We start from the raw sequence: 461,373 nt of genomic DNA, 5'->3' as shown, positions 1-461,373 counted from the left end.
CGGGTCGGCGTACCCGCAGGCCGAAGCGGTCCTCGTAGGCGGCGAAGTATTCCGCGATCACCTCCGAGGACGGCCGCGATGGATCGGCGCCGGTGAGTTCCATCCCGGGCAGCGCGTGCATGCCATGGACCTTGCCGTAGGTGAGCGAGGGCCAGCGGAACTGCCAGGCACCGCCCGGGCGCGGCGCGTGGTCCAGGACCACGTGGCCGATGCCCGCCCGCGCCAGGTGGTAGGCGCCGGACAGTCCCGCCTGTCCCGCGCCCACGACGACGACGTCCACGTCCTGCACCGCGAATTCGTTCACGGTTCCACTAACCGGGAGCGGCGCCGAGATCTTCCCGGCGCCCGCCGGTCCCGGCCTCAGCGCGAGAGCAGGCCGCGTGCCGCGAGTTCCGGAGTCACGCCCTCGCCGAACCAGTAGGCCTCCTCCAGGTGGGGATAACCCGACAGGACGGAGTTCTCGATCCCGAGCGTGGTACTCATCGATCCGGTCCGCCACGTCCCCGTGGCTGCCCACCAGGGCCGTACCGGCACCCCCGCGCACCAGGCCGACCCCGGCCCACAGGTTCGGGGAGATCTCCAGCTTGTCGCGCGAGCCGCCGTGCAGGGCCAGCATCCGCTGCTGTCCGACCGACTCGCTCGCGCCCAGCGCCGCCTGCGCGGTGGCGATGGACGCGTCGTCCAGCGTCGGGACGCGATCCGTCAGGCTCGGCGCGCGCGGAGGGTGGCCAGGACCGGGTCCCGGGGCTGGAGGGTGAGCCCCGGAAGGACCCTCGCGCGGGTCGGGCCGCTGTCCAGGTGGAAGCGCTGGGCCACGACGGCCAGTACGAGGGCGGCCTCGACCAGGGCGAAGCGGGCGCCCAGGCACGCGCGCGGGCCGCCGCCGAAGGGGAACCAGGCGTGTTCCGGGATCTGGTGGGCGGCGGTCGCCTCGGCGGACCACCGCTCGGGGCGGAAGGCCTCCGGCTCCGGGAACCAGCGCTCGTCCCGGTGCATCGACCACGGGCTGGTCCACACCGACAGGCCGGCCGGGACCGGACGCCCGCCGAGCGTGGCACCCTCCCGCGCCACCGCGGAGATCAGCCAGATCGGCGGGTAGATCCGCAGGGCTTCCTTGACCACCTGCTGGGTCCAGGGCAGCCGCGCGTAGTCCTCGTACGCCGGCAGCCGGCCGCCGAGCACCCTGTCCAGCTCCTCCGCCAGCCGTTCGCGGGCCTCCGGCGCACCCGAGAGCAGCTGCCAGGCCCAGGTCAGGGTGGTCGACGTGGTCTCGTGCCCGCCGATGTACAGGGTGATCGACTCGTCCCGCAGCTCCGTGCGCGACAGCGGCCCGCCGTCCTCGTCGCGGGCGGAGAGGAGCCTGCTGAGCAGGTCGTCCCGCTCCTCACCGGCCGCCGAGGCCGCTTCGTGCTCCTGGATGACATGCTCGATCTCACGGTCCAGGACGTCCACGGCCGCCCGCATCCGGCGCCGGCCGGGAGTGCGCACCCACGGCGGGAGGAACATGGTCACGCCCCGGAACTCGGCGCCGAGTTCGCGCTGCGCGGTGGCCATGGCGGCGCTGATGGGCGCCTCGCGGCCGGCCGCGTCGCTCCCGAACAGGGTGCGCACCGCGATCCGTTGGGTCAGCCCGGCCATCTCCCGGTGCACGTCGATCCGTGTGCCGTCGCTCCAGCCGGAGACCAGCGCGTCGGCGCACTCCACCATCGTGCCCGCGTACGAGCGCACTTGGCGCGGGCGCACCGAGGGCTGGACCAGCGCCCGCTTGCGCCGCCAGTCCTCGCCGGTGGCCACGACCACCCCGTTGCCCAGCAACTGCCGGAAGGCCCAGCCCAGTTCGGTCGGGCTGAAGGTGGACTCCACGGCGCCGAGCAGCTCAGCGGCGTGTTCGGGTCGCGAGACCAGGACGTTGCGCTGCGGGCCGAGCGACCAGGGCACCCAGTCCCCGTACTCGTCGCGCAGCGACTCGAAGAAGGCCAGCGGATCGCGGGCGAAGGCGGGGAGGTTCCCCAGCAGGGGCCAGCGGCGCGGTCCGCGCTCGGAGCCCGTGGGCAGCAGGGTGGCGGTCACCCCGGCATGGTGGCAGCGCGCCCCCCAGGACGCCAGACCATCCGGGCAACCCCGGGCCGACCCGGTGGCCCGGGGAGGACACGGAAGCCCGGGGTGTCCGGACGGCTCAGGCCGGCTGCGCCGCGGTGAGCCAGGTGTAGGCGCTCTCCGCGCTGAACTCCCTCTGCCCGGAGGGAAAGAGGAGCCCGGCGGCCGCGAAGGCCGGGTCGTCGGCGGTGGCCGCCACGTACGGGACCGCCACGCACCGCATGCCCGCCGCCCGCGCGGCCAGGGCGCCCGGCGCCGCGTCCTCGACGACCACGCAGTCGGCGGGGTCCGCGCCCAGCCGGCGAGCCGCCTCCAGGAACACGTCCGGGGCGGGCTTGCCCTGCGCCACCTCCTCGGCGGAGACGACCGTGGTCAGCAGCGCGTCCAGCCCGGTGCCCGCCAGGACCGCGTCGATCGCCTCGCGCGAGGAGCCCGAGGCCACCGCCATCGGGACGCCCTCGGAATGCAGCCGCCGCACGAACGCGCGCATCTCGGGGTAGGCCTCGGTGTGGGTCCGGGCGAGCTCCAGGTAGGCGGCGTTCTGCTCGGCGAGCAGTTGCTCCACCGGGGCGGGGATCCCGTACTCGTCCCGGAGGATCTCCAGGGTTTCCAGGGTGCCGATGCCGATGTACCGGGAGTGCTGCTCCCAGGTGAAATCGGGGACCCCGTGACGTTCGAGGGTGCGCCGCCCGGACTCGTAGTAGTTCGGCTCGCTGTCCACGAGGGTGCCGTCGAGATCGAATATGACGGAGATCATCCGTAGTGCCCGTCCTGCCGGTGTGCCTGTCCCATTCCTGTCCCGACCATTTTGTCAGGGTTTGCGTGCTGCCCGTCCCACGGACTCGACCAGGGGGAGGAGGCGGTGCGGCACCCGCTCGCGCAGCGCGACCTCGGTCCGGGTGCGCACCACGCCGGGCAGCCGGATCAGCCGCTGGATGACGTCCTCCAGGTGTGCGTTGTCCCGCGCGGCCACCCGGGTCAGCAGGTCCCCGCCGCCGGTGATGGAGAAGGCCTCGATGATCTCCGGTACGGACGCCAGCGCGTCGCCGACCTCGTCCAGGTGTCCCTGGGTCACCTCGATGTGCACGAAGGCCAGGACGGGATGCCCGAGCGCGGCGGGGGAGAGCACGGGCCCGGTCCCGGTGATCACCCCGGTGTGCTCCAGCCGGTCGAGCCGGGCCTGGAGGGTGCCGCGCGCGACGCCGCGGATCCGGGCGTACTCCCGGACGCTGGTGCGCGGCTGCTCGATCAGCAGGCGCAGGATCCGTGTGTCGAGCTCGTCCACCGCCATGCCGCGACTGTACCAACGCGACCTCCATATCATTACGTACCCGATCAAACCCCCAGTGACCTGCGGCGGCGCGGGCCGGGGCGCCGGCGCGGCCGGGGCAGGAAGCCGATGGTCGGGGCCCGGTACGACGCGTAGCCGGGGCGGTCCGCCATGTGGCGCTCCAGCAGCCGCTTCCCACTGCCGCCGATCAGCAGGTACGACATCACCGAAGCCGCCTCGCCCGGGGCAGCCGTCGCCCCGAGGGCGCCCCCGTCACCTCCTTCTTCGGAGCCGAGGGGGTTCTCGGATGTGCCGTACGGGGGAATCCCGCATCCGATCCGGCGCGCCGCGGAGAATCGCGGGCAGGGGGCCGGGGTACCGAGGAACAGGGCACGAAGAGCGGAGACAGCCATGACGGGCAAGAACTGCCTGGTCACCGGGGCCACCGGATACATCGGCGGACGCCTCGTACCCGAACTCCTGGCCGCCGGGCACCGCGTCCGCTGCCTGGCCCGCGCGCCGGAGAAACTGCGCGACCATCCCTGGGCCGGGGACGCCGAGATCGTCCGGGGAGACGTCACCGACCCCTCGTCCCTCGCCGGGGCGATGACCGGCATCGACGTCGCCTACTACCTCGTGCACTCCCTCGGCACCGGATCCCGCTTCGAGGAACGCGACCGGGACGCCGCCCGGGCGTTCGCGGACGAGGCCCGCGCCGCCGGGGTCCGCCGCATCGTCTACCTCGGCGGCCTCACCCCCGGGGACATCCCCGTGCGGTCCCTCTCGCCCCACCTGCGCTCCCGCGCCGAAGTCGGGGAGATCTTCCTCGCCGGGGCCGTTCCGGCGACCGTGCTGCGCGCCGCCGTCGTCATCGGGTCCGGGTCCGCCTCCTTCGAGATGCTGCGCTACCTGACCGAACGGCTGCCCGTCATGGTCACCCCGAGCTGGGTCGGCACCCGCTGCCAGCCCATCGCCGTCCGCGACGTGCTGCGCTACCTCGTCGGCAGTGCCGGCATGCCGCCCGAGGTGAACCGGGCCTTCGACATCGGCGGGCCCGACGTGCTCACGTACGAGGAGATGATGCGCCGCTACGCCGCCGTCGCGCGGCTGCCCGCCCGCCTCATCCTGCGGGTTCCGATGCTCACCCCGAGGCTGTCCAGCCACTGGATCGGCCTGGTCACCCCCGTGCCGAGGGCGCTGGCCCGGCCGCTCGCCGAATCCCTGCGGCACGAGGTGGTGTGCGCGGAGCACGACATCGCGGTGCACGTCCCGGACCCGCCGGGCTCGCCCGTCGGCTTCGACGAGGCCCTCGCGCTGGCCCTCCGGCGGATCCGCGAGGCCGAGGTGACCACTCGCTGGTCCTCCGCCGCCGTCCCGGGCGCGCCGAGCGACCCGCTGCCCACCGACCCCGACTGGGCGGGCGGCAGCCTCTACACCGACCGCCGGGAGCTGACCGTCGAGGCCCCGGCCGAGGCGCTGTGGCGGGTGGTGGAGGGCATCGGCGGCGAGAACGGCTGGTACTCCTTTCCGCTGGCCTGGGCCGTACGGGGCTGGCTGGACCGGCTCGTCGGCGGAGTCGGCATCCGGCGCGGCCGCCGGGACGCGGCCCGGCTGCGGGTGGGGGACTCCCTGGACTTCTGGCGGGTGGAGGAGATCGAACCGGGCCGGCTGCTGAGGCTGCGCGCGGAAATGCGGTTGCCCGGGCTGGCCTGGCTGGAGCTGTACGCCGATCCGCCGTCCCCGGGGGAGTCCGGATCCCGCTACCGCCAGCGGGCCCTGTTCCATCCGCACGGCCTGCTCGGCCATCTGTACTGGTGGAGCGTGTCACCGTTCCACGCCGTCGTCTTCGGCGGCATGGCACGCAACATCGCCCGCGCGGCGGAGCGCGCGGACGATGCCGACGAGGGTGCGGCGTAGCCCCGTGGGCGGGGGATCAGCGGCCGGCCTCTGCCGCCCGGCGGCGCTTGACGGCGAAGCCCAGACCCGCGGCGGCCACCGCGGCCACCGCACCGCCCGCCGCGATCAGTGCCGGGTCGGTGCCCTGCCCGTATTCGGCTCCGGCGGCGACGCCGCCCTTGGGCACGTCCTTGGTCTGGCCCTTGCCCTTGCCGGCGCCCGTGGCGTGGTCGAAGGTGCAGCCCTTGGGGAGCTTGGGGAAGTCCTTGACGCTCGCCTTGTGGCCGCCGCCCTCCATGTTGGTGCGGAGCTTCGGGGCGGGGCCGTTCGGGTCGAGGATCTCGGCGAGGAATCCGGCGTTCGCGGGGAGCTTCGGGTGCGTGCGGTCGAGCCGCCAGGCGAGCGCCTTGCCGCTTCCCCCGTCCTTGAAGGAGACGGACGGCCCCGAGGGGGCGATGGTCATCACCGCGGCGGTACCGGCGCCGATCGAGGCTTCCTTGACCACCACGCACTTCGAAGGGGGCGACGTGCTGTCGGCGGAGGCCACGGCAGCCGGGGCGAGTGCGGCTGCGGTGAGGGCGCTGGTGACGGCAGCGGTGCGCAGGAGGGTGCGGCGGGATGTGCGGAAGGACATGAGCGACTCCGTGGAATGGGGACGGCCTCGCGGGCCTGGCGGGAAGGAAAGGGCCGCATGCCGCGTGCTCGGTGCGGGACCACGAGTCCGGGCGGGCTGCTGTGACGAATCTAGGAAGCGGATGGCATGGACGCGTCCGTTCCATGTCACGGCTTTGTGACGGAATGTCATATTCCATTCCCTTCCGGCCGGTTACCGGCTACTCGTCCGTCCGACCCGGCTGCGGCCGCCGTCCCGGCCGTGCCGTCGGCCAGGCCGTAGGGGGGTTTCGGACGGGCTTCATTCCGCCCGCGGCAGTGCCCCGCATCCGGGAGCGGGTCCGGCGGCGAAGTACCTCACGACACCGTCCCCACGTCCCCCCTCACGCGGAGCGAACCCCATGAACGTCGCGGTGGTCCTCTACACCTCCGACCTCCGGCTGCACGACCATCCGCCGCTGCGGGCCGCCCTGTCCTCCTCCGAGCAGGTGGTGCCGCTCTTCGTGCGCGACCCGGCCGTCGCCGCCCCGCCCAACCGGTCCGCCTTCCTCGCCGACTGCCTCGCCGGCCTCGACGCCGGGCTGCGCTCCCGCGGCGGCCGCCTCGTCGTACGGTCCGGCGATCCGGTCGCCGCGACCATGGCCCTCGTACGGGAGGCCGACGCCGACGAGGTGCACATGGCGGCCGGCGTCAGCGCCTACGCCCACGCCCGGGAGGAGCGGCTGCGCGAGGCCCTCGAAGCCGAGGGCCGGCGGTTCCACGTCCACGACACCGTGATCACCGTGGTCGCCCCCGGGGCCGTCACTCCCTCCGGGTCCACCGGGTCCGACCACTTCGCCGTCTTCACCCCGTACCACCGCCGCTGGTCGGAGCACCCCCTGCGAACCGCCGCCGCCGCGCCCCGCGCCGTCCCGGTGCCCGACGCGATCCGCTCCGAGCCCCTGCCCGAGCGCGCCGCCGTCGCCGGCACCTCCCCGGGCCTCGCCCCGGGCGGGGAGCCCGAGGCGCGCCGACTGCTGGCAGGGTGGCTGCGCTCCGGCATCGACCGCTACCCCGAGATCCACGACGACCTGGCCGGCGACGCCACCTCCCGGCTCTCCCCGCACCTGCACTTCGGCACGCTCTCGCCCACCGAGGCCGTACACCGCGCCCGCGCCGCCGGTGGCCCCGGCGCGGAGGCCTTCGTACGGCAGTTGTGCTGGCGCGACTTCCACCACCAGGTGCTCGCGGCCAGGCCCGGGGCCGCCGCCGCGGACTACCGGGACCGGGGCGACCGCTGGCGCACCGGCCCCGCCGCCGAGGAGGAGACCCGGGCCTGGAAGGAGGGCCGCACCGGCTATCCGGTCGTCGACGCGGCCATGCGCCAACTGGCCCACGAGGGCTGGATGCACAACCGCGGCCGGCTGCTGGCCGCGAGCTTCCTCAGCAAAACCCTGTACGTCGACTGGCGCGTCGGAGCACGCCACTTCATGGAACTCCTCGTCGACGGAGACCTCGCCAACAACCAGCTCAACTGGCAGTGGGTGGCGGGCACCGGCACCGACACCCGACCCAATCGGGTCCTCAATCCGGTGCGCCAGGGCCTGCGTTACGACCCCGACGGCGGCTACGTCCACCGCTGGGTCCCCGAACTGGCCGGACTCCCCGCACCCCGCGTCCACGAGCCCTGGCGGCTCCCCGGCCTCGAACGGGCGGGCTACGACTACCCCGACCCGGTGGTCGGCCTCGCCGACGGCCTCGACCGCTTCCGCAGGGGCCGCGGGGTGGGCCCGGGATCCGGGTGACCGCCCGCCGCCCCGCCGCGCCGTACGGTGGAGAGGTGGAGCCCGAACACCCGCAGCCCCAGCCCCAGTCCCAGCCCCCGCCCGTCGCGCTCGGCACCGGCGCCGTCGCCCGGCGCCTAGGAGTCTCGCCGACCACGCTGCGCTCCTGGGAGCGCCGCTACGCCATCGGCCCGGCCCGCCGCGAAGAGGGCCGGCACCGGCGCTGGACCCCCGGGGACATCGCCCGGCTGGAGCTGATGTGCCGGCTCACCGCCCAGGGCGCACCCCCGTCCGAGGCCGCCCGGGTGGCCCGGGGCGCCGCACGGGACACCCCGTCCGCGGCGGCTCCCGCCGCAGCCGCGACCCCCGGCGGGCCGCGCGCGCTGCGCCTCGGGGACGTCCGCCCGGAGTGCAGGGGGCTCGCGCGGGCCGCCGTACGGCTGGACGCGCCGGCCGTGGAGGACCTGTTGGCGGCCGTGCTCGCGGAGCTGGGCCCGGTCACCGCCTGGGAAGAGGTCATCGCGCCGACCCTGCACGCGGTGGGCCGCAAGTGGGCCTCGGCCGGTGAGCGTTACGTCGAGGTCGAACACCTCCTGTCCTGGTACGTCTCCGCGGCCCTGCACCGGATCCGGCCCGCCCCGGAGCCGGTCCCGGCTCCGCCCGTGCTGCTGGCGTGCGCACCCGGGGAGCAGCACAGCCTGCCGATGGAGGCGCTGGCCGCCGCCCTCGGCGAACGGTGCGTGCCGGTGCGGATGTTCGGAGCGGCCCTGCCCGCCGACGCCCTGTGCGAGGCCGTCCGGCGGACGGGGCCGCGGGCCGTCGTCCTGTGGGCGCAGTCCCGTACGACCGCGGACGCGGCGCTCGCCAGGTCGGTGGCGGGCATCGAGTGGGGCCCGCGCGGCGCCCGCGGGCACTCGGTGCTGCTGCTCGCCGGGCCCGGCTGGGGCTCCGGAGCCGCGGTCCCGGCCGCCCGGGCCGAGCGGCTGTTCGGGCTCCGCTCGGGGCTGGCCGTCATCGAATCGGTTGTCGCACTCCGGGCTCCAAGGTCTGCTCCAAGGACCGCTCCAAGGGCTGCTCCAGGGACTGCCGCAGGAGGTGCAGCGCCCGCCGCATGTGGCTCTTGACGGTACCGAGCGGGAGCCCGGTGCGGTCCGCGATCTGCGACTGGGTCAGGTCCGCGTAGAACGCGAGCCGCAGCACCCGCTGCTGCGCCGACGGCAGGCGCGCCAACTCGCCGAGCAGCAGCACGCGTTCCACGGCACGCTCCGGCCCCGGCTCCGGTTCCGGACGGCCCCGGGCGCAGACGCGCGCGGCCGCCTCGACCACCCGGGCCCGCCGGGTGCGGGCCTCCAGGGCGTCGGCCACCTTGTGCCGGGTGATGCCGGTCAGCCAGGCCCCGAGGCCGCCCGGTCCGGGCCGGTACCCGGCACGGCCCCGCCACGCGGCGAGGAAGACCTGCTGGGTCACGTCCTCGGCCTCCCGCTCGTCACCGAGGGCGCGCCTCGCGAGCGCGTGCACCAGCGGCCGCCAGCGCCGGTAGACCACCGCCACGCAGTCCTCGTCGCCCGCCGTGAAACCCGCCGCCAGCCGGGTGTCGTCCTGGTCGTCCATGCCCCGAGCCTCGCGAGGGCGGCCCCGTCGGCCAACTTGCACCGCTTGCGCATCGATTTCCCTCCGGCGGTCCCTCCGCACCGAGGCGCCGCACGGACCGCCGGCCTGCGGTCGGGTGCCGCAGCGACTAGGGTCCGGAGAGTGAGCGATCTGCTGCTGGTCAGGCACGGCGAGACCGCCTGGAGCGCTACCGGACGGCACACCGGGCGCACCGACCTGCCGCTGACCCCGCGCGGCGTGGAGGAGGCCATCTCGCTGTTCCCGTACTTCCGTGACCGCAGCCCCGCCCTGGTCCTGACCAGCCCGCTGCGCCGGGCCGCCGCCACCGCCGAACTCGCCGGCCTGACCGGCGCGGTCACCGACCCCGACCTGTACGAGTGGGACTACGGCGGCTACGAGGGCGTCACCACCGCCGAAATCCTGCGCGAGCGACCCGGCTGGTCCCTGTGGACCGACGGGGTACCGCCCGGCGACGAGGAGCACCCCGGCGAGAACGCCGCGCAGGTCGGCGCCCGCGCGGACCGGGTGCTCGCCCGGACGGCCGAGGTGCTGCGCGCCGACCGGGGCAATGTCGTCCTGGTGGCCCACGCGCACCTGCTGCGGGTGCTGACCGCCCGCTACCTCGGTCTGCCGCCCGAGGTAGGACGCCTCTTCCTGCTCCGTACGGGCACCTTCAGCATGCTGTCCACGGAACACGGCCTTCCCGTCGTCGCGGGCTGGAACACCCGCCCCTGAGGCTCCCGTGACGCTCCCCGCGTCGCGCGCCGGCCCCGTCTGCGTGACGATGCGTACATGGCCCACCATGGCTCGGACGGAGTGCCCCCTGAGCCCCCGGAACCCGTTCCGGGGCCGCAACCGGGAGCGAGGGCCGTCACGGACCCGGCCGGCACCGGCGCCGCTGAACCCGGGCTCAAGGCCAACGCGATCGGCTTCCTCGACGCGCTCGTCATCGGCCTGAACTCGACCTCGCCCGCCTACTCCCTGGCCGCGGTCATCGGGCCGATCGTGGCACTCGCCGGCATCTACGCACCCGGCGTCATGCTGGCCTCCTTCGTCCCGATGCTGCTGATCGCCGCCGCCTTCTACTACCTCAACAAGGTCGACCAGGACTGCGGGACCACCTTCTCGTGGGTGACGCGCGCCATGGGCCCCTGGGCGGGCTGGCTCGGCGGCTGGGCCATCGCGATGACCGGCGTCCTCGTCATCGGCTCGCTGGCCGACGTGGCCGTCCACTTCGGGCTGCTCGCCGCCGGTCTCGACAACTGGGCGGCGAACGAGGCACTGCGCCAGAGCCTGACCGTCGCCGTGATCCTGGCCATGACGGCCGTCTGCGTCATCGGCACCGAGATGTCGGCCCGGCTCCAGGACGTCCTGATCCTCGCCCAGGTCTTCTTCCTGCTGGTGTTCGCCGTCGTCGCCCTCTACCGCGTCTACGCGGGCACCAGCAGCCTCGACGGCACCAGACCGGCGCTCGAGTGGCTCAACCCCTTCGGCGCGGGCGGCGCCGCCCTCACGGGCGGACTGCTGCTCGGCGTGTTCATCTACTGGGGCTGGGAGTCGGCGGTCAACCTGACCGAGGAGGTCGAGAACTCGGCCACCGCACCCGGCAAGGCCGGCATCTGGTCCACCGTCGTCCTGCTCGTGACGTACCTGTCCGTGGGCTTCGCGGTCGTCGGCTACGCCGGGACGAAGTTCCTCTCCGAGAACGCCGCGGAGGAGGAGGCGGTCTTCGCGGTCCTCGCGCACGAGGTCATGGGCGGCTGGGACTGGGTCGTCCTGCTCGCCGTCTGCACCTCCGCGCTCGCCTCCACCCAGACCACGATCATCCCCGCCTCCCGAACCGCCCTCTCCATGGCCCGCCGGCACGCGCTGCCGCCGAACCTCTCGCACATCCACCCCCGGTTCCGCACCCCGGACGTGAGCACCTGGTGGGTGGCCGGCATCGCCATCGCCTGGTACCTCGCCGTCAACCAGATCAGTGAGAACGCCCTCCTGGACTCCCTGACCGCCCTCTCCCTGCTGATCTCCTTCTACTACGCGCTCACCGGCCTGGCCTGCGCCGTCTACTACCGCCGCCACCTGCTGGAGAGCGTCCACAACTTCCTGCTGATCGGCCTCGGCCCGGTCCTCGGAGCCGGCCTGCTGGCGTGGCTGCTCGTGCAGTCGGTCGACGACATGTCCGACCCGGAGAACTCGGCGAGCGGCGTCTCCTGGTTCGGCCTCGGCCCGCCGCTGGTCATCGGGATCGGCATCGCCGTCGTCGGCGTGCTCGTCATGTGCTTCTGGCGGATCAGGGACGGCCGCTTCTGGCAGGAGCGGCGCGGGGTCGCCGACCCGGCGCTCGTCCACGCGGCCAAGAAGCCCCGAACGCCTGAAGCGCCGAAGCCCCCGAAGCCCTGAATCCCGTAGACCCGCAGTCCCGTAGTCCCGCACTGCTGACCGGAAGCCGGAGAGGAGCCCCGATGTCCGTCGTCCTCGGGTACGACGAGTCGCCCGGCGCCGAGCGCGCCCTGCGCGTGGCCCTGGAGGTGGCCGCCGCCTTCGGCGAGCCGCTCGTCCTCGTCTACGGGGCCGCCGCCCCGGGCCCCACCGGCGAGGAGTACCGCGCGCACCGGGAGGCCGTACGGGAGGCCGGCCGCAGCGCGCTCTCCCGCGCGGTGGAGGCCGCCGACGAGGCGGGAGTGCCGTCCACGGTCGAGGTGGCCGACGCGAAACCGGCCCAGGCGCTGCTCGACGCCGCCGAGCGGCACGGTGCCCGGGTGATCATCGTGGGGAGCTGGGGCGACAGCCCGATCCGCGGCGCCCTGCTCGGATCCACCCCGCACAAACTCCTGCACCTCTCCCCGGTCCCGGTCCTGTGCGTCCCGACCGAGCACACCTGACCGGCCGCCATCTCGATCCGGGGCCCTGGGTGTGGGCGGTCCCTGCCGTCGGACAGCCCCTGGGACGCCGGCCGTCAGGAGGCTCTGGCCCGCTGCGTGACGATGATGCAGGCGAGCACGACGACGGCCGTCAGCGGGGCTGCCCGGCCGAGCTCCTCGCCGAGCAGCAGCACGGCCCAGCCGAGGGTCAGCAGGGGCTGCGCGAGCTGGAGCTGACTGGCGCGGGGGACTCCGATGCGGCCCATGCCCTGGTACCAGAGGACGAACGCCCCGAACTGCGAGACCGCGGCGATGTACGCCATCCCGAGCACGGCCTTCACCGTCAGGTGGACGGGCTCCTGGGGCAACGCCCACACCGATACGGCGAGATTGACCGGAGCGGCGAGCACGACGCCCCAGGCGATGACCTGCCACCCCGGCAGATGTGCGGCGAGACGTCCGCCCTCGGCGTAGCCGGCCGCGCAGACGAGGATGGCGGCGAACAGGTAGAGGTCCCCGGCCGTGGGCTGCCCGTGGTTCTGGGCCAGGGTGAAGGCGATGACGGCCAGCGCGCCGGTGCCCGCGGCGGCCCAGAACACCTTCGAGGGGCTGCGCCGGGTCAGGAGGGCGGAGACCGTCGCCGTGGCCATCGGCAGTACCCCGATGACGACCGCCGAGTGGGCGGTGGACGAGGTCTGCAGGGCGAGGGTCGTGAGCCGGGAATCCGATGCCGCACCCGAGGGCGACCACCGCGAGCGGGAACCGGTCGGAGCGGGCCGGCCGGGGGGCCCTCGCCCAGAGCAGTGCCACCAGGGCCATGACGGCGGCTATGACTCCGCGTACTCCGGCGGCGCTCCAGGGGCCGAAGCCGTCGAGGGCCCAGACCGTCCCCGGAAAGCTCAGGGAGAAGGCGGCGACACCGAGCGCGGCGAGGAGCGTGCCGTTGGCCCGGGGCGGGACCTGCTGCTGCCGTGCGATCACGCTGCCGTCTGCCTTCATGATCCGCCGAAACGGTTCGAGGTAGCGATCAACTCCAAGCAGGATCAAGCGGTTCGGGGTGCTGCGTGTGCCGGTCGCGATCGGGCGGCCGGGGGGTGTCGGGCAGACGGCTGACGCCCCCGGCCGCCGTGCATCAGCTCGCCGCGAGCTCCACGAGGCGCTCGATCAGGTCCGGGTAGGTCCACCCCGCACCGCCTGCCGCCAGGGGCAGCAGACTCGTCGTCGTCAGGCCCGGAAGTGCGTTGACCTCCAGGCACATCGGTTCGCCGGAGGCGTCACTGCGGAAGTCGGTACGCGAGTAGGTGCCGCTGCCGAAGCCGAGTGCCTCGTGCGCGCGCAGCGCCAGATCCTGCAGCCGGGACGCGAACTCGGCCGGAACCCGCGCCGGACACACCTCCATCACACCGTCGGGCTGGTACTTGGCCGTGTAGTCGAACAGCGGTGTGGTCAGCTCGATCTCGACCACGGGGAGGACCTGGTCACCCACCACGGCGACCGTGAACTCCCGCCCCGGCAGGAACGGCTCCACCAGGAGCTCGACCTCGTCCGGTCCCGCCTCGGCGGCCATGCGGGCCAGCTGGGCGGGGGAGTCGACCCGGGTCACGGACACGCTCGACCCGTCCGCCACCGGCTTCGTCACCACCGGTCCCGCGGCCACCAGCCGCCGCACCTCCTCCGGGACCTCGCCGGCGCCCGGCCGCCACAGAGCCCGCTCGGCGACCGGCAGACCCGCCGCGGCCGGCGCCGCCTGCGCCCGGTCCTTGTGCCAGGCCGCCGCGCAGGCCGAGCTGCCCGCGCCGGTGAAGCGGACGCCCGCCGCACCCAGGAGGTCCTGCACCGTCCCGTCCTCACCCCAGCCGCCGTGCAGCGCGAGGAACGCGAGGTCCGCCCCCTGGAGGAGCTCCAGGACCGGGCCGGCGGTCAGAGCGGCGCGCATGCGCTCGCGCAGCCGCTGCCGGCCCGCCGCGGAGGGCGGCTCCTTGCCCACCTCGAACAGGTCCACCACATCACCGCCCCGCAGCGGTCCTGCCAGGACCGGCACCTTGGCGGCGGGGTCCACCAGGACCACCTCGTGGCCGCGCTCCAGCAGGGCCCGGGCGACCGAACCGCCCGAGGCCAGAGAGACTTCCCGCTCGGCGCTTTCTCCACCGCACAGGATCACCATTCGCATGGACAAGGTGTTCGTACTCCTCTTGCTTCTGGAACCACCATCACCGGTGACAACTCATCGTCATGACGCCGTAGTTCGACGTCTCTGACGGTATCCGTCCAGGAAGTGGCCGATGCGGGTGATCGCATCCTCGAGGACATCGGCGCGGGGGAGCGTCAGGATGCGGAAGTGGTCGGTTCGGCCCAGGTTGAACCCGCTGCCCTGCACGACCTGGATCTTCTCCTGGAGCAGCAGGTCGAGGACGAACTTCTCGTCATCGTGGATCTTGTGCACCTTGGGATCGAGGCGCGGGAAAGCGTAGAGGGCCCCCTTGGGCTTGACGCAGGAGACGCCGGGAATCTCGTTGAGCTTTTCCCACGCACGATTGCGTTGTTCGTGGAGACGGCCGCCGGGCAGAACGAGATCCTGGATGCTTTGGCGCCCCCCGAGCGAGGCTTGGATGGCGTGCTGGCCCGGTACGTTGGGGCACAGTCGCATCGAGGCGAGAGTGAACAGGCCCTCGAGGTAGCCCTTCGCGTGCTCGCGGGGGCCGGAAACGACGAGCCATCCGGAGCGGAATCCTGCGACTCGGTACGCCTTGGACAGACCGCTGAACGTCAGACACACCAGGTCTGGTGCCAGCGTCGCCGCGCCCGTGTGTTCCAGACCGTCATAAAGGATCTTGTCGTAAATCTCGTCGACGAACACCATCAGGTGGTGGCGACGGGCAAGTTCGAGGATTCCCTCGAGAATCTCCGGCGGATAGACGGCGCCGGTGGGATTGTTCGGGTTGATGATCACCACCGCCTTGGTGCGATCCGTGATCTTCGATTCCATGTCCGCCAGGTCCGGCAGCCAGTCGGCATGCTCGTCGCAGACGTAGTGGACCGGCGTGCCGCCGGCGAGCGTGGTGACCGCCGTCCACAGCGGGAAGTCCGGAGCTGGGATCAGTACCTCGTCACCGTCGTTCAGGAGGGCCTGAACCGCCATCGACACCAGCTCGGAGACGCCGTTGCCGAGGAAGACGTCGTCCACGTCGACATCCGGGAAGCCCCGCTGCTGATAGTGCTGGGCCACCGCGCGGCGGGCGGACAGGATTCCTCGCGAGTCGCTGTAGCCGTGCGAGAGCGGCAGCATCCGGATCACGTCCTGCACGACCTCTTCAGGTGCCTCGAAGCCGAACAGCGCAGGGTTGCCCGTGTTCAGCCGGAGCACCCTGTGGCCCGCCTCCTCCAGCGCGTTGGCGCGCTCGACGACCGGCCCTCGGATTTCGTAGCACACGTCATCGAGTTTGTTCGACTGGCGAAAGTCATGCGATTCTCCTCTGTGTCGCCGCCGTGACGGGTCAACTGGCTGCGAGGGGCGGATTCTTTGGAAGATGCAACGATCACTGCTTTCCGCCCGTGGGCCTGCGCCGCGCCCGCCAGGAGGCGGGAACCGCGGAGCACGAACTGCGGCCGGCCGGGCAATGGGCCGGCCGCAGCTCGCGCGCCTTCTCTTTCACGTGCTCGTCAAGCCGGGCCCGCGAAAGGCTTCAGGCCATGGCCGCCACGGACTGGGTGAACCGCCGCATCACGTTGGGGAACGGCTTTCGCGCCGTGAACACCTGGTAGTGGTCGCGCAGGGTGTTGCCTTCAAGCGGCATGACCTCCGTGAAGCCCGCCTGCCCCAGGGCCAGCCGGAGGCGCTCCTCGTCGAAGACGTGGGAGTGGCGGGTGAACTCGAAGACGTCGTCATCGATCTCCATCCGCACGTCCCAGCGCCGCAGGCCGGCGCCGGGAATCGCGCGGATGGACTCGGAGACGGACACCTGGCGGCTACGTATTTCGCACGGCACGTGGTGGATGCGCTCGTCCGGACGGGACTGGTCGCTCTCGGCGGGAATGTCGACGTACAGGAAGCCCCCCGGCTTCAAGGAGCCGTACATGCTCTTCATGTGCCCGACGATGGAGGACGCGTCGGCGACGGGGTGGTCGTCATCCCAGACGTTGGCGTACACGAGAGAGTTCCCGCGGCAGATCATTAGATCGAACACGTCGGGGAAGGTGCCGGCCAGGTCCGCCCAGTCCAGGAGGACCGGCTTCGTGTCGAGGCCGAGAGCGTCCGCATTGATCTCGAACCGCTCCAGCATCGAGGCACTTCCGTCGGTACATATGATGCTGTGACCCTCACGGATCAGGTCGAGCGTGATGAACCCCGTGCACACCGAGCAGTCGATGATGGACTTTTCGGGGAAACTCGAGAGCAGTTCTCCGAGGTGCTCGGTCACCTGCTTCCTGTCGGAGCAGGCCTCGAGGTAGAACTCCATCAGTTCCGCAAACATGTTGCTTAACCCTTCAGAGGTTGCCCTGAACCGACGCCCAGTCCGAGAGTGCTTCGCGGTCGATCTTGCTGTTGTGCCGCCTGTCGGACGGCAACGCGCCCGGGTAGAAGAGCAGTTCGGGCACCGGCAGGGAAACGCGCTCGGCCACCGCGTCGACGTCTTCCTGCGTCACGTGGCCCAGGGAGGATTCAGGCAGGACCAGAAGAACGCGCGGAGCTTCCGGAGCCGCGATCACCGCGCACGAGTACACGCCGAGGTGATGGTTGTAGACCTGCTCCTGCTGATCGGGGTACACCCGCCCGAACGCCGTGTCGACGACGTGCTTCTTGCGGCACAGGAACCAGACCATGGAGTTCTCGTCCACGAAGCCCACGTCGCCCATGCGGTGCCAGAGCGAGCCATCGCCCGTGTGGCGCAGCTTGGCGTAATCGGTGAGTTCGGGCCGCCGGAAGTACTCGGTGGTGACCCGGGGCCCGCTGACGACCAACTCGCCTATGTCGCCAGGCTGGAGGAAGTCCGCGTCCGTGATCTGGCGCAGCTCGGAGGCGCCGGAATCGATGACCTCGACGCGCGTGCCGACCGCGCGGCCGAGCGGTACCCCGCGGCCCTGCTTCGTGCCCCGCTCGGTCAGGTCGGCCAGGGTGGCGGCATCGATCAACGTGATGGGCATGAGGGCTTCGGTGCTCGCGTAGGGCACGTAGAGGCGCGCCTCCGGCATCACGTTCGCGAGGTTCGCCAGCATCTCCTGGTTCACCGCCGCGCCCGCCGTGGCCGCGACCTTCACCGGGGGCGCGGCGATGTCACCGGCGACGCAGTGCTCGGCGAGCCGCTGCCAGAAGACCGGGGAGGCGAAGACGTAGTCGCAGCCGTGCGCCGTCATCTGCAGGACGGCGTCCTCCATGGAGAGCAGGGCCGGCTGGGTTTCCCGCAGGGCGGGAATGACGGCCAGGCGCCCCATGGCGATGGCCTTGATGCCCAGGTGGGAGAAGAAGGCGAACTCGGATCGCACTCCGAACTGCGCATAGGAATCACGCTGTATGCGGAGGTACGAAGCCAGCTGGGAGCAGGTCCAGGGAACGCCCTTCGGCAACCCTGTGGTCCCGCTCGTGTAGAGCAGGAGAACGGTGTCGTCCGGATGCGCGTCTTGCGGGCTCACCGTTTCGCCGGCGACCGGGACGGTGTACCGCACGTCGAACTTCTCCGACGGGTACGTCTCGTGACCGGAGACGGGAGCGGCACTCACCCACAGGGCGGGTTCCAGCTCCTCCACACACTTCGCCAGGACCTCTTTGCTCGTGCCGGCGTCGACGAAGGCGGGCACCGCTCCGACGACGAAGCATCCGTAGATGATGTGCGCGAACACCTCGCCCGCCGGCATGGTGATGGCAACCCGGTCCCCCCGAGTGACACCCAGCTGTTGCAGTTTGTACGCGACTCGCTTCGAGTCGTCCCAGAACTGCTGCGCCGAGACGGTCCTGCCGGTGGCACAGTCCGTGAGAACTCCAGGATCCTCTGGATTCTGGCAACGGTCGACGAGACCCTGCACCAACGGATTGAACATGTTCCCCCCAGTGTTTCGCACGTCAAACCCAAACGAGCACACGGCGGTGCACGCTGGTCGAGATCAAAGAAATGGTTGATGGCGTTCCGCTCTGCCACGCCTCGGCGATGGCGAGTGCGGGTGAGGGCGCGCATGGCGGAACGGCTGGGTCCAATTGTTGGGGCACCAGTCCGGGAAACCCAGGAATCTCGGGGGAGGTGGTGTATCCGCCGGTTCCTGTACTTGCCGCTTCGTCGTCATGACGAATGATCAACGATTGAAACGCTAACACGACGGTCTGTCGCATACGAGGTCATGAAATCGACTACTTGTCGACCAATGACGAGCATTTCTGGCACTCCGGCAGGTGCACCGAAGGGAGTGCCCCCTCATGTGCCTTGCTTCTAAAGGTCGACCCGAGCTGGCGCCTTCGATGCGGGTGTAAGGTTCTGGTTTGCGACTTCCGGCCATTGAATCGATGGCTGACCGGCGAAGCGGCCTTCAGTTGCATGGACATGCCGCGACAACTCCTTGTGTGGGGTGGCTCTTCGGTGAATCGACGCGCGTGCCGGGCCTTGGAGAGGCTGGTGATCATGGCTGAAATTCATCATTTGATTGCACCGAGTTCAGGTGGTGAGACGCTCCAACCTTTTGTTTGACATGCCTGAATGTCATTGGCATAGTCCTCGAATTGCGAATGGGTGAACGGGTGTCCATCGGGCAGTGGTCGTGCGTCGGATTTCAGTGGCGGATCTGCCATGCACCCGCAAAAAGTGGAGTTGACACTCCGGCTGAGCGTGCCGTGCCGTTTACTCATTTCGGAACTCGTGGCAACCACGAGGAATCCCTCTGCTCGTCCTGCCGACCCCTCCCGTGCATTTCCGTGAGCTACGGATGTGGCGAGAGCGCGCGGTTGAGGCGGCATGAATCCCCTCTCCGTGAGGGCCTTTGCGCGCCATTTGGAGCATGATGTAGATCCGCGGCTTCCGCGTGATTCGAATCCGCTCCCGGGCTTCGCGCAGCGTTCGCCACACCCGGCACGCCGCAGCTTCCCGCCCGAGGGGCTCAGTTCTTCGTAGTTCTTCGCACCAAGGCGGTGCGGATGCCCGCGCACCAGGCGGGGAATCTCCGCGAAGGAAGAGACACGGTGTTGAACAGACTGAACGCGGCCACCCGATTAGTTTCCCGGGGCCATGTTCTCGAGGATGCGAAGGCGTGGCACCAAGCCGCCTTCGAAGACGTGCGGAACCGCCTTACGGACGCCGGCTTCCCGTGCGTCTTCTCGAGGAACGCATTTCGGAAGGACCTCCTCAAGTTCATCTTCGTGGAAGACGCGGAGGAAGACGGCGTCCGGCACCTGGGGGAGGGCCTCAAAAGTACGTCGAGCTGTCCCGGGGATGGGACGGCGCACTGGACACGGCCTATCCGCTCGTCGTGGTCTTCTCACCGGACGCGGTGGGAACGCACTCCGTCGAGGCCTACCAGTCCTTCGGCTGGCGGGTGCTCCAGAGGCTGCACGAGATCGACCCGGAACCCTGGCCGGAAGACGTGGCCACGAATCCCGAATCCGAGTCCTGGTCCATGTGCTTCAACGGAATGCCGCTGTTCGTGAACATGAGCAGCCCCGCCCACGAGGTCCGCAGGAGCCGGAACCTCGGGCGGCACTTCGTGCTCGTGGTCGACCCGCGAACGGTTCGACGTGTTCGCCGGCGATACGCCCAGCGGTCGCAAGGTGCGGGCCAACATCCGCAGCCGGATCGACCGCTACGACGGGACCCCGCACGCCGCGCAGCTCGGAATCGAAGGCGCGGCGCGCACCGCGCGGGCGCTGGAGGAGCGCTACGGGCTCACGGGCCGGTACGTCGGCAAGCCCGCTCCGCCCGTCGACGACGACTGGAGCGTCAGCCTGCCCGAAGCGCGGGAGACCCTGAACGGGTTGGGCGAGGCCGTCGCCGAGAGCCTGCGGGGCGACAACCTCACGGTGCTGGTGTCCAACACGTGCTCGGCGAGCCTGGCCGCGCTGCCCCTGGTCGCCCGGCAGCACCCCGACGCCGTGGTGCTCTACATCGACGGGCACGGCGACTTCAACACCCCGGACACCACCGGCAGCGGCCATCTCGGCGGCATGGTGCTGTCCGCCGCGTGCGGACTCTGGGACAGCGGGCACGGCGCCGGACTCCAGCCGGAACAGGCCGTCCTCGTGGGCTCGCGCGACATCGACGAGGCCGAGCGCGACCTCATCCGGACGGCGGGCGTCCGCGTCATCCCTCCCGAGGAAGCGACGGCGGAGGCGGTCCCGGCCGCGGTGGGGGACGCCCCCGTCTGGGTCCACATCGACTGGGACGTCCTCGAACCCGGCTGCGTGCCCGCTGACTACACCGTCCCGGGCGGGATGCTGCCGACGCAGATCCGGGCGATCTTCGAGGCGATTCCGCCGGCCCGGCTCCTCGGCGTCGAACTCGCGGAGTTCAACGCCCCCAGCGACCCCGAAGTCCGGGAAAGGGCCGTGTCCGTCATTCTGGACATGGTGGCCCCGGCGTTCGAGGGCGCCCGGGACCACCGGTCGCCGGAGCGGGCGTGAGAGGCGCCACGGCCGCGGCTCCGGCGGCGCTGCCCTTCACCAAGATGCACGGCGCCGGGAACGATTTCGTCGTACTCGACCTGTGCGGGGCCCCGGACCCCACGCCCGATCTGTGCCGCGCCCTCGCCGACCGGCACACGGGCGTCGGCAGCGACATGATCCTGGGAATCAAGGAACCGCGCAGTCAGCGGGCCGTGGTGTCCTTCGACATCTGGACCGCCGACGGCTCCCCTTCCCGGCAGTGCGGCAACGGCGCCCGGTGCGTCGCGGCCTGGGCCGTCCGGGCCGGCCTGGCCCCGGGATACCGGTTCGACGTGGACAGTCCGAGCGGCCCGCTTCCGGTGGAGATGCTGGACCCGTCGTCGTTCAGCATCGCCCTGGCGGTACCGGACTTCGCGCCCGCCAGCCTTCCCCTCACCGGCTTCGACCGTGAGAGCGAGCTGTACGAGGCCGACGTGGAGGGTGAGGGGCGGGTACGGTTCGCGGCCGTCTCGATGGGAAACCCGCACGCGGTCCTCGAGGTCGACGACGTATCCGCCGCCCCGGTGGGCCGATTGGGCCGGGCCGTACAGGACGCGCCCTTCCTTCCCTCCACCGTCAACGTCGGTTTCGCCGAGGTGGTCTCGCGTGAGCGGGTGCGCCTGAGGGTCCACGAGTTCGGGGGCGGTGCGCGGCTTCCTCGCGGCGCACCCGCAGGCCGCCGCCTTCGTCGTGAAGCCGACCGACGGCTGCTACTCGAAGGACGTCCGCCGCTACGCCCGGTCGCTGGCCGCCGACGCTCCCGCGCACATCGCCCGTCTGTTCGCGGGGGGCAGCCACGTCATCCTGCAGCCCTACGTGGAGTCCGTAGACCGGCACGGTGAGACCGACCTGACCTTCTTCGACGGCGAGTACAGCCACGCCATTCACAAGGGCGCGATGCTCATGCCCGACGGGACCGTGCACGTGCCGACGCTCGACTTCCGCACGGGGCGCGTCGCGGACGAGGACGAGCGAGCCGTCGCCGCGGCCGCGCTGGCCGCCGCGCAGGCGCGCCTCGGACTGGAGCGGCCCCTGGTCTGCGGCCGGGCGGACCTGGTCCGCGGGGTGGACGGCACCCCGATGGTGCTGGAGATGGAGCTCTGCGAGCCCTCACTGAACCTGTCCTTCGACGAGGACAGCGCACTGCGGTTCGCGCAGGCCCTGGCCGAGCGGCTGAAGTAGGGGACCGGGACCGGCCGAGGTGGGCCCAGGAGCCGGCCGCGGGATGCTCTCGGGGGGTCGGCCGGAGGCGGCGGCCGGCCCGGTTCCGAGGTGCTGGGACTGCGGCACGGCCACTGGCCCCGCCCGGCCGACCGAACCGCCTCATGACTGGGCCAATGGCACAGGCGCTCGGTGATGTGTTGAGCCACTGCCCCTTTACATGCTTATCCTTGGCCTATCCATGCATAATCGGCGCCGCGCAGCGCCGGACGGCAACGAGGCCGGATCCGGAGCGCGGTGCCTTCGTCGTGTCTGCGCGCGCCCACCACCCCCGGGCGGCCCGCGGTGCGGCGAGAGGCAAGACAGGGGGGCGGCCGACCGCCGTGAAGAGAATGTTTGTGGCTCCGGATCCGGGGCGCGTGAGGCTGAGGAACTCGTCCCGTGCGGTGATCGGCGTCGGCCTGGCCGTCGCCGTGGCCGAACTCGCCGGGCTTTCCCTGACCGCCTCCATCACCGGCGGACTGGCGGCCCTGCTGGCCCTCTTCACCGTCACCGACGCGACCGTACGCCGGCAAGCGGTGACGACCGCGCTGCTGCCGACGGCCGGGCTTCCGGTACTGGCCCTCGCCACCCTCCTGCACGGGGTACCCCTCGCCCGTGACGCGGCCTTCCTCCTCGTCGTCTTCTGCGGTGTCTACGCCCGCCGATGGGGCCCGCGCGGACACGCGCTCGGGATCTTCGCGTTCATGAACTTCTTCATCACGCAATTCCTCCATGCCGTCCCCGCCCAGCTCCCGGAGCTGTACGCGGCGGTCGGCCTGGCCCTGGCCGCCGCGAGTGCGGTGCGGTTCCTGCTCTGGCCCATCGAGCGGCGCACACCGCCGCCCGCCGCACCGGCGCCGCCGCCCGGCCGGGGGCTGGCCCGGCCCACCACCCGCCAGGCCTTCCAGGCGACCGCCGCCTGTGCCGTCGCCCTCTCGATCGGGCAGGTGCTCTCCGAAGACCGCTGGTACTGGGCCGTCGGGACCGCCTGGTGGATCTTCGTCAACACGGCCTCGCGCGGGGAGACCCTGGTCCGCGGCTTCCGCAGGGTCCTCGGCACGGTGTTCGGGATCGGCGCGGGCGTGCTGATAGCCATCCCGCTGAACGGGGCGCCGGCTCCCACGGCCGTCCTGGTGGCCCTCTGCGTCTTCGGGATCTTCTACACCGCCGCCGTGTCCTACAGCTGGATGATGCTGGCCGTGACGGTGATGGCCGGCCTGCTCTACGGACTGCTGGGCGTACTCGATCCCGGTCTGCTCGTCCTGCGCCTGGAGCAGACGGCCGTCGGCGCGGTGTGCGCCGGGCTGGCCGTGATCCTGGTGCTCCCGGTGACCACGCACGCGACCAACGACCTGTGGATCCAGCGCGCGCTGCGCTGTGTGCGCACCTGCACGGCCGAGGCCGCGGCCCGGCTCGCCGGCTCCCCGGTCGCCGACCCGGCGCCGCACGCCGCGGAGCTGGAACTGTTCCTGGGCCGGGTACGGCTCTCCCTGGCCCCGCTCGTCCACCCGCTGAGCCCCTACCGCGGCCGCAAGGCCAGGGCCCGCCGGGTGCTGGCGCTGCTCGACGAGTGCGCCGTGGAGGTCCGCGGGCTGGTCGCGGTGGCGGCGGACCCGGACGCGAGCCACGACGCCCGGCTCGCGGCGGCGTGCTGGCGCGTGGAGGCCGCCGTAGAGGCCTTGCTGGCGCCGGAAGCGGAACGCGCCGCGGAGGCGGAGCACCGGTCCGCCGTCGAGGCCGTGCACCCCGCGCGCGGCGCCTCGGAGCCCGCGCTGGCGCATCTGCACGGTCTGGAGCGGCTCCTCGCCCAGCTCGACGGACCCCTGCGCAGTGCGTCACGCTCCCCGCTGGTGGGCGCCTGACCCGGGTGGCCCGGGCGCGTTCCGGCCGGCGTCGAGGACTCCGGCCTTCGCGAGGCTGAAACCGAGTTCGGCCCTGCTGCGGCTGCCGAAGCGGGTCGAGGCGCGTTTGATGTGCGCGCCGATGGTGCGGGTGCTCAGGCCGAGCCGCTTGGAAATGGCCTCGTCCGTATGCCCCCGCACCATGAGTTCGAGAATCGCCTGCTGGATTTCGTCGGTGAGTTGTGGCGGGCGTTGTCCCGTCGTGTCGAACTCGACGGGGACCGCCCGTTCCCACACGGCTTCGAAGGTCTTCGTGAGGTACTGGATCAGGCCGGCTTCGCGGATTTCCAAGGCGTACGCGTCATGTCCGCCCTCGGTGAGCACCGCGATGAACGCCGCCGACCGGTCGCACACGATCAGCCGCTCGAACCTCTCGCCCACCGTCCGCACCTCGGCGCCCTCCCGGGTGATCCGTTCCATGTGGGCGAGCGTCGGCCCGTGCGCGCGGACCGTGTGGCCGTAGATCGTGCGCTGGCGGACTCCCCGGCCGGCCAGGGAGAGATCGCGGGGCAGCGCGTCGGCGAGCGCGCCGGAGGGCCGGCCGCCCTCGGGGTGCGCGCTGAGCAGCTCCTCCGAGCAGGTCTCCAGGGCTTCCTGGACGGCGGTGTCGATGACCTCGCGGCCGATCAGCGGCTGTACGTGGGTCTGGTGGTGCCGGCGTTCGTGCCGGTAGACGGCGTCCATCGGGGCGAGGGAGGCGATCAGCGTGTCGAGCGCGGCCCGCTGGTCCAGGATGGCCCGCTTGATCGGCCGGGCGAGGGTGATCGCGGCGACCGAGGGAGGTACCGGGAGGTGGTCGGGGGAGCCCTCCGGCTTCCGCAGCAGGCCGAAAGTGATCAGGCACCTCGGAACGGTCCCCGATAAACCGCCCTCGCGCAATGCCCTGCGGTAACCGGCCGCGCAGTCGCCGCAGATCGACGTGCAGCCGTCAATGTCGGGATGTGCGGTGTTGGTGTTCATCTGGACCCCCTTCTTGTTCCGGCAATGCAAGATCAGGATGCCTCGGCCCGTTGGCCGCGGGGGAGGGGAACGGCAGGATCCTTCCTGCCTGGTGATCGCGAAATGGCCCACATGACCGGTGGCGGGAGTGGCGACGGTGAAGCGAGACATTCATTCCGAGCGCAGGATTCCGCCGGCGGGACTGAGCGAGGCGCTGGACATGCTGGCCCGGGCGCGCAAGGCCGTGGACGATGCGTACGGATCCGACGAGCAACTCGCCCGGGTGGCTCTGCACTTGATCGACTGCGCCGCCGACGCCGCGGCCCTGCTCTCCCGCGAGGACGGCCTGGAGGCGGCCCGCGAGGCGCTGGGCTCCGCCCGCTCCGCGGTGGTCGCCGCCACCGCCGCCGTGCGCGTGATCCACGACGAAGCGCGCGTCTGAGCGATCGGGTCGGCAGCCGGTCGGTCGGCCCGGTGATGCCGCGGATGGTACGTCCCCCCATGTCCCGTCCGCAGGCGGATGGATGAAGATCACACGGAGGAGTGTTCCGGGCGCGCCTTCCGCACGGCCGCTGACCTGCGACGTGTACAACGGGTGATTGTTCATTGCACATTCATCCGGCGTGGCGCCTCTTCACGGCGCGCGGGGTGGACCTGGTCGGACAGGGGGTAACCGCCCGGAATGGAAATACTTCAACAGCGCGCCGGCACCGCTCAGGTGTGGGAAGCGGCCGAGGAGTTCATCCGACTGTTTCACAGGGAGAACCCGCACGCGGGTGATCCGCGCGAGCGGCTCGCCGCCGTACGGGCCGAGCTCGCCGAGACGGACACGTACCGGCACACTCCCGAGGAACTGGAGCACGGCGCCCGCGTCGCGTGGCGCAACAGCAACCGCTGCATAGGCAGGCTGTACTGGAACTCGCTGCGCGTCCGCGACCGCCGCGGGCTCACCGACGCCGACGGGATCGCCGAAGAGTGCTTCGAGCACCTGCGCGAGGCCACCAACGGCGGCCGGGTGCGGCCCACCATCACGGTCTTCGCCCCCGACACCCCGGACCGCCCGGGACCGGTCATCTGGAGCGAGCAGCTGGTCCGGTACGCCGGCTACGGCGACCACCCCTCGATAACCGTCGGCGACGCCCGCAACGCCGAACTCACGAACGCGCTGCTCGCCCTCGGCTGGTCCCGAGGCCCCGGCACCCCCTTCGACCTCCTTCCGCTGGTCGTGCAGGGGGTCGACGACAAACCCCGCTGGTTCGACGTCCCCCCGGACGCCGTCCTGGAGGTGCCCATCGAGCACCCCGACGGAGCGGCCGGCGGTGACGGCTGGTCGGACTGGGGCCTGCGCTGGCACGCCGTACCCGCGATCTCCAACATGTGCCTGGAGATCGGTGGCATCCACTACCCGGCGGCGCCCTTCAACGGCTGGTACATGGGCACCGAGATCGGCGCCCGCAACCTCGCCGACACCGACCGCTACAACCTGCTGCCCGCCGTCGCCCGCCGCATGGGCCTCGACACCGCCAGCGACCGCTCCCTCTGGAAGGACCGGGCGCTCGTCGAGCTCAACCGGGCGGTGCTGCACTCCTTCGACCGGGCCAAGGTCACCATCGCCGACCACCACACGGAGTCCAGGCGCTTCCTGACCCACCTGGAGAAGGAGGAGCGCAAGGGCCGTGACGTGGGCGCGGACTGGTCCTGGATCGTGCCGCCCATCTCCGGGTCCGCCACCCCGGTGTTCCACCGCACTTACGAGGACCGGCCGAGCTCGACGGCCTACGTCCACCACCCCGGCGCCCAGGAACGGGCCCAAGGACGGGATTTGGTCTAGACCTTCTGTTACCGTCGCTCACGAACGGATCCGGAACGGCGGAGAGGGGCTCCCGTGGGCGGCGCGGACAGTGGTGTGGGCGGTACGGACCGTACGGCCGACAGCGGCGGACACCGGGCCTGGATCGGCTCGTTCACCTCGGGGGGCGGCCGCGGTGTCACCACCGCGGCCGTGGATCCGGCCACCGGAGCGCTGAGCGTGCTCTCGGCCACGGACGCGGTCGCGGACCCCTCGTACCTGGCCCACGACCCCGCCGTCGGCGTGCTGTACGCCGTGAGCGAGGCCGAACAGGGCGCCGTGGGCGCCTTCCGGACCGCCGCCGAGGGGCTGACCCCCCTCGGCGCCGTCGTCCGCGTCGGCGGCTCCGGCCCCACCCACCTCGGCTTGGCCGGGCGCCGGCTGCTGACCGCCAACTACACCTCCGGCAGCGTCAGCAGCCTCCCGCTCGCCGCCGACGGCTCGATCGGGGAACCCGCCGCCGTACTCGCCCACCAGGGCTCCGGGCCCCACGCGGGCCGGCAAGAGGGCCCGCACGCCCACCAGGTGCTGCCCGCCCCCGGCGGCCGCTGGGTGCTCAGCGTCGACCTCGGCACCGACTCGGTACGGGTCTGCGCGCTCGACCCGCACACCGGGGCCCCGGTCCTCCACGCCGAAACAGCGCTGCGCGCCGGGACCGGCCCCCGGCACCTCGCCTTCCATCCCTCCGGCGAGGTGGTCTACGTACTGCACGAGCTGGAGCCGCAGCTGACCGTCTGCCGTTGGAACGGGGAGTCGGGCGTGCTGGAACCGGTCGCCGAGGTTCCGGTCGCGTCCACGGGCGCTCCAGGGGCCGCGGCGGCCTACCCCTCCGCGGTCGTGGCCTCCGCCGACGGCCGTTTCGTCTGGGCGGCCGTCCGCGGAGCCGACACCATCGCCACCCTGTCCCTCGCCGGCGGCGCGGAGAAGCCGCTGCTCACGGGCACCGTGCCGTGCGGGGGCAGTTGGCCGCGCGACCTCGCCGCCGACCCGTCGGGGCGCCGCCTGTACGCGGCCAACGAGCGCTCCGGCAACGTCACCTGGTTCGACGTGGACCCGCTGACCGGCGAGCCGCGCCGGGCCGGTTCGGTGGCCGTGCCCGCCGCCACCTGCGTGGTCTTCGGCTGAGGCCCGGTCCGGCCGTCGAGCGCCGGACGTACGAGGGCCCGCGCCCCGGCTCGTTCGATTCGGAACGGTCCGGGGCGCGGGCCCTCGTACGTACGACATGAGCGGGCGGGGTCAGTGGGCGGCGGCGCCCAGGGTGATCCCGAGGGCGGCGGAGTACTGCGCGACGGCCAGCTTGCCGAGCGCGGGGTACGCGCCGAGCACGTCGGCGGCGCTGCAGCCGGCCTCCTTGCAGGCGGTGTCGAGGAGCCCCTCGGCGGCCTCCGGGCCGATCAGGTACGGGGCCAGTGCGAGCTGCGTCGAACCCTCGCGGCGGAGCTGGTCGGCGATGGCGGCCACCGAACCCTCCTCGTCCAGCGCGGCGGCCATCACCGGCACGGCGAGACGGGCGGCCAGCAGCATGCCGGTGATGCCGGCGGCCTGCACGGCCTCCTCGCCGCCGGTGGTGGCCAGGACGATGCCGTCGGCGGCCGTGGTCACGCTGAAGAGCCTGGCGCGGTCGGCGCGGGCGAGTCCGGCCTCGGACAGCCGCACGTGCAGCGCCTCGGCGAGCAGCGGGTGCGGACCGAGCGGGTCCGCCAGCTCGGCGGCGGCCGAGGAGTCCATCAGGGCCTGGCGCATGCGGCGCAGCAGGCCCCCGTCGGGGCCGGCCAGCAGGGGCACGACCACGGCGTCCGGGCCGGTCGGCGCGGGCACCTCCTGCCCGGCGGCGCGGGCGGACTCCGCGCGCGCGGAGCGGTCGCGGGCGACGGAGGTCAGCACGCCCGACAGGGACGGGAACTCGGAGGCGTCGTCACCGTCGAGGAAACCGACCCGGGCGTCCAGGCCCGGCAGCTCGGAGCGGCCGATGCTGATGATCTCTTCCGCGAGCCCCCGCGAGGAGGCCGAGGGGGCACCGGGCACGGCGAGCACCAGCGCGGGCGCGCCCTCGGGCGCCACCGCGGGCTCGGGCCGGCGGTGCCGTCCGGTCTGGCGGGGTCGCGGCATTCGTACGGGCAGGCCATTTGCGGGCCCAGTGGGGGAGCTCATGGCGCCGCATGCTACTGGTTTATCGAAACTGGGTGTTCGGGCAGGGTCTTCTTCGGCGGCATCTGTCCGTATTTATCCGAGGAATGTCAGATACCGTTCAGGCCTTCGGTCACCCTGCGGCGGGAAGCCGCCAGTCCACGGGCTGCGCGCCCTGGCGGACCAGGAGGTCGTTGGTCCTGCTGAACGGCCTGGAGCCGAAGAACCCGTTGTCCGCGGACATGGGGGAGGGATGCACCGATTCCACGGCCGGCAGCTCGCCCAGCAGCGGCCGGAGGTTGCGCGCCTCGCGCCCCCACAGCACCGACACCAGGGGCTTGCCGCGGGCCGCGAGAGCGCGGATGGCCTGTTCGGTCACCGCCTCCCAGCCCTTGCCGCGGTGGGCGTTGGGCTTGCGCGGGGCGGTGGTGAGCGAGCGGTTCAGCAGCAGCACGCCCTGCCGGGTCCACGGAGTCAGATCCCCGTTCCTGGGCCGGCCCGTGCCGAGATCGGCGTGCAGTTCACGGAAGATGTTGTCGAGGCTCGGAGGCCACGGGCTGACCTCGGGGGCCACGGAGAAGGAGAGGCCGATCGCGTGCCCCGGCGTCGGGTACGGATCCTGCCCGACGATCAGCACCTTCACCTCGTCGAAGGGCTGCTGGAACGCGCGCAGCACGTTCGCGCCCGCGGGGACGTAGGTCCTGCCCGCCGCGATCTCCGCGCGCAGGAAGTCGCCCATCGCGGCGATCTGCGCCGCCACCGGCTCCAGAGCTCGGGCCCAGCCCGGCTCGACGATCTCGTTCAACGGTCGTGCTGCCACGGTCGATCACTCTACTGGCCCAGTCCGCCGCCCGTGTACCGCGTACGGCCGCCCGCTCGCGCGGGGCCTCCGGCGCCCCCGCGGCGGCCCGTTGTCGGTTCGATACCTGTTCGCAACAGGTTCGATTGCTCCAACTCCTCTTCCCCGACGTCACATTCAACACGGATGACGTTCGAGGGAGACGGTATGGAGCCCCACGAGGACCGCACGCCCAGCACGCCCAGCACCCCCGGCACCTCCCGCAGAGGGCGTCCGGCCCGGCGGAGAACCCACGGCAGACTGACCGCCGCGCTCCTCGCCGGCGGCCTGCTGCTGACCGGCTGCGGGAGCGGCGGCCCGAACCGCGTCGCCGACGGGGAGTGGAAGGGCGGCGACTCCGCGCCGCGGCCGTCCGCCACCCGATCCGGCGGAGGAGCCGCCGAAGGGGAGAGCGACGGGCGGCGCCCCACCGGACCGCCCGCCGACTACCTCTCCACCTTCGCGCTCGACGTGGACACCGCCAGCTACGGGTACGCCCGCCGCACCCTCGCCGACGGCAAACTGCCCGACCCCGCCACCGTGCGCCCCGAGGAGTTCGTCAACAGCTTCCGGCAGGACTACCAGGAGCCCGACGGCGACGGCTTCACCGTCACCGTGGACGGGGCCCGCACCACCGAGGCGAACTGGTCGCTGGTCCGCGTCGGCCTCGCCACCCGGGTCGGGAACGGCGGGGCGGACGGCGCCGAGGCCCGGCCGCCCGCGGCGCTCACCTTCGTCGTGGACGTGTCCGGCTCCATGGCCGAGCCCGGCCGCCTCGACCTCGTCCGCACCTCCATGAACCTCATGACCGACGAGCTCCGCGAAGACGACTCGGTCGCCATCGTCACCTTCAGCGGCGAGGCGCAGACGCGGCTCCCGATGACCCGCGTCGAAGGCCACCGCGAACGGATCCACGAGGTGGTCGACGCGCTGCGCACCGCCGACTCCACCAACGTGGAGGCCGGGGTCGTCCGCGGCTACGAGGTGGCGGTCGAGTCGCTGCGGGGCGGGGCCACGAACCGCGTCGTCCTGCTCTCCGACGCCCTGGCCAACACCGGCGCCACCTCCGCCGACACCATCCTGAAGCGGGTCGGGGAGGCCCGGACCCGGCACGGGATCACCCTGTTCGGCGTGGGCGTGGGCAGTCAGTACAACGACGCCTTCATGGAGCGGCTCGCCGACCGGGGTGACGGACACACCACGTACGTCTCCGACAAGGAGGGTGCCCGCAAGGTGTTCTGCGAGGAACTCCCGGCGCACGTGCAGCTGCGGGCCCGCGACGCGAAGGCGCAGGTCGCCTTCGATCCGCAGACCGTCGAACGGTTCCGGCTGATCGGCTACGACGACCGCCGCGTCGCCGACGGCGACTTCAGGAACGACTCCGTGGACGGGGGAGAGGTCGGCTCCGGCCACACCGTGACCGCGCTGTACGCGGTACGGCTGCGCCCGGGCGCCACCGGACACCTGGCGACGGCGACGGTGCGCTGGCTGGACCCGCGCACCCGGGCGCCCCACGAGGAGTCCGGCCGGATCGAAGCGGCGGCCCTGTCCGGCGACGTGTGGACCGGAGCGTCCACCCGCTTCCAGGTCACCGCGGTGGCCGCCTACTTCGCCTCCGCCCTGCGCGAGCGCGACGGCGGCTGGGAGCGGGTGCCGGGCGCCCTCTCGCTGGGGAGCCTGGCCGGGCAGGCGGCCCGGCTGGCCGGGCACACCGAGGATCCGGCCGTACGCCAGCTGGCGCAGGCCGTGCGCGAGGCCGGTCGGCTCACCGGCTGAGCGCCCGGACGGGGTACGGGCCGCCGTCGCCAGGTCCGGGCCGGCTCTTCCGGATCCTGACCGGCAAGATCCGAGAGAGACGGCCTAGCCGTCCAGCACGGCGGCCCGTACGCACAGGACGTCGGGGAGGTGTTCCGCCAGCAACTGCCAGCTGTCCCCGTCGTCCTGGCTGGCGTACAGCTCGCCGTTGCGGTTGCCGAAGTAGATCCCGGCCGGGTCCGCGTCGTCCGTGCAGAGCGCGTCCCGCAGCACCGTTCCGTAGTGGTCCCCGGTCGGCAGGCCCTTCGTCAGGGGCTCCCAGCTCGCGCCCGCGTCCCGGGTCCGGAAGACCCGGCAGCGGTGCTCCGCCGGGACGCGGTCGGAGTCGGCGTTGAGCGGGAAGACGTAGGCGGTTCCGGGCCGGTGCGGGTGGGCGGCCACCGCGAAGCCGAAGTCGGAGGGCAGGCCGCCGCCGATGTCCGTCCAGCGGGTCCCGGCGTCGTCGCTGCGGTAGACGCCCCAGTGGTTCTGCAGGTACAGCCGGCCGGTGTCCCCGGCGTCCTGGGCGATCTTGTGCACGCACTGGCCGAACTCGGGATCCGGATCGGGCAGGAACACCGCCGAGACCCCGTGGTTGGACGGGGCCCAGCTCGCCCCGCCGTCCTTGGTCCGGAACACCCCGGCCGTGGAGACCGCCACCGTGACCAGGTCCGGGTCGCCCGGGTCGGTGATCACCGTGTGCAGGCCCTCGCCGCCGCCGCCCGGGACCCACTTGTCCCGGGTCGGGTGCTCCCACAGGGGGCGGACCAGCTCGAAGGACTCGCCGCGGTCGGCCGAGCGGAACAGGGCGGCCGGCTCGGTCCCCGCGTAGACCACGCCGGGGGCTTCGGGGCCGGCCGGATGGAGCTGCCAGACCCGCTCCAAGGAGGCTCCGGTGTCCTCGGGGAACTTCACGGCGGCCGCGGCGGGCTCCCGCCAGGTCGCGCCCAGGTCGTCGGAGCTGAAGACGGACGGCCCCCAGTGCGTGCTGTCCCCGGCGACCAGGAGCCGGGGCGCGCCGCCGCGCCGGTCGACGGCGACGGCGGAGACCGCCTGGGCGTTGAACTGCGGCTCACCGAACTCCCACGTGCCGCCGGATCCCCGGCGGCCGATGAACAGTCCCTTGCGGGTCCCCACGAGCAGTACCACGTCGGTCATGGCCGACACCTCCGGACGTCTTTGTCCTGCACGGCAGCTGTTCCGCCAGTCTGCACCCGACCACTGACAGAGGGAGGGCGCCGCGCGCGAGTCCGCCCGGTCATACGAAGGGTCTCGTACTACGAGAAGTTTCGTAGTACGGTGACTCTCGTACTTAGCGGCCGGTTCCCCGGTGCGCTTCCAGCCGGCTCTGGAGACCCCTCATGAGTGCTGCCCCCGCATCCTTCGCCGCCCTGTTCCAGCCGTGGACCATCCGCTCGGTCACCCTTCCGAACCGGGTGTGGATGGCCGCGATGTGCCAGTACAGTGCCGAACCCTCCGGTCCGGACGCCGGGCTGGCGAACGACTGGCACTTCGCGCACTACGCGGCCCGCGCCACGGGCGGCACCGGCCTGATCATCCAGGAGGCCACGGCCGTCGCCCCCGAGGGGCGGATCTCGCCGTACGACCTCGGCATCTGGAACGACACCCAGGTCGAGGCGCTGCGCCGGATCACCTCGTTCGTCAAGAGCCAGGGCGCGGTCCCCGGGATCCAGCTCGGCCATGCCGGCCGCAAGGCCTCCACCGACCGCACCTGGAAGGGCGGGCTGCCCGTCGGCCCCGAGGCGCACGGCTGGCAGCCCAGCGCCCCGAGCCCCGTGCCGTTCTCCGCGGACCACGAGGTGCCGCACGAGCTGACGGTCCGGGAGATCCGGTACGTCGTGGAGCAGTTCGCGGCGGCGGCCCGGCGCTCCCTCGACGCCGGCTACCAGGTGGTCGAGATCCACGGCGCCCACGGGTACCTGATCGGCGAGTTCCTCTCCCCGCACAGCAACAAGCGCACCGACGAGTACGGCGGCTCCTTCGAGAACCGCACCCGCCTCGCCATCGAAGTCGTCGACGCCGTACGGGCGGTGTGGCCCGAGGAGCTGCCGCTGTTCTTCCGGATCTCCGCCACCGACTGGCTCGAGGAGGACGGCTGGACCGCGGACGAGACCGTCCGGCTGGCCGGCCTGCTGGAGGAGCACGGCGTGGACCTCCTCGACGTCTCCACCGGAGGTCTCGCCCCCGGCGTGACGATCCCGGTCGGCCCCGGCTACCAGGTGCCCTTCGCGGCCCGGGTCAAGGCCGAGACCAGCCTCCCGGTCGCCGCCGTGGGGCTGATCACCGAGCCGGAGCAGGCCGAGAAGATCCTGGCCAACGGCGAGGCCGACGCCGTCCTGCTGGGCCGCGAGCTGCTGCGCGACCCGTTCTGGGCCCGCCGCGCGGCCGTGGAACTCGGCGCCGAGATCCGTACGCCCGAGCAGTACCACCGCTCCTGGTGAACCTTCGCGGCGCGGGGGGCCGGCCCCCGCGCCCCACCAGGCCGTCCGGCTCCGCTCCTACGATGGTTCTCGTACGATGGAGACACACCGGGAATCGCAGTATCACCCAGCGAGTGGAGTACGGACATGACGGAACGTGACGCGGCCCGTGTCCTCGCCCACCCGGAGGCCGACGAGATCCGCCTCGAAGGGGTCCTGCACGCGCTCTCCGACCCGGTCCGGCTGTCGATCGTCCGTGACCTCGCGGCCACGGACGCCGAGCTGGCCTGCTCGCACTTCGAACTCCCGGTCACCAAGTCCACGACCACGCACCACTTCCGGGTCCTGCGCGAGAGCGGTGTCGTCCGCCAGTGCTACCGCGGCACGGCCAAGCTGAACGGACTGCGCCGTGCCGAGCTGGCGGAGCTGTTCCCCGGGCTGCTCGACGGCGTCCTCGCGGCGGCCGCCGCCGAAGAGGTGCGCGACCGGGGCTGAGGCGACCCCGAGCCCAGCCGCCCGGGGATCAGTCCGTGTCACCCGCCGCGGCCAGCAGACCCGCCCAGTCCGGGATCTTGACGGAGCGTCGGCCCAGGGACCGCCCGAGGGTCGCCTCGGCCGTCTCGATGGCCAGCCACCCCGGCCACCGGACCGGTCGCAGCCCCGCCTCCCGCAGGGCCTCCAGCGGGTCCCGCTCCCGTTCGCGGCGGGCCAGTGCCCCCGCGTCCTGGAGCAGTGAGGAGGCCGTCTCCTTCGCGCAGGGCCGGTTGGTGCCGATGACCCCGGTCGGGCCGCGCTTGATCCAGCCCGCCACGTACTCGCCGACGGAGGCCCGGCCCTCCCGGAGCACCCGGCCCGCCGCGTGCGGGACCGTACCGCGCCGCTCGTCGAAGGGCAGCCCGGCCAGCGGAACGCCCTGGTACCCCACCGAGCGCAGGACCAGCTGCGCCGGGACGTCCTCGTAGACCCCCGTGCCGGTGACCCCGCCCAGGCCGTCGGGGGCAGTCCGCTCGAACCGCATCCCGGTGACCCGGCCGTCCGGTCCGCCGAGCACCTCCACCGGGCGCAGGAAGAACCGCAGCGAGATCCGCCGGTCCCCGCCGCTCGCCGGAGCCGCCGCCCAGCCGCGCAGCACCTCCACGTTGCGCCGGTTCACCGCCGGCAGGGCCGCGCCCGGGTCCGCGTACGCCGGGTCGAGGGTCAGCTCCGCCGGGTCCGCCAGCGCGTCCACGCCCGGGAGCGTGCCCAGCTCGCGCAGCTCCTTGGTGGTGAACTTGCCCTGCGAGGGCCCGCGCCGGGCCACCATGTGGACCGCGCGCACCGCGCTGGCGCCGAGCGCGCCCAGGGCCGGCTGCGGCATGTCCGTGGGGGTCAGCTCCGGCACGCCCCGGGCGAGGATCCGCGTCACGTCGACCGCCACGTTCCCGGCGCCGACCACGATCGCCGAATCCACCCCGGGCAGCCCGAAAGCCTCGGCCGCGGCGTCCGGATGGCCGCTGTACCAGGCGACGAAGGCCGTGGCGGAGTGCACCCCGACGAGGTCCTCGCCGGGGATGCCGAGCATCCGGTCCCGGGCCGCGCCGACGCAGTAGACCACCGCGTGGTACAGCTCCAGGAGCCGCGCGGTGGGCAGGGCGTCCCCGCCGACCTCGACGTTCCCGAGGAAGCGGATCCGCTCGTCCTCCAGCACGGTGCGCAGGCTGCCCTGGAGGGACTTGATCTTCTCGTGGTCGGGGGCCACCCCGTAGCGCACGAGCCCGTACGGAGCCGGCAGCCGGTCGAACACGTCGACGAGGATCCCCGGCACCTCACGCTGCTGTACGAGTGTCTGTGCGGCGTAGACCCCGCTGGGGCCCGATCCGACGACGGCGATACGAAGCACGGCGGAGCTCCTCCCGCAGGTGTTCCCAGCATGACACCGGGTGCCCGGGCCGTCAGCCCATCGCGCGCATCCGGTGGATCTCGGCGCTCTGGGTGGCGGCCACCTCGTTGGCCATCTCCTCCACGACGGCGTTGTTGCCGGAGGCCAGGACCTCGCCGGTCATCTTCAGGGCGCCCTCGTGGTGGGCGGTCATCAGGGCGAGGAAGAGCCGGTCGAAGTCCGCCCCCCGGGCCGCGGCCAGCTCCTTGAGCTGCTGCTCGGTGGCCATGCCGGACATCGCCGCGTGGTCGTGTGCCCCCGGGTCGGCGGTGGGCGCCGGGTGGCGGGCCGTCCAGCCCTCCATCGCGCCGATCTCGGGCTTCTGCGCGGCCGCGATCCGCTCGGCGAGCCGCTTGACCCCGTCGGCCGAGGCCCGGTCCGGCGCGAGCGCGCTCATGGTCAGCGCCTGACCGTGGTGTTCGATCATGTTCCGCACGTACGCTCGGTCCGCCGCGTTGGGGGTGTCGTCGGGCAGCTCCTTCGCGGCCTGTTCGGGGGAGATGGTGCGCGCCTTCTCGCCGGGTTTGCCGGGGGCGATCACCATCGGTTTGCCGTCGGCCGCGCCGTCCGTCCCGCCGCCGTCCCGGCAGCCGGTGAGGGGGAGCAGGAGCCCAACCGCCAGGGCCGCTCCGACGATTCGCCGTGAGACTTTCGCCATGTCCATGCAAAGGACCATACTGCCGGGGTCCGCGTTCCGTTCCCACGACGGGCGGAACCGATCGGACCCATGGGAGGGCACAGTGACCTCGATGCACACCAGCAGACGGCGCAGATCCCTGGGAGTGGCCGCAGCGGCGGCCGGGCTCCTCACCACGTTACTGGCGGCCGGACCCGCGGCCGCCACCCCCGATCCGGGAGATCTGCTCCCGGGCGCGGGTGCGTCGCAGGGCGCCGCCACCGCGGCCGGCGCGGGACGGGAACTGGCGCCGGGCGAGATCCCGGGCCAGGACGAGATAGTCCACAGCCCGAACATCAAACCGCTGGCCAACATCCCCAGCAGCGACCCGAACGGGATCAACTCCGACCTGGCGTTCCAGGGCAAGTACGCCTACGGCGGCAGCTACAACGGCTTCACGATCTACGACATCGGCAACCCCAAGGCGCCGAAGAAGGTCACCGACGTGCTCTGCCCCGGCGGGCAGAACGACATCTCGGTCGACGGGGACCTGCTGTTCCTGTCCACCGACTCCTCGCGCAGCGACGACTCGTGCAACAGCGTCTCGCAGCCCGCCACGGAGAAGTCCTCGTGGGAGGGCATCAAGATCTTCGACATCAAGGACAAGAAGAACCCCAAGTACATCAAGTCCGTCGAGACCCCCTGCGGCTCCCACACCCACACCCTGGTGCCGGGCGGCCGGGACGCCTACCTCTACGTCTCCTCGTACAACCCGAACGACGCGTTCCCCGACTGCAAGCCTCCGCACGACGGCATCTCCGTCGTCAAGGTGCCCAAGAAGAACCCGACGCAGGCCGCGGTCGTGGCCTTCCCGATCCTCTTCCCGGACGGCGGCAACCCGGGCGGTCCCACCAACCCCGGCGTCTCCAAGACCACGGGCTGCCACGACATCACCGTGCTGCCCTCCCAGAACCTCGCCGCGGGCGCCTGCATGGGTGACGGCATCCTCTTCGACATCAGCAAGCCCGCGGAGCCGCGCGTCATCGACCGGGTCCAGGACAACGTGAACTTCGCGTTCTGGCACTCGGCCACCTTCAACGAGCGCGCGAACAAGGTGGTGTTCACCGACGAGCTGGGCGGCGGTGGCGGCGCCACCTGCAACGAGGCCACCGGCCCCACCCGGGGAGCCGACGGCATCTACGAGATCACCGGCCGCGGCGACCAGCGCAAGCTCGTCTTCAAGAGCTACTTCAAGATCCCGCGCATGCAGGCCGACACCGAGAACTGCGTGGCCCACAACGGCTCGCTGATCCCGGTCGGCGGCGGCCGCGACATCATGGTCCAGGCCTGGTACCAGGGCGGCATCTCCGTCTGGGAGTTCACCGATTCCACCAGCCCGAAGGAGATCGCCTACTTCGAGCGCGGCCCGCTGACCACCGACAAGCTCGGCCTCGGCGGCTCGTGGTCCGCGTACTACTACAACGGGCACATCTACTCGAACGACATCGCCAAGGGCCTCGACGTGCTGCGGCTCGACGACTGGCGCACCGACAGCGCCAAGCGGGTGTGGCTGGACCGGCTCAACGTGCAGACACAGCCCGACTACCGCTAACGGGGCGAGGGAAACGTTCCGCCGGGCGGTCCACCGTCCGGCGGAACACCCAGGTCCCAGTCCAGCCCGTACCGCTGGAACAGCTCGGCCCGCAGCCGGGCCGCCGGCATCGGCGCGCCCGGCAGCAGCACCGCCACCACCGCGCCCATCAACAGCGCCCGCAGCAGCGGGTAGTCGGTGTCCACCTCCGTGGACCCGTACCGCACGACGGTGTCCCGCAGCAGCTCCGCGAGCCGCTGCTGCTCGACGCACTGGACGAAACCCTCCGCCTGGAGGATTCCCGCCATGTGGGTCCGCATCAGCCGGGGCTGATCACCGGCCAGCCCGAGGATCGCGTCGATGGCCCGCGCCAGGCGCTCCCGGCCGTCCTGCGTACGGGGCTCCCGCTCCAGCGCCGCTTCCAGGGTCAGGTGCATCAGCCGGTGCACGGCGGACTGCAGGAGCTGGCGCTTGCCCGGGAAGTAGTACGACACCAGGCCGCGGGCGGCTCCGGCCCGGTCGGCGATGTCGCCGAGGGTGGTGGCCTCGTAGCCGCGCTCCGCGACGAGGTCGACCGTGGCCCGCAGCAGCCGCTCCCGGGAACGCCTGCGCAATTCTTCATTGACCGATGCGCTGCGCGGGGACATGCTTGCTCCTGCGTTGACTGGCTCGAAGCCAGTATACTCAGCGCACCGGACCGCCTGCTCTGGGCGACACGGGGGATCGCCCAGAGCAGGCACCGTCCGAGACCGTGAACGCCACGAGCAACGCGCCCAGCAGCCAGCCCGCCAGGACGTCCGAGAACCAGTGGACGCCGAGGTGGATCCGGGTGAAGCCGACCCCGAGCACCGAGACCGCGGCCAGGGCCAGCGCCAGGGCCGGGACGGTCCGCGCGAACGGGCGTGCGGACGGCCCATCGGACCCGCGCGCGGCCAGCCACACCAGCAGACCGCAGACCGCCATCGCGGTCAGCGCGTGCCCCGACGGATAGGCGGCGTAGTCCGCGGAGTCGACCGGATCGGGCCATACCGGCCGCTCCCGCCCGACCAGCAACTTCACCCCCTGGCTGACCACCGAGGCCGCGAGGGTGGCCAGGGCGATCCGCAACGCGCACCGGCCCTCGCCCCGCCACCACAGCCACACGCAGGCCGCGCCGGCCAGGGCCCGCATGGTCCACGGGTCCCAGACCCAGTCGGTGAGCACCCGCATCAGCCGGGTGACCCCGGGGTGGGAGACGGCGTGGGAGTGCAGCCCCCGCGCGATCCGGCCGTCGAAGGACAGGAGCGGCCCCCAGCCGACGGCCACCAGGACCGTCAGCACGGCCGCCGCGGCGAGCAGCGCACACACCAGGGGGGTTCGCAACCGTACGTGATCGTTCCGCATCCGCCGATCCTCGCACCCGGCGGCGCCGAATGACGCGCACGGGCGGCCCCGCGATCACCGGCGGGCGGCCCTCAGGCCAGGGTGCTGAGGCCCGGCCCGAAGGCCACCAGCAGCGGGATCGCCGGCGCCAGCGTCGCCAGGGCCGTCAACCGCAGCCGGCGCAGGGCCGACAGACGGGGTGCGGCCGCCAGCAGCCGCCGGACCCGTTCGGGGACGTGCGCGTGCGGAGCGGGGGACGGGCCGAACACCCCTCGGTCCTCGTTCAGGCCGATCAGGGCCAGGGCGGTGGTCAGGCGTCCGTACCGCCGCGAGGCCACGTCGTCGGCCGCCAGCTCCACCAGCCGGTGCATCTGCGCCTCGAACGCGGCGAAGACCGGAACCCGCGGGAACCCCCCGGACAGCGCCCGCGAACAGTGCAGCAGCCAGTCGTGCCGGGCCGCCGCGTGCCCCTGCTCGTGGGCCAGTACGGCGTCCAGCTGGCTCCCCTTGAGCCGGCCCAGCGCCGCCGTCGTGACCACCAGTCGCGGGGCCGGACCCGGCAGCCACCAGCTGTCGGGCCGCTGCCCCTCCAACACGACGAGCCGCGGCCCGATGGTCTTCTCCCCGGGCAACAGGGGAGCCCGCAGCCGCAGTTCGGCGCCCTGCGCACGCCGCCGGGCGCGGGCCCGCAGGATCTCCCGGACCAGCATCGCGCCGGTCCACAGCCCGCCGCCCGCCAGTACGGCGGCGGTTCCGCCGGCCCAGAGCCCGCCCGCGGCGTCCAGCGCGTAGGCGTCGACCACGCCGTGCGGGGCCGTGGCGAACAGTCGGCCCCGGACGGCCTGCCAGGCGGCGGCCGCGCTCAGCAGCATCGACAGCGCGAAGCACAGGAGCACGGCGCCCACCACGCACTGCCAGACCCACAGGGCCACGACGGGTTCGCGCTCGGGCCATTGGGCCCGGGCCAGCAAACGGGGTGCGAGCACCGCGGTCAGGGCGCCGAGCACCAGGAGAACGGCGGGGACCATCATGGGCCTCAGCCTAGGAGCGTGCGACTACCTGCGGGTATGGTCCGGGCCAAGGGTGACGCAGGACACGTTTGCCGGACGCGCCTGCGGCCGCGCCCTCACATCGTGAGCAGCATCGCCAACATCCCCATTCCCATGGCCAGTCGGCAGGCGCGGATCACTTCCGCCGGTCCGGCGGGGGCTCCGGTGCCGCCCGTGGCGCCGACGGTGACCAGCCGGGCGCCGCCCAGCACCACGTACCCGGCGTAGTAGACGAGCAGCAGGCCGGTGAGGAGCGGCAGCCCGGCACCCTGCCCGTGGGCGTGGCCGGAGGACACGCCCACGGTGCCCGACCCGGCGGCCAGGGCCATGTAGACCATGGTCAGCGAGCCCACGAGGTGGTGCGCGTGGTGCGGGCCGCCGCGCAGCAGCCACAGGGCGTGCAGCGCCGCCCCGCAGAAGACCGCGACGAGCACGGGTGCCTGCCATCCGCCGCCCAGCCGCAGCGGCACCGCCATCAGGGCCATGCCGAACCCCATCGCCGCCTCCCCGGCCGCCGGTCCGCCGCCGGCTCTCCCCGCGCGCCGCAGACAGTACGCACCGCTCGCCGCGCAGAGCAGGACGAGGAGCCAGGCGGAGACGGAGGTGGAGAGGGACGTGGCGGGACCGTGCACGGCGGAACCTCCCGGTTCGTCGGCTTCACCGGAAGAGATGCCCCCTTCACACGGCCATCACGCCGGGCGAGGTTAGGCTCTGTGCGACCACCGAAGCAGCACGTCGCAGACCTCGCGCAGAACGGAGCCCTCGATGCCGAGCGCCGCCCCCCGGGCCTTGACCTACCGCAGTGCCGTGGAGGCGGACATCCCGGCGCTCGTGGAGCTCGTGGAATCGGCCTACCGGGGGGTCGCGAGCCGCGGCGGCTGGACCACCGAGGCGGACTTCCTGGACGGGCAGCGGACCGACGCCGAGGACGTGGCCCGGATCGTCGGGCACCCCGAGGGCATGCTCCTCGTCGTGGAGCGCGCCGGCGAGATCGTCTCCTGCTGCCACCTCGAACACCGGGGTGACCACGTCTACTTCGGCATGTTCGCGGTCCGCCCCGGACAGCAGGGCGGGGGCCTGGGCAAGACGGTCATGGCGGAGGCGGAGCGCCGTGCCCGCGAGCAGTGGGCGGCCAAGGAGATGCGGATGACCGTGATCAACGTACGGGAGGAGCTCATCGCCTTCTACGTGCGCCGTGGCTACGAGCGCACCGGCGAGCTGAGCCCCTTCCCCTACGGGGACGAGCGGTTCGGCGTTCCGCTCCGCGACGACCTGGCCTTCGAGCTGCTGGTCAAGCCGCTGTAGTCGCGGGGGCGGGGCGGCCCGCCGCCCCGCCGTCCGGGATCCTCAGGCGGTGAAGCGGCCCGTGGAGCGGATCTCGGGGAAGTCGGTGAGCACGCCGTCGAGTTCGAGGGCCCGTGCCAGCCGCAGCCGCTCCAGCGTGTTGACCGTCCACCCCGTCACGCGCAGTCCGGCCTCGTGCGCCGACTCCACGGTGTGCAGGGTGAGGTGGGCGATGCCGAGGGCCACCGTCTCCGCGCCCGCCAGGGCGGCCCGGGCGACGACCTCCCCGGCGTCCGCCGGCGTCTGGTTCGCGTAGAGCACGGTCCGTACGCCCGGCACCAGGCGGGCTGCCTCCACGAGCACCTCGTCGCGGAAGGAGGCCACTTCCACCCGGCCGGTGAGATCGCGGCGCAGGAGCAGCTCCGCCAGGGTCCCGAGGGCGGCGAGGTCGTGGACCTGGATCCGGAGCGGGGCGCGGACCGCGCCGACGACCTCGTCGAGGACCGGCACGCGCTCGCCGTCTCCGGCGTCCAGTTCGCGCAGTTCGGCCAGGGTCAGATCGGCTACGGATCCCGACCCGTCGGTGGTCCGGTCCACATCGGCGTCGTGCAGGACGACGAGGGCGCCGTCCTTGCTGAGCCGCACGTCCAGCGCGACGACGTCCATGCCGGAACGTTCCGCGCGGACGAATGACCGCAAGGTGTTCTCCGGTTCGACACCCATGACCCCGCGGTGCCCGATGGTGAGGAAAGTCAAGGTTCTCTCGCTTCCGTCGACGGCGGCTCCCCGCGCGGTCGCGGTGTCCCGACCGGCCGCGCGCGATGTGAGGACGCATGCTAGTGCGCCCCGTGTGCGATGAAACCGGCTTTGCGGGGGCTCCGCAACGCCGCCCCGCCGCTTCCCGACGGGCTCGCCGGCGGCTCGGAAGCCCCCGGCCCGGCCCGCGTGGTCACCCGGGGGTGGGCGCGTCTCCGCCGGCTTGACGTTCCTGCCCGCCCAGGCACTCCAGGTCCGCGAGCAGCGCGCGCGTCAGCTCCAGTTCGGCCAGGTGCTGGCGTTCGCTCCAGCGCAGGGCGAGTACCGGGAACGCCCAGTCGGGCTCGGCGGCGGCGTGTTCCATGGCCTCCCGCACGGCGGCCAACTCCTCGGTGGTGCGCTCCAGATGCTCGGTCACCATCCCGTGCAGCCGCTCCGGCTCGGCCAGGTGCCCGAGCCAGACCCGCAGCAGCAGCCCGTGCTTGAGCACCGGGGGCCCCGCCTCGGCGACGTCCGAGGCCCAGCCGGCCAGCGCCTCGCGGCCGGCGGGGGTGATGCCGTAGCGGCGTTTGGCCCGCACCTCTTCGGGCCCCGAGCGGACGGAAGCCGCGTAGCCGAGTTCCTCCAAGCGGCGCAGTTCGGCGTAGATCTGACTGATGGCCGGGGACCAGTAGAAGAAGCGCAGGGAGGAGTCCGCCCACTTCTTCAGCTCGTAGCCGGTGCGCTCCCCCGGGAAGGAGAGCAGACCGAGAACCGCCCACGCGGTCGGTGGAAGCTCTTGCTTCTTTGGCGTCTGACTACTAGTCATATTTCGAATTGAAGTGAGACCCGGCACGGGACGCGACCCTGGAGGCATGAGTGAAGTTCTCCGTCATCTTCGAGGCACAGCTGGCCGACCCGACCGTGGAGCGCGAACACCAGGTGATCCGTGACTGCGTGGAGCAGGCGGTGCTCGCCGAACAGATGGGATTCGACCGCATCTGGGCCGTGGAACACCACTCCTTGAAGTGGTACGCCCACATGTCCGCCCCGGAGATTTTTCTGAGTTTCGTCGCGGCCCGGACCAACACCATACGCATCGGGCACGGAGTCGTGTGCATGCCCTTCGCCTTCAATCACCCCGTCCGGGTCGCCGAGCGGGCCGCGATGCTCGACCTGCTGTCCGGCGGGCGGGTCGACCTCGGGGCGGGGCGGGGCGGCACCGTCCAGGAGACCTCGCTCTGCGGGGTGGACAAGGACCGCACCACGGCCGAGGTCGAGGAGGCGCTGCGGATCATCGGGAAGGCCTGGCAGGAGGAGGAGCTGGAGTACCACGGGGAGTTCATCGACATCGATCCGCACCCGATCCTGCCGCGGCCGAGCCAGCGGCCCCATCCGCCGCTGTTCCTCGCGTGCAGCCGGGCCGAGACCCTGGTGCAGGCCGCGGAGCTGGGCGTCGGGGCGCTGGTGATGGGATTCGCCGGGCCGGAGTCGATCGCGGCGATGCGCTCCGTCTACGACGCCGCGATCGCGGGCCGGGACGGCGGCCGCTTCGTCTCCACGGCCGTCAACGACCACTTCTCCGTGCTCTGCCCGACGATCGTGCTCGACGACCCCGAGGAGGCCCGCCGGATCGGGATCCGGGGGCAGCGGTTCTTCGCCCAGTCCATCGGTCATTGGTACGGCGGGGCGGGGGTGCCGGACGAGGCGGTGGTCGCGGGCGCCGACGAGGGGGCGGAGATGCGCAGGGCGGCCGAACAGGTGGTGGCCCGGCTGCACGAGCAGGACATCCCGGTGCGGCCCACCGCCACGGCCACCTTCAACGCGGACCACGCCTACGGGAGCGCGGACGAGGCGATCGCGTACGTGGAGCGGCTGCGGGAGGCGGGGGCCGACGAGATCATGTGCCTGATCCAGATGGGGACCGTGCCGCAGGAGGCCTGTCTGGAGACGCTGCGGCAGTGGGGCGAAAAGGTCATCCCGCACTTCGCGAACCAGCGGGCTTAGCGGCCGCCGCCGTGACGGAAACGTTTGCAGGCGCGGAGGGGTCCGCCGGGCCCGGCCACCCTGACCGCGCCGACGGGCCCGGCCGTGCCGTCGGGTGCGGCCGTGCCGTCGGGTCTGGCCGTGCCGATCGCCTGGCCGTGCCGACCGGCTCGATCCTGCCGCCCGCCCCTACGTCGACGCGCTGGCCTCCCTCTTCCCCGACCTCGGGGGAACGTCACCGATGCCGACGAGGCCCGCCGGATCCTGGCCGCCGTGCCCGCGACGGCCCGGCCGGCCGTCGCGGGTGCCGTGGAGGACCGGGAGGTCCCCGGGCCCGCCGGGGCGCCGCCGGTCCCCGTACGCGTCCACTACGCCGACCCGGAGCGGTGGCCCGGGCACCGGCCGACCGTCGTGTTCTGTCACGGCGGCGGCTGGGTCCTGGGCGACCTCGACGGCTACGACGCCACCGCCCGGGCGCTCTGCCCGGCCCCCGGCGCCGTCCTGGTCTCCGTGGACTACCGGAGGGCGCCCGAGGCCCGCTTCCCCGCCGCCGTCCACGACGCGTACGCCGCCCTGTGCTGGGCCGGTGCGCACCTCGACGGGCTCGGCGGGGACCCGGCCGCCCGACGGCGACGGCGGGCATCCGCCCGCCTCCCCGCTCGGCGGGGACCCGAGGGGGCTGCCGCCCACGTACGTGGTGGTCGCCGGGTGCGATCGGCTACGGGACGAGGGGGAGGCGTACCACCACCGGCTGCTCGCCTCCGGGGTCCGTTCGGTCCTCGATTCCCACCCCGGGATGTTCCACGGGTTCCTCGCGCCGGCCGGGGTGCTCCCCGAGGCGGGCCGGGCCTTGGCGCGGCTGGGCGAAGTCATCGACTCCACGCATAAGAACGGGAAGACTTCCGGTGAAACTGGGGGTGACGCAGGATAATTTCCCGCATCTCCTCTTGAGAAGGAGAGCCTCACATGCTTACCCTGTGCCGACGTGAGGTTCTCCTGTGGAGGAAGTGACATGACGGAAACTCTTGTGCCGGGTATCGGCGGTGCCGTGAAAACCGCTGGTGATCGGGTGGTCGACCACCCGGCGTGGCCCGAGCTCAAGGCCGCCGTGGAGGAGATCCGACCCTGGCAGTCGGCCGACGGCTCCATCGACTTCGACGTCGAGGGGCATCACGCCCGCACGGCCGCCCCGGCCGCCGTCGAGCGCGTGATCGCCGGCATCGAGGCGCTTTCTCCGCTGCTGCCGCACGGTGCTGCGTACCACCGCGCCCTCATCGCCGACCTGCGCAAGTGGGCCGACGGCGGCTTCGGCGTGCCGGACTTCCTCGACTCCCTGCTGGCGTTCGCGCCGGCGGCCGAGCGTGCCGACGGACTCCAGCACCTCGTGGTCTTCCCGATGTACACGCAGAACGGCAACCCGGACCGCAACCTCGAAGCCGTCGTGCTGAAGATGGTGTGGCCCGAGTGGCTCTCCGAGCTGGAGCGCACCCGGTACGACAACCCGCTCTTCCTCGGCATCACCTTCGAGGACTTCACCCCGGGCTACGACACGCACTCCGCCGTGCTCTTCCCCGAGACCATCGCGGTGCGCGAGGCCCCCGAGCGCTTCACCTGGGGCGGCATCTTCTGCGACCGCGAGGCCGCCCGCTACCGCAAGGTCACCGAGGCCGCCGTGGACATCCTGGGCATCGAGCTGCCCGAGGACATCGCCCGGATGGTCGAGGACCAGGGGCGCTGCGAGAAGGCCTTCGTCCTGTGGGACATGGTCCACGACCGGACCCACAGCCACGGCGACCTGCCGTTCGACCCCTTCATGATCAAGCAGCGCCAGCCGTTCTGGATGTACGGCCTGGAAGAGCTGCGCTGCGACCTCACCGCCTTCAAGGAGGCCGTGAAGCTGGAGTCCGAGGGCAACGAGCACGGCCGTGACGTGCAGTACGCCGTCCTCTTCGACCGGATGTTCCGCTTCCCGGTGTCCGGCGACCGCAACCGGAACTACGACGGCCTCGGCGGTCAGCTCCTCTTCGCGTACCTCCACAAGCACGACGTCGTGCGCTGGACGGACAACAAGCTGAAGATCGACTGGATGCGCGCCCCGCAGGTCACCAACCAGCTGTGCGCCGAGATCGAGGACCTCTACCGGGCCGGCATCGACCGCCCGAAGCTCGTCCACTGGTTCAAGGCGTACGACCTGGTCGCCGAGTACCTCGCCCCCCACCCGGGATCCAAGTGGGCCAAGGGCCCCGACGCCCTGGACCTGACGCAGCCGCCGCGCAAGCTCGTGGACGACGTGCTTCCGGACGAGTTTCCGCTGAGCATGTTCTATGAGGCCCTGGCCAAGAAGCTCAAGGGCGTGATCGCCTCGACCAAGGGCATCACGGCAGGGAACGCCGCGGAACGCGAGACCGCCGCGCGGGTCGCCGCGTGAGCACTCGCCCACAGGAGGCTGCACAGATGAACGGTTCCGCTAACGGGAACGGGAAGCTCCACGGGGCGGTAGTGGCAGTGGCGGGAGCCGGCGGGCCCGCCGGCCGCGCCACCCTGCTCCGCCTCGCCGAGGCGGGGGCCGTGGTCGTCGCCTCCGACGCCGACGCGGCCCGCCTCGCCGAGGCCGTGGACGCGGCGCGCTACGCCCACGGCGGCGCCACCATCACCGGTGACACCGTCGACCTGCTCGACCTGGACGCCAGCAAGGCCTGGGCCGAGCAGACCGAGAAGGAGTTCGGCCGCATCGACGGCCTGGTCCACCTCGTCGGCGGCTGGCGCGGCAGCAAGACCTTCACCGACGTCGACCTCGCGGACTGGGCCTTCCTGGAGAAGCTCCTCATCCGCACCGTCCAGCACACCTCGCTCGCCTTCCACGACGGGTTGCTGCGCAGCGACCGCGGCCGCTACGTGCTGGTCAGCCAGTCCGGTGCGCACAAGCCGGTCGCCAACAACGCCGCGTACAACGCGGGCAAGGCGGCCGCCGAAGCCTGGACGCTCGCGATGGCGGATTCCTTCCGCAAGGTGGGTGGCGAGGACGGTCCGGCCGCCGCGGCTGCGATCCTGGTGATCAAGGCATTGGTGCACGACGCGATGCGCGCCGAGCGTCCCACTGCGAAGTTCGCGGGCTTCACCGACGTCAAGGAGCTGGCCGAGGCCATCGCCGACGTCTGGGAGCGGCCCGCCGCCGATGTGAACGGACAGCGCCTGTGGCTCACCCCTCAACCGTGAAGACCGGTGCCGTGAGGACCGCGATACGGAAGTCCGCCGCGAAGACCGACGCCCGCCGGCACCACGACCCGGCGGTGCGCGGTTTCGCGAGCGACAACTACGCCGGGGTGCACCCGGAGATCCTGGCGGCCATCGCGCTCGCCAACGGCGGCCACCAGGTCTCCTACGGCGACGACGAGTACACCGAACACCTGCAGCAGGTCTTCCGCGGCCACTTCGGCCAGCACGCCGAGGCCTACCCGGTCTTCAACGGCACCGGCGCCAACGTGACGGCCCTGCAGGCACTCACGGACCGCTGGGGCGCGGTGGTCTGTGCCGAGTCGGCGCACATCAACGTCGACGAGGGCGGTGCGCCCGAGCGGATGGCGGGCCTCAAGCTGCTCACCGTCCCCACGCCGGACGGCAAGCTCACTCCCGAGCTCATCGACCGGCAGGCCTGGGGCTGGGAGGACGAGCACCGTGCGATGCCGCAGGTCGTCTCGATCACCCAGAACACCGAGCTCGGCACGGTCTACACCGTGGACGAGGTCCGTGCCATCTGCGAGCACGCGCACGCCAAGGGGATGAAGGTCCACCTCGACGGTGCCCGGATCGCCAACGCGGCGGCCTCGCTCGACGTGCCGATGCGCAGCTTCACGAACGCGGTCGGCGTGGACGTGCTGTCCTACGGCGGCACCAAGAACGGGATGATGGCCGGCGAGGCCGTCGTCGTGCTGAACCCGGACTCCGTCCGGCAGATGAAGCACATCCGCAAGATGTCGATGCAGCTCGCCTCCAAGATGCGCTTCGTGTCGGTGCAGCTCGAGGCGCTCCTCGCGAAGGACCTGTGGCTGCGCAACGCCCGCCACGCCAACGCGATGGCGCAGCGGCTGGCGGCCGGGGTGCGCGAGACCGACGGGGTGGAGATCCTCTACCCGGTGCAGGCGAACGCCGTGTTCGCCCGCCTTCCGCACGAGGTCACGCGGCGGCTCCAGGAGCGCTACCGCTTCTACTTCTGGGACGAGATCGCGGGCGACGTCCGGTGGATGTGCAGCTACGACACCCAGGAGGAGGACGTGGACGGCTTCCTCCAGGCCCTCAAGGAAGAGCTGGCCCGCTAGCCCTTCCTCGAATCGGGAATCGGGTGGCATAAATCTATAGGCATGCAGAATGATGCATGAGTATGCTCCTGGATCATGGAATTGATCCAGGAGCATACTGACCTTGCCGCCTACCTGGCCGCCGATGTCGTGGTGGATCACGGTCATCCGCTGGTCCAGGAGATCGCCGACGCCCTGTGGACCGCGACAGGCGATGCATATTCATACGCCAAAGCGGCCTTCGAGTTCGTCCGCGACACCATCCCGCACTCCGCCGACTCCGGGGACGACCGCGTCTCCTGGCGCGCCTCCGACGTCCTGGAGACGCGCAACGGGATCTGCTACGCCAAGGCCCACGCGCTGACCGCCCTGCTGCGGGCGCGGGACATCCCGGCCGGCCTCTGCTACCAGCTCCTGGGCGACGACGACGGATCGAACCTCGTCCTTCACGGCCTCGTCGCACTGCGCCTGCCCGGCGGCGAGGGCTGGTCCCGGGTGGACCCGCGGGGCAACAAGCCCGGCGTGGACGCACAGTTCACCCTCGCCCGTGAACAACTCGCCTTCCCCGTGCGCCCGGAGCTCGGCGAAATCGATTACCCCGAGCTGTACGCGACCGCGCATCCGGCCACGCTCAAGGCGCTCCAGGAGTCCGCGGACCGGGCGCAGTTGTGGCGGAACCTGCCGACGGCCCTGTAGGTGACGGGCTTGTGCGTGACGGCCCTGGAAGCGCCGGGCCGGCGGCCGCGGCCGTAGGGGTGGGCGTGGGCGTTGGCATGGCCGCGTCCCGTGCGGTGCCGCGTGCCGCCACCGCGGTGTGCAGCAGGGCCGCGGCCAGTTGCAGGGCGGCGATCGCGAGCACCAGGATCCACGGCGGCGCGTCGGCCGCGAGCCCCACGAGCGCGGCGCCGGCCGACGCGGCCGTCACCTTCAGCCCGGCGCCGAGGGTGAACACCTGGGTCCGCGCCTCTTCCGGCGCGAACGCCGAGCGGATGCGCAACGTGGCCGTCAGCAAGGGGCCGTCGCACACCCCGGCAGCCGCGAACGCCACCGCCGTGAGGGTGACGGACGGGGTGAACGCGGCCGCCGTCAGCGCCACCCCGGTCGCCGCCATGGCCCACCGGGCCAGCCGCTCGGGCGGCACGGACGTGATCCGGCCCAGTGTCAGGGAGCCCGTCAGGGCGCCCAGGGCGAAGGCGGTCATGAGCACCCCGCCACCGCCCGGACTGCCGAGCGTGGTGGCCAGCAGTACCGCCGTGGTGGTGAGCGCCCCGATGCCCACGAAGGCCAGGGTCGTGGCCGAGGTGACGGCCCGCAGTTCCCGGATCCGCCACAGGGCGGCCAGTCCGGAACCCAGCCCGGCCCGGGGTGTGCCGCGGGCGGGTCCCGGGACGGGGTCCGCGTACGGAAGGGTCGCCGCCAGAGCGGCCGCCAGCGCGCCGGAAGCCGCGAGCAGGGCCATCGCCGGCCCGGCCGAGCCGAAGGCCGCGACCAGGCTGACGGCCGCCGGAGCGGTGACCGCGGCGCCGTTGTAGGTCGACGCGTCCCAGCCGTACGCCTTGTCGCGCGCGGGACCGGCCGGGACCAGACCCGCCACCAGGCTCGACAGCCCGCCCGTCACCATCGGCCCGCACGAGCCGCCGAGCACCGCCACCGCGAGCACCACCGGCGTCGGAGCCCGCCCGAGCAGGAGCGCCAGCGCCGCCACGGCCGCGGTGAATCCCGCCAGGGCGCCCACCTGGAAGAGCCGGGGCCGGCGCGACCTCGCCGCGGCGACTCCCGCGAGGGGGGCCGCGAGCACGTGCGGGGCCAGCCAGGCGGTCAGTACGAACGCGCCGTGCGCGGCGCTCCCGGTGCGCTGGAGGGCGAGCAGGACGACGGCCATGCCCATCCCCTCGGAGGCGAAGCGCGCCGCCAGCGCGGCGGCCAAGTACCGTCCGAGCCCCGGCATTCCGGCCCCTTTCGCCCCGTGACGTGGCAGAGGGGTCGCAGATTACGCCATACGGGTGTAGGGCGAAAGCATTGCGGTTTTCGGTCCCCCGCCGCCGCCCCCACGGCGTTCGCCCACCCCGGAGTACTGAACAGCCGCGCCCAGTTGGACTTCGTACCGCGTTCCGGCATCGACACCCGGAGCGAGCTGATCGACTACTGGCACGGCCAGAGCACCTTCGTGGACGGTCTGGCGCAGGAGACCTGCCGGGACTTCGGCCACACCGGCATGGGAATCGCGGCGGCGATGCGCGTGGCCGAAACCTCGCGCATCCAAGGGCGCGACCTGTACCCGGAGTTCAAGGGCCGGGGCCTGGGCCCGGCCACCGAGGTCGGTTACAACGCCCTGCACACCCGGTTGGGCGTCACCATGGAGAACACCCGCCGGCTCACCGAGGGCCGCCGCCCGGCGGGGACCGAGGACCACTTCGAGGCGTGGGAGACGCTGGCCCACGCCGAGAACCCGAACTGAAGCCCCTCTACGGCAGACCGCGGCCCCGCCATCGAGCGGGGCCGCGGCCGTCCGGAAGGGTCAGCGGGTCTCAGCCGCCCTCAGCCGGCTTCCTTGACCTGTGCCGGGGTCGGCGCGGTGCCGCCGAGGTGGGCCGGCAGCCACCAGGAGTCCAGGGCGCCCTGCGGCTTGGCCGGGTAGGCGCTCTGCGCCGCGTCGAGCAGCTCCTGCACCCGCTCGCGCAGCCGGCGGGTGATGGCCCCGGCGTACTGGTCGGCGGGCGCCTCCAGCGGCTCGCCCACCCGCATCGTCACCGGGATGTGGCTGCGCTTGAGGTCCTTCGGGCGGCCCTTGGTCCACATCCGCTGCGTCCCCCACAGCGCCACCGGGATCAGCGGGACACCGGCTTCCTGGGCCATGCGCGCCGCACCGGACTTGAAGCTCTTGAGCGTGAAGGACTGGGAGATCGTCGCTTCCGGGAACACGCCGATGATCTCGCCGGCGCGCAGCGAGTCGAGCGCGTGCTGGTACGCCGTCTCGCCTTGGGAGCGGTCGACCGGGATGTGCTTCATCGCGCGCATCAGCGGACCGGACACCTTGTGCCGGAACACCGACTCCTTCGCCATGAAGCGGACGAGACGCTTCTGCGGGCGCGCGGTCAGCCCGGCGAAGATGAAGTCGAGGTAGCCGATGTGGTTCGACACCAGAACCGCCCCGCCCTGGCGCGGGATGTTCTCGGTGCCCTTCATGTCGATGCGGACGTCGAGCGCACGGAAGAGGGCGTGCGCGGCACCGATTACCGGGGGGTAGACGAGCTCAGCCATGGTGGGGAGACCCCGCTTTCTGCCTGGAGGTGCTCCCGGCCGGAAGTTACGGCAGCGTAGGTACGCGGCCATGGGGATCGTGCCCCATACGCGAGCCGCAGGCCAGCCCAGAAGCCCCTACCCGGAGAGATTCTCGTCACGCCGGGAATGCGGCGCGCCTGTGGGGCGCTCCGATCAGCGTACGAACGTACCGGGATGATGGGCGAGTACCCGTACGGGTCGGCCGACGGCGGAGACGGGAGCACGGGTGCGAGCGGGCGAGCGGGACGAGAGCGCGGGCGAAGACCGGCTGGGAATCGCCGAACTGGGCGCCGAGCCGGGGGAGCGGGCCACGCTCGTGCAGTTCTCCAGTGCCTTCTGCCAGCCCTGCCGGGCCACCCGGCGGATCCTGGACGAGGTCGCGGCCATGGTCGGGGGCGTCCGGCACATCGAGATCGACGCCGAGAAGAACCTGGACCTCGTGCGGGCCCTCGGCATCGAGAAGACCCCGACGGTCCTGGTCCTGGACGCGGCCGGGCGAATCGTGCGGCGGGCCGTCGGAATGCCGCGCAAGGCGGACGTGATCGCAGCCCTGGGGGCCGCCGTATGACGCGGGCGCGGACCTCGGCGGGCGCGACCCCGTCCGGCGCACCTCGCCCGGCGCGGACACCGGGCGGCGTCCGGTGAGCCGGTACGCGCGTCCGCACGCAGCGTGACGCGCCCTACATCTGCCCGATGAGGCTTGACTGCGTACACGAGAGATCGCCAGGCTTGCGATATGCGGTATGAACTCCTGCTTTACGGACGGGGCACCTCCTGATGACGGCTCCGACGGCTCCGACGGCTCCGTCCCCACGGGCCGGCGCCGGCCTGCCCGGCTCGCCCGCGCTGTTGCGCTCGGTGTTCCGCCGGCACGCCGCGGGCGTCGCCGTGATCACCGCCGAGAGCGGCGGCCGGCCGGTGGGCTTCACCGCGACCTCCCTGAACTCCGTCTCGGCGGATCCCCCGCTCCTGTCGTTCACCATCGGCACCGGCTCCTCGAGCTGGCCGGCGATACGGGACTCCGAGCACCTGGGGGTCCACATACTCGGCGAGCGGCAGGGGGAGTTGGCGGGCCTGTTCGCCCGCAACGGGGCGGACCGCTTCGGACCGGCCACCGACTGGGCGGCCGGCCCGCACGGGGTTCCGGTCCTGGGCGGCGTACTGGCCTGGCTGGTGTGCCGGGTCGTGGCGCGGGTTCCGGCCGGCGAGCACCGTGTGATCATCGCGGAGGCGGTCGCCGGGGACCCGGCGGGCGACCCGGTGGGAGACCCGTCCGGCGAGGGCCGGCCGCTGCTGTACCACCAAGGGCGCTTCAACGCGTTGCGGGACTGAATCGTCCCTGCTGGGGCCGGTGCCACCGGCGTTGGCCAGATCACAGTTCACCGGCCTTGCAACCTGGCGGAACCCGCTGTGTACTGACGAGTAACATTCCTGAACGGGGCGCGGGCCGCCCCGGCGGGAACGGCCCGAGATGGCGCCTATGCTGCCTGAACAAGGCGGTACCAGAAATGTCGATGCGGTAGGAGAGCCGGCGTGAGCCTGAGGATCGTTGTCTGTGTGAAGTACGTGCCCGACGCCACTGGCGACCGGCAGTTCACCGAAGACCTGACCGTCAACCGTGACGACGTCGACGGCCTGCTGTCGGAACTCGACGAGTACGCCGTCGAGCAGGCGCTGCAGATCGCCGACGAGGCCGACGACGCGGAGATCACCGTCCTGACGGTGGGCCCCGAGGACGCGAAGGACGCGCTGCGCAAGGCGCTGTCCATGGGTGCCGACAAGGCCATCCACGTCGAGGACGACGACCTGCACGGCAGCGACGTCATGGCCACCTCGCTGGTGCTCGCCAAGGCGATCGAGAAGGCCGGCTACGACCTGGTCATCACGGGCATGGCCTCGACCGACGGCACCATGGGCGTCCTCCCGGCGATCCTGGCCGAGCGCCTGGGCGTCCCGCAGGTCACCCTGCTCTCCGAGGTCAAGGTCGAGGACGGTGTCGTGACCGGCCGTCGCGACGGCGACTCCGCGAGCGAGCAGCTGGAAGCCTCCCTCCCGGCGCTCGTCTCGGTGACGGACCAGTCGGGCGAGGCCCGCTACCCGTCCTTCAAGGGCATCATGGCCGCCAAGAAGAAGCCGGTGCAGTCCTGGGACCTGGAGGAGCTGGAGATCGAGTCCGACGAGGTCGGTCTCGAAGGCTCCTGGACCGCGGTCGACTCCGCGACCCAGCGTCCGGCCCGCACCGCCGGCACGATCGTCAAGGACGAGGGCGAGGGCGGCAAGTCGCTGGCCGAGTTCCTGGCCGGCCAGAAGTTCATCTAAGAGCTTCGGTCATCCCTCGACAGTCCCCCTGACTACTTCGCATTCGCAGGAGCATCCCCATGGCTGAAGTCCTCGTCTACGTCGACCACGTCGACGGCGCCGTCCGCAAGCCCACCCTCGAACTGCTGACGCTGGCCCGCCGCATCGGCGAGCCCGTCGCCGTCGCCCTCGGCGCCGGTGCCGAGGCCACCGCCGCCGTGCTCGCCGAGCACGGTGCCGTCAAGGTCCTCACCGCCGACGCCCCGGAGTTCTCCGACTACCTCGTCGTACCGAAGGTGGACGCGCTCCAGGCCGCGTACGACACTGTGTCCACCGCAGGTTCCCTGGCCGCCGTGCTCGTCCCCTCCTCCGCGGAGGGCAAGGAGATCGCCGCCCGCCTGGCGGTCCGCATCGGCTCCGGCATCATCACCGACGCCACCGACCTGGAGGCGGGTGACGAGGGTCCGGTCGCGACGCAGGCCGCGTTCGCCGCGTCCTTCAGCGTCAAGTCCCGCGTCTCCAAGGGCACGCCGGTCATCACCGTGAAGCCGAACTCGGCCCCGGTCGAGACCGCCCCGGCCGCCGGCACCGTCGAGGCGCTCGCCGTCACCTTCGGCGCCCTGGCCACCGGCACCAAGGTCACCTCCCGCACCCCGCGCGAGTCGACCGGCCGCCCCGAGCTGACCGAGGCCGCGATCGTCGTCTCCGGCGGCCGCGGCGTCAACGGCGCCGAGAACTTCCACATCATCGAGTCGCTCGCGGACTCCCTCGGTGCGGCCGTCGGCGCCTCGCGCGCCGCCGTCGACGCCGGCTGGTACCCGCACTCCAACCAGGTCGGCCAGACCGGCAAGTCGGTCTCCCCGCAGCTGTACATCGCCTCCGGCATCTCGGGCGCGATCCAGCACCGGGCCGGCATGCAGACGTCCAAGACGATCGTCGCGATCAACAAGGACGCCGAGGCCCCGATCTTCGACCTCGTCGACTACGGCGTGGTCGGCGACCTCTTCGCGGTCGTCCCCCAGCTGACCGACGAGATCAGGGCGCGCAAGGGCTAAAACCCTGCCGCAGGCGCTGACCTGCGGGGCAAGTGGTCTCCGGGGCCGTGTGGTGTTTCTCACCGCACGGCCCCGAGTCGTTTGTCCAGGACGGCGGAGGGACCATTGACTGAGCGGAACCCCGTGACTAAATTCTGTAATGCGGATCTAAGATTCCGTGAAGCGGAAAAGAGGAGAGTGCACGATGGGTCAGCAGGAGAAGGTGGCGACGAGCCTCGCAGGCGCGGTCAGCGAGGGCATCAGCGCTTCCCTCAAGCCGGTGGACGCGGAACTCGCGCGCCACTACCCGGGCGACCCCGGCACCCGTCAGCCGATCCACACGGTCTACGTGCCCGGTGACGTCTTCGCCGCGGACACCATCCGCAGCTGGGGCGACCAGGCCCTCGCGGCCCTGGACGAGCACGCCCCGGACGCCGCCACCTTCGCCAAGGTGCTCGGCATCTCCGACGAGCTGGCCGTACCGGTCTACGACCGCGTCCGGGCCAAGCTCGCCTCCGAGCCCATCGAGGACCTCCGCGTCGACTTCGAGGACGGCTTCGGCGTCCGCTCCGACGAGGAGGAGGACCAGGCCGCGGCCCGCGCCGCCCGCCTCGTCGCCGAAGCCTTCTCCAACGGCACGAACGCCCCGTACATGGGCATCCGGATGAAGTGCATGGAGTCCAACGTCCGCGACCGCGGCATCCGGACCACCGACATCTTCCTCTCCGGCCTGCTCGCCCACGGCGGCCTGCCCGAGGGCCTGGTCCTGACGCTGCCCAAGGTCACGTACCCCGAGCAGGTCACGGCCTTCGTGCAGTTGCTGGAGGCCTTCGAGACCGCCCGCGGCCTGCGCCCGGGCCGGATCGGCTTCGAGATCCAGATCGAGACCAGCCAGTCCATCCTCGCCTCCGACGGCACCGCCGCCGTCGCCCGGATGATCGAGGCCTCGAAGGGCCGCGCCACGGGCCTGCACTACGGCACCTTCGACTACAGCGCCTGCGTCGGCGTCTCCGCCGCGTACCAGTCGAGCGACCACCCCGCCGCCGACCACGCCAAGGCGATCATGCAGGTCGCGGCCGCCGGCACCGGCGTACGCGTCTCCGACGGCTCGACCAACGTCCTGCCGATCGGCACCACCGAGCACGTCCACGAGGCCTGGAAGCTGCACTACGGCCTCACCCGCCGCGCCCTGGCCCGGGCCTACTACCAGGGCTGGGACATGCACCCGGCACACCTGCCGACCCGCTACGCGGCCGTCTTCGTCTTCTACCGCGAGGGCCTCGAAACGGCCGCCGCGCGCCTGAAGGCGTACGTGGCCAAGATCGAGGGCGACGTCATGGACGAGCCCGCCACCGCGAAGGCGCTGGCCGGCTACCTGGTCCGCGGCCTGGACTGCGGCGCCGTCGGCGCCGAGGAGGTCACCGCCCTCACCGGCCTGACCCGCGCGGAACTCGACGCCTTCGCCATCCCGCGCCGCTCGGCGACGATGACGGCGACCGCCTGAGGCGAGCAGCCCCCGTACGAGGCCCGGCCGGTCTGCCCCCGGCCGGGCCTTCGGCGTCCTGCGGCACGGCAGGGGCGCCGGCCTAGCCGGCCGGTGGGATCTCGCCCGAGCCCCGGGCGATCAGGCGGGTGGGGAGCTCGATGCGGGCCGGAGGGAGGTCGGCGCCCGCCAGACGTTGGAAGAGGCGGTCCGTCGCCACGCGGCCCAGGGCCGCGGCGTCCTGGGCGATCACCGTGATCCCCGGGTTCAGCAGGTCGGCGAGTTCGAAGTCGTCGAAGCCGACCAGGGCCACCGGGCGGGGCAGGGACGCGAGGACGCGCACGGCCGTGACCGTCACGCGGTTGTTCCCGGCGAAGAGGGCCGTGACCGGCTCCGGGCCGGACAGCATCGAACGGGCCGCGGCCGTGACGCGCTCCGGGGCCGTCGTGCCGAGGGAGATCCAGGAGCCGTCGACCGGCAGGCCGGCGTCCGCCATGGCCGCGCGGTAGCCCCGTAGCCGCTCGGTCGCCGTGTGGATGTGCGGGTGGTCGCCGATGAAGCCGATCCGGCGGTGACCGCCCGCGATCAGGTGGGCCACCCCGTCCCGGGCACCGCCGAAGCTGTCGGACAGGACCACGTCCGCCTCGATCCGGCCCGCCGGGCGGTCCACGAACACCGTGGCCACCCCGGCCCGGATCTCCGGCTCCAGATAGCGGTGGTCGTTCCCGGCCGGGATCACCACGAGCCCGTCCACCCGGCGCGCGCACAGCGCGAGCGCCAACTCCCGCTCGCGCTCGGGGTCCTCGTCGCTGGAGCCGTTGATGAGCAGGGCGCCGTGGGCGCGGGCCACCTCTTCCACGGCCCGGTTGAGCGGTCCGTAGAAGGGGTCGGAGAGGTCCTCCAGGACCAGGCCGACGGTGGCGGTGCGGCCCTTGCGCAGGACGCGCGCGCTGTCGTTGCGGCGGAAACCGAGGGCGTCGATGGCCTCCTGGACCCGCTTCTCGGTGTCCGGGGTGACCCCCGGCTCCCCGTTGACCACGCGTGACACCGTCTTGAGGCCCACGCCGGCCCGGGCCGCCACGTCCTTCATGGTCGGCCGGTTGCCGTAGCGGGGCTCGGGCGGGCGGCGGGTGTGCGGCACGGTGTCGGACCTCCGGAGGGGCGGGCGCTGTGGCGGTGCGGGCCCGACGCTGCGGACAGGCCCCTGACCTTGAGGATAAGCACTCGGCGGAGCACCGGGGTTTCCGTGGCAGGGTGGTGCGGGCAAGCCACTGGGGGCATCGGGAGAGGGGTAGACGTGATTGTCTGGATCAACGGTACCTTCGGCGCCGGGAAGAGCAGCACAGCGCGCGAGCTGACCGGCCTCCTGCCGGAGAGCACCTTGTTCGACCCGGAGTTCATCGGTGACGCGCTGCGCGTACTGCTGCCGCGCAAGCGCCTTGCCGAGGTGTCCGACTACCAGGACCTGCCGAGCTGGCGGCGGCTCGTCGTGGATACGGCGGCGGCGATGCTGGCGGAGCTGGGCGGGGTGCTGGTGGTACCGATGACGCTGCTGCGCCAGGAGTACCGCGACGAGATCTTCGGCGGGCTCGCGGCGCGCAGGATCGCGGTGCGGCACGTGCTGCTCGCACCGGAGGAAACGATCCTTCGGGAGCGGATCGCGACCCGTGAGGAGCCCGGGGCGGCGCAAGACGTGGACCTGAGGGTGCGGCGGTGGGCCTACGACCACATCCCCGTCTACCAGCTCGCGCTGGGCTGGCTCGCGGCCGACGCCCACGTCATCGACAACGGGACGCTCACCGTACGGGAGACGGCCCAGCGGATCGCCGAGGCCGTACGGACCGACACGGCCCGGGTCTGCGACATCGTGCAGACCCCGCAGCCGACGCGCGAGACGGTCGCGGCGGGAGTGCTGCTCTTCGACGACGCGGACCGGGTGCTGCTGGTGGATCCGACGTACAAGCCGGGGTGGGAGTTCCCGGGCGGGGTCGTCGAGGCCGGGGAGGCCCCGGCGTGCGCGGGGGTACGGGAGGTCGAGGAGGAACTCGGCCTCGTACTGGAGCGCCTCCCCGAGCTCCTGGTCGTGGACTGGGAGCCGCCGGGGCCTCCGGCGGGCTACGGCGGCCTGCGGCTGCTGTTCGACGGCGGCCGGCTGTCGGCGGCGCAGACCGGACGGCTGCGGCTGCCCGGCCCGGAGCTGCGGGCCTGGCGGTTCGTGACGGAGGAGGAAGCGGCGGACCTGCTGCCGCCGGTGCGGTACGAGAGGCTCCGGTGGGCCCTGCGGGCACGCGAGCGGGGCCGGGCGGCGTACCTGGAAGCGGGGCGCGCGGTCCCGTAGCGGAGGGAGCGGGCCCGGGGGCGGTCTCGGGCCGGCCCCGGGTCGGCATCGGGATCAGCCCGCCGGGGCGGGCGAAGGCTGAGCCGCGGGTGCGGCTGCGGGTGTGTTGGTGGGAGTGGGCGTGGGAGTGGCTTCCGCTTCCGCCTGGGCCTTCGCCGCCGTTTCCGCTGCCGCGAGCAGGGTGGCCGCGGTGTCGGAGGTCAGCGGGTCGCCGTGGCCGAAGCAAGCCGTGGAGGGGGAGAGGGCGGCCAGCCGGAGCATCGACTCGACGGCCCCGGCGCGGTCCACGTTGAAGACGCCGAGGATCACCTGTCCAACGCCGGCGACGCAGTCGCCCGTGAACAGCACGCCGTGCGCGGGGAGATGGATGCCGATGCTGCCCGGGGTGTGACCCGGGGCATGGACGACGACCGCGCCGCCGCCGAAGGAGAGTACCTCGCCGTCCGCCAACTCCTGGTCCACTGCGGTCGCAGGAGCCTGTGGGACCGTCATGGCGTGCTCCCACAGCGGCAGTTCCCAGTCCAGCAGCACCGGCTCCGGAACCGGCCGGTCGCCGCGGATCACCGGGGCGTCCAGTGCGTGCGCCAGCACCGGGGCGTCCAGTGCGTGCGCCAGCACCGGGGCGCCCCAGCGGGCGGAGAGTTCGCCCGCCGAGCCGAAGTGGTCACCGTGGCAATGGGTCACGACGATCCGCTCCAGCCGCTCCGGCAGCAGCCCGAGGGAACGTATCGCCGCCTCGATCGCGTCCGCCGAACCGGCGTGGCCCGCGTCGATCAGGGTCAGGTCCGCTCCGTCACACCAGAGGTAGGCCTGGCCTATGGGGAACCGGAGCATGTGGAGGCGGTCGGGGATGACTTCTACGAGATCCATCACCCGAACGTATGTGTGCGGACCACGCTGACGACGCAGGTTGCGCCGTCAGCGTGGTCCGCTCCTAGCGGACAGTCGGGGAACCGCCCGTGGCACCGTCAGGCGCGCTTGGACTCCGCGTAGTTGAGGAGGAACAGCGCCTCCGTGACCGACAGGCGCTCCAGCTCCTCCGGGGAGACACTCTCGTTCACCGCGTGGATCTGTGCCTCCGGCTCGCTCAGGCCGATGAGCAGCATCTCCGCGCCCGGGTACAGCTCGGTCAGCGTGTTGCACAGGGGGATGGAGCCGCCCATGCCGCTGATCTGCATCTCCTGGCCCGGGTAGGCCACCTTCATGGCCTGCGCCATCGAGGCGTACGCGGGACTGTCCGTGTCCGCCTGGAACGGCTGTCCCTGGCCGACGACTTCGAGCTCCAGGCGCGCCTTCCACGGGGTGTGCGCCACCAGGTGCGCCTCCAGCAGCTTGATCGCCTCGGCCGTGTCCGCGCCCGGCGGCACCCGCAGGCTCACCAGCGCGCCCGCGCTCGCGTGCACCGAGGGGGTGGCGCCGATCAGCGGCGGGGAGTCGATGGCCAGCACGGTGACGGCCGGCCGGGACCACAGCCGGTCCGCGATCGTGCCCTCGCCGATCAGCTCGACCCCTTCGAGCACCTTCGCGTCGGAGCGGAAGTCGGCCTCCGGGTACTGGAGCCCCTCCCACACCGCGTCCGAGTCCAGCCCTTCCACGGTGGTCGAACCGTCCGGCGCGCGCAGCGAGGCGAGGAGCTGGATCAGCGCGGCCATCGCGTCGGGGGCGGCTCCGCCGAACATGCCGGAGTGCAGATTTCCGCCCAGGGTGTCGATCTTGACCTTCAGCAGGCACATGCCGCGCAGGGTCGCGGTGACCGTGGGCAGGCCCGTACGGAAGTTGCCCGCGTCGCCGATCACGACGGCGTCGGCGGCCAGCAGTTCGGGGTGGGCGGTCGCGTACTGCTGGAGGCCGCCGGTGCCCTGCTCCTCCGAACCCTCGACGATCACCTTCACGTTCACCGGCACACCGCCGTTGGCCTTCAGGGCGCGCAGCGCGAGCAGGTGCAGGATGAACCCGCCCTTGCAGTCGGCGGTACCGCGGCCGTACCAGCGGCCGTTCCGCTCGGTCAGCTCGAAGGCGGGGGAGACCCAGGCCGCGTCGTCCAGCGGGGGCTGCACGTCGTAGTGCGCGTACAGGAGGACGGTCGGGGCGTCCGCCGGGCCGGGCAGGAACCCGTACACCGACTGGGTGCCGTCGGGGGTGTCGAGCAGCGCCACATCCTGGAAGTCCTCGGCGCGCAGCGCGTCGGCCACCCAGTTCGCGGCGCCCTGGCTCTCGCTCTGGGGGAACTGGGCCCAGTCCGCCACCGACTGGAAAGCCACCAGCTCGGACAGCTCCTGCTTGGCGCGGGGCATCAGCGAGGCGACGGTCTCGGCGATCGGATGAGACGGCATGGGCACGCTCCTCTTGGGTGCGACGTTGGTGTACGTGTACGGGCACGCATACGCGTCCCGCATGCGCGGGGTGTGCGTATGCGGGCTACGGCGAAAGACTCTTCCGATCCTCGCACAACGGGGCAGTCGATCTCGCGCCGTAGGATTTCCCCGGCATCGGAGCAACGGCATGAACCGCATGATCAGGAGCAGCAGCACATCGTGAGCAGCGACGAGAGCGACAGCGGCGACGTACGCGACGCGGCGACAGGACAGGCCGCTCAGGGGGCGGACGCGGAGACGGCCGGGGGGACCGGCGAGGTGTGGGACGTGGTCGTGGTCGGGGCCGGGCCGGCCGGGTCATCGGCCGCGCACGCGGCGGCAAGCGCGGGACGGCGCGTTCTGCTGTTGGAGAAGGCTGAACTGCCCCGCTACAAGACCTGCGGCGGAGGCATCATCGGCCCCTCGCGCGATGCGCTCCCGCCGGGTTTCGTGCTGCCCTTCAAGGACCGCGTCCACGCGGTCACCTTCTCGCTGGACGGGAAGTACCCCAGGACCCGGCGTTCGAAGCAGATGTTGTTCGGGCTGATCAACCGGCCCGAGTTCGACGCGGCGCTGGTCGCCGCGGCGGAGAAGGCGGGCGCCACGGTCCGTACGGGCACGGCCGTCGTGCGGGTGGAACAGCACGGGGCCTCCGTGCCCGACCGGCGGACCGTCGCCGTGATCCTCGCTGACGGCGAGACCGTGCTGGCCCGGTCCGTGGTCGGCGCGGACGGCAGCGCGAGCCGGATCGGCGCGCACGTCGGCGTCGAGATGGAGCAGGTCGACCTCGGCCTGGAGGCGGAGATCCCCGTCCCGGAGACGGTCGCCGCGGACTGGAAGGGCCGGGTCCTCATCGACTGGGGGCCGCTGCCCGGCAGCTACGGCTGGGTCTTCCCCAAGGGCGACACCCTCACCGTCGGGGTCATCTCGGCGAAGGGCGAGGGCGCCGCGACCAAGCGGTACCTGGACGACTTCATCGCCCGGCTGGGCCTGTCGGGCTTCGAACCGGCGCTCTCCTCAGGGCACTTGACCCGCTGCCGGAAGCCCGGATCGCCGCTTTCGCGCGGGCGGGTCCTGGTCGCGGGCGACGCGGCAGGACTGCTGGAGCCGTGGACCCGGGAGGGCATCTCCTTCGCGCTGCGCTCGGGGCGGCTCGCCGGGGAGTGGGCCGTGAAGATCTCCGAGGCCCAGGACGCGGTGGACGCGCGCCGCCAGGCCCTCAACTACGCCTTCGCCATCAAGGCCGGCCTGGGTGTGGAGATGGGCGTCGGCCGGCGGATGCTGGAACTCTTCGAGGCCAAGCCGGGCCTGCTGCACGCGGCGATCACCGGCTTGCGGCCGGCCTGGCTGGCCTTCGCCCGGATCGCGCGGGGCTCGCTGACACTGGCCGAGATGGTGCGCACGTACCCGCTGGCGCGCAAGGCGCTGCACGTGCTCGACGCGCGCCAGGCGCGGAGCCGGGGCGAGGCCGGGGGCGGTGGCGGTGGCGGGGTTGCCGGCGACGCCGGGTCCGCGTCCGCGCCGGCCTCCGGATCGGGGGAGCGGGACGGAGCCGAGGGCGAGGCCAAGGGCTGAAGCCGGGGGCTGAGGCCGGGGGACGCCCGGGGCTGCCCGGGTCCGCGTCGTCGGCCCCCGTGGGGCAGCGGCGGCGTCGAAGTGCGGAGCGTGGCGGTCTTGCCGGGTGTACCGGCGAGGCCGCCGCCGCGTTTTCCGGGGCCGCGGAGGAGCGACGGGTGGAGGTGGGTCCCCGGCGCCGCCGCGGTCGGGGGCGTGGCGTGTGGTGACGAGCGGGCGGCAGGTCCCCGTGGCCGCCCGGGCGGGACGGGGCGGGCAGCCGGCTTGGGGCCCGTCCGGCCTGGCCTGGGGGCGGCGAGGAGGGCGGAGACGGCGGACGGCGGGGAACGCTAGGCCGGCGGGTGCCGGCGGGTGCTGGGGACGGCGGACGGCGGACGGCCGGGAACGTCGGGTCGGCGGGTGCCGGCGGGCGGGGACGGCGGGGCGGGCGGGTGGCGGCGGGCGCCGGGGAACGCGGGTGACGGGGAACGCGCGGCGGGCAGGTGACGGCGGGCGGGTGACGGCGGACGGGGGAAACGCGGGGCGGGCGGATGACGGGTGGCCGGAGGCCGGAGTGGGCGGGTCAGGGGGCGACCGTGATGCGGAAGACCGGGTGGTCGGGGGCGGCGGCGCGGAGCTCGGACTCGGAGGACTTCGCGGTGACCCCGTTGAAGAACCGGTTGACCTCCCAGCCCCACTTCTTCAGGTAGCCGCGCAGGACGACGGCCTGCTCGGCGGGGTCGGTGATCTCGGTGACCGTGAAGGCGTGCACGGTGCGGCCCAACCGGAGCTCGCCGCCGCCCGCGGCGCGCATGTTGCGGACCCACTGGGAGTGGCCGCGGGCGGAGACCAGGTACCGGGTGCCGTCCTGGTGGTACGGGTTCACCGGGATCCGCTGCATCTTGCCGGAGGTGCGGCCGCGCACCGACAGCTCGGCCGTCCCGGCCAGGCTCATGCCGAGGCGGGCGAGCCTGCCGACGAGGGCGTTGAAGCGGATGTCGAGCGGGCCGGCCTTCACGTAGTACGGCTTGGGCGCGTTCATGGTCGCCTCCGAGGAGTTTGGGAGAGCACTGCTCTCGCTTGAGAACAGTGTGCACGGATTGCTGCTCCAAAACAAGAGCGGTGCTCTCGCAATGGATCGTCGCTCTCGTTGTTGGGCACTGCTCTACCTGCGTGGCACACTGACCCTCATGAGCACCGTGCGAGGGGCCAGGGAACGGGCCCGCATCGAAGTCACCGCCGCCATCAAGGACGAGGCGCGCCGCGCGCTCGCGGCCGAGGGCGCCGCCAAGCTCTCGCTGCGCGCCGTCGCCCGCGAGCTGGGCATGGTCTCCTCCGCCCTCTACCGCTACTTCCCCAGCCGCGACGAGCTCCTCACGGCCCTCATCGTCGACGCCTACGACAGCGTCGGCGCCGCCGCCGAGCGTGCCGACGCCCGCTCGCTCGCGGCCGGCGGGACCCCCCGCGCCCGCTGGGTCGAGGTCTGCGGTTCCGTGCGCGACTGGGCGCTGGAGCACCCGCACGAGTACGCCCTCATCTACGGCTCGCCCGTCCCCGGCTACACCGCCCCCCTCGACACCGTGGGCCCCGCCTCCCGCGTCGGCATCATCCTCATCGGCATCGTCCGTGCCGCCTACGAGGGCCGCGGGATCTCCCTCCCGCCGCTCCCCGCCGAGCTGCGCACCGAAGCGGCCCGGATGGCCGCGGACTTCACCGACGGCCTGCCCCCCGAGGCCGCCGCTGCCCTGGTCGCCGCCTGGGCGCAGCTCTTCGGGCTGATCTCCTTCGAACTGTTCGGCCAGTTCGACCGGGTCGTCGAGGACCGCGCCGCGTTCTTCGCGCACGCCGCCGCGCAGCTGGCGCACGGGGTCGGGCTGTCCGCCGTATAGGGCGGTACGGGGCCCGCGCGGGAGCCGCGCGGGCGAGCCCCGCGCGGCCGGACCGGCGGGGGGTGGGGAAAGTTCGCTTGTCAGTTCCTCGTACTGAAGCGGGGGAATCCGCCTTGGCGCCCCCGGCCGCCCGTCTAGTGTTCCTCGGGCCGGTGTCCCGTCCCGGGTGCCGTCCCCGGCGCCCGGCCATCGCCCCGGCGCCGCCCCCGCCGCCGCCCCGAGGAGCAGTCATGACCCGCGCCGCGAAGGCCGTTTACGCCGTACTGGCCACCCTCTTACTCGCCGCGCCGGCGCCGGCCGTCACCGCGTCGGCGAGCTCGGAGCCGGCCCGAGCCCAGGCCCGCGACCGTGGCCCGGCCCCCGCCCCGGCCCCGGTCCCCGAGGTGAGACCGACCCCCCGGGCGGCCGGCGTACGGGGCCTGGAGATAGCCGTCCCGGCCTACGTCTGGGCCGACGACCCGATGCTCGTCGATCTCACCGCCACCAGCCCGGCCGCCTCGGTGGTGGTCCTCAACCCGGGCAACGGCGACTCCCCGTTCGACGACCCCTGGCAGGCCCGCGCCGACGTCCTGCGCACCGGCACCACCGCCACCGGCGAGAAGACCAAGGTGCTCGGCTACGTCCACACCGACCACGGCAACCGCGACATCGCCGCCGTCAAGGCCTCCGTGGACAACTACCTGAAGACTCCCGACGGCCGCCTCCACGTGGACGGCATCTTCTTCGACGTCGTCAGCCGCGACTGCGGCCCGGCCAACGCCACCCGCGACCACTACGCGGAGCTCCGCCGCTACGTCCAGGACACCATGGACACGGTGGACCCGGGCGCCGAGGACCTGGTCGTGAACAACCCCGGTACGGCCATCGCCGACTGCTTCCTGGAGCCCGGCCGCCGCACGGCCGACGTCTTCGTCACCTTCGAGGACACTTACGCGGCCCACACGGGCGGCGGCTGGCTCGGCGGCAACGTCTTCAACGCGCTCACCGGCTACCGCTCCGGCGCCGAACTCGACCCGAGCGGCACCGCGTTCTGGCACCTCGTGCACGACGTCCCGGACGCCACCGCGATGCGCGCGACGCTCCGTACCGTCTTCGAACGCGGCGCGGGCTACGCCTACGCCACCAGCGCCAAGATGCCCAACCCCTGGGACGCCCAGCCCAGTTGGACGTACCGCGCCCAGACGTCCTACGCGTCGAACGTGGGCTGAGCCGCGCCGGTTCCCCGCGCGGCCGGGAGCGTCACCAGTCGAAGGCGAGGGTGACACCGCGTGCGGCGAGGCCCTCGACGACCCGGGCGTTGTCGAACGCGGAGCGGACCGGGTGCTCGTCCCCGCGGATGCGGGCGAAGCGGCGGTAGCGCAGCGTGCGCAGGGACGTGATGCGCTCCAATGGCGCGAGGTCGATCACGTCGCGGCCTTCGGCGTCGTGGCAGCCGTCGAGGGAGAGGTGCTCCAGCGGGAGGCCGCTCAGGGGGCGCAGGTCGTCCACTCGCTTGGAGCCCAGCGCGAGCGAGGTCAGCGAGCGGGCACCGGCGAGGGGCGCGAGGTCCGTCTCGTCGTCGTAGTCGCCGGTCAGGGAGAGCGCACGGAGCCGGTCGCAGGAGGTCAGGGGCGTCAGGTCCGTGACCTCGGTAAGCTCCAGATGAAGGGCTTCAAGGCCGGGAAGGGCCGCGCCCAAGCCGTCGAGCGCGCGAATGTGGAACTCCTCGCAGTCACCGCCCCACTCGCTCCAGACCAGGGCGATGGCCTTCGACGAGGTGTGCCACCTCAGCTCCCGAACGGTGGCGCACTGGGCCTCGGTGACGGGCAGTCCGAGCAGGGCATCGGCCACGTCCTGCCGGTAGTCGAAGTTTTCGAGGCCGTCGAGCCACTCGTCGCAGACGTCGTCGCACGCGTCCCCGCAGACGTGCACCCCTTCGGGCACCGGGGGCTGGAAGAGCGGCAGCGTGCCCGCTTCCATCAGCTGACTGACCACGGCCAGCCGCAGATTGGTGTCGGTGAGCTCGTTGAGAGGGCCGGGGATGCGCATGCCGGGACTCTAGTGCCCGGGCCCGTGTCCTTCGCACGGCGGGACCTCGTCCTGCGGGCGCCGGGCGAAGCGCCACAGGACGTGCGTGACCCGGAGCAGGAACACCGCCGCGGCCAGGGCGGCGCCGACCGTCGCCAGGCTTCGGTCGACGGCGGGGGAGAGGTCGAAGGCGAGGACCGGGCCGTACAGCGCCGCGAAGGCGAGTCCGGCCGCGAAGCCGCCGCTGACGAAGGCGTACACGATCTCGATGGTGACCGCGTCCCGGCCGGCCTGACTGCGTCGTCGCTCCATGCGCGCAGTCTCCCCGCGCGAGCCGCACCACGACAAGGGGTGCCCCCGGTGCCCGAGGCCAGAGAGCAGAGGCCAGAGGCCGGAGCCGGAGGTCAGATGCCGGCCGTGTCCACCCAGAGCCGGGCCAGTTCCGCATCGCCCGTCACGCCCGGTCCGGTGAGCGGCTGCCGGTTCCACAGCGCCGCATAGAGCCAGGAGGCCTCGCCCGTCAGCGTGCAGTCGGCCTCCTCGCCGTCCGTGCCGTCCGCGTATCCGCGCACCGTGCGCGCCGACTCCTGGGACAGGTGCACGGTCCACACCGCGCCCGTGTCCGAGGCCCGTACCCGCATCACCCGCGGCTCCGCCGTCCGCACCCGGCTCTGCGGCCGCGCATGGAACCCGGTCAGCAGCTCGTCCACCCCGTCCTCCGCGAAGTCCGGGTCCACCGCCCCGTAGGGCACGCCCAGCGCGGCTTCCGCGTCCATCCGGTGCACGGTGGTCTCGTGCGCCTGGCGCCGCGCCCAGAAGGCCAGCGGCGAAGGCGGCGCGGTCGGCAGGAAGGTCCAGCACCGCGCATCGGCCGAAGTCCCGGTCAGCGTCCGCACCAGCGTGGCGTGGCCCTCGCGGAACCAGGCCAGCAGTTCCGCGCCCACCAGCTCCGGCGCGTCCGGGAACGGCACCCGCTCGGTCAGGCCCTGCGCCACGTACCCGGTGGCCCAGCGGTGCACGGAGCCGGTGTGGCGCAGCAGATCGGCGACCCGCCACTGCGGACAGGTGGGTACCAGGGCGTCCGTACCGACCCGTTCGGCGGTGGCGGCGAGCTGTTCGCCTTCGCGGGCCACGGTCTTCACATAGCTGATGATCTCCATGCCGGGAGTCTCGCAGCAGCCGCGTGGACGCACAACGAAGGAAGATGGAGGTCACGGAGGCGGTGGGGGGAGGTGGGTAGGAGGTGGCGGAAGCAATGGAGCACAGGGACGGCGAGCTCTTCCCGCGCGAGCTCTTCCCGCGCGAGCGGACCGAGATCGTGCCCGGCGCCGTGCACGTGCCCGACTGGCTCGGGCCCGGGCGGCAGCGGGAGTTGGTGGAGGCCTGCCGGGGATGGGCCAGGCCGCCCGCCGGGCTGCGGACGGTGCGCACGCCGGGCGGGGGGACGATGAGCGCCCGGCAGGTGTGCCTGGGGCTGCACTGGTACCCGTACGGATACGCCTCCACCGCCGTCGACGGGGACGGTGCGCCGGTCAAGGCGATGCCCGACTGGCTCGCGCGGCTGGGGCGCGACGCGGTGGCCGCAGCGTACGGGCAGGCTCCGGATCCGGAGGTCGCGTACGACATCGCCCTGGTCAACTTCTACGAGGGCGACTCCCGCATGGGCATGCACCGGGACGCGCAGGAGCGCTCCGAAGCCCCCGTGGTCTCGCTGAGCCTGGGTGATTCCTGCCTCTTCCGCTTCGGCAACACGGCCTCGCGCGGACGTCCGTATCGGGACCTTGAGCTGCGCAGCGGGAATCTGTTCGTCTTCGGCGGGCCGGTCCGACGGGCCTTTCACGGAGTGCCGAAAGTCCTGCCCGGCACCGCCCCGCAGGGCCTCGGGCTGACCGGGCGGCTGAACATCACACTGCGGGTCGGCGGGCTCGGCTAGCAGGCGGCGTTCTCGACCCTCCGATCATGCGAGGATCGCTGTCATGAACGGCAACGGGGCCCCGCGGCGGGTGGGGGATGTGACCACGGTGTCCGCTGAGACGGACGGGACCGACGGGACCGACGGGACCGACGGGACCGACGGGACCGACGGGACCGAAGGGACCGGCACGGCCGAGGGCTCCGACGGGGCCGGAGCCGCAGGAGCGTCCGCCGCGCCGACGGCGTCCCCCGGAGCGGCGTCCGCGTCCGCGGCGGCGGCGGCCTCCGCAGCGGCAGCCGGCTCCGCGCGGACCAAGCTGGAGCGGGGCCGCGGCGCGCTCGGGCCGGCGCTGGAGCTCGTCCACACCGGCCGGGCTCCGACCCGCGCCGTCCTGACGGCCGAGCTCGGCGTCACCCGCGCCACCGCCGGCGCCGTCGCCGCCGAGCTGGAGGCGCTCGGCCTGATCCGCGTCGACTCGCGGCCCGGCGGGGCGGGCGGAACCCAGGGCCGCCCGTCGCACCGGCTCTCCGTGGACGAGAACGGCCCGGTGGCCCTGGCCGCCCAGGTGCACTCGGACGGCTTCCGGGCCGCGCTGGTCGGCCTCGGCGGCCGGATCGTCGCCACGGCTCCCGGGCGGGTGCCCGTGTCGGCCGACCCCGCACAGGTGCTCGGCGCGGTGGTCGAAGCCGGGGCCGAGCTCCTCGCGCGCACCGGCCGGCGCTGCATCGGCGCCGGCCTCGCGGTGCCCTCGGCGGTCGCGGAGCCGGAGGGTACGGCGCTGAACCCGCTGCACCTGGCGTGGCCCGCCGGTTCCCCGGTCCGGGCCATCTTCGCCGACTGCGTGAAGGAGGCCGGCATCGACGGCCCCGCGCTGACCGGCAACGACGTGAACCTCGCCGCGCTCGCCGAGCACCGCCACGGCGCCGGCCGCAGCGCGCAGCACCTGCTGTGCGTGGCCACCGGGCACCGCGGGGTCGGCGGGGCGCTCGTCCTGGACGGCCGCCTGCACAGTGGGAGTGCGGGCCTGGCCCTGGAGGTCGGCCACCTCACCGTGAACCCGGAAGGGCGCGCCTGCCACTGCGGCAGCCGCGGCTGCCTCGACGTGGAGGCCGATCCGCTGGCCTTCCTCACCGCCGCCGGGCGCACCCCGGGCCCCGAGGTCTCGCTGCTCCAGCAGGCCCGCGACCTGCTCCGCGACGAAGCCGCGGACCCGGGGGTGCGGGCGGCGACCGAGGAGCTCATCGACCGGCTCGGCCTGGGCCTCGCGGGCCTGGTCAACATCCTGAATCCGGACCGGATCATCCTGGGCGGACTGCACCGAGAGCTGCTCTACGCCGACCCCGAGCGGCTGCGCGCGGTGGTCGCGGACCGCAGCCTGTGGGGGCGCAGCGGCGGCGTGCCGATCCTGCCGTGCACGCTCGACCACAACAGCCTGGTCGGCGCCGCCGAGCTGGCGTGGCAGCCGGTGCTGGACGACCCGCTCGGGACCCTGGGCGCGGCGGCCTGACGGGTGGGGCCGCCCCTCCGGCCGTCCGCGGCGGCCGGAGGCTACCCGGGCCGGACGCCGACCGAGGCGCTCACCGACAGGCCGGCGGAGACCGGCTCGGGGTGTGCGGCCGCGGGCGGGGCCGGCGCGTGGTCCCGTACGGGCTTCTTCTCGGCCAGGAGCACCGGCTTCTCGGCCAGGAGCACCGGAGGGCGCTCCGGTGCGGCCGGGCCGGGGGCGGCGCGCAGGGAGAACCACACCACCTTGCCCGGGCAGTCGTCCTGCCGCCGCGCACCCCAGGCCTCGCTGAGCGCCTCGACGAGCGCGAGCCCGCGTCCGGACGTCTCCAGGGCGTCGACCGGGCACGAGCCCGCGGGCCGGCCCGCCTCGGCGGCCTCGGCGGCGGCGCAGTCCCCGGAGTCCCGGAGCATCGGGAGGCGGGGGTCGCTGTCGTAGACGGAGACGGTCAGCCGGCCGAGGCGAAGCTCGATCTCGACCGTGCAGGTCTTGTCCGGCTGCGCATGGCGGTGGACGTTGCTGAGCAGCTCCGTCACGCCGAGCGCGGCCCGGTCTATGAGCGGATCGAGCTGCCAGTGGCGCAGTTGCGCTGAAACGATTCTGCGGATCTGTCCGATCCGCAAGGGCAGGGCCTGCAGTTCGACGACGCAGTGCCTGCGGGAATGACTGATCACGGCTGCGACTCCCCGACATCAGTGTTACGGGTGCTGCACCCTCGGTGACGCCTCCCCAGGGTCACCCACTGTGGGCCGGTGTGCAACCGAATGCGACCGAAAGTGATTCGCATAGATACCCAAAGTGACCATTTGTGCAGGTGGGCGGGGTACATTTCCAAAGCGGGCGGTGCGGAGACACGCCCGGCGCGCACTCGGAACCTCGGGAAGTACGAAGGAGCACGGCGCATGAGCACCACCACCGGTACGACCGCCACGACCGTCGACGTCGACCGCAGCGACGCGGACTACCGCGCGTGGCTGAAAGAGGCGGTCCGCAAGGTGCAGGCGGACGCGAACCGCTCCGCCGACACCCACCTCCTGCGCTTCCCGCTCCCGGAAGCCTGGGGCATCGACCTGTACCTCAAGGACGAGTCCACCCACCCGACGGGGTCCCTGAAGCACCGCCTGGCCCGCTCCCTGTTCCTCTACGCCCTCTGCAACGGCTGGATCCGCCCCGGCCGTCCCGTCATCGAGGCCTCGTCCGGTTCCACCGCCGTCTCGGAGGCGTACTTCGCCAAGCTGATCGGCGTCCCGTTCATCGCCGTCATGCCGCGGACGACGAGCCCCGAGAAGTGCCGGCTCATCGAGTTCCACGGCGGCGAATGCCACTTCGTCGACGACTCGATGAAGATGTACGAGGAGTCCGCGGAGCTCGCGGCCCGCACCGGGGGCCACTACATGGACCAGTTCACGTACGCGGAGCGGGCGACGGACTGGCGCGGCAACAACAACATCGCCGAATCGATGTACCAGCAGCTCCGGTTGGAGCGCTACCCGGAGCCCGCATGGATCGTGGCCACGGCCGGTACCGGCGGCACCTCCGCGACGATCGCGCGCTACGTGCACTACATGCAGCACGACACCCGCATCTGCGTCCCGGACCCGGAGAACTCCTGCTTCTTCGACGGCTGGACCCAGGGCGACCCGCACGCGACCAGCCACTGCGGCTCGCGCATCGAGGGCATCGGCCGGCCCCGGATGGAGCCGAGCTTCGTCCCCGGGGCCATCGACCGGATGATGCGGGTCCCGGACGCCGCGAGCGTCGCGGCGTGCCGTGCGCTGGAGCGCGTGATCGGCCGCAAGGCGGGCGGTTCCACCGGCACCGGGGTGTGGAGCGCGCTGAAGATCATTTCGGAGATGGTGGCGGAGGGCCGCACGGGCAGCGTCGTGACGCTGCTCTGCGACGGCGGCGAGCGCTACCTGGACAAGTACTACTCCGACGCGTGGCTGGCGGAGCAGGGGCTCGACATCACCCCGTACGCGCGGACGCTCGACACCATGCTGGCGACCGGCGTGTGGAGCGAGCCCGTCAGCTGAAACGTTTTCCCTGGCCGGGACCGGGCCGGCTGGCTACGCTGTGCGGACTTCGGGGTGCGGCGCGGGGGCGGGGAGTCATGGCCGAGTTCACGGATGGCGGTACGGGTGGCGGTACGGGTGTGCGAGGCCGAGCCGAGGGCCGCGACGGCGCGTTGGCCTGTCCGCGGTGCGGCCGGGAGGATCAGGTGCTCGGCGTGTCCGCCGCGTACCTGCGGGCCAAGGCCAAGCTGAGCGTGGAGAGCAAGGGCGGCGACGGCGACAACGTCACGACCCGCGAGGAGAACTCGGCGCTCGCCAAGGCCCTCGCGATCGCCCCGGACGAGCCGGACGACAGCACCATGGGCTGCCTGGGGGCGCTCCTCGTCCTGGTGTCGATCGGCGCGTTCATCTGGGGCGGGATCGCGGGGAAGTGGTTCGAGGGCGGCCCGGCGCCGCGGTTCTACGGGGGCGAAGGCGACCTTCCCTTCGGAGTCGAGGACCCCACGACCTACCTGGGCTGGATCTCGGCGGCCTCGCTGCTCCTGGGACCCCTCCTGCTGGCGCTGTCGGGCCGGGCGGTACGGGTCTGGCGCCGCCGGACCGAACCGGGCCGGGTGGCAGCCGACCGCGTCTGGGCGGACGGCTGGTACTGCGGCCGCTGCGGAACGGTCCACTTCACCGGCGAACCGGCCATGAGCTTGCAGGAGTTCCGCACCCGGGTCTGGTCGGCGGGCGGCTACGGGGACCTGGCGGTGCGGCACCCCGCGGTCTGAACCCCGACAGGCCCTGGCCCGCAACCCCGTAGGCACGGCGGCGCCGACTGCTTGCGCTGCGCGGACTTCGCTCACGGCGCGGCCTCGGGGGGCCGTGGCGGGCATCGGGCACGACAGGCCGGAGCGGGAACCCCGCGGACGCGGGACGGGCGGACCCGTCGCCCGGACGGCTCCTACTGATCTGCCTGACCCGGCCGATCCGTCCCATGCCGCCGCTCCGCCAGCCGCAGGTCCAGGGCGCGGACCGCCGAGCGGAAGGAGTGGCCGAGTCCCGGCCGGGCCGCGGCCACGGCGAAGCGGACGGCGGTCGGGCCGTCCACCGCAAAGGTCCACTGGACGTGGGTGCCGGAGCCGGAGGGGGAGAGGCGCCATTCCTCCAGGAGGGCCCGTATGCCGGGGGCGTTGGTCTCGTCGACCCGGTACGCGTAGCGCCGCTCCGGATCCGCGGCCATGATCGTTTCCTGGAAGCGCACCCCGCCCGCCAGTTTGACCTCGCGCCCGGCTCCGCCGTGGGTGGGCCGGGCCAGGGTGACGGCCCGGAACCAGCTCGGCCAGCCCTCCACCTCCTCGGCCAGCGCCCGGTACACGTGCTCGGGAGCCGCCGTGGTCCGGCCGGCGAAGACCAGGCGGGTGGGGGCGACTTCGATGAAGTCCAGTCCTACGGGGCGGAGTCGACGGGCCATGGCGGCACTCCCTCGGTTCGGCGGACGGCCGGCTGGGTCCGGTGGCATCCGGCGGGCTGTCACCTTAACTGTCGATCCGTCAGTTGTCCGCCTCGGGGTGGACGGGCGCGGGGATGGCCGGTGCGGGGACGGCCGGTGCGGGGACGGCCGGCGCGGGGGTCGAACCCGTTTCGCGGACCCGGCCCGGCCGGGACAATGCGCACATGCTTATCAGAGCAGCGCACATCGACGAGCTGTCCCTCCTGCGGGACATCGAGCGGGCCTCCGGGGAATGCTTCAGGACCATCGGGATGCCGGAGATCGCCGACGACGAACCGCTTCCGCTGGAGGAACTCCTCGGCTACCGGCGGGCCGGACTGGCCTGGGTCGCGGCCGAGGGCGCCGGGACGGGGAGCCCGGTCGGGTACCTCCTCGCCGACCGGGTCGACGGGAACCTCCACGTCGAGCAGGTGTCGGTGCATCCGGACAGCGCCCGCCGCCGCATCGGACGCTCCCTGCTGGAGCACCTCGCGGAACGGGGCCGGGCGGAGGGCGCCACCGCGCTGACCCTCACGACCTTCACCGACGTACCGTGGAACGCCCCCTACTACGCCCGCTGCGGCTTCCACACCCTGGACGACAGCGGGCTCGGCCCCGGCCTGCGGGACATCCGCGACCGCGAGGCCGTGCACGGGCTCGCCCGCTGGCCCCGGGTCTGCATGCGCCGGGACCTGTGAGGGGTCCCGGTACGCGTGCGGGCGAGTCCGGTCAGAGCTCCGGAAGGTCCGCCGGGTAGAGCAGGGTGAGATCGTCCTTGGTCGGCTCCGACAGCTGCGCGACCCGCCCCGCGTGCCGCTCGACCATCGACTCGAAGGTCTGGCGCGCGGTGCGGCCGTTGCCGAAGGCGGGCCCCTTGGGCAGATCGGTGAAGTAGGTCAACAGGGCCTCGGAGGTCTTCTCGCCGAGCAGGTACTCGTGCTCCTCGGCCTGCTGTTCCACGATCCGCAGCAGCTCCTCCGGCCCGTAGTCCCCGAAGGTGATCGTCCGGGAGAAGCGGGAGGCCACCCCCGGGTTCACGGTGAGGAAGCGGTCCATCTCCGCCGTGTACCCGGCGACGATCACCACGACCGCGTCCCGGTGGTCCTCCATCAGCTTCACCAGCGTGTCGATCGCCTCGCGCCCGAAGTCGCGGCCCGAGTCCTCGGGCGCCAGCGCGTACGCCTCGTCGATGAACAGCACCCCGCCGCGCGCCCGGTCGAAGGCCTCCTGGGTGCGGATCGCGGTGGACCCGATGTGCTCGCCGACGAGGTCGACCCGGGACACCTCCACGAGGTGGCCGCGCTCCAGCACCCCGAGGGAGGCCAGGATCTCCCCGTACAGCCGGGCCACGGTGGTCTTGCCGGTACCGGGGGAGCCGGTGAAGACCAGGTGGCGGCGGACCGAGGCGGCCTTGAGGCCCGCCTGCTGCCGGCGCCGGCCCACCTCGATCATGTCGGTGAGCGCGCGGACCTCGCGTTTGACGCTGTCCAGTCCCACGAGCGCGTCCAAGTGTCCCAGCACCTCGACGGAACCGCGGGCCGCGGGCTGCCCCGCGGGGGCGGACTCCGTCTCGTCGGCCGGCCGCTGGGCCGGCACCCGCTCGGCCGTGCCCGCCGCCACGGGGCTCGGCGCGGCCGATACCGTACGGATCCCCGTACGCTCCCCGGCCGCCGCCACCCCGGCAGCCGAGCCGGCGCCCACGCCGGAGGCGGACCGGGCGGCGAGGCGCGGTCCGGACTCGTCGCTCGTGCAGTCCTCGGCGACCGGGCCGTCCTCCGCGAACTCGTAGCCCCCGCGCGCGCAGCGCTCGGTGTGGCAGCGGTGCAGTGAGGTGCGGCAGCCGTCGATGACGTGGAAACCGAAGCCCGCGCTGCCCGTGACCCGGCACGCCGTGAAGGTTCCGCGCCCGCCCGCCGACACGTAGAAGCCGGCTTCGGCGGGGGAGCTGACCGTGCACCGCTCCAGTGCGGGGTCCGCGCCCTTGGTGACGATCACCCCGGTCTGGACGGAGTCGATGGAGCAGTTGGCGAGGGTTCCGCCGCTGCCGTGGTCGCGGAACCAGGCGCCCGTGGCCGCCTCCCGGATCCGGCAGTCGTCCAGTTGGGCCGTCGCCCCGTCGCTCACCGAGACGGCGGTGTTGCGCACTTGGGAGATGTCGCTGTCCACCACGTCCACCCGCGAGCCCCGGTCCAGCACGAACAGCGCGTCCGGTACGTCGTGCACCCGGCAGGAGTCCAGCGAGACCCCGGCCCCGTCGCTGATCCAGACGGCGGGGTAGTCGCCGGTGCTGTCGTGGATCTCGCAGGAGTCGGCGACGACGCGGGTGCCCGGATCCCACACCGACAGGCCGTTGCGGCCGAAGCGGCGGACCGTGGTGCGGCTGAGCGTGAGCACGGAGCGGGAGCGCAGGTCCACCGCGTTCTCCGGGATGTCGTGGATGTCGCAGCCGGCGAGCGTGAGCACGGCGTCCGTGTCGAGGGTGACCCCGTCGGCCGAGGTGCGGTGGACCGCGCAGTCGGTGAGCACGGCCGTCGCCCGCGCGGCGATCTGCACCCCGGCGCCCTTGATCTCGTAGACCTCGCAGCCCAGTGCCTCCAGACCCGAACCGTCGCCGGTCACCGCGATGCCGGCGCCCGTGGCGTGGTGGATCCGGCAGCGCTCCAGCCGGGGGCGGCCGCCGCCGCGCACGGAGACCCCGGTCTGACCGGCGGCCACCACCTCGCAGTCGGCGAACACCCCGCCGCCGCCGTCCAGTACGGCGATGCCGATCCCGGCGGAATTCTCCACCGTGCAGCGCCGGACCAGGGGCCGTGCGCCGCTCCCGCGCACCTCGATGCCGGCCGCCGAGCGGGTGCTCACCCGCAGGTCGGTGAGCTCGGGGGAGCCGTCCTCGACGAGCAGCGCGGGCGCCGTCGGGTCCTGGCCCTCCAGATGGAGGTCCTGGATGACGGCCGAGGCGCGGACGGTCAGCGCGACCCCGTCGAGCGGTGCGATCCGTACCGAACCCAGCGAGCCCTCCGGACCGCGCAGCGTCACGGCGTGGTGCAGCACCAGATTCTCCCGGTAGGTGCCCGGTGCGATGGACAGGACGTCGCCGTCGCCCGCCACGGCCAGCGCGGCGGTCAGCGTCGGATAATCACCGGAGCGGCGACGCCACCGCGAGGAACCGCCGTGCGTCACCTGGACCGTGCCCTGAGCCATGGTGCTGTCGTGCCCCCACCCTCGTGTTCCGTATGTCCGACTGCTGATCGTCCGCGTGCCCGAACCGTCCGCGTGTCCGACCGTGCGCGCCCTGCCGTTCGGGGCTCGCGCCGCCGGACCGTCCGCCTCGATCGACCGGCCGTTTCGACGGCCCCGATCGCAGCAGCCGCTCCGGCGCTCCACCGTAGCGCGCCCGGGGCCGGTGAGTTGCCAGGTCAGCTGCCCGCGTCCGCCCGGCCCCAGTCCGGTCCCGCGGCGGCCCAGGCGCGGTCCAGCCGGATGTACCGCCGATGCATGAGCCTTCGTACGACCAGGCGGCGAAGCGTCTCCACCAGTGCGGCGATGCCCAGGGCGGCCGCGAGCCCCGCCATGCCCGCGTGGAAACTGGCCGAGGAGGGGTCGAGGGGCTGCCCGACCAGCCGGCCGCGCGTATCGGTCCATATCCGGAACCGGTCGCCGGGACGCGGCGGTTCCTCCGCGGCCGGCACCGTGCCCTGGTGGTTGCTGCCGTCGGGCGCCGTCCACGCCGCGACGATCTGCGTACGCTGCGGGGCCTGGCGCTGCGCCGCCGGATCGGCGGCCGCACCGAGGAGCGGATCCGGCGTCGGCCGGACCACCACCGCCGGTACGAGATGGCGCTCTTCCCGCTGTTCGCGCGCGGCCCGCTGCAGCGTGCCGTCCACCCGCAGGCCGGCGGCCCAGCCGACGGCCGGAGCCACCAACAGGACGCACAGCAGCGCTGCGAAGGCCACCCAGGCCTCGAATAGATCTGTCTGGCGGCGCAGCGGATTGCGCCGCCAGCGCCACACTCCCAATGCTGTCCGCACGGTCCGGCTCCCCCTACTTGTGCCAGTCTGCGCCTGTCTGCCGTCCCAGCCTCCCGCACGCCCCGGCCACCCGCATTCCGGGACGCGCGAGACGTGTGTCACCCGATCCGGTGCTCACGTCCCGAATGTTCCAACGGGCTGGCGGTGGCGGTTGGTTCCAGGGTGACGCGAGAGCCCCTCGAAGGTGTCATTCCGGGGGAGTCTCACCGGCCCTGGCGTGGCTGCTCGGACGCGCTCACACGAAGCGCGCTCACGCTCGGACGCGCTCACCCGAGGACGCGCACCTCGTCGCCGACCCGCAGCGTCCCCAGCCGCACCGGCACCAGCAGCCGCCCGAAGGCCAGCGACTTCCCGATCCGCCGGTGCCTGGCCAGCGTCTGGAGCGGCTCCTTGCCCCGCAGCGCCGTCGTCTGGTCGGTGGTCGTCACGACGCAGCGGCCGCACTCGCGCGCCCCGCGGAAGACGGCGTCGCCGATCGCGACGCGCTCCCAGCCGTCCTCGGCCCATGCCTCGGCTCCGGACACCACCACGTTCGGGCGGAACCGGTTCATCGGGAGGGGGCCCTCGCCGGGATGGTCGCCCTTGGCGATCAGCGCGTTGAGCGCGTCCAGCGAGGCGAGGGTGGTGATCAGCAGCGGATAGCCGTCGGCGAGGCTCACGGTCTCGCCGGGCAGCGCGTACGCCGGATCCACCGGCCGCCGTACGGCGGGTTCGTCCAGGTGCACCAGGCGCGCCGGTACGCCCAGGTACGCGGTGAACCAGTCGGCGGCGGCTTGCGCCGCCTCCACGGTCTCGATCTTCTTGCCGAAGAGCATCACCGGTTCCAGCGGCCCCCGCCCCGGGACCTCCACCGTCAGATCCGCCATGCCCGGTGCGGAGACCTCGAACCCGCCGCCCCCCAGCGGACGGGCCCGTGCCAAGGCCAGCCTCGGCTGCTGGCGTTGGGTGATGACCGTGCCCTCCCCGTCCACCACCGCCCACCGGCGGTCACCGGACAGACCCCAGGGCTCCACGGCCACCTCGTCGGGTGCCGTCCCCGCCACCGATTTGACGGGATGGACGTGGAGCGACCGGACACGCAGTTTCACCATGGGGAAATACTGCCAGCCGCCCTCACGGACTCCGCTGCGACCTCGTCGGAGGGGGCCGGCCTGGCGCGGCGATCAGTAACCGCGTCCCTGCGGCTGGTACGGACGCCCGTACGGGTCCTCGAACGAGGCGGCCGGGACCGGCGCGGGCTGCGCCTGCATCGGACGCGGCGCGGCCGGACGCATGGCCTCGTACCCGGTGCTCGTGGCGACCGGGCGGGGCTGCTGCGGCTGGGGCTGCGGAACGTAACCCGTGCGGGCCGCGAACGGCTGCGGCTGCTGCGGAACGTACGGCACCGGAGCCTGCTGGAGCGGCATCGGCATCGACATGGGCTGCTGCATCGGCGGCATCTGCTGCATGGGCTGCATGTGCGGCATCTGCTGGGGCGCGGCCTGCTGCTGGTACGGGTACCCGTACGCCGGGGCGTTCTGCTGCTGTTGCGGGCGGGCGGGCGGCAGCGCTGCCGGCAGGGCGGGGAGCGCGGACGCGAGGGCCGGGAGGTACCCACCGCTCGAGTAGCCGGCGCTCGGGGAGTCGTAGGCGGCGGGGACGCGGATCGGGGCGATCTGCGGAGTGCCGCGTTCAGCGACGAGGGAGTCGTAGATAGGGGTGTCCGGGAAGGAGGGCGCGGAGTAGTAACCGCCGCCATAAGTGGAGCGGGGGGAGGTCATGGACCTAAGTTAAGCCCACGACTTCACCGGGTCCATAGCGAGGTGCCGTCAACACCGCCCTGACCTGCATATTCGCAGGTCAGGGCCGCAGGTTTCACTTGACGTTCACGTGCACGATTTGGTCACTTCCGCCCCACCTTGCTCCTACTCGTACTCACCCGTTGGGTGTTGCACGGATGAGGCGCCGGTCGCGTGCTGATGAAGCGTCACAACCCCGTGACCTCGGATGACGTGAAGGAGGAGGACGGAGTCCGGTTTCAGGCGTCGCCGGGGCGGGCATAGGTACGTCCTTTCCATGCCGCTCCGCGTCCGCGGTAGTGCTGCACGGCCGAGTCGACGGTCATCAGGAGGTAGAGCAGCGCGGTCAGCGGAAGGAGCGGGGCGAGGGCCGCGGGCTGGCGGTAGTAGCGCAGCATCGGCAGGTAGGTGACGGCCATCAGCAGCCAGGCCAGGCCGCCGGCCCAGGCGACGGCGGGCCGGCCGGCGGCCAGACCGGCGAGGAGCGCGGCCGGCGGCACGAGGTAGACGAGGACCAGCCCGGCCACCGTCCCGGCCAGGAGCGCGGGCCGGTGGCGCAGTTGCGCGTAGGCGCTGCGCGAGACCATGCGCCACAGGTCCGCGAGGGAGTCGTACGGGCGCACGCTGTCCACCCGCTCCGCGAGGCCGAGCCAGATCCGCCCGCCGGTGCGCTGGACCGCCCGGGCGAGAGAGACGTCGTCGATGACGGCCTGCCGGATCGACTCCGGGATCCCGGCCCGCACGGCCGCCTCGGTGCGCAGCAGGACGCACCCGCCGGCGGCGGCCGCCGTGCGGGCGGCGGGGCGGTTGATCCAGCGGAAGGGGTAGAGCTGGGCGAAGAAGTACACGAAGGCCGGGACGATCAGCCGTTCCCAGCCGCTGACGGCACGCAGCCGGGCCATCTGGGAGACCAGGTCGAGATCGGCCGCCGTCGCGGCGGAGACCAGTTCGCGCAGGCTGTCGGGCTCGTGGGCGATGTCGGCGTCGGTGAGGAGGAGGTAGTCGGGGGCGGGGCCCGGGCTGGATCCCGGGCTGGAACCGGGGTGGTGTGGGCCGGCGTCGGGGGTGGGGCCCGAGGTGAAACCGGGGTGGTGCGGGCCGGCACCAGGGGTGGGGCCCGGGGTGAAACCGGGGTGGTGCGGGCCGGCACCAGGGGTGGGGGGACGGCTCGGACCCGGGCCTGAAGCCGGCCCTGCGTCCAGTTTTGAAGCCAGGCCTGGGGCAGGTCCTGAATCAGGCCCGGAAGCCCGGCTGGAGTGCAGGACGGAGCCGGAGCGGGCGTGGGCGATGCCGTGACGGAGTGCCCAGAGCTTGCCCGTCCACCCGGCCTCGGGTTCTCCGGGGGAGAGGACCGTCAGGGGCAGTCCGCCGGGCTGGGCGTCGGAGAGCCGCCGGGCGAGGGCGGCCGTGCCGTCCGTACTGCCGTCGTCGACCAGGATGACCTCGGCCTCGCCGGGATAGTCCTGCGCGAGCAGTGAGGGCAGGCTGCGCGGCAGCACCTCGGCCTCGTCCCGGGCCGGGACCACGATCGCGACGGACGGCCAGCGGGCCGGGGCGTGCCGGGGAGGGAGACGCGTATCGGTCCGCCAGAACATGCCTTGGCCGAGGGTGAGCCAGAGCCAGACGGCGAGCGAGGCGCACGCGGCGACGAGGAGGTAACCCATCCCGGCAGTGTGCCGGGAGCGGCACCCCGGGGGCGTCGGGACACCGGTTCGGCGGTGTCGGTTGGGGTGGGAAGCCGCGCTGGGCGGGCAGGCTGTTGCTGCTGCCGGCTGCGTGGAGAGTCTGCCGCAGCAAGGGGTGCAGGGGGCGGGGCCGGTCCGGGGGCGTCGGGACACCGGGGTTCGGTGGTGTCGGCTCTGGGCGGGGTGGGCTGTTGCTGCTGCCGGCTGCGTGGGGGGTCTGCCGCACCACGGGGTGCAAGGGCAGGGGCAGGGGGCGTCGGGACACCGGGGTTCGGTGGTGTCGGTTGGGGTGGGAAGCCGCGCTTGGCGGGGTGGGGTGTTGCTGCTGCCGGCTGCGTGGGGGTTCTGCCGCACCACGGGGGCCGGGGGCGACGGCGGGGCCGGGGCCGCTCTGTCGTCGGGTGTGGGGTGGCAACGGGGCCGTGTCCGCTTCGCGGTCGGGCGGGGTGTGGCGGGGCGCGGCGGTCCTGTCGCCCCGGGCGGGGCGGGGGGATCGATTAAGGTGACCAAGTGAAGATCGCCCTGATGGACTCCGGTATTGGCCTCCTCGCGGCGGCCGCCGCGATGCGCCGGCTTCGGCCGGACGCCGAGCTGGTGCTGTCCTGCGACCCCGACGGGATGCCCTGGGGGCCGAGGACCCCGCAGGACCTCACCGGCCGGGCCCTCGCCGTCGCGCGGGCCGCCGCCGCGCACCGGCCGGACGCGTTGATCGTCGCCTGCAACACCGCTTCCGTCCACGCACTGCCCGCGCTGCGTGCCGCGCTGGAGCCCGCGATCCCGGTCATCGGGACCGTGCCGGCGATCAAGCCCGCCGCGGCCGCCGGAGGACGGGTGGCCATCTGGGCCACCCCCGCCACCACCGGCAGCCCCTACCAGCGCGGCTTGATCCGTGACTTCGCCGACGGGGCGCGCGTCACCGAGGTGCCCTGCCCGGGGCTCGCCGACGCCGTCGAGGCCGGCGACGAGGCCGCCGTCGTACGGGCCGTCGCGGCGGCCGCCGCACTGACCCCGGCCGACGTCACGGACGTGGTGCTCGGCTGCACGCACTACGAGCTGGTCGAAGCCCCCATCCGGGCCGCGCTCGACCGGCGCACCGGCGGCGGCGCGTTCGTCTTCCACGGCTCCGCCGAGCCGGTCGCCGTCCAGGCCCTGCGCCGGATCGGCGCCCGCCCGGAGCCAGGCCTGCCGCCCACCGGAGGCCTGACCGTCCTGCTCAGCGGCCGCCCCGGATCGCTGCCCGAGCCCGCCCTCGGATACGCCGAAGGGCGTCTGCTGAGCGGGCGGAGCGCGGTGGTCGGGGAAGCCGTCGGGGGATCCGTCCCGGGATGACCCCGAGGGCGCGGGCCGCGTCACCGCCGTGCTGAAGCCGGCCCGCACTTGGTGCCGCGGTGTTGACCGCACCGTGGCGGCGCCGTCCCGGGCCCGGGACGGGCGGACGGTACCCGGCGGGGAGGTCCACCGCTCCGCGGGAGGCCCGTCCGCCGAGCCGTCGTCCGCCGTGCCGCGAACGCCGCCGGAGAGCGGGAGGCGACGGCCGCCTCCCGACGGCCGCCTCCCGACGGCCGCCTCCCGACGGCCGCCTCACGACGGCGCCGGAGATCGCGCACGCCACGCCCCTCGCGGAACTCCCCCCGAGAGCCGCGGACGGGCCGGTCAGTCGCCGGGCCCCCGACGACCCGGACCCGCCGCCGCGTCCGCTCCGGCCTTCGCGAGGCGACGGGCCAGTTCCCGTAGGCCAGTCGGATCCAGGACGCGGTCCCCGAAGCCCGGCAGCGGGACGTGGAGGCGGGCCGTCCAGGACTCCGGGACCGCCGCCGCGCCGTACCGCGCACCGGCCAGGGTGCCGGTGACCGCCGCCACCGTATCGGTGTCGCCGCCCAGGTCCACGGCCGCCCGTACGGCGTCCGCGAAGCCCGACGTGGTGCGCAGCGCCCACACCGCCGAGCCCAGGCAGGGCCACACCGCCCCGTTGAACTCGGTGGCCAGATCCGGGTGCCAGTCCGGGGCGAGGACCCGCCCGTACCGCTCGCGGTGGTCCGGGTGCACCTGCGCCAGCGTCGCGGGGAGCGCGGACAGGGGGTCGCCGCCGTCCAGGGCCACACGTACGAGTTCGTGCAGAACGGCCGTGCCTTCTGGGGCCTGTCGTCAAAATCCCGTCTGCCACGCGGCGTCTGGCACATGCTCTCGCCGCACCGGGCGAAAGCCCGAGTACGTCCAGTACGCGGGCTTCCGCCCGGCGCGCCGAGAGCACGCACCAGACGCCGCGTGGCCGCCCTTCGGGCGACGACGGGATTTTGACGACAGGCCCCAAGCCGCCCGGTCCCCGTGGGTGAGCGCGGCGATCCGCCGGGCGGCGGCCATGGTCGCCGTCCGTCCCGCCGGAGCGAAGTACACCGCCGAGGTCGAGGCGCGCATCAGGGAACCGTTGCCCGCCGCCCGCGCGTTGGTCTGGAAGTGCAGCGCGGCTGCCAGGTCCCACGGGTCGCCGCCGGTCAGCACGATCTCCGTCTGCAGCCCGATGTCCTTGGGGTCCCCGGCGGCCCAGCGGCGGAACCGCTCGAAGACGTCGGGGAGTTCGAGTCCGCCGCACTCCAGCAGGGATTCCCCGACCAGCACCGCCATCTGCGTGTCGTCGGTGGCCTCGCCCGGATCCCAGCCGCCGCCCCCGCACATCTCCTTGCCGAGGGCGCTCAACTGCCCGGCGGGGCCGAACTCGTAGGGCGCGCCGAGCGCGTCCCCGGCCGCCGAGCCGAGCACGGCGCCGACGGCGCGGTCGAGCCGGGTGGTCACGGGGTCTCCTCCTGCGGTTCGGGGCACACGCGGTCCAGCATCCCGCGGGTGAAGGCGTCCAGGTCGGCGAGCCCGGCCGCGGCCAGGGTGTCCGGGGCACCCGTCAGGAGGTGGGGGACGGCTCCGTGCAGCGAGAGGGTGAGGGCGCGGGCGTGCTCCGGACCGGCCGGCAGCCCGGCAGTGGCCAGCAGGTGTCCGAACGCCGCGAAGTCCGCCGCCGCGATCGGGTCCAGCAGCTCCGCCAGCCACGGCCGTCGGGTGGCCTCGGCCTGGAGCTCCAAGTAGGCCACCACGCGCGGCCGCCCGGGGCCGGCCGTATCGCGGAGCAGTCCGGCGAGCAGCGCGGCGAGTCCGGCCCGGTCGGCGGGTCCGGGTCCGGCCCCCGCGAGCCGGTCGGCGAGTGCCCGGTACTGCTCCAGGCAGCGCCCGGCGACCGCGCGCAGCAGCGCGTCGCGGGTCGGGAAGTAGTTCTTGGCGGTGCCGAGCGGCACGTCGGCCGCGGCGTCGACGGCCCGGTGCGTCAGACCCCGTCCGCCCGCCTCGGCGAGCACCGCGATGGCCGCGTCCCGCAGCCGGTCCCTTCGGTCCTGGTTCACGTTGCCAGCATAACCACATCCGTGGTACCACAGATGTGGTTACCACGGATGTGGTGGTTGTCGCGTGGGAGTGACTCGAACGGGGGTGCGTCGTGGGCGCGAATATCGAGGACATGGGCGGGGAGGGCGGGGAGGGGCGCTCGGTGGTCGTCGGCGCCGGGGTCGGTGGTCTCGCCACCGCCATCGGCCTGCGCCGGGCCGGCTGGGCGGTGACCGTTCTGGAGCGCCGGGCCGATCCGGAGCGGTACGGAACCGCCTTCGGCATCCACCCTGCGGCCCAGGCGGCCCTCGACCGGCTCGGCCTCGGCGGGGCGCTCCGGGCGCGCGCGGTCCCGTACCGCGACGCGCGGATCCGGCGCCCCGACGGCCGGGTACTGGCCGCGCTCCCGCTGGAGCGGATCGAACGCTAGGCGGGCCGACCCGAACTGCTCATCTCGCGGCCCTACTTGATCGACGCGCTCCTCGCCGAGCTGGTGCGGCTCGGCGGCACGGAGATCGCGTACGGCCAGGCGTACGACGCTCAGGCCCACGACGCTCAGGCCCACGACGCTTCGGCCGCGCGGGGCGCCGACCTCCTCGTGGGCGCCGACGGGATCAACAGCGCCGTCCGATCCGCCCGCTTCGGGGGTCGGAGCCGGCCGCGCGAGCTCGGCTCGACGGCCTGGATCGGCACCGCCGGATTCGAGACCGGCGTCTACGGCGAGACCTGGGGCAGGGGCCGCTTCTTCGGGATGACCCCCGTCGAACCGGGCCGCACCAACTGGTACGCCACCGTTCCCGAGGCCACCACGGCCCAGGAACTGCGGGCCGCCTTCGCCGACTGGCACGACCCCATCCCGCGCGTGCTCGCCGACACCGACCCGCAGACCTGGATCCGCTACCGGATGCGCCACCTGCACCCGGCGCTGCCCTCCTTCACCCGCACGGCCGGGTCCGGACCGGTCGCCCTGGTCGGCGACGCGGCGCACGCCATGACCCCGAACCTCGGCCAGGGCGCCTGTACCGCGCTCCTCGACGCGGAGGCCCTCACCCGTGCCGTCGCCGCCCACGGCCCCGGCGGCCTGCCCGCCGCACTGCGCGCGTACGAAGGCGAGCGCCGCCGCAGCGCCCAGCGGGTGGCGTTCGGCTCCCGGACCCTGCACCGCTTCATGACCGTCCGCCGCCCGGGCCTGCGGGACGCGCTCGTCGGCCTGCTGCCCGGTTAGCTCGTCCAAGCCGGGCTGGGCCTGGCCAGGCCCAGCCCGGCCCGGACGTCCCGGTCAAGCGGTCCCGGCCAGCCGGCGTGCCACTTCCTCCCCCGACATGTCCTCCAGGTGGGTCAAGAAGATCCACGTGTGTCCGTACGGGTCTCGCAGGTGGGCCGTCCGGTCGCCGTGGAACTGGTCCGCGGGCTCCTGCAGCACTTCCGCGCCCGCCGCCGCGGCCCTCCGGACGAGTCCGTCCACGTCCGCGACGAACACGTGCAGCGCCACCGACGTCCCGCCCAGCGCCGTCGGCGCGGTGAACCCGCCGTCGGCGGTGTCGCCGAGCATCAGCACCGCCCCGCCGACGCGGATCTCCGCGTGCAGGACGCCGCCGCCCGGTGCGTCCAGCCGGTATTCCTCCACGGCCCCGAAGGCCCGTACGTAGAAATCCAGGGCGCCGACCGCGTCGGCCACCATGATGTGCGGCACCACCGCCGTGCGATAGCGCTCCGGGATCGTGTGCCCTGACATCTCTGCCGCCTCGCTGTTCGTCATGTCCGCGACCGTAGGACCTCAAGCGCGATTCAGGTCAAGAGGCCGGTGGCGTCCGTGGGGAACGTGAGTACGCTGCTACACATGACGGGTCACCCCCCGGGGCCGCTCTGGACGGGCCGGGCCTCAAACCGCGTGCAGTGGATCCTCGCCGGAGCCGGTGCGGCCTGTCTGGCGCTCGGCATCCAGCTCGCCGTCGGCCACGCCTGGGGCGCCGGCATCGTCGCGCTGCTCATGGCGGTGATCGGCTGCCTCGCCGCCGGCCTGCTCATCCTCTTCGGCACCCTCGCCTTCGTGCACGCCGCCGTCATCGTGGACGCCGAGGCCATCGAGGTGCGCTGCGGGCACATCGGGCTGCCGCGCCGCAGGATCCGGCTCGCGGAGGTGGAGGCGGCCGAGTACGTGCCCTCGATCACCCCGCAGCAATGGGGCGGCTGGGGCTACCGCTGGCGCCCCGAGCGCGGTACCGCCATCATCGTCCGGCGCGGCGAGGGCCTGGAACTGCGCCTCGGCGACGGCAAGCTCTTCACCGTCACGGTCGACGACGCGGAGAACGCGGTCCGTGTGATCCGCACCCATCTGCGTGCCCTGGCCCACTGACTCCGCCGCCGGCACAGGGAGGGGACGTACACTCCGCCAGATGAGCAGCAGTGCGACCCGCGCGGCCGGGAACGAAGCCGGGAACGAAGCCGGGAACGAACCCCAAGGGGCCGGCGTGCCGACTCGAGCGCCCGAGGCCGGGGTCGTGGAGGGCTCACCCGCGCGGCGGTGGGCCGACCGGTTGGCGCGTCCCGCGCTCGCCGTCCTCTCCGGAGTGCTCCTCTACCTCAGCTTCCCGCCCCGCCCCCTGTGGTGGCTGGCACCCATGGCCCTCGCCCTGCTCGGCTGGTGCCTGTACGGGCGCCGCGCCCGGGCCGGGTTCGGCCTCGGCGTGCTGCACGGGCTCGGCTTCCTGCTGCCGCTGCTCGTCTGGACCGGCGAGGGCGTCGGTCCCGTGCCGTGGCTGGCCCTGGTCACCCTCGAATCCCTCCTGATCGGCCTCACCACCCTCGGCATCGCCCTCGTCAGCCGGCTCCCCGGCTGGCCGCTGTGGGGCGCCGCCGTCTGGATCGCCGGCGAGGCGCTGCGCGCCCGGGCCCCCTTCGGCGGCTTCTCCTGGGGCAAGCTGGCCTTCGGCCAGCCCGACGGGGTCTTCCTGCCGCTCGCCGCGCTCGGCGGCACCCCGCTGCTCTCCTTCGCCGTGGTCCTGTGCGGCTTCGGGCTGTACGAGGTCGTGCGCGTCGGCGCCGACACCCGCCGGGCCACCGCCGCGCTGCTCGCCGCCACCGCCGTGGCCGCCCCGCTCGCCGGGGCGCTGGCAGCCGGGCCGCTGGTCTCCGACGCGGCCGAGGACGGCACCGTGGTGGCCGCCGTCATCCAGGGCAACGTCCCGCGCGCCGGGTTCGACTTCAACGCGCAGCGCCGCCAGGTGCTGGACAACCACGCCAACCGCACGATCCAGCTCGCCGAGGACATCAAGCTCGGCAAGGTGCCGAAACCGGACTTCGTCGTCTGGCCGGAGAACTCCTCCGACATCGACCCGTACGCCGAGCCCGACGCCTACGCCGTCATCGACAAGGCGGTCAAGACCATCGGGGTGCCCGTCGCCATCGGCTCCGTACTGGCCCCGGAGACCGGCCCGCTGCGCAACACGATGATCCTGTGGGACCCGGTCAAGGGCCCCGTCGACACCTACGACAAGCGCAAGATCCAGCCCTTCGGCGAGCGCATCCCGATGCGCTCCTTCGTCCGGCTCTTCAGCTCCGACGTGGACCGGGTGCGGCGGGACTTCGGCCCCGGCAAGGAGCCCGGGGTCTTCGACATGGCGGGCAGCGGGGTCGGCATGGTCACCTGCTACGAAGCCGCCTTCGACGACGCCGTCCGCTCCACCGTCCGGGCCGGCGCCCAGGTCATCGCGGTGCCCAGCAACAACGCCACCTTCGGCCGCACCGAGATGACCTACCAGCAGCTCGCCATGGACCGGGTCCGGGCCGTGGAGCACAGCCGGACCGTCCTGGTGCCCGTCACCAGCGGGGTCAGCGCCGTGATCCGTCCCGACGGCGAGATCGTGCAGCAGACGAAGATGTTCACGGCCGACGCCCTGGTCGCGGAGATCCCGCTGCGCTCCGCGCAGACCCCTGCCACCCGCTTCGGCCCGCTCGCCGAGTACCTCCTGCTGGCCGTGGCCGCGGCCGGACTCGGCTGGTCGTTCGCCCGCCGGTCCGTCCGGTCCGTCCGGTCAGCCCGGTCGGCACGGGTCTTCGCAGGGGCGGGCGAATGACCACACCTGACTTCATCCGCACCCTGCGCGCCACCGCCGGGCACCAGTTGCTGCTGCTGCCCGGGGTGACCGCCGTCGTGGTCGACGACCGGGGGCGGTTCCTGCTGGGCCGGCGCGCCGACACCGGACGGTGGTCGGTCGTCGGCGGGATCGCGGAGCCGGGGGAGCAGCCGGCCGACACGGCGGTGCGCGAGGTGTACGAGGAGACCGCCGTGCGGTGCGTACCGGAGCGGGTGGTGCTGGTGCAGATGCTCCCGCCGATCACCTACCCGAACGGGGACGTCTGCCAGTTCCAGGACATCACCTTCCTCTGCCGGGCCACGGGCGGGGAGGCGCGCGTCAACGACAACGAGTCGCTGGAGGTGGCCTGGTTCGCACCGGACGCGCTGCCGGAGCCGCTCGAGTCCTTCGCGGTGGACCGGATCCGCCAGGCCCTGCGGGACGAGCCGACCTGGTTCGAGGCCCCCGCCCCGGTCGGCCCCGCCGCCGGCCGCTGACCGCCCGGCGGCGGGTGCGGACGGCCCGGCTCAGCCGATGCCGGACGCCTCGCGGTAGAGCTCGACGGCCCGGTCGCCCATGACCGCGCTGTAGGAGACCTCCGGCACGGTCCCGCCGCCCTCGTAGCCCCCGAGGACGCCCGCCAGGGCGCCGCCGACGAGCCAGGGGCTGCCACTGGTGCCGCCCGTGAGGTCCGGGCACTCGATGCGGCGCTGGGTCCCGGAGAGCAGGGTCGTGGCGTTGGCGCAGTACAGCGGGGACTCGCCGCGCCTCGGGTAGCCCACGACGGACACCGTGGCCTCGGCCGGCTGCTCCGCCACGACCGGAAAGCCGCCGACCACGTCCTCGATCCGACGTCCGTCCTGCCCGCTGCCCTGCCCGCTGTCCTGCGGGCCGTCCACCGGGGCCACCGTCGCGAAGGCGATGTCGTCGTCCGGGTCCTCGCCGTCCGTCCAGCCCGGGGCCGCGTACATGCCGGTCAGCTTCCACAGGCCGTAGGGGGCCTTGCCGTCGCGGTAGCCCGGGGCGAAGTAGGTGGTGTCCAGGCCGTCCAGGCAGTGCGCGGCGGTGGCGATCACGTCCCGGTCCCGGCTGCGCACCACGGAGGCGGTGCAGAAGTGGCCGCCGTCCAGGCCGCCCGCGAAGAGCGCGCCGACCCGCCCGGCCGTCGTGTCGGCCGCGGCGGTGATCGTGACGCCGAGCGGCGGTTCGGCCGGCGCGTCGGGGACGTCCACGCTGAGCAGGGCCGTCATGGTGGCCAGGGCGAGCAGGATCCGCCCAGCGCGCCGGCCACGGCCACGGCCACGGGCGCGGGAGCGGCGGTCCGGTCGGGAGCGGAGGCGCTGGATCATGCTCCGACCCTCGCCGGGGAACCTGTGACCGGAGTCGGGGATTCCATGTGAATCCTCTGTGAATCACCGGCGGGTCCCCGGCGACCGGATGGCCGCCGCCCCGTGGACACCCTGCCCGGCCTGTTCCGCCCCACCCCGGACCGATCCGCCGCCCTTCACCGAGCTGGGAGCGGAACGGGCCGATCAGCCGCGCCGCTCGTACACCGTCACCCGGCGGCCGCGGACCTCCCGGTCCTCCACCACGGTGAACTCCGACCGCAGGACGGCCGCCTTCGCCCGGTCGGCCGGGGAGCCCGAGGGCTTCGCCACCTTCCGCGCGTCCGTCACCAGGAGGACGCGCCGCTGCTCCCGCAGGGCCGCCGAGATCCGTGCCGGGGCGGCCTCCTCGCCCTTGAGGGTGCCCGACTCCGCGGGGCCGAGGGCCAGCGCGATGTCCTTCAGGCCGGCGAACGACCCGGGCGAGACCAGTGCGGTGTCCCGCCGGGCCGCCGGGACGAAGAGCACCGCGTCGCCGTCCCGCTTCAGCACGGACACCTCCCCGGCCACCGCGAGTACGTCGTCCACGCGGCTGGCCGGGGACCTGTCGGCCAGGGCCACGGGCAGCAGCGCCACCGCCGAGACGGCGACCACGGCCGGCACGAGCACGCCCGACGCCCTCGGATACCGGGGCGCGAGGGCCCGTACGGCCGCGCCCAGCGCCGCACCGATCAGCAGGGCCAGCCCCAGCATGGAGAAGAGCACGTACCGGTCCAGGAACAGCGGCTGGACCAGGGAGGCGGCGGCCAGCCCCAGCAGGGGCACCGCCAGCAGCGGCAGCCCGACCGAGGCGGCCGTCAGGCGGGCCGGGAGGCCGGTGCGCGGCCCGTTCCGGCGGTCCGCCCCCGCACACAGCACGCCGACCGCCAGCAGGACGCCCGGGCCGATCATCATGTGCCAGGTCAGCGGCGGTATCCAGGAGACCTGGCCGGACTGGGTCCGGCTGAACAGGATCAGCGGCAGCGCCCCCGTCACGGCCGCCGCCGAGGCGAGCAGCCAGGGAGCCACGACACCGCGCCGGGCCCGCGCCCACCACAGGGTCACGGCGTGGGCGGGCAGGATCAGCAGGGAGAACCAGTTCAGCAGGGCGCAGACCAGCACGAGGGCCCCGTACGCCGTCCAGCGCGGCCAGGTCCGGCGCTCGGGGCCGGCTCCGGTCTCCGCCCCACCCCCGGCTCCGGCGGCGGCGATCAGCGAGACGAGCAGCAGCGTCGACAGGCCGGCCCCGCCCGCGATCAGCGCGTACGACCGGCCCTCCTGGAGCTGGAACTGCACGGCCGGCAGCAGCCCGAGGGCCAGCCCGCCGCCCAGCCCCGCCCACGGGCCCGCCAGCCGGCGCCCGATCAGCGCCACACAGCCGGCGGCGACCGCCACCGCCAGTACCGAGGGAAGGCGCAGGGTGGTCGTGCTCGCTCCGAACACCTCGAAGAGCCCGTGGATCAGCAGGTAGTACAGGCCGTGGACCGCGTCCACGTTTCCGAGGAGGTGCCAGATCTCACCGGGGGAGCGTTCCGCCACCTGCCAGGTCGCCGCCTCGTCCCGCCACACGCTGTTCTGCCGGGAGAGCCCCCACAGCCCGAGCGCCAGGGTCCAGAGGACGGGGGCCTGCCACACGAGATGCGGCCGTCGGATGCCGGTGGATATGTGGGAAGTCATGAACGCGTACGGATCCTCGGGCAGCTGTTCGGCGGAAACCACCAGTCTATGGACGATACGGAGGGTTCCCGGACCGGGTGTTGTGCATGACGGAGCGTGATCGAGGGGCCCGCCCGCCCCTAGCCTCGCGGCAGCAAGGTGCGCAACAGGCACGCGGCAGGCACGCAGGAGCACGAACGAGGGGCGGTACCCGGTGAACTGGCTGATCCACGACTACCGCGAGAGCGATCTCGCGGCCGTTGTCCATCTGATCGACACCACGGCCGAACTCGGCCAGGAGTCGGTCTTCTCACTCGCCGAATGCATCAGCGCCCTCACCGACCGGCAGCCGTGTGTGGTCGCCGTCCACCAGGGCGTCCCCATCGGTGCCGCCCTCGCCTGCGTCACCGGCGAACGCGCCTGGGTCATGCGCATCGCCATCGCGGCCGGCTGGCGCGGCCGCGGCCTGGCCAGCGCGCTGCTCGTGGAGCTGGAGCGGCGGCTCATCGCCGCCCGCGTCGGGCGCATCGCGTACGTGCTGCCCGAGGAGGACCTGCTCGGCGAGGGCCTGCTCAACGCCGGGTACACCCGCCAGCCCGCCGTCGCCTACTTCGAGAAGACCGAGCCGCTGCACGGTCCGGCCGCCGGTCTCCTGGACGACCTCGGCGGCCGGTTCCTGCCGAACGACCTGTGGGCCAAGGTCGCCGGCATGGAGACGGAGAAGGACCTCATCGAGCGGCGCGTGGTGCTGCCGCTCGCCGAGCCCGAGCGGGCCGCCGCGCACGGGGTGCGGCCGCCGCGCGCCATCACCCTCTTCGGCCCGCCCGGCACCGGGAAGACCACCTTCGCCCGGGCAATCGCCTCCCGGCTCGGCTGGCCCTTCGTGGAACTGCTGCCCTCCCGCCTCGCCGACGAGGGCAACCTCGCGGCCGCGCTGCGCGACGCGTTCGCCCGCATCGCGGAGCTGGAACGGGTGCTCGTCTTCATCGACGAGGTCGAGGAGATCGCGCCCGTGCGCACCGAGCCCGCCCAGCCCGGCGGGATCCACGGGGTGACCAACGAGCTGCTCAAGCTGATACCCGGCTTCCGCGAGGGCGACGAACGGCTGCTGGTCTGCGCGACCAACTCCATCCGCTCCCTCGATCCGGCCTTCCTGCGCCCCGGCCGCTTCGACTACCTGATCCCGATCGGCACCCCGGACGCGGGCGCCCGCGCCGCGATCTGGTCCCGGTACACGGCGGGCCGTCCCGATGTGGACGTGGCGGCGCTGGTCGAGGCGAGCGAGCTGTTCACGCCGGCGGACATCGAGCACGCGGCGCGGATCGCGGCGCAGGTGTCCTTCGAGCGGGACCTGGAGGCGGTGGGCGCGCGCGGCGCGGCGGCGGCCCAACTGGGCGCGAGCACGGCGGACTACCTGGCGGCGGTGGCGCAGTGCCGGCCGACGGTGACCCCGGCGATGACGGGGGAGTTCGCGGCGGACATCACCGCCCACGCCCGCTTCTGAAGAAGGAGCGGCCCGGGCCGAGGGAGCCGCCCGCCGCGGACGGGCATGCAAGACGGCCCGCAGCCACTCCCCAAAGCGGCTGCGGGCCTCCCGCGCGGACTTGGCATCCGTGCGGGACGGCCACGTTCCGTTGGGGTGTATCGCCGGCTGGAACGTGGCAGCAAGGGTGCCGTGAGGGCCGTCCCTGATGCCCTCGCCAACACAATCGAGTCAACCAGGGACAGGGGCACCGGCGCCTCGGCCGCACGGCCACGACCGTCCCGGCCGAAAGGACGGGTCTGCGGGTTCGGCCCGTTGGCCGAAAGGAGGACGGGGCCTAAGGTCGGGTCATGGCCTTCGTCGTCTTCATGCCCCTCCCGGGGCTGGCGCTGCTGCTCACCGCCATGGCCTTCCTCGATCTCACGCTGGAGCGCGCGGGCCGCGCCGGTCTGCTGCCCTGGCGCTGGAACGGCCGCAAGGGGCAGATGTCTTCTACCGGCTTCGAGCAACTGCACGCGAGCTTCTCTCCGGGCAAGCAGAACGAGCTCAAGGAGCGGCAGAGCGCGCTGATCATGCGCGACGACGAGGAGGACGGCGCCCCGCCCCGGTCCCGCGTCGACCTCGACGGCGGGCTCGCGGTGATCCGCGTGCCCGCCGGGGCGCGTCTCGGCGGTCGTTCGTGAACCGTTGTCTCCCCGCGGCACCGGCCCTCTACGGCCGGCAGCGGTACGTGAACTCCGCCGCGGCCGTCCGCCGTGCGGGCGAGACGAGTTCGAGCTCGGCCTTCGCCGGGTAGGTGCCCGCGCCCTGGAAGGTCCACAGCAGGTGGACCCGGGCCTCGGTCCGCCCGCTCGGTACGCGCTCGGTGAGCTGCTCCGACCGCGTGCCGTCACTGCGGAGCCAGCGGTACGTGAGGACCCCCGGCCGGCCGTTGGTCCGTACGACGGCCACCACGTCGGCGGTGCCGTCGCAGCCGGGGCCCTCGGCCTCGGTGGTCACCACCACGTCCCGGACCTCCAGGGCCGGGCCGTAGCGCTGCCAGCCCAGGTAGCAGAGGACCCCGATCAGGATCACGGCGGCCAGGGTGTAGCGCCGCCATTCGCTCCGGCGGCGGCGGGGGGCCGCGCCGGGGAACAGCGGGAACGGCGCGGGCAGCGCGGCCGTCACGCCCGGCCCGAAGCGCAGGACCGACCCCTCGATCCGGTCCGGCACGGCCCCGACCGGTACGTCGAACCGCGCGGTCGGGCCGGTCCGTCCGGCCGCGCCCGTGGGGTCGAGCCGCTCGGTCCGCTCCGGGTCCCGGGCCGGACCGGTGATCCAGTGGCTGCCGAGGACGGTGGCGCTGTAGTCGTCGTCGCCCTGCGGGGCGTGCGGATCGCTCATGCCGGCTTGCACCCCCGGATGTAGATGCTCTGGACGGAACTCTGGTTGGCGGCGGCCGGTTTGGTGGTGGCGCGGACGCTCCAGGAGCAGCCGGCGCCCTGCGTGAAGGTGTGTGTGAGGGTCCGCGTGCCGGGGCTTCCGGCTCCGAACTCGATGCTCTGGCTCCCGTCGGGGACGGTCAGGGCGCCCTTGTCGTCACCGGTGAACCACTCGACGACCAGGGTGTACGGGCCGGCGCCGTCGCTGTCGACGGTGAAGGAGGCCTCGGCGGTACCCGGGGCCGTCTGCCGGAAGGAGGTGACGTTCACCGCGGAGATCTTGACCTTCGGGGTCGCGGTCGGTGTGGGGGTCGGGGACGGCGTCGGCGGCTTGGTCACCGTCCAGGTCGGCTTCGGTGTCGGCGTAGGTGTCGGGGGCGGCGTCGTGTAGCCCGGACTCGGGCCGGCCGACGGTGACGCGGATGCCGACGCGGACGGTGTCGGCACCGGCGTCGGTGAGGCCGACGGGGTCGGTGCGGGCGCCGGGGAGGCCGGGCCCGGCGCCGACGCGCTCGACGTCGCGAACGCGTTCAGTGCCTTCGCGCCGCCCGGCTCCGAGCCCATCGCCTGGTAGCCGAGAACGGTCACCAGGCCGAGCACGAGCGCCGCCCCGGCCGCGAGCAGGCCGCGCCGGCCCGGGGTCCAGGGCGCGGGCGGCGCCGGCAGGACGGTCGTGGCCAGCGCGGTGACGCCCTGCGCCGGGGCGCCCGCGGAGGGGAACAGCAGCGGCAGCAGGGCCGCCAGCGCGGCCAGCTTGCGCTGTCCGCGCTCCTCCCACTGGGGCCCGTACGCCGCCAGGGCCACGGCCTCCAGTTCCGTGACGAACGCGTCGGCGTCCTCGGGCCGTTGTTCGGGAGCCTTCGCCAGTCCCCGCCGGATCAGCGGGCGGACCGGCTCGGGCGCCTCGGTCTCCGGGACCGGGGCCTCGATGTGCTGGACGGCGAGTTCCGCGAAGTTCTGCCCGTCGTAGGGCTTGCGGCCCGTCAGGCATTCGAAGAAGGTCGCCGTCGCCGCGTACACGTCGGCCTCGGGCGAGGCGGGCCGGCCCTGCCACTGCTCCGGGGCCATGTACGCGGGCGTACCGGCCGCCCCGGGCGTGGTGCCCAGGGGGGTGGCGATGCCGAAGTCCACCAGTTTGGAGGTGCCGTCGGCCGCGACCAGGACGTTCGCCGGCTTGTAGTCCCGGTGGACCACACCGGCCCGGTGGGCGTCGGCCAGCCCCAGCAGGGAGCCCTTCAGCAGCACCAGCGCCGCTTCCGGTCCCGTCCGTCCGCACTGCTTGAGCAGGGCGTTCAGCGGGATGCCGTCCACGAGCTCCATGACGATGGCGGCCCCGCCGGGCGCCTCGACGTACTCGTACAGCCCGACCACGTACGGGGACCGCAGGGCGCCGAGCAGCTGGGCCTCCGCCCGGAACTCCCGGACGAAGACCGGGTTTTCGAGCATCCGGTCGTTCAGGTACTTCACCGCGACGGCCGTGCCGGTGCCCTCGTGGACCGCGAGGACCACGCGGCCGCTGGCGCCCGAACCGAGCTCGCGGACCTCCGCGTAACCGGGAACCGACCACACGCCGTTCATGCCTTCCCCCTTGCCGTGGCGTGACCGCGCCCCGGAGCCGCTCCTTCCAGGGGACCGGCCACCACCTGGGACACATTTCCGCCACGGCCGGTTCCCTGTCGGGGACACCGCACCCTCCCCGGCGGGTCAGACCGCCGCGGCCCGCGCCCCGATCATGGAGTGCAGCCGGTCGGCCGCCGCCCGCCCGAAGTCCGGATCGTTGATGTGGGTGTCGTGGTCGTGGATCCGGGCGGCACTGCCCCGCAGGCCGTCGCGCAGCGCCGAGAACAGCGCACGGTCGGCGTCGGGGTCATGGTAGGGCCCGCCGGGGGCGCCGAGCGTGGACAGTCCGCGCAGGGGTATGCAGACGGCGGTGGGGCCGGTGGCCGCACGGAGTTTGGCGGCGACCCGGCGGCCCAGTTCCGCGCACTCGGCCCCGGTCGTACGGACGACCGTGATCGAGGGGTTGTGGACGTGGATCCGCCGGTGCCGGACCCGTTCGGGCAGGTTCTCCAGCGGACCGAACTTCACCATGTCCAGTGCCCCCAGGCTCACCACCTGCGGGATCCCGGCCCGCCCGGCGGCGATGAGCCGGTCGGGCCCGGCGGTCAGGATGCCGCCGCACAGGTCGTCGGCGAGCTCGCTGAGGGTGAGGTCGAGGACGCCGGCGAAGACCCCCTGGCCGGCCAGGGTCTCCAGGGTCCGGCCGCCGGTGCCGCTGACGTGGAAGACCAGTACTTCGTAGCCGAGTCCGGTCAGCCGTTCCCGGGCCGCGTCCACGCCCGTCGTGGTCACGCCCGCCATGCTCGCCGCGATCAGCGGCCGGGACCCCGAGCCCAGCGGGGACGGCCGGTGCGGCTCCGTCGCGGAGCGTGCGAAGGCCTCGGCCATCCCGACGACGGCCGCGACGGCATTGGCCAGGACCGGGGCGGAGACGCTGTTGATACCCGCGATGTCCACGACGCTGTACATCATGGTGATGTCCGCCGATCCGACGTACGGGGCCACGTCCCCGGACGCCATCGAGGAGACCATCACCTTCGGAACGCCGAGCGGCAGGGCGCGCATCGCCCGGGTGGCGATGGAGGTCCCGCCGCTGCCGCCGATCGCGAGGACTCCGTGCAGCCGGCCTTCGGCGTGCAGGCGTAACAGGGTCGCTTCGGCGCCCCGGGCCATCGTGGTGACGGCCGCGCCCCGGTCGGCGGCCGCGCGCAGCTCGGACAGTTCCGTTCCCGCGGCCCGCGCCACCGCTTCGCGCGGTACGTCGGCGGGCACCCGGGGCTCGTTCATGATTCCTGTGTCGACCGTGATCACTTCGACGCCGGCGCGCAGCAGCTTCTCGCGCAACCAGCCGTACTCCACACCCTTGGTGTCCAGGGTTCCCACCAGCACGACGTTCGTCATACGTGCAATGTCCATGCAGGTGGCGTTTGTTGGCAAGTAAAGGTCAGGTCAACACTCGTTCTCCAGAAGCGTCAACAGCCGTTCCAGGAAGGGGATCTGAGACACCACCAGCTTGGTCCTGGCCACCGGGGGTGCGAACCACGCCACCCGGTCCAGCTCGGGGAACTCCTCCGTCCGCCCCGACTTCGGCGGCCACTCCATCGTGAAGGTGCCGGGCACCGCGAGGTCCGGATCCAGGTCCGCCCGTACCGCCCAGACGGTCACCAGCTTCCCGCCGATCATCCGCACCTCGCCCAGCGGCAGGTACGGACCCTCCGGCGGCGGCAGCCCGACCTCCTCCTCGAACTCCCGGCGGGCCGCGTCGCGCGGGATCTCCTCGGGCCCGTACTCGCCCTTCGGAATCGACCAGGCGCCGGCGTCGCGGCGCTCCCAGAACGGGCCGCCCATATGGCCGAGCAGTACCTCGACGGATCGCGCGGCGGGGCCGTCGTCCGTCGTACCGGCCGGCCTGTAGAGGAGGAGCCCGGCGCTGCGCTTCGTGGTCACGGCCCCATCCCTACCCCGTCCGGGTGCCCCTCAGTGGTCGTGCCGACCCTGCCGGTGGACCGGGCCGTGGGCGTCGGTGCAGTGCGTGTCGGCGACCCGGTCCTCGCCGGGGCGGCCGACCGTCAGGAGGGAGTCCTGGGCGTGGTCCACCTGGAGGGTGGTGTGCGTGATCCCGTACTCCTTCGCCAGCAGGGCCTCCAGGTCCCGGCGCACTGCGTGGCAGTCGCCCTCCGGGGCCACCAGGACGTGTGCGGACAGGGCGGCCTGTCCGGAGGTGATGGTCCAGATGTGCAGGTCGTGGACCTCGGTGACCGGGGGCTGCCCGACCAGGCGGTCGCCTACCGTGTCCGGGTCCACGTGGGCCGGGGCGGCCTCCAGCAGGATCCGGCCGGACTCGCGGACCAGCCCGTAGCCCGCCTTGACCATCAGGACGACCACGACGAGCGAGGCGATCGAGTCGGCCTGCCGGAAGCCGGTGGTGAGCACGATCAGACCGGCGACGGCGGTGCCGATGAAGGCGAACAGGTCGTTGAGGATGTGCTGGTAGGCGCCCTCCACGGCCAGGGAGGTGCGGTTCGCCTTCGAGATGCACCAGGCCGCCACGATGTTGACGACGATGCCCGCGAGCGCCGTCACCAGCACCAGCCCGCCCTCCACGGGAGGCGGATCGAGCAGCCGCCGTACGGCTTCGTACGCCAGCCAGACCGCCAGCAGCAGCAGCGTGAGGCCGTTGGCCTGCGCGGAGAGTATCTCCGCGCGCTTGAGGCCGTACGTGAAACCTCCGCGGGCCGGCCGGGCGGCCAGCCGCATCGCGATCAGCGCGAGGACGATCGAGACGGCGTCCGTCAGCATGTGCGCGGCGTCGGAGATCAGGGCCAGTGAGTGCGCCAGGACGCCGATGACCACCTCGATGGCCATGAAGCCCGCGATCAGGCCGAGCGCGATGCCGAGCCAGCGCCGGTCGGCGTCGGCGGCGACCCCGTGGCTGTGGCCCGCGTGACCGTGACCGGGGCCCTCGTGACTGCTGTGACCGCCGTTGCCTTCGTGGACGGTGTCGTGGTCGTGCGGCGCGTGGTCGTGCGCGCTCATGGCGTCCCCCGTGAGTCGTGGTGTGTCGCTTCCGCCTGCATTCCGCTTCCGGCTGCTTCTCCTCGCCGACATGCGTGTCGCCTGAAGTGAAGCGCACCTCGGGGCGATGGGCAAAGGCTGCAACGGGGACCGTTGTCATTACCCATAAGGCCGATCTGACCTGCGGTTATGCCGGGCGCGCCGGATCGTGGGAAAATCGCCCCATGGCCCAGCGCCCCAGTGTGCCGACCGCGCCAGAGCTCCTCCTGGAAACGGACAGGGGCTCCACCGAGATGAGCCCGCGCCGGACGTACCACGTCGGCCGGGACCCCCTCTGCGAGATCTGCCTCGACGACGCCCGCGTCTCCTGGCACCACGCGGTGCTGCGTCCGGACGGCGACCACTGGACGCTGGAGGACGAGGACAGCACCAACGGCACGTGGGTCGACGGCCACCGCGTCCGCGAGTGGGCGGTCGGCGTCGGCAGCGAACTGCGCTTCGGCAGCGCCGCCGACGGCCCGCGCGTGCGCTTCGCCGAACCCGCCGCCGTCCCCGGCCCCGCCTCGGTCTCCCGCCCGGACATGACCAGCACCTTCCGGCGGCCGACCTCGGTCCGCCCGCTGGCCGCCCGGGCCGCCGTCCGCATCGGCCGCGCCCCCGACAACGACCTCGTCATCGACGACCTCGTGGTCTCCCGCCACCACGCCGAACTGCGCACCCGCTCCGACGGCAGGTACGAGATCGCCGACCTCGGCAGCCACAACGGCACCTACCTCAACGGTGCCCGCCTCGCCGGTGCCGCCGCCATCGGCGAGGGCGACATCGTCGGCATCGGCCACTCCGCCTTCTGCCTGGTCGGCGACCAACTGCAGGAGTACGTGGACACCGGCGAGGTCTCCCTCGACGTCCAGAACCTCGGCGTGGCCGTCGACCACGGCCGCAAGACCCTCCTCGAACACGTCTCCTTCCCCGTCGGCGCCACCTCCCTGCTCGCCGTGGTGGGCCCCAGCGGCGCCGGCAAGTCCACCCTGCTCGGCGCACTCACCGGCCTGCGCCCCGCCGACCAGGGCACCGTCCTCTACGACGGCCGCGACCTCTACCGGGACTACGCGGAACTGCGCAGCCGCATCGGCCTCGTCCCGCAGGACGACATCCTGCACGCGCAGCTCACCGTCCGGCGCGCCCTCGCCTACGCCGCCGAGCTGCGCTTCCCCCAGGACACCGCCAAGGCCGAACGCGAGGCCCGCGTCGACGAGGTGATCGGTGAACTCGGCCTCCAGCAGCGCGCCGACCAGCCCATCCACAGCCTCTCCGGCGGCCAGCGCAAACGGGTCTCCGTCGCTCTGGAACTGCTGACCAAGCCCTCCCTGCTCTTCCTGGACGAGCCCACCTCCGGGCTCGACCCGGGCATGGACCGCTCGGTGATGAACATGCTGCGCGGCCTCGCCGACGACGGCCGCACGGTCATCGTCGTCACCCACAGCGTGCTCAACCTGAGCGTCTGCGACCGCCTCCTGGTCCTCGCGCCCGGCGGCCGCGTCGCGTACTACGGGCCGCCCGACGAGGCACTCGGCTTCTTCGGCTTCGACCAGTGGCCCGAGGCCTTCGAAGCCTTCGAGAACGAGCGCGAGCGCGACTGGGCCGGGGAGCACCGGGCCTCGCCGCTGTACCGCCGCTACGTCGAAGTCGCGGACCGGGTCCCGCTCGCGGGGGCCGGCGAACGCGCCGCGGGCGTCCCGCCGAAGCCGCCGCCCAAGGCGCAGAGCTGGGGCTCGCAGCTCTCCACCCTGATCCGCCGGTACGCCGCCGTGCTCAGCGCCGACCGCACCTTCCTGATCATCATGGTCGCGCTGCCGTTCGTCATGGGCGCCATGGCCCGCGCCCTGGCCGGCAGTGAACTCACCGCCGAGACGGCGCTCAACGCCCTCTTCATCCTGTGCGTGGGCGGAGTCCTGACCGGAGCCGCCAACGCCGTCCGCGAACTGGTCAAGGAACGCGTCATCTACCAGCGCGAACGCGCCGTGGGGCTCTCCCGGTCCGCCTACCTGATGTCCAAGGTGGTCGTCCTCGGCGCCGTCACCGTCGCCCAGGCGGTGGTCCTCACCCTGGTCGGCCTCGCCGGCGTCAAGACCAACGCTCCGGGCGGCAAGGGCCTCTTCATGCCACCACTGATCGAGATCACCCTCGTCGTCGCCCTGCTGTCCGTCACCGCCATGGTGCTCGGACTGCTGATCTCCGCCCTGGTGTCCAAGGAAGAGGTCACCATGCCGCTGCTGGTCCTGCTCACCATCGTGCAGGTCGTCTTCTGCGGCTCCCTGTTGAAGCTCACCGGGGTCGCCGTCATCGAACAGTTCGCCTGGTTCGTGCCGGCCCGCTGGGCCATGGGCGCGATGTCGGCCACCATCGACCTCGGCGCCATCGTGCCCGGCAAGATCACCCAGGATCCGCTGTTCGATCACAAGCCCCGCCTGTGGCTCCTGGAGGTGGGGATGCTGGCCGCCCTGTCCGTGCTGTTCGGCGTGCTGACGGGCCGGGTGCTGCGGCGCCACGAGCCGGCCATCATGCGGAAGTAGCCGCGATGACCAGCCCCGGCCAAGCCGCGGACTTCCGGCCCACCCACATCGTCCCGCAGGACGGCCTGCCCGCGTGGGAGACCCCGGACCTGTCCCGCCCGACGGTGCCGCTCGACGCCTTCCTCCCGGTACGGCTGCTGTCCCGCCGCGGGGAATGGGGGGAGATCCTGTGTGCCAACGGGTGGTCCGCCTGGGTGGACGGACGCCTGCTGCTCGCCGTGCCGCAGCCCCCGCCGACCGGCGGGCGCCCGCTGAGCCGTGTCGAGGACCCGCAGCCGCTGCTGACCCGCTGCGCCGAGGAGCTGGAGCGCTACCGGCGGGCCGTCACCGATCTCGCGGCCGGGCGGATCGATCCCGAATCGTTCCGGCGGTCCCTGCGGGGACTGCGCGTCGGAGTCGTCGTCGACGGGGAGTCGGTGTGGCTCTACGACGAGACGGCGGGACGGTGGATGTACGGGGACGGGAGCCGGCTGGCCACCTACGCGGTCGTCGCGGGACCCGGTGCCCCGCCCGCGCGGCAGACGCCGCCGGAGGAAGCCGACACCGAGGGCGGTGGCGACGTACGAGCTGTTCCGCACGAGCCCACGAAGATCGTGGAGCTGCCCGGGCCGGAGGCGGGCTGATGGGCTCCGATCCGGGTGCGGAGCCGTTCCGCGGACGGGCATCCGACCTGCGGGGGCGGCGGATCGCCGGGTACGTGGTGGAGGCCGAGATCGGGCGCGGCGGGATGGCGGTGGTCTACCGCGCGCACGACGTGCGGCTGGACCGGACGGTCGCGTTGAAACTGCTCGCGCCCGAACTCGCGCGCAACGACGTCTTCCGGCAGCGGTTCGCACACGAGTCGAAGGTGGCGGCGGCCATCGACCACCCGCACATCGTGCCCGTCTTCGAGGCGGGGGAGACCGAGGGGCTGCTGTACATCGCCATGCGGTACGTGGCCGGCCAGGACCTGCGGGCCATGCTGGACCGCACGGGCCCGCTGCCCGTGGACGCGGCGGCCCGGATCGCCGGCCAGGTCGCCTCGGCGCTGGACGCGGCGCACGCCCACGACCTGGTGCACCGGGACGTGAAACCCGGCAACATCCTGGTCGCCGGGGGCACGGACAGCGAACACCCGGAGCACGTCTACCTGACGGACTTCGGGCTGACGAAGAAATCGCTGTCCCTGACCGGGTTCACGAGCGTCGGGCAGTTCGTCGGAACCCTGGACTACGTGGCGCCCGAGCAGATCGCCGGGAAACCGGTCGACGGACGGTGCGACGTCTACAGCCTGGGCTGCGTGGTCTACGAAACCCTGGCCGGCGGCCCGCCCTTCCAGCGCGACGACGACATGGCGCTGCTCTGGGCCCACCAGTACGATCCGCCGCCCGCGGTGTCCTCGCGACGGGAGGGCCTGCCCCCCGGGGTGGACGCGGTACTGGCGCGAGCCCTCGCGAAGGCGCCGGAGGACCGCTGGGGGAGCTGCCTGGAGTTCACCGGGGCGCTGCGGCGCGCGGGTGCGGGGGAGGGCGTGAGCCCCGGCGTGGCGGCGTTCGTCCGGCCGCCCGCCCGAGCGGCCTCCGACGGGCCGCCGCCACCACCGCCCAGGTGGGCGCTGCCGGTGTTCTAAGGGGATGCGAGGCGGTCGTCTCGGCAGTGCAGCGTGAACGAGGCTTCCCCGTGGGGTCGGCCGTTGACCTGGAGCCGCACCAGATGGACACCCGGGTGGTAGCGCCGCGTGCTGATCGGCTTGAAGGAGTGTCTGCGCGTCGCGCGCCACGTCTCGCCGGGAGCCAGGGACCGCGTGGCGAGTTTGAAGACCTTGGGGGTTCGGGTTCCGTTCGCCTTCATGTGGAGGACGACGTAGTCGATGACGAGGTGGGCGGTCCGGTCGTGCGTGTTGGTCACCGAGTAGTCGAACAGCAGATAGTCGCCGACCCGGATTTCCGCGGCGTGGACGTGCGGGCCCTCGACGGCGACGGGACTGTCCGGGGAGTGGCCGAGCAGCGTAAGGGCATCGGCGTGGCCGGACTTGATCAGGGTGCGCAGGCCGTGCCGCACCAACCGGGTCGTCGTCGGTGCCGGGTCGCTCAGCCAGCGCGCCGCGACACCAACGGCGATGTCGGGGTGGTCACGGCTGATGTCGTTGAGGTGGTTGGCCACTGATCTGCGGACGTACTCGGAGTCATCCCGGTACAGCGCGTCGAGCAGGGGCAGCGCGGGTGCCGGATCCGCGATCAGCTCCGGCAGTTGCGGCGCCCAGGGCAGTCTGGGCCGCGTGCCCTCACTGGCGAGTCGGCGGACGTGGAGGTCGGGATGCGCGGTCCACGGCGTCATGACGTGGAGCGCGCGTTCCAGGTCGGCCCGGAGGAAGGGCCGGACGGCGGTCTCCGCGGTCAGGCGCGGGGTGAGCTCTGCCAGCAGGGCGAGCGCCGGTTCGAAGGCCTCCGAACCCCGTACGGCGACGGCCTCGGTGACAGGGAAGATCATCCATCCGGTGAAATCACTGTCCGTCAGTGCGGCGCGCAACACGTTCGCGAAGGCCGGGTAGTCCGCCGGAAGATCGGCCAGGACGGCATTTCTGATCAGGGCGACACGCTCGGTGAAGCTCAGCCCGTCCAGGACGGCGCCGCACCCCCGGGTCTCATGCGCCGTGATCCCGTCACCGGCTCGCTTAAGACATCGGGCGAGGTCGGCGACGGTGTCCGCGCCGAGTAGTTCGTCTGCCGAGGGCACGGCGTCATTCTCCTTGTTCTCGGGGGCTACGCGGTGTGCAGTACCTGAGCGTGCCGCATCTCGTGCACCGTGCCGATTCGGCTGAAGAAGCCCTGTGCGCGGGGGTGGGCCGGCATTTCCTTGGCCGCGCGCTCGGCGACGGCGGCGGACGACCAGATGATGAAGTCCAGAACGGTGCCGTCGTCGAACTGGGCGAGGTGGGCGCCCTGAAAGCCGTCGCCGTAGAGCTCCTTGAGCAGTTCCACGAGCTGCTTTCGGTGGGCGGTGAGGGAGGCGGGGTCGTCGGTGTCGAACCTGACGTACTCGATGGTTGCACTCATGGCATCACCCTTCGTCGACCACGTGACTCACGGATTTTGCTGATCGAATCCGTGAGCTGAAGCTATCACGGGTTTGCTGACCTGAATCCAGTAGATTGAGGGCATGACCATCCGGGACCTGCAGGAAATGCCGTGGATCGGCGAGGACCCGGTCCTCGATCTGGCCAACACCGTCGTCGTCGGCGCAGGCCAGGGGCGCGGCGACGTCGACTTCCTCGCCGACCGGGAACTCACCAGTCGATGGCGCGCCCGCGCCGCCGACCGCGGATTGGCCGCCCTGTCCGTGAAGGAGCTGGAGCAGCTGCGCGGGTTGGTCCGCGACGCGCTGGACGCGACAGCCGCACAGCGGCCGCTCACCGACAGCCTGCGGACCCGCCTGAACGACCTCGCCTCGTCCGCCCCCGTCGTCTTCCGGATGACCGGCGACGGCACGCTCGCACAGCAGGAGCAGGGTGGCGGCGCAGACGCCGTCGTCGCCCGCGAGACGCTCGTCCTGGCCGCGGGTCCAGACCGTCAGCGGGTGCGGCGCTGCCCCGCCCCCAGCTGCGGCATGTTCTTCCTGGCACGGCGCCGTGACCAGGCATGGTGTTCCCTCGGCTGCGGCAACCGGGCGAGGTCCACCCGGCGCCAGCCGGGAGAAACGGCAACCCGCGGCTGAGGGGATGAGGGAACCCAGCGACAGGTTGTGACGGTGCGGACGGCTGCCGCGCCTCGACACCGCTTGCCGCAATACCCGGCCCGTCCGGTTCTGGTTACTGGTTCTCGTTGTCGGCAGCGGGCGTGCACACCACGTGGGCCGTGACCTCGGCGTGTGCGGCCGAGGCGTACCAGCCCTTGCGGCCCTCCGCGTCGACGACGGGGTGGGAGGCCAGGACGGTGTGCCGGAGCGTGCCGTCGCGCCCGTGGTCCCAGCGGGTGGTCGAGTACCCGCCGGACTGCACGGCCGTGCCGCGCGGGCAGAACACCCTGCTGACGGACACCGCTTGGGCCGAGCCGTCCTTGCGTCCCGTGTCGCCGGAGAGGTGGCGGCCTCCGGGGCCGGTCGCCTGGGTCGGGAGGGCCGTGGAGAGGGTCAGGGCGAGCGCGGAGAGGGCCAGCAGGCCAGCGGCGTGGAGCGGCCGGAACAGGCCTTTGGTCATGTTCACGGAGACGAGCGTGTCATGCGGAAACGATCCCCCGATGAGACGATGTGCGACTGTTCACTCGAACGGCGCAACAGGCGGCCGGGTCGGGCGGCGGGGCCGGGCGGCGGGGTCAGCGGCGGCGGGGTCAGTGCGCGGAGGGACCGGCGGAGTCCACGGGGGCCGGGCGGCCGGGTTCGTTGCGGCGGCGGGGGAGCAGGGCGCCGAGGAAGCCCGCCGCCGCGCCCGCGAGGAAGGCGAGGCCGACCGTGCGCCAGAGCAGCGGGCGCAGCTCCACCTCGCCGCCGAGGTCGTCCACGTCTCCGATGCCCAGCAGGGAGAGGCCGAACTGGGCCTGGATCCGGGCCAGCAGGCAGACCACCAGGGTGGCCAGCGCCAGGGCGACGGCCAGGTGGAGGGCGTGCTGCCAGGGGCGGACGTGCGCGGGCGAGCGGGCGGCGGCCAGCGCGCCGGCGCCGAGCAGCAGGACGACGGCCAGTACGACCAGCCACCAGGCCCGGGAGTCCCGCTCCGCGAGCGAGGCCACGTCGATGGTGGACAGGTCCGGCGCGCTTCCGGAGCGCCGGCCCGTGGCGCGCAGCACCTCGTCCAGGACCTGCGGTACGGGCAGCCCGAACGGCCCCTCGGCCTTGCCCTCCCAGGCCCCGCCGAAGCCGAGCGTGAGGGCGGGCCAGACCAGGTTGGGCAGGCCCAGCAGGATCACCGCCAGGGTGCGGTCGGCATGCCCCTGGGTGCCCGCCACCACCAGGCCGACGCCGATCCCGACGACGACGTACGCGAGGAGCAGTGCGACCACGGCGAACGCCGCCGGCCGCACCGCCGCGTGGAAGCGGACCAGCCCGGCCGGGAGCGGCGCGCGCCGGGACACCAGCAGGGCGATCACCAACAGGCCCAGGATCCAGAGCAGTCCGAAGCCGAGGGTGGCGGGGATCGCGGCCTCGAAGCCCACCGTCGGGTCGGCGTCGAGTACGTCGCTGATGTCGCCGAGGATCGAATCGCCGGTGGAGATCGCGAAGTTGTGGCGGGCCAGCAGGGCGATGCCGGTCAGCGCAACCAGCCAGAGGAGCACCAAGGGGGCGGCGCGGGCGAGCAGTTCGCGCGTGCCCGCCACGGCCCGGTTGTGCAGCGGGCGCAGGAAGAGCCAGCCGGTGGTCAGCGCTCCGGCCAGGCTGACGGAGAGGGGGAGCACGGACAGGCTCGCGTCGGCCCCCGCCAGGAGGCCGGCCCCGCCCGTCACCTCGACCGCGCCGCCCGTGGCCATCAGTACGACGGCGGCCACCACGTGCGGGAACGCGCCGTCGGGCAGATCGCCGGCGCCGGCGAGGGCGAGCCCCGCGGAGGCGACGACCGCCATGACCGCGAAGCCTGCCAGGACCGCGACGAGGGCGTCGCGCCAGGCTCCCGCTGCCGGTGCCGTTGTAGGGCTCACCCTGCCACCGTAGGCAGCTCCGCTTGCGGCCACCACCCGGACGGCGCACACAATGGTCGCCAGGAGTGCATGAAATCCGGAGATTTCCGCTGATGATCCGCGGAAGTTCCATAACGGAACGTCCACGGAGCACCGTCCGAAGGGTCCGCAGCGGAACGTCCACAGGGGACCGGAACCCCTCCGCCTGGGAAGAAGAGCCCGTGACCACTCAACCCTCCGGCCAGCAGCCGCCGTGGCCGTCACAGCCGTCGCAGCCGCCCTCGCAGCCGCCGTCGTCCTCGTCCGGGCGCCCCACGGGTCCGCCCTCCGGGCCCCTGTCAGGGGGCCGGGAAGGCCCCCCGCCACCCCCGCCGCCGGCCCCTCCCGGAGGCTCCGGGAGCGGGGTGCCCCCCGGGCCGCCCGAGCCCCCGCGCAAAGCCTGGTGGCGCTCCGTTCCCCGGCTCGCCACCACGATCGTCGCCCTCGCCGCCGCCGTGACCCTGGCCGTCGTACTGACCAGGCCGACCGGCGGCGGGGGCACCACCACCTCCGCCGGCAACGAGGTCTTCCTGCAGCCCGCGGCGGCGTCCGGGCCCGACCCGTTCACCGAGTCCACCGCCGCCAAGGAGGCAACGGCCCCGCCGGAGAGCCCGCCGCCCCCGACGACGGGGACGAAGCCCGAGTCGAAGGCTCCGTCGCCCACGGGAACCACGGCCACCCGCAGCGTCAGCGGCGCCTCGCCCGAGCTGTACGGGGGCACGAAGAACGTGGCCAGCTGCGACGTCGAGAAGCAGATCCGGGTGCTCTCGGCGCAGCCCGCCAAGAACGCCGCCTTCGCCTCCTCGCTCGGCATCCAGCCGACGGCCGTGCCGACGTACCTGCGCTCCCTCACCCCGGTGCAGCTCCGGGTGGACACCCGGGTCACCAACCACGGATACCGGGACGGCGGCCCCACCAGCTACCAGGCCGTGCTCCAGACCGGCACCGCGGTGCTCGTGGACGACCGCGGGGTGCCGCGGGTCCGCTGCGCCTGCGGGAACCCGCTCGGGCCGCCGGTGGCACTGAAGGCCAACCCGAAGCGGTTCGGGCAGCCCTGGACCTCGTACCAGCCCTCGCGGGTGGTGGTCATCGCGCCGTCCGTGACCATCGTGAACAAGTTCGTGATCTACGACTACCGCGACAGCCGCTGGTACGAGCGCGACCGGGGCGACCACCGCGACCGGCACGACAGGCCGATCCCGCCGCCGGTGATCCCGACCCCGATCTTCACCACCCCGCCGCCGTCGCCGACGTTCACCGCGCCGACCCCGACGGGCACGTCGCCGTCCCCCACGGGCACTTCCCCGTCGCCGACCTCGCCGTCCCCGTCGGTGTCGCCTTCTGAGTCGCCGTCCGAGTCCCCGTCGAAGTCGCCGTCCGAGTCGCCTTCGGAGTCTCCGTCGGAGTCGCCTTCGGAGTCGCCTTCGGAGTCCGTGTCGGCGTCGGTGACGGAGTCAGAGTCCCCGTCTGAGTCAGAGTCCCCCTCGAAGTCGGCGTCAGAGTCGGCGTCGCCGTCCGCGTCGCCCTCGAAGAGCGCGGTGGTGCCGTCGCCCGTGCGACCCTCGGTGGAACCGCAGTCTCCGGCCCCGGCTGAGCCGCCGAAGCCTTCGCCGCCGCCGCTGACCTCGGTGCGGCCCGACCTCCCGCCGCCGCCCCCGCCGCCTCCGCCGCCCCCTTCGACCAGGACGCCGGTCCCGGCCACCTCGCTGATCGCGCCCCCGCCGCCGCCCTCCCCGATCGGGCCCGGAGCGGGTACCGACCAGGGTTCGGATGGTGGTCCGGCCGGTGACGGCGGTAGCCAATAGGGTCCAGCCCGGAACAGCAGACTTCCCCGAGGGCCGCCGGCCCTCGGGGAAGTCTGGTACCGCCGTCGCGTGGGGGCGGCTGCTAGAGGACGCGCCCGTACATGTTCGGGTTGTACGAGCTGAAGCTGGAGACGCGTACCTGCTTGCCCGGGCGGGGGGCCTCGATGTACTTGCCGTCGCCGAGGTGGACGGCGACGTGGTGGATGCCCGAGGCGCTGCCGTTCGAGGTCCAGAACACCAGGTCTCCGCGGCGCAGTTCGGAGCGGGAGATCGGGGTGGTGGCCCGGTACTGGTCGGAGGCCACGCGGGGGAGGGTGATGCCCGCCGAGCGATAGGCGGCCTGGACCAGGCCCGAGCAGTCCCAGCCGCGGGGGCCGTTGCCGCCCCAGACGTACGGGTCGCCGAGGTGGCTGTTGGCGAAGGAGATGGCGGCCTCCGTGCCCTGGCGGATGGGGCTGCCGGAGGAGCCCCCGGAGCCCGAGGAACCGGACGAACCGGAGGAGCCGGACGGGCCGGACGGGCCGGAGGAGGATCCGGCGCCGGAGCCGCCGGCGAAGCGCTCGTACTTGGCCTTGTGCTGGGTCCAGCGCCACCAGCCGGTGCCGTCCTTGTACCAGTACACGCGGTCCGTCGCGTCCCAGCCCGCGCGGCCGCGGAAGGTCGGCTCGGAGGTGCGTACGGAGGAGGAAGGAGAAGCGGAGGAAGCGGAGGAGGAGGCAGTTGAGGAGGCGCCGGCAGAGGAACCACCGCTGTTTGCCACGTACTTGCTGTAGTGCTGGGTCCAGCGCCACCAGCCGGTCGCGTCCTTGTACCAGTACTTCGAGCCGTCCCAGCCGGCGTGCGCCGGCGCCGGCTCGGCGGACGCCGTGCCCACTCCGGCGCCCATCAGCAGCGTGGCGCCGACGGCCGCGACCACGGCGCCGCGCAGGGTGCAGCGACGGCGGCGGGCCGCGGCGGCCGTCACGGCCGTCGTGCCGCGCGCGCAGCCGGTGCAGTCACAGCTGTCGGGTATTTCTTCGGTGAACTCGGGCGTGCGCATGCATGGTTCCTTATCCATCGGGGGTGTTTTCAACGGGCGTCGGCGGCAGGGCCGCGCGCCGTGTAGAAGGCCACGGTCAAGTCCTTGACCAGGGCCTTGCGTTCGTAGTCGTCCAGGCTCACGAGCCCGCGGTCCGACATCCGGTGAACGGTGTCGTCGACGGCGTCGAGCACGGAGGTGAGGACGGAGTCCCGGTGCCGGGCGTCGATCGAGGCGACCCGGCGGCGCTGCATCGCTGCGGCGACCTCGGGGGCGTACTCGACGTGCAGCGGGCGGGCGGAGAAGACTTCGACGCCGACGGCCTTGCACTCGGCGGCGAGGAGCCGGGTCAGTTCGTCGCCGACGGCCTCGGTGTCGCGCAGGGTCTCCGGTTCGGCCGGCTCCGGGCCGAAGGAGTCGGCGGGCACCCGGGAGAGCACCCGGGCGGTCGCGGACTCCACCTGCCCGCGCAGGTACGCGGTGTGGTCGTCGACCGCCAGCAGCGCGCGGGCGGTGTCCCTGACCCGCCATACGACGAGGACGACGGACCGCAGGGCGGTGCCCTCGGAGTCGACGACGCGGAGCGGCTCGCTGCGCCAGTGCCGCAGTCGTACGTCGACGCGGGTGTGCCGGGGCAGCGGATTCGACCAGATGAGGCCGGTACGCCTGATCGTGCCCCGGTAGCGGCCGAAGAGGGTCAGCGACCAGGCCTGGCCGGCGCGGCCGCGCCTCAGTCCGCACAGCGCGAGGAGCGTGAGGAGCGCGCAGCACACGACGACGGCCAGGGGCCAGGCCCCGGCGGGGGAGGCGGAGGGGCGGAGCTCCCCGAACCGCGTCAAGACGGCGGCGCCGGCCGTGGCCAGCGTGGCGGTGAGCAGGGCCCACCAGCCGGAACAGGCCCGCGCGGGGTGTTCGGTGAGCTCGGGGTCGAGAACGGCGGGAAGGGTCCGCGGGGTGGCCGACGCCGCCGTCGCCGGTCGGGCGGGCCGGGGTATCGCCGCATGCACGGCGGCCTGCCGGAGGGTCTCGGGCTCGGCGGGTCCGCGGCGTCCGCGGAGGCGGTCCGGGCCGCTGGCGGTCGCGGCGGGGGCGCCCGCCGGTTCCTCGTCACGGAAGAGCGGACCGAGGACGAGCGGATCCCGGTACGGCCGCACGATCAGACGCCCGCGCCCCGTACGGGCCCCGAGGGCACCATCGCCACCGGAGCCGGAGGTCGAGCCGTGGTCCGAGCCGTGGTCCGGGCCGACATCGGAGCCGATTCGCGTGCCGGAGGCCGAGGCCGATATCGAGGCCGACGCCGAGATGTCGGCAGAGCTCGCGGAGTGGGCCGGGGTGTCGTCCAGAGGGGTGGGGTCGGTGAGGGGCGCGGATATTCGGACCGGGGTGCGTGCCCCGTCCTCCGCCCTTTCCACTCCTCCGTCCTGCCCTCCGTCCTGCCCCCCTTCCACCCCTCCGTCCGCTGCTCCGGCCGGTTCTCCGGTCGTCTTCGGCGCTTGCGACAAGCCACACCCCACACAGCCGTGGGCGTCAAAGACCCCGTGCCGGGGGGTTCCTGACGCCAGCAAAGATGATCATGCATGGATCGATCTTCGCGAAATCGTACAAGTCGCCTATTCAGCGAAAGTCACGACAGGCCGGGACTTTGGTCCCTTTTCGTCCCGGAATTCGGCACTCTGGAGGCCCGCTAGCGCATGCGGAGCGCAGGGTCCGGCCGACACGCCGCATCCGGCCTGCGCGTACCGCGAACCGGCGCCCCTCCCGCCCGGCGCCGGCAAGCTTCCGCAGACCGGCGCGGACCGTCGAAGAGTGAGACCCTGAAGGCGTGGCCGAAAGGGGAGTGACCCCCCAGGTCGAGTGGCCTGCCCGGACGGACACGAGCCTCGCGCTCAACCGCATGGGCACCTTCGACTGGGACCTCGACAGCGGGCAGATGTTTCTCGACACCACCGCCCTCGAGGTCCTCGACCTGCGCCCCGAGGAGTTCACGGGTACGCCCGCCGGACTGCGCGTCCGCCTCGCTCCCGGCGAGGAGGCCCGGCTCGACGCGCGGGTCGCACAGGCGCTGAAGGCCGGCCGGAGCCACTACGGCGCCTACGTGCGCAGCCGCGGCCGGGACGGCGCCCCGGGCTGGACCCATCTCCAGGGCCACATCCTGCGGGACCCGCACGGGCGTCCGTACCGGATCATCGGGATCGTCCGCGACGCCGCCCACGACCCGGGCGAGCCCGGCGCGGCCGGGGAGCGCGACGAGGGCCGGCGCCGCATGACCGGGGTCGTCGAGCGGACCACGGCGATCCTGGCGCACGCCCGCACGGTCAACGACGTCACCGACGTCCTCAAGGACCCCGAGGCGCTCGGCCACCTCGGCGCGGTCAGCGTCATGCTCGGCGTGGTCGACGGCGGCCGGATCCACCTCGTCGCGGAGGGGCGGCTGGGCGCGTACGTACCGGAGACCGAGTACACGCGGATCGACGCGCCCCTGCCGTTGAGCGAGGCGGTACGGACGCTGCGGCCGGTGTACCTGGGCTCCCGCGAGGAGTTCCAGCAGCGTTACCCGGACCTCTGGCCGTACGTCGAGCCGCTGGCCGTCCGCAGCGGGGTCTACCTGCCGCTGATCGCCCAGGGCCGGCCCGTCGGCGCGCTCGGACTGCTCTACGCGCGGGACGGCGACTTCAACGCCGAGGAGCGCAACGTGCTGATGGCCCTCGGCAGCGGCATCGCGCAGAGCCTCCAACGGGCCATGCTCTTCGAGCAGGAGCACGACCTCGCCGAGGGCCTCCAGAAGGCCATGCTGCCGCGCCGGATCCCGGAGGTGGCGGGTGCGCTGATCGCCGTGCGGTACCGCGCCGCCCGGATGGGGCGGGACATCGGCGGCGACTGGTACGACGTGGTCCCGCTCGGCGAGGGACGGGTCGGCGTGATGATCGGCGACGTGGAGGGCCACGACACGGACGCCGCCGCCGTCATGGGCCAGCTGCGCATCGCGCTGCGCGCGTACATCGCCGAGGGTCACACTCCCGGCTCGGCCATGGCGCGGGCCTCCGCCTTCCTCCGGGACCTGGAAACGGAACGCTTCGCCACCTGCGCGTACGCCGAGATCGACCTCACCACCGGCATGGCCCAGCTGGTCCGCGCCGGGCACATCGACCCCATCGTGCGGCGCGGCGACGGCAGTTGCCACCGCGTGCAGGTGGCGGGCGGGCTGCCGCTGGGCCTGCCGGCGCGCGAGCCGGGTGCGCCCGGTGCGGATGCCTCCGGTGGCCCGGGTGCTCACGGCACCGATGCTTTCGGCCCCGGTACTCCCCGCCCCGGTACTCCCCGCCCCGGTACTTCCGGCTCCGGTACGTCCGGGTCCGGTACGTCCGGGTCCGGTACGTCCGGCTCCGCCGGTACGGGATACCCCGTCACCAGCCTCGAACTGCACCCCGGGGACACCCTGCTGCTGTGCACGGACGGTCTGACGGAACGGCCCGGCGCGGATCCCGACACGGGTGTGCGCGAGCTCATGGACGCGGTCCGGGACGGGCCGGCGGACGTGGAGGAACTCGCCGACGTCCTGTGCGACCTGGTCGGGGACTCGGGCGGCGGGGACGACATGGCCCTGCTCCTGCTGCGCCGGCGCGGCACCCCGCTCGCGCGCGGCGGCGGCCCGCTGCGCCACCGGCTCACCCCCGGGGACCCGGACGCCCCGGCGATGGCCCGGCACCTGATCCGTGCGGCCGCCGCGGCGTGGGGTGCGTGGGACCAGGCCGACGAGATCGAGCTGGCGGCGGACGAGCTGATGACCAACGCGCTGGTCCACACGGACGGCGTCGGCGGCGTCAGCATGCGGCTGACCCCGGAGGGCCGTATCCGGATCGAGGTGGAGGACACCAGCAGCGCCCTGCCGCGGCGCCGGGAGGCCGACGACTGGGCGGTGTCGGGGCGCGGCCTGATGCTGGTGGACCGGCTCGCGGATGCCTGGGGCGTGGAGCCGCGGGGCGGCGGCAAGTGCGTGTGGTGCGAGTTCGCCGTTCCGGCGCCCTCCCCCTCGGCGCCGGCCCTCGCGGCCCCCGCCTTCCCGTCCGGGGAGCCCGGCGAGGCGTAGGCGCGGGCCCGCCCGGGGCGGGTGGCGGGGCGGGAGCCGGAAGGGGTTTCGCGGGCTACTCGGCGGTGTGCGGACCTCGCGCACGCTTGGCCGTCTGCAACGCCGTCAGCCCGCGCACGAAGCCCTGCGGCCGCGCCTGCCGGCGGAGTTCGCCGGGCCACCGGCAAAGTCGTCACCGTCGGCGCCCCCCGCTCACCGTCACCGTGATCGGCGCCGACGCCTTCGCGGCGGGCGACCGGCTGTCCGTACCGCCGGCCGGCAGTCGGCAGCCGGTGAAGCCGGTCAGGAACGGAGAAGCACCGGGCGCCCGCCCGCCCGTAGCGTGAAACCCATGGACATCAACCTTTCCCAGTGCTTCATCGCCGTCGACGACCACGACACGGCGATCCCCTTCTACCGGGACGTACTCGGCCTGGAGGTCCGCAATGACGTCGGGTTCGAGGGGATGCGCTGGGTGACCCTCGGGTCGCCCGCGCAGCCGGACGTGGACATCGTCCTCGAACCGCCCGTCGCGAACCCGAACGCATCGTCCGCCGACCGGGAGGCCATGGCGGAACTGCTGGCCAAGGGCCTGCTGCGCGGTGTCATCTTCAGCACCGACGACTGCGACGCCACCTTCGAGCGCATCCGGGCCGCCGGCGGTGAGGTGCTCCAGGAGCCGATCGACCAGCCGTACGGAGTCCGGGACTGCGCCTTCCGCGACCCGGCCGGCAACATGCTCCGGTTCCACCAGCCCCGAACGCGCTGAGATCCACCGCCGCTCTTACCTGGCGCCGCTCCCGGATGACACCGCCGATCGGGTAGACAGGGGAGCGTTGCCGCGACCGCGAAGGCGGCGCCGGCCCACGGAGCGGCGTCGGCCCAACAGTATGGAGACACGATGAGCAAGGTCACGAGGACGGGCGCGCAGGCCCCCGAGCCGCACGCAGCAGACGTCCACGACCTGATCCGCGTACACGGCGCGCGGGTGAACAACCTCAAGGACGTCAGCGTCGAGATCCCCAAGCGCCGGCTCACGGTCTTCACCGGCGTGTCCGGCTCGGGCAAGAGCTCCCTGGTGTTCGACACGATCGCCGCCGAGTCGCAGCGGCTGATCAACGAGACCTACAGCGCCTTCGTCCAGGGCTTCATGCCGACCCTGGCGCGGCCCGAGGTGGACGTCCTCGACGGGCTGACCACCGTGATCACCGTCGACCAGCAGCGGATGGGCTCCGACCCCCGCTCGACGGTGGGCACCGCCACCGACGCGAACGCGATGCTGCGCATCCTCTTCAGCCGGCTCGGAAAGCCGCACATCGGCTCGCCCAAGGCCTTCTCCTTCAACGTGGCCTCCATCAGCGGGGCCGGCGCGGTCACCGTGGAGCGCGGCGGGCAGACCGTGAAGGAGCGGCGCAGCTTCAGCATCACCGGCGGCATGTGCCCGCGCTGCGAGGGCCGGGGCTCGGTCAACGACATCGACCTCACGGCGCTGTACGACGACACCAAGTCGCTCGGCGAAGGCGCCCTCACCATCCCCGGCTACACGATGGACGGCTGGTACGGCCGCATCTTCAGCGGCTCCGGCTTCTTCGACATGGACAAGCCGATCCGCAAGTACACCAAGCGCGAGCTGAGCGACCTGCTCCACAAGGAGCCGACCAAGATCAAGGTCGAGGGGATCAACCTCACCTACGAGGGCCTCATCCCGAAGCTCCAGAAGTCGATGCTGTCCAAGGACGTCGAGGCGCTGCAGCCGCACATCCGGGCGTTCGTGAAGCGCGCGGTGACCTTCAGCATCTGTCCCGACTGCGAGGGCACCCGGCTCAGCGCGGGGGCCCGGTCCTCGAAGATCAAGAAGATCAGCATCGCGGACGCCTGCGCCATGCAGATCAGCGACCTGGCGAAGTGGGTCCGCGACCTCGACGAGCCCTCGGTGGCCCCGCTCCTCGCGACGCTGCGCCAGACCCTCGACTCGTTCGTGGAGATCGGCCTGGGCTACCTCTCCCTGGACCGGCCCTCGGGCACGCTGTCGGGCGGCGAGGCCCAGCGCGTCAAGATGATCCGCCACCTCGGCTCCTCGCTCACCGACGTCACCTACGTCTTCGACGAGCCGACGGTCGGCCTGCACCCGCACGACATCCAGCAGATGAACCGGCTGCTGCTCCGGCTGCGCGACAAGGGCAACACGGTGCTCGTCGTGGAGCACAAGCCGGAGACGATCGCGATCGCCGACCACGTCGTCGACCTCGGCCCCGGCGCCGGCCAAGGGGGCGGCACCATCTGCTTCGAGGGCACCGTGGAGGGGCTGCGGGCGGGCGACACCATCACGGGCAGGCACTTCGGCGACCGCGCGAGCCTCAAGGAGACGGTGCGCGAGCCCGACGGGAAGCTCGAGATCCGCGGCGCGAAGACGCACAACCTGCGGGGCATCGACGTAGACGTGCCGCTCGGGGTGCTCGTCGTGGTCACGGGCGTCGCCGGCTCCGGCAAGAGCTCGCTCGTCCACGGCTCGATCCCGTCGAGCGAGGGCGTGATCTCGGTCGACCAGGGCGCGATCCGCGGCTCCCGGCGGAGCAACCCGGCTACGTACACCGGGCTCCTCGACCCGATCCGCAAGGCCTTCGCCAAGGCCAACGGCGTGAAGCCGGCCCTGTTCAGCGCCAACTCCGAGGGCGCCTGCCCCGGCTGCAACGGCGCGGGGGTCGTCTACACCGACCTGGCGATGATGGCCGGCGTCTCCACCACCTGCGAGGAGTGCGAGGGCAAGCGCTTCCACGCCTCGGTCCTGGAACACCACCTCGGCGGCCGCGACATCAGCGAGGTCCTCGCGATGCCGGTCACCGAGGCCGCGGCGTTCTTCGGCGAGGGCGAGGCCCGCACCCCGGCCGCGCACAAGATCCTGGAGCGGATGGCGGACGTCGGCCTGGGCTACCTCAGCCTCGGCCAGCCGCTGACCACCCTCTCCGGCGGCGAGCGGCAGCGGCTCAAGCTGGCCACCCACATGGCGGACAAGGGCGGGGTCTACGTACTGGACGAACCGACCGCAGGCCTGCACCTCGCCGACGTCGAGCAGCTCCTCGGCCTGCTCGACCGCCTGGTCGACTCCGGCAAGTCGGTGATCGTGGTCGAGCACCACCAGGCGGTCATGGCGCACGCCGACTGGATCATCGACCTCGGCCCCGGCGCCGGCCACGACGGCGGCCGCATCGTCTTCGAAGGCACCCCCGCCGACCTCGTCGCCGCCCGTACCACCCTCACCGGAGAGCACCTGGCGACGTACGTGGGCGCCTAGTTCTGCTGTGGAGCCCGCCTCAGAGCCGTACGAGGGTGACCTCGGTCGCCTTCACGCTGGTCCACACCGCGGCGCCGTCGACGATTCCCAGCTCGGCGGCGGCCTCGGGCGTGATCTCCGCGACGAGGTCGGGGGCCTGGTCCGAAGCGACCAGCACGCGCAGGCGGCTGCCGACCGAGGTGATCTCCCGTACGGTGCCGGGCCATACGTTACGAGGACTGCCGCCCGGGCGGTCCCGGTGCACGGACACCGCCTCGGGGGCGATGATCGCGAGGGCCTCGGCCCCCTCGGGCAGCGCCTCGGCCACCACCAGGCGCCCCCCGGCGGCCAGTTCCAGCCCGTGGGCCGAGGCCGTGCCGGGCCAGGCGTTGCGCCCCAGCATCCGGGCCACCCACGGGGAGCGCGGATGCCGGGTCACCTCGGCGGGCGGAGCGTCCTGGAGGGTCCGCCCGTCGGAGAGTACGAGGACCCGGTCGGCCAGGGACACCGCCTCGACGGGGTCGTGCGTGACGATGAGGCACACCCCGCCGAACCCGGCCAGATGCGTGCGCAGGGTGTGCCGGACCCGTGCGCGGGTGGTCTGGTCCAGGGCGGCGAGCGGCTCGTCGAGCAGCAGCAGCCGGGGGCGGGCGGCCAGCGCGCGGGCCAGCGCCACCCGCTGGGCCTGCCCGCCGGAGAGCTGCGCGGGCTTGCGGTGGGCGAGGTGCCCGACGCCGAGCCGGTCCAGCCAGGCCTGCGCCTCGGCCCGGGCCGCGGCCCGGGGCACCCGGCGGGCGCGCAGCCCGTAGGAGGTGTTGGCGAGCGCGCTCAGGTGCGGGAACAGTGCCCCGTCCTGGGGGACCCAGGCGACCTGGCGCCGGTGCGGGGGCAGGCCGGTCACGTCGGCGTCGCCGAGCCGGAGTTCGGCGTGGGCGCGGGGTGTCAGGCCGAGCAGGGCGCGCAGCAGGGTGGTCTTCCCGGCGCCGTTCTCGCCGACGACGGCGATGGTGGTGCCGGGTTCGGCGTCGAGGGTGAGCTCGTTGAAACCGGTGACGGTGGCGTGCAGCGGCCAGTGCCCGCCGTCGGCCGGGGCACCGGCCGACGGCTGCGCCGCCTCCCCGGGCGGCGGTGCCGGGGATCCGGGGGAGACCGGAGCCCCGGGCGGTACGGGGTCCAGGGGGTCCGGGCCGGCGGCCTCCTCGGCGACCGGTGACGCACCGGGGTCCTTGCGGGCGGCCGGGGCTCCCGTCCACCTCCCGCGCAGGGCGACGAGCACGGCCATGGCGATCGCGAGCAGCAGCAGGGACACGGAGGTGGCGGCCTCGGGCTGGTCCTGGAGCAGCAGGTAGACCTGGAGCGGCAGGGTCTGGGTGGTGCCCGGGAGGTTGCCCGCGAAGGTGATGGTGGCGCCGAACTCGCCGAGCGCCCGTGCCCAGGTCAGCGCGGCTCCGGCGACCAGCCCCGGGGCCACCATCGGCAGCGTCACGGTGAAGAACACGCGCAGCGGCGTGGAACCGAGGGAGGCGGCGGTCTCCTCGTAGCTCGGCTTGAGCCCGCCGAGCGCACCCTCCAGACTGATCACGAGGAAGGGCATCGCGACGAAGGTGGCCGCGACGACCGCGCCGGAGGTGTGGAAGGGCAGCGTGATGCCGAAGGTGCCCTCCAGCCAGGGTCCGAGCAGCCCGCGCCGGCCGAAACCGAGCAGCAGGGCCACACCGCCGACCGTGGGCGGCAGCACCATGGGGAGCAGGACGAGCGAGCGCACCAGCGCCTTGCCCTTGAACTCGACCCGGGCCAGCAGCCAGGCGAGCGGCACCCCCAGGAGGAGGGAGAAGCCGAGCGCCCACAGGGACACGACCAGCGAGAGCCGGAGCGCCTCGACCACACCGGGGCTGGTGAGGTGCGAGCCGAGATCGCTCCAGTGGGTGCGGGTGAGGATGCCGACGAGGGGCATCAGCAGGAACGCCACGGCGAGCAGCGCGGGGAGCGCCAGGGCCACGGGGGGCCGGGCGCGGCGGGTACGGAGTCTGCTCATGTGGGTTCCTGGCCGGGGGTGTCGGGGGCGCCGCCGCGGATCTCGGGAGGCCCGGGCGGCGTGTGAAGCGTAATGGGGCGGGAGGGAAGCGGAGAGGGACTGCCCGTCCCCCCGGACCGGGCAGTCCCTCTCCGTCACCGGGCTCGGCAGGCGGTCACGCCTTCTGGAAGCCCGCGTCCTGGAGGATCTTCTGGGCCTCCGGGGTGTTCAGCCAGGCCACGAACGCGGCGGCGGCCCCGGCGTTCTTGGAGCCCTTGAGGGTGGCGGCCGGGTACGAGGCCACGGCGTTCTCGGCGTCCGGGATGTCCACGACCTCGACCTTGTCACCGGACTTGAGGGTGTCGGTCTTGTAGACGAGACCGGCGTCGGCCTCGCCCAGCTCGACCTTGCTCAGCACGGCGCGGACGTTGGGCTCCTGGGAGACCGGCTTCACCGCGATCTTCTGGGCGTCGAGGATCTGCTTGCTGTAGCGGCCCACCGGAACCTCGGGCGCGGCCAGCACGACCTTGATCTTGGTGTCGGCGAGGTCCTTGAGCGCGGCGACCTTGAACGGGTTGCCCTTGCCGGCCGCGATCACCAGGCGGTTCTTGGCGATGACGACCGGGTCGTTGGTCTCGGCCCTGAGACCGTCCATCGTCTTGGTGTCGGCGGTGACCAGGGCGTCGGCCGGGGCACCCTGCTTGACCTGTGCGGCGAGCTCCTGCGAACCGGCGAAGGAGAAGGTGACCTTGGTGCCCGGGTGCGCCTTCTCGTACGCGGCGCCCGCCGCCCTGAAGACGTCGGTGAGGGAGGAGGCGGCGAGCACCGTCAGGTCGGCGGCCTTGGGCGCGGCGGAACCGGACGCGGCGCTCGGGGAGGCGGCGGCCCCGTCCTTCGTGTCGTCGCCGCTGCCACAGGCGGCGAGCGCCGGCCCGAGCAGGGCGGTGGAGAGGGCGAGCGCGGCGGTACGGCGGTTCAGCGGCAGGAACGGGGACATGGGCTGGTGCTCCTCGGTCGGGTCGGCGGCCGGCCTGGTGCCGGGTCCGCGCGGTGGTGACCCGCGCCGGGGACGGGCGGAGCGGGTGGGGAGGCGTGGTGGTGAGCGGTGCTGCGCGGGGTCGAACCGGGCGGTGGTGGGGCGGCGGTAATGGGGCGGCGGTCCTGAGCGGTGCCGAAGACCGGGCGGTGCCCGGTTCGTCGGTTCCGGCCGGGGTCAGGCGCGGTCGATGTGCACGCTCGTCGACTTCACGCGGGCGGTGGCCCGCATGCCGACCTGGAGCCCGAGCTCGTCGACGGCCTCCCGGGTGAGCAGGGAGACCAGGCGGTGGGGACCGGCCTGGATCTCGACCTGGGCCGCCACGTCGCCGAGCTTGACGGCGGTGACGATGCCCGGGAAGGCATTGCGCGTCGAGGTGCAGGCCTCGCCGTCCTCGGTGTGTGCCCCCTGCGCCACCTCGACGGAGAAGGCGGCCAGTGAGGGGCCGTCGATCAGCCGGCGACCGCTCTCGTCGCGATGGGTCGTGACGCGGCCGGCGTCGGCCCAGCGGCGTGCGGTGTCCGGGCTGACGCCCAGCAGGCGTGCCGCCTGACCGATGGTGTAGGACTGCATGTGCGACAAGGTAGGGCCACATGAGCTGCATTTGCAATTCCATTGGGATGATATCCATGGCAGATACCACTGGTTTGTCGTAACCGCCAAAACCATTCCGTTTCGACGGGGCTCGGCCCGCCCGGCCCGCCTCGCTAGAGTCGGGGGTATGGCTGAAGAGGGAACCGCGGGTACGGGATCGGGGTCGGCGCGGGTCGACGTGTGGATCTGGTCGGTCCGGCTGACGAAGACGCGGGCGATCGCCGCCACGGCGTGCCGGGCGGGACACGTGCGGGTCAACGGGGAGCGCGCGAAGCCGGCGCAGGCGGTGCGGGCGGGTGACGAAGTGCGCCTCTTCCATGCGGGGCGGGAGCGCATCGTGGTGGTCCGGCGCCCGGTGTCCAAGCGGGTCGGCGCCCCGGCCGCGGCGGAATGCCTGACCGACAACAGCCCCCCGCCGCCGACCCCGGTGGAGGCGGCGGTGGTCGGCATCCGCGACCGCGGCACGGGTCGCCCGACGAAGCGCGAACGCCGCGAGATCGAAACCCTGCGCGGCGGCCGGTAGGGGTAGGCGGGGGCGAAGCGTCAGGGGTCGGTCCGTCCCGGAGGCTTCGCCCGACCCGGCGGCTTCGACGGTCGCCGGCCTCGGGGTTCGTACGTCACCATTGTCGACTTATCGATCTCCGCCCGACGCCGGCCGCCTGCTGGCCGGCCCCCGGTCCCCTTGGTGCCCCGGCACCTCCCTGTCCTCCCGGTCCTCCCGGTCTCTGTGGCGACCCTCGCCCTCGCCTGCGCCTCCGTAGGGAAATTTTCTGCAAGCCATTGCGGTAGTTCTCCCCATAAAGGGCACCGGGAGTCCGTCAAGGCGTGCCGAGTCGCGAGATTTTCGGTTCACAAGGGGTTCACGCACTGGTGACAGGTGGATAACCTCCCCGCAAAACCTTGCGGCAAGTTTTCAATGCCGCGGAGCCGCAGGGCTGTTGGGCCCCGCTTCGAGGAGCAGACCTTGAGATCACGCACGCGCTCACATCCCAGAGGGCGGTCCACGGCCCTTGCCCTGGCCGTCGCGGGGTGCCTGGCGGCCGCGCTGCCGGCCGCCGGGGCCTCCCTCACCGAGGCCGCGCCCGCCGCCCCCGCCGCCACTCCCGCCGCCGCGACGGCGGCAGGCGACGGTACGGCGACGGTCTTCTACTACACCAAGACGCGCAACTGGACTGCGTACAACCTGCATTGGGCGACCGACGGCGGGAGCTGGACGTCCGTCCCCGGCGCCGGGATGGAAGCCGCCTGTACCGACTGGGTGAAGAAGACCGTCAACCTCGGCGCGGTCGCCGGGCTCCAGGCGACGTTCAACAACGGCCAGGGCACCTGGGACAACAACGGGGGCAAGAACTACGCCCTGGGCACCGGGGTCATCACCGTCAAGGACGGAGTCGTGGCGCACAGCGACCCCTGCGTCGCGGACCCCGGCACCGGTACCGGAACCGGCGCGAGCGCCACCGTCTTCTACTCGACGACGACGGTCGGCTGGCCGACCGTCAACCTGCACTGGGCTCCGACCGGCGGTGCCTGGACCACCGCGCCCGGCGCCGGGATGGACCCGGCCTGCACGGGCTGGGTGAAGAAGACGGTCCCGCTCGGCTCCGCCGCCGGACTCGCCGCCACCTTCAACAACGGCAACGGAACCTGGGACAACAACAACGGCAGGAACTACGCCCTCGGCACGGGTCTGTCCACGGTGAAGGACACCACGGTCACCGCGAACGCCGCCGACCCGTGCGCCGCCGCCGTCCCCGACACCACCGCACCCTCCGCGCCCGCGGGCCTGCGGGCCGCCGCCACCGACGTGTCCACCGTCGTGACCTGGGACGCGGCCACGGACGACCGGGGGGTGACCGGCTACCAGGTCACCAGGTCGGGCGGCACCAAGGGATCCGTCGTCACCTCCGTCACCTCCACGGTCCTCACCGAATCCGGTCTGGAGGAGCGCACCGCCTACACCTACACGGTCAAGGCCGTGGACGCCGCCGGAAACCTCTCGGCCTCCTCCGCCGGGGCCGTGGCCACCACGGGTACCCGGCCCCCGGCTCCGGCCGGATCGGCGCCGCTGGGCGGTGACCCGCGCAAGGACCCGATCTACTTCGTGCTCACCGCCCGCTTCAACGACGGCGACAGCGCCAACAACCGGGGCGGCAGCCAGCACGTGAAGTCCGGGAACGCCGCCCACAACGACCCGATGTTCCGAGGGGACTTCAAGGGCCTCGTCGAGAAGCTGGACTACGTCAAAGCCCTCGGCTTCTCCGCGATCTGGATCACCCCGGTCGTGCTGAACCGCTCCGACTACGACTTCCACGGCTATCACGGCTACGACTTCTACAAGGTCGACCCCCGCCTGGAATCGGCGGGCGCCTCGTACCAGGACCTCATCAACGCCGCCCACGCCAAGGGCGTCAAGATCTACCAGGACGTGGTCTACAACCACAGCGCCCGCTGGGGAGCCAAGGGCCTGTTCACTCCCACCGTCTTCGGCGTGCGCGACGCGCAGTGGTCCTGGTACTACGACGAGAAGCAGGCCGGCTTTGAGTACGACGGCCTCACCGTCGACCCCAAGAGCGGAAAGTCCTACTACAACGGCGACTTGTGGTCGACCGCCGAGCCGGCCGGGAACACCTGCGTCAACTGGGGCGCGGCCACGCCGTACAAGAGCGCCGAGGGCTACACCGTCTACAACTGCCAGTGGCCCAACCCGACCTCGGGCATGTTCCCCAAGGCCCTGTTCCACCAGTGCTGGATCGGCAACTGGGAGGGTGAGGACGCCCGTTCCTGCTGGATCCACGAGGACCTCGCGGACTTCAACACCGAGAACCCGGCCGTCCAGAACTACCTCATCGGCGCCTACAACAAGTACATCGACATGGGCGTCGACGGCTTCCGGGTCGACACGGCCGTGCACATCCCCCGGGTCACCTGGAACCGGCGCTTCCTGCCCGCCATCCAGCAGCGCGTGGCCCAGCAGTTCGGCGCCCATAAGGCCGAAGACTTCTACGTCTTCGGCGAAGTCGGCTCCTTCGTCAACGACAAGTGGAACCGCGGCTCGGCCAACCAGTCCGCGCAGTACTACACCTGGAAGGAGTCCGCGACGTACAGCGCGGACGACGCCACCGCCGCCGTCCAGCAGTACACGACCGACAACGACCCCGCCAAGCAGCCGACCAGCACCAACGCCTTCCTCAACGGCAACCTCTACCACGCCCCCGACCACAGCAGGTTCTCCGGCATGAACGTCATCGACATGCGCATGCACATGAACTTCGGGGACGCGAACAACGCCTTCCAGAACGGGAAGGACTCCGACGACAGCTACAACGACGCCACCTACAACGTCGTCTACGTGGACAGCCACGACTTCGGTCCCGGCAAATCCTCCACCCGCTACGCGGGGGGAACCGACGCCTGGGCCGAGAACACGGCCCTGATGTGGACCTTCCGCGGCATCCCGACCCTGTACTACGGCTCCGAGATCGAGTTCCAGGCCGGCAAGCAGATCGACTGCGGCCCGACCTGCCCGCTCACCGGCACCGGCCGCGCGTACTTCGGGGACAAGATCGCGGGATCCGTCACCGCCTCCGGCTTCTCGAAGGTCGCCACCGCCACCGGAGCCGTCGCCGCCACCCTCGAATCCCCGCTGGTCAAACACCTCCAGCGGCTGAACGAGATCCGCCGCGCCGTGCCCGCGCTCCAGATGGGCCAGTACTCCACCGAGGGCGTCTCGGGCGGCATGGCCTTCAAGCGGCGCTATACCGACACCGCCACCGGAGTGGACAGCTTCGCCCTGGTGACCGTCACCGGGTCCGCCACCTACACCGGCGTACCGAACGGCACGTACAAGGACGCGATCACCGGCGAGGTGAAGACCGTCACCGGCGGCACCCTGTCCGTCCCGGCCCCCGGCAAGGGCAACCTGCGGGTCTACGTGCTCGACCTGGGCGGCAGCAACGCCGCCCCCGGCAAGGTGGGTGCCACGGGCCCCTATCTGAAGTAGTGCAGCGCGGGCGGGGGGCGTGCGTCCCCCGCCCAGCTTTGTTCGTGCACACGTTCGAATTCCGCGTTATCCTGGAGCCATGCACGCACTCCAGGGCTCGCTCTTCGATCAGGGCGACGAGATCCGGCTCGGCCCACTGGTGGGCGTCCAGCGCAAGGAACTGGGCGCCGGCGCCTGGGTGGACCACCTGCCGGGCTGGCTGACGGGCGCCGACGCGCTGTTCGAACGGCTCGCGTCGGACGTCCCGTGGCACGCCGAGCGGCGCCAGATGTACGAGCGGGAGGTGGTGGTCCCTCGCCTCCTGGCCCACTACGGCGAGGGGGACCCGCTGCCGCACCCCGCCCTCACCGAGGCCCGGGCCGTGCTCACCCGCCACTACGCCCCCGAGCTGGGGGAACCGTTCGCCACGGCGGGACTGTGCCTCTACCGCGACGGCCGCGACAGCGTCGCCTGGCACGGCGACCGCACCGGCCGCTCCGCCACCGAGGACACGGTGGTCGCGATCCTCTCGGTGGGCGACCCCCGCGACCTGGTCCTGCGCCCCCGCGACGGCGGTCCCACCCTGCTCCGCCTCCCCCTGGGCCACGGCGACCTGGTGGTGATGGGCGGCTCCTGCCAGCGAACGATGGAGCACGCCATCCCCAAAACGGCCCGCGGGGTGGGCCCCCGCATCAGCGTCCAGTTCCGCCCGCGCGGGGTGCGCTGAGCCGGCCGGCGCGGATGCCTCTACGCCGTGTCGAGTTCCTTGGGCGGGCGGGCCGCCGACGCTGCCGCGTGGAGGGAGCGGAGGGCCAGGAGGAGGATGCCGATGTCGTCCAGGTAGACCGGGTCCGGGATCAGGTCCACCGGGGAGACCGTGTACGCGACCGCGGCCCAGAACAGGGCCTTGTCGCGCAGCGGGATGCCCGCGTCGCGCAGGAGCCGGCGGGCCGCGAAGACCCGTACGAGCAGCACGGCCGCCGTGACCGCCAGGCCGGCCGCCACCACCGCCGCCACGACGAGCCAGAAGGTCGCCGTGTCCATCAGGAGCCCTGCGCCCGGAGCCGGCGGCTGACCTCGCCGAGCCCGTCCGCGAGCACGTCGAGCTGTTCGGGCGTGAGGACGTCCACCAGGACCTCGCGGACCGTGGTCACGTGCCCCGGTGCGGCTTCCGTCAGCCGGGCGCGGCCGGTCTCGGTGAGGACGGCGTATATCCCGCGGACGTCGGACGGGCAGGTGCGGCGGCGGACGAGGCCCGCCTTCTCCAGCTGGGTCACCTGGTAGGTGAGGCCGCTCTTGGAGTTGACCAGCCCGTTGGCGAGTTCCGTCATGCGCAGCTCGCCCTCGGGCGCGCCGGCGAGCCGTACGAGGATCTCGTACTGCGGGTGCGACAGCCCGGAGTCGTCCTTGAGCTGCTGATCGAGGCGGCGGTTGACGAGCGCGGAAGCGGCGAGGAACCCCTGCCAGGCGCGCATTTCGCGGTCGTCCAGCCATTTCGTCTTCTCAGCCAAAGCCATGGATCCAGGCTACACGTGACGTTCGAATTTGAATCAGCTGCGGAGGCGGGGCTATGGTCGGGGGGAGTGGTTCGAATTTGAACAACATGCTCTCGGACCCCCGACCGGAAGGACATCCCCATGACCAGCCCCTCCGTCACCACGCCGAAGCCGCGAGCCGGCGCACCGGCCGCGTCCGCCGCGCGCACCTCCGCTCCGTCCCCGTCCACCCCCGCGCACGATGTCGGGCTGCTCCTCCTGCGCGTGGTGCTCGGCCTGACCATGGCCGCCCACGGAGCCCAGAAGCTCTTCGGCTGGTTCGGCGGCGGCGGCATCAGCGGCACCGGCCAGTTCTTCACCGCCAGCGGATACCCGGCGGGCGACGCCATGGCCGTCCTCGCCGGCCTGACCGAGACCCTCGGCGGGCTCGGCCTCGTCCTCGGGCTGCTCACCCCGCTCGCCGGAGCCGCCCTCCTCGGCACCATGATCAATGCGGTCGCCGTCCACGGCATCGGCTCCTTCTTCGCCCCCCAGGGCATCGAGTACCCGCTCGTGCTCGCCGCCGGCGCCGCCGCCCTCGCCCTCACCGGCCCCGGCCGGTACGCCGTCGACCGCTTCCTGCCCGTCCTGCGCGGACACCGCCTCGCCCACGGCGCCCTCGCGGTCGGCTTCGGCGTCGTGACCGCGGGCGTGCTGCTCCTCGTGCGGAACTGAGGGGGCCTCGGGGGCGGCTCCGCGGGCGGGGCGGGGACCCGTACGGGCTGATTGAGTGCGGGCATTCGGGGGAAAGTGCCCTAAATGACACAACCCATCGAAGACTACGCACTCATCGGCGACCTGATGACCAGTGGGCTGGTCGGCCGCGACGGGTCCATCGACTGGCTGTGCCTGCCGCGTTTCGACTCGGCCGCTTGTTTCGCCTCCCTCCTCGGCGACGAGGAGAACGGCCACTGGCGCATCGCCCCGGCCGCCGCCCCCGATTCCGCGCGCTGCGCCCGCCGCGCCTACGTCGACGGCACGCTCGTCCTGGAATCCTTCTGGGAGACCGGCGACGGTGCCTCGTTCAAGGTCATCGACTTCATGCCGCAGCGCGACACCGCGCCCGACCTGATGCGTATCGTCGAAGGGCTCACCGGCGAATCGACCGTGCGCAGCACCCTGCGCCTGCGCTTCGACTACGGGCACGTCGTGCCCTGGGTCCGCCGCTGCGACGGCGCCCGCGAAGGCGACCGCGTCGCCGTCGCCGGCCCCGACGCGGCATGGCTGCGCAGCGAGCCCCCGGTGCGCACCTGGGGCGAGGACCTGAGCACCCGCTCCGAGTTCACCGTGGCCCCCGGTGAGCGCGTCGCCTTCGTGCTCACCTGGCACCCCTCGCACGAGCCGCGCCCCGAGCCGCTGGACCCGTACGCCGCCCTGGACCAGAGCCTCGCCGACTGGCGGGAGTGGACCGGCCGGTGCACCTACGACGGCCCCTACCGGGATGCGGTGATCCGCTCCCTGATCACCCTCAAGGCCCTCACCTACGCCCCGACCGGCGGCATCGCCGCAGCCGCGACCACCTCCCTGCCCGAGGAGCTCGGCGGCGTCCGCAACTGGGACTACCGCTACTGCTGGCTCCGCGACTCCACCCTCACCCTCGGCTCCCTGCTGGCCACCGGCTACCTCGACGAGGCCCGCGCCTGGCGGGCCTGGCTGCTGCGGGCCGTCGCGGGCGACCCGGCCGACCTGCAGATCATGTACGGGATCGGGGGCGAGCGGCGCATCCCGGAGAGCGAGCTGCCCTGGCTGAAGGGGTACGCCTCCTCCGCGCCGGTCCGCGTCGGCAACGCGGCCGTCGACCAGCTCCAGCTCGACGTGTACGGCGAAGTCCTCGACTCCCTGCACCTGGCCCGCTCCAACGGCCTCCCCGCCGAGTGGCACGCCTGGAAGATCCAGCTCGCACTCCTCGACTTCCTGGAACAGAACTGGCGCCGCCCCGACGAGGGCCTGTGGGAGGTGCGAGGCCCGCGCCGGCACTTCACGCACTCCAAGGTGATGGCGTGGGTCGCCGCCGACCGGGCCGTGCGCACCTTGGAGCTCAACCCCACACTGCCCGGCGACGTGCACCGCTGGCGCGCCATGCGGGAGGCCGTGCACCAGGACGTGTGCGAGAACGCCTACGACCCGGAGCGGCGCACCTTCACCCAGTACTACGGCTCCCGCGAGCTGGACGCGGCCACCCTCCTCATCCCGCGGGTCGGCTTCCTTTCGCCCGAGGACCCCCGCGTCATCGGCACGGTCGACGCGGTGCGCGAGGAACTGGGCCGCAGCGGTCTGGTCCGCCGCTACAGCACCGAGGGGCTCTCGGTGGACGGCCTGCCCGGCGACGAAGGGGCCTTCCTCGCCTGCTCGTTCTGGCTGACCGACGCCCTGCACCTGACCGGCCGCGAGAAGGAGGCGCGGGAGCTCTTCGAGCGGCTGCTGGCCGTGTGCAACGACGTGGGACTCCTCGCCGAGGAGTACGACCCTGTCTCCGGACGCCAACTCGGCAATTTCCCCCAGGCGTTCAGCCACGTGGGCCTGGTGAACACCGCGCTCACCCTGGGCGGGGGCAGCCTGGCGGCCGGCCAGGTGTGAGGGCGGGGCGCCAGGCTACCGGCGGCGGTTGAAGGGAAGCCGGCCGAGGACCACGGCCATGCCGCAGGTGTCGGTGAGGGCGGAGAAGACCAGCCCGGCCGCGATCCCGGCACTGAGCAGCTCGAACGCCGGGTGCACCAGCAGGCCGAGGAGCAGGCCGAGGAGGACGAGCGAGCCCGCGGCGAACCGGACCTGGCGCTCCATGGCCCAGACCCGGCGGGGCCCCTCGGCGGGGTAGTCGAGCGGGTGCCCGTGCGCCGACCAGGAGGTGGTGCCGCCGGTCAGGCTGATGGCCGCGATGCCGTGCCCGGCCAGGGTCCGGGCCGCGTTCCCCGAGCGGGTCCCCGAGGCGCACACGAGCAGCAGCTCCTGCTCCTCGGCCGCCTCGCGCAGCTCGGTCAGAGAGTGGCCGATCCGGTCGAGGGGGATGTTCAGTGCGCCGGGGAGGTGGCCGGAGGCGTACTCGCCGGGGGTGCGGACATCGACGATCCGGAACTCGGCATGGCGGGCGTGGGCCTGGCCGACGTCGAGGAGGGCGGGGCTGCTGCTCATGGTGGACGGGCTCCTTCGGGAGGCGGGGGCCGCCGGGGCGTATGCGGAAGCGGAATCGCATGCACGGCGGTACGGGGGATGCGGCGGGACCGTGCGACCGCGGGGGCGAGCCGGGCCGACGGGGGACGTCGGCGGCGGGGCGGGCGGTCGGAGCGGGTGCGTCGGGGCAGGCGGGCGTCAGCGGGGACAACAGGAGCGCGACAGGAGGCGCTGGGTGACGGCCATGGCGCGGAGCATAGACGAAGGGGGGCGGGGCGGGCGAGACACCCGTTCCACCATTCGGGACGGCGGTACGGGACCTCCGCGGGCCGACCACGGGAGGGGGCCGGAGCCGACGCCGGGACCGACACCGGGACCATAGTGCCGACGCCGGAGCCGACGCCGGGATCCGCTCCAGGACGCCGCCCGTGAAGACGTCGTAGAGCGGGAGCGTCTCCGGGGGAGGTGCAGTCGTCGTCGCAGGGGGACAAGCCCCACCAGGCCCGCCCGGCCGGCCACCGCAGCTCAGAGCCGCCCGGCCCGCCTCAACCAGCTCATCCGGGAGACCCGGACCTGCCAGCCGTCGCACGGCCCCGGGCAGCCGCAGGCGCCCTCGGCGAAGAGCTCGGCGCGCAACGCTCCCGAGGCGCCCGGGTGATGGACGGCGTGACTGCGCACCGAGAAGTCGGGCCGCCACCCGGGGCGGACGGGGGGGCCGTGCCCGCTCCGCCTCGACCATGGCGCGCAGCACCGCTTCGTCCGCCGCCGGGTTGGACAGGACGGCCCCCCGCACGCAGTCCGCCTCGTCGCGGGCCAGCCGGAGCAGGACGTCGGACGGAGCCGCGAGGCTCTGCGCGGTGTACAGCCGCACGGGCATGATCTCGTCCCCGGCGAACTCCCGCAGCCGCTCGGCCGTGACCTCGGGGTCCCGGGCCTCCTTGACGCGGGCGTAGCCGAGCATCCGCTCGGCCGGAGCACGGATCTTCCTGGGCGCCATGTGCCCGATGCTGCCACAGCGTGAAAGCCGGTGGGCGGCCCTCCGGGGGAGGGCCGCCCACCGGCTTTCGGTGTCCGGTCAGCGCTTGCGGTAGCCGCGTGCGTCCTCGGCGGCGGCCAGTACGGCGTCGATGTCGCCGCCGATGGCCGAGGTCAGCGTGATGGCCACGGCGCCCTCCAGGAACGGCGCGTCCACGATCCGCGCGCCGTCGGGCAGTTGCGAGGGCTCCTCGCCGAGCAGGGACTTCACCGTCAGCACCGCGCTGCCCATGTCACACAGCACCGCCACGCCCCGGCCCTCGTCCACCGACCGGGCGGCGGCCGTGATCAGCTCCGCGCTGGTGCCGATCCCGCCGTCGGGGGTGCCGCCCGCCACCGCCAGCGGAGCGGGCTCGACCGAGCCGAGCAGCGCGCCCGCCAGCGCGGCCACGGAATCCGCGACCGCCTTGCTGTGCGAGACGAGCACCACGCCGACGCGGCCGGTACGCGTCTTCGGAGCCTCCCGCTCCACCGCGGCCCCGGCGACGGCCGGAGCCCCGGCGGCGGGCTCCTCAGGGGCGAAGTCCGCCTCGGGCGCGTCCACCGCGGTACGCAGCGCCTCCATGAGCAGGGCCACGGAGTTGGCCCCGGCGTCCTGGTGGCCGATGCTGCGCTCGCCGAGGTAACTGGCCCGGCCCTTGCGGGCTTCGAACGGTTCGGTGGCGTCGGCGCCCGCGCGGGCCGCCCGTACGGCTTCGTCCAGGGCCTCGCGCAGCGGCAGGCCGGCCTCGGCGGCTTCGGCCAGCGCCGTCACCGCGGGAGCCAGGGCGTCCACGAGGGTGGCGTCGCCGACCTCGGCGCCGCCCAGCTTCCGCACCGACGCGAGTCCGGCGCCGAGCGCGGCACCGAGCTCCGCCACGGTCGGCGCCCCGGTGTCGCCGAGCACCTTGCCCGTGCGGCGCAGCGCGGTGCCGAACAGCGGGCCGGAGGCGCCGCCCACGGTGTTCGTGAGGGTGGAGCCGGCCAGCGTCAGCAGCGCCCCCGGGGTGGTGGGCCGCTGCTCGGCCACGGCCGCGCCGACGGCACCGAAGCCCCGTACGAGATTGGCCCCGTGGTCCCCGTCGCCGATGACCGCGTCCAGCTCGGTGAGGCGCGCGCTGTCCCGTCGTACGAGCCGGTTGGTCTCGGTGATCCAGCGGCGGAAGTAGGCCGTGTCCAGTGCGGGGGCCTGGGCGGGGGCCTGCGCGGGGGCCTGCGCGGGCGGGGTGGTGGAGGTCGTCGGGGTGGCGGGCACGGCAGTCATGGGGAGGGCTCCTGGAGAGTGTCAGGCGAGAGGGGTGGAGCGAGGGGGGTGGAGCGAGGGGGGTGAGCGAGCGGGGTCAGCAGCCCCAGCGCAGGGACGGGGTGTCCACCGGTGCGTCCCACAGGCGCAGCAGCTCCTCGTCGGCGCGGCACAGGGTGAGGGTGCAGCCGGCCATGTCCAGGCTGGTGACGTAGTTGCCGACCAGGGACCGGGCCACGGTGATCCCGCGCTCGGCGAGCACCCGACCGACCTCCGCGCGCATGATGTACAGCTCCACCGGCGGGGTGCCGCCCAGGCCGTTGACGAGGAGGATGACGGGGGCGCCGGCCGCCTCCGGGAGGTCGTCGAGGACGGCGTCGAGCATCGCCTCGGCGGTCTCGGCGGCCGTCATGACCTTCCGGCGCTCGCGGCCGGGCTCGCCGTGGATGCCGATGCCCAGCTCGATCTCGTCCTCGCCGAGCGTGAAGTTGGGGCTGCCCTTGGCCGGGGTGGTGCAGGAGGTCAGGGCGACGCCGTAGCTGCGCGCGTTCGCGTTGACCTTGCGGGCGACCGCGGCCACCTCGGCGAGCGGAGCGCCCTCCTCGGCGAGCGCGCCCGCGATCTTCTCCACGAACAGCGTGGCGCCGGTGCCGCGGCGGCCCGGTCCGTGCTCCGTCCGGGCCACCGCCACGTCGTCGTCCACGACGACCTGCTCGACCATGACGCCCTCGTCCTCGCAATCCTCCGCCGCCATCCTGAAGTTGAGGATGTCGCCCGTGTAGTTCTTCACGATGTGCAGTACCCCCGCACCCGCGTCGACCGCGCAGGTGGCAGCCGCGATGTTGTCCGGCACCGGGGAGGTGAACACCGGGCCGGCCACGGCGGCCGCCAGCATGCCGCGCCCGACGAACCCCGCGTGCAGCGGCTCGTGCCCGCTGCCGCCGCCCGACAGCAGGGCGACCTTCCCGGCCGGCTCCCCGGCCGCTCCGGCGGCCCGCGTGACGATGCCCTTCTCCGCCTCGACGGAGAGCCCCGGGTGAGCGGCGGCCATTCCGCGCAGTGCGTCGGAGACGACACTTTCGGGGGAATTGATGAGCTTCTTCACGGGGGCCTCTTTCCTTGAAAGGGGAACGCGGAACGGGGAACTCGTCACGCCGATCGGGAGCGGAAATAGGAATTGCGGGACGGTGTTAAGTCGGCACCGTCGCCGATCCGCCACCGCTTCCGGGGCGCTTGGCTGGAACTTTACCCTGACGAAACTGCGGAACAGCTCGGGTCCTTGGTCCCGGATCCGGGCGCGAAAGGACCCGTTCGCAAGGGGACCGCGCATATCTCGGACGTGGCCGAAATTCGTGATAGGGATGAATAAGCAAGCGGAAATGAATTCGCAATGAGGAGGATTCACGTGAAGACCGTCGGTACGCGCATGATGATCAGCCCGCCGAAGTACGTGCAGGGCGCCGGGGCGATGAACGACCTGGGCGAGCACACCGCCCGCCTCGGGACGAACGCCGTGGTCCTCGCGGACAAGGGCGTCTGGGGCTTCGTGGACGCGGCCGTCACCGCTTCCCTCTCCGGAGCCGGGGTCAAGCTGACCAAGGAGGTCTTCGGGGGTCTCTGCACCCAGAAGGAGATCGACCGGGTCGCCGCGGCCGCCGAGGCCGCCGGAGCGGACGTCGTCATCGGCATCGGCGGCGGCACCGCCATCGACACGGCGAAGGCCGTGGGCCACGCGCTCGGCGACATCGCCGTCGTGTCCGCGCCCACGGTCGCCTCCACCGACGCGCCGACCAGCGCGCTCGCCGTGATCTACACGGAGGGCGGCGCCTTCGAGCGCTACTCCTTCTTCCAGCGCAACCCCAACCTCGTCCTCGTCGACACGGCGCTCGTCGCGGGTGCGCCGAGCCGCTTCATCGTCTCCGGCATGGGCGACGCGCTCGCCACCTGGTACGAGGCCCGGGTCTGCGTGGCCGCCAACCGGGTCGCCATGGCCGGCGGTCTCGCCACCGAGGCCTCCCTCGCGCTCGCCCGGCTGTGCTGGGAGACCCTGATGGAGTACGGCCCCCAGGCCCGGCTGGCCGCCGAGGCGCACGTGGTCACCCCGGCCCTGGAGAAGGTCACGGAGGCCAACACGCTGCTCTCCGGCCTCGGTTTCGAGTCCTGCGGCCTCGCCGCCGCGCACGGCATCCACAACGGGCTGACCGTCTCGCACAAGGTGCACGGCATGATGCACGGCGAGAAGGTCAACATCGGCACCCTCGCCCAGCTGGTCCTGGAAGGCGCCCCGACCGACGAGCTGGACACCTATCTGCGCTTCAGCCGCGCCGTCGGCCTGCCCACCACCCTCGCCGAGATCGGCCTCGGCGACCCGGACCGCGACGAGCTCCTCGCCATCGGGCGCGCGGCCACCGCGGAGGGCGAGACCACGCACAACATGCCCTTCCCGGTGTCCCCGGAGATGGTCGCCGACGCCCTGATCGCGGGCGACTCGTACGCCCGCGCCTACGCCAAGAGGTAGCGGCAGCGGGGAGGGCGCGGGCGGCGCACGGGATGCCCGCGCCCCGCGGGGACGTCCTACGGTGCTGCGCGGCGCGGGCCGTCCCCCGCGCCGCGGGGCCCGTGGGGGCCCCCGGCGTGCGTGGCCGCCTCGTCCCGGTCCGCCCGGTCCGCCCGGTCCGCCCGGTCCTCCCGGTCCGCCGCCTGGTCCGGGGTGGACACTTCCGGGGCGGACGTGCGGGATGCCAGCAGCAGGGCGATGTCGTCCGGGCGGTCGGTGGAGTGCCCCGCCTCGGCGACCAGCCGGTCCGCCGTCTCGGTCAGTGGCGCGGGGCCGGCGGCCGCCAGCGATGCCCGCAGTCGCTCCACCCCCACGTCGATGTCCGTGCCCGGGATCTCCACCAGCCCGTCGGTGTACAGGGCGAGCACCGCACCCGGCTCGATCCGCAGCCGCGTCACCGGATACACGGCCTCGGCGTCGATGCCGAGCACCATCCCGCCCGGCAGGTCCAGCACCTCCGTCCGGCCGCCCGGATGCCGCAGCAGAGGCTGGGGGTGCCCGGCCCGGACGGCGAGGGCGAGACCGGACCCCGGGTCGAGGAGGACGTAGCAGCAGCTCGCGAACTGACCCGGATCGAGGTCGATGAGCAGCTCGTTCGTGCCGCGCATCACCTGCTCCGGTTCGTTGCCGCTGAGCGCGAAGGCCCGTACGGCGCTGCGTAGTTGGCCCATGGTGGCCGCGGCCGCCACCCCGTGGCCCTGGACGTCGCCGATGACCAGCGCGAGCCGCCCGCCGCCCGCCTCGATGACGTCGTACCAGTCGCCGCCGACGTCCATCCCGGCGGTGCCCGGCAGGTACCGCCCCACCGTGACCACGTGCTCGTGCACCGGCAGCCGGTGCGGGAGCAGCGCCGCCTGGAGCCCGCGGGCCAGCGCGGCCTCGCTGTCGTAGCGCCGGGCCCGCTCCAGCGCCTGCGCGATGAGCCCGGCCAGCGCCGTGAGCACCGTGCGCTCCTCCGGACTGAACCCGCGCGGGGCGTCGAAGCCGAGGATGCACGAGCCGACCGGCCGCCCGGAGGCGATCAGGGGGAGGAAGGCCCGGGCGCCGACATGGGCGTCCATCTCGATCCCCGGGTAGGCGGCGGCCAGATGCTGCATCGACTCGAAGAACAGCGGTCGGCCCGAGGTGAGGGTCTCCACCCCGGGCAGCCGGGCGTCCAGCGCGACCCCGTCGAACCGGTCGAGGAACCCCTGGGGGAAACCGGTCTCCCACGCCAGGTGAAGATGCCCCTCACCGAGCAGGTAGATCGCCAACTGCCGTCCGCCGAAGGCCGGGAGCAGCTCGTCGGTGACCACCATCGACACCTGGCGGGCCGTCACCGCCTCGGTCAGCGCGATCGCCAGTGCCACCGGCCGGTACAGCGCCGAAGCCCGGTCGGCGGGCGAGCCGAGACCCGGGGACCCGAGCCCCGCGCCGGGCCGCATCACCGACTCGGGTGAGTACGCGGGCGGTTCGGCCTCGGTGATGGTGACGGTGACCCCGTCGAACCCGGGATGAAGGCCCACCGACAGCCACTGCGGGGAGGGTTCGGGTCCGCGCGGGGCGGCTTGGAAGTGCACCGGAGCGGGGGCGATGAACACGGCCCGGAAGTGGTCCTCGTAGGCGGGGTGCCCGAGCCAGGGCAGCGCCTCCCACAGCATCCGGCCGGAGAGTTCCGCCCCGTCGGAGCCGAGCAGGGTCGTGGCGGCGGAGCGGGCGCGGGAGTTGACGAAGCCGATCACGCCCCGCCGGTCCACGGACAGCACGGCCAGGTCCAGCCGGTCCACGGCGGCGCGGGCGCCGGCGGCGGTGCTGTCGGGGGAGGCGGCGCTGTCGAGGGAGGCGGCCGGGGGGCTGCGCGGGGGTTCGCCCGTCGCGCCGCCCGTCGTGCCGCCCGCCGGGCTGTGTGCCGCGCCGCTCGTCGTGCCGCCCGCCGCTCGACGTGCCGCGCCGCCCGCCGGGCCCGGACCGGGCAGGCACACCGGGTCTCCTTCCCAGGTGACCGTGGCCCCGCCCGCGGCCAGCGCGGCCAGCTCCCCGGCCAGCCGGGCCGCCACCGCACGCAGCCGCTTCCGGTCGCCCGGCCCGACCGGGACCCCGGGGGTCGCGGGGCGCAGCACCACGAGGACGCCGTAGCGCTCCCGGCCGCGGGTCACGGGCTCGTAGAGCGAGCCGAAGGGGAACGGGAGCCCGGCCATCAGCTGGGGGAAGCGCCGCATCGCCGATTCCGCGTCGGGCAGGTGCACGGACTGGCCGGACCGGTAGGCCTCGGCCACGGGGTACGGGCGGTTCACGTGCATCCGCCACCAGGGGCGGAACAGCGGTCCCGGGATCCCGGTCAGGGCCGCCATCAGCAGCAGCCCCTCGGTGTCGGAGCGCAGGTAGACGCCGCCCGCGTACCCGCCGGCGGCCCCCACGGCATCGAGAGCGGCCCGCGCGAGTACCTGGGCCGTGGCGTCGGTGACGGGGCCGCCGGTTTCCGGTCTGGCCGTCACCCCTCCAGAATGCGCTCGGGGCGGGGCTTCCGCACACCCCGCGGACCGTTCCCATTCAGATCATCGGAATCCCATCCGATGACCGGACGCCCGACGGCGGAATTAGGAATTCTGTGCCCTGAATGGCGGAAGGAATCGTGCCGGATCAGCGTCGGCTGATGATCGCTCTCGTGACACATGACCAGAGGAAGAACGACCTGCTGAATGGGGTGCGGCGCAATCACCGTGCCGTGACCCGGCACTGACTGGTGGGAACCAGGTCCACCGCACGACCTCAGATCGGAACTCGGCGTGCGGATCAGGGCGGTTGAGTCCGGTCCGCACGGCGGGGACCAGCAGATCGGCTCGATGGTCCTTTCCGGAGATGTCACCTCGATCGTCTTCTCCTGGGACCCTCTGTGGGCCGCCCCGCACGTTCACGACGTACTCGCCCTCGTAAGAATTGCCGTGCTCCGCAATATCCCCGTCGCGCTGAATCCGGAGAGTGCGGAGGCCATGTCCGAGGACGGATTCTCCTTCGACGGCCGCCGCCCCCACCCGGTCCCGGCCGGAACCCGCTCCCGCGAGGCCGTCCCTTTCGGATCCTGCCCGGCCCGCCGCCGATCCGGCCGAGCCCGGGCCCGCCCCCCAGGGTCGGCCGATCGGTCGATGCCCGGGCGGGACCCGTGGGCTGAACGTCCCGTCTGATCAGGGACTTTGCCCGGTTCTCGATGCTCCTCGGACTGCTTAGGTTTGCCTAAGTGGAGTCGAACGAGGAGGTCCGGTGCCGTCGCTCAACGACAGTCGTCCAGGGACGACCGTACGCATCACGGGGATCGACCCCGGTCAAGGCGGCGGGAGCCGGCGCCGGCTCCTGGAGTTCGGCTTCGTGCCGGGCGCGGACGTCACCGTGATCGCCCGGGGCGCCACAGGAGGCCTGCTCGTCGGGGTCGGGGACACCAGGGTCGCGCTGGACACCCGTACCGCCGGCCGGCTGAGGTGCGCCGGATGAGCTGCCACGCCACCGGTGCCGGTGCGACCGCCCCGGCGGAGCGGCGGACCGGTACGCCGTTCGTCGCCCTCGTCGGCAACCCCAATGTCGGAAAGTCGACCCTCTTCAACGCCCTCACCGGCGCCCATCAGCGCGTCGGCAACTGGCCGGGCAAGACCGTGTCCGTGGCCCAGGGCGACTGGCGCACCGCGGGCGGCCGCCCGCTGCGCATCGCCGATCTGCCCGGCTCCTACAGCCTGCTGCCCGACTCCCCGGACGAGGCGCTGGTGCGCGACGTGCTGACCGCGCCGGCGGGGGAGCGGCCCGACGCCGTTGTCTTCGCCCTCGACGCCGCCAACCCGGCCCGCAACCTCTACCTGCTCTCGCAGATCCTCGACACCGACATCCCCGTCCTGGTCGCGCTCACCATGACCGACGTGGCCGCCCGGCGCGGTGCGCCCCCCGGCCCCGACGAGCTGGCCCGCGAACTCGCGCTGCCCGTCGTACGGGTCGAAGGGCGCTCCGGGACCGGGCTGGACCTGCTCGCCGACGCGGTGTGCGAGGCCCTGGACTCCGTACCGCCACCTCACGGGCGGACCTCCGCCTGGGCGACCGGCTCGCCCGTGGCGGCGGAACTGGCGGCGCTGGCCGAGGAGGCCTCCGGGCTGACCCCGCACCCGGCGCGGTGGCTGGCCGTCAGCCTGCTCTGCGGGGAGGAGCCGCGCGAGGTCCCGGCGGCGCTGGCCGAACGGGCCGGGTCGGCGGCGGACCGCCTCGCCGCGGCGGCGCACGACGCAGCGAGGGCGCACGACGCAGCGGCGGCCCACGATCCAGCGGGGGAGGACGATTCCGCGGCGGAAGGCGACGGCGACGCCGAACTCCTCGTCGCCGAGGCCCGCTACGCCTGGGCGCAGGCCCTCATGGAACGCGCGGCGCCCCGCCCGGTCGGGGCCCGGCCCACCCTCACCGACCGGGTGGACCGGCTGCTGCTGTCCCGAGGCTTCGGCATCCCGTTCTTCCTCGCCGTCATGTGGGGGGTGTTCCAGGCCACCACCGCGCTGGCCGAACCCCTCCAGGACGGCCTCGGCGACTTCGTCTCGGGACCCGTCAGCGGCGGCGCCGACGGGCTCCTGGAAGCCGTCCACGCACCCGGTTGGCTGACCGGTCTGCTGGTCGACGGCCTGATCAACGGAGTGGGCCAACTGCTCACCTTCGTTCCGCTGATGATCATCATGTTCCTGCTGCTGGCCCTGCTCGAGGACTCCGGCTACTTCGCCCGCGCCGCGTTCGTCGCCGACCGCCTGATGCGCACCCTGAGGCTGCCCGGCCGCGCCTTCCTGCCGCTCGTCGTCGGCTTCCCCGGCGGCGGCCGGCCACGGAGGCTTCGGCAAGGTGGACGTCGAGCAGAGCGTGTTCGGTACGGTCACCCGCGCCACGGCCCCCCTCGTGGCACCGGCCGGCTTCGGCGACTGGCACTCCACGGCCGCGCTCGGCACCGGGCTGATCGCCAAGGAGGGCGTGATCTCCACCCTCGCCCAGACCTACTCCGCCGAGGAGGACGGCGACCCCAAGCTCACCGCGAGCCTGCACGCCACCTTCGAGGAGTCCTCCGGCGGGCACCAGCGGGCGGCCGCGCTCGCCTTCCTCGTCTTCATCCTGGCCTACACCCCCTGCTTCGCCACGCTGGCCGCGCAGCGGGCCGAGATCGGCGCCCGGCTGACCGTGATCGGCTTCGGCATCCAACTGGCGGCGGCCTGGCTGCTGGCCGTCGGCGTCTTCCAGATCGCGAGGCAGGTGTGGTGAGCGGGGCCGACGGGGCGAACGGGCCCGGCATGCTGCGCCGGCTGCTGCGCGCCTTCGAGGAGGCGGCCCCCGGCGAGGGGCTCGCGCAGATCGCCGACCGGCTGGGCGTCGGCCGGGCCGAGGCGGCCGACCTCGCCGCGTACTGGGTCCGCAAGGGCCGGCTGCGCCGCGAGGAGATCGGCGGCCGCGACTGCGGAGGCTGCCTCGCCGCCACCCGCTCCTGTACGGCGTGCCCCGGCGGCTCCGCGCCGCCCGCGTCCCCGCGCCCGGTACTGGTCGCGCTGACCCCCGTACGCCCCCCACGGCCGGGGGACCCGCACGCGTAGTGCGCTGCCGGCGCTTGCCGGTCACCGTGCCCGGTGCCGCTTCGCGTACGACCAGGTCACCGCGGTCATCAGGACCGGTATGGCCAACGGCGGGGCGAAGACGAAGCCCCAGACGGTCTGTGCCGTACCGCTCGCCAGGTACGTCTGGCTCTCGACGGTGAAGGCGACCACCAGTTGCCACAGCGTCACCAGGACCAGGATCCCCGAGCCCGTCCAGGCCAGCGGGGCGAGGACCCCGGGCCGCAGCGGCCGCCACCGGTCGCCGACGAGCAGCAGCGGGAACAGCGCGGCCAGTTCGGCCAGGACGGAGCCCGACGACGTAGGCGATGCCCCGGCCCGGGATGTCGAAGACCTCGAGCAGCACCTGGTCGCTGTAGCCCACGTAGACCCCGGATGCCATGGCGATGCGCCACAGGCCGGACGGGACGGCGCACAGGGCGATGGCGTGGGCGGCCCGGCGAGCCCATGAGGGAGCGGGCGCGGGAGCGGAGGCGGGGACCGGAGCGGTCGCTGTCGTCATGCGGCCCATGCCGGCCCCGGACGGGGCGGCCGCGCTTCATCCGTGACGGCAGACCGTATCCGCCCCGCGGATGAGGGCGCATCCGCGGAGGCAAGACCTGAGGCGGGCTCGACCGACGCGCGTCCCGGCGCCGCCGACCGCCCTCCGGACGGCGGCGCGCAGCCCCGTCCGCCCCGGACGCCGTACGGACTGATCCGAACGCCTCCCCCGTCCGGGGGAGGTCCGGGTCCGACACCGTCGCGCGGAGCCGCGTACGGGCAGGCTTGCCGACATGCGACAGCAGTACGACACGTCAACGCCCCCGCCGGCCTTCTCGGTCGCCGATGCCTTCACCCTGAGCACCGCCCTGGACGCCCTCGGCGGCGTCCGCGGCCTCGATGCCCTCGACCTGGGCTGCGGACACGGCAGCACCGCCCGGCTGCTGGCGAGCGGCGGGGCCCGGCGGACGGTGGGTGTCGACAGTTGCCCCGACCGGATCCGCCGGGCGCGGGAGACCGGCGCCGACCTCGCGCACGCCGTCGAGTACGTCGTCGCGGACGCTGCGGCCGGCATGCCGGCCCTGGGGCCGTTCGACCTGGCCACCGCCGTGTACCTGTTCAACCAGGCCCACGACCGGACGGCCCTGCACGCCATGTTCCGCACCGTACGGGCCAACCTGCGCCCCGGCGGGCGGCTCCTCGCCATCGTGCCGAACCCGGGGGCCTTCCCCTACGCGGACTGGGAGCCGTACGGGATCAGCGTCGTCGAGCGGTCTCCGGGCGGTGACGCCCCGCTGCTGCGGGCCCGGTTGGAGACCGACCCGCCGGTCCCGTTCGAATGCCGCGAGTGGGCCCACGCCGACTTCGCCGAAGCCGCCGCCGACGCCGGCTTCGCCACCGTGACCTGGCAGCCCACCCGGACCCCGCCCGCGTGCGCGACCCGGGACGAGACGTACTGGGCCCGCTACCGCACGGCTCCGGTCGGCTCCCTGATGAACTGCGTGGCCTGAGAGGGCGGAGGGGCCTGAGAAGGCCGAGACGGCCGCGGGTCAGTACTCCGCGGCCGCGCGGACCAGCTCCACGATCCGGTCGCGGGCCGCCCTGCCTTCCGGGAGCGGCAGCAGCGGATAGTCGTGCGGCAGCCCCTGCTCCTCGATGAACTCCACCTCGGCGCCGGCCGCCAGCGCCCGGTTCAGCAGTTCGCGGCTGTCGGTCGTCAGGACGTCCCGGGTGCCCGTGAACACCGTCAGCGGGGCCAGCCCCGCGAACGACCCGTGCAGCGGACTCACCCGCGGATCGTCGGCCGCCAGGTTGCCCGCGTACAGCCGCCCCGCCTCCCGCAGGCCGGGGCGGGCCAGAAGCGGGTCGCCCGCCTCGATGGCCGCCTGGTCGGGGTGGCTCATGGACAGGTCCAGCCAGGGCGAGATCAGCACGATCCGGGACGGCTGTGCCCCGGTCCGGTCGCGCAGCCGCTGGGCCGCGGCCAGTGCCAGCCCGGCGCCCGCCGAATCCCCGAGGAGCACCGTGCCGCCCGCGCCCCCGCTCGCGATCAGGCCGCTGAGCAGGTCGGCGGCGACCGGGACGGTCCGGTCGGCGGTTCCGCGCGGGGCCAGGATGTACGCCGGTACGACGACCCGGGCCTGTGCCTGGGTGACCAGGGTCCGGATCAGCGACCAGTGCGCCCGGACCAGTTCGTTGATGTACCCGCCGCCGTGCACGTAAAGCACCTGCGCGGCCGGTTCCGCTCCGAGCGGCGACACGTCGTACACCGGCCAGGCCCCGACGAAGGTCCGCGACACCTCCGCGACCCGGCCCAGCGAACGCGGGGGCAGATGCGACGCCGGGCGCCGTGCCGATTCCGCCACCCGGGTACGGACCGCCTCCGCGCTCCCGAACCGTCTTCGCCGTCCCGCCGCGATCAGCGCGACCGAAAGTGCCCTGCTGCGCAGACTCGGCACGCCCCCACCTCCCCATTCCCGGCCCGGACCACTCCCCGGCCCCTGCCCGTCACCTGAGGAGCATAGGCGTGAAGCTGGCCTGTGGACCCGCTTAAGAAATCCTCGATGGACTGATCACCCGCAGGTCGGCAGATTGGTCTCGTCCGAACGCTGCCCGGCCCGCACGCCCCGTAGCGCTTCCTTCCGCATGCCTGGAGCCACCCTCATGAAGGCACTCGTCAAGCACAAGGCCGAGCCCGGGCTCTGGCTCATGGACGTACCCGAGCCCGAGTACGGCCCCGGCGAGGTGCTGATCAAGGTGCTGCGCACCGGCATCTGCGGGACGGACCTGCACATCCGCTCCTGGGACGGCTGGGCGCAGGGCGCCGTCAAGACCCCCCTCGTGCTCGGCCACGAGTTCGTCGGCGAGGTGGCCGCGCTCGGCTCCGACGTGTCCGACATCGAGATCGGCGCGCTGGTCAGCGGCGAGGGCCACCTGGTGTGCGGGAGGTGCCGCAACTGCCTGGCCGGGCGCCGTCACCTGTGCCGCAGCACGATCGGGCTCGGGGTCGGACGCGACGGTGCCTTCGCCGAGTACGTGGTGCTGCCCGCGCAGAACGTGTGGGTGCACCGGACCAAGGTGGACCTCGACGTCGCGGCGATCTTCGACCCGTTCGGCAACGCCGTGCACACGGCGCTCTCCTTCCCGCTGGTCGGCGAGGACGTGCTGATCACCGGCGCGGGCCCGATCGGCATCATGGCGGCGGCCGTGGCCCGGCACGCCGGAGCGCGCAACGTCGTCATCACCGACGTCAGCCCGGAGCGCCTGGAGATCGCCCGCAAGGCCGGTGCCACCCTCGCGCTCGACGTCTCGAAGGCGACCATCGCCGACGCGCAGGCCCAGCTCGGCCTGCGCGAGGGCTTCGACATCGGCCTGGAGATGTCCGGCCGCGGCGAGGCCATGCGCGACATGATCGACAACATGACGCACGGCGGCCGGATCGCCATGCTGGGCCTGCCGGCTCAGGAGTTCGCCGTCGACTGGGCCAAGGTCGTCACCTCGATGATCACGATCAAGGGCATCTACGGCCGCGAGATGTTCGAGACCTGGTACGCGATGACCGTGCTGCTGGAGGGCGGGCTCGACCTCAGCCCCGTCATCACCGGCCGGTACGCCTACGGGGACTTCGAGGCCGCGTTCGACGAGGCCGCGACCGCCCGCAGCGGCAAGATCATCCTGGACTGGACCCAGGCGTAGCGGCTCGGGCCCAGCTGCCCGGGCATCCGCCCCGGGCATCCGCCCCGGGCATCCGCCCCGGGCATCCGCCGCGGGCGAGCGGCCCAGCCGAGCCGGCCGGGCGTCCAGCCCCACAGACCATTTCCCTCCCGGCCGGGCCCCGCACCACCCTCCCCCTCCGCGGGGCCCGGCCCCCCTCCTTCCGCCGCACCAGGAGAAAGAGAGCACCGCACATGTTCGAGACCGTCCGCGCGGACCTCCGTACGACCCTCGACGAGATCCGCGCCGCGGGTCTGCACAAGCCCGAGCGCGTCATCGGCACCCCGCAGAACGCGGCCGTCGCCGTGACCTCGGGCGGCGCCGGCAGCGCTGCCGGCGAGGTGCTCAACTTCTGCGCCAACAACTACCTCGGCCTCGCCGACCACCCCGAGGTGGTCACCGCGGCGAAGGAGGCCCTGGACCGCTGGGGCTACGGAATGGCCTCCGTGCGCTTCATCTGCGGTACGCAGGAGGTGCACAAGGAGCTGGAGGCGCGGCTCTCCGCCTTCCTCGGCCAGGAGGACACGATCCTCTACTCCTCCTGCTTCGACGCCAACGGCGGAGTCTTCGAGACCATCCTCGGCGCCGAGGACGCGGTGATCTCCGACGCCCTCAACCACGCTTCGATCATCGACGGCATCCGCCTCTCCAAGGCCCGTCGCTTCCGCTACGCGAACCGCGACATGGCGGAGCTGGAGACCAGGCTCAAGGAGGCCACCGAGGGCGGTGCCCGCCGCAAGCTGATCGTCACCGACGGCGTCTTCTCCATGGACGGCTACGTCGCCCCGCTCGCCGAGATCTGCGACCTCGCGGAGCGCTACGACGCCATGGTCATGGTGGACGACTCGCACGCCGTCGGCTTCGTCGGCCCCGGCGGCCGCGGCACCCCGGAACTGCACGGGGTCATGGACCGCGTGGACATCATCACCGGCACCCTCGGCAAGGCGCTGGGCGGAGCCTCCGGCGGCTACGTCGCGGCGCGCGCCGAGATCGTCGAGCTGCTGCGCCAGCGCTCGCGCCCGTACCTCTTCTCCAACTCCCTCGCCCCGGTCATCGCGGCGGCCTCCCTCAAGGTCCTCGACCTGCTGGAGTCGGCCGACGACCTGCGCGAGCGGCTCGCCGCGAACACCGCGCTCTTCCGTACGAAGATGACCGAGGCCGGCTTCGAGATCCTGCCCGGCGACCACGCCATCGCCCCCGTGATGATCGGCGACGCGGCGGAGGCGGCCAAGATGGCGGAACTCCTGCTGGAGCGCGGGGTCTACGTGATCGGCTTCTCCTACCCGGTGGTCCCGATGGGTGCGGCGCGGATCCGCGTCCAGCTCTCGGCGGCCCACTCGACGGCCGACGTGGAACGCGCGATCGCGGCCTTCATCGACGCGCGGGCGGCGCTGGCGGGGGTCCAGGCCTGAGCCCCGGCCGACCCCCGTTCGCCACGCGAGGTGCCGTTGCCGGGGGCCGGCCCCCGGGCCCCTGCGGTCCGGGAAACCCGTTACAGCCGGCGCGTGATCGTCGGCGGTCCGGCACATTCGGCCCCGCCGGAGTTGAGGCGCGGGGTCCGGGGCGGAGCCCCGGGGAACGGCGGAAGGGCGGGGTAGGGGACAGTGCCCCCGCCTCCGATACCAGCCGGGACCGGCTGGACCTTCGCCCGGTCCGGGCGGCCCGGATGCCCGGGTGGGTCCGGGCACCCCGACGAGGGTGTCCGGGCCGGCCCGGCCCCGCCCGATCGGTCGGCCCGACAGGCCCCCGCGGCCTGCGAGAATGGCAAGGTGATCGACCCCCGGAGGCTGCGCATCCTACGGGCCGTGGCGGACCACCGTACGGTGACCGCCGCGGCCGCGGCGCTGTACCTCACCCCCTCCGCAGTCTCCCAGCAGCTCGCCGCGCTGGAGCAGGAGACGGGGCACGCCCTGCTGACGCGCAGCGGCCGGGGCGTACGCCTCACCGCGGCCGGTGAGATCCTGCTCGGGCACGCCCACGAAGTCCTGGCGCAGCTCGAGCGGGCCGAGGCCGAACTCGCCGCCTACGCGGGCGGTTCGGCGGGCGCCGTCACCGTGGCGGCCTTCGCCACCGGCATCGCCGAGGTGCTGGCCCCGGCCATCGCCCGGCTCGCCGTCGACCACCCCGGGATCCGGCTGCGCGTACGCGACGCGGAGGGTGACCAGAGCCTGCCGCTGCTGCTCGACGGCGAAGCGGACCTCGCCCTGGCCGTGGAGTACCGGGGCGCCCCCGGCGCCGACGACGGCCGGCTGTCGGTGCTCCCGCTGTACGCGGAACCCTTCGACGCGGTGCTGCCCGCCGGCCACCCCCTCGGCGATCTGCCCGAGGTACCGCTGGCCGGCCTCTCGGAGGCGGACTGGGTGGGCCAGTACCCCGGCAACCCCTGCCACGACGTCATGCAGCTCGCCTGCGAACTCGCGGGCTTCCAGCCCCGGCTGGTGCACTCCTCCGACGACTTCCGGGCCGTCGTCGCGCTGGTCGGCGCGGGCGCCGGAGTCGCCCTGGTGCCCCGTTCGGCGCTGCGCGGCATGGAACTCAAGGAGGTCCAGGTCCGCCCGGTGACCGGCCCGGCGGCGACCCGGCGGGTCTTCGCGGCCACCCGGCGCGGCGCCGAGACGCATCCGCTGATCGCTCCGGTGCTGGCCGCCCTGGCCCGTGAGGCGGGCCGCCTCCCGGCGCACTGAGGGCGTCCCCGATACCCGGCGCACCGAGGATTCACCCGACCCGGAACACCGCGCCCGGCGCGGCGTAGTCGACCGGTCCGGGGTAGCGGGCGGAGGCGCGGGACACGGCCTCGGCCGGATCCAGGTCCCGGCCGACGTGCGTGACGACGAGCCGCCGGGCGCGGGCCGCGCGGGCGGTGTCGCCGGCCTCCTCGGGGGTGTGGTGCACCGGATCGCCGTCGGCCGGGTGCGCCGAGCTGTCGGCCTCGCACAGCAGGAGCGTGCAGTCCTCGGCGAAGCGGGTCAGGGCCGAACAGGGCGCCGTGTCCCCGGAGTACACCAGGGACCGGCCCTGCGAGTCGGCGCGCAGCGCGAAGGCCGGCATGCCGTGGGACACCTCCCGGCTGGTGAGGCGGAGGCCCCCGGCCCGTGCGCGGTGGCCGTCGTACAGCTCGTGGACCGCGAAGGCCTCCTCGACCGGGCTGCGGGCCGGGCCGTTGGTGAGGAACCCCGCCAGCCGGTCGGCGATGCCGGGCGGCCCGTAGAGCGGGAGCGGCGCGGGCCGTCGTACGTCGGCGTAGAGCAGGCCGTAGAACGCGGTGAGCAGGTCGGCGGTGTGGTCGGCGTGCAGGTGCGAGATCCATATCGCGTCGAGTTCGCCGAGTCCGACGTGGCGTTGCAGCGGTCCCAGGGTTCCGCTGCCCGCGTCGACCCAGACCCGGGCGCCGCCGCCTTCGAGCAGGTATCCGGAGCAGGGGTTGTCGGCGGCGGGGTAGGGCGTCGCGCTGCCCAGGACGGTGAGCCGGAGGGGATCGTCTGCCATCCGGGGAGTCTAGGACGCCGGCGCGAGCCGGTCCCGGGCCGGGCTGCCGCCCCTCGGCCGCCGCGGGGCCGCCGTCGGCCGCCCCGGGCAGCCCCGGGGCCGGCGCGCAAGGGCGGTCAGGCGCGAATGACCTCCACGCCCGCCGCCTCGAAGGCCTCGGCCACCGACGGGGACAGGCCGGTGTCCGTCACCAGCACGTCCACGGCGTCGGTCGAGACGATGCGGGCGAAGGCGCGGACGCCCAGCTTGCTGGAGTCGGCCGCGATCACCACGCGGCGGGCGCGCCTGCAGAGCAGCCGGTTCATGGCCGCCTCGTCCTCGTGCCGGGTGGCGGCCCCGTCGGCCGGGTCGAAGGCGTCCACGCCGACGACGGCGGTGTCCACGGAGAGCTGCCCGAGCACCTCCATGGCGAGCGGGCCGGTGAGCTCGTAGGACTGGGGCCGGGCCACGCCGCCCGTCAGCACGATCTTGAACTGCGGTCTGATGACCAGCTCACCCGCGATGTTCAGCGCGTTGGTGACCACGGTGAGGGCGGGGGAGCCGGTGGCGAGGTCGGGGCGGGCGGCCAGCGCCCGCGCCACCTCGGTGGTCGTGGTGCCGCCGGTCAGGCCGATCACCTCGCCCGGGACGATCAGCGCCGCGACCGTCTCGCTGATGCGGCTCTTCTCGGCGGCCCGGCGCGAGGTGCGGTAGCGCAGCGGGAGTTCGTACGAGACCCCGTGCAGGACCGCTCCGCCCCGCGTGCGGACCAGGAGCTGCTGCTCGGCGAGCTGGTCGAGGTCGCGCCGGATGGTGGCGGCGGACACGCCGAGGGTCTCGGCGGCGGGCTCCACTTCCAGCTCGCCCCGCTCCACCAGCAGGTCCAGCAGTGTCTGCCAGCGTTCCTTGCGGGTCATCGGCCGCCCTTTCGGTGAGGTCTTCGGTCGCGACTTCGATGCTCGCTTCGCTGTTCGCTTCGGCGCTCTCTCTTGGTCTATGCGTCGACATTAACGCAGGGGATCATCCCGGAGATGCTTGAAGTTGCGTGAAAGAGCCCACTATCTTGCAAGAACACGCACTCAGAGGTGCACGCACCGCGCTAGGGAGCCGCCATGAGCCACGTCTCGTACGAGTTGGGCACGCAGCCCGCATGCTGGGAGCGGGCCGCCGAACTGGCCCCGGAACACCGGGCGGTGCTGCCGCGGCCGGGGGAGCGTACCGCGATCGTCGGATGCGGGACCTCGTACTACATGGCCCAGGCCGCCGCCGTGTTGCGGGAGGAGTCGGGGCAGGGCGAGACCGACGCCTTCCCCGCCTCGGAGTTCCCACGCCACCGGCGCTACGACCGCGTCGTAGCGCTGACCCGGTCCGGTACCACGACCGAGGTCCTCGACCTGCTGGCCGGGCTGCGGGACGCGGGCGTGCCCACCACCGCCGTCATCGGGGACCCCGCCACCCCCGTCATCACCCTCGCCGACGCGCTCGTCGTACTGGACTTCGCCGACGAGCGGTCCGTCGTCCAGACCCGCTTCGCCACCACAGCCCTCACCCTGCTGCGCGCCCACGTCGGCCTGCACAGCCCGTCCGTCGTCGCCGACGCCCGCGTCGCACTCGCCGAACCCCTCCCCGCGGAGCTGGAGACCCGGGGCCAGTTCACCTTCCTCGGGCGGGGCTGGAACGTCGGACTCGCCAACGAGGCCGCGCTGAAGATGCGCGAAGCCGCCCTGGCCTGGGCCGAGTCCTACCCGGCCATGGAGTACCGGCACGGCCCCATCAGCGTCTCGGCGCCCGGCACCGCCACCTGGTCGCTCGGCGACGCGCCCGAAGGGCTCGCCGAGCAGGTCCGGGGGACCGGAGCCCAGTGGGTGGCCGGGCACCTCGACCCGCTCGCCGAGCTGGTCCGCGTCCACCGCCTGGCCGTCGCGGTCGCCGCCCACCGGGGGCTGGACCCGGACGCGCCGCGCAACCTCACCCGGTCCGTCATCCTCACCACGGGCGAGGAGGCCGTCCGATGAGCCTCGTCCCCGCCGGCCGGCTCGTCCTGGAGGCCGCCGCCCAGGGCCGCGCCGTCGCCGCCTTCAACATCATCACGCTGGAGCACGCCGAAGCGGTCGTCGCGGGCGCCGAGTCGGCCGGACTGCCCGTGGTCCTCCAGCTCAGCGAGAACGCCGTCAAGTTCCGCGGCGGAGCACTGCTGCCGATCAGCCGCGCGGCCGTGGCCGTCGCCGAGGCCGCCGGGGTCCCGGTCGGGCTGCACCTGGACCACGTCAAGAGCTCCGAACTGCTGCGGCAGGCCGTGGACGCCGGATTCAGCTCGGTCATGTACGACGCCGCGCACCTCCCCTACGCCGAGAACCTGGAGGCCACCCGCTCCGCCGCCGACTGGGCCCACGTCAACGGGCTCTGGATCGAAGCCGAGCTGGGCGAGGTCGGCGGGAAGGACGGGGCCGCGCCGCTGGACCCGCACGCACCCGGAGCGCGTACCGACCCGGACGAGGCACGGCGGTTCGTCGCCGACTCCGGGGTGGACGCGCTGGCCGTGGCCATCGGCAGCAGCCACGCCATGACCAGCCGGACCGCCGCCCTGGACCACGTGCTGCTGGGCCGCCTCGCCAAGACGGTCGACGTGCCGCTGGTGCTGCACGGTTCCTCCGGTCTGCCGGACGCGGAACTCGCCGCGGCCGTCGCCGGGGGCATCCGCAAGGTCAACATCGGCACCGCGCTCAACGTGGCGATGACCGAAGCCATCCGCACCCACCTGACCCCCGCGGATCCCCGTCCGTATTTGACCGCCGCACGGGAGGCGATGACGGCGACGGCCGCCGCTATGATCAGCGCCCTGAACTGACGGGACCGGGTACCGGGGGGACTTTGATGAGCGCACAGCGGGGCCTCAGCAGCAGACGGCGGCTTCTTCTGGGACTGGGGGCCCCGCTGCTGCTCGGCGCGGCGGGGCTCGGCTACGCGATGTGGCCCGAGGAAGAAGCCGCGGAGAAGGTCCGCACCGATCTGGCGCCGCTCAACCGGCGCTTCTGGACCGCGCTGGGCGACGTGTCCGACGCGCACTGGCTCGGCTACGACATCGACGAGTCCACCAACGACCGGTCGATCCCGAGCCCGGATTCCCGGGTGCGCCTCGTCGGGGTCGCCCACCTCAAGCAGGGCACGGCGAACCGCATCATGCGCGATCCCGCCCACCGCTTCGAGGTCGGGCCGCTGTCCGGGCCGCCGGGCCCGCTGAAACCGTTCATCCCCTCCAGTGCGGCCTGGAAGCAGAGCACGACGTACGACAAGGTCGCCCTGGAGGAAGGCCTGGACGTGATCCCGTCGGGCACCTTCCGCTTCGACGGCATCCGCGACCTCGTGTACTTCGACTACCTCTTCCTCTACACCTGAGCGGCGGACCGCGGCGGTCCTCCCAGCCGGTGGGAGGACCGCCGCGGCGGCATGGAAGCTGGTGGCCCGGGCGGCGGTGTTTCGTCGGATGCCGGAGCGGAGCAGGCGCCGCCGGGGGACGGGATCGGGGTGGTGGCCCCCCGACCGCCCCGACGGCCCGCCGACTTCCCGCCGACCCTTCCGGATTGCTGGAACAGGTTCTAGTCTGCCCCCTCGGCGGCGGCGGACGGCCGCGCGACCTTGAGCCACGAGAGACCCGGAGGGGCCGTGCACCTCGAATACACGCCTGAGCAGCAGCGGTTGCGCGCCGAGCTGCGCGCCTACTTCGCCGAGCTGATCCCGGACGACGTCTACGCCCGGTACGAGGACCCGGCCGAGCAGAAGCGCTTCTACCGGGAGACCATCCGCCGGCTCGGGGCCGACGGCTGGCTCGGGGTCGGCTGGCCCAAGGAGTACGGGGGCCGCGGGATGTCGCCCATGGACCAGTTCATCTTCTTCGACGAGGCGGCGCAGGCCGTCGTACCGCTGCCGCTGATGGCCCTCAACACCGTCGGGCCGACCATCATGCAGTTCGGCACCGACGAGCAGAAGGCGTACTTCCTGCCCAAGATCCTCGCGGGCGAGATCGACTTCGCCATCGGCTACAGCGAGCCCGACGCCGGCACCGACCTCGCCGCCCTCAAGTGCAAGGCCGTCCGCGAGGGCGACGAGGAGACCGGCACCTACGTGGTCGACGGGCAGAAGATCTGGACCACCAACGGAGACACGGCCGACTGGGTCTGGCTCGCCGTGCGCACCGACCCGGACGCATCGGCCCACAAGGGCATCACCATGCTCCTCGTGCCGACCTCCGACCCCGGATACTCCTGCACCCTCATCAACACCCTCGCCTCGCACGACACCACCGCGAGCTACTACGAGAACATCCGGGTGCCCGCGAGCCGCCGCGTCGGCCAGGAGAACAAGGGCTGGCGGCTGATCACCAACCAGCTCAACCACGAGCGCGTCACCCTCGCCGCCCACGGCACCATGGCCATCCGCGCCCTGCACGACGTCCAGCGCTGGGCCGCCGAGACCAAGCTCGCCGACGGCCGCCGGGTCATCGACCTCTCCTGGGTCCGCGGCCGCCTCGCCCGCACCCACGCCCGCCTCGACGCGATGAAGCTGCTGAACTGGCAGATGGTCAACGCCGTCCAGGACGGCAACCTCACCCCGCAGGACGCCTCCGCCGTCAAGGTCTACGGCTCGGAGGCGCGCAGGGACGCGTACGCCTGGCTGATGGAGGTGGTCGGCGCGGCCGGCTCCCTCAAGGACGGCTCCGCGGGAGCGGTCCTGCACGGCGAACTGGAGCGCGGCTACCGCAGCGCGGTCATCTTCACCTTCGGCGGCGGCAACAACGAGATCCAGCGCGAGATCATCTCCTGGATCGGCCTCGGCATGCCCCGCGTACGCCGCTGACGCCGTGCCGCGTGCCAGGCGCAGCCCCCAGGAGCAGTGGGGCGATGTGCCCGGCGTGCATCCGGACGGCCAGGCGGAACGCGGCCCTTGTCCGCGACGACCGTCGATCAGACCTGGCCGGCTCCGCCGTCGACGAAGAGTTCGATGCCGGTGATGAAGCTGCTCTCCCGCGAGGCGAGGAACAGGGCCGCCGCGGCCACCTCCTCGGGGCGTCCGGCCCGGCCGAGCGGGACTCCGGCGGTGGCCCGTTCGCGTACGGGTGCCGTGGCGCCGGCCAGGGCCGGGGTGTCGATCGGGCCGGGGCTGAGGGTGTTGACCCGGATGGCGCGCCCGGCGAGTTCCAGCGCCAGGCTGCGCGCGAGGGACCGTACGGCCGCTTTCGTGGCGGCGTACACCCCGTACCGCGTGGAGGCCGAGGAACCGGCGGCCGAGCCCAGCAGGATCACCGAGGCGCCGTCGCGCAGCAGCGGCAGGGCCCGTTGGACGGTGAAGAAGGCGCCCCGGAAGTTGAGGTCCGCGGTGGCGTCGAACTGCTCCTCGGTGAAATCGGCGAAGCCGCCGGGCGGTCCGCCGCCCGCGTTCACCACCAGCACGTCGATCGCCTCGCAGCCCGCGTCCGCGACCGCCGCGTAGAGCCGGTCCAGGTCCGCGACGCGGGACGCGTCACCGGGTACGGCCACGGCGGCCGGGCCCAGGTCGCGGACCGCCGCGGCGAGTTCCTCCGGCCGTCTGCCGGTGACGAAGACCCGGGCGCCCTCCGCCACGAACCGCCGGGCCGTCGCCAGGCCGATGCCGGCCGAACCGCCGGTGACGACGGCGACCTGCCCTTCGAGCTGTCCCGTACGCATGACCGTGCCTCCGCGTCCCGAGGGGAGGCGGGTGCGGTCCGCCGGTGGGAAGCCTAGGCCCTCTCCGGGTGCCCCGGCAGTGCGGCGAGGTGCGGTGCCGGGCGGCGCGGGCCAGGCAAGATCCGAAAGAGACGGCCTAGTGGCGGGCGAGGGCGTGCGTGCGGCCGTTCGGTGGAATGCTGGAAGGGCCGGCGGGATCCGCCGGATCCGCCGCGAGGTCCATATGGCCCGAACGGTGCGTAGCAGGGCGAGCGACGGGGGAGGAGCCGGACATGGACGAGAGCGGAGGCCCCGATCCGGGGCTCTACGGCCCCGGCTCCGTGACCTGGCAGTGCCACGGTGACCCGGTCATGTGGATCGCCGGCGTCCGCGCGCTCTACCTCCAGGCCCTGCACCCGCGCGCGGTGCGCGGCGTCATGGAGAACAGCGCCGCCTTCAGCGGGGAGGACGGCGGGGGCGACGCCTGGGGCCGGCTGCTGCGCACCGCCGACTTCGTCGGCACCGTCACCTACGGCACCGCCGAGGACGCCGAACGGGCCGGCGCCCGCGTCCGCAAGATCCACACCATGCTGTCGGCGACCGATCCGGCCACCGGCGCACGGTTCCGCGTGGACGAGCCGGAGCTGCTGCTCTGGATCCACTGCGCCCAGATCGACAGCTTCCTGCACGTCCTGCGCCGCTCCGGGGTCCCGCTCACCCCCGCACAGGCCGACCGCTACGTCGCGGAGAACCGCGTCAACGCCCGCCTCGTCGGCCTCGACCCGTCCGGGGTACCCGGGGACACGGCCTCCCTCGCCGCCTACTTCGAGCGGATCCGCCCCGAGCTCGCCGCCGGGCCCGACGCCCGCGCCGTCGACGCCTTCCTGTGCGCCCCGCCCATCCACCCGCTCCTCGTCCCTGGCCGAAACCTGGTGTGGCGCCCGCTCGCCGCCCTCGCCTACGGATCCCTCCCCGGCTGGGCGCACCAGCTGTACGGCCGCCCCGCACCGGCCCCGCGCAGCGTCACCCGCCGCCTGCGTCTCACCGGTAGCCTGCTGCGCAGCATTCCCGCAGGTCTGCGCTGGAAGCTGCCTCCAGGTCACATCTTGAAGGCGATGCGCCGCCTGGGCCCCGGGAGCCGCCCCGCGCCGTACACACTGCGTACATCGGCGGCCATACTGGACCGGCCGGGGAGGGCGTAGCACGACACACGGGGGCGGCTTCAAGACATGGCGGAGTCCAGACTGATCCACGGCCGGTACCGGTCGCTCGATCTGATCGGCCGCGGCGGCATGGGCGAGGTGTGGCGGGCCCGCGACGAGTCGCTGGGCCGGCAGGTCGCCGTCAAGTGCCTCAAGCCCATCGGGCCCGAGCAGGACACCCACTTCACCCAGGTGCTGCGCGAGCGCTTCCGGCGCGAGGCGCGCGTCGCCGCCTCCCTCCAGCACCGGGGCGTCACCGTCGTCCACGACTTCGGCGACGACAGCGCGGCCGGCGGTCCCCTCTACCTGGTCATGGAGCTCCTCGAAGGCCGCAACCTCAGCCAGCTCCTGGAGGACAACGACGCGCGCCCGCTCCCCGTGGACGTGGTCGTCGACATCGCCGAGCAGATGGCGGCCGCCCTCGGCTACACCCACGAGCAGGGCGTCGTGCACCGCGACCTGAAGCCCGCCAACATCATGCGGCTCACCGACGGCACGGTGAAGATCTGCGACTTCGGCATCGCCCGGCTGGCCGCCGACATCGGCTTCACCGCGAAGCTGACCGGCGGCGGCATGGCCATGGGCACCCCGCACTACATGTCGCCCGAGCAGATCGCCGGCGGCGAGGTGGACCACCGCAGCGACCTCTACTCCCTCGGCTGCGTCCTGTACGAGATCGCCACCGGCGCCCCGCCCTTCGACCTCGGCGACTCCTGGTCCGTCCTGGTCGGCCACCGCGACACCCCGCCCGTGCCGCCGCGCGAGCACCGCCCCGAACTGCCGGCCTCCTTCGAGCGGCTGGTGCTCGACCTGCTCGCCAAATGTCCCGAGGACCGGCCGGGCGACGCCCGCCACCTGCACCGGCAGCTGGTCGAGGCCCGGCTCGGCCCCGGCGCGGCGACCGGAGCGCACCCTCCGCTGCCCGGGTGGGCCGACGGGATGACCGCCGGACGCAAGGCCGGCATCGAGGCCCGCCCCGCCAGCGGGGAGTGGGCCGTCCTCACCGGCTCCTGGACCGCCGTGCGCCCGGGCGGTGAGCACCCGATGGCGGCCGGAGCCACCCCTGCCGCTGCTGTCACCGGCACGTCCGGCGGCACCTCCACCGGCACCGCCACCTCCCCCGGCACCGGCCCCCGGGCCGTGCCGGCCTCCGGCGTCGCGGCCCCGGCCGCGCCCACCGTCGTACGCCCGCGTCCGTCGGAGGACCCCCGGCTCACCGCCGCCTACGGGTTGCCGCACGGCCCCGGCACCGCCGCGGATCCTCGGCGGGGCGTGGCCGCGCTCGACGCCGGCCATACGAGGGCCTTCGCCCTCAGCCGGGCCGGCCGCACCGAGGAGGCCCTCGCCGGGTACGCGGCCGTCGCCGAAGGGCGCGCCCGGGTGCTCGGAGCCGACCACCCGGACACCCTCGCCGCGCGGCAGGAGGCGGCGTACGAGACCGGCCTGCTCGGCCGCCACCAGGAGGCGTACGAGGGCTACCGCGCGGTGCTCACCGCCCGGGAACGGACCGTGGGCCGGATCCACCCCGACACCCTGCGCTGCCGGCACAACCTGGCCTGCGCGCTGGGCGCACTCGGCCGCTTCGCCGAGGCCCACGCCGCCGCCGCCGAGGTGGCCGCCGACCGGGCGGCCGTCCTGGGGGCGGAGCACGCGGACACGCTGCTGACCCGGTACGAGGTGGCCTACGCGCTGGGCCGCCTGGAACGCTGGGAGGAGGCCCTGGAGGCCTTCCGGCACATCGCGGCCGTACGGGAGCGGGTGCTCGGCCGCGACCACCCCGACACGCTCGCCGCGCGCTACGAGGCCGGGATCGCGCTCGGCCGGACCGGGCGCTCGGCCCAGGCCCTGGAGCTGTTCCGGGAGCTGGTCCGCGACCGCACCCGGGCCTACGGGGCCGCCGACCCGGAGACACTGCGGGCCCGGCACGTCCTGGGGGTGAACCTCGGGCGCCTGGAGCGCTGGGAGGAGGCGGTGGCCGAAGCCCGCCAGGTGGCCGAGGCGCGGGCCCGCACGCTCGGCGCCGAACACCCCGACACCCTGGTCAGCCGCCGCGAACTCGCGGTGGGGCTCGGCCGGCTGGGACGCTGGGACCAGGCGCTGCCGGTCTACCGGGAACTCTCCGGCATCCGCGAGCGGTCGCTGGGCGACGGCCATCCGGACACGGTCGCCGCCCACGCCGACGAGGCGCACTGTCTGGAGCGGCTTGGCCAGGTGTGTTACCAAGAGCCATGACGACCTCGCGGGGCTTCGGGCACGACGTGTACGACGCGGTGATCGTGGGCGGGGGCCACAACGGCCTCGTCGCCGCCGCCTACCTGGCCCGGGCCGGCCGCTCGGTCCTGATCCTGGAGCGGCTCGGCCGCACCGGCGGGGCCGCCGTGTCCACCCGGCCGTTCCCGGGCGTCGACGCCCGCCTCTCCCGCTACTCCTACCTCGTCTCGCTGCTCCCGGCGAAGATCGTGCGCGAGCTCGGGCTGGACTTCGAGGTGCGCGGCCGCACGGTCTCGTCGTACACCCCCGTCGAGCGCGCCGGGCGCCCCGGCGGACTGCTGGTCGGCGGCGGCGAGGCGCGCACCCGGGAGTCCTTCGCGCGGCTGACCGGCTCGGACCGGGAGTACGAGAACTGGCGCGCCTTCTACGGGACCACCGGGCGGGCCGCCGAGCGGCTCTTCCCGACGCTGACGCAGCCGCTGCCCACCCGCGCGGAGCTGCGGGCGCGGCTCGACGACGAGGCGGCCTGGCGGATGCTCTTCGAGGAGCCGATCGGACGGGCCGTCGAGCGGGAGTTCACCGACGACCTGGTGCGCGGTGTCGTCCTCACCGACGCGCTGATCGGCACCTTCGCCGGTGCCCACGACCCGGGCCTGGCCCAGAACCGCTGCTTCCTCTACCACGTCATCGGCGGCGGCACCGGCGACTGGGACGTACCGGTCGGCGGCATGGGCGCGCTCACGGACGCACTGGCGGCGGCCGCGCTGGCGGCCGGGGCGGAGATCGCCACCGGGCACGAGGCGCTGCGCATCGACACGGACGGCACGACGGCCCCGGCCGAGGTGACCTTCCGCACGGCTACGGGCGAGGGGCGGGTCGCCGGCCGGGTGGTGCTCGTCAACGCCTCGCCGCAAGCGCTCGCCGAACTCCTGGGAGAGGAACCGGTGCGGCCCGCCCCCGAAGGGGCCCAGCTCAAGGTCAACATGCTGCTGCGCCGCCTGCCCCGGCTGCGGGACACCTCCGTGGACCCGCGGGAGGCCTTCGGCGGCACCTTCCACATCGCGGAGGGGTACGAACAGCTCGCCCGGGCGCACGCCGAGGCCGCGTCCGGCGAACTGCCCTCCGTACCGCCCTCGGAGATCTACTGCCACTCGCTGACGGATCCGACGATCCTGGGGCCCGAGCTGGCGGAGCAGGGCTACCAGACCCTGACCCTCTTCGGACTGCACGCCCCGGCGCGGCTGTTCGAAAAGGACAACCAGGGGGCGCGGGAAGTGCTGCTCGCCGCCACCCTCGCCCAGCTCGACGCGCACCTGGCCGAACCGATCACCGACTGCCTGGCCTTCGACGCCGACGGCCGCCCGTGCATCGAGGCCAAGACCCCGCTCGACCTGGAGCGCGACCTGCGCCTGCCCGGCGGGCACATCTTCCACCGGGACCTGTCCTGGCCCTACTCCGAGGAGGGCGGCGGCCGTTGGGGCGTGGAGACCGCCCACCGCAACGTACTGCTGTGCGGCGCGGGGGCGGTCCGCGGCGGCGGCGTCAGCGGGGTCCCCGGCCACAACGCGGCGATGGCGGTACTGGGGCACTGACGCCGCGGCGCTCGCCGGCCGGCCGGGACCGGGCGGGTCAGGTGACGGGGTCGATCACGACGATCGGGATCTCCCGGCTGGTCTTGGTCTGGTACTCGTCGTACGAGGGCCAGTGCTTCACCATCAGCGGCCAGAACTCGGCACGTTCCTCGGAGGTCGCGGTCCGCGCGATGCCCTGCCGGATCTCGGGGCCGACCTGCACGCGGACCTCGGGGTGCTCGGTGAGGTTCCGGTACCAGAGCGGGTCCGCGGGGTCGCCGCCCTTGGAGGCGACGATGAGGTAGCGGCCGTCGTCCTCGCCGTAGATGAGCGGGGTCCGCACCGGCTTCCCGGACTTGCGGCCGATGGTGGTGAGCAGCAGGGTCTGGGTGTTGTTCCAGTACTGCCCCTCGGTCCCGCCCGAGCCCACGTACAGCTTGACGTGATCCAGGGTCCAGCCCGGCTTGGGGTCGATCGGGTTGTCCCAGTCGATGTCGGTCATATGGCTTCGCCTGCCTTCGTGTTGAACGGTCAACGAACCACAACAACGAGTGCCGCCGCCACAGGGCACGGCCCTTTCCGGCCACGCCCTAGTTCGGAAGCGCGGGCAGGTCGAAGGCGAAGAGGTCGTCCAGGGCGCGCCGCGCGGCGCGGGCCGGGGTGGCGAGAACGGCCAGGTCGCGGGCGGCCACCGCGAGGGGGTGCGTCAGAGCGGCGACCCGGCCCGCGCGGCGGGAGCGGATGCGCAGGGCGTCGGTGCGGGCGCAGCGGGCCGCACTGTAGGCGGCCAGGGCGGCCGGCACGTCGTCCCCGTCCAGCAGGTGCGCGAGGACGGCGGCGTCCTCGACGGCCTGGCACCCGCCCTGGCCGAGGTTGGGGGTCATGGCGTGCGCGGCGTCGCCGAGCCACGCGAGCCGGCCCCGGTGGAAGCGGGGGAGCGGGGCGGCGAGGTCGTACAGGTCGTGCTGGAGCACGGCCGCCGGGTCGATCCGCTCCAGCAGGGCGGGGATCGGGTCGTGCCAGCTGCCGTAGCGGCGCAGGAGCTCGGTGCGGACGTCGGCGGGCCGGTAGCCCTCGGGGACGACCGCGCCGGCGTAGAGGTACACGCGGCCGTCGGCGAGCGGGACGACGCCGAAGCGCTCCCCGCGGCCCCAGGTTTCGGCGGCGGCGAGCACGGGCGGGCCGTCGGCGGCGAGGACGGTCCGCCAGGCGGTCTCGCCGCTGTAGTGCAGGCCGGGATGGGCCGGGAAGTGCTGGCGGCGGATCGGGCTGTGGATGCCGTCGGCGGCGATGACCACGTCGGCGCCGAGGCCGCCGGCCGAGGTGTGCACGACCGGACTGCCGTCCGCGTCGTCCACGGAGGTCACTGCCGTGCCGTACCGGAGGGCGCCCTCGGGGAGCGCGGCGGCCAGGGCGGCGGCGAGGGCCGTGCGGTGCACGGCGAGCGGGGGCCGGCCGTAGCGGGCGGTCAGCGCGGCCCCGTCGGCGCGGCTCAGCCGGCGGCCGCCGGGGCGGCGCAGGTCCATCGCGGCCGGGACGGCGTGACCCGTCAGGCCGGAGGCGTCGAAGCCGATGGCGTCGAAGGCGCGCAGGGCGTTGGGGGCGAGGACGATTCCCGCGCCGACCGCGGACGGCCCCGGCGCGCGTTCGCAGACGGTGACGTCCCAACCGCGACGGTGCAGGGCCACCGCCACGGAGAGTCCGCCGATGCCCGCACCCGCCACCACCGCATGACGTCGAGTCATGGCAGCCCCTTCCAGTCCTCGTCCCTCTACAGGTGTAGAGGCATGGTCGTCACTCTACACCTGTAGAGTGACGACCATGCACTCCCCCGAACCCGGAAGCGACCGCCGGACCCTGATCGCGGACACCGCGATCGACCTGGTGGCCGCGGCCGGGCTGAGGGGTCTGACCCACCGGGCGGTCGACCGCGCGGCCGGGCTTCCGGCCGGCTCCACCTCGTACTACTTCCGTACGAGGACGGCGTTGATCGGCGCCTGCTACGCGCGGCTGGCCGAGCTGGACCTCGGCGACTTCGACGGCGGCGCCACGCCTTCGCCTCCACCGGCGAACCGGGACGCCGCCGCCGCGGCGCTCGCCGCGCTGCTGTACCGGTGGCTGACCGTCGGGCGGGCCCGGCAGCTGGCGCGCTTCGAACTGAGCCTGGAGGCCGCGCGGAACCCGGAGCTGGCGACGGAACTCCACCGGGCCGGCCAGGGCTCGCGGGACCGGGCCGCCGGGATCCTCGCGGCATTCGGCGCCGCACGGCCGGGCGAGTCCGCCGAACTCCTGGTGGCGTGGGCCGACGGACTCCTCTACGACCGGCTCGCGGGCGCGCTCGCCCGCTCCCGCCCGGCACCGGACCTGGCCGAACTGACCTCCGTGACCCGCAGGATGATCGACGCGGCCCTCGCCTAGGCCGTCTCTTTCGGATCGTGCCGGGCCGCTGACGCGCGGGCGGTCTTCAGTCCGCCGAGCGGTACCAGCCCCTCGTCTCGATGCGCGCGGCGTCCGCCGGGCGGTCCTCGGCGAAGAGGAGGTGGGAGGGTTCCGAGACGCGCAGGACGTCGACGTAGGCGCCCCGGCCCACGTAGCGGCCCTGGGCGGTGTGGCGGAAGCGGAGGCGGACCTCGCGGCCGGCCCAGGCGGTGAGCGGGGCTTCGAGGCGGTGCCAGATGCGGCCCGACCAGCCGGAGACGGTGCCCTGGGGCCAGTGTTCGGCGGCTCCGCCGGTGGTGCGGACGGTGGTGAAGGGGAGCGGCTCCCAGGCCTGCCCGTCGGCGGACGCCTCCACGTGCAGGGATCCCGCGCCCGGCACGGTGTCCCACCACAGCGCGCAGCGCAGCCGGGCGGAGCCGGTGGCGGGGGTGAGGGGCGGGAGCGTCAGGGTGCCCGAGCCGCCGGTCTCCATGCCGGAGTACCAGGCCGGGCCGCCGTGCCTCGTACGGACGGGGACGGCGCGGGCGAAGCGGTTGCCGACGGCGACGCGGGGGGCGCTGCCGGCGCGCCAGGTGCGCACGGGGTGGACGGAGTTGCCCAGGAGGATCAGGAAGGAGTCCGTGGAGGGGTCCAGGACCAGGGAGGTGCCCGTGAAACCGGTGTGGCCGGCGGAGTGCGGGGTGGCCATGGCGCCCATGTACCAGTGCTGGTAGAGCTCGAAGCCCAGGCCGTGGTCGTCGCCGGGGAAGGCGGTGTTGTAGTCGGTGAAGAGGAGCTCGACGGAGGCGGGGCGCATGATGCGCTTGCCGGCGTAGACCCCGCCGTCGAGGAGGGTGCGGGCGAGGATCGCCAGGTCCCAGGCGGTGCCGAAGACCCCGGCGTGGCCGGCGACGCCGCCCAGCGCGTGCGCGTTCTCGTCGTGGACTTCGCCCCAGACGAGCCCGCGGTCCAGGCCGGACCAGGGCGGGCGCTGCACCTCGGTGGCGGCCGTGACCCGGCGCCAGGAGAGCGGTGGGTTGTAACGAGTGCGGTGCATCCCGAGTGGAGCGGTGATCTCGTCGTGGAGCAGGAGGTCCAGAGTGTGACCGGTGATCCGTTCCAAGAGCAGTTGGAGGGCGATGAGGTTGAGGTCGGAGTACCGGTAGACCGTCCCCGGGGTCTCCTGCGGCCTCACCGACCACAGCAGTCGCAACTGACCCGCCCGGGTCGGCTCCTGGTAGAAGGGGGCCCAGGACCGCAGCCCCGACGTGTGCGTGAGGAGCTGGCGTACGGTGACCGACTCCTTGCCGCCGCCCGTGAATTCGGGCAGGTACCGGTTCACCGGTGCCTCCAGCTCCAGCCGTCCGCGCTCCATCTGCTGGACGGCCAGCAGCGAAGTGAACAGCTTGGAGAGGGACGCCAGGTCGAAGACCGTGTCCTCGGCCATCGCGATCCGCTGGGCGGCCGGGAACTCCCGGACCCGGTCCGTGCGGCCGTCGTAATCGGAGTACCGGACGGCGTCGCCCATCGCCCGGTGCAGCGCCACGGTGCGGCCCCGGCCGGCGAGGACCACGGCCCCGGCGTAGTAGGGGTGTTCGGGGGAGGGGTCGAGGAAGCGCCGCGCCTCGTCCGCCACTCCTTCGAGGTGCTTCTCCAACAGCCCCGCCTGGCGGGCGGACCCGTACCGCAGCCGCAGGCCCTGGAGCGCACGCCGCTCGGCCGGCCCGCCGGCGGCCCCCGCGGACCCGGGCAGTGCCGCCTGGAGCACGAGCACGCCCCCCAGCGCCAGCAGCCGCGCGCCCAGCCGCCGCCGGGAGAGCCCGCGCCCGCTTCCGGCACCGCCGTCCGCCCCGCTGCCGGCGCCGTCGGCCCCGGGCCCGCTGCCGCTGCCGCCGGCGTCCGGGGCCGGCGGGCAGGCCGTGCCGCAGCCCTTCGAGTCACCGTCGTTCCCGGCTGCCCGTCGTGTCTTCATGACCGGTCCTCCCGTCCGCCGCCGTGCCCTCCCGAGTATCTGCCCGCTCACGACGCGGGCCCCGCGGCGACCGGCCGGCAAAGAATCTGACGCATCATCAGAAAACCTCTTCCCTCGGCGGCCGGGCTACGGCATCCTGCCGCCCATGGAGACGGAGCTGAGCAGAAAACTTGGAATAGAGCACGCCATCTTCGGCTTCACGCCCTTCCCGGCGGTGGCCGCGGCGATCACCCGCGCGGGCGGGTTCGGGGTGCTCGGGGCGGTCCGCTACACCGCCCCCGACGACCTGAAGCGCGACCTCGACTGGATGCAGGAGCACACCGACGGCAAGCCCTACGGGCTCGACGTGGTCATGCCCGCGAAGAAGGCCGTCGACGGCGTCAGCGAGGCCGACATCGAGGCGATGATCCCGGCCGCGCACCGGGAGTACGTCCGCGACACCCTCGCCAAACACCACGTACCCGAACTCGCCGAGGGCGAGGCCTCCGGCTGGCGCATCACCGGCTGGATGGAACAGGTCGCCCGCAACCAGCTCGACGTGGCCTTCGACTACCCCATCAAACTTTTGGCGAACGCCCTCGGTTCCCCGCCCGCCGACGTCATCGCGCGCGCCCACGACCACGGCGTCCTCGTCGCAGCCCTCGCCGGCAGCGCCAAGCACGCCCGCCGGCACGCCGAGGCCGGCATCGACATCGTCGTCGCCCAGGGCTACGAGGCGGGCGGACACACCGGCGACATCGCCACCATGGTCCTGGTGCCCGAGGTGGTCGAGGCCGTCGCCCCGCTCCCGGTCCTCGCCGCCGGCGGCATCGGCAGCGGCGAACAGATCGCCGCCGGACTGGCCCTCGGCGCCCAGGGCGCCTGGCTCGGCTCCCTCTGGCTGACCACCACCGAGGCGGACATGCACTCCCGCGCCCTCACCGAGAAGCTGCTCGCCGCCGGTTCCGGGGAGACCGTCCGCTCCCGCGCCCTCACCGGCAAGCCCGCCCGGCAACTGCGCACCGAGTGGACCGACGCGTGGGACGACCCGGAGGGCCCCGGCGCACTGCCGATGCCCCTGCAGGGACTCCTCGTCGCGGAGGCAGTGTCCCGCATCCAGAAGTACGAGATCCAACCGCTGCTCGGCACCCCCGTCGGGCAGATCGTCGGCCGGATGAACAGCGAGCGCAGCGTGCAGGCCGTCGTCGACGACCTCACCAGCGGCTTCGAGCGCGCCATCGACCGCATCACCCGCATCGCCGGCCGGGCCTGAGGATCAGAGGAGTGGACAAGATGACCGACACGCCCCCCAACGGCTTCTGGGCCCAGGCCGCCGCCGACCCCGACCGGACCGTCCTGGTCACCCCGGAGGGCGAGGCCTGGTCCGCCGCCCGGCTGCACGCCGACGTCAACCGCCTCGTCCACGGCCTGCGCGCCGCCGGCCTGGAGCGGGGCGACGTCTTCGCCGTCGTCCTCCCCAACAGCGTCGAGTTCCTCACCGCCCACCTGGCCGCCTCGCAGGCCGGGTTCTACCTCGTCCCGGTCAACCACCACCTCGTCGGCCCCGAGATCGCCTGGATCGTCTCCGACTCCGGAGCCAAGGTCCTCGTCGCCCACGAACGCTTCGCCGACGCCGCCACCGCCGCGGCCGACGAGGCGGGCCTGCCCGCGAGCCGGCGGTACGCGGTCGGAGCGGTCGCGGGCTTCCGCCCGTACCGCGAACTGCTCGACGGCCAGCCGGAGACCGCCCCCGCCGACCGCACGCTCGGCTGGGTCATGAACTACACCTCCGGCACCACCGGCCGGCCGCGCGGCATCCGCCGCCCGCTGCCCGGCAAGCTCCCGGAGGAGACGTACCTCGGCGGCTTCCTCGGCATCTTCGGCGTCCGGGCCTTCGACGACAACGTCCACCTCGTGTGCTCACCGCTCTACCACACGGCCGTCCTGCAGTTCGCGGCCGCGGCCCTGCACATCGGGCACCCGCTGGTCCTGATGGACAAGTGGACCGCCGAGGACATGCTGCGCCTGATCGACGAGCACGCCTGCACGCACACCCACATGGTGCCGACCCAGTTCCACCGGCTCCTGGCGCTCCCGCAGGAGACGAAGGACGCGTACGACGTCTCCTCCATGCGGCACGCCATCCACGGCGCCGCGCCCTGCCCCGACCACGTCAAGCGGGCGATGATCGACTGGTGGGGCGGGTGCGTGGAGGAGTACTACGCGGCGAGCGAGGGCGGCGGCGCCTTCGCGACGGCCGAGGACTGGCTGAAGAAGCCGGGAACCGTCGGCAGGGCCTGGCCGATCAGCGAGCTCGCCATCTTCGACGACGACGGCGAGCGGCTGCCCGCCGGCGAACTCGGCACCGTCTACATCAAGATGAACACCGGCGGCTTCAGCTACCACAAGGACGAGGGCAAGACGAGGAAGAACCGCATCGGCGACTTCTTCACCGTCGGCGACCTCGGCCTGATGGACGAGGAGGGCTACCTCTTCCTCCGCGACCGGAAGATCGACATGATCATCTCGGGCGGGGTGAACATCTACCCGGCCGAGATCGAATCGGCGCTGCTCACCCATCCGGCGGTCGCGGACGCCGCCGCCTTCGGCATCCCGCACCCCTCCTGGGGCGAGGAGGTCAAGGCGGTCATCGAGCCCGCCGAGGGCTTCGCGCCGAGCGACGCGCTGGCGGCGGAGATCCTGAACCACTGCGAGCGGCAACTGGCCGGGTACAAGCGGCCCAAGACCGTGGACTTCATCGAGACGATGCCCCGCGACCCCAACGGCAAGCTGTACAAGCGCCGACTGCGCGAGCCGTACTGGGAGGGCCACGAGCGCGCCATGTGACGGCCGGGCGGGCGGCGGGCGGGCCGCGGGCGGGCCTCGAGGGGCCGGCCCGCCACGCCCGGAGTTACGTGAGAAGTGCCACGTCAGAGGCGTGAGGGCGGCTGTTCGACCGCACAGGGCGGACAGTTCTGGCAAGTTGGCTGATATGAGTACGGCAACGCACAGATCCCCCCTGACCGACTGGACCGTTCTGGTCCCCGTGGTGGCGCTCGTCGCGCTCGTCTTCAGCTGGGGACGCGACCTGCCCTCGCTCGCCGTGGCGCTGGTGGCCCTCTGCCTGGCCGGCGCGGTGCTGGCGGCGGTCCACCACGCCGAGGTCGTCGCGCTCCGGGTCGGCGAGCCCTTCGGCTCGCTGGTCCTCGCCGTCGCCGTCACCGTCATCGAAGTGGCCCTCATCGTCACCCTGCTGGCCGACGGCGGGGACAAGACCTCCTCCCTCGCCCGGGACACCGTCTTCGCCGCCGTGATGATCACGTGCAACGGCATCGTCGGCCTGTCCCTGCTCGTCGGGGCCCTGCGCAACCGCGTCGCCGTCTTCAACGCCGAAGGCTCGGGCGCGGCCCTGGCCACCGTCGCGACGCTCGCCGTACTCAGCCTCGTCCTGCCCACGTTCACCACGACGAAGCCCGGCCCCGAGTTCTCCACGCCCCAGCTCGCCTTCGCAGCCACCGCCTCGCTCGCCCTCTACGGCCTGTTCGTCGCCGTCCAGACGGTCCGCCACCGGGACTACTTCCTGCCCGTCGACACCAAGCGCATCCGCAAGGAGGCCGCGCGGGCCGCTGCCGCCGCGGCCGCCGGTGAAGAGGACGAGCACGCCGAGCCGCCCACCGCCCGGGCCGCCCTGATCAGCCTCGGGCTGCTGCTCGTCGCGCTCGTCGCCGTCGTCGGAAACGCCAAGGCGGTCTCCCCGACCATCGAACGCGGAGTCGCGGACCTCGGCCTGCCCTACGCCGTCGTCGGTGTGATCATCGCCCTGCTCGTGCTGGCGCCCGAGACCCTCGCCGCCGTCCGCGCGGCCCGCCGCGACCGGGTGCAGACCAGCCTCAACCTCGCCTACGGCTCCGCCATCGCGAGCATCGGCCTGACCATCCCGGCGATCGCCCTCGCCACGATCTGGCTCTCCGGGCCGCTGGTGCTCGGGCTCGAACCCGTCCACATGGTGCTCCTCGCGCTGACGGTCGTCGTCAGCGCCCTCACCATCGTCCCGGGCCGCGCCACGCTGCTCCAGGGCGGCGTGCACCTCGTACTGCTGGCCGCCTACCTCTTCCTCGCCGTCAGCCCCTGAGCGCGCCGCGACCCCGTACGACAGCCCTGGAAGGCTGCCGTACGGGGTCGCGGCGCAGGTCAGTGCCGCTCGCGCGGCCAGACCACCTTCAGGCCGGGCGAGGTGAGGATGTCCCGCTCGCAGAACCGTGCCTTCACCCAGCGCTCCTGGGAGAAGAGCCGGGTCTGGTCGGCCGCGTGCGGGGAATTCGGGTTCGAGGACTGGCCGTACGTCAGCAGCGTGCGCGCCACCGGGCAGCGGCCGCCGCCCCAGCCGACCGCCTGGATGTGGCTGGAGCCGTGCAGGACTTCGGGGTAGCCGCCGCCCGCCGCGTTCCACGGAGCCTCGATCTTGTTCCAGACGCCCAGGGCCTCGGTTCCGCCGCCCACCGGCAGCTTCTGCCCGCCGCGCACCACGAACTGGTGCTCCCCGAGCGGGGCGTCCGGGGCTATGCCCGCCCTCCTCAGCTCCGCCACCGTGTCGGCGAGGGCCCGCCCGATCCCGGGCGCCGCCTGGTTGAGCGTACGGGGCGTCCGTACCGGGTCGGCCGCGTCGAAGGGGACCAGCCACAGGTCCTTGGCCGCCGTGTTCGCGGTCAGCTTGCGCCAGAACCGGTCGAAGAGCAGCGCGCCGCGGCTCCCGCTGTCGGCCGTGCGGTCCCAGGCGGCCAGCACCCCGCAGGCGGCCGACACGTCCACGACGGAGCCGTCGGTTCCGGTGGCCGTCCCGCCCGGCAGGGCCGCGCAGGCCTTCGCCGCGTCGGCCGCCGCCAGATCACCGGCCGGCACTCGGTTCGCGAACTGCTGCTCCTGCAGGTCCGCGACCGTCAGCCCGCCCCGGGCGGCCATCGCGGAGACGTCCTCCAGGGCGCCCCGGGTGCGCAGCGAGCGCGGGGTTCCGACATTGCCCCAGACCCGCTCGTAGCCGGTGAGCGGCCGCTCCGCGTTGGCCAGCCAGGCGCTGTCGTTGGAGTTCTCGGCGTACGGGGCGCCCCGCAGCGTCGGCGCCCTGCCCGGTCCGAAGACCCCGGGCTGGACCGCGTCCGGGTCGGAGCCGGTCGCGCAGTCACCGCGCGAGCCGTCCAGCACGGCCAGCCCCGAGGAGGGGTACGTGGCCCTGCCCAGCGGGGTCGAGCAGCGCGCGGCGAGCTCGTCCGTGATCCGGGGAAGCACCTGGGACTGGGTGAAGAGGGTGCCGCCCGCCGAGTCGGCGGCCACCGTGTTGACCCAGGGCAGGCCCTGGGTGCGCCGCAGGGCCTCCTGGACGCCGGCGACCGAGCGGGCCCTGCCCATGGCCAGTGCCGTGTCGGAGCCGCGCATGTTCACGGAGTTGGGGTCGGCCAGCGCGTAGGCGGTGGTCGTGGTCCAGGGCAGCGGGAGGCCGCCACCGAGGCCGGACAGGACCGGGCCGTATCGGGTCCACCACTGGGTCCGGGTGACCGGGGCGCCGCCCCGGACCGGGACGCTGACGGTGCGTGCGGTCATCTTCTCCGGCGTGCCGTCCACCAGGTAGGAGGTCGGGTCGGCCGGGTCGAGGGCCAGTTGGTGGAGGTTGACGGGGGTGCCGGTGGCCACGGTGTGGCTCCACGCCACCTTCTCGTTGAAGCCGATGTTCACCACGGTGGTGCCGAGCAGCGAGCCGCCGGAGACGTTCAGCTCCCCGGGGATGGTCTGCTGCGACTGCCAGAACCGGCGGCCGCCCTGCCACGGATAGTGCGGGTTGCCGAGGAGCAGGCCGGAGCCGTTCGCGGTGGTGGAGCCGGCGAAGGCCACGGCGTTGGATCCCATGTCGTAGCGGGTGGTGTCGAAGAACGTCCGGGCCGCCTCGGCCGCGGCCGCCGGATCGACGCCGGCCGCATCAGGTGTGTCCGGGGCGGGGACGGCGTCCGTTGCGTCCGCGGCACCGGGGGCGGCTGCCGGGCCCGGGGGCCGCGCCGAGGTGATGCCGTCGACGGCGCGGCCCTGGCCGCCGAGGACCGAGACGGCGAAGCCGCGGGCGGCGACATCGGTGGCGGTGACCGGACGCACCCACCCGGCGCCCTTGCAGGCCGGGTCGGTGATCTCGTTCTGGGCCAGCCAGGCGTTGTAGCCGGCGGCCCAGCCCCGCATCAGCTCCTTGACCTCCTTGCCCGGCCCGGCCGGCGCGGGCACGGCCAGCAGTTTCTCCACGGTGCCGGCATCGCGCACGCCCTTGAAGAAGAGGTCGCTGGAGAGGTTCCCGGCGGCGGAGGAGAGCGAACCGTCGGGCGCGGCGTCCGGGCCGAACCACCGCGACCGCTCGCCGGAGATGGTCAGGAACCCGTCGGCGAGCACGCACACCTGGTCGGCGGCCTGCGCCCAGCCGGTCCCGAAACCGAGGTGGGCGTAGTCCCGGGCCAGGATGTGCGGTACCCCGTTCTCGGTGTACCGGATGACGGCGGACAGGCCGCCGCCGGACGGGCCGGAGCCCTGGTCCCGGGCGGCGGCCTCGGGTATCGATGAGGCGCCGGCCAGCAGTGCGGCCGCGGTGACGGCGACGCGGCGCAGGAGCGGGCGGGCCCGACGACGTCCGTGGAGTAGGCGCAACGTACCTCCCAAGTAGCGTGCGGACGGGCGCGATCGCCCGTGCGGATGGGTGGTGCTGGTGTGCCCCCACACTCATGCAGGCCACCTGACGTCATGTCAACATGCCGTTTGGTATCCCTGGATGTTCCGGCCCGCCATCCGCACGGCCCGGGTCATTGACCCCGGCCGTGCGATCAGACGAAGATCCCGCCATGACCCCGGTGCGGAAGAACACGGTCGACGGCCTGCTCCACGACAGCGCGCGGCGCGTCCCGGAGCGGGTGGCGGTCCGCTACCGCGAGCGGACCTGGACCTACGCGGAACTCGACGCGGCCGTCTCCACGGGCGCGGCCGTGCTGCGCGGGCGCTACGGACTGGCCGAGGGCGACCGGGTCGCGACCTTCGGGCACAACTCCGACGCCTACCTGCTCGCCTTCCTCGCCTGCGCGCGGGCCGGGCTCACGCACGTCCCCGTCAACCAGAACCTCACCGGGGAGGACCTCGCCCACATCCTGGAGAACTCCGGGAGCTCGCTCGTCCTCGCGGACCCGGAACTGGCCGGTCGGGTCCCCGAGGGGTTCGCCGTACGCCCGCTCCGCGACGCGCCCGGCGCCTTCTTGGCCGAACTGGCCGAACCGGCCGGGGCGGCCGGGGCGGCCGAGCCCGCTGAGTCCGCCGGCCCCGCGGACTTCACCCGCTCCGGCGACCCGTCCCGGCTGGTGCAGCTCCTGTACACCTCCGGGACGACCGCCCTGCCCAAGGGGGCGATGATGACGCACGAGGCGCTCTGCCACGAGTACGAGAGCGCGATCGCGGCCCTGGACCTGGCGGAGGGCGATCTGCCGGTGCACTCCCTGCCGCTGTACCACTCGGCGCAGATGCACGTGTTCCTGTTGCCGTACCTGGCGGTGGGCGCGCGGAACACGATCGTGGACGCGCCGGTCGCGGAGGAGATCTTCGGCTTGGTGGAGGCGGGGGAGGCGGACAGCCTGTTCGCACCGCCGACGGTGTGGATCGGGCTGGCCGATCACCCCGACTTCGCCGTCCGCGACCTGTCCGCCCTGCGCAAGGCGTACTACGGGGCCTCGATCATGCCGGTGCCGGTCCTGGAACGGCTGCGCGCGCGGCTGCCCGGACTCGGCTTCTACAACTGCTTCGGCCAGAGCGAGATCGGCCCGCTGGCCACGGTGCTGCGGCCGGAGGAGCACGAGGGGCGGATGGACTCGTGCGGGCGGCCGGTCCGCCACGTGGAGGCGCGGGTGGTCGACGAGGACGGGGCGCCGGTGCCGGACGGCACGGCGGGCGAGGTGGTCTACCGCTCCCCGCAGCTCTGCCTGGGCTACTGGAACGACGCGGAGGCGACCAAGAAGGCCTTCCGGGACGGCTGGTTCCGCTCCGGCGACCTGGCGGTCCGGGACCCGGAGGGGTACTTCACGGTCGTGGACCGGGTGAAGGACGTCATCAACTCGGGCGGGGTCCTGGTCGCCTCACGGCAGGTCGAGGACGTGCTGTACACCCACCCGGGCGTGGCCGAGGCGGCGGTGGTCGGCCTGCCGGACGAACGGTGGATCGAGGCCGTCACGGCGGTGGTGGTCCCGCGCGACGGGGTGACGGAGGCCGAACTCCTGGCCTACGCCCGCGAGAAGCTGGCCCACTTCAAGGCCCCGAAGCGGATCCTCTTCGTGGACGCGCTGCCCCGCAACGCGAGCGGCAAGGTCCTCAAGCGCACCCTGCGCGACCGCTTCTCGTCCCGGGCCTGAACGGGAAGCGGCACCGGCCCCGGCACGGTCAGCGGAGCTCGTGCGACAGCAGCCCCATGGTGAACATGTCGAACCAGCGGCCGTCGCGGCGGAAGACCTGCCGGAGGCGGCCCTCCTCGACGAAGCCGACCTTCTCGTAGGCCGTGCGCGCGGCCTGGTTCTCGGTGACCACGGTCAGCGTCACCTTGTGCAGGCGCATGTCCTCGAACCCGTAGCGACAGATCGTGCGCACCGCGTCCGTGGCGTAGCCGCGGCCCCAGTACTCCTTCTCGCCCAGGTAGATGTCGAGTGTCGCGATGCCCTTCTCCGGTTCCGCGTCGTGCAGGGTGACCAGCCCGATGAGCACGCCGTCGGCGAGCGCCTCGACGCCGAAGAGCAGGTCGCCGTAGGAGTTGCGGGGGCGGTCGGTCAGCCACGTGCGGACGCGCTCCACCGACTGGGCGTACGTGTCGTCCATCCACCGCATGACCTCGGGGTCGTGGTTCCATCGCCACAGGGCCTCGGCGTCCTCGGGGCCCATGGCCCGCAGCTTCACCAGTTCTCCGAGCGCCATGCCCACCACACCTCTGGTCCATCTCGTGATCGTTTCGCGAACCGAGAAGTGGTACCACGGCCCGGGTCGCACGCTCAATCGATTTCCGCGAGCTCCGTGTCCTGGAGGCGGCGCAGGACGAAGTGCTCGTGGAAGAGCCGGCCGACCAGAGCGCCGCCGTAGACCACGAAACCGACGCCGACCAGCCAGGACTGGACGACCAGGAGGGTGCCGAACGGGCCGTAGGTCACGGCGTTGGAGGCGATCAGCGGGGAGAACACCAACTGCGAGAACACCCGCAGGCCCAGGAGGCCCAGGCTGGTGCACGCGGCGCCCGGGAGCAGGGCCCGCCAGCGGACCCGCGCGCCGAGGAGGATCCACTGGGAGGTCCAGAAGAACAGGCAGGTCCCGAGGAGGTCGCCCGTGGTGCCCAGGACCGTGCCGGTGGGGTTGTTCGAAGGGGCGGGGATGAGGACCAGGAGCGCGAGGTAGCAGACCAGCAGGGCGAGCCAGACGACGTGCCGCCACATGGTGTGCCAGCGGGCCGTCGGAAGGTCCCAGACCTTCTCGTACCCGGTCTGCACAGCGGAGCCGAAGGTCAGGCCGAAGACCGCGAGGGCGGCGAGACCGAAGGCGGTCGTCCGCTCCAGCGCGAGGTCCGCGGCGCCGAACAGCATCTCCACCCGCTCCCGGGAGAACTCCGTCACCCCGAGCGCCTGACCGAGCCAGCGGCCGAAGCCCGAGCCGCTGCCCGGCGCGGCGGCCGCGACGACGACGAGCAGCGGCACCAGGGTGAGGAAGCCGAGGGCGGCGAACCCCATGGCCCGGTGCATCAGCTCCATCTCCCGCCCACGGCTCCATGCCAGCCCGGCCGGGGAGGCCTGGAGCTGGTCGTGGAGCCGCCGGAAGATCGAGGTCACGCCTCTCTCCCTACCCGGATGGGCCCGCTGCTTCCCGGGAGGCTCCCCGAGTGGGCCCGAAGGGGTGGATCCGGCGGCGGTCCGGCCTTCCGGAGCGGGCGCTCGTCCGTCCCGTGTGCGGGTCGGGATCAGGGTCAGGCTCGGTCCTCCCGCAGGTCCACCAGCCGCTTGATCTTGCCGACGGACCGCTCCAGGGTCTCCGGGTCCACCACCTCCACCGCGACCGAGACTCCGATGCCCTCCTTGACGGCCCGCACCACCGAAGCCGCCGCGGCCTCCCGCCGGCCGGCGTCGCTCTCACGGCGCGCCTCCACCCGGACCGTCAGGGCGTCGAGCCGCCCCTGCCGGGTCAGCCGGAGCTGGAAGTGCGGCGCCAGGGCCGGGGTCCGCAGGAGCACCTCCTCGATCTGGGTGGGGTAGAGGTTCACCCCGCGCAGGATGATCATGTCGTCGCTGCGCCCGGTGATCTTCTCCATCCGGCGGAAGGCCGGCCGGACGGTGCCGGGAAGCAGCCGTGTCAGGTCCCGGGTGCGGTAGCGGACGACGGGCATCGCCTCCTTGGTGAGCGAGGTGAAGACCAGCTCCCCGGGCTCACCCTCTGGCAGCACGGCGCCCGTCAGCGGGTCGACCACCTCGGGATAGAAATGGTCCTCCCATATGTGAAGGCCGTCCTTCGTCTCGGCGAACTCCTGTGCGACGCCCGGGCCCATCACCTCCGAGAGCCCGTATATGTCCACCGCGTCGATGTTCAGACGTTCCTCTATCTCGCGGCGCATCTCCTCGGTCCACGGCTCCGCGCCGAAGATCCCCGTACGGAGGGAGGTGGCGCGGGGATCGATGCCCTGGCGCTCCATCTCGTCCAGCAGGGTCAGCATGTAGGAGGGGGTCACCATGATGACCTCCGGCCGGAAGTCCTGGATCAGCCGGACCTGGCGGTCCGTCATCCCGCCCGAGGCGGGGACGACCGTGCAGCCCAGGCGCTCCGCGCCGTAGTGCGCGCCCAGGCCGCCGGTGAACAGGCCGTACCCGTAGGCGATGTGGACGATCTGGCCGGGCCTGCCGCCCGCCGCGCGGATCGAGCGGGCGACGACGTCCGCCCAGGTGGACAGGTCCCCGTCGGTGTAACCGACGACGGTCGGCCGGCCCGTGGTGCCGCTGGACGCGTGGATGCGGCGGACCTCGGAGCGCGGTACGGCGAACATTCCGAAGGGGTACTGGTCGCGCAGATCGGACTTGGTGGTGAAGGGAAACAGGTACAGATCGGAGAGGGAGCGGCAGTCGTCGGGACGCAGACCGGCCTTGTCGAAGGCCTGCCGGTAGAAGGGCACCCTGTCGTACGCCCGGTGCAAGGTCGCCCGCAGCCGGGTCAGCTGGAGCGCCGCCAGCTCGTCCCGGCCCATCCGCTCGCCCTCGTCCGCACCGCCGCTGTATCCCTCTGTGTACGTACCCATGCCGCCCACCCCTTGCCCGAGTCAACCGACCGATCATTCGGTAGATTGCCGGACCCGGGCGCCCAAATCAATTACTCGAACGGGTGATCGTCTGCTGAGATTGCGCCCATGCCGACCTCAACGCCATCCACCTGCACCTTTGCCTTCACCGCCCAGGACGGAACCGAACTCGCGTACCACGTGCAGGGCGAAGGAGAGCCGCTCGTCTGCCTCCCCGGCGGCGCCATGCGGGCCTCCGCCTACCTGGGCGACCTCGGCGGACTGGCCGCCGGGCGCCGGCTGATCCTGCTCGACCTCCGCGGCACCGGGGCCTCCGCGGTCCCGGCCGATACCTCGACGTACCGGGTCGATCACCAGGTGGCCGACGTCGAGGCGCTGCGCGTCCACCTCGGCCTGGAGAGCGTCGACCTGCTCGCCCACTCCGCCTCCGGCAACCTCGCCCTGCTCTACGCGGCTGCGCACCCGCGACGCGTGCGCCGCCTCGCCCTCGTCACCCCGACCGCCTGGGCCGTCGACCTCGCGGAGTCCCCGGAGGTACGCCTGGCGGACGTTCGCCGCCGGTCCGGCCGCGAGCCCTTCGACACGGCCATCGCCGCCTACGAACGGGCGCTCGCCGCCGTCGCCGCCGGAGGCGCGCCCGAGGAGGCCGACTGGGCGGCCGCGATGCCGCTCGCCTACGGACTCTGGGACGAGAAGGCGCGCGCCCACGCGGAACTGAGCCCGGCCCAGAAGAACGCGGAGGCGGCCGCCGCGTTCGCCGGCTCCGGCGCCTTCGACCCGCCCGCCACCCGCGAGGCCCTCCGCCGGGTCGACGGCGAGGTGCTGGTGCTGGCCGGGGAGCTCGACTCCAACCCCTCTCCGGCCCTCGCCGCCCGGATCGCGGAGCTCTTCCCGCGCGGCGCCGCCGACGTGCAGCCGGGCGGCGGCCACTTCCCGTGGCTGGACGACGATGCCGGCTTCGCGGCCCGCATCGAACGCTTCCTGGCCACCGGGGTCTGAGCACCGGGGTCTGAGCACCGGGATCCGAGCACCGGGATCCGAGCACCGGGGTCTGAGCACCGGGATCCGAGCACCGGGGTCTGAGGTACGGGCCGGACCCCCCCAGGGGGTTCCGGCCCGCGAACGCATGCGTACGAGAGTCAGCCCGCGGCGCCCGGTGCCGCGTCCGCCGCCGTGGCCACCGACTTGGCCCACCGGTAGTCCGCCTTGCCGCTCGGGGAGCGCTGGATGGCGGGGGCGACGACGAGCTGGCGCGGGATCTTGTACCCCGCCAGCTTGGTGCGGCAGTGTGCCTGGATCTCGTCCAGCGTCGGCTGGGGGGCGCCCTCCCGGACCTGGACCACCGCCGCCACGTGACTGCCCCACGTCGGGTCCGCGACCCCGGCGACCAGGGCGTCGTAGACGTCCGGGTGGGACTTCAGCGCCTGCTCGACCTCCTCCGGGTACACCTTCTCGCCGCCCGTGTTGATGCACTGGGAGCCGCGGCCGAGGACGGTGACGATGCCCTGCTCGTCCACGGTCGCCATGTCACCGAGCAGCACCCACCGCTCGGATCCCTTCTGGAAGAAGGTTTCGGCGGTCTTGACGGGGTCGTTGTAGTAGCCCAGCGGGACGTACCCGCGCTGCGCGAGCCGTCCCGGTTCGCCGACCGGCACCGGCTCGTGGGTCACCGGGTCGACCACCTGGGTACGCTCGTTGACCTCCAGCCGGAAACCCTTCTCCGGGCTGGAGTCGTTCGTCGCGCGGCCGTTGGAGCCGGACTCGGACGAGCCGAAGTTGTTCAGGAGCATCACGTTCGGCACGAGCGCCTGGAACTCGGCGCGCACCGTCTCCGACATGATCGCGCCGGACGAGGAGACGCTGAAGAGGGAGGACAGGTCGGTGCCCTTCAGGGGCCCGTTGAGAGCGTCGATGAGCGGTCGCAACATGGCGTCGCCCACCAGCGAGACGCTGGAGACCTTCTCCTTCTCGATCGTCCGCAGCACCTCTTCGGGCGCGTACTTGCGGTGGATGACCACCCGCTGCCCGTAGTTGAAGGCGATGAAGGACGTCAGGGTGGAGGTGCCGTGCATCAGCGGCGGCGCGGGGAAGAAGGTGAGCCCGGCGCCCTTCGACGCGACCCGCTCGGCCAGTTCCTCGGGCCGCTTCACCGGCTCGCCGGTCGGTTCGCCGCCGAACAGGCCGGCGAAGAAGAGGTCCTCCGCACGCCACATGACGCCCTTGGGCATCCCGGTCGTGCCGCCGGTGTAGATGATGAACAGGTCGTCGGGGGAGCGGGACGGGAAGCCGCGCTCCGGCGAGCCGGCCGCCTCGGCGTCGGCGTACGCGACCGGCGCGATCGAGGGCTCCGGGGCGCCCTCGGGGGTCGGCCCGACGCGGATCAGGTGGCGCAGCTTCGTCGTCTGGGGGAGCGCCGCCGCGACCCGTTCGGAGAACTCGCCCTCGAAGACGAGGGCGGCGAGGTCGGCGTCGTTGTAGAGGTAGACGAGCTCCTCCTCCACGTACCGGTAGTTCACGTTGACCGGTACCAGGCGGGCCTTCAGGCAGGCCAGGACGGTCTGGAGGTACTCGATGCCGTTGTAGAGGTGCAGGCCCAGGTGCTCACCGGCCTTCAGGCCGCTGTCCAGCAAGTGGTGCGCGATGCGGTTCGCCGCCGCGTCGAGCTCCGCGTACGTGAGGCGGCGCTCGGCGCCGGTCCCGGGGTGGTCCACGTACACGAGGGCCTCGCGGTCCGGGACCACGTCCACGACCGACTCGAACAGGTCGGCAATGTTGTACTCCACCGGTCCTCCTGACCCAGAAAATCCCATGGCTGGTCTGCTCGGCGGTCATTAGAGCGTCGCCAACCCCAACAGGGAAGGGCACCGTCCAAGAAATCTGACTGAGTGTCAGAAAACTATTGAACTGCACCCGCCCCTCCTGCAACCTGTTCTAGGTCTTGAGACGGGAGGACGGCAATGGGTGGGACAGAACACCTGACCGTGGAACGCCACGGAGCCACGCTGGTGCTCACCATGAACAGGCCCGAGGCGAAGAACGCGCTCTCGCTGCCGCTGCTGGTGGGGCTGTACGACGGCTGGCTGGAGGCCGACGCGGACGACACGATCCGCTCGGTGGTGCTGACGGGGGCCGGCGGGGACTTCTGCGCCGGCATGGACCTGAAGGCGCTGGCCGGCAAAGGCATGGCGGGCGACCAGTACCGGGACCGGCTGAAGGTCGACCCGGACCTGCACTGGAAGGCGATGCTGCGCCACCACCGGCCGCGCAAGCCGGTCATCGCGGCGGTCGAGGGCTACTGCGTGGCCGGTGGGACGGAGATCCTCCAGGGGACCGACATCCGGGTCGCGGGAGAGGGGGCCACCTTCGGGCTGTTCGAGGTCAAGCGGGGGCTCTTCCCGATCGGCGGCTCGACGGTCCGGCTGCCGCGGCAGATCCCGCGCACGCACGCGCTGGAAATGCTGCTGACGGGCCGGCCGTACGCGGCCGAGGAGGCGGCGCGGATCGGGCTCGTCGGGCGGGTGGTACCGGACGGGACGGCGCTGGAAGCGGCGCTGGAGATCGCGGAGCGGATCAACGCGTGCGGGCCGCTGGCGGTGGAGGCGGTGAAGGCCTCCGTCTACGAGACGGCCGAGATGACCGAGTCGGAGGGGCTGGCCTCCGAACTCCTCCGGGGATGGCCGGTCTTCGACACGGCCGACGCCAAGGAGGGGGCGCGGGCCTTCGCCGAGAAGCGGCCCGCGGTGTACCGGCGCGAGTAGCCGGTCGGGCCGTGCCCGGCCCGTGCCCCGCCCGCGCCCGCGGTGCCGGACCGTGGCACGGGTGCGGCGCCGTTGCCGGGGACCAGTCCCCGGACCCCTGCGCCTCAAACGCCGGCGGGGCTGATTTTGCCCGGCGGTGCCTGGTTCGCCGGGCGGGGCCGGGTTCACGGGTGCGCCGCCCCCCCCGCTCCTCACACGCCGGCGAGGCTCGATCTGGCCGGCAGCGCCGAACCGTTCCCGTTCCGAACATCGGAGACCCACCCATGACAGCCGCGTCGCCACCCGAGATCCTCCGCGCACCCCTTGTCGTCGAGTTCCCCTTCACCCGCTCCCTCGGCCCCGTGCAGAGCGCCTTCCTCACCGGCCTGCGCGAAGGGGTCGTCCTCGGGGTCACGACCGCCGACGGCAAGGTGATGGTGCCGCCCGTCGAGTACGACCCCGTCACCGCCGAGGAGATCCGCGACCTGGTCGAGGTGGGCACCACCGGGACCGTCACCACCTGGGCCTGGAACGGATCGCCGCGCCCCAACCAGCCCCTCGGCACGCCCTTCGCCTGGGTCCTCGTCCGCCTCGACGGCGCCGACACCGCCCTCCTGCACGCCCTCGACGCCCCCGGGCCCGAGGCGGTCGCCACCGGCATGCGGGTCCGCGTGCGGTGGGCCGCGGAGCGGACCGGCGCGATCACCGACATCGCCTGCTTCGAGCCCGCCGCGGAGGGGGAGCCGGGCGCCCACGCGACCCCGCACAGCGGGGAGTTCGCCGACGCCGTCACCGGGATCGTCGCCGAGGCCCGCCTGGACTACTCGTACAGCCCCGGCCGCGCGCAGACCGCGTACATCGCCGGGCTCTCCGAGCAGAAGACCATCGGCGAGCGCTGCCCCTCCTGCCACAAGGTCTACGTGCCCCCGCGCGGCGCCTGCCCCACCTGCGGGGTCGCCACCACCGACCGGGTCGAGGTCGGCCCGGCCGGCACGGTCACCACGTACTGCATCGTCAACATCAAGGCCAAGAACCTCGACATCGAAGTGCCCTACGTCTACGCCCACATCGCCCTGGACGGCGCCGGCCTCGCCCTCCACGGCCGGATCGGCGGAATCCCGTACGACCAGGTCCGCATGGGCCTGCGCGTGGAACCCGTCTGGACCGAAGGCGGCCGCTACCCCGACCACTACCGCCCCACCGGAGAGCCGGACGCGGACTACGACGTGTACAAGGAGCTCATCTGATGGCCCGATACGCCCGAGAGGTCGCGGTGGTCGCCTTCGCGCAGAGCGACCACCTGCGCCGTACCGACGAGCTCAGCGAAGTCGAGATGGTCATGCCCGTCCTGCACAAGGTGCTGGCCGTCACCGGACTGAAGGCGGGCGAGATCGGCTTCACCTGTTCCGGTTCCAGCGACTACCTCGCAGGCCGGGCCTTCTCCTTCACCATGACCCTCGACGGCGTCGGCGCCTGGCCCCCCATCTCCGAATCGCACGTGGAGATGGACGGCGCCTGGGCCCTGTACGAGGCCTGGGTCAAGATCCAGACCGGCGAGGCGGACACCGCGCTCGTCTACTCCTACGGGAAGTCCTCCCCGGGATCCGTACGGGACGTCCTGACCCGCCAGCTCGACCCGTACTACGTGGCTCCGCTCTGGCCCGACTCGGTGGCCCTGGCCGCCCTCCAGGCCCAGGCGCTCATCGACGCGGGCGAGACCGACGAAGCCGGGCTCGCCGCGATCGGCGCCCGCAGCCGGGCCTCCGCGGGAGCCAACCCGCACGCCCAGCTCAGCGGAGCCGTCGCGCAGGGCGAGTACCAGGTCGCCCCGCTGCGCACCGGCGACTGCCCGCCCATCGGCGACGGCGCGGCCGCCGTCATCCTGGCCGCCGGGGACGTGGCCCGCCGGCTCTGCGAGCGGCCCGCCTGGATCACCGGCATCGACCACCGAATCGAAGCCCACAGCCTCGGGCTGCGCGACCTCACCGACTCCCCGTCGACACGGATCGCCGCCGAGCGCGCGGGCGTGTTCGAGGCCCCGGTGGACACCGCGGAACTGCACGCGCCGTTCTCCTCCCAGGAGGTCGTGCTGCGCAAGGCGCTCGGACTCGGCGGGGACGTCGCCGTCAACCCCTCCGGCGGAGCGCTCGCCGCCAATCCGATGATGGCCGCCGGCCTGATCCGGATCGGCGAGGCGGCCGCCCGCATCCACCGCGGCGAGTCCGACCGGGCCGTCGCGCACGCCACCTCCGGCCCCTGCCTCCAGCAGAACCTGGTCGCCGTCCTGGAAGGGGACCGAGCATGAGCACGACGGGCAAGGAGCCGGTGGCCATCGTCGGCATCGGCCAGACCAAGCACGTGGCCGCCCGCCACGACGTCTCCATCGCCGGCCTGGTGCGCGAGGCGGCCGCCCGCGCGCTCGCCGACGCCGAACTCACCTGGGCGGACATCGACGCGGTCGTCATCGGCAAGGCCCCCGACTTCTTCGAGGGCGTGATGATGCCGGAGCTGTACCTCGCGGACGCCCTCGGCGCCGTCGGCAAGCCCATGCTCCGCGTGCACACGGCCGGTTCGGTGGGCGGCTCGACCGCGCTGGTCGCCTCCAACCTCGTCGCCGCCCGGGTGCACCGCACGGTGCTGACCCTCGCCTTCGAGAAGCAGTCCGAGTCCAACGCCATGTGGGGGCTCTCGCTGCCCGTCCCCTTCCAGCAGGCGCTGCTGGCGGGGGCCGGCGGGTTCTTCGCGCCGCACGTGCGCGCGTACATGCGGCGCACCGGCGCCCCCGACACGGTGGGCTCGCTCGTCGCGTACAAGGACCGCCGCAACGCGCTGAAGAACCCGTACGCGCACCTGCACGAGCACGACATCACCCTGGAGAAGGTCCAGGCCTCGCCGATGCTGTGGGACCCGATCCGGTACTCCGAGACCTGCCCGTCCTCCGACGGGGCGTGCGCGATGATCCTCACCGACCGGGCGGGTGCGGCCCGTTCGCCTAAGCCGCCCGCCTGGGTGCACGGCGGGGCGATGCGCAGCGAGCCGACCCTCTTCGCGGGGAAGGACTTCGTGTCCCCGCAGGCGGGCAAGGACTGCGCGGCCGATGTCTACCGGCAGGCGGGGATCACGGATCCGCGCCGGGAGATCGACGCCGTGGAGATGTACGTGCCCTTCTCCTGGTACGAGCCGATGTGGCTGGAGAACCTCGGCTTCGCCGACGAGGGCGAGGGCTGGAAGCTCACCGAGGCCGGAGTCACGGAACTCGACGGGGACCTGCCCGTCAACCCGTCGGGCGGCGTGCTGTCCACCAACCCCATCGGCGCCTCCGGGATGATCCGCTTCGCGGAGGCGGCCCTCCAGGTGCGCGGTCAGGCCGGCGAACACCAAGTCCCGGACGCCCGGCGGGCGATGGGCCACGCCTACGGAGGCGGGGCGCAGTTCTTCGCGATGTGGCTGGTGGGAGCGGAGCAGCCGGCCTCCTGAGCGGAAACCTGATTCCGGACGGGGTGCCGCACCGGCCACGAGTGACGCACCGTGGCCTGTGCGGCACGGCGTGCGATGGCTAATCTGGCCCGGGGACGACGTACCGGGAGTACCGGGAGGAGCACGCACGTGACAGAGAGCATGACTTCGAAGGCGCCGGCCGGCTGGGGAAAGCCGGACCTCGACCTGACCGAGGCGGACTGGCAGTCGAGCAGCCGGGGGGCGGGTGACGTCCAGATCGCCTTCGTGGAGGGGTTCATCGCGATGCGCAACAGCGACCGCCCCGAAAGCCCCTCGCTGATCTTCGCGCCGGACGAGTGGCGCAAGTTCGTCCTGAACGCGCGGGGCGGGGAGTTCGACCTGACCTAGTGCCGTGGCCGGGAAGGTTTGCCGGGTCGCGGCGTCCGGTGCATGGGGTCTCCCCAGGCCCGAAGGGCCGAGGGGACGCATCGCAAGGCGGAGGGCCGTGCCTCGTACTGGACGTACCGGCTCGGTCCGACAACGCGGCGAGGTGCCGTGCCGGGCGCCGCGACACGGTGAACCTTTCCGGTCACGGCACTAGGGGGCGGATGTGCGGCGCACCACCGGGTGCGGAGCCGCCGCCCCGGTGGGGGCCGGGATCCGGGCCCCCGTAAACCCGTTGCCGGACCCGGTGGGCCCTCGGCATCATGACCGCCATGACGATCACCCGCCGAAAGGGCGATGCCGCGTAGACGGCCCGGCGCGCTGCGCGCCGAACGAGGAACGTACGAGGAACGCCGACCGCCCGCCTGGGCGTGGGAACTCCCGCCCGTGGACCGGCTGTCGCCCCGAGCGGCGGCCGCCGCGCACTGGGCCCGGCCCGGACAGGCCTACGAGATCGTGGACCTGCTAAGCCGGTACCGGACCTTCCTGAGCCGGCCCGGCGGCGCCCTGCTCCTGGTCCCCTCCGAGTGCCGGGCCTGCCCAGTCTGCGCGCGCGTCGACGTCGCCGTCGTCCGGGACGACCTGGGCGACCTGTACCGGTCCCTGCCGCCGGTCGCCCGCACCGCGCTCGGCCGCGTGCTGCGGGGCCTGGACGAGCAGTTCCGCCGTCGCACGCTCCCGCACCCGGTCCCGTCCGCCGGGGGCTGGGTGGACTGGAGCGGCCGGCCGCGCGCCTGGTGGCACCGGCGGCTCTACGAGGACGACTGACCCAGCGGTGTCGTACCGGTCATAACGGGATGACCGGTACGGTGAGGGCATGAGTGGAGAAAACGACCTGCGGAAGCTGCTGAGCGGAATGCGGCCCGAACTGAACGAGGGGCTGTACGTGTTCTGCACCATCCCCGGCGACACCGACCCGGAGGCCCTGGCCGGGCTCACCCCCGTCGCCTCCGTCCTGGAACCGGAGGGGCTCACCCTCGTACTGAGCCAGGAGGACGCCGACGGCGCCGGGCTCCCGTACACGTACACCGCGGGCTGGATCACCCTGCGCGTCCACTCCGCCCTCGACGCCGTCGGCCTCACCGCGGCCTTCGCCACCGAACTCGGGGCACACGGCCTGAGCTGCAACGTCATCGCCGGCTACCACCACGACCACCTCTTCGTGGACGCCGCCCGGGCCGACGAGGCCGTGGCCGTCCTGGAAGCGCTCGCCGCCCGCTCCGCGCAGGACTGAGACGGCGGGCGCGACCCCTGCCGGCGTCCCGCGCGAGAAGATCAGCTCGGTTTGCCGCACCGGGCTTCCCGTGCGCGTGCGCGGGCGTACGCTGATCCCCCGAACAGGCATGGGGGGGTACCAGCCATGACGGAACGCCGGACCCGCAAACGGCGCACGATGTTCGAACGCGACACGGAACTCACCGCCGTCGACGAAGCCCTGGAGCAGCTCACCGACCCGGGCCCCGATGCCGGTGGAGCCCTGCTCGCCTTCTCCGGGTCCGCCGGCCTCGGCAAGACCACGCTCCTCGTCGAAGTCCGCCGCCGCGCCCACGCCAAGGCCTGCACCGTCCTCGCCGCCCGCGGCGGCGAACAGGAGCAGAGCCAGCCCTTCCACGTCGCCCGCCAGCTCATCCAGCCCCAACTGGCCGGCACCTCCGACGCGGAACTGCGCGAGGCCCTCGGCAGCTGGTACTCCATCGTCGGCCCCGCCCTCGGGCTCTGCGCCGCCGAACAGGGCGCCCCGCCCGACCCCCAGGGCCTGCGCGACGGACTGGACTGGGTCCTCACCCACCTCGTCGTCCAGCGCGCCCCCGTCGCCCTCGTCCTGGACGACGCCCACCGGGCCGACCCCGAATCCCTCGCCTGGCTCGCCGCCTTCGCCCCGCGCGCCGAACACCTCCCGCTCCTCCTCGTCGTCGCCTACGGGCCGACGAACTGCCCGCCCACGCCGAGGCCTTCCGTACGCTGCCGGGCCGCGCGGGCCACCGCCCGCTGAGCCTCGCACCCCTCACCACCGAGGCCGTCTCCGGCCTGGTCCGCGAAACCGTCGGCGAACACGCCGACGAGGCCTTCTGCCGCGAGGCCTGGGCCGTCACCGCCGGCAACCCCTTCGAAGCCGTCGAGCTCACCGCGAAGGTCCGGGACAAGGGCCTCGCGCCCGTCGAAGCCAGCGCCCCGCTGCTGCGCGACCTCGCCGCCGCCCAGCGCGGCAGCGGCCTCGTCCGCCCGCCTGCACAGCCTCGGCCCCTCCACCGTCCGCTTCGCCTGGGCCTGCGCCGTCCTCGGCACCGACATCCCCCGGGAACTCGCCGCCCGCGTCGCCGGACTCGGCACCGAGGAGGCCCTCGACGCCACCGGACGGCTGCGCTACGCCCGCATCCTGTCGGCCGCCGCCGAGGAAGCGGCCGCCGAGGACCAAGCCGGGCTGGAGTTCGTCCACCCCCTCATCGCCACCGCCCTGTACCGCGCCATCCCCGACGCCCTGCGCGTCGCCCTGCACGGAAAGGCCGCCGCCGCCGTGGTCGACGCGGGACTCGGGCCCTCCGCCGCGGCCCGCCACCTGCTGGAGACCCATCCCGAGAACGACCCCTGGGTGGTGCGCACCCTGCGCGAGGCCGCCGGCGAGAACCTCCGGGCCGGCGCCCCCGAAGCCGCCCGGCGCCAGCTCGCACGGGCCCTGCGGCGAGCCCCCGGACTTCGACGAGCGGGCGGCCGTCCTGTACGAACTGGGCTGCGCCTCCCTGCTCACCGAGCCCGCCAACACCGTCAACCACCTGCGCGCCGCCCTCGCGGAGCCCTTCGAGGACCCGGCGCTGCGCCAGGGCATCGTCATCCGGCTGGCCCAGGTGCTCTCGCGCAGCGACCGCCTCGCAGAGGCCTCGGAATGCCTCGCGCGGGAGATCCCGCAGACCCAGGACGTACGCGGCCGGCTGCGCCTGCAGTCCGAGCAGTTCATGTGGGACGCCTTCAACGCCGCCGAGCCGGACTCCCCGGCGCGCTCCCGGCGGCTCGCGAAGCTGGCGGACCGGCTGACCGGCCGGGACCTCACCGAGCGCTACGTCATCGGGCTGCGCGCCTGGGACGCCTGCCTGCGCGGGGAGCCGGTCGACGTGGTCCTCCACCATGCCGGGCGGGTCCTGGACACCGAGTTCAGCTGGGCGTACGCGGACCGGGGCTTCGAAGTCCCGGTGCTCGTCGCGATGGTGCACATGTACGCCGACCGGCCGGAGCGGGCCGAGGAGCTGTTCGAGGCGGGCACCGCCGAGTTCGAGCGGCAGGGCTGGCGCGGGGCGCACCTGTCCTTCGCCTACAGTCTGCGGGCCTACATCCGCTACCGCCGAGGGCGGCTGACCGAGGCGGAGGAGCTGGCTCGGGCCGGGCTGCGCCTCGCCGAGCGCGTGGGCCGGCGTACGCCCGTGCACTGGTACGCCATCGCGATCCTCGTCACCACGCTGCTGGCGCGGGGCCGGGTGGACGAGGCTGGGGAACTGGTCCGCGAGCACGAGTACGGGGAGCCCTTCCCGGCCGCGGTCGTCTTCCCCGACTCCCAGACGGTCTACGCGGAACTGCTGCTGGCCCGCGGCCGGGCGAAGGCCGCGGCGGCGGAGCTGGAGGCGGTGGACCGGCGGCTGACCCCCAGGGGGATCCAGAACCCGTCCTGGTGCCCGTGGCAGCTCCACCTGGCCCGGGCGGTGGCCGGGGAGGTCCCGGCGCGGGCACGGGAGCTGGCCGCGGAGGCGGTGCGCCGGGCCCGCGCCTTCGGGGCCGCGTCCGGCATCGGCCAGGCCCTGCGGGTGGCCGCGGAGGTGGCTTCGCCGCAGGACCGCCCGGCCCTGCTGGAGGAGGCGGTGGAGGTGCTGTCTGCTTCGCCGGCGGCGTACGATCTGGCGCTCGCGCTGGCCGCGCTGGGGGAGGAGCGGGGGGACAGCGAGGTCCTGCTGCGTGCGGCGGTGGCGGCCCGCGCCTGCGGGGCGGACGGCCTGGCGGCCACCACCACGGACGCGCTGCTCGCGCGCGGCGGCACCTTTCCGTGCCTCCCCGTGCCCGACTCCGGCCCGGCCCCGGTGCGCTGACCGGGGTGCCGGTGCACTGACCGGGGTGGCGGTGCGCCGAGGGGCCCGCCGGGGCAGGGGGCCCTGCGGGGTGAGGTCCCCTGCCCACCCTTCGCCCGTTCCCCGGGGCCCCGCCCCGGGCCCCGCTCCTCAAGCGCCGGAGGGGCCGGGGCGTGCCCGGCGCGGCCCGCACGTGCAGGCTGACGCCGGCCGTCTCCGGCCTCGTCGGCGTTCGAGGCGCGGGGTCCGGGGGCGGAGCCCGGCGGCACAGCCGGGGCCGGGGGGCGGGGTCGGGGGTGGAGGGCCGGGAAGGGCGGCAGGGCACGTACCATGGCGGCATGTCCTTCCTCCGCCGCCACCGCGCCGCCACACCCGCCGGCCCGGACTTCGACGTCCTGGCCATGGACCCGGGGGACTGGCCGGGCAATCTCGGGGCCGGGCTGCTGCCCGCGCCCGACGGCAGCTGCCAGGGCGTCTTCCTCCGCTACGACCTGTTCGGCGGACGCGGCCCCGCGATGATCATCGGAAACCTCCCCGAGGGTTCCCCCGCGCGCGACCTCTCCGAGGGCCAGGTCCCCTTCGAGGTGGCCCAGCTCCTCGACGCCCTCGAGAACGACGAGGACGTCGAGGTCACCGGCGCCGAGGACTGCCCCGTCATGCAGGGCGACAACCTCCTCATCGTCCGGAAGATCAAGCTCTCCGAGAGCCGGATCAGCTGCGTGCAGTTCGACCGCAGTGACAACGTGCTGGTCACCATCGCGAGCTGGGACCGGCCGATCACGGACGATCTCTACGCGCTGCTGAAGCCGCTCCCGGCCGAGCTCTTCCAGCAGGGCTAGCCGGCAGGGTCCTGCGGGGTCACGCGTCCGCGATGTCGTTCGCGGCCACGTAGCCGAACGTCATCGCGGGGCCGATCGTCGATCCGGCCCCCGCGTAGCTGTGCCCCATCACGGCCGCACTCGCGTTGCCGGCCGCCCACAGGCCCCGGATCACGGATCCGTCCGCGCGCAGGGCGCGGGCCCGCGCGTCCGTGACGATGCCGCCCTTCGTGCCCAGGTCACCCGGCACGATCTTGAAGGCGTAGAACGGCGGTGCCCAGATCGGGGCCAGGCAGGAGTTCGGCGTCACGCCCGGGTCCGTGTAGTAGTGGTCGTACGCGGTGTCGCCCCGGTGGAAGTCGGGGTCGGTGCCGTTCCACGCCTGCCCGTTGAACCGGTTGAGGGTGGAGCGCAGGGCGGCCGCCGGCACCCCGATCTGGTTGGCCAGCGCGTCCCAGGTCCACGCCTTCTTCGCCGCGCCCACCTGGCACCAGGAGTCGGGGAAGACGAGCGTCGGCAGGATGTCCTTGAACAGGTACTTGTTGCGGTAGTTCTGATCCACGATCAGCCAGGCCGGAATGTGCGAGCCGCTCGCGTCCCGGTCCTTCTCGTACATCACGTGCACCACATCGCTGTACGGGGCGGCCTCGTTGACGAAGCGGACGCCCTTCGCGTTGACCATCAGGCCACCGGGCAGGGTCCGTTCGGCCAGGCAGAAGTACGGCTCGTCCGGCAGCGGTATCGACGGACCCCACCAGGCGTCGTCCATCAACGCCAGGGCCGCACCCGCCCGTTGGCCCGCCCGGATGCCGTCGCCCGTGTTCTCCTTCGCGCCGACCGACCACTGGGTGCCGACCGGCTGCTGCTGGTACTGCGCCCGCATCTCCGCGTTGTGCTCGAAGCCGCCCGAGCCGACGACCACGCCCTTGCGGGCCCGCACCACGCCCCGTACGCCCGCCTTCTCCACCACGATGCCGGTGACCGCGCCGCCCTCCTGGACCAGGTCGACGAGCGGGCTGTTCAGCCACACAGGGACCCCCGCCTGCAGCAGACCGGCCCGCAGACCGGTGGCCAGGGCCTGGCCCATGGTCAGCGGCTTCTGTCCGCACAGCGCGGCCGCCGTGCCGCGCGCCAGGCATTCGGTGGACACCGCGAGCCCCTTGGCGCTCACGGCGGCGAGGTTGAGCCACTTGTAATCCTGGCTGAACACCACCATTCCGGCCGGCACGGGCATGTACGCCGGGTTCAGGTGGGCCAGTTCGGAGCCGAGGATGTTCCCGTCGATCTGGTCCGGCTCGATGGAGCGGCCGTTCGGGAGCCCGCCGGGGAGGTTCGGGTAGTAGTCGCTGTAGCCGTCCATGAAGCGGAAGCGCAGCGGGCTGTTGGCCATCACGAAGTCCAGCATGCGGGGCCCGTTGGCGAGGAAGGCCGCCTGCCGCTCCGCGGAGGAGCCGTTGCCGACGACGGCCGCCAGGTACTGTGCCGCCTTCGCCGGGGTGTCCGGGACGCCCGCGCCCAGGATCACCGAGTTGTTGGGCAGCCAGATCCCGGCGCCGGAGCGGGCAGCCGAGCCGCCGAAGGTCGGGGCCTTCTCGACCACGAGCACGCTCAGGCCCCGCTTGGCGGCGGTGAGCGCGGCGGTCATTCCGGCCGCCCCGGAGCCGACCACGACGACGTCGTACTCGCCGAGCACGGGCCCGTCCGCGGCATGCGCGACGGCGGCCGGCAGCACGGTGGCGGCGAGCGCCCCGGCGCCGGCGCCGGCGAGCACCGTCCGGCGGGAGGGGAGGGCGGAACTCGCTTCGGAACTCGCTGCGGAGGCGGTTCTCGCGGTCATGGGCAGGCTCCAGCGGAGAGGGGAGTGGGGGACGGGTCCAGCATTCTGATGCTGAGTCAGGAAAGGTCTTCGGGGGATCATGTGAAGTCAAGGCATGCGCGCCGGTCGCACGTCCGGAGCGGACATGGGAAATCCCGTGGTGTACGCACCGGATGTGCGCACCACGGGATTTCGGGGACCCGGCCGTCGGGCCCGGGTCAGGTCGCCCGGTGGGGCGTGAAGTCCGCCGTGCGCGCGGCTCCGTCCCCGTCGCCGGCCGGGACGGAGTTGGCGTACGGGGTGGGACCCGCGATCACCTGCCCCGATTCGTCCGCCGCCATCGCCGTCCCGGTACCCGTCGCCAGGAGCCCTGCCGTCAGGGCGACGGCAGCCGCCAGATTGCGTATGCGCATGTTTCCCTCCCCTGTTCGCTCCGGCGCACGCCGGAGCGAACACCAGTGTGCAACACGCCGTAGTCCCGCGGCCGGACGAGCCGCGGGACTACGGGATGGGCGCACTGCGGGAACTGCGGGCTGCGTGGCTGGCGGACTAGGTGACCGGGGGCCCGGCGGAACAGGGCCGATGGGACCGTCGGGCGGAGCGGGTCAGCGGGTGCCCACCGCCGCACGGACGGCCCTGCGGGCCATGCCCGCGTCGTCGTGCAGGCGGCGCAGCAGCAGGCGCTGCTCCTCGCCCGAGGACACGGCGCCCGCCGGCAGGGACTGCGCCGGGGCGGTCGCCAGCATCGAACGCTGTACGGCCGTCTCCGACATCCGGATCTCCCGCGTGAGCACCAGCATCAGGTTGACCAGGAACGCGTCCCGTGCGGCCGGTCCGTCCGCCTGTGCCAGTCGGCTGATCTGGGCACGCGCGGCCGGGGCGTCGCCCAGTACCGTCCACAGGGTGGCCAGGTCGTAGCCCGGCCGGTACCAGCCCGCGTGCTCCCAGTCGAGGAGCACCGGACCCGCCGGGGACAGCAGCAGGTTCGACAGCAGCGCGTCGCCGTGGTTGAACTGCCAGGGGTTGCCCGACATCTTCACCCCGTGCAGCAGCTTCTGCAGATCGCCGAAGTCGCGGTCGGTCAGCAGGCCCAGCTGGTAGTCCCGGGCGATCCGCCGGTCGTAGTCCAGCGGCCGTCCGAACAGCTCGTCGGCGGGGCGCCAGCCGTTGACCTGGCGCAGCGCTCCCAGCGCCGCCCGCAGGTCGGCCCGCGGCGGGGCCTCCACCGGATGCCGCTGGAGCGCGGCGACCCGGCCGGCCATCCGCTCGACGACCAGTACGCAGTTCTCCGGATCGGCGGCGATCAGCCGCGGCACCCGGACCTGCGGGCGGTGCCGGACGAACGTCCGGTACGTCGCTATTTCGTGCCGGTACCGCTCGCGCCACTCGGGCGAGTGATCCAGTAAAACCTTCGCGACGGCCGTCATCCGTCCGGTGGTGCCCACCAGCAGGACCGACCGGCCGCTGCGGCGCAGTACCTGGACCGGCGCGAACTCCGGACAGATGCGCTGCACGGAGGCGAGTGCGGTGCGCAACTGTGCCCCTTGGGGCCCCGACAGGTCGATTCTCCCGCTGAGCGGCTGCGATCCGGTACCCGGCATCCGCCGTGCCCGTACGGCGCCCTGCGCCGGTGCCGCGGGGCGGCCGGGTTCGAGGTAGGGGCCGCCGCCCGCGGGGAAAGTGCGGTGCGGCCGGACCGGGGCGGACACGGAGGTCGTTGCTGCGTACATGGCGTTACGGATCCCTTCGTGCGCCGACGAGTTGCGTACGCCGCCCCGCCGGATCCCGTGCATCACCCTGGGGAGTTCCGCCGGTGACCGGGTCGGGGAGGCGCATTCCTACCTGACACCCCGGCGTGGGTGGCGGACCACATTGCGTGCCCTGGCGAACCCTGGCGAATAGTCGCTCGGCATCTGACGGGGGGTTACTGTCAACTCAGCCGAGAACCTGGGGGCTTGACGTGAGCAAAGGTCCAAACACCCGTCTGAACGACTTGTTCGGCCTGGCCGGCTGGTCCAAGGGCGAACTGGCGAGGATGGTCAACCGGCAGGCGGCCTCGATGGGCCACCACCAGCTGGCCACCGACACCTCGCGGGTGCGGCGCTGGATCGACATGGGGGAGACCCCGCGCGAACCGGTGCCCACGGTACTGGCAGCACTGTTCACCGAGCGGCTCGGTCGTGTCGTGACCATCGAGGACCTCGGGTTCGTACGGCAACGGCGCACCGCCAAAGGGCAGCCGGACGGGGAGCAGGAGAACCCCGACGGGATGCCCTGGGCGCCCGAACGCACAGCCGCGGTCCTCACCGAATTCACGGGAATGGACCTCATGCTCAACCGTCGCGGTCTGATGAGCGCGGGTGCCGTGCTCACCGCCGGCTCCGCCATCGGCAATGCCATGCACGACTGGCTCCACACCGACCCCGCCCGCGCGAAGGACGCGCAGCGCCACGCGGACGCCTTCCAGGCCGACTCCGCGGGCTACGACCGCTACGAGGCCGCGCCCATCGGCTCCCAGGAGATCGAGGCCCTGGAGCGTTCGGTGGACGTCTTCCGCGCCTGGGACGCCTCCAGAGGCGGCGGCCTCCAGCGCAAGGCCGTGGTCGGACAGCTCAACGAGGTGGGCGGCATGCTCGCGTACCACCACCCGGACCACCTCCAGCGCCGGTTGTGGGGGGTGGCGGCGAACCTGGCGGTCCTGGCGGGCTGGATGTCCCACGACGTGGGCCTGGAGCCCACCGCGCAGAAGTACTTCGTCATCGCCGCGCACGCGGCCCGCGAGGGCGGCGACCGGCCGCGCGCGGGGGAGGCGCTCTCCCGCGCGGCCCGTCAGATGGTCCACCTGGGCAAGCCGAACGAGGCGCTCGACCTGATGAAGCTGGCGCAGTCCGGCTCCGGCGAGCAGACCCTGCCCCGGACCCGGGCCATGCTCCACACCATCGAGGCCTGGGCGCAGGCCGCGCTCGGCAAGGGGCAGGCGATGCGCCGCACCCTGGGCGAGGCCGAGGACCTGTTCGTGTCCACCTCGGGGGACGTGCCGCCGCCGTCCTGGATGCAGCACTTCGACGAGGCCGACCTGCACGGCATGCAGGCGCTGGCCTTCCGCACCCTCGCCGACCACGATCCCTCGGCGGCGACCGTCGCGCAGCAGCACGCCAAGGAGGCCCTGCGGCTGCGGGCCGACGGCCACCAGCGCTCGAAGATCTTCGACTACATCTCGATGGCCTCCGCCTGCTTCATCGCCGACGACCCGGAGCAGGCCGACCGCTACGCCCGCCTGGCGCTGGTCTCGATGAACGAGACCTCCTCGCACCGGACCTGGGACCGGCTGCGCGAGATGTACCGGCTGACCGGCCACTACTCCGGATTCGCCGGCATCGAGGAGCTCCGCGAGGAGATCAAGCTGGCCCTCCCGAACAGCCCCGTGGCGCATTCGGTGTGAGCGGCACAGCCGGTGTGAGCGGCAGGGCGCTCTGAGACCGGTGGCGCCGCTCCGGGCCTGCGGACGAGCAAGGCCGCGCCTTCCGGCGCGGCCCTGACCCCTCGAACCCCCCTCGCGCGCTACGAGCCGATCCGGGCGACCAGCACGCAGGCGTCGTCCTCGCGCTCGCCCTCGCCGAACTCCCCGATCACCAGGCGCACACAGTCCTGCGCGGACCGCGCGGCGGAGAAGTGCGGTGCCAGTGCCAGGAGCCGTTCGGTCCCGTCGGCCTTGCTGAACTCGATGCTGCGCGGGGTCAATCCGTCGGTGTGCAGGACGAGCACGTCGCCCACCTCCAGCCGCTCCTCGGCTTGGCCGTACGAGGCTCCGGAGGTCGCTCCCAGCAGGACGCCCTCGGGCGGCAGCAGCGAACGGCCCTGGCCGCGCCGGAAGAGCAGCGGGGCGGGGTGCCCGGCCTGGGCCCAGGACAGCACCCGGCGCGCGGGATCGTAGCGGCAGCACACCGCGGATCCCAGCGCGGGCTGGACGGAGGTCTCCAGGAGCTGGTTCAGCCAGCCCATCAGCGGGCCCGGCTCGATGCCGGCCATGGCCATCCCGCGCAGGGCGCCGAGCATCATCGCCATGCCGGAGGTCGCGGTCACCCCGTGCCCGGTGAGGTCACCCACCGTCAGCATCGAGTCGCCGCCGGGGAGTTCGAGCGCGTCGTACCAGTCGCCGCCGATGAGCGCGCTGGTCGCTGAGGGCAGGTAGTGCGCCGCGACGTCCAGCGCCCTGGTGTGGTCGTGCGGGAACCGCAGGGAGCCGCGCCACGGGGGGAGCACGGCTTCCTGCAGCTCGACCGCCAGCCGGCGCTCGGTCTGCGCGATCTCCTGCCGGCGTTGCAGCGAGTCCCGGGACTCGCGCACCGCCCGCTGGCTCCGTCGCAGGTCACTCACGTCCCGCAGCACGGCCCACATGGAGGCCGTGCAGCCGTCGGAGTCGAGTACCGGCTCGCCCCTCATGTGCAGCGTCCGGACCCGGCCGTCGGCCCGGACGATGCGGAACTCGCCGTCGATCGGTTTGCCGTCCACCAGACAGGCCGTCACCATCGCGGTCAGTAGCGGCTGGTCCTCGGCGAACAGGGTGGATCCCAGTTCGTCGAGGGGCAGCGCGCCCGCCTCGGGAGAGCGGCCGAAGATCTGGAAGAGTTCGTCGGACCAACTGACCTCATCGGTCAGCAGGTTCCACTCGGCACTGCCGACCCTGGTCTGCTGGGCCTCGGCCCCCGTCTCGGGGGCGGCCTGCGGCAGCGCGGCGGACTCGGCCGCGGTGGGCGGCAGTCCCTCTTTGAGCTGGCCGAGGTGCGCGCGGAGGTCGTCGAGGTGGTGGACGGCGAGATCGCACAGTGCGCGCTGCCAGCGGCCCTGCGCGTCGTCGTCGTCGACGACGGTGTCGCGGCGGACCGCGTCTACCTCTCCCCGGAGCTGTCGGGTCTGCGAGATCAGCGCGTCCACCGACCCGGGCTCGGGGGGTTGCGCGGGGCGGTCCGCGTACAGGTGGGACGGCATCTGAACTCCGATACAGGCGCGGCACGGCCAAGTCTGAGGAGGGACCGGTTCTGAAGGAAGGGCCGTTACGACTGTTGCACAGCCGGCGACGGCCTGTAAGGCGTTTGGCAACATCTGAGTCGGACTTGCACGAGGCATATGCCCGAGGCCTTCCGGCCCTCCCGGAGTGTGCGAACGAATCCGGTCAGCGCGCGCCGAAGGGCCGGCGCGGAAACCACGCCGGCCCTTGCCGTTCCCGGGTCGTCACACGGTGAGCGGTACCGGGTGGATCTCACTGGCGGGGTGCCCCGCGCGCTCGTGGATGCGCTGGACCGCCTCCGCCGACGGCGCCTCGGAGAGGCAGTAGACCGTGCCGGACGCGGGGTCGGCCCAGGCCCGCTCGAAATGCACGCGCTCCTCCTTCTCGATGGCCAGGTCTGCGTTGTGGGCGGCCTTCAGCTGTTCCGCCGTGATGCCGTTCATGCCGTAGTGGACGTCCATGTACTTCGTCACTGCCGCGCACCTCCTCCATCTGCTCGGTGTGGCAATGCCGTGCTCTACCCATCGTCCGCCCGCGGCCGGAAACCGGCCTTCCGGACGGGGGTGATCGATCGTACGGCCGAGGTGTACGAGGCGTTCCCCCCGCTGTACTGACGAAAGACAACGCAGGACCGGATCAACACGAACGGGCAGGCACCCCCCTAACGAAGGACCCCGCGCTCCGGCCGCCGCCGTCCGTCCCGCTCTCCGCCCCCGCCGACGGTATGTCCGATATTCCGCCCGGCGGTTGGTCCGGACTTCCCCCCGCACCCCCTGGTCGCTACTCTACGTGCCGGTAATGAGCCGGGGAGGCTCGCTGAGGCGGGCCGCGCGCAGGGTGGGGACACAACGACATGACCGGGCAGAGCCATGCGCCGACCGACGGGCAGAGCCGGCGGTCGTTCCTCACGTATCTCGTCGCCGCTCCGACCCTGGCCCTCGTCACGCGGGCGGGCGCCGACCTCCTCGCCCCGCAGCCCGCGCACGCGGTGATCCCGACCCTGCCCGCCATCGCCGACCTGGTGGACCTGGGCGACCTGTTCATCCTGGCCGGCGCCCCCACCTCGGCCCTGCTCGCGCTCGTCGTCGAGGCGGACGGAACCATCCGGTTCCGGCTGCCGCGCGAGGAGGTCGGCCAGGGCCTCACCACCGCCGTGGCGATGCTCGTCGCAGAGGAACTGGACGCCCCGCTGGCCGCCGTACGCGTCGAACTGGACGACGCGCGCCCCGAGCTGCTCTTCAACCAGCTGACCGGCTCCTCCAACTCCGTCCGCTCCCTCTACGGCCCCGTCCGCCAGTGCGCCGCCACCGCCCGCGCCCGCCTGGTCGCGGCCGCCGCCGTGCGCTGGAGCCTCCCGGCGTCCACGCTGACCACGGCGGGCGGCGCCGTCCGCGCCCCCGACGGCCGCACCGCGCCCTACGGCTCCCTCGCCGCGGCCGCCGCCGACCCCGCCCTGATCGTCCTGGGCGCCAGCCCCAAGCCGGCGGCGAAGCACGCCCTGGTCGGCAAGCCCACCAGCCGGATCGACGCCCGCGCCATGGTCACCGGCGCCCTGCGCTACACCCTCGACCTGGACGTGCCCGGGGCCAAGCCCTGCGTGGTGCGCCGCCCGCCCACCCTCGGCGGCAGCGTCCGCTCCGTGGCCAACCTCGACGCGGTCCGGGCCATGCCCGGCGTCCTGCACGTGGTCACCGTCGCCACCGGGGTCGCCGTCGTCGCCGAAACCTTCGGCCAGGCCCTCGACGCCAAAGCCGCCCTCCAGGTCACCTGGGGCCCGGGCCCGGCCGACCAGCTCTCGGACGCGGCGGTCCGTACGAAGCTGCGCGCCGCCACCCCGCCGCTGCTCGTGCCGCCGCTGCTCACCCCGCACGTGGACGCCGAGTTCGACTTCGCCTTCGTCAGCCACGCGCCGATGGAGACCAACTCGGCCGTCGCCGACGTGCGCGAGGACCGCGCCGAGATCTGGTCCGGGCTCAAATCGCCGATCGTCGCCCGCGAAACGATCGCCGCCGACCTCGGCCTGCCCCTCGACAAGGTCATCGTCCACGTGGTGCAGGCCGGCGGGCCGTTCGGCCGGCGGCTGTTCTTCGACGCCGCCCTGGAGGCGGCCCGGATCTCCAAGGCCTGCCGCCGCCCCGTCCGGCTGATGTGGACCCGGGTCGACGACACCCGGCACGGCCGGATGCGCCCGGCCACCCACCACAAGATCCGGGCCACGCACCTGCTGGGCGAGGTGCTCAGCTTCGAACACCGGGTCGCCGCCGCGGAGACCGACTTCCGGCACGGACTCGGCGAGATCATCACCGCCACCGCCGCCAGCCTCCCGCTCGGCATCGGCAACGCCACCCTCGCCCAGACCCTGTTCCTCACCACGATCAAGTCCCCGTACCATTTCGGGCTCACCACGCAGGCGCTCACCGAGGTTCCGACCGGGGTGCCCACCGGGTCCTGGCGTTCGGTGTACTCGGCGAACACCCGGGGGGCCGAGGAGATCGTGGTCGACGAGCTGGCCGCCGCGACGGGCCGGGACCCGTACCAGTTCCGCCGGACCTTCCTGAAGACGGCCGCCCAGCGCGCCGTGCTCGACAAGGCGGCCGCCGAAGGGGGCTGGGGCCGGGCCATGCCGGCCGGGTGCGCGCAGGGCATCGCCTTCCACGAGGAGTACAAGTCCCGGACGGCCTGCCTGGTCGAGATCGACACCAGGAACCCGGAACACGTCCGCGTCACGAAGGCGGTCATCGCCGTCGACGTCGGCCTGCCCGTCAACCCGCGCGGTCTGGAGGCCCAGATGATCGGCGGCCTGACCGACGCGATCTCCACCACGCTCAAGGCCGGCCTGCACCTGGACAAGGGGCTTCCGCTGGAAGGCAGTTACAGCCAGTTCCACTGGGCGCAGCAGCGCGACACCCCCAAGGACGTACGCGTCTTCGTGCTCCCGGCGACCGGAACCGAGCCAGGCGGGGCCGGCGAGCTGGGCCTGCCCGCCGCCGTGGGCGCGATCGCCAACGCCTACGCCCGGGCCACCGGCACCAAGCCGCGCAGCTTCCCCCTCGACTTCGACGTCGACTTCACCCCGTACCCGCGCTAGTCCGTCTCCAGGAGCCGAGCCGTGCCCTCGCACACCTTCACCGTCAACGGGCAGAGCGTCACCGTGGACGCGCCCGACGATCTGCCCCTGCTGTGGGTGCTCCGCGACATGCTGGGCGTGCGCGGCCCGAAATACGGCTGCGGGGTGGACGTCTGCAAGGCCTGTACCAGCCACCTCGACGGGGTGGACGTGCGCCCGTGCGTGGTGCCGGTCTCCGCGTGCGCGGGTAAGTCGGTGACCACGATCGAAGGGCTGGCCGACGGCGAGGACCTGCACCCGGTCCAGGAGGCCTGGCTCGAACAGGACGTCGCCCAGTGCGGCTTCTGCCAGCCCGGCCAGATCATGGCCGCCGTCGCCCTGCTCAAGCGGACGAGCACGCCCACGGACGAGGACATCGACGCGATCGCCAACATCTGCCGCTGCGGCACGTACTTCCGCATCCGGGAGGCGATCCGCAGCGCGGCGGCGAAGATGTAGGCGCTTCACCCCATGACACAAGGGTTATATGGGACGAATCACCACCGTTTTGGCTGATCATGCCTGAATGAGGCGTATCAATGCGAAACGTGTGCTGGTCGGCGAACCGCTCGACACCGCGCGCCTGGGCGAAACCCTGCTCCCCAAACGGCTCGCCCTTCCGATCTTCTGCAGCGACCCGCTCTCCTCCGTGGCCTACGCCACCGAGGAGATCCTGCTGATCCTCGCCCTCGGCGGGGTCGCGCTGCTCCACCTCGCCTGGTACGCGGCCGCCGCCATCGTGTTCCTGCTCGTGGTCGTAGTCGCCTCCTACCGCCAGACCTGCTACGCCTACCCGGGCGGCGGCGGCGCCTACATCGTCAGCTCCAAGAACCTCGGCCCGACCGCCGCCCTCACCGCCGCGAGCGCCCTGCTCGTCGACTACGTCATGACGGTCGCCGTCTCCGTGGTCTCCGGCGTCTCCGCCATCACCTCCGCGATCCCCTCGCTCTCCGACCACGAAGTCCCGCTGTCGGTGGCCTTCGTGGTGCTGCTGACCCTCATGAACCTGCGCGGGGTACGGGAATCGGGCCGGGTCTTCGCCGTCCCCACCTACGGCTTCGTCCTCGTCATCTACCTGATGTTCGCGGTGGCCGCCTACCGGCTCGCGACCGGCGACACGATCCGCGCCGAATCCGCCGAACTGCCGATCACCGCCGAGGGCAACTACGCCGGCCTCGCGGTGCTCCTCCTCGCGCTGCGGGCCTTCGCCTCCGGCTGTACGGCGCTCACGGGCGTCGAGGCCATCAGCAACGGCGTCCCCGCCTTCCAGAAGCCGAAGAGCAAGAACGCCGCGACCACCCTCGCCGCCATGGGCGCGCTCGCCGTCACCATGTTCGCCGGGATCACCTTCCTCGCCATGAGCTACGAGGTGCACGTCGCGGCGGACCCGACCGAGCTGGGCCTGGCCCCCGGAACTCCGATGTCCACCGCGCTCGCGCAGATCGGCCGAGCCACCTTCGGCGACTGGCACGTCCTCTTCTACCTGCTCCAGGCCGTCACGGCCGGCGTCCTGATCCTCGCGGCGAACACCGCCTTCAACGGCTTCCCGATGCTCGCCTCGATCCTGGCCAAGGACCGGTACGTGCCGCGCCAGCTCTTCAACCGCGGCGACCGGCTCGTCTACTCCAACGGCGTCGTCCTGCTGGCGCTCGCCGCCATCGCGCTGATCATCGCCTTCGACGCCGAGCTGACCCGCCTCATCCAGCTCTACATCATCGGCGTCTTCGTCTCCTTCACCCTCTCCCAGGCCGGCATGGTCAAGCACTGGCAGCAGGAGCTCGCCTCCCCGGGGACCCGCAAGGAGGAGCGGATCCACATCCACCGCCGGCTCGCCATCAACGCGGTCGGCGCGGTCATGACCTCCGTGGTCCTCGTCATCGTCCTGATCACCAAGTTCACCCACGGCGCCTGGCTCGTCGTCATCGCCATGCCGCTGCTCTTCCTCGGAATGAAGGGCGTGCGCCGCCACTACGACACCGTGGCCCGGGAAGTCGCCGTCGCCCCCGGGGTCAAACCCCGCAAGCCCTCCCGCCACCACGTCGTCGTCCTCGTCGCCGCCGTCCACGCGCCGACCCTCAAGGCCCTCGGTTTCGCGATGGGGCTGCGCCCCGACACCCTGACGGCCCTCTCGGTGGCCGCCGACGAGGAGGACGCGAACCGGCTGCGCGAGGCCTGGGCGGAGCACGACCCCGGCATCCCGCTCAAGGTGCTGCACTCCCCGTACCGCGAGGTGATCGGGCCCGTGCTGGCCTACGTACAGGAGCAGGCGGCCGCCGAGGGCACGGACATGCTCTCCGTGGTCATCCCCGAGTACGTGGTCGGGCACTGGTGGGAACAGCCCCTGCACAACCAGAACGCACTGCGCCTCAAGGCCCGCCTGCTGTTCACGCCCGGGGTCGCGGTGATCGACGTGCCGTTCCTGCTGGAATCCGCGAAGCCGGTGGACGAGGGGGATCCGGGGCGGGGGGACCGCCAGGAGCAGGCGGGGACCCGGCCGGGCGCTGAGTGACCGCCGTGTGGGCCAGCGCCAGCTCCACGACGTGCGCGGGATCGGACAGCGAGCGGCCGGTGAGCTGCTCGAGGCGGCGCAGCCGGTTCGAGACCGTGTTGCGGTGGCAGTACAGCCGCTGCGCGGCGTACGTGGTCGATCCCCGGCAGACCAGCCACGTGCCCAGGGTGGTCAGCAGCACCCTGCGGTCCTCCGGGGCCAGCGCCAGGACCGGACCCAGCACCACCTGACGCAGCCGGGCCGCGAGTTCGGGCTCGGCCGCGACCAGCGCCGCCGGAAGCCGCTCGTCCAGCAGGGCGGTGTGCGGACCGTCGGCCCCGGGAGCGGCGCGCAGCGCGAGGAGCGCCAGCCGGCGGGCCCCGGCCAGCTCGCCCGGTGTCTCCACCACCGGGCTCACCCCGGCGCGTAAGCCGAGGGGCGCGAGCAGGTCGGTCACGGAGGCGAGCGGCAGCCGGCCCAGCTCCACGAGGCCGGTCTGCCCGTCGGCCCGGATCCGCCACAGCACGCGCGGGGCGCCGCCGTCCGGGGTCGCCCGCGCGCCGTCCCCGGCGTCGAGGACCACCACGGCGAACCGGCCCCGCTCCGGCAGGCCGAGGCGCCGCGCGGACTCGGCGTACCGGCCCGCCGGACCGCCGCCCTCGAACAGGGCGTCGAGCAGGGCCCCGCGCAACTCCCGCTCGCGGTCGCCGCTCAGGGCCTCGGTCCGGCGGTGGGCCTCGGCCGCCGCGTCCGCCATCCGGTCGACCGCGTCCCACACTGCGGGCGCCCCGGGCAGCAGCCGGGGCAGCGCCGCCCGGTCGTGTGCGGCGACGGCCTCGGTCAGCACCTGCCACAGCAGCCGGCCGGCGAGCCGGTAGACCCGCAGCAGGGAGTCGAGCGGAAGGCCCTGCCGGGCGCGGAGCTCGCCGTCGGCGCGGGCCTCGCCCAGCTCGGGCGGCAGGCCGCGGGCCTCGCGGACCAGCCCCTCGACGGCCTGGCGGAGCAGCTGGTGGACCCGCTCGCGCAGGGCGGCCCGGCCGAGCAGGGCGACGTAGACGGCACAGGCCGGTTCCTCGCCCGGCGACCGGTCGGCGAACCGCTCGGCGGCCACGGCGATCCGGCGGTCCAGGTCCTCGCGTATCTCCCCGATGATCCGCTCCATGACGGGCAGGGTGGCACGAGGGAGGGGGCGCTGGGGAGGGCCGCGACGAGGCGGTGTCCGCTAGCGTGTCCGAAGCACTGCACGCGCAGTGCATATGCGGCGGTCATACCGGCGGCCGCGTCCACACGGTCAGGGACCCACCCATGCGCCAGAACCCGGAGCGCCGCGCCGCGCTGCTCGACGCCGCCATCGAAGTCCTCGCCCGTGAGGGCTCACGGGGGCTGACCCTGCGCGCGGTGGACACGGAGGCCGGGGTTCCGACCGGCACCTCCTCCAACTACTTCGCCAACCGCGCCCAGCTCCTCGTGCAGATCCTGCACCGCACCCGCGAGCGGCTGACCCCCGACCCGGCGGACCTGACGGGCCCGTTCGACACGAAGGTGCTGCTGCGCCGGCTCCTCGAGCGCATGCGCCGCGAGCGCAGCGTCCACACCGCGATGCTGGAACTGCGCCTGGAGGCCACCCGGCGCCCCGAACTCCAGGAGGCGCTGGCCGGGTTCCAGGGTGCCGAACTGGAGGCGAACATCGCCTGGCACCTGGAGGCAGGGCTGCCGGGGGACCGGCAGGGCGTGGTCCTGATCTACCTGGCCATGCTCGGGCTGATCGTGGACGACCTGACCGTGCCCGGACTGCTGGACCCCCACCCGGTGGAGGGGCTCATCGACACGATGGTCGAGCGCCTCCTCCCGAAGCGCCCCGCCGACTGACTATCGTGCCGGTAGGGCCGGTTCCGGCAGGACCGGTGGCACCGGAAGGACCGGCTCGCATCGCGGGGATCGCGGGGATCGCGGGAGGGACCGTGGCAATGGCGGACATCACCGGGCAGGGCGCGGCGGACGGCGGCCGCGACGGCGACATCGGTCGCGACGGCGGCATCCAGTGGCTCGCGGACTGGAGCGCCTGGTACGTCGGCCTCACCTTCGCCCGGGGCATCGGCCCCGAGGAGCTGGCCGCCCGGCTCGGCGCCCTGCCGGACCTGCACCCCGGGCGGCTCGGGGCCATCGACGCCTGGAGCATGGTCACCGAGACCGTGGACGGCGACGGGGTGGCCCGCGTCGGGAGCTGGGGCGGCTGGTCCTTCGCCGTGGAACACGGGGTGCCCGCCGGGGCGCACCGCCTCACCGAGGTCTCCCGCTCCGGGGCCGAGGCCGTGTACCTCGACCCGCAGCCCGATCACCCGCCCAAGCAGTTCGCGTACGCCCGGGACGGCGAGCTGGTCTGCTGCTTCGGCATCGGCGAGGAGCACTGGCGCGGCGGCCACCGGCCAGACTTCCTCCTGCCGGAGCTGGTCGAGGCCAAGATCCTCACCCCGGACGGCTGCTCCGCCCGCCCCGAGGACGAACCGTACGAGGAGCGCGACCGCCTCACCCTCGCCGTACTGGAGCACCGCTTCGGGCTGTCCCTGCCCCGCCGCCTCGTGGAGGAGGCCCCGCTCCCGGCCTTCGTGACCTGCACGCAGTAGGGGTCTTCGGCGGAGCGGTCCAGGATCAGGCGTAGTCCCGGATCACCCGGCGGGCCAGCGCGGCGCGGGCCGGAGCCAGTTCGGCGGCGACCGCCTGCGCCCGGGGGCCGTCGCAGACGACCAGGGCGGACTGCGGGTCGGCCGAGGCCAGGCGTCGCCGGCGCAGGTGGGTCGGCGGGTGCGTGTCGTCGACGCTGTGCCCGCGCCGGGCCGAGACCCGGCGCAGCCGCTCGTACTCGCTCTCGGGGACGGAGCCGATCCGCACGGCCAGCCGTTCCCACAGCTCCCGCTCGGCGGCCTCGCGCACCTCGCGGCCCCCGGACCCACCGCCGGCCCGGGCCGCCGTCATCGACTCGCGGCGCAGGTGTGCCTCGACGCCGTCGCAGACCAGCAGCCGGTCCAGCAGCGTGACGGCCGCCGCATCGGAACCGGCACGGGCCGCGCCCGTGTCGGCCAGGTACTCCGCACGCTGCGAAGCCCGCAGGGTCAGTCCGTCGAGCAGGTGGATCAGCCCGTAGACCGCCCAGCGAGGCAGGAACGTCAGGGAATTGACGAACCAGTCCATGAGGTTGCCGTGGTCCACCGGGCTCAGGACTGAGTGCCATTCGACCAGGGACCGCAGGGCCCCGTGCATCAGGAACGAGGAGCGGACGTCTCCGTTCGCGAAGTGCCCGAGCTCGTGTCCCAGCAGTGCCACGCGCTCCTGCGGCGTCAGGATCTCCCACAGTCCGAGGCCCAGGACCATCACGCGGCGGCCGCGATATCCGTAGGTGCGGACCCCGGCATTGGCGGAGGCGCCCACCACCACCACGTGCACCCCCGTCGTCCCGACCGCCGCCCCCACCTCGTCGATCAGCCCGAAGAGCGCGGGGGCATCCGCCCGGTACAGCACCGGCGGCCCCTTCGGGAGCCGGCCCGGCCGGGGCAGCAGCACCGCCACGGCTACGAGGAGAACGACGCCGAGCACCGGCTGGATGCCGGTGTGCCACCCGCCGATGATCAGCACGGCCGCGGCCAGGAACAGGCCCGCGGTGACCCCGTGCACCAGCAGGGCGAGCCCGAAGGCCAGGACGGTCGAGCCGTCCGGCCCGGCCCCTGCGGCCCCGATGCCGTTCCGTCCGATCTCCTCCGCCAACTGCTCCCCATGACGCCGGGCCAGGCGCCGCCGGACCTGCGCCAGGCGCCCCCGGTCCGGATCCGGGGCCCCCGGGTCCACGTTCCAGTCACAGGCCGCGCACCAGTTCACGTACCGCGCGTGCCCGGTGACCTCAGCCCCGCACTGCGGGCACAGCCGCGTCTGCGGTGCACCCGCTGTCGCGATGCCCTCCCCGAAAGATTCCATGTCCGCTGATCCCCTCCCAGCCGCCGACCTGCTGTGATCCGCGGTCCGCGCAGGATAGAGGGGCCCGGGTCGGCCTCCGCGGCCGCCCGAGGATGGACGGTTTTGGTCGGGGAGGCTGCGTCTTGTGACACTACGGGGGTGAACGCGACCGACTTGTTCCACCAGACGCTGCGCGAGCGGATCGCCCCGGCCCTGCGCGACGCGGGTTTCACCGGAACGGGGCTGGAGTACCGGCTCCGCGCCGCCGAACCCGACCACGCGCTGCTCGGCTTCCAGCGGAGCGCTTCGTCCGGGGCCGCCGAGTGCCGGTTCACCGTGAACCTGCGCGCGGTCCCGTACGAGGAACACGAGGCCCTGCGGCGGCTGCGGCCGGCCCTCGGGACCCGGCTCAGCGCCAACCGCGTCGGCCCCGTCGGCTGGCACGCCAGGATCGGACGCCTCCTGGGCCATCCGCACGACCACTGGTGGAGCATCACCGACGAGCACACCGCCGCCCGCGCAGCGGACGAGGTCACGGACGTGGTGCTGCGCCACGCCGTCCCCGCGCTGTGGGGCGAGGTGACCGACCGGCCCCCGCTGGCGGGGCCCGTGGTGGATCCGGTGCCCGACTGCCTGGACCCGGTGTGCCTGCGGGTGGACAGCGGTCCGTTCCCCGCCGGCGGGGAGGCCCCGCTGCCCGTCGACATCGAGGGCGCCCTCGTCCTGGAGACGGGCGAGCGCCGCCGGGCCTCGCCCTTCCTCACCGTCCACGACGAGCTGACGGACGCGGAGGCCCGCATCGTCATCGACGCCCCCTGGCGGCTGGAGCAGCCGCTCTTCGGCTCGGTCCGGGTCGGCATCGCAGCCGACGGCGACGTCCGGGTCTCCGCCAGCCCGGGCAGCATGCTCCCCGGCCACCCGCTGGCGCTCCTCGGCGAACTGGCCCTGTGCCGGATCAACACGGCCGAGGTCACCGGCAACGGCTCCCTGCGGCTCACCTTCGAACGGGGCACACCGCGCGAGGCCTGCCTCACCGTCTCGGGCACCCCGCACGCGCTGACCGTCGGTGCGCCCTGGCACATCGAAGGCTGGACACCGGCCCGCATCTGACGCCGGGTTCCGCGGCCGAGGCGAAGGCGGCGACCCGCAACCGGCCGTCGCCCTCGATCTCCGCGAGCACGCGCGTGGCGTGGGAGACGAGGGTGTGTCCTGCGGTCAGGCGTACGCTCCGACCGGAACGTCGGCGCGGACGGCGGCCCCCGCGATGGTGCCCGTGCGCGCGACAGCGACGAGGACCTTCAGTTTCCAGGGGTCCAGCATTAGTTGATCTTATGCTCAGGTTTACGCGAGTCCGCTGGTTTTGCGGCCGGTGAGCGACTTTGATGGGTTTGCCAGGCCTCGTACCGGAGCAGGGGGAGCACTCATGGGCACCGAACACAGTCCGAAGCGCAGTGCGGAGAGCGCGGACAGCGCCAGCGCCACCACCACCGCACCCACCCTCATCGGTTCCGTGCAGCGGGCTTTGCGGCTCGTGGAAGCGATGTACGCGGAGGGCGGGGCGACGGCCAAGCGCCTTTCCCGGCTCACCGGAATCCCGTTGCCCACCGTGTACCACCTGCTGCGCACCCTCAGCCACGAGGGCTACGTACAGCGCGAGGGCGGGTCGTTCCGGCTCTCGGACGATCTGCCGCTCGCTTCGTGACGGCGGGGGCGCGGGGGGCGTTTGGAGCGCGTCATCCAAAGCAATGATCAAAATGGGTTGGGTTCCGGCCAAGCTGTCACGTGCCATCGCGCATGTTCCAGCGGAAAATGCCAGAACGCCCTTCCGCTCTGTGGAAGTTGAGTAAGTTCCCTTCTGTCGCGCCGTACGACCGTGCACCACGCCCGGTCCGGCCGGGAGGGGAGCCCGCGTGCCCGGGATCGACGAATGCCTGCTCGAAGCCATGGCCCTGCCTGGTGCCAGGGGGGCCGCGCTGGTCGACTGGAGCAGCGGACTGGCCCTCGGCACCGCCGGGGAATCACCGGTGGGAGACCACGAGACCACCGCGGCCGAGACCGCTGAGCTGGCCCGGGCGGCCGCCGAGTACGAGTCCTTCGCCCCGGTCGGGGCCGATGCGCAGGACGACGCCGGGCCGCCCGTGGAGGACCTGATCGTCACCACCCGCACCGGGTACCACGTGCTCCGCTTCGTCGAGACCAGCTTCGACAGCAGCGTGTTCCTGCACCTGTGGCTCGACCGGACCGACGGCAACCTCGCCCTCGCCCGGCACAGACTCCGGGCCCTGGCCGAGGAGCTGGTGCTGAAATGACAGCCGCCGCCGTAGTCGCCGTCTCCCCGCTGCTCACCCGGCTCGCCGCCGAGCGGGCGACCGGCGCCCTGTTCCGCGAGCGCGGCACCCTCTTCCTGGAGGACGGCCGCGTGGTGCACGCGGAGAGCCCGGCCACCCCCGGACTCGACGTCCTGCTCACCACCGGCGGGGGCCTCAGCCCCGAGCGCTGGACCGACGCCGTGAACCAGGCCGGCGCCCGCCGCCAGGTCGCCCGCTTCCTCGTCGACAGCGGCGGGCTCGCGGGCGGCGAGCTGGAGATATGCCATCTCGCCGCGATCTTCGACGCCGCCTTCTTCGCGCTCTCCCCGGGCAGCGGCCCCTCCCGCTTCCGGCGCGGGGCCACCCACTGGATCGGCTCCGTCCGCTCCGTTCCGGCCGCCGCCGTCGAGCGGGAGACCTGCCGCCGCCGCGAGCTGCTCGACGCGGTCTGGCCCTACCCGCTGCTGGACACCTCCCCGGTGGTGCCGAGGGCCGCCGCCCCCGGGCAGACCGTCACCGCCCGCCAGCGGATCCTGCTCGACCGGGCCGACGGGGTACGGACACCGGCGGACCTCGCCTGGGTGCTGGGCCGGCCGGCCTTCCACACCCTGCTCGACGTACGACGCCTCGCGGCGGCCGGGCTGGTCGAGACCCCGCACGCGCCGGCGCCCGCCGCCGCCGCGGAGACGCCGCTGCCCGACTGGATGACGCAGGCGCAGTCCCCGGACGTGGCGTTGCTGCGCCGGTTACGCGACGCACTGGAGGCAAGCCTGTGAGGCTCCCGCTGCGAGCCGCCCAGCGCGGCGACCGTTCCGAGCGGCGGCAGTCCGAAAGGAGAAGGTCCGACATGAGTACGGTGCCCGCCGAAGCCGAGGCCGAGATACTCGCCGAGCTCCGACGGCTGCGCGCCCGCGTCCCGCAGCTGGGCGGTGCCCTCGCCGCGAGCGTCGACGGCCTGGTCCTGGCCCACGACAGCTCCGCCGCCGAGGCGGAATCCGTGGCGGCCCTGACCGCCGCGGCCCTCGGAGTGGCCCAGCGGCTCAGCGACTGCACCGGTCAGGGCGGTTTCCGCGAGCTGCTCGTGCGCGGGGAGGACGGTTACGTCGCCACGTACGCGGCGGGCGACGCGGCCGTACTGACCCTGATCGCGGAGCCGCGCGTCAACGTCGGCCGGCTCCACCTGGAGGCGCGCCGCTCCAGCCTGCGCATAGCGGAGCTCATCGACCACAGCCTCGGCCGCCGCGGCCCGGGGCCGGCTCCGGGCACGGGCCCGGGCGCGGCCCAGGGCTCCTGATCCCCTCGACCACGTACGTCCGTACCGACCGGAACGCACCGACCGGAACGCACCGACCGAAACGCCCTGACCGAAACGCCCAGGACACCGAAGAGAAAGAAGAACAGCCATGGCCAACGTGGAGACATCGCTCAAGGAAGCCACCACCAGCATCGACGGCGTGCTCGGCGTCGCCCTGGTCGACTGCAGCAGCGGTATGGCCCTCGGCACCATCGGCGGCGGGAAGGACCTCGACCTCACGGTCGCCGCCGCGGGCAACACCGACGTGGTGCGGGCCAAGCTCCGCACGATGGAGATGCTCGGGCTGAAGGACGAGATCGAGGACATCCTCATCACCCTCGGAAGCCAGTACCACCTGATCCGGCTCCTGAAGAGCCGGGGCTCCGCGGGGCTCTTCCTCTACCTCGCGCTCGACAAGACGCGGGCCAACCTCGCGATGGCCCGGCACCAGCTGAAGAAGATCGAGGCGGAGCTGGAAGTCTGACCCGATGACGGCGAGGTGGCGGGCGGCTGAACTCATGCCGCCCGCCCCGGCGGCTTCTCACATATGTCCCGAGACGACTGATTTTTATCATCTCGTTACAGAGTAAGATGCTGTAATCGGCTGATCATCAATAATGTTATTAAGCTGGAGAACTCGCCGCCCATGCCCCCGCGCTTGAGTATCGTCGTCCCCGTCTACAACGTCGAGCTTTATCTCGACGAGTGCCTGGAGTCCATCGCGGCACAGACATTCGACGACTTCGAGGTCGTGCTCGTCGACGATGGATCCACCGACGGCAGTGCGGCACTCGCCCAGGCGTTCGCCGACCGGGACGACCGCTTCCGGCTGGTGCTCCAGAAGAACGCGGGACTCGGCGCGGCCCGCAACGTGGGCGCCCGCCACATCAGCCCGGACAGCGAGTACCTGGCCTTCGTCGACAGCGACGACACCATGCCGGCGTACGCCTACCAGCGCATGATCGACGCCCTCGACGCGACCGGCTCCGACTTCGCGGCCGGCAACGTCAAGCGCTTCCGCTCCGTCGGCATGCAGCAGTCCTGGGGACACCGCACCGCCTTCGCCGAGACCCGGCTGAAGACGCACATCTCCAAGCTCCCGGCGCTGGTCACCGACCGCACCGCGTGGAACAAGGTCTACCGGCGCAGCTTCTGGGACGAGCACTCCTTCCAGTACCCGGAAGGCATCCTCTACGAGGACGCCCCCGTCTCGATTCCCGCGCACTACTTCGCCAAGAGCGTCGACGTCATCGGCGAGTGCGTCTACCACTGGCGGGTCCGCGAAACGGGCGAGCGCTCCATCACCCAGCGCTCCACCGACCCGGTCTCGGTCATCGACCGGGTGGCCTCCGTCCGACTGGTCCGCGAAGCCCTCCAGGCCAAGCAGGGCGCCGCCCACAGCCGCTACCTGCGCGACTACGACCGCAACGTGCTGAGCGAGGAACTCCCGCTCATCTACAAGTACGTCCCCGAGGCGGGCGCCGAGTTCCGGGCCGCCTTCGCCAAGGAGGCCGGCGGCCTCATCCGGGAGATCGGCACCGGACCGTGGCCCGACCTGACGGTCGCCGACCGGCTCAAGGCCTACCTCGCCGGGGAGGGCCGGATCGAGGAGTTCGTCGCCCTCGTCCAGCACCAGCGGGACTTCACCTACAGCGTGCCGGTCAAGGGACTGGCCCGCCCGCAGGCCGACTACCCCTTCCTCAAGGCGCCCGTCCCCGCCAAGGTCCTCACCCTCGGCCCGCGCGAACGCCGCGTCGTCAGCCGCGTGGAGCAGGCCCACTGGGCCGACGGCAAACTGCTGCTCCGCGGCTACGCCCTGCCCGGTCACCTGGGCGCCGAGAGCCGCCTCGGCTCCCGCAAGATGCTGGTCTTCCGCGAGAACGGCAAGCGCCGCCGCAGCGTCGTCACCACCCGTACGGTCGCCTCCCCGATGGCCACCGTGAACTCCCCGCACCTCGCCCTGCGCCACGCCGACTGGGCCGGTTTCACCGCCGTCGTCGACCCCGCCGCCTTCCAGACGGGCGGCAAGTGGAACGAAGGCGTGTGGAGCACCTCCGTCGCCGTCACCGGCGCCGGAGGCCTGCACCGCGCCCGGCTCAAGGGCGGCGAGCACGACAGCGGACAGAACCCGCCCGCGCACTGGGTCGCCCCGGACGTGCGGATCGTCCTGAGCGCCGTCGGTTCCCTGAGCGTCCAGGTGGAAATCGTCCGGGCCCGGGCCCTGGACGTCCGCCCGGTCGGCGACGACGCCCTTGAGGTGTCGGGCGAACTCGCGGCCGAGGTCGGCGCCGGAGCGTCCCTGCGCGCGGTGCACGTCTCCACCGGAACCGTGCTCGACTTCCCGCTGGCGACCGCCCCCGCCGTCACGGGCGGCCGGATCCCCTTCACCGCGCGCGTGCCGCTGGATGCTCTGGCCGCGGTCCCGGACGCCCCGGGCGTGCCCGGCGAGTGGACCCCGGAGCCGTGGAGCCTGTCCGTGACCGGGGCCGACGGCGCCGAGCACCGGCTGGCGCACGACGAGCGCGCCGGCTTCGCCGGACTCGTCGTCGCCCTGCCCGGCGAGGAGCCCGGCCGCACCCTCTTCGCCAAGCGGGGTACCACCGGACACCTCATCCTCTCCGTCCAGTTCTCCCCGCCGCTGGTCGACACCGTCGAGGCCGAGGAAGGCTCCCTGACGCTGCGGGGCCGCTTCCTCGCACCCCTGGACGAGCCGTACGAGCTGGTCCTGCACGACCCGGCCGGCCTGGAGTTCAGCTACCCCGTCACCCGGGACGGCGACACCTTCGAAGCCTCCTTCGAGCCGGTGCTCCCCGAGAGCCGGGCCGGCCGCACCCCGCTGCCGCACGGCCGCTGGTGGCCCACGCTGCGCCCGGTCTCCCAGGGCGGGTCCACCGCCGGCCTCCTCGGCGTCGACCGGGGCGCTCCACTGCAGTTCTCCCCGGCCGCCCTGCACACGGGACCCCACGCCGTCACCGCCCGGGGCCGCCGCATACGCGTCGAATCCCGCCTCTACGACCGGGTCGCGCTGACCGCCGACCCGATGATCAGCCCGCACGACCGCTCGCGCTACGCGCAGCGGATCGCGCGCGATGTCACGTACCCGGCGCAGCGCGCCCTCCCGGTCAAGGACATCGTGGTCTACGACGCCTTCCAGGGGTACGGCGGCGGCGACTCGCCGCTCGCCATCCACGAGGAACTGCTGCGGCGCGGCGAGAAGCTGGAACACGTCTGGCTGGTGCGCGACGGCCGCGCCGAGGTCCCGGAGACCGCCCGCGCGGTCCAGTACGACAGCCTCGAATCCTGGGACGTGCTCGCGCGGGCCCGGTACTACGTGGTCAACGACAGCGTGCCGCGCGCCTTCACCCGGCGCCCCGGGCAGACCGTCGTGCAGACGTGGCACGGTACGCCGCTGAAGCAGATCGGCCACGACTTCATGCACGACTACTACACCAGCCCCGAGGCGCTGGACGCGCTGGAGCACGACAGCGCCCAGTGGTCGCTGTTCGCCTCCCCGGGCTCGTACGCCACCCCGGTCCTGAAGCGGGCGCTCGGCTACGACGGCGAGGTCATCGAGTCCGGCAGTCCGCGCACCGACGCGCTGGTGCGGCCCGACGCGCAGCGGATCGCGGAGGTCCGCAGGCGGCTGGGTCTGCCGGAGGACAAGAAGGTCGTCCTGTACATGCCCACGTGGCGGGAGAACCGCCTGGGCTGGACGCTCACCTCCGGCTACAAGCTCGACCTGCAGATCGACCTGGACGCGGCCCGTCGTGAGCTCGGCGAGGACCACGTCCTGCTGATCCGCGGCCACCACAAGGTCACCGAGCAGGTGCGCGAGGGCGTCCGCGACGGGTTCGTCGTCGACGTGTCGCGCTGGTCCGACCCCACCGACCTGCTGCTCGTCGCCGACGTGCTGATCTCGGACTACTCCTCCGCGATCTTCGACTTCACGCACACCGACCGGCCGATCCTGCTCTTCGCGTACGACCTGGAGCACTACCGGGACACGCTCCGCGGCTTCACCTTCGACCTGGAGAAGAAGGCCCCCGGCCCGCTGCTCAGGGATTCGCAGAGTCTGATCGAGGCCGTGCGGAACGCGGACGCGGTGGGGGCGCAGTACGCGCAGGCGCGGGCGGCGTTCCGCGAGGAGTTCTGCGACCTGGACGACGGTCAGGCGGCGCGCCGGATCGTCGATCGCATGCTCGACATGTGACCCGTGAGAGTGCACTCAGGACTGGATACGGACCGGTCCCGGCCCCACCGATGAGTTTCGGGGCCGGGACCGGTCCGTATGTGCGGGACGGACTCCCCGCCCCCACGCACTCCGGAGGCAGCCATGGCGAGCAACCCCTTTACCACCTGTCTGTGGTTCGACGGCGAGGCGGAGGCCGCCGCCGACTACTACCTGTCGGTCTTCAAGGACGGCAAGCGCGGCCGGACCGGCCGCTACCCCGAGGGGAGCCCCGGCGTCGCGGGCGAGGTCATGGTCGTCGAGTTCGAGATCAACGGCCAGCGGTTCGTCGGCCTCAACGGCGGCCCGCAGTTCCCCTTCACCGAGGCCGTCTCCTTCCAGATCCACTGCGCCGACGACGCGGAGGCGGACTACTACTACGAGGCGCTGACCGGCGACGGCGGCGAGGAATCCGCCTGCGGCTGGGTCAAGGACAAGTTCGGACTGTCCTGGCAGGTCATCCCGGCCGGGGCCATCGAGCTGATCTCCGACCCCGACCCGGGACGGGCCGCGCGGGCGATGGCCGCGATGATGAAGATGAAGAAGCTCGACGTGGCGGAGATGCAGCGGGCGGCCGACGCGGGCTGAGACGGCCTAGAGCACGTCCCCGCCGTCCGCGGCGATCCGCGCCAGCAGGGCGGGCAGCGCCGTCCCGATGGGCTCGCGGATCACCTCGTCGGCGAGGGAGTCGTACGGGGTCTCCTGCGCGTTCACGATGATCAGGCGGGCCCCGGCCTCCGCGGCCATCCCGGCCAGCGAGGCCGCGGGCTGCACCTGGAGCGTCGACCCCACGGCCACGAAGACCTGGCAGCCCTTGGCGACCGAGACGGCCCGCGCGAGCACCTCGGGGTCCAGCCGCTCCCCGAACATCACGGTCGCCGCCTTCAGGATCCCGCCGCACCCGAGGCAGGCCGGATCCGGCTCCCCGGCGGACACCCGGGCCAGCGCCTCGTCCATCCCGGTACGGGCACGGCAGACCGTGCACACCACGGCCCGCGCCGTGCCGTGCAGTTCGAACACCTTGCGCGCGGAGGTCCCGGCGAGCTGGTGCAGCCCGTCCACGTTCTGGGTGATCACCCGCAGCGGGACCCCGGCACGCTCCAGCTCGGCGACGGCGAGGTGCGCGGCGTTCGGCCGCGGCTCCAGGGCTCCGATCTCGGCGCGCATCAGCCAGGACCGGCGCCGGATCTCCGGGTCGGCCATGTAATACGCGTACGTCACCAGCTTCTCGGCGTCGGCCTCGCGGCGCCACAACCCCTGCGGCCCCCGGTAGTCGGGGATCCGCGAATCGGTGGACATCCCGGCCCCACTGAACACTGCGACGAGCGGCTTTCCCATGCGCCGACTCTAGGGAGCCCCGACGGCCTTCTCCACAGGGTTTCGGCGACACCGGCACTCCGGTCATCCGGTGCTCCGGTTCCCGTGGTGATCACATCGTTGCGGTGGGCGGCCGGTGAATCCGGGGACCGGCCGCGCGCGGAGGTCCGTAGGGTGTCGGCATGCCGACCACCGTCCTGTACTGCTCCGATCCGCTGAACGAGCGCCGGCCCGACGCCCACTTCGCCGAGGAGGCCCGTGCGGTGCGCGCCGCGGGAAGCGCCATCGGGCTCATCGACCACGACGCGCTGCTCGCCGGGGACGCGCGCCGGGCCGTGGCCCGGGTGCCCGCCGGGGCGGGGGCCCTCTGGTACCGGGGGTGGATGATCCCGGCAGGACGGTACGCCGATCTCGACGCGGCCCTGCGCGAGCGCGGCGGCGAACTGCGGGTCACCCCGGACGCGTACCGGCGCGCCCATGAACTCCCCGGCTGGTACGAGGCGTTCGCCGGACTGACCCCGACCAGCCGGTGGCTGGCGACACCTCCCGGGAAGACACCGGAGCCGGACCGGCTCGCGGACGCCGCCGCGGCCCTCCCGTCCCGCGCCGGCATCGTCAAGGACTACGTCAAGTCCCGCAAGCACCAGTGGGCGGAGGCCTGCCACCTGCCCGATCTCGCGGACCGGGCCGCCGTCCACCGCGTGGTGAACCGCTTCGTGGAACTGCAGGGCGAAGACCTGGCCGGCGGGGTGGTGCTGCGCGCCTTCGAACCGTTCACGGCCGCCGAGGGCGCGGCCACCGAGGTGCGGGTCTGGTGGCGCGACGGAGAACCCGGGCTGGTCACCGCCCACCCCGACAGTCCCTGCGCCGCGGTCGTGGCGCCCGACCTCGGACGGGTCCGGGCCGCCGTCTCGGAGCTCGGCTGCGCCTTCGTCACCACCGACCTCGCGCTGCGCGCGGACGGGGTCTGGCGGGTCGTGGAGGTGGGCGACGGGCAGGTGAGCGATCTGCACCGGGAGGCCGATCGCGCGGCGTTCACCAGCCTCCTGACGGGCGGTTGAGCCCGGACGGGGCGCCGGCCAGGGGCGGCCGTGCACCCCTGGCCGGCCTCGCGCCTCGACGCACGGCCCGCAGCGGCGCATCTGGTACAACATCGGACATGACGGGATTCGCTGGATTCGAGATCAACGCCGCGAGCGCCGCCGACATGGGGCTGCTCCGTGACTGGGCCGACGAGGAGGGCTGGAACCCGGGGGACTCCGACCGGTTCGCGTTCTCCGTCGCCGATCCGGGCGGATTCCTCGTCGGACGGCTCCGGGGGGAGCCCGTCGCCTGCATCTCGGCCGTCCGGCACGGCGCCGGCTTCGGCTTCATCGGCTTCTACATCGCCCGCCCCGAGGTACGCGGCCAGGGCTTCGGGATCCGGCTGTGGAAGGCCGGAATGGAACGGCTCGACGGGCGGCTCGTCGGGCTGGACGGGGTGGTCGAGCAGCAGCACAACTACCGCAAGTCCGGCTTCCGCTCGGCCTGGAACAACGTCCGCCACGAGGGGGTGCCGCGGGCCGGGGACCCCGCGGAGGCGACGGCGCCCGGGGTACGGATCGTGGACGCGGCCACCCTGCCCTTCGGCCAACTCGCCGCGTACGACCGGAGGTTCTTTCCCGCCCCGCGCGACGCCTTCCTCGCTGCCTGGGTCGGCCTGCCCGGCCGCGCCGCCCTCGCCGCGGTGCGGGACGGCCGGGTCGTGGGGCTCGGTGTCGTCCGGCCGAGCAGCGGTGCCTCGCGGATCGGCCCGCTCTACGCCGCCGACCCGGCCGTCGCCACCGCCCTGCTGCACCGGCTCGCGGAGCGGACCGCCGACGGAAAGGTCGCCGTGGACGTACCGGACGCCCATCCGCGAGCCGCCGCCCTGCTGGGCGGACTGGCCCTGACCCCGACGTTCGAGACCGCCCGGATGTACACCGGCCAGGAGCCGGATCTGGACCTGACCGGCATGTACGGGGTCACGAGTCTGGAGCTGGGCTGATCCCCGGCCTGGTGTCGCCAGCCGCGTGTCCCCTACCTCTTGTCCCCGGCTCAGATGGTGAAGACCGTGCCGTTGCTGTTCCACAGGGCGCACGGGTTCGCGTAGGTGTAGGAGTAGTTCATCCGGCGGCCCTGCCACACGCCTTCGGCGGTGACGGTGAGCGGGCTCCACTCCCGGGTACACGTCGCGTCGTGGCGCGGCTCGGCGAGCGCGTCCAGCTCGGGGGCGTAGGCCTCTAACTCGGCGCACGCCGCGTCCGGGGCGGGGTGGGTTCCGCCGGGCCGGGGCGCGCAGACCAGGGTGACCGCGCGCAGCACCGTACCGCTCGCCGCGTCCTCGCCGTCGGTGACGCTCAGGACGAGTGCGGACGGGGCGTACAGGCTCTCGCCGCCGGCGGGCACGGCTCCGGCGGCTCCCGAGCCGGCCAGGGCGGTGAGGGCCGTGAGCCCCATGGCGGCGGACGAAAGTGCCAGGGTCCTGGTGACGGATCGCATGTCGAACACTCCTCGCGTCGTTGCGTCGGATAACGGACGCGAGTCTTGCCCATGTGGAACCGGAACGCCCGTTCGCACCTCTACTTCTCGTCACGCAGTGCGCACGCATGACCGCAGACCGCAGCGGGGTGCGCAGGGCTGACCTGTGGGGGAGCGGTCGGCGGAATCGGCCCGAACCCGCCCGGGGTCAGCTCGCGGCGAGGCGGGGGGCGTACGTGTCGATGAGGCGGGTACGGGTCTGGTGCAGCCGCAGCGCGAGGACCCGACCGACCCAGTGGCCGAGGGCGGACCCGAAGGCCGGATCGGCGTCCATGAGCATCCGCACGGTCGTGGCGTCGAACTCGTACGCGCGGACCGGTGTCATGGCCTCGGCGCCCAACTGCCACACGTACGGCGGGAACAGCCACGACCAGCCGACCAGTTCTCCGGGGCCCAGGCTCTCGATGGGGGTGGGCCGGCGGCCCGGCACCGGGATCTCCAGGGTCACCGTGCCGGAGCGCACGATCCAGAAGGACTCCGCCCGGCTGCCCTCGTCGAAGATCCGCGCGCCCTCGCGGAAATTGACCTCGCGGGCGTGCGACATCAGCCGTCCGCGGTGTTCGGTCGACAGGACGGCAGCGATCCGGATGGGGGAAGGTGTGCTCACGACGGCCTCCGATCGGGACCCCCCGCTCCCCCCAGTGTCGCCGACGCCGGACCGAATCCGGGGTGTCCGCCTCCGGAGAATTGTCCGATTTTCGGCGACGTAAACCCCGCGACCCGGAAGCGCGGCCCGGAGGCACGGCCAAGCCGCCCCAGCCGATCCCCGGCTTCTCCCGGGTTACTCCTCTGCGCCGGCCTCCAGGCAGGCCAGCTCCATGGCGTCGAGGACGGCCTCGTGGCTGCGCCCGCTCAGTTCGGAGACGTTCTCGATCTGTGCCGTCGCCCAGGACGCCAGGGTCACCACCAGCACGCGGAGCCCGTCGGTGCCGTACTCCGCGAGGACCTCGTCGGCGGTGATCATCGCCTCCTCGGGCACCTGCTCCGGCGGCTCGAGCCCGGCCAGACCGCGGAGGAGGGTCAGGGTGCGGCGGGAGATCTCGGGGGTCATCCCCGCCAGCCGCGTGTCTTCGTCGTCGCTCATACCGCTCCGCCCCTCCGGTCCCGCGCCCGCGTACGTCCCCGGGCGTGCGCTCCTGCCCGTGCCTGTCTGCCCGTGCCTGTGTCGTCCCCCAGGGCACGGTAGAGGGACGCGGGCCCGGGTGGGGCGGCAATCGCGAGAACGGGCCGTCCGTCCCAAGTTCCGGACGGGCGGGTCCGGTGTCCCCGCAGCGGCCCGTGTCAGGCCGTCGGACCGGGCGGCCCGGGCCGGGCGGCCGGGCCCGGGGCGCGCCGAGTGGTGCGATGCGGGATCCGATGCGTCAAGTGCGCTGAGCGGAACCGGCATTCCCCTGAGGGTGCCCGTGGTCGCGGCCATGGACATCCGTACGATAGCTTCCGGCCATTCCACATGTCGCAGCCGGGATTCCGCATTCTGGATTCCGCGCTCGACTCCGTACTCCGAAATGACGCGCACCGCGTCGCGCAGCACAGCGCGGCGCCGCGCCGCGCACACCGAACTGGGGGGTTCATGCGTAGATCCAGAGGGCTGGCCACCGCCCTCACCCTCGCCTTGGCCGGCACCTGCACGGCCGTGGGCACGGGTTTCGTCGAGGAAGCCGCGGCCATCACCCCGCCGGTGGCCTTCACCGCCGACGAGCTGCCCACCTGGCAGGCCAACGGGGTCGTCTGGGCCCTGGCAGAGGCGGGCGACCAGGTCTTCGTCGGCGGCACCTTCTCCGCGGTCCGCCCGCCGGACGGCGCCGCCGGCACCGAGCAGGAGGCGGTGAACTTCGCGGCGCTCGACGCCGCGACGGGAGCCCCGACCGCCTGCAAGCTGTCCTTCACCGTGGGCACCGGCACCGCCACCGTCCGCGCCCTGGTCCTCTCGCCGGACAAGGCGACCCTGTACGCGGGCGGCTACTTCGGCGCCGTCAACGGCACCGCGGTCTCCAGCATCGCCGCGATCGACGTGGCGACCTGCACCGTGAAGACCGACTTCCGGCCCGCCTTCGCGGCCACCGTCCGGGCCCTCGCCGTCACCGGCGACACCGTGTACGCGGGCGGCGACTTCCTCACCGTCGCGGGCCAGCCCCGCGAGCGGTTCGCCGCCGTCGCCGCGGCCGACGGCACGCTGAAGCCGTTCACCGCGAACGCCGACGAGCCGGGCAGGGCCGTCGAGCTCACCCCGGACGGCGAGCACCTGGTCCTGGGCGGCGACTTCTTCACCGTGGGCGGTACGAACAGCCACGCCCTGGCCGTCGTCGACGCGACGAGCGGCGCCGTCACCAAGGCCTACCCGGGCTTCGTCGAGACCAACTCGGTGGTCAAGGACATCGCCACCGACGCGACCGGCTTCTACACCGCCAACGAGGGGACGGGCGGAGGCGTCTTCGACGGCCGCATCGCGCTGAACCTGAGCGACTTCGGCCAGCGCTGGCGCGACACCTGCCTCGGCGCGACCCAGGCCGTGCTCCCGTACCAGGACGTGCTCTACAGCGCCTCGCACGCGCACGACTGCTCCGGCATCGGCGAGTTCCCGGACGGCCAGCGCCACCACCTGCTCGCCCAGCCGACCACGGCCACCGGCAAGCTGGGCTGGGCTCCCGACACCAACGACGGCATCGGCGAGGGCATCGGCCCGCGCGTGATGGCGGTCGGCTCCAAGGGCGGCGTCCAGTACCTCTGGGTCGGCGGCGAGTTCACCACCGTCAACGGTGCGGCGCAGCAGAGCCTGACGCGCTTCGCCTCCACCGGGGACACGGGTGCGCCCACCGTCCCGGTGGCGAGCGCCGTGAGCTTCGAGCCCGGTGAGGTGCAGGTGCGCTGGCGCACCAGCCTCGACCTGGACGACGGCACGCTCACGTACAAGGTCTACCGCAACGGCGCGGCCACGCCGATCGCCACGGTGGAGGCGGACTCGCTCTTCTTCCGCCGCCCGCAGGCTTCCTGGACCGACACCACCGTCACCGCGGGGCAGTCCTACACCTACCGGGTGACCGCCACCGACGCGGCCGGCAACACCAGCGCCCTGTCGGCGACGGCGAGCGTGACCGTGCCGAACTCGGCCGACGCGTACCCCAGCGCGGTCCGCGCCGACGGCGCCCAGCTGTTCTGGCGCTACGACGAGTCGGCCCTGCCCTTCGTCGCGGACTCCTCGGACGGCGGCAACCAGAGCGGCGTGCACCTGAACGCCCCCGCCCTGCGCCAGACGCCCGGTGCGCTCACGGGCGCGAGCACGGCCATCGGCTTCGACGGCACGGACACCCAGGTGTACGGGGACCGCCGCCAGAACGTCGGCTCCACCTACAGCATCGAGACCTGGTTCAAGACGGACACCACGAGGGGCGGCAAGCTCATCGGATTCGGCAACAACCAGTCCCGCGGCAGCAGTCAGTACGACAAGCACATCTACATGACCAACGACGGCCGGCTCGTCTACGGCGTCTACACCGGCGGGACCCGCACCGTCACGACCGCCGCCGCGTACAACGACAACCAGTGGCACCACGTCGTCGCGACCCAGGGCCCGGGCGGCATGACCCTGTACGTGGACGGAGTCCAGAAGGGCACGCTGGGCGTCACCGCGCACGAGAACTTCGCGGGCTACTGGCACGTCGGCGGCGACAGCCTCGGTGGCTGGCCGGACCGTCCGATCAGCGAGTACTGGGCGGGCCTGCTCGACGAGACCGCCGTGTACCCGACGGTCCTGAGCGCGGCCCAGGTGCAGAACCACCACACCCTGGCCTCCGCTCCGGCGGACTCGGTCGTCGAGGTCCAGGCCGCGGAGGACACGTACGCCAACGCGGGCGCCCCGAGCACCAACTACGGGACGTCCGGCTCGCTCGCGGTCCGCGGAACCTCGTTCTACGCGAGCTACCTGAGGTTCAACCTGCCCGCCGCGCCGGCCGGCACGGTGCTCAAGGCGGCCACGCTGAGCGTCAAGACCAGCACCATGACCGGCGCCGGCACGACGGACACGGTGTCCGTGGTCCCGGTCACCGGCTCCTGGACGGAGGCCGGGACCACGTACGCCAACCGCCCGGCACTCGGCGGCCCGGCGCTCGGCAGCTTCGCGGGCGTCCCGGAGGGGTCGGCCGTCCACACGACCGGCCTGGACAAGACCGCTGTCGCGGGGGCGCTCGGCAGCGCCTACGGCCTGGCGCTGAGCAGCGCCGGGACGGACGCGCTGTGGCTGTGGTCCTCGGAGGCCCCGGCCAACGAGGGCTCCCCGCGCCTGACGCTCACCTTCGGCGCGCCGTAGCCGGAGCGGTTCCCGAACGCGGCGGCCGGTGCGGTTCCTACGCCCGGCCGCCGTGGTGCTTCCTACGCCCGGCCGCCGTGGTGGACGTGCGCCAGGATCTGCTGGAGCAGGGCCACCACGTGCGCGTCGTGAAGCCCGTAGATCACGCTGCGTCCGTCGCGGCGGCCGGTCACCAGGTCGAGGTGGCGCAGGAGCCGCCGGCGGCGTCAGGGAGCCGGCGGCGGCTCGACCTCCAGGAAACGGCGGCGACGGGGGCCGCGGTACAGCAGGCAGACCCAGCCGAGCCGTTCGAGCGCGGCCGCGCAGGCCGTCAGGCGGTCCTGCTCCTCCTCGGCCGCGCCGCCGCCCGGCGGGCCGAGCCAGGTCACCTCGACCCGGCCCTCCCCGGACGCGGCGGGGCCCACCCGGTACCCGGTCCGGGTGCGCGGCCCGCCGGGGTCCTGCGGATCCCGCGCCGACGGTGGCAGGCCCGCCGCCTCCAGAACGAGGGCCACCGCGCGCGGCATCAGCCGGAGTTCCCACGGGGCGGGAACTCCCGCGCCCGACGGGCCGTTGACGAGCCGCCGGATCTGCAACAGGCCTTCGTAGGCGGTACGGAGCTCCGCCGCCCGCCCCACCCCGGAGGGCGCGGGGCCGTCGCCGCTCGCCGGTTCGAAGCCCTGCCCGGGTGTGTTCACGTACGGCTGTCCCCTCGTCCGGTCCGTGCGGTCCCGTCCGGTCCCGCTTCTGAGTACCTCACACCCAACGGCCTGAGTATCCGGCCCGATTCCCGGGACCGCTTCCGCTGATCGAATGGGGGCATGACCTCCGAGACCGGCACCGCCACTGCCACTGCCACGGCCACTGCCACCGCGCCCACCGCGAGCCGCCCGCGCATGCAGCAGCACGTGACCACCGCCGGTTCGGCGCTCGCCGTGGCCCTGGTCCCGCTCGTGGTCGGGGTCTTGGTGGCCAGGGGGCTCGCCGCCGACCCGCACGCACCGGTCAACGCCCTGATCACCGGCGGCGGCCAGCGCGCCGGTCTGCCGCGGGCGGAGTGGCGCCGTCGCGGCCACGCCACCATGCGCCGGCTGCGCACGGCCCGGCGCGGAACGGTTCGGGGCGCCGTACGGGGCGCCGCACGCGGTCGCGCCTACGTGACGGGCGGCCGCCCGGCCGGTCGCTGAGACCGCAGCCAGGCTTCGGCGGCCTTCGAGGAGCGCAGCCGCACCACCCGCAGCGGAGCGAACCGCGCGTCGCCCGCCAGCCCGCCGATCTCCGCACGCCGGGCCCCGTACTGGGACCAGGCCCACCACGCGGGATGGTCGGCGAGCAGCCACTCCCGCCACCGCTCCCGGTTGCCGCCGAACAGCCGCTCCCGCAGCAGGCTCCGGCGCAGCGAGCGCACCAGCACCCGGCGCATGACCGTACGGCGCGGCTGGTCCAGCCACACCACGGTGTCGGCCCGCCGCCACAGCAGCTCGCGCGCGGCCGCGGGCCCGTGGGAGTCGAGGATCCACCGGTCGCCCTCCGCGATCCGCGCCAGGTCCGCGACGTAGGACGGGCTGACGGCCCACCCCGGCCCGGAGAAGTGCAGCTCGTCCATCTCGTGGTACGGCAGCGCGAGCAGCCGTCCCAACTCCCGGGCCAGGGTCGACTTGCCGGCTCCGCTGATGCCGACCACGAGTACGCGTTGCACCAGCGGAGCCTAACCGGGGGCGTGGAACCTCAGGCGCCGAGCGGCTCCTGGAGCTCGGTGACCCACTGGTTCCGGTCGTCCGGGACGGCCAGGGACACCTCGCGCGCATAGCCGGCGGAGCGCTCCCCGTTCGCGTCGATCCACTGGGCCAGGGCCTGCGAGGCCGGCAGGACGGAGTCCATCGAACCCCGGTGCACGACCGTTGCCGCCCGCTCGACCGCGGGCAGTACGACGATCCGTACGTCGCCCCCGAGGTCCTCGGCGCGCACGGAGGAGGCCACCGGCAGCCCGGCATGGACCAGGACGGCGCCCGGCCGCTCCAGCTCGACGGCGTCCTCGTAGTACGCGGTTCCCGGGGCGGTCGGCGTGACGCCGGCCGCCTCGAAGCGGCGGCACAGCTCCTCGAAGAGCGGGCCGATGACCGGGCCGATGTCCTGCCCCTCGTAGCTGCCCGCCACCCCGCTCAACTCGGCGAGACGGACGGGCGGAAGGCTCTTCACGACGACGTCGATGGAAGACATGGTTCCCTCGTTCTCGATGATCCGGAGCCTCGTCTCGACCTGGGTCAGCCGGGCCGCCGCGGCGGCCATGGCCGATTCCAGTTCCGCCTGCCGCAGCCGCAGCATGCCCCGCAGCTCCTCCGCGCTCACCAGCTCGTCGAGTATCGACCCCACCTGTTCCAGGCTGAAGCCGAGCTCCTTGAGCGCGATGACACGGTTGAGGCGGGCGAGCTGCCCGGCCTCGTAGGAGCGGTAGCCGCTGGCGGGGTCGACACGGGCCGGGTGCAGCAGTCCGAGGGCGTCGTAGTGACGCAGCATGCGGACCGATACCCGGCCGTGCTTGGCGAAGTCTCCGATGGTGAACATGACGCCTTCCAGTGCAGGCCCTGACACGGTGTGAGAGTCAAGCGAGCCCAGAATATGCGCCCGTCGGAGCAGGTCAGCGGCCTGACTGGCGGACGCAGAGATCCACGATGGAAGGCGGCAGGGTGTCCTCCGCGGCCGTGCACCACTCCTCCGTGCGGGGCAGCGGCACGGGGTTCCGCGCGGGGCGGTCAGGTCGGGCGGCGGCCGCCTTGGGCGGGTGCGCGCGGTGCGGCGCGGCCGGCTTCGCGCGCCGTTCGGCCGCCGGGCGGGGGGCCTCGGCGGCGGGCCGGGGGGCCGGTCCGTGTCCGCCGTCCCGGTCGGCGTCCGCGCGGTCGGCGCCGGCCTGCGCCGGGAGTTCGCCGAGGGGCAGCGACTCGGCGGGAAGCCCGGCCGCACCGGCTGCGGGGGAGGAGCTCCCGGCCGAGGACGGGTCGGCCGGGGGGCCGAGTTCCGGAGCGTCGGCGGGCGGTACGGAGCCACGCGCGGGGACATCGGAAACCTGCGGGCCGCCGACCGACACGCAGCCGGCGCTCGCGAGGAGGGCGACGAGGGAGAGGGGCAGGGCCCGGCGCAACTGCATCGAACCACCATGCCGCACGGGTGGGCGGGCGGGTTTCCGCCCGGCCGCGTGTGGGTGGGGCGGGGGAGGCCATGGGGTCCGGGGAGGGCGCCGTGGGCGTTGCCGAAACGGTTCGGTGAGCCCACCGCGATCGTTTCTGCCGTGCCGGGAGGTTCACCGGTCCGGGAGAACGCGCACGTGGACGGGGGTGGACCCGGCGGGGAAATCCGGACAAGGTTCGGGGGGAACGACAGTGCGGATGCCGGGGGAGGCGCGACCCCCGGTGCTGCGCGTTGCCGTGCCGGCTCCCCGGACCCCGCCCCACCCGACCGGCGGGGACGCTCCGGTGGGCCGCCCGCCTGCCCGCCTGCCCGCCTGCCCGCCCGCCTGCCTGCCTCGTACGGAGTCCCGCCCTCATGACCGCAGCCCCCGCGCCCGGCAACGAACCCCACTCCCCGGCGCCGAAGCCCCCGCCGATCCCTGCCGCCGGCCCGGCCCCCGGCTCCGTACCCGGGTCCGGACCGCCCGCTGGGCCCGCCTCCGCGGCGGCCGAGGCGGTCGCGCCCGAGAAGGCGGTCGCGCCGGACAAGGCCGTCGCCGGGTGGCGGGGATGGGGGGCCGTAGGGGCGGTGTCGCTCGGGATCTTCTGTCTCATCACCTCCGAGTTGCTGCCCGTCGGCCTGCTCACTCCCGTAGGCGCCGATCTCGGCGTGTCCGACGGCACCGCCGGGTTGATGGTCACCGTGCCGGGGCTGGTCGCGGGCTTCTGCGCGCCCCTCGTCACCGTCGGCGCCGGCCGGCTCGACCGGCGGTGGGTGCTGGTCGTTCTGATCGCCCTGATGGGCGTCGCCAACCTGGTCGCCGCCGTCGCCCCCGGCTTCGGGGTGCTCCTGGCCGCCCGGGTACTCGTCGGGGTCAGCGTCGGCGGCTTCTGGGCCATAGCAGGCGGCCTCGCCGTCCGCCTCGTCCCCGCACACCACGTCGGCCGGGCCACCGCGCTCGTCTTCGGCGGAGTCCCCACCGCCTCGGTACTCGGCGTCCCCGCCGGGACCCTGCTCGGCGAGGTCGGCGGCTGGCGCTTCGCCTTCGCGGCCGTGGGCGGGCTCGGAGTCCTCACCCTGGCCGCACTGCTCCTGCTGCTGCCGCCGCTGCCGCCGACCCGGACCATCACCTTCGCCCAACTCCCCGCCCTGCTCCGGGGCAACCGCGCGGTCCGGGCCGGAGTGACCGTCACCTTCCTGGTGGTGACCGGGCAGTTCGCCGCGTACACGTTCGTACGGCCGATCCTGCAGGACGTGTCCGGGGTGAACGCCGGCTACGTGAGCACCCTCCTCCTCGGCTACGGAATCGCGGGCGTGGCCGGCAACTTCCTGGCGGGAGCACGCGACCCGTACCGCACGCTGTTCACGGTCGGGTCGGCCCTCACCGTGATCCTGGCGCTGATCGCGATGGTGCCGGGAGCGGTCGCCGGAACGGTGCTGCTGCTGGCCTGGGGGCTCGTGTACGGCGGGGTCTCGGTCAGTCTCCAGAGCTGGATGATCAAGGCGGCGCCGGACGACGCGGAGGCCGCGTCCTCGCTCATGGTGGCCATGTTCAACCTGGCCATCGCCGCGGGCGCGCTGTCCGGCGGTCTCGCGGTCGACGGGATCTCGGTTCCGGCGGCCCCGTTGGCCGGAGCCGTCCTGATGGCCCTGGCGGCCGTCACCGTCCGGGTCACCTCGACTTCCCGCACGGCCACGTCCCGCACGGCCACGCGGGCAGTCGTGGCCGCGGGCGCGGCGGCCGCCGTCAGCGATACCGGTGCCGCCACCGCTGCCGAGGGTCGCGCCGACTCCCGCGACGCCTCACCGGCCGACCAGCGGTAGGCGGCCGGGAGCCCACCGGTAGATCCTGGGGCGGGAGTTGACCGCCGGTCCGCTGGGCCGCATGCCCTCCGGACGGTCAGCCGTCCAGACTGCGGAGGGGCCGCTCCCGACGGGAGGGATCCGCTGAAGAGGACATGCCCAGACGGGGCGGATGGGGTGGATCGGACATCCGGCTTGACCTGGGGCATGTCCTGGGGAAAGAGTGCGCCGATCGAACATCACCGCCCGGACCGACCCCTGTCGGCGACGTCCGGGCGTCGAGCGCCACCGCACGAGCCGCACCTCGGAGATACCTCACATGCCCAGATCCGCCCGCTCTCCGCTCGCATCGGCAGCGGTCGGCGGCTTCGTCGAGGGCGTCGCCGGTGGGCCGGCCTCCGTCCGGTGGCGCCTGGACGGCTCCAGGACCCTCCCCCACGCCACGAGGGCGGTCACGAACCGCGCCGCCGCCCGGCCGGGCGGCATCCTCGCGCAGGGCGTCGCCCCCGCGGCCCCGAAGCCCCGCACACCCGGCGCCTCCGGGACCCCGACCCCGGTCCCGGCTCCGTCCGGGAGGCGCCTCGCGCTCGATTCCGGCGGCTCCATCCGCGGCCCGGTCCCCGGCTCCGGCTCCGGCCCCGGGCCCGGCCCGGTCCCCGGCGCGAGCGGTCCGGCCGGCGGGGACCGGGCCGGCGCGTGCACGGCCGCGCCCCCGGCGATCGGCGGTGCCCGTGTTCCGGCCGCCGACGTCGGCACGGTCCTGGTCGCCCGGCGGCGCAGGACCTGACCGGCCGGGTACGGGGGCCGACACCGCACCGCCGCGCCGGCCCCCGTACCCGCCGGGAGACAACCATGTCCCCTGACCCCGATGAGAGTGGGATCGTGCCCGACGACGATCGCTTGCTCGTACGCCCCTACGTAGCCGCCTCGGGCCCGCTTCCCGGCTCCTCCGTGCCCGCCTCCTCCGCGCCCAGCTCCTCCGCGCCGGCCTGGCCCGAGGAGTCCGGGCGGATCTCCGTACCGACGCGCTTCGGGCCGCCCCCCGAGGCGCCCGGTCCTTCGCGCGACGCGCCCGAGTGGCAACCCGTACCGGGGACCGCGCCCTCGGCGACACCTGCGGCCGGCCGACGGGGCAGCCGGCTCCCGTTCGTCGGGCTCGCCCTGCTCGCGCTCGGGGCGGCGGGGGCCGTCGCGTTCCTCCTGCGCGGCCCCGACAAGGAGCCTCCGCGCGCCGTGGCACCGCCGGGCCTGTCCGTGCCGGTCCTCCCCGAGCGCAGCCCGGGTGCGGGCGAGGAACCCGCGACGGCCGGGGAGTCCGCACGCCCGACCGCGCCCGGAGCCACGTCCGCGACGGCTCCGGCCGCCGGCCGGCCCCCTTCCGGCCCGTCGGCGAGTACGAGCAGGGACCCGAAGCCCGCGGGCCCGACGGGCACGCGCCCGGCACCGGACGCGGACGGGACCCTGAGCCCGGGGGACCGCGGGGCCGAGGTGCGCGCCCTGCAGGAACGGCTCCACGCGCAAGGGTTCACGTACGTCTCCCTCACCGGGGTCTACGACGAGCAGACCCGGCGCGGCGTCAGGCAGCTCCAGCAGAACAGGAGCATCAAGGGCGACCCGCCGGGCGTCTACGGCCCGGCCACCCGCGCGGCCTTCGCGAGCGAAGGCTGACACCTCCCCGTCCCTCCGGCGGACGGGGCCGAGAGGTGCCGGGGGAGGCTCAGCGCCCGCCGGCGACGCGCAGGACCGTACCGGTCGTGTACGCGGCGTCCGCCGACAGCAGCCAGGCGATGGCCGCGGCGACCTCCACCGGCTGCCCGGCCCGCCCGAGCGGGATCTCGGCCGCCGCCAGCGCCGGGCGGTCGGGCTCGCCCATGGCGGCGTGCATGTCGGTATCGATGATGCCGGGGGCCACGGCGTTGACCCGGATCCCGTCCGGGCCCAGCTCCTTGGCGAGGCCCAGGGTCAGGGTGTCGGTGGCGGCCTTGGTCGCGGCGTAGTGGACGTAGCGGCCGGGACTGCCGAGGGTGGCGGCCGCGGAGGAGACGTTGACGATCGCCCCACCGCCCGACGCGGCCATGTCCCGGGCGGCCCGGCGGCAGCAGAGCAGGTACCCGAGCAGGTTCACGTCGAGGACGCGGCGCAGGTCCTCGACCCGGACGTCGGCCAGCCGGCCCGGGGTGCCGGTCACCCCGGCGTTGTTGACCAGTCCGGTCACCGCACCGAACTCGGCTCCGGCGATGTCGAAGAGCCGCTCCACGTCGCACTCCTCGGACGTGTCACCGCGCACGGTCACACACCGCGCGCCGGCTTCCCGCACCCGCGCGGCGGTGGCCTTGGCCGCCGCGTCGTCGTGGAGGTAGCCGAGGACGAGGTCGTGCCCGTCGGCGGCGAGCCGGACGCACGTGGCGGCGCCGATACCGCGACTGCCTCCGGTGACGATGGTGACCTGGCGATGTGACATATGAGCCTCCTGTGTGACGCATTACCCCGTGTCGTGCCCACACCTGGGATCGCCGCAGGCTAACACCGCGATATCCGGCTGACCAGCGGAAACGACGTCAAATGCCCGGCGCCGCTAGCGTCGTTGGACGCCATCCGTGGCGCGAAGGACGAGACAGAGATCGTCGTCCACCGCGACCACCAGACCTGATGGGTGCCGGGCGATCGCCAGGTGCCATGAGCCCGGCCGCAACTGGTCCCGAGGGGGCGGGGCGGCCGCTCCCTCCAGCGTGTACAGGGGGCAGGGTGCCGGGACCGCGAACCAGAACGGTTCGAAGGGGGACTGTGAAGGTGCGGGCGCGGAAAGATGCCGGGGAGTCTCGTACGGCGACGGCGACGGCGACGGCGACGGCAGCGGCAGCGGCACGGCGTACGCGGACCCCGCCGGCTGGGTGAGGTAGTCGGGGAGATCGTGACGTGCGGACGAAGCGGTGGGAGCAGGCGTGCGACCCGTGAGGAGGTCCGTCTGCCGGACGAAGGTCTCGTTCATGTCGGCGGCGCCGTCCCGCACGAGCGCGAGCAGTGTGGCGGCCTCTACGGCCTCGATGCTCCGGCCGGACTCCTTCTGGAGCAGAGACTCCCGGACGGTCCGTGTCGCGTGGGTCAGCGGTGAGTTCATGCCCGCCGGTGCCTCGGCGAAAGGGATGCCGGGGATCGCGGCAAGGCGGAAGAGGGCGTTGGTCACGTCCCCGAGGAGGGACTTCAACTCGCTGTCAAAGGTGGCCAGATCCACCGGCCGGGGGGTCGCGAGGTCCTGTACGGCGAGTTCCATGAACAGCGCCCAGGCTCGGGTGGCGATGCGGGCGGTGGAGGTGGTCTCCAGGGCCAGTTCGAGCGTCCGGGCGTCCTTCTCGGCGGCCGCGGTGGCCGAGATGCTCCTCTGCGCCCCCCGCTGCTGGCGCCCGGTGCTCCAGGCACCGATCGTCGCGCCTCCCAGTACGCCCAGGACTCCGTATATCGCTTCGAGAGCAGCCATCGAGGGATTCTCGCCAAGGACGCTTCCGCGCAACAGCCTTGATCACACGTCGGCCACGTCATTGGCCGGTAATCGTGCGCACATGGCTCACCGGACCGGGCTCCGCCTGGTCGGCCGGCGTGCGGACCTCGCCGGCCGGCGCACCACGCCTTGCTACCACCTGCGGCGGTTCGGGGCGGGTGGACTGGCCCTGGACGCGGACCGGGACCTCCTGGCCCCCGTCAGCGCCGGCGACCTCTCGGACGTGCTCTTCCTCGGACTCGGATGCGGTGTGATCTGCCTGCTCGCCGCAGTGCGCGCCGCCTCTCCGCCCCCGTGATCCGGCGAGCCGAACTCCGCGCCCCGGTCCGCGTGGTCAAGTCCGCGTACGCCGAGGCCGTTGACAGTTGATCCGGTGCGCCGGGATCATGCGGGAGAGCGCTCTCCCGACGTTCGGGGGTCGGCGTGTAAGGGGTGGACGTGCGCGACGGTGACGTGGAACGACTGCTGGACAAGCTCGATCCCGAGCAGCGGGTGCGGCTGCTGACCGGGGCCGACACCTGGCGGACCCGGCCCGAACCGGACGTGGGACTACGGGAGATCGTCTTCTCGGACGGTCCGGCCGGAGTGCGCGGACCCGGCTGGGACGAGCGGTTCACCTCGGCCCTGCTGCCCTCGCCCACCGCCCTCGGGGCGCTGTGGGACGAGGGCAGGGTCCGCCGGCTCGGGGAACTGCTCGGCGACGAGGCCCGGCGCAAGGGCGTCCACGTCGTTCTCGCCCCCACCCTCAACCTGCACCGCAGCCCCCTCGCCGGACGCCACTTCGAGTGCTTCTCCGAGGACCCGTTGCTCGCGGGCCGTACGGGGGCGGCCCTCATCCGCGGGGTCCAGTCGCGCGGAGTGGCCGCGACGGCGAAGCACTACGTGGCCAACGACTCCGAGGCGGAGCGGTTGACCGTGGACGTACGGCTCGACGAGCGCGTGCTGCGCGAGCTCTACCTCGCGCCCTTCGAGGCCGCCGTCCGGGCCGGGGTGTGGCTGGTGATGTCGGCGTACAACAAGGTCAACGGGGTGACGATGAGCGAGAGTTCCCTTCTCGCGGAGCCGTTGAAGGGGGAGTGGGGCTTCGACGGGGCGGTCGTCTCCGACTGGGGCGGTGTCCGTTCCACCGTGGCTTCTGCCGTCGCCGCGCAGGACCTGGCGATGCCGGGCCCGCGCGGTCCGTGGGGGGATTCGCTACGGGAGGCCCTGGCGGGCGGTCGGGTCCCGGAGGAGGCGGTCGCGGACAAGGCCCGCAGGCTCCTGCGCCTGGCATCCCGGGTGGGGGCCCTCATCCCTGGTGGTGCACCTCTGGGGCCGGGGCCGGGGCCGGGGCCGGGGCTGAGGCCGGGGGCGGCTCTGGACCCTGCCCTGGCCGAGGTCGCCTCCCCGGCCCCGAGTCCGGCCCCGAGTCCGGCCCCGAGTCCGGCCCCGAGTCCGGCCCCGAGTCCGGCCCCGAATCCCGCCCCGAATCCGGCCTCGAATCCGTCCCTGGCGCCGGTCACCGAGGCCTCGGCTCTGCTCCCGCCCCCGGCTCCGGTCCCGGGAGCCTCCTCCGCCTCGGTCTCGGGTCCGGCTCCGCACCTCCCGGCCGTTGGCCTGCCCCAGCCGGTGGCCCCGGCTTCGAGCCCGGCGGCGGAGCCCCCGGGTCGGCCCGGCGCCCAGGTGTCGGCCCTGACCTCGGCCCCGCCCCCCGTCCCGTTCCCGGCCCCCGCATCCGACGCGCTGCGCCGGGAGCTGCGGTCCGCTGCCGCCGCGAGCTTCGTGCTGTTGGAGAACCGGGGGGTACTGCCCCTGGAGCGAGCAGTGTTGGGCGGCCGGGGAGTCGCCGTCATCGGGGTGCACGCCGACGACCCCCGAGTCCAGGGCGGCGGTAGTTCCGAGGTGTTCCCGCAGCGCGTGGCCAGTCCGCTCGACGGGCTGCGGAGCGCGCTGGGACCGCACGTCCGGGTCGCCTACGAACCCGGCCCCGCCCCCGGGGACGGCGGCGGGCAGGCCCCGCTGAGCGCGCGGTACGCCCGCGACCCGGAAGGCGGAGCCCCCGGGGTGCGGTTGCGCGTGCTCGATGCCGACGGGGTGGTGCTGGCCTCCGCCCACCAGCCTTCCGGCCGGGTGCTGGAGCCGGAACTGCCGCCCGGCGCCCGCACCGTCGAGCTCGCCGCCGTCCTCCACCCGGACACGAGCGGAACCTGGACGCTCGGACTCGGCGGTTTCGGCGCACTCCACCTCGCCGTCGACGGAACGGCCGTGCTCGACGGCGCGTTCCCGCCCGAGACCGCCGATCCGGCCGTCATCCACGTCCGACCGCCCCAGCACACCGCCCGGATCCAGCTCACCGCCGGCCACCCGGTGCACGTCGTGGCCCGGCGCGAACTCGTCCCGGGCACGGGCCGGGCGACCGTGCTCACCGCCGCGCCGCCCCTCCCCGACCCCGAGCGGGCGCTCGCCGCCGCCGTGGCCGCCGCCCGGGAGGCCGACGCGGCCGTCGTGGTCGTCGGCACCACCGAGGGCGGCGAGTCCGAGGGACTCGACCGGTCATCGCTCCGACTGCCGTCGCCCCAAGACGAGTTGGTGGCCGCGATCGCCCGCGCGAATCCGCGTACCGTCGTCGTCGTCAACTCCGGCGGCCCCGTCGAACTGCCCTGGCGCGAAGCCGCCGGAGCCGTCCTCCTCACCTGGTTCCCCGGCCAGGAGGGCGGGCACGCACTCGCCGACGTCCTCCTCGGCCTCGCCGAGCCGGGCGGGCGTCTCCCCACCACCTGGCCGGCCGCGCTCGCCGACGCACCCGTACGCACGACGCAGCCCACCGGCGGCCGACTCCCCTACGAAGAAGGCCTGCACATCGGCCACCGCGGCTGGCTGCGGAGGGGCTCGGCCGGACCGGCCCCCGCGTACTGGTTCGGGCACGGACTCAGCTACACCACTTGGGAGTTCGAGGGTCTCGGCGCCCCCGAGCCGACGCCCGGCGGGGGCTACGAGGTTCCGGTGACCCTCCGCAATACCGGCACCCGGCACGGTCGCGAGGTCGTCCAGCTCCACCTGTCCCGCCCGGACTCGGCGGTCGAACGCCCGGTGCGCTGGCTCGCGGGCTGGGCGGCCGCGGAGGCGGAGCCCGGGGAACCGGTGACGGCGTACGTACGGATCCCCGCACGGGCCCTCCAGCACTGGTCCACGCAGGCCGGGGGCTGGACGGCGGAGCCCGGGCGGTTCACCGTCCTGGCCGGTCGCACCGCCGGTGATCTGCCGCTCCGTGGGGCGATCGAGGTCTGAGAGAGGTCTGAGGGAAATCCGAGAGGGGTCTGTGAAAGGGCCGAGGGAAGGCCGGGGGAGGGCCGGGGAAGGCCGAGGGAGGGCCGGGGGAGGGCTCAGGGAGGCCTGAGCGGAGGGCGGATACAGTGCCGCCATGGACGCAGCGCGCACGGCCACCGGCTCCGGCACGGGTACCGGCATTGGCATCGGCTCCGGCACCGCCACCGGCACCGGAACAGCCACCGGCACGGCCCCGACCCTGGAGGACGTGGCCCGCGCCGCCGGGGTGTCCCGGGCCACGGTGTCCCGCGTGGTCAACGGGGTCCGCAATGTTGACCCCGCCATCCAGCAGGCGGTCCAGCAAGCCGTCGCCGCCACCGGGTACGTGCCGAACCGCGCGGCCCGCTCGCTCGTGACCCGGCGCTCGGGTGCGGTGGCGCTGGTGGTCTCGGGCGCGGGAGCGGACACCGGCCGGGTGTTCCAGGACCCCTTCTTCGGACGGGTGGTGAGCGGGGTCGTACGGGCCCTGCGCCCGCGCGGGGTGCATCCGGTGCTGCTGTTCGCCGACGAGGAGGCGGACCGCGCGCAGGTGCTCGCGTACCTCTCCCAGGGCGGCGGGGACGGAGCCCTGCTCGTCACCACCGACGGCCGCGACCCGCTGCCCGGCATGCTCGCGCGCGCCGGCCTGCCCGCGGTGCTCTTCGCCCGCCCGGCGCCCGGGGTCCCGCTGGACTGGGTCGACCTGCGCCACCGCGAGGGCGGGGCGCTGGCCGCCCGGCACCTCCTCGCCCGGGGCTGCCGGCGTCTCGTCGCGATCGGCGGCCCGGCGGACGTGCCGGCGAGCCGGGACCGGCTGGCGGGCTTCCGGGAGGCGCTGGCCGGAACGGCGGTACGGGTGGCCGAGGCCGACTTCACGCTGGACGGCGGCGAGCACGTGATGCGCGCGCTCCTGGCCGAACACCCGGACCTGGACGGCGTGTTCGCGGCGAACGACCTGATGGCGCAGGGCGCCTGCCTGGTGCTGCGCGAACACGGCCGCCGGATCCCGGAGGACGTGGCGGTGGTCGGCTTCGACGACTCCGGCGCGGCGGTGGCGTCCAGGCCCCGCCTGACGACGGTCCGCCAGCCCGTGGAGGAAATGGCGGCGGAGATGGTGCGCCTCCTCCTCGACCGGGTGTCCGGCACGGCGGCACCCGACCCGGTGGAAGTGCTCTTCGACCCGGAGCTGGTGGTCCGCGACTCGGGCTGAGCGCCAAGCGGCGGCGCGGCCCCCGGTCGTACGAACCGTCGACGGAGGCGTGGTTCAGCCGGACACCGTGAACGGCACGCACGTTCAGCAGTCGAAGGCCGACCAGCAGATGTCGTTGCGCAACCGCTGGTCGTCGAGCACGAGTTCGCGGATCGCCTCCGGGAGCTGATCTCGCTGCCACTGGCACTCCCGGCGCCCCGCGGCCTCGCCCTCGGCTTGCGGCGCGGCAGCCCGTGCCGCCTTGATCGCGTAGGCGGCCGCCCCGAGTTCGTGCGCGGCGACGTGGGCGACGGCCCCGGCCTGGCCGGCGGCGTACGCGGCGTGCCGGGCCGCCCCGCGCAGGTCCCTGGCCGCGCCCATCGCATGGCCGCCCGCCGCGCGTGAGCGGGTCATCGTGACCTCGCCGCGCACCCACGCCCGGGCGTGCTCGATCGCCTGGCGCGGCCGCGGGTCCTCGGGCCGGACGGCCTCGAACAGGCCGAGGACGTGTTCCGCGCACGTGGCCGCCCAGAGCGCGAGCAGGTGATGGTCCGCGTCGGTGAGCGTCCCGCCCCGGCGGATCGTCACGAAGCGAGGGTCCCGGATCTTGGGGAGGATCACGGCCTACGCCAGCCCCGCCGCCGCCGCGGAGCCGCCGCGGGTCTGGAGGGCGGTCTGCCAGCCCGGGGCTTCCGTCGCGGGTTCCGGCGGGGTGCGGCGGCCGCCCGTGGCGAAGAAGGCCGCCAGGGGGAGCGTGGCCGCGCCCACCGTGACCGCGTCCGGGCCCAGGGAGCCCATGTCGATGGTGACCCGGGCCGCCGGGTGGCGCAGCGAGTAGCGCGTCGCGTGTTCCCGTACCGCCGGAAGGATGTGCGGGCCCAGCATCAGGCCCGCCCAGCCGCCGATCAGGATCCGCTCCGGCTGGAACAGGTTGATGACGTCCGACAGGCCCGCGCCCAGGTACTCCGCGGTCTCGTCGAGCACGTCCAGGGCGATCGCGTCCCCGGCGCCGGCCGCCGCCAGCAGCGCGGCGAGGGCGTCCTCCTCGTCCCCCGCGACCGCCTCCCCGCCGCCGCCCCGCTCCGCCCAGCGCGCCAGGAGCGATTCCGCCCCCGTGTACGCCTCCAGGCAGCCCAGCGCTCCACAGCGGCAGCGCCGCCCGCGGACCTGCACCGTCAGGTGGCCCCACTCCAGCGGTGCGCCCCCGGTGGTGGCGCCGTCCGGGGAACCGTCGGTGATCAGGCTCGCTCCGACGCCGGAGCCGAAGAGCACGACCACCGCGTCCCGGGCCCCGCGCCCCGCGCCGAACCACATCTCCGCCTGGCCGAGCGTGCGCGCCCCGTTGTCGATGATGTACGGGACCTCCGGCGGCACGGCTCCCGTCGCCCGCAGCAGCGCCTCCAGCGGGACCGCGTCCCAGCCGATGGTCTGTCCGTGGACCACGGCGCCGCCCGGCGCGTCGCGGTCGACGATGCCGGGCACGCCGACGCCGACGCCCAGGAGCCGGTCCGTCCCGACCCCGGCCCGGTCCAGGACGGTGGCGATCCCGCTCCGTACGTGGTCGACGATCGGGCCGACGTCGTAGCAGCCGCGAGGCTGCAACGGCAGCTCGGTACGCGCCAGTTCGGTGAGGGTGAGGTCGAACAGCTCGACCCTGACCCGGGTTTCGCCCACGTCGATGCCGATCATGTGCGCGCTGCCGGGAGCGACGCGCAGCAGCGTACGCGGGCGGCCGCCGTCGGAGTCGACGATGCCGGCCTCCTCCAGCAGTCCGTCCGCCACGAGCTCACCGACCACGTTGCTGACGGATCCCGAGCTCAGGCCGGTCGCGGGGCCCAGTTCCTGCCGGCTCCTGGGCCCGCCGAAGTACAACTGCTGGAGCACGGCACTGCGGTTGCCCCTTCGCAGGTCCCGCACCGTACGTCCACTGCGCCCCGTCGTCATGTGGCTCCTTCCGCCCTGACATCGATCGCAACATACCCTTGCGCGACCCCTTGACGCGACCCTTTCCCGAGGCTTAACTCACGTCCTAAATTAAGGCCTGGAAAGAACGGAGTCGCCGAGTACCCGGTTGGGGCCGGGTGCTCGTACCGTCCACCGGCCCTTCTCCTCACCCCTGCCGAAAGGGACCGAGCCGCCATGCGCAGAACCCGAGCCGCCGCCGTCACCGCCGTCACCGTCTCCATGCTCGCAGCCGCCACCGCCTGCGGAGGCGGATCCGCGGACGCGGAGGGCTCCAACAAGGTCCCCAAGGAGATCACCTACTGGGCCTCCAACCAGGGCCCCGACATCGCGGCGGACCAGGCGACCCTCGGCCCGGAGCTGAAGAAGTTCGAGGAGCAGACCGGCATCAAGGTCAAGCTCGAAGTGGTCCCGTGGTCGGACCTGCTCAACAGGATCCTCGCCGCCACCGCTTCCGGACAGGGCCCCGACGTCCTCAACATCGGCAACACCTGGTCTTCCTCCCTGCAGGCCACCGGAGCCCTGCTGCCCTGGGACGCCAAGAACTTCGAGGCGATCGGCGGCAAGGAGCGGTTCGTGGACTCCGCCATCGGCTCGGCGGGCGCCAAGGGCAAGGACCCGGCCGCCGTCCCGCTCTACTCCATGTCGTACGCGCTCTACTACAACAAGAAGATGTTCCAGGAGGCGGGCATCGAGAAGCCCCCGGCCACCTGGGACGAGATGGTCACCGTCGGTCAGAGGCTGTCCAAGGACGGCAAGTGGGCCCTGGGCGCGGAGGGCGCGAACCTCTCCAACAACATCCACCAGGCCTTCGTCTTCTCGCAGCAGCACGGCGCGGAGTTCTTCGACGCGAGCGGCAAGCCCACCTTCGACACCGCGGCCAACGTCGACGCCGTCAAGCAGTACGTCGACCTCATGGCCAAGGACAAGATCATCGCCCCGGGCAATGCCGAGTACGACAAGAACCAGTCCCTCCAGGACTTCGCCAACGGCAAGACCGCCATGGTCCTGTGGCAGAACGCGGCGAGCAGCTTCAAGGCCCAGGGCATGAAGGAGGGCGACTGGGGCGTGGCGCCCGCGCCCGTCCCGGCCGGCGGCGTCCCCGGCGCCGGAAAGAACGTCAACTCCATGGTCGCGGGCATCAACCTCGCCGTCTTCAAGAACACGGACAACATCGACGGCTCCCTGAAGTTCGTGAAGTTCATGACCAGCGACGAGGAGCAGAAGATCCTCAACCAGACCTACGGATCCATCCCGCCGGTCAAGTCGGCCCAGACGCACGCCGCCTTCGGCACGGAGGACCTCACGGTGCTCCGCAACACCCTGTCCACCAGCGCCGCCCCGCTCCCGCAGGTCCCCGAGGAGTCCCAGTTCGAGACCGCGGTCGGAACCGCCGTCAAGGAGCTCTTCGCCGACGCCGCGGCCGGCCGCCCGGTGACCGCCGAGTCGGTCAAGGCGAAGCTCACCAAGGCCCAGCAGCAGATGCAGAAGTGAGTAACCGTTCATGACCTCCGCCACGGCGGGAAGGGTGCGGCGTACCACTGCCCGGGTACGCCGCACCGGGCGCCTGCGCCGCGCCGCCCTGCCCTACCTCCTGCTCCTGCCCGCCCTGTTCTTCGAACTGCTCATCCACCTCGTCCCGATGGTGATGGGCATCGTGATGAGCTTCCGGCAACTGACCCAGTTCTTCATCCGGGACTGGTCCAGCGCGCCCTGGTCGGGCCTCGACAACTACGCGCTCGCCGTCGACATCAACAAGCCCGTCGGCGAGGCCCTGCTCAACTCCTTCTTCACCACCTGCCTGTTCACGCTCCTGTCGGTGGCCCTGTGCTGGTTCCTCGGCACCGCCACCGCCGTGTTCATGCAGGAGACCTTCCGCGGCCGCGGACTCCTGCGCGGCCTGTTCCTGATCCCCTACGCACTGCCCGGCTACGCGGCCGTCATCACCTGGGCGTTCATGTTCCAGCGGGACAACGGCCTGGTGAACCACGTCATCCACGACCAGCTGGGTCTCGGCGGCGCCGAGCACACCTTCTGGCTGCTGGGCGAGAACAGCTTCTGGGCCCTGCTGACCGTCTCGGTCTGGAAGGGCTGGCCGTTCGCCTTCCTGATCGTGATGGCCGCGCTCCAGAACGTCCCCAAGGACCTCTACGAGGCGGCCGCGCTGGACGGAGCCGGCGTCTGGCAGCAGATCCGCCGGATCACGCTGCCCTCGGTCAGCGCCGTCAACCAGGTGCTGATCCTCGTGCTGTTCCTGTGGACCTTCAACGACTTCAACACCCCCTTCGTGCTGTTCGGCAAGGCGGCCCCCGAAGCGGCCGACCTCATCTCCATCCACATCTACCAATCCAGCTTCGTGACCTGGAACTTCGGCACCGGCTCGGCCATGTCCGTCCTGCTGCTGCTCTTCCTGCTGCTGGTCACGGCCGTCTACCTGTTCGTCACGACCCGGGGACGGAAGGAAGCCGATGCCTGACCGCAGCACCGCACCCGCCCGGCGCGGCCGCCCGCACGCGCGGCCCCGTACGAGATCACCGCTCGACCCGCCGATGTCCTTCAAGGTGATCCGGGCCGTCTTCCTCACGCTCCTCGCCGGCTTCGTCGCGCTGCCCGTCTACGTGATGGCCGCCAGCTCGCTCAAACCCCTGAAGGACGTGGCGGGAGAGTTCCGCTGGATCCCCAGCGGGCTCACCGTCCGCCCCTACATCGACATCTGGCACACGGTCCCGCTCGCCAAGTACTTCGTGAACTCGCTCATCGTCGCGGGCTCGGCCACCGCCTGTTCCGTCGTGATCGCCGTCTTCGCGGCGTACGGGGTCAGCCGCTACCGCTTCCGCGGCAAGCGCCTGTTCACCGTGACCGTGCTGTCCACCCAGATGTTCCCCGGGATCCTCTTCCTGCTCCCGCTGTTCCTGATCTTCGTGAACATCGGCAACACCACCGGGATCGCCCTGTACGGATCCCGCGGCGGCCTGATCCTCACCTATCTCACTTTCTCCCTCCCCTTCTCCATCTGGATGCTCATCGGGTACTTCGACTCGGTGCCCCGCGAGCTCGACGAAGCCGCCACCGTGGACGGCTGCGGACCGCTCGGCGCGCTCTTCCGCGTCGTCATCCCGGCCGCCGTACCCGGCATCGTCGCCGTCGCCGTCTACGCGTTCATGACCGCCTGGGGCGAAGTGCTCTTCGCCTCCGTCATGACGAACGACGCCACCCGGACCCTCGCCGTCGGACTGCAGGGCTACTCCACGCAGAACGACGTCTACTGGAACCAGATCATGGCCGCGTCGCTCGTCGTCAGCATCCCCATCGTCGCCGGATTCCTGCTGCTGCAGCGGTACTTGGTGGCCGGACTCACGGCAGGAGCCGTCAAATGACCCTGTACGCAGAACGTTCCGACGCGGGCCGTCTCGACACCGCCCGCGATTCCATCGACCTCGCCGCCCTCCCGCGCGACTTCGTCTGGGGCACCGCCACCTCCGCCTACCAGATCGAGGGAGCCGTCACCGAGGACGGCCGGTCCCCGTCCATCTGGGACACCTTCACCCGCGTCCCCGGTGCCATCGACGGCGGTCACAACGGCGACACCGCCTGCGACCACTACCACCGCTGGCGCGAGGACATCGACCTGATGCGGCAGCTCGGCACCAACGCCTACCGGCTCTCCATCGCCTGGCCGCGCGTCCTGCCCGGCGGCGACGGCCCGGTCAACGCCAAGGGCCTCGACTTCTACGACCAGTTGATCGACGGCCTGCTCGCCGCCGGCATCGAACCGTCGGTCACCCTCTACCACTGGGACCTCCCACAGGCCCTGCAGGACCGCGGCGGCTGGCCCGAGCGGGCCACCGCCGAGCACTTCGCCGCGTACGCCGGAACCGTCGCGGAGCGCCTCGGCGACCGCGTCACCCAGTGGGCGACCCTCAACGAACCCCTCTGCTCGGCGTGGATCGGCCACCTCGAAGGCAGGATGGCCCCGGGCCGGACCGACCTCACCGCCGCCGTCCGCGCCTCCTACCACCTGCTGCTCGGCCACGGCCTGGCCGCACAGGCCGTCCGCGCCGCAGCACCCGGCGCGCGGATCGGCATCGTCAACAACCTCTCCACCGTCGAGCCCGCCACCGACAGCGACTCCGACCGCGCGGCCGCCCGCCGGATGGACGGCCACGTCAACCGCTGGTGGCTCGACCCGGTGCACGGCCGCGGCTTCCCCGCCGACATGCGGGAGGTCTACGGAGTCGAGCTCCCCGAGCGGCCCGGCGACCTGGAGACCATCGCGGCCCCGCTCGACTGGATCGGCCTGAACTACTACTTCCCGCAGGTGGTCACCGCCGACCCGCACGGCGCGGCCCCCCACGCCCGGATGATCGACCGGCCCGGCGTCCCGCGCACCGGCATGGACTGGGAGGTCGACGCGGACGGCCTGGAGTCCCTGATCATGCGGCTGACCGAGGAGTACGGCGCCCGGCGCATCCTCATCACAGAGAACGGGTCCTCGTACCCCGACGCCGTCGCCCCCGACGGCAGCGTCCACGACCCCGAGCGCACCGCGTACCTGACGGCCCACCTGGCCGCCTGCGCCCGCGCGGCCCGCCGCGGCGCACCGCTGGCCGGCTACTACGCCTGGTCCCTCCTCGACAACTTCGAATGGGCCTACGGCTACGACAAGCGGTTCGGCCTGGTCCACGTGGACTACGAGACCCAGCAGCGCACCGTGAAGACCAGCGGACGCCACTACGCGGACGTGATCGCCGCCCACCGGGCCCTGTAGCCCCTGCCCGGTTCCTTCCCTCCCTCCTTGCCTCCCTCCCGTGCCGGAACCGCTCCGCCGCGCCGCGCCCGCCCCTCCTCCCGGGGCGGGCGCGGCTCTTCGTGGTGGGATGGGGGCGGCGGGGGGCACGCGACCGGCTCAGCGAGAGGCGAGAGGTATGTCCGAGGACCAAGAGGGCACCATGCGGGCGATGACGTACGACACGTACGGCGGAGTGGAGGTGCTCTCCGAGACCCGGATCCCGGTGCCCAAGGTCGGCCCCGGCGAGGTCCTGGTCCGGGTCCGGTGCGCCTCCGTGAACCCCGTCGACTGGAAGATCATGGCGGGTGGACTCGACGGGCTGATGGACGTGGTGTACCCCGTCGTCCCCGGCTGGGACGTGGCCGGGACGGTCGAGTACGCGGGCATCGACACCCCGGAGTTCACCGCGAGCGACGAGGTGATCGCCTACGCCCGCAAGGACTACGTCCACGGCGGCACCTTCGCCGAGTTCGTCACCGTGCCCGTACGGGCCCTCGCGCCCAAGCCCGCCTCCCTGACCTGGCAGCAGGCCGCGGGGCTGCCGCTGGCCGGGCTCACCGCGTACCAGCTGCTGACACGCCTGGACACCGGCAAGGAGGACACCGTCCTCGTGCACGGAGCCGCGGGCGGCGTAGGCTCCCTGGGCGTGCAGATCGCCCGCGCACTCGGGGCCCGCGTCATCGGTACGGCCTCCGCGCGCAACCACGACCGGCTGCGCGAGCTGGGCTGCGAACCCGTCGAGTACGGCGACGGCCTCGCGGACCGGGTCCGCGCCCTGGCGCCCGAGGGCGTCACCGTCGTCGCCGACTTCGTCGGGGGAGTCCTCGACACCACCCTGGCGGTCCTGGCCGAGGGCGGCCGGCACGCCTCCATCGCCGACCACACCGTGCTCGGCGCCGGCGGCCAGTGGATGTGGGTACGGCCCGTCGGCTCCGACCTCGCCGAGCTGGGCCGGCTGGCCGACGCCGGACAGCTCACCGTCACCGTCGCCGAGACCTTCCCGCTCGCGGAACTGCCCGCCGCCTTCGAGCTCAGCCGGGAGGGCCACACCGCCGGGAAGATCATCCTGGAGGTCTGACGCCGGGGAGCCGCCGAGCGCACAACCGCGCGCCGCCCGGGTCAGGTTCGGGCGGCGCGCGGAGCGTGCGGGGCGTCGGGCCAGGGATCAGGCGTAGACGCCGAAGTGGAACAGGGAGTAGCCGTAGCCGGTTCCCCGCTGGGTCAGGTCGAGGCGTACGTAGCGGCCCGACGCGGAGATGTCGAAGTCGTCGATGCCGCCGTCACCGTTCGAAGTGGCGTGGGCCGTAAGCCAGTTCTGGCCGTCGTCCGACACCTGGATGGTGTAGGCCTTGCCGTAGGCGGTCTCCCACACCAACTGCGCGTGCTTGAGCTGCCGCACCGACCCGAGGTCCACCTGGAGCCACTGGGCGTCGGCCCAAGTGGTGGCCCAGCGCGTGGTGTTGTTGCCGTCCGTGGCCAGTTGCGGACCGCAGGGGCAGCCGCCGTATCCGTCGTTCTGGTACGTGGAGGCGGTCGTCGGCCGGTTCAGTGCCACGTTCGTGCCCGGCACCGGCGGCGGGACCACCCTCACCGAGCGCTGCTCGACACCCACGTTGCCGCGGCCGTCCTTGGCCTTGACGTAGAGCTTCCACGCGCCGGTCTTCGCGGGTGCCGCGGCCTTGAGCGTCCCGTTCCCCAGGTGGGTCGACGGGACCGAGATCAGCCCGCCGCCCCCGTCCACGTACTTGCTGCCCCAGAGCACTTCGTACGAGAGCTGGTCGCCCTCGGGGTCGGTCGCCGGGGCCTGGATGGTGATCTCCTTGCCGGCCGGGACGGCGCCCGGGTCGGGGACGGAGGGGACGGAGACGGTGGGAGGGAGGTTGTCGCCCGCGGCGTTGCCGCCGTAGGCCCGCTTGACGGCGTAGTACATCTTGCGGCGCTCCCCGGCCGGGGTCAGGTTGAACCAGTGCCCGCCGAAGTCGTACTCGGTGCCGTAGTGGAAGACCGTGGCGCCCAGGGCGACGCCCCCGTGTCCGGTGACACAGTTCCAGGCGTTGGTGTAGCCGTCGGCCTTGGCCTGGTCGCCGGGCTCCAACGGGACGCCGTTCGCGTCGTTCGGGACCTCCCACTCACCCGCCGGACCGGTCTCCGTGATGATGTAGGGCTTGGTGTAACCGCCCTGCTGCCAGGCCTGCTTGACCCCGCAGGCTTCCTTGTAGGCGTTGACCGCGTAGAGGTCCAGGTCCGGCGAGTTGCGCTTGTAGTACGTCCAGGCGCCCACCCAGGCGTCGGTGGAGGTGACCGGGTGGTTGGCGTCGATGCGGTGGATGGCTTTCGCCACGTCGTTCACGAACGTCGTGTACGCGTTGCGCTGGTTCTCCAGCTCGGTGCCGGAGTAGCAGTTCTGCAGGCCGAGCACCGACTCGTTGCCCACGTTCCACATCAGGACGGCCGGGTTGTCGCGGTAGGTCTGCACCCACTTGGTGAACTCGGCCAGCATGGTGTTCTTGTACGTCGTGTCCGTGACGTAGTTCGTGCAGCCGCCGCTGCCCGGACCGCCGCCGGGCTGGAGCCAGAAGCCGGCCACCACCTTGACGTTGTTCGCGTTGGCGGCGTCGAACAGCTGGGCGCTGCCGGCGTCGGTGCCCCAGGTGCGGATGGTGTTGGCGCCCAGCGACTTCACGTCGGGGAGCAGGCGCGCGGCGTCGGCCGGGGAAGGTCCCCAGGTGACGCCCTTGACGAGGTACGGAGAACCGTTCACGGTCAGCTGCCAGTTGCCCTGGGACCCGGTCACCTTGACCACGCTGCCGGCGGCCTGGGCCGGACCGGCGGGGACGAGGGTGACGGCGCCCGCGAGCAGGGCGGCGGTGATGACGGTGCTGCGCATGCGGGTGAGCATGCAGGAACCTCCTTGGGAGGGGGTGGGGGGAGGGGGAGTGCTACGGGAGCCGTCCGTCTGGGCCGAGCACGGTGCCGGCCTCCGGGTGGAACTGGTCGTAGCCACGGTTGTTGCACTGCAGGCCGCCCTTGATGCAGTGCTCGACCATGGCGCTGAGGGTGCGCTCGTCCCACGCGTTGAAGAAGTCGTAGTGGAAGGAGTGCCCGGACCCGCTGGACAGCCTGACCTGCGACATGTCCCCGCTGACCGGGAAGGCCATCTTGAACTCGACCATCGGGACCGCGACCGGGTGGGAAGCGGGGCAGACGTTGTCGTTGGTGCCGGGCTTGGTGACCGGGTAGGCCATGTGCGCCTTGTGGTCCGGGGTGTCGAGGTTCTTGCCGTCCCAGCAACTGGGCGACTGCATGCGGATGTTCAGCTGGGTGCCGGCCGGGCAGTTGGCCGGGAACTCGGTGTTCCTGAAGCTGTCGCCGCACTCCCAGCCCTCGACCCAGCCCTTGTGGCCGCGGAACTCCGCCGCGGTCTGGGTCGGGCTGCCGACGAGGAACCGCAGACCCTTGGGGAAGGGGCGCACGCTCGTGTAGTCGGTGACCCCGGTCTTGTAGTAGATGACCTGGGGGCCGGCGGGCAGGACCTTCTGGTTGCCGTTGTAGAGCGTCGGCATCCAGTAGCCGGACAGGTCGCCGACCGCGGTGCAGGCCGTGCCGCCGGCGCTCAGTGAGGCCGTGGTGCTGTTGGCGTCCGTGCCGGTGTTGCCCATGAAGGTGTGGTCGTGCGAGGCGCCCGGCCGGCCCGCGTAGACGATCGGGTCGTCGGGTGCGGTCTTGGTGACCGAGCAGTTGGCCTGGAACTCGTGGAAGTAGCGGTCCGGCGGGTTGTTCCAGGACGGGGTCACGCCGGTGACCTGAGGAACGGCCGGGATGTAGCCGTCTCCGTCGGGGTCGTCGCCGCCGGCGAGCGGGGCGGCGGCGTGGTTCATGTTCGCGTGGACGGGGGCGGTGGCGGTGGCGGAGTCGGGCGTGGCCTGGGCCGTGAGCGCGGTGGCGCCGAGACCGGCGGCCGCGGTCACGGCGACGGCAGCCGCGACCAGGAATGCGGACGGCGTCCGCGGTCGGAGGTTCATCGTTCAGCTCCTTCTGGGGGAGGGCGGGGGAGGTCCGTAGTGGGAGAGCGCTCTCTCGGATGGCCCGGAAATCGCGGGGCGGCCGGCAGCCGCCCCGCGTTTTCCGGGGGTCAGGGGTGGATCAGGGGAAGGAGACGACGGTGGAGGGGATGGTCGAGGTGCCCGAGGTCGGCGCGCCCGTGTTGTTGATGACGTGCTCGAACTGGCCGTTGCCGCCGAGCGAGACCACGAGGATGTCGTGGAACTTCACACCCGGCTTCACCGGCACCTGGAAGCCGTGATCCTGACGGATCGTCGGGTCGACGTTGTAGAAGCAGTAGCTGCCCAGTCCCCATCCCTCGTGGGTGTTGACCGAGTCGGCGACCTTGTAGGCGGCGTACCCCTTGATCGAACCGTTCTGGATCGCGGCCTGGTTGGGGGCGTCGTACGCCTTCTCGTTCTGGAAGAAGATCGTGCGGCCGCGCTCGCCGTTCCACTCCACGTCGTACTTGTTGAAGTGCTCGACGAACAGGCCGGTGGCCAGCACGTCGTCACCGTTGACGCGGAACCCGTAGTCGGAGCGGTTGGTCTCCCAGCCCACCCCGTCGCCGTGGTCGGCGCGCCAGATCCAGGTGTGGTCGACGATCGTGTCGTGGCTGTTGACCACCATGCCCACCGTGGCCTTGCCGGCGCCGGCGCCGCCGACGCGGATGAAGACGTCCTGGACGGTGGTCGGGTTCGCCGCGTGGTCCGTGGCGGCGCCGGCCGGGCCGACCTCCAGCAGGGTGGGGGAGTTGACCAGGCCCGCGTCGATCAGGAATCCGGCGAGCTTCACGCCGTCGACGTCGGCGACCTTCATCGCCGTCACCCCGTTGTCCGGGATGATGGTGGCGAGGCCGAGGCCCAGGACGACCGTGTCGGCGCGGTTGACCTGGATGGTCTGGTCGACGTGGTAGACGCCCGGGGTGAAGAGCAGGTGCAGGCCCTGGGCCAGCGCCTGGTTCATCGTCGCGGCGCTCGTGCCGGGCTTGACGACGTAGAACTGGCTCAGCGGGACCGAGGTGCCCTGCGGAGCGCCGTTGCCCCAGGAAGTGCCGCGTGCGTTCACGCGCTTGGCGGGGACGAACACCTTGTACTCGGAGCCGTCCAGGTACAGGAACGGCTTCTCGCGGGAGACCGGGGTGGTGTCGAGGGTGGTGTAGCGCGGCTCCGGGAAGCTCTGTGCGGGCGCGCCCTGGGTGCCGGAGAAGACCTGGTTCCAGACGCCGTTGGACCAGCTGCCGATGGAGCTGTCACGGGTGTACCACTGCTGCTGCGAGTAGTTGCCGACCTGGCCGTCGATCTTCGAGTCGGCGATGTAGCCGCCCGAGGCCCAGCCGTAGCCGTTCGGGGCGAGGTTGAGGCCGCCCTTGATGTGCATCCGGCGGAACGGCGCGGCCTGGGAGACGGCCCAGCGGTTGGTGCCGCTGACCGGGTTCAGCGCCAGGTTCTCGGCCGAACGCCAGAAGTTCTGGGTGGCGTTGCCGCCGAACCAGCCCGCGTCGACGGTGACGTCACCGTTGATGGTGGTGTCGTCCGGGCTCAGCCCGAGGCCGGAGATCGAGGTGTAGAAGCCGATCTGGGCGTTGAGGCCGTTGTAGGTGCCCGGCTTGAAGAGGAACTGGTAGCGCCCGGAGCCGAACTGCGCCGACTCCTGCTGGGTGAAGACCTCGTCCAGCTTGGCCTGGATGTTCGGCGTCGACGGATCGAAGACGATCACGTTGGGGCCGAGGTCACCGCCGCCGGGAAGGGTGGGGCCGGTGCCCCCGGTCGTTCCGTAGACCTGGAACTCCCAGAGCGAGTAGCCGTATCCGGTGGTGCGCTGGGTGCCGTACACGCGGACGTAGCGGGCGGTTCCGGTGACGTCGTGGGTTTGGACTCCGCCGGTGGAGCTGGTCGTGGAGTAGGCCGTGGACCAGTTGGTGCCGTCCGTGGACAGCTCGACGCGGTACGCCTTCGCGGCGGCGGCGGTCTCCCAGCGCAGGACGACCTGGCTGAGCTGAGCCGACGCGCCGAGGTCGACCTGTATCCACTGCGGATCGGCGAACTGGCTCGACCAGCGGGTGCCGTTGTCGCCGTCGACCGCAGCGGAGGCCGGGGTGCCGGCGCCCTCGGTGGAGGAGGCGGTGGCGGCCTTGCCCTGGGAGAGGAGCGTGGGTGCGGCGGTGGCCGCAGTGCCCGGCAGAAGCACGAGGAGGGCCGCGACCAGGGCGGCCGCGAGGGAGGCGACGGTCAGCCGGGACGGCCGCGAGGGGCGGCGCGCCGGGTGGGGCGGGTGAGTGGAGGGGAGGGGCATGCGGGGCTACTCCTGACGTTGTGGATCCGGGGGGATCGAAGCGTGAGTGAACTGCCCGGCGCCGGGGCCGTCAAGGGTTTGAGCGTTCATGAACTGAAGATCCAACGACGTGTCAACCACGCATCAGGCCTGTGAACTCGGAGTTTCTTCAATCCTTGTGAAAAGTGTTGACGAAAAAACTTCACAGGACTCTACTGAGGCTCTGACCGCTCCGTCTCGCCGTGCCCGCTACGGCGGGGCGGACGCCCTGGTCGACCCGGGGCCGCGTTCGGAGAGTGGGGCCCGATGGTCGTACCGGGCTGCCCTGTGTTCGTTACTTGTCGTCAGAGGAGATCGGGAACGGTGCCGCAATCCGCCCACGTCACCTCGGTGCCGGGGAGTGTCGCCGACCAGGGTGCGGTGAGGGCCGCCAGGGCGTTCGGGTCCGGCGGTGTGCGGCCGAGGCCGATCGCGAAGCGGGCCACGGTCGGGGTCCGCTCGAAGGGCCGGGGCCAGGCGTGCGCGTCCGTGAGGCCCGCTTCCGCCAAGGAGCCGAGCAGGGCGCGCAGTCGGCCGCGCGTACGGCCGAGGTTGTCCTCGAAGTCGCGGGGCCGGGAGCCGGTCACGGTGACCACGGCCCAGGCGGCGTGCCGGCGGTGCGGGGGCGCGGCGGCGGCGAGCTGTGCGGTCGGGCTCTCCTCCAGCGCCTCCCATGCGGCGAACAGCTCCCGCGTCAGGAAGTCGGCGGTACCGGAGTCGACTTGGGCGGTGCAGCTACGGACCGGGGTGGACGGGGTCAGCACGGTGACGGCGTCCGCGCCGCCGCCCCCTGTCGGGTCCGCGACCGGGGCCAGGCTCACCGGCGTGCGCCAGTCCCAGGCGGCCCAGGTGGCGAAGAAGGTGCGGAGCAGGGGCCCGGGGGAGAGGTCCGGGGCGGCAGGGACCGTATGGGCGGCCAGCACGGCCCACGCAATCCCCGGCAGGCCGCCGAAGGGCGCCGAGTCCAGACCCCGCGCCCGCGCCCAGACCTTGACCTCGCGCGCCAGCCGGGCGAACGCGGCGTGCTCCGGGTCCACGGACGTGGCGTGTTGCGGGGCTGCGGAGGTGGCGTGCTCGTTGTCTGCGGAGGGGGCGTCTTCGGGGTCTGTGGAGGCGGCGGGGCCGGGGGCTGCGGAGGTGGCGTCTTCGGGGTCTGTGGAGGCGGCGGGGCCGGGGGCTGCGGAGGTGGCGTCTTCCGGGTCTGCGGACACGGCGGGGCCGGGGGCTGTGGACGTGGCGGGGCCGGGGTTTGCGGACGTGGCGTGTTGCGGGTCTATGGAGGCCGCGTGCTCCGGGTCTACGGACGCGGCGGGCCCGGGGGCCACGGACGCCGCGGGGGCCGGGGCGGCGTTGGGCGCGTGCTCCGCGTGCACGAAGGCCCGTACCGCGTCGGCGTCGCTCACCGCGCTCAGCGCCACCGCGGCCGCCTCGCCCAGCTGCGCCCGGCGGGCGACGGCCCGGTCGGGCGGTACCGGCCCCGTGGCGACCACCACCAGGTCCACGTCCAGCCCGGCGACGCTCAGCCGCAGGCCCGGCACCCGGGCGCCGGTCACCTCGCGGAGCCGCTCCGCCTCGGGGAGCGCCGAGGCGACCCGCGCCCGTACCTCCGCCAGGGCGACGGTGCCGGGCAGGGCCGCGACCAGATCCAGATCCGAGTCCGGCAGCGCACAGCCCATCCGGCGCGAACCGGCCACGTGCACGACCCCCTCGGGCAGCGCCGCCACGATCCGCGCCGTGACGGAGTCCGCGTCCGCGTCGGCCTCGGCTCCGGACGGCCCCGCGCCGTCCGCCCGGCCCGTCGCGGGGCGCGCGGGCTCCGCGGCCCAGCGGATCCTTCCGGTTCCGAGTTCCACCGTCGCCCGGACCTCCATCGGGCTGTCGCCCCGCCGGGAGAGCACGGCGAGCGAGTCCACGCGCGCCGACCGGCCGCCGCCGAGGCGTGCGGCGAAGTCCCTCTCCGCACGACGGGGATCGGGACTGCGCCCCAGCGTCAGATGGGGGGTGAACCCCTCGACCCGGCTCTCGCAGCCAGGAAATCTCGCCGCCAGCGCCCGCCGCAGCTCCTGCCACGGCGCGTCGCCCGCCGCCGCCGGGTCCAGCCACACGGTCGGGCCGAAGGCGTACACGCCCTCCAGTCGTGCCGTGAACGCGGCCGATTCCGCGGCCGCTTCGGCCAGCAGGGGCAGTGCCGCCTCGAAGGAGGACTCCGGCACGAAGCCGAAGAGCAGGTTCACGTGCGCGGGCCAGCGCTCCGCCTGCGGGTCGTGTGCGCGACGGAGCGCCTCCACCGCCTCGTCCCGCGGCGCCAGCCACGCCACCGCCGTCCGCGCGGTGGCCTGCGCGTCCAGCACCGCGTGCCCGGAGCCTGTGCCGCCGCCTCCGCGCCCGGCGGGCGCCGGGCGGAAGTCCACGCAGGCCTCGACCCCGTAATGGTCGGAGATGAACAGTCCGTCCGCGGCCGGGGAGGCGCCGCGCAGTGCGGCCTCCGCCACGCGAGCTTCCCGCGACCGCAGCAGGATCCGGTCCAGGCGAGCGGCCCGCCCCGACAGCGACCCCACCGCCGCGAGCGGATTGGCCACCGGATCGAAGGTAGGGGTCCCGTCCCGCGCTCCGTGCGCCTCGGTCCACGCGTCCCGAAGCCCCAGCGCCGCCGCCGGACCCGCTCCTCCCGACCGGCCGTCGTTGAAGTCGCCGAGCAGGGCCACATCGGCCGTCTCGATCCCTGACAACCCCTCGGAGAGCCGCGCCAGTTCGACCGTGCGCCGGTCCTCGCCGCGCTCCGTGTGGTCGCTCGTCAGATGTGTGGCCGCGACCACCAGCGGCCCCGCCGCGGTGTCCACGGTCACGGCGACGACCGCCTTGTGCGGAGCCAGCACGTGAACGCCCGCCTCCCGCACCGGCAGCCGGCTCAGCACCAGCAGACCGCTGTCCGCCACGTCCCGGCCGCCCGGGTCCGCGGCGACCGTGTACGAGGCGCGGACCCACGGCTCGGCGAGCAGCATGGCGAGCAGTTCGCGCTCCACCTCCTGGAGCGCGATCACGTCGGCGTCGGCCGCCGCGAGGTCCGCCAGCAGCAACGGCCTGCGCCGCGCGGTGGCGATGAGCGGGGCGTCGTACCGGTCCCAGAGCGTGTTCCATGTCAACAGGCGCACGCGCGACGGCCTTTGGGTGCGGACTTCGCCCTCGTGCGCCGCCCGCCACGCGCCGCCTCCGGACGCGTCCCATGCGTAGGGGGTCCGCGCGGTGAAGAACGGCGCCCCCAGCAGCCTCGGGTCGCGGACCCGTCCGGCCGCGGTGCTGTCGATGACGTCCAGGCCCGTCGCCCGGTCCCACACCAGCTCGCCGTCGGCTTCCACGAACAGCACCCGGTGCCAGGGGATGTCGCCCCCGGGCACGAAGGACGGGAGGGGCACCCGCTTCGGTGCGGCTCCGCGCTGCAGCAGGCCCAGAGTGAACCGGGCGGGGTCGAAGCGGGGGTCCCAGCGGACCTGGTGGTAGAGCTCCTCGCTGGTACGCATCAGCCCTCCTCGCCGGCAGCCGTACGGGCAGCCCCGCGGGTAGCCGTACGGGTCGTCGCACCGATCGCGCCCGCCGTGTCCTCGACGGTTCCGTCCGCCCCGAGGTACCACGTGCGGTGCGCCTCGCCGGGATACGGCGGGGCGAACCGCCGGAGCTGCGATGTCAGCACCTGTTCCGGTACCGGGTCCGCCCGCGTGGAGTTGCGGCGCACCAGCTCCGCCTCCTCGACCAGCAGCACGGCGTGGGTGACCAGAGCGTCGCGCCGCAGGGCGACGGCGCCGGCCAGGCCGCGCTGCCGAGCGGTGAGGGAGGTCGCGTCCCACACCACCGTGCCCCCTCGTCGCGCGGCCGAGGCGAGTGCGGAGTCGAGAAGGTCGAGGCCCTCCCGGAGCACGTCCGCGTTGTCCCGCTGGTCCGCACGAGAACCCCGGGCGCGGCGCAGCTCGTCGAGGCTGATGTAGGCCTCCACTCCGGGCAGGTTCCGGGCGTAGGTGCTCTTCCCGCTGCCCGAGGGGCCGCACAGCTGAACCAGCCGGGGGAAGGAAGCGCCGTCCCGCCACCGCCAGGTAGCCGCGACCGCCTCCTCGGGGCCGGTCAGCTTGCCCTGGCCGTAGGCCCGGCGCGCCTCGGCCCAGCAGCGGTCGGCGGCGTCACCGCCGATCCCGCCGCCGTTCGCATCCCCGTCTGCGCTTCCACGTCCGTCGCCCATGCCCATGCCTGCTTCGGCGAGGGCGTCCCGAAGCCCGGCCCGCAGGGATTCCAGCGGCGCGGGTCCGAGCAGCCCGGCCTCCTCGGCGTGCAGTGCGGACCACTCCACGCACTCGCCGGCCCCGGCCACGCCACCGGCTTCACCGCCCGCACCGGACTCGGACACTGCCCCCGCCAGCGCGTGCAGCACCCCCAGATCGGCGGCCTCCGCCATCCGTACGAGCCCCGCCCGCCGTTCCGTGTCCGGATGGGGGAAGGGTCTGCGCAGCGCCGGGTAGAGCCCGACCAGATCCGCGACCCGCCGTGCGGTGGCCATTCCGAGCGGTCCCGCCGCCAGCCGGGGTGCGAGCGCGGCTCGCGGTACGCCGCGCAGGGCCGCCGCCAGGATCCCGGCCAGCCGGTCCTCACCGGACCTGCGTACGCTCAACCCGTCGATGCGGTCGGCCACTTCGGCGACCAGTCCCGCGACTCCCGCCGCGTCCACCGCCGCGTCCGCGCCCACCGCTCGGAGCAGCCCGGCGGCGTCCGGATCCGCGCCCGACCGGGCGTCCCAGAGGGCGGCCGCGGGACCGAGCCCGTTCGGTACCACCTGGGCGTACATCCAGTGCGTGTCCGTCCGCACGTGTCCGCCGCGTACCCACTTGGCCACGCCCCGCCCGAAGTCGGCCCGTTCGAACCCGGCCGTCGTGCGGACCACGTACCCCTCCTGCCGCGTGGTGTCGAGCCGGAGCCGGCGCAGTGCCCGCTCGTCGAAGACGCCGCGCCACAGGACGCGCGGTCCCGGGATCCCGAGGCCGCGCAGGAAGCGCGCCGTCCGGTCCCAGTCCAGGCAGTGGTCGCCGTCCCACACCGAGAACCCGTAGAACCACGCGTCGAGTTCCTCGTACGCGAGCGAGTGCCGGGCGTACACGTTCTCTCCGCACACCCGCCAACCGGCCGGGATCCCCGGGCCGATACGGCTCTGCAGGCCCTTCACCCAAGCCCGCGACGGATGGTGGCCCGAGTCGAGCGACCGCGCGTGCAGGCCGTCGGCGTAGAGGGTGGTGTTCTCGCCGTCGAGCTTCTCGGTGACCACGACCTCGCGCCCGGCGAACCCGGCCAGCATGCCGGGCCCGCTGGTCCGCACGTCGTCGGACGTGGCACCCGGAGACCAGGGCAGGTGCGGGGTCCGGGGGTAGTGCGTGCGCATGATCCGCTCCCTGCGGGCCGAGGCTGGTGCCCGGTCACTCTAGGGAGGCGCAACCCGCCCGGACCAGCGAATATCGGCGCTGGGGCGGCTCCGGCACGCTCGTCGGCACGCCCTTCGGCACCCGAACCGGCACTCGAACCGGCACTCGAAAAACGGCATCCGAAACGGCATCCGATGCGAGGTCCGATGCGGTACCGGATCGAGAACCCGCTTCATCACCCGGTTCAGTACCCGACCGTGAAGCGCCTTCCCGCGTGCGCGTCGCGCTCGATCTCGTCCAGCAGCGCGACCGCGAAGTCCTCCGCCGAGATAAGACTCGTTCCGTCATCGTCCACGACCAGGTCGTCGAGCCCCAGCCGGTACGTACCCGTCCGGGTGCCCGGCTCGATGGTGGCGGCGGGGCTCATGTTGGTCCAGTGGACCTCCTCCACCGGCACGGTCCGCAGGAAGTCGAGGGCGTCCCCGTGGGCGTGCATGACGGCGACGACCGGCGCCGGAATCCCGGCCTGGTCCCAGACCATCGGTCCGCCGGGGGTGCGCAGCGAGCCCGCCCCGCCGACGGTGAGCACGCGCGGCCGGGCCCCGTCCGCACCGAGGGCCTGTACGCCGCCGATCAGTGCCTTCGCCGCACCGACGAGCGTGCCGGGATCACCGGAGCCCGGACCGTACGCGCTGACCACCACGTCCTGCCCGGCCGCCGCCTGGGTCACGGACGCGGGGTCGAGGACGTTGCCGCTGACGACGGTGACGTCCGCGGAGCTGGCTTCGGACTCGGCGAAGTGCGCGGGATCGCGTACGACGGCCGTGACCTGGTGTCCGCGCCCGAGTGCTTCGTGCAGCACCCGGGATCCGATGGTGCCGGTCGCGCCGAAGAGAGCGATCTTCGCCATGGCCACTCCTGGAGGTGGAGGCTGGATGGGCCCCGGTCGGGGTCCGCCGGGCCCATCCAAGCGAATCCGGCATCCCGCACCCGGCAGCGCCACGCGGTCAGCGGCACAGCGCGACGATGGCCGGGTCCACCGTCCCCCGGGCAGCCGCGCACAGCGGCGCCATGTCGTACGTACGGTTCGGCGCGGGCCGGGCGCGACGGGGCTTCGCGGCGGGTGCCGCCGGCTTCTTCGGCGCGGCCCGCCGGGGCCGCTCCGACCGGTGCCGCGGCGCGGCGGGCTTCACCCGGCTCCGCGCCCGGGCCGCGGGCGCCGCGGGCTGGGCCGGTCGCGGGGCAACGGCTGCCCCGGGCAAGGGGGCCTCGGCGTCCTCCGGCACCGGGTCAGCGTCCTGCGCGACCTCCGGCAGCGCCCCCAGCGGCCAGGCCTCGACGGCCGGTCCCGGCAGGCCCGTCCGTACCTCCGTCGGCGCGGGCCGTGCTCCGCTCCCGGGTACGGCTCCGGTCCCGGGAACGGCCCCCGGCCCGGCCGGGCCCACGGTCACACATCCGGTCAGACACCCGGCCGCCACGGCCAGCGCGACAACGATCAGGGGCACCCTCGGTCCCCGGCGCGACTCCATCCGCCCACCCTGCCCGACGAACGCCCGCACCCCCGCACGCGCTCACCCGCACGGGTGGTCCGGGCTCCTCCCGGAGCGGCCTCAGCCGCAGGTCACACTGTCCCTCGGCGTGTAACGGGTCTTCATCGTCTCCCGCTTGACCTCTTGCCCGCCCTTCACGAACACCCGGTCGACGGCGACGTCGAAGCCCTCCAGCGGGGACTGCGGTTCGCACTTCGGGCCGGTGTCGGTGCGGGTGGCGGGGGGCTTCACGTTCGTCCGCGGACCCTTGACCGCGCGGATCTCGTCGTACTGCTTCGTCCCCAGGAAGGTGATGGTGACCGAGGTGTCGGTCGCCTGGGCCTGGATGTAGAGGGCCTTGCCCGAGTCGTTGGCGAAGCGCAGGTCCAGGCTGCCCCACGCCACGGTGGCCTCGCGGCCCTCCGGGTAGCGCTCGATGTAGAAGGAGTGCGCCCCGTACTCGACGGGCTTGACCCCCGAGAAGAACATCGCGTTGAAGACGGTGGTAGCCACCGCCGAGACACCGCCGCCCGCGGCCTTCTCGTACTGGCCGTTGTTGATGATCAGGCCGTCGACGAAACCGTTCTCCTTCGTGCGCTCGCCGACGCGGCGGTTGAAGCTCCACGTCTCGTCGGGCAGCACGAGCGAGCCGTTGATCAGCTCCGCGGCCCGGCCGATGTTCGTCGTACGGTACGGAGCCTTCTCGAAGTCGACGGTGAAGGAGGACACCACCTCCTTGATGCCGAGCCGCGCGACCGTGTTCTTGGTCAGCTTCGGCTGGACCTCCTCCGTGGCGACCTCGCCCGTACGCTCCGCCGTGCCCGCCCGCGTCAGCAGCGGCAGCACGGCGGCGGACAGGCCCTCCTCGGCGACCCGGCGTCCGGGCCGGCCCTCCTCGGCGACGGAGACCCCGCCGGCGGAGTCCGGACGCAGCTTCGCCTCGACGGGTCCCGGCGCCGCCTGCCGCAGCGGACCGGCCAGCTCCGGGTCGGCGAGCAGCGCCTTGGCGTCGAGGCCGGGCGCCAGGCGGCCCTGGCCGTCGTCCTTGAGGGTGAGGTGCTTGGCGAGGACGGCCGGACCGACGGGTATGCGCTTGCCCGCCACGGTCAGGGTGACCGGTGCGGACACCGCCGGCTCGGCGAACTCCTTCAGCGCCCGCTCCGTCTCCTGCTGCCCGATACGGGGTTCCGTGCTCCGGACGGGGAGCACGACGGGCCCGTCCGCGGCCCGGGGGTAGGACGAGCGGAGCACGCCGAGGGAGCCGTCGACGTCGAGGTCGGTGCCGGTGACCGGGGCCACCGCCTTGGCCTTGCCCTTCTCGAAGGAGACCGAGCCCTCCCGGGCCTCCTGCCGGGTCTTCGCACCGATGCCGCTCAGGGCGGCGCGGGCCGCCTGCTCGTCGAGCCGGACCACCGGCTCCACCTCGGGATCACCGGAGGAGAACAGCCGGCCGATCACGCTGACCGGGTCGTAACCGGACCGGGCCGCCCGGTCGGCGGTGGCACCGGTGTCCAGGGACAGGCCGAGCGTCGCCGGCTGCGCCTGCTCGGTCCGCTCCCCGATCCGCAGCCCCAGCGGGGCCGCGGCGGACGGGCCGAGAGCACGGTCGAGGGTCTGGCGGGCCTCGGCGCGGCTCATCCCGCCTATGTCGATGCCGCGCACCTTCGTCCCGCCGGCTATGTCGTCGCCCGCCAGCAGCAGGCCCGCGGCGTAGAGCCCACCGAAGCCGAGGACCGCGACGCCGCCGGCCACGCCTGCCACGCCCGGGACGGTCCACCGCTTGCGGGCGTCCGCCGGGGTGCCCCTGCGGGGTGCGCGTCGCATGTCCGGGTCTCTCCTCGCTTCGGTGACGTGGTCGGACCGGCGGTTTTCATGCCGCCAGTCCGCCCGGGGAACGTAGCAAGATCCGTGTAACCAGGTAATAAGGAGGTATAGGGGCGGCAAAGGGGAATGTGTTGATCTCCGTAACCCGGGAGCCGTCCGCGCTGTTGCACAGCCCGCGGGTGCGCCCGTGCGGAACGCCCCGCGAGGCCCGCCCGATGGACCCGCGAGGCCCGCGCGACGGGGGCCGCACGGCGCCCCCGCGGTGCCCCTACGGTGAATGGAGTCCGATGCCGCAGTCGACCGACGAGGACGTGACGGAGGACACGCGCGCCCGCCCGGCCGCACCCGAGGACCAGGCCCCGGCCTCGAAGCCGGGCACGTGGATGACCCCGGAGGAGTACGGGGCCTCCCGCGCCGCCCTCTGGACCGGAGCGGTCGTCCTCGTCACCGATGCCGACGGACGGGTCCTCGTGCAGAGCGTCGACTACCGCCCCGACCGGCTGCTGCCCGGCGGCGCCGTGGACGCCGGCGAGTCCCCGGCCTCGGCGGCCGCCCGCGAGATGTACGAGGAGCTCGGCGTCGAGGGCCGCTATCCGCGCGGCCTCGCCGTCGACTGGATCCCGGCCGACGCACCCGGCATGCCCGCCGGGATGCGTTTCCCCGGCGAGATCCTGCACGTCTTCGACGGCGGCACCTGGACCCGGGACCGCATCGATTCCGTCCGGCTCCCCGCGCAGGAGATCACCGGCATCCACTTCGCCGAGCCCGCCGAGCTGCCCGCCCTGATGGACGCGGGCGACGCCCGCCGCGCCCTGTCCGCCCTGCGGGCCCGGATCAACGGCGGCGGCGCCGCCCTGCTGGAGGACGGCCGCCCCACCACCCCCACCGCCCTGGACCGGCTCGGCGTCCTGCGCAGCCGCCGCGTCCCGCTGCACGGCACCTGGCACCCGGGTCGGCCCCCCGCGCACCTCGCGCCCGAGGATCCCGCCGGGTGGCTCTTCGCCCCCGACGGGCGGGTCCTCCTGCTCGTCGCCCGGGCCACCGGCGCCGCCCACCTCCCGCCCCCGACGGCGGCCCGGACCACGGGTGCGCTCCCGCTCGGGTACCGGTACGCCGGCCAGGGCGCCCACCCGCGCACCGCGGCCCGGCTCACGGCGCTGCCAGCGGGCCCGGACCCGGCGTACGCCCGGCTGCTGGCCACCCCCGAACAGGTCCGCGAACTCAGCGACTGGGGTCCGGCGGGCCACGAGGAACTCGCGGCCGTCCACAGCGCCCGCGCCCACCTCGCCCTCCCGTCGCCGCCCCGCACCCCGCCGACGGAACTCCCGGCGGAGGGCTGCCACTGGTGAGCGCAGAGCGGCTCAATGCCCGGTCCGCGGGCCCCGGTCCCGCAGCATGAGGGGATGAGCGAGACTGCGATCACCTACACCGTGTACGTCCAGGCCGACCCCGCGCGGGTGTGGCAGGCCCTGACCGAGCCCGCGTTCACCCGCCGTTACTGGGGGCTCGACTTCGAGACCGACTGGCGGGTGGGCTCGACGATGGACTGGGTGGAGCGCGGGGCGCGGACGAGCGATCCGGAGCAGGTGGTGCTGGAGTGCGTACCGGAGCGGCTGCTCTCCTACACCTGGCACACCTTCACCCCGCAGTGGGCCGCCTCCGTGGGCATCGGCGAGGAGCTGCGCGCCGAGCTGGCCCGCGAGCGGCGCACGAAGGTGACGTACGAGATCGAGCCGGTCGGCGACACGCTCGCGCGGCTCACCATCCTCCACGAGGGCTTCGAACCGGGCGGCACCCTCATCGGCATGTGCGGGCGCGCCTGGCCGATGCTGGCGTCCAGCCTCAAGACCCTTCTGGAGACCGGCGCCCCGCTCCCGGAGCAGGGGCACGCGAACGACCAGGGCTCCGGCGGCTACGAGAGCCACGGGGGCTGAGCGCGCGGCTCAGGTGCGTGACGGGACGGTGCAGCTCGGCCGTCCGTCGGGGATGGCCTTGCTGTCGTCGTACGGGTCGACCACCGGCCACGGCCGCTGGGCGGCGGCCGCCTCCCTGGAGAAGTAGGGGTGGACGAAGCCGTCGACCGTGCCGCAGTCGTGGTTGCCGAGCTGTCGGCGGTACCCGGCCGGGATCAGCTTCCCGGCCGTCGTGCCGGGGGAGTCGGCCGCGGCGTAGAGCAGCACGAGCTGCCTGCGCACGACGACCCGTGCCACCTCCTCCGTGCCCGGCGCGGGCCCCGGCTCCGCGTGCGGGGCCGCGCGCCGCACGGCGTAGACGAAGGTGTAGTCGGCGTGGATCCTGAGCTGCCCCGGATTCCCGCCGGCTTCGAAGGACATCCGGCCGCGCACCCTGATGCCTCCCCGGGCCGGTGTGAGCCGGGCGGGGTCGAAGCGGGTGAACAGCTCGGTGGGGTCGGCGTCCGGGAGCCCGGGCTCGCGCAGGTGCGCCGACAGCTCGGCGCGGGCGGGCTGCTGCGGATCGAGCAGTTCCAAGGCATCGGCGGGCCATGCGCCCCGGAGCACCTCCGGGTCCAGATTGGCCGCGACCACGAACTCCCGGGCCCGGAGCAGTCCGTCGAAGACCTTCGCCTTCGTGATCGAACCGACGGCCGTGGCCTCGGGCAGCGGGAGCTCCTCCTGCTCGGTCGCCCAGTTACGGGCGGGTGAACCGCGCAGCGGCAGGCTCGTGGTGGCCGGCCAGGCATCGGGCCAGGCCTGCTCGTCGAGCGCGGCGGCGTACGGCTTGCCGCCGGTCCGCTCGTCCGGGGCGGTCACCAGCCACGCGGTGACGCCGGCGAGCGCCAGGGCGGCGACGGCTCCGACGGCCAGGCGGCCGACGCGCCGTCGGCGCCCGTGGTCGTGCCAGGCCGCCTCGCGGTCCCGGTCCCGGTGCCGGCTCTGGTTCTGCTCCTGGCTCTGGTCCTGGCCCCGGTCCCGGTCCCGGTCCTGGACCGGATCCTGGCCGCCCGCGCGCAGTCGCGTGACGAATTCCGCCGGCTCCGTCATATGAGGCCCCCGCCCGTGTTCTTGGTCCCGGCCCATCTCACAGTGCGTCACCGAGGCGGCACAACCCGGACCGAGATCACGTAACAGTCCTGTGACCTGCGCAGATGCGGAACGGCAGCCACCGATGACCCCGTCGTCGCCGTCCGGTACGGGCTCGATGCCACCCTGACCACGTGGCGTTCACCGGTGTCGTGTGGAATGGCCGCATGGGGAGAAGCGAGTACCAGATACGCCCAGGCGGCCCGGAGAGCCGGACCGAGGGAACGACGGGCACGGTGGCGGTGAACCACCCGCCCGAGCACTGGCGCTACGCCCGGCACCTGGAGTCCCTGGCAGCCGTCTCGGGCCGGCCCGCGGAAGCCGAGGCCGTGGCCGCCGTACTGTGCGATCCGGACGTGGTGATGGCCGAGAGCGCGGTGGTCACGCACCTCGACCGGCGGGCGGCCGGGCTGCTGGCCGACGAGGCCTTTCCGGCCTGGGCGCAGTCCGTCGGAACCGTCCTGGGCGGCCGCACCTTCGCCACCCGCCGGCTGCGCGAGTGGACCCTGCTGAAGGCCGTCACGCGCGGCGAGCCCTGGTCCGCGGCGGACCTCCTCGCCGCCTCCGACTGGTGTCAGCGGACGGCGGCCCAGTCCCTGCACGCGGACGAGGCCCTGCGCCTGCTCGCCGCGGGGGCCCGGACCCGCCGGGTCCGCAACGCGGCGGCCCAGCGCCTGCTGCGGCGGGCCGCTTGAGCCCGTGACCCATCTGACGCGCGGGAGGGCCGGAACCGCATCCGCGGTCCCGGCCCTCCCGCCGTGCTGATTCGTTCCGCCGTACTACTTCGCGCCGCGCCGCACCCGCGCCGCCGCGCGGGCCTCGGCGGCCTGCCGCGCCTCGATGGTCTTGCGGGACTCCTTGCCCTTCCCGGGCCGCCCGGGCCGGGTGCCGATCCCGCGGAAGCCGAGGTCCGAGCCCGAGGGCCGGCCCTTGGCGTCGGTGGCCGCGGCGCCGGCCAGCGGCACGCCGGACGGGGCCTTCGCGCCGGTGATGCGGCTCAGCGCGGCCTCGCCGGAGCGGACCTGGGTGATGGTCGGCCGGATCTTGGCGTCGGCCATCAGCCGGACGATGTCGCGCCGCTGGTTCGGGGTGACCAGGGTGACGACCTTGCCGGATTCGCCGGCCCGCGCCGTGCGGCCGCCCCGGTGCAGGTAGTCCTTGCTGTCGGCCGGCGGGTCCACGTTGACCACGAGGTCGAGGTCCTCGATGTGGATGCCGCGCGCGGCGACGTTGGTCGCGACCAGGACGTTCAGCAGGCCGTCCTTGAACTGCCCGAGCGTCCGGGTGCGCTGCGGCTGCGACTTCCCGCTGTGCAGCCCCTCCGCCCGTACGCCCATGGCCCGCAGGTGCTTCACGAACTGGTCGACCCCGTGCTTGGTGTCCAGGAACATCAGCACCCGGCCCTCGCGCGCCGCGATCTCGGTCGCGGCCGAGACCTTGTCGGCCGCGTGGATGTGCAGCACGTGGTGGTCCATCGTGGACACCGAGGCGGACTGCGGGTCCACGGAGTGTCCGACCGGGTCCTTCAGGTAACGCTGGACGAGCTGGTCCACATTGCGGTCCAGCGTGGCCGAGAACAGCATCCGCTGGCCGGCGTGGTGACACTGGTCGAGGATCTCGGTGACCTGCGGCATGAAGCCCATGTCGCACATCTGGTCGGCCTCGTCGAGGACCACGGTCTTCACGCGTTCCAAGTGCACGTCGCGCCGGCCGATGAGGTCGCTGAGCCGCCCGGGGGTGGCCACCACGATCTCGGCTCCGGTGCGCAGGGCGCCCGTCTGCTTGCCGATCGACAGGCCGCCGACGACCGTGGCGATCCGCAGCTTCAGGGCCTGCGCGTACGGGGCCAGGGCCTCGGTCACCTGCTGCGCCAGCTCGCGGGTCGGTACGAGGACCAGCGCGAGCGGTCGCTTCGGATCGGCCTGCTGACCCGCCGTACGGGCCAGCATGGCCAGGCCGAAGGCGAGCGTCTTGCCCGAGCCGGTCCGCCCGCGGCCGAGGATGTCGCGGCCCGCCAGGGAGTTGGGGAGGGTCGCGGCCTGGATGGGGAACGGCTCCGCCACCCCCTGGTCGGCCATCGTCTTCACCAGCTCAGGGGGCAGGCCGAGCTCCGAGAAGGACTCCACCGGCGGCAGCGCCGGCGTGGTCGTCCTGGGCATTGAGTACTCGCCCTGGGGGCCGAGGGTCCGCGGGGTCTTTCCGCCGCCCTTCGCACCGCCCTTCGGGCTGGCCTTCGCTCCGGCCTTGATGCCGAAGCGCCCATGAGCCGACGGGTTCTTCATGCAGAACCTTCCGTGAGACGTACAAGATGTTCGGAGTGCGACGCGCACATCACCCGCGCGAACGTCGCCAAAATGCAAATTTTACCATCGGCGTTACGGGGCCACGGGCCCCAGTTCCCCGGCCCGTACCCGGTCCAAATGGGCGGTGACCTCGGCCGTCGCCCGCCCGAACCAGTCGGCGATGACGGCGATCTCGTCCGGGGTGTACTCGGCGAACACCGCGCCGAGCCGGGCGTAGAAGGGCTCGTAGACGGCGAAGATCCGCGCGGCGGCGGCCGGCTCCGCGACCACCCGGACCCGGCGACGGTCGGCGGGATCGGGCTGCCGGCTCGCGTATCCGGCGCGCTCCAGACGGTTGAGCACCCCGGTCACCGCGCCGGTGGTGAGCTTGGTCAGCTCGGCGAGGTCGCCCGCGCCGAGCGGGTCCTCCCCGGCGCCCAGGATGTGGCCGAGGCAGGTCAGGTCGGTGACGTTCAGCCCGAGGAGCTGCGCCACCTCCTGCTGGCCGACGATGCCGAGGGCGACGTACCGGTCCATGCGCGACAGCGCTTCCTGGACCGTGGCCGCGGGGCGGGGCTTGCCCTGCACGCGGTTACTCCTTAGCATCTAAGTTACTTAGCTCGTGAGGTAATTGGCTTTCTCTGTAAGAGAACCCTTTCGAGCCTACTGAACCGACGAACCAGGGGAGAACGATGAGCGCTCACGGTCACGTGGACCTCGGCCACACGGTGGCGGGCTGGACCGGCACCGCGATCGCGCTGGTGGGAAGCGCGGTGGCGGGCGCGGCCCTGTGCGCCGCCTGGACCCCCGGCGTCTGGATCGGCCTGGGGGTCGTCGGCGCGGCCGGGGTCACCACCTGGGTGCTGCACCTGGCCGGCTGGGGGAAGCCGAGCGGTCCCCGGCCGGAGAGCCAGTGGGACTGGCGGGTCCGCGACACCGTCGCGCACACCGGCCACGCCGACTGCCTCGGCTGCCGGGTCAGCGGCTCGCGGCGAGGTGTCGCAGCAGCCCCTGGGCTTCGATCCGCCGCGTCGTTGCCCGCTGCGGATAGCACCGCATGAACATCCGGGTGAAGTGCTCGCCGTAGTGGATCACCGCGGGCTCCGGGCCGTCCCCGTCCTGGGCCCGCGCCGGGTCGAGGGGGCGGATCCGGGCGCAGAAGCGCGGCTCGTGGAAGTAGGCGAGGGCGTACCGCTCCCGGTCCGCGAGCCGCACCCGGTGCGGGGTGGACAGCAGTGCGCCGCCGGTCATGAACTGGAGGATGTCCCCGGGGAACACCGTCAGCACCCGCACCACCGGCTGTACGGGGGCCCAGCCGGGCCGGTCCTCGGCGAAGCCCGCCGTGCTCTCGCCCGGCAGCCAGTTGCGCGGCCGGTGCTCGCCCGGCACGGGGGGCCGTACGAAGAGCCCGCCGACCTCGTCCTGGGCGGCGATGACCAGGAGCCCGTAGTCGGTGTGGGCGCCGATCCCGCGCTCGGCGGTCCGCTCCGCGGCGGGGAAGCGCAGCACCCGCATGTGGTGCCAGCCGTCGCGGGTCAGCCCCGCGAGGCGGTCGATGCCGGCCGGTCCGAGGCCGAGCCCGAGTGCCACCAGCCGCAGCAGCCGATCGCCGAGCCCGCCGACACCCGCCAGGTAGGCCTCCATGGCCGCGCGGTAGTCCGGGTCGGGCCAGGGGACCGGGCCGTGGCAGGGCAGGCCCGCGGCCGCGGCGGAAGGGATGTCGGGGGTGATGGTGAAGATCTCCGAGGCGTCCGGCCGGCCTGCCGTCACCTCCTCGCCGGAGGCGATGTACCCGCTGTACGAGGTGTCGTTGACACACGCCGCCTTCTCCGGCGCGGGCCGGGCGAAGAACCGCCGGCTCGCCGCCAACGCGACCCGGGTGCGGGCCTCCTGCCGCCCGTCGGCGGCCACTTGGAAGATTCCGTCGCGCTGCCAGGCGCGGACCATCGCCCCGCCGAGCACGGTGTCCGCCGTGGTTCCCGTGATCCGGGCGGGCACCCGGAACGTCGCGAGCTCACCCATGTCCATCCCCTCTCGAAGACTCCTTCGGAGCGCCCCGCCGCGAGCCCATCCCAGGGCCCGTGCGAAGGCCTGCTCCCCCGTTTCACGGACGGGGCGGAGGAAAGTTCGAATATCCGGAAGCGCCCCGGTTGGCCGCGCTTGGCGTGTGCTCGAGCCGATCAATGGGCAGGATCGGGTCCGGCCGCGCGTGCGGCCGGTGGAACGTTGTGAAGGATCAGTACAGATGGCAACTGGCATCGTGAAGTGGTTCAACTCGGAGAAGGGGTTCGGCTTCATCCAGCAGGACGACGGCGGTCCCGACGTGTTCGTGCACTTCTCCGCCATCCAGTCCAGCGGCTTCAAGGCGCTGGAGGAGGCGCAGAAGGTCGAGTACGACGTCACGCAGGGGCCCAAGGGACCCCAGGCGGAGCGGGTGGTCACCCTCTAGCACCGTTTCACGAGCCCGGCCCGTGAGGTGAGCCCCGCCGCATCTTCCGGCGGGGCTCACGCACGTCCGGGGCGGACGGGTAGCGTGGGCCGGATGATGACCGGCACGCCGGACACCCGGCTGATCGTGCTGCGCGGCAACTCCGCCGCGGGCAAGTCCTCCGTGGCGGAGGGCATCCGCGACCGCCACGGCCGGGGCCTCGCGCTCGTGGGCCAGGACAACCTGCGCCGGGTCGTCCTGCGCGAGCGGGACACCCCCGGCGCGGCGAACATCGGGCTGATCGCGAGCGTGGCGCGCTACGCGCTCGACCACGGCTTCCACGTGATCGTCGAGGGGATCCTCTACGCGGACCGCTACGGCCCCATGCTCGACGCGCTGCGCCGGGCCCACCGCGGGCCGACGCACTTCTACTACCTCGACGTGCCGTTCGAGGAGACCCTGCGCAGGCACGCGGGCAAGCCGCAGGCCGACGCGTACGGCGAGGCGGAGATGCGCGAGTGGTACCGGCCGCTCGACCTGCTGCCCGGCGACTGGGAGAGCGTCATCGAGGCGGAGCTCTCGCTGGAGGAGACGGTCACCCGGGTCATGGACGAGACCGGGCTGGCCGCGGAGAAGGACGGTCCTACCGGACAGTAGCGTTCGCAAACCGGCCGCGTCGGCCCGACAGGTGCCTCCGTGACCGAAATGACATTTCATTTCACTTACGGAATCGATCATTTCGTGCGATTGGTGACCATTTTTCGTCCAACGCCTGGGTCAAGGGCGAGGGCCAGGCGCGCAACTTCACCGTCTCCCCGCCCGCCGGCACCGACCACCAGTGGCTCGAATGGTCCCTGGACGGCGCCGAGTGGACGCGCGTACCCACCGACGGCACCTCCGGTAGCCGGGCCCTCTCCGTCGCCCCGCCGTCGAACGGAACCCACACGCTCCACGTGCGCACCGTCGACAAGGCCGACAACGAGTCCGAGACGGCCGAGTACACCTTCCACGCCGGACCGGGCGGCTTCGTCCAGCCCGCGGCCGGCGAGCGGACGGCCCGAAGGCTGCCGCTGACCGCCGAGGCCGATGGCGCCAAGTTCAACGCGGCGTCCTTCTCCTGGCGCCGCTCCGAGGCCGACCCCTGGGTGCAGATCCCGGCGGGGCACGTCACGGACGGCGGCACGCCCCTGACGGCCTGGCCCGTGTCCCTGACCGCGGGGCGCACCCCGGCAGTGGTCTGGAACGCCACGGACACGGTCGACCCGGACGGCAGCGTCCAGATCAAGGCCGACTTCACCGGGCCGGGAAGCGCCACCGGTGCCACCCAGCCCGTCGCTGTGGTTGTCGACCGCAACGCGAGCGGCGCCGCCACCAGCCCGGTCGGACCGGGCACGCTGAACCTGCTGACCGGCGACTACGAGGTGTCGGCCACCGACGTGTCCGCCTTCGGCATGTCCGTCTCCCGCACCACGTCCTCGCGCGACCCGCACAAGGGCGCCAAGCAGGAGGGCCAGGCCGCGATCTTCGGCCAGGAGTGGGCCTCCGGCACGGCGACCGAGATCGTCCAGTCCGACTACTCGCACGTCGCGCGGGTCTCGGACACGGCCGTGGACGTCGTGACCACCTCGGGTGACGCGCTGCACTTCACCGCCAACGCGGCACGCACCGGCTGGGTCTCCGAGCCCGGCGCCGGGACGATGACGCTGACCGGCAGTGTCAGCGGCTCGTTCACGCTGACCGACGACGGCGGTACGGTCACCGAGTTCACCCGGGCCGACCCGGCGATGACCACCTGGCAGGTCTCCAGCACCATGGTCAGCGGAGTCGAGAACTCGACGACCACGTGGTCTCGGAAATGGTCACCGTCGACACCAAGAAGCCGGCCCGCCCCAAGCGGGTCATCGCCCCGACCTCGGCCGCGACCGCCTCGACCTGCGCCACCACGCCGCAGACCAAGGGGTGCCGCTCGCTGGAGTTCGTCTACGCGACCGCCACCACCGCCACCGGATACAGCACCTCCGCCGACTTCGGCGACTTCGCCGGACAGGTGAAGGAGATCCGGCTGTGGTCCACCGAGCCCGGCGCCGTGAACGCCGCGTCGAAGGCGGTCTCCACCTACCGTTACGACGCCGGCGGCAACCTCCGCCAGCAGTGGGACCCCAACCTGGCGCAGAGCACCCATGCGCATTACGCGTACAACGCCGCTGACCGCATCGACTGGCTGCAGACCAAGTCCGAGCTGCCCTGGTCGTTCACGTACGGCCAGGCGGGATCCGCGCCCACGGCCGGTGACGGCATGCTCCTCAAGGCCTCCCGGGCCGGTCTGAAGCCGGGCACGGCGGGCGAGGAACAGGGCACCGCGGCCACCAGCGTCGTCCCGCTGACCGGCGGCACGGCCCCGTACCCCATGGGCACGGCCGACGTGAAGGCGTGGGGGCAGACCGGCGCATCCACCGACGCGACCGCCGTGTTCCCCGCGGACGCGGTCCCCCCGTCCCACTCCGGTACGGCACTCGCCGCCTCGGCCTACGCGCGGGCGTCGATCACCTACCTGGGCGCCTCCGGACGGCCCGTCAACAGCGCGGCGCCCGGCGGACACATCACCACCACCGAGTACGACCGGTACGGAAACACCGTCCGCGAGCTCTCGGCCGTCAACCGGGCCCTGGCCCTGGGCACGAGCCCCGCGGACCAGGCGGCGCAGGCCAACCTGGGCATCGGCCAGCTCACCGGCGCCGAGCGCGCCCAACAGCTGAGCACCACGACCACGTTCGACACGGCCGGAGTGCGGGAAGTCGGCAAGCTCGGACCGCTGCGGCGCGTCGACCTGACCGCCGACCTGAAGAACGGAGCGACCCTGCTCGTTCCGGCCGGCACCTCGGTGACCGCCCGCGACCGGTCGGTCCTCGAATACGACGCTGGGCGGCCCACCAACGGCACCGCCAGGGTCAAGGACCAGGTCACCAAGGCCACGCTCGGCGCCCAGGTCCGCGAGCACCCGACGGTACTCGGCGAGCCCCACGCCACCGAGACCGTGTACGACTGGGCCAGGGGCCTGCCGATCCGCACCGTCAGGGATCCGGGTGGCTTGGCCATCACGGAGACCACCGAGTACGACGCCAAGAACCGGGTCTCCAAGCAGCTGCTCCCCGGCGCGAACGGCAGCGACGCCGCCACCCGCGTGACCACCTACTGGTCGGCGACGGGTACCGGCACGTGCCAGGGCCGCCCCGAGTGGGCCGACCTGGTCTGCACCGTCGGTCCGGCCGGTGACATCACCGGAGGCGGGGCGAACACGTCCAAGCTCGCGACCACCACCACCGAGTACAACTGGTGGGGCAGCCCGGCCAAGCGGATCGAGACGGTGAACGGGTCCACGCGGACCACCACCACCGAGTCCGACGCGGCCGGCCGGACGACCAAGGTCACCACGACCGGCGGCATCGGCACGGCCGCTCCGGAGGCCACCACCGAGTACGACGCGGTGACCGGCCGGGCCGTCAAGAACTCCTCGCCCACCGGCGGGAGCATCGTCAAGCAGTTCGACAAGCTCGGCCGGCAGGTCTCCTACACGGATGCGGACGGCGGTGTCACCACCACCGAGTTCGACCTGCTCGACCGTCCGACCAAGGTGACGGACAACGTGCCGTCGACCGTCACGTTCACCTACGACAACGCCGCCGAACCCCGGGGCCTTCCGACCAAGACGACCGACTCGGTCGCCGGTGAGTTCCTTCCGTCGTACGACGCGGCGGGAGCCGTCCGCAGCGAGAAGCTGCCCGGCGGGTACACGCTGAACATCAGCACGGACACGGGCGGTGACGCCGCGAAGCGCAGCTACGTGCGCGACAGCGACGGGGTCGTCGTCTACACCGACACCGTGAACGAATCCGTGCACGGCCAGATCACCACGCACTCCGGTCTCTCCGACCAGCGGTTCCGCTACGACACCGCGGGCCGTCTGGCCTCGGTCGAGGACACGGCGAACACCGTCTGCACGCGTCGCACCTACGCCTTCGACGGGCGTTCGAACCGCACCGGTCTGACCACGGCGGCCGGAGCCCCCGGTGCGGACTGCCCCGCCAACGGCGGAACCACCACCACCACCCACACCTACGACAGCGCCGAGCGCCTCGTCGACAGCGGCTACGTCTACGACGAGTTCGGGCGCACCACCACCCTCCCGGGCCACGGGACCGTCACTTACTACAACAGCGACCGCACCCGCCAGCAGACCCTGTCCAACCAGCGGCAGACCTGGGGCCTCGACGCCGCTCAGCGCTACCGCGGGTGGACGAAGGAGTCGTACGACGGCGCGGTCTGGACCCAGACCGCGTCCCGCGTCAACCACTACGGCGACGACGCGGACAACCCGCGCTGGATCGTCGAGGACACCGCGACCGGTGCGGTGACCCGCAACGTCGCCACCGCGAGCGGCCTGACCACCACCAGCAAGACGGGGGACGTCGTCCTGCACCTGACGACGATCCAGGGCTCCGTGGCCGTCCAGCTCCCGCTGAACGTCTCGCAGGCCCCCGTGGTCCTGGACAGCGACGAGTACGGCAAGCCCCGCGCGGGGCAGGCCGCCGCCCGCTACGGATGGCTGGGCGCACACCAGCGCTCCAGCGAGACGCCGAGCGAGCTGGTCCTGATGGGCGCCCGTCTCTACAACCCGTCCACCGGCCGCTTCCTCTCCTCGGACCCGGTCTACGGCGGTAGCGCGAACGCGTACGAGTACGCCAACGCCGACCCGGTCAACCAGCAGGACCTGGATGGGCGAAGCGTCAAGTCCTGGCGCAAGAAGCTCATCGAGGCCCGGGCGTGCATGACGCTCGGCTGGCGCGGCTGCGCCTGGGCCACGGCGATATCGGTAGCGCTGCTCGCGACCTTCAGGTCGGGCCGGGTCAACAACGCGATCCGGCACTTCATGTGGCAGGCGAGCCTGACGTTCTACTTCGGCGCGCGAGCGGCCAAGAGGCTGGGAGACGCGCACGAATGGGGGGAGAGCGGGCGCGACACCCAGATCGATCAGCATAACAACTCCGTCGCCCGGAGCTTCGCCGTGCGCAACTGGTGGAGCATGTACGCGTGGTGGTACTGGGGTACTTTCTGGGCGAACCTCTACTACTACGCGCGCGTCTACATCTCCAAGGGTTACCTGCGCACGAGATAGGGAGAGAACCTGTGAACACGGCACGTTCCCCGCGTCGCGGGCTGTTCCTGGGCCTGGCCGTCACCATGGGCTGCCTGACCGGCCTCGCCCTGCTCGCGGGGTCGGTGTACCTGCTCTTCTACGGGTCGGAGGGCTCGTGCGAGGAGGAGCGGGCGGTCGCGCGCATGGACCAGGTCTCGACCGCGGCGCCCGCCGCCGCGGCCGGTACCACGCTCGTGCCGGAGCGGACCAGCGTCGAGTGCATGGACGACAGCGGCGAGCCCTGGGTCGCCGCGGACAGCACCTACGCGTACGACACGGACGCTCGGGCGTTGGCCACCCGCTACTGGGACACCGCGAGTGAAGAAGGATGGAAAGCGGTCGGCGGCCGGGCGGAAGCCCCGGACGGGTTCCGGAGCGGTTTCGGCATGTGCTTCCAGAAGGAGGTGGCCGGCGAGCCCGCCCTGCTCAGGGTGGGGGCCGACGGGCCGGGACGGTTCGTCGTGACCGTGGAATCGGCACTGGACGGGTCTGCGATCGCTTGCTGAACCGCTGACAGCGCGAGAGGCGCCCGGGGGGCCGATGGCCCGCCGGGCGCCTCTCGCGTTCCCGGCCGTCGCTTTCGGGGGATCACCCCGCCCGGTGGAGGGCGACGAGGAGCGGCCAGATCCGCTCCGCCAGTTCGGCCGGGTCCGCCAGGCCGGCGGGCAGATCGCCGTGCAGCCAGTCCGCGAGCACGGCGGTGAAGGTGGCGGCCACGGCCGAAGCCACCAGCTCGGGGCGCGGGGCGCCCACCGCGGCGCGCTCGGCCCGGCTGCGGGCGCGCAGTTCCCGGTACAGGCGTTCGCCGAGCGGGCCGCCGCCGCCCGGCAGGAGCAGGGTGCGGTAGAGCGGTGCCCGGTCGGCCGCTCCGCCGAGGAAGGCGGCCAGCGCGGCCGGGGGGCGGGCCGGGGGAGGGGCCGTGGGATCCGTCTGCCAGGCGTGCAGGGCATCGACCGCCGCGTGCACGACGTCGGCGCACGCGTCCACCGCGAGCGCGGTGAGGTCCTCGTAGTGCAGGTAGAACGTGGCCCGGCCGACACCCGCCCGCCGGACCACCGCCGAGACGCTGACCTCGGCCAGCGGCCGGTCCGCGCAAGCGGCGAGGAGGCTCTCGCGCAGCCGGGCCTTGGTACGGGTGGTGCGGGGGTCGGTGCGCGGGGCGGTACGGGGTGCGGTGCCGGCAGCAGCCGCGGGGGCGTCGGCCGACACGTCCGTACCGGCGTTCCCCGCGGAGCCCCCGGAGTCCCCGGAGTCCGCCCCGGCGGGCGGCCGCGTGTGCCGGGCGCCGGAGGTCATCCCGCGAGCAGCGCCGCGCCCAGGGCGAGGGCGCCGGGCAGGGCCTGGGCGATGAGGATGCGGCGGTTGGCGGTCGCGGCGCCGTACACCCCGGCGACGATCACGCAGACGAGGAAGAAGATCTGCGTGGCGAGCGAGTCGATGACGAGGGACCAGACCAGGCCGGCGGCGAGGAACCCGTTGTAGAGGCCCTGGTTGGCGGCGAGCGCGGCGGTCAGGCGGGCCGTGTCGGCGTCGAAGCCGGACAGGGCGCGGCCGGGCGGCCGCTGCCACAGGAACATCTCCAGGACCAGGAAGTACGCGTGCAGAGCGGCGACGAGGCCGATGAGGATCGTTGCGACCGTGTGCACGGCCACCTCCCTGGGGCGGGGTGAGCGGAGAGCGGTCTCTCCGACTTCCTGGACAACTGTACAGGAAGTCAACTGCGCGGGAAGTCGGGGCGCGGCCGGCGGTCCCCGGCGCGACTACGCTGACCGCATGACTGCGCTCGTATATGAAGACTTCGCCCCCGGACGCCACCGCGAGGCCACGCTGATCCGGCACGCCCTCGGCAGCGTGCACGAAGAGGCCCTGGTCGCGGGCCTGGCGGGCGGTATCGGCTTCATGTACTTCGTGTTCGAGTACGCGGGCCATCCGCCGGTGCCGACGATCGTCGCCCAGGCCCACCCCGACCCCTGGGTCCAGGTCGCCCTGGGCCGCCTGCGCATCCCCTACGAGGCCACCCGCAGCGCCAAGCCGCGCTGGAACCGGGTCGAGGCCGCTCTCGACGCGGGGGCCCCGGTGTTCTGCACCGTCGACAGGTCGGCGCTGCCCTGGCACGGCTCCGCCCCGATGGCCGAGCTGGCCGCCGCCGATCCGTACGTGGTCGTCGTGGTCGGCTACGAGGGGGACACCTACTACGTCGACGACCCGGCGGCAGGTCTGGACGGGGCCGGCGCTCCGTACGCGATCGGCCGGGAGGAGTTCGGGGCTGCCTGGTCCGGACACAAGAAGGGCCGCCACCAGATGGTGGTGACCACCGGGAAGCCCGCCGGCGAACCCGACCTGGACGCCGCGATCGCCGCCACGGTCTCCCGCCTCACCGGGCCGGTGCTCGGCAACCACTTCGACGTCAACTTCGGCTTCTCCGGCATGGAGAAGTTCGCCGCGCAGCTGCGCGACACCGGCACCAAGACGGGCTGGGAGCGCCGCTTCGCCACCCCCGAGGCCTTCGCCCTGGGTACGCGGAGGCTGTACGCCTGCCTGGAGGAGGAGTGGACCGCCCCGGGCGCCACCCGGCCGCTGTACGCGGACTTCCTCGATCTCTCCGGGCACGGGGACGCGGCCGAGCTCTTCCGCGACTCCGGGCGGCAGTGGTCGCGCCTCGCGGACCTGGCCCGCACGGCCGACCCCGAGGCGGACGCCGCCGGGCGGCGGTCGCTCTTCGACGCCTGCGCCGAGCTGGTGGACGACGCCCTGGTGCTGGAGCGGCGGGCGGCCGAACTGCTGCCGCGGGCGGCCCCCGGCGAGTAGGGGCGGCGTGGGACCGCGTCAAAAGTCGAGTCGCTTGCCCAGCGGGGGCGGGACCTGGACGAGGCCCTGTTCCAGCGCCTGGGTGCCGCCACCCGGCACTGAGCCGGGGGCCCGCTCAGAGGTGGGCGTCGAGGAACACCCGGAACTCCTCGGCCGTCATCGGCCCGGCCCGGGTCGCCAGCACCTCGCCGCCCGCGATGAGGACGGCGGTCGGGGCCCCGGTCACCTCGTACCGCTTGGTCTGGGCGGGGCAGCGGGTGATGTCCACGCGCACCGCCGTCAGCCGGGTCCCGTACTCCTGGGCCAGTGCGGCGACGACCGTGTCCATCGCGCGGCAGGGCTCCAGGGCCTTCGGCCAGCTCCCGCAGAAGTAGGCGAGCACGGGCCCGTCCGTCATGCCGAGGATGAAGTCGAACTCCTGGTCCTCCAGAGGCTGGTGTACCCGACGTGCCATGGATGGTGCTCCGTTTCGTGTGCCGTGCGATCCGAACGGCTCCCATCATCGCCGCTCGGCCCGGTGGCGTTGTCAGTGCCGTCTGTGAAGCTGACCGGTATGGACGACAGGATGCTCCGGCGCCGGGTCTACGGCGCCGACCACGACGACCCCGACCCGGGTCCGCTCCCGGGGCACGCCTACGGAGAGCTCGTGGGCGGTCCCCTCGACGGACTGCTGCTCGACATCACGGGCTGGAGCGTTCCGCAGCTCGGCGAAGAGGCCCGGCTGCCGACGGAGATAGGGCGTTACGGGCCCGGCGGCCGGGCCCACTACCGCCGCCGCGCCGCCGATCCCGGCCACTGGGACTGGACGGGCGACAGCCGCTGACGCCGGGCGCCCCGCCCCGGCGGACTCAGCCCGCCGCGTTCCGGCCGACCTTGCGGGCCCACAGCACCAGCGGGACCTGGAGCGGCAGCCGGCCCAGGGCCACGGCCCGCAGGGCGGGGGAGCGGTGGCGGGCGTCGGCGGCCATCTTGACGTTGGCGGGGAACACGCCGACGAAGAACGCCGCCGTCGCCAGCGCCGCGACCCGGCGGGTGCGCGGGTGGGCCACCCCGGCCGCCAGTGCGAGCTCCGCCACGCCGCTCGCGTACGTCCACTGGCGCGGGGTGCCGGGCAGCGAGCGCGGCACGATCGCGTCGAACTGCTTGGGGGCGACCGCGTGCGCCACCGCCGCGCCCGCCAGAAGACCGGCGAGCAGGAGCGGGGAGGAAGGTGTGCGCGGCATCGGGGATCCTCTCGGAGGGGCTTGGGCCCGGCGATCCTACTCGCCGGTAGCTCCGTGGGGGCCTGCTGCCGGAATCTCCGCCACGACGCGCGTCCCGAAAATCTCCGAAGATTTTTCCGGGAAGCTGTCGATCCCGGCGTCTCCCGTTCGACGCAGGGGTGAGAGGCGGGGAAGGCCCCCGTCCCCCACCACCGAGGAGTCACCATGCCGCGCTTCCTTTCGTTGATCCGCATCGACGAGCAGAACCTCACCCCCGACACCCCCTTCCCGGCCGACTTCAACGACCGCATGGGCGCCCTGATGGAGGAGATCACCAAGGCGGGGGTCATGCTCGACACCGCCGGCCTGCTCCCCACCTCCGAGGGGACCCGGGTCACCTGGTCCGGTGGAAAGCTCAGCTACACCGACGGTCCCTTCACCGAGACCAAGGAGGTCGTCGGCGGGTACGCCCTCATGCAGTGCAAGGACAAGGACGAGGCGCTGGAGTGGACCAAGCGCTTCCTGGAGATCCACCCCGAGAACTGGACGGTCGGCGCCGAGCTCCGCCAGCTCGACGGAAGCTGACGGCCGACGCCGGTCCGCGCCGTTTGCCCTGCCTCGTCACGGCTGCTCTGATGGGTAGCCGTGACGGCAGTGAGGACGACCCGAGCGGTCGAAGCGGTGTTCAGGATCGAGTCCGCGCGCATCATCGCGGGCGTCGCCCGGATCGTGCGCGACGTCGGCATCGCCGAGGAGATCACCCAGGACGCGCTGGTCGCGGCGCTGGAGCAGTGGCCGGCCTCCGGGGTGCCCGACAAGCCGGGGGCCTGGCTGATGGCCACCGCCAAGCACCGGGCCATCGACCTCGTCCGCCGCAAGGAGACCTACGCGCGCAAGCTCGCGGAAGTGGGCCGCACCCTGGAGGACGTGCCGCCTCCCGAGGAGGAGGCCGGGCTCACGGACCCCGAGTCCATCGACGACGACCTGCTGCGGCTGATCTTCACCGCCTGCCACCCCGTCCTCGCCACCGATGCCCGGATCGCGCTGACCCTGCGGCTCATGGGCGGCCTGACCACCCAGGAGATCGCCCGCGCCTTCCTCTGCCCCGAGCCGACCGTCGCCCAGCGGATCGTCCGCGCGAAGCGGGCGCTCGCGAAGGCGGGCGTGCCCTTCGAGGTCCCGTACGGTGCCGACCGCGAAGAGCGCCTCGCCTCCGTGCTGGAGGTCATCTACCTCGTCTTCAACGAGGGCTACTCGGCCACGGCCGGCGACGACCTCGTCCGCCCCGCCCTGTGCGAGGACGCCCTGCGCCTCGCCCGGGTCCTGGCAGGCCTGATGCCCGAGGAGCCCGAAGTGCACGGCCTGGCGGCGCTGCTGGAGTTCCAGGCCTCGCGCATCGCCACCCGGACCGGCCCGGACGGGGAGCCGGTGCTCCTCGCCGACCAGAACCGCTCCAAGTGGAACCGCCTGCTGATCCGGCGCGGAGTCGAAGCCCTGCACCGCGCGGGCACCGGCCCCTACGCCCTCCAGGCCGCCATCGCAGGCTGTCACGCCGACGCCGTCCGCTACGAGGACACCGACTGGCGCACGATCGCCGGCCTCTACGGACGTCTCGTCCGGCTGGTCCCGTCACCCGTGATCGAGCTCAACCGGGCCGTCGCCGTCTCGATGGCCGAGGGCCCGGCGACAGCCCTCCCCCTGGTCGACGCCCTGACGGCGGAACCGGCCCTGCGCTCCTACCATTTGCTGCCGAGCGTACGAGGAGACCTGCTGGAGCGGCTCGGCCGCCCGGCGGAGGCCCGCGCGGAGTTCGAACGCGCCGCTTCCCTCACCCGCAACGCCCGGGAGCAGACCCTGCTGCGCGCCCGCGCGGCCCGCCTCTGAGGCCCGCCGTCGCGAGGCCCGGGCCGGATCAGCCGCGGCGTGCGAAGGCCGCCACGTCGAGCGGAGTCCGCCTCGCCGGCCGGCGCGGCGCGGTCAGCGCGATGGGGCGGCGGAACGAGCCGTGGCGGGCGATCTCCCGGACCGTCTCGCGCAGGGCCTCCAGGAAACCGTCCATGGTGCGGCGCGCGGCGGGTGTGTCCGAGTAGATCGAGTTCATGTGCAGCCCGTCCGTGTCCCGCTGGAACCAGGAGCAGGCGCCGTTGGCCTGCGCCGACCACACGTGGGAGGTGGGCCGCCAGTCCTCGTGGCGCTCGGCGCCCGGGCACTTGCGCATGTCGATGTACGAGAAGAAGTTCACCGGGTACGGCCAGGAGCGGGCGGCGAACTCGCGGGGCGCGAGCAGTTCCCAGGCCCGCACGAACGGTACGTCGAGGTGGCCGATCATCTCGTTGAAACCGCCCCGCACGGAGGCCATGACCTGCTCGAAGTCCCGGCCGGGCGAGGCGTCGAACTCGATGGGCATGGTGTTGACGAACCAGCCGACCGAGTTGCCCCACCCGGCCCGGCCGCGCTCGCTCACCGGCATGAACCCCCGGTAGACCCCCGGCCCGCCCGCCTCGCGCAGACAGACCGCGACGGCGGCGAGCACGCCCATGAACGGCTTGCCGTCCACCGCCAGGCACGCCTTCTCGAAGACCTCCGCCTCGGCGGCGTCCAGCAGCGGGGAGGCCTCGTTCACGATCGAGTACATCCGGCTCGGCTCCACACCCAGTTCCAGCGGGAAGCGCGGGAAGAACTCGCCACCACCGCTGGCCATGAACTCCTTCCAGTAGCCGAGCCGTTCGTCGTCCGCGTCGATGGAGAGGTAGCGGCCGCGCTGCTCCTCGGCGAAGTCGAGATAGCTCGGCGCGGGCGCCGGATCGGGCAACTCGCCGCGCCGGAGGGCCTCGTAGCCGCTTTCGACCTCCTGGACCACGATCGGCATCGACATGCCGTCGCAGACGATGTGGTCGAAGGCCAGGTAGACGGTCGCCGAATCCTCGCGCAGTACGGCACCCATCGTGAACAGCGGCCAGGACAGCGTGTCGATGCTCCGCTTGAACCGCTCCACCAGGAAGCCGGTCAGCTCGTCGGTGCGGTCGAACGCGGCGACCTGAACGGTGTCCAGGGCCAGTTCGGCGGCGGGGATCGGCGCGCACGCCAACTCCCCGGCCAGCCTGCGGAACTCACAGCGCAGCACCTCGTGGCGGCGTACGAACGCCAGCAGCGAGCCGGTCAGGGCCGCCTCGTCCAGCGGGCCCGCGACCTCGAAGGTGACCGCGATCCACGACGCGGTCGGGTCGTCGGCCGCGCGGCTCTCCTCGGCGACGGTGAAGTGCTTGTCCTGGTTGAAGGATGCCCTCCTGTCCGCCGTGCCGTCCGGACCGGGTGACTGCACCCCGGCCGTGGACCGCAACCGCCACTCGACGACCCGGCCGGGTGCCATGTGGTGCATCTCCAGAGGAAACTGCCGCATTCCGTCATCCCTTCGACCCCCGAGTCAACCCCGAGCGCCTAACGACACCCGGGCCACGGAAGTGACGCGCGCACGGCGGTTCGCCGGGAGGCGCGCCGCGCGGACCGGGGGCACGTGCCCGGCGCCCGGATCCGGCGACCCGTCCCCGCCCGGTTCACCGCGGGCGGCGCAGGAGCGCGCAGCGCTCGTCCACGGCATCCGCGGGACGGGTCGGGAACGCGCGGAACTCGGCCCCGTCGTACGGGGTCCCTGGCAGACTCGGCCCATGCCCACCGCTCCCCCCGGAAACGGCGTACGGGCTGAACGGGGCTCCGCGGAGGCCGAACCAGGATCCCGCGGGCGTCTCAGCCCACGGCCGGCTCCTGCCCGCCGTCGCCGTCCCCCGCCGTGGCGGCGGCCGCGTCGTCCGGGCGCAGTTCGATGTGGTCCGCGGCCAGGTCCACCGCCACCCGGTGTTCCATGCCCAGGGCCTCCAGGAACTTCTGCGGGAGCTGCACCCGGCCCGTGCGGTCGAGCATCACGTACTCGCGCTCGCTCACCGACTCGGCACCGTGCTCGTCGGTGACCGTGCGGCGCAGCACCTCGCTGCTGGTACGGCCGTCGCGCATCGCCACCGTGCGCCGGACCTCGCCCGCGACGAGCGGGTCGTGGGTCACGATGACCACCGTCGCGCCGAGATCCCGGTTGACGGTGCGGAAGGCCTCGAAGATCGCCCCACCGGTCTCGGAGTCCAGCTCGCCGGTCGGCTCGTCGGCGAGCAGCACCGCCGGATCATTGGCCATCGCCACGGCGATGGCCACGCGCTGCTGCTGGCCGCCGGAGAGCTCGGCGGGGCGGCGGTCCGCCAGATCGCCGATCTCCAGCGCTTCGAGGAGTTCGCCGGTCCGGACCGCGTGGCGCTTGGCGGCGGCGCGCCGACCGCCCTTCAACTGCATCGGCAGGGCGATGTTCTGCGCCGTCGTCAGGAAAGGCAGCAGGTTCCGCGCCGTCTGCTGCCAGACGAACCCGACCGCCTCGCGCCGATAGCGCAGCCGGTCGCGCGCCGACATCTCCAGCAGGTCGTAGCCGCCGACGCTGGCGGTACCGGCCGTGGGGACGTCCAGTCCCGCGAGGATGTTCAGCAGGGTGGACTTGCCGCTGCCGGACGCGCCGACCAGGGCCATCAGGTCACCCTGCGCCACGGTCAGTTCCAGTCCCTGCAGGGCCTGCACCTCGACCCCGTCCGTACTGAAGATCCGTACCAGGCGGTCGCAGGCGATGGCCGTGTCCGCGCCGTGCCGGCGGGGCTCGGCGGCGGCCAGGGCCTGCCGCCGCAGCTCCTCGTAGGTGGGCTGATCGCTGTTCACCGCTGGTCTCCCGCTCTCAACTCGGTCGTGATCTGTCGCCTGCCGGAGATCGCCGCCTCCGCGAGCACGGCCCCCGTGACGAGGACGGCCAGGCCCAGGGCCTGGGTCAGTACGGGCGGGACGAGGACCCGCAGACCCGTCGGCACCTGGGTGCCGACCAGCGTGGACAGGTCCACGGCAGGGCCCAGCAGTGCGACGGTGCCCGCCGCGAGCAGTGCGCCGCCGAGCGCGGCGGCCAGGGCCAGCGGCACCGACTCCACCAGGATCAGCAGGATCCCCTGCCGGGGCCGCAGGCCCATGGTGCGCAGTCGCGCGAGCAGCGCCGCGCGGTCGGGGGCGGCCCGGACCAGGGTCAGCAGGACCGCCAGCAGCGCGAAGCCCGCGGCTCCGGCCAGCGAGGCCCAGAACAGCCGCTCGGCGGAGCGCTGGAGAGGATCGGATCCCAGCTCGGCCGCCGCGGCGGAGCTGGTGCGGACGCGATAGCGCTCCTCGGCGGCCGACGGTTCCGCGGTCCGGACCGCCTGCTCCAGCCGGTGCTGGTCGACCGGGCCGAGCGCGAACCAGGAGTTGGGCAGTCCCATCTGGGGTACCGCGGCCAGCACTTGGGCGGCCGGCAGTACCACGGTGGTGTGCTTGGCGCCGGGCCGGACGGGGGTGCCGGTGACCACTCCGACGACCGCGAGCTTCAGCTCCCCGCCGTTTTCGAGCCGCAGCTGGAAGCCGGAGGTGTCGTCGTCGGCGAGGTCCCGGCTGATCAGCGCGGGCACCGTCGCGCCCGAGGTGCCGGCGGCTCCGGCCGCGAGGAGTGCCGGATCGAACCGGCCGCTCCCGGCCGCCTCGGACAGTCTCGCGTACTCCACCGGGTCCGCGACGACCACGGAGATCTGGGTGCTGCCCGTCTTGGTGCCGTAGAGGAACACGTTGTCGTCGGTCCACACCTTCACGGAGGACCGTACGCCGGGCAGCGCGGCCGCCGCCTTCGTCAGGGAGTCCGGGAGCGTGCCACCGGGAGCCGAGAGCTGCGCGTCGCCGCCGACGGCCGCGCGCGCCGCCTCGAACCGGGCGTCGGCCACCGCCGTCAGCACCGTGGCGCCGAAGCCACCGGTGGTGACGGCCAGCAGCGTCGCGATCAGCGGCAGTACGGACGGACGTGCCCGGCCGCCGGTGCCCCGCGCGGCGCGCGCCAGCCCGAGGAATCCGATCAGCCCCGGGCCCCGCCCGGCGGCCCGGGCCAGCGCCCCGACCAGGGCGGGCTGGAGCCGGGCCAGCAGCAGGCCGCCGCAGAGCGCGAGCAGCAGCGGGGCGGCGACCAGCAGCGGGTCCACCCCGGCGCCGGCCGGGGCGACCCCGCGCGAGCGGACCTCGAACACGGCGGCCGCGGTGGCCGCCAGGGCGAGCAGCTCGGCGACCAGCCGCCGCCGGTGGCCCGGCGGGCGCTTCGGCGACAGCAGCACGAAGGCCCGTACCGGGACGGCCAGCAGGGCCAGGAGCGTGGCGGCCGAAGCGGCCAGCAGGGTGCCCGCCGAGCGGGGGGTCGGCAGCAGGACCACGGCGAGCGCCGTTGCGAGGGCGGCGGCCGGCAGGACGGTGACGGCGTTCTCCGCGAGCAGCCGGCGCACGATGCCCGCGCGGGACCCGCCGCGGGCCAGCAGGAGCCGCAGTTCGGACTCCCGCCGGTCCCCGGTGAGCCCGGCCGCCAGACAAAACACCACGAACGCCACGCCGGCCACGCCGGCCGGGCCCATCGCGGCGAGCGGCGCGGCGGCCTGGCGCCGGGCCTCGGCAAGCGTGAACTGCTCGGGCAGGTGGGAGGTGATCCGCAGATCGCTGCGACCGGTCTCCTGGGTGAGGCGCGCCGCGGTCGGGCCGCGGACGTACGAGGCGACGGCCTTGGCGGTGGCCGGGAGCTGGTCGGCCCGCAGCGTCCCGGTGTCCACCGGGATCCGCCAGAAGTCTTCGGTGTCCCTCTCGCCCCATTCGGGGAGCCGGTCGAGTGCCTCCGGGCCGACGAGGGCGTCGGTGCGCCAGAACGCCTGCGGCGGATGGGTCGGGGTCTGGGTGAGGCAGGCACGGGTGAGGCAGGTGAGGTCGGTCCAGTAGTCCTCGGCGTCGTCGTTCGCGGCGTACAGACCGACGACCTCGGCCTTCACCGTGGTCATGGCCTGGCCGGCGGTGGTCTCCAGCACCATGCCGACCCGGACGCCGAGGGTCTTGGCCGCACTCTGGGGCAGCGCGACGGGCACGGGGCTGCCGGGCCCGGGGGTCGGCGCGCCCGGCCAGCGTCCCTCCACCAGGCGGACGTGCTCGGAGACCGTGCGCAGGTGGTAGAGGGCCAGCTGGGGCGGGACCCCGTCGGGGGCGGTCAGACCGGGGTTGGCCAGTGGCCGGGCGCCCGCGGCGGACCCGTGGACGGCGCCGGCCGGAGCGACGGCGAAAGCCGGGGCGGTACGGGAGGTCAGGGTCGCCAGTACCTCGTCCAGGTTCTGCGGGCTCTGCTCCCCGTAGCGGGGGCGCGCGCTGACGTACAGGCTGGTCTGAGCCGGCCCGCGCGACTCCAGGAAGGACCGCAGCGCCTGGTCGGTGCCCCGGTCCATGGCACGCGGCAGGGCCGCGGAGAGCAGGACGGCGACGAAGGCCAGGGCCGCGCCGAGCAGGGCGCTCAGCGGTGTCGCGCGCAGCCGGGTCCGCACCCAGGGCGCGGGCGGGGGCAGGGCGCGCCGGGCGGAACCGCCCGCGGCTCCCGGGCCGTTCGGTGCCGGGTCGGCCCCGCCCGGGGTGCGCCGGTCGGCGTTGGTCGCGGCCGGCCCGGTCATATGTCCTCCACGTGCCGCAGCCGGTCGGCCGGCTTCGAGCGGTTCTGATTGCGCCCGCCGCCGAAGACCGCCGACAGCAGCGGTACGGCGGCGATGGCGGCGGCGAGCAGCAGGGTCCGCACCGCGGGCAGGTCCACCAGCACTCCGGGCACCGGGCGGCCGGCGGCCGGCGTGAGCACGGTCAGCGGGACGACGAGGTGGACGATGACCACGCCCAGCCCCACCCCGACCGCGGTGCCGAGCCCCACCAGCACGCAGCTCTCGGCGGTGGCCGTCCGGGCCAGGTCCCGGCGCCGGGCGCCCAGCGCCGTCAGCACCGCGAACTCCCGGGACCGCTCGCGCGCGGCGGCCGCGGCGGAGGCGGCGAAGCCGATCGCCGCCAGCACCGCGCAGGCCACCGCGAGCGCGGCCAGGGCGCCCTGCGGGCCCGCGCTGAGCGGATCGTCGAGCAGGGCCGCGGCCACCTCCTCGCGCAGCCGCACCTGCTGCGAGCCCGCGCCGTCGCGCAGTTCCGCGGTGGCGCGGGCCGGGGCCGGGTCGTCGGCGGAGGCGGCCGGCAGCCACCACTCGCCGGGCGTCGGCAGCTCCCGGCCGCCCGCAGCGAGCAGCCGGGCGGCGGTGTCCAGGTCGACGGCGATCGCGGTGTCGCCGGCCACGGGCAGCGAGCCGACCGCGGCGCTGACCCGGACCGGGAGGGTGACGTCGTCGAGCTTGACCGGCACCAGATCGCCCACGGCCGCGCCGATCGCGGACAGGTACGCCCGGGTGGCGATCCCGGGAATCTCGGCGCCCGGAGCGGGCCCCGGCGTCAGGCCGGCCTGGACGCCTCCGCGTTCGCCGGAACCGTCCCGGTAGCGCAGCTTGACCAGGGACGGGCCGCCCGGCGCGGGCTCGGAGTGCGCGAGCAGTTCGGCGGCCGGGGCGCCGTCGTTGAGCGGCGGGGCCGACAGCTTCCAGTCGGGTGCGGGCGCCGCGACCGGCGCCGCCGCGCCGTCCCGGGTCTGCGCGACCGCGAGGCCGCGTACGGTCAGCTCGTCGAAGATCTTGACGGCACCGGCCTCGCCGGAGCCGGGGCCGGACTCCGCGCCCGGATCGGTACCGGGGAGCGGGCCCTCCCGGTCGTACGAGAACACGAGCCCGGCCAGGCTGAGCGGGGTGGCGGCCGACCCGATGGGGGCTCCGAGCATCGTGCCGACGTGCACCGACACGGTGGCGTCGCCGCTCTCCGGGAGCTGCACCATCGCGGCCCGGTAGGTGATGCCGAACCGGTCGCGCAGCAGCAGCCCGAGGCCGGGGCGGCCGCCCGCACCGGTGGAGCGCACGGAGACCGAGAGGTCGATGCGCTGGGGCCGGCCGGGGAGGGGAACACCGGCGGCAGGCGCGGTGGCGGGGGCCAGCGGGGTGAAGAGCTCGCGCAGGGCGCGCCCGTCGCGCAGGTCGGCCCGCAAGGTGAGCCGGTCGGCGGCGGCCGCCGTGTCCAGTGCCATCAGCTGGCCGGTGCGCCCGCCGGGCAGCTGCTGCCGGGCACGGAGCACCGGCAGTACGCGCTCCCCGCCGGGCAGCGCCGCGTACCGGCCGCCCCGGCCCAGCGCGGGCACGTCGCTGTTGGATATCAGCAGGCCCCCGGCGGTGGTGAAATCGGCCTGGTCGCGCTGGGACTCGGACCACGCCGTGTGCTGGCCCAGTGCCAGGACCCCGCTGGAGACGGCCAGGACGAGCAGCAGCACCGGCCCCGTGGCCCGTCCGGGCCGGCGGGCCAGCTGCCAGCCGACGAGCGCCGGACCCAGTCCCCGGCCCCGGGCGGCGATCCGCGCGCCGAGCCGCGCCGCGAAGGGCAGCAGGCGCAGCACCAGCAGGGTGCCGGCGCACAGCGCCAGCGTGGGGGCGGCGACCAGCACCGGGTCCACGCCGAACAGTCCGCCGGAGCGCGCGGCCGGGCCGGAGCCGCTCGCGCCGTACCGGGAGAGCTGCTGGTAGGCGAGTACGGCCAGGGCCACCAGCGCCAGGTCCGCGCCGGAGCGGGCGGCGCCGGCGACGAGCGCCTGGCGGCGGCCGGTCCGGTGCAGGGCGGACGCGGCGGCACCCCGCAGGACGACCGGGAGGGTGGTCAGCACGACGCACCCGAGGGCGCAGCCCGCGGCGACGGGCCAGAGCAGCCAGCTCCGGGTGACCGTGAACGGGACGTGCGCCAGCGAGCCGTAGCCGCCGAGCAGGCGCAGCAGCGGCGGGGTCAGCAGGGGAGCGAGGAGGGCGGCGGGCAGCGCCAGCAGCAGCGACTGGGCCGCGGTGAGGACACCGAGCCGGCCGCGGGAGGCGCCGCGCGCGGCGAGCAGGGCGCGTTCGCCCTCCTGGCGTTCCGTCAGCAGGTGAGAGACGAGCAGCAGCGCCGCCCCGGCGAGCACGGCCAGTTGCAGCGCCCCGACCAGCAGGGTGGAGCGGGCTACGGTCAGGCCCGACCGCAACTCCCCGAGCAGCGCGGGAAGCTCGGTCGACGGGGCGAGCCCGGAAGTGCCCTGGAGCTTCTTCACGGCCTTGGCGGCCCGGCCGTGGACCGCCTCGGCCCCGGCCGCGTCCACGGTGGAGAAGTCGGCGGTGAGGAGCACGGCGCGGCTGTCCTGGGCCAGCCCGCCCGCGGTGAAGGCGGAGTCGTCCACCAGCAGCGGCCCGTAGGTGGCGAATCCGGCCACCTGGAGTCCGCGCGCACCGAGCGGATCGAGCCGCCAGTACGGGGAGTCCGGGTCGGCCGCCCGGTAGACGCCGGTCACCAGCACGGTCAGCGGGGCGCCGCCGTACCGGTCGTCGAGCCGTACCCGCGCGGGCAGCGCGCCCTCGGCCAGCCCGAGCCGGTCCAGCGCCGCCTTCGGCACGGCCACGGGGAGCGGGCCGCTCCGGTCGGACAGCGGGCCCGCGACGGGCTGCGGCAAGGTTCCCGCGAGGAGCCGCACGCGGTCCTTGGCGAAGGCCGCCAGCAGCGTCAGATCGGCGTCCTTGCCGGGGGTGTGCGGGCCGGGCAGCCCGTACGAACGGCTGCGCGCCACGCTCTCGGCCGCGGCCGGCAGGGGGCCGAACAGCTCGCGCGCGAAGCCCCGTACCGTCTCGTCGTCCTTGGCGCGGTCGGCCGCCGGGTGCGAACCGGTGACCAGTACGGTGCCGCGCGCGAGGCCGGGCCCCTGGAGGGCCTGGCGCAGTCCGGCATCGCCCACTCCGCGGGTGAAGGCGAAGAGCGCGGTGAGCACGGTCGTGGTGATCAAAACGGTCAGCAGAACGGCGGCTGCGAGCGGCAATCGCCCGCGCAGCCGGCGCACGACGAAGCCGAGCATGTGCCTGTTCCTCCCCCGCACCGGACTGGTGGCCCCGGATACCGGACGATGCTGCCAGATTCGAACAGGTAGCGGAAGGGACTTGCGTGAGCGGTGCAACGGATGAACAAATCGTCGGGGCGGGACCGCAAGAACGCCGTTTTCAGCTTGGAGGGGGAGCCGCAGCATGACGCAGGACCAGGACACGGACCAGGAGACGGACCAGGAACGGCGACAGGGCGCCGGGGCACCGCCGATGGTGGTGGTGGACGACGTGCGGCGCAGTTTCGGGACGGGTCAGCAGGCGGTGCACGCCCTGCGCGGAGTGTCCTTCGAGGTCCGCCGCGGCGAACTCACCGCGCTCAAGGGCAGGTCCGGCTCCGGCAAGACCACCCTGCTGAACCTGGTCGGCGGGCTCGACACCCCGACGGGCGGCAGCGTCGCCCTCGACGGCACCGATCTGGCCGGCCTCGACGAGGACGGCCGCCTCGCGCTGCGCCGCGACCGGATCGGCTTCGTGTTCCAGTCCTTCGGCCTGATCCCCGCCCTCACCGCCGCCGAGAACGTCGGGGTCCCGATGCGGCTGCGCAAGATACCGGCGAAGCAGCGCGAGGAACGGGCCCGCACCCTGCTCGCCCTCGTCGGCCTCTCCGAACACACCGAGCAGCGCCCCGGCGAACTCTCCGGCGGCCAGCAGCAGCGGGTCGCCGTCGCCCGGGCCCTCGCGAACGAGCCCGACCTGATCATCGCCGACGAGCCGACGGGACAGCTCGACTCCGACACCGGCCGGCAGATCATGCGGCTGCTGCGCGCGGTGGTGCGCAGCGAGGGGGTCACGGCGCTGGTCGCCACGCACGACCCGGCGCTGATGGAACTGGCGGACCGGGTGGTGGAACTGCGCGACGGGCGCATCGTGGAGGCTTCGTCGGAGACCGTGGCGGGTTCGTCGGGCGAGGCCCCGGCGTCCGGGGCCGCTCGGGGCTGAGTTCGACGTCCACAGCGCACGAACCGCCCCCGGGGTGTTCGAGGGGCGGTTCTGTGCGGGGCTGTGCCTGCGCCTGCTACGGGCAGGTGACCTTCGGGTTGTAGGGCGCGAAGAGGCCGCTGGGGTTGTCCTTCCACAGCCATACGTGCAGCTCGTAGTGGGTGGGCAGACCCGGGACGTTGGTGATGGGCCCCTCGAAGGTCCTGCCGAACAGCTTCGGAGGGGTGACGGTGGTCGGGTCGTTGTCCGCGTCCGGGACGATGTACTCCACCGCGACGAGCTGCCGGACGCCGGCCTTGTCCGTTGCGTACAGCTGGGCGGCGGGGCGTCCGGGATGGAGGGATCCGATGTTGGCGGGGTTGATGTAGTGGTAGCCCATACCACCTGTGCCGCCTTCGACGTCCTCGACGCAGACGTCGGTTGCTGCGTAGCCTGCCGCGACGGCCAGCTCGGGGGAGTGGAAGGCCCCGGAGGCGAAGCGGGCAACCTCGAGGTCGTCCTTGTCGTGGTGGTCGCCGCCCGCGGGGGCGGCGGCGATTGACATCGAGGCCATGGCGGCGAGCGCAAGTGCCGCCGCGACGGGTCGTACGCGCATGCGTGCAACTCCTTGATAGGTGGGATGCGGCGAGTGCCGTCGTGCACACGGGAGGTGCGGCACCCACGCGACCGAGCTTGTGTCCCCGTCCGGGACGCCGCACGTCCAGGGCGTCCATTCGCGCCGTAGCGTCACCCGCGCCGAGCCGGCCGACCGCTCATTCGGAGCGCAGGGCGGAGGCGATGGTCGCCCGGGCCGCCGAGCGGGCCGGGATCAGGGCGCCCAGGACGGCGATCGCGACCCCCGCGCACAGCATTCCGGCGAGCTGCGGCGCGTGCCAGACGTCCTTCATCGACTCGGGGAAGGCGACGATGCCCACGTTGTCCACGACGAGCCGGTGCGCGACGATCCCGAGGGGGATCCCGAGCAGCCCGCCGGCCAGGCCGAGTCCGGTCACCGAGGTCACCGTCATGACGACGACCTGGCGCGGGGTCATGCCGATCGACTTGAACATGCCCAGGTCGCGGCGGCGGTCACGGGTGTTCAGCAGCACCGTGTTGAAGACGCCGAGCGAGGCGACGAGGGCCAGCATGACCGAGAACACCGAGGAGAAGCCGACGACCGTGGTGGTGGCGGCGTTGACCTTGGCGGAGTCCACTACCTCGGCGTGCAGTCCGGGGTCGGCCGCGTCGACGGCGTCCGCGTAGGCGCGGGCGTCCGCCCCCGGGGCGAGCCGGACGGTGTACTCGACAGGGCGGCTGTCCGGGGCGAGTCGGCCGAGGGTCTCCCACGTGGACTCCAGGGAGCGCGCGTCGCTGTCGATCAGCTGGCCGACGACGGTCGCGGTCGTCCGCCTCCCGTTGGCCTCCAGGGTGACCCGGTCGCCTACCGTCAGCCCGCGTTCGGTGAGGAAGGAGGGGCCCACCGCGATCTCGCCGGGTCCGCCGGGCGGCCGGCCCTCCACGAACGCGGCACCGGCGGGGGAGAGGCTCCCGCGGTAGAAGGTCCCGAACGCGGGCTGCGCGTAGCCGACCAGGCCTACTTGGATCAGCGCGCGGGCCCGCAGCTCCTGTGCACCCAGTGACCGAAGCCGCTCCTCGATCTGCGCGTCGCTCAGCAGCGGCTCGACGGGGTTGTTGCCGTGGCCGCCGGCCTGGATGTAGACCACCGTTCCGCCGGGGCCGCGGCCGGTCTGTGCGTACGAGACCATCGTGCTGGTCAGACCGGTCGCCAGGGTCACCGTGGTGACACCGAGGACGATGGCGGCGATGGTCATGAAGGCGCGGCCGGGGCGGGCGAACGGGTGGCCGAGGCCCAGGCTGACGGAGCGCGGCAGCCGCGAGGAGGCCAGCAGGCGCTGGACGCGCAGCCCGCGCCCGGTGCGGGGCGCACCGCCCGCGCTGATGGCCTGCGCGGCCGGCAGGCGGTGTGCGCGCAGGGCCGGTACGAGCGCGGTCAGCAGGACCAGGGCGGGCATCCCGGCCAGGCAGGCGGCGCTGAGCCAGGGTGAAACGGTCTCCACGCCCGCCATCCCCGTCTCGATGCCGGAGAAGGTGATCTGCAGGATGGGCGCGGCCAGCGCGTTGCCGAGCAGGGTGCCCAGGACGCAGCCGGCCACGGCGGGTACCGAGACCATCGTCAGGTACACGGCGACGACCTGGTTCGGTGTGAAGCCGAGGGCCTTGAGCACGCCGATGTGCCGACTGCCGGAGACGACGGCGCCACTGACCACGTTCGCGACGATCAGGGCGGAGACGAGCAGGCCGAGGACGCCGAAGAGGGCGATGAAGGGCAGATAGGCGTCAGCCCGGGCGGCGAAGGCCTTCTTGAGGGTGAGGTAGGTCTGCGCGGCCGTCACCGAGTCCGCGGGGAGTCCGTCCGTGGCCCGGGCGAGGGAGTCGCGCAGCTGCGCGCCGGTCGACGAGTCGGTGAAGCGGTACAGCATCTGCGTGGACGTCGGGTGGAGGGCCGCGGCCTGCTCGGGCGTCACCCAGGCGGCCGCCGACTGGCTCATGCTCGTCGCGAAACCGACGACGGTGAGCGTCGGGAGGCCGGGTACCTCCAGCTTCGTACCGAGGAGACGGGCGTACGGCGAGCCGTTGCCGGCCCAGTTGACGACGATCTCGCCGGGCGCCCCGGCCCAGCGCCCCTGCCGCATCTCGACGCGGTCCACCGGTCCGGCCGGATCCGCGCGGCCCACCACGGTGAGGGGGCCCGGCGGATTCCCGATCCAGTCCGTGGGGACGTCGACGACGGCCTGGGGGAACGGGCCCGCGGCGGCCTCCACACCGGGGCGGTGCGCCGTCCGCGCGAGCTGGGCGTCGGAGACCTTCGCCGGATCGTACGTTGCCACGGTGTGCGCGCCGCGCTGCGCCGTGTACGCCTTGTCGAAGGGGCCCGAGGCGGCGGCGAGCAGGCCGAGCGCGAGCAGGACGGTCGTGGTGGAGCAGAGCACGACGAGGCCGATGACGAACGTCTGGACCCTGCGGCGCTTCACGGCCGCCCGGGAGGCCCGCCACACGGCGCTCACGCGGAACGCTCCAGGGGCTCGCGGTCCAGGGTCCCGCGGTCCGGGGTCTCGCCGTCGGGGGTCCCGCGGTCCGGGGTCTCGCCGTCCAGGACGCGTTCGCGCGCTACACGGCCGTCGGCCATCTCGACGAGGCGGCCGGCGCAGCGGGTCGCCAGGTGCGGGTCGTGGGTGACGATGAGGAGGGTCTGGCCTATCTGGTTGAGGTCGATCAGCAGGTCCATCACCTGCTCGCCGGAACGGCTGTCGAGGGCGCCGGTCGGCTCGTCGGCGAGCAGCAGCGCCGGTCGGTTCATCAGCGCGCGGGCCACGCCGACGCGCTGGCGCTCGCCGCCGCTGAGCGTCGTCGGGTAGTTGTTGCGGCGGTCGGCGACCCCGAGCTCGTCGAGGAGTTCCAGGGCGCGGCGGCGGGCCTGGCGCGCGGAGGTGCCGGTGAGCTGGGCGGCCAGCGCGACGTTGTCGAGCGCCGGCAGGTCGTCGATGAGGTTGAAGAACTGGAAGATCATGCCGACGTCGCGGCGGCGGTAGAGGGCGAGGCCGGTCTCCGTCAGGCCGCCGAGGTCCTGGCCGTGCACGCTGATCGTTCCGGCGGTCGGCCGGTCCAGGCCGGCCACCATGTTGAGCAGCGTGGACTTTCCGCAGCCGGAGGGGCCCATCACGGCGACGGCTTCGCCCCTGCGGATCTCCAGGGACAGGGCGTCGAGCGCCAGGGTGTCGCCGTACTCCTTCGATACGCGGTCCAGTCGGACGACGACCTGGGCGGCGCTGTCGTGATGAGGTGTCATGGCACGAACCTAGAAGGCCGGTCGGACGGGCCGCGTCAGCCCCCGGATGTAAACGGGCGGCCGCGTCATCCTGGGGATGTACGCGGGACAGAACCGGGAGGGGGATGTGGACTACACGGGGTGCCTGCGAGGGTGGGGTGGGAAGATCTTGGAACGAGGCCCATGGGAGCGAGCACCGGGGGCGGGGGAGGGGGAATCGCCGTGACGACGGGATGGGCGGTCGCTGCCGTGGTGGCCGCGGTGTGCGCGGTGTCTGCCGGGTTCGGGCTGACGGTGGCGCTCCTGCGGGCCCGCGCGTCCTACCGGGCGGCTATCGAGGAGCGCGGCTGGCTGCTGGAGCGGGAGCGGGAGACCGCGGCCCGCACCGCGGTGGACGCGGAGCGGGCCCGGATAGCGGCGGAGCTCCACGACATCGTCAGCCACAACGTCAGCCTCATGATCGTCCAAGCCGGGGCCGCCCGCGAGGTGCTGGCCACGATGCCGGTGGAGGCGGCGGCCGCGATGGCTGCCGTGGAGAAGGCCGGGCGTACGACCATGACCGAACTGCGGCACCTGCTGGGCCTGCTCGCGCCCGCGCAGGACGGCAAGGACGAACCGTACGGGGGCGGCGCGCCCGAAAGGCGCGATCCAGCCGTGGAGTTGGCGCCGCAACCGAGTCTGAGCCGGCTCAGTCCGCTCATCGACCGGATAGCCTTCGCCGGCCTGCCGGTCGAGGTCCGGATATCAGGCGAACCGCGGCCGCTGCCGGCCGGGATCGACGTCACCGCCTACCGGATCATCCAGGAGGCGCTGACCAACGCACTCAAACACGGGGACGGGGTGAAAGCCGAGGTGACGGTGAGATACGCGGACCAGGCACTGAGGGTCGAGGTGCTCAACAGCGGGCCGAGCGTCCTGGCCGGAGACCCGATACCCGGACGTGCCGGGAAGTCCGAGGCGGCCGCCACGACCGCGTCCACCGCGTCCACCGCCTCCACCGCGTCCACCGCGTCGCGCCCGAAGGCGGACGGCGCGGGGCACGGGCTGGTCGGGCTGCGCGAGCGGGTCGCCGTGTACGGAGGGGACTTCGACGCCCGCCGCCGCCTCGGCGGCGGCTACCGGGTCCGCGCCCGCCTCCCGCTGGAGCGGCCGTGACCACGCACGCTCCGGCCGCAGAGCCGGACCCGAGGGCCGCCTCGCCCCGGGTGGTCATCGCCGACGACCAGGAACTCGTCCGCACCGGATTCCGCATGATCCTCACCGCTCGGGGGATCGACGTGGTGGGGGTGGCCGCCGACGGGGTGGAGGCCGTCTCGGAAGTGCGACGTCTGCGCCCCGACGTCGTCCTCCTCGACATACGCATGCCCAGGCTGGACGGGCTGGAGGCCGCCCGGCAGATCCTCGCCGAAGCCCCGGAATGCCGGGTGATCATGCTGACCACCTTCGACCTCGACCAGTACGTCTACGCCGCCCTCGCCGCCGGAGCCAGCGGGTTCCTGCTCAAGGACGTCACCCCCGAGTACCTCGCCAACGCCGTACGGCTCGTCGACACCGGCGACGCGCTGCTCTCCCCGTCGATCACCCGCCGACTGGTGGAGCGCTGCGCCTCGGCATCCGCCGCGCGCGGCGGCGGGACTCCGGCATCCCACCCCGACCTGGACGTCCTCACCCCGCGCGAACGGGAGGTGCTGACCCTCATGGGCCACGGCCTCTCCAATACCGAACTGGCCCAGGAGTTCACGCTCAGCGAGGCCACCGTGAAGACCCACGTGGCCCGGATCTTCGCCAAGCTGAGCCTGCGCGACCGAGCCCAGGCGGTCGTCCTGGCCTACGAGACGGGCCTGGTCACCCCGGGGACGGCATAGGGCCCGGGGAAGTCCCGCGGACTTCCCCTGATTTCCCCGGCCGACCTGGCGTTACGGCAACTCGCGGGTGAGCCACACATGCTCACCACGGTCGTCCGTGGCGACGTGATCCCGCTCGAAGCCGATCTTCTCAAGGACACGGAGGGACGGTGTGTTCCACGGGCCGACGGTCGACCAGAGCCGCTTCCGCCCGGTCGCGACGGCGGCATCGACCACCGCCCTGGCCGCCTCGGTGGCGTAGCCGTGGCCGTGCACGCTCTGGAACAGCTCGTACGCGATCTCCGGCTCCTCCAGGGTGGAGCGGCCGATGATCAGCCCGCAGTAGCCGATGAAGTCGCCTTCTTCACGGCGCTGGACGGGCAAGAGGGCGATCCCCGTGGTCGCCGTCGCGGCGAGCAGCTCCGCGATGGACGTCCGGATGTCCTCGACCTCGTGGGTTCCCTTGCCGCGTTCGGCGAGGAGGTCGCAGAACGCGGCGGCGTCCGACTCGGCCCACGGCCGCAGTATGAGCCGCTCGGTTTCGAGGTGGTACGCCATCGTCTCGTACGTAGTAGTCATGCTGCCCACTCTTCCCCACGGATCACCGCGCGCTACGGGCGGAGCACTCGAACGGGCTCTTTCGCATCAGGCCGCAGGCGGGCCGGAGTTCGCCAGGAGGTGCAGGCGCAGGGCGAGTTGGAGCTCCAGTGCGCGGGCAGGGCTGTTCCAGTCCTCGCCCAGGAGCCGGCGGATCCGGTCGAGGCGCTGCACGACGGTGTTCACGTGGATGTGCAGTACCTCCTTGGCCTTGGAGAGGCTCGCCCCGTGGAGGTAGTAGGCCTGGAGGGTGCGGACCAGCTCGGTGCCGCGCTGGGCGTCGTAGTCGATGAGGGGGCCGAGCACCTGGTCGACGTACCCGCCGACGTCACCGTGGTCCCCGAGCAGCAGGCCGACGAACCCCAGGTCCGGCAGGGCCGCCCCGTGGCCCGTGTGGCCCAGCGCGTGCAGGGCCCGCAGACAGCGCAGGGCCTCGGCGTACACGGCCGGCAGGCCGCCCGGGTCGCCCGCCGGCCCGGCGGAGCCCACGGTGACGGGCGCGCCCACCGCCTGCCCCAGCTCCGCCGCCAGGGACCGCGCGAGGTCCCCGGGCCGCTCGGCCGGGGCGAGCAGGACGACGTGGCCCTCGTGCAGCCCGGCCAGCCCGTCGAGCGCGCGGGCCCGGCGCGCGGTCTCCGCCGACAGCCGGGGCCGCAGCGCCGCGTCGCAGTGGAGCACCAGCAGGGAGTGCGGGCGCGCGAGGTCGACGCCGAGCTTGCGGGCCCGGATCGTCCGGCTGCCGGTGTCGGGGGTGTGCCCCGGGCTCCGCGGCGTCAGCAGATCGCTGAGGAGCTCGCCGCGCACCCGGTCCTCGGTGTGGGCCACCGAGCGCCGCAGGAGCAGCAGGAGCGCGGTGACCAGCCCGGTGCGTTCGAACAGCCGCCGGTCGCTGTCCGACAGCTCCGCCCGGTCCGTCAGGGCGATGCTGCCGAGGAGTTCGGGTCCGGCCAGCACGGCGCAGACCCACACGCCGCCGACCGGCACGGCCCGGCCGCCGGAGCGGGAGGCCGCCACCCCCTCGGCGGGCGCGTCGATCGGCTCGGTCGCGACCCGGGCCAGCTCGGTGCCGTCGGCGTCGTGCACGACCAGACCTCCCCGCAGCAGCGCGGCCACCTCCCGGGCCACGTCGGTGACGTCACCGCCGCGCAGGACCAGATCGGTGAGCCGGTCGTGGGTCTCGGTGGCCAGCCGTGCGGCTTCGCTGTGGGCCCGGGCGGTCTCGGTGGCGGCGTTCAGCTCGACCAGCGCCGTACGGGTCTCCTCCAGGAGCCGCGCCCCGTCGATGGCGACGGCGGCGTGGTCGGCCAGCGAGGAGAGCAGCGCCACCGCGTCGGGGGCGAAGTCGCGCACCGACCGGTCGGCGGCGTAGAGCACCCCGATGACCCGCGAGGCGACGCGCAGCGGCACCCCGAGGATGCCCCGCAGCCCCTCCTCGCGCACCCCGGCGTCGATGGTGCTGGTGTGCCGGAAACGGTCGTCGGCGCGGTAGTCGGCGCTGGCGTACGGGCGGGCCGTCTGCGCGACCAGACCGCCGAGGCCCTCGCCCATGCCGAGCCGCAACTGCTGGAAGGCTGCGGAGACGGAGCCGTCGGTGACCCGCATGAACGTATCGCCCACGACGGGGTCGTTGAGCGTGAGGTAGGCGCAGTCCGTACCGAGCAGGGTCCGGGCCCGCCGCACGATGGCCCGTAGCACCGCGTCGAGATCGCGCAGCGCCGCGAGGTCGCCGGCCGTGTCGAAGAGGGCGGTGAGCTCCGCCTCGCGCCTGCGGTGCTGGTCGAGCGTGCGCCGGATGTCGAGGGCCACCCGGGTCGCCGCCTCCACGAGGGCCTGCTCGTCGGCGTCGGCACCGGCGCTACGGGCCTGCGCGCCCGGCCGCGCGAAGTCCTCGACGGGCGCGCCCTGGGCGAGCAGGTCCAGGAGCCGGCGCAACGCGGCCGCGGGGGCGGCGGGATCGTTCACGGGGGCCATGCTGGCAGCCCTTCGGTACGGGGTGGCGAGCGGGTCCGCCCGCCGGACCGGAGGCACCGGTCGGGCGGGCGGCCCGTGGGGCGGGCGGACTAGGCGTGATCGGAGACCGCGCCGGCGTACCCGCTTTCCGCGGCCGTCCCGGCCGGCGCCGCTGCCGCCGCCTTCGGGGTGGACAGGTCGCGGCCCCGGGTCTCGCGGGCGAAGAGGACGGTGAGGGTGGTGACGAGGGCGGCCGCGGACAGGTACACGGAGACCGGCACGGAGGAGCCGTAGTCCTTGAGGAGCTCGACGGCGATGATCGGGGCCAGGGCGCCCGCGATGATCGAGGCGAGCTGGGAGCCCATCGAGGCGCCCGAGTAGCGGACCTTGGTGTCGAACATCTCCGAGATGAAGGCGGCCTGCGGCCCGTACATCGCCCCGTGCAGCAGCAGCCCGGCGGTGACGGCGAGGGTGATGACGGTGAACGACTCGGAGTCGACCAGCGCGAAGAACGCGAACGCCCACAGCGCCATGCCGACCGAACCGATCAGCGTCACCGGCCGCCGCCCGATCCGGTCGGACAGCGCGCCCCAGGCCGGGATGGTCAGGAAGTGGACGGCCGAGCCGATCAGCAGCGCGTTGAGCGCGGTGGTCTTGGGGAGCCCGAGGTGGGTGGTGACGTAGACGAGGAGGAAGGAGGTGAGGACGTAGTACGAGATGTTCTCGCCGAAGCGGGTGCCGATGGCGACCAGCACCTGCCGCCAGTCCTTGCGGAACACCTGGACTACGGGTGCCTTCTCCTCCTCGGCCCGGCCCGAGGCCGCCGCCTCGGCCTGCGCCGCGAGGAAGACGGGCGACTCGGAGACGGAGATGCGGATCCACAGACCGATGATCACGAGGACCCCGGAGAGCAGGAAGGGAATCCGCCAGCCCCAGGCGAGGAACGTCGCGTCCGACTGCACGGCGGCGAGCAGCGCCAGTACCCCGGTGGCCAGCAGGTTGCCCCCGGGAGCCCCGGACTGCGGCCAGGAGGCCCAGAACCCGCGGTGCTCGGCCCCGCCGTGCTCGGAGACGATCAGCACGGCCCCGCCCCACTCACCGCCCAGCGCGAACCCCTGCACCAGGCGCAGCACGGTCAGCAGGATCGGCGCCCAGACCCCGATGCTCGCGTGGGTGGGCAGCAGCCCCATCGCGAAGGTCGCGCCGCCCATCATCAGCAGACTCAGCACCAGCAGCTTCTTGCGCCCGACCTTGTCCCCGAAGTGCCCGAAGACCACCCCGCCCAGGGGCCGGGCGAGGAACCCGATGGCGTAGGTGAGGAACGCGATCAGGGTGCCCGTGAGCGGATCCGCGGTGGGGAAGAACAGCTTGTTGAAGACCAGGGCGGCGGCGGTCCCGTAGAGGAAGAAGTCGTACCACTCGATGGTGGTCCCGATGAGACTGGCGGCGACGATCCGTCTGATGCCGGACGGTGCCTTCGGGTCGGCTGCGGTGGAGGCCATGTGAACCACTTCCAGGGTGTCTGCGGGGACGTCGGTGTGGCCACAACGTAGAAGTCCGCAGGTCGGCGGTACATGTGGTGTGCCATCACAATCAACCCCACCTGAGTGTGGCCGGCAACCACTCGGCCCGAAGTGATCCCCTCGGACCCCTCCTGAAGCGGGGTCTCCAACCGCAGGCTGTCTCTTGCGGCGTCCCGTCAGGGAGCCGGGGAGTCGGTCGCGCGGGCGATGCCGTCGAGGCGGGTGTCGATCCACGCGTGTCGCGCCGCGTCGCGAGCGGCCGGGCGTGCGCCGGGGTGCCGGTCGCGGGTGCGGACGTTCTCCACGACCGCCCAGCCCTTGCCGCCGTCGAAGGTCCTGAACTCGACCAGGTGGTGGTCGAGGTGTCCGGTGATCATCACTGCCATGAGGGACAGGTACTCTCCCCGGAGGCCGGGGGTGAGCTCGTCCTGCGTCCCTCCCAGGAGGACCTGCTGTTCCTCGGCCAGGAGCGTGCACGTGGTCTGGACGGCTCGGACGAGCGCCTCGAACTGCTCCCCGCCCAACCGCGTCCGTAAGAACTCCAGATGGGAGCCGAGGACGTCGGCCTCCGGGCTGCCTCCCGACCCACCGGGATCCACCTGCGCTCCAGGCCCTCCAGGGTCCGGCGGATGATTCTCGGTCATGCTTCCGCCCTTCCCCCAACGGCCGTTGCCCTGCGCAGTGTAGGCATGGGCCGGCGCTCCGACGGCGCTCTTCGGCCACCCGGCCGGCCCCCGCTGCCCACTCTGCGGCACCCCCGGCCCCAGGCACCCCGAACGCAATCGACTATGCCACTTGCACATTCAAAAGGAATGCGATTTCGGCAATTACGGGATGGATTACCCGCGTTCACTTTCTCAACGTTGACAGCGTGCTGCATCTTGGGGGTAAATGAGTTCACAGGTGGCCTGATGTGGTCGCAGGTAGGCTGGATCAGGCCACTCCGTGACCGGTTCATTCCGTCCGTCACCTGGTGTGGCCGCGGCGATGTCGCAGTAGAGGGGGGTTTGGGTCGCGGGTGTACAGCGTGGTCGTGTAGTGAGCGGGTATTGACGCATCCGATTTTTCCGTGGGGGATCAATGGCCCAGCTCAGTTCGTTTTCCGTCCCCGATTTCCACCTTCCGTTCGGAAACTCCAAGCATCCCGGGGCCGCCCGGGCGAACGCCGAGGCGACCTCGTGGGTGGTGCAGCACGAGCTCGTGACCGCCGCGGCCGAGCAGTTCTCGGGCATCGGCGTGGGCCACCTGGCCGGCCGGGTGAGCGGTGACGTCCCCTACGAGCGGGTCCTCTTGCTCGCCGAGTGGATGGCCTGGTCGTTCGTCCTGGACGACCAGCACGACCACCTCATCAGAGCGGGAGAGGTCGCGGCCTGGCGGCCCGTCACCGATGCGATCACCGGCTATCTGCGAACGGGGCGGATCGAGAGGTCGGCAGCGGGCCGAAATCCGTTGGTGACGGGATTCGTCGACCTGTGCGACCGGATCCTGGCCGGCATGTCCGAGGGGACCGCGGCCCGGTATCGCACCCGTGTCCCCCTCATGCTCCGGTCCTTGGACCAGGAGGCGGGCAACCGCGCCGCCGTGAGACGCCAGGGGGTCCAGGAGTACGTCCTCATGCGCCGCCACAGCTCCCAGATCCTTCCGATGATGGTCATGGTGGAGGCCGGGCTCGGGATAGACCTCCCGCAGAACGTCCACGACCTCCCCGAGTTCCACGCTCTCGTCGCGAGCGTGCTCGACGTCATCTCGTGGGGCAACGACGTGTTCTCCCTGCCGAAGGAGCACGCCTGTGGGGACACCAACAACCTCGTCTCCCTCATCTCCTTCTGGGAGAGGTGCTCCCTCCCCGACGCCGTCCAGGCGGTCGAGGGGCGCATTCAGGAGCGCATCGAGCAGTATCTGACCGAAGAAAAACGTCTGATTCAGGCCGTCAACGCGCTCCCCGGGACGGACCCGTCGCTGGTCGACGCGGTCACCCGCTGCGTGCGCAGTTACGAGGACTGGATGATCGGCGCCGATCTGTGGCAGCGTTACGAGTGCACGCGGTACAGCGACGAACGGTTCGCGGCCGGACTGGAGTCTGCGTACACCCGCCCGGATCTTGTCTCCGCGGCGTGACGGAAAGTCAGCCCATGGCATCTGCAGCGCGTTCCGGTCCCGAGGTCCATGCTCCGGTCGCCCCAGGACGGTTACCGCTCCTGGGCCACGCGCTGCAACTGTGGCGCCGGCCGATCGCGTTCCTGGAGTCGCTCCGGGAACACGGCGACATCGTACGGCTCGACATCGGCACCTGGCCCGTCCATGTGCTGACGAGCCCGGAGCACGTCCACTCCGTACTGGTCCAGCAGGCCCAGCAGTTCGGCCGGGGAAGGATCTTCGACAGGCTCCGCCCGGTGTTCGGCAACGGGATCGTGACCACCGACGGCGACTTTCACCGCAAGCAGCGCCGGATGATGCAACCCGCCTTCCACCGCCACCACATCGCCGAGTACGCCGAGGCGATGTGCCGGCAGGCGGAGGTGATGTCCGCGTCGTGGACGGCCGGCCGTGAGATCTCCATGGTCACGGAGGCGCGCGGGTACGCGATGTCTTCGGTCGCCGAGATGATCTTCTCGGGGGACCTGAGCCGGCCCGCCGTCGACGAGGTGCACCGCTCGCTGCCCATCGTCCTGGAGGGCATGCTCGTGCGGGCGGTCATGCCCAAGTCGCTGGACAGGCTGCCCATTCCGTACAACCGGCGGTTCGACGGCGCGGCCGCCCGGCTGCGCCGGGTCATCGACGAGGTGATCGAGCAGTACCGGGCCGAGGAGCCGGCCGAGCGGGGCGGCCGCCACGACCTGCTCTCCTTGCTGCTGGCGGGCGTGGACTCCGAGACGGGCTCGACGATGGATGCGGAGCAGGTGCGGGACGAGGTCATCGCCATCATGCTCGCCGGCACCGAGACCTCTGCGACCACCCTGTCCTGGATCTTCCACGAGATCGGCCGGCACCCCGAGGTGGAGGCGCGCGTCCACGCCGAAGTCGACTCGGTGGTGGGGTCCCGGCCCGTGCGTCCCGAAGACATACCCGCGCTGACCTACACGCACGACGTCTTCCAGGAAGCCCTGCGCCTGCATTCCCCCTTGCTCTTCACCCGCAGGGCCCTGGCCCCCCTCACCCTCGGCGGAATCTCGATCCCGGCCGGCGCGGAACTGGCCTACAGTCCGTACGCGCTGCACCGGGACCCCGTGCTCTTCCCCGACCCCGGCGTCTTCGACCCGGACCGCTGGCAGAAGGGGGCGAAGGAGCGGTCCCGTACCCACAGTTACGTCCCGTTCGGGGCCGGCCAGCACAAGTGCATCGGCGATTCCTTCGCCGTGGCGGAGATCCTCACCGCGGTGGCCACCGTCGCCTCGCGATGGCACCTGAAGCCCGCCCCGGGCATCACCGTGCGCGAACTTCCCGCAGGGATCCCGCAGCCCAGCGCACTGCCGATGATTCCCGTGGCGCGGAAGGTACAACACTCTTCTCATACGAGTGATGAGATACCGCAATAGTGTGCTGAAACAGCATCAACTCCTCCTCCGGCCCGTACACTCTGCCGCACGTGCTGGAGGGGGCAAAAGGATGTCGCAGGTCACGGAACCGAGAAGCTGGAACACTCAGCCCCTGCTGGAGCGGGAGGCTGAAGTCCTCGCGATCCAACGCGCGGTGGACGTACTCTGCGCCGTCTCGGGCAATGGCTCGACCAACCGCAGCGGGGGTGTCCTGACCTTCGCCGGATCGGCCGGCATAGGCAAGACCACCCTGCTGAACGAAGCCCGCCGCCACGCCGCCGACCGCTCCTGCACCGTGCTCTTCGCGCGCGGCGGCGAGCAGGAGCGGCAGGTTCCGTTCCACGTGATGCGCCAGCTCATCCAGCCGGCCCTCGCCGCCATGAGCGAGGACGAACGGCGCGACGCGCTCGGCAACTGGTACGGCATCATCGCTCCCGCGCTCGGGCTGACCGCCGCCCCGAAGGGGCCGACGGGGCCCGACCCGCAGGGCGTGCGCGACGGGCTCGACTGGGTGGTCACGCATTTAGCGGTACGCAGCGCCCCCGTCGTGCTGATCGTCGACGACGCGCACTGGGCGGACGCGGAGTCCCTGAGCTGGCTCACCTCCTTCGCGGCGCGCGCCGAGGAACTGGCCATGCTGATCATGGTGGCCTGCCGGCCCGACGAGATCCCCGCCGACGCCGGCGCGCTGCGCGCCCTCATGGGACGCCAGGGGACGCGCCCGCACGAGCTGGCTCCGCTGACCACGAGCGCCGTCGCGCGCATCGTGCGCGACGCCCTCGGTGAGAACGCGGACAACGTGTTCTGCCGCGAATGCTGGGCGATCACCGGCGGCAACCCCTTCGAGGTGGTCGAGCTGGTCATGAAGGGCCGCGACCGGGGGTTGAAGCCGTACCAGGGCAACATCCCCCAACTGCGCGACCTGGCTTCCGCGGTCAAGGGCAGCGGCCTGATCGACCGGCTCGACCAGCTCGGCCCGTCCACCGTCCGGCTCGCGTGGGCCGCCGCAGTGCTCGGCACCGCGGTCCCCCTCGGCATCGTCGGCGGCGTGGCCGCCCTCGGTGAGGCGCAGGCCGCCGAGGCCATCGACCGGCTGCGGGCCGCACGCATCCTCACCGTCCTCACGGGCGTACGGCGCAAGGAAGTCGTGGAGTTCTTCCACCCGCTCATCGCCACCGCCGTGTACCGCTCGATTCCGCCCGGTGTACGGGTAGCCATGCACGGGATGGCCGCCCAGGCCGTGATCGACGACGGGCAGGGTTCCGTGGCCGCCGCCCGCCACTTGCTGGAGATGCACCCCGAGGGCGACCCGTGGGTCGTACAGCAGCTGCGCCAGGCCGCGCGCGAGAGCTTCTCCGCGGGCGCTCCCGATGCCGCGCGCCGCTACCTGGCACGTGCCCTGCGTGAGCCCCCGGAGGTGGAGGACCGCGCCGAGGTCCTGTTCGAGCTCGGATCCGCCAACCTCCTGCACGACCCCGCGACGACGATCAACCAGCTCAGGGCCGCGCTGGAGGAGCCCAAGACCGACCAGGCACTGCGCGAGGCGATCACGTACCGGCTCGCCCAGGCGCTCGGCCACACGGGTCAGCTGGGGCAGGCGGCAGGGCTCCTCGCGGACGAGGCGCGGCGTGCCACGAGCTCCCGTACGCGGCTGCGCATGCAGGCTGAGCAGTTCAAATGGAACGCCGTCCGGTTCGACGAGGAGAACTCGCCCGCCCGCTCCCGGCTCCTCGCCCAGTTCGCCAAGCGGCTCACCGGTCGGGGTCTGGCCGAGCGGCACATCCTCGGTCTGCGGGCCTGGGACGCCGCGATGCGCGGCGAGTCCGCCTCCACGGCCCTTGAGTACGCGGAACAGGCGCTGGACGGGGGCATGAGCTGGACCGACCAGGACTTCGGCTTCGAGGTGCCCGCCGTCCTCGCGGTCACCCTCATGTACTGCGACCAGCCCGGCCGGGCCGAGGACCTCTTCAACACCGCGATCGTCGAGTTCGAGGGGAAGGGCTGGCGCGGCGCGCACCTGTCGTTCGTCTACACCCTGCTCGGCTACGTCCGCTACCGGCGCGGGCAGCTCGCCGAGGCCGAGGACTTCGTACGCAACGGCCTGCAGATCGCCGACCGCGTCGGCACCGGGATCCCGGCGCAGTGGTACGCGATCGGCACCCTCATCGAGACCCTGCTCGCCCGGGGGAACACCGCCGAGGCCCAGCGCATCGCCAAGGTCTACAAGCTGGCGGACGGCTTCCCCCAGGCCGTGGTCTATCCCGATCCGCAGGCCGTGTGGGGCAAACTGCTCCTGGCCCAGGGCAGGATCGAGGAGGCGGAGCACCACCTCACCGCAGCCGGCCGGCGCCTGGATCTGCGCGGAACGCGCAATCCCTCGTGGAGCCCCTGGCAGCTCGACTTGGCGCTCGCGCAGGCAACGCACGCGCCCGAGCAGGCACGGGCCACGGCGGCCGAAGCGGTCGCACGGGCCCGCGCGTTCGGGACGTCCAGCGTGATCGGGCACGCCCTGCGCGTCGCGGCCGCGGCCACGGACCCGGCCCAGGCGGCGGGCCTGCTGCAGGAGGCGGTGGAGCACCTCGAACAGTCTCCGGCCGCCTGCGAACTCGCGCACGCGCTCATCGACCACGGCGTGGCCCTGCACGCCATCGGCGACCCGCACATGGCGGCGCAACAGACCTATCGAGGACTCGAGTTGGCTGCCGACTGCGGCGCCGACGGGCTCGTGAGCCGGGCCAGGACCCAGCTGGCCTCGGCAGGTCTGCGGCCTCGCCGTCTGCACACCTCCGAGCAGGACACCCTGACCGTCGCGGAGCTCACGGCTGCCCGCCACGCCTCGGCGGGGATGGACAACAGGGCGATCGGCGCGGCGATGCACATCAACGCCCAAGCGGTGTCCGAGCTGTTGTCCGCGGTCTTCGCGAAACTGGGCACCGACCGGCTCGGACTGCACCGGGCGCTCGGAGCCTGATCGCACGGCCGGCCCGGAGGAAGCCCGGGCCGGCGCCTGGTCCGCCCCGGTCCTCGCCGTGCTCAACCCGGACCCGGCCCTCCTGCCCGCACTGCGCCGCCCCGGCGACCACGCCTGCACCGCCATCGGCGACATCCTCGTCCAGGCCCGCACCCACTGTCTGGTCGAGGATCGCGGCGCCATGCGTCGCCTGGTCGCCCGCACCCAGTGCGCGGTATGGACACGGTGTCACCTCCCGTCGTCCAGGTAGTGACGGTGAGTCAAATATTGCTCGGGTTCGAATGGTTGTGGATCGTCATTCTGGAGATACTCCATTTACCGAAGGGCAACGTGCTGGCCGTCAGGTGGCCGGGTGCACATATTCCCTATGCGATCGCGCGACCAGCGGCTGTCCTTCGTGTCATCCCCGACCTCGCTGTCACGGCTGTGAGCTGCCCGTACGCCGTCACCAGGACTCCCAACAGCGAGGACCCGCATCGACCGAGAAGTCGCGCCGCAAAGCAATTGCGGGCGCCCCGAACAGGTGGAGAAAAAGGCCTGTTCGGCTCTCGAAGCCATTTCTCAGAGTTCGGAGGGTTTCCATGCGCATGCGTCGCCGCAGATCCCTGCGTCTCCTGCTGTGCCTGGCACTGTCACTGTCCGCAGTGCCGCTGGCCGTCCTCGCCGCGCCTCAGGCAGGCGCTGCCGGCGGGCCGACCGTGTGGATCCTTGACGCCACCGACCGGCCCTTCACCTCGACCACCCCGCCGGGCGGGGCGCCGACCGGGATCGAGCTGTACGCGGCCCGCAACGCCTACGAGGGGGCGCAGATCCTGGTGCGGTCCGGTTCGGCGCAGACGGGCGTGTCCGTCACCGCCGGGGCGCTGACCGGCCCCGGAGGCGCGCTCATTCCCGCCGCGAACATCACCACGCGCTACGAGTACAACCACCCGAACATCCAGAAGATCGGCAACGTCCAGAACCCGCCCGACGGCGGGATCGCCTACTACGACGCGCTGATGAACAACAGTCCGCAGTCGGTGCCGGCGAACACCACGTACGCCTCCTACTACCAGGTCTACGTGCCGGCCGGTCAGGCGCCGGGCGTCTACACGGGCAGCGCCAGGGTGAACAGCAGCCTGGGCGCCGTCACGGTCCCCGTGTCGGTGACCGTGTACAGCGCCACGATCCCGCCGACCTCGCAGTCCACGTTCAAGATGAACAACTGGTTCTCCTCGGCGGGCTGGGACTACGCGGGCACTGAGGCGTCGATCCCGAACGTCTACGGCGTGCGGATGTACGACGCCAACTGGTGGACCGTCGAAGCCAACATCGCGGCGAACATGGCGCGGCACCGGAACAACGTGATCTACGCCGACGCGGTGGCCCTGCTGATCCCGGACACCACCGTCGACGCCGCGGGCCGCTTCACCTTCGGCTGGTCCACCTTCGACCGGTTCGTCAACCTCTTCGTCAACGCCGGGGCCATGCAGTACCTCTACACCCCGACCCTGCTGGAGCCGCCCGCCTCCGGTCCGCACCTCGACACCCTGGTGCCGGTCAACGGCGTCAGCGGCGCCGTCAAGCACGCGCTCTGCAAGCCCAACTCGGCCGCGGCCAATGGCTGCCCGGACACCAACAACTGGTTGAAACAGCTCTTCCCGGCGCTGAAGGCGCACCTGGACGCCAAGGGCTGGACGAACAACTTCTACATGAGCGCCCTGGACGAGCCCACCACCACGGAACAGGCCACGGCCGCCAACTGGCTCTACACCCTCTACGAGCAGTACTTCCCGAACCCGCGTACCAACGAGGCGCAGCTGACCACCTTCACCGGGAACGCGGCCCACCTGTCGACGCAGACCCCGCTCTCGTCGAACTACGACGCGAACGTCGCGCTCTATCAGAGCTACCGGATCAGCGGGAAGGACCTGTGGCTGTACAGCTGCATCCTCCCGCAGGGCCCGTACATGAACCGCTTCACCAGCAACTACCTCAGCGCGACCAGGCTCCTCCCCTGGCTGACCTGGAAGATCGGCGGCGAAGGCTACCTGCACTGGGGCTGGAACTACTGGCACGACGACTTCAGCGCGCCGTACCCGGCCGCCGACACCTTCAACACGTCGCAGACCGGCGACCACTGGCTGGTCTATCCGAACAAGGCCGCCTACGGCATCTACGACAGCCTCCGCAGCGAAGCCCAGACCGCGGGCCTGCAGGACTTCGAACTGCTGCAGCAGCTGGCCGCGGTCAAGCCGCAGGCGGCACGCACCCTGGCCGAGACGTTGATCACCAACCCGACGGCGTACGACCACTCCGGGTGGAACGTCGAGGGCCGGCACAAGCAGCTCCTCGACGAACTGGCCGCGGCGTCCGGTGACCTGGCGCTGCCGTTCACGGACGACTTCAGCGGCGGCGACCACTTCTGGACCCACACCCGGGGGACCTGGTCGACCAGCGGCGCCCAGTACGCGCAGTCCGACGCGTCGGCGTGGGGGCACGTCTCCTACCTGCGCGGCCGGGGCTACACCGACGTCTCGGTCGGCGTGGACCTGCAGATCACCGGAGTGAACCCGTCGGGTGGCAGCACCAACTGGGCCGGTCTGATGGTGCGTTCGGCCAACGGCACGGACCTGGACTCCGGCTACCTGATCGCCCAGCGGGACAACGGCCAGGTGTTCGTCTACCGCAGCGGCAGAAGGATCGGCTCGGCGCTCGTGCCCGGCTACGTGTCGGGGCAGCGCACCCGCCTGCGCGTAGTGGCGCGCGGGAACGCACTGACGGTGTACTCGGGGAGCGGGCAGGCGCCGGTGCTCACCGTCACCGACGCGGCGTTCACCGCGGGCGCCGTGGGTCTGGTCACCGGCGGCGCCAGCGCGAAGTTCTGGAACGCCCGGATCATGCCGACCTCCGTCGCCCCGGCCGAGAGTGCCGCCGTCACCGCCTCCAGCTCGTACGAGGGCGACGGCTGGGGCATCCGCTCGGCGGTCGACGGGCAGCGGCCGTCGGCGCCCAACGCCGCGGGGTGGAGCAGTTCCGGCAGTATCGCCACCAACCACACCGAGTGGGTGCGGCTGGACCTGGGCTCGACCCGGCCGGTGAGCCGGGTGGACCTCTACCCCCGCAGCGACGGGGCCAACGCCGGTCAGGGCTTCCCGGTCGACTTCACCATCCAGACCTCCACCAACGGCACGACCTGGACCACGGTCAGCACCCGGACCGGGTACGCGAGGCCCGGCGCCACGGCGCAGACCTTCCCGTTCGCGACGGTCAACGCACGCTACGTGAAGGTGACGGGGACCAAACTGGGCACGGATCAGTTCGGCAATTTCCACATGCAGTTCGCGGAGGTCGAGGCCGTCGGCGGAGATCTGGCACTGGGCCGCACGGCGACCACCTCCAGCTCGGTCGAGTACGCCAAGGAGGGCTGGCTGACCGCCAACCTCACCAACGGGACCCATCACACCGACCTGTGGAACTCCTCGGGCTGGAGCAGCGCCGGGGCCGGCTCCCCGAACACCACGCAGTGGGCGCGGGTGGACCTCGGCGGCCCGTCACGGATCAGCCAGGTCACGTTGTACCCCCGCGACGACATCCCGAACACCGGTCGCGGCTTCCCGTCGGCCTTCACCGTCCAGGTCTCGGCCGACGGCACGAACTGGACCACCGTGGTGTCGAGGAGCTCGTACCCGCGCCCCGGAGCCGGCGGCCTTTCCTTCGCCTTCGCCGCCACCACCGCCCGGTACGTGAAGGTCACCGGCACCACGCTCACCGCCGACCAGTTCGGCGTGTACTACATGCAGCTGGCGGGGATCGGTGCCTCATGACGAAGCACCGGATCTGCTTCCTGCTCCAGGTGAAGGCCGAGCTCGGCGACGAGTACCGCGAGCGCCACGCCCAGGTGTGGCCGGAGATGCTCGATGCCCTCCGGGCAACCGGCTGGACCAACTACTCCCTGTTCCTGCGCCCGGACGGCCTGCTCGTCGGCTACCTGGAGACCGAGGACTTCGATCGCGCCCGCGAGGCGATGTCCGCCACCGAGGTCAATGCCCGCTGGCAGGCCGAGATGTCCCGCTACTTCGAGCACCTGGACGGCACGCCGGCCGACCAGGCGATGGCACCGCTGACGGAGGTGTTCCACCTGGACTGACAGGCCTGGCCAGGACGCGTTCGACCGGGATCCGCCTGCCGTGAACGGTCGGCCGGGCATAGCGGTGGGACACGAAGACCTCCGTGTGTGGTGTGGTGCCTAGACACCTCCACCACCACACCGGAGGTCTTCGCCATGAAATCAGCCGGCCCGAAGACCGACGGCCAGCGTCAGTTCGAGGACCCGCTGGGGCGATGCGAGATCCGGAAACAGCTCCCGCAGCTGCGCCATCCGGTACCGGACCGTCTGGGGATGGACGAACAGCGCCGCCGCCACCTCGTCCCGCCTGCCCTGGTGCAGCAGCCACGCCCGCAACGTCTCCTCCAGCCGCCGTGCGGTCGCGACGGGCAAGGTCCGCAGCGGTGCGAGGGCTCGGGCACGCAGGTCTGCGAACGCGTCCGCGTCAGCGCTCAGCACCAGCTCGGGCAGGTGCTCCTCGGTGTCGCGAATATCAGCGGAGAGGGAGCGCGCGCGTACGGCTCGTGCGTACGAGGCGGACGCACGAGTCCACGGCCGGGCCGGGCCGACCACGGCGGTGCGGTCGGTCAGCTGCCGCAAGAGATGTGATCGGTCGGCGTCGGGGACGAGAAGGACACCGGTGGCATCCGGCAGGTCGTCGAGGACGAGGGTGCTCGGGTCGAGCGCGCGGTAGGCAGGCCGGGCCTGGGCGGCGGGCAGCAGGATCGCGGTCAGTGAAACCGGAGGCTGCCACCCGGCCCGTTGAACAGAGGCGAGCAGCACGTCCGTGCTCGCGCCGGCGACGAGGTCGCGGGCCAGGTGTTCCAGGTGGCGCTCGTGGGCCCTGCCCCGGGCGGCCAGTTCGTCGGCGTGGCCCGCGGCGCTCGCGGCCGAGAGCCCGTCGATGTAGGCGAAGGTCAGCTCGGCGAACTTGGCGACCTCGGCGGCGGGCAGACCTGCGGGTACGGCACCCGCTGCCAGGCATCGCCAGGCCACACGGGCGCCGACGCGGTAGGCGCTGAGCAGGGCGTCCATCGAACGGCCGTCGCGCACTTCGCCGCGGCCCAGCTCGTAAGCGGCGTCATCGCCGTCGCCGCCCGCGGCGTTCCCGCTCGCGAGGTCCAGGTAGTGCCCCAGGGCGGTGTGGACGGCTCGGCGGATGGTGCCTCCCATGCGGCCCGACAGGGCGTTGGCGTAGGACGGGACCTCGTCGATGATCGCCTGGACGACCTCGTCGGCGGTGGTCTTCAGCGCGGCCCGAAGTGCTGTGACCGTCGTCTCATCCAGGGTCAGCTCGGTGGCCCTCCGGATTGCATGGCTCATGTTTTTGTTCCTTGCGAACAATTACGCCGACCAGATTTACATCCTGCGGACAGGACTTTACGCCCTGCGGCGCATCAAGCTGGAGTCATGACGAGTACAGCCCTCCGCAGTAGGGCGTGGAAACTGCTGGAGATGGTCACGACGCCGCTGCTGCCGTCGGACTACCTCGACCTGGTCAGCCCCCTGCGTGCGGGCGCCGACCTGCGTGGGCGCATCGAGGCCGTGCACCCCGAGACGGGTGACGCCGCGACCCTCGTGATCAGGCCGGGACGGGGCTGGCGCGGCCACACGGCCGGGCAGTACGTGCGGATCGGGGTCGACGTCGACGGGGTGCGCCTGTGGCGCGCCTACTCCCTCACCTCGCCGACGAACCGCCAGGACGGCCGCGTCACGATCACCGTGAAGGCGATCCCGGACGGCAAGGTCAGCAACCACCTGGTCCGCCATGCGAAACCGGGCACGCTGATCCAGCTCGACCAGCCGACCGGTGACTTCGTGATGCCACGGGTCAAGCCCGCCAAGGTGCTCTACCTGACGGCCGGCAGCGGCATCACGCCCGTGATGGGCATGCTGCGCGACTCCGATTTCGACGACGTCGTCATGGTCCACTCCGCGCCACGGCCGCACGACGTGATCTTCCGCGACGAGCTGCACGACCTGGTCGCGGACAGGAAGCTGCGTCTCACCGAGCTGCACACCGACACGGACGGCATGCTCGACATCGCCCGCCTCGCCGAACTCGTGCCCGACTGGGCCGAGCGCGAGACCTGGGCTTGCGGCCCCGCGGGCCTGCTTGACGCCGCCGAAGAGCACTGGACCGGGCACGGCGTCCAGGAGCGCCTGCACACCGAACGCTTTCGCCCCGGCATCGTCGTCGCCGGCGACGGCGGCGAGGTTACGTTCAGCGTCACCGGCAAGACTGTCGACGCGGACGGCGCCACGCCGCTGCTGGACATCGGTGAGGAGGCCGGCGTGCTCATGCCCTCCGGGTGCCGCATGGGCATCTGCTTCGGCTGTGTCACGCCGCTCAAGGCGGGCGCCGTCCGCGACCTGCGCACCGGCGAGATCACCGAGGCCGAGCCGGGCGTCCTCATCCAGACCTGTGTGTCCGCCGCGGCGGGCCCCTGCGACATCGAACGGTAGGAGCACCTTGACCGCCATCGACCCCACCGCCCACCTCACCGCGGAGCAGATCGAGGAGCTGGGCCGCGAGCTCGACGCGATCCGCGACGAGGTGATCGCCGACCGCGGCGAGAAGGACGCCGCCTACATCCGCAAGGTCATCTCGGCGCAGCGCAAGCTCGAGCTGGTCAGCAGGGGCGTGCTGCTGTTCTCGATCTTCCCGCCCGCGTGGCTGCTCGGCACCGCCGGGCTGTCCGTGGCGAAGATCATGGACAACATGGAGATCGGCCACAACATCCTGCACGGCCAGTGGGACTGGATGCGGGACCCGAAGATCCACTCCACCACCTGGGAGTGGGACCACGTCTCGCCGTCCGAGCAGTGGAAGCACTCGCACAACGAACTGCACCACACGTACACCAACGTGATCGGCAAGGACAACGACCTCGGCTACGGCATCATGCGCGTCGACGAGGACCAGAGGTGGCACCCGTTCCACCTCGGCCAGCCGCTGTGGAACTTCCTCAACGCCTGCTTCTTCGAGTACGGCATCGCGGCGTACGACCTGGAGCTCGGCAGGAACCTGAGCAAGCGCCGCCGCAAGAACCCGGAGTTCCGCGCGCGGGCCAAGGCCGTGGGCCGCAAGATCCGCAAGCAGGTGCTCAAGGACTACGTGATCCACCCGCTGCTGTCGGGCCCGTCGTTCCTCCCCACGCTCGCCGCCACGTTCACCGCGAACCTGGTCCGCAACATCTGGACCCACTCGGTGATCATGTGCGGGCACTTCCCCGAGGGCGTACAGGTCTTCGAGCGCCGGTCGATCAAGGGCGAGACGCGCGGCCAGTGGTACCTGCGCCAGATGATGGGCTCGGCGAACATCAGCGGCAGCAAGGCCATGCACTTCATGACCGGCAACCTGTCGCACCAGATCGAGCACCACCTGTTCCCGGACCTGCCGAGCAACCGCTACGCCGAGGTCGCGGTGAAGGTGCGCGCGCTGTTCGAAAAGTACGAGCTGGAGTACGTCACCGGGCCGCTGCCCAAGCAGGTGTTCTCCGCGTGGCACAAGGTCTTCCGGCTCTCGCTGCCGAACAAGAAGCCCAAGGTCAAGACGCCGGACCGCGAGCAGGAGCTCGTCGCGGCCTGATCCCCGGTACCGGGTTCGGACTCATCGGGCGGGAGGCACGCGATTCTCGATTCTGGAGAGGAGCTCCTGGTGCCGGACGCCGTCGAGGGTGAGGGCGTCGAGCGGGCGCAGGTAGGGGAGGTTGTCGCGGATCGGGTAGCTGCGCCGTAGGCGGGGGTTGTAGAGGAGTTCGTCTTCGGGAACGTGGACGAGCGGGCCTTTGTCCACGGGGCAGGCGAGGAGGCGGAGGAAGCGGGGGTCGGGCTCAGTGGGTTGTTGCACGGCGGGGTTCTCCTTGGCGGGTCGGTGCGGGTGACGGTTCGTCGTGGCGCGGGAGGGTGAGCAGGACGAGGACGGCGAGTGCGGAGCCGCCGAGTCGCAGCGCCAGCCGGAGCGGGTCGGTGGGGAGGTCTTCGTCGAAGACCACGGTGCCCGCGATGACGGTGAAGATGCTGGACACGGTCGTGGTGACCGGGACGATCACGGAGGCGCGGTAGCGCTGGAGCGCGGTCTGGGACAGGGCGAGCCCGGCTGCTCCGGTGGCGACGAGTAGCCAGGGGTGGGGTCCGCGCAGGAGCTCGGGCAGGGCTGCTGTCACCGATCGGTCGGCGAGCACGGCCGAGGTGCCCTTGATGGCGAGTGAGCTCACCCCGTACAGCAGCCCGAGGGCGACGCCGTACGGTACGCCGGAGCTGCTGCGGCGGTGCCGGCGGCCGGCTCGGCGCAGCGAGGCGAGGAACAGCAAGAGTCCGAAGGTGAGGCAGGGGAGGCAGACGGCGAGCAGGGGCAGGACGGCTGCCGCCGCTCCCACCCGGTTGCCGTCGGCGCCGCCGTCGCCGAGCGAGCCGATGACGGCGAGCAGGGCGAGCAGGATGACGCCGGTGGCGAGGAGTTCCCGGCGGCCCGGCCGCTCGCCCAGTGCGACGGCGGAGAGGGCGATCAGGAGCACGGTCCCGGAGAGGAACACCCCCTGGGCGGCGGCGATCGGCAGCAGTTGGTAGACCTTCAGCTGGGCGCCGAAGCCCAGGCCCAGCACGGTGAAGCCCAGCAGCCAGCCGGGGCTGGAGGCCAGCGCCCGGACCAGGTGCAGCGGGCGGCGCGGGTCCAGCACGGGGAGGGCGGCCAGTGCGCGCTTCTCGAGGACGAAGCCCGCGCTGTAGAGGGCGTTGGCGAGCAGGGCGACCGCGACGCCGAGGATCATCGGCCTCGTCCTTCCCGCGCCAGTGCGTCGAGGTTCTCGGCGCAGCGCCGGGCGAGCTCGGCGGCGGCGGGTCGGTCGAGCAGTTGGTGGCAGTGGCGGACGGCGAGGTGGAGGCGGCCGTCGAGGGTGAGGGCGCTGACGGAGAGTCCGCGGGGCATCCGTACGGGTGCCGAGAACCACAGTGCGTCGGGCCGGCCGGCGGGGCCGAAATCGAGCGGATGGGTGACCCGGCCGAGGTTGCTGACCAGGGCGGTGGACGTCCAGGGTGCGGCGGCGCGGCGGAGCGCCCGGGTCAGCGGGGCCTTGGCGCCTACGGGCAGCCAGGGAGTGCTGACCAGGCCGGCGACGAGACCGCCGCTGGTGACGGGGGCGGCCTTGGCGGCGCGGGTCTGCGCGCTGATTCGGCCCAGCAGCGCGGCGGCACCGGCCTCGAGGGAGGGTGTACCGGCCCGGATGGTTGCCAGGTGGTTGTGATTGCCCATGGGGGCGCCGGGGGCGAGTGGCCCGTACGGGCGGTCGTCGATCGGCATCGACAGGTGGATCGGGCCGGTGGGGTGGTCGTGCCGGTGGTTCCATTCGGCCAGGGTCAGCTGAACCGCTGTCAAGAGCAGGTCGTTGACGGTCGGGCGGGGCCGGGGGCGGGGGCTGTTGGCACCGGTCCGGGGGAGCGGGAGCACGCTGAGGTGGACACCGGTGCCCGGAGCGGGGCTTGCGGCGGGCGCGATGCGCACGGGGCGGTCGCCCCGGCCGGCGGCCGCGGCGGAGGCGTCGGCCGCACCGGCGGAGCGCTGCCCGGCCGTACCGGCGGAGCGTTCCCCTGCCGCACCGGCCGAGCACCCCCCGCCCGGGGTGCCGGAGTAGTGGTCGGCGAGGTCGCAGAGCAGCCGAAGACAGGTGCCGGCGTCCGCGAGGGTGTGCGCCGCCGTCAGGAGCAGGGCGGTGCCGCCGCCGGGTGCGGGTGCGGTCTCCAGCCGGAGTGGTGGGCCGGCCGCCAGTGGGGGCGGCTCGGTGAGGGCACGGTGGCGGGTGGTGTCCAGGTCGGCGGTGGCGGCCACGGCGGTGGGGCGGACCGGCGCCGGCTCCCAGTAGTAACGACGGTGCCACCAGCGGGAGTCGGACTGCCGTACGTGGAGCGTCGGGTGGCCGGCCAGGGTCCGGGTGAAGGCGGCCCGGAGCCGCTCGACGTCGACGGTGCCGGGGAGGTGCGCCTCCACGTGGACGGTGTCCGCGTCCAGGTGCTCCTGGAGCAGGTGGCGTGAGTACTCGTCCATCGGGGGGAAGGGGACGCGCCCCTGCCGCCCGGACGGGGTCCGGGCGGCAGGGGCGGCGAAGGACGGGCGGGTCACGGAGCCTCGGCCCGGTGCCTGGGCGCAATGGCCTGGCCGCCCGCCGTGATCAGCGCGGCGGCGACTGCCAGCAGCGCGAGAACCTGGGCGGTCGGGGCGAACGCCCCGGTCGGGGGCGCGAGGACCGCCAGCAGGCCGGCGCCGCCCATGGCCGCCCCGGCGACGTACGGCAGCAGGTTCGGCCACCGGAACGCGATCAGTACCAGCGGCAGCGCCAGCAGTGCGAGCGGACCGCCGACGACGCCGAGGACCAGCAGCGGGAAGACCGTGCCCAGCAGCCACCGGGGCGCGTCGGCCGCGTCCCAGTCCTGCGCGCCGGGGATGTCGGGCCGGCTGCTACGACGCCGCAGCCCCGGCACCACGACCATGCCGGCGAGCACCAGCAGGGCGAGGCCGCCGAGGACGAGCCCGAGGTCGTACGTGGTGGCGGGGGCATAGGAGAGAAGTACGGTTCCGCCGGCGCCCGCCGGGACCACGTAGCCCTGCTGCCAGCCGTCGAGCCGGACGGACTGCAGTGGCTTGCCGTTCAGGGTCGCGCGCCAGCCGGAGTTGGCGTTCTCGTGCACCTGGAGGTAGGAGGCGTCGCCCGCGCCGATGCGCACGCTGCGCTCGTCCCCGGACCAGGACGAGACGTCCACCGTCCGCCGCGAGCCGGGATCGGCGGCCGGGCCCGCGGCACGGGCCGAGAGGGTGAGGTCGGTGACGGCCAGTGCGCCGTCGTCGGAGGAGGACACCCGGTGCTCGCCCCGGCCGAGCGTCAGGGTGGGCTCCGTGGCCGGGCACAGGTTCACGGTGACCGGGTGCCGGTTGAGCAGGGACGCGACCGTGCCGGACACGGAGGTTTGGTGGGCGACTCCGTCCACGGTGACGACCGGGCCCTTGCCGCAGGGCAGAGTGAAGCCGGCGCCCTGGGTGTCCGGGGACTCCCGGCGGATCATCAGGTCGGCCAGGGCCGGGACGTGCACCTCGCTCAGGCCCGCGGGCAGCTGGAGGCTCTGCCCGGCGAGCGGGTTGTGGACGAGGACGGGGGCGGTCGCGGTGACCGTGATCGTCAGCTGGTCGGTAGTCAGCGGGGCGAACCGGACCAGGCCGTTGGAGTCCACCCCCGCGCTCACGGCGTCGGTCGGAGTGCTGAGCTGTACTTGGGTCGGCCGTGAGGAGAGACCCCCGGCGGCACCGAGCACCAGCTGGTCGATGCTGCGGCTGCCCTGCCAGGCGAGGCGGACGGTGGGCTTGCCGCCCGCGATCCAGGCGGTGGTGAGGTCGCCGTCGAGCAGATTGCGCGGGCTGCCGGAGGTGGTGGAGTCGGCCTCGGCGCCGACCTTCCCGGTGGCCCGTCCGGGGGCGACCTGGTCCAACAGGGCGTCCAGAGCCGGGCCGGGGAGGGCGACGGCGCTACCGGTGACCGTGAAGACCCCTGCATCGGTGGTGAGTTGACGGTTGAGCCCGGTCTCGACGGTGCCCGACTGGGAGCCGCCGAGGTCGAGGGTGCGGTGCAGCGAGTAGGTGTCGGCCGTAGCGGCCGGGAGGGACAGCACACGGGTGGCCTTGACGCCGGGGATCGAGATCTCCGAGAACCCGGCCCCGCCTACGCCGGAGGTGGCGGTGACGGCGCCCTCGATGGTGATCTTGACCCAAGCGGCGGGCCCCGCCGGGGCGTTGGCGGCCTGCGCGACGGCCTGCGGCTGAAGCACGCTCACCTTCGAGCCACGGTCCGTGGTGATCCGCACCTTGGTGATGGTGGGCCGCAGCGAACCCCCGGCCAGCGGAGTGACCTCGAGGGTGGCGGGGAGTTCCATCGACCCGTTGAAGTCGATCCGCAGCCACTGACCCACCGGGTCCGCGCTGCTGCCCTCCGCCCACGCCGTGCCGGAGTTCCCGTCGAAGGCCCCGACCGGGTCGTACTGCGGCAGGGCGAACAGCCACGATCCGTAGGAGGAGGCGGTGACGGACTTGGCGCCTTCGATCACCGAGGTGGTCTGCTTGGCTGGGGAACCGGCCGGGCCCGAGGGCAGGATCTGCCTCGGTGCGCCACCGGGGTCCTGGCCGGCGTCCGCCGGGTTGGTCTCCCTGGCCGTGTAGGTGTACGAGTTGTTGCCGTCGACCAAGCCGAAGAGCGTGTCGCCCCGGCGCTGCCCGTCGGCGGAGGCCCGCAGCGCGGCGCCGGCGCCGGCCGGCAGGGGGTCACCGGAGAGGATCACCGGACGGTCCGTCACCGTACCGCTCGCGGAGAGCTGGAGCAGCGACTCGGGACCGCCGCTGACCACCGCGGTGTCGGCGACCGGGCGGGTGGTGACCCGGCCGGGTGCGGCGCCACCGTCGGTGGGGGCGAAGATCTCCACCGCGTCGTATTGCCGGTACAGGCCCTGGACCTGGACCGGGGTGTCGGGCGGGAGCTGTCCGGAGGTCACGGGAGAGCCGAAGCCGGTCACCCGCTCGTAGCCGGAGGCCAGCAGGGTGGCGCGCACCGTCTGCGGCGGGATGTAGCCGGCCTGCGCGGGGTCGAGGTCGTTGCGGACCACCAGGTGGTGCACGCCGGACCGCTCCAGGAAGGCGCCGAGCCCCGGCACCCGGGTGCCGGTCGCCAGAGCCTCCTGGATCGCCTCCAGGTAGCGTCGCTCGCCGGCCTGGCCGAAGGGCACGAAGTTGTACTGCGCCCATGGCGAGTCCGCCAGCACGTCGAGCGGCTCGTCGATGGTCGAGCCCCAGGTGTAGAGGCCGTGCGCGTCGGCGGGGACCACCAGGGCCCGGCTGTCGGATGCCTTTGCGCTCAGGTACGCGGCGGTCTGCTTCCACTGCGAGGGCAGCGCCTTGAAGGAGCCCGGCTGGACGATGTTGCCGTTCAGGTAGGGGAGCGCGAGGCCGGGCAGTACGGCGAGGGCGACCAGCGCCGGGACCAGCCGCGGTCGGGCGGCCACCCGGGGCAGTGGCCGGCCGCACAGGTGCGTCAGGCCCAGGGCCAGCGCCAGCGCGAGGCCCGTCTGGAACTTGTAGATGTTGCGCAGCGGCGCCAGCGCACCGTCGAGCAGCTGCTGCACCGAGCTGTGGAAGGGCGCCCCGAGGGAGCCGCCGTACCCCGCGAGGGTGAGCAGCGCGACCGTGCCGACGACCAGCAGCAGCCAGCGCCGCTCGGGCAGGTCGCGGCGGGCGAGCCCGGCCAGGCCGAGCGCCGCTGCGAGCGCGGAGCAGGCGATCACCAGCACGTTCGCCGCGACGTCCCAGCCGGCAGGCAGCCAGGCCGAGCCGAAGTGCAGGTACGCCACCCAGTTCCCGGCCCCGCGCAGCAGCTCGGTTGCGGACATGGTGGCCGTGGTGGTGGACGCCTGCTCGATGTAGCGCAGGAAGTCGGCGCCGTAGGAGTTGAGCAGGACCAGCGGCACGGTCCACCAGGCGGTGGCGAGCAGCACGCCGGGCACCCACCAGGCGATCAGGCGCCACTTGCGGCGGCCGCCGGGCCGGCTGAGCAGGTAGAGCCCGACCGGAAGCAGTGAGGCCGCGACCGAGGTCGCGTTGACGCCGCCCATCAGCGGGATGACCAGTGCGGAGCGGAGTGCGGCGGCGCGCGCCGAGACGAAGCGGGTGAGCGGCAGCAGGACCCAGGGCAGGACCGCGCCGGGCAGCGCGGCGGCGGAGGTGGAGCCCACCACGATGGTGAACACCGGCCACAGGGCGTAGCAGGCCGCGCCGAGCAGCCGGCTCGGCCGCGAGCCGTACCCGAGGCGTTCGGCGAGCCGCAGAGCCCCCCAGAAGGCGGCGGTCACCACCAGCGACAGCCACAGCCGCTCCGCCAGCCAGACCGGCAGCTGGAGCATGTCGGTGATCAGGTAGTACGGCAGCATCGGGAAGGCGTAGCCGACGTACTGGTTGGACAGCCCGCCGAAGCTGCCCTCGCTCTGCCAGAGCGTTCCGAGCGCGCCGAGGAAGCCCACCGGGTCGAGCGCGACGGCGAGTTTGGTGTCGAAGGCGATCCGCCCGGGCGCGGCGGCCAGGAAGGCGGACAGGACCAGCAGCCAGAAGACGGCGAGCCAGCGGCGGCCGGTACGCGGCTCGGGGCGCGGCCTCGAGGGCGGCGCGGCGGGTAGCTGCACAGTGGGGGCGCTCATTCGGAGGTTCTCCGCATCACCAGGAGAAGATTCCAGGACGCGATCTCGCGCAGGCCTGGAATACGGACGAGGGTCTCGGCCAGGAAGGGCCAGTAGCGTGATCGTGCGGAAAGGATCTCGACATCGCCGCGCCCGCGTACGTGACGCAGCACCGGGCCGATGTGCACTCGGTAGAGGTTTTCGCCGAGGGTGTGCTTGGCACTGTGCCCTGTGCGCCGCTGGTAGCGGCGCCGGGCCCGGTCGGCGCCGAGCAGGTGCCAGGGCGAGGTCTCGTGGCCACCCCAGGGTGAGAACCAGTTGGTGTACGAGACGTACACCAGGCCGCCGGGGCGGGTGACCCTCACCATCTCGCTGATGAAGGTCTCCGGGTCCGGCACGTGCTCCAGCACGTTGGAGGAGAAGCAGACGTCGGCGGCGCCGTCGCTGAGCGGTAGCCAGTACCCGTCCGCGACGACCGCGTGGTCGGGTGTGAGTCCGCCGCGCGAGTGCAGCTCGGCAAGGTCCGGTTCGAAGAGGAAGGCGTGCGCGCCGCGGGCCCGGAACGCCTCGGTGAAGTGGCCGGCGGCGCCGCCGACGTCGGCCACCACCGCCCCGGCCAGGGGTGTGTACCGCTCGACCTGGTCGGCGGCGTCCTCGGCCAGCAACGAGTAGAACGTCTCCGGGTCGCTCTGCTCGCTACGGAAGGCGCGGAACAGTGCGAGGGAGCGTCGCAGAGAGGGATCTTTCACGAGCGCTCCGCCGCGGTCGGGGCCGGGGGCCCGGCCACCATGTGTCCGGACCCGGCCCGCGCGGAGGAATGCAGGGCCACGGCCTCGGCGGCAGCGGCCTGGAAGCGGTCGACGCTGTGCTCCCAGGTGAACTGCTCCGCGTGGCGGCGGGCCGCCGAACCCATCGCGGCGCGGCGTTCGGCGGACAGGGCCAGCGCGCACCAGGCCGCAGCGAATCCGCTCTCGGCCCGCGCGAGCAGGCCGGTGCGACCGTGGACGACGGAGTCCCGCAGGCCCGGAATCTCGAAGCCCACCGCGGGCGTGCCGCGGATGGCGGCCTCTGTGACCACCAGGCCCCATCCCTCCAGTGAGGAGGGGTGCAGCAGCAGCCAGCTCCGGCAGAGCAGCCGGTGCTTCTCGGCTTCGTCGACGCGCCCGGCGAAGACCACGTCGGGCCCCGCCTGCGCCTCCAGACGGGCCCGCTCGGGGCCGTCGCCGACGATGACGAGCTTGCCGCCGGTGATCGGACGGACCCGCTCCCACAGGCGCAGCAGCAGGTCTATCCGCTTGTACTCCACCAGTCTGCCCACGGCGGTGAACAGCGGTTCGTCGGATTCGGGGAGCAGCGGCGCGGGGGCCTCGACCCCATTGGGAACGAGATGGATGCGGTCGGCCGGTACGCCGATCCGCGCCATCGCCTCGGCGGTGGACGGGGACACCGCGACCATGAGGCTGCGGCGGTGGGTCCGGGTCAGTGCCCGGTGCTCCAGCATCCGGCCGGCCCGGGCGACCGGTCCGGGCAGGCGCTGGTCCCAGAGATCGGTGTGCACGTGGTTGACGAGGCACATCACCGGTCCCCGGTGCCACAGCGGCGCCAGGTACGGGACGCCGTTGCAGACCTCGACCAGCAGGTCGGTCTCGCCGACGCTGCGGCCGAACGCGCCCGGGGTACGGAGGAAATGGTCGTACGTGCCGCCGGAGGAGACCACGCGGTAGTTGCGGTCGACGGACGGTTCCGGGCCCCCGCAGAGCAGGGTGACCTCGTGCCCGCGATCGGCCAGTCCGGAGGACAGCCGGTCGACGAGCAGTTCCGAACCACCGGCGGCGGGATTGGCCAGGTCGCGCCAAGCGAGGACGGTGATCCGGCGCGGGACCTCTTGCGACGGTCGCACGGCCCTGACGGCCGGAGGCTGGTGTGGGGACATCTGATGTGCCATGGGAGCTCCTGGGAGGTGCGGTGCTCAAGGCAGTGAGGGCAGGGGTGGGCAGGGAGGGGTACGGCTCAGGGGACCGGGGGGTGACCGGTGGGGCAGTCGCACGGGAGGGACCGGGGGATGTGCGGCTGGCGGCGCGCGGATGGCGCGCGCCGCCAGTGTGGGCTGTTGCTACCGCCCGGTACTACTCACCAAAGTGATAAATTCCGGTCGGGTTCAAAGGGAATGCATGTTGCGTCTGTCACTCCGGCGAGCGACGTGTGTCACTGCGAGGCGCGACGGCGCAGCAGCACGCCGGCCGCCAGCAGGCACACGAGGCCCGCGGTGACGGCCGCGACGGGCGCGGTGGTGCCCACCAGTCCGAGCTTGCGGGCGGCGGTCTGAGCGGTCCGCACCTGGCCGTCCCGGCTCTCCGGCGTCATGGTGAGATCCGCCCGCAGAAGCGCCAGCAGGTCGGGGCCGTCCGCCGAGGTCCGCAGGGTCACCAGTGGCTGCGTACGGGCGTCCATCACCGTGCCGGTGACCGGGTCCACGGTCACGCTGAACCCGCCGTTCGCGTAGTACCGGTCAGCGACGACCTGACTGCGGTCGGCCAGTCCGAGCAGTTTGCCGGGGACCTGCTGGGTCCCGACCTTGGTCGCGCCGAGCACGGTGCCGTAGCGGTAGCCGGTCCGGCCGTTCACGGTCGTGGTGCCCTGGAAGTCGAGGGTGACCGTGCCGCCCAGCGTGGAGTCCCAATAGGCGTACGGGCGCTTGGCCAGGCCGAACGGGAACTTCAGGTACGCCTCGCCGGAGAAGACGGGGCTCTCGCCGTGCGAGTGCAGCGGCAGGTTGGTGCTGCGGTCGGTCACCCAGCGTTCCACCGTCCACTGGACGGACTTCCGCGGGTCGTGGAGCCCGAGCGTGGCGGCGGTGTCGATCTGCGTGGAGATGTCCATCACCGCGCGGGTCGGTCCGCTGAGCGCGACGTTGCCCACCACCCGCCGGGTGAGCGTCAGGTCCTGGACCGGGCTCACGGCGACGGCCTTGGTGTCGAAGACGGTGCCGCTGCCGGTGAAGACGGTGGTGGTGTTGGTGTCGATCGGGGTCTTGCGCAGGTTCGGCAGTGCGTACCAGTGCAGGAGCGGCGCCAGTACGAGGAGGAAGGCCGCGACGGCGGTCAGCACCAGGCCGGTGCGGGACAGGCGGCGGGGCTCCGGGGTCGGCTCGGGGAGTTCCCCGGCGGGGTGGTCGAGGATCTGACCTGTGGGCACGGGCATGATTACGCTCCGTAAGGGGATGGGATGGACGCAGACCGTGTGGCGGTGAAAGCGGTGGTGCGACGAAAGGTCCCCAACGGCTGCCGATCGTGAGGCAGGCCCCGTGTACATCCCCTGAGCGCGGAACCGTAGGTCCCCCCTTGACGGATTGTCAACGTCAGGGCAAAACTGTGCGGGCACGGGACCGGGCCGGTGCGAATGGTGTCGCCTGTCGTTTCGCCCCGCTCGCTCGGGGCCTACGGAAGGGACAATCCGCAGCCATGCGTACCCGACGCCCCGTTCTCGCCGTCATGCTCACCGCCGCGACGGGGGCATTCCTCGCCATCGCCGCCGTCCTCGGCCTGGTCGCTCTCACGACCGCCGCTCCCGACCGGCCCGCCGTGCCGCTCGTATCCTTCACCGGCTGATCCCGGCGCATCTTCAGGGAGGCTGCCCGCATGAGCGTACGAACCGAATTTGCTCCGGCTGCCGCCGCACTGCGGTCGGTCTCCCTGTGGAGCACCGTCAGCGCCGCCGATACCGAGCGGTTCATCCGCCTCGCCTCCACGGAGATCCCCACGCTCTCGGTCGAGGTGATGCGGCAGATCCACGCCCAGTTCCCGCAGGTCGTGGAGATCTTCGACGACGACGGCGTCTCGGGGGTCCTCACCCGGATCAGACTGGCCCTCGGCCCCTTCATCGAGAGCGTCCGGGCTGCCGGCGGCCCGAAGATATCGGGGGACGGCGCCGCACGCTTCCGCGAGGTCGCCGCCTCCCTCGACCGGTGCGAGACCCTGCCCGGGCCGGCGCTCGACTTCATGCGCGCGGTCTACCGCTTCGGAGCCCGGGTGTCCTGGCGCCGGCTCACCGAGATCGCGGACGGAGTGGGGATCCCGTCCGCCGCGATGTACGAGCTGGCCGAGGCCGGCTTCGACTACATCGAAGCCCTCGTCGGCGAGGCGGCCCGGGACCAGCTCAGCAACGAGTCCCTGGCCGCCGGCGAACGGCTCCGCCGCCAGTGCCGCCTGATCGGGCTGCTGCTGTCGGACCAGCCGGCCGACCTCGAGGCGACGGCCCAGTACGCCGCCAACATCGGCTGGCGGCTCCCGGAAACGGTCGCGATCGCCGTTCTCAGCCGCAACGAGAACGTGCTCCTGCCGCCGGCCCTCGGCGCCGGCATCCTGCTCGACTGGGAGAGCGAGCAGCCCCGGCTGGTCGTCCCGGTCTCCGCCCAGGCCGGCCGGGCCGACGCGCTGCGCCAGGCGCTCCCGGGGTGGAGCGGCGCGCTGGGGCCGACCGTACCGCTGGCCCAGGCGGCTCGCTCGTTGCACTGGGCGCAGACGGCGGTCGGCCTCATCGCGGCCGGGGCCCTGCCGTCCCGTGGTGTGCTCGACTGCACCGAGCACACCACGGCACTGCTCCTGCTGCCCCCCGCCGAACTGATCGACGACCTGGCCGCCGACTGCCTCGCACCCCTGGCTGCCTGCCGGCCCGGGCAGGCGGACCGGCTCGCGGAAACGCTGCTGGCCTGGCTCCAGACCCGGGGCGGCGCGGCGGAGGTGGCGGCGCGGATCGGCGTCCACCCCCAGACCGTCCGCTACCGGATGCGCCAGCTCAGGGAACTGTGGGGCGACGCGCTGGACGACCACGATCAGCGCTTCGCCCTGGAGCTGGTGCTCCGCGCCCGGAAGCTGAAGTCGCCGCTCTCGCCGGCCGGGCCGTCGCGCGATCTGATGACGGGCCATCAAGCGGGAGCCGCGTAGGCCGACAGGGCTGGTAGCCGCCGCCGGGGGAGCCCGCCATGCCGAGATGCGGGTGGCGCGGCGCTGTCGTACTCCGCAGACACCCCTCGGAAGGAACCCTCTAGGATGTCGGCCGCGTGCTGATGTCACGTGCGGTTGACGCCACGCCGTCGTGGCTCATGTGCGGTCTTGCGTCCGTGATCCGTCCGACTGGATGCGTCCGGACAGCTGTTCCTACGGGGGAGAACTTCGGTGTTCGGAATCATCAGGCCATGCCGTCATCGCCTGGGCGAGGGCTTGCGTACCGAGTGGATGGCGCATCTGTGCGGGCTGTGCCTCGCTTTGCGCAGCGAGTACGGACAGTTCGCGAGGGTGGCCACCAACTACGACGGCCTGATCGTCTCGGTGCTGACCGAAGCGCAGTCGGAGCGTACCGGGGACTGGCGGCGGGGTGCCGGTCCGTGCCCGCTGCGCGGGATGCGGTCGGCGGACGTGGCGCAGGGTGAGGGTGCGCGGCTGGCGGCGACGGTGTCGCTGGTACTGGCCGCGGCGAAGATGCGTGACCACGTGGCCGACGGCGACGGCCTGGTGGGGCGCCGCCCGGTGGCGCTGGCGGCCCGCCGGATCGCCCACGGCTGGAACCGTGCGGGCGCCGCGGGCGGCGAACGGCTCGGTTTCGACACCGCCGTGCTGATGGGGGCGGTCGAGCGCCAGCCGGAGGTCGAGCGGTCGACCGGCCCCGGTGGCTCGCTGCTGACGGTCACGGAGCCCACGGAGACGGCGACCGCAGCCGCCTTCGCGTACACCGCGGTGCTCACGGATCGCCCGGGCAACGCCGAACAGCTCGCGGAAGCAGGCCGTCTGTTCGGTCGGCTGGCGCACCTGCTGGACGCGGTGGAGGACCTGGCCGCAGACGAGGCGTCGGGTGCGTGGAATCCGATCGCCGTGACCGGCGCGGACCTCGCCGAGGTGCGCCGCCTCTGCGACGACGCCGTCCACGGCATCCGACTCGCCCTGTCCGATGCCGTGTTCGTCGACGGACGGCTGGTACGGGCCCTTCTGGGGGTCGAGTTGGAGCGTGCCGTCGACCGCGTCTTCGACCCTGCGCATCGTCACCATCGGCGCCGCCCCCAGGCGCGGGGCCTGCGCGTGCTGCCCTGGCTGGGACGCCGTACGGCGACGGAAGCGCCCTCGGAGACGGGTACCGGCGCGGCGTGCGGTGTCGGGGCGCTTGCGGGCGCGGGCCTCGAGGGCGCGTCGATGGCGTCGGGCCGGCCGCCGGAGGGGCAGTGTCAGCGGTGTCGCGAGTGGCGCCAGTTGTGCGCCGATTGCAGGTCGTGCTCCAGCTGCTGCCGCTGCTCCGTCGATGACGGAGAGCCCTGGCAGTTCGGCGAGGGCAACCGCAACGGCGGTTCGAGCCGGGATGGTTCCGACAGGGGCGGTTCCGGGGGTGACGGCTGGTTCGGCGGCCAAGGCGGAGGCAACGCGGGTGGCCCGTCCGGCGGTTCGGGCGGCGGTCATGGATCCGGTGGCTCCGGCGGTGGCTCGGGTGACGGCCCCTGCGGGGGCGGTGGCTGCTGCAACCCGTGCAAGTGCTGCTGCGACTGCTGCGACTGAAGCACCGGCCGGTGTTCGACCCATCCAACACGCAGAAGCGTCCTCTCGCCCAGATCCGGGGGCCAAGGAGCTACTGTCTGAGTGAGACCCCGTCGAATCCCCCCCTCGACGGGGTCTCACTGCATGCCCGGAACGGTCTTCGAGCACGGTGACGCCCTGCGCGCGGCCCGGTCCTCGCAGGCCCAGCGTCCGGCTCCGTGGTGATTCCGTCGGGGTCATTTGCTGTCGCAGCCGATGCCGTCGCCGTCACGGTCCAGCCGGTGTGGGTCGGCGGGTCCGACCCACACGGCGCCGGAGAGGCATGGCGACCACCAGGGGACAGCGCGGGAGTTCCGTCTCGCAAAGCCGCGAGGGCCGCGCTGGGGCGAACGTTCTGGCTGCTCATGAGTCCTCCTTCAGGAGGTGGGCCTTGCTTCGGCTGCTCCACCGCAGGGCCCCCGATCGCCGCCGAGGCGATGGTGCGAGAGGGAAGCGCCGGCCGCCCTGTTTCTCCCAAGGATGGAGTCGTTCCCCCACTCACGCCCATTCGTGGCTGTAGCGCAGATCGATTGCTGGAGGAACATACGGAAAAGACCTTGGCTGAGGTCCGTGCCGGTCAGTGCCCACAGCGCGAGGTCCCGCAGACTGCCCGTGCCGGAGGACGGGTGGCATGCAGGACCTTCAACGTCGCGGCACGTCGGGGGCGCTGCACGGGAGACGGCCCGCAGTACACGCCGGACGCCGGTGTGTACTGGCGGACGCCGGTCGTACGGATCCACGGGCGCCGTTCAGCCCGTGCCGGGTCGCGTGCCAGCTCCCGGGTCGGCCGCGGGCTCGACGAGCTGCTCGCGCAGGTACCTCCACACGATCGCGATCAGCGCCGCGGCCGGAACCGCCAGCAGGCTGCCGACGACTCCGGCCAGGCTGCCCCCCAGCGTCACCGCCAACAGGACCACCGCCGCGTGGAGCCCGAGACCGCGACTCTGGATCATCGGTTGGAAGACGTTGCCCTCCAGCTGCTGCACCACGATGATGATCACCAGCACGATCAGCGCGTCCGTCACACCGTTCGAGACCAGCGCGATGAGCACCGCGACCAGGCCGGCGAACAAGGCACCCACGATGGGCACGAACGCGGACACGAAGGTCAGTACCGCCAGTGGCAGCACCAGGGGAACACCGACGATCCACAGCCCCAGCCCGATGAAGACGGCGTCGAGCAGACCGACGAACGCCTGCGAGCGCACGAACGAACCGAGGGTTTCCCAGCCGCGCTCGGCGACCACGGGGACGTCGGTGGCGAGTCGGCCGGGGAGTTGCCGGGTGAGCCAAGGCAGGAACCGCGGGCCGTCCTTGAGGAAGAAGAACATCAGGAAGAGCGCCAGGACGGCCGTGACCAGACCGCTGAAGATGGTGCTCACGCCGGTGACGACCGTCGAGACGGTGGTGCCGACGCTGTTCTGGACCCGGTCGACCGCCGTGTTGAACGCCGCCGTGATCTGGGCGTCGCCAATGTTCAGCGGCGGCCCGGCAGCCCACCCGCGCAGCTGTTGGATCCCTTTGACCACGCCGTCGCCCAGCTCGCCGGCCTGCGACGCCACCGGCACGGCGATCAGCGCCACGACACCTGAGGCGACCACGAGGAAGAGTACGGTCACCGAGGACGCGGCCACGGCGGGAGGCCACCCGCGCCGGCGCAGGAACGCGACCAGGGGCCACGTCAGCGTGGTGAGCAACAGGGCGACGACCAGCGGCCAGACCACCGACCACATCCGGCCCAGGAGCCACAACGTCACGGTCGTCATGACGAGGACCAGGAGCAACTCGGCGGAGACCCGCGCGGACGTCCGTAGCGCGGACGCGGTCTTTCTCGAACTCAGCGTGTCAGACATGGGCCCACCCTATGGAACGCTCGGACGCCGACGGCCGCGGCCCCGATGGGTACGGCTCACGAAGGTGAGACCCGTCCGGGCCCGGCAACTCCCGCGCGGGCCCCCCGGCTTCGCTGGTCTCCACGAGCGACCGGCCCCGGGGTCCGGGCAGTTCCGGACCGCGCACGCACGGCGCCCGCGGCCCCCGTCGGGCCGGGCATGGAGCGGGGAATGCAGGGTATTCGCGGGGCATGACGGCTGGTGGAGCGGTACACGAGGGTGTGGAGACCGCCTCGAGCGGCGGCAAGGCGCGCGGGGTACTGGCCCGGTGCGGCCTGGTGACGCGGGGGCTGCTCTACGTGCTCGTCGGAGTACTCGCGGTGCGCGTCGCCTTCGGCGTGAGTGGCGGCGGGAAAGCGGACCGGACGGGCGCGCTACAGGAGCTCGCGGAGAAGCCCTTCGGTGGTGCCCTCGTATGGGCCGTCGGCATCGGCCTGGTCTGCATGACGCTGTGGCGGCTGTCGGAGGCGGCTCTGGGTGCGGCCGGCCCCGACGGGAACAAGCCCGGCAAGAGGCTGGCCGCGATGGCCAGGGCCGTGTTCTACGGAATCGTCGCGTTCTCCGTGCTTTCCTTCGCCGCGGGCACCGGTGGGGGCGGCCAGTCCGGCGACGAGCAGTCGCGTGATGTGACGGCCCGGGTGCTCGATGTGCCCGGTGGTCCGTGGTGGGTGGGGGCCGTGGGCGTGGGGATCGCCATCGGCGGTGTCGCGATCGCCGTACAGGCGGCCCGGCGGACCTTCCGCAAGCACCTCGCGATGGGCCGACAGCCCGAGGGGGTCCGCACGGCGGTCGAGATCCTCGGGGTGGTGGGCGGTGTGGCGCGCGGTGCTGTCTTCGCCGCGGCCGGCGCCTTCGCCGTGTACGCCGCCCTGAGCTACGACCCGGCGAAGATGAAGGGCGTCGACGGAACGCTCCGCGCGTTCACCCAGACCCCTGCGGGCCCGTGGCTGCTCATGGTGGTCGCCGCCGGGCTCGTGCTGTTCGGGTTGTTCTCCTGGGCCATGGCCTGTTGGCGCCGGGTCTGAGCACGTCGGCGGGCCGGCGTAGGCGGCGTGGACCGTGCTGCCCGGACACAGCACCCGTGCCCGGGGCTCGATCCTGCCGGGCGACACGGGCGGCTTCGACCCGATGTGCGCGCTTCGCCCTTGTCGAACCTGTGCCATGGCAAAGACTTGCCCCCGTCGGGCATTCACGTCGCCGCCATCGGGCCGATAGACCCATGGCATGTTCTTCCCCTCGCTCTCTTCAGCCCTCCGCCGCAGGCGCTGGCAGCTGGTCTCGGCCGCCACCGCGGTACCGCTGCTGGCATCCGGACTCGCCGCTGCGCAATCACCCGCACAAGCCGCTCCGAACAAGCCCCCCGTTCCCGCCCGGTCCTCGGCGACCCACAAGGTCACCCTGGTCACCGGCGACGTCGTCACCGTCACCACGATGGCCGACGGCAAGCAGACCGCCGACATCGACCGGCCGGACAGTGCCGTCGGCGGCGTGAAGATCCAGGAGATCGCGGGCGACCTGTTCGTCATCCCGGACGAGGCGGCGCCGCTCCTGGGCACGGACAAGCTGGACCGGCGGCTGTTCAACGTCACCGACCTGATCGACATGGGCTACGACGACGCGAAGTCGGCCGCGGTGCCGCTGATCGCGACGTACACCGCGCCGAAGCCCCGCTCGGCCGCACCGCCGACGGCCCCCCGGGGCAGCACGTTGGGCCGCGAGCTCAAGGACATACGCGGTGCCGCCCTCAGCACCGAGAAGCGGCAGGCCCGCACCTTCTGGACCGACATCGCGCCGCGCGGCGGCACGACGCTGGGCGCGGGTGTGGCGAAGCTGTGGCTCGACGGACGGGTCAAGGCCAGCCTGAAGGAGAGCGTGCCGCTCATCGGCGGGCCCGGGGCATGGGCGGACGGGTACACCGGCAAGGGAACCAAGGTCGCGGTGCTCGACACCGGCATCGACGTCAACCACCCCGACTTCGCGGACCTGATCGACGGCACGACCAGCTTCGTGCCGGGTGAGGGCGTGAACGACGTCAACGGGCACGGCACGCACGTGGCCGGCACGATCGTCGGTTCGGGCGCAGCCTCCGGGGGCGCCGACAAGGGCGTCGCCCCCGACGCCGACCTGTTCGTCGGCAAGGTGCTCGGCGGCCCGGAGGGGGCCGGCCAGGACTCCTGGGTCATGGCCGGCATGCAGTGGGCCGCCGAATCCGGTGCGGACGTCGTCAACATGAGCCTCGGCAACTCCTACCCGACCGACGGCAGCGACCCGATGTCGCAGATGGTCGACGCGCTGTCCGCGCAGCACGGCACGCTGTTCGTCATCGCAGCCGGCAACTCGGGCCCGGAGAGCATCTCCGCCCCGGGCGCGGCCGCCTCCGCGCTGACCGTGGCCGCCACGGACAAGCAGGACCGGCTCGCGTCGTTCTCCAGCACCGGCCCGCTCGCCCACTCCGGCGGCATGAAGCCGGACATCGCCGCGCCCGGCGTGGACATCACCGCGGCCCGCTCGCAGGAGATGACCGACGGCGGCCAGGGCCTCTACCGGACCATCAGCGGCACCTCGATGGCCACCCCGCACGTCGCCGGCGCGGCGGCGATCCTGGCACAGCAGCACCCGGACTGGACCGGCGCGCAGCTCAAGGAACACCTGATGAGCACCGCGAAGGGCCTGGACGGCGGGTACTCGCCGTACGAGGTCGGCGCCGGCCGTCTCGACGTGGCCGCCGCCGTGCGCACTACGGTCCGCGGCACCGGATCGCTCTTCTTCGGCGACCACACGTGGCCGCACGAGCCGAGCGACGGCGCCGTCACCAAGAACCTGACCTACACCAACTCCGGTGCCGCCGACATCACCCTGAACCTGACCCTCACCAACGACGGCGGCCCGTTCACACTGGGTGCCCCCACCGTGACCGTCCCGGCGGGCGGCGCCGCCACCGTCCCGGTGACCGGTGACCCGCGCAACGCCCCGGCCGGCCGGCACGTCGGCTACGTCGTCGCCGCCGACGCCGCCACGGGGAAGGCGGTGGCCCGCACCTCCGTGGCGTTCGTCAAGGAAGAAGAGCGCTACGACCTGAACATCAAGCTGGTCGGCCGGGACGGCAAGCCCGCCGCCGGCATGGTCGGGATCAACCTGGCCGGCGACAACTGGCCGTGGTCGGTCCACGTCGACGGCTCGACCACCCTGCGCATGGCGCCGGGCCAGTACACCGTCGCGGCGTACCTCGACGTGGCCGGTGAGCAGGGGGACCGCTCCGGTCTGGCCGTGCTGGTCGACCCGGAGACCATCCTGAAGGACGGCTCCGCCGACGTGGTGCTCGACGCGAGCATGGCCCGCCTGCTGCGGACGGAAGCGCCACAGCGCACCGAGGACCGCCAGCGCAAGGTCGACTTCAACGTTCACTACAAGGGCTTCGACGCCTTCATGGACTACCGCAGCGCGTACGTGCTGCCGCCGTCGTACGACGACGTGTACGTCGCGCCGACCGAGGCGATGAAGCAGGGTGACTTCATGCTGGTCACCCGCTGGCGCAAGGGCGAGCCGCTGCTCGCTCTGAGCACGCCGGGCGACCGGATCCGCTTCGAGACCACGGTGCAGGCGGGCAGCGCCCTGGGCACCGCCACGGACACGCTGAACGCCGTCTACGCGGGCAGCGGCACGGTCGCCGAGTACGGAAAGGCCAAGGCCAAGGGCAAGGTCGTCGTCGTCGAGCGCAGTGACGCGCTCTCGCCGCAGGAGCGCGCCGAGGCCGCGGCCGCGGCCGGCGCGAAGGCGCTGATCGTGGTCAACGACGGGGTCGGCGCGCTGCTGGAGTACGTCGGGGAGTCGGCCGTCCCGGTCGCCTCCGTACACCGTGACGCGGGCAGGACCCTCATCGCGATGGCCCGGGCCGGCAACCTCGTGCTGACCGCACGGCAGACCGAGTACACGCCCTTCGTCTACGACCTGACCCGGGACTACCCCGGCCGGGTGCCGGACCGGGCCCTGGTCTACAAGCCGGCCAAGGCCGACCTCGCCCGGATCGACGCGCGCTACTACGGGGCCGCGGGCGACCGGCTGGCGGAGGGCTACCGCTCCGACTTCACCCTCGACCCGTCGTTCAACTTCCCCGACACCGAGTGGCACCCGGGCACCCGCACCGAGTGGGTGACCCCGGGCCAGGTCTGGCGCGAGTTCCACGCGCAGGGCGTCGACGGCGCGCTGCCGTGGACGATGGTGTCCGGCGACAACACGTACGCCAAGGGCAGCGCCACCCGGCTGGACTGGTTCGCTCCGGCGACCCGGCCCGCCCAGAGCGAGTCCTTCGGCGTGTACAACTCCCGCTGGGGAAACTACATGACCTGGAACGTGCAGGCGTGGGCCTCCGCCAGCGACACCATGCGGCTGGGCGGCTACCTGCCGTGGGGTGAGACACCGTCCCACCTGCAGGTGTTCCAGGGCGACACGCTGATCCACGACAACCCGCTCAGCGGAGACATGCAGTGGGTGGAGGTACCGGCGGGCAACCTGCCCTACCGCACCGTCCTCGACGTGGAGCGGCCCGGTGACGTCTTCCGGCTGTCGACGCGCACCCACACCGAGTGGACGTTCATGTCGGACACCGTCGAGTCGGACCGCTTCGAGCCGTTCTCGGCGCTGAACCTGGACTACAAGCTGGAGACGGACCTGCACGGCGACGTCAAGGCCAATGCGACCCAGCAGATCGCGCTCAAGCCGGTGTCCCTGAACCTCTCGGCGGTCCCCGGCACCATCACCACGGTGAAACTGGACGTCTCCTACGACGACGGCGCCACGTGGCGGAAGGTGAGCCTGGCCAAGGACGCCGACGGCTACTGGAAGGGTTCGTTCAGGACGGCCGAGAAGCCCGGCGGCTTCGTCTCGGTCCGTGCGAGCGCCGGGACGGACGCCGGGTTCGGCGTCAAGAACGAGATCATCCGGGCGTACGGCCTGCGATGAACCTTAACGTCGGGCCCCGGGGAGGCGACTCCCCGGGGCCCTTCCCCTCGCACCTGCTCCCACCAGGGACTATTCAGGGTCTGCCGCCATGGCGCATACTCTCCCCGCTGCGACAAGCGGAAGAGAGTCGGTCGCCGATGCTGGATGTTCTGGGCCTGGAACCCGACGACGAGCGCGTCTACCGGGCGCTGCTCGGACTGCCCAACTCCACCGCGGTGCCCCTGTCGGACCTGCTCGCCCTCCCGCGAGCCCGCGTCGACCAGGCATTGGCCCGTCTGGGCGGGTGGGGACTGGTGACCCGGTCGTCGGACGAGCGGTTCACCGCCGCGCCGCCGGCCATGGCACTCGGCGCGCTCATCACCCAGCGCCGGGACGGGCTGCGCACGGCCGAGCGGGCACTGGTGACGTTCGCCGAGGAGCACCGGGCGGCGATGACCGGGAGCAGCATCAGCGATCTGATCGAGGTGGTCACGGGTGTCGACGCCATACGCCACCGCTTCCTCCAGGTGCAGCAGGCAGCCCGCACGCAGGTCCGCAGCTTCATCACCGCGCCGTTCGTCGCCCTGCCGCCCGACCAGAACACCGCCGAACCCATGGCCATCGGCCGCGGCGTGCACTTCCGGGCGGTACTGGACCGGGCCGTGCTGGCAGAGCCCGGCATCATCGACGATGCGATCGCCTCACTGAGCAACGGTGTGGAACTGCGCGTCGCGGACCAGCTGCCGATGAAACTCGTGCTGGCCGACGCCGAGCTCGGCCTCGTCCCGCTCGCCGTCACGCCGGCCGGAGAACCCGGCGCCGCGCTGCTGCACCGCAGCGGCCTGCTGGACGCGATGGACGCGCTGTTCGAGACGGTGTGGCGCACCGCCCACCCCCTCGAACTGTCCGGAACCGGCGGAGAGGCCGAATCCGCCGTCGAGCTCCGGGCGGAAGGCCCGACCGACCTGGACCGCAAGATCCTCGCGCTCCTGCTGGCCGGCCTGACCGACCCGATCGCCGCGACGCAGCTCGGCCTGTCGCCGCGCACGCTGCACCGACGCCTGCGCCACCTCATGGACCTGGCCGGAGTCCGGACCCGGATGCAGCTGGGCGGTCACGCCGTCCGGCACGGCTGGGTGAAAGCGCACTGAACGCGTGCCGTTCTCGGACGCGGCACCCGGACCGGCCGGGCGTCGTCAGTACCCGCTGCTCGAGCCGTCGATGAGGCCGACAAGCTCCCCCATGCTCCGGGGTGTGTTAAACATGAACTAATCAAAGGGGCATTTTGCAGCAGCTCAAGCTCGGAATCATGTCGAAGTCCCGTAAAGAGAACGAGCACCGTCTGCCGATCCACCCAGCGCACTTCGAAAACATCGATGCCGACCTGCGGTCAAGTATCTATCTGCAGACCGGTTATGGAGATCAATTCGGCGTTTCAGACCGGCAGCTCGCACCGTGGGTCGCCGGTTTCCGCTCACGCGAAGAGCTGATCGCGGAGTGCGACGTCATCCTCCTGGCCAAACCACTGCACGAAGATCTGGCCGACCTGCGGGACGGGCAGGTGTTGTGGGGGTGGCCGCACTGCGTACAGGACGAGAAGGTCACGCAGGCCGCCATCGACCGCAGGCTCACGGTGATCGCTTTCGAGGCGATGAACCACTGGACCCGGGACGGCGGATTTAGTCTGCACGTTTTCCACAAGAACAACGAGCTGGCCGGCTACTCGTCGGTGCTGCACGCCATGCAGCTGACCGGGGCGACCGGAGACTACGGACGTCGGCGGCGTGCGGTGGTCATCGGCTTCGGCGCCACCGCCCGCGGTGCGGTTACCGCGCTCAGCGCGCTGGGCGTTCACGACGTCGACGTGCTGACTGCTCGCGGCATCGCCGCCGTCAGCTCACCGATCCACTCCGCGCGGATCGTGCACTTCGATCACGACGTGGCTGATGACACCCTCGACCCGCGGCGCAGCGTCGTGGTCACTGAGAACGGGCCGGAACCGCTGGCCGACTTCCTCGCGGGGCACGACATCATCGTCAACTGCGTGCTCCAGGACACTGCGGCGCCGCTGATGTTCCTGATAGAGGAGGACCTGCCGAAGCTCGCGCCCGGCACCCTCGTCATCGACGTCTCCTGCGACGAGGGCATGGGTTTCGCGTGGGCTCGGCCCACCACCTTCGACGCTCCGATGTTCACCGTCGGCGACCACGTCCTCTACTACGCCGTGGACCACAGCCCCTCCTACTTGTGGGATGCGGCTACCTGGGAGAACAGCGAGGCGCTGATCCCCTTCCTGCGGTCGGTCCTCGAAGGTCCGGCCGGCTGGGACGGCAACGACACGATCCGCCGAGCGATCGAGATCCGCGGCGGCAGCATCCAGAATCCCGCGGTCGTGGCCTTCCAGCACCGCGCCGAACAGTTCCCGCACGCGCTGCTCTGAACCGGCCCGGCGGCCGGCCGTTGGTCGTGCACCCGTCACCGGACTCCTTGCCTGACGTCATCTGTTCGGGCGTGGAGAGGTGCCGGGTGGGACGGTGGGGAGGAGGCTGGATGCATGTCCGCGAAGCTGGTCGTCTATCCACCCGATGAGCGGGGCTGGCGCCGGGTGCGCTACGACGGTGTAGCCATCGGTGTCGCCCGCCGCCCGGCCGACATCCGGGTCTTCCTGGCCGCTGCCGGGCTGGACGACGCCGAGGACGTGGACCTGACCGATCCCGGCTTCGTGGAGTGGCGGGGCGCCGGCCCCGAGGCGTGGGAACCCTCTCCCTGAACGGTCTCGCCCGCTTCCGGCGAGGCGGGCTTGCGGGCGCTGGGCGAGCAGGGGGAGGATCGGAGCGGGCCATCCCGTGCTCGGATCAGGGCAGGCGTGTATCACGCTCGCCGCTCGCTGTGAGGTGAGCTGACATGGACTTCCAGCTGACGGTGAGGCGCTACGGGCCGACCGTGCACCTCACCCCGACCGGCGCACTCGACCTGCACACCGCAACCGCCCTCCACGAGGCGCAGACGGCCCTCGACGACGTCGGTGTGGTGGCCTGCGACATGCGGCTCCTGACGTTCATGGACGTCAGCGGCCTCCACGGTCTGATCGTCTTCGCCCACCGCCTGCAGGCCCGAGGAATCGTGTTCTTCGCCTACAACTGGCAGCCCGAGCCGCAGCGTCTCCTTGACCTCGTGGACGGCCTGGACCCGCGGATCGGCCGCTGGGAGAACCGCGTCGGTCCGACCGGGCCGCTGCGTCGTTCCCTGCGGGATTCCGTTGCGGCCGCCCATGCGGCTGGAGCGGCCCGGGCCAAGCAGGACGCGCTGCGCCGGGCCGTGTGCTGGTCGCGTTAAGACCCGAAAGAGACGGCCTAGGGGTGGGGCAGGGCGCCGGTGTCGTGCTCGGCGTGATCGCGGGCGCGTTGCGCGCGGTCCTGGAGGAGCCGGCGGAAGCCGGCGACGGCGTAGCGTTCCGCGGCAGCCGCCCCGGCTCCGGGGGTGCCGGCGACGGCGGCCATGAGCTGCTGGGGCTGGGGCTGCCAGCCGACGATGAGGGTCCGCAGGCCCAGACATTCGGCGCGCCGGTGGAGGTCCAGGACGTGGAGGAGCCCGTCGGTGTCCATGGCGGGCACCTGATGCATGTCGATCATGAGGACGCGGTCGCTGTTCTCGACGGAGTCCAAGGCCCGCTGGAGGACGGAGTCCGCGTTCTGGTCGAGGGTTCCGGTGATGCCGAGGAGGACCGAGGTGTCGTGGTACTGGAGGGTGGTGGTTGATCAATGCGGCTTCCTTCCCGTCACCGGCGGGCGCCGGTGCCCGCAAAGCCACCATCCTGGCGGTTCCGCCATGCTCGGGAGACCGGGACGCGCGGCGGCCGGTCCGAGCGCCGGCCGCTCGCAGGAGCCGGTTCGATGCCCTGCGGATGCGTTGTGCGGGGTCGGACGGGCAGGATCTGTTCAGGCGCCCACCTCCGGCGCCCCTTCGAAGGCGGTGATCCCCGTGACTGCTGGTGTGCCTGTTTCCCACGGCCGTGAGGCGCGCCCGGTTGACGGGCGGCTGCTCGCGGAGCCAGCCCTCGCGCAGGCAGTGGGCATGCTGATGGCGGCCATCCCGGGCCCGGCCCGCCTCGCCGGGCAGGTGTTGTCGGCGGCCGCGGCCCGCGCCGGGGTGAGCACCGGCGACCTGGCACGGGCCTTGGTCAGCACCCCGGCCGGCACTCCTCTACCGCCGGCCATCGACCGGGCCGTGCGCGATGCCGTACAGGCGGCACGTAAGACCGGCGCTCCTCCGGCGCCCCCGTGGCCGCGGCTGATGCCGAGCCGCACGGAGGTGGAACGGGCGCTCGGCCGGTTCACCGAGGCCAGGATCAGGCTGAACGCGGACCCGGCCGACCGGGCATCGCGGCAAGAAGTGGAGGACGCGGTCTTCACCCTGTGCGTGCTGTGATGGGACAGCCCTCCGCCTACGCGGCGGTGCGTGACGCCACCCAGTTCACCGCTGCCTGACCCGACGCCCGGCCGGACGCGCGCGGGCGGAGCGTGGATGGTGTGTGATCGGGGCGTCCCCGCGTCCCCGCGTCCCCGCGTCCCCGCGTCCCCGCGTCCGCCCGAGCGTCCGGTGCCGGCCGCCCGTCACCGCAGGCGGAGTTCGAAGCCGCTTCGGGGGAGCGTGGGCATCCGGGACAGCGGAATCCCGAGGTTCTGGTCGGGGACTTCGTAGTCGAGCAGCGCCAGTTCCGTCGCGATCGCCGCGAGTGCGGTGACGGTGATGTCCTCTCCGGGGCAGCGGTGGCCGCGCTCCGGGTCCCCGCCGCCTTGGGGGACGAGGTTGTCCAGCGGATCCTGCGGCCCTGCGGGGCCGGCGAACCGGCGCGGGTCGAACCGGTACGGGTCCTCCCACAGGGCCGGATCGTGGTTCTGGCCGTACAGGTCGAGCAGTACCAGGGCGTCCTTGGGAACGTGCTCCCCGTGCCAGGTCAGTTCCCGCGCGGCGAGGCCCGCCACGAAGGGGGCGAAGGGGTAGAAGCGCCGCACCTCGTGGGCGAACGCCTCGGCGTACGCGCCTGCGGTGTCGGCCCGCAAGAGGTCGCGGTGCTGGGGCCAGCGGTGCAGTGAGTGGGCGGCGAACGTCGCGAACCAGGCGATGGCGACCGTGGGCCGGATGATGTTGAGCAGCTCGACCGCGGCGGTACGCGGGTCCAGGAGGGTTCCGTCCAGTTCGCGGTGCCAGGCAACCGTGGCCAGGGCCGAGTCCTCGGCATCCGCCTCCGGGGTGGTGCGCACGTCGCTGATCAGGCCTGCGAGGGCGTCTTCCTGGCGGCGCCGTGCCCGGCGGGCGCGCAGGTGGCGGGGGCCGGGGGTGGCGAAACCGTCGACCATGGACGTGCAGTCGCGGGCCAGGTCGGCGGCCTGCGCGTCGGAGAGGGGGAGGCCGGCCCAGTCGCGGACGGCCAGGGCGAGGACCCGGGCGGACTCGTCGAAGAGCACCACGCGGTCCTGGCGCCGGTCGGCCATCGCTTCGCGCCACCGCCGGGTGACGTGCTTGCCCAGCGCGGCGACGCCGGCGCCGTCCTTGAGGAGGGCGATGAACATCGCTTTGCGCACCCGGTGCGCGTCTCCGTCGAGGGTGTGGACGGCGCCCTGGCCGAAGAGGGTGTCCAGGACCGGGTCGGGCAGGGCCGCGGTCCGTACGACGTGCTTCTCGTCATAGAAGAAGGCGACCGCGTCCGGGCCGCGCAGGGCGATGGCAGGCCGTCCCATCAGGCGGGTCCGGACCGTGCCGTCAAGGCTGCGGCGCATCAGGTTGGGCAGCCACGCGTACCCGTTCACCAGGAGTGCGAGCGTGCTGTCGTTCCACGGGGCTGCCTTGGCTTTTTGGGAGGAGGGCATGGAGCGCGCGTACCCGGCCTGGCACGAGGCACGCGTGCGACGGCCCGGTGTCACTCGTGCGTGGACGTAGGTGGCCGTATGCGTCACGCGCGCTGGGCGCGGTGCAGGAGGGCGTGCAGGCCGTGCGCGCGCAGGGCGGCCCGTGCGGCGTTCGCGCCGGGGGCGCCGTGTACGCCGCCTCCGGGGTGCGCGGCCGCGGATGCCAGGTAGAGGCCCTTGACCGGGGTCTCGGGGCGGCCGGTGCCCGGGGTGGGGCGGAAGATCGCCTGCTGGTGCAGGGCGGTGGTGCCGTTGTTGATGGCTCCGTTGTGCAGGTTCTCGTTCATGGCCTGCAGGCTGGTGGGGGCCAGGATCCGGCGGGCGCCGATCAGGGAGCGGAAGCCGGGCGCGAAGCGTTCGACCTGTGCTTCGATGCGGTCGGCCATGGCTTCCTGCTCGCGGGTGTCCCAGCGGCCGGTGATGCGGTCGGTGCCGGCGTCGGAGGTGATGTGCTGCGGGAGGTGGGTGTAGGCCCACGCCGACTCCGTCCCGGCCGGCGAGCGGGTGGGATCCGCCGTGGTCATCTGGCCGAACAGGGTGAACGGCTCGTCGGGGACCTGACCCGTGGCGATCTGTGCGGCGAACCGAGTCAGGCCGTCGACTCCGTCGGCCACGTGGACCGTGCCCGCTCCGGCGGCCTGCTGTGCCGTCCACGGCACCGGACCCGTCAGCGCCCAGTCGACCTTGAACGTCGCGAAGTCCCATTGGAAGCGTTCCAGGTCCCGCAGGAGGCGGGACGGGAGGTGCTCCTCGCCGACGAGGTCCCGGTACAGGGCCGGTGCCGACGTGTCGGCGAGCACGGCCCGCCGCGCGCTGACGGTTTCCCCGCCCCCGGTCCTGACCCCGACCGCCGCGCCCCCGCGTACGACGACGGACGCGACACGCTCCCCGCAGCGCAGGATGCCCCCGCGGTGCCGCAGGCGACTCACGAGGGCTGCGGTCAGGGCGCCGGACCCGCCGACGGGCACCGGGAAGCCGTGGCTCTGGCCGAGCATCGACATCAGCCAGCCGAATCCGCCGCTGCCGGCCGCCTCCGGGGCCAGGTCGGCGTGCAGGGCGTTGCCGGCCAGCAGGAGCCGGCCGCCCACGCCGGCGAATTCCTCCTCGCCCAGTCGGCGGACCGGCAGGGCCAGTTTCCGGGCCAGCCGCAGACCTCCGGAGGTGCGGAGCGCCGCGGCCAGCCGGAGCCCGGAGCGGACCGGGGGGAACGGCGTGAACAGGGCCTGCACGAGGTCCGGCCCCACCCGGGCCCACGTCCGGTACAAGTTCTCCCAGGCGTCGGCGTCGGCAGCCGCAAATCCGGCCAGGCCCACGCAGGTGTCCTCCACCCGGCGCTCCAGCACCGCGCACCGTCCGTCCAGCAGCGGATGGGCCAGCACGGACGGGGCACGGCTCCACCGCAGGCCCTCCGCGGCGAGGTCGAGGCGCGCGAGCACCGGGGAGGCGGCGGCCAGCGGATAGAAGGCGCTGAACACGTCCGAGACATAGTCCGGGTGCACCCGGCGGTCACTGCGTACGGCTCCGCCGGGCTCCTCCTGAGCCTCCAGGACCTCCACGCTCCACCCGGCGTCGAGCAGCACGTTCGCAGCCACCAACCCGTTGGGGCCGGCGCCGATCACCACGGCGTCAGGCACGGAACACCTCGCCGGGTTGCCGCTCCACGATGCCGGATCCTCTGGGCATGACGCGTCCTTTCGTCGATGCTGTGGTGTCCCGGTCATGGTGCGCGTACCCGATTCACCCCGCATCTCACCCGTGGGGCTGATCGATCCCGTCGGACGAGAGGCCGTCCTGCGGTGCGTCTGGCAGGCTCGAACCGGTCCGGCAGGGAAGCGGGTCACGGGACTTGGACACCCGGATGCGCCACCGTCTCGGAGGGAGACTTGTGCAGACGTTCCTTCCGTTTCCGTCGTTCGGCGCCTCGGCCGCCGCGCTGGACGTGCGCAGGCTCGGCAAGCAGCGTGTCGAGGCCGTGCAGGTCCTGCGGGGCCTGATCGTTCCCGGCTACGGCTGGCGCAGGCATCCCGCGGTACGGATGTGGGCGGGGTACGAGGAGGCCCTCGTACGGTACGGGCTGGACATCTGCGCGGTGTGGACGGCCGAGGGGCGCGCCGACAGCTGCGCCGGCACCTTGGTGGAGGACTTCGGGGCGTGGGAGGACGGGGGAGCCCCGCGGACGCAGGAGCAATTGGCCGCCGCCGGGGACCTGCCCCCGTGGCTGGGCAGACCGGACTTCCACCGAAGCCATCAGTCCGCGCTCGTCCGCAAGGACCCGGCCTTCTACCGGGAGCGCTTTCCGGGCGTACCGGACGACCTCCCTTACGTATGGCCCCAGTCCGACAGGGAGAGGAACGGGCCGCCGTGAGGAGTCGGCCGGCCTGTTCAGCGGCCGCTACCCGAACCCGGCTCCGCCATGCCGCGGTGAACCCCGGCCTTGACGCTGTCGGGCAGGACGCGGTTGGCCAAGCCGTGCGCCTTCGTCTTCCAGGATCCGGCGACGACCTTGTCCTTGCCGGCCATCATCGCGTCGTAGCCCTGGGCAGCCACCCGAGCCGGATCGTCCTTGTCCGACCGGCCGACCTTCGTGTCCAGCATGTCGGCCCGCTCGAAGAACTCGGTCTGCGTGGGGCCCGGCATCAGGGAGGTGACGGTGACCCCGGTGTCCTTCAGCTCGTTCTGCAAGGCCTGTGCGAAGGACTGGAGGAAGGACTTGCTCGCGTTGTACACGGCCTGGTAGGAGCCGGGCATGGTGGAGGCGATCGACGACGTGATCAGCATCCGTCCCTCGCCGTCTTCCACCATGCCCGGCAGGAGCCGTTTCGCCAGGTGGACCGTGGACGTGATGTTCAGGTCGATGATCTCGAGTTCGTCCGCCAGGTCCGTGTCCAGGAACGCGCCGCCTTGTCCGACGCCGGCGTTCAGCGCCGCGGCTGCTACGGGCCGTCGGGTGGCCGTGATCGCATCGTGGAGCTTTTCCACACCCTCGCGGGTGGTCAGATCGGCGCGTACGGCTTCCACGCGCGTGTCCCGGGTGGTCAGCGTCGCGGCGGCGGACGTGATGGCGGCGTCCTCCGCCGCGACGATCAGGTCGTAGCCGTGCTCGGAGAACTGCTTGGCCAGCTCGTAACCGATGCCGCTCGACGCACCGGTCACGACTGCCAACGGGTTGACGGTGTTCATGCCGGGCGCCTACCCGCCCTGGCCCGTCCAACCGTGCGTCCTCCCGGCCGAGCGGCCGGGCATCGGACGACATCGCGAAGATCGCCCGCACGCCGAATGCGGTGGCCTGTTCGGGGAAGCCGCAGGGCGTCCACGGAAGCGGCCGGTACGGGCGCCGCGATTCCCGGAGGGCGATTCCCGGAGGTACGCGATGTCGATGTCCAGTACGGCCTTCACCTCGGACGCGCTCCCTCGGGCCTGGTCGCCCTGCCGAGTGTCTACCGTCCCCAGGCGGACACTTGTCTCCTCGCCGAGGCCCTGGCCCATGAGGAGCTCGACTCCCGCAAGAGCGTTCTCGAAATCGGCACCGGAACGGGAGCACTGGCTCTGCACGCTGCTCGCCGGGGTGCCGCGGTGACGGCGGTGGACGTCTCCTGGCCGGCCGTCGCGTCGGCGCGCGTCAACGCCGTGCTCCAGCGGCTCCCCCTCCGGATCCTGCACGGTGACTTCGCGGCCCGCACGACCGGCCGCTGCTTCGACCTGGTCGTGGCGAATCCGCCGTGCGTACCTGCTCCGGGAGTCCGGCCGCCTTCGCGGGGACCGCAGCGAGCTTGGGACGCGGGTCCGGACGGACGTCTGATGATCGACCGGATCTGCGCGCGGGCCTCGGCCCTGTTGCGTCCCGGGGGAGTCCTGCTGATGGTGCATTCCGGCATGTGCGGGGCCGAGGCCACCGTGGACAAGCCGGCCGGGGCAGGGCTGTCCACGCGGATCACGGCGAAGGCCGCCGTCCCCTGGGGGCCGGTCCTGCGCTCGCGCCGGGGATGGCTGGAACGGCAGGGCCTGGCGGGCGAGGCCGAGGAGTGGGAAGAGCTGGTGGTCATCCGTGCTGGGAAGTCCTGACGGCAACTTGTGCGCTCCGCGTCCGCGGCTCGGGCCGCGACGATGAGCAGCCGTGCTCGACGTGCTTCGCAGTACGGATGTGGAGGCCCACGGAGCGCGGTGGGCGGCAGCTCGCTTCGCGGAGCGGTTCCTCACCCGTCTGGAGGACGGCTGAAGCTCGGGCCGCCTCCCTCTGCGGCCGCCTGCGAGAGGCCCGTCGGGGCTTCCCGAGCCCGCGCCTCCAGGTGCGAGTCCCCCCGGGTGCTGAACAGACTGGAATCCGGCCCGCACACGACTGGTGGCCCCTCACCGCCACCACCTGCAGCGAAGGAGCCCCCCGTGATCGAACGGCAGCCGCCGCATGCTCGGCCCGCTCGCGAGATCAGGGTCGCGTCCGTACCCGCCGGACACGTCTACGTGCGGCACTGCTCCGCACCGCAGCCCGACGGCGTACGCCGACTGCGGGACCCCCGCCCGAACGGAGCGCCCAGTACCTCGCAGCGCTGGTGGCCGCCGGTCATGCTGGACCCGGAGTGGGTGAACGCCCACCACGACGACTTCGACGTCTACCACCTGCATTTCGGCTTCGATGCCCAGAGCCCGGCCCAGCTCTCCGAACTCGCGGACGCCCTCCATCGGCACGGGAAACCCCTGGTCTACACGGTGCACGACCTTCGCAACCCTCATCAGCCGGACCCGGCCACGCACGATGCCGCCCTCGACGTGATCGTTCCCGCCGCCGACCGGCTGGTCACCCTGACCCCCGGCGCGGCCCAGACCATTCGCAGCCGCTGGGGCCGGACGGCGACCGTACTGCCCCACCCCCACGTGGTCGAGCTGCCACGCCTCGCCCGGCCCCGCCCGCCGCGCGAGCGGTTCCGGGTCGGCGTGCACGCCAAGAGCCTGCGCCCGTTCGCAGCCGTCGGCGAAGCGGGCTTCACGGTGCCGGAACGCCTCTGGACGCGTCCCTCCGTCGAGATCGCCCGACTCACGTCCGGCCGCACGGATGCCCCCGCGCTCGGGCTCATCCCGGCCGAGGCCAGTGCGGACCTGCTGTTCAGACTCGTACCGGACCAGCGGGCCGACCAGGTCGCCAACCAGCTGCGTGCCTGGCTGGACAGCCACCGCCGACGGGGTTACACGTACGACCTGGAAGTCGCCTCGACCATCTCCGACCCCTATCGGACGCCCCCCGACCATCCCGCGCTGGCGGTGCTCACGCGCGCGGTCAGCCGTGCCTACGATGCTCCGGCCCGGCACATCGGCAACGGCGGAGCCACCCCCGCCGCACAGCTCGCCCGCGCCTGCAGCGCGCCCGTGGTCTTCTTCGGGACGGGACTCCCCGGGGACCGCTGGCACGGGCCCGACGAAAGGGCGGAGGTCCGAGCGCTGAGCCTCGGTGTCCGCACGCTGGCCGGGTTCCTCCAAGAGCTGGCGTCGGAAACGCAACAAGGAGCAGCACGAGCTGACGGGTGTCCTCTCGGGCCGGAGCGGACTGTACGTCCGCTCCACGGGTCCGAGAACGGTCGCGGCCCCGACAACGAACCCCTCGCGCGGGACGTCGAGCCCGTGGGATGGATCGATCGGAAAGTGATCGACGAAGCGGAGGAGGTCCGGCAGCAGCAGGGCTCGTGGGGAACGCTCAACCGCAGATGACCCCGTGGCGGAGGGGGGGGCGGCTCACAAGGGTCCGCCCCCGCCCGCTGGTGGGGGATCAGCGGTGCGAGAGCCAGCCCGCGGCCGGCAGCAGCCTGCTGTCGTAGCCGAACAGGGCCTGGTTCTCCCAGCCGTTGCCGGAGGCGGGATCGGTCGGGTCCCACCCGTTGCCGGCCACGGCCGTCCAGGCCGGCTCCCAGTAGACGACACCGAGACCACGGCCGTTCGGCACCGCCTCGACGACGTTCATCACGTCCCGCAGCCAGGCGGACTGCCCGGCCGCGCTCGCCGGATAGCCGGTGACCAGCTCGGCCGTGGTGTCGATGATGTTCTCGTGGGCGTCCTCACTGTCCAGCCGGAAGGGATAGGCGGTCTCGACGACCAGCACCTTCTTGCCGTAACGCGCCGATACGTCGTCCAGGTTGGCCTGGAGCGAGGACAGGGCGCCGTGCCAGTACCCGTAGAAGGACAGTGCGATCACGTCGTAACTCACGCCGTGCGCGGCCGCGTTGTCGAACCACCAGCGGTACAGGGAGTTGTCCCCGCCGTGCGCGAGATGGAGCGCGACCTGAGTGGAGGAGGAGACCGCCTTGGCCGCCGAGGCGCCTGACTTCAACAGCCCGGCGAGCTGCGCCCAGTTGTCGGTCGACCCCTCGGGCCAGAGCATGCCGGTGTTGGTCTCGTTGCCGATCTGCACCATGTCGGCGGTGGTGCCCTGCGCCTTGAGGGCGTTCAGCACGTCGTACGTGTGCTGGTAGACGTCCGTCGTGAGCTGGGAGTACGAGTGCCCGGACCAGGCGGCGGGCTTGGTTTGCACGCCGGGGTCGGCCCAGATGTCGGAGTAGTGGAAGTCGACGAGGAGCTTCATGCCCTGGGCCTTGATCCGCTTGGCCGTCGCGAGGACACGGGCCTTGTCGTTGTAGCCGTCGGCCGGGTCGACCCACACCTTGAGCCGGCCGTAGTTGGCGCCGGCGGACCTCAGGATTGTCAGGGCGTCACCGGCGACGCCGCCGCTCGTGCGGTAGACGCCGCCGAGGTCCTCGCTCTTCTTCAGTGAGGAGACGTCGACTCCCTTGACCGCGAGTCCGGTTGATCCGCCGGTGAAGGTCAGATCGTCGACGTTGAGCCAGTTGCCGGCCTTCGCGTCCGAGTTCACGCTGACCGTGCACTGGCCGCCGGTCACCGTCACCGAGGTCACGAGTCGTATCCAGGCCCCGTTGGATGTGGGCGGCAGATCGGTGCGCTGCTCGGCGGACCCGCAGTTGCGCAGGGCGATGTAGGCGGAGTTCTGGCCCCCGCCGGAGCGGACCCAGGCACTGAGCGTGTAACTGCCTGCGGCCAGTCCGGACAGGTACTGGTAGGTCTCCACCTTGTACGCGGACGAGGACCAGTGGGTGAGCCGGTATCCGCCGCTGTGGCCGCCGGGCTCGGTGAAGGAGGCGGCCGTCTGTCCGGTCGCCGAGTACGCGGTCCACCCGGCCGGAGCGGCCGTGCCGGCGCCGTCGGCCTCGAAACCGGTATTGGCCAGGGTGGTTGCCGCCTGCGCCGGGTGCGCGGGCAGCGGGATCAGGAGCAGGGCGCCGAGCGCGGAGACGGCGGCGGTTCGCAGCCACGCACCTCTGAGCAGGTTCAGCCCTCTCAGCAGGTTCCGCGGGGGTGTGCTTCGTACAGGGTGCATCGTCGATGTCCCTTCGACGGGCGGCGGATGGGATGGGTGGTGCGGGTGTGGCCCGGGGGCGGCCGCCGGGCCGCCCCCGGGGGTTCATGGGGACGCCGTCAGGCGTCCAGCCGCACGACCCGGACCGCACCGGCCGGGACGGCGAGCTTCCCGTGTACCGGCGCACCGCCGAGGAGCTCGGTTCCGGAACCCTCCAGCGGTACCTCGGCCTCCTGACCGGAGTGGTTGAGGGCGAAGAGGTAGCGGCCGCCGTCCCCGGAACGCAGTACGACCTCCACGTCACGGGGAAGCGCGTCGCGCGCGCCGATTCCCGCGTCCTCGCAGGCGGCGGCGGCGATCGTGTCCAGCGCGGCCGCGTCGAGCCGGGTGGATACGTACCAGGCGGTGCCCCGGCCCAGCCGGTGGCGGGTGACGGCCGGCCCGCCGGCAGCCGGTCCGTCGGTGTAGGTCCACACCGTTTCGGCCCCGCGGGGCACGACGAACTCGGTCCACACGTCGGCGGTGAGCGAGGCGCCGCCCGGCCCGCCGATCCGTACGGTCTGGTCGTCGAGCAGCGGCGACCACTCCTCGACGGTCAGCCCGAGGACCTCGCGCAGCGCGCCCGGGTAGGGCCCGGGGTGCACGGCGTCGTGCTCGTCGACGATCCCGGAGAAGTACGAGACGACGAGCGTGCCGCCGGCCTCGACGTACGCGCGCAGGTTCCGCCCGGCGGCCTCGGTGGCGAGGTAGAGCGCGGGGACGACCACCAGCGGGTAGGCCGACAGATCGCTCTCGGGGTGGGCGAAGTCGACCGTGAGGTGGCGGTCGTACAGCGTCTCGTAGAAGCTGTCGGCACGCTCGCGGGCCTCGTGGGCCTCGCTCGGGCGCCACTCCAGGCTCTGCGCCCACCAGGAGTGCCAGTCCCACACCATGGCGACGTCCGCAACCGTGCGGGTGCCGCGTACGGAGGCCAGCGAGTCGACGTCGGCGCCCAGGCGGACCACCTCGCGCCAGACACGGGTGTCGGTGCCCCCGTGCGGAAGCATCGAGGAGTGGAACTTCTCGGCGCCGCGCCGGGACTGGCGCCACTGGAAGAACATCGCGCCCTCCGAACCCCGGGCGACGTGGGCGAGCGCGTTGCGGGCCATCTCGCCTGGGCGCTTGGCCGGGTTGCGCGACTGCCAGTTCACTCCGGACGTGGAGTGCTCGAGCAGCAGCCAGGGCGCCCCGCCCGCGACCGAGCGGGTGAGGTCGGCGGCCATGGCCAGATTCACGTGGGTGCGCCGGCCGTCGGTGATCAGGTAGTGGTCGTTGGTGACGAGGTCGACCTCGCGGCCCCAGGCCCAGTAGTCGATCGAGTCGCACTGGCTGAGCGCGGTCATGAAGTTGGTGGTGACGGGGGTGCCGGGCGAGAGCCGGTGCAGGATGTCCCGCTCCATCCGGAAGTTCTCGCGCAGGGTGGCGTCGGTGAAGCGGCGGTAGTCGAGCTGCTGCGCGGGGTTGGCGACGGTGGGCGTGGCGCGCGGCGGGTCGATCTGCTCGTACGCGGTGTAGCGCTGGCCCCAGAACGCGGTGCCCCAGGCCTCGTTGACCGCATCGAGGGATCCGTGCGCGCCCTCGAGCCAGCGGCGGAAATGAGCGGCGCAGCCGTGGCAGTAGCAGGCGCTGACGGGGACCCCGTACTCGTTGTGCACGTGCCAGAGCGCGAGCGCGGGGTGGCTGCCGTAGCGGCCGGCGAGCTCGGTGGTGATGCCGGCGGCGGCCTCGCGGTAGGCGGGTGAGCTGTGGCAGATCGCGCCGCGCGACCCGAAGGAGTACCGCACGCCCTCGCGGCTGACCGGCAGCGCCTCGGGGTGGGCGCGGTAGAACCAGGCGGGAGGCGCCACGGTGGGCGTGGCCAGATCGACCCGGATGCCGTGTTCGTGCAGCAGGTCGAGGAGCCGGTCGAGCCAGCCGAAGTCGTACCGGCCGGGCTCGGGCTCCAGCAGGGCCCAGGAGAAGATCCCGACGCTCACCAGGGTGACGCCGGCCTCGCGCATCAGCCGGACGTCCTCCTTCCAGACGCTTTCCGGCCACTGCTCGGGGTTGTAGTCCCCGCCGAAGGCGAGCCGGTGCAGGCCTTTCGGAGTGGTCTGCGGCATGGGTCTCTCCTGGGTGTTCGAGCTGAAAGTTCCACCGGACTGGGAACGTTCACACATCCGGTCTCAATGCGGCAACGCAAGATAACCGCACTCGATCAACCATTGACAAGTGTCCGGGACGTTTCTCTACTGTGAACGCTCACAGACGCATGGTCAGCCTCCCCTTCCGAGGGTGAGGCCCTTTCGGTCAGGGAGAAGTACCCCATGCCCCACACGACGTACCGCGGAGTTTCGGCCGCCCTCGCCGTCCTCCTCGGCGCCACCGTACTCACCGCCTGCGGATCCTCCGGCTCCGACTCCGGCTCCGGCTCGGCCGGCAAGGACGGTGCCGCGGACGGGTCCGGCCCGGTCGCGCTCACCTACTGGGCCTGGGCGCCCAACATGGACAAGGTGGCCGCGCTCTGGAACCAGAAGCACCCGGAGGTCCAGGTCACCGTCCAGAAGCAGGCTTCCGGCGACGACCTGGTCACCAAGATCATCACCGCGGCCAAGGCGCACCAGGCTCCCGACCTGGTCCAGGCGGAGTACCAGGCGCTGCCGACCCTCGTCAGCAACGACGCCCTCGCCGACATATCCAAGGAGGTCGCCGGAGCCAAGGAGGCCTTCGCCCCCGGTCTCTGGCAGCAGACCACGCTCGGCGGCGACGCCGTGTACGCCGTACCCCAGGACTCCGGGCCGCTCATGTTCTTCTACCGGACCGACCTGTTCCAGGAGTACGGCCTGACGGTGCCCACCACCTGGGAGGAGTTCGCCACCACCGCCAGGGCCCTCAAGGCCAAGGCCCCCGACAAGGCACTGACCACCTTCTCCTCCAACGACTCCGGGCTCTTCGCCGGTCTCGCCCAGCAGGCCGGCGCCCAGTGGTGGACCACCGAGGGCAAGAAGTGGAAGGTCGGCATCGACGACGCGGCCACCAAGAAGGTCGCCGACTTCTGGGGCGGCCTCGTCGCGGACGGTGCCGTGGACAACCAGCCGATGTACACCCCCGCCTGGAACAAGGCCCTGAACACCGGCACACAGATCGGCTGGGTCAGCGCCGTGTGGGCCCCGGGCGTCCTGACCACCGCCGCGCCCGACACCAAGGGCAAGTGGGCCATGGCCCCGCTGCCCCAGTGGGACACCTCCAAGCCCGCCACCGGCAGCTGGGGCGGATCCACCACGGCCGTCACCACCGACTCGCGGCACAAGGCCGCCGCGGCGAAGTTCGCGACCTGGCTGAACACCGACCCGGAGGCGCTGGCCGCGCTGGTCAAGGAGAGCGGCATCTACCCGGCGGCCACCGCCGCCCAGACCGGAGGGGCGCTCGCCCAGGCCCCGGAGTTCTTCGCCGGCCAGAGCGACTTCTACACGAAGGCCGCGGAGATCGCGAAGACCACCGCCCCCGCGGCCTGGGGCCCCAACGTGAACGTGGCCTACACCTCCTTCAAGGACGAGTTCGGCAAGGCCGCCAAGGCCAAGTCGGGCTTCGGCGCGGCCCTGACCGCCATGCAGGGCGCCACCGTCGCCGACCTGAAGAAGCAGGGCTTCGAGGTCGCCCAGTGACGCAGCCCACCACGGGCGTGCGCCGGTCGTACGGGGTCAAGGCGGCCCCGTACGGCTTCCTCCTTCCGGCAGCCCTCCTCTTCGCCCTCTTCTTCGCGCTGCCCATCGGCTACGCGATCCGGCTCAGCTTCCACAAGATCGAGGTCAAGGGCCTCGGTCTCGGCAAGGGAGCCCGGAGCGAGGTCTGGGCCGGCCTGGAGAACTACACCGCGGCCCTGACCGACGCCGAACTCGGCCACAGCGCCCTGCGGATCCTCGGCTACGGCGCGATCGTCGTCCCCCTCATGCTGGGCCTGGCCCTGCTGTTCGCGCTGCTGCTGGACTCCGAGCGGGTCCGGGCCCGCTCCTTCTCCCGGCTCGCGATCTTCCTGCCCTACGCGGTCCCCGGGGTCATCGCCGCCCTGATGTGGGGGTTCCTGTACCTGCCGGACGTCAGCCCCTTCTTTTACGTGCTCGACGCCGTCGGCCTGCCGCAGCCGGACCTGATGGACGGGGGACCGCTGTACCTGGCGATGTCGAACATCGCCGTCTGGGGCGGCACCGGATTCAACATGATCGTGATCTACACCGCGCTGCGGTCCCTTCCCGCGGAGGTGTACGAGGCGGCCAAGCTCGACGGCTGCTCGGAACTCCAGACCGCCCTGCGCATCAAGATCCCGATGGTGGCCCCCTCACTGGTGCTGACCTTCTTCTTCTCGATCATCGCCACGCTCCAGGTCTTCAACGAGCCGACCACGCTCAGGCCGCTCACCAACGGCATCCCCACCACCTGGAGCCCCCTGATGAAGGTCTACAACGACGCCTTCACCGGCGGGAACATCCACGCGGCGTCGGCCACCGCCGTGGTCCTCGCCGCCGCGACCTTCCTGCTGTCCTTCGGCCTGCTCAAGGCCTCCAACCGCCGTACGAAGCAAGGAGCAACCCGATGACCGGGCTCGCCTCCCCGGCGCGCACGCGCAAAGCGGCCCCAGCTGCCGCCACCACCCCGGGCACCTCCCAAGGGCCGCCGCGCCCGCCCCGCACCGCCCTGCTGCCGACGGCGGCCCTGGCCCTCGGCGCGCTCTACTGCCTGCTGCCCATCGCCTGGGTCCTGGTGGCCTCCACCAAGTCGGGCGCGGACCTCTTCGCCACGTTCACCTTCCTGCCCGGCGACTCCCTGGGAGCCAACGTCGCGGACCTGAACGCGTACCGCGACGGCCTCTACTGGCGGTGGATGGGCAACTCCGTCTTCTACGCCGGGCTGGGCGCCGTCCTGTCCACGACGGTGTCGGCGCTCGCCGGCTACGGCCTCGCCGTCTACCGCTTCCGCGGCCGCGAGACGTTCTTCAACCTGATCCTGACGGGCGTTCTGATGCCCCCGGTGATCCTCGCGATTCCCCAGTACCTGCTGATGGCCGAGGCCGGCCTGACGGACACGTACCTCTCCGTCCTGCTGCCGCTGGTCCTCTCGCCGTACGGCGTCTACCTCGGCCGGATCTACGCCGAGGCCGCCATCCCGATGGAACTCGTGGAGGCGGGCCGGATGGACGGCGCGAGCGAATGGCGGATCTTCCTGAGGATCGCGGTCCCGATGATGTCCCCTGGTCTGGTCACGATCTTCCTCTTCCAGTTCGTGGCCATCTGGAACAACTTCCTGCTGCCGTTCATCATGCTGGGCGACGACGAGAAGTTCCCCGTGACCGTCGGCCTGTTCACCCTGCTGAAGCAGGGCGCGGGGCAGCCGGCCCTCTACACGCTGGTGATCAGCGGCGCGCTCCTCGCGATCGTCCCGCTCATCGCCCTCTTCCTGCTCATCCAGCGGTTCTGGAGCCTCGACCTGCTCTCCGGCGCCGTAAAGTCCTGACACACCGGGGATCGAGGGGAATCACAGCATGAGCACAGCAGCGAACAGGCGTCGCCCGACGACGATCCACGACGTGGCACGCGAGGCCGGAGTCTCGCGCGGTACCGTCTCCCGCGTCCTCAACGGCGGGCACTACGTGAGCCCCGCCGCGAAGGCGGCCGTGGACGCCGCGATCCGCAGAACGGGCTACGTCGTCAACCGGCACGCCCGCTCGCTGATCACCGGCAAGTCCGGTTCCGTGGCCTTCCTGCTGACCGAGCCGCAGGAGCGCTTCTTCGAAGACCCCAATTTCAATGTGCTGTTGCGGGCCTGCACCCAGGCGCTCGCCGCCCAGGACATCCCGCTGCTGCTGATGATCGCGGGCACCGAGGACGAGCGCCGGCGCAACCTCCGGTACATCGAGGCCGGCCACGTCGACGGCGTCCTCCTGGTCTCCAGTCACGCCGGCGACCCCGTCGTCGCCCACCTGCACCAGGCCGGCGTCCCCGTCGTCGCCTGCGGCAAGGTCCTCGGCCAGACCGCCAAGATCGGCTACGTCGCCGCCGACGACCGCGACGGCGCCCGCGACATGGTGCGCCACCTGTACGAGACGGGCCGCCGCCGGATCGCCACCGTCACCGGCCCGCGCGATACCCCCGGCGGTGTGGAACGCCTCGCGGGCTACCGGGAGACACTGGCCGAGTACGGCCTGCCCGTCGACGACGCGCTGATCGTCACCGGCGACTACAGCCGTGCGAGCGGCGAGGAGGCGGCGCGCCTGCTCCTGGAACGCTCCCCGGACCTCGACGCCGTCTTCGTGGCCTCGGACCTGATGGCCCAGGGCGTCCTCGACACCCTGGCCCGGGCCGGCCGCCGCGTGCCCGAGGACATCGCCGTGGGAGGCTTCGACGACTCCCCGGCGGCGGTTTCCTCCCGGCCCCCGCTCACGACGATCCGCCAGCCGTGGGACCGGATCAGCACCGAAATGGTACGGATGCTCCTCGCCCGCATAGCGGGAGAGGAGCCGGCCGCGGTCATCCTGCCCACGGAGCTCGTACGCCGCGAATCGGCATAGCCCCTGCCGGCTGCCGTCCGCCGTCTGCGTGGGCCGTCAGTTCATGGTGGAGCCGATCGTCGTGGAACCGGTCGTCAGGAACGTGGTCGCCGGGAGCGAGCCGTCCGCCTTCCTGGCGCCGTACGCGCTGGTGGCGTCCCTGCTGACAAAGGCCGGGGTCGCGATTCCGGGGTCCCAGTTGTTGGCCGCCGAGACGACCGAGGAGCCCCGACGGGCGAGCCCCGAGCCGTTGTCCACGGCCAGGTTCCGGGCCAGCCGGGCCGCGCCGGTCGCGAAGTAGTGGCCCCACTTCCCGTTGGCGTAGGCGGTCGTACGGTTGAGGATGATGGCGCCCTTGTTGCTGTTCTCGGTGAACCCGTTGCCGGCGTTGTCCCAGGCCGCCGAGTTGTTGACGACATGGGCGACCACCTCGCCGTCGCCGCCCAGCTTGTAGCCGTTGCCGTCCCCCGCGAAGCCGGAGTCCGACCAGCGGTTCTTGCCGTTCCCGAACGCCCAGGTGTGTTCGATGGTCACCGGGCTGGACCAGGACCACAGGTCGATGCCGTCGTCGGAGTTGTTGAAGAGCCGCGCCCCGGTGATCAGGTTGCCGGTGCCCGAACCGAACTTGACGGCCACTCCGTCGGCGTTCTCACCGTGGCTGGCCGCGTCGTAATGGCCGTAGGAGTCCAGGTTCCTGACGGTGTTGTTGTTCGTGTCGTTGCCGGTGAGCGTGAAGCCGGAGTCGCCGCCGTTGATCGTCCTGATGCCCAGCCACTCGGTTCCGGCGCAGGAGGTGCAGACGACGGCGCTGTCGGGGGAGTTCTGGAAGGTGATGCCGGAGACGGTCCAGTAGTCGGCGGTCAGTTTGAAGATCCAGGACCCGGCGGGCAGGTTCGAACCGTCGATCTTCACCGTCTCGGATCCGTAGGGCTGGAGCCGGATGCGGCTGCTCGCGGTGCCGTTGGCGGTGGACTGGAGTACGGCGGTGGGGTAGTAGGTGCCGCCGCGGACCTGGATGACCGTGCCGGGTGTCGCGTTCTTGATCGCGCTCGCCAGTTCGGCCGAGGTGGCCACGACGACGCTGGCGGCATGGGCGGGCGCGGCCAGCACGCCGAGGCCGGCGGTGGTGGTGAGCAGGGCCACGGCGAGGAGAGCGCTGCGCAAGGTTGCGTTACGAGACATGACGTGCGGGTCCTCTCGTAGGTCAGGAACAGGCGGGCACGGGACGCCAGTCGGCGAGGTAGTGGTCCCGGGAAGCGAACTCGGCTGCCGACGGGGTGAGTTGGGGGCGGTTCTGCGGGATCGGGATCGCCGCGCCCGGACCGGTGTTGCGGTGTTCCGCGAAGCGCTGGGCCTGCCACGGATGGGCGTCGCGCATGTTCGCGTACGGCGTGGGGGCGTCGATGCCCGGACCGAGCACGCTGTCGCGGACGACGAGGGACGGCCAGGCGGTCGGGTCCGAGCCGGGAACCCAGGGGCGGGCCAGCTTGTAGAAGCCCTCCGGCGCCTCGCTGGTCACCCGGCAGCGGTCGGCCAGGAGGCCGTACGGGTTGCCGCGGGCGGTGGAGGGGGCGAAGACGAAGCCGTGGGGGGCGCCCGCCAGATCGGCGCGCAGCAGCGTACGGAAGTGGCAGTGCTCGAACACCGCGCGGGCCCTGCCGAAGACGAAGTCGACGTCGCCCTCGACGTAACAGTGCGCGAAGTACTGGCGGGCGACGGCCGCCAAGGTCATCGAGTCGGTGTAGAGGGTGTCCTGATGCCCGAGGAACCGGCAGTGGAAGAAGGCGGACCGGTCGCCCTGGACCTTGATCGCGACTGCCTGCGTGCCGGCGTTCCCGGGCAGGTCGGTGCGCAGGAAATCGTTCGCGAAGGTGATCCACTGTGCGGTGAACCCGTCCGCCTGGACGGTCGTGGTCGCGGAGCCGGTCGTACCGTACGTGCCGCCGTCGGGCCGGACGGTACCGGCCGCGTTGTCGTACACGACGACGACGTCGCGCGGGTTCCCGCTCGCGCCGATCCAGGTCATGGCGGTGCGGCCCGGGCTGACGGCGACCGTCTCCCGGTACGTGCCCGGTGCGAGGACCACGGTCCAGCCGGGGCCGTCCGCCGCGTCCACCGCGGCCCGGACGGTGGTGTGGTCCCCGAGGCCACCGGGGTGGACGTACAGGGTGCGCTCGGTGAGCCGGGCGCCGGGCGAACCGAACCGGCCGAACGGGCCGGCCGCCACGACGCCGAGGGCGGCGGCGGGACCGGCGGCCAGGGCGAGCGCGAACGCCGCTCCGGCGCTGGCCCCGGCGGTGAGCAGGGATCGGCGGCCGAGGACGGTGCGTGGGTGGTGCGAGGGCATGGAGAAGCTCCTTCGCTGCGAATAGGGGGAGTGAGCGGCGGCCGGAAGGTCAGCGCAGCCGGCCCGCGCCCGCGCGGTGGCCGACGATGCCGGGCACGGCCTGCGGCACGTCGACCCGGGTGCGCAGGGACGGCGTCCAGCCCGCGTCGGCGCGCAGGATCTCGCCGGGGAACTGGGCGTTGTGGACCGCGAGGAGGTCGAGCGGCGCACCGTTGACGAGGTTGCCCGCAGTGGTGACCGGGGCGTCCTTCCACTTCTTGAGGATCTTTCCGGCCTGGATGCCCCCGGCGAGCGTGAAGGCGTTCTTCTCCGCGACGAGCTGGGACTCGATTCCGATGCCCAGACTGTAGGAGTAGTCCGAACCGGGCACCACGAAGTGGTTGTTGTACGCGTCGACCTTGCCGAAGCGGACCCGCGGCGCCCGCTCCACCACGTTCTTGAAGAGATTGTGGTGGAGGGTGGTGCGCAGCTTGCCGCGGTCGGTGGCGCCCGCGCTGTCGCTGTTGCCGATCATCAGGGTCTTGTCGTGGTCGGCGAAGACGTTCCAGGAGACGGTGACCAGGTCGGCGCCGCGCACGATGTCCAGCTCGCCGTCGTGCTGCTGGTAGGGCACTCCGTAGTACGAGGGCAGGGAACTGTCCGGGTGGGCCCCGTCGGTGAACGTGTTGTGGTCGATCCACACATGGGTGGAGCCGTACACGACCACGCTGTCGTACTCGGAGTTCCACGCCCCCGTCGGCCCGTCCGTCGGATCCCACTGCGGGAAGCAGTCGAGCGGGCTCTCCACGGTCAGGTTGCGCACGATGACGTTGTCGGCGCCCTGGATCTGGAGGCTGCCGCCGGTGATGCCGGCGTTCCTGCCGACGCCGACGATCGTCGTGTTGGCGGGGACGTACGCCTTGATGGCCTTGCCCTGTGCCTTGGCGGAGGCGGCGCGCAGATCTTCCTGCTCCCCGCTGACCTCGGTGTCGTGTCCCCAGACCGCGGGGTCGTAGGCGGCGAGGTACGCCCCGAAGTCGTACCCGGGGGCCTCGAAGGCCGCGCAGCCGGCGGCCGTGGCGTTCAGCGTGCCCACGACCTTGACGATCCGCGGCTCGGTGCCCGCGACCGCGAGCGCCGTACGGAGCTCCTCCCAGGTGGTGACGGTGAAGACGCGGGAGGCAGTCGCGGCGGCGCCGCCGCTGGTTCCCGTACCGTCCGAGGCCCAGCCGTCACCGGTCGGCAGAACCTGCCGGGCCGGGTCGGGCGCGGCCGGACCGGCGTGCGCGGCGGAGGTGGAACCGGTGGCGCCAAGGACGAGAGCGGCGGCGCCCACCGCCCATACCCGTGTGTGTCGCATGTTCAGCTCTCCTCGGAATCGGGCCAGGTGATCCATTGCGCGGGGACTTCCTCGTCGAGGCGGCGGGTGTCGCCCGGTGCGAGGGCGAGGGTGTCCAGGAGTCCGGTGGCGACCAGCCGGGCCACGGCGATCGCCCCCGGCGGGTTGAAGTGGGTGTTGTCCTGCTCGGTCGCCGTCCAGTTGAAGTACGTCTTCGTGGCCTCCGGGCCGAGCGTCTGCCAGAGCGCCAGGGACAGTTCTTGGACGTCGAGGAGGGCTACGCCCTCCTCCCTGGCCACCTGCCGCGTCGCGGCCGGATACTCCCCGTGGGTGCGCAGGGCGGTGCCGTCGGCATCGAACCTGCGGCGCTCGACGGAGGTGGCGAGGACCGGGAGGGCTCCGCAGGCGCGCGCGCCGTCGAAGAACCGGCCCAGGTTTTCCTGATAGGTGGTCCAGGGCTCCGTGTAGCGCGTGGGGTCCGCGGCCTTCTGATCGTTGTGGCCGAACTGGATCAGCAGGAGGTCCCCGGGCCGGATCACGTCCAGGATCGCGGTCAGCCGGCCCTCGTCGATGAAGCTCTTGGTGCTGCGGCCGTTGACCGCGTGGTTGGCGACCGTCACGTGCCTGTGCAGGAAGAAGGGCAGTGCCATGCCCCACCCGGTCTCCGGGGCGGCATCGGCGTACTTCTGCGCTGCCGTGGAGTCGCCCGCGACGTAGAGGGTCCGCACGCGCCCGTCTCCCCGGGGAACGGCCCCGGCGGGGCCCGCGGCCAGGGCGAGCGCGAGCCCGGCCCCGGCCGTGACCGCCCGGCGGCGGGTGAGGGTCACTTGTTCTGCGTCTTCCACTCGGCCTGCGCCGTGTTCAGCTGCTCGGCGAGGCTGTCGAGGAACTCCTTCGACGTGGACTTGCCGAGCAGGACCTTCTGGAAGGCGGGCTCGTTGTCGGCCTTGGAGATGGTGTTCCAGTCGGGCAGGTAGTACGGCAGCTGCACGATCGTGGCCTTGCCGCTGAAGAGGGCCTCGGCGGCGAGCTTGGTCGGCTCGGCCTTCTGGATCCAGGGGTCCCGGGCCGCCTCGATGTTGGCCGGGATCGCGCCCGCCGACTCGTTCCACTTGCTGTTGGAGGCGTGCGAGGCGGCGAACTCGATGAACTTCCAGGCCGCCGCCTTGTTCTTGCTCGACGAGAACAGGGCGAGACCGTCGACCGGGTGGGAGACCTGCACGCGGGTGCCGTCGTCGGTGGTCGGGTTGGGGACGCCGCGGAACTTCTCCGTACCGAGTGCCTTCACGTGGTCCTTGTACGAGCCCAGGTTGTGGCTCACCATGCCGATCTCGCCGCTGTCCCACTGGGCGACCATCTTGGTGAAGTCGTTGTTGACGTCGGCCGCCGGGGTGTTGTTCTTGAACAGCCCGACGTACTTCTCCAACGCGGCCACGTTCTTGGGGTCGTTGACCGTGGTCTTGTCACCGTTCCAGAAGTCGGTGACCCCGCTCTGGCCGTACATGGCGTCCAGCGCCTGGGCGATGGAGCCCGCGCCGCCGCGGATGGTGTAGCCGAACTTGTTCTCCTCCTTCCGGGTCAGCTTCTCGGCCGCCGCGTAGAACGCGGACCAGGTGTCGGGCGCCTGCAGGCCGGCCGCCGCGAACAGGTCGGTGCGGTAGTAGAGGACACCGTTGCTGGCGGAGGTGGGCACGGTGAAGAGCTGGTCCTTGCCGCCCGCCGACTTCACGCTCTCGACCATGCCCACGTTGAGCTTGCCCTTGAGCGCGCTGGAGTCGACGCGGGCGTCGAGCGGCTCCAGGGCGTTCTGCACGGCGATCCCGGCGAGCATCGCCGCTCCGACGCCGCCGACATCGGGCAGGCCGCCGCCCTGGATGGCCGTGTCGTACTTGGACTGCACCTCCGTGGAGGCGATCCCGACGTAGTTCACCTTGATCTCGGGGTTCTGCTTCTCGAAGTCCTGGATGATCGCCTTCCAGACGTCGGTGCGGACACCGCCGTTGTTGTCCCAGAAGGTGATCTGTCCCTTGCCCGGGCCCTCGCCGCCCTTGTCGCCCGCGGCTCCGCTGCCGTCGTCTCCGCAGGCGGTGATGGTCAGGGCGAGCACGGTGGTCATGGCGAGGGCGCAGACGGCTCTGCGCCGCCCGTGACGGAAACTGGTCATCGTCGGCTCTCTTCTCTCAGGATCTGTCGGGAATCTGCTGGGAATCTGCTGGGGTGCTGGGGTGCTGGGGGAACAGGGGAGCACTCGGTGCGGGAGCCCGTGGGGGGAGTGCGGTCAGGGGTGACGTGCCGCGACGGCTTCGCGCACCAGCGCCGCGGCCTCGGCCCGCCCCGGACGGCCGTCGGCCACCACGGTGACCACCCGCCGTACGACGCTCGCTCCGGCCGGGACGGTCAGGCGCCGGTCAGCGGCGAGGGAGGAGCCCACGCCCGGATACTCGGCGGCGCGCACGAACCACGGATCGCGCCGGGTCTCCTCGGTCGCGCCGGCGAAGAGCAGCGTCCAGCCCCGGCCGGCCAGCGCCACCCAGTCGGCACGGGAGCCGTGCACGGCCTCCTCGCCCTCGGCGTCCGCACTGAAGACGACCGGGGGCGCCGCCTCCTTGGGGGCGCGCCAGAAGAAGCCGCCGTAGGCCGCGCCGGGGCGTCCGTTGGTGGCCGGGCTGCCGATGGACAGGTCCCGGCCCGACACCTCGGTGAGCGTGAAGCCGAGGTCCAGGGCCCAGGCCGAGTCGCTCAGCGCCGCCGTCACCACGGTCCGGCGCTCGCGCAGCAGCACCCGGTCCCCGGCCGTCCAGCTCAGTTCCTCCACGAACCCGTTCTCGTCGAGGCGGCTGAAGCCGTCGTGCCGCTGCACGCCGTGGTTGTCGAGCGCGGTCGGCCCCCGGTCGCGCACGAAGGTGCGCCCGCCCCAGAAGTTGTGGCCCCCCACATCGGGCACGGCCACGCCCGCGCCCAGGTGGTGCGGGTGGTCCCCGGGCATCAGCTCGGTGACGGGGACCCCCGCCAGGGTGGTGACCGGATGCAGGCAGGGCCGGGGCGAGCGGTCCCGCGCGGGGTCCGCGTCGCCGGCCGTGTAGCGCGCCACCGGACGGCCCGCGCAGCGCAGGGCGAACGACGCGTTCACCGGGTCCGCGCCGTGGTCGCGGCCCAGGGGGCGCCCAGTTCCGAGTAGAGGCCGAGCGCGTGGGCGCTCCTGTCGACGAGCGCGTCGATCCCGTGGACGACCCGGCGCGGCGCGCTCGGTCCCGGCTCGGTCCGCCAGTACGCGTCCGGCAGTGCCACGGGGTCGGGCGCCAGCCGGACCGCCTCGACGACCCGCATGAACGCGCCGGTCTCCTCGGGCGGTACGCGCAGTGCCTCGCCGCCGGTCACGTGGCCGACGAGGTTCTCCAGGAGATCGGTGCGGCCGTGGACGGTCTCCTCCGGGCCGTGCCCGGCCCGCTGGAGCAGCACCCGGTCCTGCCGGTACCAGAAGGTGATGCGCCCCCGGCTGCCGTGGACCACCACGTACGGATCCGAGCCCGTCTCGGCGCACAGGGTCACCGCGACCGTGAGCCGGAGGCCGGACGGGGTCACGACGCGGACGCAGGAGGTGTCGTCGGCCTCGATGGCGTTGGCGCGCAGGAGCTCGGTCTCGACGGACCCGATGTCCTCGGCCCGAGTGCTGCCGGCTACGGCCAGCGTGGTGGCGACGGCGTGGGCCAGCGGGTTGGTCAGGGCCCCGTCGACGACGTCCGCACCGTCCAGGCGCCGGCGGCCGGCCCATGGCGCGCGCCGGAAGTACCCCTCGTCGCGGATCCACGCGCCGGCCGCGCCGACGCCGAGGAGTTCGCCGATCTCGCCCGCCCCGATGAGCTCCCTGATGGCCGGCACCGCGTGCGAGCCGAGGGACTGGAAGCCGATCTGGCAGGCCACGCCGGCCGCCGCCACCGCGTCCGCGATCCGGCGGAACTCCGCGTACGAGGGTGCCGGGGGCTTCTCCAGGAGGAGGTGCGCGCCGTGGCGGGCGGCGGTCAGGGCCAGCTCGGTGTGCGTCTGGATCGGCGTGGAGAGCACGGCGATCCGGGCCCCCGTGGAGGCCATCAGCGCGTCGAAGTCGGGGGACTGCTCCGGGGTCCCGAACCCGTCCAGCTCATCGGCGTCGAGCGGGCGCAGCTCGCAGACGCCGGCGAGGCGGACCAGGCCGAGGTGTTCGAGGCGGCGGATGTTGAGCAGGTGGGAGCGGCCGTGGCCGCGGGCGCCCGCCAGGACCACGGGCAGGGGAGCGGGCGCGGCGGCGTTGCTCATCCCTTCACCGCCCCTGCGCTGAAGCCGGTGACCAGCCACTTCTGGATGAACGCGAACACGATCACGACGGGCACCGCCGCGATCACGCCGCCCGCGGCGAGGGCGCCCAGGTCGACGCTGTCCGCGCCCATGAGGGTGTTGAGGCCGACCGGGATGGTCTGCTTGTCCTGGCTGCTGAGGAACATCAGCGCGAAGAGGAAGTGGTTCCAGGCGTGGACGAAGGCGAAGGAGCCGACGGCGACCAGACCGGGCCGCAGCAGCGGCAGGACGACGACACGGAACGCGCTGAAGCGGTTGCAGCCGTCCACCCAGGCGGCCTCCTCCAGCGAGTACGGCACGTTCTTGATGAAGCCGCTGATGAGGATCATGGACAGGGGGAGCTGGAAGACCGTCTCCGCGATGATGACGCTGCCCAGCGAGTTGATCATCCGCAGACTGGCGAAGGTCTGGAACAGCGGTACGAGCAGCAGCGCGCCCGGGACGAACTGCGAGCACAGCAGGGCCAGCATGAAGCCCCGCTTGATCCTGAAGTCGAAACGGGCCAGGGCGTAGCCGCCGGCGAGCGCGATCACCGTGGTCATCACCAGGGTCGCGAGGCCGATGAGCAGACTGTTCTGGAAGAAGGTGGCGAAGCCCCGCTCGGTCCACACCTTCTCGAAGTGCTCGGTGGTCATGGGCCACGGCACGAGGGAGGTGGAGCCCGCCGGCCGCAGGGCGAAGAGCAGGATCCAGTAGAAGGGGATCAGGGTGAAGAGAAGATAGATGCCGAGCGGCAGGTAGATCTGCCACCGGGGGACCTCGTCCCAAGCACGTCGCCGTCTCACTTGCTGTCGCCTCCGAACTTGCTCAGGCGCAGATAGACCATCGAGCAGAAGAGAAGAATCACGAACGCCACCGTCGTGAGCGCGGAGGCGTATCCGAAGTTGTGCGCGTCGACACTGGTGTTGGCGACGTAGAGCGGCAGTGTGGTCGTCTCGCCCGCCGGGCCGCCGCCGGTGAGGGTGTAGAGCAGGTCCACGTTGTTGAACTCCCACACCGCCCGCAGCAGGGTGGACAGGACGATCGCGTCCCTGAGGTGCGGCAGCGTGATGTGGAGGAACTGGCGCAGCCGGCCTGCCCCGTCGACCTCGGCGGCCTCGTACAGGTCCTTCGGTACGGACTGGAGGTCGGCGAGGATGAGGATCGCGAAGAAGGGGACACCGCGCCACAGATCGGCGACGACCACCGCGGAGAAGACCGTGGAGGTGTCGGACAGCCAGGAGGTGCCGTACTCGCCGATTCCCACGTCCGCGAGGTAACGGGTGATGCCGGTCTGGGAGTTGTAGAGCAGCACCCAGATGGCTGACGTCAGCACTCCGGAGACCGCCCACGGGGAGAACACCAGCGCCCGGCCCAGGGCGCGGCCCGCGAACGTCTGGTTGACGATGAGCGCCAGGGCCAGGCCGAACAGGAGCTGCAGGCTCACCTCGACGGCGACCCACTTCGCGCTGAAGGTCAGCGTGCCCCAGAAGTGCGGATCGTCGGTGAAGATGCGCACGAAGTTGTCGAAGCCGGCGAAGCCGTTGCGCCAGGGCTTGGTGGGGTTGTAGTCCTGGAGGCTGTAGTAGAAGACGCTGAGCACGGGATAGGCGATGAATCCCAGCATCAGCAGCCCGGCGGGGGCGATCAGCAGGTACGGCAGTCGGCGGGGGGTGGCTCCCGTACGGCGGGTCACAGCTGAGGCCATGACGGTGGCTCCGTTCTCGGTGTTTCGGGCAGGCGCACGCGTCGGCCGCGCACAGGAATCAGCCCGCGTAGGGATCGGGAGTCGCCCCGGGCCGGGCCAGGAACTCGAAGTCGCATCCCGTGTCGGCCTGGGTGATCTGCTCGGTGTAGAGCGCCCCGTAGCCGCGCCCGAAGCGGACCGGCGGCGGGGTCCACGCCTCGCGTCGGCGTGCCAACTCCTCGTCGGAGACGTGCAGATGGAGCGTGCGCGCCTCGACATCAAGGGTGATGGTGTCGCCCGTGCGGACGAGGGCCAGGGGCCCGCCGACGTAGGACTCGGGTGCGACGTGCAGCACGCACGCGCCGTAACTCGTGCCGCTCATACGGGCGTCGGAGATCCGGACCATGTCCCGTACGCCCTGCTCCAGCAGGTACGTGGGGATCGGCAGCATCCCGTACTCCGGCATCCCCGGGCCGCCCTTCGGCCCGGAGCCCCGCAGTACGAGTACGTGGGCCGCGGTGATCCCGAGCTCCGGGTCGTCGATGGTCCGCTGCATCGTGCGGTAGTCGTCGAAGACCACCGCCGGGCCGGTGTGCTTCAGCAGGTGGGGTTCGGCGGCGATGTGCTTGATGACGGCGCCGTCCGGGCAGAGGTTCCCGCGCAGCACCGCGACCCCGCCTTCGGGTGCGAGGGGCCGTGCGCGTTCCCGGATCACCTCGTCGTTGTGCACGCGGGCGCCGTCGAGCTGCTCCCGCAGAGTGTCGTGGGAGACGGTGGGCCGGTCGAGGTGCAGCACGTCGGTGAGCCGGGAGAGGAATGCGGGCATGCCGCCGGCGAAGTGGAAGTCCTCCATGAGGAACCGCCCGCCGGGGCGGAGGTCGGCCAGCACCGGCACGGTCCGCGCGATGCGGTCGAAGTCGTCCAGAGTGAGCCGCACCCCCGAACGGCCGGCCATGGCGATCAGGTGGATGACCGCGTTGGTCGACCCTCCGAGCGCCAGGACGGCCGCGACCGCGTCTTCGTACGCCTCCGGGGTCAGGATCCGCGACAGCCGCAGGTCCTCCCGTACGAGCTCCACGATCCGCATCCCGGAGGCGGCGGCCATCCGGTCGTGCCCCGAGTCGACCGCCGGGATCGAGGACGCGCCCGGCACCGTCACGCCCAGGGTCTCGGCGGCGGCGGTGAGCGTGGAGGCCGTGCCCATCGTCATGCAGTGACCGGGGGAGCGGGCCAGCCCGCTCTCCAGCTCGGCCATTTCGCAGTCCCCGATCAGGCCCGCACGCTTGTCGTCCCAGTACTTCCACATGTCGGTGCCGGAACCGAGGGTCTCGCCCCGCCAGTGGCCCGGCAGCATCGGCCCGGCCGGCACGAAGACGGTCGGCAGGTCCACCGAGGCCGCGCCCATCAGCAGCGCCGGGGTCGACTTGTCGCAGCCGCCGAGGAGGACCGCGCCGTCGACCGGGTAGGAACGCAGCAGTTCCTCCGTCTCCATCGCGAGGAGGTTGCGGTAGAGCATCGGCGTCGGCTTCTGGAAGGTCTCGGAAAGGGTGGAGACCGGGAACTCGAGGGGGAAGCCGCCGGCTTGCCACACGCCCCGCTTCACGGCCTGCGCGCGATCGCGGAGGTGGACGTGACAGGGGTTGATGTCGGACCAGGTGTTGAGGATCGCCACGACCGGCTTGCCCAGGTGCTCCTCGGGGAGGTAGCCGAGCTGGCGGGTGCGCGCGCGGTGGCTGAAGGAGCGCAGCCCGTCCGTGCCGTACCACTGGTGGCTGCGCAGGTCCTCGGGCCGCCTGCTCATGTCCGCCATCCGGCGGCTATCGCGGCGACCTCGGCGCGTGCGGACACGGGCAGTTCGCGGCTGGGCGGGCGGATGTCGCGCCGGCACAGACCGAGCGAGGCGAGGGCCTCCTTGACGACCGTGACGTTGTCGGCGCTGCCGTCGGCGGCCCGCAGCTCCTCGAAGCGGCGGATCCGTTCCCACACCTTCATCGCGGCCGGGTAGTCGCCCGCCCGCAGGGCCGACAGCATCTCCAGCGAGAGCGCCGGGCAGACGTTGACCAGGCCGGAGGTGAACCCCGTCGCGCCGCTCGCGAAGTAGGACGGGGCGTACGGTTCGGCGAGCCCCGCCACCCAGACGAACCGGTCGATCCCCGCGTCACGGGCGAAGCCGGCGAACCGGGCCGCGTCCGGGACCGCGTACTTCACGCCGACGACGTTCGGGCAGGCGTCGCCCAACTCCGCGAGCCGGGCCCCGCTCAACTGCGGGTTGCGGATGTAGGGGACGACCCCGAGTTCGGGCACGGACTCGGCGATGGCCCGGTGGTAGTCGACCCAGCCGGCTTCGGAGACGTACGGATGTACCGGCTGATGGACCATCAGCATCTGCGCTCCGCAGGCGCGTGCGTGCCGGGCGGCCGCGATCGCCGTCGGGACGTCGTGGCCGACGCCGACCAGGACGGTGGCGCGCGCGCCCGCTTCGTCGATGGTCAACTCGGTGACCAGACGGCGCTCTTCGGGTGTGAGGGCGTAGAACTCGCCGGTGTTGCCGTTCGGTGTGAGCGTGCGTACGCCGGCCTCGATCAGGCGTCGCAGGAGAGCGCGGTGCGCTTCGGTGTCGAGCTCTCCCGACGCGGTGAAGGGTGTGACGGGGATGGCCACGACATCGGCGAGTGCGGTCTTCAGGTGCTCGAACGTCATGCTCATGCGCCGGCACCGCCGTCCAGGGGGAAGGCGCGCTGGACGAAGGAGGCGATGTGCTCGTGGACGGCCCGGCCGGCCCGCTCCGCGTCTCCCGCGACCGAAAGCCGCAAGATCTCCTCGTGTTCGGCGGCCTCGTGCTCCCAGGAGGGGACGGCGGCCCAGGCGACGGTGGAGACGAGGGCGGCCTGGTCGCGGACCTCGTCGAGCATCCTGCCGAGCAGGGGGTTGCCGCAGGGCAGGTAGAGCGCGCGGTGGAACTCGCGGTTGGCGAGCGAGCGTTCGGCAGGGTCCTCGGCTCCCGCGGCCCGCGCCAGCGCCTCCCGGGCGGCGTCGAGCGGGGCGCGTGCGGCCACGGTGCGGCGGACCGCCTCGGGCTCCAGGAGGAGCCGTACGTCGTAGACCTCGCGGGCCATGTCGGCGTCGACCATGCGCACGGTGACCCCCTTGAACTGGCTCATCACCACGAGCCCACTGCCGGCGAGGGTCTTGAGCGCCTCGCGCACCGGGGTCTTGGACACCCCGAAGCGCGAGGCGAGTTCGGTTTCGACCAGGGCCTGACCAGGGCTCAGGCCTCCGGTGAGGATGTCGTGCTTGATCGCCTCCAGGACGTACTGGGTGCGGGACGGGATGGGGCTGGGGGCGAAGGTCATGACGCACTCTCAGATCTCGTGTATCGCGTCTCATATATGACGTACGAAGTGCAATGACGAGAAGCTAAGCGGCCGTTGGTGTTTCGTCAATGCTTCGCGCACGAGTCGTGGAAAGCGCTTTCTATCGGGCCGGGTCAGTGCGGCCAGCGCGGCGGGTCGGTGCAGAAGCGGCCGCCCACGTACAGGTCGTCGGGGTCGCCCTCGTCCGGAACCCCCAGCTCGGTGACGAGCCGCTCGGCGAACCGTTCCGAGTCGTCCTGCGGCTCGTATCCGATGGCCCGGGCCGAGGAAAGGTCCCACCACAGCCGGGTGTTGGCGGAGGATCCGTACACGACCGTGTGTCCGACGCTCTCTGCGGTCAACGCCGCGTGCAGGAGCCGTGCGCAGTCGGCCGGGCTCAGCCACAACGACAGCATCCGGACCGAGGTCGGCTCGGGGAAGCAGGAGCCGACCCGCACCGAGACGGTCTCGATCCCGTGGAGGTCCCAGTAGAGCTGGGCAAGATCCTCGCCGAAGCACTTGGACAGGCCGTAGAAGCTGTCGGGCCGGCGCGGGGTGTCGACGGGGACCAGCGGGCCGTCCCCGCGGGGGCGGGGAGTGAAGCCGACGGCGTGGTTGCTGGAGGCGAAGACGACGCGGCGCACTCCCTCCTCGCGGGCGGCCTCGTAGAGGTGGTGCAGCCCCGTGACGTTGGCGGCCATCACCTTCTCGAAGGTGGACTCCAGTGATATCCCCGCGAGATGGACGACCGCGTCGACGCCGCGGACGGCCTCCCGCAACGCCTCGCGGTCGGCGAGATCGGCGACGATCGCGTCCGGTTCGCCGTCGACGGGCACCACGTCGAGCAGCCGGAGCCGGTATCCGTAGCCGGGAAGCAGTTCCCGCATCAAGGTGCCGACGCCCCCGGCCGCGCCGGTGAGCAGAACGGTGTGGGGCGTACGCGTGTGTGAGGTCTCCATGCGGGAGAACGTAGTCACATACGTGAACGCGAGGAGGGGCGTTTCGAAAGATCGTCCACGGCGGGCGGTTGCTTGACGATGTCACGAGCGGATGCCTACTGTTCGCAACGCTCGTGGCCTTGGCCTGAGTTCACAGGTATGAACATGCCCGAATCCACGCACAGGCGGTGAGGTTCCGATGGTGACGGCGACCGGATACGCGTATCCCTGGGACTTCGCCGGTGATCCCGAAGCCGCCGGCCGGGCCCGTGAGGCCGGCGTGGAGACGGTGGCCGTCGCGGCGAACTACCACAGCACCCGCGCGGCCACCCCGCTCCACCCGCACCACCGACTGGTGGACGCCGAACACGCCGCCTGCTACCTCCCGGTCCGCCCCGCCGCCTGGCAGGGCATGAGACTGGTGCCGCGCGTTCCCCGCTGGACCGTCCCCGACTCCTTCACCGTGGCGAGGAAGGCTCTCGTCGCGGCGGGACTACGGGTCGCCGCCTGGACCGTCCTCACCCACAACAGCGTCCTGGGGCGCGACAATCCGGACCTCGTACGGCGTAACGCCTTCGATGAGCCGTACCCCTACGCCCTGTGCCCGCAAGCACCCCAGGTCGCCGACTACTGCGCGACCCTCGTGCACGAGGTCGCCCTGCTCGGCGAGGCCGACGGCCTGATCCTGGAGGCCGCCGGTCCCCTGGGAGTGGACCACGGCGGGCACCACGACAAAACCGAGTTCGCACAGTGGACCCCCGTCCAGCGGCAGCTGCTCTCGCTGTGCTTCTGCGCCTCCTGCCGACGCGTCCAGCGGGCGTCGGGCCTCGACCCCGAACACCTCGCGGCCCAGGTGCGTGCGGCCACCGGGCCGGCGCGGCCGCCGAGGCGCCCCGAGGACGCCCTCGGGGTGCAGGCGGCCGCCGTGCTGCGCGCGTGCGCAGACGCGTCCGCCTCCGCCCTGCACACCCGGCTGGTCGCCACCGCGCGGACCGCCGCGCCCGGCATCCGCATCACCGTGCACGGCTCCGCGTCCCCTTGGGCCACCGGGGCGTTCGCGCCCCTCGGGCCGACCGTGACCGAGGGCATCGACGCGGTGGTCGCCAACTGCTGGCCGGCCGACTCCGCGTCCGGGCCCGGCGGAGGTCCGGTCGCCGCCCTCCGTGATCTGGCGCCACCCGCGACCGCCGTCGGCGGGTACTTCCGTCCCGAGACCCTGCCCGCGGACGAAGAGGGCCTCGGCGCGCTGGCCGCCCGCCATGTGGCCGCGGGGCTCAGCGAGGCACACCTCTACCACCTCGGTCTGGTCCCGCGTGCGGGCCTCGACCGCTTGCGGGACCTCGTCGCCGCGCTGCGGAGCGCCTGAGCCGCATCGGACCGGGCCTGCTCCCTGGTGGGGCCGGCCTGCCGAGACAACTACCCGCACATGGCGGCGAGTTGCCCAGGTACCTCGCATTGACGGGTGCATGACACGTACGTAAGGTGGTAAGCGCTTTCTATCTCTCGATCGAGAGAAGCCGCATGCCATTTCCCGCGAAGGGCCGCGGAGAAGCGCAAGGGCCCCTGACCGGCCTCGTCCGGCACCTTCATTGACGCCCATTGGCGACCCCCCCTGCGCAGCTAGCGCTTTCTGATTCTTGGTCGAGAGCCGCACTGTCATGCCTGCATGCAGGCGACTACGGAGAAGGAACCAGGCCCCCCATGAAACCGAAATCCTCCCTGTCCCTACTTGCCTGCGCCGCGCTGGCGGCCGGCGCGTTCGTGGCGCTCCCGGGCGGCACGGCCGCAGCCGCCCCGGTCCGCTACGAGGCCGAGAGCTCGCCCGCGCTCTGCACCGGCACCATCGATTCCGACTGGGCCGGCTACTCCGGCAGCGGATTCTGCAACGGGACCAACGCGGTCGGTGCCTACGCGCAGTTCACGGTGAACGCCCCCACCTCGGGTACGGCGACGCTGAAGGTCCGCTTCGCCAACGGGACCACCACCGCGAGGCCCGCGGCCGTCACCGTGAACGGCTCGGCGGCCACATCGGCGTCCTTCGAGAGCACCGGCACATGGGCGGCATGGGCGACGGCGACGCTCGCGGTGGCCCTCACTCCGGGCAGCAACACCATCCGGCTCAGCCCCACCGCCTCCGCCGGCCTGCCCAACATCGACTCCCTCGATGTCGAAGCGGAAGCCACCACCCCGCCACCGTCGGGCGCCGCGCTGTACGTGGCGCCGAACGGCAGCGACAGTGCGGCCGGTACGCAGTCGGCCCCGACGACGCTCACCTCGGCGATCGGTCGCGTCCCTGCCGGTGGAACGATCTATCTACGCGGCGGGACGTACCGCTACTCCCAGACGATCACCATCCCGCAGGGCAAGAACGGAACGTCGAGTGCCCGCACGCAGCTGAGCGCCTACCCCGGTGAGCAGCCGGTGCTGAACTTCTCGGCGATGAGCGAGGATCCGGCGAACCGAGGGCTCGCCGTCAACGGTTCGTACTGGCACGTCAAGGGCATCGTCGTCGAGCGCGCCGGCGACAACGGCATCTTCGTCGGCGGCAGCAACAACATCTTCGAACGCACGGTGACGCGCTTCAACCGGGACACCGGGCTGCAGCTCTCGCGGATGGCCTCCACCACCCCGCGTGACCAGTGGCCCGCCAACAACCTCGTCCTGAGCGCGGAGTCGCACGACAACGCGGATTCCGATGGCGAGGACGCCGACGGCTTCGCGGCGAAGCTCACCGTCGGCCCCGGGAACGTCTTCCGCTACGCCGTGGCCCACAACAACATCGACGACGGCTGGGACCTCTACACCAAGACCGACACCGGCCCCATCGGTCCGGTCACCATCGAGGACTCCCTGGCCCACGCCAACGGCACCCTCTCCGACGGCACCGTGAACTCCAACGGTGACCGCAACGGCTACAAACTCGGCGGCGAGGACATCGAGGTCGACCACGTCATCCGGCGCAGCATCGCCTACCGCAACGGCAAGCACGGGTTCACGTACAACAGCAACCCCGGCACCATGTCGGTCTCGGGCAACGTCGGCATCGACAACGCCCAGCGCAACTACTCGTTCGACGCCGGGACCTCGCTGTTCCGCGACAACGTCTCGTGCCGCAGCGGCAGCGGAACGAACGACAGGACCATCGGCGACGCCGACGGCTCGAACCAGTTCTGGGCCGGCTCCAACGGATCCCGGTGTTCCTCCTATGCCGGCGCGCTGAACTGGTCCTTCGCTGCCGACGGCCGCCTCGCCGTCACTTTCGGCGGCATGCCGGTATCTCCGTAGGCAAGCGCGTCACCGGCCTGGGCCGGCCCGTCCGGAACGAACCGGACGGACCGGCCCGGGCCGCTTGCGGCGTCCCGGGTCAGTCGGTCGCCGTCAATGCCGCGTGTGCGGCGGTGAGGATCTCCTCGGAGAGCGGGGAGCCCTTGGTGGCTCGGGCCAGGACGAGAGCGCCGAGCATGGTGCAGAGCCGGCTGATGCCGTCCTGATCCTCGGTGGCGAGCCATTCGGCGAAGTCGCTCACTCCGTCGGTGTAGACGCGGCGGGCCTCGCGATCTCCCGGTTCGCGCGCGATGTCGGTGGCGAGGGCGGCCGCGGGGCACCCGTCTGCCGCGCTGTCGCGGTGCTCGACGGAGAGGTACGTGTCGATCAGCGCCTGCTGGGCGGCGTCGCGCCGTCCGGCGTGCTGGTCGAGTCCGTCCTTGCGGAGCCGGGTCAGTTCGTCGAACGCATGGGCGGTGGCCTCGTCGATGAGCGCCTCCTTGGAGGCGAACTGCTTGTAGAAGCCGCCGTGGGTCAGGCCGGACGCCTTCATGAGGTCGGCGACGCTGACGTGGGTTCCCTGCTCCCTGAACAGCCGGGAGGCGGTTTCCACGACCCTCCTGCGGTTCTCCTCCGCCTGTGCCTGCGTTACGCGGCCCATGGCCACCTCCCGAGTGGATGTCGTTTGACATCTATCCTACGTCAGGGTTTAGATTGCTTACGTAATCTAATTCCCGCGGGCAGCTCGACGCCCGCGACGACGCTGGGAGCGGACATGGAGCTGAAGGACGCGGTAGCGGTGGTCACCGGCGCCAACAGGGGACTGGGGCGGCATCTGGCCGCCCAGCTCGTGGAGCGCGGGGCGAAGGTCTACGCGGCGGCCCGCCGTCCCGAGACGGTGGACCTGCCGGGCGTCATCCCTCTTCTGCTGGACGTGACGGACGAAGAGTCGATCCGGGTCGCGGCCCGTACGGCGTCCGACGCGACGCTGCTGGTGAACAACGCGGGCATCTCCACCGCCACGCCGCTGATCGCGGGCGGCCTGGACGCGGTGCGCCTGGAGATGGAGACGAACTTCTTCGGTCCGCTCACCGTGACGCGGGCCTTCGCCCCCGTCATCGAGGGCAACGGCGGCGGCGCCGTGCTCAACGTCCTGTCGGTACTGTCCTGGCTGCACCCGGCCGGCCTCGGGTCCTACGCCGCGGCCAAGGCCGCGGCGTGGGCACTGACCGACGCGGCCCGGGAGGAACTGGCGCCCCGCGGCATCACCGTCTCGGCTCTGCACGTGGCGTACATGGACACCGACATGGCCGCGGCCGTTCCCGCCGATCAGAAGACCGATCCCGCCGATGTCGCCGCACAGGCCCTGGACGGGATCGAGAAGGGCCTGCCCGAGATCCTCGCCGACGAGACCACCCGGTACGTCAGGCAGGGCCTCGCCGCTTCACCGAACGCGGCGTGAGAGACCGGGAGGATCACGTCCCCTCGCGGACGAGAAACGGAGACGACGATGAAGACCTTCATGATCGAGCGGTACGGCGACAAGGCCGGCGTGCGCGCCGGCGAGATGCCCGACCCGCGGGTGGGAGCCGACGACGTCCTGGTGCGGATCGCCGCGGCGGGCGTCAACCCGCTCGACCTCAAGATCCGCGACGGGGCCCTCAAGGCGATCCTGCCGTACCGTCTCCCGCTCGTCCTGGGCAACGACCTCGCCGGGGTGGTGGTCCAGGTGGGGCCGGCCGTCACCCGGTTCGCGCGGGGTGATGAGGTCTACGCGCGCCCCGGCAAGGACCGTATCGGCACCTTCGCCGAACTCATCGCCGTCCACCAGGACGACGTGGCGATCAAACCGGCCGCGCTCACCATGGCGGAGGCCGCCTCCCTTCCCCTCGTCGCCCTGACCGCCTGGCAAGCGCTGGTCGAACGGGCACGAGTGCGGCCGGGCCAAAAGGTCCTGATCCACGCCGGTGCCGGCGGCCTCGGCACCATCGCCGTCCAACTGGCGAAGGTGCTGGGCGCGCACGTGGCCAGCACCGCGAGCACCGCCAACGTCGACCTGGTCAAGGAGCTCGGCGCGGACGTCGTGGTCGACTACAAGCTGCAGGCGTTCGAGGCGGTCCTCGACGGCTACGACGTGGTCCTGGACACCCTCGGCGGCGAGACGCTCGAGAAGTCCCTACGGGTACTCAAGCCCGGCGGGAAAGTCATCAGCGTCGGGGGTCCTCCCGACGCGGCGTTCGCCCGCGAGTTGGGCGCGAACGCGATCCTCCGCCTGGCGATGAGCGCACTCAGCTTCACGACCCGGCGCCGCGCCGAGCGCCTGGGCGTGTCGTACTCGTTCCTGTTCATGAAGGCCAGCGGTGACCAGCTGCGCGAACTGACGCCCCTCATCGACGCCGGGGAGATCCGTCCCGTGGTCGACCGTGTCTTCCCGTTCGATCAGACCCGGGAGGCCATGGAGTACGTCGAGAAGGGCCGCGCGAAGGCCGGCAAGGTCGTCGTCGCGATGACATGAGGGCGGAGACCCTCACCGGAGTTCCGGTGCCGGGCGGCCGGGAGGGGATGATCGTGCCAGAGGCCGGATCTGGCGAGCGAAGGGTGTGGCGGGTGGGCGAAGGTGCGGGGATCGGTTCGGCACGGGAGGCGGCGAACGACGAGCTGGTGCTCGCGTTCGGACGGCTGCAGGGGGCCGCGGGGCGGCTGGAGTACCTGCTCGGCGGTGCGATCGAGGACGAGTTCGGGATCAGTCACCTGATGTACGAGGTGTTGCTGATCGTGGGCAGGGCGGGCGGCGCGGGCATGTCCATGCGGGCCGTCGCGCAGGAGCGCGTCTTGACCACGGGCGGGATGACCCGCCTGGTGGACCGGATGGAGGCGGCCGGCCTGGTGGTGCGCGCCGACGACCCCGCGGACCGCAGGGGCAAGCTGGTACGGCTCACCGAACAGGGCGAGGACATCGTGGTGCGGGCCAGCCGGCTGCACGTGGAGAACATCCGCCGTCACTTCCTGGCGCCGCTGCCCGAGGAGGCGAGGGAGCAGTTCATGGAGTGCCTGCGGATCCTCTCGCACTCGGCGCGGGACGCGCTGCCCCGCCTGCGGTAGGGGCGGAAGCCCTGGGGGGAGGGGTCCTTCGCGGCGTGGGAATACCTGACGTAGCAGATACTGTTCAAGCAGGTACATCGCTTCGGTGTCGGAGCGACTCCCTCATGCGAAGGCCTCCCCATGAAACTCGTCTACGTCTTCGACGCCTACTGCGGCTGGTCCTACGGGTTCGCCCCCACACTGGCCGAGGTCACCCTGCGTCACCCCGAACTGCCCGTCGATGTCGTGTCGGGCGGCTTGTTCACCGGGCCGCGCGCCGTGCCGATCCGCGAGTTCGGCTACGTCCAGGGCGCCAACGCCAAGATCGGCGAGCTGACCGGCGTCGCGTTCGGCGCGGGGTACGGGCGGCTGATCGCCGACGGCTCGTTCGTCATGGACTCCCTGGACGCCGCCCGGGGCATGGCGGTGCTGCGGCAGGCGGCCCCGGAGCGGGCGGTGGAGCTGGCCATGGCCGTGCAGGCCGCGTTCTACCAGGACGGCCTGAGCCTGTCCGACCCCGACACCTTCACCCGGATCGCCGCGGCAGCCGGCCTGGACGCGCCGGAGGTCGGCACCGCACTCGCCGCACCGGCTGCCTCGCTCGCGGCCGAGGCCGACTTCCGGCGGGCGGCAGCCCTGGGCGCGCGGGCATACCCGACCCTCCTGGCGCAGGACGGCGACCGGACCGCGGTCCTAGCCGTCGGCCACGCCGGTCCCGACGAGATCGACACGCTCCTGGAGCAGTTCGGCGCCGCCCGCACCCACTCGGCCGCGTCCGGCCGCTGAATCCCGGCCGACACACCGGCACGGTCGGTGCCGCCCGCACCCGATGGCGCGAACCTGAACCCACAGGGCCGGCCACCAGCTCCTACCCCGCCCCATACCGCCCCGCCCCACCCCTACGCTGATCCTGGCAAAGGACATGATGATGAGCACCCTCGACTTCAAGGTCATCGACCTGGACTTCCCCGTCGGCTCGAAGAACAAGACCGCCGCCCTCGTCACCGGCGAGCGCGACGCGTTCCTCATCGACACCGGATTCACCCGCGCCGACGGACACCGGCTGGCCGCCGAGATCCTCGACTCCGGCAAGCACCTCACCAAGGTGTTCATCAGCCACGCCGACCCCGACTACTACTGGGGCGCCGAGGTCATCGCCGACGCCTTCCCCGATGCCGAGATCCTGGCGACGCCGCTGGTGATCGAGCACATCAAGGCCGCGTACGAGGGCAAGCTCAAGGCCTGGGAGCCGGTGGGCGCCAACCGCCCCACCCGCCTGGTCGAGATGGCCGAACTCACCGGCGACCTCACCTTCGAAGGCCACGTCTTCCAGCTCAAGGGCGGCCACCCGGGGCTGCCCGACCGCCACTACCTGTGGCAGGCGGAACACCGGGCGATCGTCGGCGGCGTCCTGCTGTTCCAGAGCGAGCACGTCTGGGTCGCCGACACCGGCAAGCCGCAGGACCGCGCCGTGTGGATCGAGCTGCTGGACGAGATGGCGGCCCTGGACCCCGCCTTCGCCGTCCCCGGCCACCGGCTGCCCACCGCCGCCGCTCTCGACGCGAGCCCGATCGCCTACACCAGGGACTACCTCACCGCCCTCGAGGAGGAGCTGGACAAGGCCGACAGCGGCGAGGCCCTGACGAACGCGCTGGTCGCCCGCTACCCCGGATCCGGCATGCTCATCGCGGCCCAGCTCGGCGCGAAGGTCGCCAAGGGCGAAATGACCTGGGGCTGACCCACCCCGACCACGATCCGACCCTGGAGACCTACGGCTACCTCGCCGTGTACCTGATCGCGCCGGTCCTCGGCGCGATCATCCACCAGTCGTTTCGACGCTAGGCGGGAGCCAGGCGCGTACCCCCTACCGCCTGTGCCCCACCAGCGCCCCCGACCCCATCTGAGAAAGGCCGTAGCCCATGGAGACCACCGACTTCCACGCCTCCGCCGCCCCCGCCGACGTGGTGCGCCGCCAGTACGTAGCCTCCGCCAACGGCGACCTCGAAGCCCTGCGGGCCACCCTGGCCGACGACGTGGAGTGGACCGAGATGGCGGGCTTCCCCCTGGCCGGCACCTACCGCACCCCCACCGGCGTCACCTCCGCGGTCATGGAGCAGCTCGCCAAGTCCTGGGACGGCTGGGCAGCCCACGACGACACCTACGTCGTCGACGGCGAGAACGTCGTCGTCCTCGCCCGCTATACCGCCACCAACAAGGCCACCAGCAAGCCGCTCAACGTGCGCGTCTGCCACCACTTCGTCGTACGCGGCGGAAAGATCGTCCGCTTCGAGCAGTTCGTCGACACCGCCCTGGTCCGCGACGCCATGCGCCCCGGCGCATGACCACACCGGCCTACGCCGGGGGTGCCGTCGGAGCCTGAGGCGCAGCGCCGGGCCCTTTGGACGTGCCGGGGCAGCGGAGGGTGTCGGCGGTGACGGGGGCGCCTTCGGCCGTGTTGCGGTCGTAGGTGACGGTCTTGACCTGGACGGGCCGGGTGCCGACCGTGACGTCGAAGGACTTGTCGTGACCTGGGACCGCTTCGAGGCGGGCCCCGGGAAGGGCTGCCGCCAGGGTCGCCGCATCCGCTTCCCTGCCAGGGGCGTAGCTGATGCGCGGCGGTCCGTCAGGGCGTACGGGGGGTGCGGACTGCGAGGTGTCGGTGACCACGAACTTGTTGCGGCGCAGGGCCGCGGCGGTGGCCGGGTCGTCGACGCGGACGCTGATCCCGGCGGGGTTGGTCGCTGCCGCGGTTTCGGGGACGGGCTGGATGCGCGGGTCGCCCGTGAGGGGTCGGTCGGCGGCGAGGGCGTCCCACAGGGCGGCGGAGCGGGCTTCGTGCCAGACCAGGGTGGAGCCGACGCCGGGGACGCGATGGTCGAAGAGCCGGATGGGGACGGTGGCGAACTCGGTCTGCTCGGCTTTGAGGCGGCCGAGGGTCCAGCCGATGCGGATCAGGTCGTCGAGCCCGGTCTTGTCGTCGGTGCGTACGGACTTGAGCAGGGTCCGGGCCGTGCGGGCCGCGCTGACAGGCCCGGACAGGGCGCCTTCGGCGGTGAGGCGGGCCAGCAGGTCGTTGACGGTGCGCTGCTGGCGGCGGACCCGGCCGAGGTCTCCGGGCCGGTTGATGTGACGGGCCCGGACGTACCGGAGCGTCTGGTCGCCGTTGGTGTGGTGGGTGCCGGCGGTGATGTCGAGGCCGGAGCCGTCGTCCTTGAGGGGTTTGTCCGTGCAGACGGTCGCACCGCCGAGGTTGTCGATCGCCTGCTCGAAGCCCGTGAATCCGGTCTCGAGGTAGTGGTCGATGCGCAGACCGGTGGCCTTCTCGACGGTGCGTACGGTCAGCGGGCCGGCCCCGATCGCGTACGCACCGTTGATCTTTCCGAACCGGGGCGGCCCCGGCACGGCGGGCGGGGCGGCGGGATCGGCGTACTGCACGTAGGAGTCGCGGGGGAGCGAGACGATGCTGGCGCGGCGCCCGCTCGCCGAGAGGTGCACGAGCATCATCACGTCCGTGCAGTTGCACCCCTTGCCACCCACGTGCAGACGGCGCTTCTCGGCGGCGGAGAGACCCGCACGGCTGTCGATGCCGACGATGAGGATGTTCGTGCCCCGGCCGGCCGCGTCACGTTCGGCGGAGAGAGCCGGCGGGCCGGAGTAGGAGCCCGCGGCGAGGGTGGCCAGCAACGTGAGAGCAACCGTGAATCTACGCAAAGTGTCCCCTTGTTGAAGTGACAAAAGCCGCATAAGGGACGCTAGCGCCGTTGTCCGCGGCAGACGGTGCTACTCGCCGGGAGCCGTGGCCGTGTCGCCGTAATGGGCGGCCGCATTGTCCTGGGCGGGCCGGGCCTGCCCTGCCGGACCTCGCGAGAACGCCTGGAGGACGTTGGCGGTGACGGTGCGGGTGAAGTGCCCGGCTCGCGCGTCCAGACCGTGGTTGGCCTTGCCGCCCGCGGGTCCGGTCGCATCGAGGGCCTCGACCCAGCGCATGGTTCCCGTCGCGAAGACCGCTGCCCCGCCCGCGAGCGACAGGTAGGCGGTGTCGGCGTACGAGGGCCGGCCCTTGCACACCACCGGCGAGTGCGCCAGGACCTCGATCGGTCGTGGCGTCGGATGCCCGGCCGGATTCACCCGGTCGTACTCGACGCCCACCAAGTGCGGGAAGGCATCGCCCGCCCTCGCCCCGGTGCCCGCCAGGAGCCAGTGGTCGGGGTGGGTCACCACGTAGGGGGCGTCGACCGGGTAGCCGTCGTAGATGACGCCGAGCAGGGAGCTTTCCGGGTCGGGGGCGGGTGCACGCCGGAAATCGTTCGTGGGCGCGGATCCCCGCCGGTAGCCGGGATCCTTGGCGTAGTCGTCCTTGTAGCAGACCACGATGCGCTCCGGGCCGAGGGGAGAGGCCTCGAAGCGGATCCGCCGGTAGCAGCAGTTCGCGCCCAGCACGGCCAGGTTGGTTCCGGCATCTCGGGCGGAGGTGACGTTTCGGCGCTGCTCGGGGCTCCAGTACTCGTCGTGGCCCAGTGAGACCACCGCGGCCGCCCCGCACAACAGCCGCGGTTCACGGGCCACATCCACTCCCGTGGTGTAGGCCAGGGGCAGGCCCATCTCCTCGGCGAGCGCGATCAGAGGCGCCTCGTACACGAGGAACTGGCCGGCTCCGTTTCCGCCCGCGTAGGGACGGTCGAAGGAGACCTGGAGGGACCTCGACCCCTTCTTGCCCGTCGTCCCCTTGTACAAGTCCGCGCCACCCCAGCGGTTGTAAGCCTGCCAGGTGGCCACCGCGTTCACCACCACCGTACGGCCGACGGCGGAGGCGGAGCGCACGGTCACGGGCACGAACCGCTGCGCCTGCCCGTCCGCCGTGTCCAGGCGCAGCAGGTAGCAGCCTTCGGGCCATCCCGAGGTGTCCACCTGCGCCGTCCGGCGCCAGTCCGCGCGGACCATCCGCGTCGCGGGGTCTACGAGGCCCTGCGGCTGGACGATGCCCGGCAAGGGGCCGGACTGCCACACCAGACGGGCCCTGGCGCCCGCGTACCAGCCCATCCGGAACGCGGAGACGGTGTAGGACGCGGCCGTCGTCGACACCCGCAGCCCCAACGGCTCTCCCGCGCGGACACTGACCCGCTCGGCGAAACCCTCGACCGCCCGCGCGCGACCCGGCCGGGTGATCCGCCAGTCCGGCGAGCCGGGCAGCGCGTTCTCGGCCCTCGTGTCCAGGCCTCCCGCCGTCCGGAGATCTCCTGCGGAGCCATGGGAGCCGTGGGAGCCGTTGGCCGCACGAGCCGGCGTCCCGGGCCATGACGTGATCACGGCGGCAGCCAGACCCAGGATCAGCCGACGTCTCGGTTCCCTGCCTCCGGACCCGCTCGGAACACCTGTCCGGTCCACCGCGTCACCCCCAAAACTCCGCATCGGCTGGCCCCCGTTCTAGCCCACACTCCACTCCTGACCCCGTCAGGACACGCAAAGGGTCGCCCCCAGGGCGTGAAGGAAGCCGGCCGGAGCCGTCGGTTCGGCAGTGGTCCGAGGAGGACCTCGGCGGGCGGCAACCTTTCGTGGAGCTGTGGCGACTCACGGGCGACCGAAGACGATCACACCCACGGATCGTCCGATCACACCGCCGCTTGCTGCCGAGCACCGCTGACCAGAGCCGGTGTACGAGGCATGCGAGGCAGGCTCGGAGCGAGGAGCAACCCCCCCCATGAACGAGACCGATCCCACCGCGCACGGTCGCGGACGGCGCGATCGCGCGGCCGGTGGCGAGCGACGTACGCGCGGACGCCACCGCCGGCGCTGGACGACGATGGGTCTGGCGCTGGGCGTGCCCGGCGTGCTCGGCCCCTACCTGCTGTTCGTGCAGGCCGACTCGGAGGCCGCGACGCTGGATTCCGACGCCTACTACGAGGTGGTGTCCGTGCGCAGCGACAAGGTGCTGGACGTGCCCGGCTCGGACACGTCGGACGGCGCCTGGACGCGGCAGCAGAGCCGTGTGTCCGGTGCCGCGAGTCAGCAATGGCGGCTGAGGCCGACGCGGGACGGCTACTACGAGCTGGAGAACCGCAGCAGCAAGAAGGTCCTCGGTGTGCGGGGTGCCTCCATACAGTCGGCGGCGGCCGTAGAGCAGCAGTCCGACCACGGCGCCGCCGCCCAGCAGTGGAAGATCGAGGACGTCGGCGGCGCGGCGGTGAAAATCGTCTCCCGGAGCAGCGGCATGGTGCTGGACGTGTGGGGTGGCTCCCGCGACGACGGCGTGCCGCTGATCCAGTACGCCGACAAGGGCAGCACCAACCAGCACTGGAGACTGGTGAAGGCGGCCGGCGCGGGCGGGTACACCTGGCACAACGCCCAGATCGTCGGAGGCGGCTTCGTCACCGGGCTGGTCTTCAACCCCGCCCGCAAGGACCTGCTGTACGCCCGGACCGACATCGGCGGCGCCTACCGCTGGGACGCGACCGCCGCCCGCTGGACCTCCTTGACCGACTGGATCGGCGGAGCCGACTGGAACCTGCTGGGGATCGAGAGCCTGGCGACCGACCCGGTCGACCCGAACCGCCTGTACCTCGCGAGCGGCACCTACACCAACGACTGGGCGGGCAACGGCGCGATCCTGCGCTCCACCGACCAGGGCAGGACGTTCCAGCGCACCGACCTGCCGTTCAAACTGGGCGGCAACGAGGACGGCCGGTCCATGGGCGAGCGGCTGGTGGTGGACCCGTCCGACCACGCCACGCTCTACCTGGGTACCCGCAAGAACGGGCTCTGGCGCAGCACCGACCACGGCGTGACGTGGAGCCAGGTCGGCAGCTTCCCCGTGAAGGACGGAGCGAGCAGCGGCGTCGGCCTCTCCTTCGTGACCTTCGGCCCGGCCGGCAGCCGGACGATCTATGTCGGGGTGGCCGACAAGACCACCTCGTTGTACCGCTCCACCGACGGCGGCAGCACCTGGCAGGCCGTGCCCGGTCAGCCGAAGGGGCAGTTGCCGCAGCACGGTGTGCTGTCCGGCGACGGCTCGCTGTACCTGACGTACACCAACGCGCCGGGCCCGAACGGCGTGACGGCCGGTTCGGTGTGGAAGCACACGCCGTCCACCCGGGGCTGGAAGAACATCTCGCCGTCCAGCGGCGGTTACGGGTTCGCCGGCCTGGCGGTCGATCCGCAGCGCCCGTCCACGGTCATGGTCACCACGCTGGACCGCTGGTGGCCCTCGGACGAGATCTACCGGTCGGTCGACGGCGGCGCCTCCTGGAAGGCGCTCGGCGCGACCTCGGTGCGGGACAACTCCGCAGCGCCCTACGTGGGCACCGGGATCGGTCACTGGATGGGCGCCTTGGCCATCGACCCCTTCGATTCCGGGCACGTGCTGTACGGCACGGGATCGGGGATGTGGGGCAGCCGCGACGTGACCGCGGCGGACAGCGGGCGGGCGACGCACTGGACGATCCCGGCCAAGGGCCTGGAGGAGACCGCGACGCTCGGACTGATCAAGCCGCCCGGCCTTCCCCTGATCAGTGCGCTCGGCGATGTCAGCGGGTTCCGGCACGAGGACCTCACCAAGGTGCCGGCCAAGGCGCTGTCCGGACCGCTGTTCACCAACACGACGGGCATCGACTTCGCCCAGTCGAAGCCGCGGTTCATGGTGCGGGTCGGTCTCGGTGGCGAGCAGCACGGCGCCTACTCGGCCGACGGCGGAGCCGGCTGGGTGCCGTTCGCCACGGCGCCGGTGCGTGACGCGGGCGGCGGTTCCACGGCCGTCTCGGCGGACGGCGCCACCGTGTTCTGGACCCCCGCCGGCCAGGTTCCGTTCTACTCGACCAACCGCGGATCGGCCTGGACGGCGGCCTCCGGCCTCCCCAAGGACACGGCGGTCGTGGCCGACCGGTCGGCGGCGAACACGTTCTACGCCCTCAGCGGCGGAACCTTGTACGCGAGCACCGACGGCGGGAAGCACTTCACCGCCCGGGCCACCGGCCTGGGCGGCGGGCAGCTCAAGGCGGTTCCGGGCCTGGCCGGTGACCTGTGGATCGCCGGCGGGGACAACGGACTCCTGCACTCGACCAACGGCGGTACGAGCTTCGGCAAGCCCGGCGGCGTGCAGCAGGCGAGCGCCGTCGGCTTCGGCAAGCCGGCCCCGGGTGCCCGGTACCAGGCGCTGTACCTCAGCGGGAAGGTGAAGGGCGTCACCGGGCTGTTCCGCTCGACCGACGGCGGCTCGGCCTGGGTCCGGATCAACGACGACCGCCACCAGTTCGGCGGGATCGCCGTCAACGTCATCAGCGGCGACCCCGACGTGTACGGGCGGGTCTACCTGGGCGCCTACGGCCGTGGCGTGGTGTACGGCGACCTGTCCTGATGCTCCGGTCCGTGGGCGGGCGGCGGTCCGCGCCGTCCGCCCACGGGCCGGCGAACCGGCACGGCCTCATCGTGCCGCGGTGAAGCCGCCCCAGACCGAGAGGGCGCCGCGGGGACCGCCGGCGTCGACGCGGTAGCCGTCGTGCTCGACCTCGCGTGCGCCGGTGGCGTGGTTGTACTGGCCGGCGAAGACGTGCTGTCCGGCCGGCACCGTGCGGCCCGGCTTGAGGATCCAGCGGTAGACCACTGCTGCGCCCTCGTTCTGCACGGTGACGGTGAAGTCCTCGACGGGCAGTGTCCGCCAGCTGCCGGTGCTCTCCACGGCACCGGTCTGCGTGATGCGCAGTTCCACGGTGAGCGCGGTGAGCGGTTCGGTGGACTTGAGGGTGATGTTGCTCTGCGCCCAGAAGCTGTTGCTGTTCGTCCCCAAGGAGCCGGCCGACGACAGAGGCCCGTCCTGGAGGTGCGCGGTGCCCGGCCGGGCCGAGCCCGCGGCGCCCGACGCCGAAGGGCCGGGGCCCGTCGGGGACGAACGGTCCGGCGTGGCCGGGCGGTCGGGGGCGGGTGCCGACGGCATCGACGGTGCCGATGGCGTCGACGGTGTCGGCCGGTGGGTCCCGGACGGCGCGGACGGCGCGGCGGGGGTGGCCGAGACCTCCGGCTCAGCCGGGGGCGACTGGACGATGGCGGCGACGGCGAAGCCGCCGACCGCCAGAGTGCCGGCCGCGGCCAGGGAAGCGAGCGCGATCCTGGGCCAGGGCCTCGCGCCCGAAGACGCGCGGCGGCGGACGGGGGCACCGGACATGCCGCGTTCCACGCGTGCCAGGATCCGGGCGCGGTCGGGCTGGTGGGCCTCGGCGGCCTCGCGCAGCCGCCTGGTCAGTTCCTCGTTCAACGGCTCCTCCTCCCCGCCAACAGTTCCCCGGCTGCCCCTGTGGTGCCCAGCATCCGTTCCAGCTCGGCCATCCCCTTCGAGGTCTGGCTCTTCACCGTACCGACCGATATTCCGAGCGCCAGAGCGGTGTCCTTCTCCGACAGGTCGAAGGCGTGCCGCAGGACCACGCAGGAGCGCTTCCGGAACGGCAACCGGGCGAGAGCGGTCCGCACGTCCACCACGGCGGCCACGTCCGGACCGTGCGACGGCTCCGCACCGCGGGACCAGAACAGGGCGATCCGGCGGCGCTCGCGCACCGTGCTGCGGATCCGCGACCGTGCCAGGTTGGCGACCACGCCACGGGCGTAGGCCAGTGGGTGCTCGGCCTGGCGCAGCCGGTCCCAGCGCTGCCACAGTGCGATCAGGGCGTCCGCGGCCAGATCGTCGGCGCCGTCCGGCTCGCCCGTCAGGAGACGGGCGAACCGGGCGAGTTCGGCGTAGTGGCGTTCGAAGAAGTCGTGGAACTCCGCGGACGCGTCATCGAGGACCATGTCCGTTGGTCGTCCCCTCCGCAAAATGTGTGCGCTAACATCCGGGCGGCAGCGTACCAGTGGCCGGTTGGCCACGGCGCGGCGGTGCGGCGCGCCCGGTTCCGCCACCCCGCCGCGGTGAGGTTTCAGTGCGCGGCGAACTGGACCCTGGTCGGTTGTGCGACGTCCGGCAGCAGCGCGATCCCGTCGACCGTCAACTGCTCTCCGTAGATGTCGGTGATCCTCATCGCGCCGCCGCACCCGCCGCCATCGGCGGAGAGGAAGTAGTTGTAGTCGGTACGGGGCAGCTTCCGCCAGCCCTTGCCGGTGCGCACCTCCAGCCGTGCGACCGGATTCCGGTGGTCGATCACCTGGATGCCGCACCAGTGGGCACTGGACCCGGTCTTGTACCGCAGGGAGAGGGTGTCGGACGTGCGGGGGCTCACCAGGCTCCAGGTGATCGGGATACGGCCGGCCTTGGGATCGGTCAGTTTCGCGAAGGCCTGTTCACTGAGGTCCAGTTGTCCGGGTGCGCAGGGCAGCGGACATTCGTTGGTGATCCGGACCGTGATCGAGGCGCCGTTCGCGGCGCGGACGCGCACGTACGCGCCGCAGGCCCTGGCCGACTCGTAGTCGGTGGTGTTCATCGCCGCGATCATGAGGTCGTCGCTCGGGCCGAACAGGCAGGCGCCGTTGCCGTCGGCCGCGGCGTAGACGGTGGCGACGCCCTTGTAGGTGGTGTCCGGCCGGATGCGTCCCGCCGACGGTGCCGGGGTGGATGCCGCCGGTCGGCTTTCCTTCGCCGTAGGCGGGGGCGGCGCCGCGCTGGTCGCTGCGGCGGTCGCGCTCGGGGTCGCCGCGGCATGCGAGCCGGTCGTCGGAAGCGCCGGGCTCGCCGGGGCCGAGGGCGTGGCTCCCGTGGTGGTGGGGGCGGGGGCGGCCACATCGGCCCCAGCGCCTGCCCCGGCGCCTGCCCCGGCCACGGCCCGGGGGCCGGGGAGCATGGCTGTCACCAGGCAGAAGAGGACGCCCGCGGCGGTCAGTATCACCGCTGTACCGAGCATCAGCCTGTGTCTACGCCTGCGCTGCCGCGCGGCCTGCCGTGCAGTCTGCATGTCCGTCCGTTCGAAGATTCGAGTCGAGGTGCACTGCCTGGTCGCCGCAGAACGCGAAAAGGTTGCCGACGGTTGAAAGCGGGCGCACAACGGGTTCTTCGGCGGCCGGGCAGCGGTGCCCCGTACCGGTCGGTTCACAGAGCGAGGGGGTGCGGAAAACGGGCTCGGCGGCACGGATGGCGCGGTTCGTGGCGCGCGGGTCGCCGCGACTGGAAGCCGTGGTCCCGGCGGAAGTGAACACCGAGGGCTTGACGGTGCTTGCCGACGGGGGTGCCACCGGTGCGGCACGGGACGCCGCTGTCCGAGTCCTACGCGGAGGGAACACCTCGTGGGCCGGTCGCCGTACGACGGCTCGGGCCGCACCTCGCCCACCACGGGCGGCGGCGCCGAGCCGAGGAGGGGCCGGGTCAGCCTCCGGCCTTGCGCTTGTTGTAGACGTCGAAGCCGACGGCCGCCAGCAGTACCAGGCCCTTGATCACCTGCTGGTAGTCGGTACCCACGCCGACCAGCGACATGCCGTTGTTCAGCACGCCCAGCACCAGACCGCCGGTGAGCGCGCCGATGACGGTACCCACACCGCCGCTCGCGGAGGCGCCGCCGATGAAGGCGGCGGCGATCGCCTCCAGCTCGAAGTTGATGCCGGCCTGCGGCGTACCCGCGTTGAGTCGGGCGGCGAAGACCATCCCGGCCAGGGCCGCGAGGACGCCCATGTTCACGAAGGCCAGGAAGACGACCCGCTTGCTCTTCACCCCGGACAGCCTCGCCGCCGCCTCGTTCCCGCCGATGGCGTAGGTGTGCCGGCCGAGGATCGAGTTGCGCATCACGTATCCGAAGCCGACCAGCAGGACGCCGAGGATCAGGAGGACGATCGGCACCCCGTGGTAGCTGGCCAGCAGGAGCGTGAAGGCCACCACGGCCGCGGTGATCGCCCCGAGCTTCACCAGGAACAGACCGGTCGGGAGCGGGTCCAGCCCGTACGAGGCGGCCCGCCGCCGTCCGCGCACCTCCTGCAGGATCGCGACGGCCAGCACCACGAAGCCCAGCAGCAGGGTGAGGTTGTGGTAGTTGGTGTGGGGGCCGACCGCGGGGAGGAAGCCGCTGCTGATGTTCTGGAAGCCCTTGGGGAACGGCGCCACCGACTGGCCCTGAAGGAGGATCTGGGTCCCACCGCGGAACAGCAGCATGCCGGCCAGCGTGACGATGAACGAGGGGATCCCGAGATAGGCGATCCAGAACCCTTGCCAGGCTCCGGCGAGGGCCCCGATCAGCAGCGCGGCCACCAGCGCCACCGGCCACGGCACCTGATGCTTGACCATCATCACCGCCGCGGCCGCCCCGACGAAGGCGGCGAGCGAGCCGACCGACAGGTCGATGTGCCCGGCGATGATGACGATCATCATGCCGATGGCCAGGATGAGGATGTAGCCGTTCTGCTGGATCAGATTGGTGATGTTGAGCGGCTGGAGGAGGATGCCGCCCGTCCAGAACTGGAACAGCAGCACGATCAGGGCCAGCGCGAGCAGCATCCCGTACTGGCGGAGGTTGCCGCGCAGCGCTCGGGCCAGTACGGCACCGGCCGACGGCCGTCGGCCGGGCTCCCGTGTGCGGGGCGTGGTGTCGTCTGGGGTGGTCTTGGTCTGGGCCATGCCTCACACCTGCTTGTCGGGGTATGCCGCGCTCATGGTCATGAGCCGCATGAGGGATTCCTGGGTGGCTTCCGCGCGGTCGACCTCACCGGTGATCCGGCCTTCGGCCATGGTGTAGATCCGGTCGCACAGGCCCAGGAGTTCGGGGAGTTCGGAGGAGATGACGAGCACCGTCTTGCCCTGGGCGGCGAGGTCGGCGATGACGGTGTAGATCTCCGCCTTGGCGCCGATGTCGATGCCCCGGGTGGGCTCGTCGAGGATCAGCACCTCCGGCTCGGCGAAGATCCACTTGCTGAGGACGACCTTCTGCTGGTTGCCGCCGCTGAGTTTGCCGGTCTCCGCGAACACCGAGGGGGCCTTGATGTTCATGGTCCGCCGGAACGATTCGGCCACCCTGGCCTCCTCGTGCCGGTCGACCCAGCCCCGCCGGGCGACCTTGCCGAGGGCGCTCAGAGAGATGTTCCGGCTGATGTCGTCGTTGAGGTTGAGGCCGAGCTGCTTGCGGTCCTCGGTCACGTACGCGATGCCGTGCCCGATCGCCTCCGGCACCGTCCGGGTACGGATCTCCCGGCCGTCCAGCCGCACCCGGCCGCCGGTCCACCGCCCGTACGAGCGGCCGAAGACGCTCATGGCCAGTTCGGTGCGGCCGGCGCCCATGAGGCCGGCGATGCCGACGATCTCGCCTCGACGGACGTTGAGGGAGACGCCGTCGACCACCTTGCGCCGGTGGTCGATCGGGTGTTGGACGCTCCAGTCCTCGATCTCGAAGGCGACCTCGCCGGTCTCCGCCCCTGGTGCCGCGTAGGGCTGCCGATCGGGGAAGCGGTGTTCCAGGTCGCGGCCGACCATGCCGCGGATGATCCGCTCCTCGGAGATGCCCCCGGAACCGATCGCGATGGTCTCGATGGTCCGCCCGTCGCGCAGGATCGTGACGGCATCGGCGACCCGGGCGATCTCGTTCAGCTTGTGCGAGATGAGGATGCAGGAGATGCCCTGCGCCTTGAGTTCGAGGATCAGGTCGAGCAGCTTGCGGCTGTCCTCGTCGTTCAGGGCGGCCGTCGGCTCGTCCAGGATGAGCAGCTTGACCTTCTTGGCGAGCGCCTTGGCGATCTCGACCAACTGCTGTTTGCCCACGCCGAGATCGGCGATCCTGGTGTGCGGGCTCTCGTCGAGTCCGACCTGCCGGATCAGGGCGGCGGCGTGGGTCAGCGTCTTGTGCCAGTTGACGACGCCCCGGGTGGCGTGTTCGTTGCCGAGGAAGATGTTCTCGGCGATGGACAGGTAGGGCACCAGCGCGAGTTCCTGGTGGATGATCACGATGCCGCGCTGCTCGCTGGCCCGGATGTCCCGGAACCGGCAGGGCTCGCCCTCGAAGTAGATCTCGCCCTGGTAGCCGCCGTGGGGGTGCACCCCGCTGAGTACCTTCATCAGCGTGGACTTGCCGGCGCCGTTCTCACCGCAGACGGCGTGCACCTCACCCGCGGCGACGGTGAGGTTGACCTCGGAGAGGGCCTTGACACCGGGAAACGTCTTGCTGATCGACCGCATCTCGAGAACGGGTCGGGCCATGGTTGCGCATCCGTATCGTCGGGGCGGTGCGGCACCCGGCGGTCCCGCGGGCGTCGCACCGCCGTTTCGTCGTCGCCGGACCCGTCGGTCGGGCTCCGGGGGCTACTTGAGCTGGTCCGCGGTGTACTGGCCGCTGTCCACCAGGACCTTCTGGTAGTTCTCCTTGTCGACGCTGACCGGCTGGAGAAGCTGCGCCGGTACGGTCTTGACGCCGTTGTTGTACTGGCTGGTGTCGTTGACCTCGGGCTTGCCGCCCGTCAGCAGCGCGTCGCCCATCTGGACCGCCGACTTGGCCAGTTGGCGGGTGTCCTTGTAGACGGTCTGGGTCTGCTCGCCCGCGATGATCGACTTCACCGATGCCAGCTCGCCGTCCTGGCCCGTGACGACGGGGATGGGCTGGCCGGCGCCGTAGCCGACGCCCTTGAGCGAGGAGATGATGCCGATCGAGATGCCGTCGTACGGTGAGAGCACGGCGTCGACGCTGGCGGCGGTGTACGACTTGCTCAGCAGGTTGTCCATCCGGGACTGGGCGAGGCCGCCGTCCCAGCGCAGCGTGGCGATCTGGTTGAAGGAGGTCTGGCCGCTCTGCACGACCAGCTTCTTGTCGTCGATGTACGGCTTGAGGACGCTCATCGCGCCGTTGAAGAAGAACGTGGCGTTGTTGTCGTCCGGCGAGCCGGCGAAGAGCTCGATGTTGAACGGGCCCTTGCCGTCCTTGAGGCCGAGCTTGTCGACGATGTAACTGCCCTGGAGAACGCCGACCTTGTGGTTGTCGAAGGTCGCGTAGTAGTCGACGTTCCCGGTGCCGCGGATCAGCCGGTCGTAGGAGATGACGGGGATGTGGGCGTCGGCGGCCTTCTGCAGCACGTTGGTGAGCGAGGAACCGTCGATGGCGGCGATCACCAGCAGCTTGGCGCCCTTGGTGATCATGTTCTCCACCTGGGAGACCTGGTTCTCCACGACGTTGTCGCCGTACTGGAGATCGGTCTTGTAACCCTTGGCCTGGAACTCCTTGACCATGTTGGTGCCGTCGTTGATCCAGCGCTCCGACGACTTGGTCGGCATCGCGATGCCGACGAGGCCGCCCTTGGCCTCTCCTCCGCCCCCGCCGGCGCCACCCTCGCCCGCGCCGTTGGCGCTCTGGCCGCAGGCTGCCAGCGACAGCGTCAGACCCAGGGTGACAAGGCCCGTCGAAAGCTTCCGCACAGTTCCTCCAGTGATGTTCCGCGACCGGCACGGTGCGACCCGGTTGGGTGACCGGAAGCGGTCGGGCGGGGCAGGCCGAGAGCCGTTTCCTCGCGCTGCGCCAGGCCGGGCTCGCAGTGGATCCGCCCTGGAGTTACATGAGTGTTAACGCTCACAAGAGTGGCGTCAAGGGTCTGTTCGATCACCGTTGAGCCAACAACGCGCAGGCGATCAGGCTCCTGGCGGGGCCCGGGTGGGAACCGGCGGCGCCGGGACCGGGCGGCGCACCCGGGAGCGGGTGCTCTCCGCCTTCCGGGAACGGGACCGCCGCCCCGACTCTGCGGCCCGCGCGCTGGTCACGCGCCGCTCCCGAACCCCGGGCGCGGCCGGCTTCGGGTCGATCTCCTACGGTCCCGCCTCGATCCTGTGCGCCATCGAGCGGGCGGCACGCGGTGCGGGCCATTTCGTCAGCGTGACCCGCCTTCGCTCGCTGGACGGCCCCCCGGTTCAGGTGGCCGTCGACCGGCCGTGCGGCCAGGTGTGAAGGGCGTCGCCGCGATCGCGTCACAGCTCTCCACCGTCTGCGCCGTGGCCAGGCTCTCCAGCCCCGTGCCGGTCGTGGCGGGAGGATCGGGGAGCCAGGCGCGGGTTCCCGTGGTCTCGGTGGACAACCGGTCCGGCGCCGAAGCGGCCGGGCGCCTGCTCGACCTGGCGGGCCACCGCACCGTGCACCACCTGGCCGGACCGGCCGCGCGTGGGTGGAAGCCGGGACCGCGAGGCGGGCCGGCGCGGCGCGCTGGACGCTGCCGGAGCCCCCGCGCCGCAGGTAGAGCGCGGCGACTGGAGCGCGCGGCCGGGCTGCCAGGCGGGCTTGTGGATCGCCGAACTGGGCGACGACGTCACCGCCGTATTCTGTGCCAACGGCCCTATGGCGCGCGGCCTGCGGTGCGCCCTGCGCGGGGCCGGACGCTCGACTGTCAGCCCTCATCGGCGTGGTGGGCTTCGATGGCATCCCTCTCCGGGGCCGCGTACTTCACCCGCCCTCCTCGCCACCGTGCGCCAGGACCTCCGGCGAGCTCGGCCGCCGGGCCCTGGAACTGCTCGTCGAGGAGCGGGGGCGTCGCGCACGCCCGCACCCAGGTGCGGATCCGTCCCAGCTGGTGCCGTGCCGCAGTGAAGGGCCGGCCGTTCGCCCGCTGAGCGGGGCCGCAGGGGTGCCGACCTTGGGCCTGACGTCACGGCGCTCCGCGCTCGCCGCCGGATCTCTTGAATGCGGTACTGTTAGCGCTAACAATATTGCGTCCCTCATGTTTGCATTTGGGTCTCCGGGGCGCCCTGTCGGCCGCCGGTGTGCCGATCGCCTGACGGCGGAGTCCGGTCTCCAGGGCTGCACCGGGCGCCACTTGGGCGGCATGTCGGCATTCCGGCATGCCGCCGGGTCGCTCCGGTCGCTCGTATGTCGCGTTGGTCGGGTGGGTCCGCACGTCGCGCAGGTGCGTACGTCCTGGAAGCCTCGTCCGCCGGGGCGTAGGCCGGCCGCCGGCTCCAATATGGGTCGCTCCTGGTGCTCGCGTCGGTGCGCTTTCGGGAGTCCGCGCCGCAGGCGGACGGCAGGGGCGCGATCGCTTCGCCCCGGCGATCGAGGCGGCGGCGTGCGTCAGGTCTGCGACGGCACGTGGGTCTCCTGGTGGGGCCCGTCTCGTCGAGCTGTCGAAGCGCTTAGATTTCGTGGCGCGGGTCGGCCTGCCCGTCGGTGTTTCGCTAGAGCCTGAATCATGCGGCAACTGCTTGTGCCAGGGGCGGTTAACAGTGACACTCGTTCATGTGAGCGTCGAAGCGCTTCGATGAATCATCATGATGCCCAGCCTGCCGAGGGGTTTTCACGTGAGTTCCCTATCCATGACCGCAGCCGGTCCGCCTCCCTTCCCGTGCGCACCGGCGGTACCGCGTTGCGGCCCCGGCTCCTTCCGAACCGGCAGTGAGGCCCTGCACAGGCTCTCCTGGATGGGGGTGGCGGCCGTCTCCCCGCAAGCCGTCGGCCTCGAACCCTGACGCTGGCGCGGGCCGATCCGGCTCGGCCCGCGACACCGCTCTTCCGTGTGCCGATCTCTCCGGGGCGGTCCGGGCGGAGGCCGAGACCGCCCTTGAGCACGCGGGTTCCGGGGCGGCGCGGTCGGAACTCCGGGCCCGCGAAAGACTGCCCGCCGAGATCGGTGTCCCGGTCACCGACGACCGCTCCGCGTGGACGACCGTCGCCGCCGCCGAGCTCGCCGCTCCGCTGGAGGGCGTCCGCGACCTGCGGCTGACGCTGCACGGCGGCTTCCGGCCGGCCGCCTTCGGCTTCACCGCGTCCGGCGGGACCGCCTGAGTCCCGCATCCGCGATACCGGCGGCCCGTCCGGAGGGCGGGCCGTCTCCCCTCTCGCCATCAGGCAGCCGGACCTGCTGGGCGCGGCCTCCCGCGGCCACTAAGCTGCTCCGTCACCTCTTCGCCCCTCACCTCGTCAGCTCTCCGACCGGAGGAAGCCACCATGCCGCTCACCGATATGGGCGCGGACGAACTCGTCCGTTACCGACCAGAGTTGCCCGATCCGACGAACTTCGACGCCTTCTGGCGGCGGACCCTTGCCGAAGCCCGGTCGCACGGCGGAGCGGTGAAGGTGGAACGGGTCACCGCCCAGCACCTGCTGCACACCGTCGAGGTCGACGACGTGCGCTTCCCCGGCTGGAACGGCGAGCCGGTGGCCGCCTGGCTGCTGCGCCCGCGCAACGCCGCCGGACCGCTGCCGGTCGTCATCACCTACATCGGCTACGGCGGCGGTCGGGGACTGCCCACCGACCACCTGGTCTGGTCCGCCGCGGGCTACGCCCACCTCGTCGTGGACAGCCGGGGTCAGGGTCACGACACCCCCGACCGGGGCGTGGGTGACGGTACGCAGTGGGTCGAGGGCTTCATGACCCGGGGCATCGATTCTCCCGACCATTACTACTACCGGCGACTGATCACCGACTGCGTGCGGGCCGTGGACGCGGTCGCGGAGCTGCCCGGACTCGACGGCCGCCGGATCGTGGTGGCCGGAGGCAGCCAGGGCGGCGGTCTCGCGCTCGCCGTAGCCGGTCTCGCCGGGGACCGCGTGGCGGCGTCGATGCCGGACGTCCCGTTCCTGTGCCACTTCCGCCGCGCTGCCGAGATGTGCGACGACGGCCCGTACCAGGAGATCGCCAAGTACCTGCGCTGGCACAGCCGCCACCGCGTGGAGCCGGCCTTCGCCACCCTCGACCACTTCGACGGCGTCCACTTCGCCCGGCGGGCCACCGCGCCGACGCTGTTCAGCGTGGGTCTGATGGACCCCGTCTGCCCGCCCTCCACGGTCTACGCCGCCTTCAATCACTACGCGGGCGAGGACCGCACCATGACCGTGTGGCCGTTCGGCGACCACGGCGGCGGCTTCGGCTCCAACCCGCCCGTCCAACTGGCCTGGCTGCGCGAGCGCGGCCTGGCGCCGGAGTTCTGACCGGCCCGCCACCGGACCGGGCAGACGCGCGCGGGCGGCCGCTTGGCCGCCCCGCGCACTGAGCTCCGCCCCCGAGACCGAGGAGCCCGAGAGAAGCCCACGACGAGGACGGCCGCGGTCCGTCCCTCTGGGACACCTTCAGCCACACCCCCGTCCGTACGCTCGACGGTGCCACGGGCGATACGGCCTGCGACCACGATCACCGCCACGGCGAGGACGTCGCCCTGCCGCGCGGGCTCGGCGCCGCGGCGCGGGCGGCGCTGGTCCGCAGCCGAAGGCCACCGCTTCTCGATCTCCCGGCCCCCGGCTGCCCCGGGGCACCGGAGCGATCCATCCCAAGGGCCTGGACCTTGACGCCCCCTGATGGACGACCTGCCGACCGCCCGACGGCCGGGTCCACGACACCGAGCGGAACGGCTGCCTCGCGGACCACCTGGGCCGTCTCTTTCGGATCTTGCCCGGCCCGAAAGAGACGGCCTAGCCGCCGTCGAACGACACCCTGACCCGAACGCCCAAGGACGGCTACCACTGCTACCGGGGCCTGATCACCGCGCACCACGCGCGGACGGAGGAAGCGACCCGATGAAGTTCACCGACGGCTACTGGCTGATGCGCCCGGGCGTCACCGCGCGTTACGCCACCGAGGTCGCGGACGTGCAGGCGGACGAGCACCGGATGACGCTCTACGCACCGGTGAAGCACGTACGCGGCCGCGGCGGGATGCTCAACAGCGCGCTGCTGACGGTCGAATGCCGGTCGCCGGCCGAGGGCGTGATCGGGGTGCGCGTCACCCACCACGCCGGTACGGTGCCGCGCGGGCCGGAGTTCGCGCTTCCCGGCGCCCAACCGGATGTGGGAAAGGTGTTCCGCGACGGCCCGGTGCTCGAGCTCCGTACGGGTGAGTTGTCGCTGCGCGTGGACACCTCCCGGCCGTGGCACCTGGAGTTCACGGCCGACGGGCGGATGCTGACCTCCGTGGGAGAGCGCGGCACCGGCTTCGTCACCGACGCCGCCGGCCGGCACTTCATGCTCGGGCAACTCTCCTTGGGCGTGGGGGAGTCGGTGTACGGGCTGGGGGAGCGGTTCACCCCGTTCGTCAAGAACGGGCAGGTCGTGGACATCTGGCAGGCCGACGGCGGCACCAGCAGCGAGCACGCGTACAAGAACGTCCCCTTCCACCTGACCAACCGGGGGTACGGGGTCTTCGTCAACCACCCCGGCAAGGTCAGCTACGAGGTCGGCTCCGAGTCGGTCGGCCAGGTGCAGTTCAGCGTCGAGGACCAGTCGCTGGAGTACTTCGTCGTCCACGGCCCGACACCCAAGCGGATCCTGGAGCGCTACACGGCCCTCACCGGCCGCCCCGCCCTCCCCCCGGCCTGGGCGCTCGGCCTGTGGCTGACCACCTCCTTCACCACCGACTACGACGAGGCGACCGTCAACAGCTTCGTCGACGGCATGGCCGAGCGCGGCATCCCGCTGAGCGTCTTCCACCTCGACTGCTTCTGGATGCGCGAATACCAGTGGTGCGACTTCGAGTGGCACGCGGACACCTTTTCCGACCCGGCCGGCATGCTCGCCCGCCTGAGGCGGCGCGGACTGCGGATCAGCGCCTGGATCAACCCCTACATCGCCCAGAAGTCGGCGCTGTTCGCCGAGGGCATGCGCGAGGGCTATCTGGTGCGCCGCCCGGACGGCAGCGTGTGGCAGTGGGACCTGTGGCAGCCCGGCATGGCCCTCGTGGACTTCACCAACCCCGCTGCCCGCGACTGGTACACCGGGAAGCTGCGCACCCTGCTGGACCAGGGCGTGGACTGCTTCAAGACCGACTTCGGCGAGCGCATCCCCACCGACGTCGTCTGGTACGACGGCTCCGACCCGGAGCGGATGCACAACTACTACACCCACCTCTACAACCAGGCCGTCTTCGAGCTGCTGCGGGCGGAACGCGGCGAGGGCGAGGCGCTGCTCTTCGCACGCTCCGCCACCGCCGGCGGCCAGCAGTACCCCGTCCACTGGGGCGGCGACTGCGAATCGCACTTCCACGCCATGGCCGAGTCGCTGCGCGGCGGGCTTTCCCTCGGCCTGTCCGGCTTCGGCTTCTGGAGCCACGACATCGGCGGCTTCGAGGGCACCCCGACCCCGGCCGTGTTCAAGCGCTGGGTGCAGTTCGGCCTCCTGTCTTCGCACAGCCGCCTGCACGGGAGCAAGTCCTACCGCGTCCCGTGGGACTACGGCGAAGAGGCCGTCGAGGTCACCCGGGAGTTCACGCTGCTCAAGCACCGCCTCGCTCCCTACCTCCAGCGCGCCGCCCAACAGGCCCACGCCACCGGCATCCCCGTCATGCGCGCCATGGTGCTGGAGTTCCCCGACGACCCCGCCGCCGCCGCGCTCGACCGGCAGTACCTCCTCGGCGACGACCTGCTCGTCGCCCCGGTCTTCACGGACGACGGCACGGTCGACTACTACGTGCCGGAGGGGACGTGGACGAACGTCCTGACCGGCGCCCGGATCACCGGTCCGCGCTGGGTCCGCGAACAGCACGGCTTCCACACCCTGCCGCTGCTGGCCCGCCCCGACTCCGTCATCCCGCTCGCCGCCGACGACCAGCACCCCGTCTCCGCCTGGGCGGACGGCGTCGAACTGCGGGTGCACGCCTTCGCCGACGGCGCCGAGCGCACCGTCGTGATTCCGCGTACCGACGGCCCCGGTGAGACGGCACGCTTCAGCCTGCGCCGCCGGGGCGACCGCCTCCACGTGAGCACCGACAGTCCGCATCCCTGGCAGCTGCGGCTCGGCGGACCGGCCGGAACCGTTCACGTCCGGCCCGCAGGCACCCTGGAGGCCTCCGTCGCCTACCCGGCCTGAGCCGGCACGGTCGAGCCGGGCCGTGGAACATCACGGCCCGGCTCTTGGGCGCACCGGCTCAGCGGGCGCCGAGGAGGTGTTCGAGGGCGAGCTGGTCCAGCTGCTCGAAGGCCATGCCGCGGCGGGCGGCGGCGTCGACGTCGAACGCGTCGAAGGCGGACGGGTCGGCCAGCAGCCCGGCCAGGCCGTCCGCGGCGGTGGGAAGGGCCAGCTCGGGCAGCCGGGAGGCGGCGAGCGCGGCCTGGACCTCGGGATCGGACCGGAAGGCGCGGGCGCGCTCCGCCAGGAGCAGGTAGTTGCGCATGCAGCCGGCCGCCGAGGCCCAGACGCCGGCGGAGTCCTCGGTGCGCGGCGGCTTGAAGTCGAAGTGGCGGGGGCCGTCGTAGCCGGCCGACTCCAGCAGGTCGACCAGCCAGAAGGCCTGGCGCAGGTCGCCCGCGCCGAAGCGCAGGTCCTGGTCGTACTTGATGCCGGTCTGGCCGTTGAGGTCGATGTGGAACAGCTTGTCGTGCCACAGGGCCTGGGCGATGCCGTGCGGGAAGTTCAGCCCGGCCATCTGCTCGTGGCCGACCTCCGGGTTGAGGCCGACCCGCTCGGGCCGCTCCAGCTCGTTGATGAAGGCCAGGGCGTGGCCGATCGTGGGCAGGAGGATGTCGCCGCGCGGCTCGTTGGGCTTGGGTTCGATCGCGAAGCGCAGGTCGTATCCCTGGTTCTCGACGTACTCGCCCAGCAGGTCGAAGGCCTCCTTCAGCCGGTCGAGGGCGCAGCGCACGTCCTTGGCCGCGCCCGACTCCGAGCCCTCGCGGCCGCCCCAGGCGACGTAGACCGAGGCGCCCAGCTCCACGGCCAGGTCGATGTTGCGGATCGTCTTGCGCAGCGCGTACCTGCGCACGTCCCGGTCGTTCGCGGTGAAGGCGCCGTCCTTGAACACCGGGTGGGTGAAGAGGTTGGTGGTGGCCATCGGCACCTTCAAACCGGCCGTGTCGAGTGCGGTGCGAAAGCGCTTGACCGCCTGCTCGCGTACGGCGTCGCCGGCCGCGAAGGGGATCAGGTCGTCGTCGTGGAACGTGACGCCGTAGGCGCCGAGCTCGGCCAGCCGCTCCACGCTCTCGACCGGGTCGAGGGCGGGTCGGGTGGCGTCGCCGAAGGGGTCCCGGCCCTGCCACCCGACGGTCCACAGACCGAAGGTGAACCTGTGCGCGGGAGTGGGGACGAGCGGGTCGCTGGTCATGAGGAGCTCCGGTTCAGGGCCGAGGGCTATTTGTAATGGCGAAAAACAAATTAGTATGCCGAGACGCCAGAAGGAACCCCACCGGAGGAACGCATGTCTGCTCAGCGTGTCGTGATCGGTGTCGACAGCTCGACCCAGTCCACCAAGGCCCTCGCCGTCGACCTGGACACGGGCACCGTCCTGGGCGAGGGCCGTGCCGCGCACGCCGTCAGCTCCGGCGCCGGACGGGAGAGCGACCCCGAACAGTGGTGGCGGGCGCTCGGCGAGGCCATGGCGGACACCGGCTGGGCGGATCGCGCCGCCGCCTGCTCGATCGCCGGCCAGCAGCACGGCCTGGTCACCCTCGACGCGGCCGGACGGCCGGTGCGCCCGGCACTGCTCTGGAACGACGTCCGCTCCGCCCCGCAGGCCGCCGACCTCGCAGCCGCGTTCGGCGCTGCAGAGCTCGCCCGCCGCACCGGAAGCGTCCCCACGGCCGCCTTCACGGCCGCCAAGTGGGCCTGGCTGCACACGAACGAGCGTGCCGCCGCCGACCGCGTCGCGGCCGTCCGGCTTCCCCACGACTTCCTGACGGAGCGGCTGACCGGTGCGGCGGTGACGGACCGCGGAGACGCGTCGGGAACCGGCTGGTGGGGCCCGGACGGCTATGACCGGGACGTCCTCGACCGGATCGGCCTCGACCCCGGGCTGCTGCCGCAGGTCCTCCCGCCGGGAGCCCGGGCGGGCATCGTCCGGGCCGGGATGCCGCTGCGCGAGGGCGTGCCGGTGGCGACCGGGACCGGTGACAACATGGCCGCCGCCCTCGGCCTGGGCCTGACACCCGGACGCCCGGTGCTGAGCCTCGGTACCTCCGGGACCGTCTACGCCGTCGGCCGGACCCGGCCCACCGACCCGAGCGGAACCGTCGCCGGCTTCGCCGACGCCCTCGGCGGCTGGCTTCCGCTCGCCTGCACGCTCAACTGCACCCTCGCCGTCGACCGCTTCGCCGCCCTCGTCGGCCGCGACCGCGAGGACGTCGAAGGAGGCGGCACGGTGGTGGTGCTTCCCTATCTGGACGGCGAGCGCACCCCCGACCTCCCGGGTGCCTCCGGCCTGGTCCACGGCCTGCGCCACGACACCACGCCCGGGCAGCTGCTCCAGGCCGCCTACGACGGCGCCGCCCACGCCCTGCTCGCGGCCCTGGACGACGTGCTGCGTGCCGGCGGCGAGAGCCCCGCCCCCGACGAACCACTGCTGCTGATCGGCGGCGGAGCCCGCGGCAGGGCCTGGCAGAGGACCGTCCTGCGACTGTCCGGCCGAGCGGTCCAGGTGCCCGAGGCCCGGGAGCTGGTCGCGCTCGGGGCCGCCGCCCAGGCCGCCGCACTGCTCAGCGGTGAGCCTGCCGACGCCGTCGCCCGGCGCTGGCGGACCGCCGAGGGCCGGGTACTGGAGCCCGTACCCCGTGACGACGACGCGCTCGAACGGATCACCAGTACGCTGCGGCGGGCGCGGGCCCTGCAGGAGGTCCCGCCGGGAGAGCGCTAGGAGGGTCGGGTCGATGACGGGGACCGGCAGGGCGGGCGGGGGCGCGGAGGCCGCGCCCGCCTCGCAGCAGGGGATGCGCCGGCGGAACCTCGCGGTGGTGATCGGCGTGGTCGCCGCGCACGGACCGCTCTCCCGGGCGGACGTGGCCGGGCACACGGGCCTGACCAGGCCGGCCGTCTCCTCCATGGTCGACGAACTCATCGGTCGAGGAGCGCTGACCGAGACGGAGACCGCGCCCAGCGGACGGGTCGGACGGCCCGGCCGGGCACTGGCCCTGAACGACCGGGGTCCCGCGGGCCTCGGCCTGGAGATCGGCGTCACCCATCTCGCCGCGTGCGTCGTGGACCTGCGCGGCGAACCCCGGGTCTGGCGTCGCGTGGAGCGGGCCAACGCGGGACGGCCGGCCGCAGAGGTGCTGGCGCAGGCCGCCGCGCTGGGCGCCGAGGCGGAATCCGAGGCCGCAGCCCTCGGCCTGCGCGTCGAGGGCCGCGTCCTGGCCGTGCCCGGGGTGGTGCCGAACGCGCCGAGCGGGCTGGTCGCGAACGCGCCGAACCTCGGCTGGCAGGCGGTGCGCCCCGCCGACCACTGGCCCGACCCCGACACCGCGCCCGAACCGGAGAACGAAGCCAACCTCGGGGCGCTGGCCGAGCAGTGGCACCGGGGCAACCCCGCCGAGACCTTCGTGCACGTCTCCGCGGAGGCCGGAATCGGTGCCGCACTGGTCATCGGCGGGCAGCTCTTCCGGGGCGCCCGCGGCTTCGCGGGCGAACTCGGCCACCTGCCCGTCCACCCGGAGGGCGCCCCGTGCGCCTGCGGGGCACGCGGGTGCCTGGAGCAGTACGCGGGCGAAGCGGCCGTGCTGCGCGAGGCCGGGCTGGGAGGCGTCGGCGACCCCGTGGCCCTGCTCGCCGAGCGGGCGGCCGCCGGGGACGCCGCGACCCTGCGCGCCCTGGACCGCGCAGGACGCGCCCTGGGCCTCGCCCTGACCTCGGCGGTGAACCTGATCGACCCGGACGGCCTCGTTCTGGGCGGCGCCTACGCCGAACTCGCCGACTGGCTCCTCCCGTCGGTACGCGCCGAACTGGCCGCCCGGGTCACCGTGCGGCCCTGGAACCCGGAGGCGGCGCGCCCCTCCGCCCTGGGGCGCCGCGGACCGGTGCTGGGCGCGGCGTGGTCGACCGTCCGGCAGATCATCGCCGACCCCGCCCGCCTGCCGGCGCGCTAGGCCGAGCGACCGGGGGCAGTCCTCGATCGCCCCGAGCGGGTCCAATCGCCCGTAGCGGGTCCAACGGCGGGCCCGCGCGGAACGGGAACGTGACCGGGGCCGCCCGAGTGCCCCCGGCCAGGCGTGCCGCGTGAGCACGCCGACCCGGCGGCTCGCTCAGACGGAGAACGTGACGCGCGCGAGCCGCACCGGACCGCGCAGTCCGAGGCGGACCGCGTGCACACCGGCCGCCACGGCGGCGGGGGCGCTCACCGTGGCGGAGTCGTAGGGCCCGGCCGTGCCGGGGGACAGCGCGAGCACCGCCAGGACCGGCCCGTCACCCAGCGAGAGTTCGACCGTGCCCTCACCCGAGGCCTCCACCGTGATCCCGGCAGCCCCCTTCGCGAAGTCGCAGTCACGGAACACCAGCTCGCCGCGCCGGCCGGCCACGGGGGTGACGGAGTCGCCCGAGGTCTTGGCGCGGTCCACGATCTCCGTGTCGCTCTGGTCGTCGAAGTCCACCGCGTGCAGGCCGCCCGTCATGACCGGCCGCGGGACGGACGGCTCGCCGTCGAGGTCGACCGTCCGCGCCAGGCGGACGTCCTCGCTGGACGCTCCGACGAGGATCTCGTAGGGGCCCGGTTCCACCCGCTGCCGTCCCTGCGCCACGTCCCAGAACGCGAAGGCCGGCATCGGCAGCCGGAAGGCGATCTCGGTGACCTCGCCGGGCGCGAGCGTCACACGCCGGTGCGCGGCCAGTTCCCTGCGGGGCCGCGGCACCGACGGCTCCACGGCCCGGGTGTAGAGCTGGGCGACCTCGTCCGCGGTGACGTCACCGGTGTTGGTGACGGTGAAGGACACGTGCAGCGTCCCGTCCTCGACGCGGGTCCCGAGGCCACCGTAGGAGAAGGACGCGTACGACAGGCCGTGGCCGAACGGGAAGAGGGGCCTGCCCTCGAAGTAGAGGTACGTCTGGCGGCCGCCGATCACGTCGTAGTCGAGCAGGCCGGGCAGGTCGGAGTCGTCGGCGTACCAGGTCTGCGGGAGGCGGCCGGCGGGGGAGACGTCGCCGGCCAGGACGCGGGCCAGGGCCGTGCCGGCGGCCTGGCCGCCGTGGGCCGTCCAGAGCAGCGCCGGCACCTCCGCGTGATCGACCGCGTACGGGTACGCGGAGACCAGCGCCAGCACCGTGTTCGGGTTGGCGGCTCGGGCCGCGCGCAGGAGGCGCTCCTGGTGGGCGGGGAGGGCCAGGGTCGTACGGTCCTCGGTCTCGCGTCCGTTGATGTGCGGATCGTTGCCCGCGACGACCAGGACCACGTCCGTTCGCGAGGCGACCGCGCGCACCGCGTCCTCGCCGCTTTCGACGACGACGACTTCGAACTTCTCCCCGTTCTCCTCGGCAACCTTCAGGCCGTCGGCGGCGACAGAGACGAGGTGACCCGTAGCGATGTGCCGAAGGAGGTGCCCGTTCTCGTGCGGTTCCAGACGGAACGTCTCCTGGACGACCCAGCCTCCGGGCTGGTCGGCGGAGGCCCGGACGCGGCCGTCCTCGGCGACGGAGAGGTAGCGGCCGTCGGGGGCGCGCAGGGTCAGCACGCCCCCGCCCCAGTCGGTGAGGGAGAGTTCGCTGCCGGTCGCGTCGGTGGTGAGCGGGGGCAGGTCCGTCCGGCCCGCGAGCAGGGCCGGGTCCAGCGCGCCCTCGGCACCGCGGACCTCTTCGTCGGTGTCCGCCTCGGGGACGTGCAGGAAGGTTCCGGCCGAGGTCTTCAGCAGGATCCGGTCCACCCCCTCCGTGAACCGCACGTTCTCCGGGCCGAACCGCTCGTACAGGCCCGCCAGCGGCGTGGAGCGGTGCAGGAGCGCGCCGCTGTACCAGTCGAGCTTGCACTCGTCGGCGAGCGGGCCGACCACCGCGAGCCGGGTGCCGGGCGCGAGCGGCAGCAGGCCACCGCTGTTCTTGAGCAGCACCACCGCTTGCTCGGCAGCCTCCTGGGCGAGGGCCCGGTGGGCCGGGGTGTCGAAGTCCGTGGTGAGCGCGTGCGGGTCGCACTCCGGGTCGAACTCGCCGAGGCGGAATCGGACCGAGAGCTGGCGGCGGACGGCCGCGTCGACGTCCGGCTCGGTCAACAGGCCCTGTGCCAGGGCGCCGCGGATCCGTGCGGTGATCTGCGAGCTGTCGGTGCCGTGGTCGGTGAAGCTGTCGACGCCGGCCAGCAGCGCGGCGGCCGTAGCCTCCTCGTGGGTGTCGAAGTAGTGCTCGGAGTCGACCAGGTTGGAGGGCGCGCCCGCGTCCGAGCAGACCATCAGCTCCTCCCCGGTCCAGGTGCGCAGATGCTCGCGCAGGTACGGCGAGACGTGGTTCGGGCGGCCGTTGACCAGGTTGTACGCCGGCATCACGCCGGCCACGGCGCCCGCCTCCACCGTCTCGCGGAAGGCGCGCAGGTCGTATTCGTGCAGGACGCGCGGGCGGACGGAGGAGGACGTGACGTCGCGGCGCGTCTCGTTGTTGTGGGCCAGCCAGTGCTTGAGGACGGGGGCGGTCCGCCAGTACGCCGGATGGTCACCGCGCAGGCCGCGGGTGTAGGCGGTGGCGATGGCCGAGGTGAGCTTCGGGTCCTCCGAGTAGCCCTCCTCGTTGCGGCCCCAGAGGGGGTGGCGCAGCAGGTTCACCGTCGGGGCCCAGACGTTCAGCCCCACGCGGTCGTCGCGGGCGCGCATCGCCCGGACCTCCTTGGACACCGCCTCGCCGACCCGTCGTACGAGATCCGTGTTCCAGGTCGCGCCCAGGCCCACCGCCTGCGGGAAGACCGTGGCCGGCCCCATCCAGGCCACTCCGTGCAAGGCCTCCTGACCCGTGCGGAACGCGGCGACGCCGAGCCGCTCCACGGCAGGCGCGAACTGGTGCAGAAATCCGATCTTCTCGTCGGGGGTGAGCCGTGACAGGAGGTCGTCGACGCGCTTGGCGACGGGCAGCTGCGGATCGCGGAAGGGCGGTGCTGTGTGCGGCGGGTGTGCGGACACCTGGATCCCCCTGAGGTGGAGCGTGAATGTATTCGAAGCGCTTCGATGCTCATCAGACATCGGGAGAGTGTCAAGGGATCGGCGTCGTTACATCAAGCAGGACAAACGGAGTCGGGCAACCAGGGAGGCCCCACCAGGCCTTGGAGGAATCCGGAAACGACTCTTGTGCGCCCCTGGGTGTTCACTTAACCTCACTGCAACATCGAAGCGCTTCGACTGCGCATCGCCTCGCAGTCGTTGGACGACCGCTTCAGTTCCGTCAGTTCCAGTCACGACACCGATCCCGACGGCCGACCGTCGGGTGTCCAGGTGCGCCATGAAGGGTTGACGCAATGACGCCGAATGCCGCCTCCTCCGGACCGAGCCGGAGAAGCTTCCTCGCCTCCACGGCGATCGCCACCGCAGCGGTGGCCGGGGGAATGCCGCTGCTCACCGCCTGCGGCGGTTCGGACAAGACGTCGCGAGCGGGCAACACAGCCGGCAAGGCCGCCGACCAGCTGATCCCGACGTACGTCGCCGGCACGCTCGCCCAGCCGGACCTTCCGTCGAAGAACGGTTCGGCAGCCGGCTACACGGCCAAGGTCGACCTCGCGTCCCTCGCCTCCTCGGTCCCGGACAAGCTCGGCACCGGCGCCTCCTTCAAGATCATGTCCCCGTTCTGGGGCACCCCGCCGAATCCCGACTGCGCCTACTACACGGGGCTCGACGCCGCCGCGGGCACCAAGGTCACCTGGCAGAACCAGGACGGCAACACCTACGGCGAGAAGCTCGGCGCCGTCCTCGCCTCCAGCTCGATGCCCGACATGGTGGTCGTGCCCGGTTGGGAGCTGGTCGGCAAGATCGCGAACGCGGTCACCGCGAAGTGCATGGACCTCGGACCTTATCTGGCGGGCGACAAGGTCAAGAAGTACCCGAACCTCGCCGCGATCCCCTCGGACTCCTGGCGCATGAGCATCTTCGGCGGTGCGCTGCGCGGCATCCCGATGCCCTCCGCCGCCGCGAGCGCCATCGTGCCCTACTACCGCAAGGACATCTTCGACGCGAAGGGCTACTCCGTACCCAAGTCGGCCGACGAGTTCCTCGGCTGGGCCAAGGACGCCACCAGCGCCAAGGCCAAGGTCTACGCCTGCGGTGACATGACCTGGGTCTCGGCGGGCATCTTCGGCGTCCGCCCCTCCGGGCCGCTCGGCTGGAACATCGGCGACGACGGCAAGCTGACCTACCGCATCGAGGATCCGGCGTACCTGGAAGCCCTGGAGTGGAGCCGCAAGCTCTTCGACGCCGGCGTCGTCCACCCCGACGACAAGGCGCGCTCCGGCGACGCGGGCCAGCGCTTCACCGCCGGACAGATCCTGGTCTTCAACGGCGACATGTCCGCCTGGTACGTCAGGGCCGCCGAACAGGCCCGGACCAACCCGGCGTTCCGGATCGAGGGCATGGACATATTCGGCGCCGACGGCGGCCGCCCCACGATGTACGCGTCCTCGCCCGCCACCATCTGGTCGATGATCCGCGAGGGCGCCTCGAAGGAGACCGTGGAAAACGCGCTGGCGGCCGCCAACTTCTCGGCCGCGCCCTACGGCACCAAGGAGCGGATGCTCGTCGACTACGGCGTCGAGGGCACCCACTACACGGTCAAGGACGGCGTGCCGGTCAAGAACGACCGGGGCAACTCCGAAGTGAACAACGCCTGGTCGATGCTGGCGGCCCCCGCTCCCTACTACGCCCACCCCGACCACCCCGACATCGCCCGCAAGCAGGTCGAGTGGCAGCAGCGGATGGGGGCCGGCCTGAAGAAGACGACCACGTACGGCATGAACATCGTCGAGCCGACGAACTACGCCAACCTCTCGAGCCAGTTCGGGCAGCTGGAGATCGACTACGTGCGCGGCAACAAGAAGCTGTCCGACGTGCAGGCCGCCATCTCCACCTGGCGCTCCTCCGGCGGCGACAAGCTGCGCGACTGGTACAAGGAGCTCATCGACAAGAACGGCAGCGGCAACTGATGTCCATCACGGCAGGGAGCCGGCCCGACAGGGCGCGTCCCGCCGCGTCCGCCGAGGAGCCGGCGCCCGCGGTCGCCGCCGCCCGGGCGAAGGTGCGGGCGAAGGCGAAGGCGCGGGCGCCGCGCGGGACGGGCGAGGCCGGCCGGGTTCCCTGGCGGATCCGGCTGCGCCGCGACCGGACGCTCATCCTGATGACCTTGCCCGTCATCGCCCTGCTCCTGCTCTTCAACTACGTCCCGCTGCTCGGCAACGTCGTAGCCTTCCAGGACTACGATCCGTACGTCTCCAGCAACGGCATCACGGCGATCTTCCACAGCCCCTGGGCCGGCGTGGAGCAGTTCGCCCGGATGGTCGACGACCCGCTGTTCTGGAGCGCCACGGAGAACACCCTCGTCCTGTTCGCCCTCCAACTCGTGCTCTTCTTCCCGATCCCCATCGCTCTGGCGCTGCTCATCAACAGCGTGGTCCGGCCCCGGGTGCGGGCCGTGGCGCAGGCGATCATGTACCTGCCGCACTTCTTCTCCTGGGTCCTCGTGGTCACCGTCTTCCAGCAGGTCTTCGGCGGCGCGGGCATCATCGCCCAGACCCTCCAGGACCACGGGTGGAGCGGCTTCGACCTGATGACCAACGCGGACCTGTTCAAGTACCTCGTCACCGCGCAGGCCGTATGGAAGGACGCCGGCTGGGGGATCATCGTCTTCCTCGCCGCGCTGGCCGCCGTCAGCACCGATCTGTACGAGGCGGCAGCCATGGACGGCGCGGGGCGCTGGCGGCGCATGTGGCACGTGACGCTGCCCGCCCTGCGCCCGGTGATCGCGCTGCTGCTGGTCCTGAGGGTGGGTGACGCGCTGAGCGTCGGATTCGAGCAGTTCCTGCTCCAGCGGGACGCGGTCGGACTCGGAGCCAGCGAGGTCCTCGACACCTACGTGTGGAACATGGGCATCCAGAACGGCGACTTCAGTTACGCGGCCGCCGTCGGCCTGGCCAAGGGCCTCATCGGCGTCTGTCTCGTCCTGGGCGCGAACAAGTTCGCCCACCTGCTGGGCGAGCAGGGGGTGTACAAGAAGTGAGCAGCCTCGATACCCAGCTCGTCCGCAGCCTCAAGGCTCCCGCCCGACCCGTGTGGGAGGAGCCGCCGAGCAAGGCGGGTCTCACCGTCAAGGGCGGGATCCTCCTGCTCGCCTGCCTGGCCGTGCTCGGTCCGCTGTGGATCGTGATCGTCACCAGCCTCTCTCCCAAACCCGTGATCGACCGGGTCGGCGGCCTCGTCGTCATCCCCCGGGGCATCACCTTCGTCAACTACACCGAACTGCTCAGCGGTGGCCAGGTAAGCCGGGCGATCGCCGTCTCGGTCGGCGTCACGCTCGTCGGCACGCTGTTCTCGATGGCGGTGTCGGTACTGGCGGCCTACGGCCTGTCGCGGCCCGGGAGTCTGGGCCACCGGTTCTTCCTGATGACCATCATGGCGACCATGTTCTTCGGGGCCGGACTCATTCCGACGTACCTTCTGGTGCAGTCGCTGGGCCTCACCGACACGTACCTCGCCCTGATCCTGCCGAGCGCGGTCAGTGTCTTCAACATCCTCGTCCTGCGGGCCTTCTTCATGGGGATCTCACCCGAACTCACCGAGTCGGCCCGCATCGACGGCGCCAGTGACCTGCGCATCCTGCTGTCCGTCATCATGCCGCTGTCACGCGCGGTGCTGGCGGTCATCTCGCTGTTCTACGCGGTCGGGTACTGGAGTGCCTGGTTCAACGCCTCCATCTACCTCACCGACCAGGAGATGATGCCGCTGCAGAAGGTGCTCATCCAGCTGGTCCAGAAGAACACCGAGGCGCCGACCGGCCTCCAGCAGGCGGTCCGCACCGGACAACTCTCCTCGCTGGGACTGCAGATGGCCGTCATGGTCCTCGCGCTGATCCCCGTCGCGGTGGCTTCCCCCTTCGTCCAGCGGCACTTCAAGAAGGGCATGCTCACCGGAGCCGTCAAGGGCTGAAGCCCTGTCGTCCCGCGCCGTCGATCCCGCTCGGCCTCCCCCCTTCGTCCAGACCGAGGTGTGTCATGAACACGTCTACACTCAGCCGGCTCTCCGCTCTCGCCGGTTCCGCTGCCGCCGCTGCTGCCGCCGCGGTCGTCTCCCTCCCGACGGTTGGGGAGCCGGTATGATGCCCGGTCTGGGTGACGTGACACGAGGCCGCCTGCTCTTCGGCGGCGACTACAACCCGGAGCAGTGGCCCGAGGAGACCTGGCACGAGGACGTCCGGCTGATGAAGGCGGCCGGGGTCAACTCGGTCACCCTCGGCGTCTTCTCCTGGTCGATGCTGGAACCGGAGCCCGGCGCCCGGGAGTTCGGCCGCCTCGACACGCTGATGGACCTGATGCACGAGAACGGCATCGGCGTCGTCCTCGCCACCCCGACCTCCTCGCCCCCGCCCTGGATGGGCCGCCTGCACCCGGACACCCTGCCCGTCACCGAGGACGGCCGCACCGAGTGGTGGGGCGGCCGCCAGCACTTCTCGCACTCCAGCGCCACCTACCGGCGCTACGCCGCCGCCATCACCGAGGACCTCGCCGTCCGCTACCGCGGCCATCCGGCCCTGACGATGTGGCACATCAACAACGAGTACTGCACCTTCGACTACGGCGACCAGGCCGCGGCCGCCTTCCGTCGCTGGCTGCGCGCGAAGTACGGCACTCTCGAAGCCCTCAACGAGGCCTGGGGCTCCGCCTTCTGGAGCCAGGGCTACGACACCTGGGACGGCATCCTGCCGCCCCGCCTGCCCCACTACATGCGCAACCCCACCCAGGTGCTGGACTTCCGGCGCTTCACCTCCGACGCGCTCCTGGAGTGCTACGCCGCCGAGCGCGACATCGTCCGCCGCCACACCCCGCACCTGCCGGTCACCAGCAACTTCATGCCGCTGTGGATCGGCCAGGACGCCTGGCGCTGGGCGGCGGAGGAGGACGTCGTCTCCGTAGACATCTACCCGGATCCGCGCGACCCGCTGGGCGCCCAGAGCGGCGCCCTCGTCCAGGACATGACCCGCTCCCAGGCACGCGGGCCCTGGATGCTCATGGAGCAGGCCGCCGGGCCCGTCAACTGGCGGGGCGTGAACCACCCCAAGCCGCGGGGCCTGAACCGGCTCTGGTCCCTGCAGGCCGTGGCCCGGGGCGCCGACGCCGTCTGCTACTTCCAGTGGCGCCAGTCCCGGCAGGGCGCGGAGAAGTTCCACTCCGGCATGGTCAGCCATGCCGGGGAGGAGGGCCGGACCTACCAGGAGGTCAAACAGATCGGCGCGGAGCTGGAGCGGATCGCCTCCGAGGTGACCGGCGGGAACAACACCGCGGACATCGCGGTCCTGCACGACTGGCACGCCTGGTGGGCCGGAGCCCAGGACGGCCGCCCGTCCCAGCGGGTGGAATACCCGGACGTCCTGCGCGCCTGGCACCGAGCCCTCTGGCAGGCGCACCTCACCACCGACTTCGCCCATCCCGAGCACGACCTGACACCGTACTCCGTGGTCGTCGTGCCGCAGCTGTACGCGCTCACGGACGCGGCCGTCGACAACCTCCTCGCCCACGTCCGGCGGGGCGGCACCCTCGTCTGCGGCTTCCAGACCGGCGTCGCCGACGAGGACGACCGGGTCCGCGCCGGCGGCATGGACGCCCGGCTGCGGGAGCTGTTCGGGATCCGCACCCTGCACGAGTGGTGGCCGCTGGACGCGGGGGAGACCGTCACCTGTGAGGGCTTCGGGGCGTCCCTGTGGTCCGAGGAGCTGGAGGGCGACGGCACCGCCGAGGTGACCGTGCCGTACAAGGGCGGTGAACTCGACGGGCTGCCGGCCGTCTTGCGCAAGGGCCGGGCCTGGTACGTCTCCACGCTCCCCGAGCCGGAGGCACTGCGCGACCTCCTGGCCCGGATCGCCGGCGGGGCGGGCGTCCGGCCGCTGCTCGACGGCCTTCCCGACCAGGTCGAGGCCGTCCGGCGGGGCGGGACGCTGTTCGTGCTCAACCACGGCATCGAGCCGGTGGACGTCGAGGTGCCCGGCACCCACCACGACCTCCTGACGGGGACGGACGTCACCGACCGGGTCACCCTCGGCCGCTACGGCGTGGCGGTGCTCCGGCCATGACCGCGGTCGACGGGCCCGTCCACGGCACGTGGGAGCCGCACCCGGCCACCCGCTGGGAGGACGGCTTCCTGAGCGGCAACGGCCATCACGGAGCCCTGGTGTTCGGTGATCCGAACGCGGAGCGGGTCGTCGTCACGCACCACACCCTGGTCCGGCCGAGCGGGGACGGCCCGCACCGGCGGCCGCCCCGGCTGGCCGCCGGACTCGCAGGGCTCCAGGACCTCCTCCTGGCCGGCGACCGCACCGCCGCGGAGGGTTTCACCGACGGGCGTCCACACCAGTGGGTGCAGCCCTTCCACCCGGCCTTCCAGGTCAGCCTGGTCCGGCCGGCCGCCGATGGCGGCTACGGGGGCGGCGGCTACGGGGACGGCGACGGAGGCGACGGTGGCTACGGGGGCGACTACCGCCGTGACGTCGACTTCACGACGGGTGTCGTACGGACGGCCGGCGCCGGCCGGACCAGCCGGGTCTTCGTCTCCCGCGCCGACGACGTGATCGTCCAGCACGTGACGGCGCCGCCCGGGGTCGCCCTCGACATCTCCCTTGACCACCGGCTCCCCGGAGCCCCCGCCGCGCTGGCCGTCGGCCACGGCGCCCTCGTCACCCCCGAGGGCGCCCTGCTGAACCTGCGCGCCCGCTACCCGGAGGACGACCGCGCCTTCACCGGAGTCACGCTCGCCGTGGTCACCGGTGCCAGTACGGTCCTCGCCGCGCCCCGGGTGCGCGTCGAGGGCGCCCCGTCCGTTCTGCTCCTCACGCGCGTCCGGCGGCACACCGGCGAACTCGACGTGACCGCGGAGGCCCGCGCCCTGCGCGACCTGCCCCTGGACTACGACGCCCTCCTCGACCGCCACGCCGCCCTCCACCGCTCCGCCTACGAACGCGTCGCCCTCGACCTCGCCGCCGATCCGGCCGAACGGGCCCTGCCGGGCTCGGAGCTGCTGAAGCGCCCGCGCGATCCCGCGCTGCTGGAGCGGCTGTTCGCGGCCGGCCGCTACCACCTGCTGTCCTCCAGCGGCCTCTTCCCGCCCCGCCTGACCGGCCTGTGGACCGGCGACTGGAACACGGCCTGGTCGGGGGCGTTCACCAACGACGCCAACCTCAACCTCCAGACCGCCTCCGCCGCGGCCGCGCATCTGCCCGAGGTCACCGAGGCCCACGCCGCCCTGATCCAACGCCATTTGCCCGACTGGCGCGACAACGCCCGCGCGGTCTTCGGCGCCCGGGGCGCCGTCGCCCCCGCCCACACCGACGGCGAGTCCGGCCACTCGTACCACTTCAGCCGCGAGTACCCGCTGCACCTGTGGACCGCGGGCGCCGACTGGCTGCTGGGCCCCCTCGTCGACCACGACGAGACCCACGGCGTCCGCGACCCGCGCACCGCCGCCGCGCTGGCCGAAGTCGCGTTGTTCTACGAGGACTTCCTCAGCCGAACCGACGAGGACGGCCGACTCGTCGTCGTCCCCTCCTACTCACCCGAGAACCGCCCCGCGGACGCGAGCTGGGTGACGGTCAACTCCGCCATGGACCTCTCGGCGGCCCGGCACGCCCTGCGCACCGCGGCCGACTACCACCCGGACACCCCGGACGCCGACCGCTGGCTCGCCCTCGCCGACCGGCTCCCGCCGCACCGGATCAACGAGGACGGGGCGTTGGCCGAGTGGGCCTGGCCGGATCTGGCGGACTCCTACGACCACCGTCACCTCAGCCACCTCTACGGAGTCTGGCCGCTCCAGGAGATCACCCCGTACGACACCCCCCGCCTGGCGGCCGCCGCCCACCGCGCCCTCGAACTGCGCGGCGCCGAGAACGACTCCGCGCACGGCCATCTCCACCACGCGCTCATCGCGGCACGGCTCCGGGACGGCGGACGCCTCGCCCACGCCCTCGGCCAGGTCCTGGCCGGCGACTTCTTCCACGCCTCCCTGATGAGCGCGCACTACCCGAACCGCGACGTCTACAACGCCGACGCCGCGCACACCCTGCCCGCCGTGCTCATCGAGGCGCTCGTCCAGTCGACACCCCGCCGACTGGTCCTCCTGCCCGCGCTGCCGGCCTCCCTCCCGGCGGGCCGGCTCACGGGCGTGCGCACGCGGTTCGGCGCCGAGGTCGATCTGACCTGGGCGCCCGGCCGGGCGAGGGCGGTTCTGAAGCCGGCCCGCACGGTCCGTATCGACGTCAGAACTTCTTCCGGCGACGCGGAGGCGATCGATCTCGCCGCCGGAGAGGACCACGTCCTCAGTATCGGGACGTGGTAGTACCCACCCCCACATTTCCCCCCACCCGTGGAAGGGACACCATGGTGAACCGCACGATAGGCAAGATCACGATGGCGGCGTTGGCGCCGGCGCTGGCGCTCGGCGCCACCATCGGCCTGGCCGCCGCACCCGCTTCGGCAGCAGTCTGGAACTCCTGCGACCAATGGGGCAACACGAGCCTGAACGGCTACAAGCTCTACAACAACATCTGGGGATCCGGTGCGGGCGGCCAGTGCTTCTGGGCCAACTCCGGTACCAGCTGGGGCGTCTGGGCCAACCACCCCAACACGGGCGGCATCAAGTCCTACCCCAACGCGACGAAGACGATCAACAAGACGATCGACTCCCTCGGCCGGCTCACCAGCAGCTACAACGTCAGCGTCCCGTCGTCCGGCGCGTACAACACGTCGTACGACATCTGGGACACCGACCACCAGTACGAGATCATGCTCTGGGTCAACCACAACGGAGCCGTCGGCCCCATCGGAACCTGGCAGGCGAACGTCGCACTCGGCGGCCACACCTGGAACGTCTACAAGGGCACCAACGGCTCGAACCAGGTGTTCTCGTTCCTGCGGGCGTCCGACTCCAACTCCGGCACCGTGGACGTCAAGCCGATCCTCAACTGGATCGCGTACACCAAGGGCTGGATGCCCGGCAACGAGACCATCGGCGACGTTCAGTTCGGCTATGAGATCACCTCCTCGTCCGGAGGCCTCAACTTCACCACCAACAACCTGACCATCAGCGGAGGCTGACCGGCACAGCAGGGGCCGGGGCCGGTCCGCGTCCCCTTCCCGGGAGCGCGGCCCGGCCCCGGCCCGCGGTGCGCTGCGGGAGCCGGCCATCCTCGCGCGAAGCCGTCGGGGTCAGGAGGCGGCGGTGGGCGCCGGCCCCGTACTCTCCCGCACGGTCAACTCCGGTGCGATCAGGATGACGTCATCAGTGCCGCGGCCGTCGAGCTTGGCGACCAGACGCTCCACCGCGTGCCGGCCCATCTCCTGGGCGGGGATGGAGACCGACGTGAGCCGCACCGAGGCCTGTACGGCCACCTGGTCCGGGCAGACCGCCACCACCGACACGTCCTCGGGCACGGCGCGGCCCTGGCGGCGCAGCAGGGCGAGCAGCGGCTCGACCGCCTGCTCGTTCTGCACGACGAAGCCGGAGGTGCCCGGGCGCTCGTCCAGGATGCGGGCGAGGGTGACGGCCATCGCGTCGTAGCCGCCTCCGCACGGTCGGTGCAGCATCCCGATGCCCAAGTCCCGTGCCCGCGACCGGAGTCCCTCGAGAGTGCGCTCGGCGAAGCCGGTGTGCCGTTCGTAGACCGCCGGGGCCTCGCCGATGACGGCGATGTCGCGGTGGCCGAGCATCGCCAGGTGCTCGACGCACAACGCGCCGGTGGCCTTGAAGTCGAGGTCGACGCAGGTCAGCCCCGAGGTGTCGGCGGGCAGGCCGATCAGCACGGACGGCAGGTCGGTGCCGCGCAGCAGCGGCAGACGCTCGTCGTCGAGTTCGACGTCCATCAGGATCATCGCGTCGGCGAGCCCACTGCCGGTGACGCGGCGGACGGCGTCGGGGCCCTCCTCACCGGTCAGCAGCAGCACGTCGTACCCGTGCGTCCGGGCCGTCGTGGCGACCGCGATGGCGATCTCCATCATCACCGGCACGTACATGTCGGTGCGCAGCGGAACCATCAGCGCGATGATGTTCGACCTGCTGCTGGCCAGGGCCCGCGCGCCGGCGTTCGGGTGGTACCCCAGCTCGTGGATGCTCTCCTCGACCCGGAGCCGCGTGGTCGTGGAGATGGACCGCTTGCCGCTGAGGACATAGCTCACCGTGCTCGCCGATACTCCGGCGTGCCGGGCGACCTCGGCGAGGGTTACCATCCAGCTCTCCCAGCTTTGTGAAACGCTTCGACAGAGCGCGCGGCTCGTGCGCGCACCGAAATGTACGCTGACCATATCGTCGGCCCTGCGCGCGTGTCCATCTCTATGTCGAAGCGCTTCGACACGCCGCTTCGACACGCCTTCGACATGCCGCTTCGACGCGTCCGCGAGACGCCCCGGCCGCCCGGGGGAGCGGGCGGCCGGGGCGGGGGTGCGGCAGGTCAGGAGACCGTGCCGGTGACCGTCGTTCCGGACTTGGTGACGTGGTAGGTGACGGTGGCGCCGCTGTAGAAGTGGAAGACCAGCGTCGCCGGTTCCCCGTCGCGGAGCGCGTTGAGGAACTCGGGGGTCAGGATGATCGTGCCGTTCGGGTAGTCGGGCGAGAACGCCTTGTTGAACTCCTGGTACGGGGTCCAGCCGGTCTGGCCGGCGTTGGTGCCGTCGGCGTACGTGGCGTGCATGGTCGCCAGGTCGTTGCCCCGGTACTGGGTGGGGACGGTGAACGAGCCGGTGGTGCCGGTGGCGCCCGACAGCACCGGAACGTCGTGGGTGACGATGTCGACGTTCCAGGGCAGGCCACTGCTGAACCGGGCCTGAAGCGTCGAGTTGACGCCGTAGGCGCGGTTGCCGACCAGGCGGGTCAGCGCCTTGGCGGTGAAGGTCAGCCGGTCCCCGGAGACGGTGTAGTCCCGTCCCGCGAGCAGCCTGGTGCCGCCCTGCCACACCCCGCGGAAGGAGGTGCCGTTGAGGTTCAGGGTCAGCGACTTGGCGGTGACCGGGCCGGACTTGGGCACGAAGACCTTGTCGAACGAGGCCGTGCCCGAGCGGGTGGTCCAGCTCGACTTGATCGCGGCGAACAGGGCCGGGTCGCGCCACTGCAGGGTCTCGCGGTTCAGGTAGGCGAACGGGTCCCACAGCGCGGTGGTGATGCCGTACGTGCGCGCCCCGTAGCCCGCGTGCTCGTAGTACTTCAGCGCCTCGCCCCGCTCGACGCGGGAGGGGTGGAAGTGGTTCGGGTAGTCGAGCAGACCGTACTCGCCGAGATAGACCGGGATGCCCTTGGCGACGAAGGTGTTGTGGATGTTGGCGAAGGTGTCGTCCAGGTGCTTCTGCGCGACGGCGTCGTACAGGGTGCCGCCCGCGACGTTCACGCTGAAGGGGTACCAACTGTAGAAGTGAACCTGCGCGATGAGCTGACGGTCGTTCAGCGCGGTGACCGTGGTGTAAAGGTCGTCCATGAAAGCCTGGTCGGGGCTGCCGGCCGGCGTGGTCAGCGACAGCATGCGGCTCGCGTTCGCGCCGCCCGAGGCGCGGACCACGGAGTGGAACGAGGTCTGCAGCTCCCTCAGGTACTGGAACTTCTGCGCGGTCGTGGCGCCGGCGAAGCTCGGCTCGTTGATGCCCTCGAAGATCAGCGTGCGCGGCGCGTCACGGAAGGTCGTGGCGATCTGGGACCAGGTGGAGTTGAACCGGGCCATCACGTCGTCGTGGTCGCTCGTGATCTTCTCGACCCACATCCACGAGTCGTGGTGCACGTTGAGCACCACGTAGAGGCCGTCGGCCAGGGCCCAGTCGACGAGCTGCTTGACCCGGGCCATGTAGGCGGCGTCGACGGTGTACGGCGCGGTGGCGGACTGGTGGTCGGTCCAGGTCACCGGGATGCGGACGCTGCGGAACCCCTGCGCCGCGATGGTGTCGAACGTCGCCTTGGTGGTCTGCCCGTTGCCCCAGGACCCCTCGTCCGGGATGGCGTCCAGGGTGTTGCCCAGGTTCCAGCTGGGCTGCATCCGCGCGACCGCGTCCATCGGGTCGTCCGGAACCCAGACCGCCGCCGGCGCAGGCTTCCGGTGGCCGTCGGGCGCGGCCAGCGCCGTGCCGCCGGCCAGCCCCAGCGTGACGACGAGCGCCAGCAGCAGGGCGGCCAGCCTGCCCGGGCCCCGGCTGCGGTGCTGCGCGGGGTGTCGTATGTCCTTCATGTGGCATGCCCTTCGGTCGGTGTACGGGCGGGGGGCTCGGTTCAGGCGTCGACGGGCTCGTATGCGAACCAGTCGAAGTGGACGGCGCCTGCCGCGGCGTACATGCCGATGACGCGTCCGGTGAAACCACCGGCGACCTCGGTCGACAGGTAGCGGCCGTCGAGGGCCGCGAGCTCGGTGAACGAGCCGTCGGGCAGCTCGACGCCGAGGGAGACGACGTCGGGTCCGGTGCACGGTCCGTGCGGCGGCGGCTCGGTGATCGTGACGGCGAGCACCACCGGCCCGGCGGGCACGGACCGAGCGGCCACGACCGTGCGCAGGGGGCCGACGCGCGCGATGACCCGTACCTCCGTACCGGACGCCTCGATCGCGTAGTGGTGCTGCTCGTCGAGCCGGACGGCAAGGCCGCCGCGCCCTGCCGACGGGTCGGTCAGGGTCCGCGCCCGGCACGCGAGGTGCTGCTGGCGGCGTCCGGTGAACACCACGTCCGGTTCGTCCAGCGAGCCGCCCCGCGCGCGCAGAGTCAGCCAGCCGGGACGCTCCTTCGTGGTGCAGTGCTCGGCGGGCCGGTCGCGCAGGGAGATCCAGGACGGCCGCAGCTCGGCGAGGTCGAAGTCGTCCCGCCGCTCCTCGACCGGGCCGGGGGAGAGCGGCCACGGGAGCTCGGGCAGGTCCAGGGCGACCTCGCCGACGACCGGCCAGTCGTCCACCCAGGTCACCGGGGTCAGGAAGGTCTCCCGGCCGAGCACGTGCCAGCCCGGCGTGCCGCCGCCCGGCCGGACTCCGAGCAACACCGTCCACCAGGAGCCGTCGGGCCCTTGGACCAGGTCGGCGTGCCCGGTGTTCTGGACGGGGTGGTCGGTGCCGCGGTGGGTGAGGACCGGGTTGGCCGGGCACGGCTCGAACGGGCCGGCAGGCGTACGGCCCCGGGCGATCGACACGGCGTGACCGCGTTCGGTGCCGCCCTCCGCGATGAGCAGGTACCAGTAGTCGCCGATCCGGTACAGGTGCGGCGCCTCCGGGGCCTTGGCGCCTGGCCCGCCGGACCAGACAGTGTGCGGTGTTCCGTACGTCTGCCCGGTGGACGGGTCGATACGGACCTGCGAGCCCCCGGCGACCGTGCACCAGCAGGTGCCGTCCTCGTCCCAGGCCAGGTCGGGATCGATGCCGAGGACGTCCGGCGCCCAGATGGGGTCCGACCACGGGCCGGCGGGGTCGGTGGCCGTGACGAGCAGGTTGCCGCCGCCCTCGCCGCAATGGGTGACGATCAACCAGAAGCGGCCGTCGTGGTGGCGCAGGGTGGGGGCGTAGATCCCGCCGGAGGACGCCATGGAGGCGGGCATCCGCAGTTGCTCCGGACGGTCCAGGGCGTTGCCGATCTGGGTCCAGTGCACCAGGTCACGGCTGTGGAAGAGCGGTACCCCGGGGAAGTACTCGAAGCTGGAGCAAGCCAGGTAGTAGTCGTCGCCGACGCGGCAGACGCTGGGGTCGGGGTGGAAGCCGGGGATCACGGGGTTGGTGCGGCGGTGGTCCGGCTGGCGCGGAGCGGGCACCCGAGGGGTCCTCTCGTCGATGCGTGATGCGGGCGTGGGCGGATCGCGTGGGGTGGATCAGAACCCGGGAGCGGGTCCGTGGGGGTGATGCGGAGCAGTACGGCGGACGGCGCGGCGGGCAGGGCCAGCCTCAGCTCGGCCGTGCCGGGCATCCACTCGGAAACGGCCCGGCTCGCTGAGGGGTAGAGCACATCGACGCGGGCGGAGGTGCCCCGGAGCCACGGCAGGTGAAGCGTCGCCGTGGCGTCGGTTCCGGGGCGGCGCCAGGCGGTGAGGTACGTGAGGGCGGGCGTGTGCAGCGCCAGGGCGACCCAGGGGTCGTCCCAGGCGGGCAGGCCCAGTGGCCAGGACGGCACGGCTCGCGGCAGGTCGGCGCGGATGGCCTTGTAGACCGCCACTGCCTCGTGGACCAGGGCCCGGGCCTCCGTTGCGAGTTCGGGAATGCGGCCGGAGAGATGGATCCGGCCCAGGAGCGCGTTGGTCATGGTGAAGGCGACCTCGTCGAGGGAGTCCTCCGGCTGGGGGTACGCCCAGACGGCACCCTGTTCGGGGGTGACCGCGGTGGGCGCGGAGGCCGCGATGGCCGCGTAGAGGTGGAGGTTCTGCTGGTCGCTCGTCGACTGCAACTGCATCCGGGAGAGCAGGGCGTCGTCCCAGCGCATGCCGCCGGAGGCGCAGTTCTCCACCATCAGGTGCGGATGCCGGTCGAGGACGCCGTCGAGCCAGTCGAGGTGCGCCCGGTTGTGGCCGAGCAGGCCGGCGCCCGGGGTCTCGCCGGGGTGGGCGCTGGTGCCGGAGCCGGGATCGATGTTGTGGTCGAGTTTGAGGTAGCCGACGCCCCACTCGCCGACCAGGCGGTCCACGACCCGGTCCAGGTGGACACGGGCGGCGGGGTGGCGCAGGTCCAGATGGTGCCGGCCGGCCTCCGTGACGCGGGCGCCGTCGCGGCGGAAGAACGCCCCGTCGGGCAGGGACTCGGCCATGGGGCTGCGTACGCCGATCACCTCCGGCTCCAACCACAGGCCGGGAACCATGCCGCGCTCCCGGATGCGGTCCAGCACCTCGTGGATTCCGCCCTTCCCGGGGAACCGGGAGGCGGCGGGTTCCCAGGCGCCGACGGTGGTCCACCAGCCCCCGTCGTCGTTGTCGTACCAGCCGGCGTCGATCACGAAGTACTCGGCGCCCGCGTCGGCCGCCGCGTCGATGTGCGGCAGCAGCTTCTCGGTCGTGGGGTCGCCCATCAGGCAGTTCATATAGTCGTTGAAGACGACGGGCAGGCGCAGGTGGTCGGCGTGCGGGCGGCGCCGGGCGCGGCGGTAGCGGGTCAGCGCGGCGAACGCGGCGTCGGGGCCGCCGTCGGCGCTGAAGGACAGGGCGGCCGGCACGGTGCGGAAGACGGCGCCGGGCTGCAGGGAGTGCCGCCAGCCGTGGTGGGTGTCGGTCGGCCCGAACAGCGCCGCGTAGGCCGCCTTGTCCCGCTCCTGGCATTCCCAGCGCCAGCCCCCGCCGTTGTGCTCGATCTGCCACACCCAGGTGCGGCCGGTACGCCGGTCCGTCAGGCCGCCCATGGGCAGACGTCCGCAACTGGACCAGGTGCCCCGTCCGTTGAGGGCGAGGCCGGCTCTGCCGTGCCCGTTGCTCACCCGTCCGCCGTGGGCCGGTGTGGTCACGCGCATCGGCTGGCGCCGCCAGCGGCATTCGGCGAGCCAGTCGTTCTCCGCCCACAGCAGGTCCGCGGCATCGACGGCTGCCGGATCCTGGGGGGTGAGGCAGCCCACCGCGAGCGAGCTGACCGACTCCAGGTGCAACGTGGCCTGCCCTTCGTTGCGCAGGACCACCTCGCCGCGCAGCACGGGGATGCCGTTCGGTGATCGGTACGTCACCTCCGCGACGAGCCCGGTTTCCGGATCGTGGAGGTGCACGGTCAGTGTGTGCCAGTCGGCGTCGAGGGTCGCGCGGTGGCTCCGGTGGCGCATGCGCCCGCCGATGTCGGTTCCGATCAGGCGGTCGCCCGACCAGCCACGGCCGTGACCCGCGGCCGTCACCTCCACCAGGGGCAGCGACGCACCGGGAATGCTCCCTGCCCTGCCGGGCACCCCGAGGTGCGTGAGGCGCGGCCTGCCGTCGTCATCGAGGACGATCTGCAGCTGAAGGGCGCCGTGCCCCCAGTGGAAGGTCCCTTGTTCCTTGTTCGTGGCGGACACGGCGGACTTGGCGGACACTGCGGTCATGGCGGCCCTTTCGAGGTCAGTGCACGCGCAGAACAGCGCAGCCGCCGGGCGGCAGTTCGTGCGCGAGGGCATCGGTGAGCAGGTCGTGGGCGGGTACCGGCAGGGGCAGCGCCTCGGCGTCGTGGTTGAGCAGGATCTGCCAGCGGCGGCCGTCGGGTGCGTGCCGGGTGACGGCTTCGACACCGGCCGGAAGGCCCGGCACGTCCGGCCCGACACCGGCCTCCTTCAACAGGCGGCCGACCAGGGCGGCGTAGTCGGCGTCGTCCAGGAGGGTGGAGAGGTACCAGCCCTGTCCGGTGCCGTAGCGGTGCCGGGTCAGGGCGGGGCAGCCCGCGAGCATGCCGTGGGTGTAGGTGGCGAGCGTCCGCGCGCCCTCGGTGCGCAGGGATTCGCTCCAGACCGTGCCGTGCGACCCGTCCGACAGGGTGATGCGCTCCTGCGTCCGCAGCGGCCGGTGCTCCTCGACGCGGATGCCCAGCGCCTCGCGCAGCGGGCCCGCCGGATAGCCGCCCAGCCGGGCGTGCACGCGGTCGTCGACGTATCCGCTCGCGTGCTGGACGAGGAGCGTGCCGCCGCCCTCGACGTAACGGCGCAGGTTCTCGGCGCCCTTGTCGGACAGCAGGAACAAGGACGGGGCGATGACCAGCCGGTAGCTCCTCAACTCGTGTTCCGGGTGCGCGAAGTCGGCGGTGACGCCGGCGTCCCACAGCGCCCGGTGCGCCCCGGCGAGCGGCGCGTGGTAATCCAGCCGGGCGGAGGGCAGGCCGTCCGCCTCCAGCGCCCACATGGCGTCCGGGTCGTCGAGTACGGCGACCCGCGCGGTGACCGTGGACCCTGCCAGCTCGCCGAGCCGGGCGACCGCCTCGCCCGTCCGGGTGACCTCGCGGAAGATGCGGCTGTCGGGACCCGCGTGCGGCAGCATCGCCGAGTGCCAGGCCTCGGCACCGGCCCGGGACTGGCGCCACTGGAAGAAGAGTGCGCCCTCCGAACCGCGTGCGATGTGGCCGAGGCTGTGGCGCAGGATCTCGCCGGGCTCCTTGCCGAGCACCTGGTCGCCGTCGTAGACGGTGCTGGTGCCCTGTTCCATCAGGAGCCACGGGCGGCCGCCGGCCAGGGAGCGGGAGCGGTCGGCGTAGAAGGCCACGTGGGCTGCGGAGTCCGTGCCCGTCCCGGACGGGTACTGGTCGGAGCTGACGACGTCGAGTTCGCGCGCGAAGGCCCACAGGTTGAGCCTCAGGTAGTAGGGCAGCATCAGGTTCGTCGTCACCGGGCGGTCGCTGTGCGCGCGGATCGCGTCGCGCTGTTCGCGGTACGCGGCGATGATCTCGTCGCCCCAGAAGCGGTGGAAGTCCACCGTCTGGCCGGGATTCTTGTGGTACTGCGTCGCGCGCGGCGGAAGCACCTGCTCCCAGGAGGTGTAGCGCTGGCTCCAGAAGGCCGTCCCCCAGGCCTCGTTGAGGGCGTCCAACGAGCCGTGGCGGGCACGCAGCCACACCCGGAACGCGGCGGCCGCGTGGTCGCACCAGCAGAGCGTGCCGTACTCGTTGTGCACGTGCCACAGCGCGAGGGCGGGGTGGCCGCCGAACCGCTCGGCGAGCGCGGAGGCGATCCGGCGGGCCGCGCGGCGGTAGGAGGGGGAGGCGAGGCAGTAGGCGTCGCGGCTGCCGTGGACGAGGCGGGTGCCGTCGGCCCGGACCGGCAGCGCATCGGGGTGGGCCAGGGTGAACCAGGGCGGCGGGGAAGCGGTCGGGGTGGCGAGGTCGACGGCCACGCCGTTCGCGTGCAGGCGATCGATGTGGGCATCGAGCCAGGTGAACTCGTAGCGCCCTTCCTCCGGTTCGAGCAGGGCCCACGAAAAGACGCCCACCGTGGCCAGGTTGACCTTGGCCCGGCTCATGAGCTCGTCGTCCTCCTTCCAGACCGGCTCGTCCCACTGCTCGGGGTTGTAGTCCCCGCCGAAGGCCAGGCCGCCCAGGCGGTCGGTGATGCTGCGCGTCGTCATGGCGGTCCCTCGGGTACGAGAGTCGAGTCGAGTCGAGTGGAGTCGTGCTCTGACGAAGGCCAGAGCCGGTGGAAGCAACACGAGACGACGGGCCTTCTTACGGCGATCGTCGAAGCGCTTCACTTGAGGCGACAAAAAGTAACGGACAAGTTTCGTGGGAAACAAGGCCCTCTACCCGGAGATTGACGTCTGCCGGACCGCCAGCGCCCGTTTGTGCTGGTGATGGCGTCGAAGCGCTTCGATTCGAGGGATTCAGATCCGGCTACAACCTCGGCTTGCGAGGTGCGCGACGTGAACCCGGCGTTGGACATGCCGGACGGCGCGAGGTCCGTCGTACGACCACGCGCCGATTCGGCGTTGTCCCGGGACCCGAGCCCGGACAACGGGCTCAGGTCCCGGGAGCGGGGGTCATCCGGCCGTCAGGGCGGTCCACTTCTGGTTGGAGCCGCCGTGGCAGTCCCACAGGTGGAGCTGCGTGCCGTCGGTCGTGGAGAAGCCCGGGACGTCGAGGCAGCGGCCGGAGGCGGGGTTGCGGTAACCGCCGTTGTAGGGCTGCCAGATCTGGTTGGAGCCGCCGTGGCAGGCCCAGATCTGCACCTTGGTGCCGTTGGCGGTGCCCCCGCCGGCGGCGTCGAGGCAGGCGCCCATGGAGCGCAGGGTGCCGCCGGTGTAGGCGGACCAGAGCTGGTTGGCGCCGCCGCCGCAGCCCCAGATCTGGACGGCGGTCCCGTTGGCCCGGTTGGCGCCGCCGACATCCAGGCACTTGCCGGTGGTGCCGGACTCCACGCGTGCGGCGGCGGGGGCCGGATTCCGCAGCCACCCGGCGCTGTCCGCGGCCTGGACGCCCCGGTGGAAGGCGCTTGCCATCTTCTGGTAGCCCGCGTCGTTGGGATGCAGGGCGTCGGCCAGGTCCGCGGTGGTCAGGCTGCTCATGTCCACGTACGCGACGCGCTTGCCCGCTGCCTGTGCCTCGCTCACGATCTGAGGGATTGCCTGGTTGTACGCGGCCCTGTACTGCTCCTCCGAGCCGCTGGTGGACACCACCAGGGAGGCCACGAGGACGGTCGCGTCGGGGGCGGCGGCGGTGATCTGGTTGACCAGCGCCTTCAGCCGCGCGGCGGCGGTGGTGGGCTGGTAGCTCCCGTTGAGGTCGTTGGTGCCGATCTCCAGCGTCACGACGTTGGGCCGGTACCGCGTCAGGGAGGCGTCGGCGAGTGCCGCGATCTGGTCGATGCGGTATCCGGAGTGGCCTTCGTTGTCGGCGTCGGACATCGAACCGCCCCGCAACGTGCCGACGAAGTCCAGTGGATGGCCGTCTCCGGCCAGCTTGTCCCACAACGGTCCCCGGTAGCCGTTGCCCGTACTGCTCCCCACACCCCAGGTGATCGAGTCGCCCAACGCCATGACCCGCAGCGGCGTGGTCGAGGCGGCGGAGGCAGGGGGCACACCCAGGGCTGCCACCCCGAGCGTGGCGGCGACCAGAGCGATGAGGGGAAGAAACCAAGGCCTTCTCATGCGGGCGTCCTCTTCTGTGTGTGATTGCTCCATCGGCGGGCCCTCTTTCCCGCGTGCGGCTGTCCGTCCGCGGGGGTGTGCCGGGAGCAGGGTCGGCCGAGGTGAAGGTCGATGCCGTGCGGACCTCGAACGTCCGCCGGGCAGGCCCGTGTCACAGGAGCCGTCGCTCCTGAACCGTTCCTTGAACCGCGCCGTGTCCCGGGACGCGGCGCCGCACGGCGGCCGCAAGCCGCTCCGTCGGGAGGCGCCGCCTAGTAGTGCGCCCGACGGCATGAACGTCCGCCTGAGGACGGTCACTTGGAGTGCCGAGGATTCCTGATCCGTGGAATCCGGTCGGTTCCGTCGCAGGACAGTAGGCATGCTGAGTGCCCCCGTCAATAGGTGACCCAAGATAGGCGCCTCTCAACAGGCGGGCGGGGGTGCTCGCCGTCGTGACCGGCCTGATCGCGGGGCTTTTAACCGGCCTAGGGGAGGGGCTGCGCGCACCAGATCGTCTTGCCGCGGGCGGTCTGTCGGGTGCCCCAGCCTTGGGTGAGCTGGGCGACGAGCAAGAGGCCGCGGCCGCCCTCGTCGAAGGTGCGGGCCCGGCGCAGGTGCGGAGCGGTGTTGCTGGCGTCGGAGACCTCGCAGATCAGCGAAGCATCGCGAATCAGTCGCAGCCTGATCGGTGGCTCGCCGTATCTGATGGCGTTGGTGACCAGTTCGCTGACGACCAGTTCGGTGACGAACGACGTCTCCTCCAAACCCCAGGCGTCCACCTGGTTGACGGCCAGCTTCCTGGCACGCGGCACCTGCGCGGGGTCGGGCTCGATTTCCCAGGTGGCGACATGGTGCGGGTCCAGAGCGTGCGTGCGAGCGAGCAGCAAGGCGGCGTCGTCGGTAAGGCGTTCGGGGAGCATGGTGTCCATCACCGAGTCGCACAGGGCCTCCAGCGAGGGAGCCCCGTGGTGGAGGACCCGCTGCAGTTCGATGATCCCCCGGTCGACGTCCCGCTCGTGGCTTCCCACCAGCCCGTCGGTATAGAGGGCGACCAGACTGCCCTCGGCCAGCTCGATTTCGGTGGCCTCGAAAGGCAGCCCACCGATTCCGAGCGGCGGTCCAGGTCGTGCGCGTACCGAGGTCCTGGCGCCGTCCGGAGCGATGATCAGCGGCGGCGGATGGCCGGCGCTCGCCAGCGTGAAGCGGCGGGAGACCGGGTCGTAGACCGCGTACAGACACGTTGCCCCGAACTCGCCGGTCGCCTCGAAGTGGTCGGCCGGCCGAAGGTCGCTGGACAGGTGGAGGACCAAGTCGTCAAGGTGGGTGAGTAGCTCGTCCGGCGGGAGGTCGACGTCGGCGAGGGTGCGGACCGCCGTACGCAGCCTGCCCATGCTCGCCGAGGCGTGCAGGCCGTGGCCGACGACATCGCCGACGACCAGGGCGACCCGGGCGCTTGACAGCGGAATGACGTCGAACCAGTCACCGCCCACCTCCGCGCCGGTTCCGGCGGGCAGGTAGCGGGATGCCACGTCGACCGCCCCTTGGTTCGGCAGCACCTGCGGCAGCAGGCTGCGTTGCAGGGTTAGCGCGGTCGTGCGCTCGCGCGAGTACCGGCGGGCGTTGTCGATGGCGACGGCTGCCTTGGCGGTCAGCTCTTCGGCGAGGATCAGGTCGTCGGCGGTGAAGGCCTCGGGCCGGGCGCTGCGGGAGAAGGTGACGACGCCGAGCAGCGCGCCGCGCGCCCGGAGAGGCACGGTGATCCGGCCGGTCAGCCCGTCCGCGGCGATGGACCCGTCGATCACCGGGTTGCCCGGTGGCCAGTGGGCCGGGTCGGCGGCGAGCCCGGGCCCGAAGGCCCATTCGCCGCCCTGGCCCGGCTCGGCGGCGAGCTCGACCGTGGACGTGCCGGTGGCCATGCAGCGCGCGGCGACGGAACCGGGGGCGTGGCCGACCTGGGTGGTGGGCCCGGGCGCCAGGTCGGTGTCCTCCTTCGCGCTGTGCCGGGCGGCACGGCTGAGTGCGATGGTCTCGTCGGGGACGAAGGCTGACCCGGAGGGCGGTTCCTCGCCGCGCAGCACCTCGTCGAAGAGATCCACGCTGACGAGGTCGGCAAATCCCGGCACCGGGGCCCGGGCCAGTTCCTGGGCGGTGCCGATCACATCGAGTGTCCGGCCGATGCCGCCGCCGGCCCGGTTGAGGATGAGCAGGCGTTGCCGAGCCCAGTACTCGGCGCTCATGTCGAATCCCCAGTTGGCGACGGCGCCGATCCTGCCCTCGGCATCCCGGACGGGCCACATGCTGGTGGCCCAGGCATTGGCGTAGTTGCTGCCGAGCGGGCGGAAGACGGTGATGAGACGTGCCGGCTCGCCCGTCCTCGCCACCTCGGAGAGCCGGCCGGTGTAGGCCATGTCGTCCAGTTCGGGGAACAGCTCGCGGTACTTCTCACCGAGCACCTGCTCCTCGGAGTGCGCCATCACCCGGCAGGCGGCGGCGTTGACCCACAAGAAGCGCAGCTCAGGGTCGTAGACGCCCAGGGCGAAGGGGCACTGCTCGAAGGCCCGGTCCGCGATCACCGGACGGCCACCCCAGGGCTGGGCTGTCACCACGTGGCCCAGCGGACGGCCGCCGGCGCCGCACAGCGCATGGGACGTCAGTACGGCGTCCACCGTGGAACCGTCCCGGTGGCGCAGCGGGACGATGCCCGTGAGGCCGGAGCCGACGCCGCGGTGGCCGGGGAGGCCGGGTGGCCGCTCGGCCAGCAGGCCGGCCACGGGCCGCCCCACGGTCTCTTCCGCCGTCCAACCCAGGAGCAGTCGCCCACCCTCGCTCCAGCCGCTGACCGTACCGTCCGCGTCGACCACGAGGGAGGCGGTCGGGGCATCCTGCCTGGCAGCCATCTCCACGCGCCACGCCTCCGTCCGGACAGCGGTGCTCGCCGGGACCGGTGTCCAACGGCTGCTTCCAGCCTAGGTCCGCGGGGACTAGCGTGCCCCTTCGGTCGCTTTCCGTACCGGATGAAGGGCAAGGAGTAGTCGAAGCCAGCCGTTAGCGCTCCTGGGCGGGCAGGGGGAATGTGCCCCGATGGGCCGCGCCGGTGGTCATGGCGCCGACGCGGTGTACAGGGAGCACGGCGCGGAGGGACGGCCCGGCGGCTGTCGGCGAGAGTCGCCGAAAGCATTGACACGCCAATTGTGAGCGTTAACACTCATGCAGCGGGTGGGCGCCGCACCTCTCAGGACGGCGACGCATACCCGCGCAAAGGGCTCCACCATCAGCATCTCCTTCGACGGCATCCGGCGCCGGCACCCGGATGTCCATCGGTCATGTCGACCGCCCCTTGGTTCGGCAGCACCTGCGGCATCCGGTTGAAGCCCAACAAACTTTGCCCGCCGCTTCCTTGGCTGCCGCAACCCCCGACGCTGGCCCCGTTCCCCAGCAGTACATGGACGCAGCGAACGCGACGCGACCGCTCGCCGGCGGCCCGCACCGCCTCCTGCGCTGCCCACCCGATCCCGTGCCCGCCTCCTTCGCTTACGGACCAGGGAGTTCTCCTTGCCGACTCACCCCTTCAGCCGCCGTTCGTTGATCAAGGCGGCCGGTGTCGTGGCCGCCGGCCCCGTCCTCACCCCCGTCCTCGGCTTCGCCTCCGCCGCGGCGGCCGCGCCACCGGTCAGGTCCGACGTCGGAGTGTGGACGTTCCCGTTCGACCTCGGTCAGGTCCGGCTCTCCAGCAGTCGATGGCTCGACAATCAGAACCGCACGCTGGCCTATCTCCGTTTCGTCGACGTCGACCGCCTGCTGTACAACTTCCGTGCCAACCACCGGCTCTCCACCAACGCCGCTGCCCCGACCGGCGGCTGGGACGACCCGGCGTTCCCCTTCCGCACCCACGTGCAGGGCCACTTCCTCACGGCGTGGGCCCAGGCGTACGCCGCCGTCGGGGACACCGCCTGCCGCGACAAGGCCGACCGCATGGTGGCCGAACTCGCCAAATGCCAGGCCAACAACCCCACCGCGGGCTTCTCGGCCGGCTACCTCTCGGGTTTCCCCGAGAACGACTTCACCAGCCTCGAATCAGGGACGCTGAACAACGGCAACGTCCCGTACTACTGCATCCACAAGACCATGGCCGGTCTGCTCGACGTGTGGCGCCTCATGGGCAGCACACAGGCCCGCGACGTGCTCCTCGCGCTCGCCGGCTGGGTCGACCGCCGCACCGCCGCACTCAGCCGCAGCACGATGCAGGCGTCGCTGGGCGTCGAGTTCGGCGGCATGAACGAGGTGCTGACCGACCTCTACCAACAGACCGGCGACGCACGCTGGCTGAGCGCCGCCCAGCGGTTCGACCACGCCGCGGTCTTCGACCCCCTCGCCGCGAACCTGGACCGACTGGACGGCCTGCACGCCAACACGCAGGTACCCAAGTGGATCGGAGCCGTGCGCGAGTACAAGGCCACGGGGACGACCCGCTACCGCGACATCGCCGCCAACGCATGGACGATCTCCACCACCTCGCACACCTACGCCATCGGCGGCAACAGCCAGGCGGAACACTTCCGTGCCCCGAACGCCATCTCCGCCTTCCTCGTCCGCGACACCTGCGAACTCTGCAACTCCTACAACATGCTCAAGCTGACCCGAGAGCTCTGGCAGCTGGACCCCGACCGGGCGTCGTACTTCGACTTCTACGAGAAGGCGCTGCTCAACCACGTCATCGGCGCCCAGAACCCCGCCGACCCACACGGACACGTCACCTACTTCACCCCCCTCAACCCGGGTGGCCGGCGCGGGGTCGGCCCGGCCTGGGGCGGCGGCACCTGGAGCACCGACTACGGCACGTTCTGGTGCTGCCAGGGAACGGGCGTCGAGTCCAACACCAAGCTGATGGACTCCATCTACTTCCACGACGGCACCACCCTCACGGTGAACCTGTTCCTCCCCTCCGTCCTGAACTGGACCCAGCGAGGCATCACGGTCACCCAGACCACCTCCTACCCGGCCTCCGACACCACGACGCTCAAGATCACCGGCAGCGTCGGCGGGACCTGGTCGATGCGCGTCCGCATCCCCGGATGGACCTCGGGCGCCACCGTCAGCGTCAACGGCGTCGCGCAGACCATCACGGCCAACCCGGGCACCTACGCCACCCTCACCCGGTCATGGGCCTCCGGCGACACCGTCACCGTCAAGCTCCCCATGCGCGTGGCCCTCCAGGCCGCCAACGACAACCCCGCTGTCGCGGCGATCACCTACGGCCCCGCCGTCCTCGCCGGCGACTACGGCAGCACCGCACTGTCCGCCCTCCCGGCCCTGGACCCCTCCTCGATCACCCGCACCAGCAGCACCGCCCTCGCCTTCACCGCCACCGCCAACGGCACGAAGGTCGGCCTCGGCCCGTTCCACGACGCCCAGGGCTTCAACTACACCGTCTACTGGCGGACGGGCAGCTCCGGCTTCCGTCTCGTCAACGCGGCCAGCGGACTCGTCCTCGGCATTCGGGACATGTCCACCGCCGACGGGGGCCTCGCCCTGCAGTGGACCGACTCCGGCACCCCCGACCACGACTGGCTCCTCATCGTCGACGGCGCCGCACTGCGGCTGCGCAACCTCAACAGCGGCAAGGTCCTCGGCGTGAAGGACATGTCCACCGCCGACAACGCCCCGATCCTCCAGTGGGCCGACACCGGAACAGCCGACCACCGCTGGACCGTCGTCGACGCCGGCAACGGCCACCACGAGTTCCGCAACGTCCACACCGGCAAGCTGCTCGGCATCGCGGGCGGCTCAACCGCCAACGGCGCCGCAGCCGTACAGGTACCCGACACCGGCGCCCTCTCCGGGCAGTGGGCTTTCGTCCCGAACGGTGCCAAGCGCGTCCAGAACGTCAACAGCGGACTCGTCCTCGGCATCCGGGACATGTCCACCGCCGACGGCGGCGCCGCCGTCCAGTGGGACGACAACGGCACCGCCGACCACCTCTGGACGGCCGTCGTCGACACCGGCGGCTACCTGCGCCTGCGCAACTCCCACAGCGGCAAGGTCCTCGCCGTGGCGAACGGAGGCACCGCCAACGGCGCCCGGATCGTCCAGTGGACGGACAACGGCGCCACCGACCACCGATGGCGCCTGCGCCACGGCGGCGGTGACACCTTCAAGATCCAGTGCGCCGGCAGCGGCCGCGTCCTCGGCGTCTCGGGCGCCTCCACCGCCCGGGGAGCCCAGACCGTCCTATGGGACGACAACGGCACCACCGACCACCTGTGGCGCTTCATCTGACCCGGAGTCCTGCTTCGGTTCCGGCTCCAACTCGCATCGGCGGACTCCGCGTTCACCCTGACCACTCATCCAGGGAGGGGAGTTCGACCGGTGCCGGACAGATCCGGCGCCCGGTGTGATCGAACACGTACAGTTGCCCCAGATCGACCAGCAGCGGAATCTGGGCGCCCACCCGCACCCGGACGTGGGGTCCCGTGCGCACCACGAGGTCGCTGCGCACCGCCCCCTGTCGCGGCGAAGCGGTGTTCGCGTCCGTGTCGTGGGCTGACGGCGGCGTCTCCAGGACCGCGACCGAACCGGACAGCCGTTCCCTGGCCCGGTCTCTGAGCCGGCCGAGGCCGCTCTGGTGCTGCCTGTGGCTGCGTCTGGGAATGGTCGGCTGCCGGGGGGACTCCAGATCCGTCACCACTGCGGGGCGTGAACCCGTGTCCACGTGGACCAGGGCCTCGTGCCCCTGGTACTCGACGTGCTCGACGATGCCCGTGATGGGCACCTCGCCCGGCCGTGCCTGGCTCGGAGGTGCGATCCTGACCGCCTCCGACCGCAAGCCGACGATGATCGGGCGCTCCTGCTGGATCCGGAGGAGCTGGTGATCGGTGCTGAGCGGTTCGGGCAGGGGGAGGCGTTGCCGTCCCAGATCGACGGACATCCCGGCGTTCAGCGGTGCGTGGACCACCGCCTGGAGCAGGCTGATGCGGGGCGTGCCGATGAACGCGGCCACGAACACGTTCGCCGGCAGGGAGTAGGTGTCGCGCGGTGTGCTGACCTGCTGGAGGACACCGCCGCGCATGACCGCCACGCGATGGCCGAGAGACATGGCCTCGGACTGATCGTGCGTCACATATACGGTGGTGACGCCCAGTTGCGCGGTGAGTCGGGCGATCTCGGCCCGCAGATGGCCGCGCAGCTTCGAGTCCAGGCTCGAAAGCGGCTCGTCCATCAGGAACACCGACGGTTGGCGTGAGATGGCCCGCCCCATCGCAACGCGCTGGCGCTCGCCGCCGGAGAGCTGCCCCGGCAAGCGGTCGAGGAGGTCCTCGATGCCCAGCATGCGGGCAGTCGCCTCCACCTGAGGCCCGTGATCACCGCGGGGGTCGCGTAGCTTCAGGGGAAAACCGATGTTGCCCCGCCCCGTCATGTTCGGATACAACGCGAAACTCTGGAACACCATCGCGATGTCCCGCTCGCTCGGCGGCATGTGGTTGGCGTACTCGCCGTCGAGGAACAACTCGCCCTCGGTGATGTCCTCCAGTCCTGCGATCATCCGCAGGACGGTCGACTTGCCGCAGCCCGATGGGCCCAGCAGGACCAGGAACTCGCCCGGTGCGACGGTGAGGGAGAAGTGCTCCACGGCGTGGGAGTCCCGGCCGTAGCTCTTGCTGACGTCGCGCAACGCAATGGAACGACTCATGAAGATCCGCCCGGAGCTGGGGATGGTGGGATGGGGGCCGTGGGGGAGATGAGGCCAGAAGCTAGCCCACGTCACCACGCCGGGGGAACACCTGGAGCAAGACCGAAGCAGCCGAAACAGCATCGCGGCGACTCCCACCGGAACACCGGGTGAGGAGCCGCCGCGATCACCCGCTAACGGAACCCGTCCACCGCGCCGCGGTGCGGCACCGTGGGCTACGCGTCGCCAGGAGCGTGCAGCTCTCCCGTCCGGGCCACGCTGGCGTACCAGTGCGCGCTCGACTTGGGTGTGCGCTTCAGAGTGTCGTAGTCGACGTGGATGGCGCCGAAGCGCTTGGCGTACCCGTACGACCACTCGAAGTTGTCGAGCAGCGACCAGAGGAAGTAGCCGCGTACGTCCGCCCCGTCGGTGATCGCCCGGTGCACGGCCTCCAAGTGGGCGTGGACGTAGGCGGCGCGCTCGGGGTCGTGGACGGTGCCGTCGGGTCCGGTCTCGTCCTCGTACGCCGCTCCGTTCTCGCTGATCACGAGCGGCAGTCCGGGGTAGCGGGCGGCGGTCCGGGTCAGCAGGTCGTACAGGGCGCCCGGATCTACCGGCCAGCCCATCGCGGTGCGTTCGCCCGGCGCCCGGTGGAAGGCGACCTCGTCCGCGCCGGGCCAGGGGGAGTGCTCGCTGTTGCCGTGGCCGTCGTCCTGAGGCTTCTGGTCGCCGGGCGCGACGCGCGAGACGACCGTCGGGGTGTAGTAGTTGACGGCGAGCAGGTCCAGGGGCTGGTGAATCGTGGCGGTGTCGCCGTCCCGGACGAAGGACCAGTCGGTCAGGTGCGCGGTGTCCGCGAGGAGGTCCTGGGGGTAGGCGCCCTCCAGCATGGGGCCCAGCCAGATCCCGTTGCCGACGGCGTCGATGCGCCGGGCCGCGTCCTGGTCCTCGGGCGAGGGAGTCAGGGGGCGGACCTCGTGGAGGTTGAGGGAGACCGCGAGCTTGGCGTCCGCGGGCAGTGCGGCGCGCAGGGCCTGTACGGCGAGGCCGTGGCCGAGGTTGAGGTGGTGGGCCGCGCGCAGGGCGGCGACCGGGTCGGTGCGGCCCGGGGCGTGCACGCCGGAGGCGTAGCCGAGGAACGCACTGCACCAGGGTTCGTTGAGGGTGATCCAGTGCTTCACCCGGTCTCCGAGGGCATCGGCTACGAGGCCCGCGTACTCGGCGAACCGTGCGGCGGTCGCGCGCTCGGGCCAGCCGCCCGCGTCCTCCAGGTCCTGGGGGAGGTCCCAGTGGTAGAGGGTGAGGGCGGGGGCGATGCCGGCGGCGAGCAGCTCGTCGACCAGCTTGCGGTAGAAGTCCAGGCCCTTCTGTACGGCCGGTCCCCGGCCGGTCGGCTGGACGCGGGACCAGGAGACGGAGAACCGGTAGGCTCCCAGGCCGAGTTCGGACATGAGGCGGACGTCTTCGGGGAAGCGGTGGTAGTGGTCCACGGCCACGTCGCCGGTGTGGCCTTCGAAGACCTTTCCCGGGGTGTGGGAGAAGGTGTCCCAGATGGACGGGGTCCGTCCGTCCTCGCGGGCGGCGCCCTCGATCTGGTACGCGGCGGTGGCCGTGCCCCAGAGGAAGTCGGACGGGAAGGTGCGGGTGGCGGCGAGTGGACGGGTCTCGGACGCGGTCATAGGAGAGCGCTCCCAACGTGAGTGTGGTTGAAGACGTGCCGGATGAACCGGTGCCGGAAGAGGGCGGGCGCGAACAGGACGACGAGGTGGGCCGTCCTCGACGAACGCCGTCAGTTCTTGACGGCGCCGGCGGTGATGCCGCCCACGATGTGCTTGCCGAGTACGGCGAAGACCAGCAGCAGCGGCAGGGTCGATATGAGTGCGCCGGTCAGTACGACGGCCTGGTCGACGGTGTGGTTGCCCGCGCCGAGACCGGCCAGGGCGACCTGGAGGGTCGGGTTGCCGTCGGGGGTCAGGGCGATGAAGGGCCAGAAGAAGTCGTTCCAGGCCTGGACGAAGACGAGCATGCCGAGGACCGCCATCGCGGGCCGGGCCACCGGGAAGACCACGTGCCAGATGATGCGCAGGCTGTGCGCACCGTCCATCCTGGCCGCCTCCACCAGTTCCACCGGCAGCGCCTCGATGAGGTACTGGCGCATGAAGAAGACGCCGAAGGCGGCGACCAGCGAGGGCAGGACGACCGACTGGAGCTGGTCGACCCAGCCGAGGTCGGTGATGATCTGGTAGAGGGGGATGACGCTGAGCTGCGGCGGAATCGTCATGGTCGCCACCACCAGTGCCAGCAGGGCGCCCCGGCCCTTGAAGGGCAGTTTGGCGAAGGCGAAGCCGGCCAGGGTGGAGAACAGGACGGTCGACAGGGCCACGAGCCCGGCCACGATGGTCGTGTTGACCAGCGCCTCGCCCATGTCTACCTGGTTCCAGGCGAAGGTGAGGTTGTCGAAGAGCCGCGGGCCGGGCAGGAGCGGGGCCGGGGCCTCGACCACGCGCTCGCCCGAGTGGGAGGCGGCGACGAGGTTCCAGTACAGCGGGAAGAGGGAGACGAGGGCGGCCAATCCCAGCAGGACGTAGGTGAGCGGTCCCGCATGGTGCTGCCGGCCGGCCGATGAGCGCAGACGCCTCGCGCGCGGCGCCGCGGCGGTGGTCTTGTCGAGTGTGCGGGCCATGGGTTCAGCTCCCCGCCTTCGTGCGGATGTGGCCGGCGCGGCTGCCGGCGCGTTGGCTGCGACGGCGGTTCGAGCGGGAGATCAGGGCCTGGATGCCGCCGATGAGCAGGAGGAGCAGGAGCATGACCCAGGCGATGGCGGAGGCCTGGCCCAGTGCGCCGGTCACCCAGCCCTTCTCGTACATGAGCAGGCTCAGCGTCTGGAACTGGTTCCCGCTGCCCCCGCTGATGCCGACGCTGCCGCCGAAGAGCATCGGTTCGCCGAAGAGCTGAGTGGCACCGATCGTGGAGACGATGACCGTGAAGAGGATCGTCGGCCGGATGGAGGGGATGGTGACGCTGAGGAACTGGCGCCAGCGCGAGGCCCCGTCCAGGGCCGCGGCCTCGTACAGGTCCTGCGGCACGGCCTGCATGGCCGCGAGGTAGATGAGTGCGTTGTAACCGGTCCAGCGCCAGGTGACGATCGTCGAAATGGCGATCTGGGCGGGCCACTTGGAGGACTCCCAGGAAACCGGTTCGAAGCCCACCCATCCCAGGGCCGTGTTGATCAGGCCGTAGTCGGTGTTGAAGAGCTGGGCGAAGACGAGCGTCGCCGCCGCGATCGAGGTGGCGTACGGGGCGAGCACTGCGACGCGGAAGAAGCCGCGGCCCCGCAGTTTGTAGTTGAGCAGGTGCGCGAGGCCGAGGGCCATCAGCAGCTGGGGAACCGTGGAGATCACGCCGATGGTGAAGGTGTTGCCGAGCGCGTTCCAGAAGAACTCGCTGGTGGCCAGGGAACTGTAGTTCTCCATCCCCTTCCACTGCGCGCTGCCGCCGAGTTCGACCCGGTGGAGGGAGAGCCAGCCCGTGTAGATGAGGGGGAAGAGCCCGAAGGCCGCGAAGGTGAGGAAGAAGGGAGCGATGAAGACGTACGGGATCGCCTTCAGATCGAGGCGGTAGAGCGTGCTGCGCCAACCGTTCCGGTCCGAGCGCCGCTGCCTGTGGGAGCCGGGGCCGGCGCTGGAGCCCGGGGCTTGTGCGGCGGGCGGCGCGGAGCCGCCACCCGTCGCCCGTACGGAGGTGGCCACGGGGGCGTCCTTCCAAGTCGATGCGTGCGGTGATGCGATGGGTGCGGACGGTTGACGGCCCGCCGCCACCCGCGGGGAGGCAGCGGGTGGCGGCGGGCCGTCACACTGCCCCCGTTACTGGTCGATCTTGTCGGCGACCAGCTTCTTGACGTTCTCCCAGGCCTTCACCGGGTCGGTGCCGCGCTGCTCGATGTCGAGGATGCCGTTGTCCGTGAGGAAGGTCTTCACCTGGCCGTCCCAGCGGCTGATCGGGGCGGGCGTGATGCCGGCCGCGGCCTCCGAGTAGATCTTGCCGACCGGGGTGTCACCGAAGTACGGCAGCTTGGCGCCCTGGACCGCCGGGGAGCCGAGGGTGTCCTTGGAGGAGGGGATGTTGCCGTTCACGCCGAAGACCTTGGCGTGCTGGGCCGGCGCGGTGAGCCAGGCGGCGAGCTCGGCCGCCTCCTTGGCGTGCTTGCCCGACTTCGGCACGGCGAGGAACGAGCCGCCCCAGTTGCCGGCCACGGGCGGCGCGGCGATGTCCCACTTCCCCTGGTTCTCCGGGCCCGCCTGCTCCTTGATGATGCCGGTCATCCAGCTGGGGCAGGCGACGGTGGCGAACTTCGCGTTCTTGAACGCCGCGTTCCAGGTGCCCTTCTCGTCGAACTGGCGCAGCTTGCCCGTCAGTTCACCCTTCGCCGCCGCCACGGCGGTGTCCCACGCCTTCTTCACGCCCGGGCTGTTCTCGTAGTCCAGCTCGCCCTTGGTGTTCGCGTACTGCACCGGCTCGCTGGAGATCACCGCGTTGAACAGGCCGCTCGCGGAGTCGTGGAAGGCGGTCCCCGCCGGGGCGCTCTTCTTGTACGTCTCACCGGTCTGGATGAACTTCGCCCAGTCGCCCGCCCACAGCTTGGCGACCTCGGCGCGCTCGGTCGGGAGCTTGGCCTGGGCGAAGAGGTCCTTGTTGTAGCAGATGGCCATCGGGCCGATGTCCGTGCCGAGGCCGATCACCTTGCCGTCGCCCGTGGTGGCCTGCTTGACCTTCCAGTCGAGGAACGCGCCGACGTCCGCGCCGCCGGTCTTGCCGAGGTCGGTCCACTTGTCCGCCATGGCCGGACCGGTCGCCTCCGCGATGTAGCCCACTTCCAGAGCCTGGATGTCCGCGAGACCGCTGTCGCGGGAGAGGCGCAGCTTGAGCGTGTCCCAGTACTTCTGGCCGTCGGCTACGTTCGACTCTTCGATCTTGATGTTGGGGTGGGCCTTCTCGTACTCGGCGTAGAGCTTGGCCCCGGTGGTGTTGTCGTAGCCGAAGGACCCGAAGGTTCCGATCCGCAGCGTGATCTGCTCGCCGCCGGCCGCGCCGTCGCCCTTGCCGTTCTCGCCGTCGCTGCCGCAGCCGGTGAGCAGGGCCGTACCGGTCGCCACTGCGGCGATCGCGGCGACCGCGTTGATGGCGGTGCGGCGTCCGCGTCCGTGTCTGCTGCTGGAAGTGCGCATTCCACTCTCCTCGTCCAAGGTGGTGCTCGTTGTGCGCCAGGGGATCCGGCGGGCTGTTCGCGGCTCGGCGAGGGCCCTGCCCGGACCTGATGTGAAGGCCGTTCTCGCATCCCACAGTGGGAGCGCTCCCACGTCGTTGCCGGAAGGTTGCTGCCTGACGGGTGCGAGTGTCAAGAGATGAACGCGGATTCATTACACAGAGGCCTTCGACGCGCGCTCACCCGTCACTTCGCGGGCGCGGCCCCGTCGGGTTGTGAACGCGGGCGTGGCGTGTCCAAGCAATCAAGAGTAGTGTGGGAGCGCTCCCATGCGATGTGTCGGCGTAACGTGGTCCACGCGACGCGGTGGGTCCATCATCTTGCCCGATTCACTTGATCAGCTGGCAGGGCCGGCGCGGAGTGCGATGTCGCACGAGGGGAGTACGAGGGTCGTGAGCGGACGGCAGAACGGCAGACCCACCCTGGAAGAGGTCGCGGCCCTGGCCGGTGTCGGCCGGGGCACGGTCTCCCGGGTGATCAACGGCTCGCCGCGGGTGAGCGAACAGGCCAGGGACGCCGTCGCCCGGGCCGTCGCCGAGCTGGGGTACGTACCCAATCAGGCGGCCAGAGCGCTGGCCGGGAGCCGGACCGACGCGGTCGCCCTCGTCATCCCGGAGACCGAGGCGAGGTTGTTCTCGGAGCCGTACTTCCTGGACCTGATCCGCGGGGTCAGCGCTGAACTAGCAGAATCCGACAAGCAGTTGCTGCTCACCCTGGTCCGCACCGAGGCCGAGCGGCGGCGCTTCGAGGACTACCTGGCCGCCCAGCGGGTCGACGGCGTACTGCTGGCGTCCGTCCACGGCGACGACCCGCTGCCGGACCGGATCGCACGGCTGGGGCTGCCGGTCGTCATGAACGGGCGCCGCTCCGAGGCCGAACCCGTCGCCTACGTGGACTCCGACAACATCGGCGCGGGCCGGGCGGCCGTCGCCCACCTGGTGGGGCGGGGCCGGAGCAGGATCGCGACCATCAGCGGGCCGCTCGACATGTACGTGGCCCGCGCGCGTCTGGGCGGCTACCGCGCGGGACTCGCGGAAGCCGGGTTCCGGCCCGACGAGTCGCTGGTGGCGACCGGGGACTTCACCGAGGAGGGCGGCCGGCTGGCGATGCGCGAGCTCCTGGAGCGCGCCCCCGGCCTGGACGCGGTCTTCGCCGCCTCCGACGTGATGGCGGCCGGCGCGCGCGGGGTGCTGCGCGAGGCCGGACGGCGGATCCCCGAGGACGTGGCCCTCGTCGGGGTCGACGACTCGACGGTGGCCCGTCTGATGGACCCGCCGCTGACGAGCGTGCGCCAGCCGATCGAGGAGATGGGCCGCACGATGACCCGGCTGCTGCTCCAGAAGATCGCGGAGGCGCCCGGAGCGGGATCCGCGCCGGGGCGGGAGAAGGACGAGGAGCCGCGCAGGGTCCTCCCGACGGAACTGATCGTGCGGGATTCCTCCTGAGCGGCTTCGGCGGCCTGCCGAGCGCCCGGCAGAACCTCGGCAGCCCGCGCCCCTCACCCGATCGGCGTCGCGGTGATCGACAAGGCGGTTGCCTCGGTGCCCTCGGTGCCCTCGGTGCCCTCGGTGCCCTCGGTGCTTTGGGCGGCCTAGGCGGCCGCGGCTCGAAGGCCCGCCGTTCGTCTTGGCAGCAGCTGCGCGTCAGCGGCGGACGAGGCCTCGCGGGGCCCGTTCCTTCCGGGCGTGCCGAGGCCCGGAGCCCCGCGGAAGGGAGTGCTTCCGTAAGGCTCCGGGCTCGTCACCCGTTCCGCGTCAGAGTGCCGGGTGGGCGTTCTTCATGAGCTCCTGGAACTGGGCGGAGAACCACTGTCCGGCGAGCGGCGCGTTCGGGAGGGACCCCGACATGCTGTTGCCGTTGCGTACGTTGCCCGTGTAGGTGGGGTCGCACATCCGGTCGAAGCCCTTGCCCTCGTCGTTCGGGATCTCCTTGCTCGCGCCGTCCGACTCGCCCGGAGGCTTGACCCACACGTACGCGTCGATGCCGGCGGCGGGTGCCGCCTGCGGCCGTTCGCCCAGGCCGGCGCCGGACTGGTTGCACCAGTTGCCGAGGTGGATGCGACGGTCGAAGCGGCCGCCGTTGACGAAGGTGTCCACGTTCGTCAGCGCGCCGGGGCCGGCAGGGCGGGCCGTGCCGCCCCAGCCGTTGCGGGAGGTGTCGATCAGCATGCCGATGCCGGCGTCGAAGCCCAGCGAGACCAGCTTGGTCCGCATGCCCTGGGCGTAGGACAGCTCGTCGGTGTAGCGGTTCCAGTCGACCCACTTCGACTGGCGTACGGAGGTGCCGTTGACGGAGTCCTCGATCTTGAAGTGGTCCTCCTTCAGGGCGCTGTAGTTGGCGGTGTTGACGATGAAGCCGTGCACGTTGGAGAGCGTGGAGCCCTCGGCGGTGGCCGCCTGCTTGAACATCTCCGCGGAGGCGCCCAGGTTGTCGTCCCAGCCGAGCCAGCCGTGGTGGCCCGCGTCCACGTAGTTGTAGACGTTGGCGATGGACCCGAGCTTGTTCAGGGCGTAGCCGACGCCCTTGATGTAGTTGCCGTTGGTCTTCATGACGTCGCAGTTGGCGACGGCCGTGGGGCGGCCGGAGACGTTGGTGACCAGGTTCGGCAGGGAGTCGATCTCGACGGTGTTGACGATCCGCAGGCCCGCGTACTTGGGGTCGGCGAGGATCGCGGCGATCGGGTCGATGTACTGCGTCTTGTACCTGTCGATCTCCGTCGGCCCGAGCTCACCGTTGGAGGCGAGCGCCGAACAGTCGCGTCCGGGCAGGTTGTAGATCACGAACTGCACGACCATCTCGCCGCTGCCCTTCTGTGCGAGCGCCGCGTCGAGGTGGGCGCGCACGCCCATCCCGCCGTTGACACCCGCGATGGCGGCGGTGCGGTCCAGCCATACGGCGGTGGGCTGGTTCGCCACCCTGCTGCCGCCCGGTTCGGCGGCGGCCTTGGCGGACCACTCCGGGTTCACGTACATCTTGGCGCCGGCGTACGGGTTGTCGACCTTGCCGCCGGTCGGCGGCGGGGTCGTGGGGGGAGTGGTGGGCGGGGTCGTCGGGGGAGTGGTCGGCGGGGTGGTCGGGTCGGTCGCGCCGTTGCAGGTGACGCCGTTCAGCTTGAACGTCGCGGGGACGGCGTTCGTGCCGGTGTGCGAACCGTTGAATCCGAAGGACGTCGAACCGCCCGTGGCCAGTGACCCGTTGTAGGAGAGGCTCTGCGCCGTCACCGCGGCGCCGGACTGGGTGATCGTGGCGTTCCAACCCTGAGTGACCTGCTGGCCGTTGGCGTAGGACCACTCCAGGGTCCAGGAGGCGACCGGGTCACCGGTGTTGGTGACGATCACGTTCGCGCCGAATCCGGTGTTCCACTGGTTGGGGACCTGGTACTCGACCTTGCAGCCGGCGGTGGCGGCGCCGGCGGAGGTGCCGAAGACCGTCGCGGTCGCGCCGGCTGCCGTGACCAGACTGAGCGCCGCCAGAAGTGCGGTGCGGGGGATCGTGCGGCTCATTTCGTGGGTGCCTTTCAATGGGGGGTGCGCAGGCGGGCGCGCGGCCCGGCGGCGCATCGGATGGATTGCCCTCGTTCGAGGTGTCGGGCCGCACCTGGGGATCGGCTCCAGGTGTTCCGGGTGCGGCCGCGGCACGGAGGGCGCGGGCGCGGACCACGCCTCGACGACGTGGACGACCGCGTGACCGCAGGTGTTCGCGCAGGCCTCGCCCGTCAGCCGGGGAACCCGGATGGAAGGCGGACCGGACGGCGGGCGGGGCGGGGGGTGTTGGAGTCTCAGCGTTGCTTGCTGGGGGAAGCGGTGGTGGAGCCGTGGACGTGCCAGGCGGCGGCCGTACGGCCGTCACGCCAGGCCGGCGCTGCTCCGCCGAGCAGCGCCGACAGGCGCGGCGATGTCACTTGGGCGAGTCCTTGCGACGGGGTCGGACTGTGCCGGCGCGCCGACTGATGGAACCGCTCCCACTGGTTGGGGCCAGACCGTAGCGTCAACTACCGCCAAGCAAAAGAGGTGTTGAGTAAATTCCTCACGGAATGCATTCGACTCTTCACGCATCTTGACGCCGCAGGTGCCGCCTCTGCATGGTGGGAGCGCTCCCACTGGTCAGAGCTTGTGCGCAATCGTTCTTCCCCACCCGTCTCCCCGAGCCGCGAGGAGAACCATCCGCATGTCTACGCACCCCCCACCCAGACCACACGCCCGACGCAAGCTGCTGACGGCGTCGGCCGTGGCCGTCTCCCTGTCCCTCCCCCTCGGTCTCACGGCCGTCGGAGCCACTACGGCAGCCGGAGCGACCGCGGCGGTCCAGTGCAGCGTCGACTACAAGACCAATGACTGGGGCTCGGGCTTCACCGCCGAGCTCACCCTCACCAACCGGTCCGCCGGCCCGCTCGACGGCTGGACCCTCAGCTACGACTACGCCGGCAACCAGCAGCTCACCAACGGCTGGAACGGCGCCTGGTCCCAGTCCGGCAAGAAGGTCAGCGTCACGGCCGCGGACTGGAACAAGACCGTCGCCGCCGGCGCGGCCGTCACCGCCGGCGCCCAGTTCGCGTACAGCGGGACCAACGCCGCCCCCACCGCCTTCGCCGTGAACGGCACCCCGTGCGCCGGAGCCCACCAGCCCCCGGTCGCCGTCCTGACCAGCCCCACCGCGGGCGCCGTATACACGGCGGGCACTCCCGTCCCGCTCGCCGCCACCGCCGCCGCGGCCGACGGCGCCACCGTGGGCAAGGTCGAGTTCTACAGCGACACCACGCTCCTGGGCACGGACTCCACGGCGCCCTTCACCCTGGATGCCACCGGCCTCGCGGCCGGTTCCCACTCCCTCTACGCGAGGGCCTACGACACCCTCGGGTCCTCCGCCGAATCGGCACCCGTCGGCATCACCGTCGCCGCCGGCCCCGCACTCGTCGCCACCCCCGCACAGCTCTCCGTACGCCGCGGGGAGACGGGCACCTTCGACCTGAAGCTGTCCAAGCAGCCGGCCGCGAACGTGGCGGTGGGCGTCGCCCGCACCTCCGGGAACACCGACCTCGCCGCGGCGCCCGCCACGCTCACGTTCACCCCGGCGAACTGGAACAACGCCCAGAAGGTGACCGTGACCGCCGGGACCACGGGCAGCGGCTCCGCCGTCTTCAGCGTGACCGCCCCCGGTCACGCGAAGGCCGAGGTGACGGTCGCCCAGCTGGCCGCCGACTCCACGTACGACGCCCGCTTCCTGGACCTCTACGGGAAGATCACCAACCCGGCCAACGGCTACTTCTCGCCCGAGGGCATCCCGTACCACTCCGTCGAGACGCTGATCGTGGAGGCCCCGGACCACGGACACGAGACGACCTCGGAGGCCTACAGCTATCTGATCTGGCTGCAGGCGATGTACGGGAAGATCACCGGAGACTGGACCAAGTTCAACGGCGCGTGGGACATCATGGAGAAGTTCATGATCCCCACCCACGCCGACCAGCCGACGACGGGTTCCTACAACGCCTCCAAGCCCGCCACCTACGCCCCCGAGCTCGACCTCCCCTCGCAGTACCCGGCCAAGCTGGACGGGGGAATCGCCTCCGGCGTGGACCCGATCGCGGGCGAGCTGAAGAGCACGTACGGCACGGACGACATCTACGGCATGCACTGGCTCCAGGACGTCGACAACGTCTACGGCTTCGGCAACGAGCCCGGCAAGTGCTCCGCCGGACCGGCCGCGACCGGACCCTCGTACATCAACACCTTCCAGCGCGGACCGGAGGAATCGGTCTGGGAGACGGTTCCGCACCCCACCTGCGACAAGTTCGCCTACGGCGGCAGGAACGGCTACCTCGACCTCTTCACCGGGGACGCCTCCTACGCCAAGCAGTGGAAGTTCACCAACGCCCCGGACGCCGACGCGCGCGCCATCCAGGCCGCCTACTGGGCCGACATCTGGGCCAAGGAGCAGGGCAAGGGAACCCAGGTCACCGCGACCGTCTCCAAGGCGGCCAAGATGGGCGACTACCTGCGGTACTCCATGTACGACAAGTACTTCAAGAAGGCCGGGAACTGCGTCGGCCCGACCGCGTGCCCCGCCGGCACGGGCAAGGACAGCGCGCACTACCTGATGTCCTGGTACTACGCCTGGGGCGGCGCCACCGACACCGCGGCCGCCTGGTCCTGGCGGATCGGCTCGAGTCACGCCCACGGCGGCTACCAGAACCCCCTCGCCGCCTACGCGCTCAGCGAGTACGCCCCGCTGAAGCCCAAGTCGGCGACCGGCTCGGCGGACTGGGCGACCAGCCTCGACCGGCAGCTGGAGTTCTACCGCTGGCTCCAGTCCGACGAGGGCGCCATCGCGGGCGGCGCGACCAACAGCTGGCAGGGACGGTACGCGCAGCCTCCGGCCGGCACCCCGACCTTCCACGGGCTCTTCTACGACGAGAAGCCCGTCTACCAGGACCCGGCGTCCAACCAGTGGTTCGGCTTCCAGGCCTGGTCCATGGAGCGGGTCGCCGAGCTCTACGAACAGACCGGGGACGCGGGCGCCAAGGCCGTGCTCGACAAGTGGGTCGGCTGGGCGCTGTCGAAGACCACGATCAACCCCGACGGCACGTACCGCATCCCCTCCACCCTCAAGTGGTCCGGCGCGCCCGACACCTGGAACGCGTCCGCCCCCGGCGCCAACGCGAACCTGCACGTCACCGTCGCCGACTACACCGACGACGTGGGCGTGGCCGCCGCCTACGCCAAAACCCTCACCTACTACGCCGCGAAGTCCGGCAACGCCGAGGCCAAGCGGGTCGCGAAGGCCCTGCTCGACGGCATGTGGGCCCATCACCAGGACCCCCTGGGCCTGGCCGTCGAGGAGACCCGCACCGACTACAGCCGCTTCGCCAACCCGGTGTACATCCCCAGCACGTGGACCGGCACGATGCCGAACGGCGACGCGGTGAACTCCTCGTCCACCTTCGCCTCGATCCGCACCTTCTACCAGGACGACCCGGCCTGGCCGAAGATCGAGGCCTACCTCGCGGGCGGCGCGGCCCCCGCTTTCACGTACCACCGGTTCTGGGCCCAGGCGGACATCGCCCTGGCCATGGGCTCGTACGCGGAGCTGCTCGAATAACAGCCCGCCCCGCCTGAAGAGCAGCTCCGCGTACGACGAGGCCGGGCAGCCCGCAAGGGCCTGCCCGGCCTCTACCTCCGGCGGGTAGTGCACGAGCAGGTGCACGGTCTTGTTCGCCGTTGAACTGCTTCAGCTCGACCTCGAAGTCGGCGTAGACCTCACGCATGATCTCTTCGGTGCGGGTCAGCATGGTGTCGGTGAACGCATTCCGCCTGTACTTGGTGACGCAAACGAAACGAAGGTGCAGGTTGTAGACAACATGGCGACCGGTTCTGACATCGTGCCCGGCTTGCGCCTTCTCCTGCCAGGGTGTTGAAGACCGATGGCCAGGCGCACGCGGCCCGCACTATGTGGAACCTGTTGCACGCCTGGTGGTGGATGATGCCGAAGGATAAGCGGACCCTCGTGAACGCGGACGCAGCGATTCGCCAGGCCCGTGAGGACGTCGACTTCCTCGCCGTCCTGCCCGCGCAGGCCGCGCAGGCGGTGCTCAAGACGTACTTCCAGGCGTGGAAGAACTGCTGGGACGGCCGCGCAGACGCCCCGAACTTCAAGGGCGGGTTCCGCACGGTGATGTCCGTGGACATCCCGCAAGGCCGGGACCTGAACATCGTGCGGGTGCACCGCCGCTGGGGCACGGTCAACATTCCGAAGGTGGGCCGGGTTCGCTTCCGATGGACCAAAGACCTTCCGGTCGGCAAGCGTGCCAACACCGAGAACCGGATCACCGGGGCACGGCTGATCAAGGACACGCTCGGCTGGCACATCGCCTTCCGTGTTCAGACCTTGGAGGTCACGCCAGAGCCGCACCCAGGGGCCGGACGTCGGCATCGACGTGGGAGCCACCGTGCCCATCGCCCTCTCGGATGGCGAGACATACGAGCACGGCGAATGGCTGACCGGCAAGGAGAAGGCCAAGCTCCTGCGCCTGGAGCAGTGCGCCGCGCAGCGTAGGCAGCACAGTAGGCCAGGTGAGCGCACCAGCCGCCGGCTGCACCGCACCTACGACCAGATCGCAGGACTCCGCGCGAAAGCCAAGCGCCGGGCCCTGGACTGGCAGCATCAGACGACCACCGTCATCGCCCGTACATACGGCACGGTCGTGGTCGAAGCACTCAGCATCACGAACATGGTCAAGTCCGCCAGGGGAACCATCGAAGTGCCGGGGAAGAACGTTGCCCAGAAATCTGGGCTGAACCGTGCCATCAGCGGGGAGGCATGGGGCCGGACGGTCACCATGCTGGCGTACAAGACCGTCCAGAACGGTGGCACCCTGCACAAGGTCCCCGCCCCCGGCACCTCCCAACGCTGCTCGGCGTGCGGCTTCACCACGCCCGGCAACCGGGAGAGCCAGGCCGTGTTCGTGTGCAAGAACCCGGACTGCGGCTGGTCAGGAAACGCCGACCACAACGCAGCCCGGAACGTCTTGCACGTGTACCGGATGGGCCTCGCGCTCATCCCGGTTGCCGGAAGGGCAGTCGTCAGGCGCGCGAGACGCGTTAAGCCCGCTGCCGCAAGGTAAGTAGGGATCTCCCGGCTTCAGCCGGGAGAGCACTTCAAGCGCCCCCACGTCACCCGGTCCCCCGGGAGCCGGGGCCGCCTCGGTGTCGGTGACGGGGGGACACCCCAAGCTTCGGCTTCACAGGCCCTGTGCCAGCCGGTAGTACGCCTGGTTCCAACGGAGATCGCGGCGGAACTCCCTCGGGGTGGTGGTCTCGTCGATGAGGGCCAGTTCCAGGCGGAGCATTTCCGCCAGGTCGTCGAGGTGGTCGGAGGTGAGGGCGGTGCTGAGGACGGTGTGGTGCGGTCCTCCGGCCGTAAGCCAGGATTCGGTGGAGGTCCGCAGGTCGGGGTGGGGCCGCCAGACCGCACGGGCGACGGGCAGGGCGGGGAGCGGGTGAGGGGGCGCCACCACGTCGATGTCGTTGGCGATCAGGCGGAAGCGGTCGCCGAGGTCGGCGAGGCCGACCACCACGGCCGGGCCGGGGGCCGCGTCGAAGACCAGGCGCACCGGGTCCTCCCGCCCGCCGATGCCGAGGGGATGGATCTCGCAGCTGGGCCTGGCGGCGGCGATGGTGGGGCAGACTTCCAGCATGTGCGCACCGAGGATGAGCTCGTTGCCGGGTGTCATGTCGTAGGTGTAGTCCTCCATGAAGGAGGTGCCGCCCGGAAGGCCGGCGGCGGCCACCTTGAGGGCGCGCAGCAGGACGGCGGTCTTCCAGTCGCCCTCTCCTCCGAAGCCGTACCCCTGGGCCATGAGCCGCTGGACGGCGAGGCCGGGAAGCTGCCGCAGTCCGCCCAGATCCTCGAAGTTGGTGGTGAAGGCGCGGAAGCCGCCCCTTTGGAGGAAGACGCGCAGGCCGGCCTCGATGCGGGCCGCGTAACGCAGCGCGTCGTGCCGTTCCCCGCCCGGTCGCAGCTCCGGGGCCAGGTCGTACAGGTCGGTGTACTCCTCGACGAGGGAAGCGACCTCGGTCCCGTCCGCGCTGTCGACGACCTCCACCAGGTCGTTGACGCCGTAGGTGTTGACGGAGACGCCGAAGCGCAGCTGGGCCTCGACCTTGTCGCCCTCGGTGACGGCCACGTCGCGCATGTTGTCGCCGAAGCGGGCGACCTTGAGGGTGGCCAGTTCGGCTCGTGCGGCGGCCGCGCGTGCCCAGACCGCGACGCGTTCGACCGTGACCGGCTCGGTGACGTGTCCGGCCACGGTCTTGCGGGGTACGCCGAGACGGGTCTGGATGTGCCCGAACTCGCGGTCCCCGTGCGCGGCTTGGTTGAGGTTCATGAAGTCCATGTCGATGGTGTCCCAGGGCAGGGCCACGTTCGACTGGGTGTGGAGGTGCAGCAACGGCTTGCGCAGCGCGTCCAGTCCGGCGATCCACATCTTGGCCGGCGAGAAGGTGTGCATCCAGGCGATGAGCCCGATGCACCGGTCATCGGCGTTCGCGTCGAGGCACACCCGGCGGATGGCATCGGCGTCGGTCAGCACCGGCTTCCACTCGACACGGGCGGGTATGCCGGAGGCGTCCGCCAGGGCGGTGGCCATCTGCCGCGACTGTTCGGCGACCTGCTTCAGCGTCTCCTCCCCGTACAGGCCTTGGCTGCCGGTGAGGAACCAGATCTCCTGGGCGGGGGATGTTCGGCTGGACACATGGACTCCTGAAGGTGACGTCCCGCGGTGCTGGTGAGGGCGGCGGGCGGGTGCGGGTTCGGGAACGGACGACGGGAACGGACGACGGGGGCGGGGGTCAGCCCGCGGTGCGGGTCGTGTCGCGGATGTGCCGCAGGCGGTGCAACAGGCCGCCCGTGGCGAAGTGGTCGTGCAGGAGCCGGTATTCGGCGAAGAGGGCGTCGTACGCGTCCGCCCGGGGGGCGTCGGGCAGGTAGACCGCCGGCAGTCGGCGGCCCATGGCGGCGGTGGCCGTCCGTACGTCGTCGTGCGCGCCGGCGGCCACGGCGGCGTGGATGGCCGACCCGAGGGCGGGGCCCTGGTCGGACGCGGCCAGGGAGACGGGGCGGCGCAGCACGTCGGAGTAGATCTGCATCAGCAGTTCGTTCTTGGCCAGTCCGCCGGCGACGATGAACTCGTGGACCGGTACGCCGCCCGCCTCCAGGGCCTCCACGATGACGCGGGTGCCGAACGCGGTGGCTTCGAGCAGTGCGCGGTAGACGTCCTCGGGGCGGGTGGCGAGGGTGAGACCCACGATGACGCCGGAGAGGTGGTGGTCGACGAGGACCGACCGGTTGCCGTTCAGCCAGTCGAGGGCGACCAGTCCGTGTCCGCCGACCGGCTGGCCGGCGGCCTTGCGGGTCAGCAGGGTGTGCAGGTCCTCGCCGCGCTCGGCGGCCTCGGTGAGGTAGTCCGACGGGACGCCTTGGTCCAGGACCCAGGCGAAGATGTCGCCGACCGCGCTCTGGCCGGCCTCGTAGCCGTAGGTTCCCTCGACGATCCCGCCGGCCACGACACCGCAGATCCCGGGGACGTCCGCGAGGACGGGGGCGTTGACGACGTGGCAGGTGGAGGTCCCCATGATGGCGAGCAGTTGCCCGTCCTCGACGGCCTGGGCCGCCGCCGCGGTGACATGGGCGTCGACGTTGCCCGCGGCGACGGCGATGCCGGGCCGGAGCCCCGTCCACGCTGCCGCCTGCGTACTGAGCGAGCCCACGCGTGAGCCCAGGGCGGAGAGGGGGAATTCGAGGCGGGTGCGTGCGAAGTCGGCGAACCGGGGGTTCAGCGCGGCCAGGTACTCCTCGCTCGGGTAGGTGCCGTCCTGGTGGATGCCCTTGTATCCGGCGGTGCAGGCGTTGCGGGACTCGGTTCCGGTGAGCTGCCACACGATCCAGTCGGCGGCCTCGATCCACCGCGCGCAGCTTTCGTAGACGAGCGGATCCTCCTCCAGGAGTTGGAGGGCCTTCGCGAACTGCCACTCGGCGGAGATCCGGCCGCCGTAGCGGGAGATCCACTTCTCCCCGCGGGCGTGGGCGAGTTCGTTGATGCGGTCGGCGTGCGACTGGGCCGCGTGGTGCTTCCACAGCTTGGGCCAGGCGTGCGGCCGTCCGGCGAGTTCCGTCTCGGCGAGGGGGGTCCCGTCGGCGAGCGTGGGCAGGACGGTGCACGCCGTGAAGTCGGTGCCGATGCCGATCACCGCGGCGGGATCGATCCCGGCCGCCGCCACGGCCTCGGGGACGGCGTGAAGCAGTACGTCCCGCCAGTCCTGAGGGTGTTGCAGGGCCCAGTCCGGAGGCAGTTGCGCCCCGCCCTGCGGCAGGTGCCGGTCGATGACGCCGTGCCGGTATGCGTGGACCGCCGCGGCCAGCTCCTGGCCGTCGCGAACCCGCACCACCACGGCGCGGCCCGACAGCGTGCCGAAGTCGACGCCGACCGTGTACTGCTCCGATTCCCCGGAGGGAGGGGTGGGCGCGAGGAGATGGGGTGACGTCAACAGAGTGCCTTTCGAAGGAGCCGTGGGCGGCACGCGGCGCGGCCCGGCAGCCGGAGATGCCGTCCCGACCATCCTGGCGGTCGGCGGAGGATGCGATGAGCTTGCAGTGTGAGCGCTAACAATGTCGATAGGCAAGGGGTCTGCGTGGATCATGTGGGAGACCCCCTCGGTGCGGCGGCCTTCGTATACGGGGCGCGGCCTCGATGACCCGTTGATTCGGGCGGGTTTGAGTTCCCCCTTCGGGTGGCGGGGTCGGTGATCGCGCGAGTGGGCAAGGTCCGGCTCGTTGTCGCGCGTAACGAGGTAACGGACAGGTAACGCGCGCAAGGGGGTTGAGAACCCGGCTTGTTAGCGCTCACAATGCGACGGCGCCCCTTCAAGGCCATCCGGCTCCTGTCACCCCCACCCCCGGCCCCGCTACGCCCTGACCACGGGCACATCCCGGCACCGGCCGGGTGCGGAGCCTCATCCGTACCCCCCGAAAGGACACCCGTCATGGCTCGCAGAGCAGCCCTCGTCCTCACCGTCGCCCTTCTCACCTCCTCGGCGTTGACCGCCTGCTCGACCGCGGGCCCCGCCTCCGGCACCGCGTCCGCCCCGGCTTCCGGGGCCAAGGCGGACGCCGGTGGCGCGATCACCATGGGCTTCGCCCAGGTGGGCGCCGAGAGCGGTTGGCGTACCGCCAACACCAAGTCCGTCCAGGAGGCGGCGAAGAAGGCCGGGATCGAGCTCAAGTTCTCCGACGCGCAGCAGAAGCAGGAGAACCAGATCAAGGCGATCCGCACCTTCATCCAGCAGAAGGTCGACGTGATCGCCTTCTCGCCGGTCGTGGAGTCCGGCTGGGACACGGTGCTGAAGGAGGCCAAGGACGCGGGCATCCCGGTCATCCTCACCGACCGCGCCGTGGACACCAAGGACACTTCCCTCTACAAGACCTTCCTGGGCTCGGACTTCGTCAAGGAGGGCAAGTCCGCGGGCGAGTGGCTGACCGGCGCGTACGCGAACCAGCAAGACCCGGTCAACATCGTCGAGCTCCAGGGCACCACGGGCTCCGCACCCGCCAACGACCGCAAGGCCGGCTTCGCCGACGTCATCCGTACCGACGGCAAGTTCAAGATCGTCGCTTCCCAGTCGGGCGACTTCACCCGCGCCAAGGGCAAGGAGGTCATGCAGGCGTTCCTGAAGTCCCAGAAGGACATCGACGTCCTCTACGCCCACAACGACGACATGGCCCTCGGCGCCATCCAGGCCATCGAGGAGTCCGGCAAGAAGCCCGGTACGGACATCAAGGTGATCTCGGTGGACGGAATCAAGGACGCCTTCGTCGCCATGACCGAGGGCAAGATCAACGTCGTGGTGGAGTGCAACCCGATGCTCGGCGACCAGCTGATGGAGCTGGCCAAGAAGGTCGTGGCGGGGGAGAGCGTGCCCACCCGGGTCGAGACCGAGGAGGGCGTGTTCACGCAGGACAAGGCCGCTGCCGCCCTGCCGACCCGGAACTACTGACGCGACAGGTTCCGGTGACGGAGGAGGCCCGGCCCCGGTGCCTCCTTCACCATCCGGAGCCCGCTCCACCACCCCACACATGAGAGGAGGGCGGATGACACATCCGTCCACCCCCCCGGCCACGGGCGCCGGCGGCCCGCGGCCGGTCCTGGAAGCCCACGGCATCCGCAAGCGGTTCCCGGGCGTGCTCGCGCTCGACGGAGTCGCCCTGCGGCTCTTCCCCGGTGAGGTGCACGCCCTGATGGGCGAGAACGGCGCCGGAAAGTCCACCTTGATCAAGGTGCTCACCGGTGTCCACCCGGCCGACGGCGGCACCATCCTCGTGGACGGCGGCCCCCACGCGTTCACGGACCCCCTCCAGGCGCAGCGGGCCGGAATCAGCACCGTCTACCAGGAGGTGAACCTCTGCCCGAACATCTCGGTCGCAGAGAACATCCTCATCGGGCGCGAACCGCGCCGGTTCGGTCTCATCCACTGGTCCGCGATGCGGCAGCGGGCGGCCGAGCTGCTGACAGAGCTGGACCTCGACCTGGACGTCACCAGCCTGCTCGATTCGCATTCCCTGGCAGTGCAGCAACTGGTCGCGATCGTACGGGCGGTGGACGTGTCGGCGAAGGTGCTCGTGCTGGACGAACCCACCTCCAGCCTGGATCGCGAGGAGGTCGCCCAGCTCTTCACCCTGGTGCGGCGCCTGCGGGACCGCGGTGTGGCCATCCTGTTCGTCACGCACTTCCTCGACCAGGTATTCGACCTCTGCGACCGCGTCACCATCCTGCGCAACGGCCGCCTGGAGGGCGAGTACCCCATAGGCGAGCTCACTCCGGTGACACTGGTCCAACGCATGATCGGCGGAGAACTGGCCACCCTGGACCAGCTGTCCGGCCGTGCCCACGAGGAAGCGGCCGAACGGGCGGCCGGCGAGCCGTTCCTCCGGGCACGACAGCTGACCCGCACGGGCTCGATCGAACCGTACGACCTCGACATCCATGCCGGCGAGGTCATCGGACTGGCCGGCCTCCTGGGCTCGGGCCGCACCGAGGTGGCGCGCCTGCTGTTCGGCGCGGACAGCGCGGACGGCGGAGAAGTGAGCATCGAGGGCAAGAAGGCAGCCCTGCGCACCCCCCGTCACGCCATCGCCCGGGGCATCGCGTTCTGCTCCGAGAACCGCAAGTCCGAGGGGCTGGTGGGCGAGCTCACGGTCCGCGAGAACATCGTCCTCGCGTTGCAGGCCGCCCGCGGCTGGACCAGGCCGCTGGCCCGTGCGAAACAGGACGAACTGGCACGGCACTGGATCGAAGCCCTGGACATCCGCCCCGCCGACCCCGAAGCGCAGGTACGCCACCTCAGCGGAGGCAACCAGCAGAAGGTCCTCCTCGCGCGCTGGCTGCTGACCGAACCCCGGCTCCTGATCCTCGACGAACCCACCCGGGGCATCGACATCGGGGCCAAGGCGGAGATCCAGAAGCTCGTGGCCCGGCTGGCGGGCGAAGGCACCGCCGTGCTGTTCATCTCGGCGGAACTCGAAGAGGTCCTGCGCCTGAGCCACCGCATCGCCGTTCTCCGCGACCACCGCATGGTGGCCACCCTCGTGAACGACGACACCGTCACGCCCGAACGCCTCCTCACGACCATCGCCACCGGAACGGACTCATGACCACCCAGCCCGCCAAGTCCGAGGCGGCCGCCGCGATCGGGAGACGGCTGGCCGGCCACCGCCTGCTGTGGCCCGCGCTCATCCTGCTCGCCCTGCTCCTCGGCAACCTCGCGTTCCAGCACGACTTCTTCTCCGTCCGCGTACGCGACGGCCACCTCTACGGCAGCCTCATCGACATCCTGCAGTTCGGTGCGCCCCTCGTCCTGGTGGCCCTCGGCATGACCCTGGTCATCGCCACCCGCGGGATCGACCTCTCGGTGGGCTCCACCGTGGCCATCGCCGGCGCCCTCGCCTGCGGGTACATCTCCACCGCCGCGCGACCCGGCAGCGTCGCCACCATGCTCACGGCCGTCGCCCTCGCGCTCGGCGTCGCACTCGTGCTGGGCCTGGCCAACGGCTTCCTGGTGTCCGGGCTGGGGGTGCAGCCCATCGTGGCCACCTTGATCCTCATGGTCGCGGGCCGCGGCGTCGCCCAGCTGATCACGGACGGCCAGATCGTCACCGTGACCAGCGCCCCCTACAAGATGATCGGAGGCGGCTACTGGCTGACCGTCCCCTTCGCCGTCCTCCTGGCAGCCGCCCTCGTCGCGCTCACCGCCTTCGTCACCCGCCGCAGCGCACTCGGCATGCTGATCGAATCCGTGGGCGGCAACCCCGCCGCCAGCCGCCTGGTGGGCATCCGCGCGGGTGGCCTGCTCGCCCTGGTCTACGTCTTCAGCGCGCTGTGCGCCGCCGTCGCCGGGCTGATGATCAGCTCCAACGTCTCCAGCGCCGACGGCAACAACGCGGGACTGTGGATCGAGCTCGACGCGATCCTCGCCGTCGTGGTCGGCGGCACCGCGCTGACCGGCGGACGCTTCTCCCTCGGCGGCACCGTCTTGGGCGCCCTGATCATCCAGACCCTGTCCACCACCGTCTACACCCTCGGCGTCCCGCCCGAGACCACCCTCGTCTTCAAGGCCTTCGTCGTCATCGTCGTCTGCCTCGTGCAGTCCCCGGTCTTCCGGGCCAAGGTCCTGCGCCGCCGCAGGACGACCACTCCCCGATCCCACACCACGGCGGGCGCCGCCCCGCAGCAGCAGGAGGTACGCGCATGAGTACCGGCATCGCGAGCGCCGCCGCGCACCTCACCCGTCCCTTCGCGACCGTGTCCCCGCGCACCCGCACCCGTCTCCCGCTGATCGTCACGGCCGTCCTGCTGGCCGTCATGTTCAGCGTCGGATCGATGCGCTACGAGGGCTTCCTCTCCGCGCAAGTCGTACTGAACCTGCTGATCGACAACGGCTTCCTCCTGGTCGTCGCGATCGGGGCGACCTTCGTCATCCTCACCGGCGGCATCGACCTGTCCGTCGGCTCCATGGTGGCCCTGTCGACCATGCTCACGGCCTGGATGGTCGAGTCGCACGGCTGGCCCCTGGCCACCGTCATCCCCCTGGTCCTGCTGGTCGGCGCCGCGAGCGGGGCGGTCATGGGATGGATCATCCACACCTACGAGATCCAGCCCTTCATCGTCACCCTGGCCGGCATGTTCCTCGCCCGGGGGCTCTGCTACACGATCAGCACCGAATCCATCACGATCAGCGATCCCACCACGGCGGGAATCGCGCAGACCAGGCTGTACGGCCCCGGCGGACTGTTCGTCTCGATCCCGGTGGTCATCGCCCTGGCGGTGCTGGTGATCGCCTTCGTCGTCCTGCACCACACGCGCTTCGGCCGCAACGTGTACGCGCTGGGCGGCAACGAGTCCTCCGCACGCCTGATGGGTCTTCCGGCGGGCTCCACCAAGATCGCCGTGTACGCCGTCAGCGGCCTGTGCTCGGCGCTCGGCGGCCTGCTGCTGACCTTCTACATGCTCTCCGGCTACGCCCTCCACGCCATGGGCATGGAACTCGACGCGATCGCCGCCGCCGTGATCGGCGGCACGCTGCTGACCGGAGGCTCCGGCTTCGTCCTGGGCACCGCCCTCGGCGTGCTCGTCCTCGGCACGATCCAGACGGTGATCAACTTCCAGGGCACGCTCAGCTCCTGGTGGACCCGGATCGTCATCGGCGGCCTGCTCCTCGTGTTCATCGTGCTGCAACGCCTGATGAGCGGCCGCCGCGCCGCCGCCGACTGACTCCGGCTCCGGCTCCGGCTCCGCAGACCATCAGCCCGTGCCACCGCGTTCGCGTGCCGCGATCACAGCTTGCTTCCCGGCACGCCCTCCGGTGGACCGACTTCCAGGGGATACCGCCATGGAACACGTACACGAATCTGTCGACCAGGCCGCCGAGCCCGGGCCGACGGCCGCCTGTCCGCGGACGGTCCGACCCCTGCGCCTGGACGATGAGGGAACGGGGGAGAGGTGGCGGTTCGGCTTCCCCGGCCGGGCCCGCGCCGAGGTCCACACGCGCGGTGCCCGGCTCCTTTCCCTGATCCTGCCGGACCGCTGGGGCCACACCGCCGACGTGGTGCTCGCGGCCCGCGACCACCCCGCGCACGAGGGTTCCGCACGCTACTTCGGTGCGACGGTGGGCCGTTACGCCAACCGCGTCGCGCGGGGCCGGCTCGTCGTCGACGGAGTCACCCACCAGCTCGCCACCCAGGAGACCGGGCACACGCTGCACGGCGGTCCCGACGGGTTCGACCAGCGCCTGTGGCGGTGCGAACCGTTCCACTCGGCGCACCGCACCGGTGTCCGCCTGTTCCTGCACAGCCCCGACGGCGACCAGGGGTTCCCCGGTGCTCTGAACGTGCGCGTCACCTACACGCTGGACCGCGACGACAACCTGACCATGTCGTACCAAGCGGTCGCCGACGCGCCGACGGTCGTCAACCTCACCAACCACGCCTACTGGAACCTCGAGGGGGAGGGGCGCGGCAACGTCCTGGCGCACCACCTCCAGGTCGCGGCCCCGCTCTACACCCCGGTCGATGCCGAGTTGATCCCCGACGGCCCCCACCGCCCGGTCAGCGACACCCCGTTCGACCTCCGGCGGCACCGGCGACTCTCCGACGTCCTGACCCATACGGAGGCGCAACTGACCCTCGCCGGCGGTGGCTTCGACCACAACTGGGTCCTCGAAGGCGCCCGGCGGGCCAGTCCCCGGAAGGCCGCCGTGTTGTACGCCCCGGCGTCCGGGCGCCGCATGGACGTCTTCACGACCGAACCGGGCATCCAGGTCTACACCGCCCAGGGCCTGACCGGTGACATCACGGGCAAGGCAGGCAGGCCGTACCACGCCTACGCGGGGATCGCGCTGGAGACCCAGCACTTCCCGGACTCCCCGAACCGCCCCGACTACCCGACGGTCGTGCTGCGCCCCGGTGAGCTGTACCGGTCGACCACGATCCACAGTTTCACCACCGTCGCCGCCTGAGAGGGTCGTCGACGGTCGTAGCCGCTGTCCGGCGCCGCAGGGGAGCGCCGGACAGCGGCTTTCGCGCTTGTACCGGCTCCCCCGTGCGAGGTGCCCCGGGGGCCCCGGTCCTTTGCTCGGAGGGGCCGACAGCGGGGCAGGTGGGGGTCATTCGCCCGAGGGAGCGATCCTGCGGGCCGTGCTGGCGCGCACGATGAGCTCGGGCGCCACCACTAGATGGGTCGACTCGTCGGTCCTGCCCTCGATGTGGTCCAGGAGCAGCCCGATGCTGTCGCGGCCGAGCGAGGCGAAGTCCTGGCGGATGGTCGTCAGCGGGGGCGGGAAGAACTCCGCCTCGGGGATGTCGTCGAAGCCGGCGACCGCCACGTCCTCGGGCGTCCGCAGACCCGCTTCCCGCAAGGCCCGTAGGACACCGAGGGCCATCTGGTCGTTGGCGACGAACACCGCGGTGAGACCGGTTCCCCGTCCTCGTGACGCCAGGACCCGCCCCGCCAGCTGCTGGCCGGCGTGGTATCCGGACATGGGACTCCAGTCGCCGCGCAGCACGGGCGGCACCTCGGCGCCGGCATCGCGCAGCGCGTCCTCCCACCCCTGGGTGCGGGCCTCGCTCTCGAGCCAGTCGAGGGGGCCCGCCACGTGCCACACGGTGGAGTGGCCCGACGCGAGGAGGTGCTCCGTGATCATGCGGGCACCGAGGTTCTGGTCCAGCGACACCCCGGGCAGGTCGAGGGTGTGGCCGCCTTCCACGGTGACCACGGGGCAGGGTGCTTCGAGTGCCGCCAGGGCGCGCACCGCGGCGCGTTGCGGAGTGACGGCGACGATCCCCTCCACGCCCCACCCGGCGAGGTGCTGCATGGCCTCGGCGAGGGCCGTCTGCGTGGCCGTTCGCAGCGTGACGGCGGACGTCAGGTAGCCGCGGTCCCGGGCTGCTTCCTGCACTCCCGCCACGGTGCTGGCGGGGCCGTGGAGCGTGGTGTTCACGGCGATGACGCCCAGCGTGTGGGTCCGGCGGGTGGCCAGGGCCCGGGCCGCCGAGTTGCGGCGGTACCCCAGCTGCTCGATGACCCGCGTCACCGCTTCCCGGGTCTTGGCACTGACGTTCGGGTGGTCGCTGAGCACCCGCGAAACGGTCTGGTGGGACACGCCGGCGACGCGCGCGACGTCCGTCATCGTGGGCGCTCGCGAGACGTCTGGGAGCTGGGTCAACTCTCTTCCTTTCCTCATCGAGCGGCCTTCCCTCAAGGTACCGAACCAGCCGCGGCCCGCACACACCTCGGACCGACCGGAAGATCGTCGACGAGGTATAGATGTTGGCGTTCACATTATGCAGCGTTGATCGCATGTTGGGGGCAGGAATCTTCTCCTACCTCTTGAGATTGAGGCATGTTAGCGCTCACAATCTGATCGGGGGCGGCCGAGGTAGGCCAGCCGCGTGCCTGCTGCGGCCCCCGATGAGTCCAGCCCACCCATGCGCGACCGCGACGCCTGCCGGACACCGGTCCGGGAGAAGCCCGCCGCGCATGCCGGATAGACGGTGAGAGCGCAGTGAGCGAGACCTTCCTGGGGGACCTCCGTCGCGAGGTCCTCGCGGCCAACCTGCGCATTCCGGAGGCCGGTCTGGCCACCCTCACCTGGGGGAACGTCAGCGGAGTGGACCGAGACGCCGGGGTCTTCGTCATCAAGCCGTCGGGGGTCTCGTACGCCGACCTCACCGAGGAGGACCTGGTGGTGGTGGCACTGGATGACGGGCGGGTCGTCGAGGGACACCTCAGGCCGTCCACCGACACCGAGACCCACCGGTGCCTCTACCGGGCCTTCCCCTCCATCGGCGGCGTCACCCACACGCACTCGACGCACGCCGTCGCCTTCGCCCAGGCGCGCCGCCCGATCCCCGTACTCGGCACCACGCACGCCGACACCTTCAACGGGCCCGTCCCCGTGACGGAGGACCTCACCGCCGAGCAGTGCGCGCGGGACTACGAGTACAACACCGGACAGGTGATCGTCGCCCGGCTCGACGGCGACCCCCGGCTCGCCGACGAGGTCCCCGGAGCGCTCGTCTCCCGGCACGGGCCCTTCACCTGGGGTGCCACCGCGAAGGCGGCGCTGGAGAACGCCGTCGTCTGCGAGGCCGTGGCGGAGATGGCGCTGCACACTTTGGCGCTGGGGTCCCGCCTCGGGGAAGCCTCCGAACCGCCGAAGCACCTGCTGGAGCGGCACTTCACCCGCAAGCACGGACCGGACGCCTATTACGGCAACGTCCCCCGCGCCCCGCGCGTCTGACGCCGCACGCCGTCTCGCCGCGGAAATCCGCGGCGGGCTGCCGGCGCTCCGCGAAGCCCGTGGGGGAGGGCGTCGCGGAGCGCCGGCAGCGCTGTTCCCCGCGGCGCGTCACTTTGACCGCTGAGTGGATGGCGCCCACGGCCGCCGATGCCCACGGCCCTGGCCGACCGCGGCCACCCGCACTTCGGCCACTGGCCGGCCCTCGTCGCCCGCCGCGGCGGCGCGGCCGGATCGCTTGCGCCGGCCCCCATGGCGGGGCGCGCCCTTGCCCGGGAGCTGCCCGCCAGACTCGCGCCGCCGCTGGTCGTCGATTTCGCGCCACCGGTTCACGTGCGCCGAAGGCGAGGTGTCAGCCCGGTCTGTTCTCGAAGCGGGGACGCTCAACTACCGGTTTAGGTACGTGGCTTGACGCGCTCGCAAGGGGCCTGGCTTGATTGGGAGCGCTCCCATGAGCCCCCACCCCCTAGGAAGGCTTCGCTATGCCTCCTGTCACCTCCGCCCGCGGCGTGCCACGTCGCGCGGCCGCCGTGCTCGCCGGCCTCGCGCTGGCCGTCGGCGGCCTGTCCACGACCGGGCTGACCGTTCCGGTCGCGGCGGCCGCCACCGTGGCAGCCGCCGCCGACACGCCCGTACGGGTCAACCAGCTCGGCTACCTCCCCGACGGACCCAAGCGGGCCACCGTCGCCAGCTCCGCGACCGCCCCGCTCGCATGGCAGCTGCGCGACGCCTCAGGCGCGGTGGCCGCCTCGGGCGCCACCGCGGTGCGCGGGGCCGACCAGGCCTCCGGCCAGTCCACGCACCTGGTGGACTTCGGCGCGTACACCGGCACCGGCACCGGCTTCACCCTCGCCGTCGACGGCCAGGCCAGTCACCCCTTCGACATTTCCGCCTCGCTCTACGACGGGCTGCGCGCCGACAGCATGTCGTTCTTCTACCAGCAGCGCAGCGGCATCCCGATCGACGCCGCCCTGGCGGGCGGCAGCTCCTACGCCCGCCCCGCCGGGCACCTGGGCGTCGCCCCGAACAAGGGCGACACCAGCGTCCCCTGCCAGGCCGGGGTGTGCGACTACCAACTGGACGTGCGCGGCGGCTGGTACGACGCGGGCGACCAGGGCAAGTACGTGGTCAACGGAGGCATCTCCGTCTGGGAGATGGTCAACTCCTACGAGCGGGCCCGCCGTTCTGGTGGCGACGCGGCGCTCGGCGATGCGACGCTGCGGGTGCCGGAGCGCGGAAACGGTACGCCGGACGTGCTGGACGAGGCCCGCTGGGAGCTGGAGTTCCTGCTGCGGATGCAGGTTCCGGCAGGGAAGCAGCTGGCCGGGATGGCCTTCCACAAGATGCACGACGCCAAGTGGACCGCCCTGCCGACCCGACCCGAACTCGACTCCGAGCAACGCGAGTTGCACAAGCCGTCGACCGCCGCCACGCTGAACTTGGCGGCCTCGGCCGCGCAGTGTGCCCGGGTGTACGCGCCGTACGACGCCGCGTTCGCCGCGCGCTGCCTGGACGCGGCCCGCCGTGCCTGGACGGCGGCCAAGGCCAACCCGAACGTGCTCGCTCCCGCGTCCGACAATGCCGGCGGCGGTGCGTACGAGGACGCGGACGTCTCCGACGAGTTCTACTGGGCGGCGGCGGAACTCCTGGTCACCACCGGCGAGTCACAGTACCGGGACTCCGTCACCTCGTCAGCACACCACACCAAGCCCGTCGACGGGTTCTGGTGGGGCGGCACGGCGACGCTCGGCCGGATCACCCTCGCCACCGTCCCCGGCGCGGCCCTGCCCGCCGACGACGTCGCCCGGCTGCGCGGCCTGCTGACCGCGGCCGCCGACGGCCACCTGACCACCATGGCCGGACAGGGCTACGCGGTGCCGCTGGCCCCCACCGCTTACGTGTGGGGCTCCAACAGCTCCGTCACCAACAACGCGATGGTGCTGGCCGTCGCATACGAGCTCACCGGGCAACAACGCTACCGGGCCGGAGCGTTGGAGTCCCTGGACTACCTGCTCGGCCGCAACGCGCTCGACCTCTCCTACGTCACCGGCTACGGCGACCGCTACGCCGAGAACCAGCACCACCGGTTCTGGGCGCACCAGAACGACGCCTCGCTGCCGCACCCGCCGGCCGGATCCTTCGCGGGCGGGCCGAACGCGGGGCTGGAGGACCCGGTGGCCAGGGAGAAGCTCGCGGGCTGCGCGCCGGCGGCGTGCTACGTGGACGACATCGGCTCGTACTCCACCAACGAGGTGGCCATCAACTGGAACGCCTCGCTCGCCTGGCTGGCGGCCTTCGCGGCCGAGCGGCGCGGCGGCCCGGCGGCGCCCGTGGTCCAGGTGGCCCCGGCTGCCGTGACGGTCCAGGAGGGCGGTTCCGCGCCGGTCGGCGTACGGCTCTCGGCCGCGCCCGCGCAGAACGTCACGGTGACGGTGGCCCGGAACTCCGGCGACCAGGACCTGTCGGCGGCCGCGAATCTGGTGTTCACCCCGGCCGACTGGGCGACGGCGCAGCAGGTTTCGGTCTTCGCCGCGCAGGATGCCGACGCGGCCTCGGGCAGCGCGAGCTTCACCGTCGGCGGTTCTGGCGTGCAGCCGGCGACCTTCACGGCGACGGAGGCGGACGACGACGTGTCGGCGGCCTCCTGCACGGTGGCGTACCGGATCGACAACGCCTGGGGCAACGGTTTCACGGCGACGGTGACCGTGCGCAATACCGGAACCTCGACGATCTCCGGGTGGACCCTCGGCTGGAGCTTCGCGGGTGATCAGCGGATCAGCAACGCCTGGAACGCCACGGTGAGCCAGACGGGCAGTACCGCCACCGCCCGCGACGCCGGATGGAACGGGACACTGGCACCCGGCGGCAGCGCGAGCTTCGGCTTCCAGGCGACGTACTCGGGTACCAACGCGAACCCGGCGCGCTACCTGCTCAACGGTGCACTCTGCTCCTGAACGATCGTCGCCCCGTCCGCCCACCGACCAGGTGTGGCGGGCGGAGCGCGTCGGACGGACGACGGAGTGGAGCCAGGTCATCCTGACTCCACTCCGTGGTGCGGGTCGTTTGCCTAGGGGATCCGTGACCCTTGGCTAGGACGGGTCAGGTCCTCAGGTCCTCAGGTGCGGGTCCAGCGCTGGTTGCTGCCGTTCGAGCAGGAGTAGAGCTGGATCAGGGTGCCGTTGGCGGTGTTGTTGCCGACGGCGTCGAGGCAGAGGCCGGACTGGACTCCGACGATGGATCCGTCGGAGTTGAGGCGCCATTTCTGGTTGTCGCCGCCCCAGCAGCTGTAGATCTGGACCTTGGCGCCGTTTCCGGTGCCGGCGGCGTCGAGGCACTTGTTGCCGTAGACCCTGAGCTCGCCCGCGGCGGTGTACGCCCACTGTTGGTTGGTGCGGTTGTTGCAGTCCCACAGGTTGACCTGGGTGCCGTCGGTGGTGCTCGTACCGGGCACGTCCAGGCAGCGGCCCGACCCGACGCCCTTGATCTGTCCAGAACCGGGCGAAGGGGTCGGAGTGGGAGTGGTGGAACCGGCGTTGAGTGCGTTGAGGACGGAGGAGTAGGCGGCCTTCTTGCTGCCGTCACCGTTGAACAGCAGCGGCGAGTGCTCCGGTCGCCAGGAGTCGGTGTCGCGCACGCCCCAGACGGTGATGCCGAGGCAGCGCGGGACGGCCAGGCAGTCGTTGGTCACGTTGGCGTACGTCGTGCCCGAGGCGCCCTGGATGTCGAGTTCGGTGACGGCCACGTCGACGCCGAGGGCGGCGAAACTCTGCAGGGTGGTGCGGAAGTTGCTGTTGTAGGGGCTGTCGCTGTTGAAGTGGGACTGGAAGCCGACGCAGTCGATCGGCACGCCCCGCTGCTTGAAGTCCCGGACCATGGCGTACATGGCCTGGGTTTTGGCCCAGGTCCAGTTCTCGACGTTGTAGTCGTTGTAGCAGAGCTTGGCGGCCGGGTCGGCGGCCCGCGCGGTGCGGAAGGCGACCTCGATCCAGTCGTTGCCGGTGCGCTGCAGGTTGGAGTCGCGCCGGGCCCCCGAAGTGCCGTCCTCGAAGGCCTCGTTCACGACGTCCCACTGGCCGATCTTGCCCTTGTAGTGGGACATCACGCCGTTGATGTGGTTGTTCATCGCCTGGCGCAGCGTGCTGCCGCTGAGGCTCTGCATCCAGCCGGGCTGCTGGGAGTGCCAGGCCAGGGTGTGGCCGCGCACCTGCTTGCCGTTCTGCACCGCCCAGTTGTAGACGCGGTCACCCGCGGCGAAGTTGAACTGGCCCCGCTGGGGCTCGGTGGCGTCGATCTTCATCTCGTTCTCGGCCGTCACCGAGTTGAACTCGCGGCCGGCGATCGTCGTGTACGCCGAGTCGCCCAGCCTGCCCGAGGCGATGGCCGTACCGAAGTACCGGCCGCTCTGCGCCGCCGCGCTGCCGAGCGTGCTCTCGGCGGCGTGTGAGGCCGGAGGCGCCACCAGCGCGGCGGCCGTACCGAGGACGCCGACGACCAGCGCCGCGCACAGGCCGCCGATCTTCCGGCGGACGCTGGGCGGGGGAATGGCTTGTGAGTCCATGAATGAGCCTCCAGAAAGGAAATCACGGAAGGGTTGGATCGCGGCATTCTGAATCCGCGTGAACGGCGCCCGCGTCCATGGGAAAGGGACGCGCATGAGCGCGTAGAGATTCGAGGACGGCGCCCGGAACCGGACACGGACGGGCCACACCGCCTCGGCCATCAGTCTGGAAACACCACCGAAACAAGTCAAGAGTTTCGAAAGCATTTCGAGAGTCTGTCTCCGGACGGGCGCCTATGAGGCCCTTTTCATTGAACGGTCCTCATCGAAACTATTTCGATGAGGACCGTTCAAGCGGGATCTGTAGAGGAAAGCTGTAAGCGAGCGTTTCCTTCGGTCAGCGCACGACCGTGTTGAACCTCAGGGCGGGTTTGGCGTTCCGGACCAGGGACTTGGCCTGCTCCGGCCACCACACGCCGGCCGCGGGATCGACGATGCCGTACTCCGGGTCGACGGTGCCGCCCGGGATGCCGCGGTCGCACTGGCCGTCGGACTGGCCGACGGTCTTGATCCACAGTTGGGCGTCGACGAGCGGGACGCCGGTGTTCGCGGTCGGCCGGTCGCCGACGCCGCGATCGGGAGCGTTGCACCAGGTTTGCGGGTCGCCGCTGTACTTGCCCGCGGGCGGGGTCCAGGCGCCCCGGCCGTTGCGGCTCGTGTCGACGATGAGGGGTGAGTTCCTGCGCGGGAGGGGTGCCGACGTTCTGCTGGAACCACCGGTCGGTCCAGTGCCACGTGGACGGGTCGTCCACGTTCACGGAGTTTCCGGGCTGCCCGTCGTTCGGTGCTGCGGGGGAGTCGTACTGGCTCGCGCACCAGTCGGCGTGCCCCCTGGCCCAGTCCGGGCCCTTGGTGGCGAACCACAGGCACTGGGAGACCCAGGTGCCGTCTGGTGGGCCGCGTCGCTGTCGGGATCGACGTAGAACCGGGTGTTCGTGGGAAGCGTGTGGGAGGCGGGCGCGGAGCCGGCCTCGGCTGCGGCCGGGGTGGCGGCGCCGAGGAGCGGCGCGAGTGCGCCGGCTGCCAGGGCTAATCGGTGCAGGGGGGTGCGCACGGGGTTCCTTCGGTAGGGGTTCGGCCTTGCGGCGAGGGGAGGGGCTCAGTAGCCGTAGATCATCTTGTAGGCGACCTCCGGCAGGAACTGCCCGGCCGAGGAGCCGGCCCCGACGCCGCAGTTGCCGTCGGACTCGCCGGGGACCTTGATCCACAACAGCATCTCGGCACCGCCGCCGCGCTGGCTGGGCGTACCGATCCGGCGGCCGGCCGGGTTGCACCACTGGCCGTTGGAACCGTTGCCGTTGCGGCTGGTGTCGACGACGAACGGCTTGGTGTAGCCGTAGGAGCCCAGGGCGGAGTTGACCGCGTTTCCGTAGGCGGTGTTCTGGTCGGTGGTGAAGTAGTTGGAGACGTTGAGCACGAAGCCGCGTGCTCCGCCGACACCGGCCGCGGCGAGCTGGCGCGCCATGGTCGGGGCGTCGACCCAGCCGGGGTTTCCGGCGTCGAGGTAGACCCAGGTGTTGGGTGCCTTGGCCTTGAACTGGGCGACGGCGTTCTTCAGCATGGCGTTGCGCTCGGCGACCTGAGCGGCCGTCATGCAGCTTTCGTGGCCGAGCGCGTCGGGTTCGAGGACGACCACGGCAGGACGGTTGCCGATGCCACTGGCGAAGGCGGCGATCCAGGCGTCGTACGCGGCGCGGCTCCCCGCGCCGCCGCCGGAATGGCCGGCGCAGATGTCCCGGTGGGGGATGTTGTACGCGACCAGGATCGGCAGTTTGTCGTAGGAGTCCGCGCGGCCGACGTAGGCGCCGGCGGCCGCGCCGATGTCGCCGCTCCAGTTGCCGAACCAGCGGGCTGCCGGGGTGTTGGCGATGGAGGTCCGGATCGCCGACGCCCGCCCGTCGCCCGGGTTGGTGTTGGCCCACCGCAGGGCGGAGCTGTCGGGGTCGGCGTAGAAGCCGCTGGTCATGGTGGTCGGGTCGGCGGCGTACGCCGGACCGGCGTTGATCACGGCGAGGCCGGCGGCGAGGACGCCGGCCAGCAGGGCGGACGTGGCTCGGACGGGCTTGCGCATGGTTCTTCCTCCGGGGGGTGGGGAAGGGGAAGTGGAAGCGCTTCCAGTTTTGATGAGGGGTGGGACAGCGCTGATGGGATGATTGGGCGGGTCGCCGGGGCGTGTCAAGAGGTTGAACACAGAAGTACCGCCGTGGGCCGGTAGGGCTCGATAAGTTGGAAGCGCTACCGAATCGAGACCAGCGGCAGCCTCGGCGCGCAGGCCGAAGTCGGGACGGGGCATGGAATCATGGCCGCTGTTGGCCGTCCGCGTGAGCGCGAGGAGCAGTTCTTCCATGGAGCCGTCACCCAAGCGCATGCCGACTCTCGACGAGGTGGCCGCACGTGCCGGTGTGTCGCGCACCGCGGCCTCCCGGGTGATCAACAACGCCCCGCACGTCAGCCGCGCCAAGCGGGAGGCGGTCCAACGGGCGGTGCGCGAACTGGACTTCGTGCCCAATCCCTCCGCGCAGGCCCTCGCGAGCCGCAGGGTCGGAGCGGTGGTGCTGGCGGTCTCCAGCGACGAGCCGGAGCTGTTCGCGGATCCGTTCTTCGCCGAGGTCATCGTCGGCGTCAGCGCGGCGCTGGAGCAGACCGATCTGGAACTGATCCTGCTCCTGGCCAACACCCCCCGCGGCCGGGAGAGGTTCGAGCGGTTGCTTCGCTCCCGCCGGGCCGACGGCGTCATGCTGATGGCGCTGCGCGGCGACGATCCGCTGGGACGCCTGGGCGAGGAGGTCGATCTCCCCGTCGTCTTCGGCGGGCTCCCGCTCGTCGGGGAGCCCACCTGGTACGTGGACGCCGACAACCGGGGCGGCGCCCGCCTGGCCGCCGAGCACTTCGCGCGCACCGGCCGCCGACGCCCCGTCATGATCACCGGCCAGGCGGACACCAGGGCTTCCGTCGCGCGGGAGCAGGGGTTCACCGACGGTCTGACGCTGTCCGGCCTGTCGCTGCTCGGGGTCGAGCCCGGGCAGTTCACCGAGGACGGAGGCGCCGAGGCGATGGAGCGGCTGCTCCGGACGCACCCCGATCCCGACGCGGTGTTCGCGGCCTCCGACGCGATGGCCATCGGCGCTCTGCGCACCTTGCGGGAGCGGGGGCTGCGGGTGCCCGAGGACGTCGCGGTGATCGGCTTCAACGACCTGGCGAGCGCCCGGCACACCAGCCCGCCGCTGACCACGGTCCACCAGCCGGTGCGGGCGCTGGGACAGGAGATGGCCAGGATGCTGGTCAGTGCCATCGAGGGCAACCGCCCGAGCCCGCTGATCCTCCCGACCCGCCTGACCGTGCGCGAGTCCGCCCCCGATCTGCCCGCGCCGTCCTGATCGGCGGTCACCTCGGGGGCGGGCCACGCACGGCCCCTACCGGGGCACCGGGCACCGGGCCCCAGATCCTAGTGTCCAGGCGGTTCCCGCCGGCTCGGGTAGGTGATGTCGAACCACGCGAAGTGGGCTTGGCTGGTGGAGGGGCGGCCGTTGGAGGTGGCGTAGAGGCCGAGCTGGACACTGGTGAACAGCGGGGTGAGGAAGGTGGCTTCGACGGTGGCCAGATCCTCCCAGACGCCGTTCGGAGCCGCGTGGGCGAAGGTGTGGCTGAACCCGCGGATGCGGACCCCCAGGCGGACGGGGCCCGGGGGGAGGGGAACGCCGGCCAGGACCTCGTCACCGTGTCGGAGGCTGAGTCCTTCCGCGGTGCGAAGGAGGAGGAGGTGGGTGTCGTCGTCGAGGACCACGGCGAGCCCCGCGTGTTCGTCCGGTGCGGCCGGGGCGAAGTGGAGTTCGGTGGAGACGTCGCAGTCGGGCTGTTCCTGGGGCCGGACCAGCAGGGACGGGGTCGCGCGTTCGCCGAGGCGTTCGGGGCGGAGCCGGAGCCGGAGTCCGTCGCCGGTGGACCAGAACCGCGCGGGCGGGGTGCGCAGGATGCTCCAGTCGGCGGACAGGGTGGCGAAGGTGTCGTGGAGGGGGCGGCGGAGGCCGGTGTGGACGACGGGGGAGAAGAGGGGCCAGCCGTCGTCCCAGGTGACCCGGCTGAGGAAGGTCTCGCGGCCGAGGGCGGAGCCCGGTCGGACGCCCAGGAGGACGGCCCGCCAGTCGCCGTGCGGGGTTTGGACGAGGTCGGCGTGCCCGGTGCAGGTGACCGGGCCCTTGGCGGGCGGTAGCACCGGGTTGCCGGGGGCACCTTCGTAGGGGCCGGTCACGCGGTCGGCGCGGGCGGCCACCACGGTGTGGTCCACGTCGGTGCCGCCCTCGGCGGTGAGCAGGAGGTAGCTGCCGTCGATCTTGTAGAGGTGCGGGGCTTCCGACCAGCGGGCGCCCGGGTGGCTTCCCGACCACAGGACGTGCTCGGGTCCCGTGAGCCGCCGTTCGCGGGGAAGGTATTCGCGCATCCAGATCTCGGTGTGGCCGGCGGCTTCGTCCACGACTCGTGCCGCGGTGAACCAGGCTCGGCCGTCGCTGTGGTCCGGCCCGTCGTCGGCCGGTCCGCCGTCGGCCGGTCCGCCGTGGGCCGCACCGTCGTCGGCGGGCCCGCCGTCGCCAGGCGCGTCGTCGAAGAACAGGGAAGGGTCGAAGCCCTCTCCGTCCAGCCAGTGCGGCTCTGACCACGGCCCGGCCGGGTCGGTCGCCGTGACGACGAAATGGCCGGGACCGTCCATCAGCGTGCAGACGAGATGGAAGACCCCGTCATGGTGCCGGATCGTGGGTGCGAACAGCCCCCGCGAGGGCCCGCACCCGTCGAGGTCGAGCTGGGACGCCCGGTCCAGCGCGGATCCGATGCGCCGCCAGTTCACGAGATCGCGGCTGTGGAACACGGGAAGGCCCGGGAACCATTCGAAGCTGGACGTCACCAGGTAGTAGTCCGCTCCTACCCGGCAGACGGACGGGTCGGGCCGGAACCCGGGCAGCACGGGATCGCCGAAGACGGAATCATCGAACGACTTGGTCATGGACCCGCTCATGGAACCGGCACGATCTCGACCGGCACGGACAGCACCCGGTCGGCCGCCGGATGCCGTACGGGGCCCTCCAGGGTGAAGGCGCCGTGGAGCGGCAGATCCCCGCTGGACCGGCCGACGGCCACGCCGATCTCCCCGGGCTCCACTCTCCTGCGCAGGTCGAGCCCGGTGAAGGAGGTCCGGTCGGCATGGACGGTGAAGGTGATCCGGGCGGCCGCGCCCGGCTGCAGCTCGACCCTGGCGAATCCGGCGAGCCACCGCTGCGGCCGGACGACGGACGCCACGGGGTCCGAGAGGTACAGCTGGACCACCTCGGTCCCCGCCAGCTCGCCGACGTTGCGCACGGTGACCGCAACGGACACCGCACCGTCCGTGGCGGCAACGGGATCCACCGCCAGCTCCGAGCAGGTGAAGCTGGTCCAACTCAGCCCGTGCCCGAAGGGGAACAGCGGGGTCGGGTCCACCGAGCTCCAGTCCGTGTGCCCGCCGAGCCTCGCGTGGAGGTAGGTGCCGGGCTGGCCGCCGACCTGGCGGGGGAGGGAGACGGGCAGCCGCCCGGACGGTTCCGCGGCCCCGCTGATGATCCTGGCCAGCACCGTCCCGCCCTCCTCGCCGGGGAAGAAGGCCTGCAGCACGGCCGATGCGCGCTCGGCCAGTGTGCCGAGTGCGTAGGGCCGTCCGGAGACGAGGACCAGGACGGTCGGCACCCCGGAGTCCAGAACGGTGGAGGCGAGTGCGGCCTGGTCGCCGGGCAGGTCGAGGGTCTCGGCGTCGCATCCCTCGCCGGAGGTTCCCCGGCCGAACATGCCGGCCCGGTCCCCGAGCACCAGTACGTTCACGTCCGGATCGTCCGCGGTGACCGTGAATCCGGCAGCGGTGAGCGCTTCGCCGAGCGTCGGGATCTCCAGCCCGAGATCGCCGGGCAGGGCGACGTGGTTGGGGAAGGAGTAGCAGCCGAGGAAGGACTGGGGGTCGTCGGCGTACGGCCCGATGACCGCCACGCGGCACGGCCGCATCGGCAGGATGCCGTCGTTGGCGAGCAAGACGGTGGACCGTTCGGCCAGGAGCCGGGCGAGTGCCCGGTTCTCCGGCGGGTCGAGGTCGACCGGCTCGGCCTTGACGGGTTCCCAGTCGGGGTCGAGCAGGCCGAGTTCGGCCTTCTGCCGCAGGACCCGTTCCGCGGCCCGGTCGATGAGCTCCTCGGGTACGCTTCCCGACCGCACGAGTTCCGTCAGGGGTTCGCCGTAGCAGCGGGCGGTGGGGAGCTCTACGTCGATTCCGGCGGTCAGGGCCAGCGCGCCGGCCGCGCCGCGCGATCCGCTGACGCCGTGCCGGGTTTCCAGGAAGGAGACGGCGTAGTAGTCGGCGACGACCACACCGCCGAAACCGAGCTCATCCCTGAGCAGTTCGGTCAGCAGGCGTGCGTCGGCGGCCACCGGGACGCCGTCCACATCGGTGTAGCTGTTCATCACCGACCGGGCGCCTCCCTCGCGCAGTGCCCGTACGAAGGGCTCGACCAGCACGTCGGCGAATTCCCGCGGCCCCGAGGAGACGGGGGCCATGTTCCGGCCGCCGCGTGAGGCGGAGTACCCGGCGAAGTGCTTGAGCGTCGCCACGATCCCGGCGCCTTCCAAGCCCTGCACGTAGGCGGTGCCGATCGCTCCGACGAGATAGGGGTCCTCGCCGATGCACTCCTCGGTCCTGCCCCAGCGGTAGTCGCGCACCACGTCGAGCACCGGGGCCAGCCCTTGGTGCACGCCGACCCGTCGCATCCCCGCCCCTATGGCGGCGGCCATCTGGCGCACGAGCCCGGGATCGAAGGATGCTCCCCAGGCCAGCGGCCCGGGGAAGACCGTCGCCCCCAAGGTCATGAACCCGGTCAGGCACTCCTCGTGAGCGACCGCCGGGATGCCGAACCGGCCGGATCCGGTCACCTGCCGCTGGAGCGAGGCGAGCCGCTCCATCCCGGCCTCCGCGGTGATCGGCGCGGTGCCGTACACCCGGGTCAGCTGGCCGAGCCCGTGGGCGACGATGTCGTCGAGGCCGGGCGCGGACTCGCCGGAGTCGTCTTCCATCGGCGCGACCGGTGTCCCCGGATCCGACGGCAGCGCCCAGAAGCCGGTGAGCTGACCCGCCTTCTCCTCCAGGGTCATCCGTTTCAGCAGATCGGCGACTCGTATGGACACGGGCAGGAGGGGGTCACGCCAGGGCTCGGTCAAGGAGTTCTCCTAGGGGTGTCTAGTCGATCGGGCCGGATCAGGGAGCGGCGTCTGGTGCCGTGCATCGCAAGGCGGAGTAGGGAGTCGACGCGGAGCGTCGGCGACCGACGACAACGCGGCGAGGCGCGGCACCAGACGCCGGGAGCCCGGCCCGACCGACAAGACACCCCCTAGGGACTTCCACGGCACTAGAGACGGGGAGGGGCGGTGGAGAGCCGGACCTTGAGCTCGGTCGAGAGCTCCATCCGGGGACTGACCAGGGGCTGGCCGTCCAGGAGCTGGAAAAGGGTGCGGGCGGCGAGCCGGCCCATCTCCTCCAGCGGCTGGCGCACCGTCGTCAGCGGCGGTGACAGCCATTCGCACATGGGCAGGTCGTCGAAGCCGACCACGCTGAGGTCCTGCGGGATGCTCAGCCCGGCCTGCCGGGCGGCTTCGTAGACGCCCATCGCCTGCTGGTCGCTACCGGCGAAGATGGCGGTCGGCGGCTCGGGGAGGGCGAGCAGTTCCCGGGCGCGCTGGAACCCGCCCTCGTGCTGGAAGTCGCCGAACCGGATCAGGTCGCGGTCGACCTCGATGCCGGCCCGCTCCAGCGCGGCGCGGTACCCGTCGATGCGTGCCTGGCTGCAGAGCATCTCCTTGCGCCCGCCGATCGTGGCGATCCGGCGGTGCCCCTGCTCCAGCAGGTGCTCCGTGGCGGCGAGGCCGCCCGCCCAGTTCGTCGCGCCGATGCTCGGCACACCGTTGCCCGGCAGGTCGATCGGGTCGATGACCACCAGCGCCACGCCGGCCTGTTCGACCTGGGCGCGCTGGGCTTGGGTGACCGAGGCGGTGACGAGGATGACACCGTCGCTGTGGTGCAGGACCGGCAGTGAGGCCCAGCTCGACGGCGTGGCCTCGCCCGGCGGGACGAGCGATACGACGGTGCCGACGCTCCGCTGGGCGCACTCCGCCTCGACGCCGCGCAGTATCTCGACCGCCCACGCACTGTCCAGACCGCCGATGATCAGGTCGACCAGCCCCGACCTGCGGGCCCTGGTCTGCCCGCCGGGGTGGAGGTAGTTGTGGGAGCGCAGGAGGCCCTCGATCCGCTCGCGTGTCGAGGGAGCGACATCGGAGCGGCCGTTGACCACTTTCGACACGGTGGCCTGGGAGACCCCTGCCTCTGCGGCGATGAGGGCCAGGGTCGGACGCTGCTCGGTCAACTTCTCTCCTCTGCGCTGACGTTCTGGGCTGCCGACAGGTATCGCAAACTTTCGAAGAGTTTCCGGTCGGCGTGACCAGGTTGTCAAGCTCCAAGTCCGGTGCTGCGGACGGAAAATCGGTAAGAAGGGTTGACCGGGGGGCCGCACGTTCCTAGTTTGTGGCAGCACCGAATCGATGGTGTTGCGAAACAGTTTCGGAATCGCACCGGCATTCCCCACCCC

At 72.4% G+C, this 461,373-nt stretch carries 368 protein-coding genes and 19 pseudogenes (1 of these 387 only partly in view); 197 read left to right on the top strand and 190 right to left on the bottom strand.

Features of this window, described 5'->3' with window-relative positions:
* The 6 genes and pseudogenes from AC6CKD_RS18495 to AC6CKD_RS18470 all read right to left on the bottom strand — a co-directional run.
* Positions 1-304, bottom strand: the 5' portion of a protein-coding gene (locus AC6CKD_RS18495; RefSeq protein WP_498328555.1) for an NAD(P)-binding domain-containing protein. The gene continues 770 nt to the left of window position 1, outside the view; 304 of the gene's 1,074 nt are visible here — the first part of the coding sequence; it begins with the start codon at positions 302-304; its stop codon lies off the left edge, out of view.
* A gap of 62 nt (positions 305-366) precedes the next feature.
* Positions 367-685 (bottom strand): annotated as a pseudogene (locus AC6CKD_RS18490) (alkanesulfonate monooxygenase); the annotation flags it as partial.
* A gap of 17 nt (positions 686-702) precedes the next feature.
* Positions 703-2,070, bottom strand: a complete 1,368-nt coding sequence (locus tag AC6CKD_RS18485) for a cytochrome P450 (RefSeq protein WP_498328554.1) — start codon at positions 2,068-2,070, stop codon at positions 703-705.
* A gap of 106 nt (positions 2,071-2,176) precedes the next feature.
* Positions 2,177-2,854: an HAD family hydrolase gene (locus AC6CKD_RS18480; RefSeq protein ID WP_498328553.1), complete on the bottom strand. Its 678-nt coding sequence runs from the start codon at positions 2,852-2,854 to the stop codon at positions 2,177-2,179.
* Between the two features lie 54 nt (positions 2,855-2,908).
* A complete protein-coding gene (locus tag AC6CKD_RS18475) occupies positions 2,909-3,388 on the bottom strand; it encodes an Lrp/AsnC family transcriptional regulator (protein WP_498328552.1) in 480 nt (159 codons plus the stop codon).
* 44 nt (positions 3,389-3,432) lie between these two features.
* A pseudogene (locus AC6CKD_RS18470) lies at positions 3,433-3,633 on the bottom strand (DUF1295 domain-containing protein); the annotation flags it as partial.
* A gap of 145 nt (positions 3,634-3,778) precedes the next feature.
* Between AC6CKD_RS18470 and AC6CKD_RS18465 the strand changes: the two are divergent.
* Complete coding sequence (locus AC6CKD_RS18465; RefSeq protein WP_498328551.1) at positions 3,779-5,284, top strand: SDR family oxidoreductase; 1,506 nt, start codon at positions 3,779-3,781, stop codon at positions 5,282-5,284.
* 16 nt (positions 5,285-5,300) lie between these two features.
* Here AC6CKD_RS18465 and AC6CKD_RS18460 read toward each other — a convergent pair whose 3' ends face one another.
* Positions 5,301-5,897 (bottom strand): hypothetical protein, encoded by a 597-nt coding sequence (locus tag AC6CKD_RS18460; protein ID WP_498328550.1) that lies wholly within the window; start codon positions 5,895-5,897, stop codon positions 5,301-5,303.
* A 379-nt stretch (positions 5,898-6,276) separates the two neighbouring features.
* On the opposite strand from AC6CKD_RS18460, the gene AC6CKD_RS18455 reads away from it, so the two are divergent.
* Complete coding sequence (locus AC6CKD_RS18455; RefSeq protein ID WP_498328549.1) at positions 6,277-7,659, top strand: cryptochrome/photolyase family protein; 1,383 nt, start codon at positions 6,277-6,279, stop codon at positions 7,657-7,659.
* Positions 7,660-7,694: 35 nt separating this feature from the next.
* Entirely contained in the window at positions 7,695-8,762 is a 1,068-nt protein-coding gene (locus AC6CKD_RS18450) for a MerR family transcriptional regulator (protein ID WP_498328548.1), read from the top strand.
* Here AC6CKD_RS18450 and AC6CKD_RS18445 read toward each other — a convergent pair.
* Positions 8,650-9,249: an RNA polymerase sigma factor gene (locus AC6CKD_RS18445; RefSeq protein WP_498328547.1), complete on the bottom strand. Its 600-nt coding sequence runs from the start codon at positions 9,247-9,249 to the stop codon at positions 8,650-8,652. The two genes, AC6CKD_RS18450 and AC6CKD_RS18445, sit on opposite strands and share 113 nt — an antisense overlap.
* A 141-nt stretch (positions 9,250-9,390) precedes the next feature.
* Between AC6CKD_RS18445 and AC6CKD_RS18440 the strand changes: the two genes are divergently transcribed.
* The 3 genes from AC6CKD_RS18440 to AC6CKD_RS18430 all read left to right on the top strand — a co-directional run bounded on the left by AC6CKD_RS18440 (position 9,391) and on the right by AC6CKD_RS18430 (position 12,131).
* Positions 9,391-9,984 (top strand): histidine phosphatase family protein, encoded by a 594-nt coding sequence (locus AC6CKD_RS18440; RefSeq protein ID WP_498328546.1) that lies wholly within the window; start codon positions 9,391-9,393, stop codon positions 9,982-9,984.
* A gap of 57 nt (positions 9,985-10,041) precedes the next feature.
* Complete coding sequence (locus AC6CKD_RS18435; protein WP_498328545.1) at positions 10,042-11,649, top strand: APC family permease; 1,608 nt, start codon at positions 10,042-10,044, stop codon at positions 11,647-11,649.
* 62 nt (positions 11,650-11,711) lie between these two features.
* A complete protein-coding gene (locus AC6CKD_RS18430) occupies positions 11,712-12,131 on the top strand; it encodes a universal stress protein (RefSeq protein ID WP_478687905.1) in 420 nt (139 codons plus the stop codon).
* Between the two features lie 74 nt (positions 12,132-12,205).
* On the opposite strand, the gene AC6CKD_RS18425 is transcribed toward AC6CKD_RS18430, so the two are convergent.
* The 5 genes from AC6CKD_RS18425 to AC6CKD_RS18405 form a co-directional block, all read right to left on the bottom strand.
* On the bottom strand, positions 12,206-12,760 hold the full coding sequence (locus AC6CKD_RS18425) for a DMT family transporter (RefSeq protein WP_498328544.1): 555 nt from the start codon (positions 12,758-12,760) through the stop codon (positions 12,206-12,208).
* Between the two features lie 482 nt (positions 12,761-13,242).
* A complete protein-coding gene (locus AC6CKD_RS18420; RefSeq protein ID WP_498328614.1) occupies positions 13,243-14,280 on the bottom strand; it encodes a D-alanine--D-alanine ligase family protein in 1,038 nt (345 codons plus the stop codon).
* Positions 14,281-14,340: 60 nt separating this feature from the next.
* Entirely contained in the window at positions 14,341-15,627 is a 1,287-nt protein-coding gene (locus tag AC6CKD_RS18415; protein ID WP_498328613.1) for a pyridoxal phosphate-dependent aminotransferase, read from the bottom strand.
* Positions 15,628-15,793: 166 nt separating this feature from the next.
* A complete protein-coding gene (locus AC6CKD_RS18410; RefSeq protein ID WP_498328543.1) occupies positions 15,794-16,582 on the bottom strand; it encodes a class I SAM-dependent methyltransferase in 789 nt (262 codons plus the stop codon).
* Between the two features lie 13 nt (positions 16,583-16,595).
* Positions 16,596-18,143, bottom strand: a complete 1,548-nt coding sequence (locus AC6CKD_RS18405) for an AMP-binding protein (RefSeq protein WP_498328542.1) — start codon at positions 18,141-18,143, stop codon at positions 16,596-16,598.
* A 969-nt stretch (positions 18,144-19,112) separates the two neighbouring features.
* On the opposite strand from AC6CKD_RS18405, the pseudogene AC6CKD_RS18400 reads away from it, so the two are divergent.
* From AC6CKD_RS18400 to AC6CKD_RS18380, 5 genes and pseudogenes are all read left to right on the top strand, one after another.
* Positions 19,113-19,805: pseudogene (locus AC6CKD_RS18400) on the top strand (YqcI/YcgG family protein); the annotation flags it as partial.
* A 16-nt stretch (positions 19,806-19,821) separates the two neighbouring features.
* Positions 19,822-20,703 (top strand): arginase family protein, encoded by an 882-nt coding sequence (locus AC6CKD_RS18395; protein WP_498328541.1) that lies wholly within the window; start codon positions 19,822-19,824, stop codon positions 20,701-20,703.
* Between the two features lie 44 nt (positions 20,704-20,747).
* Positions 20,748-21,314 (top strand): annotated as a pseudogene (gene dapF, locus AC6CKD_RS18390) (diaminopimelate epimerase); the annotation flags it as partial.
* A gap of 55 nt (positions 21,315-21,369) precedes the next feature.
* Entirely contained in the window at positions 21,370-21,906 is a 537-nt protein-coding gene (locus AC6CKD_RS18385; RefSeq protein WP_498328616.1) for a hypothetical protein, read from the top strand.
* 371 nt (positions 21,907-22,277) lie between these two features.
* Positions 22,278-23,789 carry an FUSC family protein gene (locus AC6CKD_RS18380; RefSeq protein WP_498328612.1) on the top strand — a complete coding sequence of 504 codons (1,512 nt, stop codon included), beginning with the start codon at positions 22,278-22,280 and terminating at the stop codon, positions 23,787-23,789.
* Here AC6CKD_RS18380 and AC6CKD_RS18375 read toward each other — a convergent pair.
* A complete protein-coding gene (locus AC6CKD_RS18375) occupies positions 23,763-24,788 on the bottom strand; it encodes a LuxR C-terminal-related transcriptional regulator (RefSeq protein ID WP_498328540.1) in 1,026 nt (341 codons plus the stop codon). The two genes, AC6CKD_RS18380 and AC6CKD_RS18375, sit on opposite strands and share 27 nt — an antisense overlap.
* 136 nt (positions 24,789-24,924) lie before the next feature.
* On the opposite strand from AC6CKD_RS18375, the gene AC6CKD_RS18370 reads away from it, so the two are divergent.
* The 3 genes from AC6CKD_RS18370 (at position 24,925) to AC6CKD_RS18360 (ending at position 27,741) form a co-directional block, all read left to right on the top strand.
* Entirely contained in the window at positions 24,925-25,209 is a 285-nt protein-coding gene (locus tag AC6CKD_RS18370) for a hypothetical protein (RefSeq protein WP_498328539.1), read from the top strand.
* Positions 25,210-25,449: 240 nt separating this feature from the next.
* Entirely contained in the window at positions 25,450-26,598 is a 1,149-nt protein-coding gene (locus tag AC6CKD_RS18365) for a nitric oxide synthase oxygenase (protein WP_498328538.1), read from the top strand.
* Between the two features lie 54 nt (positions 26,599-26,652).
* Positions 26,653-27,741 (top strand): lactonase family protein, encoded by a 1,089-nt coding sequence (locus AC6CKD_RS18360; RefSeq protein ID WP_498328537.1) that lies wholly within the window; start codon positions 26,653-26,655, stop codon positions 27,739-27,741.
* A gap of 111 nt (positions 27,742-27,852) precedes the next feature.
* Here the strand turns inward: AC6CKD_RS18360 and AC6CKD_RS18355 are convergent, their stop codons facing one another.
* Both AC6CKD_RS18355 and AC6CKD_RS18350 read right to left on the bottom strand, forming a co-directional pair.
* Positions 27,853-28,767, bottom strand: a complete 915-nt coding sequence (locus tag AC6CKD_RS18355; protein ID WP_498328536.1) for a sirohydrochlorin chelatase — start codon at positions 28,765-28,767, stop codon at positions 27,853-27,855.
* Positions 28,768-28,876: 109 nt separating this feature from the next.
* Entirely contained in the window at positions 28,877-29,563 is a 687-nt protein-coding gene (locus AC6CKD_RS18350) for a uracil-DNA glycosylase (protein WP_498328535.1), read from the bottom strand.
* A 186-nt stretch (positions 29,564-29,749) separates the two neighbouring features.
* Between AC6CKD_RS18350 and AC6CKD_RS18345 the strand changes: the two genes are divergently transcribed.
* Positions 29,750-31,357, top strand: a complete 1,608-nt coding sequence (locus tag AC6CKD_RS18345) for a vWA domain-containing protein (protein ID WP_498328534.1) — start codon at positions 29,750-29,752, stop codon at positions 31,355-31,357.
* Positions 31,358-31,441: 84 nt separating this feature from the next.
* Here the strand turns inward: AC6CKD_RS18345 and AC6CKD_RS18340 are convergent, their stop codons facing one another.
* Positions 31,442-32,533: a WD40/YVTN/BNR-like repeat-containing protein gene (locus AC6CKD_RS18340; protein WP_498328533.1), complete on the bottom strand. Its 1,092-nt coding sequence runs from the start codon at positions 32,531-32,533 to the stop codon at positions 31,442-31,444.
* Positions 32,534-32,736: 203 nt separating this feature from the next.
* On the opposite strand from AC6CKD_RS18340, the gene AC6CKD_RS18335 reads away from it, so the two are divergent.
* Together AC6CKD_RS18335 and AC6CKD_RS18330 are read left to right on the top strand one after the other, a co-directional pair.
* Complete coding sequence (locus AC6CKD_RS18335; protein WP_498328532.1) at positions 32,737-33,837, top strand: NADH:flavin oxidoreductase/NADH oxidase; 1,101 nt, start codon at positions 32,737-32,739, stop codon at positions 33,835-33,837.
* 126 nt (positions 33,838-33,963) lie between these two features.
* Positions 33,964-34,311 (top strand): ArsR/SmtB family transcription factor, encoded by a 348-nt coding sequence (locus AC6CKD_RS18330; protein ID WP_498328531.1) that lies wholly within the window; start codon positions 33,964-33,966, stop codon positions 34,309-34,311.
* A 28-nt stretch (positions 34,312-34,339) separates the two neighbouring features.
* Here AC6CKD_RS18330 and AC6CKD_RS18325 read toward each other — a convergent pair whose 3' ends face one another.
* Together AC6CKD_RS18325 and AC6CKD_RS18320 are read right to left on the bottom strand one after the other, a co-directional pair.
* On the bottom strand, positions 34,340-35,695 hold the full coding sequence (locus AC6CKD_RS18325) for an FAD-dependent oxidoreductase (protein WP_498328530.1): 1,356 nt from the start codon (positions 35,693-35,695) through the stop codon (positions 34,340-34,342).
* Between the two features lie 52 nt (positions 35,696-35,747).
* Positions 35,748-36,398, bottom strand: coding sequence for a DUF305 domain-containing protein (locus tag AC6CKD_RS18320; protein WP_498328529.1), 651 nt, complete (start codon positions 36,396-36,398; stop codon positions 35,748-35,750).
* An 85-nt stretch (positions 36,399-36,483) separates the two neighbouring features.
* On the opposite strand from AC6CKD_RS18320, the gene AC6CKD_RS18315 reads away from it, so the two are divergent.
* Positions 36,484-37,962 (top strand): LVIVD repeat-containing protein, encoded by a 1,479-nt coding sequence (locus AC6CKD_RS18315; protein ID WP_498328528.1) that lies wholly within the window; start codon positions 36,484-36,486, stop codon positions 37,960-37,962.
* Here the strand turns inward: AC6CKD_RS18315 and AC6CKD_RS18310 are convergent.
* The 4 genes from AC6CKD_RS18310 to AC6CKD_RS18295 form a co-directional block, all read right to left on the bottom strand.
* Positions 37,959-38,588: a TetR/AcrR family transcriptional regulator gene (locus tag AC6CKD_RS18310; RefSeq protein WP_498328527.1), complete on the bottom strand. Its 630-nt coding sequence runs from the start codon at positions 38,586-38,588 to the stop codon at positions 37,959-37,961. The genes AC6CKD_RS18315 and AC6CKD_RS18310 overlap by 4 nt on opposite strands.
* Before the next feature lie 37 nt (positions 38,589-38,625).
* A complete protein-coding gene (locus tag AC6CKD_RS18305; RefSeq protein ID WP_498328526.1) occupies positions 38,626-39,324 on the bottom strand; it encodes a phosphatase PAP2 family protein in 699 nt (232 codons plus the stop codon).
* 71 nt (positions 39,325-39,395) lie between these two features.
* The gene (locus AC6CKD_RS18300; RefSeq protein ID WP_498328525.1) at positions 39,396-40,334 is read right to left on the bottom strand and encodes a M56 family metallopeptidase; all 939 of its coding nucleotides are present in this window, start codon (positions 40,332-40,334) and stop codon (positions 39,396-39,398) included.
* A gap of 95 nt (positions 40,335-40,429) precedes the next feature.
* On the bottom strand, positions 40,430-40,984 hold the full coding sequence (locus tag AC6CKD_RS18295; RefSeq protein WP_498328524.1) for a DUF5134 domain-containing protein: 555 nt from the start codon (positions 40,982-40,984) through the stop codon (positions 40,430-40,432).
* Positions 40,985-41,117: 133 nt separating this feature from the next.
* On the opposite strand from AC6CKD_RS18295, the gene AC6CKD_RS18290 reads away from it, so the two are divergent.
* Entirely contained in the window at positions 41,118-41,657 is a 540-nt protein-coding gene (locus tag AC6CKD_RS18290; protein ID WP_498328523.1) for a GNAT family N-acetyltransferase, read from the top strand.
* 42 nt (positions 41,658-41,699) lie between these two features.
* Here the strand turns inward: AC6CKD_RS18290 and AC6CKD_RS18285 are convergent, their stop codons facing one another.
* Both AC6CKD_RS18285 and AC6CKD_RS18280 read right to left on the bottom strand, forming a co-directional pair.
* Positions 41,700-42,392, bottom strand: a complete 693-nt coding sequence (locus AC6CKD_RS18285; RefSeq protein WP_498328522.1) for a glycerophosphodiester phosphodiesterase — start codon at positions 42,390-42,392, stop codon at positions 41,700-41,702.
* 193 nt (positions 42,393-42,585) lie between these two features.
* Positions 42,586-43,200, bottom strand: a complete 615-nt coding sequence (locus tag AC6CKD_RS18280) for a PadR family transcriptional regulator (RefSeq protein ID WP_498328521.1) — start codon at positions 43,198-43,200, stop codon at positions 42,586-42,588.
* A 50-nt stretch (positions 43,201-43,250) separates the two neighbouring features.
* Here AC6CKD_RS18280 and AC6CKD_RS18275 point away from each other — a divergent pair, with 50 nt between their 5' ends.
* From AC6CKD_RS18275 to AC6CKD_RS18245, 7 genes and pseudogenes are all read left to right on the top strand, one after another.
* Entirely contained in the window at positions 43,251-44,378 is a 1,128-nt protein-coding gene (locus AC6CKD_RS18275) for an LLM class flavin-dependent oxidoreductase (protein WP_498328520.1), read from the top strand.
* Between the two features lie 84 nt (positions 44,379-44,462).
* A pseudogene (locus AC6CKD_RS18270) lies at positions 44,463-44,915 on the top strand (alpha/beta hydrolase); the annotation flags it as partial.
* A gap of 28 nt (positions 44,916-44,943) precedes the next feature.
* Complete coding sequence (locus AC6CKD_RS18265; protein ID WP_498328519.1) at positions 44,944-45,288, top strand: alpha/beta hydrolase fold domain-containing protein; 345 nt, start codon at positions 44,944-44,946, stop codon at positions 45,286-45,288.
* Between the two features lie 81 nt (positions 45,289-45,369).
* Entirely contained in the window at positions 45,370-46,785 is a 1,416-nt protein-coding gene (locus AC6CKD_RS18260; RefSeq protein ID WP_498328518.1) for a DUF6421 family protein, read from the top strand.
* A gap of 26 nt (positions 46,786-46,811) precedes the next feature.
* On the top strand, positions 46,812-47,573 hold the full coding sequence (locus tag AC6CKD_RS18255) for an SDR family NAD(P)-dependent oxidoreductase (RefSeq protein ID WP_498328517.1): 762 nt from the start codon (positions 46,812-46,814) through the stop codon (positions 47,571-47,573).
* A gap of 11 nt (positions 47,574-47,584) precedes the next feature.
* Complete coding sequence (locus AC6CKD_RS18250) at positions 47,585-48,673, top strand: threonine aldolase family protein (RefSeq protein ID WP_498328516.1); 1,089 nt, start codon at positions 47,585-47,587, stop codon at positions 48,671-48,673.
* Between the two features lie 75 nt (positions 48,674-48,748).
* A complete protein-coding gene (locus AC6CKD_RS18245) occupies positions 48,749-49,348 on the top strand; it encodes a transglutaminase-like domain-containing protein (protein ID WP_498328515.1) in 600 nt (199 codons plus the stop codon).
* On the opposite strand, the gene AC6CKD_RS18240 is transcribed toward AC6CKD_RS18245, so the two are convergent.
* Positions 49,284-50,600 carry an MFS transporter gene (locus tag AC6CKD_RS18240; RefSeq protein WP_498328514.1) on the bottom strand — a complete coding sequence of 439 codons (1,317 nt, stop codon included), beginning with the start codon at positions 50,598-50,600 and terminating at the stop codon, positions 49,284-49,286. The two genes, AC6CKD_RS18245 and AC6CKD_RS18240, sit on opposite strands and share 65 nt — an antisense overlap.
* Before the next feature lie 153 nt (positions 50,601-50,753).
* On the opposite strand from AC6CKD_RS18240, the pseudogene AC6CKD_RS18235 reads away from it, so the two are divergent.
* A pseudogene (locus AC6CKD_RS18235) lies at positions 50,754-51,110 on the top strand (alginate lyase family protein); the annotation flags it as partial.
* A gap of 80 nt (positions 51,111-51,190) precedes the next feature.
* On the opposite strand, the gene AC6CKD_RS18230 reads toward AC6CKD_RS18235, so the two are convergent.
* Entirely contained in the window at positions 51,191-51,913 is a 723-nt protein-coding gene (locus AC6CKD_RS18230) for a lysophospholipid acyltransferase family protein (RefSeq protein WP_498328513.1), read from the bottom strand.
* 247 nt (positions 51,914-52,160) lie between these two features.
* Here AC6CKD_RS18230 and AC6CKD_RS18225 point away from each other — a divergent pair, with 247 nt between their 5' ends.
* The 5 genes from AC6CKD_RS18225 (at position 52,161) to AC6CKD_RS18205 (ending at position 56,770) form a co-directional block, all read left to right on the top strand.
* On the top strand, positions 52,161-52,502 hold the full coding sequence (locus AC6CKD_RS18225; protein WP_498328512.1) for a thioredoxin family protein: 342 nt from the start codon (positions 52,161-52,163) through the stop codon (positions 52,500-52,502).
* A gap of 209 nt (positions 52,503-52,711) precedes the next feature.
* Positions 52,712-53,266, top strand: a complete 555-nt coding sequence (locus tag AC6CKD_RS18220; protein ID WP_498328511.1) for a flavin reductase family protein — start codon at positions 52,712-52,714, stop codon at positions 53,264-53,266.
* A gap of 201 nt (positions 53,267-53,467) precedes the next feature.
* Positions 53,468-54,253 carry an electron transfer flavoprotein subunit beta/FixA family protein gene (locus AC6CKD_RS18215; RefSeq protein WP_498328510.1) on the top strand — a complete coding sequence of 262 codons (786 nt, stop codon included), beginning with the start codon at positions 53,468-53,470 and terminating at the stop codon, positions 54,251-54,253.
* A 59-nt stretch (positions 54,254-54,312) separates the two neighbouring features.
* Positions 54,313-55,287 carry an electron transfer flavoprotein subunit alpha/FixB family protein gene (locus tag AC6CKD_RS18210; protein WP_498328509.1) on the top strand — a complete coding sequence of 325 codons (975 nt, stop codon included), beginning with the start codon at positions 54,313-54,315 and terminating at the stop codon, positions 55,285-55,287.
* 184 nt (positions 55,288-55,471) lie between these two features.
* Positions 55,472-56,770: a DUF6986 family protein gene (locus AC6CKD_RS18205; protein ID WP_498328508.1), complete on the top strand. Its 1,299-nt coding sequence runs from the start codon at positions 55,472-55,474 to the stop codon at positions 56,768-56,770.
* Between the two features lie 82 nt (positions 56,771-56,852).
* Here AC6CKD_RS18205 and AC6CKD_RS18200 read toward each other — a convergent pair whose 3' ends face one another.
* On the bottom strand, positions 56,853-57,839 hold the full coding sequence (locus tag AC6CKD_RS18200; protein WP_498328611.1) for a LacI family DNA-binding transcriptional regulator: 987 nt from the start codon (positions 57,837-57,839) through the stop codon (positions 56,853-56,855).
* 207 nt (positions 57,840-58,046) lie between these two features.
* On the opposite strand from AC6CKD_RS18200, the gene AC6CKD_RS18195 reads away from it, so the two are divergent.
* On the top strand, positions 58,047-59,087 hold the full coding sequence (locus tag AC6CKD_RS18195; protein ID WP_498328507.1) for an NUDIX hydrolase: 1,041 nt from the start codon (positions 58,047-58,049) through the stop codon (positions 59,085-59,087).
* Between the two features lie 54 nt (positions 59,088-59,141).
* On the opposite strand, the gene AC6CKD_RS18190 is transcribed toward AC6CKD_RS18195, so the two are convergent.
* Both AC6CKD_RS18190 and AC6CKD_RS18185 read right to left on the bottom strand, forming a co-directional pair.
* A complete protein-coding gene (locus tag AC6CKD_RS18190; protein ID WP_498328506.1) occupies positions 59,142-59,957 on the bottom strand; it encodes an MBL fold metallo-hydrolase in 816 nt (271 codons plus the stop codon).
* Between the two features lie 98 nt (positions 59,958-60,055).
* On the bottom strand, positions 60,056-61,420 hold the full coding sequence (locus AC6CKD_RS18185; protein ID WP_498328505.1) for a dipeptidase: 1,365 nt from the start codon (positions 61,418-61,420) through the stop codon (positions 60,056-60,058).
* Between the two features lie 201 nt (positions 61,421-61,621).
* Between AC6CKD_RS18185 and AC6CKD_RS18180 the strand changes: the two genes are divergently transcribed.
* Positions 61,622-63,016, top strand: coding sequence for a geranylgeranyl reductase family protein (locus tag AC6CKD_RS18180; protein WP_498328504.1), 1,395 nt, complete (start codon positions 61,622-61,624; stop codon positions 63,014-63,016).
* Between the two features lie 562 nt (positions 63,017-63,578).
* Here the strand turns inward: AC6CKD_RS18180 and AC6CKD_RS18175 are convergent.
* Positions 63,579-64,037, bottom strand: coding sequence for a nitroreductase/quinone reductase family protein (locus tag AC6CKD_RS18175; protein WP_498328503.1), 459 nt, complete (start codon positions 64,035-64,037; stop codon positions 63,579-63,581).
* Between the two features lie 148 nt (positions 64,038-64,185).
* Here AC6CKD_RS18175 and AC6CKD_RS18170 point away from each other — a divergent pair, with 148 nt between their 5' ends.
* The gene (locus tag AC6CKD_RS18170) at positions 64,186-64,884 is read left to right on the top strand and encodes a TetR/AcrR family transcriptional regulator (protein WP_498328502.1); all 699 of its coding nucleotides are present in this window, start codon (positions 64,186-64,188) and stop codon (positions 64,882-64,884) included.
* 230 nt (positions 64,885-65,114) lie between these two features.
* A complete protein-coding gene (locus AC6CKD_RS18165) occupies positions 65,115-66,092 on the top strand; it encodes a spherulation-specific family 4 protein (protein WP_498328501.1) in 978 nt (325 codons plus the stop codon).
* A gap of 31 nt (positions 66,093-66,123) precedes the next feature.
* On the opposite strand, the gene AC6CKD_RS18160 is transcribed toward AC6CKD_RS18165, so the two are convergent.
* The 3 genes from AC6CKD_RS18160 to AC6CKD_RS18150 all read right to left on the bottom strand — a co-directional run bounded on the left by AC6CKD_RS18160 (position 66,124) and on the right by AC6CKD_RS18150 (position 68,051).
* Positions 66,124-66,912: a DUF6892 domain-containing protein gene (locus AC6CKD_RS18160; RefSeq protein WP_498328500.1), complete on the bottom strand. Its 789-nt coding sequence runs from the start codon at positions 66,910-66,912 to the stop codon at positions 66,124-66,126.
* A gap of 9 nt (positions 66,913-66,921) precedes the next feature.
* Positions 66,922-67,203, bottom strand: coding sequence for a DUF6332 family protein (locus tag AC6CKD_RS18155; RefSeq protein ID WP_498328499.1), 282 nt, complete (start codon positions 67,201-67,203; stop codon positions 66,922-66,924).
* A 92-nt stretch (positions 67,204-67,295) separates the two neighbouring features.
* Positions 67,296-68,051 carry a maleylpyruvate isomerase family mycothiol-dependent enzyme gene (locus tag AC6CKD_RS18150; RefSeq protein ID WP_498328498.1) on the bottom strand — a complete coding sequence of 252 codons (756 nt, stop codon included), beginning with the start codon at positions 68,049-68,051 and terminating at the stop codon, positions 67,296-67,298.
* 95 nt (positions 68,052-68,146) lie between these two features.
* Here AC6CKD_RS18150 and AC6CKD_RS18145 point away from each other — a divergent pair, with 95 nt between their 5' ends.
* Together AC6CKD_RS18145 and AC6CKD_RS18140 are read left to right on the top strand one after the other, a co-directional pair.
* Positions 68,147-68,824, top strand: a complete 678-nt coding sequence (locus AC6CKD_RS18145) for an alpha-ketoglutarate-dependent dioxygenase AlkB family protein (protein ID WP_498328497.1) — start codon at positions 68,147-68,149, stop codon at positions 68,822-68,824.
* Positions 68,825-68,867: 43 nt separating this feature from the next.
* Positions 68,868-70,313: an ROK family protein gene (locus AC6CKD_RS18140; protein WP_498328496.1), complete on the top strand. Its 1,446-nt coding sequence runs from the start codon at positions 68,868-68,870 to the stop codon at positions 70,311-70,313.
* Between the two features lie 41 nt (positions 70,314-70,354).
* Here AC6CKD_RS18140 and AC6CKD_RS18135 read toward each other — a convergent pair whose 3' ends face one another.
* Positions 70,355-70,984, bottom strand: coding sequence for an ATP-binding protein (locus AC6CKD_RS18135; protein ID WP_498328495.1), 630 nt, complete (start codon positions 70,982-70,984; stop codon positions 70,355-70,357).
* 228 nt (positions 70,985-71,212) lie between these two features.
* Between AC6CKD_RS18135 and cds1 the strand changes: the two genes are divergently transcribed.
* Positions 71,213-72,343 carry an L-cysteine desulfhydrase Cds1 gene (cds1, locus tag AC6CKD_RS18130; RefSeq protein ID WP_498328494.1) on the top strand — a complete coding sequence of 377 codons (1,131 nt, stop codon included), beginning with the start codon at positions 71,213-71,215 and terminating at the stop codon, positions 72,341-72,343.
* A gap of 194 nt (positions 72,344-72,537) precedes the next feature.
* Positions 72,538-73,095, top strand: a complete 558-nt coding sequence (locus AC6CKD_RS18125; protein ID WP_498328493.1) for a hypothetical protein — start codon at positions 72,538-72,540, stop codon at positions 73,093-73,095.
* 173 nt (positions 73,096-73,268) lie between these two features.
* Here the strand turns inward: AC6CKD_RS18125 and AC6CKD_RS18120 are convergent, their stop codons facing one another.
* Entirely contained in the window at positions 73,269-73,778 is a 510-nt protein-coding gene (locus AC6CKD_RS18120) for an SRPBCC family protein (protein ID WP_498328492.1), read from the bottom strand.
* A gap of 203 nt (positions 73,779-73,981) precedes the next feature.
* Between AC6CKD_RS18120 and AC6CKD_RS18115 the strand changes: the two genes are divergently transcribed.
* Positions 73,982-74,494, top strand: a complete 513-nt coding sequence (locus AC6CKD_RS18115; protein ID WP_498328491.1) for a GNAT family N-acetyltransferase — start codon at positions 73,982-73,984, stop codon at positions 74,492-74,494.
* A gap of 31 nt (positions 74,495-74,525) precedes the next feature.
* Here AC6CKD_RS18115 and AC6CKD_RS18110 read toward each other — a convergent pair whose 3' ends face one another.
* From AC6CKD_RS18110 to AC6CKD_RS18090, 5 genes are all read right to left on the bottom strand, one after another.
* Positions 74,526-76,997: a right-handed parallel beta-helix repeat-containing protein gene (locus AC6CKD_RS18110; protein ID WP_498328490.1), complete on the bottom strand. Its 2,472-nt coding sequence runs from the start codon at positions 76,995-76,997 to the stop codon at positions 74,526-74,528.
* 215 nt (positions 76,998-77,212) lie between these two features.
* Positions 77,213-77,824, bottom strand: coding sequence for an Rv1733c family protein (locus AC6CKD_RS18105; RefSeq protein ID WP_498328489.1), 612 nt, complete (start codon positions 77,822-77,824; stop codon positions 77,213-77,215).
* A 266-nt stretch (positions 77,825-78,090) separates the two neighbouring features.
* Positions 78,091-78,915, bottom strand: a complete 825-nt coding sequence (locus AC6CKD_RS18100; protein WP_498328488.1) for an MOSC domain-containing protein — start codon at positions 78,913-78,915, stop codon at positions 78,091-78,093.
* Positions 78,916-78,987: 72 nt separating this feature from the next.
* Positions 78,988-79,584 carry a DUF6643 family protein gene (locus AC6CKD_RS18095; protein ID WP_478690467.1) on the bottom strand — a complete coding sequence of 199 codons (597 nt, stop codon included), beginning with the start codon at positions 79,582-79,584 and terminating at the stop codon, positions 78,988-78,990.
* A gap of 257 nt (positions 79,585-79,841) precedes the next feature.
* Entirely contained in the window at positions 79,842-81,266 is a 1,425-nt protein-coding gene (locus tag AC6CKD_RS18090; RefSeq protein WP_498328487.1) for a glycosyltransferase, read from the bottom strand.
* A 531-nt stretch (positions 81,267-81,797) separates the two neighbouring features.
* Between AC6CKD_RS18090 and AC6CKD_RS18085 the strand changes: the two genes are divergently transcribed.
* Entirely contained in the window at positions 81,798-82,616 is an 819-nt protein-coding gene (locus AC6CKD_RS18085) for a glutamate racemase (RefSeq protein ID WP_498328486.1), read from the top strand.
* Between the two features lie 324 nt (positions 82,617-82,940).
* On the opposite strand, the pseudogene AC6CKD_RS18080 reads toward AC6CKD_RS18085, so the two are convergent.
* From AC6CKD_RS18080 to AC6CKD_RS18070, 3 genes and pseudogenes are all read right to left on the bottom strand, one after another.
* Positions 82,941-83,420 (bottom strand): annotated as a pseudogene (locus AC6CKD_RS18080) (ADP-ribosylglycohydrolase family protein); the annotation flags it as partial.
* Positions 83,421-83,594: 174 nt separating this feature from the next.
* Positions 83,595-84,077, bottom strand: a pseudogene (locus tag AC6CKD_RS18075) (ADP-ribosylglycohydrolase family protein); the annotation flags it as partial.
* On the bottom strand, positions 84,074-84,673 hold the full coding sequence (locus AC6CKD_RS18070) for a TetR/AcrR family transcriptional regulator (protein WP_498328485.1): 600 nt from the start codon (positions 84,671-84,673) through the stop codon (positions 84,074-84,076). The pseudogene AC6CKD_RS18075 and the gene AC6CKD_RS18070, both read right to left, overlap by 4 nt.
* Positions 84,674-84,786: 113 nt before the next feature.
* Here AC6CKD_RS18070 and AC6CKD_RS18065 point away from each other — a divergent pair.
* Positions 84,787-85,878, top strand: a pseudogene (locus AC6CKD_RS18065) (FAD-dependent oxidoreductase).
* A gap of 54 nt (positions 85,879-85,932) precedes the next feature.
* Here the strand turns inward: AC6CKD_RS18065 and AC6CKD_RS18060 are convergent.
* A complete protein-coding gene (locus AC6CKD_RS18060; protein WP_498328484.1) occupies positions 85,933-86,412 on the bottom strand; it encodes a VOC family protein in 480 nt (159 codons plus the stop codon).
* Between the two features lie 81 nt (positions 86,413-86,493).
* Between AC6CKD_RS18060 and AC6CKD_RS18055 the strand changes: the two genes are divergently transcribed.
* From AC6CKD_RS18055 to AC6CKD_RS18045, 3 genes are read left to right on the top strand one after another with little or no spacing between them, the layout of a single operon-like run.
* Positions 86,494-87,009, top strand: coding sequence for a hypothetical protein (locus AC6CKD_RS18055; RefSeq protein ID WP_498328483.1), 516 nt, complete (start codon positions 86,494-86,496; stop codon positions 87,007-87,009).
* Positions 87,010-87,049: 40 nt separating this feature from the next.
* A complete protein-coding gene (gene lnt, locus AC6CKD_RS18050; protein ID WP_498328482.1) occupies positions 87,050-88,729 on the top strand; it encodes an apolipoprotein N-acyltransferase in 1,680 nt (559 codons plus the stop codon).
* The gene (locus tag AC6CKD_RS18045; protein ID WP_498328481.1) at positions 88,726-89,226 is read left to right on the top strand and encodes an NUDIX hydrolase; all 501 of its coding nucleotides are present in this window, start codon (positions 88,726-88,728) and stop codon (positions 89,224-89,226) included. The genes lnt and AC6CKD_RS18045 overlap by 4 nt, the downstream gene beginning before the upstream one ends.
* A gap of 30 nt (positions 89,227-89,256) precedes the next feature.
* On the opposite strand, the gene AC6CKD_RS18040 is transcribed toward AC6CKD_RS18045, so the two are convergent.
* Complete coding sequence (locus tag AC6CKD_RS18040; protein ID WP_498328480.1) at positions 89,257-90,078, bottom strand: trypsin-like serine peptidase; 822 nt, start codon at positions 90,076-90,078, stop codon at positions 89,257-89,259.
* A 183-nt stretch (positions 90,079-90,261) separates the two neighbouring features.
* Positions 90,262-91,770, bottom strand: coding sequence for a glycosyltransferase family 39 protein (locus tag AC6CKD_RS18035; RefSeq protein WP_498328479.1), 1,509 nt, complete (start codon positions 91,768-91,770; stop codon positions 90,262-90,264).
* A gap of 193 nt (positions 91,771-91,963) precedes the next feature.
* Between AC6CKD_RS18035 and AC6CKD_RS18030 the strand changes: the two genes are divergently transcribed.
* Positions 91,964-93,253, top strand: coding sequence for an ATP-binding protein (locus AC6CKD_RS18030; RefSeq protein WP_478690814.1), 1,290 nt, complete (start codon positions 91,964-91,966; stop codon positions 93,251-93,253).
* A 329-nt stretch (positions 93,254-93,582) separates the two neighbouring features.
* Positions 93,583-93,915: a DUF6191 domain-containing protein gene (locus tag AC6CKD_RS18025; RefSeq protein WP_498328478.1), complete on the top strand. Its 333-nt coding sequence runs from the start codon at positions 93,583-93,585 to the stop codon at positions 93,913-93,915.
* A 28-nt stretch (positions 93,916-93,943) separates the two neighbouring features.
* Here AC6CKD_RS18025 and AC6CKD_RS18020 read toward each other — a convergent pair whose 3' ends face one another.
* The 5 genes from AC6CKD_RS18020 to AC6CKD_RS18000 all read right to left on the bottom strand — a co-directional run bounded on the left by AC6CKD_RS18020 (position 93,944) and on the right by AC6CKD_RS18000 (position 99,249).
* Positions 93,944-94,615 carry a hypothetical protein gene (locus AC6CKD_RS18020; RefSeq protein ID WP_498328477.1) on the bottom strand — a complete coding sequence of 224 codons (672 nt, stop codon included), beginning with the start codon at positions 94,613-94,615 and terminating at the stop codon, positions 93,944-93,946.
* The gene (locus AC6CKD_RS18015; protein WP_498328476.1) at positions 94,612-96,231 is read right to left on the bottom strand and encodes a serine/threonine-protein kinase; all 1,620 of its coding nucleotides are present in this window, start codon (positions 96,229-96,231) and stop codon (positions 94,612-94,614) included. Before AC6CKD_RS18015 ends, AC6CKD_RS18020 begins: the two co-directional genes overlap by 4 nt.
* Positions 96,232-96,357: 126 nt before the next feature.
* A complete protein-coding gene (locus AC6CKD_RS18010; protein WP_498328475.1) occupies positions 96,358-97,614 on the bottom strand; it encodes a Tm-1-like ATP-binding domain-containing protein in 1,257 nt (418 codons plus the stop codon).
* A gap of 48 nt (positions 97,615-97,662) precedes the next feature.
* A complete protein-coding gene (locus AC6CKD_RS18005) occupies positions 97,663-98,160 on the bottom strand; it encodes an NUDIX hydrolase (protein WP_498328474.1) in 498 nt (165 codons plus the stop codon).
* Positions 98,161-98,190: 30 nt separating this feature from the next.
* Positions 98,191-99,249 carry a cation diffusion facilitator family transporter gene (locus AC6CKD_RS18000; protein WP_498328473.1) on the bottom strand — a complete coding sequence of 353 codons (1,059 nt, stop codon included), beginning with the start codon at positions 99,247-99,249 and terminating at the stop codon, positions 98,191-98,193.
* A gap of 203 nt (positions 99,250-99,452) precedes the next feature.
* Here AC6CKD_RS18000 and AC6CKD_RS17995 point away from each other — a divergent pair, with 203 nt between their 5' ends.
* The 3 genes from AC6CKD_RS17995 to AC6CKD_RS17985 are packed head-to-tail and all read left to right on the top strand — an operon-like array spanning position 99,453 to position 103,410.
* The gene (locus AC6CKD_RS17995) at positions 99,453-101,801 is read left to right on the top strand and encodes an ABC transporter ATP-binding protein/permease (RefSeq protein ID WP_498328472.1); all 2,349 of its coding nucleotides are present in this window, start codon (positions 99,453-99,455) and stop codon (positions 101,799-101,801) included.
* A 5-nt stretch (positions 101,802-101,806) separates the two neighbouring features.
* On the top strand, positions 101,807-102,424 hold the full coding sequence (locus tag AC6CKD_RS17990) for a hypothetical protein (RefSeq protein WP_498328471.1): 618 nt from the start codon (positions 101,807-101,809) through the stop codon (positions 102,422-102,424).
* The gene (locus tag AC6CKD_RS17985; RefSeq protein ID WP_498328470.1) at positions 102,424-103,410 is read left to right on the top strand and encodes a serine/threonine-protein kinase; all 987 of its coding nucleotides are present in this window, start codon (positions 102,424-102,426) and stop codon (positions 103,408-103,410) included. Before AC6CKD_RS17990 ends, AC6CKD_RS17985 begins: the two co-directional genes overlap by 1 nt.
* On the opposite strand, the gene AC6CKD_RS17980 is transcribed toward AC6CKD_RS17985, so the two are convergent.
* Positions 103,407-104,516 carry a DNA alkylation repair protein gene (locus tag AC6CKD_RS17980; protein ID WP_498328469.1) on the bottom strand — a complete coding sequence of 370 codons (1,110 nt, stop codon included), beginning with the start codon at positions 104,514-104,516 and terminating at the stop codon, positions 103,407-103,409. The two genes, AC6CKD_RS17985 and AC6CKD_RS17980, sit on opposite strands and share 4 nt — an antisense overlap.
* 26 nt (positions 104,517-104,542) lie before the next feature.
* Positions 104,543-104,836 (bottom strand): hypothetical protein, encoded by a 294-nt coding sequence (locus AC6CKD_RS17975; RefSeq protein ID WP_498328468.1) that lies wholly within the window; start codon positions 104,834-104,836, stop codon positions 104,543-104,545.
* 103 nt (positions 104,837-104,939) lie between these two features.
* Between AC6CKD_RS17975 and AC6CKD_RS17970 the strand changes: the two genes are divergently transcribed.
* A complete protein-coding gene (locus AC6CKD_RS17970; protein ID WP_498328467.1) occupies positions 104,940-105,494 on the top strand; it encodes an ABATE domain-containing protein in 555 nt (184 codons plus the stop codon).
* A 94-nt stretch (positions 105,495-105,588) separates the two neighbouring features.
* Here AC6CKD_RS17970 and AC6CKD_RS17965 read toward each other — a convergent pair whose 3' ends face one another.
* Both AC6CKD_RS17965 and AC6CKD_RS17960 read right to left on the bottom strand, forming a co-directional pair.
* Positions 105,589-105,981, bottom strand: coding sequence for a hypothetical protein (locus tag AC6CKD_RS17965; RefSeq protein WP_498328466.1), 393 nt, complete (start codon positions 105,979-105,981; stop codon positions 105,589-105,591).
* 124 nt (positions 105,982-106,105) lie between these two features.
* A complete protein-coding gene (locus AC6CKD_RS17960; protein ID WP_498328465.1) occupies positions 106,106-107,407 on the bottom strand; it encodes a streptophobe family protein in 1,302 nt (433 codons plus the stop codon).
* Between the two features lie 314 nt (positions 107,408-107,721).
* On the opposite strand from AC6CKD_RS17960, the pseudogene AC6CKD_RS17955 reads away from it, so the two are divergent.
* A pseudogene (locus AC6CKD_RS17955) lies at positions 107,722-108,924 on the top strand (DUF6777 domain-containing protein); the annotation flags it as partial.
* 388 nt (positions 108,925-109,312) lie between these two features.
* On the opposite strand, the gene AC6CKD_RS17950 reads toward AC6CKD_RS17955, so the two are convergent.
* The gene (locus tag AC6CKD_RS17950) at positions 109,313-110,269 is read right to left on the bottom strand and encodes a C40 family peptidase (RefSeq protein WP_498328464.1); all 957 of its coding nucleotides are present in this window, start codon (positions 110,267-110,269) and stop codon (positions 109,313-109,315) included.
* 29 nt (positions 110,270-110,298) lie between these two features.
* The gene (locus AC6CKD_RS17945; protein WP_498328463.1) at positions 110,299-111,660 is read right to left on the bottom strand and encodes an SPFH domain-containing protein; all 1,362 of its coding nucleotides are present in this window, start codon (positions 111,658-111,660) and stop codon (positions 110,299-110,301) included.
* A 482-nt stretch (positions 111,661-112,142) separates the two neighbouring features.
* Between AC6CKD_RS17945 and AC6CKD_RS17940 the strand changes: the two genes are divergently transcribed.
* The 3 genes from AC6CKD_RS17940 (at position 112,143) to AC6CKD_RS17930 (ending at position 117,606) form a co-directional block, all read left to right on the top strand.
* Positions 112,143-114,335, top strand: a complete 2,193-nt coding sequence (locus AC6CKD_RS17940) for a SpoIIE family protein phosphatase (RefSeq protein WP_498328610.1) — start codon at positions 112,143-112,145, stop codon at positions 114,333-114,335.
* Positions 114,336-114,666: 331 nt separating this feature from the next.
* A complete protein-coding gene (locus tag AC6CKD_RS17935) occupies positions 114,667-115,083 on the top strand; it encodes a VOC family protein (RefSeq protein WP_498328462.1) in 417 nt (138 codons plus the stop codon).
* A gap of 132 nt (positions 115,084-115,215) precedes the next feature.
* Positions 115,216-117,606, top strand: coding sequence for an ATP-binding cassette domain-containing protein (locus AC6CKD_RS17930; protein ID WP_498328461.1), 2,391 nt, complete (start codon positions 115,216-115,218; stop codon positions 117,604-117,606).
* Between the two features lie 19 nt (positions 117,607-117,625).
* On the opposite strand, the gene AC6CKD_RS17925 is transcribed toward AC6CKD_RS17930, so the two are convergent.
* From AC6CKD_RS17925 to AC6CKD_RS17915, 3 genes are all read right to left on the bottom strand, one after another.
* A complete protein-coding gene (locus AC6CKD_RS17925; protein ID WP_498328460.1) occupies positions 117,626-119,620 on the bottom strand; it encodes an ABC transporter permease in 1,995 nt (664 codons plus the stop codon).
* Between the two features lie 154 nt (positions 119,621-119,774).
* Positions 119,775-120,596: a molybdate ABC transporter substrate-binding protein gene (modA, locus tag AC6CKD_RS17920; protein ID WP_498328459.1), complete on the bottom strand. Its 822-nt coding sequence runs from the start codon at positions 120,594-120,596 to the stop codon at positions 119,775-119,777.
* A gap of 216 nt (positions 120,597-120,812) precedes the next feature.
* Positions 120,813-121,208 carry a TOBE domain-containing protein gene (locus AC6CKD_RS17915; RefSeq protein WP_498328458.1) on the bottom strand — a complete coding sequence of 132 codons (396 nt, stop codon included), beginning with the start codon at positions 121,206-121,208 and terminating at the stop codon, positions 120,813-120,815.
* 148 nt (positions 121,209-121,356) lie between these two features.
* Here AC6CKD_RS17915 and AC6CKD_RS17910 point away from each other — a divergent pair, with 148 nt between their 5' ends.
* The 3 genes from AC6CKD_RS17910 (at position 121,357) to AC6CKD_RS17900 (ending at position 125,935) form a co-directional block, all read left to right on the top strand.
* Positions 121,357-121,752 carry an RNA-binding S4 domain-containing protein gene (locus AC6CKD_RS17910; RefSeq protein WP_498328457.1) on the top strand — a complete coding sequence of 132 codons (396 nt, stop codon included), beginning with the start codon at positions 121,357-121,359 and terminating at the stop codon, positions 121,750-121,752.
* Between the two features lie 393 nt (positions 121,753-122,145).
* Positions 122,146-125,229, top strand: coding sequence for a carbohydrate binding domain-containing protein (locus tag AC6CKD_RS17905; RefSeq protein ID WP_498328456.1), 3,084 nt, complete (start codon positions 122,146-122,148; stop codon positions 125,227-125,229).
* 79 nt (positions 125,230-125,308) lie between these two features.
* Positions 125,309-125,935 carry an alpha-ketoglutarate-dependent dioxygenase AlkB gene (locus tag AC6CKD_RS17900; protein WP_498328455.1) on the top strand — a complete coding sequence of 209 codons (627 nt, stop codon included), beginning with the start codon at positions 125,309-125,311 and terminating at the stop codon, positions 125,933-125,935.
* Between the two features lie 20 nt (positions 125,936-125,955).
* On the opposite strand, the gene AC6CKD_RS17895 is transcribed toward AC6CKD_RS17900, so the two are convergent.
* On the bottom strand, positions 125,956-126,252 hold the full coding sequence (locus tag AC6CKD_RS17895; protein ID WP_498328454.1) for a YkvA family protein: 297 nt from the start codon (positions 126,250-126,252) through the stop codon (positions 125,956-125,958).
* On the bottom strand, positions 126,252-126,725 hold the full coding sequence (locus tag AC6CKD_RS17890) for a MarR family winged helix-turn-helix transcriptional regulator (protein ID WP_498328453.1): 474 nt from the start codon (positions 126,723-126,725) through the stop codon (positions 126,252-126,254). Before AC6CKD_RS17890 ends, AC6CKD_RS17895 begins: the two co-directional genes overlap by 1 nt.
* Before the next feature lie 120 nt (positions 126,726-126,845).
* Here AC6CKD_RS17890 and AC6CKD_RS17885 point away from each other — a divergent pair, with 120 nt between their 5' ends.
* Together AC6CKD_RS17885 and AC6CKD_RS17880 are read left to right on the top strand one after the other, a co-directional pair.
* Positions 126,846-127,418, top strand: a complete 573-nt coding sequence (locus AC6CKD_RS17885) for a DoxX family protein (RefSeq protein ID WP_498328452.1) — start codon at positions 126,846-126,848, stop codon at positions 127,416-127,418.
* Between the two features lie 84 nt (positions 127,419-127,502).
* Positions 127,503-129,320, top strand: a complete 1,818-nt coding sequence (locus tag AC6CKD_RS17880) for a glycoside hydrolase family 15 protein (RefSeq protein WP_498328451.1) — start codon at positions 127,503-127,505, stop codon at positions 129,318-129,320.
* Between the two features lie 15 nt (positions 129,321-129,335).
* On the opposite strand, the gene AC6CKD_RS17875 is transcribed toward AC6CKD_RS17880, so the two are convergent.
* From AC6CKD_RS17875 to dhaK, 4 genes and pseudogenes are all read right to left on the bottom strand, one after another.
* Positions 129,336-129,872, bottom strand: coding sequence for a rhodanese-like domain-containing protein (locus AC6CKD_RS17875; RefSeq protein ID WP_498328450.1), 537 nt, complete (start codon positions 129,870-129,872; stop codon positions 129,336-129,338).
* Between the two features lie 1,054 nt (positions 129,873-130,926).
* Positions 130,927-131,313, bottom strand: a complete 387-nt coding sequence (locus AC6CKD_RS17870) for a PTS-dependent dihydroxyacetone kinase phosphotransferase subunit DhaM (RefSeq protein WP_498328609.1) — start codon at positions 131,311-131,313, stop codon at positions 130,927-130,929.
* A gap of 108 nt (positions 131,314-131,421) precedes the next feature.
* Positions 131,422-132,129: pseudogene (dhaL, locus tag AC6CKD_RS17865) on the bottom strand (dihydroxyacetone kinase subunit DhaL); the annotation flags it as partial.
* A 76-nt stretch (positions 132,130-132,205) separates the two neighbouring features.
* Positions 132,206-133,213: a dihydroxyacetone kinase subunit DhaK gene (gene dhaK / locus AC6CKD_RS17860; RefSeq protein ID WP_498328449.1), complete on the bottom strand. Its 1,008-nt coding sequence runs from the start codon at positions 133,211-133,213 to the stop codon at positions 132,206-132,208.
* Positions 133,214-133,513: 300 nt separating this feature from the next.
* Between dhaK and AC6CKD_RS17855 the strand changes: the two genes are divergently transcribed.
* Positions 133,514-134,626 (top strand): glycerol dehydrogenase, encoded by a 1,113-nt coding sequence (locus tag AC6CKD_RS17855; RefSeq protein WP_498328448.1) that lies wholly within the window; start codon positions 133,514-133,516, stop codon positions 134,624-134,626.
* Positions 134,627-134,682: 56 nt separating this feature from the next.
* Here the strand turns inward: AC6CKD_RS17855 and AC6CKD_RS17850 are convergent, their stop codons facing one another.
* Positions 134,683-137,139 carry a SpoIIE family protein phosphatase gene (locus tag AC6CKD_RS17850; protein ID WP_498328447.1) on the bottom strand — a complete coding sequence of 819 codons (2,457 nt, stop codon included), beginning with the start codon at positions 137,137-137,139 and terminating at the stop codon, positions 134,683-134,685.
* Positions 137,140-137,427: 288 nt separating this feature from the next.
* On the opposite strand from AC6CKD_RS17850, the pseudogene AC6CKD_RS17845 reads away from it, so the two are divergent.
* From AC6CKD_RS17845 to AC6CKD_RS17830, 4 genes and pseudogenes are all read left to right on the top strand, one after another.
* A pseudogene (locus tag AC6CKD_RS17845) lies at positions 137,428-137,826 on the top strand (methylglyoxal synthase); the annotation flags it as partial.
* A 76-nt stretch (positions 137,827-137,902) separates the two neighbouring features.
* Positions 137,903-138,130, top strand: a complete 228-nt coding sequence (locus AC6CKD_RS17840; protein WP_498328446.1) for a FeoA family protein — start codon at positions 137,903-137,905, stop codon at positions 138,128-138,130.
* Positions 138,127-139,458: pseudogene (locus AC6CKD_RS17835) on the top strand (FeoB small GTPase domain-containing protein); the annotation flags it as partial. The gene AC6CKD_RS17840 and the pseudogene AC6CKD_RS17835, both read left to right, overlap by 4 nt.
* A 43-nt stretch (positions 139,459-139,501) precedes the next feature.
* Positions 139,502-139,912 (top strand): nucleoside recognition domain-containing protein, encoded by a 411-nt coding sequence (locus AC6CKD_RS17830; protein WP_498328608.1) that lies wholly within the window; start codon positions 139,502-139,504, stop codon positions 139,910-139,912.
* A 347-nt stretch (positions 139,913-140,259) separates the two neighbouring features.
* Here the strand turns inward: AC6CKD_RS17830 and AC6CKD_RS17825 are convergent, their stop codons facing one another.
* A complete protein-coding gene (locus AC6CKD_RS17825) occupies positions 140,260-140,427 on the bottom strand; it encodes a hypothetical protein (protein ID WP_498328445.1) in 168 nt (55 codons plus the stop codon).
* A gap of 602 nt (positions 140,428-141,029) precedes the next feature.
* Between AC6CKD_RS17825 and AC6CKD_RS17820 the strand changes: the two genes are divergently transcribed.
* Entirely contained in the window at positions 141,030-141,746 is a 717-nt protein-coding gene (locus AC6CKD_RS17820) for a class I SAM-dependent methyltransferase (RefSeq protein WP_498328444.1), read from the top strand.
* A gap of 39 nt (positions 141,747-141,785) precedes the next feature.
* Here AC6CKD_RS17820 and AC6CKD_RS17815 read toward each other — a convergent pair whose 3' ends face one another.
* The gene (locus AC6CKD_RS17815; RefSeq protein ID WP_498328443.1) at positions 141,786-142,694 is read right to left on the bottom strand and encodes an alpha/beta hydrolase fold domain-containing protein; all 909 of its coding nucleotides are present in this window, start codon (positions 142,692-142,694) and stop codon (positions 141,786-141,788) included.
* Positions 142,695-142,899: 205 nt separating this feature from the next.
* On the opposite strand from AC6CKD_RS17815, the gene tdh reads away from it, so the two are divergent.
* The 3 genes from tdh (at position 142,900) to AC6CKD_RS17800 (ending at position 146,633) form a co-directional block, all read left to right on the top strand.
* Complete coding sequence (gene tdh, locus AC6CKD_RS17810) at positions 142,900-143,931, top strand: L-threonine 3-dehydrogenase (protein ID WP_498328442.1); 1,032 nt, start codon at positions 142,900-142,902, stop codon at positions 143,929-143,931.
* Positions 143,932-144,143: 212 nt separating this feature from the next.
* Complete coding sequence (locus AC6CKD_RS17805) at positions 144,144-145,361, top strand: glycine C-acetyltransferase (RefSeq protein WP_498328441.1); 1,218 nt, start codon at positions 144,144-144,146, stop codon at positions 145,359-145,361.
* A gap of 357 nt (positions 145,362-145,718) precedes the next feature.
* Positions 145,719-146,633 (top strand): LysR family transcriptional regulator, encoded by a 915-nt coding sequence (locus AC6CKD_RS17800; protein ID WP_478686182.1) that lies wholly within the window; start codon positions 145,719-145,721, stop codon positions 146,631-146,633.
* A gap of 31 nt (positions 146,634-146,664) precedes the next feature.
* On the opposite strand, the gene AC6CKD_RS17795 is transcribed toward AC6CKD_RS17800, so the two are convergent.
* Both AC6CKD_RS17795 and AC6CKD_RS17790 read right to left on the bottom strand, forming a co-directional pair.
* On the bottom strand, positions 146,665-147,435 hold the full coding sequence (locus tag AC6CKD_RS17795) for an MBL fold metallo-hydrolase (protein ID WP_498328440.1): 771 nt from the start codon (positions 147,433-147,435) through the stop codon (positions 146,665-146,667).
* Between the two features lie 116 nt (positions 147,436-147,551).
* Positions 147,552-148,331 (bottom strand): DeoR/GlpR family DNA-binding transcription regulator, encoded by a 780-nt coding sequence (locus tag AC6CKD_RS17790; RefSeq protein ID WP_498328439.1) that lies wholly within the window; start codon positions 148,329-148,331, stop codon positions 147,552-147,554.
* Between the two features lie 195 nt (positions 148,332-148,526).
* Between AC6CKD_RS17790 and AC6CKD_RS17785 the strand changes: the two genes are divergently transcribed.
* The 4 genes from AC6CKD_RS17785 (at position 148,527) to AC6CKD_RS17770 (ending at position 152,268) form a co-directional block, all read left to right on the top strand.
* Positions 148,527-149,429 (top strand): SIS domain-containing protein, encoded by a 903-nt coding sequence (locus tag AC6CKD_RS17785; RefSeq protein ID WP_498328438.1) that lies wholly within the window; start codon positions 148,527-148,529, stop codon positions 149,427-149,429.
* On the top strand, positions 149,426-150,262 hold the full coding sequence (locus AC6CKD_RS17780; protein WP_498328437.1) for a class II fructose-bisphosphate aldolase: 837 nt from the start codon (positions 149,426-149,428) through the stop codon (positions 150,260-150,262). Before AC6CKD_RS17785 ends, AC6CKD_RS17780 begins: the two co-directional genes overlap by 4 nt.
* 26 nt (positions 150,263-150,288) lie before the next feature.
* Complete coding sequence (locus AC6CKD_RS17775) at positions 150,289-150,810, top strand: hypothetical protein (RefSeq protein WP_498328436.1); 522 nt, start codon at positions 150,289-150,291, stop codon at positions 150,808-150,810.
* Positions 150,811-151,077: 267 nt separating this feature from the next.
* Positions 151,078-152,268 carry an acyl-CoA dehydrogenase family protein gene (locus AC6CKD_RS17770; RefSeq protein WP_498328435.1) on the top strand — a complete coding sequence of 397 codons (1,191 nt, stop codon included), beginning with the start codon at positions 151,078-151,080 and terminating at the stop codon, positions 152,266-152,268.
* Positions 152,269-152,375: 107 nt separating this feature from the next.
* Here AC6CKD_RS17770 and AC6CKD_RS17765 read toward each other — a convergent pair whose 3' ends face one another.
* Positions 152,376-153,116 (bottom strand): SDR family oxidoreductase, encoded by a 741-nt coding sequence (locus AC6CKD_RS17765; RefSeq protein ID WP_498328434.1) that lies wholly within the window; start codon positions 153,114-153,116, stop codon positions 152,376-152,378.
* A gap of 272 nt (positions 153,117-153,388) precedes the next feature.
* On the opposite strand from AC6CKD_RS17765, the gene AC6CKD_RS17760 reads away from it, so the two are divergent.
* From AC6CKD_RS17760 to AC6CKD_RS17750, 3 genes are read left to right on the top strand one after another with little or no spacing between them, the layout of a single operon-like run.
* Positions 153,389-154,297, top strand: a complete 909-nt coding sequence (locus AC6CKD_RS17760; protein ID WP_498328433.1) for an oxygenase MpaB family protein — start codon at positions 153,389-153,391, stop codon at positions 154,295-154,297.
* Positions 154,298-154,324: 27 nt separating this feature from the next.
* Positions 154,325-156,529, top strand: a complete 2,205-nt coding sequence (locus tag AC6CKD_RS17755) for a serine/threonine-protein kinase (RefSeq protein ID WP_498328432.1) — start codon at positions 154,325-154,327, stop codon at positions 156,527-156,529.
* Positions 156,526-158,100 carry a phytoene desaturase family protein gene (locus AC6CKD_RS17750; protein WP_498328431.1) on the top strand — a complete coding sequence of 525 codons (1,575 nt, stop codon included), beginning with the start codon at positions 156,526-156,528 and terminating at the stop codon, positions 158,098-158,100. The genes AC6CKD_RS17755 and AC6CKD_RS17750 overlap by 4 nt, the downstream gene beginning before the upstream one ends.
* Positions 158,101-158,137: 37 nt before the next feature.
* Here AC6CKD_RS17750 and AC6CKD_RS17745 read toward each other — a convergent pair whose 3' ends face one another.
* Both AC6CKD_RS17745 and AC6CKD_RS17740 read right to left on the bottom strand, forming a co-directional pair.
* On the bottom strand, positions 158,138-158,581 hold the full coding sequence (locus AC6CKD_RS17745) for a nitroreductase family deazaflavin-dependent oxidoreductase (protein ID WP_498328430.1): 444 nt from the start codon (positions 158,579-158,581) through the stop codon (positions 158,138-158,140).
* 88 nt (positions 158,582-158,669) lie between these two features.
* Complete coding sequence (locus AC6CKD_RS17740) at positions 158,670-159,824, bottom strand: FAD-dependent monooxygenase (RefSeq protein WP_498328429.1); 1,155 nt, start codon at positions 159,822-159,824, stop codon at positions 158,670-158,672.
* Between the two features lie 76 nt (positions 159,825-159,900).
* On the opposite strand from AC6CKD_RS17740, the gene AC6CKD_RS17735 reads away from it, so the two are divergent.
* Positions 159,901-160,497: a TetR/AcrR family transcriptional regulator gene (locus AC6CKD_RS17735; RefSeq protein ID WP_498328428.1), complete on the top strand. Its 597-nt coding sequence runs from the start codon at positions 159,901-159,903 to the stop codon at positions 160,495-160,497.
* 46 nt (positions 160,498-160,543) lie between these two features.
* On the opposite strand, the gene AC6CKD_RS17730 is transcribed toward AC6CKD_RS17735, so the two are convergent.
* A complete protein-coding gene (locus tag AC6CKD_RS17730) occupies positions 160,544-162,469 on the bottom strand; it encodes a serine hydrolase domain-containing protein (protein WP_498328427.1) in 1,926 nt (641 codons plus the stop codon).
* Between the two features lie 145 nt (positions 162,470-162,614).
* On the opposite strand from AC6CKD_RS17730, the gene AC6CKD_RS17725 reads away from it, so the two are divergent.
* From AC6CKD_RS17725 to AC6CKD_RS17715, 3 genes are all read left to right on the top strand, one after another.
* Positions 162,615-163,721, top strand: coding sequence for a nitronate monooxygenase (locus AC6CKD_RS17725; protein WP_498328426.1), 1,107 nt, complete (start codon positions 162,615-162,617; stop codon positions 163,719-163,721).
* Positions 163,722-163,741: 20 nt separating this feature from the next.
* The gene (locus AC6CKD_RS17720; protein ID WP_498328425.1) at positions 163,742-165,295 is read left to right on the top strand and encodes an acyl-CoA synthetase; all 1,554 of its coding nucleotides are present in this window, start codon (positions 163,742-163,744) and stop codon (positions 165,293-165,295) included.
* A 145-nt stretch (positions 165,296-165,440) separates the two neighbouring features.
* Positions 165,441-166,580 (top strand): calcium:cation antiporter, encoded by a 1,140-nt coding sequence (locus AC6CKD_RS17715; protein ID WP_498328424.1) that lies wholly within the window; start codon positions 165,441-165,443, stop codon positions 166,578-166,580.
* A gap of 59 nt (positions 166,581-166,639) precedes the next feature.
* Here AC6CKD_RS17715 and AC6CKD_RS17710 read toward each other — a convergent pair whose 3' ends face one another.
* Positions 166,640-169,123, bottom strand: coding sequence for a penicillin acylase family protein (locus tag AC6CKD_RS17710; protein ID WP_498328423.1), 2,484 nt, complete (start codon positions 169,121-169,123; stop codon positions 166,640-166,642).
* A gap of 191 nt (positions 169,124-169,314) precedes the next feature.
* On the opposite strand from AC6CKD_RS17710, the gene AC6CKD_RS17705 reads away from it, so the two are divergent.
* Positions 169,315-170,862 (top strand): fatty acyl-CoA synthetase, encoded by a 1,548-nt coding sequence (locus AC6CKD_RS17705; protein WP_498328422.1) that lies wholly within the window; start codon positions 169,315-169,317, stop codon positions 170,860-170,862.
* A gap of 28 nt (positions 170,863-170,890) precedes the next feature.
* On the opposite strand, the gene AC6CKD_RS17700 is transcribed toward AC6CKD_RS17705, so the two are convergent.
* From AC6CKD_RS17700 to paaK, 3 genes are all read right to left on the bottom strand, one after another.
* Positions 170,891-171,415 carry a GNAT family N-acetyltransferase gene (locus AC6CKD_RS17700; RefSeq protein WP_498328421.1) on the bottom strand — a complete coding sequence of 175 codons (525 nt, stop codon included), beginning with the start codon at positions 171,413-171,415 and terminating at the stop codon, positions 170,891-170,893.
* Between the two features lie 74 nt (positions 171,416-171,489).
* Positions 171,490-172,314, bottom strand: coding sequence for a YhjD/YihY/BrkB family envelope integrity protein (locus tag AC6CKD_RS17695; protein ID WP_498328420.1), 825 nt, complete (start codon positions 172,312-172,314; stop codon positions 171,490-171,492).
* Between the two features lie 134 nt (positions 172,315-172,448).
* Positions 172,449-173,765 (bottom strand): phenylacetate--CoA ligase PaaK, encoded by a 1,317-nt coding sequence (paaK, locus tag AC6CKD_RS17690; RefSeq protein WP_498328419.1) that lies wholly within the window; start codon positions 173,763-173,765, stop codon positions 172,449-172,451.
* Positions 173,766-173,873: 108 nt separating this feature from the next.
* Here paaK and AC6CKD_RS17685 point away from each other — a divergent pair, with 108 nt between their 5' ends.
* Entirely contained in the window at positions 173,874-174,764 is an 891-nt protein-coding gene (locus tag AC6CKD_RS17685) for an alpha/beta fold hydrolase (protein WP_498328418.1), read from the top strand.
* Between the two features lie 140 nt (positions 174,765-174,904).
* On the opposite strand, the gene AC6CKD_RS17680 is transcribed toward AC6CKD_RS17685, so the two are convergent.
* Complete coding sequence (locus tag AC6CKD_RS17680) at positions 174,905-176,548, bottom strand: acyl-CoA synthetase (RefSeq protein WP_498328417.1); 1,644 nt, start codon at positions 176,546-176,548, stop codon at positions 174,905-174,907.
* A gap of 174 nt (positions 176,549-176,722) precedes the next feature.
* Here AC6CKD_RS17680 and AC6CKD_RS17675 point away from each other — a divergent pair, with 174 nt between their 5' ends.
* The 10 genes from AC6CKD_RS17675 (at position 176,723) to AC6CKD_RS17630 (ending at position 186,272) form a co-directional block, all read left to right on the top strand.
* Complete coding sequence (locus tag AC6CKD_RS17675; protein WP_498328416.1) at positions 176,723-177,523, top strand: crotonase/enoyl-CoA hydratase family protein; 801 nt, start codon at positions 176,723-176,725, stop codon at positions 177,521-177,523.
* A gap of 263 nt (positions 177,524-177,786) precedes the next feature.
* Positions 177,787-178,749, top strand: a complete 963-nt coding sequence (locus AC6CKD_RS17670; protein WP_498328415.1) for an OB-fold nucleic acid binding domain-containing protein — start codon at positions 177,787-177,789, stop codon at positions 178,747-178,749.
* Positions 178,749-179,807: a thiolase family protein gene (locus AC6CKD_RS17665; protein ID WP_498328414.1), complete on the top strand. Its 1,059-nt coding sequence runs from the start codon at positions 178,749-178,751 to the stop codon at positions 179,805-179,807. Before AC6CKD_RS17670 ends, AC6CKD_RS17665 begins: the two co-directional genes overlap by 1 nt.
* Positions 179,804-180,979 (top strand): thiolase family protein, encoded by a 1,176-nt coding sequence (locus AC6CKD_RS17660; RefSeq protein WP_498328413.1) that lies wholly within the window; start codon positions 179,804-179,806, stop codon positions 180,977-180,979. The genes AC6CKD_RS17665 and AC6CKD_RS17660 overlap by 4 nt, the downstream gene beginning before the upstream one ends.
* 141 nt (positions 180,980-181,120) lie before the next feature.
* Complete coding sequence (locus AC6CKD_RS17655) at positions 181,121-181,348, top strand: DUF397 domain-containing protein (RefSeq protein WP_498328607.1); 228 nt, start codon at positions 181,121-181,123, stop codon at positions 181,346-181,348.
* A 333-nt stretch (positions 181,349-181,681) separates the two neighbouring features.
* The gene (locus AC6CKD_RS17650) at positions 181,682-182,152 is read left to right on the top strand and encodes a hypothetical protein (protein WP_498328412.1); all 471 of its coding nucleotides are present in this window, start codon (positions 181,682-181,684) and stop codon (positions 182,150-182,152) included.
* A 49-nt stretch (positions 182,153-182,201) separates the two neighbouring features.
* Positions 182,202-182,618, top strand: coding sequence for an ACT domain-containing protein (locus AC6CKD_RS17645; RefSeq protein ID WP_498328411.1), 417 nt, complete (start codon positions 182,202-182,204; stop codon positions 182,616-182,618).
* Between the two features lie 126 nt (positions 182,619-182,744).
* Positions 182,745-183,377, top strand: a complete 633-nt coding sequence (locus AC6CKD_RS17640) for an AAA family ATPase (RefSeq protein ID WP_498328410.1) — start codon at positions 182,745-182,747, stop codon at positions 183,375-183,377.
* Positions 183,378-184,227: 850 nt separating this feature from the next.
* Positions 184,228-185,454, top strand: a complete 1,227-nt coding sequence (locus tag AC6CKD_RS17635; RefSeq protein WP_498328409.1) for a hypothetical protein — start codon at positions 184,228-184,230, stop codon at positions 185,452-185,454.
* A 317-nt stretch (positions 185,455-185,771) separates the two neighbouring features.
* Positions 185,772-186,272 carry a hypothetical protein gene (locus tag AC6CKD_RS17630; protein ID WP_150520950.1) on the top strand — a complete coding sequence of 167 codons (501 nt, stop codon included), beginning with the start codon at positions 185,772-185,774 and terminating at the stop codon, positions 186,270-186,272.
* 19 nt (positions 186,273-186,291) lie between these two features.
* Here the strand turns inward: AC6CKD_RS17630 and kstD are convergent, their stop codons facing one another.
* The 3 genes from kstD to AC6CKD_RS17615 form a co-directional block, all read right to left on the bottom strand.
* Positions 186,292-188,088 (bottom strand): 3-oxosteroid 1-dehydrogenase, encoded by a 1,797-nt coding sequence (gene kstD / locus AC6CKD_RS17625; RefSeq protein WP_498328408.1) that lies wholly within the window; start codon positions 188,086-188,088, stop codon positions 186,292-186,294.
* Positions 188,089-188,285: 197 nt separating this feature from the next.
* On the bottom strand, positions 188,286-188,480 hold the full coding sequence (locus AC6CKD_RS17620) for a hypothetical protein (protein WP_498328407.1): 195 nt from the start codon (positions 188,478-188,480) through the stop codon (positions 188,286-188,288).
* Between the two features lie 192 nt (positions 188,481-188,672).
* Positions 188,673-189,797, bottom strand: coding sequence for an aminoglycoside phosphotransferase family protein (locus AC6CKD_RS17615; RefSeq protein WP_498328406.1), 1,125 nt, complete (start codon positions 189,795-189,797; stop codon positions 188,673-188,675).
* Between the two features lie 230 nt (positions 189,798-190,027).
* Between AC6CKD_RS17615 and AC6CKD_RS17610 the strand changes: the two genes are divergently transcribed.
* Positions 190,028-191,509, top strand: coding sequence for a DNA-binding protein NsdB (locus AC6CKD_RS17610; protein ID WP_498328405.1), 1,482 nt, complete (start codon positions 190,028-190,030; stop codon positions 191,507-191,509).
* Positions 191,510-191,628: 119 nt separating this feature from the next.
* On the opposite strand, the gene AC6CKD_RS17605 is transcribed toward AC6CKD_RS17610, so the two are convergent.
* Together AC6CKD_RS17605 and AC6CKD_RS17600 are read right to left on the bottom strand one after the other, a co-directional pair.
* Entirely contained in the window at positions 191,629-193,056 is a 1,428-nt protein-coding gene (locus tag AC6CKD_RS17605; protein WP_498328404.1) for a PP2C family protein-serine/threonine phosphatase, read from the bottom strand.
* A 243-nt stretch (positions 193,057-193,299) separates the two neighbouring features.
* Positions 193,300-193,548, bottom strand: coding sequence for an SCO4226 family nickel-binding protein (locus AC6CKD_RS17600; protein WP_478686104.1), 249 nt, complete (start codon positions 193,546-193,548; stop codon positions 193,300-193,302).
* Between the two features lie 380 nt (positions 193,549-193,928).
* Between AC6CKD_RS17600 and AC6CKD_RS17595 the strand changes: the two genes are divergently transcribed.
* The 3 genes from AC6CKD_RS17595 to AC6CKD_RS17585 all read left to right on the top strand — a co-directional run bounded on the left by AC6CKD_RS17595 (position 193,929) and on the right by AC6CKD_RS17585 (position 198,690).
* Positions 193,929-196,163, top strand: a complete 2,235-nt coding sequence (locus tag AC6CKD_RS17595) for a xanthine dehydrogenase family protein molybdopterin-binding subunit (protein WP_498328403.1) — start codon at positions 193,929-193,931, stop codon at positions 196,161-196,163.
* 21 nt (positions 196,164-196,184) lie between these two features.
* Positions 196,185-196,640, top strand: a complete 456-nt coding sequence (locus tag AC6CKD_RS17590) for a (2Fe-2S)-binding protein (protein ID WP_498328402.1) — start codon at positions 196,185-196,187, stop codon at positions 196,638-196,640.
* A gap of 67 nt (positions 196,641-196,707) precedes the next feature.
* A complete protein-coding gene (locus AC6CKD_RS17585; protein WP_498328401.1) occupies positions 196,708-198,690 on the top strand; it encodes an APC family permease in 1,983 nt (660 codons plus the stop codon).
* A gap of 22 nt (positions 198,691-198,712) precedes the next feature.
* Here AC6CKD_RS17585 and AC6CKD_RS17580 read toward each other — a convergent pair.
* Positions 198,713-199,831: pseudogene (locus tag AC6CKD_RS17580) on the bottom strand (RsbRD N-terminal domain-containing protein); the annotation flags it as partial.
* A gap of 143 nt (positions 199,832-199,974) precedes the next feature.
* Between AC6CKD_RS17580 and AC6CKD_RS17575 the strand changes: the two are divergent.
* Both AC6CKD_RS17575 and AC6CKD_RS17570 read left to right on the top strand, forming a co-directional pair.
* The gene (locus tag AC6CKD_RS17575) at positions 199,975-200,538 is read left to right on the top strand and encodes a TetR/AcrR family transcriptional regulator (protein ID WP_498328400.1); all 564 of its coding nucleotides are present in this window, start codon (positions 199,975-199,977) and stop codon (positions 200,536-200,538) included.
* A 98-nt stretch (positions 200,539-200,636) separates the two neighbouring features.
* A complete protein-coding gene (locus tag AC6CKD_RS17570) occupies positions 200,637-201,293 on the top strand; it encodes a DUF6461 domain-containing protein (protein WP_498328399.1) in 657 nt (218 codons plus the stop codon).
* 25 nt (positions 201,294-201,318) lie between these two features.
* On the opposite strand, the gene AC6CKD_RS17565 is transcribed toward AC6CKD_RS17570, so the two are convergent.
* A complete protein-coding gene (locus tag AC6CKD_RS17565; protein ID WP_498328398.1) occupies positions 201,319-202,635 on the bottom strand; it encodes a M48 family metallopeptidase in 1,317 nt (438 codons plus the stop codon).
* A gap of 138 nt (positions 202,636-202,773) precedes the next feature.
* On the opposite strand from AC6CKD_RS17565, the gene AC6CKD_RS17560 reads away from it, so the two are divergent.
* The 8 genes and pseudogenes from AC6CKD_RS17560 (at position 202,774) to AC6CKD_RS17525 (ending at position 211,033) form a co-directional block, all read left to right on the top strand.
* Entirely contained in the window at positions 202,774-203,724 is a 951-nt protein-coding gene (locus AC6CKD_RS17560) for a DUF4304 domain-containing protein (protein ID WP_498328397.1), read from the top strand.
* A 313-nt stretch (positions 203,725-204,037) separates the two neighbouring features.
* Positions 204,038-204,283, top strand: a pseudogene (locus AC6CKD_RS17555) (helix-turn-helix domain-containing protein); the annotation flags it as partial.
* Between the two features lie 241 nt (positions 204,284-204,524).
* The gene (locus tag AC6CKD_RS17550; protein WP_498328396.1) at positions 204,525-204,923 is read left to right on the top strand and encodes a hypothetical protein; all 399 of its coding nucleotides are present in this window, start codon (positions 204,525-204,527) and stop codon (positions 204,921-204,923) included.
* Positions 204,920-205,699, top strand: coding sequence for a transcriptional regulator (locus tag AC6CKD_RS17545; RefSeq protein WP_498328395.1), 780 nt, complete (start codon positions 204,920-204,922; stop codon positions 205,697-205,699). The genes AC6CKD_RS17550 and AC6CKD_RS17545 overlap by 4 nt, the downstream gene beginning before the upstream one ends.
* Positions 205,700-205,770: 71 nt before the next feature.
* The gene (locus tag AC6CKD_RS17540; protein ID WP_498328394.1) at positions 205,771-206,217 is read left to right on the top strand and encodes a roadblock/LC7 domain-containing protein; all 447 of its coding nucleotides are present in this window, start codon (positions 205,771-205,773) and stop codon (positions 206,215-206,217) included.
* 109 nt (positions 206,218-206,326) lie between these two features.
* On the top strand, positions 206,327-206,701 hold the full coding sequence (locus AC6CKD_RS17535) for a hypothetical protein (protein WP_498328393.1): 375 nt from the start codon (positions 206,327-206,329) through the stop codon (positions 206,699-206,701).
* A 174-nt stretch (positions 206,702-206,875) separates the two neighbouring features.
* Positions 206,876-210,427: a bifunctional glycosyltransferase/CDP-glycerol:glycerophosphate glycerophosphotransferase gene (locus AC6CKD_RS17530; protein ID WP_498328392.1), complete on the top strand. Its 3,552-nt coding sequence runs from the start codon at positions 206,876-206,878 to the stop codon at positions 210,425-210,427.
* 123 nt (positions 210,428-210,550) lie between these two features.
* Positions 210,551-211,033, top strand: coding sequence for a VOC family protein (locus tag AC6CKD_RS17525; protein ID WP_498328391.1), 483 nt, complete (start codon positions 210,551-210,553; stop codon positions 211,031-211,033).
* Between the two features lie 6 nt (positions 211,034-211,039).
* Here the strand turns inward: AC6CKD_RS17525 and AC6CKD_RS17520 are convergent, their stop codons facing one another.
* Complete coding sequence (locus AC6CKD_RS17520; RefSeq protein ID WP_498328390.1) at positions 211,040-211,783, bottom strand: SIR2 family NAD-dependent protein deacylase; 744 nt, start codon at positions 211,781-211,783, stop codon at positions 211,040-211,042.
* 161 nt (positions 211,784-211,944) lie between these two features.
* Between AC6CKD_RS17520 and AC6CKD_RS17515 the strand changes: the two genes are divergently transcribed.
* Together AC6CKD_RS17515 and AC6CKD_RS17510 are read left to right on the top strand one after the other, a co-directional pair.
* Positions 211,945-212,823 carry an ATP-grasp domain-containing protein gene (locus AC6CKD_RS17515; protein WP_498328389.1) on the top strand — a complete coding sequence of 293 codons (879 nt, stop codon included), beginning with the start codon at positions 211,945-211,947 and terminating at the stop codon, positions 212,821-212,823.
* Positions 212,824-212,921: 98 nt separating this feature from the next.
* Complete coding sequence (locus tag AC6CKD_RS17510) at positions 212,922-213,788, top strand: GNAT family N-acetyltransferase (protein WP_498328388.1); 867 nt, start codon at positions 212,922-212,924, stop codon at positions 213,786-213,788.
* A 50-nt stretch (positions 213,789-213,838) separates the two neighbouring features.
* On the opposite strand, the gene AC6CKD_RS17505 is transcribed toward AC6CKD_RS17510, so the two are convergent.
* The 3 genes from AC6CKD_RS17505 to AC6CKD_RS17495 all read right to left on the bottom strand — a co-directional run bounded on the left by AC6CKD_RS17505 (position 213,839) and on the right by AC6CKD_RS17495 (position 215,405).
* Positions 213,839-214,282, bottom strand: a complete 444-nt coding sequence (locus AC6CKD_RS17505; protein WP_498328387.1) for a subtilase-type protease inhibitor — start codon at positions 214,280-214,282, stop codon at positions 213,839-213,841.
* Positions 214,283-214,469: 187 nt separating this feature from the next.
* The gene (locus tag AC6CKD_RS17500) at positions 214,470-214,928 is read right to left on the bottom strand and encodes a Crp/Fnr family transcriptional regulator (RefSeq protein ID WP_498328386.1); all 459 of its coding nucleotides are present in this window, start codon (positions 214,926-214,928) and stop codon (positions 214,470-214,472) included.
* Between the two features lie 174 nt (positions 214,929-215,102).
* The gene (locus tag AC6CKD_RS17495; protein ID WP_498328385.1) at positions 215,103-215,405 is read right to left on the bottom strand and encodes a hypothetical protein; all 303 of its coding nucleotides are present in this window, start codon (positions 215,403-215,405) and stop codon (positions 215,103-215,105) included.
* 486 nt (positions 215,406-215,891) lie between these two features.
* Between AC6CKD_RS17495 and AC6CKD_RS17490 the strand changes: the two genes are divergently transcribed.
* Entirely contained in the window at positions 215,892-218,624 is a 2,733-nt protein-coding gene (locus AC6CKD_RS17490; protein ID WP_498328384.1) for a DNRLRE domain-containing protein, read from the top strand.
* A gap of 206 nt (positions 218,625-218,830) precedes the next feature.
* Here the strand turns inward: AC6CKD_RS17490 and AC6CKD_RS17485 are convergent, their stop codons facing one another.
* Positions 218,831-219,301, bottom strand: coding sequence for a hypothetical protein (locus AC6CKD_RS17485; protein ID WP_498328383.1), 471 nt, complete (start codon positions 219,299-219,301; stop codon positions 218,831-218,833).
* Between the two features lie 123 nt (positions 219,302-219,424).
* On the opposite strand from AC6CKD_RS17485, the gene AC6CKD_RS17480 reads away from it, so the two are divergent.
* A complete protein-coding gene (locus AC6CKD_RS17480; RefSeq protein ID WP_498328382.1) occupies positions 219,425-219,790 on the top strand; it encodes a hypothetical protein in 366 nt (121 codons plus the stop codon).
* Here the strand turns inward: AC6CKD_RS17480 and AC6CKD_RS17475 are convergent.
* The 3 genes from AC6CKD_RS17475 to AC6CKD_RS17465 all read right to left on the bottom strand — a co-directional run bounded on the left by AC6CKD_RS17475 (position 219,757) and on the right by AC6CKD_RS17465 (position 221,748).
* Positions 219,757-220,302: a P-loop NTPase family protein gene (locus AC6CKD_RS17475; protein ID WP_498328381.1), complete on the bottom strand. Its 546-nt coding sequence runs from the start codon at positions 220,300-220,302 to the stop codon at positions 219,757-219,759. The two genes, AC6CKD_RS17480 and AC6CKD_RS17475, sit on opposite strands and share 34 nt — an antisense overlap.
* 29 nt (positions 220,303-220,331) lie before the next feature.
* A complete protein-coding gene (locus tag AC6CKD_RS17470) occupies positions 220,332-221,168 on the bottom strand; it encodes a MerR family transcriptional regulator (RefSeq protein WP_498328380.1) in 837 nt (278 codons plus the stop codon).
* A 73-nt stretch (positions 221,169-221,241) separates the two neighbouring features.
* Positions 221,242-221,748, bottom strand: a complete 507-nt coding sequence (locus AC6CKD_RS17465; protein ID WP_498328379.1) for a hypothetical protein — start codon at positions 221,746-221,748, stop codon at positions 221,242-221,244.
* Positions 221,749-222,143: 395 nt separating this feature from the next.
* Here AC6CKD_RS17465 and AC6CKD_RS17460 point away from each other — a divergent pair, with 395 nt between their 5' ends.
* From AC6CKD_RS17460 to AC6CKD_RS17450, 3 genes are all read left to right on the top strand, one after another.
* Positions 222,144-223,592, top strand: coding sequence for an MFS transporter (locus tag AC6CKD_RS17460; protein WP_498328378.1), 1,449 nt, complete (start codon positions 222,144-222,146; stop codon positions 223,590-223,592).
* Positions 223,593-223,890: 298 nt separating this feature from the next.
* Complete coding sequence (locus AC6CKD_RS17455; RefSeq protein WP_498328377.1) at positions 223,891-224,358, top strand: hypothetical protein; 468 nt, start codon at positions 223,891-223,893, stop codon at positions 224,356-224,358.
* Between the two features lie 95 nt (positions 224,359-224,453).
* Positions 224,454-225,239 carry a peptidoglycan-binding domain-containing protein gene (locus AC6CKD_RS17450; RefSeq protein ID WP_498328376.1) on the top strand — a complete coding sequence of 262 codons (786 nt, stop codon included), beginning with the start codon at positions 224,454-224,456 and terminating at the stop codon, positions 225,237-225,239.
* A gap of 49 nt (positions 225,240-225,288) precedes the next feature.
* Here AC6CKD_RS17450 and AC6CKD_RS17445 read toward each other — a convergent pair whose 3' ends face one another.
* A complete protein-coding gene (locus tag AC6CKD_RS17445) occupies positions 225,289-226,032 on the bottom strand; it encodes a glucose 1-dehydrogenase (protein WP_498328375.1) in 744 nt (247 codons plus the stop codon).
* Positions 226,033-226,146: 114 nt separating this feature from the next.
* A complete protein-coding gene (locus AC6CKD_RS17440; protein WP_498328374.1) occupies positions 226,147-227,046 on the bottom strand; it encodes a hypothetical protein in 900 nt (299 codons plus the stop codon).
* 82 nt (positions 227,047-227,128) lie between these two features.
* Here AC6CKD_RS17440 and AC6CKD_RS17435 point away from each other — a divergent pair, with 82 nt between their 5' ends.
* The 3 genes from AC6CKD_RS17435 to AC6CKD_RS17425 all read left to right on the top strand — a co-directional run bounded on the left by AC6CKD_RS17435 (position 227,129) and on the right by AC6CKD_RS17425 (position 231,562).
* Positions 227,129-227,365 (top strand): hypothetical protein, encoded by a 237-nt coding sequence (locus tag AC6CKD_RS17435; RefSeq protein WP_498328373.1) that lies wholly within the window; start codon positions 227,129-227,131, stop codon positions 227,363-227,365.
* Between the two features lie 140 nt (positions 227,366-227,505).
* Complete coding sequence (locus AC6CKD_RS17430; RefSeq protein WP_498328372.1) at positions 227,506-230,334, top strand: glycoside hydrolase family 3 C-terminal domain-containing protein; 2,829 nt, start codon at positions 227,506-227,508, stop codon at positions 230,332-230,334.
* A 133-nt stretch (positions 230,335-230,467) separates the two neighbouring features.
* Positions 230,468-231,562 (top strand): LacI family DNA-binding transcriptional regulator, encoded by a 1,095-nt coding sequence (locus AC6CKD_RS17425; protein ID WP_498328371.1) that lies wholly within the window; start codon positions 230,468-230,470, stop codon positions 231,560-231,562.
* Between the two features lie 84 nt (positions 231,563-231,646).
* On the opposite strand, the gene AC6CKD_RS17420 is transcribed toward AC6CKD_RS17425, so the two are convergent.
* Positions 231,647-232,162, bottom strand: coding sequence for a putative immunity protein (locus AC6CKD_RS17420; protein WP_498328370.1), 516 nt, complete (start codon positions 232,160-232,162; stop codon positions 231,647-231,649).
* Positions 232,163-232,165: 3 nt separating this feature from the next.
* A complete protein-coding gene (locus AC6CKD_RS17415) occupies positions 232,166-233,485 on the bottom strand; it encodes an ROK family transcriptional regulator (protein WP_498328369.1) in 1,320 nt (439 codons plus the stop codon).
* Positions 233,486-233,680: 195 nt separating this feature from the next.
* On the opposite strand from AC6CKD_RS17415, the gene AC6CKD_RS17410 reads away from it, so the two are divergent.
* From AC6CKD_RS17410 to AC6CKD_RS17390, 5 genes are all read left to right on the top strand, one after another.
* Complete coding sequence (locus tag AC6CKD_RS17410) at positions 233,681-234,997, top strand: ABC transporter substrate-binding protein (protein ID WP_498328368.1); 1,317 nt, start codon at positions 233,681-233,683, stop codon at positions 234,995-234,997.
* 10 nt (positions 234,998-235,007) lie between these two features.
* Positions 235,008-235,979 carry a carbohydrate ABC transporter permease gene (locus tag AC6CKD_RS17405; protein ID WP_498328367.1) on the top strand — a complete coding sequence of 324 codons (972 nt, stop codon included), beginning with the start codon at positions 235,008-235,010 and terminating at the stop codon, positions 235,977-235,979.
* The gene (locus AC6CKD_RS17400; protein ID WP_498328366.1) at positions 235,972-236,880 is read left to right on the top strand and encodes a carbohydrate ABC transporter permease; all 909 of its coding nucleotides are present in this window, start codon (positions 235,972-235,974) and stop codon (positions 236,878-236,880) included. Before AC6CKD_RS17405 ends, AC6CKD_RS17400 begins: the two co-directional genes overlap by 8 nt.
* The gene (locus tag AC6CKD_RS17395) at positions 236,877-238,271 is read left to right on the top strand and encodes a GH1 family beta-glucosidase (protein WP_498328365.1); all 1,395 of its coding nucleotides are present in this window, start codon (positions 236,877-236,879) and stop codon (positions 238,269-238,271) included. Before AC6CKD_RS17400 ends, AC6CKD_RS17395 begins: the two co-directional genes overlap by 4 nt.
* Before the next feature lie 181 nt (positions 238,272-238,452).
* The gene (locus AC6CKD_RS17390) at positions 238,453-239,370 is read left to right on the top strand and encodes an NADP-dependent oxidoreductase (RefSeq protein WP_498328606.1); all 918 of its coding nucleotides are present in this window, start codon (positions 238,453-238,455) and stop codon (positions 239,368-239,370) included.
* Positions 239,371-239,457: 87 nt separating this feature from the next.
* Here the strand turns inward: AC6CKD_RS17390 and AC6CKD_RS17385 are convergent, their stop codons facing one another.
* From AC6CKD_RS17385 to AC6CKD_RS17350, 8 genes are all read right to left on the bottom strand, one after another.
* Complete coding sequence (locus tag AC6CKD_RS17385; protein ID WP_498328364.1) at positions 239,458-241,191, bottom strand: discoidin domain-containing protein; 1,734 nt, start codon at positions 241,189-241,191, stop codon at positions 239,458-239,460.
* Positions 241,192-241,231: 40 nt separating this feature from the next.
* The gene (locus tag AC6CKD_RS17380; protein ID WP_498328363.1) at positions 241,232-242,314 is read right to left on the bottom strand and encodes a DUF1996 domain-containing protein; all 1,083 of its coding nucleotides are present in this window, start codon (positions 242,312-242,314) and stop codon (positions 241,232-241,234) included.
* A 121-nt stretch (positions 242,315-242,435) separates the two neighbouring features.
* Positions 242,436-244,628 (bottom strand): pectate lyase-like domain-containing protein, encoded by a 2,193-nt coding sequence (locus tag AC6CKD_RS17375; protein WP_498328362.1) that lies wholly within the window; start codon positions 244,626-244,628, stop codon positions 242,436-242,438.
* 323 nt (positions 244,629-244,951) lie between these two features.
* Positions 244,952-248,164 carry a poly(A) polymerase gene (locus AC6CKD_RS17370; protein WP_498328361.1) on the bottom strand — a complete coding sequence of 1,071 codons (3,213 nt, stop codon included), beginning with the start codon at positions 248,162-248,164 and terminating at the stop codon, positions 244,952-244,954.
* Positions 248,164-250,062, bottom strand: a complete 1,899-nt coding sequence (locus AC6CKD_RS17365) for an RNA ligase family protein (RefSeq protein WP_498328360.1) — start codon at positions 250,060-250,062, stop codon at positions 248,164-248,166. The genes AC6CKD_RS17370 and AC6CKD_RS17365 overlap by 1 nt, the downstream gene beginning before the upstream one ends.
* 224 nt (positions 250,063-250,286) lie before the next feature.
* Entirely contained in the window at positions 250,287-250,952 is a 666-nt protein-coding gene (locus AC6CKD_RS17360; RefSeq protein WP_498328359.1) for an NAD(P)-dependent oxidoreductase, read from the bottom strand.
* A 97-nt stretch (positions 250,953-251,049) separates the two neighbouring features.
* On the bottom strand, positions 251,050-251,547 hold the full coding sequence (locus AC6CKD_RS17355) for a hypothetical protein (protein ID WP_498328358.1): 498 nt from the start codon (positions 251,545-251,547) through the stop codon (positions 251,050-251,052).
* 105 nt (positions 251,548-251,652) lie between these two features.
* A complete protein-coding gene (locus tag AC6CKD_RS17350) occupies positions 251,653-253,395 on the bottom strand; it encodes a VanW family protein (RefSeq protein WP_498328357.1) in 1,743 nt (580 codons plus the stop codon).
* A 287-nt stretch (positions 253,396-253,682) separates the two neighbouring features.
* Here AC6CKD_RS17350 and AC6CKD_RS17345 point away from each other — a divergent pair, with 287 nt between their 5' ends.
* Positions 253,683-254,744 carry an NUDIX domain-containing protein gene (locus AC6CKD_RS17345; protein ID WP_498328356.1) on the top strand — a complete coding sequence of 354 codons (1,062 nt, stop codon included), beginning with the start codon at positions 253,683-253,685 and terminating at the stop codon, positions 254,742-254,744.
* 54 nt (positions 254,745-254,798) lie between these two features.
* On the top strand, positions 254,799-255,329 hold the full coding sequence (locus AC6CKD_RS17340) for an SRPBCC family protein (protein ID WP_266911561.1): 531 nt from the start codon (positions 254,799-254,801) through the stop codon (positions 255,327-255,329).
* 9 nt (positions 255,330-255,338) lie between these two features.
* Here AC6CKD_RS17340 and AC6CKD_RS17335 read toward each other — a convergent pair whose 3' ends face one another.
* Complete coding sequence (locus tag AC6CKD_RS17335) at positions 255,339-256,397, bottom strand: hypothetical protein (protein WP_498328355.1); 1,059 nt, start codon at positions 256,395-256,397, stop codon at positions 255,339-255,341.
* A gap of 206 nt (positions 256,398-256,603) precedes the next feature.
* Here AC6CKD_RS17335 and AC6CKD_RS17330 point away from each other — a divergent pair, with 206 nt between their 5' ends.
* Positions 256,604-257,131, top strand: coding sequence for a hypothetical protein (locus tag AC6CKD_RS17330; RefSeq protein WP_498328354.1), 528 nt, complete (start codon positions 256,604-256,606; stop codon positions 257,129-257,131).
* A gap of 84 nt (positions 257,132-257,215) precedes the next feature.
* Here AC6CKD_RS17330 and AC6CKD_RS17325 read toward each other — a convergent pair whose 3' ends face one another.
* Both AC6CKD_RS17325 and AC6CKD_RS17320 read right to left on the bottom strand, forming a co-directional pair.
* Positions 257,216-258,718 carry a DEAD/DEAH box helicase gene (locus AC6CKD_RS17325; protein WP_498328353.1) on the bottom strand — a complete coding sequence of 501 codons (1,503 nt, stop codon included), beginning with the start codon at positions 258,716-258,718 and terminating at the stop codon, positions 257,216-257,218.
* Positions 258,719-258,811: 93 nt separating this feature from the next.
* Positions 258,812-259,306, bottom strand: coding sequence for a MarR family transcriptional regulator (locus AC6CKD_RS17320; protein ID WP_498328352.1), 495 nt, complete (start codon positions 259,304-259,306; stop codon positions 258,812-258,814).
* 104 nt (positions 259,307-259,410) lie between these two features.
* Here AC6CKD_RS17320 and AC6CKD_RS17315 point away from each other — a divergent pair, with 104 nt between their 5' ends.
* Positions 259,411-259,779, top strand: a complete 369-nt coding sequence (locus tag AC6CKD_RS17315; RefSeq protein ID WP_498328351.1) for an HGxxPAAW family protein — start codon at positions 259,411-259,413, stop codon at positions 259,777-259,779.
* Here the strand turns inward: AC6CKD_RS17315 and AC6CKD_RS17310 are convergent.
* Entirely contained in the window at positions 259,697-260,746 is a 1,050-nt protein-coding gene (locus tag AC6CKD_RS17310; RefSeq protein ID WP_498328350.1) for a 2-oxoglutarate and iron-dependent oxygenase domain-containing protein, read from the bottom strand. The genes AC6CKD_RS17315 and AC6CKD_RS17310 overlap by 83 nt on opposite strands.
* Before the next feature lie 217 nt (positions 260,747-260,963).
* Between AC6CKD_RS17310 and AC6CKD_RS17305 the strand changes: the two genes are divergently transcribed.
* The 4 genes and pseudogenes from AC6CKD_RS17305 to AC6CKD_RS17290 all read left to right on the top strand — a co-directional run bounded on the left by AC6CKD_RS17305 (position 260,964) and on the right by AC6CKD_RS17290 (position 266,846).
* Positions 260,964-261,167, top strand: a complete 204-nt coding sequence (locus AC6CKD_RS17305) for a cold-shock protein (RefSeq protein WP_498328349.1) — start codon at positions 260,964-260,966, stop codon at positions 261,165-261,167.
* Positions 261,168-261,263: 96 nt separating this feature from the next.
* Entirely contained in the window at positions 261,264-261,803 is a 540-nt protein-coding gene (locus AC6CKD_RS17300; protein WP_498328605.1) for an AAA family ATPase, read from the top strand.
* A 101-nt stretch (positions 261,804-261,904) separates the two neighbouring features.
* Positions 261,905-266,319, top strand: a pseudogene (locus tag AC6CKD_RS17295) (RHS repeat-associated core domain-containing protein); the annotation flags it as partial.
* An 11-nt stretch (positions 266,320-266,330) separates the two neighbouring features.
* Positions 266,331-266,846, top strand: a complete 516-nt coding sequence (locus tag AC6CKD_RS17290; RefSeq protein WP_498328348.1) for a hypothetical protein — start codon at positions 266,331-266,333, stop codon at positions 266,844-266,846.
* An 82-nt stretch (positions 266,847-266,928) separates the two neighbouring features.
* Here AC6CKD_RS17290 and AC6CKD_RS17285 read toward each other — a convergent pair whose 3' ends face one another.
* Together AC6CKD_RS17285 and AC6CKD_RS17280 are read right to left on the bottom strand one after the other, a co-directional pair.
* Entirely contained in the window at positions 266,929-267,636 is a 708-nt protein-coding gene (locus tag AC6CKD_RS17285) for a TetR/AcrR family transcriptional regulator (protein WP_498328347.1), read from the bottom strand.
* Entirely contained in the window at positions 267,633-267,986 is a 354-nt protein-coding gene (locus AC6CKD_RS17280; protein ID WP_498328346.1) for a DUF1304 domain-containing protein, read from the bottom strand. Before AC6CKD_RS17280 ends, AC6CKD_RS17285 begins: the two co-directional genes overlap by 4 nt.
* A 127-nt stretch (positions 267,987-268,113) precedes the next feature.
* On the opposite strand from AC6CKD_RS17280, the gene AC6CKD_RS17275 reads away from it, so the two are divergent.
* A complete protein-coding gene (locus tag AC6CKD_RS17275; protein WP_498328345.1) occupies positions 268,114-269,148 on the top strand; it encodes a BtrH N-terminal domain-containing protein in 1,035 nt (344 codons plus the stop codon).
* A 115-nt stretch (positions 269,149-269,263) separates the two neighbouring features.
* Here AC6CKD_RS17275 and AC6CKD_RS17270 read toward each other — a convergent pair whose 3' ends face one another.
* Positions 269,264-269,602: a thioredoxin family protein gene (locus tag AC6CKD_RS17270; RefSeq protein ID WP_498328343.1), complete on the bottom strand. Its 339-nt coding sequence runs from the start codon at positions 269,600-269,602 to the stop codon at positions 269,264-269,266.
* A 99-nt stretch (positions 269,603-269,701) separates the two neighbouring features.
* Between AC6CKD_RS17270 and AC6CKD_RS17265 the strand changes: the two genes are divergently transcribed.
* Positions 269,702-269,971 carry a hypothetical protein gene (locus tag AC6CKD_RS17265; RefSeq protein WP_498328341.1) on the top strand — a complete coding sequence of 90 codons (270 nt, stop codon included), beginning with the start codon at positions 269,702-269,704 and terminating at the stop codon, positions 269,969-269,971.
* A gap of 25 nt (positions 269,972-269,996) precedes the next feature.
* On the opposite strand, the gene AC6CKD_RS17260 is transcribed toward AC6CKD_RS17265, so the two are convergent.
* Positions 269,997-270,371: a DoxX family protein gene (locus AC6CKD_RS17260; protein WP_498328339.1), complete on the bottom strand. Its 375-nt coding sequence runs from the start codon at positions 270,369-270,371 to the stop codon at positions 269,997-269,999.
* A 204-nt stretch (positions 270,372-270,575) separates the two neighbouring features.
* Between AC6CKD_RS17260 and AC6CKD_RS17255 the strand changes: the two genes are divergently transcribed.
* Both AC6CKD_RS17255 and AC6CKD_RS17250 read left to right on the top strand, forming a co-directional pair.
* A complete protein-coding gene (locus AC6CKD_RS17255; protein ID WP_266875698.1) occupies positions 270,576-270,935 on the top strand; it encodes a YciI family protein in 360 nt (119 codons plus the stop codon).
* A 69-nt stretch (positions 270,936-271,004) separates the two neighbouring features.
* Entirely contained in the window at positions 271,005-272,234 is a 1,230-nt protein-coding gene (locus tag AC6CKD_RS17250; RefSeq protein WP_498328337.1) for an RNA polymerase sigma factor, read from the top strand.
* Between the two features lie 28 nt (positions 272,235-272,262).
* On the opposite strand, the gene AC6CKD_RS17245 is transcribed toward AC6CKD_RS17250, so the two are convergent.
* The 4 genes from AC6CKD_RS17245 to AC6CKD_RS17230 form a co-directional block, all read right to left on the bottom strand.
* Positions 272,263-273,750: a condensation domain-containing protein gene (locus AC6CKD_RS17245; RefSeq protein WP_498328336.1), complete on the bottom strand. Its 1,488-nt coding sequence runs from the start codon at positions 273,748-273,750 to the stop codon at positions 272,263-272,265.
* 344 nt (positions 273,751-274,094) lie between these two features.
* Positions 274,095-275,096, bottom strand: coding sequence for an ABC transporter ATP-binding protein (locus AC6CKD_RS17240; RefSeq protein ID WP_498328334.1), 1,002 nt, complete (start codon positions 275,094-275,096; stop codon positions 274,095-274,097).
* Positions 275,093-277,909, bottom strand: coding sequence for a hypothetical protein (locus AC6CKD_RS17235; protein ID WP_498328332.1), 2,817 nt, complete (start codon positions 277,907-277,909; stop codon positions 275,093-275,095). The genes AC6CKD_RS17240 and AC6CKD_RS17235 overlap by 4 nt, the downstream gene beginning before the upstream one ends.
* Complete coding sequence (locus AC6CKD_RS17230) at positions 277,906-281,229, bottom strand: FtsX-like permease family protein (protein ID WP_498328330.1); 3,324 nt, start codon at positions 281,227-281,229, stop codon at positions 277,906-277,908. Before AC6CKD_RS17230 ends, AC6CKD_RS17235 begins: the two co-directional genes overlap by 4 nt.
* A 235-nt stretch (positions 281,230-281,464) precedes the next feature.
* Here AC6CKD_RS17230 and AC6CKD_RS17225 point away from each other — a divergent pair, with 235 nt between their 5' ends.
* Positions 281,465-282,193, top strand: coding sequence for an ABC transporter ATP-binding protein (locus AC6CKD_RS17225; RefSeq protein WP_498328604.1), 729 nt, complete (start codon positions 281,465-281,467; stop codon positions 282,191-282,193).
* Between the two features lie 76 nt (positions 282,194-282,269).
* Here the strand turns inward: AC6CKD_RS17225 and AC6CKD_RS17220 are convergent, their stop codons facing one another.
* The 3 genes from AC6CKD_RS17220 to AC6CKD_RS17210 form a co-directional block, all read right to left on the bottom strand.
* On the bottom strand, positions 282,270-282,788 hold the full coding sequence (locus tag AC6CKD_RS17220) for a hypothetical protein (RefSeq protein ID WP_498328329.1): 519 nt from the start codon (positions 282,786-282,788) through the stop codon (positions 282,270-282,272).
* 157 nt (positions 282,789-282,945) lie between these two features.
* Entirely contained in the window at positions 282,946-285,258 is a 2,313-nt protein-coding gene (locus AC6CKD_RS17215) for an ABC transporter permease (protein ID WP_498328327.1), read from the bottom strand.
* On the bottom strand, positions 285,255-286,040 hold the full coding sequence (locus tag AC6CKD_RS17210; RefSeq protein ID WP_498328325.1) for an ABC transporter ATP-binding protein: 786 nt from the start codon (positions 286,038-286,040) through the stop codon (positions 285,255-285,257). The genes AC6CKD_RS17215 and AC6CKD_RS17210 overlap by 4 nt, the downstream gene beginning before the upstream one ends.
* 201 nt (positions 286,041-286,241) lie before the next feature.
* On the opposite strand from AC6CKD_RS17210, the gene AC6CKD_RS17205 reads away from it, so the two are divergent.
* Positions 286,242-287,174, top strand: a complete 933-nt coding sequence (locus tag AC6CKD_RS17205; RefSeq protein WP_498328324.1) for a sensor histidine kinase — start codon at positions 286,242-286,244, stop codon at positions 287,172-287,174.
* Positions 287,171-287,884, top strand: a complete 714-nt coding sequence (locus AC6CKD_RS17200) for a response regulator (RefSeq protein ID WP_498328322.1) — start codon at positions 287,171-287,173, stop codon at positions 287,882-287,884. The genes AC6CKD_RS17205 and AC6CKD_RS17200 overlap by 4 nt, the downstream gene beginning before the upstream one ends.
* Before the next feature lie 51 nt (positions 287,885-287,935).
* On the opposite strand, the gene AC6CKD_RS17195 is transcribed toward AC6CKD_RS17200, so the two are convergent.
* From AC6CKD_RS17195 to AC6CKD_RS17180, 4 genes are all read right to left on the bottom strand, one after another.
* Positions 287,936-288,442 (bottom strand): GNAT family N-acetyltransferase, encoded by a 507-nt coding sequence (locus tag AC6CKD_RS17195; protein WP_498328320.1) that lies wholly within the window; start codon positions 288,440-288,442, stop codon positions 287,936-287,938.
* A gap of 66 nt (positions 288,443-288,508) precedes the next feature.
* Positions 288,509-290,431 (bottom strand): helix-turn-helix domain-containing protein, encoded by a 1,923-nt coding sequence (locus AC6CKD_RS17190; RefSeq protein WP_498328318.1) that lies wholly within the window; start codon positions 290,429-290,431, stop codon positions 288,509-288,511.
* 89 nt (positions 290,432-290,520) lie between these two features.
* Positions 290,521-291,912, bottom strand: a complete 1,392-nt coding sequence (locus tag AC6CKD_RS17185; RefSeq protein ID WP_498328316.1) for an MFS transporter — start codon at positions 291,910-291,912, stop codon at positions 290,521-290,523.
* A gap of 197 nt (positions 291,913-292,109) precedes the next feature.
* Positions 292,110-292,532: a hypothetical protein gene (locus AC6CKD_RS17180; protein ID WP_498328314.1), complete on the bottom strand. Its 423-nt coding sequence runs from the start codon at positions 292,530-292,532 to the stop codon at positions 292,110-292,112.
* A gap of 583 nt (positions 292,533-293,115) precedes the next feature.
* Here AC6CKD_RS17180 and AC6CKD_RS17175 point away from each other — a divergent pair.
* The 6 genes from AC6CKD_RS17175 to AC6CKD_RS17150 all read left to right on the top strand — a co-directional run bounded on the left by AC6CKD_RS17175 (position 293,116) and on the right by AC6CKD_RS17150 (position 302,569).
* Complete coding sequence (locus AC6CKD_RS17175; protein ID WP_498328313.1) at positions 293,116-294,051, top strand: terpene synthase family protein; 936 nt, start codon at positions 293,116-293,118, stop codon at positions 294,049-294,051.
* A 14-nt stretch (positions 294,052-294,065) separates the two neighbouring features.
* The gene (locus tag AC6CKD_RS17170; RefSeq protein WP_498328311.1) at positions 294,066-295,469 is read left to right on the top strand and encodes a cytochrome P450; all 1,404 of its coding nucleotides are present in this window, start codon (positions 294,066-294,068) and stop codon (positions 295,467-295,469) included.
* 70 nt (positions 295,470-295,539) lie between these two features.
* Entirely contained in the window at positions 295,540-298,440 is a 2,901-nt protein-coding gene (locus tag AC6CKD_RS17165) for an ATP-binding protein (RefSeq protein WP_498328310.1), read from the top strand.
* A gap of 58 nt (positions 298,441-298,498) precedes the next feature.
* A complete protein-coding gene (locus AC6CKD_RS17160) occupies positions 298,499-298,690 on the top strand; it encodes a hypothetical protein (RefSeq protein ID WP_498328309.1) in 192 nt (63 codons plus the stop codon).
* Positions 298,691-299,027: 337 nt separating this feature from the next.
* Entirely contained in the window at positions 299,028-302,246 is a 3,219-nt protein-coding gene (locus AC6CKD_RS17155; protein ID WP_498328307.1) for a discoidin domain-containing protein, read from the top strand.
* Positions 302,243-302,569, top strand: a complete 327-nt coding sequence (locus AC6CKD_RS17150; RefSeq protein ID WP_498328305.1) for an L-rhamnose mutarotase — start codon at positions 302,243-302,245, stop codon at positions 302,567-302,569. Before AC6CKD_RS17155 ends, AC6CKD_RS17150 begins: the two co-directional genes overlap by 4 nt.
* Positions 302,570-302,710: 141 nt before the next feature.
* On the opposite strand, the gene AC6CKD_RS17145 is transcribed toward AC6CKD_RS17150, so the two are convergent.
* Positions 302,711-303,850: a PucR family transcriptional regulator gene (locus AC6CKD_RS17145; RefSeq protein WP_498328304.1), complete on the bottom strand. Its 1,140-nt coding sequence runs from the start codon at positions 303,848-303,850 to the stop codon at positions 302,711-302,713.
* An 87-nt stretch (positions 303,851-303,937) separates the two neighbouring features.
* Between AC6CKD_RS17145 and AC6CKD_RS17140 the strand changes: the two genes are divergently transcribed.
* Both AC6CKD_RS17140 and AC6CKD_RS17135 read left to right on the top strand, forming a co-directional pair.
* Entirely contained in the window at positions 303,938-304,993 is a 1,056-nt protein-coding gene (locus AC6CKD_RS17140) for a ferredoxin reductase (protein WP_498328302.1), read from the top strand.
* 7 nt (positions 304,994-305,000) lie between these two features.
* On the top strand, positions 305,001-306,119 hold the full coding sequence (locus tag AC6CKD_RS17135) for a fatty acid desaturase family protein (RefSeq protein WP_498328300.1): 1,119 nt from the start codon (positions 305,001-305,003) through the stop codon (positions 306,117-306,119).
* A 21-nt stretch (positions 306,120-306,140) separates the two neighbouring features.
* On the opposite strand, the gene AC6CKD_RS17130 is transcribed toward AC6CKD_RS17135, so the two are convergent.
* From AC6CKD_RS17130 to pgfA, 7 genes are all read right to left on the bottom strand, one after another.
* The gene (locus AC6CKD_RS17130; protein WP_498328298.1) at positions 306,141-306,380 is read right to left on the bottom strand and encodes a Trm112 family protein; all 240 of its coding nucleotides are present in this window, start codon (positions 306,378-306,380) and stop codon (positions 306,141-306,143) included.
* A complete protein-coding gene (locus tag AC6CKD_RS17125) occupies positions 306,364-307,299 on the bottom strand; it encodes a hypothetical protein (RefSeq protein WP_498328296.1) in 936 nt (311 codons plus the stop codon). The genes AC6CKD_RS17130 and AC6CKD_RS17125 overlap by 17 nt, the downstream gene beginning before the upstream one ends.
* A complete protein-coding gene (locus AC6CKD_RS17120; protein WP_498328294.1) occupies positions 307,296-308,570 on the bottom strand; it encodes a condensation protein in 1,275 nt (424 codons plus the stop codon). The genes AC6CKD_RS17125 and AC6CKD_RS17120 overlap by 4 nt, the downstream gene beginning before the upstream one ends.
* 71 nt (positions 308,571-308,641) lie before the next feature.
* Positions 308,642-312,748, bottom strand: a complete 4,107-nt coding sequence (locus tag AC6CKD_RS17115; protein WP_498328292.1) for an alpha-(1->3)-arabinofuranosyltransferase domain-containing protein — start codon at positions 312,746-312,748, stop codon at positions 308,642-308,644.
* On the bottom strand, positions 312,745-313,476 hold the full coding sequence (locus AC6CKD_RS17110) for a class I SAM-dependent methyltransferase (protein ID WP_498328291.1): 732 nt from the start codon (positions 313,474-313,476) through the stop codon (positions 312,745-312,747). The genes AC6CKD_RS17115 and AC6CKD_RS17110 overlap by 4 nt, the downstream gene beginning before the upstream one ends.
* A complete protein-coding gene (locus AC6CKD_RS17105) occupies positions 313,473-314,660 on the bottom strand; it encodes a glycosyltransferase family 4 protein (RefSeq protein WP_498328603.1) in 1,188 nt (395 codons plus the stop codon). The genes AC6CKD_RS17110 and AC6CKD_RS17105 overlap by 4 nt, the downstream gene beginning before the upstream one ends.
* A gap of 272 nt (positions 314,661-314,932) precedes the next feature.
* A complete protein-coding gene (pgfA, locus tag AC6CKD_RS17100) occupies positions 314,933-315,928 on the bottom strand; it encodes a cell envelope lipid trafficking protein PgfA (RefSeq protein WP_498328289.1) in 996 nt (331 codons plus the stop codon).
* A 260-nt stretch (positions 315,929-316,188) separates the two neighbouring features.
* Here pgfA and AC6CKD_RS17095 point away from each other — a divergent pair, with 260 nt between their 5' ends.
* From AC6CKD_RS17095 to AC6CKD_RS17085, 3 genes are all read left to right on the top strand, one after another.
* Positions 316,189-316,335 (top strand): hypothetical protein, encoded by a 147-nt coding sequence (locus AC6CKD_RS17095; RefSeq protein ID WP_498328287.1) that lies wholly within the window; start codon positions 316,189-316,191, stop codon positions 316,333-316,335.
* A 30-nt stretch (positions 316,336-316,365) separates the two neighbouring features.
* On the top strand, positions 316,366-317,670 hold the full coding sequence (locus AC6CKD_RS17090) for a PucR-like N-terminal domain-containing protein (protein ID WP_498328286.1): 1,305 nt from the start codon (positions 316,366-316,368) through the stop codon (positions 317,668-317,670).
* Positions 317,671-317,901: 231 nt separating this feature from the next.
* Positions 317,902-319,266, top strand: a complete 1,365-nt coding sequence (locus AC6CKD_RS17085) for a DUF5685 family protein (RefSeq protein ID WP_498328285.1) — start codon at positions 317,902-317,904, stop codon at positions 319,264-319,266.
* A 767-nt stretch (positions 319,267-320,033) separates the two neighbouring features.
* Here the strand turns inward: AC6CKD_RS17085 and AC6CKD_RS17080 are convergent.
* On the bottom strand, positions 320,034-321,137 hold the full coding sequence (locus tag AC6CKD_RS17080) for an AI-2E family transporter (protein ID WP_498328283.1): 1,104 nt from the start codon (positions 321,135-321,137) through the stop codon (positions 320,034-320,036).
* A 230-nt stretch (positions 321,138-321,367) separates the two neighbouring features.
* Here AC6CKD_RS17080 and AC6CKD_RS17075 point away from each other — a divergent pair, with 230 nt between their 5' ends.
* From AC6CKD_RS17075 to AC6CKD_RS17050, 6 genes are all read left to right on the top strand, one after another.
* Positions 321,368-322,201: a DUF1206 domain-containing protein gene (locus AC6CKD_RS17075; RefSeq protein ID WP_498328281.1), complete on the top strand. Its 834-nt coding sequence runs from the start codon at positions 321,368-321,370 to the stop codon at positions 322,199-322,201.
* A gap of 199 nt (positions 322,202-322,400) precedes the next feature.
* Positions 322,401-326,135, top strand: a complete 3,735-nt coding sequence (locus AC6CKD_RS17070) for a S8 family serine peptidase (RefSeq protein ID WP_498328279.1) — start codon at positions 322,401-322,403, stop codon at positions 326,133-326,135.
* 137 nt (positions 326,136-326,272) lie between these two features.
* Positions 326,273-327,265, top strand: coding sequence for a helix-turn-helix domain-containing protein (locus AC6CKD_RS17065; RefSeq protein WP_498328277.1), 993 nt, complete (start codon positions 326,273-326,275; stop codon positions 327,263-327,265).
* A gap of 134 nt (positions 327,266-327,399) precedes the next feature.
* The gene (locus AC6CKD_RS17060) at positions 327,400-328,554 is read left to right on the top strand and encodes a N(5)-(carboxyethyl)ornithine synthase (RefSeq protein ID WP_498328275.1); all 1,155 of its coding nucleotides are present in this window, start codon (positions 327,400-327,402) and stop codon (positions 328,552-328,554) included.
* A 114-nt stretch (positions 328,555-328,668) separates the two neighbouring features.
* A complete protein-coding gene (locus AC6CKD_RS17055; protein WP_498328274.1) occupies positions 328,669-328,884 on the top strand; it encodes a hypothetical protein in 216 nt (71 codons plus the stop codon).
* 134 nt (positions 328,885-329,018) lie between these two features.
* Positions 329,019-329,450, top strand: a complete 432-nt coding sequence (locus AC6CKD_RS17050) for an STAS domain-containing protein (protein ID WP_498328272.1) — start codon at positions 329,019-329,021, stop codon at positions 329,448-329,450.
* A 17-nt stretch (positions 329,451-329,467) separates the two neighbouring features.
* Here AC6CKD_RS17050 and AC6CKD_RS17045 read toward each other — a convergent pair.
* A pseudogene (locus AC6CKD_RS17045) lies at positions 329,468-329,839 on the bottom strand (STAS domain-containing protein); the annotation flags it as partial.
* Positions 329,840-330,107: 268 nt separating this feature from the next.
* On the opposite strand from AC6CKD_RS17045, the gene AC6CKD_RS17040 reads away from it, so the two are divergent.
* On the top strand, positions 330,108-330,542 hold the full coding sequence (locus tag AC6CKD_RS17040) for a DUF5133 domain-containing protein (RefSeq protein ID WP_498328271.1): 435 nt from the start codon (positions 330,108-330,110) through the stop codon (positions 330,540-330,542).
* 185 nt (positions 330,543-330,727) lie between these two features.
* Here the strand turns inward: AC6CKD_RS17040 and AC6CKD_RS17035 are convergent, their stop codons facing one another.
* Together AC6CKD_RS17035 and AC6CKD_RS17030 are read right to left on the bottom strand one after the other, a co-directional pair.
* On the bottom strand, positions 330,728-331,984 hold the full coding sequence (locus tag AC6CKD_RS17035) for a cytochrome P450 (RefSeq protein ID WP_498328269.1): 1,257 nt from the start codon (positions 331,982-331,984) through the stop codon (positions 330,728-330,730).
* 83 nt (positions 331,985-332,067) lie between these two features.
* Positions 332,068-333,657, bottom strand: coding sequence for a phytoene desaturase family protein (locus tag AC6CKD_RS17030; protein ID WP_498328268.1), 1,590 nt, complete (start codon positions 333,655-333,657; stop codon positions 332,068-332,070).
* 251 nt (positions 333,658-333,908) lie between these two features.
* Between AC6CKD_RS17030 and AC6CKD_RS17025 the strand changes: the two genes are divergently transcribed.
* Positions 333,909-334,388, top strand: a complete 480-nt coding sequence (locus AC6CKD_RS17025; protein WP_498328267.1) for an MSMEG_6728 family protein — start codon at positions 333,909-333,911, stop codon at positions 334,386-334,388.
* A gap of 17 nt (positions 334,389-334,405) precedes the next feature.
* On the opposite strand, the gene AC6CKD_RS17020 is transcribed toward AC6CKD_RS17025, so the two are convergent.
* A complete protein-coding gene (locus AC6CKD_RS17020) occupies positions 334,406-335,203 on the bottom strand; it encodes an SDR family NAD(P)-dependent oxidoreductase (RefSeq protein ID WP_498328266.1) in 798 nt (265 codons plus the stop codon).
* Between the two features lie 237 nt (positions 335,204-335,440).
* Here AC6CKD_RS17020 and AC6CKD_RS17015 point away from each other — a divergent pair, with 237 nt between their 5' ends.
* Positions 335,441-336,085 (top strand): HemK2/MTQ2 family protein methyltransferase, encoded by a 645-nt coding sequence (locus tag AC6CKD_RS17015; protein WP_498328602.1) that lies wholly within the window; start codon positions 335,441-335,443, stop codon positions 336,083-336,085.
* Positions 336,086-336,403: 318 nt separating this feature from the next.
* Positions 336,404-337,720 carry a DUF6098 family protein gene (locus tag AC6CKD_RS17010; protein ID WP_498328265.1) on the top strand — a complete coding sequence of 439 codons (1,317 nt, stop codon included), beginning with the start codon at positions 336,404-336,406 and terminating at the stop codon, positions 337,718-337,720.
* A gap of 58 nt (positions 337,721-337,778) precedes the next feature.
* On the opposite strand, the gene AC6CKD_RS17005 is transcribed toward AC6CKD_RS17010, so the two are convergent.
* Both AC6CKD_RS17005 and AC6CKD_RS17000 read right to left on the bottom strand, forming a co-directional pair.
* On the bottom strand, positions 337,779-339,398 hold the full coding sequence (locus tag AC6CKD_RS17005; protein ID WP_498328264.1) for a glycoside hydrolase family 53 protein: 1,620 nt from the start codon (positions 339,396-339,398) through the stop codon (positions 337,779-337,781).
* Between the two features lie 98 nt (positions 339,399-339,496).
* Positions 339,497-341,518, bottom strand: a complete 2,022-nt coding sequence (locus AC6CKD_RS17000) for a beta-galactosidase (protein WP_498328262.1) — start codon at positions 341,516-341,518, stop codon at positions 339,497-339,499.
* Positions 341,519-341,722: 204 nt separating this feature from the next.
* On the opposite strand from AC6CKD_RS17000, the gene AC6CKD_RS16995 reads away from it, so the two are divergent.
* From AC6CKD_RS16995 to AC6CKD_RS16980, 4 genes are read left to right on the top strand one after another with little or no spacing between them, the layout of a single operon-like run.
* Entirely contained in the window at positions 341,723-343,060 is a 1,338-nt protein-coding gene (locus tag AC6CKD_RS16995; RefSeq protein ID WP_498328261.1) for an ABC transporter substrate-binding protein, read from the top strand.
* Positions 343,057-343,989 carry a carbohydrate ABC transporter permease gene (locus AC6CKD_RS16990; RefSeq protein ID WP_498328259.1) on the top strand — a complete coding sequence of 311 codons (933 nt, stop codon included), beginning with the start codon at positions 343,057-343,059 and terminating at the stop codon, positions 343,987-343,989. Before AC6CKD_RS16995 ends, AC6CKD_RS16990 begins: the two co-directional genes overlap by 4 nt.
* Positions 343,986-344,903 (top strand): carbohydrate ABC transporter permease, encoded by a 918-nt coding sequence (locus tag AC6CKD_RS16985; protein WP_498328257.1) that lies wholly within the window; start codon positions 343,986-343,988, stop codon positions 344,901-344,903. The genes AC6CKD_RS16990 and AC6CKD_RS16985 overlap by 4 nt, the downstream gene beginning before the upstream one ends.
* Positions 344,904-344,931: 28 nt before the next feature.
* On the top strand, positions 344,932-345,957 hold the full coding sequence (locus tag AC6CKD_RS16980) for a LacI family DNA-binding transcriptional regulator (protein ID WP_498328256.1): 1,026 nt from the start codon (positions 344,932-344,934) through the stop codon (positions 345,955-345,957).
* Between the two features lie 36 nt (positions 345,958-345,993).
* Here AC6CKD_RS16980 and AC6CKD_RS16975 read toward each other — a convergent pair whose 3' ends face one another.
* The 13 genes from AC6CKD_RS16975 to AC6CKD_RS16915 all read right to left on the bottom strand — a co-directional run bounded on the left by AC6CKD_RS16975 (position 345,994) and on the right by AC6CKD_RS16915 (position 359,911).
* Positions 345,994-347,118 carry a right-handed parallel beta-helix repeat-containing protein gene (locus AC6CKD_RS16975; protein ID WP_498328254.1) on the bottom strand — a complete coding sequence of 375 codons (1,125 nt, stop codon included), beginning with the start codon at positions 347,116-347,118 and terminating at the stop codon, positions 345,994-345,996.
* A gap of 22 nt (positions 347,119-347,140) precedes the next feature.
* Entirely contained in the window at positions 347,141-348,283 is a 1,143-nt protein-coding gene (locus AC6CKD_RS16970; protein ID WP_498328253.1) for a pectinesterase family protein, read from the bottom strand.
* Positions 348,284-348,332: 49 nt separating this feature from the next.
* Complete coding sequence (locus tag AC6CKD_RS16965; protein ID WP_498328252.1) at positions 348,333-349,622, bottom strand: pectate lyase family protein; 1,290 nt, start codon at positions 349,620-349,622, stop codon at positions 348,333-348,335.
* 2 nt (positions 349,623-349,624) lie between these two features.
* Entirely contained in the window at positions 349,625-350,428 is an 804-nt protein-coding gene (locus AC6CKD_RS16960) for a rhamnogalacturonan acetylesterase (protein WP_498328251.1), read from the bottom strand.
* A complete protein-coding gene (locus AC6CKD_RS16955; RefSeq protein ID WP_498328249.1) occupies positions 350,425-351,765 on the bottom strand; it encodes an ABC transporter substrate-binding protein in 1,341 nt (446 codons plus the stop codon). Before AC6CKD_RS16955 ends, AC6CKD_RS16960 begins: the two co-directional genes overlap by 4 nt.
* A 114-nt stretch (positions 351,766-351,879) precedes the next feature.
* Positions 351,880-352,731 (bottom strand): DUF6807 domain-containing protein, encoded by an 852-nt coding sequence (locus AC6CKD_RS16950; protein WP_498328248.1) that lies wholly within the window; start codon positions 352,729-352,731, stop codon positions 351,880-351,882.
* On the bottom strand, positions 352,728-353,894 hold the full coding sequence (locus AC6CKD_RS16945; RefSeq protein ID WP_498328246.1) for a Gfo/Idh/MocA family protein: 1,167 nt from the start codon (positions 353,892-353,894) through the stop codon (positions 352,728-352,730). Before AC6CKD_RS16945 ends, AC6CKD_RS16950 begins: the two co-directional genes overlap by 4 nt.
* Positions 353,891-354,766: a carbohydrate ABC transporter permease gene (locus AC6CKD_RS16940; RefSeq protein ID WP_498328601.1), complete on the bottom strand. Its 876-nt coding sequence runs from the start codon at positions 354,764-354,766 to the stop codon at positions 353,891-353,893. The genes AC6CKD_RS16945 and AC6CKD_RS16940 overlap by 4 nt, the downstream gene beginning before the upstream one ends.
* Positions 354,715-355,620: a carbohydrate ABC transporter permease gene (locus AC6CKD_RS16935; protein WP_498328245.1), complete on the bottom strand. Its 906-nt coding sequence runs from the start codon at positions 355,618-355,620 to the stop codon at positions 354,715-354,717. The genes AC6CKD_RS16940 and AC6CKD_RS16935 overlap by 52 nt, the downstream gene beginning before the upstream one ends.
* 58 nt (positions 355,621-355,678) lie before the next feature.
* A complete protein-coding gene (gene araD / locus AC6CKD_RS16930) occupies positions 355,679-357,400 on the bottom strand; it encodes an L-arabinonate dehydratase (protein ID WP_498328244.1) in 1,722 nt (573 codons plus the stop codon).
* Entirely contained in the window at positions 357,397-358,305 is a 909-nt protein-coding gene (locus AC6CKD_RS16925) for a dihydrodipicolinate synthase family protein (RefSeq protein ID WP_498328242.1), read from the bottom strand. Before AC6CKD_RS16925 ends, araD (AC6CKD_RS16930) begins: the two co-directional genes overlap by 4 nt.
* Positions 358,302-358,952: a GntR family transcriptional regulator gene (locus tag AC6CKD_RS16920; protein ID WP_498328241.1), complete on the bottom strand. Its 651-nt coding sequence runs from the start codon at positions 358,950-358,952 to the stop codon at positions 358,302-358,304. The genes AC6CKD_RS16925 and AC6CKD_RS16920 overlap by 4 nt, the downstream gene beginning before the upstream one ends.
* A 134-nt stretch (positions 358,953-359,086) precedes the next feature.
* Positions 359,087-359,911, bottom strand: coding sequence for an NAD-dependent epimerase/dehydratase family protein (locus AC6CKD_RS16915; protein ID WP_498328239.1), 825 nt, complete (start codon positions 359,909-359,911; stop codon positions 359,087-359,089).
* 178 nt (positions 359,912-360,089) lie between these two features.
* Here AC6CKD_RS16915 and AC6CKD_RS16910 point away from each other — a divergent pair, with 178 nt between their 5' ends.
* The gene (locus AC6CKD_RS16910; protein WP_498328238.1) at positions 360,090-361,256 is read left to right on the top strand and encodes a hypothetical protein; all 1,167 of its coding nucleotides are present in this window, start codon (positions 360,090-360,092) and stop codon (positions 361,254-361,256) included.
* Between the two features lie 335 nt (positions 361,257-361,591).
* Positions 361,592-363,175: a right-handed parallel beta-helix repeat-containing protein gene (locus tag AC6CKD_RS16905; RefSeq protein ID WP_498328236.1), complete on the top strand. Its 1,584-nt coding sequence runs from the start codon at positions 361,592-361,594 to the stop codon at positions 363,173-363,175.
* Positions 363,176-363,254: 79 nt separating this feature from the next.
* On the opposite strand, the gene AC6CKD_RS16900 is transcribed toward AC6CKD_RS16905, so the two are convergent.
* Positions 363,255-363,815: a TetR/AcrR family transcriptional regulator gene (locus AC6CKD_RS16900; protein WP_498328235.1), complete on the bottom strand. Its 561-nt coding sequence runs from the start codon at positions 363,813-363,815 to the stop codon at positions 363,255-363,257.
* Positions 363,816-363,929: 114 nt separating this feature from the next.
* On the opposite strand from AC6CKD_RS16900, the gene AC6CKD_RS16895 reads away from it, so the two are divergent.
* The 6 genes from AC6CKD_RS16895 to AC6CKD_RS16870 all read left to right on the top strand — a co-directional run bounded on the left by AC6CKD_RS16895 (position 363,930) and on the right by AC6CKD_RS16870 (position 368,577).
* Positions 363,930-364,616: an SDR family oxidoreductase gene (locus AC6CKD_RS16895; RefSeq protein WP_498328234.1), complete on the top strand. Its 687-nt coding sequence runs from the start codon at positions 363,930-363,932 to the stop codon at positions 364,614-364,616.
* 48 nt (positions 364,617-364,664) lie between these two features.
* On the top strand, positions 364,665-365,669 hold the full coding sequence (locus AC6CKD_RS16890; protein ID WP_498328232.1) for an NADP-dependent oxidoreductase: 1,005 nt from the start codon (positions 364,665-364,667) through the stop codon (positions 365,667-365,669).
* A gap of 92 nt (positions 365,670-365,761) precedes the next feature.
* The gene (locus tag AC6CKD_RS16885; protein WP_498328230.1) at positions 365,762-366,256 is read left to right on the top strand and encodes a MarR family winged helix-turn-helix transcriptional regulator; all 495 of its coding nucleotides are present in this window, start codon (positions 365,762-365,764) and stop codon (positions 366,254-366,256) included.
* Positions 366,257-366,376: 120 nt separating this feature from the next.
* Positions 366,377-367,021: a DsbA family protein gene (locus AC6CKD_RS16880; protein WP_498328229.1), complete on the top strand. Its 645-nt coding sequence runs from the start codon at positions 366,377-366,379 to the stop codon at positions 367,019-367,021.
* A gap of 142 nt (positions 367,022-367,163) precedes the next feature.
* The gene (locus AC6CKD_RS16875; protein ID WP_498328600.1) at positions 367,164-367,973 is read left to right on the top strand and encodes an MBL fold metallo-hydrolase; all 810 of its coding nucleotides are present in this window, start codon (positions 367,164-367,166) and stop codon (positions 367,971-367,973) included.
* 181 nt (positions 367,974-368,154) lie between these two features.
* The gene (locus AC6CKD_RS16870) at positions 368,155-368,577 is read left to right on the top strand and encodes a nuclear transport factor 2 family protein (protein ID WP_498328227.1); all 423 of its coding nucleotides are present in this window, start codon (positions 368,155-368,157) and stop codon (positions 368,575-368,577) included.
* A 10-nt stretch (positions 368,578-368,587) separates the two neighbouring features.
* On the opposite strand, the gene AC6CKD_RS16865 is transcribed toward AC6CKD_RS16870, so the two are convergent.
* Together AC6CKD_RS16865 and AC6CKD_RS16860 are read right to left on the bottom strand one after the other, a co-directional pair.
* Entirely contained in the window at positions 368,588-369,946 is a 1,359-nt protein-coding gene (locus AC6CKD_RS16865) for an LCP family protein (protein WP_498328225.1), read from the bottom strand.
* 69 nt (positions 369,947-370,015) lie between these two features.
* Complete coding sequence (locus AC6CKD_RS16860) at positions 370,016-371,542, bottom strand: N,N-dimethylformamidase beta subunit family domain-containing protein (protein ID WP_498328223.1); 1,527 nt, start codon at positions 371,540-371,542, stop codon at positions 370,016-370,018.
* 493 nt (positions 371,543-372,035) lie between these two features.
* Here AC6CKD_RS16860 and AC6CKD_RS16855 point away from each other — a divergent pair, with 493 nt between their 5' ends.
* On the top strand, positions 372,036-374,582 hold the full coding sequence (locus tag AC6CKD_RS16855) for an RICIN domain-containing protein (protein ID WP_498328599.1): 2,547 nt from the start codon (positions 372,036-372,038) through the stop codon (positions 374,580-374,582).
* Between the two features lie 66 nt (positions 374,583-374,648).
* Here the strand turns inward: AC6CKD_RS16855 and AC6CKD_RS16850 are convergent, their stop codons facing one another.
* From AC6CKD_RS16850 to chvE, 6 genes are all read right to left on the bottom strand, one after another.
* Positions 374,649-375,476 (bottom strand): hypothetical protein, encoded by an 828-nt coding sequence (locus AC6CKD_RS16850; protein WP_498328221.1) that lies wholly within the window; start codon positions 375,474-375,476, stop codon positions 374,649-374,651.
* Positions 375,473-376,006 (bottom strand): SigE family RNA polymerase sigma factor, encoded by a 534-nt coding sequence (locus tag AC6CKD_RS16845; protein WP_498328220.1) that lies wholly within the window; start codon positions 376,004-376,006, stop codon positions 375,473-375,475. The genes AC6CKD_RS16850 and AC6CKD_RS16845 overlap by 4 nt, the downstream gene beginning before the upstream one ends.
* A 125-nt stretch (positions 376,007-376,131) precedes the next feature.
* On the bottom strand, positions 376,132-377,049 hold the full coding sequence (locus AC6CKD_RS16840; protein ID WP_498328218.1) for an expansin EXLX1 family cellulose-binding protein: 918 nt from the start codon (positions 377,047-377,049) through the stop codon (positions 376,132-376,134).
* A 458-nt stretch (positions 377,050-377,507) separates the two neighbouring features.
* Complete coding sequence (mmsB, locus tag AC6CKD_RS16835; RefSeq protein WP_498328217.1) at positions 377,508-378,746, bottom strand: multiple monosaccharide ABC transporter permease; 1,239 nt, start codon at positions 378,744-378,746, stop codon at positions 377,508-377,510.
* A 3-nt stretch (positions 378,747-378,749) separates the two neighbouring features.
* Entirely contained in the window at positions 378,750-380,315 is a 1,566-nt protein-coding gene (gene mmsA, locus AC6CKD_RS16830) for a multiple monosaccharide ABC transporter ATP-binding protein (protein WP_498328216.1), read from the bottom strand.
* A 102-nt stretch (positions 380,316-380,417) separates the two neighbouring features.
* A complete protein-coding gene (gene chvE / locus AC6CKD_RS16825; RefSeq protein WP_498328214.1) occupies positions 380,418-381,521 on the bottom strand; it encodes a multiple monosaccharide ABC transporter substrate-binding protein in 1,104 nt (367 codons plus the stop codon).
* Between the two features lie 232 nt (positions 381,522-381,753).
* Here chvE and AC6CKD_RS16820 point away from each other — a divergent pair, with 232 nt between their 5' ends.
* The 5 genes and pseudogenes from AC6CKD_RS16820 (at position 381,754) to yicI (ending at position 387,879) form a co-directional block, all read left to right on the top strand.
* Positions 381,754-382,044: a helix-turn-helix domain-containing protein gene (locus AC6CKD_RS16820; protein WP_498328213.1), complete on the top strand. Its 291-nt coding sequence runs from the start codon at positions 381,754-381,756 to the stop codon at positions 382,042-382,044.
* A 1,434-nt stretch (positions 382,045-383,478) separates the two neighbouring features.
* Positions 383,479-383,868 (top strand): hypothetical protein, encoded by a 390-nt coding sequence (locus AC6CKD_RS16815; RefSeq protein ID WP_498328211.1) that lies wholly within the window; start codon positions 383,479-383,481, stop codon positions 383,866-383,868.
* Between the two features lie 162 nt (positions 383,869-384,030).
* Complete coding sequence (locus tag AC6CKD_RS16810) at positions 384,031-385,014, top strand: acetylxylan esterase (protein ID WP_498328210.1); 984 nt, start codon at positions 384,031-384,033, stop codon at positions 385,012-385,014.
* Positions 385,015-385,109: 95 nt separating this feature from the next.
* A pseudogene (locus AC6CKD_RS16805) lies at positions 385,110-385,257 on the top strand (family 1 glycosylhydrolase); the annotation flags it as partial.
* A gap of 339 nt (positions 385,258-385,596) precedes the next feature.
* The gene (gene yicI, locus AC6CKD_RS16800) at positions 385,597-387,879 is read left to right on the top strand and encodes an alpha-xylosidase (protein WP_498328208.1); all 2,283 of its coding nucleotides are present in this window, start codon (positions 385,597-385,599) and stop codon (positions 387,877-387,879) included.
* A gap of 58 nt (positions 387,880-387,937) precedes the next feature.
* On the opposite strand, the gene xylA is transcribed toward yicI, so the two are convergent.
* Positions 387,938-389,110 (bottom strand): xylose isomerase, encoded by a 1,173-nt coding sequence (xylA, locus tag AC6CKD_RS16795; RefSeq protein WP_498328207.1) that lies wholly within the window; start codon positions 389,108-389,110, stop codon positions 387,938-387,940.
* A 93-nt stretch (positions 389,111-389,203) separates the two neighbouring features.
* Between xylA and xylB the strand changes: the two genes are divergently transcribed.
* Both xylB and AC6CKD_RS16785 read left to right on the top strand, forming a co-directional pair.
* A complete protein-coding gene (gene xylB, locus AC6CKD_RS16790; protein ID WP_498328206.1) occupies positions 389,204-390,634 on the top strand; it encodes a xylulokinase in 1,431 nt (476 codons plus the stop codon).
* A 13-nt stretch (positions 390,635-390,647) separates the two neighbouring features.
* Positions 390,648-391,859, top strand: coding sequence for an ROK family protein (locus AC6CKD_RS16785; RefSeq protein ID WP_498328205.1), 1,212 nt, complete (start codon positions 390,648-390,650; stop codon positions 391,857-391,859).
* A gap of 156 nt (positions 391,860-392,015) precedes the next feature.
* On the opposite strand, the gene AC6CKD_RS16780 is transcribed toward AC6CKD_RS16785, so the two are convergent.
* Positions 392,016-394,859, bottom strand: coding sequence for a glycoside hydrolase family 3 C-terminal domain-containing protein (locus AC6CKD_RS16780; protein WP_498328204.1), 2,844 nt, complete (start codon positions 394,857-394,859; stop codon positions 392,016-392,018).
* 332 nt (positions 394,860-395,191) lie between these two features.
* On the opposite strand from AC6CKD_RS16780, the gene AC6CKD_RS16775 reads away from it, so the two are divergent.
* From AC6CKD_RS16775 to AC6CKD_RS16750, 6 genes are all read left to right on the top strand, one after another.
* Positions 395,192-396,865 (top strand): extracellular solute-binding protein, encoded by a 1,674-nt coding sequence (locus AC6CKD_RS16775; protein ID WP_498328203.1) that lies wholly within the window; start codon positions 395,192-395,194, stop codon positions 396,863-396,865.
* The gene (locus AC6CKD_RS16770; RefSeq protein WP_498328202.1) at positions 396,865-397,935 is read left to right on the top strand and encodes an ABC transporter permease; all 1,071 of its coding nucleotides are present in this window, start codon (positions 396,865-396,867) and stop codon (positions 397,933-397,935) included. Before AC6CKD_RS16775 ends, AC6CKD_RS16770 begins: the two co-directional genes overlap by 1 nt.
* Complete coding sequence (locus AC6CKD_RS16765) at positions 397,932-398,861, top strand: carbohydrate ABC transporter permease (RefSeq protein ID WP_498328200.1); 930 nt, start codon at positions 397,932-397,934, stop codon at positions 398,859-398,861. Before AC6CKD_RS16770 ends, AC6CKD_RS16765 begins: the two co-directional genes overlap by 4 nt.
* Positions 398,862-399,030: 169 nt before the next feature.
* Positions 399,031-400,998 (top strand): beta-galactosidase, encoded by a 1,968-nt coding sequence (locus AC6CKD_RS16760; RefSeq protein ID WP_498328598.1) that lies wholly within the window; start codon positions 399,031-399,033, stop codon positions 400,996-400,998.
* Positions 400,995-403,256: a glycosyl hydrolase family 95 catalytic domain-containing protein gene (locus tag AC6CKD_RS16755; RefSeq protein ID WP_498328199.1), complete on the top strand. Its 2,262-nt coding sequence runs from the start codon at positions 400,995-400,997 to the stop codon at positions 403,254-403,256. Before AC6CKD_RS16760 ends, AC6CKD_RS16755 begins: the two co-directional genes overlap by 4 nt.
* A 41-nt stretch (positions 403,257-403,297) precedes the next feature.
* Complete coding sequence (locus tag AC6CKD_RS16750; RefSeq protein ID WP_498328197.1) at positions 403,298-404,014, top strand: GH12 family glycosyl hydrolase domain-containing protein; 717 nt, start codon at positions 403,298-403,300, stop codon at positions 404,012-404,014.
* 111 nt (positions 404,015-404,125) lie between these two features.
* On the opposite strand, the gene AC6CKD_RS16745 is transcribed toward AC6CKD_RS16750, so the two are convergent.
* From AC6CKD_RS16745 to AC6CKD_RS16715, 7 genes are all read right to left on the bottom strand, one after another.
* Positions 404,126-405,142 (bottom strand): LacI family DNA-binding transcriptional regulator, encoded by a 1,017-nt coding sequence (locus AC6CKD_RS16745; protein WP_498328196.1) that lies wholly within the window; start codon positions 405,140-405,142, stop codon positions 404,126-404,128.
* A gap of 221 nt (positions 405,143-405,363) precedes the next feature.
* A complete protein-coding gene (locus tag AC6CKD_RS16740) occupies positions 405,364-407,118 on the bottom strand; it encodes a cellulase family glycosylhydrolase (RefSeq protein WP_498328195.1) in 1,755 nt (584 codons plus the stop codon).
* A gap of 41 nt (positions 407,119-407,159) precedes the next feature.
* Positions 407,160-408,671 carry a glycoside hydrolase family 43 protein gene (locus tag AC6CKD_RS16735; protein ID WP_498328194.1) on the bottom strand — a complete coding sequence of 504 codons (1,512 nt, stop codon included), beginning with the start codon at positions 408,669-408,671 and terminating at the stop codon, positions 407,160-407,162.
* Positions 408,626-410,902, bottom strand: a complete 2,277-nt coding sequence (locus AC6CKD_RS16730; protein ID WP_498328193.1) for an alpha-galactosidase — start codon at positions 410,900-410,902, stop codon at positions 408,626-408,628. Before AC6CKD_RS16730 ends, AC6CKD_RS16735 begins: the two co-directional genes overlap by 46 nt.
* A 16-nt stretch (positions 410,903-410,918) precedes the next feature.
* Positions 410,919-412,904, bottom strand: coding sequence for a beta-galactosidase (locus tag AC6CKD_RS16725; RefSeq protein WP_498328192.1), 1,986 nt, complete (start codon positions 412,902-412,904; stop codon positions 410,919-410,921).
* A gap of 408 nt (positions 412,905-413,312) precedes the next feature.
* A complete protein-coding gene (locus tag AC6CKD_RS16720) occupies positions 413,313-414,419 on the bottom strand; it encodes a ricin-type beta-trefoil lectin domain protein (protein WP_498328191.1) in 1,107 nt (368 codons plus the stop codon).
* 464 nt (positions 414,420-414,883) lie between these two features.
* Positions 414,884-417,295, bottom strand: coding sequence for a SpoIIE family protein phosphatase (locus AC6CKD_RS16715; protein WP_498328190.1), 2,412 nt, complete (start codon positions 417,293-417,295; stop codon positions 414,884-414,886).
* A gap of 655 nt (positions 417,296-417,950) precedes the next feature.
* Between AC6CKD_RS16715 and AC6CKD_RS16710 the strand changes: the two genes are divergently transcribed.
* Complete coding sequence (locus AC6CKD_RS16710; RefSeq protein WP_498328189.1) at positions 417,951-420,674, top strand: beta-L-arabinofuranosidase domain-containing protein; 2,724 nt, start codon at positions 417,951-417,953, stop codon at positions 420,672-420,674.
* A gap of 52 nt (positions 420,675-420,726) precedes the next feature.
* Here AC6CKD_RS16710 and AC6CKD_RS16705 read toward each other — a convergent pair whose 3' ends face one another.
* The 5 genes from AC6CKD_RS16705 to AC6CKD_RS16685 all read right to left on the bottom strand — a co-directional run bounded on the left by AC6CKD_RS16705 (position 420,727) and on the right by AC6CKD_RS16685 (position 427,289).
* A complete protein-coding gene (locus AC6CKD_RS16705; RefSeq protein ID WP_498328597.1) occupies positions 420,727-422,085 on the bottom strand; it encodes an ABC transporter ATP-binding protein in 1,359 nt (452 codons plus the stop codon).
* A 215-nt stretch (positions 422,086-422,300) separates the two neighbouring features.
* Entirely contained in the window at positions 422,301-423,743 is a 1,443-nt protein-coding gene (locus AC6CKD_RS16700) for a GH1 family beta-glucosidase (protein ID WP_498328188.1), read from the bottom strand.
* A gap of 110 nt (positions 423,744-423,853) precedes the next feature.
* The gene (locus AC6CKD_RS16695; protein WP_498328187.1) at positions 423,854-424,747 is read right to left on the bottom strand and encodes a carbohydrate ABC transporter permease; all 894 of its coding nucleotides are present in this window, start codon (positions 424,745-424,747) and stop codon (positions 423,854-423,856) included.
* A gap of 4 nt (positions 424,748-424,751) precedes the next feature.
* Positions 424,752-425,813: a carbohydrate ABC transporter permease gene (locus AC6CKD_RS16690; RefSeq protein WP_498328186.1), complete on the bottom strand. Its 1,062-nt coding sequence runs from the start codon at positions 425,811-425,813 to the stop codon at positions 424,752-424,754.
* 114 nt (positions 425,814-425,927) lie between these two features.
* On the bottom strand, positions 425,928-427,289 hold the full coding sequence (locus tag AC6CKD_RS16685; protein WP_498328185.1) for an ABC transporter substrate-binding protein: 1,362 nt from the start codon (positions 427,287-427,289) through the stop codon (positions 425,928-425,930).
* A 403-nt stretch (positions 427,290-427,692) separates the two neighbouring features.
* Here AC6CKD_RS16685 and AC6CKD_RS16680 point away from each other — a divergent pair, with 403 nt between their 5' ends.
* On the top strand, positions 427,693-428,772 hold the full coding sequence (locus tag AC6CKD_RS16680; RefSeq protein ID WP_498328184.1) for a LacI family DNA-binding transcriptional regulator: 1,080 nt from the start codon (positions 427,693-427,695) through the stop codon (positions 428,770-428,772).
* A 309-nt stretch (positions 428,773-429,081) separates the two neighbouring features.
* On the opposite strand, the gene AC6CKD_RS16675 is transcribed toward AC6CKD_RS16680, so the two are convergent.
* Both AC6CKD_RS16675 and AC6CKD_RS16670 read right to left on the bottom strand, forming a co-directional pair.
* Complete coding sequence (locus AC6CKD_RS16675) at positions 429,082-430,830, bottom strand: glycoside hydrolase family 6 protein (protein WP_498328183.1); 1,749 nt, start codon at positions 430,828-430,830, stop codon at positions 429,082-429,084.
* Positions 430,831-431,105: 275 nt separating this feature from the next.
* Complete coding sequence (locus AC6CKD_RS16670; protein ID WP_498328182.1) at positions 431,106-431,228, bottom strand: hypothetical protein; 123 nt, start codon at positions 431,226-431,228, stop codon at positions 431,106-431,108.
* A 266-nt stretch (positions 431,229-431,494) separates the two neighbouring features.
* On the opposite strand from AC6CKD_RS16670, the gene AC6CKD_RS16665 reads away from it, so the two are divergent.
* The gene (locus AC6CKD_RS16665) at positions 431,495-434,425 is read left to right on the top strand and encodes a glycoside hydrolase family 48 protein (protein ID WP_498328181.1); all 2,931 of its coding nucleotides are present in this window, start codon (positions 431,495-431,497) and stop codon (positions 434,423-434,425) included.
* A 72-nt stretch (positions 434,426-434,497) separates the two neighbouring features.
* On the opposite strand, the pseudogene AC6CKD_RS16660 reads toward AC6CKD_RS16665, so the two are convergent.
* A pseudogene (locus tag AC6CKD_RS16660) lies at positions 434,498-434,672 on the bottom strand (transposase); the annotation flags it as partial.
* 62 nt (positions 434,673-434,734) lie between these two features.
* Here AC6CKD_RS16660 and AC6CKD_RS16655 point away from each other — a divergent pair.
* Both AC6CKD_RS16655 and AC6CKD_RS16650 read left to right on the top strand, forming a co-directional pair.
* On the top strand, positions 434,735-435,379 hold the full coding sequence (locus tag AC6CKD_RS16655) for a nuclease/transposase family protein (protein ID WP_498328180.1): 645 nt from the start codon (positions 434,735-434,737) through the stop codon (positions 435,377-435,379).
* On the top strand, positions 435,273-435,947 hold the full coding sequence (locus AC6CKD_RS16650; RefSeq protein ID WP_498328179.1) for an RNA-guided endonuclease InsQ/TnpB family protein: 675 nt from the start codon (positions 435,273-435,275) through the stop codon (positions 435,945-435,947). Before AC6CKD_RS16655 ends, AC6CKD_RS16650 begins: the two co-directional genes overlap by 107 nt.
* Positions 435,948-436,064: 117 nt before the next feature.
* Here AC6CKD_RS16650 and araA read toward each other — a convergent pair whose 3' ends face one another.
* Together araA and araB are read right to left on the bottom strand one after the other, a co-directional pair.
* Positions 436,065-437,576 carry an L-arabinose isomerase gene (gene araA / locus AC6CKD_RS16645; protein WP_498328178.1) on the bottom strand — a complete coding sequence of 504 codons (1,512 nt, stop codon included), beginning with the start codon at positions 437,574-437,576 and terminating at the stop codon, positions 436,065-436,067.
* Positions 437,577-437,673: 97 nt separating this feature from the next.
* Positions 437,674-439,368 (bottom strand): ribulokinase, encoded by a 1,695-nt coding sequence (gene araB / locus AC6CKD_RS16640; RefSeq protein ID WP_498328177.1) that lies wholly within the window; start codon positions 439,366-439,368, stop codon positions 437,674-437,676.
* A 495-nt stretch (positions 439,369-439,863) separates the two neighbouring features.
* Here araB and AC6CKD_RS16635 point away from each other — a divergent pair, with 495 nt between their 5' ends.
* From AC6CKD_RS16635 to AC6CKD_RS16615, 5 genes are all read left to right on the top strand, one after another.
* The gene (locus AC6CKD_RS16635; RefSeq protein ID WP_498328176.1) at positions 439,864-440,874 is read left to right on the top strand and encodes an ABC transporter substrate-binding protein; all 1,011 of its coding nucleotides are present in this window, start codon (positions 439,864-439,866) and stop codon (positions 440,872-440,874) included.
* Positions 440,875-440,968: 94 nt separating this feature from the next.
* The gene (locus tag AC6CKD_RS16630; protein ID WP_498328174.1) at positions 440,969-442,528 is read left to right on the top strand and encodes a sugar ABC transporter ATP-binding protein; all 1,560 of its coding nucleotides are present in this window, start codon (positions 440,969-440,971) and stop codon (positions 442,526-442,528) included.
* A complete protein-coding gene (locus AC6CKD_RS16625; protein ID WP_498328172.1) occupies positions 442,525-443,625 on the top strand; it encodes an ABC transporter permease in 1,101 nt (366 codons plus the stop codon). Before AC6CKD_RS16630 ends, AC6CKD_RS16625 begins: the two co-directional genes overlap by 4 nt.
* Positions 443,622-444,644, top strand: a complete 1,023-nt coding sequence (gene yjfF, locus AC6CKD_RS16620; protein WP_498328171.1) for a galactofuranose ABC transporter, permease protein YjfF — start codon at positions 443,622-443,624, stop codon at positions 444,642-444,644. The genes AC6CKD_RS16625 and yjfF overlap by 4 nt, the downstream gene beginning before the upstream one ends.
* Before the next feature lie 118 nt (positions 444,645-444,762).
* Positions 444,763-445,887, top strand: coding sequence for an aldose epimerase family protein (locus AC6CKD_RS16615; protein ID WP_498328169.1), 1,125 nt, complete (start codon positions 444,763-444,765; stop codon positions 445,885-445,887).
* A gap of 147 nt (positions 445,888-446,034) precedes the next feature.
* On the opposite strand, the gene AC6CKD_RS16610 is transcribed toward AC6CKD_RS16615, so the two are convergent.
* The gene (locus AC6CKD_RS16610; RefSeq protein ID WP_498328167.1) at positions 446,035-447,093 is read right to left on the bottom strand and encodes a LacI family DNA-binding transcriptional regulator; all 1,059 of its coding nucleotides are present in this window, start codon (positions 447,091-447,093) and stop codon (positions 446,035-446,037) included.
* A 339-nt stretch (positions 447,094-447,432) separates the two neighbouring features.
* Here AC6CKD_RS16610 and araD (AC6CKD_RS16605) point away from each other — a divergent pair, with 339 nt between their 5' ends.
* Together araD (AC6CKD_RS16605) and AC6CKD_RS16600 are read left to right on the top strand one after the other, a co-directional pair.
* Positions 447,433-448,170, top strand: a complete 738-nt coding sequence (gene araD, locus AC6CKD_RS16605) for an L-ribulose-5-phosphate 4-epimerase AraD (RefSeq protein WP_498328165.1) — start codon at positions 447,433-447,435, stop codon at positions 448,168-448,170.
* A 479-nt stretch (positions 448,171-448,649) separates the two neighbouring features.
* Complete coding sequence (locus AC6CKD_RS16600; protein ID WP_498328163.1) at positions 448,650-451,121, top strand: glycoside hydrolase family 9 protein; 2,472 nt, start codon at positions 448,650-448,652, stop codon at positions 451,119-451,121.
* Positions 451,122-451,282: 161 nt separating this feature from the next.
* Here the strand turns inward: AC6CKD_RS16600 and AC6CKD_RS16595 are convergent, their stop codons facing one another.
* The 3 genes from AC6CKD_RS16595 to AC6CKD_RS16585 all read right to left on the bottom strand — a co-directional run bounded on the left by AC6CKD_RS16595 (position 451,283) and on the right by AC6CKD_RS16585 (position 454,796).
* On the bottom strand, positions 451,283-452,725 hold the full coding sequence (locus tag AC6CKD_RS16595) for an endo-1,4-beta-xylanase (RefSeq protein WP_498328161.1): 1,443 nt from the start codon (positions 452,723-452,725) through the stop codon (positions 451,283-451,285).
* Positions 452,726-453,062: 337 nt separating this feature from the next.
* Positions 453,063-453,392 (bottom strand): glycoside hydrolase family 6 protein, encoded by a 330-nt coding sequence (locus tag AC6CKD_RS16590; protein WP_498328596.1) that lies wholly within the window; start codon positions 453,390-453,392, stop codon positions 453,063-453,065.
* 432 nt (positions 453,393-453,824) lie between these two features.
* Positions 453,825-454,796 carry a glycoside hydrolase family 6 protein gene (locus AC6CKD_RS16585; RefSeq protein WP_498328159.1) on the bottom strand — a complete coding sequence of 324 codons (972 nt, stop codon included), beginning with the start codon at positions 454,794-454,796 and terminating at the stop codon, positions 453,825-453,827.
* 274 nt (positions 454,797-455,070) lie between these two features.
* Here AC6CKD_RS16585 and AC6CKD_RS16580 point away from each other — a divergent pair, with 274 nt between their 5' ends.
* Positions 455,071-456,102: a LacI family DNA-binding transcriptional regulator gene (locus tag AC6CKD_RS16580; RefSeq protein ID WP_498328157.1), complete on the top strand. Its 1,032-nt coding sequence runs from the start codon at positions 455,071-455,073 to the stop codon at positions 456,100-456,102.
* A gap of 68 nt (positions 456,103-456,170) precedes the next feature.
* On the opposite strand, the gene AC6CKD_RS16575 is transcribed toward AC6CKD_RS16580, so the two are convergent.
* The 3 genes from AC6CKD_RS16575 to AC6CKD_RS16565 form a co-directional block, all read right to left on the bottom strand.
* Positions 456,171-457,721: a glycoside hydrolase family 43 protein gene (locus tag AC6CKD_RS16575; protein WP_498328155.1), complete on the bottom strand. Its 1,551-nt coding sequence runs from the start codon at positions 457,719-457,721 to the stop codon at positions 456,171-456,173.
* 8 nt (positions 457,722-457,729) lie between these two features.
* A complete protein-coding gene (locus tag AC6CKD_RS16570; RefSeq protein WP_498328153.1) occupies positions 457,730-459,949 on the bottom strand; it encodes a glycoside hydrolase family 3 N-terminal domain-containing protein in 2,220 nt (739 codons plus the stop codon).
* Between the two features lie 188 nt (positions 459,950-460,137).
* Positions 460,138-461,151 (bottom strand): LacI family DNA-binding transcriptional regulator, encoded by a 1,014-nt coding sequence (locus tag AC6CKD_RS16565; RefSeq protein WP_498328151.1) that lies wholly within the window; start codon positions 461,149-461,151, stop codon positions 460,138-460,140.
* Positions 461,152-461,373: the final 222 nt, after the last annotated feature.

It is taken from the genome of Streptomyces sp. GQ60, assembly GCF_059758875.1.
Note: the sequence above shows the minus strand (reverse complement) of the source record. Positions and strands in the feature narration are given on the sequence as shown.

Coding starts and splice junctions, on each gene's coding strand:
- AC6CKD_RS18480 (WP_498328553.1), bottom strand. CDS start 2,854: ATGATCTCCGTCATATTCGATCTCGACGGCACCCTCGTGGACAGCGAG.
- AC6CKD_RS18475 (WP_498328552.1), bottom strand. CDS start 3,388: ATGGCGGTGGACGAGCTCGACACACGGATCCTGCGCCTGCTGATCGAG.
- AC6CKD_RS18465 (WP_498328551.1), top strand. CDS start 3,779: ATGACGGGCAAGAACTGCCTGGTCACCGGGGCCACCGGATACATCGGC.
- AC6CKD_RS18460 (WP_498328550.1), bottom strand. CDS start 5,897: ATGTCCTTCCGCACATCCCGCCGCACCCTCCTGCGCACCGCTGCCGTC.
- AC6CKD_RS18455 (WP_498328549.1), top strand. CDS start 6,277: ATGAACGTCGCGGTGGTCCTCTACACCTCCGACCTCCGGCTGCACGAC.
- AC6CKD_RS18445 (WP_498328547.1), bottom strand. CDS start 9,249: ATGGACGACCAGGACGACACCCGGCTGGCGGCGGGTTTCACGGCGGGC.
- AC6CKD_RS18435 (WP_498328545.1), top strand. CDS start 10,042: ATGGCCCACCATGGCTCGGACGGAGTGCCCCCTGAGCCCCCGGAACCC.
- AC6CKD_RS18430 (WP_478687905.1), top strand. CDS start 11,712: ATGTCCGTCGTCCTCGGGTACGACGAGTCGCCCGGCGCCGAGCGCGCC.
- AC6CKD_RS18425 (WP_498328544.1), bottom strand. CDS start 12,760: ATGGCCACGGCGACGGTCTCCGCCCTCCTGACCCGGCGCAGCCCCTCG.
- AC6CKD_RS18420 (WP_498328614.1), bottom strand. CDS start 14,280: ATGCGAATGGTGATCCTGTGCGGTGGAGAAAGCGCCGAGCGGGAAGTC.
- AC6CKD_RS18410 (WP_498328543.1), bottom strand. CDS start 16,582: ATGTTTGCGGAACTGATGGAGTTCTACCTCGAGGCCTGCTCCGACAGG.
- AC6CKD_RS18405 (WP_498328542.1), bottom strand. CDS start 18,143: ATGTTCAATCCGTTGGTGCAGGGTCTCGTCGACCGTTGCCAGAATCCA.
- AC6CKD_RS18380 (WP_498328612.1), top strand. CDS start 22,278: ATGTTTGTGGCTCCGGATCCGGGGCGCGTGAGGCTGAGGAACTCGTCC.
- AC6CKD_RS18375 (WP_498328540.1), bottom strand. CDS start 24,788: ATGAACACCAACACCGCACATCCCGACATTGACGGCTGCACGTCGATC.
- AC6CKD_RS18365 (WP_498328538.1), top strand. CDS start 25,450: ATGGAAATACTTCAACAGCGCGCCGGCACCGCTCAGGTGTGGGAAGCG.
- AC6CKD_RS18355 (WP_498328536.1), bottom strand. CDS start 28,767: ATGAGCTCCCCCACTGGGCCCGCAAATGGCCTGCCCGTACGAATGCCG.
- AC6CKD_RS18345 (WP_498328534.1), top strand. CDS start 29,750: ATGGAGCCCCACGAGGACCGCACGCCCAGCACGCCCAGCACCCCCGGC.
- AC6CKD_RS18340 (WP_498328533.1), bottom strand. CDS start 32,533: ATGACCGACGTGGTACTGCTCGTGGGGACCCGCAAGGGACTGTTCATC.
- AC6CKD_RS18335 (WP_498328532.1), top strand. CDS start 32,737: ATGAGTGCTGCCCCCGCATCCTTCGCCGCCCTGTTCCAGCCGTGGACC.
- AC6CKD_RS18330 (WP_498328531.1), top strand. CDS start 33,964: ATGACGGAACGTGACGCGGCCCGTGTCCTCGCCCACCCGGAGGCCGAC.
- AC6CKD_RS18320 (WP_498328529.1), bottom strand. CDS start 36,398: ATGGACATGGCGAAAGTCTCACGGCGAATCGTCGGAGCGGCCCTGGCG.
- AC6CKD_RS18315 (WP_498328528.1), top strand. CDS start 36,484: ATGCACACCAGCAGACGGCGCAGATCCCTGGGAGTGGCCGCAGCGGCG.
- AC6CKD_RS18310 (WP_498328527.1), bottom strand. CDS start 38,588: ATGTCCCCGCGCAGCGCATCGGTCAATGAAGAATTGCGCAGGCGTTCC.
- AC6CKD_RS18305 (WP_498328526.1), bottom strand. CDS start 39,324: ATGCGGAACGATCACGTACGGTTGCGAACCCCCCTGGTGTGTGCGCTG.
- AC6CKD_RS18300 (WP_498328525.1), bottom strand. CDS start 40,334: ATGATGGTCCCCGCCGTTCTCCTGGTGCTCGGCGCCCTGACCGCGGTG.
- AC6CKD_RS18290 (WP_498328523.1), top strand. CDS start 41,118: ATGCCGAGCGCCGCCCCCCGGGCCTTGACCTACCGCAGTGCCGTGGAG.
- AC6CKD_RS18280 (WP_498328521.1), bottom strand. CDS start 43,200: ATGACTAGTAGTCAGACGCCAAAGAAGCAAGAGCTTCCACCGACCGCG.
- AC6CKD_RS18260 (WP_498328518.1), top strand. CDS start 45,370: ATGACGGAAACTCTTGTGCCGGGTATCGGCGGTGCCGTGAAAACCGCT.
- AC6CKD_RS18255 (WP_498328517.1), top strand. CDS start 46,812: ATGAACGGTTCCGCTAACGGGAACGGGAAGCTCCACGGGGCGGTAGTG.
- AC6CKD_RS18245 (WP_498328515.1), top strand. CDS start 48,749: ATGGAATTGATCCAGGAGCATACTGACCTTGCCGCCTACCTGGCCGCC.
- AC6CKD_RS18240 (WP_498328514.1), bottom strand. CDS start 50,600: ATGCCGGGGCTCGGACGGTACTTGGCCGCCGCGCTGGCGGCGCGCTTC.
- AC6CKD_RS18230 (WP_498328513.1), bottom strand. CDS start 51,913: ATGGCTGAGCTCGTCTACCCCCCGGTAATCGGTGCCGCGCACGCCCTC.
- AC6CKD_RS18220 (WP_498328511.1), top strand. CDS start 52,712: ATGACGGCTCCGACGGCTCCGACGGCTCCGTCCCCACGGGCCGGCGCC.
- AC6CKD_RS18210 (WP_498328509.1), top strand. CDS start 54,313: ATGGCTGAAGTCCTCGTCTACGTCGACCACGTCGACGGCGCCGTCCGC.
- AC6CKD_RS18205 (WP_498328508.1), top strand. CDS start 55,472: ATGGGTCAGCAGGAGAAGGTGGCGACGAGCCTCGCAGGCGCGGTCAGC.
- AC6CKD_RS18200 (WP_498328611.1), bottom strand. CDS start 57,839: ATGAAGGACGTGGCGGCCCGGGCCGGCGTGGGCCTCAAGACGGTGTCA.
- AC6CKD_RS18190 (WP_498328506.1), bottom strand. CDS start 59,957: ATGGATCTCGTAGAAGTCATCCCCGACCGCCTCCACATGCTCCGGTTC.
- AC6CKD_RS18185 (WP_498328505.1), bottom strand. CDS start 61,420: ATGCCGTCTCATCCGATCGCCGAGACCGTCGCCTCGCTGATGCCCCGC.
- AC6CKD_RS18175 (WP_498328503.1), bottom strand. CDS start 64,037: ATGAACGCGCCCAAGCCGTACTACGTGAAGGCCGGCCCGCTCGACATC.
- AC6CKD_RS18170 (WP_498328502.1), top strand. CDS start 64,186: ATGAGCACCGTGCGAGGGGCCAGGGAACGGGCCCGCATCGAAGTCACC.
- AC6CKD_RS18165 (WP_498328501.1), top strand. CDS start 65,115: ATGACCCGCGCCGCGAAGGCCGTTTACGCCGTACTGGCCACCCTCTTA.
- AC6CKD_RS18160 (WP_498328500.1), bottom strand. CDS start 66,912: ATGCGCATCCCCGGCCCTCTCAACGAGCTCACCGACACCAATCTGCGG.
- AC6CKD_RS18155 (WP_498328499.1), bottom strand. CDS start 67,203: ATGGAGCGACGACGCAGTCAGGCCGGCCGGGACGCGGTCACCATCGAG.
- AC6CKD_RS18150 (WP_498328498.1), bottom strand. CDS start 68,051: ATGGAGATCATCAGCTATGTGAAGACCGTGGCCCGCGAAGGCGAACAG.
- AC6CKD_RS18145 (WP_498328497.1), top strand. CDS start 68,147: ATGGAGCACAGGGACGGCGAGCTCTTCCCGCGCGAGCTCTTCCCGCGC.
- AC6CKD_RS18140 (WP_498328496.1), top strand. CDS start 68,868: ATGAACGGCAACGGGGCCCCGCGGCGGGTGGGGGATGTGACCACGGTG.
- cds1 (WP_498328494.1), top strand. CDS start 71,213: ATGAGCACCACCACCGGTACGACCGCCACGACCGTCGACGTCGACCGC.
- AC6CKD_RS18120 (WP_498328492.1), bottom strand. CDS start 73,778: ATGGCCCGTCGACTCCGCCCCGTAGGACTGGACTTCATCGAAGTCGCC.
- AC6CKD_RS18115 (WP_498328491.1), top strand. CDS start 73,982: ATGCTTATCAGAGCAGCGCACATCGACGAGCTGTCCCTCCTGCGGGAC.
- AC6CKD_RS18110 (WP_498328490.1), bottom strand. CDS start 76,997: ATGGCTCAGGGCACGGTCCAGGTGACGCACGGCGGTTCCTCGCGGTGG.
- AC6CKD_RS18100 (WP_498328488.1), bottom strand. CDS start 78,915: ATGGTGAAACTGCGTGTCCGGTCGCTCCACGTCCATCCCGTCAAATCG.
- AC6CKD_RS18095 (WP_478690467.1), bottom strand. CDS start 79,584: ATGACCTCCCCCCGCTCCACTTATGGCGGCGGTTACTACTCCGCGCCC.
- AC6CKD_RS18090 (WP_498328487.1), bottom strand. CDS start 81,266: ATGGGTTACCTCCTCGTCGCCGCGTGCGCCTCGCTCGCCGTCTGGCTC.
- AC6CKD_RS18060 (WP_498328484.1), bottom strand. CDS start 86,412: ATGACGAACAGCGAGGCGGCAGAGATGTCAGGGCACACGATCCCGGAG.
- AC6CKD_RS18055 (WP_498328483.1), top strand. CDS start 86,494: ATGACGGGTCACCCCCCGGGGCCGCTCTGGACGGGCCGGGCCTCAAAC.
- lnt (WP_498328482.1), top strand. CDS start 87,050: ATGAGCAGCAGTGCGACCCGCGCGGCCGGGAACGAAGCCGGGAACGAA.
- AC6CKD_RS18045 (WP_498328481.1), top strand. CDS start 88,726: ATGACCACACCTGACTTCATCCGCACCCTGCGCGCCACCGCCGGGCAC.
- AC6CKD_RS18040 (WP_498328480.1), bottom strand. CDS start 90,078: ATGATCCAGCGCCTCCGCTCCCGACCGGACCGCCGCTCCCGCGCCCGT.
- AC6CKD_RS18035 (WP_498328479.1), bottom strand. CDS start 91,770: ATGACTTCCCACATATCCACCGGCATCCGACGGCCGCATCTCGTGTGG.
- AC6CKD_RS18025 (WP_498328478.1), top strand. CDS start 93,583: ATGGCCTTCGTCGTCTTCATGCCCCTCCCGGGGCTGGCGCTGCTGCTC.
- AC6CKD_RS18020 (WP_498328477.1), bottom strand. CDS start 94,615: ATGAGCGATCCGCACGCCCCGCAGGGCGACGACGACTACAGCGCCACC.
- AC6CKD_RS18015 (WP_498328476.1), bottom strand. CDS start 96,231: ATGAACGGCGTGTGGTCGGTTCCCGGTTACGCGGAGGTCCGCGAGCTC.
- AC6CKD_RS18010 (WP_498328475.1), bottom strand. CDS start 97,614: ATGACGAACGTCGTGCTGGTGGGAACCCTGGACACCAAGGGTGTGGAG.
- AC6CKD_RS18000 (WP_498328473.1), bottom strand. CDS start 99,249: ATGAGCGCGCACGACCACGCGCCGCACGACCACGACACCGTCCACGAA.
- AC6CKD_RS17995 (WP_498328472.1), top strand. CDS start 99,453: ATGGCCCAGCGCCCCAGTGTGCCGACCGCGCCAGAGCTCCTCCTGGAA.
- AC6CKD_RS17990 (WP_498328471.1), top strand. CDS start 101,807: ATGACCAGCCCCGGCCAAGCCGCGGACTTCCGGCCCACCCACATCGTC.
- AC6CKD_RS17985 (WP_498328470.1), top strand. CDS start 102,424: ATGGGCTCCGATCCGGGTGCGGAGCCGTTCCGCGGACGGGCATCCGAC.
- AC6CKD_RS17975 (WP_498328468.1), bottom strand. CDS start 104,836: ATGAGTGCAACCATCGAGTACGTCAGGTTCGACACCGACGACCCCGCC.
- AC6CKD_RS17970 (WP_498328467.1), top strand. CDS start 104,940: ATGACCATCCGGGACCTGCAGGAAATGCCGTGGATCGGCGAGGACCCG.
- AC6CKD_RS17950 (WP_498328464.1), bottom strand. CDS start 110,269: ATGCGCACGCCCGAGTTCACCGAAGAAATACCCGACAGCTGTGACTGC.
- AC6CKD_RS17940 (WP_498328610.1), top strand. CDS start 112,143: ATGGGCACCTTCGACTGGGACCTCGACAGCGGGCAGATGTTTCTCGAC.
- AC6CKD_RS17935 (WP_498328462.1), top strand. CDS start 114,667: ATGGACATCAACCTTTCCCAGTGCTTCATCGCCGTCGACGACCACGAC.
- AC6CKD_RS17930 (WP_498328461.1), top strand. CDS start 115,216: ATGAGCAAGGTCACGAGGACGGGCGCGCAGGCCCCCGAGCCGCACGCA.
- AC6CKD_RS17925 (WP_498328460.1), bottom strand. CDS start 119,620: ATGAGCAGACTCCGTACCCGCCGCGCCCGGCCCCCCGTGGCCCTGGCG.
- modA (WP_498328459.1), bottom strand. CDS start 120,596: ATGTCCCCGTTCCTGCCGCTGAACCGCCGTACCGCCGCGCTCGCCCTC.
- AC6CKD_RS17915 (WP_498328458.1), bottom strand. CDS start 121,208: ATGCAGTCCTACACCATCGGTCAGGCGGCACGCCTGCTGGGCGTCAGC.
- AC6CKD_RS17910 (WP_498328457.1), top strand. CDS start 121,357: ATGGCTGAAGAGGGAACCGCGGGTACGGGATCGGGGTCGGCGCGGGTC.
- AC6CKD_RS17905 (WP_498328456.1), top strand. CDS start 122,146: ATGCCGCGGAGCCGCAGGGCTGTTGGGCCCCGCTTCGAGGAGCAGACC.
- AC6CKD_RS17900 (WP_498328455.1), top strand. CDS start 125,309: ATGCACGCACTCCAGGGCTCGCTCTTCGATCAGGGCGACGAGATCCGG.
- AC6CKD_RS17895 (WP_498328454.1), bottom strand. CDS start 126,252: ATGGACACGGCGACCTTCTGGCTCGTCGTGGCGGCGGTGGTGGCGGCC.
- AC6CKD_RS17890 (WP_498328453.1), bottom strand. CDS start 126,725: ATGGCTTTGGCTGAGAAGACGAAATGGCTGGACGACCGCGAAATGCGC.
- AC6CKD_RS17885 (WP_498328452.1), top strand. CDS start 126,846: ATGACCAGCCCCTCCGTCACCACGCCGAAGCCGCGAGCCGGCGCACCG.
- AC6CKD_RS17880 (WP_498328451.1), top strand. CDS start 127,503: ATGACACAACCCATCGAAGACTACGCACTCATCGGCGACCTGATGACC.
- AC6CKD_RS17875 (WP_498328450.1), bottom strand. CDS start 129,872: ATGAGCAGCAGCCCCGCCCTCCTCGACGTCGGCCAGGCCCACGCCCGC.
- AC6CKD_RS17820 (WP_498328444.1), top strand. CDS start 141,030: ATGCGACAGCAGTACGACACGTCAACGCCCCCGCCGGCCTTCTCGGTC.
- tdh (WP_498328442.1), top strand. CDS start 142,900: ATGAAGGCACTCGTCAAGCACAAGGCCGAGCCCGGGCTCTGGCTCATG.
- AC6CKD_RS17805 (WP_498328441.1), top strand. CDS start 144,144: ATGTTCGAGACCGTCCGCGCGGACCTCCGTACGACCCTCGACGAGATC.
- AC6CKD_RS17795 (WP_498328440.1), bottom strand. CDS start 147,435: ATGGCAGACGATCCCCTCCGGCTCACCGTCCTGGGCAGCGCGACGCCC.
- AC6CKD_RS17790 (WP_498328439.1), bottom strand. CDS start 148,331: ATGACCCGCAAGGAACGCTGGCAGACACTGCTGGACCTGCTGGTGGAG.
- AC6CKD_RS17785 (WP_498328438.1), top strand. CDS start 148,527: ATGAGCCACGTCTCGTACGAGTTGGGCACGCAGCCCGCATGCTGGGAG.
- AC6CKD_RS17780 (WP_498328437.1), top strand. CDS start 149,426: ATGAGCCTCGTCCCCGCCGGCCGGCTCGTCCTGGAGGCCGCCGCCCAG.
- AC6CKD_RS17775 (WP_498328436.1), top strand. CDS start 150,289: ATGAGCGCACAGCGGGGCCTCAGCAGCAGACGGCGGCTTCTTCTGGGA.
- AC6CKD_RS17765 (WP_498328434.1), bottom strand. CDS start 153,116: ATGCGTACGGGACAGCTCGAAGGGCAGGTCGCCGTCGTCACCGGCGGT.
- AC6CKD_RS17760 (WP_498328433.1), top strand. CDS start 153,389: ATGGACGAGAGCGGAGGCCCCGATCCGGGGCTCTACGGCCCCGGCTCC.
- AC6CKD_RS17755 (WP_498328432.1), top strand. CDS start 154,325: ATGGCGGAGTCCAGACTGATCCACGGCCGGTACCGGTCGCTCGATCTG.
- AC6CKD_RS17750 (WP_498328431.1), top strand. CDS start 156,526: ATGACGACCTCGCGGGGCTTCGGGCACGACGTGTACGACGCGGTGATC.
- AC6CKD_RS17745 (WP_498328430.1), bottom strand. CDS start 158,581: ATGACCGACATCGACTGGGACAACCCGATCGACCCCAAGCCGGGCTGG.
- AC6CKD_RS17740 (WP_498328429.1), bottom strand. CDS start 159,824: ATGACTCGACGTCATGCGGTGGTGGCGGGTGCGGGCATCGGCGGACTC.
- AC6CKD_RS17735 (WP_498328428.1), top strand. CDS start 159,901: ATGCACTCCCCCGAACCCGGAAGCGACCGCCGGACCCTGATCGCGGAC.
- AC6CKD_RS17730 (WP_498328427.1), bottom strand. CDS start 162,469: ATGAAGACACGACGGGCAGCCGGGAACGACGGTGACTCGAAGGGCTGC.
- AC6CKD_RS17725 (WP_498328426.1), top strand. CDS start 162,615: ATGGAGACGGAGCTGAGCAGAAAACTTGGAATAGAGCACGCCATCTTC.
- AC6CKD_RS17720 (WP_498328425.1), top strand. CDS start 163,742: ATGACCGACACGCCCCCCAACGGCTTCTGGGCCCAGGCCGCCGCCGAC.
- AC6CKD_RS17715 (WP_498328424.1), top strand. CDS start 165,441: ATGAGTACGGCAACGCACAGATCCCCCCTGACCGACTGGACCGTTCTG.
- AC6CKD_RS17705 (WP_498328422.1), top strand. CDS start 169,315: ATGACCCCGGTGCGGAAGAACACGGTCGACGGCCTGCTCCACGACAGC.
- AC6CKD_RS17700 (WP_498328421.1), bottom strand. CDS start 171,415: ATGGCGCTCGGAGAACTGGTGAAGCTGCGGGCCATGGGCCCCGAGGAC.
- paaK (WP_498328419.1), bottom strand. CDS start 173,765: ATGGGTACGTACACAGAGGGATACAGCGGCGGTGCGGACGAGGGCGAG.
- AC6CKD_RS17685 (WP_498328418.1), top strand. CDS start 173,874: ATGCCGACCTCAACGCCATCCACCTGCACCTTTGCCTTCACCGCCCAG.
- AC6CKD_RS17675 (WP_498328416.1), top strand. CDS start 176,723: ATGGGTGGGACAGAACACCTGACCGTGGAACGCCACGGAGCCACGCTG.
- AC6CKD_RS17670 (WP_498328415.1), top strand. CDS start 177,787: ATGACAGCCGCGTCGCCACCCGAGATCCTCCGCGCACCCCTTGTCGTC.
- AC6CKD_RS17665 (WP_498328414.1), top strand. CDS start 178,749: ATGGCCCGATACGCCCGAGAGGTCGCGGTGGTCGCCTTCGCGCAGAGC.
- AC6CKD_RS17660 (WP_498328413.1), top strand. CDS start 179,804: ATGAGCACGACGGGCAAGGAGCCGGTGGCCATCGTCGGCATCGGCCAG.
- AC6CKD_RS17655 (WP_498328607.1), top strand. CDS start 181,121: ATGACTTCGAAGGCGCCGGCCGGCTGGGGAAAGCCGGACCTCGACCTG.
- AC6CKD_RS17650 (WP_498328412.1), top strand. CDS start 181,682: ATGCCGCGTAGACGGCCCGGCGCGCTGCGCGCCGAACGAGGAACGTAC.
- AC6CKD_RS17645 (WP_498328411.1), top strand. CDS start 182,202: ATGAGTGGAGAAAACGACCTGCGGAAGCTGCTGAGCGGAATGCGGCCC.
- AC6CKD_RS17640 (WP_498328410.1), top strand. CDS start 182,745: ATGACGGAACGCCGGACCCGCAAACGGCGCACGATGTTCGAACGCGAC.
- AC6CKD_RS17630 (WP_150520950.1), top strand. CDS start 185,772: ATGTCCTTCCTCCGCCGCCACCGCGCCGCCACACCCGCCGGCCCGGAC.
- kstD (WP_498328408.1), bottom strand. CDS start 188,088: ATGACCGCGAGAACCGCCTCCGCAGCGAGTTCCGAAGCGAGTTCCGCC.
- AC6CKD_RS17620 (WP_498328407.1), bottom strand. CDS start 188,480: ATGCGCATACGCAATCTGGCGGCTGCCGTCGCCCTGACGGCAGGGCTC.
- AC6CKD_RS17615 (WP_498328406.1), bottom strand. CDS start 189,797: ATGTACGCAGCAACGACCTCCGTGTCCGCCCCGGTCCGGCCGCACCGC.
- AC6CKD_RS17605 (WP_498328404.1), bottom strand. CDS start 193,056: ATGCCGTCCCACCTGTACGCGGACCGCCCCGCGCAACCCCCCGAGCCC.
- AC6CKD_RS17595 (WP_498328403.1), top strand. CDS start 193,929: ATGACCGGGCAGAGCCATGCGCCGACCGACGGGCAGAGCCGGCGGTCG.
- AC6CKD_RS17585 (WP_498328401.1), top strand. CDS start 196,708: ATGAGGCGTATCAATGCGAAACGTGTGCTGGTCGGCGAACCGCTCGAC.
- AC6CKD_RS17575 (WP_498328400.1), top strand. CDS start 199,975: ATGCGCCAGAACCCGGAGCGCCGCGCCGCGCTGCTCGACGCCGCCATC.
- AC6CKD_RS17570 (WP_498328399.1), top strand. CDS start 200,637: ATGGCGGACATCACCGGGCAGGGCGCGGCGGACGGCGGCCGCGACGGC.
- AC6CKD_RS17565 (WP_498328398.1), bottom strand. CDS start 202,635: ATGGAATCTTTCGGGGAGGGCATCGCGACAGCGGGTGCACCGCAGACG.
- AC6CKD_RS17545 (WP_498328395.1), top strand. CDS start 204,920: ATGACAGCCGCCGCCGTAGTCGCCGTCTCCCCGCTGCTCACCCGGCTC.
- AC6CKD_RS17540 (WP_498328394.1), top strand. CDS start 205,771: ATGAGTACGGTGCCCGCCGAAGCCGAGGCCGAGATACTCGCCGAGCTC.
- AC6CKD_RS17535 (WP_498328393.1), top strand. CDS start 206,327: ATGGCCAACGTGGAGACATCGCTCAAGGAAGCCACCACCAGCATCGAC.
- AC6CKD_RS17525 (WP_498328391.1), top strand. CDS start 210,551: ATGGCGAGCAACCCCTTTACCACCTGTCTGTGGTTCGACGGCGAGGCG.
- AC6CKD_RS17520 (WP_498328390.1), bottom strand. CDS start 211,783: ATGGGAAAGCCGCTCGTCGCAGTGTTCAGTGGGGCCGGGATGTCCACC.
- AC6CKD_RS17515 (WP_498328389.1), top strand. CDS start 211,945: ATGCCGACCACCGTCCTGTACTGCTCCGATCCGCTGAACGAGCGCCGG.
- AC6CKD_RS17510 (WP_498328388.1), top strand. CDS start 212,922: ATGACGGGATTCGCTGGATTCGAGATCAACGCCGCGAGCGCCGCCGAC.
- AC6CKD_RS17505 (WP_498328387.1), bottom strand. CDS start 214,282: ATGCGATCCGTCACCAGGACCCTGGCACTTTCGTCCGCCGCCATGGGG.
- AC6CKD_RS17495 (WP_498328385.1), bottom strand. CDS start 215,405: ATGAGCGACGACGAAGACACGCGGCTGGCGGGGATGACCCCCGAGATC.
- AC6CKD_RS17490 (WP_498328384.1), top strand. CDS start 215,892: ATGCGTAGATCCAGAGGGCTGGCCACCGCCCTCACCCTCGCCTTGGCC.
- AC6CKD_RS17480 (WP_498328382.1), top strand. CDS start 219,425: ATGACCTCCGAGACCGGCACCGCCACTGCCACTGCCACGGCCACTGCC.
- AC6CKD_RS17470 (WP_498328380.1), bottom strand. CDS start 221,168: ATGTTCACCATCGGAGACTTCGCCAAGCACGGCCGGGTATCGGTCCGC.
- AC6CKD_RS17465 (WP_498328379.1), bottom strand. CDS start 221,748: ATGCAGTTGCGCCGGGCCCTGCCCCTCTCCCTCGTCGCCCTCCTCGCG.
- AC6CKD_RS17460 (WP_498328378.1), top strand. CDS start 222,144: ATGACCGCAGCCCCCGCGCCCGGCAACGAACCCCACTCCCCGGCGCCG.
- AC6CKD_RS17455 (WP_498328377.1), top strand. CDS start 223,891: ATGCCCAGATCCGCCCGCTCTCCGCTCGCATCGGCAGCGGTCGGCGGC.
- AC6CKD_RS17445 (WP_498328375.1), bottom strand. CDS start 226,032: ATGTCACATCGCCAGGTCACCATCGTCACCGGAGGCAGTCGCGGTATC.
- AC6CKD_RS17440 (WP_498328374.1), bottom strand. CDS start 227,046: ATGGCTGCTCTCGAAGCGATATACGGAGTCCTGGGCGTACTGGGAGGC.
- AC6CKD_RS17435 (WP_498328373.1), top strand. CDS start 227,129: ATGGCTCACCGGACCGGGCTCCGCCTGGTCGGCCGGCGTGCGGACCTC.
- AC6CKD_RS17425 (WP_498328371.1), top strand. CDS start 230,468: ATGGACGCAGCGCGCACGGCCACCGGCTCCGGCACGGGTACCGGCATT.
- AC6CKD_RS17415 (WP_498328369.1), bottom strand. CDS start 233,485: ATGACGACGGGGCGCAGTGGACGTACGGTGCGGGACCTGCGAAGGGGC.
- AC6CKD_RS17410 (WP_498328368.1), top strand. CDS start 233,681: ATGCGCAGAACCCGAGCCGCCGCCGTCACCGCCGTCACCGTCTCCATG.
- AC6CKD_RS17405 (WP_498328367.1), top strand. CDS start 235,008: ATGACCTCCGCCACGGCGGGAAGGGTGCGGCGTACCACTGCCCGGGTA.
- AC6CKD_RS17400 (WP_498328366.1), top strand. CDS start 235,972: ATGCCTGACCGCAGCACCGCACCCGCCCGGCGCGGCCGCCCGCACGCG.
- AC6CKD_RS17395 (WP_498328365.1), top strand. CDS start 236,877: ATGACCCTGTACGCAGAACGTTCCGACGCGGGCCGTCTCGACACCGCC.
- AC6CKD_RS17390 (WP_498328606.1), top strand. CDS start 238,453: ATGCGGGCGATGACGTACGACACGTACGGCGGAGTGGAGGTGCTCTCC.
- AC6CKD_RS17385 (WP_498328364.1), bottom strand. CDS start 241,191: ATGCTCACCCGCATGCGCAGCACCGTCATCACCGCCGCCCTGCTCGCG.
- AC6CKD_RS17380 (WP_498328363.1), bottom strand. CDS start 242,314: ATGAACCTCCGACCGCGGACGCCGTCCGCATTCCTGGTCGCGGCTGCC.
- AC6CKD_RS17375 (WP_498328362.1), bottom strand. CDS start 244,628: ATGCCCCTCCCCTCCACTCACCCGCCCCACCCGGCGCGCCGCCCCTCG.
- AC6CKD_RS17370 (WP_498328361.1), bottom strand. CDS start 248,164: ATGCGTACCAGCGAGGAGCTCTACCACCAGGTCCGCTGGGACCCCCGC.
- AC6CKD_RS17365 (WP_498328360.1), bottom strand. CDS start 250,062: ATGCGCACGCACTACCCCCGGACCCCGCACCTGCCCTGGTCTCCGGGT.
- AC6CKD_RS17360 (WP_498328359.1), bottom strand. CDS start 250,952: ATGGCGAAGATCGCTCTCTTCGGCGCGACCGGCACCATCGGATCCCGG.
- AC6CKD_RS17350 (WP_498328357.1), bottom strand. CDS start 253,395: ATGCGACGCGCACCCCGCAGGGGCACCCCGGCGGACGCCCGCAAGCGG.
- AC6CKD_RS17345 (WP_498328356.1), top strand. CDS start 253,683: ATGCCGCAGTCGACCGACGAGGACGTGACGGAGGACACGCGCGCCCGC.
- AC6CKD_RS17340 (WP_266911561.1), top strand. CDS start 254,799: ATGAGCGAGACTGCGATCACCTACACCGTGTACGTCCAGGCCGACCCC.
- AC6CKD_RS17335 (WP_498328355.1), bottom strand. CDS start 256,397: ATGACGGAGCCGGCGGAATTCGTCACGCGACTGCGCGCGGGCGGCCAG.
- AC6CKD_RS17330 (WP_498328354.1), top strand. CDS start 256,604: ATGGGGAGAAGCGAGTACCAGATACGCCCAGGCGGCCCGGAGAGCCGG.
- AC6CKD_RS17325 (WP_498328353.1), bottom strand. CDS start 258,718: ATGAAGAACCCGTCGGCTCATGGGCGCTTCGGCATCAAGGCCGGAGCG.
- AC6CKD_RS17315 (WP_498328351.1), top strand. CDS start 259,411: ATGAGCGCTCACGGTCACGTGGACCTCGGCCACACGGTGGCGGGCTGG.
- AC6CKD_RS17310 (WP_498328350.1), bottom strand. CDS start 260,746: ATGGACATGGGTGAGCTCGCGACGTTCCGGGTGCCCGCCCGGATCACG.
- AC6CKD_RS17305 (WP_498328349.1), top strand. CDS start 260,964: ATGGCAACTGGCATCGTGAAGTGGTTCAACTCGGAGAAGGGGTTCGGC.
- AC6CKD_RS17300 (WP_498328605.1), top strand. CDS start 261,264: ATGACCGGCACGCCGGACACCCGGCTGATCGTGCTGCGCGGCAACTCC.
- AC6CKD_RS17285 (WP_498328347.1), bottom strand. CDS start 267,636: ATGACCTCCGGCGCCCGGCACACGCGGCCGCCCGCCGGGGCGGACTCC.
- AC6CKD_RS17275 (WP_498328345.1), top strand. CDS start 268,114: ATGACTGCGCTCGTATATGAAGACTTCGCCCCCGGACGCCACCGCGAG.
- AC6CKD_RS17270 (WP_498328343.1), bottom strand. CDS start 269,602: ATGGCACGTCGGGTACACCAGCCTCTGGAGGACCAGGAGTTCGACTTC.
- AC6CKD_RS17265 (WP_498328341.1), top strand. CDS start 269,702: ATGGACGACAGGATGCTCCGGCGCCGGGTCTACGGCGCCGACCACGAC.
- AC6CKD_RS17260 (WP_498328339.1), bottom strand. CDS start 270,371: ATGCCGCGCACACCTTCCTCCCCGCTCCTGCTCGCCGGTCTTCTGGCG.
- AC6CKD_RS17255 (WP_266875698.1), top strand. CDS start 270,576: ATGCCGCGCTTCCTTTCGTTGATCCGCATCGACGAGCAGAACCTCACC.
- AC6CKD_RS17245 (WP_498328336.1), bottom strand. CDS start 273,750: ATGCGGCAGTTTCCTCTGGAGATGCACCACATGGCACCCGGCCGGGTC.
- AC6CKD_RS17235 (WP_498328332.1), bottom strand. CDS start 277,909: ATGACCGGGCCGGCCGCGACCAACGCCGACCGGCGCACCCCGGGCGGG.
- AC6CKD_RS17230 (WP_498328330.1), bottom strand. CDS start 281,229: ATGCTCGGCTTCGTCGTGCGCCGGCTGCGCGGGCGATTGCCGCTCGCA.
- AC6CKD_RS17225 (WP_498328604.1), top strand. CDS start 281,465: ATGGTGGTGGTGGACGACGTGCGGCGCAGTTTCGGGACGGGTCAGCAG.
- AC6CKD_RS17220 (WP_498328329.1), bottom strand. CDS start 282,788: ATGCGCGTACGACCCGTCGCGGCGGCACTTGCGCTCGCCGCCATGGCC.
- AC6CKD_RS17210 (WP_498328325.1), bottom strand. CDS start 286,040: ATGACACCTCATCACGACAGCGCCGCCCAGGTCGTCGTCCGACTGGAC.
- AC6CKD_RS17195 (WP_498328320.1), bottom strand. CDS start 288,442: ATGACTACTACGTACGAGACGATGGCGTACCACCTCGAAACCGAGCGG.
- AC6CKD_RS17190 (WP_498328318.1), bottom strand. CDS start 290,431: ATGGCCCCCGTGAACGATCCCGCCGCCCCCGCGGCCGCGTTGCGCCGG.
- AC6CKD_RS17185 (WP_498328316.1), bottom strand. CDS start 291,912: ATGGCCTCCACCGCAGCCGACCCGAAGGCACCGTCCGGCATCAGACGG.
- AC6CKD_RS17170 (WP_498328311.1), top strand. CDS start 294,066: ATGGCATCTGCAGCGCGTTCCGGTCCCGAGGTCCATGCTCCGGTCGCC.
- AC6CKD_RS17165 (WP_498328310.1), top strand. CDS start 295,540: ATGTCGCAGGTCACGGAACCGAGAAGCTGGAACACTCAGCCCCTGCTG.
- AC6CKD_RS17155 (WP_498328307.1), top strand. CDS start 299,028: ATGCGTCGCCGCAGATCCCTGCGTCTCCTGCTGTGCCTGGCACTGTCA.
- AC6CKD_RS17150 (WP_498328305.1), top strand. CDS start 302,243: ATGACGAAGCACCGGATCTGCTTCCTGCTCCAGGTGAAGGCCGAGCTC.
- AC6CKD_RS17145 (WP_498328304.1), bottom strand. CDS start 303,850: ATGAGCCATGCAATCCGGAGGGCCACCGAGCTGACCCTGGATGAGACG.
- AC6CKD_RS17140 (WP_498328302.1), top strand. CDS start 303,938: ATGACGAGTACAGCCCTCCGCAGTAGGGCGTGGAAACTGCTGGAGATG.
- AC6CKD_RS17125 (WP_498328296.1), bottom strand. CDS start 307,299: ATGATCCTCGGCGTCGCGGTCGCCCTGCTCGCCAACGCCCTCTACAGC.
- AC6CKD_RS17120 (WP_498328294.1), bottom strand. CDS start 308,570: ATGGACGAGTACTCACGCCACCTGCTCCAGGAGCACCTGGACGCGGAC.
- AC6CKD_RS17115 (WP_498328292.1), bottom strand. CDS start 312,748: ATGAGCGCCCCCACTGTGCAGCTACCCGCCGCGCCGCCCTCGAGGCCG.
- AC6CKD_RS17105 (WP_498328603.1), bottom strand. CDS start 314,660: ATGTCCCCACACCAGCCTCCGGCCGTCAGGGCCGTGCGACCGTCGCAA.
- pgfA (WP_498328289.1), bottom strand. CDS start 315,928: ATGCCCGTGCCCACAGGTCAGATCCTCGACCACCCCGCCGGGGAACTC.
- AC6CKD_RS17095 (WP_498328287.1), top strand. CDS start 316,189: ATGCGTACCCGACGCCCCGTTCTCGCCGTCATGCTCACCGCCGCGACG.
- AC6CKD_RS17090 (WP_498328286.1), top strand. CDS start 316,366: ATGAGCGTACGAACCGAATTTGCTCCGGCTGCCGCCGCACTGCGGTCG.
- AC6CKD_RS17080 (WP_498328283.1), bottom strand. CDS start 321,137: ATGTCTGACACGCTGAGTTCGAGAAAGACCGCGTCCGCGCTACGGACG.
- AC6CKD_RS17075 (WP_498328281.1), top strand. CDS start 321,368: ATGACGGCTGGTGGAGCGGTACACGAGGGTGTGGAGACCGCCTCGAGC.
- AC6CKD_RS17070 (WP_498328279.1), top strand. CDS start 322,401: ATGTTCTTCCCCTCGCTCTCTTCAGCCCTCCGCCGCAGGCGCTGGCAG.
- AC6CKD_RS17065 (WP_498328277.1), top strand. CDS start 326,273: ATGCTGGATGTTCTGGGCCTGGAACCCGACGACGAGCGCGTCTACCGG.
- AC6CKD_RS17055 (WP_498328274.1), top strand. CDS start 328,669: ATGTCCGCGAAGCTGGTCGTCTATCCACCCGATGAGCGGGGCTGGCGC.
- AC6CKD_RS17050 (WP_498328272.1), top strand. CDS start 329,019: ATGGACTTCCAGCTGACGGTGAGGCGCTACGGGCCGACCGTGCACCTC.
- AC6CKD_RS17035 (WP_498328269.1), bottom strand. CDS start 331,984: ATGCCCTCCTCCCAAAAAGCCAAGGCAGCCCCGTGGAACGACAGCACG.
- AC6CKD_RS17020 (WP_498328266.1), bottom strand. CDS start 335,203: ATGAACACCGTCAACCCGTTGGCAGTCGTGACCGGTGCGTCGAGCGGC.
- AC6CKD_RS17005 (WP_498328264.1), bottom strand. CDS start 339,398: ATGCACCCTGTACGAAGCACACCCCCGCGGAACCTGCTGAGAGGGCTG.
- AC6CKD_RS17000 (WP_498328262.1), bottom strand. CDS start 341,518: ATGCCGCAGACCACTCCGAAAGGCCTGCACCGGCTCGCCTTCGGCGGG.
- AC6CKD_RS16995 (WP_498328261.1), top strand. CDS start 341,723: ATGCCCCACACGACGTACCGCGGAGTTTCGGCCGCCCTCGCCGTCCTC.
- AC6CKD_RS16985 (WP_498328257.1), top strand. CDS start 343,986: ATGACCGGGCTCGCCTCCCCGGCGCGCACGCGCAAAGCGGCCCCAGCT.
- AC6CKD_RS16980 (WP_498328256.1), top strand. CDS start 344,932: ATGAGCACAGCAGCGAACAGGCGTCGCCCGACGACGATCCACGACGTG.
- AC6CKD_RS16975 (WP_498328254.1), bottom strand. CDS start 347,118: ATGTCTCGTAACGCAACCTTGCGCAGCGCTCTCCTCGCCGTGGCCCTG.
- AC6CKD_RS16970 (WP_498328253.1), bottom strand. CDS start 348,283: ATGCCCTCGCACCACCCACGCACCGTCCTCGGCCGCCGATCCCTGCTC.
- AC6CKD_RS16965 (WP_498328252.1), bottom strand. CDS start 349,622: ATGCGACACACACGGGTATGGGCGGTGGGCGCCGCCGCTCTCGTCCTT.
- AC6CKD_RS16955 (WP_498328249.1), bottom strand. CDS start 351,765: ATGACCAGTTTCCGTCACGGGCGGCGCAGAGCCGTCTGCGCCCTCGCC.
- AC6CKD_RS16945 (WP_498328246.1), bottom strand. CDS start 353,894: ATGAGCAACGCCGCCGCGCCCGCTCCCCTGCCCGTGGTCCTGGCGGGC.
- AC6CKD_RS16935 (WP_498328245.1), bottom strand. CDS start 355,620: ATGGCCTCAGCTGTGACCCGCCGTACGGGAGCCACCCCCCGCCGACTG.
- araD (WP_498328244.1), bottom strand. CDS start 357,400: ATGAGCAGGCGGCCCGAGGACCTGCGCAGCCACCAGTGGTACGGCACG.
- AC6CKD_RS16925 (WP_498328242.1), bottom strand. CDS start 358,305: ATGAGCATGACGTTCGAGCACCTGAAGACCGCACTCGCCGATGTCGTG.
- AC6CKD_RS16920 (WP_498328241.1), bottom strand. CDS start 358,952: ATGACCTTCGCCCCCAGCCCCATCCCGTCCCGCACCCAGTACGTCCTG.
- AC6CKD_RS16915 (WP_498328239.1), bottom strand. CDS start 359,911: ATGGAGACCTCACACACGCGTACGCCCCACACCGTTCTGCTCACCGGC.
- AC6CKD_RS16910 (WP_498328238.1), top strand. CDS start 360,090: ATGGTGACGGCGACCGGATACGCGTATCCCTGGGACTTCGCCGGTGAT.
- AC6CKD_RS16905 (WP_498328236.1), top strand. CDS start 361,592: ATGAAACCGAAATCCTCCCTGTCCCTACTTGCCTGCGCCGCGCTGGCG.
- AC6CKD_RS16900 (WP_498328235.1), bottom strand. CDS start 363,815: ATGGGCCGCGTAACGCAGGCACAGGCGGAGGAGAACCGCAGGAGGGTC.
- AC6CKD_RS16895 (WP_498328234.1), top strand. CDS start 363,930: ATGGAGCTGAAGGACGCGGTAGCGGTGGTCACCGGCGCCAACAGGGGA.
- AC6CKD_RS16890 (WP_498328232.1), top strand. CDS start 364,665: ATGAAGACCTTCATGATCGAGCGGTACGGCGACAAGGCCGGCGTGCGC.
- AC6CKD_RS16880 (WP_498328229.1), top strand. CDS start 366,377: ATGAAACTCGTCTACGTCTTCGACGCCTACTGCGGCTGGTCCTACGGG.
- AC6CKD_RS16875 (WP_498328600.1), top strand. CDS start 367,164: ATGAGCACCCTCGACTTCAAGGTCATCGACCTGGACTTCCCCGTCGGC.
- AC6CKD_RS16870 (WP_498328227.1), top strand. CDS start 368,155: ATGGAGACCACCGACTTCCACGCCTCCGCCGCCCCCGCCGACGTGGTG.
- AC6CKD_RS16855 (WP_498328599.1), top strand. CDS start 372,036: ATGGGTCTGGCGCTGGGCGTGCCCGGCGTGCTCGGCCCCTACCTGCTG.
- AC6CKD_RS16845 (WP_498328220.1), bottom strand. CDS start 376,006: ATGGTCCTCGATGACGCGTCCGCGGAGTTCCACGACTTCTTCGAACGC.
- AC6CKD_RS16840 (WP_498328218.1), bottom strand. CDS start 377,049: ATGCTCGGTACAGCGGTGATACTGACCGCCGCGGGCGTCCTCTTCTGC.
- mmsB (WP_498328217.1), bottom strand. CDS start 378,746: ATGGCCCAGACCAAGACCACCCCAGACGACACCACGCCCCGCACACGG.
- mmsA (WP_498328216.1), bottom strand. CDS start 380,315: ATGGCCCGACCCGTTCTCGAGATGCGGTCGATCAGCAAGACGTTTCCC.
- AC6CKD_RS16810 (WP_498328210.1), top strand. CDS start 384,031: ATGCCGCTCACCGATATGGGCGCGGACGAACTCGTCCGTTACCGACCA.
- yicI (WP_498328208.1), top strand. CDS start 385,597: ATGAAGTTCACCGACGGCTACTGGCTGATGCGCCCGGGCGTCACCGCG.
- xylA (WP_498328207.1), bottom strand. CDS start 389,110: ATGACCAGCGACCCGCTCGTCCCCACTCCCGCGCACAGGTTCACCTTC.
- xylB (WP_498328206.1), top strand. CDS start 389,204: ATGTCTGCTCAGCGTGTCGTGATCGGTGTCGACAGCTCGACCCAGTCC.
- AC6CKD_RS16785 (WP_498328205.1), top strand. CDS start 390,648: ATGACGGGGACCGGCAGGGCGGGCGGGGGCGCGGAGGCCGCGCCCGCC.
- AC6CKD_RS16775 (WP_498328203.1), top strand. CDS start 395,192: ATGACGCCGAATGCCGCCTCCTCCGGACCGAGCCGGAGAAGCTTCCTC.
- AC6CKD_RS16770 (WP_498328202.1), top strand. CDS start 396,865: ATGTCCATCACGGCAGGGAGCCGGCCCGACAGGGCGCGTCCCGCCGCG.
- AC6CKD_RS16760 (WP_498328598.1), top strand. CDS start 399,031: ATGCCCGGTCTGGGTGACGTGACACGAGGCCGCCTGCTCTTCGGCGGC.
- AC6CKD_RS16755 (WP_498328199.1), top strand. CDS start 400,995: ATGACCGCGGTCGACGGGCCCGTCCACGGCACGTGGGAGCCGCACCCG.
- AC6CKD_RS16750 (WP_498328197.1), top strand. CDS start 403,298: ATGGTGAACCGCACGATAGGCAAGATCACGATGGCGGCGTTGGCGCCG.
- AC6CKD_RS16745 (WP_498328196.1), bottom strand. CDS start 405,142: ATGGTAACCCTCGCCGAGGTCGCCCGGCACGCCGGAGTATCGGCGAGC.
- AC6CKD_RS16740 (WP_498328195.1), bottom strand. CDS start 407,118: ATGAAGGACATACGACACCCCGCGCAGCACCGCAGCCGGGGCCCGGGC.
- AC6CKD_RS16730 (WP_498328193.1), bottom strand. CDS start 410,902: ATGACCGCAGTGTCCGCCAAGTCCGCCGTGTCCGCCACGAACAAGGAA.
- AC6CKD_RS16725 (WP_498328192.1), bottom strand. CDS start 412,904: ATGACGACGCGCAGCATCACCGACCGCCTGGGCGGCCTGGCCTTCGGC.
- AC6CKD_RS16720 (WP_498328191.1), bottom strand. CDS start 414,419: ATGAGAAGGCCTTGGTTTCTTCCCCTCATCGCTCTGGTCGCCGCCACG.
- AC6CKD_RS16715 (WP_498328190.1), bottom strand. CDS start 417,295: ATGGCTGCCAGGCAGGATGCCCCGACCGCCTCCCTCGTGGTCGACGCG.
- AC6CKD_RS16705 (WP_498328597.1), bottom strand. CDS start 422,085: ATGAGTCGTTCCATTGCGTTGCGCGACGTCAGCAAGAGCTACGGCCGG.
- AC6CKD_RS16700 (WP_498328188.1), bottom strand. CDS start 423,743: ATGACCGCGTCCGAGACCCGTCCACTCGCCGCCACCCGCACCTTCCCG.
- AC6CKD_RS16695 (WP_498328187.1), bottom strand. CDS start 424,747: ATGGCCCGCACACTCGACAAGACCACCGCCGCGGCGCCGCGCGCGAGG.
- AC6CKD_RS16685 (WP_498328185.1), bottom strand. CDS start 427,289: ATGCGCACTTCCAGCAGCAGACACGGACGCGGACGCCGCACCGCCATC.
- AC6CKD_RS16680 (WP_498328184.1), top strand. CDS start 427,693: ATGTCGCACGAGGGGAGTACGAGGGTCGTGAGCGGACGGCAGAACGGC.
- AC6CKD_RS16675 (WP_498328183.1), bottom strand. CDS start 430,830: ATGAGCCGCACGATCCCCCGCACCGCACTTCTGGCGGCGCTCAGTCTG.
- AC6CKD_RS16665 (WP_498328181.1), top strand. CDS start 431,495: ATGTCTACGCACCCCCCACCCAGACCACACGCCCGACGCAAGCTGCTG.
- AC6CKD_RS16635 (WP_498328176.1), top strand. CDS start 439,864: ATGGCTCGCAGAGCAGCCCTCGTCCTCACCGTCGCCCTTCTCACCTCC.
- AC6CKD_RS16630 (WP_498328174.1), top strand. CDS start 440,969: ATGACACATCCGTCCACCCCCCCGGCCACGGGCGCCGGCGGCCCGCGG.
- AC6CKD_RS16625 (WP_498328172.1), top strand. CDS start 442,525: ATGACCACCCAGCCCGCCAAGTCCGAGGCGGCCGCCGCGATCGGGAGA.
- yjfF (WP_498328171.1), top strand. CDS start 443,622: ATGAGTACCGGCATCGCGAGCGCCGCCGCGCACCTCACCCGTCCCTTC.
- AC6CKD_RS16615 (WP_498328169.1), top strand. CDS start 444,763: ATGGAACACGTACACGAATCTGTCGACCAGGCCGCCGAGCCCGGGCCG.
- AC6CKD_RS16600 (WP_498328163.1), top strand. CDS start 448,650: ATGCCTCCTGTCACCTCCGCCCGCGGCGTGCCACGTCGCGCGGCCGCC.
- AC6CKD_RS16595 (WP_498328161.1), bottom strand. CDS start 452,725: ATGGACTCACAAGCCATTCCCCCGCCCAGCGTCCGCCGGAAGATCGGC.
- AC6CKD_RS16585 (WP_498328159.1), bottom strand. CDS start 454,796: ATGCGCAAGCCCGTCCGAGCCACGTCCGCCCTGCTGGCCGGCGTCCTC.
- AC6CKD_RS16580 (WP_498328157.1), top strand. CDS start 455,071: ATGGAGCCGTCACCCAAGCGCATGCCGACTCTCGACGAGGTGGCCGCA.
- AC6CKD_RS16575 (WP_498328155.1), bottom strand. CDS start 457,721: ATGACCAAGTCGTTCGATGATTCCGTCTTCGGCGATCCCGTGCTGCCC.